This is a genomic window from Chryseobacterium sp. NG-CE01 (genome assembly GCF_055695505.1).
On sequence record NZ_CM146369.1, the window covers coordinates 3,567,874 to 4,029,246 of the forward strand.

General features: G+C 37.3%; 378 protein-coding genes, 1 tRNA gene, 11 pseudogenes and 1 riboswitch (1 of these 391 only partly in view). Of the genes and pseudogenes, 141 read left to right on the forward strand and 249 right to left on the reverse strand.

Features of this window, described 5'->3' with window-relative positions:
* The first annotated feature begins 199 nt into the window (after positions 1-199).
* From ACYT6F_RS16460 to ACYT6F_RS16500, 9 genes are all read left to right on the forward strand, one after another.
* On the forward strand, positions 200-1,108 hold the full coding sequence (locus ACYT6F_RS16460; RefSeq protein WP_472598712.1) for a universal stress protein: 909 nt from the start codon (positions 200-202) through the stop codon (positions 1,106-1,108).
* A gap of 9 nt (positions 1,109-1,117) precedes the next feature.
* The gene (locus ACYT6F_RS16465) at positions 1,118-1,561 is read left to right on the forward strand and encodes a GNAT family N-acetyltransferase (protein WP_472598713.1); all 444 of its coding nucleotides are present in this window, start codon (positions 1,118-1,120) and stop codon (positions 1,559-1,561) included.
* A gap of 1 nt (position 1,562) precedes the next feature.
* Positions 1,563-2,675 carry an alanine racemase gene (locus ACYT6F_RS16470; protein ID WP_472598714.1) on the forward strand — a complete coding sequence of 371 codons (1,113 nt, stop codon included), beginning with the start codon at positions 1,563-1,565 and terminating at the stop codon, positions 2,673-2,675.
* 72 nt (positions 2,676-2,747) lie between these two features.
* Positions 2,748-3,629, forward strand: coding sequence for a helix-turn-helix domain-containing protein (locus ACYT6F_RS16475; protein WP_472598715.1), 882 nt, complete (start codon positions 2,748-2,750; stop codon positions 3,627-3,629).
* A gap of 106 nt (positions 3,630-3,735) precedes the next feature.
* Positions 3,736-4,017, forward strand: coding sequence for a hypothetical protein (locus ACYT6F_RS16480; RefSeq protein ID WP_472598716.1), 282 nt, complete (start codon positions 3,736-3,738; stop codon positions 4,015-4,017).
* Positions 4,018-4,161: 144 nt separating this feature from the next.
* Complete coding sequence (locus ACYT6F_RS16485) at positions 4,162-5,292, forward strand: serine hydrolase domain-containing protein (protein WP_472598717.1); 1,131 nt, start codon at positions 4,162-4,164, stop codon at positions 5,290-5,292.
* Positions 5,293-5,475: 183 nt separating this feature from the next.
* Positions 5,476-7,200 carry an FAD/NAD(P)-binding protein gene (locus ACYT6F_RS16490; protein WP_472598718.1) on the forward strand — a complete coding sequence of 575 codons (1,725 nt, stop codon included), beginning with the start codon at positions 5,476-5,478 and terminating at the stop codon, positions 7,198-7,200.
* A 197-nt stretch (positions 7,201-7,397) separates the two neighbouring features.
* The gene (locus ACYT6F_RS16495) at positions 7,398-8,078 is read left to right on the forward strand and encodes a type 1 glutamine amidotransferase domain-containing protein (RefSeq protein ID WP_472598719.1); all 681 of its coding nucleotides are present in this window, start codon (positions 7,398-7,400) and stop codon (positions 8,076-8,078) included.
* Between the two features lie 172 nt (positions 8,079-8,250).
* Positions 8,251-8,688, forward strand: coding sequence for a DUF1440 domain-containing protein (locus ACYT6F_RS16500; RefSeq protein ID WP_472598720.1), 438 nt, complete (start codon positions 8,251-8,253; stop codon positions 8,686-8,688).
* Positions 8,689-8,749: 61 nt separating this feature from the next.
* Here ACYT6F_RS16500 and ACYT6F_RS16505 read toward each other — a convergent pair whose 3' ends face one another.
* Positions 8,750-9,445, reverse strand: a complete 696-nt coding sequence (locus ACYT6F_RS16505) for a DUF1826 domain-containing protein (RefSeq protein ID WP_472598721.1) — start codon at positions 9,443-9,445, stop codon at positions 8,750-8,752.
* Between the two features lie 168 nt (positions 9,446-9,613).
* On the opposite strand from ACYT6F_RS16505, the gene ACYT6F_RS16510 reads away from it, so the two are divergent.
* Positions 9,614-10,459 (forward strand): transporter, encoded by an 846-nt coding sequence (locus ACYT6F_RS16510; RefSeq protein ID WP_472598722.1) that lies wholly within the window; start codon positions 9,614-9,616, stop codon positions 10,457-10,459.
* 186 nt (positions 10,460-10,645) lie between these two features.
* Here the strand turns inward: ACYT6F_RS16510 and ACYT6F_RS16515 are convergent, their stop codons facing one another.
* The 4 genes from ACYT6F_RS16515 to ACYT6F_RS16530 all read right to left on the reverse strand — a co-directional run bounded on the left by ACYT6F_RS16515 (position 10,646) and on the right by ACYT6F_RS16530 (position 14,277).
* Positions 10,646-10,780: a hypothetical protein gene (locus ACYT6F_RS16515; RefSeq protein ID WP_472598723.1), complete on the reverse strand. Its 135-nt coding sequence runs from the start codon at positions 10,778-10,780 to the stop codon at positions 10,646-10,648.
* Complete coding sequence (locus tag ACYT6F_RS16520) at positions 10,744-11,115, reverse strand: LytR/AlgR family response regulator transcription factor (protein WP_472601131.1); 372 nt, start codon at positions 11,113-11,115, stop codon at positions 10,744-10,746. Before ACYT6F_RS16520 ends, ACYT6F_RS16515 begins: the two co-directional genes overlap by 37 nt.
* Positions 11,116-11,302: 187 nt before the next feature.
* Positions 11,303-13,288 carry an alkyl/aryl-sulfatase gene (locus tag ACYT6F_RS16525; RefSeq protein ID WP_472598724.1) on the reverse strand — a complete coding sequence of 662 codons (1,986 nt, stop codon included), beginning with the start codon at positions 13,286-13,288 and terminating at the stop codon, positions 11,303-11,305.
* A gap of 29 nt (positions 13,289-13,317) precedes the next feature.
* Complete coding sequence (locus tag ACYT6F_RS16530; protein ID WP_472598725.1) at positions 13,318-14,277, reverse strand: transporter; 960 nt, start codon at positions 14,275-14,277, stop codon at positions 13,318-13,320.
* Between the two features lie 200 nt (positions 14,278-14,477).
* On the opposite strand from ACYT6F_RS16530, the gene ACYT6F_RS16535 reads away from it, so the two are divergent.
* Positions 14,478-14,699 (forward strand): hypothetical protein, encoded by a 222-nt coding sequence (locus ACYT6F_RS16535; RefSeq protein WP_472598726.1) that lies wholly within the window; start codon positions 14,478-14,480, stop codon positions 14,697-14,699.
* A 165-nt stretch (positions 14,700-14,864) separates the two neighbouring features.
* On the opposite strand, the gene ACYT6F_RS16540 is transcribed toward ACYT6F_RS16535, so the two are convergent.
* The 15 genes from ACYT6F_RS16540 to ACYT6F_RS16610 all read right to left on the reverse strand — a co-directional run bounded on the left by ACYT6F_RS16540 (position 14,865) and on the right by ACYT6F_RS16610 (position 35,479).
* Positions 14,865-15,935 carry a glycosyltransferase family 4 protein gene (locus ACYT6F_RS16540; protein WP_472598727.1) on the reverse strand — a complete coding sequence of 357 codons (1,071 nt, stop codon included), beginning with the start codon at positions 15,933-15,935 and terminating at the stop codon, positions 14,865-14,867.
* Positions 15,932-17,167 (reverse strand): DUF1972 domain-containing protein, encoded by a 1,236-nt coding sequence (locus tag ACYT6F_RS16545; RefSeq protein WP_472598728.1) that lies wholly within the window; start codon positions 17,165-17,167, stop codon positions 15,932-15,934. The genes ACYT6F_RS16540 and ACYT6F_RS16545 overlap by 4 nt, the downstream gene beginning before the upstream one ends.
* A 131-nt stretch (positions 17,168-17,298) precedes the next feature.
* Positions 17,299-18,405, reverse strand: coding sequence for a glycosyltransferase family 4 protein (locus ACYT6F_RS16550; protein ID WP_472598729.1), 1,107 nt, complete (start codon positions 18,403-18,405; stop codon positions 17,299-17,301).
* A complete protein-coding gene (locus ACYT6F_RS16555; protein WP_472598730.1) occupies positions 18,383-19,615 on the reverse strand; it encodes a glycosyltransferase family 4 protein in 1,233 nt (410 codons plus the stop codon). The genes ACYT6F_RS16550 and ACYT6F_RS16555 overlap by 23 nt, the downstream gene beginning before the upstream one ends.
* Complete coding sequence (locus ACYT6F_RS16560; protein ID WP_472598731.1) at positions 19,563-20,303, reverse strand: acyltransferase; 741 nt, start codon at positions 20,301-20,303, stop codon at positions 19,563-19,565. The genes ACYT6F_RS16555 and ACYT6F_RS16560 overlap by 53 nt, the downstream gene beginning before the upstream one ends.
* A complete protein-coding gene (locus tag ACYT6F_RS16565; RefSeq protein WP_472598732.1) occupies positions 20,300-22,606 on the reverse strand; it encodes a hypothetical protein in 2,307 nt (768 codons plus the stop codon). The genes ACYT6F_RS16560 and ACYT6F_RS16565 overlap by 4 nt, the downstream gene beginning before the upstream one ends.
* A gap of 118 nt (positions 22,607-22,724) precedes the next feature.
* Entirely contained in the window at positions 22,725-24,032 is a 1,308-nt protein-coding gene (locus ACYT6F_RS16570; protein WP_472598733.1) for an O-antigen ligase family protein, read from the reverse strand.
* 1 nt (position 24,033) lies between these two features.
* Positions 24,034-25,149: a glycosyltransferase family 4 protein gene (locus ACYT6F_RS16575; RefSeq protein WP_472598734.1), complete on the reverse strand. Its 1,116-nt coding sequence runs from the start codon at positions 25,147-25,149 to the stop codon at positions 24,034-24,036.
* Positions 25,140-26,366: a lipopolysaccharide biosynthesis protein gene (locus ACYT6F_RS16580; RefSeq protein WP_472598735.1), complete on the reverse strand. Its 1,227-nt coding sequence runs from the start codon at positions 26,364-26,366 to the stop codon at positions 25,140-25,142. The genes ACYT6F_RS16575 and ACYT6F_RS16580 overlap by 10 nt, the downstream gene beginning before the upstream one ends.
* On the reverse strand, positions 26,363-28,510 hold the full coding sequence (locus tag ACYT6F_RS16585) for a GumC family protein (protein ID WP_472598736.1): 2,148 nt from the start codon (positions 28,508-28,510) through the stop codon (positions 26,363-26,365). The genes ACYT6F_RS16580 and ACYT6F_RS16585 overlap by 4 nt, the downstream gene beginning before the upstream one ends.
* An 8-nt stretch (positions 28,511-28,518) precedes the next feature.
* Entirely contained in the window at positions 28,519-29,226 is a 708-nt protein-coding gene (locus ACYT6F_RS16590; protein ID WP_472598737.1) for a polysaccharide biosynthesis/export family protein, read from the reverse strand.
* A 28-nt stretch (positions 29,227-29,254) separates the two neighbouring features.
* Positions 29,255-29,692, reverse strand: coding sequence for a response regulator (locus tag ACYT6F_RS16595; protein ID WP_472598738.1), 438 nt, complete (start codon positions 29,690-29,692; stop codon positions 29,255-29,257).
* Positions 29,693-29,814: 122 nt separating this feature from the next.
* Positions 29,815-32,982, reverse strand: coding sequence for a response regulator (locus ACYT6F_RS16600; RefSeq protein ID WP_472598739.1), 3,168 nt, complete (start codon positions 32,980-32,982; stop codon positions 29,815-29,817).
* Positions 32,972-34,126 carry an FIST signal transduction protein gene (locus ACYT6F_RS16605; protein WP_472598740.1) on the reverse strand — a complete coding sequence of 385 codons (1,155 nt, stop codon included), beginning with the start codon at positions 34,124-34,126 and terminating at the stop codon, positions 32,972-32,974. Before ACYT6F_RS16605 ends, ACYT6F_RS16600 begins: the two co-directional genes overlap by 11 nt.
* A 6-nt stretch (positions 34,127-34,132) precedes the next feature.
* Complete coding sequence (locus tag ACYT6F_RS16610) at positions 34,133-35,479, reverse strand: sigma-54-dependent transcriptional regulator (protein WP_472598741.1); 1,347 nt, start codon at positions 35,477-35,479, stop codon at positions 34,133-34,135.
* A gap of 253 nt (positions 35,480-35,732) precedes the next feature.
* Between ACYT6F_RS16610 and ACYT6F_RS16615 the strand changes: the two genes are divergently transcribed.
* The 7 genes from ACYT6F_RS16615 (at position 35,733) to ACYT6F_RS16645 (ending at position 47,245) form a co-directional block, all read left to right on the forward strand.
* Complete coding sequence (locus ACYT6F_RS16615; RefSeq protein WP_472598742.1) at positions 35,733-36,989, forward strand: glycoside hydrolase family 88/105 protein; 1,257 nt, start codon at positions 35,733-35,735, stop codon at positions 36,987-36,989.
* Between the two features lie 24 nt (positions 36,990-37,013).
* A complete protein-coding gene (locus tag ACYT6F_RS16620; RefSeq protein WP_472598743.1) occupies positions 37,014-37,919 on the forward strand; it encodes an alpha/beta hydrolase in 906 nt (301 codons plus the stop codon).
* Positions 37,920-38,012: 93 nt separating this feature from the next.
* Positions 38,013-39,416, forward strand: a complete 1,404-nt coding sequence (locus ACYT6F_RS16625; RefSeq protein WP_472598744.1) for a glycoside hydrolase family 28 protein — start codon at positions 38,013-38,015, stop codon at positions 39,414-39,416.
* A 1-nt stretch (position 39,417) separates the two neighbouring features.
* A complete protein-coding gene (locus ACYT6F_RS16630; RefSeq protein WP_472598745.1) occupies positions 39,418-43,023 on the forward strand; it encodes a DUF4450 domain-containing protein in 3,606 nt (1,201 codons plus the stop codon).
* Between the two features lie 207 nt (positions 43,024-43,230).
* Entirely contained in the window at positions 43,231-45,369 is a 2,139-nt protein-coding gene (locus ACYT6F_RS16635) for a hypothetical protein (protein WP_472598746.1), read from the forward strand.
* Positions 45,370-45,681: 312 nt separating this feature from the next.
* Positions 45,682-46,728, forward strand: coding sequence for a GntR family transcriptional regulator (locus ACYT6F_RS16640; protein ID WP_472598747.1), 1,047 nt, complete (start codon positions 45,682-45,684; stop codon positions 46,726-46,728).
* Between the two features lie 73 nt (positions 46,729-46,801).
* Positions 46,802-47,245, forward strand: a complete 444-nt coding sequence (locus tag ACYT6F_RS16645; protein ID WP_472598748.1) for a nuclear transport factor 2 family protein — start codon at positions 46,802-46,804, stop codon at positions 47,243-47,245.
* Positions 47,246-47,615: 370 nt separating this feature from the next.
* Here ACYT6F_RS16645 and ACYT6F_RS16650 read toward each other — a convergent pair whose 3' ends face one another.
* The 19 genes and pseudogenes from ACYT6F_RS16650 to ACYT6F_RS16740 all read right to left on the reverse strand — a co-directional run bounded on the left by ACYT6F_RS16650 (position 47,616) and on the right by ACYT6F_RS16740 (position 80,949).
* A complete protein-coding gene (locus tag ACYT6F_RS16650) occupies positions 47,616-48,767 on the reverse strand; it encodes an alpha-hydroxy acid oxidase (protein ID WP_472598749.1) in 1,152 nt (383 codons plus the stop codon).
* 83 nt (positions 48,768-48,850) lie between these two features.
* A complete protein-coding gene (locus tag ACYT6F_RS16655; protein WP_472598750.1) occupies positions 48,851-50,239 on the reverse strand; it encodes an FGGY-family carbohydrate kinase in 1,389 nt (462 codons plus the stop codon).
* Between the two features lie 1,068 nt (positions 50,240-51,307).
* On the reverse strand, positions 51,308-52,588 hold the full coding sequence (locus ACYT6F_RS16660) for a sugar isomerase (protein WP_472598751.1): 1,281 nt from the start codon (positions 52,586-52,588) through the stop codon (positions 51,308-51,310).
* A 332-nt stretch (positions 52,589-52,920) separates the two neighbouring features.
* Positions 52,921-55,023 carry a bifunctional aldolase/short-chain dehydrogenase gene (locus ACYT6F_RS16665; RefSeq protein ID WP_472598752.1) on the reverse strand — a complete coding sequence of 701 codons (2,103 nt, stop codon included), beginning with the start codon at positions 55,021-55,023 and terminating at the stop codon, positions 52,921-52,923.
* 258 nt (positions 55,024-55,281) lie between these two features.
* Positions 55,282-56,205: pseudogene (locus ACYT6F_RS16670) on the reverse strand (RagB/SusD family nutrient uptake outer membrane protein); the annotation flags it as partial.
* 456 nt (positions 56,206-56,661) lie between these two features.
* A pseudogene (locus ACYT6F_RS16675) lies at positions 56,662-57,342 on the reverse strand (RagB/SusD family nutrient uptake outer membrane protein); the annotation flags it as partial.
* Positions 57,343-57,359: 17 nt separating this feature from the next.
* The gene (locus ACYT6F_RS16680; protein ID WP_472598753.1) at positions 57,360-60,404 is read right to left on the reverse strand and encodes a SusC/RagA family TonB-linked outer membrane protein; all 3,045 of its coding nucleotides are present in this window, start codon (positions 60,402-60,404) and stop codon (positions 57,360-57,362) included.
* Between the two features lie 272 nt (positions 60,405-60,676).
* Positions 60,677-61,765, reverse strand: a complete 1,089-nt coding sequence (gene rhaT / locus ACYT6F_RS16685) for an L-rhamnose/proton symporter RhaT (protein ID WP_472598754.1) — start codon at positions 61,763-61,765, stop codon at positions 60,677-60,679.
* Between the two features lie 173 nt (positions 61,766-61,938).
* A complete protein-coding gene (locus tag ACYT6F_RS16690; RefSeq protein ID WP_472598755.1) occupies positions 61,939-63,105 on the reverse strand; it encodes a glycoside hydrolase family 88/105 protein in 1,167 nt (388 codons plus the stop codon).
* 20 nt (positions 63,106-63,125) lie between these two features.
* The gene (locus ACYT6F_RS16695) at positions 63,126-65,000 is read right to left on the reverse strand and encodes a rhamnogalacturonan lyase (protein WP_472598756.1); all 1,875 of its coding nucleotides are present in this window, start codon (positions 64,998-65,000) and stop codon (positions 63,126-63,128) included.
* Positions 65,001-65,278: 278 nt separating this feature from the next.
* Positions 65,279-66,082 carry a DUF4350 domain-containing protein gene (locus tag ACYT6F_RS16700; RefSeq protein WP_472598757.1) on the reverse strand — a complete coding sequence of 268 codons (804 nt, stop codon included), beginning with the start codon at positions 66,080-66,082 and terminating at the stop codon, positions 65,279-65,281.
* Between the two features lie 154 nt (positions 66,083-66,236).
* Complete coding sequence (locus tag ACYT6F_RS16705) at positions 66,237-69,011, reverse strand: glycosyl hydrolase (RefSeq protein ID WP_472598758.1); 2,775 nt, start codon at positions 69,009-69,011, stop codon at positions 66,237-66,239.
* A 131-nt stretch (positions 69,012-69,142) separates the two neighbouring features.
* Positions 69,143-70,465 (reverse strand): rhamnogalacturonan acetylesterase, encoded by a 1,323-nt coding sequence (locus ACYT6F_RS16710; RefSeq protein WP_472598759.1) that lies wholly within the window; start codon positions 70,463-70,465, stop codon positions 69,143-69,145.
* 1 nt (position 70,466) lies between these two features.
* The gene (locus ACYT6F_RS16715; RefSeq protein ID WP_472598760.1) at positions 70,467-73,322 is read right to left on the reverse strand and encodes a glycoside hydrolase family 2 protein; all 2,856 of its coding nucleotides are present in this window, start codon (positions 73,320-73,322) and stop codon (positions 70,467-70,469) included.
* A complete protein-coding gene (locus tag ACYT6F_RS16720; RefSeq protein ID WP_472598761.1) occupies positions 73,319-74,695 on the reverse strand; it encodes a rhamnogalacturonidase in 1,377 nt (458 codons plus the stop codon). Before ACYT6F_RS16720 ends, ACYT6F_RS16715 begins: the two co-directional genes overlap by 4 nt.
* A gap of 273 nt (positions 74,696-74,968) precedes the next feature.
* A complete protein-coding gene (locus ACYT6F_RS16725; RefSeq protein WP_472598762.1) occupies positions 74,969-76,417 on the reverse strand; it encodes a TolC family protein in 1,449 nt (482 codons plus the stop codon).
* Positions 76,404-79,520, reverse strand: coding sequence for an efflux RND transporter permease subunit (locus tag ACYT6F_RS16730; protein ID WP_472598763.1), 3,117 nt, complete (start codon positions 79,518-79,520; stop codon positions 76,404-76,406). The genes ACYT6F_RS16725 and ACYT6F_RS16730 overlap by 14 nt, the downstream gene beginning before the upstream one ends.
* A gap of 17 nt (positions 79,521-79,537) precedes the next feature.
* On the reverse strand, positions 79,538-80,626 hold the full coding sequence (locus tag ACYT6F_RS16735; RefSeq protein ID WP_472598764.1) for an efflux RND transporter periplasmic adaptor subunit: 1,089 nt from the start codon (positions 80,624-80,626) through the stop codon (positions 79,538-79,540).
* A 62-nt stretch (positions 80,627-80,688) separates the two neighbouring features.
* Positions 80,689-80,949: a hypothetical protein gene (locus tag ACYT6F_RS16740; RefSeq protein WP_472598765.1), complete on the reverse strand. Its 261-nt coding sequence runs from the start codon at positions 80,947-80,949 to the stop codon at positions 80,689-80,691.
* A 347-nt stretch (positions 80,950-81,296) separates the two neighbouring features.
* On the opposite strand from ACYT6F_RS16740, the gene ACYT6F_RS16745 reads away from it, so the two are divergent.
* The 5 genes from ACYT6F_RS16745 to ACYT6F_RS16765 all read left to right on the forward strand — a co-directional run bounded on the left by ACYT6F_RS16745 (position 81,297) and on the right by ACYT6F_RS16765 (position 86,697).
* A complete protein-coding gene (locus ACYT6F_RS16745; RefSeq protein WP_472598766.1) occupies positions 81,297-82,394 on the forward strand; it encodes a glycosyltransferase in 1,098 nt (365 codons plus the stop codon).
* Entirely contained in the window at positions 82,387-83,493 is a 1,107-nt protein-coding gene (gene glf / locus ACYT6F_RS16750; protein ID WP_472598767.1) for a UDP-galactopyranose mutase, read from the forward strand. The genes ACYT6F_RS16745 and glf overlap by 8 nt, the downstream gene beginning before the upstream one ends.
* Positions 83,480-84,679: a hypothetical protein gene (locus ACYT6F_RS16755; RefSeq protein WP_472598768.1), complete on the forward strand. Its 1,200-nt coding sequence runs from the start codon at positions 83,480-83,482 to the stop codon at positions 84,677-84,679. Before glf ends, ACYT6F_RS16755 begins: the two co-directional genes overlap by 14 nt.
* A gap of 145 nt (positions 84,680-84,824) precedes the next feature.
* Entirely contained in the window at positions 84,825-85,865 is a 1,041-nt protein-coding gene (locus ACYT6F_RS16760) for a glycosyltransferase family 9 protein (protein ID WP_472598769.1), read from the forward strand.
* A 25-nt stretch (positions 85,866-85,890) separates the two neighbouring features.
* Positions 85,891-86,697: a lipopolysaccharide kinase InaA family protein gene (locus ACYT6F_RS16765; RefSeq protein ID WP_472598770.1), complete on the forward strand. Its 807-nt coding sequence runs from the start codon at positions 85,891-85,893 to the stop codon at positions 86,695-86,697.
* A gap of 497 nt (positions 86,698-87,194) precedes the next feature.
* Here the strand turns inward: ACYT6F_RS16765 and ACYT6F_RS16770 are convergent, their stop codons facing one another.
* From ACYT6F_RS16770 to ACYT6F_RS16850, 17 genes and pseudogenes are all read right to left on the reverse strand, one after another.
* Entirely contained in the window at positions 87,195-87,587 is a 393-nt protein-coding gene (locus tag ACYT6F_RS16770; RefSeq protein WP_472598771.1) for a DUF5071 domain-containing protein, read from the reverse strand.
* A 25-nt stretch (positions 87,588-87,612) separates the two neighbouring features.
* Positions 87,613-87,732, reverse strand: a pseudogene (locus tag ACYT6F_RS16775) (RHS repeat-associated core domain-containing protein); the annotation flags it as partial.
* Between the two features lie 165 nt (positions 87,733-87,897).
* Positions 87,898-88,221: a hypothetical protein gene (locus tag ACYT6F_RS16780; protein ID WP_309842709.1), complete on the reverse strand. Its 324-nt coding sequence runs from the start codon at positions 88,219-88,221 to the stop codon at positions 87,898-87,900.
* Entirely contained in the window at positions 88,221-89,048 is an 828-nt protein-coding gene (locus tag ACYT6F_RS16785; protein ID WP_472598772.1) for an RHS repeat-associated core domain-containing protein, read from the reverse strand. The genes ACYT6F_RS16780 and ACYT6F_RS16785 overlap by 1 nt, the downstream gene beginning before the upstream one ends.
* A gap of 77 nt (positions 89,049-89,125) precedes the next feature.
* On the reverse strand, positions 89,126-89,608 hold the full coding sequence (locus ACYT6F_RS16790) for a hypothetical protein (RefSeq protein WP_472598773.1): 483 nt from the start codon (positions 89,606-89,608) through the stop codon (positions 89,126-89,128).
* 42 nt (positions 89,609-89,650) lie between these two features.
* Positions 89,651-90,151 carry a hypothetical protein gene (locus ACYT6F_RS16795; protein ID WP_472598774.1) on the reverse strand — a complete coding sequence of 167 codons (501 nt, stop codon included), beginning with the start codon at positions 90,149-90,151 and terminating at the stop codon, positions 89,651-89,653.
* Positions 90,152-90,311: 160 nt separating this feature from the next.
* The gene (locus ACYT6F_RS16800; RefSeq protein ID WP_472598775.1) at positions 90,312-90,701 is read right to left on the reverse strand and encodes a DUF5071 domain-containing protein; all 390 of its coding nucleotides are present in this window, start codon (positions 90,699-90,701) and stop codon (positions 90,312-90,314) included.
* 4 nt (positions 90,702-90,705) lie between these two features.
* Positions 90,706-91,539, reverse strand: a pseudogene (locus ACYT6F_RS16805) (RHS repeat-associated core domain-containing protein); the annotation flags it as partial.
* A gap of 59 nt (positions 91,540-91,598) precedes the next feature.
* Positions 91,599-92,111 (reverse strand): hypothetical protein, encoded by a 513-nt coding sequence (locus tag ACYT6F_RS16810; RefSeq protein WP_472598776.1) that lies wholly within the window; start codon positions 92,109-92,111, stop codon positions 91,599-91,601.
* Positions 92,108-93,370, reverse strand: coding sequence for an RHS repeat domain-containing protein (locus ACYT6F_RS16815; protein ID WP_472598777.1), 1,263 nt, complete (start codon positions 93,368-93,370; stop codon positions 92,108-92,110). The genes ACYT6F_RS16810 and ACYT6F_RS16815 overlap by 4 nt, the downstream gene beginning before the upstream one ends.
* A gap of 9 nt (positions 93,371-93,379) precedes the next feature.
* Positions 93,380-95,011: a hypothetical protein gene (locus ACYT6F_RS16820; RefSeq protein WP_472598778.1), complete on the reverse strand. Its 1,632-nt coding sequence runs from the start codon at positions 95,009-95,011 to the stop codon at positions 93,380-93,382.
* Between the two features lie 53 nt (positions 95,012-95,064).
* Positions 95,065-96,780, reverse strand: coding sequence for a toxin TcdB middle/N-terminal domain-containing protein (locus tag ACYT6F_RS16825; RefSeq protein WP_472601132.1), 1,716 nt, complete (start codon positions 96,778-96,780; stop codon positions 95,065-95,067).
* Positions 96,781-96,803: 23 nt separating this feature from the next.
* Positions 96,804-97,550, reverse strand: coding sequence for a hypothetical protein (locus tag ACYT6F_RS16830; RefSeq protein ID WP_472598779.1), 747 nt, complete (start codon positions 97,548-97,550; stop codon positions 96,804-96,806).
* A 374-nt stretch (positions 97,551-97,924) separates the two neighbouring features.
* On the reverse strand, positions 97,925-98,860 hold the full coding sequence (locus ACYT6F_RS16835; protein ID WP_472598780.1) for a helix-turn-helix domain-containing protein: 936 nt from the start codon (positions 98,858-98,860) through the stop codon (positions 97,925-97,927).
* Positions 98,857-99,594, reverse strand: coding sequence for an SDR family oxidoreductase (locus tag ACYT6F_RS16840; RefSeq protein WP_472598781.1), 738 nt, complete (start codon positions 99,592-99,594; stop codon positions 98,857-98,859). The genes ACYT6F_RS16835 and ACYT6F_RS16840 overlap by 4 nt, the downstream gene beginning before the upstream one ends.
* A 6-nt stretch (positions 99,595-99,600) precedes the next feature.
* Positions 99,601-100,578 (reverse strand): aldo/keto reductase, encoded by a 978-nt coding sequence (locus ACYT6F_RS16845; protein ID WP_472598782.1) that lies wholly within the window; start codon positions 100,576-100,578, stop codon positions 99,601-99,603.
* A 248-nt stretch (positions 100,579-100,826) separates the two neighbouring features.
* Positions 100,827-101,213 (reverse strand): hypothetical protein, encoded by a 387-nt coding sequence (locus ACYT6F_RS16850; protein WP_472598783.1) that lies wholly within the window; start codon positions 101,211-101,213, stop codon positions 100,827-100,829.
* A 255-nt stretch (positions 101,214-101,468) separates the two neighbouring features.
* Between ACYT6F_RS16850 and ACYT6F_RS16855 the strand changes: the two genes are divergently transcribed.
* The gene (locus ACYT6F_RS16855) at positions 101,469-101,750 is read left to right on the forward strand and encodes a helix-turn-helix domain-containing protein (protein ID WP_472598784.1); all 282 of its coding nucleotides are present in this window, start codon (positions 101,469-101,471) and stop codon (positions 101,748-101,750) included.
* 103 nt (positions 101,751-101,853) lie between these two features.
* On the opposite strand, the gene ACYT6F_RS16860 is transcribed toward ACYT6F_RS16855, so the two are convergent.
* The 12 genes from ACYT6F_RS16860 to ACYT6F_RS16915 all read right to left on the reverse strand — a co-directional run bounded on the left by ACYT6F_RS16860 (position 101,854) and on the right by ACYT6F_RS16915 (position 114,246).
* Complete coding sequence (locus tag ACYT6F_RS16860; protein ID WP_472598785.1) at positions 101,854-102,285, reverse strand: hypothetical protein; 432 nt, start codon at positions 102,283-102,285, stop codon at positions 101,854-101,856.
* A gap of 4 nt (positions 102,286-102,289) precedes the next feature.
* On the reverse strand, positions 102,290-102,754 hold the full coding sequence (locus tag ACYT6F_RS16865) for a helix-turn-helix transcriptional regulator (RefSeq protein WP_472598786.1): 465 nt from the start codon (positions 102,752-102,754) through the stop codon (positions 102,290-102,292).
* Entirely contained in the window at positions 102,744-103,283 is a 540-nt protein-coding gene (locus tag ACYT6F_RS16870) for a hypothetical protein (RefSeq protein ID WP_472598787.1), read from the reverse strand. Before ACYT6F_RS16870 ends, ACYT6F_RS16865 begins: the two co-directional genes overlap by 11 nt.
* Positions 103,284-103,375: 92 nt before the next feature.
* Entirely contained in the window at positions 103,376-104,272 is an 897-nt protein-coding gene (locus tag ACYT6F_RS16875) for an energy transducer TonB (protein WP_472598788.1), read from the reverse strand.
* Positions 104,273-104,451: 179 nt separating this feature from the next.
* A complete protein-coding gene (locus ACYT6F_RS16880) occupies positions 104,452-104,970 on the reverse strand; it encodes a DUF2911 domain-containing protein (protein WP_472598789.1) in 519 nt (172 codons plus the stop codon).
* Between the two features lie 219 nt (positions 104,971-105,189).
* A complete protein-coding gene (locus ACYT6F_RS16885; RefSeq protein WP_472598790.1) occupies positions 105,190-106,881 on the reverse strand; it encodes a sodium:solute symporter family protein in 1,692 nt (563 codons plus the stop codon).
* Between the two features lie 97 nt (positions 106,882-106,978).
* A complete protein-coding gene (locus ACYT6F_RS16890) occupies positions 106,979-109,483 on the reverse strand; it encodes a PIG-L family deacetylase (protein ID WP_472598791.1) in 2,505 nt (834 codons plus the stop codon).
* Between the two features lie 281 nt (positions 109,484-109,764).
* Positions 109,765-110,520: a hypothetical protein gene (locus ACYT6F_RS16895; RefSeq protein WP_472598792.1), complete on the reverse strand. Its 756-nt coding sequence runs from the start codon at positions 110,518-110,520 to the stop codon at positions 109,765-109,767.
* Positions 110,521-110,534: 14 nt separating this feature from the next.
* Positions 110,535-111,314: a hypothetical protein gene (locus ACYT6F_RS16900; protein ID WP_472598793.1), complete on the reverse strand. Its 780-nt coding sequence runs from the start codon at positions 111,312-111,314 to the stop codon at positions 110,535-110,537.
* A gap of 301 nt (positions 111,315-111,615) precedes the next feature.
* Positions 111,616-112,524 carry a helix-turn-helix domain-containing protein gene (locus ACYT6F_RS16905; protein WP_472598794.1) on the reverse strand — a complete coding sequence of 303 codons (909 nt, stop codon included), beginning with the start codon at positions 112,522-112,524 and terminating at the stop codon, positions 111,616-111,618.
* Positions 112,525-112,595: 71 nt separating this feature from the next.
* Positions 112,596-113,333 (reverse strand): SDR family oxidoreductase, encoded by a 738-nt coding sequence (locus tag ACYT6F_RS16910; RefSeq protein WP_472598795.1) that lies wholly within the window; start codon positions 113,331-113,333, stop codon positions 112,596-112,598.
* A gap of 10 nt (positions 113,334-113,343) precedes the next feature.
* Entirely contained in the window at positions 113,344-114,246 is a 903-nt protein-coding gene (locus ACYT6F_RS16915; RefSeq protein ID WP_472598796.1) for an NAD(P)H-binding protein, read from the reverse strand.
* Positions 114,247-114,580: 334 nt separating this feature from the next.
* On the opposite strand from ACYT6F_RS16915, the gene ACYT6F_RS16920 reads away from it, so the two are divergent.
* Together ACYT6F_RS16920 and ACYT6F_RS16925 are read left to right on the forward strand one after the other, a co-directional pair.
* The gene (locus ACYT6F_RS16920; RefSeq protein WP_472598797.1) at positions 114,581-115,801 is read left to right on the forward strand and encodes a cation:proton antiporter; all 1,221 of its coding nucleotides are present in this window, start codon (positions 114,581-114,583) and stop codon (positions 115,799-115,801) included.
* A gap of 61 nt (positions 115,802-115,862) precedes the next feature.
* Complete coding sequence (locus tag ACYT6F_RS16925; protein WP_472598798.1) at positions 115,863-116,951, forward strand: AI-2E family transporter; 1,089 nt, start codon at positions 115,863-115,865, stop codon at positions 116,949-116,951.
* A gap of 149 nt (positions 116,952-117,100) precedes the next feature.
* Here the strand turns inward: ACYT6F_RS16925 and ACYT6F_RS16930 are convergent, their stop codons facing one another.
* Positions 117,101-118,054 (reverse strand): DUF6624 domain-containing protein, encoded by a 954-nt coding sequence (locus ACYT6F_RS16930; RefSeq protein ID WP_472598799.1) that lies wholly within the window; start codon positions 118,052-118,054, stop codon positions 117,101-117,103.
* A gap of 341 nt (positions 118,055-118,395) precedes the next feature.
* Between ACYT6F_RS16930 and ACYT6F_RS16935 the strand changes: the two genes are divergently transcribed.
* The 4 genes from ACYT6F_RS16935 (at position 118,396) to ACYT6F_RS16950 (ending at position 121,294) form a co-directional block, all read left to right on the forward strand.
* On the forward strand, positions 118,396-118,941 hold the full coding sequence (locus ACYT6F_RS16935; protein WP_472598800.1) for a peptidoglycan-binding protein LysM: 546 nt from the start codon (positions 118,396-118,398) through the stop codon (positions 118,939-118,941).
* 339 nt (positions 118,942-119,280) lie between these two features.
* Positions 119,281-119,697, forward strand: coding sequence for an amidohydrolase family protein (locus ACYT6F_RS16940; protein WP_472598801.1), 417 nt, complete (start codon positions 119,281-119,283; stop codon positions 119,695-119,697).
* 5 nt (positions 119,698-119,702) lie between these two features.
* Positions 119,703-120,032: a hypothetical protein gene (locus ACYT6F_RS16945; RefSeq protein WP_472598802.1), complete on the forward strand. Its 330-nt coding sequence runs from the start codon at positions 119,703-119,705 to the stop codon at positions 120,030-120,032.
* Between the two features lie 434 nt (positions 120,033-120,466).
* Complete coding sequence (locus tag ACYT6F_RS16950; RefSeq protein ID WP_472598803.1) at positions 120,467-121,294, forward strand: MBL fold metallo-hydrolase; 828 nt, start codon at positions 120,467-120,469, stop codon at positions 121,292-121,294.
* Positions 121,295-121,584: 290 nt separating this feature from the next.
* On the opposite strand, the gene ACYT6F_RS16955 is transcribed toward ACYT6F_RS16950, so the two are convergent.
* On the reverse strand, positions 121,585-122,460 hold the full coding sequence (locus ACYT6F_RS16955; protein WP_472598804.1) for a hypothetical protein: 876 nt from the start codon (positions 122,458-122,460) through the stop codon (positions 121,585-121,587).
* An 892-nt stretch (positions 122,461-123,352) separates the two neighbouring features.
* Between ACYT6F_RS16955 and ACYT6F_RS16960 the strand changes: the two genes are divergently transcribed.
* Positions 123,353-124,312 (forward strand): S41 family peptidase, encoded by a 960-nt coding sequence (locus ACYT6F_RS16960; protein WP_472598805.1) that lies wholly within the window; start codon positions 123,353-123,355, stop codon positions 124,310-124,312.
* Between the two features lie 447 nt (positions 124,313-124,759).
* Here the strand turns inward: ACYT6F_RS16960 and ACYT6F_RS16965 are convergent.
* Both ACYT6F_RS16965 and ACYT6F_RS16970 read right to left on the reverse strand, forming a co-directional pair.
* Positions 124,760-125,522: pseudogene (locus ACYT6F_RS16965) on the reverse strand (IS982 family transposase); the annotation flags it as partial.
* A gap of 208 nt (positions 125,523-125,730) precedes the next feature.
* On the reverse strand, positions 125,731-127,923 hold the full coding sequence (locus ACYT6F_RS16970; protein ID WP_472598806.1) for a peptidase domain-containing ABC transporter: 2,193 nt from the start codon (positions 127,921-127,923) through the stop codon (positions 125,731-125,733).
* Between the two features lie 564 nt (positions 127,924-128,487).
* Between ACYT6F_RS16970 and ACYT6F_RS16975 the strand changes: the two genes are divergently transcribed.
* The 6 genes from ACYT6F_RS16975 to gwsS all read left to right on the forward strand — a co-directional run bounded on the left by ACYT6F_RS16975 (position 128,488) and on the right by gwsS (position 133,900).
* Positions 128,488-130,029, forward strand: a complete 1,542-nt coding sequence (locus ACYT6F_RS16975; RefSeq protein WP_472598807.1) for a vitamin K epoxide reductase family protein — start codon at positions 128,488-128,490, stop codon at positions 130,027-130,029.
* A gap of 409 nt (positions 130,030-130,438) precedes the next feature.
* Positions 130,439-131,365, forward strand: coding sequence for a hypothetical protein (locus ACYT6F_RS16980; RefSeq protein ID WP_472598808.1), 927 nt, complete (start codon positions 130,439-130,441; stop codon positions 131,363-131,365).
* Between the two features lie 14 nt (positions 131,366-131,379).
* Positions 131,380-131,631 (forward strand): hypothetical protein, encoded by a 252-nt coding sequence (locus tag ACYT6F_RS16985; RefSeq protein ID WP_472598809.1) that lies wholly within the window; start codon positions 131,380-131,382, stop codon positions 131,629-131,631.
* Positions 131,632-131,689: 58 nt separating this feature from the next.
* The gene (gene gwsG, locus ACYT6F_RS16990; RefSeq protein ID WP_472598810.1) at positions 131,690-132,574 is read left to right on the forward strand and encodes a grasp-with-spasm system ATP-grasp peptide maturase; all 885 of its coding nucleotides are present in this window, start codon (positions 131,690-131,692) and stop codon (positions 132,572-132,574) included.
* Between the two features lies 1 nt (position 132,575).
* Positions 132,576-132,779: a hypothetical protein gene (locus tag ACYT6F_RS16995; protein WP_472598811.1), complete on the forward strand. Its 204-nt coding sequence runs from the start codon at positions 132,576-132,578 to the stop codon at positions 132,777-132,779.
* Positions 132,776-133,900, forward strand: coding sequence for a grasp-with-spasm system SPASM domain peptide maturase (gwsS, locus tag ACYT6F_RS17000; RefSeq protein WP_472598812.1), 1,125 nt, complete (start codon positions 132,776-132,778; stop codon positions 133,898-133,900). Before ACYT6F_RS16995 ends, gwsS begins: the two co-directional genes overlap by 4 nt.
* A gap of 163 nt (positions 133,901-134,063) precedes the next feature.
* Here gwsS and ACYT6F_RS17005 read toward each other — a convergent pair whose 3' ends face one another.
* The 35 genes from ACYT6F_RS17005 to ACYT6F_RS17175 all read right to left on the reverse strand — a co-directional run bounded on the left by ACYT6F_RS17005 (position 134,064) and on the right by ACYT6F_RS17175 (position 168,963).
* Positions 134,064-135,386 carry a gluconate:H+ symporter gene (locus tag ACYT6F_RS17005; protein WP_472598813.1) on the reverse strand — a complete coding sequence of 441 codons (1,323 nt, stop codon included), beginning with the start codon at positions 135,384-135,386 and terminating at the stop codon, positions 134,064-134,066.
* Between the two features lie 15 nt (positions 135,387-135,401).
* The gene (locus ACYT6F_RS17010) at positions 135,402-136,892 is read right to left on the reverse strand and encodes a gluconokinase (RefSeq protein WP_472598814.1); all 1,491 of its coding nucleotides are present in this window, start codon (positions 136,890-136,892) and stop codon (positions 135,402-135,404) included.
* Between the two features lie 504 nt (positions 136,893-137,396).
* Entirely contained in the window at positions 137,397-137,873 is a 477-nt protein-coding gene (locus ACYT6F_RS17015; RefSeq protein WP_472598815.1) for a DinB family protein, read from the reverse strand.
* A 1,171-nt stretch (positions 137,874-139,044) separates the two neighbouring features.
* The gene (locus tag ACYT6F_RS17020) at positions 139,045-139,506 is read right to left on the reverse strand and encodes a hypothetical protein (protein WP_472598816.1); all 462 of its coding nucleotides are present in this window, start codon (positions 139,504-139,506) and stop codon (positions 139,045-139,047) included.
* Between the two features lie 15 nt (positions 139,507-139,521).
* Positions 139,522-141,069, reverse strand: coding sequence for a PAAR-like protein (locus ACYT6F_RS17025; RefSeq protein WP_472598817.1), 1,548 nt, complete (start codon positions 141,067-141,069; stop codon positions 139,522-139,524).
* Positions 141,070-141,075: 6 nt separating this feature from the next.
* Positions 141,076-141,342, reverse strand: coding sequence for a hypothetical protein (locus tag ACYT6F_RS17030; protein WP_472598818.1), 267 nt, complete (start codon positions 141,340-141,342; stop codon positions 141,076-141,078).
* Positions 141,339-142,166, reverse strand: coding sequence for a hypothetical protein (locus tag ACYT6F_RS17035; protein WP_472598819.1), 828 nt, complete (start codon positions 142,164-142,166; stop codon positions 141,339-141,341). Before ACYT6F_RS17035 ends, ACYT6F_RS17030 begins: the two co-directional genes overlap by 4 nt.
* 1 nt (position 142,167) lies before the next feature.
* Positions 142,168-144,186 (reverse strand): type VI secretion system Vgr family protein, encoded by a 2,019-nt coding sequence (locus ACYT6F_RS17040; protein ID WP_472601134.1) that lies wholly within the window; start codon positions 144,184-144,186, stop codon positions 142,168-142,170.
* A gap of 343 nt (positions 144,187-144,529) precedes the next feature.
* Positions 144,530-144,934, reverse strand: a complete 405-nt coding sequence (gene tssD / locus ACYT6F_RS17045) for a type VI secretion system tube protein TssD (protein ID WP_472598820.1) — start codon at positions 144,932-144,934, stop codon at positions 144,530-144,532.
* Positions 144,935-145,411: 477 nt separating this feature from the next.
* Positions 145,412-146,245, reverse strand: coding sequence for a hypothetical protein (locus ACYT6F_RS17050; RefSeq protein ID WP_472598821.1), 834 nt, complete (start codon positions 146,243-146,245; stop codon positions 145,412-145,414).
* Positions 146,242-146,565 (reverse strand): hypothetical protein, encoded by a 324-nt coding sequence (locus tag ACYT6F_RS17055; RefSeq protein ID WP_472598822.1) that lies wholly within the window; start codon positions 146,563-146,565, stop codon positions 146,242-146,244. The genes ACYT6F_RS17050 and ACYT6F_RS17055 overlap by 4 nt, the downstream gene beginning before the upstream one ends.
* 815 nt (positions 146,566-147,380) lie before the next feature.
* Positions 147,381-147,713 carry a hypothetical protein gene (locus ACYT6F_RS17060; RefSeq protein WP_472598823.1) on the reverse strand — a complete coding sequence of 111 codons (333 nt, stop codon included), beginning with the start codon at positions 147,711-147,713 and terminating at the stop codon, positions 147,381-147,383.
* Positions 147,714-147,734: 21 nt separating this feature from the next.
* Positions 147,735-147,995: a helix-turn-helix domain-containing protein gene (locus ACYT6F_RS17065; RefSeq protein WP_472598824.1), complete on the reverse strand. Its 261-nt coding sequence runs from the start codon at positions 147,993-147,995 to the stop codon at positions 147,735-147,737.
* A 303-nt stretch (positions 147,996-148,298) separates the two neighbouring features.
* Positions 148,299-148,982: a hypothetical protein gene (locus tag ACYT6F_RS17070; protein ID WP_472598825.1), complete on the reverse strand. Its 684-nt coding sequence runs from the start codon at positions 148,980-148,982 to the stop codon at positions 148,299-148,301.
* A gap of 66 nt (positions 148,983-149,048) precedes the next feature.
* Complete coding sequence (locus ACYT6F_RS17075; RefSeq protein ID WP_472598826.1) at positions 149,049-150,704, reverse strand: hypothetical protein; 1,656 nt, start codon at positions 150,702-150,704, stop codon at positions 149,049-149,051.
* Positions 150,705-150,760: 56 nt separating this feature from the next.
* On the reverse strand, positions 150,761-151,456 hold the full coding sequence (locus ACYT6F_RS17080; protein ID WP_472598827.1) for a hypothetical protein: 696 nt from the start codon (positions 151,454-151,456) through the stop codon (positions 150,761-150,763).
* Between the two features lie 35 nt (positions 151,457-151,491).
* Positions 151,492-152,307, reverse strand: coding sequence for a M23 family metallopeptidase (locus ACYT6F_RS17085; RefSeq protein ID WP_472598828.1), 816 nt, complete (start codon positions 152,305-152,307; stop codon positions 151,492-151,494).
* Positions 152,307-154,298, reverse strand: coding sequence for a type IV secretion system DNA-binding domain-containing protein (locus ACYT6F_RS17090; protein ID WP_472598829.1), 1,992 nt, complete (start codon positions 154,296-154,298; stop codon positions 152,307-152,309). Before ACYT6F_RS17090 ends, ACYT6F_RS17085 begins: the two co-directional genes overlap by 1 nt.
* 60 nt (positions 154,299-154,358) lie before the next feature.
* Positions 154,359-155,225 (reverse strand): conjugative transposon protein TraN, encoded by an 867-nt coding sequence (traN, locus tag ACYT6F_RS17095; protein ID WP_472601135.1) that lies wholly within the window; start codon positions 155,223-155,225, stop codon positions 154,359-154,361.
* A 4-nt stretch (positions 155,226-155,229) separates the two neighbouring features.
* A complete protein-coding gene (gene traM / locus ACYT6F_RS17100) occupies positions 155,230-156,432 on the reverse strand; it encodes a conjugative transposon protein TraM (protein ID WP_472598830.1) in 1,203 nt (400 codons plus the stop codon).
* A 33-nt stretch (positions 156,433-156,465) separates the two neighbouring features.
* Positions 156,466-156,819, reverse strand: coding sequence for a hypothetical protein (locus ACYT6F_RS17105; protein WP_472598831.1), 354 nt, complete (start codon positions 156,817-156,819; stop codon positions 156,466-156,468).
* Between the two features lies 1 nt (position 156,820).
* Positions 156,821-157,435, reverse strand: a complete 615-nt coding sequence (gene traK / locus ACYT6F_RS17110) for a conjugative transposon protein TraK (protein ID WP_472598832.1) — start codon at positions 157,433-157,435, stop codon at positions 156,821-156,823.
* 67 nt (positions 157,436-157,502) lie between these two features.
* Complete coding sequence (locus ACYT6F_RS17115) at positions 157,503-158,522, reverse strand: hypothetical protein (protein ID WP_472598833.1); 1,020 nt, start codon at positions 158,520-158,522, stop codon at positions 157,503-157,505.
* A 230-nt stretch (positions 158,523-158,752) separates the two neighbouring features.
* The gene (locus tag ACYT6F_RS17120) at positions 158,753-159,583 is read right to left on the reverse strand and encodes a hypothetical protein (RefSeq protein ID WP_472598834.1); all 831 of its coding nucleotides are present in this window, start codon (positions 159,581-159,583) and stop codon (positions 158,753-158,755) included.
* Between the two features lie 5 nt (positions 159,584-159,588).
* Entirely contained in the window at positions 159,589-160,254 is a 666-nt protein-coding gene (locus tag ACYT6F_RS17125; RefSeq protein ID WP_472598835.1) for a hypothetical protein, read from the reverse strand.
* Between the two features lie 2 nt (positions 160,255-160,256).
* On the reverse strand, positions 160,257-160,940 hold the full coding sequence (locus ACYT6F_RS17130) for a hypothetical protein (protein ID WP_472598836.1): 684 nt from the start codon (positions 160,938-160,940) through the stop codon (positions 160,257-160,259).
* A 10-nt stretch (positions 160,941-160,950) separates the two neighbouring features.
* The gene (locus ACYT6F_RS17135) at positions 160,951-161,604 is read right to left on the reverse strand and encodes a hypothetical protein (RefSeq protein WP_472598837.1); all 654 of its coding nucleotides are present in this window, start codon (positions 161,602-161,604) and stop codon (positions 160,951-160,953) included.
* On the reverse strand, positions 161,591-164,668 hold the full coding sequence (locus ACYT6F_RS17140) for a TraG family conjugative transposon ATPase (protein ID WP_472598838.1): 3,078 nt from the start codon (positions 164,666-164,668) through the stop codon (positions 161,591-161,593). The genes ACYT6F_RS17135 and ACYT6F_RS17140 overlap by 14 nt, the downstream gene beginning before the upstream one ends.
* A 3-nt stretch (positions 164,669-164,671) precedes the next feature.
* Positions 164,672-164,953 (reverse strand): DUF4133 domain-containing protein, encoded by a 282-nt coding sequence (locus ACYT6F_RS17145; protein WP_472598839.1) that lies wholly within the window; start codon positions 164,951-164,953, stop codon positions 164,672-164,674.
* Positions 164,954-164,956: 3 nt separating this feature from the next.
* Complete coding sequence (locus ACYT6F_RS17150) at positions 164,957-165,277, reverse strand: DUF4134 domain-containing protein (protein ID WP_472598840.1); 321 nt, start codon at positions 165,275-165,277, stop codon at positions 164,957-164,959.
* A gap of 112 nt (positions 165,278-165,389) precedes the next feature.
* Positions 165,390-165,974: a hypothetical protein gene (locus ACYT6F_RS17155; protein WP_472598841.1), complete on the reverse strand. Its 585-nt coding sequence runs from the start codon at positions 165,972-165,974 to the stop codon at positions 165,390-165,392.
* A 20-nt stretch (positions 165,975-165,994) separates the two neighbouring features.
* A complete protein-coding gene (locus ACYT6F_RS17160; RefSeq protein WP_472598842.1) occupies positions 165,995-166,645 on the reverse strand; it encodes a ParA family protein in 651 nt (216 codons plus the stop codon).
* 65 nt (positions 166,646-166,710) lie between these two features.
* On the reverse strand, positions 166,711-168,150 hold the full coding sequence (locus ACYT6F_RS17165) for a relaxase/mobilization nuclease domain-containing protein (protein WP_472601136.1): 1,440 nt from the start codon (positions 168,148-168,150) through the stop codon (positions 166,711-166,713).
* Positions 168,151-168,161: 11 nt separating this feature from the next.
* Positions 168,162-168,527 (reverse strand): plasmid mobilization relaxosome protein MobC, encoded by a 366-nt coding sequence (gene mobC, locus ACYT6F_RS17170; RefSeq protein ID WP_472598843.1) that lies wholly within the window; start codon positions 168,525-168,527, stop codon positions 168,162-168,164.
* On the reverse strand, positions 168,520-168,963 hold the full coding sequence (locus tag ACYT6F_RS17175; protein WP_472598844.1) for a hypothetical protein: 444 nt from the start codon (positions 168,961-168,963) through the stop codon (positions 168,520-168,522). Before ACYT6F_RS17175 ends, mobC begins: the two co-directional genes overlap by 8 nt.
* Before the next feature lie 877 nt (positions 168,964-169,840).
* On the opposite strand from ACYT6F_RS17175, the gene ACYT6F_RS17180 reads away from it, so the two are divergent.
* The 3 genes from ACYT6F_RS17180 to ACYT6F_RS17190 are packed head-to-tail and all read left to right on the forward strand — an operon-like array spanning position 169,841 to position 177,898.
* Positions 169,841-171,349, forward strand: coding sequence for a T9SS type A sorting domain-containing protein (locus ACYT6F_RS17180; protein ID WP_472598845.1), 1,509 nt, complete (start codon positions 169,841-169,843; stop codon positions 171,347-171,349).
* Position 171,350: 1 nt separating this feature from the next.
* The gene (locus tag ACYT6F_RS17185) at positions 171,351-174,248 is read left to right on the forward strand and encodes a hypothetical protein (RefSeq protein ID WP_472598846.1); all 2,898 of its coding nucleotides are present in this window, start codon (positions 171,351-171,353) and stop codon (positions 174,246-174,248) included.
* A gap of 2 nt (positions 174,249-174,250) precedes the next feature.
* On the forward strand, positions 174,251-177,898 hold the full coding sequence (locus ACYT6F_RS17190) for a DUF6443 domain-containing protein (protein ID WP_472598847.1): 3,648 nt from the start codon (positions 174,251-174,253) through the stop codon (positions 177,896-177,898).
* A gap of 704 nt (positions 177,899-178,602) precedes the next feature.
* On the opposite strand, the gene ACYT6F_RS17195 is transcribed toward ACYT6F_RS17190, so the two are convergent.
* Positions 178,603-179,370, reverse strand: coding sequence for an XRE family transcriptional regulator (locus ACYT6F_RS17195; RefSeq protein WP_472598848.1), 768 nt, complete (start codon positions 179,368-179,370; stop codon positions 178,603-178,605).
* Between the two features lie 62 nt (positions 179,371-179,432).
* Between ACYT6F_RS17195 and dinB the strand changes: the two genes are divergently transcribed.
* From dinB to ACYT6F_RS17230, 7 genes are all read left to right on the forward strand, one after another.
* Positions 179,433-180,578 (forward strand): DNA polymerase IV, encoded by a 1,146-nt coding sequence (dinB, locus tag ACYT6F_RS17200; RefSeq protein ID WP_472598849.1) that lies wholly within the window; start codon positions 179,433-179,435, stop codon positions 180,576-180,578.
* A 6-nt stretch (positions 180,579-180,584) separates the two neighbouring features.
* Entirely contained in the window at positions 180,585-183,638 is a 3,054-nt protein-coding gene (locus ACYT6F_RS17205; RefSeq protein ID WP_472598850.1) for a DNA polymerase III subunit alpha, read from the forward strand.
* Between the two features lie 366 nt (positions 183,639-184,004).
* The gene (locus ACYT6F_RS17210) at positions 184,005-185,030 is read left to right on the forward strand and encodes a serine hydrolase domain-containing protein (protein ID WP_472598851.1); all 1,026 of its coding nucleotides are present in this window, start codon (positions 184,005-184,007) and stop codon (positions 185,028-185,030) included.
* Positions 185,031-186,386: 1,356 nt separating this feature from the next.
* Positions 186,387-187,196, forward strand: a complete 810-nt coding sequence (locus tag ACYT6F_RS17215; protein ID WP_472598852.1) for a helix-turn-helix domain-containing protein — start codon at positions 186,387-186,389, stop codon at positions 187,194-187,196.
* 88 nt (positions 187,197-187,284) lie between these two features.
* A complete protein-coding gene (locus ACYT6F_RS17220) occupies positions 187,285-188,586 on the forward strand; it encodes a serine hydrolase domain-containing protein (RefSeq protein ID WP_472598853.1) in 1,302 nt (433 codons plus the stop codon).
* Positions 188,587-188,888: 302 nt separating this feature from the next.
* Entirely contained in the window at positions 188,889-189,326 is a 438-nt protein-coding gene (locus ACYT6F_RS17225) for a hypothetical protein (protein ID WP_472598854.1), read from the forward strand.
* Between the two features lie 181 nt (positions 189,327-189,507).
* Positions 189,508-190,962: a serine hydrolase gene (locus tag ACYT6F_RS17230; RefSeq protein ID WP_472598855.1), complete on the forward strand. Its 1,455-nt coding sequence runs from the start codon at positions 189,508-189,510 to the stop codon at positions 190,960-190,962.
* A 137-nt stretch (positions 190,963-191,099) separates the two neighbouring features.
* On the opposite strand, the gene ACYT6F_RS17235 is transcribed toward ACYT6F_RS17230, so the two are convergent.
* Positions 191,100-191,513: a helix-turn-helix domain-containing protein gene (locus ACYT6F_RS17235; RefSeq protein WP_472598856.1), complete on the reverse strand. Its 414-nt coding sequence runs from the start codon at positions 191,511-191,513 to the stop codon at positions 191,100-191,102.
* A 373-nt stretch (positions 191,514-191,886) separates the two neighbouring features.
* A complete protein-coding gene (locus ACYT6F_RS17240) occupies positions 191,887-192,486 on the reverse strand; it encodes a Crp/Fnr family transcriptional regulator (protein WP_472598857.1) in 600 nt (199 codons plus the stop codon).
* Positions 192,487-192,678: 192 nt separating this feature from the next.
* Between ACYT6F_RS17240 and ACYT6F_RS17245 the strand changes: the two genes are divergently transcribed.
* Complete coding sequence (locus ACYT6F_RS17245) at positions 192,679-193,353, forward strand: amidohydrolase family protein (RefSeq protein WP_472598858.1); 675 nt, start codon at positions 192,679-192,681, stop codon at positions 193,351-193,353.
* Positions 193,354-193,439: 86 nt separating this feature from the next.
* A complete protein-coding gene (locus tag ACYT6F_RS17250; RefSeq protein WP_472598859.1) occupies positions 193,440-193,898 on the forward strand; it encodes a GNAT family N-acetyltransferase in 459 nt (152 codons plus the stop codon).
* A gap of 778 nt (positions 193,899-194,676) precedes the next feature.
* Here ACYT6F_RS17250 and ACYT6F_RS17255 read toward each other — a convergent pair.
* Positions 194,677-196,128, reverse strand: a complete 1,452-nt coding sequence (locus tag ACYT6F_RS17255) for a serine hydrolase (RefSeq protein ID WP_472598860.1) — start codon at positions 196,126-196,128, stop codon at positions 194,677-194,679.
* Between the two features lie 1,017 nt (positions 196,129-197,145).
* Between ACYT6F_RS17255 and ACYT6F_RS17260 the strand changes: the two genes are divergently transcribed.
* A complete protein-coding gene (locus ACYT6F_RS17260) occupies positions 197,146-197,604 on the forward strand; it encodes a hypothetical protein (RefSeq protein WP_472598861.1) in 459 nt (152 codons plus the stop codon).
* A 987-nt stretch (positions 197,605-198,591) separates the two neighbouring features.
* Here ACYT6F_RS17260 and ACYT6F_RS17265 read toward each other — a convergent pair.
* The 13 genes and pseudogenes from ACYT6F_RS17265 to ACYT6F_RS17325 form a co-directional block, all read right to left on the reverse strand.
* The gene (locus ACYT6F_RS17265) at positions 198,592-199,200 is read right to left on the reverse strand and encodes a hypothetical protein (protein WP_472598862.1); all 609 of its coding nucleotides are present in this window, start codon (positions 199,198-199,200) and stop codon (positions 198,592-198,594) included.
* 228 nt (positions 199,201-199,428) lie between these two features.
* The gene (locus ACYT6F_RS17270; protein ID WP_472598863.1) at positions 199,429-199,914 is read right to left on the reverse strand and encodes a hypothetical protein; all 486 of its coding nucleotides are present in this window, start codon (positions 199,912-199,914) and stop codon (positions 199,429-199,431) included.
* Between the two features lie 890 nt (positions 199,915-200,804).
* Complete coding sequence (locus tag ACYT6F_RS17275; RefSeq protein ID WP_472598864.1) at positions 200,805-201,536, reverse strand: hypothetical protein; 732 nt, start codon at positions 201,534-201,536, stop codon at positions 200,805-200,807.
* A gap of 126 nt (positions 201,537-201,662) precedes the next feature.
* A complete protein-coding gene (locus ACYT6F_RS17280; protein WP_472598865.1) occupies positions 201,663-202,598 on the reverse strand; it encodes a PIN domain-containing protein in 936 nt (311 codons plus the stop codon).
* A gap of 174 nt (positions 202,599-202,772) precedes the next feature.
* A complete protein-coding gene (locus ACYT6F_RS17285) occupies positions 202,773-203,096 on the reverse strand; it encodes a hypothetical protein (protein WP_472598866.1) in 324 nt (107 codons plus the stop codon).
* Between the two features lie 83 nt (positions 203,097-203,179).
* The gene (locus tag ACYT6F_RS17290; RefSeq protein ID WP_472598867.1) at positions 203,180-203,380 is read right to left on the reverse strand and encodes a hypothetical protein; all 201 of its coding nucleotides are present in this window, start codon (positions 203,378-203,380) and stop codon (positions 203,180-203,182) included.
* A gap of 291 nt (positions 203,381-203,671) precedes the next feature.
* Positions 203,672-204,232: pseudogene (locus tag ACYT6F_RS17295) on the reverse strand (GLPGLI family protein).
* A gap of 1,107 nt (positions 204,233-205,339) precedes the next feature.
* Complete coding sequence (locus ACYT6F_RS17300; protein ID WP_472598868.1) at positions 205,340-206,224, reverse strand: toprim domain-containing protein; 885 nt, start codon at positions 206,222-206,224, stop codon at positions 205,340-205,342.
* Between the two features lie 439 nt (positions 206,225-206,663).
* Entirely contained in the window at positions 206,664-207,758 is a 1,095-nt protein-coding gene (locus tag ACYT6F_RS17305) for a hypothetical protein (RefSeq protein ID WP_472598869.1), read from the reverse strand.
* Positions 207,759-207,804: 46 nt separating this feature from the next.
* On the reverse strand, positions 207,805-208,503 hold the full coding sequence (locus ACYT6F_RS17310) for a hypothetical protein (RefSeq protein WP_472598870.1): 699 nt from the start codon (positions 208,501-208,503) through the stop codon (positions 207,805-207,807).
* 2 nt (positions 208,504-208,505) lie between these two features.
* Positions 208,506-208,763 (reverse strand): DUF3853 family protein, encoded by a 258-nt coding sequence (locus ACYT6F_RS17315; RefSeq protein ID WP_472598871.1) that lies wholly within the window; start codon positions 208,761-208,763, stop codon positions 208,506-208,508.
* A 250-nt stretch (positions 208,764-209,013) separates the two neighbouring features.
* Positions 209,014-209,859 (reverse strand): RteC domain-containing protein, encoded by an 846-nt coding sequence (locus ACYT6F_RS17320; protein WP_472598872.1) that lies wholly within the window; start codon positions 209,857-209,859, stop codon positions 209,014-209,016.
* Positions 209,860-209,908: 49 nt separating this feature from the next.
* Positions 209,909-211,618: a helix-turn-helix domain-containing protein gene (locus ACYT6F_RS17325; RefSeq protein ID WP_472598873.1), complete on the reverse strand. Its 1,710-nt coding sequence runs from the start codon at positions 211,616-211,618 to the stop codon at positions 209,909-209,911.
* Between the two features lie 313 nt (positions 211,619-211,931).
* Between ACYT6F_RS17325 and ACYT6F_RS17330 the strand changes: the two genes are divergently transcribed.
* The 4 genes from ACYT6F_RS17330 to ACYT6F_RS17345 are packed head-to-tail and all read left to right on the forward strand — an operon-like array spanning position 211,932 to position 214,171.
* Complete coding sequence (locus tag ACYT6F_RS17330) at positions 211,932-212,138, forward strand: hypothetical protein (protein ID WP_472598874.1); 207 nt, start codon at positions 211,932-211,934, stop codon at positions 212,136-212,138.
* Positions 212,139-212,143: 5 nt separating this feature from the next.
* Positions 212,144-212,338 carry a hypothetical protein gene (locus ACYT6F_RS17335; protein ID WP_472598875.1) on the forward strand — a complete coding sequence of 65 codons (195 nt, stop codon included), beginning with the start codon at positions 212,144-212,146 and terminating at the stop codon, positions 212,336-212,338.
* Between the two features lie 15 nt (positions 212,339-212,353).
* A complete protein-coding gene (locus ACYT6F_RS17340) occupies positions 212,354-213,871 on the forward strand; it encodes a MauE/DoxX family redox-associated membrane protein (RefSeq protein ID WP_472598876.1) in 1,518 nt (505 codons plus the stop codon).
* Positions 213,872-213,925: 54 nt separating this feature from the next.
* On the forward strand, positions 213,926-214,171 hold the full coding sequence (locus ACYT6F_RS17345; RefSeq protein WP_169230145.1) for a hypothetical protein: 246 nt from the start codon (positions 213,926-213,928) through the stop codon (positions 214,169-214,171).
* 710 nt (positions 214,172-214,881) lie between these two features.
* Here ACYT6F_RS17345 and ACYT6F_RS17350 read toward each other — a convergent pair.
* Genes ACYT6F_RS17350 through ACYT6F_RS17360 form a run of 3 tightly spaced genes read right to left on the reverse strand, consistent with a single transcriptional unit; the run spans position 214,882 to position 221,889 of the window.
* Complete coding sequence (locus ACYT6F_RS17350; RefSeq protein ID WP_472598877.1) at positions 214,882-217,347, reverse strand: alpha/beta hydrolase family protein; 2,466 nt, start codon at positions 217,345-217,347, stop codon at positions 214,882-214,884.
* A 59-nt stretch (positions 217,348-217,406) separates the two neighbouring features.
* On the reverse strand, positions 217,407-218,792 hold the full coding sequence (locus tag ACYT6F_RS17355; protein WP_472598878.1) for a RagB/SusD family nutrient uptake outer membrane protein: 1,386 nt from the start codon (positions 218,790-218,792) through the stop codon (positions 217,407-217,409).
* A gap of 19 nt (positions 218,793-218,811) precedes the next feature.
* Positions 218,812-221,889, reverse strand: a complete 3,078-nt coding sequence (locus ACYT6F_RS17360; protein WP_472598879.1) for a SusC/RagA family TonB-linked outer membrane protein — start codon at positions 221,887-221,889, stop codon at positions 218,812-218,814.
* 646 nt (positions 221,890-222,535) lie between these two features.
* On the opposite strand from ACYT6F_RS17360, the gene ACYT6F_RS17365 reads away from it, so the two are divergent.
* From ACYT6F_RS17365 to ACYT6F_RS17420, 12 genes are all read left to right on the forward strand, one after another.
* Positions 222,536-222,832, forward strand: a complete 297-nt coding sequence (locus tag ACYT6F_RS17365; protein ID WP_472598880.1) for a hypothetical protein — start codon at positions 222,536-222,538, stop codon at positions 222,830-222,832.
* Between the two features lie 492 nt (positions 222,833-223,324).
* A complete protein-coding gene (locus ACYT6F_RS17370) occupies positions 223,325-223,705 on the forward strand; it encodes a hypothetical protein (RefSeq protein ID WP_472598881.1) in 381 nt (126 codons plus the stop codon).
* A gap of 787 nt (positions 223,706-224,492) precedes the next feature.
* Positions 224,493-225,377, forward strand: a complete 885-nt coding sequence (locus ACYT6F_RS17375) for a DUF4007 family protein (protein ID WP_472598882.1) — start codon at positions 224,493-224,495, stop codon at positions 225,375-225,377.
* The gene (locus ACYT6F_RS17380; protein ID WP_472598884.1) at positions 225,367-228,585 is read left to right on the forward strand and encodes a hypothetical protein; all 3,219 of its coding nucleotides are present in this window, start codon (positions 225,367-225,369) and stop codon (positions 228,583-228,585) included. Before ACYT6F_RS17375 ends, ACYT6F_RS17380 begins: the two co-directional genes overlap by 11 nt.
* Positions 228,582-229,688: a phosphoadenosine phosphosulfate reductase domain-containing protein gene (locus tag ACYT6F_RS17385; protein WP_472598885.1), complete on the forward strand. Its 1,107-nt coding sequence runs from the start codon at positions 228,582-228,584 to the stop codon at positions 229,686-229,688. Before ACYT6F_RS17380 ends, ACYT6F_RS17385 begins: the two co-directional genes overlap by 4 nt.
* 10 nt (positions 229,689-229,698) lie before the next feature.
* Positions 229,699-230,379, forward strand: coding sequence for a hypothetical protein (locus ACYT6F_RS17390; RefSeq protein ID WP_472598886.1), 681 nt, complete (start codon positions 229,699-229,701; stop codon positions 230,377-230,379).
* On the forward strand, positions 230,376-230,768 hold the full coding sequence (locus ACYT6F_RS17395; protein WP_472598887.1) for a nucleoside 2-deoxyribosyltransferase domain-containing protein: 393 nt from the start codon (positions 230,376-230,378) through the stop codon (positions 230,766-230,768). Before ACYT6F_RS17390 ends, ACYT6F_RS17395 begins: the two co-directional genes overlap by 4 nt.
* Positions 230,769-230,781: 13 nt before the next feature.
* Complete coding sequence (locus ACYT6F_RS17400) at positions 230,782-231,918, forward strand: cysteine desulfurase family protein (RefSeq protein WP_472598888.1); 1,137 nt, start codon at positions 230,782-230,784, stop codon at positions 231,916-231,918.
* Positions 231,911-234,145, forward strand: a complete 2,235-nt coding sequence (locus tag ACYT6F_RS17405; RefSeq protein WP_472598889.1) for a DEAD/DEAH box helicase family protein — start codon at positions 231,911-231,913, stop codon at positions 234,143-234,145. Before ACYT6F_RS17400 ends, ACYT6F_RS17405 begins: the two co-directional genes overlap by 8 nt.
* Positions 234,138-234,371 carry a hypothetical protein gene (locus ACYT6F_RS17410; RefSeq protein ID WP_472598890.1) on the forward strand — a complete coding sequence of 78 codons (234 nt, stop codon included), beginning with the start codon at positions 234,138-234,140 and terminating at the stop codon, positions 234,369-234,371. Before ACYT6F_RS17405 ends, ACYT6F_RS17410 begins: the two co-directional genes overlap by 8 nt.
* Positions 234,368-236,506 carry an AAA family ATPase gene (locus ACYT6F_RS17415; RefSeq protein ID WP_472598891.1) on the forward strand — a complete coding sequence of 713 codons (2,139 nt, stop codon included), beginning with the start codon at positions 234,368-234,370 and terminating at the stop codon, positions 236,504-236,506. The genes ACYT6F_RS17410 and ACYT6F_RS17415 overlap by 4 nt, the downstream gene beginning before the upstream one ends.
* A 2-nt stretch (positions 236,507-236,508) precedes the next feature.
* Positions 236,509-237,075, forward strand: a complete 567-nt coding sequence (locus ACYT6F_RS17420) for a hypothetical protein (RefSeq protein WP_472598892.1) — start codon at positions 236,509-236,511, stop codon at positions 237,073-237,075.
* Between the two features lie 90 nt (positions 237,076-237,165).
* On the opposite strand, the gene ACYT6F_RS17425 is transcribed toward ACYT6F_RS17420, so the two are convergent.
* From ACYT6F_RS17425 to ACYT6F_RS17440, 4 genes are all read right to left on the reverse strand, one after another.
* Positions 237,166-238,440: an AbiH family protein gene (locus ACYT6F_RS17425; RefSeq protein WP_472598893.1), complete on the reverse strand. Its 1,275-nt coding sequence runs from the start codon at positions 238,438-238,440 to the stop codon at positions 237,166-237,168.
* Positions 238,441-238,767: 327 nt separating this feature from the next.
* Positions 238,768-239,205, reverse strand: coding sequence for a DUF1573 domain-containing protein (locus tag ACYT6F_RS17430; RefSeq protein WP_472598894.1), 438 nt, complete (start codon positions 239,203-239,205; stop codon positions 238,768-238,770).
* A gap of 24 nt (positions 239,206-239,229) precedes the next feature.
* Positions 239,230-240,024: a hypothetical protein gene (locus ACYT6F_RS17435; protein WP_472598895.1), complete on the reverse strand. Its 795-nt coding sequence runs from the start codon at positions 240,022-240,024 to the stop codon at positions 239,230-239,232.
* Complete coding sequence (locus ACYT6F_RS17440; RefSeq protein WP_472598896.1) at positions 240,018-240,251, reverse strand: hypothetical protein; 234 nt, start codon at positions 240,249-240,251, stop codon at positions 240,018-240,020. The genes ACYT6F_RS17435 and ACYT6F_RS17440 overlap by 7 nt, the downstream gene beginning before the upstream one ends.
* A gap of 705 nt (positions 240,252-240,956) precedes the next feature.
* Between ACYT6F_RS17440 and ACYT6F_RS17445 the strand changes: the two genes are divergently transcribed.
* Entirely contained in the window at positions 240,957-241,139 is a 183-nt protein-coding gene (locus ACYT6F_RS17445) for a hypothetical protein (RefSeq protein ID WP_472598897.1), read from the forward strand.
* A gap of 82 nt (positions 241,140-241,221) precedes the next feature.
* The gene (locus ACYT6F_RS17450) at positions 241,222-241,560 is read left to right on the forward strand and encodes a DUF2511 domain-containing protein (protein WP_472598898.1); all 339 of its coding nucleotides are present in this window, start codon (positions 241,222-241,224) and stop codon (positions 241,558-241,560) included.
* A gap of 632 nt (positions 241,561-242,192) precedes the next feature.
* On the opposite strand, the gene ACYT6F_RS17455 is transcribed toward ACYT6F_RS17450, so the two are convergent.
* From ACYT6F_RS17455 to ACYT6F_RS17465, 3 genes are all read right to left on the reverse strand, one after another.
* The gene (locus ACYT6F_RS17455) at positions 242,193-242,684 is read right to left on the reverse strand and encodes a hypothetical protein (RefSeq protein WP_472598899.1); all 492 of its coding nucleotides are present in this window, start codon (positions 242,682-242,684) and stop codon (positions 242,193-242,195) included.
* A gap of 702 nt (positions 242,685-243,386) precedes the next feature.
* Positions 243,387-244,667: a DUF3945 domain-containing protein gene (locus tag ACYT6F_RS17460; RefSeq protein ID WP_472598900.1), complete on the reverse strand. Its 1,281-nt coding sequence runs from the start codon at positions 244,665-244,667 to the stop codon at positions 243,387-243,389.
* 69 nt (positions 244,668-244,736) lie between these two features.
* Positions 244,737-245,180: a JAB domain-containing protein gene (locus ACYT6F_RS17465; protein WP_472598901.1), complete on the reverse strand. Its 444-nt coding sequence runs from the start codon at positions 245,178-245,180 to the stop codon at positions 244,737-244,739.
* Between the two features lie 725 nt (positions 245,181-245,905).
* Here ACYT6F_RS17465 and ACYT6F_RS17470 point away from each other — a divergent pair.
* The 5 genes from ACYT6F_RS17470 (at position 245,906) to ACYT6F_RS17490 (ending at position 249,862) form a co-directional block, all read left to right on the forward strand.
* Positions 245,906-246,475 carry a DUF6624 domain-containing protein gene (locus tag ACYT6F_RS17470; RefSeq protein ID WP_472598902.1) on the forward strand — a complete coding sequence of 190 codons (570 nt, stop codon included), beginning with the start codon at positions 245,906-245,908 and terminating at the stop codon, positions 246,473-246,475.
* A 391-nt stretch (positions 246,476-246,866) separates the two neighbouring features.
* A complete protein-coding gene (locus tag ACYT6F_RS17475; protein ID WP_472598903.1) occupies positions 246,867-247,730 on the forward strand; it encodes an NAD(P)-dependent oxidoreductase in 864 nt (287 codons plus the stop codon).
* A 54-nt stretch (positions 247,731-247,784) separates the two neighbouring features.
* Positions 247,785-248,645 (forward strand): helix-turn-helix domain-containing protein, encoded by an 861-nt coding sequence (locus ACYT6F_RS17480; RefSeq protein WP_472598904.1) that lies wholly within the window; start codon positions 247,785-247,787, stop codon positions 248,643-248,645.
* 110 nt (positions 248,646-248,755) lie between these two features.
* The gene (locus ACYT6F_RS17485) at positions 248,756-249,298 is read left to right on the forward strand and encodes a YbhB/YbcL family Raf kinase inhibitor-like protein (RefSeq protein ID WP_472598905.1); all 543 of its coding nucleotides are present in this window, start codon (positions 248,756-248,758) and stop codon (positions 249,296-249,298) included.
* Between the two features lie 51 nt (positions 249,299-249,349).
* On the forward strand, positions 249,350-249,862 hold the full coding sequence (locus tag ACYT6F_RS17490) for a DinB family protein (protein ID WP_472598906.1): 513 nt from the start codon (positions 249,350-249,352) through the stop codon (positions 249,860-249,862).
* A 103-nt stretch (positions 249,863-249,965) separates the two neighbouring features.
* Here the strand turns inward: ACYT6F_RS17490 and ACYT6F_RS17495 are convergent, their stop codons facing one another.
* Both ACYT6F_RS17495 and ACYT6F_RS17500 read right to left on the reverse strand, forming a co-directional pair.
* On the reverse strand, positions 249,966-250,556 hold the full coding sequence (locus tag ACYT6F_RS17495) for a nuclear transport factor 2 family protein (protein ID WP_472598907.1): 591 nt from the start codon (positions 250,554-250,556) through the stop codon (positions 249,966-249,968).
* 72 nt (positions 250,557-250,628) lie between these two features.
* Positions 250,629-251,678, reverse strand: a complete 1,050-nt coding sequence (locus tag ACYT6F_RS17500; protein ID WP_472598908.1) for an NADP-dependent oxidoreductase — start codon at positions 251,676-251,678, stop codon at positions 250,629-250,631.
* Between the two features lie 130 nt (positions 251,679-251,808).
* On the opposite strand from ACYT6F_RS17500, the gene ACYT6F_RS17505 reads away from it, so the two are divergent.
* Complete coding sequence (locus tag ACYT6F_RS17505; RefSeq protein WP_472598909.1) at positions 251,809-252,165, forward strand: winged helix-turn-helix transcriptional regulator; 357 nt, start codon at positions 251,809-251,811, stop codon at positions 252,163-252,165.
* Positions 252,166-252,269: 104 nt separating this feature from the next.
* Here ACYT6F_RS17505 and ACYT6F_RS17510 read toward each other — a convergent pair.
* Both ACYT6F_RS17510 and ACYT6F_RS17515 read right to left on the reverse strand, forming a co-directional pair.
* Positions 252,270-252,968 (reverse strand): annotated as a pseudogene (locus ACYT6F_RS17510) (IS256 family transposase); the annotation flags it as partial.
* 292 nt (positions 252,969-253,260) lie between these two features.
* On the reverse strand, positions 253,261-253,815 hold the full coding sequence (locus tag ACYT6F_RS17515; RefSeq protein ID WP_472598910.1) for a hypothetical protein: 555 nt from the start codon (positions 253,813-253,815) through the stop codon (positions 253,261-253,263).
* A gap of 1,332 nt (positions 253,816-255,147) precedes the next feature.
* On the opposite strand from ACYT6F_RS17515, the gene ACYT6F_RS17520 reads away from it, so the two are divergent.
* Positions 255,148-255,504 (forward strand): response regulator, encoded by a 357-nt coding sequence (locus ACYT6F_RS17520; protein WP_472598911.1) that lies wholly within the window; start codon positions 255,148-255,150, stop codon positions 255,502-255,504.
* 183 nt (positions 255,505-255,687) lie between these two features.
* Here the strand turns inward: ACYT6F_RS17520 and ACYT6F_RS17525 are convergent, their stop codons facing one another.
* Positions 255,688-256,098 (reverse strand): hypothetical protein, encoded by a 411-nt coding sequence (locus ACYT6F_RS17525; RefSeq protein WP_472598912.1) that lies wholly within the window; start codon positions 256,096-256,098, stop codon positions 255,688-255,690.
* Between the two features lie 161 nt (positions 256,099-256,259).
* Between ACYT6F_RS17525 and ACYT6F_RS17530 the strand changes: the two genes are divergently transcribed.
* The 5 genes from ACYT6F_RS17530 (at position 256,260) to ACYT6F_RS17550 (ending at position 260,954) form a co-directional block, all read left to right on the forward strand.
* Complete coding sequence (locus ACYT6F_RS17530) at positions 256,260-256,697, forward strand: GNAT family N-acetyltransferase (RefSeq protein WP_472598913.1); 438 nt, start codon at positions 256,260-256,262, stop codon at positions 256,695-256,697.
* A 283-nt stretch (positions 256,698-256,980) separates the two neighbouring features.
* Positions 256,981-257,526: a peptidoglycan-binding protein LysM gene (locus ACYT6F_RS17535; protein WP_472598914.1), complete on the forward strand. Its 546-nt coding sequence runs from the start codon at positions 256,981-256,983 to the stop codon at positions 257,524-257,526.
* Positions 257,527-257,663: 137 nt separating this feature from the next.
* Positions 257,664-257,828 (forward strand): hypothetical protein, encoded by a 165-nt coding sequence (locus ACYT6F_RS17540; RefSeq protein WP_472598915.1) that lies wholly within the window; start codon positions 257,664-257,666, stop codon positions 257,826-257,828.
* Between the two features lie 1,286 nt (positions 257,829-259,114).
* Entirely contained in the window at positions 259,115-260,203 is a 1,089-nt protein-coding gene (locus tag ACYT6F_RS17545; RefSeq protein WP_472598916.1) for a sensor histidine kinase, read from the forward strand.
* The gene (locus ACYT6F_RS17550) at positions 260,193-260,954 is read left to right on the forward strand and encodes a LytR/AlgR family response regulator transcription factor (protein WP_472598917.1); all 762 of its coding nucleotides are present in this window, start codon (positions 260,193-260,195) and stop codon (positions 260,952-260,954) included. Before ACYT6F_RS17545 ends, ACYT6F_RS17550 begins: the two co-directional genes overlap by 11 nt.
* Before the next feature lie 232 nt (positions 260,955-261,186).
* Here ACYT6F_RS17550 and ACYT6F_RS17555 read toward each other — a convergent pair whose 3' ends face one another.
* Positions 261,187-261,780, reverse strand: a complete 594-nt coding sequence (locus ACYT6F_RS17555; protein ID WP_472598918.1) for a porin family protein — start codon at positions 261,778-261,780, stop codon at positions 261,187-261,189.
* Positions 261,781-262,075: 295 nt separating this feature from the next.
* Between ACYT6F_RS17555 and ACYT6F_RS17560 the strand changes: the two genes are divergently transcribed.
* From ACYT6F_RS17560 to ACYT6F_RS17570, 3 genes are read left to right on the forward strand one after another with little or no spacing between them, the layout of a single operon-like run.
* Positions 262,076-263,200, forward strand: a complete 1,125-nt coding sequence (locus ACYT6F_RS17560) for an efflux RND transporter periplasmic adaptor subunit (protein WP_472598919.1) — start codon at positions 262,076-262,078, stop codon at positions 263,198-263,200.
* A gap of 18 nt (positions 263,201-263,218) precedes the next feature.
* Positions 263,219-266,377, forward strand: a complete 3,159-nt coding sequence (locus ACYT6F_RS17565) for an efflux RND transporter permease subunit (RefSeq protein ID WP_472598920.1) — start codon at positions 263,219-263,221, stop codon at positions 266,375-266,377.
* The gene (locus tag ACYT6F_RS17570) at positions 266,364-267,779 is read left to right on the forward strand and encodes a TolC family protein (RefSeq protein WP_472598921.1); all 1,416 of its coding nucleotides are present in this window, start codon (positions 266,364-266,366) and stop codon (positions 267,777-267,779) included. The genes ACYT6F_RS17565 and ACYT6F_RS17570 overlap by 14 nt, the downstream gene beginning before the upstream one ends.
* Positions 267,780-267,922: 143 nt before the next feature.
* Here the strand turns inward: ACYT6F_RS17570 and ACYT6F_RS17575 are convergent, their stop codons facing one another.
* The 6 genes from ACYT6F_RS17575 to ACYT6F_RS17600 form a co-directional block, all read right to left on the reverse strand.
* Entirely contained in the window at positions 267,923-269,080 is a 1,158-nt protein-coding gene (locus ACYT6F_RS17575) for a hypothetical protein (protein WP_472598922.1), read from the reverse strand.
* A gap of 65 nt (positions 269,081-269,145) precedes the next feature.
* The gene (locus ACYT6F_RS17580) at positions 269,146-270,366 is read right to left on the reverse strand and encodes an MFS transporter (RefSeq protein ID WP_472598923.1); all 1,221 of its coding nucleotides are present in this window, start codon (positions 270,364-270,366) and stop codon (positions 269,146-269,148) included.
* Positions 270,367-270,822: 456 nt separating this feature from the next.
* Entirely contained in the window at positions 270,823-271,104 is a 282-nt protein-coding gene (locus tag ACYT6F_RS17585; RefSeq protein ID WP_472598924.1) for a hypothetical protein, read from the reverse strand.
* Positions 271,105-271,903: 799 nt separating this feature from the next.
* Positions 271,904-272,983: an ATP-grasp domain-containing protein gene (locus ACYT6F_RS17590; protein ID WP_472598925.1), complete on the reverse strand. Its 1,080-nt coding sequence runs from the start codon at positions 272,981-272,983 to the stop codon at positions 271,904-271,906.
* Between the two features lie 568 nt (positions 272,984-273,551).
* Positions 273,552-273,758, reverse strand: coding sequence for a hypothetical protein (locus ACYT6F_RS17595; RefSeq protein WP_472598926.1), 207 nt, complete (start codon positions 273,756-273,758; stop codon positions 273,552-273,554).
* A 68-nt stretch (positions 273,759-273,826) separates the two neighbouring features.
* Entirely contained in the window at positions 273,827-274,312 is a 486-nt protein-coding gene (locus ACYT6F_RS17600) for a JAB domain-containing protein (RefSeq protein ID WP_472598927.1), read from the reverse strand.
* A gap of 781 nt (positions 274,313-275,093) precedes the next feature.
* Between ACYT6F_RS17600 and ACYT6F_RS17605 the strand changes: the two genes are divergently transcribed.
* Complete coding sequence (locus tag ACYT6F_RS17605; protein ID WP_472598928.1) at positions 275,094-277,877, forward strand: hypothetical protein; 2,784 nt, start codon at positions 275,094-275,096, stop codon at positions 277,875-277,877.
* Positions 277,878-278,027: 150 nt separating this feature from the next.
* A protein-coding gene (locus ACYT6F_RS17610) for an IS3 family transposase (protein WP_472601137.1) occupies positions 278,028-279,202 on the forward strand; the annotation gives its coding sequence in 2 pieces (ribosomal slippage) (positions 278,028-278,295 and positions 278,295-279,202; 1,176 coding nt in all).
* 93 nt (positions 279,203-279,295) lie between these two features.
* Here ACYT6F_RS17610 and ACYT6F_RS17615 read toward each other — a convergent pair.
* The 10 genes and pseudogenes from ACYT6F_RS17615 to ACYT6F_RS17660 form a co-directional block, all read right to left on the reverse strand.
* Entirely contained in the window at positions 279,296-279,847 is a 552-nt protein-coding gene (locus ACYT6F_RS17615; protein ID WP_472598929.1) for a hypothetical protein, read from the reverse strand.
* Between the two features lie 128 nt (positions 279,848-279,975).
* Positions 279,976-280,587, reverse strand: a complete 612-nt coding sequence (locus ACYT6F_RS17620; protein ID WP_472598930.1) for a hypothetical protein — start codon at positions 280,585-280,587, stop codon at positions 279,976-279,978.
* A 92-nt stretch (positions 280,588-280,679) separates the two neighbouring features.
* Positions 280,680-280,931: pseudogene (locus tag ACYT6F_RS17625) on the reverse strand (hypothetical protein); the annotation flags it as partial.
* A gap of 32 nt (positions 280,932-280,963) precedes the next feature.
* Complete coding sequence (locus tag ACYT6F_RS17630; RefSeq protein WP_472601138.1) at positions 280,964-281,239, reverse strand: Hint domain-containing protein; 276 nt, start codon at positions 281,237-281,239, stop codon at positions 280,964-280,966.
* Between the two features lie 183 nt (positions 281,240-281,422).
* Positions 281,423-281,899, reverse strand: a complete 477-nt coding sequence (locus ACYT6F_RS17635; RefSeq protein WP_472598931.1) for a hypothetical protein — start codon at positions 281,897-281,899, stop codon at positions 281,423-281,425.
* Positions 281,893-282,258 carry a hypothetical protein gene (locus tag ACYT6F_RS17640; RefSeq protein WP_472601139.1) on the reverse strand — a complete coding sequence of 122 codons (366 nt, stop codon included), beginning with the start codon at positions 282,256-282,258 and terminating at the stop codon, positions 281,893-281,895. Before ACYT6F_RS17640 ends, ACYT6F_RS17635 begins: the two co-directional genes overlap by 7 nt.
* Before the next feature lie 24 nt (positions 282,259-282,282).
* Positions 282,283-282,693: a hypothetical protein gene (locus ACYT6F_RS17645; RefSeq protein ID WP_472598932.1), complete on the reverse strand. Its 411-nt coding sequence runs from the start codon at positions 282,691-282,693 to the stop codon at positions 282,283-282,285.
* Positions 282,690-284,132, reverse strand: a complete 1,443-nt coding sequence (locus ACYT6F_RS17650) for a polymorphic toxin-type HINT domain-containing protein (protein ID WP_472598933.1) — start codon at positions 284,130-284,132, stop codon at positions 282,690-282,692. The genes ACYT6F_RS17645 and ACYT6F_RS17650 overlap by 4 nt, the downstream gene beginning before the upstream one ends.
* Positions 284,133-284,429: 297 nt before the next feature.
* Complete coding sequence (locus ACYT6F_RS17655; protein WP_472598934.1) at positions 284,430-284,966, reverse strand: hypothetical protein; 537 nt, start codon at positions 284,964-284,966, stop codon at positions 284,430-284,432.
* A gap of 5 nt (positions 284,967-284,971) precedes the next feature.
* On the reverse strand, positions 284,972-285,451 hold the full coding sequence (locus ACYT6F_RS17660; RefSeq protein WP_472598935.1) for a hypothetical protein: 480 nt from the start codon (positions 285,449-285,451) through the stop codon (positions 284,972-284,974).
* 31 nt (positions 285,452-285,482) lie between these two features.
* Here ACYT6F_RS17660 and ACYT6F_RS17665 point away from each other — a divergent pair, with 31 nt between their 5' ends.
* From ACYT6F_RS17665 to ACYT6F_RS17675, 3 genes are all read left to right on the forward strand, one after another.
* Complete coding sequence (locus tag ACYT6F_RS17665) at positions 285,483-286,358, forward strand: hypothetical protein (protein ID WP_472598936.1); 876 nt, start codon at positions 285,483-285,485, stop codon at positions 286,356-286,358.
* Positions 286,359-286,696: 338 nt separating this feature from the next.
* Complete coding sequence (locus tag ACYT6F_RS17670) at positions 286,697-286,951, forward strand: helix-turn-helix domain-containing protein (RefSeq protein ID WP_472598937.1); 255 nt, start codon at positions 286,697-286,699, stop codon at positions 286,949-286,951.
* A gap of 228 nt (positions 286,952-287,179) precedes the next feature.
* Positions 287,180-287,545, forward strand: coding sequence for a helix-turn-helix domain-containing protein (locus ACYT6F_RS17675; protein ID WP_472598938.1), 366 nt, complete (start codon positions 287,180-287,182; stop codon positions 287,543-287,545).
* 77 nt (positions 287,546-287,622) lie between these two features.
* Here the strand turns inward: ACYT6F_RS17675 and ACYT6F_RS17680 are convergent, their stop codons facing one another.
* The 9 genes from ACYT6F_RS17680 to ACYT6F_RS17720 form a co-directional block, all read right to left on the reverse strand.
* Positions 287,623-288,390 carry a hypothetical protein gene (locus ACYT6F_RS17680; RefSeq protein ID WP_472598939.1) on the reverse strand — a complete coding sequence of 256 codons (768 nt, stop codon included), beginning with the start codon at positions 288,388-288,390 and terminating at the stop codon, positions 287,623-287,625.
* Between the two features lie 7 nt (positions 288,391-288,397).
* Positions 288,398-292,021 carry a DUF6443 domain-containing protein gene (locus tag ACYT6F_RS17685; protein WP_472598940.1) on the reverse strand — a complete coding sequence of 1,208 codons (3,624 nt, stop codon included), beginning with the start codon at positions 292,019-292,021 and terminating at the stop codon, positions 288,398-288,400.
* Positions 292,022-292,043: 22 nt separating this feature from the next.
* A complete protein-coding gene (locus tag ACYT6F_RS17690; protein ID WP_472598941.1) occupies positions 292,044-294,956 on the reverse strand; it encodes a hypothetical protein in 2,913 nt (970 codons plus the stop codon).
* Entirely contained in the window at positions 294,956-296,146 is a 1,191-nt protein-coding gene (locus ACYT6F_RS17695) for a T9SS type A sorting domain-containing protein (protein WP_472598942.1), read from the reverse strand. Before ACYT6F_RS17695 ends, ACYT6F_RS17690 begins: the two co-directional genes overlap by 1 nt.
* Positions 296,143-296,697, reverse strand: coding sequence for a hypothetical protein (locus ACYT6F_RS17700; protein WP_472598943.1), 555 nt, complete (start codon positions 296,695-296,697; stop codon positions 296,143-296,145). The genes ACYT6F_RS17695 and ACYT6F_RS17700 overlap by 4 nt, the downstream gene beginning before the upstream one ends.
* Positions 296,698-297,368: 671 nt before the next feature.
* Positions 297,369-298,037 (reverse strand): hypothetical protein, encoded by a 669-nt coding sequence (locus ACYT6F_RS17705; protein ID WP_472598944.1) that lies wholly within the window; start codon positions 298,035-298,037, stop codon positions 297,369-297,371.
* A gap of 716 nt (positions 298,038-298,753) precedes the next feature.
* Positions 298,754-302,344 carry a DUF6443 domain-containing protein gene (locus ACYT6F_RS17710; protein WP_472598945.1) on the reverse strand — a complete coding sequence of 1,197 codons (3,591 nt, stop codon included), beginning with the start codon at positions 302,342-302,344 and terminating at the stop codon, positions 298,754-298,756.
* Positions 302,345-302,346: 2 nt separating this feature from the next.
* A complete protein-coding gene (locus tag ACYT6F_RS17715; protein WP_472598946.1) occupies positions 302,347-305,133 on the reverse strand; it encodes a hypothetical protein in 2,787 nt (928 codons plus the stop codon).
* Complete coding sequence (locus ACYT6F_RS17720; RefSeq protein ID WP_472598947.1) at positions 305,134-306,741, reverse strand: T9SS type A sorting domain-containing protein; 1,608 nt, start codon at positions 306,739-306,741, stop codon at positions 305,134-305,136.
* Positions 306,742-307,801: 1,060 nt separating this feature from the next.
* Here ACYT6F_RS17720 and ACYT6F_RS17725 point away from each other — a divergent pair.
* Positions 307,802-308,098 (forward strand): hypothetical protein, encoded by a 297-nt coding sequence (locus tag ACYT6F_RS17725; RefSeq protein ID WP_472598948.1) that lies wholly within the window; start codon positions 307,802-307,804, stop codon positions 308,096-308,098.
* 378 nt (positions 308,099-308,476) lie between these two features.
* Here ACYT6F_RS17725 and ACYT6F_RS17730 read toward each other — a convergent pair whose 3' ends face one another.
* From ACYT6F_RS17730 to ACYT6F_RS17745, 4 genes are read right to left on the reverse strand one after another with little or no spacing between them, the layout of a single operon-like run.
* Positions 308,477-309,607, reverse strand: coding sequence for a cytochrome-c peroxidase (locus ACYT6F_RS17730; protein WP_472598949.1), 1,131 nt, complete (start codon positions 309,605-309,607; stop codon positions 308,477-308,479).
* A 3-nt stretch (positions 309,608-309,610) separates the two neighbouring features.
* Positions 309,611-311,164, reverse strand: coding sequence for a DUF6850 family outer membrane beta-barrel protein (locus tag ACYT6F_RS17735; RefSeq protein ID WP_472598950.1), 1,554 nt, complete (start codon positions 311,162-311,164; stop codon positions 309,611-309,613).
* A gap of 6 nt (positions 311,165-311,170) precedes the next feature.
* Positions 311,171-312,538 (reverse strand): DUF4876 domain-containing protein, encoded by a 1,368-nt coding sequence (locus tag ACYT6F_RS17740; protein WP_472598951.1) that lies wholly within the window; start codon positions 312,536-312,538, stop codon positions 311,171-311,173.
* Positions 312,539-312,559: 21 nt separating this feature from the next.
* Positions 312,560-315,286: a TonB-dependent receptor gene (locus ACYT6F_RS17745; protein ID WP_472598952.1), complete on the reverse strand. Its 2,727-nt coding sequence runs from the start codon at positions 315,284-315,286 to the stop codon at positions 312,560-312,562.
* Between the two features lie 528 nt (positions 315,287-315,814).
* Here ACYT6F_RS17745 and ACYT6F_RS17750 point away from each other — a divergent pair.
* Entirely contained in the window at positions 315,815-316,831 is a 1,017-nt protein-coding gene (locus ACYT6F_RS17750) for a T9SS type A sorting domain-containing protein (RefSeq protein ID WP_472598953.1), read from the forward strand.
* A 200-nt stretch (positions 316,832-317,031) separates the two neighbouring features.
* Here the strand turns inward: ACYT6F_RS17750 and ACYT6F_RS17755 are convergent, their stop codons facing one another.
* The 4 genes from ACYT6F_RS17755 to holA all read right to left on the reverse strand — a co-directional run bounded on the left by ACYT6F_RS17755 (position 317,032) and on the right by holA (position 321,002).
* Positions 317,032-318,249 carry a site-specific integrase gene (locus ACYT6F_RS17755; RefSeq protein ID WP_472598954.1) on the reverse strand — a complete coding sequence of 406 codons (1,218 nt, stop codon included), beginning with the start codon at positions 318,247-318,249 and terminating at the stop codon, positions 317,032-317,034.
* A 251-nt stretch (positions 318,250-318,500) separates the two neighbouring features.
* Positions 318,501-318,588 (reverse strand) — tRNA-Ser (locus ACYT6F_RS17760).
* Positions 318,589-318,820: 232 nt separating this feature from the next.
* Complete coding sequence (gene trxB, locus ACYT6F_RS17765; RefSeq protein WP_472598955.1) at positions 318,821-319,762, reverse strand: thioredoxin-disulfide reductase; 942 nt, start codon at positions 319,760-319,762, stop codon at positions 318,821-318,823.
* Between the two features lie 202 nt (positions 319,763-319,964).
* Complete coding sequence (gene holA, locus ACYT6F_RS17770; RefSeq protein WP_472598956.1) at positions 319,965-321,002, reverse strand: DNA polymerase III subunit delta; 1,038 nt, start codon at positions 321,000-321,002, stop codon at positions 319,965-319,967.
* A gap of 7 nt (positions 321,003-321,009) precedes the next feature.
* On the opposite strand from holA, the gene ACYT6F_RS17775 reads away from it, so the two are divergent.
* A complete protein-coding gene (locus ACYT6F_RS17775; protein WP_472598957.1) occupies positions 321,010-321,441 on the forward strand; it encodes a type I restriction enzyme HsdR N-terminal domain-containing protein in 432 nt (143 codons plus the stop codon).
* Between the two features lie 320 nt (positions 321,442-321,761).
* Positions 321,762-322,505, forward strand: coding sequence for a dienelactone hydrolase family protein (locus ACYT6F_RS17780; protein ID WP_472598958.1), 744 nt, complete (start codon positions 321,762-321,764; stop codon positions 322,503-322,505).
* Positions 322,506-322,573: 68 nt separating this feature from the next.
* On the opposite strand, the gene ACYT6F_RS17785 is transcribed toward ACYT6F_RS17780, so the two are convergent.
* From ACYT6F_RS17785 to ACYT6F_RS17820, 8 genes and pseudogenes are all read right to left on the reverse strand, one after another.
* Positions 322,574-322,954, reverse strand: a complete 381-nt coding sequence (locus tag ACYT6F_RS17785; protein ID WP_472598959.1) for a PEGA domain-containing protein — start codon at positions 322,952-322,954, stop codon at positions 322,574-322,576.
* 152 nt (positions 322,955-323,106) lie between these two features.
* Positions 323,107-323,478 (reverse strand): cupin domain-containing protein, encoded by a 372-nt coding sequence (locus ACYT6F_RS17790; protein ID WP_472598960.1) that lies wholly within the window; start codon positions 323,476-323,478, stop codon positions 323,107-323,109.
* Positions 323,465-323,999 (reverse strand): annotated as a pseudogene (locus tag ACYT6F_RS17795) (GNAT family N-acetyltransferase). The gene ACYT6F_RS17790 and the pseudogene ACYT6F_RS17795 overlap by 14 nt, the downstream one beginning before the upstream one ends.
* Before the next feature lie 27 nt (positions 324,000-324,026).
* On the reverse strand, positions 324,027-324,632 hold the full coding sequence (locus ACYT6F_RS17800) for a DUF2911 domain-containing protein (RefSeq protein WP_472598961.1): 606 nt from the start codon (positions 324,630-324,632) through the stop codon (positions 324,027-324,029).
* 154 nt (positions 324,633-324,786) lie between these two features.
* On the reverse strand, positions 324,787-327,966 hold the full coding sequence (gene carB, locus ACYT6F_RS17805) for a carbamoyl-phosphate synthase large subunit (protein ID WP_472598962.1): 3,180 nt from the start codon (positions 327,964-327,966) through the stop codon (positions 324,787-324,789).
* A 179-nt stretch (positions 327,967-328,145) separates the two neighbouring features.
* A complete protein-coding gene (gene tnpA / locus ACYT6F_RS17810; RefSeq protein WP_472598963.1) occupies positions 328,146-328,592 on the reverse strand; it encodes an IS200/IS605 family transposase in 447 nt (148 codons plus the stop codon).
* 3 nt (positions 328,593-328,595) lie between these two features.
* The gene (locus ACYT6F_RS17815) at positions 328,596-329,672 is read right to left on the reverse strand and encodes a carbamoyl phosphate synthase small subunit (protein WP_472598964.1); all 1,077 of its coding nucleotides are present in this window, start codon (positions 329,670-329,672) and stop codon (positions 328,596-328,598) included.
* Between the two features lie 227 nt (positions 329,673-329,899).
* Complete coding sequence (locus ACYT6F_RS17820) at positions 329,900-330,790, reverse strand: aspartate carbamoyltransferase catalytic subunit (RefSeq protein ID WP_472598965.1); 891 nt, start codon at positions 330,788-330,790, stop codon at positions 329,900-329,902.
* A gap of 245 nt (positions 330,791-331,035) precedes the next feature.
* Here ACYT6F_RS17820 and ACYT6F_RS17825 point away from each other — a divergent pair, with 245 nt between their 5' ends.
* Complete coding sequence (locus ACYT6F_RS17825; RefSeq protein ID WP_029293904.1) at positions 331,036-331,497, forward strand: Lrp/AsnC family transcriptional regulator; 462 nt, start codon at positions 331,036-331,038, stop codon at positions 331,495-331,497.
* A gap of 137 nt (positions 331,498-331,634) precedes the next feature.
* Here the strand turns inward: ACYT6F_RS17825 and argH are convergent, their stop codons facing one another.
* From argH to ACYT6F_RS17865, 8 genes are all read right to left on the reverse strand, one after another.
* Positions 331,635-332,939 (reverse strand): argininosuccinate lyase, encoded by a 1,305-nt coding sequence (argH, locus tag ACYT6F_RS17830; RefSeq protein WP_472598966.1) that lies wholly within the window; start codon positions 332,937-332,939, stop codon positions 331,635-331,637.
* Positions 332,940-333,233: 294 nt separating this feature from the next.
* Positions 333,234-334,316 carry a M20 family metallo-hydrolase gene (locus tag ACYT6F_RS17835; RefSeq protein WP_472598967.1) on the reverse strand — a complete coding sequence of 361 codons (1,083 nt, stop codon included), beginning with the start codon at positions 334,314-334,316 and terminating at the stop codon, positions 333,234-333,236.
* Positions 334,291-335,085, reverse strand: coding sequence for an acetylglutamate kinase (gene argB / locus ACYT6F_RS17840; protein ID WP_472598968.1), 795 nt, complete (start codon positions 335,083-335,085; stop codon positions 334,291-334,293). Before argB ends, ACYT6F_RS17835 begins: the two co-directional genes overlap by 26 nt.
* 68 nt (positions 335,086-335,153) lie before the next feature.
* Positions 335,154-336,134, reverse strand: coding sequence for a Rossmann-fold NAD(P)-binding domain-containing protein (locus ACYT6F_RS17845; protein WP_472598969.1), 981 nt, complete (start codon positions 336,132-336,134; stop codon positions 335,154-335,156).
* 211 nt (positions 336,135-336,345) lie between these two features.
* Positions 336,346-337,485, reverse strand: a complete 1,140-nt coding sequence (locus ACYT6F_RS17850) for an aspartate aminotransferase family protein (RefSeq protein ID WP_472598970.1) — start codon at positions 337,483-337,485, stop codon at positions 336,346-336,348.
* Positions 337,486-337,809: 324 nt separating this feature from the next.
* Positions 337,810-338,790, reverse strand: coding sequence for an N-acetyl-gamma-glutamyl-phosphate reductase (gene argC, locus ACYT6F_RS17855; RefSeq protein WP_472598971.1), 981 nt, complete (start codon positions 338,788-338,790; stop codon positions 337,810-337,812).
* Between the two features lie 74 nt (positions 338,791-338,864).
* Positions 338,865-340,055: an argininosuccinate synthase gene (locus tag ACYT6F_RS17860; RefSeq protein WP_472598972.1), complete on the reverse strand. Its 1,191-nt coding sequence runs from the start codon at positions 340,053-340,055 to the stop codon at positions 338,865-338,867.
* Positions 340,027-340,623, reverse strand: a complete 597-nt coding sequence (locus ACYT6F_RS17865) for a GNAT family N-acetyltransferase (protein WP_472598973.1) — start codon at positions 340,621-340,623, stop codon at positions 340,027-340,029. Before ACYT6F_RS17865 ends, ACYT6F_RS17860 begins: the two co-directional genes overlap by 29 nt.
* A gap of 160 nt (positions 340,624-340,783) precedes the next feature.
* Here ACYT6F_RS17865 and ACYT6F_RS17870 point away from each other — a divergent pair, with 160 nt between their 5' ends.
* The 11 genes from ACYT6F_RS17870 (at position 340,784) to ACYT6F_RS17920 (ending at position 354,919) form a co-directional block, all read left to right on the forward strand.
* Positions 340,784-341,200, forward strand: coding sequence for an IS1/IS1595 family N-terminal zinc-binding domain-containing protein (locus ACYT6F_RS17870; protein WP_169230008.1), 417 nt, complete (start codon positions 340,784-340,786; stop codon positions 341,198-341,200).
* Between the two features lie 179 nt (positions 341,201-341,379).
* Positions 341,380-342,759, forward strand: coding sequence for a porin (locus ACYT6F_RS17875; protein ID WP_472598974.1), 1,380 nt, complete (start codon positions 341,380-341,382; stop codon positions 342,757-342,759).
* Between the two features lie 152 nt (positions 342,760-342,911).
* Complete coding sequence (locus ACYT6F_RS17880; RefSeq protein WP_472598975.1) at positions 342,912-344,492, forward strand: MFS transporter; 1,581 nt, start codon at positions 342,912-342,914, stop codon at positions 344,490-344,492.
* Between the two features lie 44 nt (positions 344,493-344,536).
* A complete protein-coding gene (locus ACYT6F_RS17885; RefSeq protein WP_169230005.1) occupies positions 344,537-344,764 on the forward strand; it encodes a DUF6814 family protein in 228 nt (75 codons plus the stop codon).
* 78 nt (positions 344,765-344,842) lie between these two features.
* Positions 344,843-345,037: a hypothetical protein gene (locus ACYT6F_RS17890; protein ID WP_169230004.1), complete on the forward strand. Its 195-nt coding sequence runs from the start codon at positions 344,843-344,845 to the stop codon at positions 345,035-345,037.
* Positions 345,030-347,726, forward strand: a complete 2,697-nt coding sequence (locus tag ACYT6F_RS17895) for an ATP-binding protein (RefSeq protein ID WP_472601140.1) — start codon at positions 345,030-345,032, stop codon at positions 347,724-347,726. The genes ACYT6F_RS17890 and ACYT6F_RS17895 overlap by 8 nt, the downstream gene beginning before the upstream one ends.
* 28 nt (positions 347,727-347,754) lie before the next feature.
* A complete protein-coding gene (locus ACYT6F_RS17900) occupies positions 347,755-348,114 on the forward strand; it encodes a response regulator transcription factor (protein ID WP_472598976.1) in 360 nt (119 codons plus the stop codon).
* 90 nt (positions 348,115-348,204) lie between these two features.
* Positions 348,205-350,109, forward strand: coding sequence for an AMP-binding protein (locus ACYT6F_RS17905; RefSeq protein WP_472598977.1), 1,905 nt, complete (start codon positions 348,205-348,207; stop codon positions 350,107-350,109).
* Between the two features lie 29 nt (positions 350,110-350,138).
* Positions 350,139-352,046: an acetate--CoA ligase gene (gene acs, locus ACYT6F_RS17910; RefSeq protein ID WP_472598978.1), complete on the forward strand. Its 1,908-nt coding sequence runs from the start codon at positions 350,139-350,141 to the stop codon at positions 352,044-352,046.
* A gap of 185 nt (positions 352,047-352,231) precedes the next feature.
* Positions 352,232-352,594 (forward strand): hypothetical protein, encoded by a 363-nt coding sequence (locus ACYT6F_RS17915; protein ID WP_472598979.1) that lies wholly within the window; start codon positions 352,232-352,234, stop codon positions 352,592-352,594.
* Between the two features lie 114 nt (positions 352,595-352,708).
* Complete coding sequence (locus tag ACYT6F_RS17920) at positions 352,709-354,919, forward strand: RelA/SpoT family protein (protein ID WP_472598980.1); 2,211 nt, start codon at positions 352,709-352,711, stop codon at positions 354,917-354,919.
* Positions 354,920-355,122: 203 nt separating this feature from the next.
* Here the strand turns inward: ACYT6F_RS17920 and ACYT6F_RS17925 are convergent, their stop codons facing one another.
* Positions 355,123-356,082 carry a YihY/virulence factor BrkB family protein gene (locus tag ACYT6F_RS17925; protein WP_472598981.1) on the reverse strand — a complete coding sequence of 320 codons (960 nt, stop codon included), beginning with the start codon at positions 356,080-356,082 and terminating at the stop codon, positions 355,123-355,125.
* Between the two features lies 1 nt (position 356,083).
* Positions 356,084-357,100, reverse strand: a complete 1,017-nt coding sequence (locus tag ACYT6F_RS17930) for a DUF4421 family protein (RefSeq protein WP_472598982.1) — start codon at positions 357,098-357,100, stop codon at positions 356,084-356,086.
* A gap of 112 nt (positions 357,101-357,212) precedes the next feature.
* Here ACYT6F_RS17930 and ACYT6F_RS17935 point away from each other — a divergent pair, with 112 nt between their 5' ends.
* A complete protein-coding gene (locus ACYT6F_RS17935; protein WP_472598983.1) occupies positions 357,213-357,686 on the forward strand; it encodes a 23S rRNA (pseudouridine(1915)-N(3))-methyltransferase RlmH in 474 nt (157 codons plus the stop codon).
* A 60-nt stretch (positions 357,687-357,746) separates the two neighbouring features.
* On the opposite strand, the gene ACYT6F_RS17940 is transcribed toward ACYT6F_RS17935, so the two are convergent.
* From ACYT6F_RS17940 to secD, 6 genes are all read right to left on the reverse strand, one after another.
* Positions 357,747-358,556, reverse strand: coding sequence for a tetratricopeptide repeat protein (locus tag ACYT6F_RS17940; RefSeq protein ID WP_472598984.1), 810 nt, complete (start codon positions 358,554-358,556; stop codon positions 357,747-357,749).
* Complete coding sequence (locus tag ACYT6F_RS17945) at positions 358,553-359,119, reverse strand: phosphatase PAP2 family protein (RefSeq protein ID WP_472598985.1); 567 nt, start codon at positions 359,117-359,119, stop codon at positions 358,553-358,555. Before ACYT6F_RS17945 ends, ACYT6F_RS17940 begins: the two co-directional genes overlap by 4 nt.
* Before the next feature lie 3 nt (positions 359,120-359,122).
* Positions 359,123-359,458 carry a Sec-independent protein translocase subunit TatA/TatB gene (locus ACYT6F_RS17950; RefSeq protein ID WP_472598986.1) on the reverse strand — a complete coding sequence of 112 codons (336 nt, stop codon included), beginning with the start codon at positions 359,456-359,458 and terminating at the stop codon, positions 359,123-359,125.
* Between the two features lie 180 nt (positions 359,459-359,638).
* Positions 359,639-360,874, reverse strand: a complete 1,236-nt coding sequence (locus ACYT6F_RS17955; protein ID WP_472598987.1) for a TCR/Tet family MFS transporter — start codon at positions 360,872-360,874, stop codon at positions 359,639-359,641.
* 209 nt (positions 360,875-361,083) lie between these two features.
* Positions 361,084-362,073 (reverse strand): IS110 family RNA-guided transposase, encoded by a 990-nt coding sequence (locus ACYT6F_RS17960; RefSeq protein ID WP_472597994.1) that lies wholly within the window; start codon positions 362,071-362,073, stop codon positions 361,084-361,086.
* Positions 362,074-362,540: 467 nt separating this feature from the next.
* Positions 362,541-365,450: a protein translocase subunit SecD gene (gene secD / locus ACYT6F_RS17965; protein ID WP_472598988.1), complete on the reverse strand. Its 2,910-nt coding sequence runs from the start codon at positions 365,448-365,450 to the stop codon at positions 362,541-362,543.
* A 215-nt stretch (positions 365,451-365,665) separates the two neighbouring features.
* Here secD and ACYT6F_RS17970 point away from each other — a divergent pair, with 215 nt between their 5' ends.
* The gene (locus ACYT6F_RS17970) at positions 365,666-367,027 is read left to right on the forward strand and encodes a PQQ-dependent sugar dehydrogenase (RefSeq protein ID WP_472598989.1); all 1,362 of its coding nucleotides are present in this window, start codon (positions 365,666-365,668) and stop codon (positions 367,025-367,027) included.
* Positions 367,028-367,050: 23 nt separating this feature from the next.
* Here ACYT6F_RS17970 and ACYT6F_RS17975 read toward each other — a convergent pair whose 3' ends face one another.
* The 4 genes from ACYT6F_RS17975 to ACYT6F_RS17990 form a co-directional block, all read right to left on the reverse strand.
* Positions 367,051-368,265: a hypothetical protein gene (locus ACYT6F_RS17975; RefSeq protein WP_472598990.1), complete on the reverse strand. Its 1,215-nt coding sequence runs from the start codon at positions 368,263-368,265 to the stop codon at positions 367,051-367,053.
* Positions 368,266-368,269: 4 nt separating this feature from the next.
* Entirely contained in the window at positions 368,270-369,628 is a 1,359-nt protein-coding gene (hemN, locus tag ACYT6F_RS17980; protein ID WP_472598991.1) for an oxygen-independent coproporphyrinogen III oxidase, read from the reverse strand.
* A 124-nt stretch (positions 369,629-369,752) separates the two neighbouring features.
* Positions 369,753-370,775 (reverse strand): glycosyl hydrolase, encoded by a 1,023-nt coding sequence (locus ACYT6F_RS17985; protein ID WP_472598992.1) that lies wholly within the window; start codon positions 370,773-370,775, stop codon positions 369,753-369,755.
* 57 nt (positions 370,776-370,832) lie between these two features.
* Complete coding sequence (locus ACYT6F_RS17990; RefSeq protein ID WP_472598993.1) at positions 370,833-372,353, reverse strand: APC family permease; 1,521 nt, start codon at positions 372,351-372,353, stop codon at positions 370,833-370,835.
* 165 nt (positions 372,354-372,518) lie between these two features.
* Here ACYT6F_RS17990 and pnuC point away from each other — a divergent pair, with 165 nt between their 5' ends.
* From pnuC to ACYT6F_RS18015, 5 genes are all read left to right on the forward strand, one after another.
* A complete protein-coding gene (pnuC, locus tag ACYT6F_RS17995; protein ID WP_472598994.1) occupies positions 372,519-373,193 on the forward strand; it encodes a nicotinamide riboside transporter PnuC in 675 nt (224 codons plus the stop codon).
* Positions 373,190-373,774 carry a hypothetical protein gene (locus ACYT6F_RS18000; protein WP_472598995.1) on the forward strand — a complete coding sequence of 195 codons (585 nt, stop codon included), beginning with the start codon at positions 373,190-373,192 and terminating at the stop codon, positions 373,772-373,774. The genes pnuC and ACYT6F_RS18000 overlap by 4 nt, the downstream gene beginning before the upstream one ends.
* Before the next feature lie 96 nt (positions 373,775-373,870).
* Positions 373,871-374,638, forward strand: coding sequence for a diaminopimelate epimerase (gene dapF / locus ACYT6F_RS18005; RefSeq protein WP_472598996.1), 768 nt, complete (start codon positions 373,871-373,873; stop codon positions 374,636-374,638).
* A gap of 20 nt (positions 374,639-374,658) precedes the next feature.
* Complete coding sequence (gene mltG / locus ACYT6F_RS18010; RefSeq protein ID WP_472598997.1) at positions 374,659-375,684, forward strand: endolytic transglycosylase MltG; 1,026 nt, start codon at positions 374,659-374,661, stop codon at positions 375,682-375,684.
* Between the two features lie 167 nt (positions 375,685-375,851).
* Positions 375,852-378,446 carry a TonB-dependent receptor domain-containing protein gene (locus ACYT6F_RS18015; RefSeq protein ID WP_472598998.1) on the forward strand — a complete coding sequence of 865 codons (2,595 nt, stop codon included), beginning with the start codon at positions 375,852-375,854 and terminating at the stop codon, positions 378,444-378,446.
* A 47-nt stretch (positions 378,447-378,493) separates the two neighbouring features.
* Here ACYT6F_RS18015 and ACYT6F_RS18020 read toward each other — a convergent pair whose 3' ends face one another.
* The 3 genes from ACYT6F_RS18020 to ACYT6F_RS18030 all read right to left on the reverse strand — a co-directional run bounded on the left by ACYT6F_RS18020 (position 378,494) and on the right by ACYT6F_RS18030 (position 381,617).
* Positions 378,494-378,946, reverse strand: coding sequence for an adenylyltransferase/cytidyltransferase family protein (locus tag ACYT6F_RS18020; RefSeq protein WP_472598999.1), 453 nt, complete (start codon positions 378,944-378,946; stop codon positions 378,494-378,496).
* A 25-nt stretch (positions 378,947-378,971) separates the two neighbouring features.
* Complete coding sequence (galE, locus tag ACYT6F_RS18025; protein ID WP_472599001.1) at positions 378,972-379,994, reverse strand: UDP-glucose 4-epimerase GalE; 1,023 nt, start codon at positions 379,992-379,994, stop codon at positions 378,972-378,974.
* Positions 379,995-380,492: 498 nt separating this feature from the next.
* Positions 380,493-381,617, reverse strand: coding sequence for a DegT/DnrJ/EryC1/StrS family aminotransferase (locus tag ACYT6F_RS18030; protein ID WP_472599002.1), 1,125 nt, complete (start codon positions 381,615-381,617; stop codon positions 380,493-380,495).
* Positions 381,618-381,703: 86 nt separating this feature from the next.
* On the opposite strand from ACYT6F_RS18030, the gene ACYT6F_RS18035 reads away from it, so the two are divergent.
* On the forward strand, positions 381,704-383,314 hold the full coding sequence (locus ACYT6F_RS18035; protein WP_472599003.1) for a S8/S53 family peptidase: 1,611 nt from the start codon (positions 381,704-381,706) through the stop codon (positions 383,312-383,314).
* A 42-nt stretch (positions 383,315-383,356) separates the two neighbouring features.
* Here ACYT6F_RS18035 and ACYT6F_RS18040 read toward each other — a convergent pair whose 3' ends face one another.
* Together ACYT6F_RS18040 and ACYT6F_RS18045 are read right to left on the reverse strand one after the other, a co-directional pair.
* A complete protein-coding gene (locus ACYT6F_RS18040) occupies positions 383,357-384,100 on the reverse strand; it encodes a hypothetical protein (protein ID WP_472599004.1) in 744 nt (247 codons plus the stop codon).
* A 3-nt stretch (positions 384,101-384,103) separates the two neighbouring features.
* Positions 384,104-386,638 carry a phosphoenolpyruvate carboxylase gene (locus ACYT6F_RS18045; protein WP_472599005.1) on the reverse strand — a complete coding sequence of 845 codons (2,535 nt, stop codon included), beginning with the start codon at positions 386,636-386,638 and terminating at the stop codon, positions 384,104-384,106.
* Positions 386,639-386,856: 218 nt separating this feature from the next.
* Between ACYT6F_RS18045 and ACYT6F_RS18050 the strand changes: the two genes are divergently transcribed.
* The 8 genes from ACYT6F_RS18050 (at position 386,857) to ACYT6F_RS18085 (ending at position 392,765) form a co-directional block, all read left to right on the forward strand.
* Positions 386,857-387,204, forward strand: coding sequence for a toll/interleukin-1 receptor domain-containing protein (locus ACYT6F_RS18050; RefSeq protein WP_472599006.1), 348 nt, complete (start codon positions 386,857-386,859; stop codon positions 387,202-387,204).
* A gap of 113 nt (positions 387,205-387,317) precedes the next feature.
* The gene (locus ACYT6F_RS18055; protein ID WP_472599007.1) at positions 387,318-387,746 is read left to right on the forward strand and encodes a hypothetical protein; all 429 of its coding nucleotides are present in this window, start codon (positions 387,318-387,320) and stop codon (positions 387,744-387,746) included.
* A gap of 27 nt (positions 387,747-387,773) precedes the next feature.
* A complete protein-coding gene (locus ACYT6F_RS18060) occupies positions 387,774-388,175 on the forward strand; it encodes a hypothetical protein (RefSeq protein ID WP_472599008.1) in 402 nt (133 codons plus the stop codon).
* A 216-nt stretch (positions 388,176-388,391) separates the two neighbouring features.
* Positions 388,392-388,970, forward strand: a complete 579-nt coding sequence (locus ACYT6F_RS18065) for a hypothetical protein (RefSeq protein ID WP_472599009.1) — start codon at positions 388,392-388,394, stop codon at positions 388,968-388,970.
* A gap of 788 nt (positions 388,971-389,758) precedes the next feature.
* Positions 389,759-390,922, forward strand: a complete 1,164-nt coding sequence (locus ACYT6F_RS18070) for an iron-containing alcohol dehydrogenase (protein WP_472599010.1) — start codon at positions 389,759-389,761, stop codon at positions 390,920-390,922.
* Positions 390,923-391,110: 188 nt separating this feature from the next.
* Positions 391,111-391,572: a lipocalin-like domain-containing protein gene (locus ACYT6F_RS18075; RefSeq protein ID WP_472599011.1), complete on the forward strand. Its 462-nt coding sequence runs from the start codon at positions 391,111-391,113 to the stop codon at positions 391,570-391,572.
* Positions 391,573-391,634: 62 nt separating this feature from the next.
* Positions 391,635-392,288: a GDSL-type esterase/lipase family protein gene (locus tag ACYT6F_RS18080; RefSeq protein ID WP_472599012.1), complete on the forward strand. Its 654-nt coding sequence runs from the start codon at positions 391,635-391,637 to the stop codon at positions 392,286-392,288.
* Complete coding sequence (locus tag ACYT6F_RS18085; RefSeq protein WP_472599013.1) at positions 392,289-392,765, forward strand: hypothetical protein; 477 nt, start codon at positions 392,289-392,291, stop codon at positions 392,763-392,765.
* A 40-nt stretch (positions 392,766-392,805) separates the two neighbouring features.
* Here the strand turns inward: ACYT6F_RS18085 and ACYT6F_RS18090 are convergent, their stop codons facing one another.
* Together ACYT6F_RS18090 and ACYT6F_RS18095 are read right to left on the reverse strand one after the other, a co-directional pair.
* Positions 392,806-394,158, reverse strand: coding sequence for a DEAD/DEAH box helicase (locus ACYT6F_RS18090; RefSeq protein WP_472599014.1), 1,353 nt, complete (start codon positions 394,156-394,158; stop codon positions 392,806-392,808).
* A 69-nt stretch (positions 394,159-394,227) separates the two neighbouring features.
* Complete coding sequence (locus ACYT6F_RS18095; RefSeq protein ID WP_472599015.1) at positions 394,228-394,842, reverse strand: NADPH-dependent F420 reductase; 615 nt, start codon at positions 394,840-394,842, stop codon at positions 394,228-394,230.
* 123 nt (positions 394,843-394,965) lie between these two features.
* On the opposite strand from ACYT6F_RS18095, the gene ACYT6F_RS18100 reads away from it, so the two are divergent.
* Positions 394,966-395,313 (forward strand): winged helix-turn-helix transcriptional regulator, encoded by a 348-nt coding sequence (locus ACYT6F_RS18100; protein ID WP_472599016.1) that lies wholly within the window; start codon positions 394,966-394,968, stop codon positions 395,311-395,313.
* A 10-nt stretch (positions 395,314-395,323) separates the two neighbouring features.
* Here ACYT6F_RS18100 and ACYT6F_RS18105 read toward each other — a convergent pair whose 3' ends face one another.
* The 20 genes and pseudogenes from ACYT6F_RS18105 to ACYT6F_RS18200 all read right to left on the reverse strand — a co-directional run bounded on the left by ACYT6F_RS18105 (position 395,324) and on the right by ACYT6F_RS18200 (position 422,135).
* Positions 395,324-396,973 (reverse strand): ABC1 kinase family protein, encoded by a 1,650-nt coding sequence (locus tag ACYT6F_RS18105; protein WP_472599017.1) that lies wholly within the window; start codon positions 396,971-396,973, stop codon positions 395,324-395,326.
* A gap of 93 nt (positions 396,974-397,066) precedes the next feature.
* Positions 397,067-397,399, reverse strand: a complete 333-nt coding sequence (locus tag ACYT6F_RS18110) for a helix-turn-helix domain-containing protein (protein ID WP_472599018.1) — start codon at positions 397,397-397,399, stop codon at positions 397,067-397,069.
* A gap of 1 nt (position 397,400) precedes the next feature.
* Positions 397,401-397,838: a transposase gene (locus tag ACYT6F_RS18115; RefSeq protein WP_472599019.1), complete on the reverse strand. Its 438-nt coding sequence runs from the start codon at positions 397,836-397,838 to the stop codon at positions 397,401-397,403.
* Between the two features lie 727 nt (positions 397,839-398,565).
* The gene (locus ACYT6F_RS18120; RefSeq protein WP_472599020.1) at positions 398,566-400,065 is read right to left on the reverse strand and encodes a nitrilase-related carbon-nitrogen hydrolase; all 1,500 of its coding nucleotides are present in this window, start codon (positions 400,063-400,065) and stop codon (positions 398,566-398,568) included.
* Between the two features lie 450 nt (positions 400,066-400,515).
* Positions 400,516-402,045, reverse strand: coding sequence for a glutamine-hydrolyzing GMP synthase (gene guaA / locus ACYT6F_RS18125; protein WP_472599021.1), 1,530 nt, complete (start codon positions 402,043-402,045; stop codon positions 400,516-400,518).
* A 255-nt stretch (positions 402,046-402,300) separates the two neighbouring features.
* A complete protein-coding gene (purD, locus tag ACYT6F_RS18130; protein ID WP_472599022.1) occupies positions 402,301-403,539 on the reverse strand; it encodes a phosphoribosylamine--glycine ligase in 1,239 nt (412 codons plus the stop codon).
* Positions 403,540-403,785: 246 nt separating this feature from the next.
* Positions 403,786-405,303: a bifunctional phosphoribosylaminoimidazolecarboxamide formyltransferase/IMP cyclohydrolase gene (gene purH, locus ACYT6F_RS18135; protein ID WP_472599023.1), complete on the reverse strand. Its 1,518-nt coding sequence runs from the start codon at positions 405,301-405,303 to the stop codon at positions 403,786-403,788.
* A gap of 478 nt (positions 405,304-405,781) precedes the next feature.
* Positions 405,782-406,348, reverse strand: coding sequence for a phosphoribosylglycinamide formyltransferase (purN, locus tag ACYT6F_RS18140; protein WP_472599024.1), 567 nt, complete (start codon positions 406,346-406,348; stop codon positions 405,782-405,784).
* Positions 406,349-406,543: 195 nt separating this feature from the next.
* Positions 406,544-407,536 (reverse strand): phosphoribosylformylglycinamidine cyclo-ligase, encoded by a 993-nt coding sequence (purM, locus tag ACYT6F_RS18145; protein ID WP_472599025.1) that lies wholly within the window; start codon positions 407,534-407,536, stop codon positions 406,544-406,546.
* 264 nt (positions 407,537-407,800) lie between these two features.
* Complete coding sequence (locus ACYT6F_RS18150) at positions 407,801-408,352, reverse strand: NADPH-dependent FMN reductase (RefSeq protein WP_472599026.1); 552 nt, start codon at positions 408,350-408,352, stop codon at positions 407,801-407,803.
* A gap of 136 nt (positions 408,353-408,488) precedes the next feature.
* Positions 408,489-409,216 (reverse strand): annotated as a pseudogene (locus ACYT6F_RS18155) (pirin family protein).
* Between the two features lie 206 nt (positions 409,217-409,422).
* Positions 409,423-410,841 carry an MFS transporter gene (locus ACYT6F_RS18160; protein ID WP_472599027.1) on the reverse strand — a complete coding sequence of 473 codons (1,419 nt, stop codon included), beginning with the start codon at positions 410,839-410,841 and terminating at the stop codon, positions 409,423-409,425.
* Entirely contained in the window at positions 410,841-411,353 is a 513-nt protein-coding gene (locus ACYT6F_RS18165; protein ID WP_472599028.1) for a nuclear transport factor 2 family protein, read from the reverse strand. The genes ACYT6F_RS18160 and ACYT6F_RS18165 overlap by 1 nt, the downstream gene beginning before the upstream one ends.
* Before the next feature lie 181 nt (positions 411,354-411,534).
* Positions 411,535-413,388, reverse strand: coding sequence for a glycoside hydrolase family 13 protein (locus ACYT6F_RS18170; RefSeq protein WP_472599029.1), 1,854 nt, complete (start codon positions 413,386-413,388; stop codon positions 411,535-411,537).
* A 36-nt stretch (positions 413,389-413,424) separates the two neighbouring features.
* Positions 413,425-413,745 carry a hypothetical protein gene (locus ACYT6F_RS18175; RefSeq protein WP_472599030.1) on the reverse strand — a complete coding sequence of 107 codons (321 nt, stop codon included), beginning with the start codon at positions 413,743-413,745 and terminating at the stop codon, positions 413,425-413,427.
* A 35-nt stretch (positions 413,746-413,780) separates the two neighbouring features.
* Positions 413,781-414,260 (reverse strand): DoxX family protein, encoded by a 480-nt coding sequence (locus ACYT6F_RS18180; RefSeq protein ID WP_472599031.1) that lies wholly within the window; start codon positions 414,258-414,260, stop codon positions 413,781-413,783.
* Between the two features lie 57 nt (positions 414,261-414,317).
* Positions 414,318-416,474: a glycoside hydrolase family 97 protein gene (locus ACYT6F_RS18185; protein ID WP_472599032.1), complete on the reverse strand. Its 2,157-nt coding sequence runs from the start codon at positions 416,472-416,474 to the stop codon at positions 414,318-414,320.
* A gap of 78 nt (positions 416,475-416,552) precedes the next feature.
* Positions 416,553-417,674, reverse strand: a complete 1,122-nt coding sequence (locus ACYT6F_RS18190; RefSeq protein WP_472599033.1) for a SusE domain-containing protein — start codon at positions 417,672-417,674, stop codon at positions 416,553-416,555.
* Positions 417,675-417,691: 17 nt separating this feature from the next.
* Positions 417,692-419,245 (reverse strand): RagB/SusD family nutrient uptake outer membrane protein, encoded by a 1,554-nt coding sequence (locus ACYT6F_RS18195; RefSeq protein ID WP_472599034.1) that lies wholly within the window; start codon positions 419,243-419,245, stop codon positions 417,692-417,694.
* A 10-nt stretch (positions 419,246-419,255) separates the two neighbouring features.
* A complete protein-coding gene (locus ACYT6F_RS18200) occupies positions 419,256-422,135 on the reverse strand; it encodes a SusC/RagA family TonB-linked outer membrane protein (RefSeq protein WP_472599035.1) in 2,880 nt (959 codons plus the stop codon).
* A gap of 328 nt (positions 422,136-422,463) precedes the next feature.
* Between ACYT6F_RS18200 and metG the strand changes: the two genes are divergently transcribed.
* Both metG and ACYT6F_RS18210 read left to right on the forward strand, forming a co-directional pair.
* Entirely contained in the window at positions 422,464-424,500 is a 2,037-nt protein-coding gene (metG, locus tag ACYT6F_RS18205) for a methionine--tRNA ligase (RefSeq protein ID WP_472599036.1), read from the forward strand.
* 51 nt (positions 424,501-424,551) lie between these two features.
* Positions 424,552-425,223: a hypothetical protein gene (locus ACYT6F_RS18210; RefSeq protein WP_472599037.1), complete on the forward strand. Its 672-nt coding sequence runs from the start codon at positions 424,552-424,554 to the stop codon at positions 425,221-425,223.
* Positions 425,224-425,271: 48 nt separating this feature from the next.
* Here the strand turns inward: ACYT6F_RS18210 and ACYT6F_RS18215 are convergent, their stop codons facing one another.
* The 5 genes from ACYT6F_RS18215 to ACYT6F_RS18235 all read right to left on the reverse strand — a co-directional run bounded on the left by ACYT6F_RS18215 (position 425,272) and on the right by ACYT6F_RS18235 (position 431,519).
* The gene (locus ACYT6F_RS18215) at positions 425,272-425,973 is read right to left on the reverse strand and encodes a class I SAM-dependent methyltransferase (protein WP_472599038.1); all 702 of its coding nucleotides are present in this window, start codon (positions 425,971-425,973) and stop codon (positions 425,272-425,274) included.
* Between the two features lie 414 nt (positions 425,974-426,387).
* The gene (locus ACYT6F_RS18220; protein WP_472599039.1) at positions 426,388-427,980 is read right to left on the reverse strand and encodes an MFS transporter; all 1,593 of its coding nucleotides are present in this window, start codon (positions 427,978-427,980) and stop codon (positions 426,388-426,390) included.
* A 156-nt stretch (positions 427,981-428,136) separates the two neighbouring features.
* A complete protein-coding gene (locus ACYT6F_RS18225; protein WP_472599040.1) occupies positions 428,137-429,252 on the reverse strand; it encodes an HlyD family secretion protein in 1,116 nt (371 codons plus the stop codon).
* 21 nt (positions 429,253-429,273) lie between these two features.
* Complete coding sequence (locus ACYT6F_RS18230; RefSeq protein WP_472599041.1) at positions 429,274-430,584, reverse strand: TolC family protein; 1,311 nt, start codon at positions 430,582-430,584, stop codon at positions 429,274-429,276.
* 89 nt (positions 430,585-430,673) lie between these two features.
* On the reverse strand, positions 430,674-431,519 hold the full coding sequence (locus tag ACYT6F_RS18235) for a helix-turn-helix domain-containing protein (RefSeq protein ID WP_472599042.1): 846 nt from the start codon (positions 431,517-431,519) through the stop codon (positions 430,674-430,676).
* Between the two features lie 68 nt (positions 431,520-431,587).
* Between ACYT6F_RS18235 and ACYT6F_RS18240 the strand changes: the two genes are divergently transcribed.
* Positions 431,588-432,061 carry an Mpo1 family 2-hydroxy fatty acid dioxygenase gene (locus ACYT6F_RS18240; RefSeq protein WP_472599043.1) on the forward strand — a complete coding sequence of 158 codons (474 nt, stop codon included), beginning with the start codon at positions 431,588-431,590 and terminating at the stop codon, positions 432,059-432,061.
* 93 nt (positions 432,062-432,154) lie between these two features.
* Here the strand turns inward: ACYT6F_RS18240 and ACYT6F_RS18245 are convergent, their stop codons facing one another.
* Positions 432,155-433,222 carry a DUF2891 domain-containing protein gene (locus tag ACYT6F_RS18245; RefSeq protein WP_472599044.1) on the reverse strand — a complete coding sequence of 356 codons (1,068 nt, stop codon included), beginning with the start codon at positions 433,220-433,222 and terminating at the stop codon, positions 432,155-432,157.
* A 338-nt stretch (positions 433,223-433,560) separates the two neighbouring features.
* Between ACYT6F_RS18245 and ACYT6F_RS18250 the strand changes: the two are divergent.
* Positions 433,561-434,189, forward strand: a pseudogene (locus ACYT6F_RS18250) (DUF4349 domain-containing protein).
* A gap of 38 nt (positions 434,190-434,227) precedes the next feature.
* Positions 434,228-434,605 carry a GxxExxY protein gene (locus ACYT6F_RS18255; protein WP_312176848.1) on the forward strand — a complete coding sequence of 126 codons (378 nt, stop codon included), beginning with the start codon at positions 434,228-434,230 and terminating at the stop codon, positions 434,603-434,605.
* 105 nt (positions 434,606-434,710) lie between these two features.
* On the opposite strand, the gene ACYT6F_RS18260 is transcribed toward ACYT6F_RS18255, so the two are convergent.
* From ACYT6F_RS18260 to dnaA, 4 genes are all read right to left on the reverse strand, one after another.
* On the reverse strand, positions 434,711-435,409 hold the full coding sequence (locus ACYT6F_RS18260; RefSeq protein WP_472599045.1) for an SAM-dependent methyltransferase: 699 nt from the start codon (positions 435,407-435,409) through the stop codon (positions 434,711-434,713).
* Positions 435,410-435,414: 5 nt separating this feature from the next.
* Positions 435,415-435,915 carry a nuclear transport factor 2 family protein gene (locus ACYT6F_RS18265; protein ID WP_169229934.1) on the reverse strand — a complete coding sequence of 167 codons (501 nt, stop codon included), beginning with the start codon at positions 435,913-435,915 and terminating at the stop codon, positions 435,415-435,417.
* Between the two features lies 1 nt (position 435,916).
* Positions 435,917-436,363 carry a low molecular weight protein-tyrosine-phosphatase gene (locus ACYT6F_RS18270; RefSeq protein WP_472599046.1) on the reverse strand — a complete coding sequence of 149 codons (447 nt, stop codon included), beginning with the start codon at positions 436,361-436,363 and terminating at the stop codon, positions 435,917-435,919.
* Positions 436,364-436,475: 112 nt separating this feature from the next.
* Positions 436,476-437,930 (reverse strand): chromosomal replication initiator protein DnaA, encoded by a 1,455-nt coding sequence (gene dnaA / locus ACYT6F_RS18275; protein WP_169229932.1) that lies wholly within the window; start codon positions 437,928-437,930, stop codon positions 436,476-436,478.
* Between the two features lie 137 nt (positions 437,931-438,067).
* Here dnaA and ACYT6F_RS18280 point away from each other — a divergent pair, with 137 nt between their 5' ends.
* From ACYT6F_RS18280 to ACYT6F_RS18295, 4 genes are all read left to right on the forward strand, one after another.
* A complete protein-coding gene (locus ACYT6F_RS18280; protein WP_472599047.1) occupies positions 438,068-438,478 on the forward strand; it encodes an acyl-CoA thioesterase in 411 nt (136 codons plus the stop codon).
* 23 nt (positions 438,479-438,501) lie between these two features.
* Positions 438,502-439,350 (forward strand): prephenate dehydratase, encoded by an 849-nt coding sequence (pheA, locus tag ACYT6F_RS18285; protein WP_472599048.1) that lies wholly within the window; start codon positions 438,502-438,504, stop codon positions 439,348-439,350.
* Between the two features lie 115 nt (positions 439,351-439,465).
* On the forward strand, positions 439,466-441,676 hold the full coding sequence (locus ACYT6F_RS18290; RefSeq protein WP_472599049.1) for a DUF2339 domain-containing protein: 2,211 nt from the start codon (positions 439,466-439,468) through the stop codon (positions 441,674-441,676).
* Between the two features lie 114 nt (positions 441,677-441,790).
* Positions 441,791-442,228, forward strand: coding sequence for a hypothetical protein (locus ACYT6F_RS18295; protein ID WP_472599050.1), 438 nt, complete (start codon positions 441,791-441,793; stop codon positions 442,226-442,228).
* 72 nt (positions 442,229-442,300) lie between these two features.
* Here ACYT6F_RS18295 and ACYT6F_RS18300 read toward each other — a convergent pair whose 3' ends face one another.
* A complete protein-coding gene (locus tag ACYT6F_RS18300; protein WP_472599051.1) occupies positions 442,301-443,578 on the reverse strand; it encodes a replication-associated recombination protein A in 1,278 nt (425 codons plus the stop codon).
* 353 nt (positions 443,579-443,931) lie between these two features.
* Here ACYT6F_RS18300 and yidD point away from each other — a divergent pair, with 353 nt between their 5' ends.
* Positions 443,932-444,183 (forward strand): membrane protein insertion efficiency factor YidD, encoded by a 252-nt coding sequence (gene yidD / locus ACYT6F_RS18305; RefSeq protein WP_472599052.1) that lies wholly within the window; start codon positions 443,932-443,934, stop codon positions 444,181-444,183.
* Between the two features lie 506 nt (positions 444,184-444,689).
* Complete coding sequence (lgt, locus tag ACYT6F_RS18310) at positions 444,690-445,478, forward strand: prolipoprotein diacylglyceryl transferase (RefSeq protein ID WP_472601141.1); 789 nt, start codon at positions 444,690-444,692, stop codon at positions 445,476-445,478.
* Between the two features lie 195 nt (positions 445,479-445,673).
* Here the strand turns inward: lgt and ACYT6F_RS18315 are convergent, their stop codons facing one another.
* The gene (locus tag ACYT6F_RS18315) at positions 445,674-447,188 is read right to left on the reverse strand and encodes an NAD(P)H-hydrate dehydratase (RefSeq protein ID WP_472599053.1); all 1,515 of its coding nucleotides are present in this window, start codon (positions 447,186-447,188) and stop codon (positions 445,674-445,676) included.
* A 202-nt stretch (positions 447,189-447,390) separates the two neighbouring features.
* Here ACYT6F_RS18315 and mscL point away from each other — a divergent pair, with 202 nt between their 5' ends.
* Positions 447,391-447,777 (forward strand): large conductance mechanosensitive channel protein MscL, encoded by a 387-nt coding sequence (gene mscL / locus ACYT6F_RS18320; protein WP_169229916.1) that lies wholly within the window; start codon positions 447,391-447,393, stop codon positions 447,775-447,777.
* Between the two features lie 44 nt (positions 447,778-447,821).
* On the opposite strand, the gene ACYT6F_RS18325 is transcribed toward mscL, so the two are convergent.
* Positions 447,822-448,781, reverse strand: a complete 960-nt coding sequence (locus tag ACYT6F_RS18325) for a D-2-hydroxyacid dehydrogenase (protein ID WP_169229915.1) — start codon at positions 448,779-448,781, stop codon at positions 447,822-447,824.
* Between the two features lie 75 nt (positions 448,782-448,856).
* Positions 448,857-449,267 (reverse strand): LNS2 domain-containing protein, encoded by a 411-nt coding sequence (locus tag ACYT6F_RS18330; RefSeq protein ID WP_472601142.1) that lies wholly within the window; start codon positions 449,265-449,267, stop codon positions 448,857-448,859.
* Between the two features lie 257 nt (positions 449,268-449,524).
* Here ACYT6F_RS18330 and idi point away from each other — a divergent pair, with 257 nt between their 5' ends.
* From idi to ACYT6F_RS18355, 5 genes are all read left to right on the forward strand, one after another.
* Positions 449,525-450,040, forward strand: coding sequence for an isopentenyl-diphosphate Delta-isomerase (gene idi / locus ACYT6F_RS18335; protein ID WP_472599054.1), 516 nt, complete (start codon positions 449,525-449,527; stop codon positions 450,038-450,040).
* On the forward strand, positions 450,037-450,513 hold the full coding sequence (locus tag ACYT6F_RS18340; RefSeq protein ID WP_472599055.1) for a hypothetical protein: 477 nt from the start codon (positions 450,037-450,039) through the stop codon (positions 450,511-450,513). The genes idi and ACYT6F_RS18340 overlap by 4 nt, the downstream gene beginning before the upstream one ends.
* A gap of 15 nt (positions 450,514-450,528) precedes the next feature.
* Positions 450,529-451,605, forward strand: a complete 1,077-nt coding sequence (gcvT, locus tag ACYT6F_RS18345) for a glycine cleavage system aminomethyltransferase GcvT (RefSeq protein ID WP_472599056.1) — start codon at positions 450,529-450,531, stop codon at positions 451,603-451,605.
* Between the two features lie 214 nt (positions 451,606-451,819).
* Complete coding sequence (locus ACYT6F_RS18350; RefSeq protein ID WP_472599057.1) at positions 451,820-452,245, forward strand: hypothetical protein; 426 nt, start codon at positions 451,820-451,822, stop codon at positions 452,243-452,245.
* A 20-nt stretch (positions 452,246-452,265) separates the two neighbouring features.
* Positions 452,266-452,784 (forward strand): hypothetical protein, encoded by a 519-nt coding sequence (locus ACYT6F_RS18355; protein ID WP_472599058.1) that lies wholly within the window; start codon positions 452,266-452,268, stop codon positions 452,782-452,784.
* A 320-nt stretch (positions 452,785-453,104) separates the two neighbouring features.
* Here the strand turns inward: ACYT6F_RS18355 and ACYT6F_RS18360 are convergent, their stop codons facing one another.
* Positions 453,105-453,461 carry an arsenate reductase family protein gene (locus ACYT6F_RS18360; protein ID WP_472599059.1) on the reverse strand — a complete coding sequence of 119 codons (357 nt, stop codon included), beginning with the start codon at positions 453,459-453,461 and terminating at the stop codon, positions 453,105-453,107.
* A gap of 110 nt (positions 453,462-453,571) precedes the next feature.
* Here ACYT6F_RS18360 and ACYT6F_RS18365 point away from each other — a divergent pair, with 110 nt between their 5' ends.
* The 3 genes from ACYT6F_RS18365 to ACYT6F_RS18375 all read left to right on the forward strand — a co-directional run bounded on the left by ACYT6F_RS18365 (position 453,572) and on the right by ACYT6F_RS18375 (position 456,321).
* Positions 453,572-454,039 (forward strand): acyl-CoA thioesterase, encoded by a 468-nt coding sequence (locus tag ACYT6F_RS18365; protein ID WP_169229910.1) that lies wholly within the window; start codon positions 453,572-453,574, stop codon positions 454,037-454,039.
* Positions 454,039-454,908, forward strand: coding sequence for a sugar phosphate isomerase/epimerase family protein (locus tag ACYT6F_RS18370; RefSeq protein ID WP_472599060.1), 870 nt, complete (start codon positions 454,039-454,041; stop codon positions 454,906-454,908). The genes ACYT6F_RS18365 and ACYT6F_RS18370 overlap by 1 nt, the downstream gene beginning before the upstream one ends.
* Before the next feature lie 13 nt (positions 454,909-454,921).
* A riboswitch (Fluoride riboswitch) is annotated at positions 454,922-454,989 on the forward strand.
* 30 nt (positions 454,990-455,019) lie between these two features.
* Positions 455,020-456,321 carry a voltage-gated chloride channel family protein gene (locus ACYT6F_RS18375; protein ID WP_472599061.1) on the forward strand — a complete coding sequence of 434 codons (1,302 nt, stop codon included), beginning with the start codon at positions 455,020-455,022 and terminating at the stop codon, positions 456,319-456,321.
* A 765-nt stretch (positions 456,322-457,086) separates the two neighbouring features.
* Here the strand turns inward: ACYT6F_RS18375 and ACYT6F_RS18380 are convergent.
* The 6 genes from ACYT6F_RS18380 to porT form a co-directional block, all read right to left on the reverse strand.
* A complete protein-coding gene (locus ACYT6F_RS18380) occupies positions 457,087-457,275 on the reverse strand; it encodes a hypothetical protein (protein WP_082444893.1) in 189 nt (62 codons plus the stop codon).
* A gap of 157 nt (positions 457,276-457,432) precedes the next feature.
* Complete coding sequence (locus tag ACYT6F_RS18385; protein WP_472599062.1) at positions 457,433-458,674, reverse strand: MFS transporter; 1,242 nt, start codon at positions 458,672-458,674, stop codon at positions 457,433-457,435.
* A gap of 80 nt (positions 458,675-458,754) precedes the next feature.
* A complete protein-coding gene (rny, locus tag ACYT6F_RS18390) occupies positions 458,755-460,320 on the reverse strand; it encodes a ribonuclease Y (RefSeq protein WP_472599063.1) in 1,566 nt (521 codons plus the stop codon).
* A 223-nt stretch (positions 460,321-460,543) separates the two neighbouring features.
* A complete protein-coding gene (locus tag ACYT6F_RS18395; protein ID WP_076446083.1) occupies positions 460,544-460,831 on the reverse strand; it encodes a cell division protein ZapA in 288 nt (95 codons plus the stop codon).
* A complete protein-coding gene (locus tag ACYT6F_RS18400) occupies positions 460,831-461,133 on the reverse strand; it encodes a hypothetical protein (RefSeq protein WP_169229904.1) in 303 nt (100 codons plus the stop codon). The genes ACYT6F_RS18395 and ACYT6F_RS18400 overlap by 1 nt, the downstream gene beginning before the upstream one ends.
* Before the next feature lie 139 nt (positions 461,134-461,272).
* Positions 461,273-461,373 carry the end of a type IX secretion/gliding motility protein PorT/SprT gene (porT, locus tag ACYT6F_RS18405; RefSeq protein ID WP_169229903.1) on the reverse strand. Its footprint extends 682 nt past the window's final position, so only the last 101 of its 783 coding nucleotides appear in the window; the start codon falls outside the window, past its right edge; the stop codon is at positions 461,273-461,275.

Here is a 461,373-nt window from a genome sequence, read left to right on the forward strand (position 1 = left end):
CACTTTTTATATATCTTATTTTTGTGATAATATTTTTTTAGTTTTTTTTCAGATACAGGTCATTATAAAATATTGTATGTTTGGTTAATTGACCGGATGCAATTTGAGTACCAAAAGTAAAATATACCATAATATCAATAAATTATGACATCATTTTTAATGCCTTGGCCGTAATTTTGTACTCTTAATCACAATTGATATGGAAAAACACACCAAAATAAAAACAATTCTTGTAGCTATCGATTTTACCGTAAAGACCGATAGCGCCACTATGCTGGCCGTACATATGGCACGGCGTCATAAAGCTCGCATCATCCTGTTTCATAACGTGATGAAATTTTTTATAATCGACCGGACCGGCAGGCAGATGGTAGGAGAAGATACCATAAGCAAACAATATACTGATGCGGAAAACAGCCTCGAACTTATAAAAAGTTCCCTGCAACAGTCCTATAATGATATTGAGTTTTTAAAACGGATTGGTACAGATACAATCACAAACAGCATCAATAAAATTATTGAGGAAGATTCAGTTGACATTGTTATAACCGGAACGTCCGGAAAACAGGGACTTCGTGAACTGATTCTGGGATCATCATCCTATCAGATACTCACCGGAGTGAATTGTTCTGTACTTTTAATGCCGGAAGGTTCTCAGAAGTACAAATTTGAGAAAATCCTGGTGCCTGTCCGAGTTCTGGAAAAGCTTAATGAAAAGCTGGAAATATCAAAACTCATCGCAGAAAAAAACAAAGGACTCATAAGTCTTTTCGGAATCTCAGGAGATGAAAATCCGACAGCCATCCGAAGAGCTTTCATAAAAATGAGAGAATCTCTGAAGGGAAGCGACACTGAACATTATACCTCATTCGTTGTTAGCAATAAAAAAGCTGTGGAAATTTCCAAAGCTTCCAAAGATGCTGAGTTCGATCTTATTATTCTGACATATCAGGATGAAGAAAGCTGGAAATCATTCTTTTCAGAGAATTTTTTTAAACAAATTATTAATAATACATCTGTCCCGCTGCTGTTTTTTAAAGACGGCGATACTCCGGGCCAGGACCCGGAACCGGCAGGATATGATATTACACTACCCTTTCCTGGATAATAACAACCGATGATAGCAATAGAAATATACAACCCTAAACAAACTACTGAAACTACAGAAATTAAATTTACAGAATTCCTTTTCGAGCATCTCGGCCAGTACGGTGATCATGAAACAGACATCAGAAAAGCCATAGATTATGCTTTAGGAAAAGAAAATAAACCCGGCGGAACAATTGTAACCGCAACAGACCAACAAACAGGAACACTAAAGGGAGTCTGCGTTGTCAATAAAACAGGCATGAGCGGCTATATTCCTGAAAACATTCTCGTTTATATCGCGACAGATAAAGAATCCAGAGGTCAGGGAATCGGAAAAAGAATAATGCAGAAGATTATTGAAACCACAGAAGGAGATATCGCACTTCACTGTGAAAACGAAAATCCCGCCAGGCACCTTTACGAAAAGCTTGGATTCAAAAACAAATATCTAGAAATGCGATTAAAAAAATAATATGTCTTATATCACTTTAAATACACAGAAGCTTGCAAAAAATTATGATTTTCTGAATCATCTTTTCAGCAGCCACGAAATAGAATGGGCAGTCGTTGCCAAACTTCTCTGCGGAAACGAAATATTCCTAAAGAGCCTGCTTTCCGTAACGGATAATGATATCTGTGATTCGCGTCTCAGTAATCTGAAAAAAATCAAAGAGTTGTCACCAGAAACCAAAACCGTTTACATTAAACCTCCTGCAAAACGTCTTGCAGAAAGCATTGTGAAATATGCAGATGTAAGCTTTAATTCTGAACTTGAAACCATAAAAGCATTGTCTGAAGAAGCTTTTAAACAGAAAAAGATTCACAGAATTGTTATTATGATTGAAATGGGTGAGCTTCGGGAAGGTATCATGGCCGATTCTCTTCCTGGCTTTTATGCTGAAGTTTTAAAGCTTCCGAATATTGAAGTTTCCGGAATCGGAACCAACCTGAAGTGCCTGAACGGTATTCTTCCGGACCGCGGAAAATTAAGCCAGCTCGTAGCTTACAGACGAAATGCTGAACAGCGCTTTAAGAAAGAGATCCCATATATCAGTGCCGGATCATCCGTCACAATTCCTCTTCTCAGCAAGGGAAATGTTCCGGAGGGAATCAACCATTTCCGCGTAGGAGAAAGTCTTTTCTTCGGAACCGACGTTTTTAACGATACCCATCTGAAAGGAATGTACCAGGATGTTTTTACCCTGACTGCAGAAGTAATAGAAATAATAGAAAAGCCGATGGTTCCTACCGGGAAAGTTGGCAAAAACCTTACAGGCGAAAGTCCGGAATACGATGAGAAAGACCGGGATAAAACTTCGGTTAGAGCTATTGTAGACCTCGGTGTTCTGGATATTGATATCAAACAGGTATATCCGCTTCAGGAAGGAATTGAAGTTCTGGGAGCAAGCTCAGACATGATGATTTTGAACATTACGGATGATACAAAAAATCTGAAAGTAGGTGATGAGCTTAATTTCGGAGTGCGTTACCTCGCTGTTTTGCGGGCGATGAATTCAGACTATGTCGATAAGAAAGTCATCAATACAGGAAAACTGGAAAAAACACCTGTAAAGGCAGCAATATAATTTTGAACAAATGTTCCATGCCAGACGCTTTATGCGGTATTAGATTTATGGATAAAAGGAAAAACTTATATTTTGAAACAGGATATCAAAACGCTGAAACTTCATCATCTGGAGAAAGTACACCACCTGAAAAATGAAGTACTGATCATTCCTATTGCTCAATTGTTCGACAAAATTGATGCGAATAAGCACTGGAGAAACCGTTTTTACTCTATTTTCATTTTTAAAGACGCAGGAGGCTCAGTAATTATTGATGATCAGGTTTATGAAATCAAGAAAGATTGCCTGGTTTTCATAAATTACAATCAGGCTTATTCCTTCAGTTTTTTATCCGGGGCAAAAGGCTATGCTGTTATGTTTACAAAATCTTTCTACAATTATGTTTATACCGGAAACAAACTCATAAGGAGTGATACCGCAATGGCCGAGATGCCACAGATCATTGATCTTAATGCTTCATCTGTAGCAGAATTCTGGCAGAATTTTTACATCATCAGAAAAGAATACGGCAGAAATCGCCTGTTTACAAAAGAAATGATCTGCATGCAGCTTAAAATATTTATTTTAAGATGTATTAGAGCTTCAAAAATTAGACAAGGACGTAATTCTCCTGCAGATCATAAAAGGCAAGTCGTAGAAAAGTTCTCGGAACTTGTCGACCAGCATTATAAAGAATTTAAAACAACGGCTCCTTATGCTGAAAAACTGCATCTTACTCCCAATTATTTAAATACGCTTATCAAACAGCATCTTGCTCTGAGTGCGGGACAGTTTATAAAAAACCGGGTCATACTGGAAGCTGAAAGGCTTCTGCTGCATACCAACCTTTCCGTGACGGAGATTTCATATGAGCTTGGATTTACCGATAATTCACATTTCGGAAAATATTTCAAATCTGTTACAGCTAAGTCCCCTAAAACCTTTAGAACACAGAATAACATTAAAAAATCCTGACATTTTAGTAAACAATTATAAATGATCATGTTTAAGCACATTCTCTTAAAGTACCACAATTCATTCATTATCTTCAATGTTTTAGTACATTAGCAAAAAATATCAGGTGCCTTATACCATAAAAGCTACCAAAGAGGGATTAATCTACATTAAAGCCTCAAGCGTCATCAAAATCAGCAAACCCAATTCTATTGATGGTGCAAAAACTTCAGGCAGTCCTTTAATTATTAATGCTAACCAGGTAACTTTTCTGAGTTTTGATACGGAAAGTAAGGTCACCTACTTTATGGTGAATGGCTTCCAGATTTCTATGAAAATTATTTTTCAGGAGGCCGAAGAAGCGCTTCAGCTTGCCAGATTAAATATTGAAAAAATTATAAAGGACTGATAAAAACTGTTTACACTTTTGATATTTAGCCTAAATAATTCAGCTTTATTACTTTAAATCTTCATTCATTACCATTCAGTTCAGAATTTCATTATTGGCGGCACAGCCTTTGAATAAAAAAACAGCAGATTCTTCAATATTATTATGAAAAAAATCCTGTCTGTATTCATAGCCGCAATTTCAGCATGCATCGCCCTGATCTTTATTTCAGGTTATCACTTTATATTTAAGGCGTTTGCATTGAATATCAGAAAAGGACCGATGACCCCGTCGAGTGATGATGCGGAAATATTTTCTTCAAGAAGTATTCCCAATCAAAATCCGGAACCCTGGGAAAAATCCCCTGACTACAATTCAGCTGAGCTTACGGAGCCTATTCTTAAAGAACTTAAAAAAACAAGAGCCTCATCTCTCGTCATCATTCGCGAAAAAAAACTTCTTTATGAAGAATACTGGAAGGATCATGACGCTTCCTCTTTAATGAATTCTTTTTCAATGGCAAAAGGTGTTCTTTCATTATTAGTAGGATGTGCGATTGACGACGGTTACCTGCAGTCGGAACATCAATTGCTATCTTCCCTATTTCCGTCTTATAAAAAAAGCAGATACGGCAGACATATTACCCTCAACCATCTTATGACCATGCAGGCCGGACTTGACTGGAAGGAAGAATACCACCACCCGTTTTCAGAGAATTCGAAACAGTATTTTGTAGAAGATCTGGCAAAACAGGCTTTTGAAACGAAGTGTAAAGAAATGCCGGGACAAAACTATGAGTACCAGAGTGCCGCAGCCCAGCTTCTAGGCCTTGCCTTACGGAAAGCAACCCAAAAAGATCTTGCGACCTACCTTTCTGAAAAAATATGGAAACCTCTCGGTATGGAATCTCCGGCAAAATGGAGCATCGATAAAAAAGGGGTGGAAAAGGCCTTCTGCTGTATCCATGCAACATCGAGAGATTTTGCTAAAATTGGGCAGCTGGTTATGCAGAATGGCAACTGGAATGGGCAACAGCTCATCAGTGAAGCGTACTGTAAAAGAATGCTGACCCCTACAAAAATAAATGATGCTTTCTGCTTTACCATTTGGGCAGATGATGAAACATCATTGAAATACAGATTTTTTTACGGGTTTTTAGGACAGTTTATCATTATGATTCCCGACAAGCAAATGGTTATTGTGAAAACCGGATTCTATAACAGACTGGATGTGGATGAAAAGAAAAGGCCACTCCAGGTAAAACTTTTTGCAGAAGAATTTTCAAGAATTATGTAATGCATTAACATTGTTATTATCTAAATATACTGTACTCTCATCATATTTCTGACATACCTAGGTATGTACTGGCATACGCTTTGAATACCCAATTATGACTGCAAATAAAAAAACAGGTTCAATAGTGTTTACTGTTGAACAGTTTTTATATAAGCGAAATTACTGCAAAACAGAAGTATAGATATGGAAAAAATCGACAGTATCGGTATTGTCGGAGGCGGTCCGGCTGCATTATTTACAGTTAAGCATCTCATCTCCGAAAATATATATCCCCGGACATTATATATCTTTGAAAAAAGTACAAGAATTGGCACAGGAATGCCCTACAGCCGTGAAGGCGCTGCTAAAGAGCATGTTGCTAATGTTTCTGCCAATGAGCTTCCCGAGCTGCCGGAAACTTTTTCATCCTTTATTCACAGAAAACCTTATCCACATCATCCGGATTTCTCCGATTATCGGGATATCAATGAATATAAGGTAATCCCAAGACTTATATTGGGGGATTATCTTGAAGAACAGTTCAGAATACTTTTGAATACTGCCAGAAAATCAGGAGTTGTGGTAAAAGTTTTCACGGAAACAAAAGTTACGGATATTCGCAAGAAGAACGGCTTTTTTGAAATAGTTACAGAAAGCGGGCAGTATGAATGCTCAACAGCAATACTATGCACCGGACATCATTGGCCCAAAACCCATGAAGGACATACAAAAGGCTGGTATGATTCACCTTATCCTCCATCGAAGTTCTCTGCGTCTACCAATTTCCCGGTTGCCATACGCGGGACTTCTCTTACCGCTGTTGATGCCATCAAAACACTGGCACGGCTTAACGGGACATTTAGCGAGAAGAATGATGAAATAGTCTATCAATTAAATGAAAACAGCAGTAATTTTTCGCTCACCTTATTTTCAAAAAGAGGTTATCTGCCTGCATTACGTTTTCATTCTGAAGGAAGCGCTTTTTCTGAAGGCTGGATAATGTCGCAGGAAGAAATCTACGAATACAAAGAGAAAAATGGTGGTTTTATAGATCTTAATTATGTTTTCGAACGCAACTTCAAACAGCCTCTCCGCAAGAAAAATGAAAAATTTTACAATGAAATTAAAGATCTCACCATTGAGCAGTTTGTAGAAAAAATGCTTAGTATACGGGAAGAACTGGACAGTTTCGGACTTTTTAAAGCCGAATATGAGGAAGCGCAGAAATCAATTGAGAGACATCAGACCATCGCATGGAAAGAGACGCTTTCGGCATTCAGCTATGCGATTAATTATCCGGCGAAGCATTTTTCTGCAGAAGATATGATCAGGATGAGAACAACTTTACTTCCGCTTATTTCGGTAATTATTGCTTCACTTCCGCAATCTTCGTACAGGGAAATTATTGCTTTATACAATAATGGACTCATAAGCCTTATAAGTGTGGATGATGAAAGCCATGTAGAACCTCATCCGGAAGAAGGAGCGGTCTATCATTATACCGATCATCATACAGGAGATAAAAAATCTGATCATTACCAAATGTATATTGATGCCATCGGGCAGCAGCCGGTACAGTTTAATGACATTCCTTTCAGGACGTTAAGAGAAGAAGGACTCATCAGCTCCGGATATCTTAAGTTTAAAGATACAAATGCGGGTAAAATTCAGTTTGACGAAGATAACAGAAAAATTCTCAAAGCAGATTCTGGGAACTATTATCTGCGTGTTGACGGATTAAATATCAATGATTATTTTCAGGCACTGGATTATTACGGAAAGGCTACGGAAAATCTTTTTATTATGGCTGTTCCATATATTGCAGGCCTCAATCCCGATTATTCCGGTCTCGATTTCTGTGATACCGCAGGAAAGAGAGTGGCTGCTTCATTAAAAACCGATACTATTGCCGATAAAATAGTTTCTTAAATAATTTCAAAAGTTTTTTAGCTTACAGAAGTTAATAAAAAATAAAATATTCCCTTTTATGTATCTATTCATTGCATACCACATTTTTTATCAATTTATCCTTCATTGGCAATAAAGTTGTACGGTAATATGTCTGAACAGTATACTTTAACTGAAACATTTCTTTTAAGAAAAACAATTACACAAAAAATAATACAATGAAAGTACTATTCGTAGTTACCTCCCATGACGAACTGGGAAATACAGGTAAAAAAACAGGATTCTGGGTAGAAGAATTTGCAGCTCCGTATTACTTGCTGAAAGATGCGGGATTTGAAATAACCGTAGCAACACCAAAAGGCGGGCAGGCCCCTATTGATCCTAAAAGTGAAGATCCGGATACGCAGACACCCGCTACAAAGCGCTATTATCAGGATGACGAAGTACAAAATATCATCGCCAATACGGAGAAACTGAGTGAGCAGAAAGCTGCTGATTTTGACGCTGTTTTTTATCCGGGAGGCCACGGCCCGCTTTGGGATCTTGCTTATGACAAAGATTCCCAGCAATTGATTCTTGATTTTTACAACAATCAAAAACCTGTAGCAGCAGTTTGTCATGCCCCGGGTGTTTTCAAAAATATAATGCTCGAAAACGGCGAGCCGTTTGTTAAGGGTAAAAATGTCACGGGTTTTTCAAATACCGAGGAGGCAGCTGTACAATTAACGGACGTTGTGCCTTTTCTTGTTGAAGATGAGCTTAAAAAATCCGGCGGACAATATACTAAAACCGATGACTGGGGCGTACATGTTGTACAGGACGGCCTGCTGATTACGGGACAAAATCCAGCTTCGTCAGAAGGTGCAGCAGAAAAATTAATGTCTGTTCTGAAGAAATAAATTTTTTGACTTTTTTAATAATATAAAATTCGGGCGGCCGTAAAACGGCCGCCCGAATTTCTATCCACAGGAAAACGATTTAAAATTATACCGATGAATACCATAAACTTTTATAACAGGAATTGCCGTCGGATTAGTGGCGTCATTCATAAAAACTCTTGCAGAACCGCCTTTGCAAAAAATCGCAGAAAAACAATTTCCGCCTAATGATGATGATCTCAAACTTCGTGGAGCAGACGTAACTCATCAGCCGGAAAATATGCCTCCGGCAGTTTTAGCAAAGAAGGTGTATGCCAAGATCACCCACAAAGAGCTTTCTCATACTGAAACATTACAGTCGATGAAAATAATCCATTATACTTTGGGTACTTTGATTGGTGTAAGTTATGTGACATTAGCAAATAAAAGCAACTTCTTTAAGGCTGGCGAAGGTATCGCAGCAGGAGCAGCAGTGTGGGCATTAACCCACGGCTCTACGCTTCCGGCCCTGAAACTGCAGGGAAAAGTTCCTGAAATGCCGAAGTCCTGGTGGGTTTGGGAATTCGGTTCTCATATTATTTTCGGAATAGCGATGGAGCAAACCAGAAAAGTAGTAAATAAACTTTTTTAGCCTATCACACGTAGTTACGAGCAACCGAAATCAGATTAAATTTAATAAGTATTTTCGCTTCCTAACAAATCAGCAGAAGCCTATACTCTCCTTCTCTCTCTTGCGGAGCCCTATGAATGCATGGTAAAACTTTCTGTCCCGGATGCTCTACCGCAAGTCTCCACAGGTTACCTTTGCCTAAATTAACAGGTATTGCATTCGCATTTGCGGTGTAATGGAGATCGAAATAGTTGTCTCTGAGGAAGGATTCAAATTCTGTATCGGGACCGTCATGTAATTTTTTAAGTTTTTCACGAATTTCAGGAATGAGAATTTTCCGGGTACACTGGTCATTAGATACAAGTTCGCTCGCTGCTCCGTAATAAGTGCATAAAAAAGTAGAGGTTTCTATAGGGGAACGATCTGCATGGAACGAATAAACATCGGTAGAAATAAAGTCGAATTCTTCGTCACGTTCATAGTTTTTTAATAAATTAAGGGAAGGCGCTGCCCCGAATTCTGAAAGCATCTGCATATCGAGGATAATCATTTCCCGTGCTGCATTTCCTTGTTCAGACAGATCAAGAGCTAAAAGATCCGCAATGGAAACTTCTGTGATATTATCTTTTAACGTAAGTTTAGATACAATCTCCTGAAAATCTCCGTCTAATATTCTGTTCCAGCAAATCGCATTCAAGCTCCCGTGAAATGCTGTTTTTACAAGCTCCGGAAATGAGGAGACCACACTGATATGATCATTTTCAGAAAAATTGTTCATGAATAAACGTATATTTCAACCATATGCAAAAATAGGAACTTTACATACATTTTAACAAGCTATACTTTCGGTAATTTAATTTTAAATAATAAACGGCTACCATTTCATACCACATCTCAGGTTAATGAAAGTAATTAGTATGCAATTTGCAATAGTCTTTAAAAAACGATGACTTACAATCACAGCTTCCGGGTATTGGTTTTATCTGCATTCTTATTTTCTTTTGCCTGCGCTGCACAACAGGAGAATGAAAAAAAATACTCATTATTTAATCCTGTTCCGAAAGCGCTTATGCGGGAAATGAATACCGACCGTCCGGATGTCACCGAATCACCTTATACGGTAGATGCAGGTCACATTCAATATGAGACAGATGCAGTAAGGTTTAAAAGAGAAGAGTCTGAATTAAATAAAACACAAACCATACTGATCAATCAGGCTAATGTAAAGATAGGAATTACAGGTTCTACGGCCATACAAATAGGTTTTCAAAGTTACGGGATACAGAAAGAAACTGAAAAAAGTTCCGGAAATATCTCGAAGACCCAAGGTTTCGGAGACATCACATTCCGTATAAAACAGAACATCACCGGCAACGATAAAGGTAATTTTGTAATGGCGGTCCTTCCCTATGCTAAAATTCCTTCATCGCAGTATGATGATGAAAGCCGGTTTGAGTATGGTCTTATCGTCCCTATGCTTTATAAATTTGCCGGAGAGTGGAATTTAGGATTCCAGCTAGAAGTAGACCGGCTGAAGGATCAGGATCTGCCGCAAATGCATACTGAACTTCTTCAAACCCTTACCATCAGCCATCCATTAACCAAAAATATTGACGGAATTGCAGAAACGTATTATACTTATGACTTTAAAGCACATCAGTTTGCCAACTATATTAATGCTGCCGTTCAAATGGAAGTAGCAAAAAATTTTAAAATCGATGCCGGACTTAATTACGGTCTGCAGCACCATGCAGAAAGACATTATTTTATAGGCTTCTCGTACCGGCATTAGATTGCTGATGTAAAAGATAAGCCTCAATTACTTGGATTGAGGCTTAATTCGTAATTTTAATTGAAAACTAATTTTTTAGTAATGCTATCCAGTTTCTATCTTTTTCGGAAAGATCTGTTTTGCACTAAAAACTTAGAGCTGCTGGGTTCTGCATATTCCGCTAATGCATATCATTCCGCTGGGGCATTAGGGAATTCCAACATCTTTAAGGTTATTTGCAATCATCATTTTGGTTTTATCGTTCATATAAAAAACGGTATAGTTGGCATCTGCTTCACAACGGATTATATCTGCGATATCAATGGTTTTAAATCCCTGCATCGTAGGAAGATTAATTTTGCTTTTTGCGACAGCATTAGCAGCACGAGATCTGTTTTCTTTATGACTTCCAACGTTTTTGTTACCGCAGCAACAAAATCTAGTACGTTAGCAGGCTTAAGAATGTAATCTGTTGCCCCGTAGCGTATGGCCTGAATCGCAAAGTGATCATACGCGGTGATGAAAATAATCTGTGATGAAAAATTACGAAGTTTTGACAGCAGATCAAAAGCATCATCATCCGTTAACTGAACATCCAGAAAAACAATATCCGGTGTTTCCCTCGTAAATTTCAATAAGGCGTCTTTTACACATTCTGACAGAAATGTGACTTGAATTTCCGGGAATTCATTTTTTTAATAAAAGAGAGATGTATTCTCTTCCAGTATGTTCATCATCAATAATGCACGCATGAATTTTTCTCATTTTGACAAAACATCGGTGATAATATAAACATTGAAGGCCTTAATCCACTAACGATAAGTATTTTAATTTTATTTTGAAATAATTTGATTTTTAAATCCGCTAAGGTTCAACAATATTAAACCACGCATCAAAATTATCGATATGCTCAATAAATTGGATAAAAGCGTCTGCATTTCCTTCAACTTTTATTTTTCCGTTTTTAATATAGTCAGCGGCTTTGGCGTTATTCCCTGCAGTGAGTAGTGCCAGATCATTCCTGCTTACGGCAACCGTTGCAGTCACATCGTTAGTAAGGAAGCTGCCGATTCTTGGGGTCACCATTCCGTTTCTTACGATAAGTGCCACTTTTTCATTTTTATCGGTGAGCGCAATATTAAAATTATATTGGTCTGTATAATATTCTGTTCCTTTGTAGCGCATGGCCAGATAATCAAAGAATAATTCGGAAGACATTCCGTTGATCAAATCTTTGCTGGCTGTTCCGCCGCGTGCTGTCATTTTTTTACCATATCTAAGTTCTGATGCTCCGGTGAGGTAGAAATTGCGCCATGGCCCGGATTCCGCCATATAGCCTAACTGTTCATACGCATCGGCCAGCAGGTCTTTGGCTTTCTGATTTTTGCTTCCTGATAAAACAACATGTTTTAAAACCTCGGCAACCCATCGGTATTCTCCTTTGTCATATGATTTTTTTGCCTGCTGGAGTACGTTTTCTTCTCCTCCCATAAATTCTACATATTTAACCCCTGCTTCAGCCGGAGGCAGTGGATTTAAATTGGAAGGATTGCCGTCAAACCACCCGAAATACAATTGATACTGCGCTTTTACATCATGATTTACAGAACCGTAATAACCGCGGTTATAAAACTGCTTATCGAGCGCTTCGGGAAGCTTCAGCATTTCAGCAATTTCGGTAGGATTATACCCCTGATTGGCAAGCCTCAAGGTCTGATCATGAATAAACCTGTACATATCCCGCTGGTTTTCCCAAAAGGTAACGATATTGCTGTTTCCCCACACCGGCCAGTGGTGAGAACCGAAAGAAACTTCTACTCTGTCTCCGAATTTCTGAATACTTTTATCAATATAGCTGCTCCATTTTAAGCCGTTTCTCACCTGGGCACCTCGTAAGGTATATAAGTTGTGAAGGGTATGTGAAATGTTTTCGGCCTGACAAAAAGCTTTAAATTCCGGGAAATAAAACATCATCTCCGCCGGGGCCTCCGATTCCGGAGTGTAAATAAAATCTATGGTAACGCCGTCAATTACTCTAGTTTCACCGTCTTGTTTTGAAATAATATCCGTAGGTTCCAGAATTCCCGTGCTTCCTTTGGCAGTGGTGGTTCCTAATCCCGATCCCAGACTGCCCGCAGCATTTTTAGGCAAAAGATTTCCGTACATATAGGCCGCTCTCCTGCTCATTGCATTTCCGCCCATTACATTTTCACTGATGGAATGTTCAAAAAAACCGTCGGGAGCATACACTTTAATCGCTCCGCTTTTAATATCTTTTTCGTTAATGAATGCCCTCATTCCCCCGAAATGATCGATATGACTGTGTGTGAGCAGAACCGCTTTTACAGGGAAATCCCCTATATTTTTTTTCACAAGTTCCATTCCTGCCAGGGCTGTTTCTTCCACGGTGAGCGGATCGATAACAATCCATCCCGTTTTTCCTTTTATGAGAGTCATATTGGCAAGATCAAATCCCCTGATCTGATAAATATTTTCGGCTACTTTAAAAAGACCGTTGATGGCATTCAGCCTGCTTTGCCGCCATAAACTCGGATTGGCTGTTGACGGTGCTTCCGCATTCAGAAAGTCAAATATTTTAGTACTGTAGGAAGTATTTCCGTTGGCATCTTTAATTTCTCCTGTGGGAAGAGTGGCCATTAATCCTTTTTGGGCATTTTCGAAATCCGTATTGTCATTGAAGGGTAAATAATCTTTTAAAGCATTATTATTTTTCTGAGTGTAGCTGCTTGCAGGTTTACTATCTGCTGATGATTTGTTCTGAGCTTTATATAACGAGATATTGCCAATCAGTACCGATGTACCGAGCAAAAGAGTGGATACTTTTTTCATAATTTAAAAATATTTTGTTGAGGTGTTTTTTACTTTTTGTCCTGAAGTTCCTTAAGGGTTTTATCCATTCCTCCTCCAAATACATAAGAGTATTTAAGGGCATAAATAGAACCGTTTGGCGAATTTTCGTCTCCGGCTGCATTGGTGATAAAGCTTACGCCGATTTTATGATGAACACTCGGAGAGTAATTCATGGAACCCCCTAAACCCAGAACAGTCTGGGAATCATTTTGTGCAATGCCGTTCTTTTTGGTTTCGCCTCCCTTTCTTCCCGCCGCATCAAAGGAAACCCAGATTTTATCATTGATATTGTAAACACTGTGAAATGTAAGGCTGTAAAAAGGTTTCTGCGACACAGACGATGCGGGCTGTTCCAACACCGTAGACGGAAGTTTATTATTGGTGGTAAAAAACTTGGCCGCTGCGTATACTTCCAGATCAAATTTACTGACAGGAATGCTGACCGCCAATTCAGGTTTAAATTGCCACCGGTTTCCGGAGGGATTCAGCAGCTTTTCACTTGAAAAACTTCCTGTAGGAGCAGTTGTTGCAAGAGACCAGGCGAATACGGTTTCTTTAGGGGTCTGCAGATATTCTCCGAATGCCATCGGTTTTCCGCCGATAATATTGGAGCCGATTACAAAGATCATATCTCCCAATCCCGAGCTGTTAGCTTTGGTTCCGAAAAAATTGGCATTGATGTCTACATAAGGCAATACAACCTGTATACCAGCAGTTTTGTTAAAAAGATTAAAGAAAGTGGCGTACCGCAGATACATGATGGTAGCGTCAATGTCCACATCTTTATTCGGTAAGGTGATATCTCCGTCAATAGTGGAATTGGTAGACTGCCTTCCGTAAGAAAACTGGAGCATATTCATCCCTAACGGATAATTCTGATAAATTTTTGCCTCGGTAGCCTGCTGAGCAAATACCTGGCCGGTAAAAAACAAAGCAAAAACTGAAAACGTTAAAGTTTTAACTTTCATAATATTTTATTTGTGTGGTATCTATAAAGGTAATGAAAATTTTAAAATTTATAAAATTATTTAAAATAAATCATTATTAATATTAATTTACTATCGATTCAATAAAGCAAGTATTTCCTGTGAGAAATGTAAATAAGGGATGTTACATACTAATTGCATACAATTTGCTCCATCTGTTAAACAACCAAACACACTATATTATGCAATTTATTGATTTTAAAAAAGAACATTTTAAAGAGGATGAAGAAACAAACGATTTCGTGATCGAAATCTCTAAGGACGAAATCGGATTCGGAGAAATCAGGGTACAGGAAAGAAAGGATGATGAAATATATGAAGATGCAGATTATGAAATAACAGATAATCCCGTAAAGGTTACTATAAGAATGAAGAAACCTGCCGATATAAGGGTTAATTTTTAAAATGAACAAATGCTCCGGAGAAACTCTGGAGCATTTTTCAAAACTAATAAAACATGAAAAACTACTATCTTAACTAATAAAATTTACTATAAAACCCGAGGATCTGCGTTACAAAGCACTTACAAGTATATGTAGCACAGATGGGGACCCTCGGGAAGTTTTCCATCACTTAGTGTTTTCAAGCTCTTTAACCTTAGTTTTCCATACTGTAAAAAAATTAAGGATCTTAATGCATTTAAATATACCTGCAAAAACCATAAATGAAATAAGAAAGGTGTATACAGAATAGCTTTCCAGAAAGCGATACTGAACCACAAGTATGATCATATTCATGATGATGAAAAGCAGCGTAATTTTTTTATGTGATATTCCCAGCTGCAAAAGATAATGATGAATATGAGATTTATCTGCCTTAAAAGGTGATTTACCCCGCAAAACCCGGTCTGCATATACTCTCAGAGAATCGATCATCGGAATTGTAAACACGAATAACAGAAAAAACAGTCCATAGGGGAAACCTGAAGCAGGATGATCGAATTTCGTAATATAAATCCCAATTGACACCAGAAAATACCCTAAGAATAAAGATCCCGAATTTCCCAGGAAAACCTTTTTCTTTTTTGAAAAATTATATCTGAGGAATGCAGCAATACCTCCTATAAATAACATCACAAGCTTCATTAAACCGTAATTGTTTTGGATAACAGTAATCGCTAAAAGCATTATGAAGCCAATTCCGGCAACGCTTCCTGCAAGCCCGTCTACCCCATCAATAAGATTGAAAGCATTCACCGCAGCTGCAATTACCAAAACCGTAATTATGTATTGAGCATATACATTCAGTTCATAGATTCCTAAAAAGCCATACAAAGAACTGATCCTGACTCCTGAAGAGGCAATAATGATACTTACACAAATCTGGATTCCCAGCTTGTATATGGCTTTAATATCTGTTTTATCATCAAGAGTTCCTACAAGAAGCATTACATAAGATGTTATAATAATCGGTAAAATTTCATTTACATCCTTCACACTGCTCAGCCCTGCAAGTGATGCCACGATGACTCCTATCGCCAGGCCCCCGATAAGCGGAATGGCGTTCTGATGTACCTTTCGTGCATTGGGTACATCAACCAGCCTGCATTTCTGGGCAATAATTGTCATCAGCGGAATGATGCAGATCGATAAGGTGAAGGCAAGCACCCCATAAACTGTAAGTTCTGTGAAGGTTTTCATAATGTTGTATTTTTAAATCCGCTTTTAGTATTGTTAAACAGCTGTATATTCTGGAGATGATTCACATTATATTTTTCAAGCAGCTTTCTGTTGAGCCTTGAAATTTCGGGATATACCCTCTTCTTCCTGGTAACAGAGAAACTTTCTTCAATCACACGGCTGTATTTTTCAGCGACGGTTTTCCAGATATATTTATCTTTTGCTATCTTTTTCATTTTTACCGCGCAGTTGCGCAGTTCTTTTTTTGTAACTGTTTTGAGCAGGTTTTTCAGCTCTTCCTCATTGGAAAAATAAAAAGCCTGGTCGCCGGTGGTAGTTCTGTTATATGAAACTCCGTAGCTGATGACAGGCAGTCCCAAAAACATTGCTTCTACGAGGGAAGGATTGGTACCTCCCGCCGAATGCCCGTGAATATAGAGGGAAGCATTACCCCGGATAATATCCAAAGTATTCTGGTCATAAATAGGATCAAGAATACAGATATTTTCAAAACCGGAAAATTTTTTCTTCAGCTCTTTTCCATAGGAGCTGTTTTCCCAGTTTCCTATTACAGCAAGGTAATGTTCAGGGCTTTCACTAAAAACTTTTAAAATTGTATGAACGTTATTTTCAGGCTCTATACGGCACACTTTTACCGCATAATGCTTTGATAAAAAAGGATAGTTTTTCAGATCCTCCGCATCAGGAGCAGCATTTAGTCTGGTATGATCCGCACCGTATTCAATCACCCTGCTGATCGTCTCATACCGTAAAGAAGTATAATCCTGAATCGACTCATTATCCGAGATATCAATGTGGGAATATTTTACGGCAAGATTTTCTGCCCACCACAGGTATAATTTTGCAGCCAGAGGCCATTTGTCTCTTTTCCATTCAATACCGTCGATGGAGATTATTATTTTTTTATTGGTAAATAATCTTACAAAAGGTAAGAGCCATGCGCCTGCAACACCAAGGATAAGCAAAACATCACTGCAGCGTAATGCATGAAGAATAGACCAGCTGTCATAAAAGATACTTTGAATTCCGTTTGCTTCCAACGGGATATATTTAAGCTTACTTCCTTTCCATGTTTCTTTTCTTTCTTCTCTGCTGTATTTTTTTGAGGAGCAGTACACCGTAAAATCATATACATCAGAGAGTTCTTCTACAAGGTGAGCCGTAAGGGTTTCGAATCCGCCATATCTGGCAGGAAGGCCAACAGTTCCGATAATGGCTACTTTAGTTTTCATACTATTTTATATTTTTATAAGGGCAGTACTAACAGTATTCCAAATTAAATTTAATACTTAAATCATTGATTTACAATTAATTAAATTTAATAAATCAAATACCTTAATTCCAATTTCCGGAAAAAAATTCATTAATTGGAAATCATCTGTACAGAGGTTTCTTCAAAATAAGATTCTGAAAACAACAGGCTTTTCTGATACGCCGATTCACTGAAGGACCGGTATATTTCTTCGTTGCACATCAGATAATGAATTTTCCCGGAAAGCTCATATACATCGGCAGAATTAATAAGGAAACCGTTTTTATTTTCATTCACCAATTCTGTTATCCCTCCGACCGGGGGAACGATCGCCGGAAGCCGGTACCGCATCCCTTCCAGAATCGTCAGCCCGAAAGTTTCTACCCATTGCTCCGGACGGGAAAGGTTGACAATAATGCTTGCCTCACGGTAAAAAGAATGCGTATCTGTCTGGGTAGGGTATATTTTGAGATGGCTCGGTATCATTCTATCTTTAAAGTAAGCATCAATTTCTTTCTGTGAAGCATTCAGCACGAGCTTAAAAATATACGTACTGTTTATCTCTGCCAGCTTTACGAATTCATCGACTCCTTTATAAGATTTAAGAGAACAGATCATCAAAATAATGGGATCTGTTTTCCCCCGAATTGTATGGATATATGATTTATCTGCCTTTTCAGCAAATTCGCGTTCCAAGACATTGTAAAGGAGCACCTGATTTTTTACAAGCGGTTCCTTTTTCATGAGATAATCTGAAACAAAGACTCCTTTTGAAGCCGTTAATCTTGCAATTCCAAACAGAAAACTTTTAAAAACTTGTGGTTTTACGGAAGTTTCATGAATGTGGTAAATTATTTTGCAGCCCCGCAGCTTACCGGCAAGAGCAGCCCCAAAAGGAAGCACGGTATTAATGTAGATAGTATCTCCCCTTCTCAAAAAGAACAGAAGCCTGATCGTAAGAAAAAGCTGACTGATAAAAAAGTTACAGATCTTTATCAGCGGGTTCTGAGAAAACCGGTACCAAATAAGATGACGGGTTACAGCAGGCAAATCTGATAAAAAGCCTCGGCTCCCGCCGGAAGTAAATAAGTGAGCTTCTATGTTTTTTCCTGTCCAGGTTTTTAAAAGCTGCATTAATACCTTCGGACTTCCGCTATAATCATTTAGTAAATGGATGGCAACAACTCTGTTCATGTCACATACGGTTATAAATTTCATTAAGATGTTCTCCCCTTTTATTCCAGGAAAACCTTTCAACATAATGTTTTCTGGCTCCCAGACTTAATTTTTTCCTGAGGGGTTTATCCAGAAACAGCCTTACCAGAGCAAGGCTCAATTCTTCTATTGTTTTTTTATAATTCTGCTGCGGAACGACAACGCCGCAGCTGTTATTTATAAATTCTCCGGGGCCTTCGTTTTGAAGGCAAATTACCGGCAGTCCGAAACACAGAGCTTCCGGAACTACCATTCCGGCACCTTCGTGGGAAGGAAAAAGAAATACCGAAGCTCTTTCATAAAGTTTCATCAGCTCCCTGCGGTCGATCCAGTCTATGATTTCTATGAAATCATTCATACCGCTTTGTCGGATAAGGTTTTCGTAGAGTGCTTTCTGATCACCTGCACCTACCAGAATAAGCCTGCATTGCGCTTTATCCTTATCCTGAAGCTGATCGATAAATGCTATAAATGACCGTATCGTCAAATCAAAACCTTTTAAAGGCACAAATCTTCCAACGCTTATTGCTGTAAAGCCGGATTTCAGACCAATCTCCTGATTCTGCTTAAAATCTTCGGCTGCCACAGATGGATACAAGGAGTAAGAATTTTCTGTAAGATTCAGCTTTTGGGGAACGCTTGTATTCATGCACCAGATATGTCCGGAGTGTTTGATGGTGTTTTTTAATGAAGATGAAAATTTCCAGAAAAAATTTTTCACTATCCACGTAAGCCGGTCTTTTAAAAAATATGTTTTTGAATACATATTTAAATATTCCCTCGGAATCAGCGGATGATGTCCCACAGGTCCCCAGACCATCGGTTTCTGGAGTTTCCAGAGAAAGCTTGGGGTCCAGTCGTTATGAAAATTCACATTGTGGGTAATATCGAATTCCAGTTTCTGTTTTTTGATAAAAGAAACAATACCTTTCTGCCATAAATAATAGTACAGTAGCGCTCCTCTGCTGCCTTTTTTCCAGAATCTCATCCAATAAGGAAGATCAAAATAGAGAAAAGTGATATTCCTGTAAATGCCATCGGGATGTTCTGCAATATATTTTTCAATAGCAGTCCTGTTATTTTCCCTCGTAATGGCAATCACTTTCCGGAATCTGGCAATCTGGCAGACAAAATTCCAGCCCATCGCATCTTCTGATCCCTTATACGGATTTACGGCATAGCAGCTCGCCAGTATAGTCTGATTCGTTTTCATAATTTCTTGTTTTTATGAGTTTTGCAGGAACTCCTGCGATGATACTGTTGTTCGGAAATGATTTTGTAATGACACTTCCTGCCGCAAGAATGCATCCGTCGCCGATTTCCACACCGTCCAGAATGGTAACCTTGCTTCCAATCCAGCAGTTTTTTCCTATTTTAATTCCTTTGCGCGTTACTCCCTGATGCCGAATAGAAATATCAATATTTTCATAATTGTGATTTTCCGGATGACAGCTTAAGTATTGTCCGGCAATGCATTCATCGCCGATTTCCAATCCTCCGGCGCCACCGAGATAAGCAAACTCACCTATTCCTACATTATTTCCTATTTTGATCTGCTCACCGGTATTGCTGATGGAAGTGGATACAATAATCCGGCTGAAAGCACCAATCGAAACATTATTACCAAATTCCACCCCTCCTTTTCCCAGTGCCGAAATGTAAACGTCATTTCCCAATCTCAGAAATCTTCCCCACTTTATTTTGGAAAGGTTAAAAAACCCAACTCTTTTTCCCAAAAGCATTCCCTTGGAATTTCTGAAGAAAAGAACAACTCGTAACCCGCGAAGCATGCTCCATAGCTGGACCCAGATTATCCGGATTACCACACCCGAATTCAGTTCAGCATCAATCGTGAAAGCAGGATTCCTCATTCTTATAATGTTCTCGATAAATGTTCTCATCTGGCTGTAATTATGCTGTTCATAATGATTTCTAAGGTGGAAGTAAGATCGTTATTCTCTATAGCAATATATTTTACATTGTCATTTTGCTTACCCAGTTTTGAAAACAAGTTATTATACTCTGCAGTGAGAAAACAGACCGATTTGTAGGAAAGTTCCTTTTTTCTGCTAAGTATTTTTTCGGGCGCCGCGTAAAGAAAGAAGTTGAATTCAGGTTTCATTAAGAAAAAATATCCGCTCTCGGTAACCACTTTGGGAATACTGATATTGCTTCTTCTGGCATCTGCAATGAAATCAAAGTAATACCGGTCATATAAAACGATTTTACCACGCATTACATATTTCAGATAGATGATAAACTGCCCTATAATATAATCGGTGTAATAATAGCAGAACCTCAGAAAGGAAGACATTTTGTTTTTATTGTTTCCCTGTCTTGGCAATGAGCTTACTACATCAAGATGTGCCTTTTCCTTACCTTTTGTCCATACACTCAGAATCGGCAGCAAAGAAGGTCTGTGTCTTAAAATTTTCACCGGTCTGCGGTACCGTTTTTCAATAAGATCTGAAATTTCAGAAATAACTGTTGATTTTCCGGCACCGTCAACACCGCTGAAGGTCATTACAAATCCTCTTTCGGAGAAAGTGTCTCTGATATATGTAAATGTGTTTTTTAAAAAAGATATTCTTTGTTTCGCCTGCATTTTCAATTCTTTAATATGTTCTGCAATTTTTATATGTTTGTGTTCCGCAATATTTCTTTCAACAAAATCTTTGTATCGCTCCGGTACTTCACTGCCGTTGAGAGTATAGAAGTAATGCAGGTATTTTGCGGTATCGGCATCACAGACGGTCTTTATCCCGAATGTATTGGTTACCGAACGTCTGATCATTTTCCCGGCTTTCATAAATACTAAGCCTTTCCACTGAATTTTCCGGATCAGGTCAAGATTAAGAATCTGTTTATCATTCGTAATAATTCTTACTCTGTACATGAATGATTTTTTTGAAATAACCACCCGGTCCGCGAGGCTGTTTTTCTTAAGAAACCGAATTAAATTTTCAGCATCCTGAGAGGACATCACCATATCAATATCAGAGTTAAGACTCAGCTTTTCCGGCTCCTGACCGTGATACTTCAAAACAGCATACGGAACGGGGTGGATAGAATCAAAAATATCCATAATAAGCAGTTCCCTTTCCGTGTACACTTCCTTTGCAAAAAGGTTCACGGCTTCCGTCCAGGTTTCAAGCAGCCAGTGGATCTGCAGATGCCATTCTTTCTGAACAGCATAAATCCCGAGGTATGTTAAGATGTTGGTGATGAGGTAAAATTTCAGATAATAATGTAATTTCTCCTCACTAAACTGAAAAGTCAGTCTGTTCTTTTGTTTTATTTCTTTCAGAATAGCACTCCAAGGTTTCCGTTCAATCAGAATTCCGTTCTGAATAATAAAATGAAAGAAATCAAATCCTTTTGGTTTTTCGCAGGAAGCCAGCTCCCAATCGTAAACAGAGAGTCTGTTACTTTGGACGTAGCAGTTCCAGGGAGTAAAATCCCCGTGAGAAAAAGAAAGAGTGATCGATTCTTTTTCATCGATTTTTTCCAAAAGCGTATTCAGTTTACGAATCAGGTTCGGCGGTATTCTTTCGTCTTGTAATGTATTTAGATTTTTCTTCAGCATCTGAAAATATTCCCAGTCTGATATGGTGCAACGGCGCTGATACCTCTGTGTAATTCCCTGTACTGCTTTCGCATGAATCCTTCCGAATGTGTTCTGGCGGTGTCCGTTTTTAGAAATATCACGGGTTTGTAAGATATTTCCGTTAAGAAATATGGTTTTCGGGACAGAAAAAGAGTGGCTGCCGGAAGCAAATCGTATATTCGCGATCTCATTTATAAGCAGATCTTTCGCTGTTTCTGTGCAGGCAATTTTATAAAAGCTTCCTCCGGTATACAATAGTGCCTTGTTATTGGGGCCAGCTGTTCCGGTAAAGATTGCCCATTCACCTTTAATGTTGAAAACAGGCTTTCCTTCAATCTTATAATATAATGTCTCTTTTTTAAAAATGAATTTCTGCAAACCCAGCTCGAATATCAGTTTTACCGCTAAAGCATATAATTTCGCCTTTGATGTAGATGCATTATAAAATTTTAAAAATAATGGCTTTTTTGATTTTGAATTCCAAAACCAACGTAAGGAACCGTCTGCATTTCTGATGTAGGAAAAAGATATTTTTAAACTTTCAGGTTCTTGTGTCGTGTACAATTTATATCCTGTATTTTTAAATAAAGCTTTCATAAAACTCTTACTTTTATTTAAAGGATAATAAATACGCTGCCAAAAATATAAAACACTGACTTACATTGTTTTAAATAAAAACAAAAGCATACCTTCTTTCCAGATTCTGGAATAAAGTCTAATTTTTAAACTGCACTTGCGGCCTCAGATCTGGTCTTTTCTTCTCCAAAATTATTCGCTGAAGACGTGTGAGATGATTATTATTGCGGAATGCAATTGAAAAAATAATGATCTGATAGAATAATATTCCATAGTTGCTTTCTCCGAAAACCCCGAATTCGGTAAAGGAATTAATGATAATGGGAATCAGGATGCCAATCAGCATAAGCTTAAGTTCTTTTTGCGCCGACAGTATTGATTTAACGGTGAAAAAAACCTGAAAAAGAACAATTGTGAAGCCTATAAAACCCAGATTCATCAACACCTGCATAAATGTATTGTGGGTCATTTTCCCGGGGTAAGTATGTGCACTCTGAAAAAATTCTTTGTAATCAATTCTCATAAAACCGAATCCCAGCAGCGGTTCTCGTGGTAAACCCTCTGTAATAAGAGCTTTCCAGAAAGGCAGCCTTCCGGTAAGGCTCATTACCTCTTCCAGTCTGGACTGGTCTCCGCCTTTCAGGATAACAGTATAAACTGCAAAAGGCGCTACTGCAAGAACAACGGCAATAATGCCCAGCTTCAGGGTCTTTCTTTTGGTCTGGTTTACATGAAAAAATATAATAAGGAGCACCCCGATAAGCGAAGACCTTGATCCTGTCATATACAGTGCATATAAAATAATCAGTATTTTGATGATGGTCCATATTTTATTTTTAAATCGGTAAAGGTCGAAAATAAGGCATGCAGAGCCTACTCCGGCGAGCATTCCCAGCTCGTTGGGGTTCATTAAAGTACCTCCGAGGCGGGCTTCTTCTCCTCCGTCCGTAAGCCGGAAAAAAACATCAGGAGTCACCCACATCCCAATCACAAAAACCAGCTGCAATACAAAAACCGTATTTCCTAAAAGATGATACAAGCGGATGGAATGTCCCTCAAAATACACATCAAGTATTGCCAGACTCTTGACAAAGAAATAAGCAAAAACGAAGCTCTGGAAGGTCATAAACCATTGCAAAGCACTGAACCCGGGGTTGGTGCTCCAGGAAAAAGAGATGAAACCCAGAATTAAATAGGCAATGTACAAAACAGGGGAAAAAATATTTTTATAACTTAAAGAATTGATGCTTCCGTAGTTAATGATATTCCAATAAACCATAATGGACGAGAACATTACACCCATTCGGCCGACTACTTTAATGGCCCTGGTAATGGAAACGTTCTCGCTCCACGTAAAAAAACACGCCACCATAAGCAGCAGAATAATAAAAAGCTGATTATTAAGCTTTTTAAGAAAGCGATAATGTTCCGGAGCGGTTGCTGTCATTTTATATACAGTAAAGGTTCTTGTTCATTTCATAAATAATATTGTCCCAGTCAAAAGCTTCGTCTACCATTTTTACGGCATGGAAACTCATCAGTTTGTAATCTTCCCGGTTTCTGAAGATGTTATACATTCTTATAAATGCCTGGGTGAGAAGTTCTGAATCGGGAAATGCAATGCTGATCCCCGAATTGTATTTTTCTATAAGATGTCCTACGTTGGTATTTCTGGTCACAATGCAAGGTTTTCCGAAAGCGGCGGCTTCTATGACAGATACCGGAAGTCCCTCATTTCTTGAAGGATGCAGAAAAATATCCATTTTGCGGATCAGATCATTTTTTTCATCACCAAACTTACTTCCCATCAGCTCTACTTTATGTCCTATCTGGTACTTCCTGACGTGATGATGAAGTTGATTCCGGCCTGCACCATCGCCGATAATCCATAGTACGGATTCCGGGTATTGTCCGGAAAAAGCTGCAAAACTTTCAATAAGGAGATCCAGCCCTTTTGTATAGATATCCAGTCTTCCTACAAATCCGAAAACAGCAGGTCCTTCCGTAGAAATTTTATTGGGATCCGGCTTTATTTTTTCAAATCCGTAATTGATCAAAACCGCTTTGTCAGTGCGTTGAAGTGTTTGAAGTCCTTCGACTTCGCTTTCTCCGATGCAGTGAATTTTTTCAGCGTTGATGATTACTTTGTTTTCAAACCACTTAAAATACATTTTTTTCAGAAGCCTGCTCTTATTCATTGCAACAGCGTTGTATGCACCATGAGGCGTGATCACATATCTGCGCTTGTGTTTTTTCAAAAACCTGCTTAATGAGGAAAATACGGGTATCCATCCGCCGTGAAGATGGAAAACGGTATCCTGATCACTTTGAAGGATTTCTTTTTTTAAACCCTCAGGAATAGAAAATGGATTTTTCCTTCTTTTAAAAATTTTTGTTGTAAAAATTCTATCAGGATAATTGATTTCTGTGCTTTCCGAGATTCCCCAGACTTCAGTTTTCAGAGCCTTTGCAGCTTGTTTTGAAGCAATATTATACACGACTTTGTTGACCCCGTTCATTTTTTCGGGATTCGCTTTTCCTAGTATAAGATGTACTATGCCCATAGCGATATCTTTTTTTTATTGAGAAGGATTTTCCAGTAAGCAGTCATCAGAATCTGATTCATGGCAAGTCCGCCAACAGCTCCGTACAACCCTCCGAATTGTAATAAAAAATGAAAACTGAGCAGAGAAAAAACGAAGGAAATACAATATCCTGTAAAAAATGCTTTGTTCTGCTCAAGGACCCTGATTGAAATGCGGGTCGGATAGCTGTAAATAATCAGAAGATACAACATGGCAACGAGTTTCACAACAAATCCGTACTGACGGTATTTTTCACCGCCAAGTAGTGTGATAAGCGGCTGTGAAAAAAGGAAAAACAATGAAATGACAACCCCTAAAACCAACATCCACTGTACCATATTTTTAAATAGTTTCTTTCTTATGGATTTATCATCCTGATAATACAGCCTGGCCGTTTTGGGAATATAATAGTTTTCTACCGTCTGCAAAATGATATTAATGACTCCGAAGAATGACTGAACCAGCCGCATCGCCCCCAAAGCACTGACCCCAAGATACATACCTGCGGCCAGTGTAAAGAAATTTGATGAAAACCACTGTAGAAGCGATGCACTTACGAGCCATTTCCCTGCAGTCCAGTGATACTGCCAGAGGACAGAATTTTTAAGACTGAAATTAGCATTTCTGATTACATACCATAACCCCGGCACAGAGGCCAGAAAGTTTACCAATCCTATAACGATTAAGCTTTCGCCGAATGTAAGGTTCCCATCCATTATAAGTACAGGGAAGACAAGTATGAAAACACTGTCAATGAGCAGCACGAGTTTAATCCTGTCCATTATCAGTAAAACTTTTCTCAGGAAATCCTGTAAGATATAAGCTGCTGCAAAAATGATAATGGAAAAAATATGATGTTGAAGAACTTTAAAAAAGGAAACGGGTAAAAATTTAGCCGAAAATATAAGCAATGCAAAAATCAATATCAAAATCATTGCCGCCTGAAGTACAAAACCCAGAGATTTTTTACCGAATTCTTTTGCTGCCAGAATCTGAAACGGCTGTACAATAATCGCGTTACAAACAGCTACCAAAAGATAGGTCAGCAGAAGAACCGACGAAAAAAAACCAAAGTCGGAAATGCTTAGCTTCCTGGCCAGAAGAAACGCCAGAAGAAAATTGGATCCGCTGAAAATAAACTGGTCGGTAAACACAAGAAACGAGTGTTTTTGTATTATTTTAAAGATGTTTTTCATGATCTGAATTTTTTCAGCATTCTTATAATTGTTGTCATAAGGCTCGGATTATACCTTTCTTTATTAAGAACGAACCACAGATTATTTAGCTTGTATTCATCTTTTAAGAGTTCCACATTCATGATATTATGTGCCGCAGTTTTACGGCTGTCCAGCAGAAAAATATTCTGATCTGCAAGCTTCAGAAAAAGCAAAGGAAGTTTACCCTGTTTTACAGCCTGGTTGTTGATGATGCAGAGCTCTTTATCTTCCATGCTCCGGCGGAGCAAATCTTCCATTTCATGAGCCGTATGCTGAAGGTATTCTCCTGCAGAAAAGTTAATATAGTGCTCCCCGATTTTGCCTTCTAATGTTCCGGCCACATCGGCTACAAAGATCTTCCTTGACTGAGCTTTTAAGGCGCTGATTATATGTTCTGCGTGGAACTTATGCTGTGAAGCATCATCATAGGAAGTAAGACAGATGATATTTTTTTCCTGAAGAATGCCTTTGAGATCCATCTCCAGAATATTCTCAAGGAAATGATGCATTACCTGCTCTTTATTTTTGATAAAAGGAGTCGAAAACGCAATAGGAATGGAGCTGCTTTTTTCAATGGTGTAGATATCATTTACTTTAGCTTTGGCAAAGTGAACGCCGTAAATTAATACAATTGAACCAATCATCCCGACAATTGCGGCAACAATAATGATAATAGAACGCATAGGAGATACCGGATGATCCGGAAGTTCTCCCCTGGTGATAATTTTATGGAAAGAAATCTTCGCAGATTTAGCAATTTCCGCATCTATCCTTTTCTCATTGAGGAAATTATAGTTTTTTTCATACAGATTAAATTCCCTGTTCATGATGTTGAGCAATTTTTCCTTTTCCGGAAGACCTACGAAAGCCTGTTCGGCAGTATTAATATCCCGGTCAAGGTCATTATATTTAATCTGGAGGTTATTTTCGGTATTTTTAATGCTTTCAATCTGGTAATCGGTAAGATCTTTTATTTTGGCGTCAACGGTCTTTACTTTTTCATGCTCGGGAGTATACGTGAGCAGAAGTTCCTTTTTCTCGGCCTGGAGCTGTTTTATATTTTTGACCATTTCCGTAGAAAGAAGATCGTTGAATGCCTCAAAGTTCGTTGCCAGATCAGGAAAGTTATCTTTTCCGTTTTCGATATAACTGTTAAGATTTTTTATCGCATCAAGGTTCATTTTAATATTGCTTTTCTGAATTTTCAGCTGTGCAATTTTTCTGAGATCTGTTTCCGTTTCCTGCGGAATATTGATGATGTTCTTTTGATCTCTGTAATTCTCGATGCGGTTTTCGGCATCCGAAAGTTTGTGGTTGGCCTGTCCGATTTCCTCTTTCAGAAAGTCTACCGTGGTATTGGCTGCGCGGTATTTGTTTTCGATATAGTCTTCAATATAGGTTTCAGCCAGTGTATTCACAAAGCGTGATGCTTTTTCCGGGACGTTGCTTTTAAAATTGATCCTGATAACGGGAACATCTTTATCAACCGCAACAATATCCAGATCTTTATTGATTTTATCTAAAAGTTTTTCTCTGCTGAGAAACTCAAACTCATAATGGTCGATAATTTTCGCATCAGGTTTTGCTGCCAGATAACTTTCATTTTTAGACAGTACTATTTTTCCGCCTTTAATGGTTATAGGGATATTAAAGGTTCCTTTTATTTCTTTTGAAGAACCTGGTTGTAGTAAAGTATAATGATTTTGGGATGTAATAACCAGCTGAAATCTTTTATCATAGTTTTTGTTATCGTTAAAAGTTGCTTCTGCCTTAATAGGAGAATCATTGAATAGTTCTACGGAACGCACTTTCCCCTTTCGGTATATTTCTGTAGAAAAGGGAAGTTTTTCAATTGTTTTCTCAATTAAGGAAGTAGACTTCAGTACCTCAATTTCAGTGCTTATTTTATTAGCTGATGCAAAGACATCAAAATCTTTAAAAAGATTGGCACTGGGAACTCCTTCCTGAGTGTCTGCAAGTTTCAGTTTCGCAGTACTTTCGTACATCGGGGTGACATAGTTGAGATATTTTTTTGCACACAGTACGGAGATTACCATTACAGCAATCACAATGGGAAGCCCTCTTAACAGAGGTCTTAAAAATCTTACATTCTCGTTGTTCATGGTATTGGTTATAAGAGACCGATTAATATCGCAGCAGCAGATGTTACTGTAGCAAAAGGTATAATGGTAGAAATTCGCTTGTCGAAATCCTTGCTTTTCTTGGAAGGAACAATCACGTAATCCCCGGGATGCAGTATGATATTCTGGTTGGGAACATCTTTCATTTTGGTAAGATCGATATTTGTTACCCTTACATTTTCGCCTTCCTGCCTTAATATCTTCACTGACTGCAGATTGGCGTACATTTCAAATCCGCCTGCTTTTGAGACGAGCTCCAGCAAAGTATTCTGGTCTTTATCAACCTGAATTACGGCCGGATTGCGGACTTCTCCCATAACGGCAATCTCTTTGTTGAGCACTTTTACATCAACTATAGGATTTACCAGCCATTTTTTAAGCTTGTTTTTTATTTCTTCCTTAAGTTCCGGAATAGATTTTCCGATGACCAGAGTCGTCCCGAGCCTGGGAATTTCAATATTTCCGTTGGTATCTACCAGCAGCCATTTTCCGTACACTTCATTAGAATTATAAATTCCGTAAACCGATCCTACACTGAGATCGTCCTGACCCCAAACGGATAAAGTAATTTTATCGTCTTTCCGGATTCTGTACTGGTAAGAAGGATCAAAGCTGAAATCCTGCATATTCTGTGAAGCTTTATCTTCTTCCAGCACATTGTAGGTTTTACAGGAAAGGGCCGACAAAAGAACAAGCATATATAATATTATCCTTTTCAACATGGCCTTAAAATAAAAATGAGAAGAATTTCCTGATCGTTTTAAATTTATTCTGAGCCATTTCCTTTCTGATACTAATGATCTTTTCTATAGCCTCAATCATTTTTTCGCAGACATCGTTTCCTTTCATAAGATAATCGAAAGTGCCGTATTTAAGCGTATCTACTGCAGTATCAATGCTTTGTTGAGCAGAAACCATGATCACATAAATATTAGGATCATACCGCTTGATTTTCTTTAGAACTTCAAAACCGTTGAGGTCTTCCATATTGTGATCCAGGAAGATAATATCAGGCTTGTGGTGAAGCGCATTAAGGCATTCTGTTCCGCTGCTAAAGATGGTTATATCGCTGTAATGATTGTTTTTTAAATGCCGCTCATACATGCTTGAGCAAAATTGATCATCATCTACGATAAAGAGTTTCAAATTGTGGGTGTTTTCCATTTTTTTATTAATTTACGAAAACAGTCTCCACAATTATACCTTTAGTTTAAATAACTGAAATACAATAATTTAATAATTTAATTATTTCCAAAATATGGAATACGATCCTGATTCTGGATAGTTTATAATTGATCTTCCTTCATCTGGCTGATGGCCGTCATCAGTATATTTTTTATTTTTTCAAATAAAGAGAACAGCCTTGTAATATCCATACTCTGCTCCTTAGCCGAAATTTCCAGCTCTTTGAGGTCACCTGATATAGAGGTGATGCCCACCGCTTCCACACTGGGCCTGATTTTATGAACGAGCCTTGCAATTTCTGCAAAGTTTTTTTCGTTAAATGCAAGTTCGATGAGAGGAATCATTTCCTGGGTCTGCGTGATAAATAATGTAATTATTTTCCGGATAAACGCTTCATCGCCCTGTCCCAGTTTTCTGATGCCGGTCAGGTCATAAGGAGTTTGCTTTACCGGTACTGCATCAGAAGGATTTCTTTGCTGCTTTATATGCTTATCAATGATCTTTATCAGGCTTTCTTCGGCAAAAGGTTTGGTTATATAATCATCCATTCCGATACTGATGCATTTATCTATTTCACTTTTAAAAGCATTGGCAGTGAGGGCGATGATCGGAGTTTTAATACCCATTTCCTCCCGTAATATTTTGGTAGCTTCAATGCCATCCATCTGAGGCATCTGAATATCCATTAATACAATATCAAACTGTTCTTTTTTGAGAAGTTCTACGGCGATTTTCCCATTATCTGCCTTCGTCACGATACAGTTATAGTGTTTCAGCGAATTTTCGGCAACCAGCTGATTAAGTTCATTATCTTCGACCAGTAATACCCGGATGCCATCGAGCACAATATGCTGATTTTCTGCTAAAACTTCCTGGTGCGCTTCCTGATACCCTTTATTGAGAACCAGCTGAATGGTAATGCACGTTCCGATATTTTTTTCACTTTTTACGTCAATTTCACCTTTCATAAGATGAATAAGTTCCCTGGTGATCGACATTCCCAAGCCGGTACCTCCATATTTCCTGGAAATGGAACTGTCTTCCTGATTAAATTTTTTAAATATACTTCGGACGTATTCCTCGCTCATACCGATCCCTGTATCTGTAATGCTGATCGAGAATGTCTGCTGGTGGGGAAGATCCTGTAAAACCTTACAGTCTACCGCAACTTTTCCATTGTTGGTAAATTTGAGAGAATTACCAAGAATATTATACAATATCTGCTCTATTTTTGAAGGATCTCCTTTAAAAGTGGGAAAAAGCTTATCAGAAAAAGACGTGGTAAGCATCAGTCCTTTTTCCTGTGCTTTGGGCTTGAGTATGGTAATTACGTTTTCAACACTTTCTTTTAATGAAAAGTTTTTATTTTCCAGCAACATTTCACCGGATTCGATCTTCGAAATATCCAGAATATTGTTGATAATCGATAATAAATGTTGTGAGGCATTGTAGCTGTAATCTAAAAATTCCTGTTGCGAGCCGCTTACTCCTACTCTTTTCAGCTCGCGCAGAAATCCTATAATGGCATTCAGCGGAGTTCTGATTTCATGACTCATATTAGCCAGGAAAACTTCTTTGGCTTTGGAGGCTTCCAGAGCTTTGGCTCTCTGCAGTTTCAGCTCTTCTTCCAGCTTTTTCTGATCTGTAATGTCCAGGTGGATGCCTATTGATCCGAGAAGGTTTCCCTGATCATCATAATTCGGAGCACCGCTTATTGCCCACCATCTTATTTCTCCGCGCTTGTTTTTTACCGGAAGCTGATAGACGCTTGAAACTCCTTTTTTTCTCAATTCGATCTGCTCCCGAAGAAACTGCATATTGTTTTCGCCATACAAAAACAGCTGGGCCGGGTTTTTACCGATCAACTCATTAGGTTCAAAGCCTGACACTTCACAAAAGCTCTGATTGGCGTATCGGATCATTTGATTATTATCAACTTCCAGAAGCCCCAGATTCATATTGGCAATGATGTTACGGTATTTTTCCTCCTGCCTTTTGAGATGGTCTTCCGCTCTCTTTCTTTCAGAAATATCATTGTATTTCCAGAGATGTCCCTGATATTGGTCATTGATAAAAATAGGAATATAATCTCTCTCCAGAAATGTTCCGTCCTGCATTTCCAGAAGTTCATTGGTTACAATTTTCTTTTCTGTAAGGATTGTGTTGATTCTCTGTACAAAATGGTCCTGATCTTTAAACAGTTCTTTGGATTCTTCTGCGGAATTCGTGCAGTCCATCCCGATCATCATATCGGCAGAGACGGGTATATTAAACATTCTGCAAAAAAGATCATTGGTAAAAACAATCTGCCGTTTTTCATCTTCCATTAAGATTCCGGACTGTAAATTGGCCAATAATTTTTTAAGCATTTCCACAGTTCGTGACAGGTTTCTTTCAAGAACAAGGCGTTCCCTTACGTTTACAAGAACCTGAGTGAATATGGTGAGGAGATTCTTTTCAGTATCCGAGAGATTGTGATAATCTTTTACAAAATCAAAACCTACAAAGCCCAGGCATTCATTCTGCATCATGGCCGGAATTACAAACAGACTCTTAATATCCTGTGCCTGTAAAATTTCTTTAATGTCGCTCTCGGGCAGTTTCTGAACATTAGGATAATAAATATCTCCTCCTTTTTTATTGATTTCAACCCAGTCTCCCATCATTTCAAGAGGAATATCCTGGAGATTTTCTATCTGCGGACTGATGCCTTCACTGCAGTATTCATAGATATTTGAACAGGTTTTTTTTGTAAAATCATATCTGAAAATATACGCCCGGTCTGCATTTACAAATTCGGACATTTCCCTGAGGGATTTATTAACGCTTTGGGACACCTCTTCTATGGGGATATTGATGTACTCGGAAGAAATATCCATAAGAAGATTCTGAAACCCGAGCTGGTTGTTAAGCTGTTCCTGTAAAAATATTCTCTTTTTCAGCTGTTCGGATATATAGGATGAAAGCTCGGTGAGATCTTCAGAATCCTGGTTTTCAACGGAAGGATCAAGAATTTTTATAACCTCGTAAAGATTAGAGATCGATTTTTGCTTAAGAATATTTTCATTCTTAAGGTTTTCATTGATTTCGTTATATTCTTGTTCGTTTTGCTTAAAAACATGATTCATGAGGTCTTTATCTCTCTCAAAAGACTTGTAGGATTCGTTTACTGCATGAATAAAGTTTTTGAATTGCGGGTTGTTTTTGCAGTCTTCGGTCAGATATTTATCAATCTGTCTTTTTAAAAGCTTGTGAAATTTAATTTCCATTTTGTGTAGTTTCGTTGATGGTCGTAATAGTGATGGTCTGGTTATGCAAAACACAATGATCAAAAGGCTGCAGGGGTGATATTTCGCCGTATGAATAAAATCCTGTGATTACAGTATCCGGCCCCATAACATCCCTTACCACATCTACCTCTTCTGCGATACGGTCGCCCAAAACCAGTTTTCTTCCCACACAGCTGATAATAATTGCCATTGCAGGGTTTTCGTGACACATATTAACACACTGGGCTGCAGCATCGTGGGCCGCGTCAACCAGCCGGTCTATATTGGCCTTCATGAATCTTACTTTGCTGCCTTCCGGAATGTCTCCTGCAAATACCATTGTCTCATCATTTTCATTAACTGATAAAATAGTTCTCACTACAGGATAAGGATGATTTTCTGAAGTAATTGACAGTGGAAAAAGAAGTGCTGAACCCGGTAATTCTTCAACATATTTTCCCAGGTATTTTTTATACAGCTCAAGTGCATTTCTTCCATCAATTTCGTAAAGCACATTTTGACGGGACTTTGTAACTGTTTTTTCGAGTCCGAAGCTTTCCCAGCCTCCATAGGAAGAATGAGACAGCACCAGATTATTACCGTAAAATCCTATGGCTACGATCTTATTAGGTTCAGCTACAGCATTAAGGCCTACCACCGTTTTTTCAAAATGATCGCCGTCACCCGCAAGACCTCCGGTGATCAAAACCTTTGCCGGCCGTCCCGAATTAAGCCCTTCAGCAAGCTGGCTTCCGTTGACCCGGCTTCCGTCCGACAACACGAATATCCATCTGAGATCCTCTTTTGGAAGTCGGCTGATCAGCATTTTACCGGCTTCATAACTGTCCGGAAAATCTGTAATATCAATCTGAGAGGTTTTTAGAAACGCTTCGTCAAAGCTGATGGCCGTAACGGCTACGGCGTCATCATACACCTCATTGCTGAAGATTTCTCCGGAAGATGATGCCAAAACAATCTCCGCTTTTGGGAATTTTTCTTTTAATACACTGAAAAAAGTTTCATCTTCAAGTATCGCTCTTGCGCCATATGCCAAAACCAGTCCGGCATTTTGGTAATCAAGTTTCTCATCATTTCTTTCAAGCTTCCATTCTTTGTTTTTATAAAGTAATTTTGCAGCTTTCATAAGAGGTTATGTGTTTTTATTTTCTATTTGCTGGAGTAAATTATAGATCGTAGATTTCCCTATATCCAGCATTTTTGCTGTTTTAATCACATCATTGTTATTCTTTTTCAGGAAGTGTATGATAATATCGGTTGTATATTCTTTAAGCGTTTTCTGACCGTTAAGAAAATTTTCCGATTTTTTTTCGAGATTATAAAAAGTAATATCTTCTGCCATAATCTCTGCCTGATCAGACATCACACATGCCAGATCAATGACTGATTTGAGCTCCCGCACATTTCCGGGAAAGCCATAAGAAAGAAGCTTTTTTTTAGCTTCGTTGGATAAGACTAACGGTTTGCTTTTATTTTCTTTGGCAAACAGTTCTATAAAATGTCTTGCCAGAATCAAAGTATCCTGTTCCCTATCACGAAGTGGCGGAAGTTCTATGGGAAGACCAATAATCCTGTAGTACAAGTCTTCCCGGAAAGTTCCCACTTTTACTTCCTGAGCAAGATCTTTATGGGTTGCAGTAATTACCCGCACATCAAGCTTTATTTTCTGGCTACCTCCCACTCTGGTAATTTCTCTTTCCTGGAGGGCCCGAAGCAGCTTACTCTGAATATTGAGATCAAGTTCTGCAATTTCATCCAGGAAGATCGTTCCGCCATTAGCCTGTTCAAATTTCCCTATTGCTCTTTCCGCAGCTCCTGTAAACGAGCCTTTTTCATGACCGAAGAATTCACTTTCTACAAGCTCTTTCGGGATGGCAGCCATGTTAACCGCTATAAAAGGTTTGTTTTTTCTGGCAGAATTATAATGAATCGCTTTAGCCACAACCTCTTTTCCTGTACCTGTTTCGCCGGTTATCGAAACATTGATATTTGATTGTAAAGCCTTATTGATTTTCGAAAATGTCTTTTTTATGGATTCGCTTTGGCCAATGATTGTTTTTTCAAAAGCATATTTGGTTCCGAGTTCATCCTTCAGGTCTTCCACTTCCTGTTTCAAAGAAATGGTTTCTTTAAGCCGGATAATCGAGTTCCAGAGCAGCTCTTTTGTATGTTCGTTTTTTACGATGTAATCTTTTGCACCAAGCTTTAAGAAATTCACGGCTACCTCGATGTTTTCCTGGCCGCTGATGACGATAATGGGAAGATCCGGATATAAATTCTTGATTTGGGTAAATAACTCATCGCCCTGCAAATCGGGCAGTCCGAAATCAATACAGATGATATCCGGAGCCTGGTAAAGTGCAGAAAGACACTCTTTTCCGGTATTGCAGATATGAACGTCATAATCAGGATTCAGCTGCAGATAATATTTGAGCATTTCCGCGAAGAAAGGATCATCATCAACTAGAAAAATTTTCATTATTGTGGCTGGTTTGTTTAGTTTTATTTTATTACTAATTTAAAAACTTTTCGTTAGATTAAGAATTATTTTCTATTTAAATAAAAAAATTAAAAATAATAAATAATTATTGATGGTATTTTATGAAATAAATTTTAATATAAACCCGATTTTATAAATCTGATATAAATTAAAATTATTAATAATCCCGACAGTGCAGGATAATTTTTAACTCCGGTTATTTTAGATTGCAGTTATTTAAAATGTAATAATAATGAGTTTATTCAATTCTAAAATAAAAATTCTGGTTTTCACAGCTTTACACGCAGGAATACTTTTAGCTTCGGCACAATCAACAATTCAGAAAAAAACTGAAACGGCAAAAACCCAATCAGGTAAAATTATCCCTACCCATCTGAACTGGTCAGAAAGAATGCTGCTTTCGGAAATGCACCGCTTCCCGGAATCATGGATGCTCGATTTCAGCAAAAGCCCGAAGTGGACCTATCCTTCAGCCATTGTACTGGACGGTGCCGAACAGCTCTATGCAAAAACCGGCAAGAAAGAATATTACGACTACATCAGCAGCTTCGGAGATAAGCTGGTTTCAGAAGACGGGACAATACTTACTTACGAACTGGAAAAATACAATATTGATCTTCTGAACAGCGGAAACGTATTGCTTTATCTTTATGAAAAAGAAAAAAAAGAAAAGTACCTGAAAGCGCTCCGCACCTTAAGACTACAAATTGACGGGCAGCCAAGAACCAAAGAAGGTTCTTTCTGGCACAAAAAAATATATCCGTACCAGGTCTGGCTGGATGGTCTTTACATGGGAATGCCTTTCTACACGCATTACACAAAAGATTTCTCAAAAGAGACAGATGCCGCAAAAGCTTATGATGATATTGTTTTCCAGTTCGATTCGGTGCAGAAAAATCTTTTAGACAAGAAAACAGGATTGCTGTATCACGGCTGGGATGAAAGCAGACAGGAAGCCTGGGCCAATAAAGAAACAGGATTATCTTCCAATTTCTGGGGCAGAGGAATGGGCTGGTACGGAATGGCAATGGTTGACGTTCTGGATTATTTACCGCAAAACCATCCCGGAAGAGCCCGGTTGATTTCTTACATCAAATCATTTGCTGACGCTATTATCAAAGTTCAGGATAAAGAAAACGGATTGTGGTACCAGGTTCTCGATAAAGCAGGTGAAAAAGGAAATTACACCGAAGCTTCGGCATCTGCGATGTTTGTGTACATGATGGTCAAATCTGTGAACAAAGGCTATCTTCCTCAATCGTATAAAGTATATGCTAAAAAAGGATACGATGGAATTATTAAAAATTTAATTACCGTAGACGAAAATGGCGTGGTAAATCTCAACAAGTGCTGTGCGGTTGCCGGTTTAGGAGGAAAGCCCTACAGAGACGGCTCGTATGAGTATTATGTCAATGAAAAAATCCGTTCTAACGATGCTAAAGCAACGGGACCTTTCATTCTGGCAAGTATAGAATTTGAAAGAAAATAAATGTATTTAGCTATCTCAATGACAATGAAAAAATTAGGATTCATATTAAGCCTTTTATTGATAAATTTAATTTTTGCACAGGAAAAAATCACCTTATGGCCAAAAGGCCAGATGCCGAACTCAAAAGGTTTATCATTAAAAACCGAAGAAAAGGACGGAAGAATCATTCAGATCAAAGAACCCGAACTATTTGCCTTTTTACCTCCAAAAGAAGAACGAAAACCAATGGCGGTCATTGTTATTCCCGGCGGTGGTTATTACAAACTTACGTATGATCTTGGCGGTTACCAGATCGCCAAGTGGTTTAATACCTTAGGAATTTCAGCATTTGTTCTGAATTATCGATTGCCGATTTCCCCGGATGTAAAGCAGCGGGAAATTGCTCCGTTGCAGGATATTCAGGCTGCTGTAAAATATCTCAGAAAAAACGCCGGACAATATGGTATTTCTCCCGACCAGATTGGCGTAATCGGAACTTCAGCCGGCGGACATCTCGCAGCATCAGTCAGTAATATCACAACTGATTACACAGAACTGAAAGCCGACTGGACATCCATTTCAACAATTCCCAATTTTGCGATTCTGGTTTCCCCGGTTATTGATTTGGGCGAATTTGCACACCTCGGAAGCCGCAATAGTTTATTAGGTGAAAATGCATCCCAGGAAAAAATCACCGAATATTCCATGCAAAACAGGGTAACGGACAAAACACCGCCAACACTATTGATTCATGCACAAAATGATAAAACCGTTCCTGTAATGAACAGTATTCTCTATTATCAGGCAATGACGAAAAATAAAGTAAAAGGCGCACTGTTTATATTTCCCGAAGGCGAACATAAAATAGGAATTACCAATACATCTGGACTCACAGATAATTGGAAAAAGCTCTGTTCCGACTGGCTCAAGACTCTTTTCGCTACGCAATAACTTTTGTAACCGACAGTGCAGGATAATCAATTCTTATATTTATTTTAGATTGCAATACATAGAAACCATTCTAAAATTTTCACCTTGATTCTTATGAAAAAATATATTCCACTTCTGCTTTTTTTAGTCTTTTCAGTTACTGTTTCCGCACAGTACAGACCATGGAGTTCTTCAAAACAACCTTTAAAAGAGATTAAAGATTTAAAAAAACAGATTAAAAAACCAACATTCCGAAATGCCGATTACCTGATTACCGATTTCGGCGCTGTAGGAGACGGAAAAACAAAAAATACGGAAGCTTTCAAAAAAGCCATTGAAAAGTGTAATGCTGAAGGAGGCGGAAGAGTTGTTGTTCCCAACGGAGTCTTCTTAACGGGAGCAATTTATCTTAAATCTAACGTCAATCTTCATTTAACAGACGGTTCTACGATTTTGTTCAGCCGTGATAGCAACGACTACCCCATCGTTTTCACGCGTTGGGAAGGAATGGAATGCATGAATTATTCATCCTTAATTTACGCTTACGAAGAAGAAAATATCGCCGTTACCGGAAAAGGAACTTTGGATGGAAATGCAGACAATGACAACTGGTGGTTCTGGTGCGGTGCAACAAAATATGGTTACAATGAGTCCCGCCCGGGAAGACAAAATCCTGCCCGCGCAAAGCTCCACGAATATATGGCGCAGAGAAAACCTGCCAGAGAAAGAATTTTCGGGGACGGTTATTATTTAAGACCTAATTTCGTTCAGCCTTATAAATCTAAAAACTTTTACATGGCAGATGTGCTGGTTAAAAACTCACCAATGTGGAATCTGAATCCTGTTCTATGTGAAAATGTACTCATTGAAAGAGTAAAAGTCATCAGTCACGGACCCAACAATGATGGTTTCGATCCTGAAGCCTGCAAAAATGTCTGGATTAAAGATTCCTATTTCGATACCGGAGACGACTGTATCGCCATCAAATCCGGAAGAGATGAAGACGGAAGAGATATCGGAAGACCTGCCGAAAACCACATTATTGAAAACTGTGAAATGAAAGACGGTCATGGCGGAGTCGTTATCGGAAGCGAAATTGCCGGCGGTGCAAAAAACATTTATGCCATCGGAAATGTGATGGACAGTAAAAATCTTGATCGTGCGCTGAGGATCAAAACCAGTTCAAGCCGTGGCGGAATTATCGAAAACGTATTTTTCTACAACACAAAAGTTGGCGCTTATAAAGAAGCTGCGGTACGTTTCAATATGCATTATGAAAAGCCCGGAAATCATATTCCGACCATCAGAAATATCTGGGTTGAAAATTTAACTGTCGATAAAGGTGGGAAATATGCCGTATTTTCTGATGCATACGAATCCTCTCCGGTTACTGATTTTACCATGATTAATGCTAAAATGGTCGGTGTACAGGTTCCGTACAAAGTGGATTATATGAAAAACGTGATCTTAAAAAATGTAACCGTAAACGGAAAGCCTTTAACCGAGTTAAAACCATAAAATGCGCAGAAAGACCATCGTCGCCGGACTGATTCTTTTATCATTATCAAACGCTTTCGCCCAATCAAAACATTGGCAGAACAGCAATCGTGAGCTGCATTACAAAGAAGACAACGGTGATTTTTTACTGGTTAACGGAAAATACCGTTTTAATCGTGCTTTGTACGGAGACAATCGTGCATCAAGAGTTGAAGCGGGAGATTTGCCGGAATTTGCACTGTACCTTCCCGGAATGGGCGGAAATCTTCAATTCGTTATTCAAAAAGGAAATTCAATCAAAAAATTAATTCAGGCTGAGAATATCGAAACCCGTTATCGGCCTGGTTCAATGCTGTACGAAATTAAAGATCCGATTCTTGGAAACGGAAGCATAAAACTGACTGTCTTGGCGCAGGCTAAAGAAGAAGGTTTAGTGGTGAAGATGGAAACTGTAAATGTTGATTCATCCACAAAAATCTATGCGGTTTACGGCGGAGCAAGCGGCACGACGTTCAGCAGAAACGGTGATATTGGTGCAGATCCGGAATCCGGATTTTACCTGTTACCGGAATATTGCCTGAACAATCAATTTCAGATTAATAAAAATCAGTTTCAGCTATCATATTTAAATAAGAAAAGAGAAGCCCAGACTATCAGCGGAAGTTTTTCAAATGTAAATTCCTTACAGCAAACGGACGCGACAACATTAGAAAAACTGGCCGAGTTTACTCAAAATAAAATAGATAAATCTCCGATTGTTTACGCCTCTTATTCTTCGCAAAAGCAGCCGGTTTTCATTCAGATTGTCAAAGGAAAATCTGACAAGAATTTTTCCGATGAAGAGTTGAAGAACATCTTTAATGAAGCGGAACAATCCCGTTTAACATTAACGAATCGAATTCAGTTAAAAACTCCGGATGCAGATTTGAATAATTTCGGAGCGAATTTAGCTGTTGCTGCTGACGGAATATGGGAAAGTCCGACCTTCCTTCACGGTGCCGTTGCATGGAGAATGCGGTTGAATGCGTGGCGTGGTGCCTATGCAGCCGATGCGTTGAGTTGGCACGACAGAGCGAAAGAACATTTTGAAAGTTACGCCAATTCTCAGGTTTTGAAGCCCGATTTTGCCCCTGTTGTAATGGATACCGCTCGTCATTTAGCAAGGCATGAAGAAAAAATGGGTACTTCGGTTTTTTCAAGCGGATATATTTCCAGAAATCCGAATGACAACACAAAACCGCATCATTATGATATGAATCTGGTGTTTTTTGACCAGCTTTTTTCGCATTTTAATTACACGGGAGACAAAGACTTCCTGAAAAAAATGTGGCCGATGATGGTTCGCCATATGGATTGGGAAAAGCGGAATTTCAAGCGTGGTGATTTGTATGATGCCTACGCTGCGATTTGGGCAAGCGATGCACTGCAATATTCGGGTGGAAAAGTCACTCACACTTCGGCATATAATTATAGGGCCAACCGTGAAATGGCCAAACTTGCAAAATTGATCGGTGAAAACCCGCAGCCTTACGAACAGGAAGCAGATGCAATTTTAAAGGCAATGAAAAATGAACTTTGGATTAAAAACAAAGGCTATTTTGCTGAATATAAGGATGCTTTGGGCAATCAAATTGTTCACGACAAACCGGGAGTGTGGTCGATTTATCACGTTTCTGATGCATTTATTCTGAATGAATTTGAAGATTATCAGAACTTACAATACATTAATAATTACACTCCGAAGATTCCGGTGACGGTAAAAGGGGAAAAAAATAAAAATTATTACACACTTTCAACAACCAACTGGCAGCCGTATGACTGGTCGATCAACAATGTAGCTTTGGCGGAAAATTTACAGACCGCTTTAGCATATTGGCAGGCAGGAAGAAATGATGAAGCCTATCAGCTTTGGAAGGGAAATTTGTCAGAAAGTATGTATTACGGAATCAGTCCGGGCAATTTTGAGCAGCTTTCCCATTATGATGCGTTTCGCGGAGAACTGTACCGTGATTTTGCCGACCCGATTGGCGTTGCTTCAAGAACATTGACAGAAGGACTTTTCGGGGTTTATCCGAATTTGTTGGAAAATAAAATCAGCATCAAACCGGGCTTTCCGAAAGACTGGAATTCTGCTGAGCTCAAACTTCCGGATTGGAAATATAAGTTTAGAAGAAATTCAAAAAAAACAGAGTATCTGTTTAAATCAAATTATCAGAATTCTGTTTCGCTGGAAATGCAGATTTCTGTGAATAGGTCCAACATCAGATGGGTGAAAGTAAATGGTAAAAATGTTGATTGGAAAATTAAACCGAACTCTATTTCACAGCCAATTATTCAGTTTAAAACGCCGAAAGGAAAAGATTTTAAAATAGAAATTAAGTATTCCGGAGAAGAATTGAAAAACGAGCAAACGGATTATATCAGCTATATTTCTGAAAACCTTCAGTTGAATTTCGATTCAAAAAAGAAAATTAAGCAAATCTACGACCCGCAAGAACTCATTAAAAATTCCCCTCCTTCGGAGGGGTGGATTCGATCGAAGCGAGAAGACGGGGTGGTCAGCTCAACATTCAGTCTCATTCAGGAAGAAAGAAAAGGAACTTTTTTCGTTCAGGTGGAGCAAAATGGAATAACATGGTGGCAGCCCGTGAATGTAGATATCCGTTTTCCTCTGGAAACAAAATGGATCAATCAGAATCTTCAGATTCAATCCAAATCAGACGATCCAATTAATGGAAAACTTAGTGTTAATGGTTTAACTCAAACTTTCAGCATTCTAAAAAATCAAAATAAAACCGTTGAAATTCCTGCGAAATATTTAAGCAAAGGAACCAATTCAATCGAGCTTGAATATAATGGAATTAAGCAAAATATTGAAATCACCGATTGGGAAATTGAAAGTCGCGGTGAATTCAACAACATTTCATTGGCATCAGAATACAATGAAAAAGTTACGGAGATTTTCAATCAGAAATATCTTTCTCCAAGATTAAAGGTTCCTACTTTACAGCTTCCGTGGCAGGGAATCGGAAACTGGTGCTACCCGTTGATTACGGCTCAGATCGATGACAGCGGTCTAATGAATAACCGAAAAAACAGCAAAGTTAATTTCTTAGGAATTCCTTTTTTGATTGATAAAACCGACAAAAACATTGCATTTGCAAGTCAGTGGGACAATTATCCTGATTCAATAGAAATTCCTTTGAATGGAAAAGGAAAGAAAATCTATTTCCTGATGGCCGGCTCTACCAATCCGATGCAGTCGCAGATTGTGAATGGAACAATTACCGTTCAATATACCGATGGCTCAACTGCAGAATTAGAATTGAAAAATCCGACCAATTGGTGGCCGATTGAGCAGGATCTGTTTGATGACAATTTTGCGTTTGAAATTCCGGATGATAAAATTCCGTACCGGGTAAAACTGAAAACGGGAGAATTGTACAAAGGCGGAACATTGAGTAAATACTCGAGCATCAAAGGATTTACGGACCGCCAGGTTGATGGTGGGGCTGCTACGATTCTGGATTTGCCTATTAACCCGGATAAAGAATTAAAATCAATAAAATTAACAGCTGTGAGCAATGATGTGGTGATTGGAATGATGAGCGCTACTGTTTTGAAATAAATATGAAATATTTAACCACAAAAGATTCAAAAGAAATGCTTGAAAATAAGAAATTCAAAAGTTTGCAAAATATATTGTTATGAGTTTTCGTTTTGCCAACTTTTAAATATCTAAATAAGAAGAGAAAATCTTTTGTCTCTTTTGCGTTAAAAAATAATTAAAATTGAAATCGAAGATTCACGAATTCAATAATTAAAATAAAATAATATGAGTAAAAAAATTGTAATATATCTGAGTCTTTTCTGCATTGGATTTTCTTCAATGAATGCTCAGAAAATCGACCGTAAGAAAGTTGTTCAGCGACATAATGTGGTTAACGTCACAGCCGATACACTGTCGACTTTAACGGTTGGAAACGGAAAATTTGCCTATACGGTTGATGTTACCGGAATGCAGTCGTTCCCGGAATATTATAAAAACGGAGTTTCTTTGGGAACGCAGTCGGAATGGGGCTGGAACAGTTTTCCGAATACAGAAAACTATAAATTTGAAGAAACCTTAAAACCGTACGACTTCAATAATGACGGAAGAAATGCTTTATATAGCGTTCAAATCAAAGAGCCGGAGCGCAATAAAAAAGCGGTGGAATATTTCCGTGTCAATCAGCACCGCTTGCAATTGGGAAATATCGGTCTTGAACTGATTAAAAAAGACGGCAAAAAAGCACAGATTTCAGATTTACAGAATATCAATCAGAAAATTGATTTCTGGACAGGAATTATTACCAGTGAATTTTCCCTGGAAGGAATTCCTGTAAAAGTATGGACGGCTGCTTTTCAAAATTCAGATAAAATCGGGGTTAAAATTGAATCGGATCTCATTAAGCAAAAGAGGCTGAAAATTTTTGCACGTTATCCTTATCCGAGCGGACAGTTTCTGGATGAAGCGGCTTTTTACGGAAATGAAAATCAGCATTCTACAAAACTGATGTCATCAGATTCAAATCAGGGATTGATTGAGCATAAACTGCAGACTGCCGATTATTTTACACAATTGTATTTCACCGACGGAAAATTAAGTGAGGCAGGAAAACATTATTTCTTATATGAACCTTCTCCAGGCAACAAAAGCGCCGAATTGACTGTAGAATTTTCACCTAAAAATCAGAAAAGTACTAAGACGTTATTTGCCGATGCTGAAAAAGAAAGTACTACGAGCTGGAAAAACTTCTGGGAAAGCGGTGCAGCCGTTGATTTTGAAGGAAGTACGGACAAAAGAGCCAATGAACTGGAACGCAGGATCGTTCTTTCTGAATATTTAACAAAAGTTCAGTGTGGAGGAAGCAATCCTCCCCAGGAAACGGGACTTACATTCAACAGCTGGTACGGAAAGCCACACACGGAAATGCACTGGTGGCACGGTGTTCACTACGCTTTATGGGGCAGACCGGAAATCCTGGAAAAACAAATGGATTACTATTTCAGGTCATTTGAAAAAGCTAAAAAATTAGCCGAAAGACAAGGTTATAAAGGCGTTCGCTGGATCAAGATGTCGGATAATGAAGGCAATGAAAGTCCGTCTTCTGTTGCAGCATTTCTGATTTGGGAACAGCCGCATTTAATTTATATGACCGAACTTTTATACCGCAACAATAAAGACCGAAAAGTTCTCGAAAAATACAAAGACCTGGTTTTTGCAACTGCAGAATTTATGGCTGATTTTGCAACGTATGACAAAGAAAAGAGCCGTTATAATCTGGGAAAAGGGGTGATTCCGGCGCAGGAAGTTTTTCCGGCAAAAGATACTTTCAACCCGACTTATGAAGTGGCATATTGGGATTGGGCATTGAAAGTTGCTCAGCAGTGGAAAGAAAGACTGGGCGAACCGAGAGATAAAAAATGGGACGACGTTATTACGAAATTAGCTCCGCTTCCTGTTCAGGACGGTGTTTATTTATCAACCGAATCGGCAAAAGATTCTTTCACTTTTCCGAAATGGATGACGGATCATCCATCTGTTTTAGGCGCACTCGGAATGGTTCCGGAGTCTCCGAAACTGGATAAAAAAATCATGAAAAATACGCTGGACATTGTTTGGGAAAGATGGAACTGGAGCCATACATGGGGCTGGGATTTCCCGATGACAGCGATGACGGCTGCAAGGCTCGGACTTCCGAAGAAAGCACTGGATGCTTTATTTATGGATATTCAGACCAATACTTATTTAAAAAACGGCCATAATTTCCAGGACGGGCGTTTAAGGATTTACCTTCCCGGAAACGGCGGAACTTTAACAGCCGTTGCCATGATGCTGGAAGGCTGGGACAGTTCGACAGGACAATTTCCCGGTTTCCCGAAAGATGGCACATGGAAAATAAAAGCAGAAGGTTTTAAAAAGATGCCTTAAAAAGTTTCACATTCATATAGTTGAAGTCTGTCCAGATAGTAGGCAGGCTTTTTTGTTCAGGGTTTGTGGTTTAAAGTTTACAATAAAATCGGAGTTATCATCGTTTTACATTACAGAATCGGTAATTTGAATAATTTAAACTCATATAAATAAAAAAATGTAAACTATTTGAAATTATCGACTTACAGTTCAATATTTAATTAAACATGACGATTATCAGTTATTTTAAATTTTTGTAACTTGTCTTCTTTAACAGATTATTTTTTTTTAATCATTTTTTGTTAAGATAAATCATTTCTCATATCCTACACTATGGCTGAAACTTTTGAAATACAGATCAACGAAAACTCCAGAGTTCCCAAATACAAACAGATCGTAGATTCTATTCTTAACGGAATTGATGCAGGAGAAATTAAAATCGGTGAAAAAATCCCGTCTATCAACGAACTGAGCGAATCGTGTTTTCTCTCAAGGGATACCGTTGAAAAAGCCTATAAAGAGCTTAGAAAAAGGCAGATTATCGAATCGGTTAAAGGCAAAGGCTATTATATTTCACGTATTAATAAGAACGACTCGATCAACATTTTCTTTCTGATCAATAAACCAAGTACTTACAAAATGATGATTTATGATTATTTTGTGAATGCAATCGGTTCCAAAGGCAATGTAGAGATGTACATTTATCATTGTGACGAAACACTTTTCATTAATGCTTTAAAAAAGAATCTGGGAGGATTTGATTATTATGTGATCATGCCTCATTTTCGGGACGGGCAATCAAAGCATACGAGCTCTACAAGTGAAGTGATTGAAATCATCGAAAAGATACCCAAGAATAAATTGCTGATGCTGGATAATACAAAGCCTAATATTTCAGGAGAATATGGCTCTATTTTTCAGGATTTTGAGCATGATATTTACAATGCGCTGAAAGAAGGACTAGATAAAATCAAGAACTATGGAAAAATAATTCTCGTTTATCCTGACAAAGATATTCATCCCTACCCTTTCCGGATCGTAAGAGGATTTGAGAATTTCTGCCGGGATTTTAAACTGGATTATGAGATTCTTGATGAAATTTATCCTGACATGGAACTGCAGGACCGGGATATTTTCATTACCATCCGGGAACGTGATCTTGTGAATCTGGTGAAACAGATCCGTCAGAAAAACCTGAAACTGGGTGAAGACATCGGAATTATTTCCTACAATGAAACTCCTTTAAAGGAATTGCTGGGAATCACCGTAATTACAACAGATTTCAAGGCAATGGGAGAATCTGCAGCGTATATGATCTTAAAAAATAAAAAGGAATCGGTGAATAATGTGTTTAAATTTATCCAGAGAGATTCTCTTTAAATTGTTATTTGATTTAAATTGTGCAATCGATTACATAACCTTTAATATTTAATTTTAAAATATTTATTTCATTATGATTAAAAAAATTATTCTTGCCGTGAGCTTCATCATGGCAGTCAGCATCTCCGCACAAAAAACAAATGATAAAGATGCGGTGGAGGCTGCCGCCGAAAAGCTTCGATTGGCTATGATTAGCGGAGAAAAGTCGTCACTCGAGTCACTAATATTACCGGAACTGACTTATGGACATTCTGGTGGTCACATCGATGATTCCAAAGAGTTTGTCGAAAAACTGGCGAGTAAAAAATCTGATTTTTTAACCATTGATATTACCAATCAGACCGTGCAGATTGTTGGCAATACAGCGATTGTCCGCCATCATTTTTATGCAACGACAGCAGATGCAGGAAAAGCTCCGGGGGATGTTACTTTGGATATTTTACTGGTCTGGGCTAAAGTGAAAAACGACTGGAAATTGCTGGCAAGACAGGCGGTGAAAGCGGAGAAGAAGAAATAGTTCTTTTATTATAATTTAAAATTCGCAGGGAGTTCTTTGCGAATTCTTTGTTTTGAAAATTTTTGTTATTTATTGACGCAGAGATTTATTTTTTATTCTGAATATGTAAAGGAGCAAAGAATGAAATCAATAATTGATTTTTATGAAGCGGTCGTTCGAGCTTTACGAAGCAAATTTATTTGTCTTTACTTATCAAAATCAACAGTTTGAATAATTAAATTTTCGTTTAAAATTTGTTTTAAGTTTCGGCTAAAGCCGATTGAGATACACTAATAAAAAACGGGCTAAAGCCCGTTTCTATTGATATTTATTGTGTGTTATTTATATATAAAATTAAATTGACGCCCTCTCTTCTATCTTCCAGTCAAACTTATTTCACCCTAAAATCCTGCAGCTGCTCCGGTTTTTCGCAGCAAAGCTGTTCCATTACCTGCCTGAACTGCATCTTGAGCATTTCAATAATATGATCACCGCCTTTATCCCCTAAAGCTCCCACAGCATACATAAACGTTCTTCCCATAAAGGTAAATTCTGCACCGCAGCTCAATGCACGGGCTACATCCGGACCGGTTCTCACGCCGCTGTCCATCATGATTTTAATCTGATCTTTATATTTTTCACTGATCTCTTTTACCACGGCAATGGTAGATTCTCCGGCATCCAGCTGTCTTCCGCCATGATTGGAAATAATCATTCCGTCAAAACCTAAACGTACCGCTTCTTCGGCATCTTCATCGGAAGCGACTCCCTTGATGACCAGTTTTCCTTTCCACTGATCGCGGATCGCCTTGATTCTGTCTGAATTTAATCTTCCTGAAAAGGTGGAATTCATGAATTGTCCCAACTGTTTTACATTCATGTTTTTATCCATGTATTTTTCCATGGTTTTAAAGCCTGGAACGCCATGTTTCAGCATTTCCAGACACCACTGAGGTTTTGCCAGCGCCTGGGAAACATTTCTGAAATTTAGCTGCGGCGGCATTGCCAGTCCGTTTCTTATTTCTTTTGCTCTGTACCCGAACGTCGGAACGTCTGCCAAAACTACCAGAACATCATATCCCGAATCATCACAACGGTTGAGAATATCGTCGCGCAGCCATTCTTCTCTTGGGTGATAAAGCTGATACCATGCTTTTCCTTCCGTTAATTCTGCAATTCTTTCAATGCTGCTGGTAGTAACCGTGCTTAAAATAAACGGAATATTATGTTTAAAAGCTGCTTTTGCCAGAATCTCCGGGGCATTCGGCCACATTAATCCCTGCAAACCTACCGGAGAAATCCCAAAAGGTGCGGAATAATTCACCCCGAATAATTCGGTTTCCATATTGGCTTCTGCAAAATTGTTATTCAGATACCGAGGGCGAAGCAGCACTTCTCTTAATTCGCTGGTATTTCTGTCGCGGTTTATATTTTCATTACAGCCGCCGTCCAGGTATTCAAAAGCAAAACGGGGCATTCTTTTCTTTGCTCTCTCAATTAAAAGCTCAAGCGATGCATATCTCGTGTCAAATGGAAATGTCATAACGGGTTGTTGATTTTTGGTTAATGGTTGTTGGTTTTGAGATTTGCCATCAGCTGACAATAATCAACCAACAACTAAATATTTTATAAATTAAAAATTAAAGGCTGAAGCACTTTCATCTGATAATGCTGCTGTAAGAAAGTTTCGTCTATCTTTTTATTGGAAATCACCATGGAAGCTCCTAATGCAGAACCCAGCGGAGAATGGCTGGACATTACATTATAATGCTGAAAATGATGTGACATCAGTTTCATAAATACATCATTATCGGTAAATCCGCCATCGATATAAATATGCTGAATTTCAGAATTTCCGATGGCATTTGTAATCGTATGAATCTGTAGATCCATCAGTTCGATCATCAGCTGATGATAAGCTTCTTCAAAAGTTGCGAAAGAATTTAAATCGGTCTCGCTGATCATTTTTCTTTTTAAAATAATACCTTCAAAACGGAAATAAACTGCTTTATGCTTCATTAAGCGAAGGTACAAATCCTGGTCAAACTGTACTTCCCTGTGGAAACCGTACTCTTTTCCATAATGCGCACACAATTTTTCGACCTGGATTTTATATTCATTTCCCATGAAAAAACGCGATGCTTTCACACGTTTTCCATCGATTCTCATGTAATTCAGGCAATTGTTTTCGATGTCTTCATCGGTTAAACTCTCATCATTGAAAGGATTGAGAGAAATACTCCAGGTTCCTGTTGAAAGCAGTAAAAACGGTTCTTTTTTGCTTAAAATATACGGTAAGAGTGCCGAAGAACTGTCGTGAATCCCGACCCCGATTTTAATTTTCTTATTTCTGTATGAGGTATTAATGCTTGCCGAAGTCGGCACAATCGGTGGCAACAAGGCATCGATCTCTTCTTCATAGACCCAGTCGTGGTAATCTGCTTTATCGTAATCCCACAGATTGGTGTGGCAACCAATGGAAGTAAATTCCGACACACAGATTCCGGTAAATAAATAAGATAAATACTGGGGTAAATGAAGGCTGTACCGTATTTTTCTGAATATTTCAGGATGTTTATATTTCAACCAGAACAGCTGTAATCCGGAATTCAGCATTCCTGCCTGCGGAGAAGCGGTTTCACGGGCGATTTTAAGTTTACTGCCGTGTTTTTTATAAAATAAATCCAGTATTTCCTCATCCATTGGCTTGGTATAGTTGTACAACGGAGTGAGAACATTTCCTTTCTGGTCCAGATGTACAAAACTTGCCCCGTATGTAGAGAAATTAATGGCTTTTACTTCCAAATTTTCATCGTCCAAAATGGCATTGAAATTATCTTTGATCCAGTTTTGTAAAGCCGCCAGATCTTCCGTTGGATAGCCATCTTCATCAGTCGTAAGGGGAAGTTCCGTATACTCCCGAACGATTTCTTTATAATTTTTATCAAACAGAAAGAATTTTTTATTGGTCTTTCCAATATCAAATACGATGGTTACCTTCTTTTTTTTAGACATTTTCAAGGATGATTATTTATTATCATTGCGAGAGCGTAGCGACGAAGCATATTTTTTATTAAACACTTCTTTTTATTTTTTAACGCAAAGACTCGCAAAGATCTTTTTTAAATACTATACGTTTCTAAGTTCACAAAGGCGTTCTACTTAGCAAAGGGCACAAAGAGAATATACTTTATATTCTGTAAACTCATAATGTTATCTTTAATTATAAAGCCTTTTTAAGCAAAGATTATTTTGTCATTGCGAGGAGCGTAGCGACGAAGCAATCTTTTAATTAAACGCTATCTTTTCATTTAAACGCAAAGCTCGTAAAGAGTTTTTTAATACTATACGTTTCTAAGTTCACAAAGGCGTTCTACTTAGCAAAGGGCACAAAGAGAATATGCCGTATATTCTGTAAACTCATAATGTTATCTTTAATTATAAAACCTTTTTAAGCAAAGATTATTTTGTCATTGCGAGAGCGTAGCGACGAAGCATATTTTAAATAAAAAGTTCTTTTTATTTTTTTAACGCAAAGACTCGCAAAGATCTTTTTTTAAATACTATATGTTTTTAAGTTCGCAAAGGCGTTCTACTTAGCAAAGAGCACAAAGATAATATACTGTATATTCTGTAAACTCATAATGTTATCTTTAATTATAAAGCCTTTTTAAGCAAAGATTATTTTGTCATTGCGAGGAGCGTAGCGACGAAGCATATTTTTTATTAAACACTTCTTTTTATTTTTTAACGCAAAGTTCGCAAAGAGTTTTTTAATACTATAGTTTTTTAAGTTTGCAAAGGCGTTCTACTTAGCAAAGAGCATAAAGAATTTAGCATATATACTTCTATAAAATTCAATAATGTATTTTGTTAAATATTCAATTACATTAATAATTAACACCATTAAGGAGTGTTCAGATATTAAGATCATTAAGAAAAAATCCACTAATTCTCAAGCAATACTGCTTAAACCCCAATAATCCAAACACTTTCAACCTTAATGATAAAAATATAAGGATACATATAATTGAAAACTTTCGATTGCACTTGAAAGTTCAAATTATCATTTTAAAAACAGGTTTATAATCCTGTTGCTTTTACATTCAGGCCTCTTTCGGAAATTAAATTTTCTCTGACTTTCAGATTTCTGTAAGCCGAAATAGGATCAATCGCTGCACCTGTTTGTAATCTTGCAGCTTTTAATAAAGGACGAACATCTGTTCTGTACGCATTCTGTAAAGTTTCCTGGGCACGGACAACGTCATTATTCAGCTGCGCATCTTTCAATGCTTTCTGATCTACTAAAAGTGCCTGAGCATATGCGATTAAAATCGCTTCCAACGACTGAATAAGGTCTTCCAACGGATCTTTAATATTGTGGCTTGCATCAATCATCCAAGCCGGATATGGATTCTGCGGATTATTTTCTATTCCGTATACCAATTCATTGAAAATCAAGAACAATGCGTAAGGTTTTATTGAACCCACTGTTAAATCATCATCTCCGTATTTGCTGTCATTAAAATGGAAGCCACCTAATTTTCCTTTATACATTAATGTCGCCACAATCTGCTCAATGTTTGAATTAGGTAAATGATGACCTAAATCCACTAAAGTATAGGCTCTTTCTCCACAAGCATTGGCTAGCATGAAAGACGTTCCCCAATCCTGAATGGTTGTTGAATAGAAATTCGGTTCGTAGGGTTTATATTCGATGAACATTTTCCAGTCTGCCGGCATTCCTGCATAAATTTCCTTTAAACTTTGCTCTGTTTTTGACAAAGCGGTCTGGAAATTTAATTGTCCCGGAAAGCTTGCCCCGTCTGCCAGCCAAACGGTTAAGCTTCTTGAACCTAGTTCTTCTCCGATTCTGATTACTTCTTTATTATGCTCAACAGCATACGCTCTTGCGTCTTCATTTGCAGCATTTAAAGACCCGAATTTGTAGGATTGCTTTGCTCCCGGTTGATCCTGAAACGTATTGGAATTCATCGCATCAAAAATCAATCCGTGAGATATTGCTTTTTCTTTAATCGCTTTTATATCACCAGGAATATCCCAGGGAATATGAAGCGAAATTGCGCCTGCAGAATGGGTTAAAGAATGAATCAATCCAACATCATCTAATTTCTGCTCTAATGTTGCCGGCTCTCCACCGTAAGAAAATCTTCCGAAGCGCGTTCCTCCGGCGCCCAAGGCCCAGCTTGGAATGGCTACCTGAAAATCGGCTATTTTGTTGACGATTTCAGAAACATTTGCTCCTGATTTCGTGAGTTTATCTGATAAATAGGCGAAGTCTGAATTGAAATTTTCAACTTCATTTTTATTGTTTTGTTCTATACTGTCTTTGTTTATAATCATGGTATGATCTATTTTTCACAGGATTTGTCTTTTATGCGCAGGTTATACCCTGTGCTATTGTAGGTCGCCGCTTCGTGGCTCTGGTTCAAGAAAATTTTAAATCCATTAAATATTTAACATCATATCAAACTTACGATTTAAAGTAAATTCTTTCAGGATTGATACAAAATTATCTTGGGAATGCATTGGCCATTCCGCCGTCTACATTGATGATGTTTCTTTTCATAGGGTTTCACCCTATTCTGCTTTATGTCGCCACTTCGTGGCTTTGAGAAAAAACAATTGATTAAACTGACACAAATATATTTTAATCAATTGCTTACTCTATATTTTTATCTAGGGAACGCATTCGCCATTCCGCCATCTACATTGATGATGTTTCCTGTACTTTTATCTAAAATGGCAACGCACGCAAAAACTCCGTTGGCAATGTCTTCAGGAAGAATTATTTCATTTAAAAGATTTCTTTTGGCATAAAATGCCGGAAGTTCTTCCACCGTAATTCCGTTTGCTTTTGCGCGCCCTTCAGCCCATTCTCCTTCCCAGATCTTGCTTCCTACGATTACGCCATCCGGATTCACGACATTTACCCTGATCTTATCCGCAGCCAATTCGGCAGCTAATAATCTCGTCATATGCTGCTGTGCTGCTTTTGCAGTTCCGTAGGCAACGTTGTTGGGACCTGCAACCAGTCCGTTTTTGCTTGCAATGTTGACAATATCTCCGCCCAGATTCTGTTTTTTCATGATTTCAGTTCCGATTTTCGACAATAAGAACTGCCCTTTCACCAAAACATTTTCAAGAAGATCCCAATCTTTTAGAGTAGTTTCTTCCAGCGACTTTGAGATGGCCAGTCCGGCAGAATGAACGATGATATCTACTCCACCGAATGCCAAAACGGTTTCTTTGAATGCATCGGCAATCGCTTCATCACTCGTTACATCACACTGAACGGCAATTGCCTGGTCTTTGCTGTATTTTGAAATAGCCGATTGTACGGCTTCTGTATTCAAATCCGTATACACGACAACTGCACCTTCAGCAATCATTTTATCGGCAATAGCCTGCCCTATTCCGCCTCCTGCTCCGGTAACGATGGCAACTTTTCTTGACAAAGGCTTCTCCTTCGGCATTCTCTGAAGTTTAGCCTCTTCCAGCAGCCAGTATTCGATATCGAAAGCTTCCTGTCTTGGTAATGAGGTGTATTCTGAAATGGCTTCTGCACCGCGCATTACATTGATGGCGTTCACATAAAATTCACTGGCCACACGCGTAGTCTGCTTGTCTTTTGAGAAACTGAACATACCCACTCCCGGATAAATGATGATGACCGGATTCGGATCTCGCATTGCAGGGCTGTTCGGATGTCTACAGGTTTCGTAATATTCTTTATATTCCTGTCGGTATTGTTCGAAAAGCGGATTTAATTTTTCTAAAATTGCTTTAGAATCGCTTAAATCTTCATTTTTATCTAAAGTGAGTACCAACGGCTGAATTTTCGTTCTCAGAAAGTGATCCGGGCATGAAGTTCCCAGCGGAGCCAGCCTTTCAAGATCGTTACTGTTGATAAATTCCAAAACAGTATCGCTGTCTGTGAAATGACCAATCATTCTGTTTTCCGAAGAAGCCAACCCTCTTAATAACGGCATGATCTGCGCCGCTTTATTCTTACGTTCGTCCGCAGGCAGAGATTCTATTTTTTGTCCGCCAAAAACCTGACCTTTTTCTTCAATTTTTTTAGCGATATATTCGGAAGCCATCTCAATCACTTCCAGACTGTTGATATAGCATTCGTAAGAAGTATCTCCCCATGTGAATAATCCGTGGCTGCCTAAAACAATTCCTCTGATTCCGGGATTTTCATTTAAACATTTTTCCAGCTGCAAACCCAGGTCGAAGCCCGGCCTTTGCCACGGCACCCAGCCCATTGTATCACCCCAGATTTCTTTGGTGATAGCTTCACTGTCTTTGGCGGCAGCAACTGCGATCAGGGCATCCGGGTGAAGGTGGTCTATATGTCTGAATGGAAGTAACCCGTGAAGAGGAGTGTCAATGGAAGGTGCCTTACTCTCAAGATCATAGATACAGTGATCAAACAATCCTACCATTCTGTCTTCATCCTCCAGACCTTCGTAAACATTCTTAAGGTTTCTCAATCTTTCGGTATATAAACCGGCAATTCCTTTTCTTGTTAAAGTCCCGATATCACCTCCGGAACCTTTCACCCACATTACCTCAACTTCTTCATTGGTTAAAGGATCTTTTTCGATGGTTTTGCAGCTTGTGTTTCCACCTCCGTAGTTGGTAATTCTTAAGTCTGCTCCTAAAATATTTGAACGGTATAAAAATAAGGCCACCTGGTCATCTCCAAAAGATGCTGCTTTTTCATCATCCCACAAATAGTTTACGTATCTGAATGTTTTTAGTTTTTCCATTGTTTTACTTATATTCTAAAATTCTAACCCAAAATTAGATTCTTCCATTCTTTACAGCATCCCGTACTATACTGCTAGATGCTTTATTTAAAGATAAATTAACATTCTGTTTTTTAATTCACCTTTTATGGATTATTTTATCTGGTCAGGGTTATTTACTGGTTAATATTTTGTGATTATCGTTAAAAAAGCAAACATCAAGAAATGTAAGCATAAAGCTCTCATTTCTTAATGTTTACGTTATATTATTTTATATAATTAATATCCAGGTAACTGCGAGAGATTAGGATTATCAACCAAAGGATGTCCTGCGGAAGCTGCTGCAAAAGGCAGGAGTTCTGTCTTGTTAGGTACAAATCCGTAGAACAGACCATCTCCTCCGCCTTCAATCCAGTTCGGATACGTTCCTCCGTTTTCAGCAGAACCGGTAGGCTTGGTATAAATGATACTTCCGACCTGCAATCCATTAAACCCTTCAATAAATCCTACTGCTTTTCTTGCATTACCGTTAAATGTACTGGTGTATGCCTGGAACATGTTCACAGGATACCATTTGTCGTCGGCCGTTGAAGTTTGTCCGTTGGCTGCTGCAATATTCTTTAAAACCGTCTGATAAGCTGCATAGTTTGCAGAATTGGTAGGAACCGCCTGAACTGCCGCAATCTGCGCAGGATCTGTTAATTCTATGTAAGTAATCGCCAAAAACGGATCTCCGTAAACCTGTGCGTCTTTGTGGAATTTATAAAGCCTGTACACCGGTGTCGACGCAAACTGATCTGTTCTGTCAGAAAGATTTTTCATGGCCTGTTTTGTAGCATTGATTTCACTGGCGATACGGTTCATTCTGATCAAATCCGTACGAAGCATAAATTCATCGGAAAACTCCCACTTACGCTCCTGAACAAGAGCATCCTGAAACGCCTGCTGACCACTTGGTATTGGCAATGAACCTATTCCGGCACGGTTTCTCACCTGTTGCAGAGCAGCTGTAGCGGCAGCTGTAGGTCCTCCGTTCAGATAATTCTGTGTTTCAGCATACATCAGTAAAACATCGGCATACCGGATAATCGGGATATTCAGGTTACGTGCATCGGCAGCCTGTGGCTCTACACACCAGCTTATTCTGAATTTACCAGGCATAATACAGGAATAAGTAGTTCCCACATCTACCCAGGTATCTGATGCATTCCCAGTTCTCAGGAAATAAATGCTGTAAGAAGTACAGGCAACATCCCTGCGTTTATCTGCCTGATTAAAAGACAGATAATAACTCGGCAATATAAATTGTAAAGCTTTTCTGGAGCCGTAGACCCCTGCTCTTGACCCGGGATGTGCATAAACCCCGAATGCGGAATTGGTATTGGGACCATATTCAGCGATGTGCCAAAGCATTTCCTGGTTTACGGCTGCAAAATTTCTTCTGTCAAAATTGAACCACAACGCTTCAAAACCGCTTTTCCCTCCCTGAGCCTGCACCAGGCTGTTGGTACCTGCATTAATTACAGAAGCGGCTGCTGCATCTGCAATCTGGTACAACTGCTGAACTCTGCTATTATCAGGGCGACGGGACATCGTACCGGCAGATCCTGCATTCAGATCCCAACGAAGAGAATATCCCGCCGCATACAATGCTATTCTTGCTAACAGTGCATTGGCTGACTGCTTATTGAGCCTCTCCGGAGTGCCGTTTGAAGCTGGCAGATTATTTACAGATTCCTGAATATCAGCAATGATACGATCGTAAATTCCGTCTCTTGGAGAACGTTTCGGGTATAATGTGTTCGGGTCGTTAGGATCTGCTTCTTCCAAAGGAATCCATATTGCAGGTACATCTCCGTAAACCCGAATCAAATTGTGATAACAAAATGCACGGATTGCTTTTGCTTCTGCCAGCAAAGCATCGCGCTTCGGACTTGCGGGCATTGTAGGCAATCTGCTGATGGCAATATTGGCTCTTTCAATAACTGCATACATCGCAGCATAAATTCCCGTAACGGTATTTGGGGTATAGGCATCATACTGATAGTTACAAATATTGTATTTGGAATTGTTGGTAGATCCGTCTTCCGCAGAGTGGGTTACCGTATCTCCGGCACCGAGATGATAAAACATTTCAGTAGGAACAAGGCCTCTGTAAAGTCCCTGAACGAAAGCATCTGCAGTTTCTATATTTTCAAATACCGATTCTGTATTGGATGAATTATACGCAGGCTGATCCAGAAAATCATCACTGCAGGAATTGATGCTGAGACCGGCTACTAAAATTGCCGGAACAATGATCAGCGTTTTTATAAGGTTTTTATTATATCTGTTTTTCATGATGTTAACATTTGTATTTAGAAGGTTAAATTAATACCCAGAACATAGCTTCTTGAGCGTGGGAATGAAGAACTGTCGTAGCCCGGTGTAACAGTAACACCGCTGGCTGCAGAGACTTCCGGATCGTATCCTGAATATCCTGTGATGGTTGCTAAATTATTAACGGTAAAATAGATTCGTGCATTGGTGAGTTTAACGTGACTTAAAAATTCTCTCGGAAAAGAGTAACCGAGCGTCACCATAGAAATTCTTAAATAAGAACCATCTTCCACATAATACGATGATGGGTACGTGATGTATCCCGAATTGGTAGTGCTTAAGCTCCAAAGACGGGATTCTTCATCAGGATTCAGTTCTTTTAACCGGACAAGACTTGTTGCAGCCTGGCCCGTATTAGGATCAATCACACGGTAATAATTATCTCCGAATTCCGAAGGCGTATTCTGGAACAGAGCATAAGGACTCAGACTGTGCTTGGTAGCATTATAGATGTCACCTCCAACACTAAATTTTAAGAATACTGCAAGATCAAAGCCTTTGTATGAAAAATTATTGCTGATTCCGCCGATGAAATCCGGGGTTCCGTTTCCTATTTTTACGAGCTTTCTTGTAAACTGATCTCCTGCTTCATTATCTGCAGCAAATTTTATGTCGCCGGGCTTCGGAGTTCCTGATGCAGGTTTTACAACTCCGGGCTTTAAGGTTAATGAACCGTTGGATTCCTGGACAAAATCATCAGTCGTGTAAATTCCCTGATAAACATATCCGTACATATCTCCTAATTCTTCCCCAACGGTAGCATAATAGGTTACCATACCTGACCTGTTACCCCCGACACTGAAATTTCTGAAGGTTCTTCCTTCATCAAGCGATAAAACTTTTGATTTATTGAAACCTATATTGGCATCTGTAGACCATCTGAAATTACCTGATTTTACGTTGATAGAATTTAAGGTGAATTCCATACCAGTGTTCTTCATGGAACCTATATTAAGAAATCTGGTTTTATATCCGGTAGACGCAGGAAGTAAAGTCTCCAGCAACATACCGGTTACATTATTATTATACCACTCGGATGTTAATTTAATCCTGTTATTAAATAAAGCTAAATCAACTCCAATGTTGGTTGACCTCATCTCTTCCCACTGCACCATACGATTTCCCTGAACACTGCTTGTTACCAAGGCTAAATTCCCGACGGTATTATTCATAGGGTAATCGGTTGCTACAACATTAGTCCTGAAAACATTGTCAGGAATACTGTTATTACCAACAATCCCGTATTCAAATCTGAATTTAAGGTCATTAACGTAGTTTTCGATTTTTGAATTTTTCCAGAAACCTTCTTCTGAAACTCTCCATGCAGCAGCTACAGAAGGAAATACACCAATTTTATTATCCGGTCCGAATTTCGAAGATCCGTCGCGACGCACCGTACCGGTTAGAAGGTAACGGTTATCATAATTATAATTTACCCTTGCAAAATAAGAAATCAAGCTGAATGACGTTCTATCCGCACTTTTATCTGCAACGGTCGCATTTGTAATATCATCAAGTCCATAATTTAAAATAGATGGAAACCTTACCAGCCTCATGCTGTTGCTTTCGTTTTCCTCATAGATGATTTCGTTACCGATTAAACCGGTGATTCTGTGCTTTTCACCTAATGTTTTGTTATAGGTCAGCGTATTGGTAATCTGATATCGGTATGCCTCAGAATTGGCGATACTGCCGTTGATCCCTGTATTTATAGGATCAGTGAGGTAAGCACGGGAATTTTTATCTGAAAATGCAGTTGCTTTCGTATTGGTCCAGTTATACGACCCGGCAGTTCTGAATGTAAAATCTTTCAGGAAATCAAATTCCAGACCTACATTGGCGAGAAATGTTCTTACCCTTCTGTTCTGCGTAGATGCAGCCGTTTCAATAAACGGATTTTCTGTATCGAATCCTGAATCAAGGGCTGAAAAATCAGGAAAAGTCTGCATATTGAATAACTGATCCTGGCTAAATAATGTTCCTCCCGTAATAGGCTGCAGCAATATTTTTTTCATCCCTGAATAAGCTCCCCCACCATTTGTAGAATTGGAGGTAAACATGGAACTGAAATCCAATCGTATCCCCTTATACAATTCCGAATTGATATTAGCACGCAGTGAATTTCTGGTTTCATTGAAATTCTGCAATAATCCGTCCTGTTTATTATAGTTATAACTGATAAATGCCTGTGTTTTGTCACTGCCTGCCGAAACGCTCACGTTATGGTTTTGAGTCACACCGGTGCCTCCTAACATTCTTTCCTGCCAGTCTAAAGCTGGCGCAGATCCGTAACGATTGGCTATCCTGTTGAACACTCCGGTGTAAAAACCCGGTGAATCTACCCCAAGGCTATTATCAAAAACGTTACTCCATTGGGTTGTTTTTCCCTGAAGCTGTGCCATTTCATACTGATATTTTACATACTGTTCAGAACTGGAAAGCATATCCAGTTTCTTGGAAAGCATATCAAATGACATGAATGAATTGTAGTTGATGGTAACTCTGCCCTTTTTCCCGGTTTTGGTTTTAATAACGATAATACCGTTGGATCCTCGGGCACCATAGATGGCGATAGCAGAAGCACCTTTCAGTACATCAATACTTTCAATATCATTGGGATTAATAATATTCAGCGCATTATCCAGCTGGAATCCGTCTACAATATAAAGAGGCTCCGTTCCCTGAGTAATGGAAGCCCCACCACGAACGGTAACGTTTGCTCCCGCTCCGGGTGCGCCTCCGGCTGTTACAATATTCAGTCCGGCAGCCCTGCCCTGTAATGCCTGTAAAGCATTCATCGCCGGTGTTGCCGCAAGATCTTTTGCAGAAACTGAAGATACGGACCCTGTTAAATCTGATTTTTTAACTTTACCGTAACCGATAATGACTACTTCTTCAATATCTTTAGTCTTGTCTTTCACAGTGTCACGTACTGCCTTTTGTCCGAACATAAAGCCAGATGCAAGCAAAAACAGCGGTGCAATAAGGGGCTTAAAATTCTTCTGTTTGATTTTAATAGACATATATTAATTTTTACATTACCAAAATACACTGTTACAAAAATTCCGGCATCCTGCAATATCCTGCATCATAATTCTCATAATTTTCATTAAATAAATATCAAATTTTCATTAAACAACAGTTAACCATAAGAATTTAGTCCCATTAAATAGAATTAAATTAACTTTCATTAAATAAAACACCATCTATTTAATGCAAAAAAGGCACATGAAACAGTGCCTTATGAGTTAAAAACTAACTCTGAAACTATATAAATGATGAATAAGTGTAATAATTATCTTAATGAATTTCCGTAACCTACGATTAAAATGGATATGAACATTACAATCATCCCGACTACGATGGTAGAAATTGTTTTCCTGGATACGCCTTTCCATTCTTTAATAACTACTCCCCAAAGATTCGCTATTAAAATGATAAATGCCATGTGCAGAATCCATGAGCTCGGGCCGTTCCCCATTTTACTTTCACCCATTCCGTAGAAGAAAAACTGAAAAAACCACATCGTCCCTGCCAATGCACAGAAAAAGATATTTTTTGCGACGGGAACATTTTTTTTGGTATAATCGGTATAGGATTTATTTTTAAAGGACAAATAAAGACAGCCCATCAGATTGGAAGCCATACCTCCCCAGAGCACCACAATATACGTTACATTGTTCTGGTACAGAAACTCTCCCTGACCGGGGTTTGCAGCCTTCCATGCTTCATTGGCAACCATCGCCATAGGCTTTCCTGCTTCAAGACCGAAATTGAAACATGCGCTCAGAATTCCGGAAATAATGGCAACCGTAAGTCCTAACCCGAATTTATATTCTGTTTTTACAGATGTGCCGTGAGGATCCTTCGATTCATTCTGAAGCTCTCTGTCTTTCATGACACCTGCCTTTCCGCTAATGATAATCCCAACAATACAAACAAGAAGCCCCAATAAAACAAACTGACCCCAACTGCTGGAAAACATTAAACCAATATTATCTTTGCCCTCCTGCGGAGAAAATTCATAAAAAATGGATGGAACAAGCGAACCGATCACCATCGTAAGTCCCAGCATGATACTGCTTCCCAGAGCAACGCCCAGATACCGAACGCCTAGACCGTACATAAAGCCACCGATTCCCCAAAGGGCCCCGAATAAAAAAGTCAGTCCCAAAATTGATGAACTTTCATTCTGAATAATTTCCCAGAAATCAGGAATGGTAAGAAAGGCAGCAAGCGGCGGAACGATAATCCAGGAAAAAACACCTCCTATCAGCCAAAATGTTTCCCACTCCCAGCCTTTTACTTTTTTGTAGGGTAAATAAAAACTTCCCGAAGAAAAGCCTCCTAAAAAATGAAAAATAACTCCTAATAATGCATTCATAATTTTATCATATCGATTGAGTTTGAAAATTAACAAGATGTAATCGATAGCGCATCTTGTAGTGTCATGTACAATACATGTGATTGAGGAAAATTTAAAAAAAGCAAATTTAAAATTTCTCAATTAAAAACCTGTGAGTAAAAAGTGCTTAACTCCACTTTCATGAATCCAATTCAATTGTTATTTAATTGATAAACCTCACTCGCTGCTAATAACAGACAGCCCAGTCCATAATCCTCAAAATCAGGCTCTTTGCTTACAGAAAGCGGTTGTCCGTCTTTAGGTTCTTTTCCCGTTCCCTGAACCCATCCTAAAAATCCGTTCGGCTGAACAGAATCTTTTACAATGGCATTCCAGGCTTTTGTTAAAACAGGTAAATACGTTTTTTCATCAATCAGGTTATTATTGATTCCGTAGGCCATTCCGTATACGAAAAGTGCGGTTCCCGTCATTTCTTTACCTCCGAAATTCGTGGGATCATGAAGGCTTACATTCCAGAAACCGTCTTCTCTCTGAATCGGAACCAAAGCTGATAATAAGTCTTTGTAATCCTGCAGATATTCCTGGTAATGAGGGTCAGATTCCGGTGTATCTTCCAAAGTTCTCACAAGCGCGGCTACTACCCAGCCGTTTCCTCTGCTCCAATAACAATCTTCGCCGTTCGGTTCTTTATAAGGAGGAACAAAACTTTTGTCTCTCCACCAGAGTTTATCTTTTGCATTGTACAATCCACTTCCGCCATGCTTGTATTTGGTAAACGCATACATTTCATAATTCTTGTCAAAATATTTTTTCTCCCCGGTAATTCTTCCAAGCTTGCTATAGATTGGCATTCCCATCTGGAGCGCATCAATCCACCACCAGTCATCCGACTTCCCGGAAGCAATCATGCTGTCCATCGACATCTTTACATATTTAATTCTTTCAGGATTTTTTCTGCCGTCTATCTCGTAAAGATCAAGATAAGTTTGTCCGCATGCCTGATTATCGGCATTTCGGGTAAAGGTTCCCCGCATCATATCCCAATTATGCTTTTGAGACCAATCTAGAGCGTAATTGTAGTATTCTTTTTTAGGATCTACTTTGTAAAGCGCCATCAGACCTTCATAATAAACCGCTCTTGTCCACAGATTACTCGGCCATACTTTTTTTCCGACGACTTCTTTTCCCGGGTCAGGCCATTTGTTCATAAAATACTGATTGGCGCGTTCTGCAACTTCCAGAACCTCTTTTTTATCCGGAATAGTCGCATTTGTGGCTGTACTTTGCTTTTGAACCGAACAGGAAGTCATTCCCGTAATAATCATTGCAAAAAGGCCTGTTGTTAATAGTCTTTTCATTTTATATTTAAATTAAATTATTAAGGTTTAACGGTATAAATATTTGGTTTTGGAACTTCTTTTACCGATTCATCCAGATAATAATCGGTATGCGGCGGCTGATTGTAGCCGACATTCTGCCAGACAATGCTTAATCTGTACTGCGGATTGTGCATTAGAGTATACAATCTGTGCTTCGTGGGAATGGTTGTACTGAAAATTCTCAATTCCTTATTATCGGCTGTTCTGTATATCACTTCTTCGCGCCAGTCTCCGAATAAATCGGCCACCAGGGCAGGATTCTTCTTCGTCCCGTTATTCGATTCACACTTTAAATTTTTAGTATCAAAAATCAGGTCTGACTTTTCATTTTTCCAGTCCCATTTGGAAATAACGGTTCCGTCCAGGATTTCGCTTAAAAAATCCCCATCCCAATAGATTCCCATATTAACGGAAGGGTTTTTGTCGCTGATTTTTTTGCCTTTGGCGGTGTAAACTCCTTTCAGCCCAGCTCCGGCAGCCCAACATTCAGATCCCTCATAACGAGGGTCGATATTCAATGACAACCCTCTTCCCGGCCCTTGAAATTTACCGGCTTTACTGTAGACTGTCGAAGGTAATTTCCAAAGAACTTTTCCCGTTTTCCCATCTCTGAAATGTGCTCCCGCATCATCAAATCTCTCCTGAATATCAAAAATTTCCAGTCCCGGATTGGATGGATCAAGATCGCCGACGTGCAGCGCATCACCATGTCCATAACCCGTACTGTTAAGTACTTTTCCATCATCGTCTACAGTCATCGCTCCGAAAACGATTTCATCCTTTCCGTCATTATCAACATCGGCAACGGTAAGGTTGTGATTTCCCTGTCCGCGGTATTGTTTGTTTTCATCCGAACTTTCCGTATCAAAAAGCCAGCGAAGGCTTAGTTTCTTATCTTTAAAATCCCATGCTGCAATTGCTGTTCTGGTGTAATATCCTCGTGACATAATCACACTCGGCGTTTTTCCATCAAGGTAAGCGACAGCTCCTAAAAACCGGTCGATGCGGTTGCCTTTGGCATCGCCCCAGGTTTCAGTCATTTCTTCACTGGTTGGGTTTAAACTCCCCGAAAATCTCGGGACCTGATAATTGACCGTATGAATTTCAGCTCCGGTCTGGCCGTCAAAAACTGTCAGGAACTCGGGCCCGGAAAGGATCATTCCGTTTTCGTTGACGTAATTTTTAGTCGGATCACCAATGAATTTGCCTTTTCCGTCTTTGCTTCCGTCAGCAGTTTTCATTACAATTTCTGCCTTTCCGTCCTGGTCCAGATCATACACCAAAAACTGTGTGTAATGGGCACCTTCCCTGATATTTTTGCCTAAATTAATTTCCCATAAAAACTGGCCATTCAGTTTATAAGCCTGAATAATAGGCGGGTCTGTCTCTCCTTTTTGGCTGTTGTCCTTTGATCTTCCGGTCTGGTGCAGAATAATTTCATATTCTCCGTCACCATCCAGATCGGCAACAGAAGCATCATTCGGCGTGTAACCTTCTGGTGTTTTTAACGGAATTGATAAATACGGTTTTTGGTTGGCTGTATATTTTGCAAAATCCTGGTCAACGTCCGGATTTTTCGTATTTGATTTTATAAAATACGTGTAATTCTTTCCTTTATCGGCTGTTTTATCTAAAAAATTGGTTTCGCTGAACAACGGCTTTTCGTTCAGTTTTGTGGTCTGATTATTTTCGGTACGATATACATCGAAATGGGTATTGTGAGCTTCCGTTCCCAGCAGGCGCCAACTTACAAAAATGCCGGAATCTGCAGGAATAGCGACAATTCCTCTTTTCAGGTATTCCATTTGTCTCTGGGCAGAAATGGTCTGTGAAAGAAAAATGGCAGATGTAATGAAGATATATTTGATTTTCATAAATCTTTTTTAGTAAGTTTTGGCTAAAGCCGAATTGGAAATCTCATTTTTATTAAACGGGCTAAAGCCCGTTCCCATTAATTTTGCATTGAATATTATGTTTTTGCGAAACCTTATAGGTTTTTGAAACCTATAAGGTTTGTCAATTTGAATCGCTTGCAGCCCGACTTGAACGGAGCTCTTTTTGTCGCAGCAAAGCGGAGATAAAAAAGCGGGAGTGGAAGGCGGAAGAGCTGCCCTAAAAACCAAAATTAATTCAATCGATTGCACAAATTATATTATTTATTGGAAACGTTCTTCAGCAACCACTTTACCCACTCTTCAGTTCCCTGATAATTGGTGAAGTCTTCCGGAAGTTTTTTACCGTCGATATATTCGTTATAACACCAAGGATCACCTAAAGCGAAAACAGTTCCTTTGCCGGCTTTTGCAACAGCCCCAATGTTTTTCCCTTCCGCTGTTAATATAGCTTTTGCCGGTGCTTTCACATCTATTGAACTGACTTCCTTCATATATAATTTCTGTTCAGAGAAAATCTCATTTCCGGCAGGAACCATTACTTTTCCCTGCTCAAATTCTCTTTTCTGAACACGGTTGTAGCTGTCGTCATTAAAATGAATACCGAATTCGCCAGCTAATTTGTTGAAATGTTCAAATTCGGAATTGCCGTTGTCGTTGCTCATTAAAACCAAAACTCCTCCGTTCTTAACCCATTCCACCACGTTTTTAATGGTTTTTGAGTCTATGAGATTGGCTTTTCCTCCGTACGCTTCTTTGTCGATATCCGGATCTACGATGATATAGATATTAGCGTTTTTCAAATCTTTTTTTGAAGGAGCCGTTGTCAAAGTAGTGATTTCCGCGCCTTGTTTTCGGAAAAGTTCGCCCAACATAGAAAAACCGCCATTGGTGGTATCATTCCATGTGTAATGCCATGATTCTAAAGCTTTGGTTTCTTTATTTTCTCTTTTCTCATTGTTGAAAAAGTTGTCCAGAACGACTCTCGGTTTGTTTTGAGCATTGGCAAATCCGAATGCGAGTAGACTTCCTAATGCTAATGTTTTTACGATATTTTTATTCATAAGTCTTTATTTAATATTTAAATTCAATTTATTCTGCTGTAATTTTTAACGCAAAGTCCGCAAAGTTTTTTTTAACTACTAACTGTTTTTAAGTTCGCAAGGGCGTAACTCAACTAAGAACACAAAGATTGTTAATTGCAGACTGTCATTAAAATTATTTTGAGAAATATACAGGAATTAATTGAATTTCGCCATCCAGACCTGAAGATTGCACCTTCCAATCTGACGCATCAAACGGTTTGTAATCAATATTGACGAAATTGATTTCGTGGTAATTTCGCCATTGGATTTTATGTTGATCCATATAGCGGATTCGGTTCGCCATCAAATTTGAAACCTCAATCTGAATGGTATTTTTACCTTTTTTCAAATATTTCCCAACGTTAATTTCAAACGGAAGGCTCCATACAATTCCGGCGTGCTGACCATTGACAATCACATTTGCGCTTTCATATAGTTTATCAAATTTCAGCACAAAATCGTCAGCTTTATTTTTCTTTAATCTGAATTTTGTCGTATAGACTCCGGTTCCTGAAAAGCTCTGTGTGGAAGCATCTTCTGTAAAATTTGTCCAAGGCTGAAGTTTGTCCAGCGTTCTGGATTTCGGAAGCTCGGGACCACCTTCTTTGAATGTCAAATTCCAGTGCTGGTTTAAAACGACCGGCTCGTCTGTTTTTTCAATATATTTCCATTTTGGAAGTGATGAATCCTCATTTTTAGAAATTTTTATAATTAAAGATTCTCCTGATTTCAGTTGAATTCTTACTGAATTATTTTGTGTTTCTGCAATTCCAAATTCACCATTTTCAGGGTTCATTACAACAACCTGTCTTCCTGTAAAATTCAATGGAATATTTTGATTGATTTCTTTTGAGGTATGATTGACGATGTAATAATATTTTCCGTCATCAAACTGTCTTCTGACGAATTTCAGTCCTGTATCCGTCAATTTTTCTCTTTCAATTTTTAATAATTCCAACCCTTTTTCAATATCTGAACTTAATACAATTTTTCCTTTTCCGAAGTTTGCAGATTTTACATTTCCGTTTTGCTGGAAAGGAATTTGGCTCCATAAAGACTGTAATTCGTTTCTTCTTTTTTCCACTTCAACATTCCCCGGAACATCTTTCGGTTGGCTTTGAAAAATCACGGATGCTCCATTCCGAGCTAAATTCAAGATGTTTTTTAAAGTAGATTCAGGTAAATAAGTCAACTGAGGAACAATCAAAACTTTGTAAGAACCTCCACTTTTTGAAAGCTGAATTTTCTGGTTTTCAAGCTGTGCCCCACCAATCATTTTATCCGAAATCATATCCAGAGAATATCCGGATTTCCCTAATTTTTCAAGATTTTCATAAAACGCTGTCGGGTGCAACCACTTTTCAATATTATGAATTTTGAAAGCCATATCTTTTCCTTTCGGGTTTGACCACTGATCGTACACCGGCCAGTACATCAGGATTTCATTGTCAGATTTTCCGCTTTGCAGAACAGATTGTGTTCTTTCGATGTAAGAATTTAAACCTTTTATGCTTGGCCACAAAGAATTTTCCGGGACAAAATTCGTCGAGGCATAAAACAGCCATCCCGGAAACTGCACGTCAGCAGGCGTATACGTTGTTCCGTGGTAAAAAATATGGTTGATCCCCGAAAGGAAAATCTGTTCCGCTTCCGGTTTTACCTGCGACCAGGACGTTTTGAAATGTTCCGTCAGCCAGGTAAAAGATTCATTTGAAATGAGAGGTTTTCCTGTGATATTCGCTGCTGAAGAGGCAAATTTCAACATATTGATATCGGGAACTTCCTTTGTATTGATGTCTTCCAGATTTCTTTTCAAACCCTGAATATCAAATTTTGTGCTTCCGAAAGTTTCAGATTCGGGAATATCGACTGCAGCATATAAATCCAGCAAATTTCCCGGTGAGCCATGTGCCTGATTGGTATTTTTTGAATTTTTAGAATGTGCCCAATTGGTGAAATTTTCGGTGAAATTATGCAGAATCAGCTCACTCATCGTTTCGCGGTAATCGGATTTTATTCTTCCAGCAATTTCACTTTCATTATCACTTACCAAATATTTGATGTAAGGACTTAAATCATACCCTCTTCTTTTTTTGAATTCCTCCTTAAAATCGGCAGTCCAATCGGCATTATACACCTCGTAACTGTCATTGAAAAATGAACGGACTCCGTAATTAGAGTTTCCAAATGCTTTATCGAATGTTTCCAGATAATCTTTGGTCGCGGTTGGCGAAAAATGGTCTAACGTGTATCCATCGCCACCGGGAGCGGCACGCTTTACTTTTTGCAGCGTTTTAGCTGTAAAAACTGCGTAAACTGACCATTTACCTAAAGTTGGATTCCAGTTCAAAGTGCCATCTGCACTGATTTTATCCGTTAAAACTATTGCTTCGTTTTTTTCATTGTAAGCCGTGACAATATCGAGTTTTATGGTTTTTAAATTCTTCTGTTTTTCGTCTTTCAGAACAATTTTTTCTGGAAATTTTTCATTGGGCTGAATTTCATAAATATGAACAATCATTTTTGTGGCAGCATCTTCTTCACCCACTTGTGGCCCGCCGATCGGCCAGCCTGTTCCGACCGCCATATCAACGCCCATATTCAGGTTTTTAGCTTTAGTGGTGGTAAACCGGAGCATTTTCATCCATTCCGGAGAAAGATAATTGATGTATTGATTTTCAAATCCTTTTGCCCCATAAATCGGAACGATTTCTACGCCGCCGAAACCTGCTTCGGAAAGGGTTTCCAATTGTTTATTTAAGCCTTTTTCGTCAACCGCACTTCCCATCCACCACCAGCGCGTCCACGGCTGAGCGGTGTTGGTCGCTTTTGGCCACGGATTCTGTGCGGAGAGATTTCCGAAGGCAAAACAGAGAATGCTTATTTTTATAATTTTACGAATATTCACTTTTTACTTGTTTAATTTAACCACAAAAGTCACAAAAGTTTTTAAACACATTAGTTGTTTAAGTTTGTGATTCCAATGCTTAGAAGAAACATTAGTTTAAAAATCAAAGATTTTTATTAGTGTTTTTCCAATCAATTTCCATCAGGTTTTAAAGATTCCATAAAAACAGATTCCGGCCAGTGGAATTTTTCGACATCATCAGGTTTATTTGGGTTAAAATTTTTATAATTATCTGAAATGTATTTCTTCAAAGGCAATTTTTGGTCAACGATTGATTTTATGACACATTTTGCCAGTTCGTACGCTCCGTAAGTATTGAAATGCGTGTCGTCAGCTAAAGCTTTCGGCTGATTCGGGTAAGAATTCGCCGGATAGTAGACAAAAGCTTTCTTCGCCGCTTCCGGTCCCATCGCTTCAAACAAAGTTTTGCTTAACGCATTCAAATCAATTAAATCTACTTTTTCTTCTTTTGCAATTTCCCTCATCGCATCAGGAAAATCATCCAGCGTGTTGATTATTTTATTGTTTTCATCAAACACTCTGCGATTCATTGAAGTCACTAAAACCGGAACGGCTCCCAATTGTCTGGCTTTTTGAATCCATTCTTTTAATCTTTTTCGATAACCTGATTTTTCGCTGTTTCCTGCTTTTTGGTCGTTGTGTCCGAACTGGATGAACAAGTAATCGCCGGGCTTTATCTGAGTCCAGATTTTATCGATTCGATGACGGTCTTCAAATGCCTTTAAGGTTTCTCCGCTTTCCGCATAATTGGCAATTACCACTTCATTCGGAATAAAAAAGTACGGCAGCATCTGTCCCCACGACGCCCACGGTTCGTACTGCGCATCAACAACTGTTGAATCACCAGTTAAATAAATCGTTTTCGCTGTTTTATCGGGCTGAATAATGACCGAACAAACTTTCGGAGCTTTATCATTAAATTCAATCGTCAGCAAATTGTCCCAATGCAGGTATTTTCTTTCTCTCGGTTTTAGTTTTACAATTCCTATATTTTGTCCCTTTTGGTTTCTGATGATGCTGTCTTTTACGTGAACCGTCATTGTTTTTTCCACAATTTCGCCTTTTTTTGTTTTGACGTCATTCATCATCAGGCGACGGTTTTCAAGCCGAACTGTTGTTTCAGAGATTCCTTTTGTATCACCTAAATTCAGTAGAATATCATAATTTCCTTCAGGAATAACTACCGAAAAATAGAAAGGTTTGTCGCTCGTGATAAAGTCTCCTGTCAGAGCATTACCACCGTTATCAACCGATTTTAAACCGGCAATATCCATAAATCCGTAGCCTGTTTTTTTATTAAATTTTGAAGTTGAAGTAACAGGAATAAATCCGCTTTCGATCCTCTTCCCGCCAAAATCAAATTTGAAAGCTGTCTGTTGGGCAAACATCAACGAACAGATAAAAAATATTAAAAAAAGAATTGGGCTTTTCATTTTAATCTGTTAAAATATTTTCTTTCGGCATGGTAAACTGTTTATTTTCATCCCCTAAATCCGGCAGTCCAAAATAGAAATACAATGTTCTTTTAAATGTTCCGTTCAGATGATTCGTTTCGCTTTCCGGGCCTAAAGATTCTGTTTTATCGTTAATATTAAACGCCAGAACCGTTCCCAACGGCGGAATTGCATCTAAAAAAGAAATATTCCCTGTTGGCAATTTCGGATAACCTTCAGCCCCGTAAATTCCGTAAAAATCAAAAAGTCTTACGAACATTTTTTCTTCTTTGGTTCCAACCGTAATTTTTCCTTCCGCTGTATCCAATTGCAGCCATGAAATATCATCAAAATAGCCTTTGAATTCAGGATAAATCCACGGTGATTGTCCGGTTCTGGTTGAGTTTTTTAAATTCTGCCAAACATTGTAAGTCTGTCCCTGCAACCGGTTTTTCCAAACATGATATGGTCCTTTTCCGAGCCATTTTGCACTGATAATATAATTTTCAGGTTCATCGAAACTAACACCTGCAAACTGATAATCTCCCGACAATGAATATTCATAATTCAATTCCAGAATTCCGTTCGGATTGAGTTTCCAGATAATTTTATTTCCGTTTTTGTACTTTACTTCAATCAGTTGATTTTGACCTTCCGCAAAGGATTTTACCGATGATAATTCCATAGTTCCGTTCACGAAAACAGGCCCGTTTTTAAAAGACATTTTTTTACCTTTTTTGTCAATAATGACTGATTTTAATAAGCCATCTTTTTTTCCGATGGAAAATTCTTTTTCGTCTGATTTTAAAGTAAATAAAGAATCATTCTCAACGATAGAAACAGGATTTGTTTTAATTAATAATTTTGAAAACTGTTTTGAAATCTCATCATTTGATTTTATTTTCCAGGTCCAGGTGTAAATTTCTTTCCCGAAGGCATCGGTTGCCGTTAATAACAACCCTTCACTTTCTTTCCAGTCTGAAGGTAAGTTCAGATTGATATTTCCTTTTCCAGCTGGCTGAATATCCGGCGATTGCGTTTTCCCTGTTTTAACAATATCAAATCCGGATTCAGAAGAAAATGGTGTTTTGAAGTTGACTAATTTCCATTCAAACTGACAGTCTTTTAAGTTCGTAAAATGATAACGGTTTTCAACCGGGATAATTCCGTTAAAATTATTAGGTACGGTTTTCAAATCAATTTTTACAGGACTGTAAATTTCACGGATGGCGTAAAAACTTCCTTCTTTCTCCCGATGCGGACCTAAAACTCCGTCGGGAGCGTTGATGGCGTTCACATCAATCTGGTTATTAAAATCCGTTCGTACTAAGCCTTCATCCGCAAATGCCCAAAGAAATCCGCCTGCTCCTTTTTTGGAATTCCAGTGCAATTCCCAATAATCAGCCAGAGAAGTTCCGCCGCCACCATCATCCTGAGCGTGAAGAAATTCAGTCGGCATATAAATATTTTCGCCTTCGAGAATTTTTTTCGTGCTGTAATAATCTTCGTAATGATTGCAGTCGATACCGTTGAAAGCATTTCCCGGCTTGTGATGTGCGTGAATGACAGGACGGTTGGATAAGTCATATTTTGCAAATTCTGTATCCAAATCAAAATTATGACCACCCTCATTTCCGTTGCTCCAGAAGATTATTGATGGATGGTTTGAATCTCTCGTAACCATTTCTTTCACGAGCTTTTTCCCAACTTCGGTGCTGTATTTTTTTTGCCAGCCCGCCAATTCATCCAAAACGTACAAACCGAGCGAATCGCAAATTTTCAGGAACGATTTATTTGGCGGATAATGAGAACAACGGACGGCATTCATATTCATTTCTTTAATGAGCAGAACGTCCATTAAATCGATGTTTTCCGTAACAGCTCCGCCCGTTTCCGGCCACCACACATGACGGTTGATGCCTTTCATTTTAACTTTGGTTCCATTGATGAAAATTCCGTCGCCTTTGCGGATTTCAATGGTTCTGAAACCAAATTTTTCTTCCGTTTTGAAGATATTCTTTTTGTTTTTATTTAAGCTAAATCTTACTTTGTATAAATTGGGAGTTTCGGCTGTCCAAAGTTTTGGGTTTTTAATTGAAAACTGAATCTGTTTCAGAGTATCTCCTTTTTGAATTCGAGCCGAAGATTCGCCAACAAAGTTATTTTTAGCATCAAATAATTCAACTTTTATATTGTTTGCAGAATTAATTCCTTTTAAATTAATATTTGAACGAAAAGTTCCGTCTGCTTTGGCATCAATAACTGTTGATGAAATATGTTCTTTTGGAGTCGCTTCCAGGTAAACCGGTCGAAAAATTCCGCCTAAAATCCAGTAATCTGCCAGTCGTTCTGCGTTGTTGACCGATTTATCAGCCGACATTTTGGAGACTTTTACTTCCAGAATATTTTCTTTTCCTAACTGAATTTTATCAGAAATATCATATTTAAATTCATAAAAAGCACCCTGATGAACAGGTCCTGCAATCTGTCCGTTGATTTTTACTTCGGTATCAGTCATTGAACCTTCAAAAACAATCTTGATCTCTTTCCCTTTCCATGAATTGGAAATAGTGAATTTGTGCCTATATAAACCTGTTTCGTCATGAAATTTAAAATTCCTGCCGTAAGTTACATAATCCCGACCGTAATTGTAAGATCCAAAACCTTGCTGTTCCCAATGTGACGGCACCTGAATTTTGTTCCAGATTCCGGACTTTCTTCCTGAATTTACCCAAAAGTCCCATTCTTTGGTGTGTTCCGCATCTTTTCCGCTCAGGAATCGGACTTCCTTAGATTGGGAATACAGGAATTGTGAACAGGCACATAAAAGAAAGAATATTTTGGAGAAAACTGTCATTTTGCAGAAATATCGGAATCGTCTTTTTTATCGTAAGTCTGGCTGAGAGAAGCAATTTTAGTCACGTTGACATTGTTTTGCTTTAAATTTTTAATATTAACCAAATTCTGCTCTTCAGGCTTCAGCGCTTTAATTTTGAGGTTTTCAAAAGTGAAATCCTTCAGTTCAAACAAGTCTGATTTTTCAACAGAAAATGCCGTTTCGCAGGTGATGTCAATATTTTTTAATGTAATATTATTGGCTAATCCTTTTCTCGGTTTTTCTTCGCCTTTCAGATCAAAAAACTGGTTCCAGCCTTTCACATAAAGGAATGTTTTTACGTTTCCTCTGATGTTTTCAACGGTCACATATTCATAATGTTGTGGCGTGTCGGGACGCATTTTCAAATGCAGTAATCTTGAAGGATCTTTCACCACAGAGTTACGCAGAAGCACGTTGTAATTATGAATCGATTCGCTTCCGCATGTCAGAACTGAATGACAGAAACCGAATGTGTTATCTTCAATCAGAATGTTTCTGTTTTCGCCGTTATTCGGATCCAGATCAGCTTTCGGACCTTTTCCTCCTTTTAAAGCAATCGCATCGTCATTGACTGACATATAGCAGTTTTTAATTAAAAAATTGGTACAGGCATCAATATCAACCGCATCTGAACTGGGTGCTTTTACCGGTTCTTTTGGTGCTAAAATGGTAAGGTTTAATAATTTAACAAAATGAGATTTATAATAGTGCGTACTCCAGAAAGGTGAATTTTTCACGGTAATTCCTTCAATCTGAATATTTTTTGAATTGGAAACATAAATAATTCTCGGTCTCATTTCATCCATATTGGTGCATTTGGGATTCCATTCGCGTCTTTTCCAGAATGATTTCCAGAATCTCAGCCCGTTTCCGTCAAGAGTCCCTTTTCCTGAAATCGTGAAACCGTCCAACCCGTCTGCATTAATAAGAGCCGGAAAATATTTTACGGTCTGCCCTTCCATTCTTGTTGTAACCACAGGAAAATCGTTGATATCATCGCTGCCTTTCAGTTTTGCCCCATTTTCCAGGTATAAATGTGTTCCCTGTTTAAAAAAAACAGAACTGATCAAAAAAGTTCCTTTGGGAACGATGATGACACCGCCTCCATTATTGGCTGCATTATCAATAACAGCCTGAAATTGTTTTGTCTGAAGGATGGTACTGTCATTTTTTAACCCGTTATCGGTAATAATGTATTTCTTCCCCAGTTTGTTGATGTCGGTAGGTTTATTTTCTTTAAACCATTTTGGGATGGCAGTTCCGTCAGGAAATTTGTCCTGACTTTTTAATCCCGAACAGAAGAAGAAAAGTGAAAAAGAAAATAGAAGCTTTGATATGTTTTGAAATGTCATAACCGATTTTGTATTGCTAATAAACGAAAATAAAAATATAGTTTTTGTGCATCCGGAGCATCCTGTCCTTACCTGTCAGTTATTTTTCAATTTATTAAGGTTCAATTTAAAAATTATTACTGTACCATAAGCTGTACTTGGTTCTGATTAATTTGATAATGTACCCTGATCGTTATTATTGTTCAGCATCATGACTGAAACAATACCAAAAGAGGCAGAACCATCCGTCCTACCTCATCTTTTTTACCTGAAGGAAGCTTTGAGTAGCTGCAGTTATTGAATTCGGCCACCTAATGCTTTAAACAACAGCACGTTATTTCTCGTATTCTCATGCTGAAATGTAAGCAGATCCAGTTCTGCCTGAAGTTTGCTTTTCTGTGCATTGATCAGCTCGAAATAATTTGCGTAGCCGGTAATATACAAGTCATTGGAAACTTCAATTCCTTTATCCAGAAACTTTACTTCTTCCTCTTTCAAATCCAGAACACGATGGAATATTTTAGTCTGTTTCAAAATAGACTGAAGTTCATTAAAAGCTGTTGTAACCGTCTTCTGGTAATTCAGAAAAGCAATTTCCTGCTCGCTGTTGGCAATATTAAATTCATATTTCAGCTGGCCTTTATTGAAAACAGGAACCATTAATCCACCCAAGAGCTGGCCGGCCAGGGAAGCAGGCCTGAAGAATGTTTCTGCTGAGAACGAATTCAATCCGAAGGTTGCTCCCAGATCAATTCTTGGATAAAATGCCGCCCGTGCTGCTTTAGCATCTGCGTGGGAAGCCTGCAGCAAATAATAATCTGAAATCACATCCGGCCGCGAATGAATGACCGCATCCACATTGATATTTTTATTGAGTATCTCATAATTGGTAGCCAAAAGACTTTCACTACGCAGAATTTCACCTCCGTAAATTCCTGTCAATGTCGAAATTGCCTGCTTTACGGTTACAATTTCAACTTTGATATGTTCAATTTCTGCCAGCCAATTATTGTTCTGTGCTTTAAACTGCTGAACGGCAAGCTCCGTCACCTTTCCCACTTCACGCTGCGCTTTAATGATTTCAAAAGCTCTTTTCTGAAGATTGTAATTGTCCTGATATATTTTAAGACGTTTGTCTAAAGCAATCAAATTATAATAAAGATTGGCAATATCGGTAAATAAATCGATCTGCAGCAGCTGTAAGCCTTCTTCTGAAGCCAGAAACTTATTGAGTGCCGATAGCTTTTTGTTTTTCAGTTTTCCCCACGCATCAATTTCCCAGCTGCTTCTGGCACCCATCCAGTAATTTGGGGTAAAAGCCGTGTTGATTTTCTGGTCTTCGGTAATATTTGAAGAAAGGTTGGTGTCATAATTTCCGACACCTTCCATGGTGTATTTTCCGAAACGGTCGCCGGATACCATTGCACCCACTTCAAGGGAAGGGAGCAATTCTGTTCCTGAACGTTTCAGAAGACTGTTGGCCATTTCCACACGCTGCCGGGCAATTTTAAAATCAGGATTTGCCACTTTTACCTGTTCAAACAGCTTCAGAAGATATTCGTCTGTGAAATAGGTATTTAAGCCGATTCCTGTAAAATCCCCGTTATTCCGGATACTATCCGGAAATTTAAGCTCAGGGGTTTCTTTTATCTCTTTTACGGCAGCTACTTTCGGAACGGCGCAGGATGTTAATGCCAATACTGCCACGCTCCAGAATACAAGTTTTAATTTATATCGTTTCATTTTTCTTTCTGTTTTCGAGGGTTGCGAAAAAAATGTATAATCCCGGAATGATAATCAGCCCGAAAATAGTTCCTATTAACATTCCTCCTGCAGCAGCAGTACCAATGGAACGGTTTCCTACCGCACCTGCACCTGAGGCCACACACAGCGGAATCAATCCTGCAATGAATGCAAATGAGGTCATAAGAATAGGCCGAAGACGCTGTTTTGCTCCTTCAATCGCTGCCGGAATGATATCGTTTCCTTCTTTATGGCTTGCCACGGCAAATTCAACAATCAGGATGGCATTTTTAGCCAATAAACCGATCAGCATTACCAAAGCAACCTGGGCATAAATATTATTATCCAATCCGCAAAGCAGCAAGGCAATATATGAGCCGAAAATCCCGGTTGGTAAACTTAGCAGAACAGGCATTGGCAAAAGGAAGCTTTCGTACTGGGCAGCTAATAAAAGATACACGAAAACGAGACAGACGATAAAAATATAAACCGTCTGATTGCCCGACAGGATTTCTTCCCTCGTCATTCCCGACCATTCGATTTCAAATCCTTTGGGAAGGCTTTGCCCGGCGACTTTTTCAACGGCTGCAATGGCATCCCCGGAGCTGTAACCTTCAGAAGGTTCACCATTTATCATTGCAGACATATACATATTATAGCGCGTTAAAACTTCCGGCCCGTACACTTTTTCGATAGTAATAAAAGTTGAGAACGGAACCATTTCGCCCTTATCATTTTTTAAATATAAATTCAGGATGCTTTCAGGAGTTTCGCGGTATTCCGGGCTTGCCTGAACCATCACTTTATACATCTGCCTGAAGCGGATAAAATTGGTTGCATAGTAAGAACCCAGCATCGTCTGCAGGGTGGACATGGCGTTATCAACGGAGATTCCTTTTTTCGCGGCCATATCATAATCGATATTGATCATGTACTGAGGGAAAGTTGCATCGAAACTGGTAAAACTGTTTTTAAGTTCAGGCGTTTCATTAAGTTTTTTAACGAAATCTTTGGTGACTTTATCCATATTTTCAATACTTCCGCCTGTTCTGTCCAGAAGACGAAGTTCAAAGCCGCTCGTATTTCCGAATCCCGGAACTGTTGGCGGGGTAAAAGCCTCGATTTCAGCATCCGAAACGCCCTTTGTCTTCTCCGTTAATTCTTTAATAAAATCGTCTACCGATTTGTTTCTTTCTTTCCAGTCTTTCAGGTTAATCATGGCCATTCCGTAAGATGATCCGGCAATTTCAGTTACCACACTGTAACCTGCCAATGTTGTTACGTTTTCTACCCCATCGATTTTTTTTGCTATCGCTGTTATTTCATCTAAAACTTTTTCGGTTCGTTCCACGGTTGCACCCTGCGGTGTTGTAACACTTACATAGGCCATTCCCTGATCTTCCATGGGGATGAATCCTGAAGCTAAAAATTTTGTTGTACCCCAGGTTAGTACAATAAACAATACCAGTAACCCAAAAGTTACGACGGTTCGAGTCGCAAATTTTGATAATACCTTTACATAACCGTTGGTTACCTTTTCAAGGAAAACATTGAACCTGCCGAAGAAGCGATCGATAATTCCTTTCTTTTTGTGCTGATTATGAGGTTTTAAAATTAAAGCACATAAGGCAGGAGTAAGCGTCAACGCATTAATTCCCGAAATCACGATACTTATTGCGAGTGTCAGGGAAAACTGGCGGTAAAATACCCCTACCGGACCATCCAGGAAGGCCACAGGAATAAACACCGCAGACATTACCAAAGTAATAGCAACAACCGCTCCTGCAATTTCTTTTGTTGCAATAATGGTAGCTTCCAGCGGCATATATCCTTCTTCCATTTTAACATGAACGGCTTCGACGACGACAATTGCGTTATCGACAACAATACCGATGGCCAGAACCAGAGCAAAAAGTGTCAATAAATTCACTGAAAAATCAAGCATATCCATGAAGGCAAAGGTGCCTACCAATGCCACCGGAACCGCCAGAACAGGAATCAATGTAGATCGCCAATCCTGAAGAAAAAGAAATACCACAATCGCTACAAGAATGAATGCTTCGACAAGAGTCTTCAAAACTGCGCTGATTGAAGCATCCAGGAATCTTGAGACATCATACGCCATATTATACTCCATTCCCGGCGGGAAAGAACCTACTTTTAGTTCTGCCATTTTATCCTTCACACTTTGAATTACTTCTGAGGCATTCGATCCGGGTCTCTGTTTCAGCATGATTGATGCGGAAGGTCTACCGTCGGTTTTGGAAACCATTCCATAGGTCATTGCGCCGAATTCTACTTTGGCAATATCTTTCAGCTTTAAAATCGTTCCTTCGTCATCCGCCCTTACAGGAATTTCTTCATACTGTTTCGGTTCAAAAAATTTACCTTTATATTTTACAACATACTGGAGTTCACCGGCTTTTTTACCTGAAGATTCTCCCACTTTTCCGGGGGCTGCCGAAATATTCTGTTTCTGGAGGGAATTTACCACTTCATCCGCAGAAATATTGTAAACCGCCATTTTCTGAGGATCGAGCCAGATACGCATCGAATATTCTTTCTGCCCCATAATTTCTGCGCGGCCTACCCCATCGAGACGTTTCAGTTCCTGCAGAACATTAATGTCTGTAAAGTTGTAAATAAACTGCTCATCCTGACTTGGGTCCGTACTTGTGATGTTGAGATACATCAGCATACTGTTCACTTCTTTCTCTGTGGTCACTCCGGCTCTTATTACTTCCTCCGGCAATTCGTCGAGAATCGTTGTTACCCTGTTCTGAACATTTACAGCTGCTAAATCGGGGTCGGTTCCCACTTCAAAGAACACCTGGATCAAAGTTAATCCGTCGTTGGAAGTTACTGTAGACATATAGGTCATTCCCGGTACGCCATTAATGGCACGCTCCAGCGGCAATGCTACGGCATCTGCTGAAACCTCGGCGTTGGCTCCTGTATATTTTGCGGTTACCGTTACAGAAGGCGGAACAATATCTGGAAACTGGGTAACCGGCATCTTGGTTAAAGCCATAATTCCTACCAGAACAAAAACAATGGAGATCACCAGCGAAAGAACCTTTCGCTTTATAAACATTTCTACCATAATCGATTATTTAAGAATTAAAGTCTGTTTTTGATTTTGATTTCATCTCCATCTTTCAGAGACTGTGTTCCTTCATAAATAATCAGATCTCCTTTTCTGAGGCCACTTTCTACAAGGTAAGAGTCCTTCAGGGCAGTACCGAGCTGAATATTGGTCATTTTCACCTTATTATTCTTATCTACCCGGAAAATATAGGTTTTGTCCTGAATAGAAAATGTTGCTTTCTGAGGGATCATTAATGCGTTATTCTGAACTTCGGAAATTGTGAGTTTTCCGGATGTACCGTGTTTGATGAGCCGGTCAGGATTCGGAAATAATACTTTGTAGCGGATGGAGCCTGTTGCTCTGTCAATTTCACTTTCGGCAGATTTTAAAGTACCATTAAACTGGTATGCCATTCCATTCGGAAGAGTCAGTTCGATTTTCTGGTGTTTTCCTAATTTATCTTTAGCCAAAAGCTCGAAATACTGGTTTTCCGGAATTGAAAAATAAGCGTAAACCTCATCCAGCTGGGATAAAGTAGTAAGCAAAGTACCGTTGGTTACCAGACTTCCGTCTTTATGAGGTATCACATCAAGCACACCGTCAAAGGGAGCTGTAATGGTAGAAAAATGTATTTTCTGAAGCACGGCTTTTCTTTCGGCATCTGCAAATGCATACTTGGCTTTGGCTGACGACAGTTTAGCTTTCACAAGTTCCAGTTCATTATTGGCCACAAATTTCTTGGCGTGGAGGCTTTCGATCTGCTTTAATTCAACCTCGGCAATCCGAACGTCTGCCTGCATCTGCTTCAGAGCGGCGTTGGCCTTGAGAAGATCCATCTGTAATTCGGCATCGCTGATTTTAAATAACGGCTGGCCTTTTCTTACGTACTGACCTTCATTCACATAAATCTTCTGAATAATCCCGGAAAGTCTTGAACGGACTTCAACATTTCTTTTTGCCTGGATATCGGTTACAAACTGGCTGCTGACCAGTGTATCTTTTTGTTTTACAATATAAACGGGAACTTCTTTTCTGTCCTTATTTTTATGTTGGGTGTTTTTACCGCACGAAACGGCGCATAGCAGTGCAAAAGTGCACCATATGGAACTTTTTATATTCATTACAGGAATGTATTACTAAAATTTAACGAAAAAAATCAATTGGATTTGGCGTAGTTAAAATTTTAGAATAACTGTAAAAGATGGAGATAGGATCTGAAGAAGCAGTAAATTGCTTTAGATGAGACGGTACTTACAATTTTAAATACTTTGCAGTAATTATCAGGCGTTTCACGGTAAACTTCTTCCTTATCGGCTAAACTGAAAAATTTGGAGAAATTTTTACCGTTAACCTGAACTGCCTTTACATTTTTGTAAGATTCTGAAACGGTACTGTAACCTTCAGATGTTGAATGTTTTGAAACCAATACATCCGCAATAGACATTTTTGTCCATTTCGAATTAAAGAGTGTAAAAAATGTTAGAATATATACGAATCCTAATGACCTAAATAATAACATTACACAGGACTTTTAAACGGTTTTTCTTTAAATGCAGGTTTCCTACAAAGATAACAGGTTTACTTTTAATTTTTTTTTAAATAACGTTAAAGTTTTATTAAAACAGGTACTGCTTTGCTCAGGTTTAATGGTAGCTTTCTTTAAAAATACGTTGTGATCAATACATCTTTCTTCCGTATAAAATTAGAAAAGAAACTACTTTATTTATGACCCGGGTCATGAATCTGTCATTTTTTAAACTGTAGTTTTATGATTACTTAATATCACACCTAATGCAAAATATTCTATGCTTCAGCCACCTCCGGTGGAATTTCGTATTTCAGCGACCGCAACATCTGCTTACCCGTTTCGCAAAACACTATAATGTTTTTTATTTTGAAGAGCCCAAGATTGGTCCCGATTCTTATGAATTGACCCAGCAAAATGGAGTTTCTGTTGTTGTTATTTATTTAGAAGATCATCAAGCTGATTTTAAAAAACGTATGGCCAAACAGATCAATAACTTCCTCAGAGATCATAATATCCGGGAATATCTGTGCTGGTATTATACGCCTATGGCTTTGGAATATACTTCGCACCTGACTCCTAAAATCACGATCTATGATTCTATGGATGAACTTTCGGCATTCCGTTTTGCGCCGCCTCAGCTACTGGAATATGAGGAAGAGCTTTTCCGTAAAGCTGACATTGTTTTTACCGGTGGTGTTACGCTTTATGAAGCCAAAAAAGACCGCCATCATAACATTCACGCTTTTCCGAGCAGCATCGATAAAAATCATTTCCAGCAGGCACGCTATAATGTAACGGACCACCCGGATCAACAGCATATTCCGCATCCACGATTCGGTTTTTTCGGGGTAATTGATGAAAGGTTTGATACGGCTTTACTGAGGGAAGTTTCTCAAAAAAAGCCCGACTGGCATTTCGTTATCATAGGACCGGTGGTAAAAATTGATCCTGCAGAACTTCCACGGGCAGAAAATATCCATTATTTAGGTCCGAAAAAATATGAAGAGCTTCCTGATTATATCAGCCATTGGGATATCGCGCTTGTTTTATTTGCTATTAATGAATCCACAGAATTCATCAGCCCTACAAAAACTCCCGAATATCTTTCGGCAGGTCTTCCTGTAATATCCAGCCCAATTAAAGATATTGTAAGAACTTACGGTGAAGAGAACCTGGTGTACATTGCCAAAAATGCAGAGGCCTTTATTGCTTCCGGCGAAGAGGAACTCCAAAAGGATTCCCAAACAGAATGGTTATCAAAAGTAGATTCGTTTCTTGCCGATGATTCATGGGACAACACTTTCGATAAAATGAGGTTATTAATTAATAAAGTTAAAGAAAAAAACGGGATCCATGTATGATTTTCTGATTATTGGCTGCGGGTTTGCCGGATCTGTGCTTGCCGAACGCCTTGCGGACCAGGGGAAAAAAATCCTTATTGTAGATAAAAGAGATCATATAGGCGGCAACGCGTATGATTATTATAATGAGGAAGGAATTATGATCCATAAATACGGGCCTCACATTTTCCATACCAATTCTGAAGAAGTTTTTAAATACCTCTCCCGGTTTACCGAGTGGCGGCCTTATGAACACCGCGTTTTAGGAAGTGTAGACGGACAGCTTGTTCCTATTCCTATCAATCTTACAACCATTAATAAACTTTATGGAAGCAATCTTTCTTCCTCTGAAGTAAAAGAGTTTCTGGCATCCAAGGCTGAAGCCAGAAAACCGGTTCTGACCTCGGAAGATGTCGTGATCAATGCGGTGGGAAAAGAGTTGTACGAAAAGTTCTTCAGGGGGTATACCAAAAAACAGTGGGACCTTGACCCTTCGGATCTTGACGCATCGGTTACGGCAAGAGTTCCTACCAGAACCAACAGTGACGACCGTTATTTTACGGATACCTTCCAGGCCATGCCTAAAAACGGTTATACCGAAATGTTCAAAAGAATGCTGTCACATCCTAACATTCATATTATGCTGAATACGAATTATAAAGATATCGTTGATATGATTCCGCATAAGAAGCTGATCTTTACAGGACCTATTGACAGCTATTTCGATTTCTGCTTTGGCAAACTGCCCTACCGTTCCATTGATTTCCGGTTTGAAACGCTTGATCAGCATCAGTATCAGACAAGCGGTACGATCAATTATCCTACCTCGAATCTATACACCAGGATTACAGAATTTAAACATCTTACCGGTCAGCAGCACCTGAAAACAGCCATTGTTTATGAATATCCTACCAGTGAAGGAGATCCCTATTATCCTATTCCGAGGAAGGAAAATCAGGAGGTGTATAACCAGTATAAAAAACTGGCGGATGAAACGCCGGATGTATATTTTACCGGACGCCTGGGAACTTATAAATATTACAATATGGATCAGGTGGTAGCTCAGTCATTAGCGCTGTTTCGTAAAATTTTAAAAGAAAACGAGGATGATAATCAATAACTCAGTGTCGGAAAATCCTTTCCGTTCGTTTATGATGGGAGGTTTTGAATGTGCAGACCATCAAAATGCATTCGGGGAAAGAATTGATCTTATTTCATTAACAGGACATGACCGGTTTATTAATGATGATTATGCCAGACTCCGCGAAATATCCATTACCACCGTGCGGGAAGGAATCCGGTGGAGCCATGTAGAAAAGAAGCCTTTTGTATATGACTGGAGCCAGGTGGAAGAAATTATCATTCATGCCCATAAACATGATATTCAGGTGGTCTGGGATATCTGTCATTTTGGTTTTCCCGATGATCTTACGCCTTTACATCCTATGTTCGCACGCCGTTTTGCCCATCTGTGCAGCGCTTTCGTAAAAAAATACCGGAGTCTCGTTCCGTACGGAGAACTTATTATTACCCCAATCAATGAAGTCAGTTTTTTGTCATGGCTTGGCGGTGAGGTAAAAGGAACCAGCCCATACTGTATCAATCAGGGATGGGAAGTGAAGTATATGCTGATGAAAGCTTATATAGAAGGCATCGAAATGATGAAGGAAATAGACCCATCGGTCAGAATTATGGTTACAGAACCGCTTATTCATATTTCAGCGTCGGATCAGACGGATACAGATTTATGTTCGGAAGCATGGAAAAGACATCAGGAACAGTTTCAGGTACTGGATATATTAAGTGGGAAAATATGTCCTGAACTCCGGGGAAAAGAAGAATACTTGGATCTGATTGGTGTTAATTTTTATTTTAACAATCAATGGACGATTCCCGATCAACAGTGTATTGACTGGGATTGTGATCCGCCGAACCCGCTCTGGAGAAGCCTGAGTTCTCTTGTAAAAGAGGTGTACCTGCGATATGAAAGACCTGTTGTAATTTCAGAAACCAGCATTCCGGAACATAAAAGATATTTCTGGCTTAAAATGATCGGTGAAGAATGTATAAACATCATCAAAAGCGGTATTCCTTTATACGGCTGCTGTATTTATCCCATCATCGACCGGCCCGACTGGGATTTCCCTGAAACATGGCATCACAGCGGGTTATGGGATATCCCAAACCCGGATAATCTTTATCGTGAAATTCATCTTGAAAGTCTTTTGGCACTTAATCAATTCAGATTTAACCTCTGTAATGTCTTTGAATCGGAAGAGGTAGAGGTTACAGCAGAAGATTATTAGCCAGAGAAGTATTATTATTTATGGTCCTAAAATTGCAATGCCTATTTTAACCATAGGTAATTACTATCGTGATCCAGGTTGAGACCGGAAAATCAAATGGTATTTATCAGTAACTTGTGGATTATTTTTTAATACTACTTTTTTCATGAAAATACCAAAAGGAATTAACCTCTTCAGGAGGTCAATAATGAGAGGACTGACTAAAAATATAGGAAAGTCCACTGTAAAAAAATCTGAAAAAAATGATGTTAAAATAAAAAAAATTCTCATTTCCAGGCCGAATCACCGTCTGGGCAATCTACTTCTCCTCAGCCCGCTGGTACAGGAAGTGATCAATACATTTCCGGAAAGTAAAATCGACCTCTTCGTTAAAGGCCAGATCACGCCTATCATTTATAAAAATTACACTCATATTGATAAGATCATCCAGCTTCCCAAAAAGCCGTTCAGCAATATTTTTAAATATCTGAAAGGATGGATCTCGCTGCGCACAAGAAAATATGATCTGGTCATCAATGCCAATTTCGGGTCATCTTCAGGGCGAATATCAACGCTGGCGGCCAATTCCAGGTATAAGATGTTTGGTGAATTTGATGAAAAATATATAGAGCAGATTCAGGATTATCAGCATTCTGCAAAACAGAGCATCTATAATTTAAGACAATTTTTGTCGGAACTGGGAGTTCCGGAAAACAACAAATCCATCCCCAACCTGGATATTAAACTGGATGTCAAAGAAACAGAATCCGGGAAAAAGAAACTTTTTTCCATCACACAAAATAACAAACCTACGATTTGCCTGTTTACCAATGCTACCGGAGATAAATGCTACTCCGAACAATGGTGGTCCGATTTCTACAGGACATTAAAAGAAACATTTCCTGATCATAATATCGTAGAGCTTTTGCCGGTTGAAAATATTTCCAAACTAAATTTTGCAATCCCTCACTTCTACAGCAAGGATATCAGGGAAATGGGCGGCTTTATAGCAAATACTGCAGTATTCATTGCGGCGGATAACGGAGTCATGCATCTTGCAAGTGCAAGCGGAACGCCAACAGTCGGTTTATTTATGGTAACCGATAAAAATCTCTATAAGCCTTATAATCCTAAAAGCTTTTCCGTAAATACGCAGCAGACCTCGAACGAAGACATCATGAATTTACTGCGTACAACCATAGGATAGAAATATATAATTTAAAAAATATGATATGAAATTGATTTTTGCTGAAGGTTTATCACTACATAAAGATGACATCCTATCGACTTTGAAAAAATTTAAAAACGAAGGAACATTGATTGGTAATGGTTCCCGAAATGTAATTAAGTTTTTCAGGTTTGACGGGATTTTTCTCAATTTTAAATCTTTCAAACAACATAATATAATAAACCGGCACGTCTATAAATTCTACCGGAAATCTAAAGCGCAGCGTTCATTTGAATATGCACATATGCTTATTGAAAAGAATTATCATACTCCCCGACCCGTTGCCTATATAGAAAACCACGATTTCATCGGACTTACATCCAGCTACTACATCAGCGAACAGATGGAAGATGTACGTACCCTGGACAGTGTTTTCGGTGACCACTCTTTTGCCGACCGTGAAAAGGTTATAAAAGAATATACATTGCTGATGTTTCGCCTGCATAATGACGGAATTCAGTTTCTCGATAATTCTCCAAATAATTTCCTGATCCGGAAAGAGGACGATAAATATTCAATTTACCTGGTAGATCTTAACAGAATGAACTTCTACAGTTCAATTGACCTGAATAAGAGACTTAATAATTTTGCCAGAATTACTAATGATCCTGAGATTATTAAAATCATCGCCGAAGAATATGCCAATTTATACGGTACCTCAAAGGAAATCTGTTTAAAAAAGATCATGGATGCCACTCAAAGACAGGTGACGAGAAGAAAAATAAAAAAAGTTCTCAAATTGTATAAATATCTTATCCCTAATCTGGTTATCTGCTATTTAAATGATCCTGCTTTATTTAATATTAGATGAGATTATTATTACTATAAGAAATATATTTTCAGCGAATTCTACAGCAGAAATCGGTTTTCGCCTTAGGTGAGCTTAGCTTGCAGATGATTTTGCTTACACGGCTTGAGGATTGTTTGATCTCAGAATAGTACTTTCTGATTATACTGTTAATTATTAATATAATTCAATATTTGTCCATGATATTCCATCAAATTTAATTCTATTCCCACAGGTAGCACTGTTAATACAATTACCTTCATTTAAAATTATATTCCATTAGTTAGAGAATATTGATAGGATTTGGTTAGTTAGAACATCCTGTTCAATTTCAAATTCCCAAATTAAAGTATTCTTAATTTTATAATTCTCTATATGCTCATTTTTTAAATCTTTGAACAAATTAATTGTACTGACTTGACTTAGTATTTTCTCTTTTTTATTTTTCTCAATTATTAACCTAATTCCAATCATAAATTTTATTTCAGTAAGACCAAAGCACTCTTCAACATTAATATTATTTAAATAAATATTTCAAGTATTTCCTGTGCTATTTTGTCAACTTCCTCTTCTTTTTCATCAACAGAAGGATTCATTATTATCTCTCTAATTCTTGGGATAAGCCAGTGATCATTTTTTGTAATTGAAGGTTTAATTAACCTTAATAATATCCAATACTTCCAGACATTATCATTACTATTCAATATTTCTGAAATTTCTTTTTTATATGTTATTAACGGAAATTTCAGCAAATATTCACAAATAAGATCAGCTGGAGGCCAATTATAGTCTTGTAACCATTCCATCAATGCTGGAATATCATCTTTAATTGTATATATATCATCAATTTTATATAACTCATTTGCAAAATCTAAATCTGATTTATTTAAAGGAAGATATATTCTATTTTTCATGCATTTTTATTTTCTTCTCAAATACTTAATCTTCGATATAGTACCTCGCTCCATAATAATAAAGACCGGTTTCGCTGTCTAATTCTTTTGCATTAAACTTGTATGGGTTGACGTAAGCGGTTGGTTCCTGCTGTTCAACCATTGTTTCCCCGAAAGGTAAATTTAAGAAAAATTGCTCCTATACATTCAATAGAATTTACTTGCAATATCTTAAATAAATATAATAATACCTGATATTTGCAGTGGTGTGCTTTATCTTAACACTAACGTGCCGTTCGCAGGCAAGAGGGAAGGATATAAGTTTAAACAATTAAATCCATAAGTCATCAAAATATTTTGCAAACATTTCTAATCCTTTTTTTATTTTCTCTTTAACAATATCCCTTTCTAAATGTTCAAAACTATCAGGAGAATTATAATATTGAAATGGAAAAAGCATTTCTTCGAGTTTTTCACTCCAAAATTCAAACATTAAATCAACACTAAGTTTTTTATCTTTAAAATAATCTTCATTTTTAAAATTTGGTAAAGTTGGAGTATCTTTTTTATCAACTTTTTCTTTAAATGCTTTTAATTTTGGATAGATATACTCAGCTAAAACATATTTTAAGTCATATAGTTCTTCTTCTCTCATTATCTAATTTCTTTAAATGATCCTTTTTTATAATGTTGATTAGTAATATAAGCACTACCATCACTTCCTGTCACAATTCTTGTTTTATCTCTGGTAGCTCCATTTTTTCTCTGCTCTTGAGTTGGTGGTTTATTAAGATCATAGGTAGTATAATTAATATCTCCAGTTTTACCTTTTTTAGGTAGTATCTGTGAGCCATCTCTGCCATCATTAAGATATGGATGTCCATCTGCCTTACCCGCATCAATTTCTCCTAATTTCTTATTAATATTTCTTTGTTTAGCATTACTAAACTGACCAACAGCATTCAAAACCCTGTTTGCTAAACCTTTAACAATATCAAACTCTTCTTTAGCTGCTTCAATAGTTACTGCAGTAAAAGCAAGAATACTTAAAGCATGCAGTTTACTTCCTTGATCAAAACCTTCGCGAACCTTTTTTTCAGCACCGTCAATAATAGGGAATGGGGTATAATAATCTCCTTTTTTAAATACTGGAATTGGAATCCCTGGTCTATAACCTTTAGTAGCTTGTGCTTTCGTTTGTTTACCGTTTGGATCTACATAAATGATAGGATTCTGATACGTATAGATATAAGGATTTAGGTTGCCCCAATAGAAAACTCCGCCATTATGCTGCCCATCTCCATAAAACTGCGTTTCCATTACAGGATTGTAAACTGCAAGCGGATCAACACCATACCAGATGCTTAGTCTTGGATTATAGTACCTTGCGCCATAATAATAAAGACCGGTTTCGCTGTCTAATTCTTTTGCATTAAACTTGTATGGGTTGACGTAAGCGGTTGGTTCCTGCTGTTCCACCATGGTTTCCCCGAAAGGCAGATACAAAATTATTTAAGTTCTACTATACATTCTCAAATAGGGGACAGAGCAAAAGTATTTTAATCTTGTAATTTCTGTTTAAGATAAGAAATGGACCAATTAATATTATCTAAAAATTCAGCTTTACTAATTTTAAAATCCCAATTTTCTATACTATAAATTTTACAAAGTTGATTAAAATCTCCAAAATCTGTTGGATAATAACTATAACCTTGAATTTCAGTAGTTATACCATAATCAATAGTTATTATACTTCCTAAATTATTAATAATTAAAAAACCAACATATTCATCATAGAATTCTAGTGGAAAAAGCAATTTATTATTGTCATTTAAAGTATTAACCTTTTCAATTAATATTTCTAATAATTTAATTAGAACTAAAATTATTTTTTCATATGTTTCATTATTAGGTAAAACATTATTATCTAACGCATAGTAATATGGATCAAGCATTTTGTCAATTTGTTTATCATGAATGCTCATGTACGCATAAACCTTTTCATCTTCAACTAATTCGTAAATATCAAATTTTATTTTCATTTTTCTTATTTTATTGGATAAGCAGTAACAACCTCGGATGTTTTATCTTACAACAATTCTGACTTTATTTAATTTTTCGCCCTTACCTAATTTTCCTCCTTGCGTACCAACTTGGCCAGCCATTGTTACATCGTATACTCTATTACCATTAGACTGAAGAACTCCTTTCATATTGGTTGCCTTTGCATAATTCCAAGCATTATCAACTGTTTCAACTATATCACCGTCTGACATACCTTTATTCCAAACACCATGGAAACTTTTACTTAAATCGTCTGATTTATGTGCTAAAACGTGTCCTAATCGATTACCTTCTTTACTTCCTAACTTATAAATTAAACCTGAAGCACTATGCAACGCATTATCTGATAATTTTAAGGCTCTAACACCAAATTTTGCTCCTGTTGAACTCCATCCTACAAATGGCACCATTGCACCCGCTGATAATCCTGCGTTGATATAATCTCCTTCAAATGCATACCAGGTCGCATTAATGCCATCTATGGGTTCTCCAACGACAGGAATTAGTCCACCAACGTCCATTACAGTGTGACCAAATCTGGAACTAGTTAAATAATTTGCAACATCGCGTGCTCCATCATCAATTGCCCTGCCTAAAGCTGAAAATTTTCCACTTATGATCGAAGAATAATTTTGTTTACCATTTGGGTCTATATATACTATCGGATTCTGATACGTTATTTTAAGAAAGTAATTCTACAATTTCATTGGCGATTTCATCAACTTCATTTTCTTTTTCTCCAGTAGAAGGGTTTATCATTATTTCTATAATTCTTGGGATAAGCCATTGATCTTTTTTTGTAATTGAAGGTTTTATTAATCTTAATAGTATCCAATATTTCCAGACATTATCATTACTATTCAATATTTCTAAAATTTCTTTTTTATATGTTATTAACGGAAATTTCAGCAAAAATTCACAAATAAGATCTGCTGGAGGCCAGTTGTAATCTTGTAACCATTCCATTAATACTGGGATATCTTCTTTAATTTTATTTATATCATTAATTTTATATAACTCATTTGCAAAATCTAAATCTGATTTGTTTATAGGTAAATATTTTTTATTCATAAATTTATTTTTGTGGTTTTACTTTTTGCTCTCCAACACGAGCGTTTTTAACCATTTCTGTTAAAATGTGTGGAGTCCCACCATTAACAACTGAAGGTCTAGTAGCTGCCCATTCTTCTAATTTTTCTTGGCTTGGTGGTCTTATTCCAACATGCGCTCCATTATAGTTTACTTCAAATCCCATAGCTATCAGAGCTGTCACACTAAGTTTTTGTACTTTTCCTTCTTTTCCTCTTGTCGCTAACTCAGGGGTGACAAAAGTTGACAACCCACTGTTAATATCAGTTCCATCATCTGTTCCTGGTCGTGGCGTAAATGTGGTATTGTTGAATCCTCCTGAACGATATACATATAAATTATTATCTGGTTTATCTTCGGTCTTAGGTGAATTTATAGGTAACTTCGGCTGTGGTGCATTTAAAGTTCCCGGCAATAGTAATAAACCTCCAGTTAAAATCCTGGTTCCTAATGTTGCTAAAAAACCCCAACCTCTTGGTGACGTTTGAGGAGCAGAAGGGGTAGCACTTGGAGGAGCAGTTGGAATATTATTTGGCACGCCTATAGGTCTAGGTTGTATCATTGGAACCCCTCTTGCATCACGTCTCTCCTGTGAACCTCTAGTCTGCTTTCCATTTGGATCTATATAAACTACAGGATTTTGATAAGTATAGATGTACGGATTATTATTTCCCCAAAAATAAGATCCTCCATTATGCTGCCCATCCCCATAAAACTGGGTTTCCATCACAGGATTGTACACCGCCAACGGATCTACACCATACCAAATACTTAATCTTGGATTATAGTATCTTGCGCCATAATAATAAAGACCGGTTTCGCTGTCTAATTCTTAGCGATAGTTTTTTTCTCCAAATAGGCAGAACAATTATAAGTAAGTTATATTTCAATTATCGGAGATAAATTTCGATTAAATTTTTTGAAAATTTTTGATAGATTTCCATTTTTCGTTTCAATCCAACCAAAGTCAGTATTTTGTAATCCTTCTTTATTAGTATCTAATACAACTCCACTCCTAAAGATGATTTTACTATGTTGATATATAATTATTTCATTTTCAACAGTAGCAATATCAGCGCCAGTATTTTTAAAATTAAGCATTTTTAATCTATTAATCAAGTTCTTATTGGAACTTGTAAAAACGCTACCGACGGGAATCTCATTAGATATATTTTCTCTATCTCTAATGATAAGTATCACTTCAATTCCGTCACTTTCATCTAAATTTAAATGACTGAACGGCTTAATCATTCCATTCTCCTCAGTTAAATAAAATCCTCTTTTTGACGATTGAAAATCTCCATTTTCTTTATCAATAATTATGGGATTGTATATGAGATATAAGTATATTAAAACAATAATTGCAGTAGCATTAAAAAATATTTTTCTCATTTTTTTGTACCTTTTACTTTTACAACGTCTCCTTTATTTTCTTTTACTAATTGCTCGTCTGTTCTTATACCTCCATCGTACTGAACTCTTACACTGCTTCCATTAACTGTTGATTTTTCATCTACTTTCTTTTGAAATTTGTCAACAACACTATCATCAAATATCCAAGATTTATCAACATCTGTACGACAACCTCCAACACAATTAATCCAAGTTCCACTAGAAAAAGCTTCTTCTCTAAACTTATCAGGATCAATAGCTTCTTCTTTATTAGGATAACCAGGATTTAAAGTACCTGGAATAGCATGTCCTAAATAATAAAAACTTGTTATTCGGTCTTTATCTCTAGTTTTATTTTCTCCAGATCCTTTTGTGTTTACATAATCTTCAATTTGATCTACAGAATTTACTACTTTAAAATTAATTCCTAGTTTTTGAGCTTTCTCCTTGTATGATTTTAACATTTTTGCGCTATGACCATTTTTAGCAGAACCATCATTATATACAATCCAAGTTACCTTTTCAGAAGAATTATGCCTTCTACCTAAGGCTCTTCGTGCCCTATCAAGTCCATTGGCTAAAAAGTGTTCTTTGTTTTTGTGGTTTCCTGGCTGTCCTGAAATTACAATGCCTTCTTTGCCATCGGGATCAATATAATTTATTGGATTATTGAAGGTATAAGCGTATGGTGACCAACTCGGGTACTTCTCCGCTAGTGGGTCAACGCCATACCAGATACTTAATCTTGGATTATAGTATCTCGCGCCATAATAATAAAGACCGGTTTCGCTGTCTAATTCTTTTGCGTTAAACTTGTACGGGTTCACATAAGCGGTGGGTTCCTGCTGTTCCACCATGGTTTCCCCGAAAGGTAAATTTAAGAAAAATTGCGTAGGTTCTGCATATTCATTGGTAACATAGGTTGCCGTGCCGAGGTGGTCGCCATGCAGGTAATACAATCCGCCCATCGGAGCCGGGGCTTTGCCAAATTCTTTCTCGATGTCGGAAGTTGTATAGCCGGCTTTAGACAGGTAGTTTTTAAAATCAGTTTCGGCGGCAGCCTGCGCATCGTCACCTTCTTTGCCGGATTGGGAAGCTGCCGGTTTGCTGTAGAACATTCCCCCTGAATCTGACAGCCTGCTTGCAATACGCTGGTCTCCCGCAAAATAGTGTTTCGTGAGCATTCCGTCTGAACTGTAGACCGCATAAGGATTAGGATATACTTTAAAACCGTCAAATACCAATCCGTTATCAATCATTTCCCCGTTCTAGTACAATTCTGATCCGTTCTGCAAGTTGGCTTTTATAGTACGCTCGCTTTTATCGTCATATACATAATACTGGAATGAGCCAGTTTCCTTCGTGTATACCGCTCTCAGTCTGTCCTGCTCATCCCAGTAAAAGTTGGTTGCACCGGTCTGAATTGTTTGATGACTTGTTACATTACCGTTGCCATCATATTCAAACGTTTCTTCTGTTCCTGCGCTTTCTGTAACCCTTTCTACCATATGAGTTCCATTTATGTATGAATAGGTGTTGTCAAAGCTATTGTTAGGATTTACCATACCTTCCTGCTCGTGATACTGTCTTTTCCTTTCGATACCGCTGCTCATATTATACGTTAGGTCAGTCTGGTACAATGAGGTTATACTTCCTGCAATAGTTGCCGGCGGCAGGTCTTCTTTACGGTTTGGTACAGCATTTCCCGAAGAACTCGTAAGCCTGTTAAGGGTGTCATATTGATATTCAAAAGCATAATTCCCTCCAAATCCTGCGTTAGTGGTAGGACTGGTATTAGCTATTCCTGTTATGTTACCCGCGTAATCATAGCTGTAGGTACCATTTAAAAGTGGGTTGCTGTTAGCATCATGCAGGAGATGATTTTGCAGCCTTCTCATATCCGGCTCATAAGTAAAGGTGGAAGACGTATCGTTTCCAAAAACGATCTTTGTACGCTGTTCGTAGTGGTCATACTGTATGGATTTTACGTATTCATACCCTTCCTTGTTGGCAATATTTTTAAGATTACCTCCCAAATCATACTGATAACTAACTTCTTCATTATCCGGATAGATGATGGTTCGGATCCTGTTCCAGTTATCATACTGGTATGATGTGTTGAAGTGCAGGCCAGGCATATAAAAACCATAAATAAAGCGGTCTTCATTAATTAGCTCTCCCATTTTGCCATATTCATAATAGCTGGTTCCTGTGCCGTCCTGTTTTTCTACAACTCTTCCGGTATTGTTTCCTGAAGCACCATAGATATAAGAAACATTCGCAGGGTTTGGACCTGACGGAATATCAGGTAAAACGATATTCATTAACCTATTGTAAGAATACACGTAATGTATCGGAACGCCGCCATTGCTGTTAAGGTTATTGTTGCGTATATGAGTAAGCTGGCCTGCTTTACTGTAAGTATAGGTAGTCTGGCCGCGATCCGGGTGGTTCTGGCTTAGCCTTCTTCCGCCCATGTCATAAGTAAAGCTGGTTTGCAACCCTTCAGGATCCGTAACTGTCATAATCTCCCCTATTTCATTATAGTTAAAATGAGTATTCAAAGACTGCCATGGCAAATAGTTTCTGGTTTCTACCGTCTTGCCTTCCGCATTCGCAAAAACTTCTGTCTTGATCTCTGCAGAAGCATTCTGCATCTGGGTTGTTTCCGTCCTGAACCTGTTACTTTCAATGAAGAATTTATTATTAGCAGAATTTCCTGCCTCATCTATGGAAGATACCGTTCTGTCTTTATAATCATATACAGCTGAAGTGTTATATTGGCCAATATTAGAAGTCAATTTATTATTGATGACTGCATTTTTGTCTTCGAATACAGGGTGATACTGCATAACCGCTCTTCCGAGATTGTCATTGATTATCCTTCCGGAAACTGACATCTTTTCTTCATTATCAATTTCAATATCTTTTTTAACCTGTATTACATTTCCCGTTACATCCGCAAATGAAATTGTTTCGATATCATTGTTGTTATATGAATCCTGATGCCTGTTTTCGCAGTAAATAAATACAGGATATTGCCATTACTAAGGGTTACCGGAGTATGGGAATATTCATACGATATGGTGTTGGTTGACGGCCAGTCGTTAGGACTTATAATGCTAAGCGGTCTTCCGTACCCGTCATAATTATATTTCATTTTGTTGCCCGTAACATCTGTATATTCCAGGACGGTATCCATCAACGGGTTATAAGCAGCATAAGAAGATAAATTAAAAACAGGGTCTTTAACCTGTGTCACATATTTACCCATAGGATCATAGAAATATTCCAGCTCAGATCTCTCGTTGAACTCATTTGGCGGATATTTAATTGTTTTGATATTTCCGAAAGGATCATAAGTAATATCAGTCTCAGCAATATCTCCGGAAGTAAGCCATACTTTAAACTTAGAAATATCTCCGGTATTAAGATTTGAGATCTCTGTCGAGCGTTTACGAAGCGGGTTTGCAGCACCTGTTCCCGGATAAACCGTGATCATGCTCGGAATATTCTGAATATTATTATTAAGATTCGTGTGATAAGCAATTACACTGTTGTAACTTGTTGACGGACTGGTATACTGGTATTTCGTAAGCTGCCCTCTGTTATTATAAAAAAGTTCAGTTTTTGTAGAAATAGAGTTTCCGTTTTCATACATAGTTTTTATGGTGCCGGACATTAAGACACGGCCCATTTTTTTACCCTCGGTTCCGCCAACGTCGTAGGATTCAAACTGAGCGGCAGGAACTTCTATCAATTGACTGATTCCCGGATTAAACTGATAAAGTTTATAGGTATTGGTTGTAGAAGACAAAAGATTGGATGTTCCGGTTCCTCCATAACTTTCCACGGATTTGAGAAGTCCACGGATGAAATAATTCTGATTATAGAAATTCTGAACAGTTGTACGGTAGACAGTACTATTATCAGACATTTCGTACATTTTAACCTTAGCAAATCCATATTTTTCCCGCTCTCTTCTGTCATATCTGGAACTTTCATACTCAAAGCGGGTGATCATATCTTTACCTATTGTACTTAAAGTATAAGTTCCCGAGAAGGCATCAGGATTTGGTATGATCACCTCTGACATCACAAGCTTTGCCTGCGGATCGTTATAAGACGGTTTAGAGAATCCATAATTTATAATAAATGCTGCACCGATGTTTTTTGGAGTATCAGCACTATATGATTCTGCGTACGATACTTTTTTAAGCTTATTGGTTTTACCAAGCTGGGAATAAAATATTTTTAACCCGCTATTGGTATTAACAACGAGGTCGGGCAAGCCATCTCCATTAACATCTCTCAATCCTTTATTGATTTCTGATACTGATAATCCTACATTCGCTGAAAGATCCGCTCCAAAAGGCTTTAAATATACAAGAGGAATACCAAAAATCACGATAAAAGGGATATTGATATAATACCCACCGTTCAGATTGGCATATCCGCTATGTGTTTTTGTTTCTTCCGAAAGGCTTGCATTAAGACTAACGGGACTTGCAAAACGATTGCCCAGATTATACTTTACATTGGTTTGTCCTGTATTTTCATTCACCTGAACGATATCTACGAGTCCGTCACCATTTACGTCCAAAAATGATCTTTTTGAGGTAGCTGTAGAAGATCCTCCACCGACACCTCCGGAAACAGCTATTCCCATTTCAACTCCCTGAACTGCACTAACTATAGAACTGATACCTGCGCCAATTCCAAAGGAAGCAGAATACACAGGCTTTGATACAGGCTCTTCGAAACCTGCATAAGATCCTGTTGATCCGGGAATACTTCCGTTAACCAAGCCGTTTCCAAAGTTGAGCTTAAAATTATTTCCTTCAATTTTATCAGGAAGACCGTCTCCGTTAATATCCATCCAATACTCTGTAGTTTTATTATAAGAATTTGGATAGTTTGTGATGTACCCGCATTTAAAGAATATGGAGGAGATGTATCTCCTGTAGCATTAGAATCTGTATTATTGGTTTGTCTTCCGACAGACTTGCTTCCTCCTGGGGAATTGAATGCAATTATTCTCGAGTTCATAAAGTCATCCATTCTGGTAATTACCTTATAACCACCTTCTATCCCACTTTGAGCACTCTTCAAACCACCTAGTATGCTGGTCTGCTGCGACTGACCGCGGTACAGCATATCGGGATAATTATCCCCATTGACATCAAAGAAGTCCTGGATCTGGATATTTCCAATATTTCTCAGTTGAGATGTAGAATTGCTGAAATTGAGCCCTAAGCCGATTCCAGCATTTTTTGTTTTTGATTTACTTCTCTGTTTTTTAGATATTGCAAACATTCTGGTATTCGGGTTATTCGCAACTTCAATATCATCCGAATCCGGATCATCATCTATAAAAGGCGAAGTAGGGGTTTCGTCATCCTTAAAACTTCCTATTTTTGAATATTGTTCATAAAACATCTGGTTGACCCATTTGTGTTGGGATCTGCTTTTCCCATAAAGGAAAATATACTCGGGCGTTTGACGATCTCTATATTTTTACTGTCTTTGCTGTAAACAGTATTGCCTAGAGAAATATTCCGGTCCAGATTTTTCCAGATCAATTCATTATATTTTGATGAGTGAACAAGACTAATTGTATGATTTACATTTTTTCTATATTCAACAGATTTGTTGATAAGTCTGCCTTCAATGCCACAATGAAAGTTTAAAAGATTATCATCCTTACATAATGATAAATAAATTGCGATAGCGTAATAATGGAGATATTTAGTAATTTACAGCATAAAAAAAAGGAGTCAAGCCATTAATAGCTCCACTCCTTAAAAAAATTACTAGTTGAATGAGTTCCTGAATTCCAAAGGTGATACGTTGGTTTTCGTCTTGAAAAGTTTACTCAGTGACTGCGGATGTTCAAAGCCGAGCTCATAAGCAATTTCAGAGACTGACAGATCCGTTGCTGATAATTTTTCTTTGGCCTTTTCTATGATCGCATTCTGAATATACTGTTGCGTACTGAATCCCGTCAGGAAACGCAGCATGTCGCTTAAATACCGCTGCGAAAGCTGTAACTCCGAGCTTATATATTTAACGGTCGGCAAACCATTTTTCAGACTGTTTCCTTCTTCAAAATAGCCGTTCAGAAGCTGATCCAGAGAACTTATAATATCGTGATTGACTGCTTTTCTGGTAATAAACTGACGATTGTAGAAACGATTGCTGTAATTGAGCAGTAATTCTAATTGTGATACCAGAACGTCCTGGCTGAAGAGGTCGATATTATTGTTGAGTTCATCGGCTATTGAGGCAAACAGGCCGGCTATAATTTTCTTTTCTTTGGCCGACAGAAAGAGCGCTTCCGAAACATCATAAGAGAAAAAACCATATTGGTGAATGGTTTTACCTAATGTGTAATTACGGATAAAGTCCGGATGAAAATACAGGGCGATCCCTTCATAGCTTTCTATGTCTGCCGGCGGAAAAACGATCTGTTTCGGTTTTAAAAATGCCAGTCCGCCTTCTTCAAAATCATAAAATCCCTGACCATACTTTATCTGTCCCTTAAATTTTGTTTTAAAGGAAATTTTATAAAAATCAAGACTTACTTTCTGTTCTTTAGGAAATGTTTCGATGGGTACATTCAGGTAGTCTACCAGTGCAATCATCGGATGAAGCGGTGCAGGCAGCTCCAGTAGCCGCATCAGTTGCGAGATACTGTTGATATGGTGGATGTCAGATTGTGGATGCATTTCTTTTACGAATGTACTCAATTTTGTTTTGATGGACGAATCACAATGTCACCAACTTCAACGTCGTCCGGCTGACTGACTGCATACATCACCGCGTTGGCAATGGCTGCGGGATTCAAAGCCATCTGATCCATATCTTTCTGAATGACAGCCCTCATCTCTTCGTTTTTGATATGGCCCGCAAACTCTGTTTTCACAAATCCCGGTGAAATTCCCGTAATCCGTATTTTTCCGTCCGATTCTTGGCGAAATGCTTCCGAGATGGTACGGATGGCATTTTTTGTTCCGGCGTATACACCCATTATGGGACTGATCTTAAGCCCGGCCGTTGAGATGATGTTAACGATATGCCCCGTCTTCTGCTGCCTGAAAACAGAAATTGCGGCTGCCATCCCGTACAGAACGCCCTTTAGATTGATATCGATCATTTCTTCCCAGCCATCGGTATCCAGGTCGTCAATACGGCTTAACTGACTGATACCTGCGTTGTTCACGATCACATCTAATTTTCCGTATTGCGTAACCGCTTTATTGACCAGCTGAACCAAATCGGCTTTATTCTTTACATCGATGGTCATAAAGACAGCTTCTCCGCCGTTATTTTTTATATCTTCTGCCAGCTCCTGCAGCCGTTCTGTCCGTCTTGCTCCTAAAACAACTTTAGCGCCTTTTTCTGCTAATTCTATAGCGATGGCTTTGCCCATTCCGCTGCTTGCACCGGTAATCGCCACTACTTTTCCTTCAATATTTTTCATAATGCTTTATTTGTCGATCTGCTTTTGTAAAAACTCAGGGTAACGGTCGCCGGCCAGTGTAATTCCACTGACGGTGGTGTCTATTCTTTCCAATTCATCGGCCGTCAATATGATATCCGTGCTGGCGATGTTCTCTTCTAAACGATGTAATTTTGTCGTTCCCGGGATGGGTGCTATCCACGGTTTTTGCGCTAAAAGCCAGGCTAAAGCCAGTTGTCCGGCCGTAATTCCTTTCGCTTCGGCAATCTCAGAAAGAGCCTTCACCAAAACCTGGTTCGCTTTTATATTTTCTTCGGTGAAACGCGGCAGGATATTCCGGCGGTCGGCTTTCTCTAATTTGGTGTTAATTATACCTGTAAGAAAACCTTTCCCCAGCGGACTGAAGGGAACAAAGCCGATCTCTAACTCTTCCAGCAGCGGAATGATTTCCTGTTCCGGTTCGCGCCAGAATAATGAATATTCACTTTGCAATGCTGAAATAGGCTGAACGACATGTGCTCTTCTTATCGTTTTTGCACCGGCTTCCGATAATCCGAAATATTTTACCTTGCCTTCCTGTATCAGGTCTCTTACAGTTCCGGCAACCTCTTCTATGGGAACTTCCGGGTCTACTCTGTGCTGGTACAAAAGATCGATGTAATCTGTTTTCAGTCTTTTAAGAGATGCTTCGGTGACTGCTCTTATCGTTGCGGGTCTGCTGTCCAGCCCTTCCGCTGGCCTTGCATTCTTACAGCCAAATTTTGTGGCTATGACCACGTCTTTTCTGAAAGGTTGCAAAGCTTCGCCAACAAGCTCTTCATTGGTGTACGGCCCGTACGCTTCCGCTGTATCGAAAAATGTGACACCTTTGTCAACAGCACTCTGCAACAGGGAGATGGCTTCTTTTTTCTCCAGCCCTTTCCCGTCCAGAAAATTTAACCCCATACAGCCAAATCCTAATTCGGAAACCTCCAATCCGCCGGTTCCCAGTTTTCTTTTCTGCATAATACTTTTTTTAATTTTACAATGTTTTATTTTCAGGTACAAAATTCCTGATTGGCGTGCTATAAAAAGTAGCCAGGCTGGTATATTTTGTATTCAGATAAGATCGGACGGACCGGGAGTGCCACTTTATGTCTATATTCAGAATCGGATTACCCTTTGAAATAAAAATTGTCAACCGTAAAACGCAACGAGAAAAATGATTTTGATATTGTCAGTCATGAGATCAGACTTCTGATACCGGTTGAATTTCAGTCGGGTCTTTTCAGGATCAGCCAGGCGGCATCCAACATTTTGATCAGGTGCAGATACGGACCCACCATTTTATGTTCCGGTACGTTATTGAAAGTTCCAAGCGAGAAATACACCGCTTCCGCAAGGAACTCCTCGAATTTCTCAAGATCGTATTCTTTAAAAGCTTTGCGGAATATTACTGCCGGATCGCGGTATTCTTTCTCCGTCAGGGAACCCTGTGACAGCGGACTGCTTTGTTCCGGAAGTGTACGAACCAGCCATTTCCCTTGCTTATTTTTCAGGCACCACCCTGCCCTGAGAAACGACCGCAGCGACTGGTGAAAGTGGAAAACAACAGAAGGATCTTCCGGAATCCGGGTTTTCTTTTGGGCGGCGTATTGCATGATGAGATGGACCCGTTCTTTGGCGGTGATCAGGTCATGGAACTGGAAAAATACTTCCATCAGCGGGAGTGCGGAATGTTTGTTGCGGCCGGACCAGAAACGGGATTCGAAGGGTATGCTTTTTTTCATGGAAGGTTTTGTGTTTTTTGTTCTTTGGGTTCTTTGATGTAACCTGTTGCAAATATAATAAAAAATTAAAAAAGGATACTTATAAGTATCCTAAATTTTAACTTCAAACATAGAATTTTACAGTTAATGAATGAAATTGATCTTACTAACTGTAAAAAAGCACTTGGGTACAGAATTTCTGAATTAAGAAAAAAAATTATAAATCCCGAGACCAATAAACCTATTTCACAAGAAGAACTGGGTTTAAGGACTGGTCATGCCAAAAAGACAATTGGTGAATTAGAGCGAGGTAACACTAATCCTCGCTATGATACTTTGCTTATTATATGCAAAGAACTTAATGTTACCATTCAAGAACTTTTTGATTTTGATATGAAGAAATATATCAAACTTGCTAATAAATCCTAAATTTCAGTATTTATTAGAATATTGCTACATTCAAAATAAGATTATAAAAGATCTTCAGAAAAAATTGGATTTAGAATAAAAAATAGCACCATAATAGAATTATTTAATTATTTTCTATTTCAAAAACAAGTTCTTCTGTTATTACATCTTTAAAATTAATTAATGGAATAATATATTTTTTGAATTCACTATCTTCAAGTTTGACGTATAGAATTCCTCGAATCGTACTAATAGTATTTTCAGCAATAAATTTCAAAAATTCAATTGGTAATGTCAATTTTGATTCATCTATTAGAGCGAAATAATCCTCTTCTTTAATTTCAAACCCAGTTGTTACTTTTAATTTTACCAAAGTACTATCCTTTTCTACTAGTAAAATATTAAATATACAGTTTATAACCTTTTTACTCTCAATTAAATCAAATTCAAGCTCAGTTTTGTAACCTATAGATTTGCGATCTTTAATTTTTTCCTCCAGTATCGCAAACTCATTAATTTTTAGAGACCGCAATTTGACATTAATTAAATTTTGCATAATATTAATTTTCTTTTACTTCTTCTAATTCATAATATTCTGAAGGTTCGTTTAAAGGTATTACTTGAGATGTATATGATTTTTTTAATGACTTTTCATTTCTGCGAATAGTAAAGTCATAGAATACAATCTTTCCTTCAGTTTTAATTTTCTTACTTTTGTTTTCCGAAATATTAACAAAATTAGCAAAGATAGGCATTGAAAGTTTCCTTTCTATTTTATCCAAAATATCAAATCCAAACTTCTCATTGCCTTTAAGTAACTTTGCAACATATTGTGGAGATACTTCTAAATTTTCAGCTAAGTTTTTTTGAGTCCAACCAAGTTCATCTAACCTAAGTAGTATATGCAATGCTATCTTTTTGGATCTACGCAACCACTCTCTATTAGAAGCACGTTCTCTTGCCTGAGAAATTGCATCTGTTTCGAATGTTGTTAATTTCTTTAAGTATTTTTCTTTATTGCTCATAGTCGTGAGTTTGTAAATATTCAAAAAAACTTTCTTCATCTACAATTTGATTTTGAAGTAGAAAATCTTGTACACTTTCTAATTTCACTATCTGCTGCCGCGTAAGGTCATGTTTTTCCATTCTATCAGTGAGCTTTATAGCGCTTCCTGTTATTATCATGGTATCATCAAGCATAATGCCGTAAAATCGTAAAACATTTTGCCTTGCTTTTTTATGTGGTAAGAGTTCTCGATAATTTTTTGTTTTGGTTAAAATTTCAAAATGCTCCTTAATAGTTCCTGACTTTGCCGCTGCAATCAATGCATCATCAAAGATTTCTACATTTTCAGTTATAGTCTCTATAAAACCTAATAGATCTTGTTTAGGGAAATATTTATTATCTCTAATAAACTTTAAATTTTGGTTGTAAAAATTTTTAAGATAAATAATATCATTCCATTGATCTATTCCTAAATTATATTCATCTAAATCTCTGCCGTTAAATTTAAAAGCATATAAATATGGTGCAAATATACATTTTATATCCATACAAAATCAACCTATAGGTTTATTTAATACTGCTGTTGTTGTTTCATAATCTAATCTCTGTTCCCTTAGTATTTGGTAGATATGGAAAGTAGCTAATCTATTTTTATCTGATATGTATTTTTGTATCGGACGTTTACACCATCTATTTTAGCAGGAATCCATAAAGTTTTAATCTGCGACACAGCTTTTACAGCGTCTTCGTTTAATTTACTATTAGATCCAGAAACTTGAATATTACTAACAGTACCATTTTTCTCAACAATAAAAGAAATATTAAAGAGACCAGATTCGTTTGTTTCTATACTGGAATTGATTTTACTTCTAAAAGCAACCAAGCCTCCAGGAAATTCAGGAATAAAATCAACAAATTCAAAAATACTTTCATCATTAGGAGCTATCCTTCTACTAATTCTTTCTTGTTCTTCTTCTTTTTTATCCTCATTATACATTGCTGTAACAAATCTTTCATAAGCATCCTGACCAATATACATATTCTCATTATACTTTATTGTACGAAATGTATTATCCATGTATTGTATTTTGATCGTGCTAATTTTCATCGTCTCTACAATATTAGTAAGCCACACATAATCAAATGACCACTCTGAAACTTCGTATTTTTTTACAGGACCTATAGCTTTAAGAGTTTGATATACAGTCTTACCCTTTGAAACTAGATCACCAACAGGATTTACTCCCGCAACAGTAAACCATATGTATTTTATAGTATTTTTAAGAGGGTTGAATATTTTAAATACCGCACCTGTAGAAGAATAATCATCAGTGGGATAATATCTGATTATTCCTAAACCATATTTTTCGCTATTCAAAAATGGCTGCATAGCATATGAAAGTTCTGACCTCGACTCATTAGTCTTATAATTTATTAATGAATCTGAATTAGATATATTGGCTGCTGTATTATTCTGTTCAACTTGACTAAAAAAGAATAAAGGAGACATCAATAATAGTAAGATGAATAATTTCATATTATTAATTTTTGGCAATTTACAAATTTCTACAATTCAATATTATGGAAAACCGTAAATATAAAATAGGATGACAATAATGATAATTTCAAGCGTGCTAATTATCTTTAAAAATCATCAACTTTATAACCACAAAAAAATCCCGGCCAAACCGGGATTTCAAATTTCATATTCAACCTTTACTTGATCTCTACAGGAACAGAGATTTTATCCCAATCCATAGTGAATCCGTTTTTGTTGATTTTGTATACCAACGCTTCCTGGGTGGTTGGTAACGCTTTTGTTTTTACATCAACACGCAAGGCATCTTTTGCCTGATCGTATTTATAAGCGCCCCATTGTTTTGGCTCTTTGTTGAAGATGGCCGTCCAGGTTCCGCTTTGTTTAGGAATCAGGAAAAAGCTGTATTTTCCGGCCGGAAGTTTTTTACCCTGAACGGTAATGTCTTTATCCGTTTCAAAAGTGGTAGCTTCGTTGGCACCCGCACGCCAAACTTTATCGTAAGGTTCCAGTCCGCCCCAGATGGTACGTCCTTTCACAGAAGGACTGCTGTAGTTGATGGTAATGTTGGCATCTTTAATTTTTCCTGTAGCAGTCATTGGAGGACTTGCAGGCTTTTTAGTCTCCTGTGCAAAGGCATTTACGGAAATCGTCATCGCAGCAACAAGTACGGTAGCAGATTTAAAAATTGTTTTCATAACACTTTATTTGTTTGTTTGTTGTCAAAGTATATTTTCAGAATGATATTTTTTACCTGTTCTTAGGCTGATGTTACCTTTATGCTAATAATACGCTCGCAGAACGGGCAGATTTAGCAGATTTTTTTTGCGTAGATATCTGCGTCATCACCATACTTTGCGTGAGCCTTTGGTTTTCTGCCAAAATGTAAACAGGCTTTTTATATTATTCTTTTTCGTTTACGAATGTACTGCTTTCGGCTTATAAAACAATAACCCGATGGAAGAAAATAAAATGACCGCCGCAGCGCCGATAACATTGAGCCACAGAAAAGAAACGATATCGAACTGATACACGGCAATAACCGCAATTTCAGACAGAATTGCAGAAATAAAAACATTCTTTCCGTCGATTTTCTTATAGTAAAAGGCGACCAGGAAAATCCCCAATATCGGACCGTAGAAAAGAGAACCTAATACATTCACCGCCTCAATAAGGGAGCCCATCTGCGTGGCAAACATGGCTACACTGATTGAGAAAATTCCCCAGGCTAACGTGTGCAGTCGGCTATATTTAAGTTCGGTTTTCTCATCAGGAATTTCTTTTTTGAATATCAGATGAACATCTTTTAATGAGCAGGCAGCAAGCGAATTCAGCGCCGCCGAAATGGAGCCCCAGCTGGCCAGGAAAATAACGGCAAACAGCAAACCGATCATCCCGACCGGTAAGGTATTTTTCACAAAATACAGGAAAATATAATTAGTATCTGTTTTCTCCGCATTATAGTTGGACTTGTTGATCGCTTCCTCTACCCTTCCGTGAAGCGCTTTTACCTGGGTCTGTGTATTTTTAAAATCCTGAATGGTTTGGGTAAGCTGTGGAGAACCAGTTTCTTTTAACTTTAAAATTTCTTTCGATTCCGCATTAAATTTTATCTGCAAATCCTGATGCTCTTTTTCAAAAACGGCAGCCTGCTCAGGTTTTGTTTCCTTTAAATATTGATAAGAACGTTCGTTAAAATAAATCGGAGCCGGTTTCAGGGAAAAGAAAGCAAAAAGCAAAGCACCGATGAGAAGAATGGCAAACTGCATCGGAATTTTAACCAATCCGTTCAGCAGCAGGCCCATTTTGGCATTGGTATTGTCCTTAGCCGTAATATACCTCCCGACCTGGCTCTGGTCGGTGCCGAAGTAAGAAAGTGCCAGGAAAAAACCGCCAATTAATCCGCTCCAGATATTGTATTTATCTTTCCAGTCGAATTCTGTGGTAATGACATTAAGCTTCCCGGATTTCCCGGCAAGATAGAGGGCGTCTTTAAAACCGATTCCGTTCGGCATATTCTCAATAAGCAGATAACCGGCGAAAGCCATGGTTCCCAGAATAATGAGAAACTGCAGTTTCTGCGTGTGTGCAATGGCTTTTGCTCCGCCAATATAGGTGTAGATCAATAAAATTCCGCCCGTTAAAACATTGGTTAAATAAATATTCCAGTTCAACACACTTGATAAGATGATACTCGGCGCATAAATGCTGATCCCAGTTGATAATCCCCTGGAAAAAAGAAACAGCAGCGAAGTGAGCACTCTTGTTTTTTTATCAAAACGGTTTTCTAAATATTCGTAAGCGGTGTACACATTCAAACGTTGAAAAATCGGGATGAAGGTAATACAGATCACAATCATCGCCAAAGGCAGACCAAAATAATACTGAACGAAACGCATTCCGTCGGTATACGCCTGACCCGGCGCCGAAAGAAATGTAATGGCACTTGCCTGCGTAGCCATAATCCCTAAAAGCACAATGTACCAGGGCATTTTATTGTCTGCTTTCAGGTAGGATTCATTGCTTTTCTGGCCACGGCCGATGAATACGCCATACACAACCACCACAACAAGGGTGAAAATAAGAACAGTCCAATCTATAGTACTCATGCACAGAATTTAGTAAACCAATAATACAATGCGATCTGCAATACTAAAGCAAATGCTAATAACAGATACCAGATCTTCCAATTAATTTTCCTGTTCATCAGTTTTTCTGTGCAGATAAAAAGTTTAAAAATAACCGTGCAGCACCTGCATTTCCCGCAGGAAGCTGTCTGAAAAATGCCAGCGGCGTATAGATAAAATTACCTTTCCCGTATTTGGCATACAGCGTTGATCCCAGCAGAGGTTCCTCACCGGTATCATGCATTTCAAAAAGCGGTTCATAAGCGGCGTCCCATTGATCAGGGAAATAAGCGCCACGCTCCTGTACCCAATCTTTGAAGTCATCTGCCGTAATTTTGTTGGGATAATTCAGCAGCTTATGATCCGGTTTTAAAAACGTAACCGCAGCATTCTCTTCGGTAACCCTTTTATTGGCAACGGTGAAACTGTAAATACCCAGCTGATCAACCGTAGTATCCTGATTGGTGTTGTACTGCATCACCAGATTACCTCCTGCTTTTACATAAGACCATAAAAAAGGCATCCAGCGTCCGAGCTTTTTCTCGGTGTTGTTGGCACGAACACCCAGTACGATGGCATCATACTGCGATAGTTTGTTCTGATTACCTTTCACGCCGGATTCATCCAGGCTGCCATAAAAATCTTCGTCTTTCAGGATATCCACCTGAATACCTGCAATACGCAGAAATTCAGGAATAAAATCTCCCGCACCTTCGATGTAGCCTACTTTTTTAATATTCGTCTGAATATTCCCTTTCATGACGGTGACCGATGCCGGTGCAAAATATTGTAAAGTAGGCAAATGCGGGTACTGAATTAAGATCTGTTTTTTGTTGTATGGTACTCCGTCTGCAATATAATTGGCTTCCAGCTGCAGGCGAGATGAATTAATTGCCGCAAGCTTCGTTTTGGGAATAACATAATCCACGGTAAAATCTTTTCCATTCATGGAATTTAAATCAGCGCCGCCTAAGCGTTCTCCGTTATACATCAGGCTGACAATACCCTTACCGAACTGTTTATTTGAATTAACCTTAAAATTCAGGCTTACCTGTAAATCTTCATTTTCTCTGGCCAAATAAAGCGGCTGTGTAAATTTCAGTTCCAATGCAGGAACAATGCGCAAAGCTTCTACTACATCACCACGCACGGGATCTAATTTCTTGAAAGATAAAGGTAATTTAACCTGAAACTTTTCCGAACCGATTTTTAAATCAAGCAAAACATTCAGCGGTGATTCTGCTTCGGGCAAACCGATTAAAGTATCATTCGGAACAGAGAACGTTGCTGCATTTGTGGGAGCTTTCGCGAGCCAGTAAGGTTCTGTAAGTGCTGCATCTGCAGGAATCTGCATTTCATGCTGAATGGTAATTAAAGAATCTTTTGACAGTTTTCTGTTGAAGCTTTCTGACTTGCCTAACCATTTTACATTTTCTAAAACAACAGGATTTACAGCTCTTGAAATTAAATTTAACCTGAAATTATAATGATCTCCGGCAACTGCTTCTGCCTGATTGGTAACGACCTCACCCATAAAACCGGCACAGCTTAAAATAATATGGTCAAGAGATTTAATTTTATCCTTTTTCAGGTCCGAATCCTTTAATGCCATTACCTTTTTTCTCAATGCAAGCAAAGCAGGCAAACTGTCTTCCGGATGATTAAAGCTGAATGTAGAAATAATATTATCTAAGGATTGGTCAATATTGGGACTTCCTTCTTTAGTCCATGTTTTACTGATTCCGTCAAAAAGATTTGTTTTTGCAGGCTCACCGGCAACGTGGGAAAAATATTCGGTTTTGATTCCGGCTACAGACTGTGTTCCCGCACCCTGGCTTTTATGTAAGCTTCTGCTTAATCCGGCCAATTCGCCATAGCCCATTCCCAATTGCGCATCATATTGCCCGACCGTGACTTTCAGTTGATTTTCAGCGGTGGTGTTGACTGCGCCAAACCGAAACGTATTCCACAATACGCGTTTCGGCTGCCATACATTTACATATTTGAGCTGATCCGGGAAAGCCGTTTTATCGCCCGCCAGTCTAAAAGCTTTTTCTGCCACCACGGCCGAAGCCGCATGCTGTCCGTGGCCCGCCGGAGCAGTGGGAGGAAAACGACAAATGATCACATCCGGACGGAATTTTCGGATTACCCAAACTACATCCGCTGTAATGTTATCAGCACTCCATTGTTTAAAGGTATCCGTCGTATTTTTTGAAAACCCGAAATCAATGGCCCGGGTAAAAAACTGTTGGGCACCGTCTAATTTTCTTGCTTCTAAAAGTTCATGCGTCCTGATTAAACCCAGTGCAGCACCCTGTTCTGTACCCAATAAATTTTGTCCGCCATCACCTCTGGTTAAAGACAGATACGCCGTTTCTACATTCTGGTCGTTGATCAGCCACGAGAGCAAGCCCGTGTTTTCATCATCAGGGTGAGCCGCAAGATATAAAACTTTAGGAAGGTGTTTCAGGGTTTTAATGTCACGGTAAATTTCAGATGATTTTGAGGGCCGAACCTGCTGAGCCGAACAAAAAGCCGCGTAAAAGCCAAGAATAAATACAATGATTACTTTTTTGAACATTTGAATTTGCTTTGCGAAGCAAATATAAGTAAATCGTTTTTCTTTAAAGGTAAAAGAAAGAGTATGCATTTTTGGTGATGTTTAGTAAACATTACGTGTAAACAATTACAAAGCATAATTAGCATAATATCTTGACCGACAGCATTTACATTGTCAGCAAAATATTGATTTACCAAAATTTTTTGAACACTACATTTATTAAAATAAAAACAGGTAACCAAAATTGGCTACCTGCTATTTAAACCTATTTGATCTATGCGGATGCTTATATATTGTAATAGCTAATTGACATTTAATAGTAATCCTTTCAAATATATATCTTCAGAAATTAATTTAATTTTATCCTTGACTACCCTTTTATTTGTATTATCTAAGTACATTGATGTTTTAGCAGCATCTGTATGAATTTTTATTATAAAGTCATACAGATTTCCTTTTTTTACGGGGAATCCTATGCCTTTGAAATTTCCCTCATTTTTATATATTTTAGGATCAAAATTAAGGGTTATAGTTTTTGTTTCATTTGCTTTTAAAATCATAAAATTATCATTGATATACTTTGCTTTTTCAGCGAATTGTAAGGATTTTTTCGGGAAATAAGTCTTGCTGTATTTTTTTAAGTTTAAAACCTCATCCTCACTTATTTTTTTTTGTCTGTTATACTCTTGTAAAAGCGCTTTCTCTGTCAGGTCGATATCATTAAGATAAAAATCAAGCTTTAAAGAATCGGTAGTATTATGAGAAAATAAAATTATTCTTGGAGAAAAAATATTTTCATACAGCCCGCTTTCTTTAGGTGTATTTTCTTCGATTATATATTTATCAAACTGCTCATAAACCCCCAGACTATTTGTATCCAGCACAAAGCCTACATCGGTATTTGTTACATTTGTTATTCCGATTACAATTTTTAATGGATTAAATTCATCTTTAACGGAATAGTTGAACACCGTATCTTTTATACTTAATTTAAGGTATTGGGCTTTAAAGCTACCAATCACCAATAAGAATAAAAAAGCAAAAATTCTGTACATCATTTTCTTTTCAAATTTTATGGGACAGCAACAACAGGCTTAGGATAAAATCCTCCGGCTTTTATAAAAATAGAATTCATCATGCGCAGATTATATCCTTTGCTTTCTATATGCTTCTGAATAATCGTAGCATTACTCTCAACATTGTTTCCTCCTCTATAGCCTCCACTTATAATTTCCGTTGCCCTATGAGCCTGATATTCATTAAAGTTAAGTCCATCAGTTGTCGATAAAATACCCCATGAACTTTTGCCGTCTATTTTTTCATTTCTCATACTTTCGTACAAACCGGTTTTATACCAGAAGTAATGATGGCGCAGCTCATGGTATGCGGTCAGAACATAGTCTAATAACGATTTGTTATTAAAGGTATTTAGGTTTATTGTTTTAGTATTTTTATTGTAATATCCGTAACGTCCGTCATTTTGATCATAGGGAACAATATCCTTAATACCACCATTGACATTTAACTCCTGCAATTCCGGAGATTTTTTTACAATATCTTTAGTAGCTTCAATTGTTCCTTTATCCGAGGATTTGTATTTGGCACGTTCAATAATATTCTCCATTTCCGATTTACTTACAATACTGTGAAGATAATGATTTAAACCGGCAACAATGGCACCAATAGCTGCTCCCTGCCAAAAATTTCCTCCGGCTAGCTTCGAAGATACACCTCCTACAACACCACCAGTAACCATGGATGTCCCCATTGACTTGGTAATTGAAGGATTAATGCTGGTAATTCCGCTCATTACGCCGCTTGTTACAAATCCTGTACCTTTACAATTCAGCACTCAAAAACCTTATAAGAATATGAAAATCATTTAATCAGATAACAGTTTGTTGTAATTTATATAATAAACCAATGACCAAGCAACACCTTACATTCGAAAATTACCAAAAACAACAAGAATACGTTCGGATTTTAATTCTAATGTGACAACCTGATGATAGAAATTAGTGTAAACCCGTTCAAAGGATTTTCATCGTTGAATTTACAGTAATCATTATACAGAATGTTGATGGATCTCAACCGTCAGATTTTTGGAAATGCAGACCAAATTACATTGCTGTTTTAAGGTTAATTATTAATGGCTAATTGAATGACTGTCTGAACTCCAGAGGAGTCTGATTGGTCTTACTCTTGAATAATCTTGTGAAGGACTGCGGATATTCAAATCCCATATGATAGGCAATTTCAGAAACCGACAGATCCGTGATCGAGAGTATTTCCTTCGCTTTTTCAACGAACCTGTTGTGAATGTGCTGCTGGGTATTGAGACCTGTTAATGATCGCAAAAGATCGCTCAGGTAGCTCGCTGATACATTTAACTGATCGGCAATGTTCTGTACCGTCGGAATTCCGTTCTGAAGTTCTTCCTCTGAATTAAAATAAAGATCCAGAACTTTTTCAAATTTTTCGATGAGATGATCATTAACGCCTTTATAGGTGATAAATTGCCTTTTGTAATACCTGCTGCTGTAGTTGAGAACAAGTTCAAGCTGAGAGATTACCACATCCTGGCTGAAATCATCCATCCTGCTCTTCAGCTCCTCTTCAATAATGCTGAAGACTGAAAATAACGTATTTTTTTCGCTTTCTGATACTTTCAGCGCTTCGTCCGCAGAATAGGAAAAGAAACCATATTGCCTGATCTTCTTTGCTAACGGATAGGAAAGCAGAAAATCGGGATGAAGCAGGATGAGGAAACCTTTGCTTTTGTTATTCTTAGGTTTTTCAAAAAGCTGGCCCGGAGCCGTAAAAACCAGGCCGCCTTCACCAAAGTCATAGTGATGCTGACCATATCTGGCACTTCCGATGGTATCTTTATAAGCGATCTTATAAAAATCCAATACCATGTGGTCAGCCAGTTCTTCAGGTAATGTCATATCCTCCAGACGGATAAAACTGACCAGCGGATGCTCTGGTTTTGGTAATCCGAACATCTTATGGAATTCAGATAACGATTGGAACTTATGCAGATGATTTTGGTTGCTTTTCATTTTCAGATTATTAAAACCAACACCTGAATGATTTGATCTCAGGTGTCGGTCATGTAAAAATAGTGAATTAATTACCAAGGTGTTTCGCCGGATTCAGGATTATATTCTTCACTGATGAATTTTCCGGTAGGTCCGTCCTGAGCGATCATTGCATATTTTGCAATTCTTTTTCCGCCTTCTTCCACGGTTCCGGTACCTCTGTGATTATTGAAATCCGTAGCAACGAATCCCGGGCATACTGCATTGACTTTAAAAGGTGTATCGCGAAGCTCGTATGCAAGATTAATGGTATACATATTCATCGCGGCTTTTGAAGCAGTATAGACGGCAGCTTTATGGCTGTAATAGATCCAGCTGGGGTCGGAATGCAATGTAAGCGAACAGCCACTGGAAGAGACGTTGACGATTCTTGGCTGTTCCGATTTTTTAAGTAAATCCATAAATGCCTGGGTCATTCTGATCACACCGTACAGATTGGTATCCAATACATTCTGAAAAGATTCGACTGGTGCTTCCAGGGCGGCCTGTGGCATTCCGCCGTTTATTCCTGCGTTATTGATGAGTACATCCAGGACATCGGTTTTATTTCCGATCTCGGATCTGGCTTTTTCTACGGAAGCGGCATCGGTTACATCCAGCTGAATTGCCTCTATATTTTCAAAACCTGCTTTTTTAAGTTGTTCTACGGCAGATTCTCCATTTTCCAGATTTCTGCTTCCGATAAAAACGAAATATCCGTTTTCTAAAAGCTGCTTAGCCGTTTCAAATCCTATTCCTTTGTTGGCTCCTGTTATTAATGCTGTTTTCATTTAATTTAATTTAAATTTTATATTTCTCTGCGAATTCTTTCGCAAAATCTTCTAATTTTACTTTTCCCAATATTGGTTTGCTGGCATAAAAATCTTCATACAAACTACCGTCTCCCTGTGCCTTTTGCATGGCAACCATTCCTTTGGCAATCCATTCATTGATGCCGGCTGAAAGCATCTGATTTAATAATTCTTCACCTGAAATGACTTTCCACTCCAAATCCTGATTACCGATTGCTTTACCTAAAGCATTGGCAATTTCATCCGGAGAAACCTCATCGCTTGCGATATAATGTACTGTCTTTCCGCCGAAGTTTTTTTGAAATTCTTCTGCAATGGTCGCTGCAATATCATAAGGTGAGACCCAAGGTTCTTTGTTTGCGCCTCCGTAACTTTGAATAATTTTACCCTGAGACTGTATCGTGGGGAGCCAGCGGTACATATTGCTGAAAAATCCGACGGGGCGCATGAATTTGATCGAAACATCTTCAGGAAGAGTCTGTAAAATCTGCTCAACATGGTAATGAACCAGAAGACTTCCGTTACCCTGATCAGAGTGTGCACCAATACTGCTTAAATGGATGATCTTTTTGATGCCCGACTGCTGAACAGCTGTGACATAATTTTGAGCGATTTTTTTAAACTCAGCTAAAAAATCAATCTCTTTATCAAAAAGACTTCCTATGCCTTCCCAGGCTTCCATTAAATAGACAGCATCTGCACCTTTAAGTGCTTCTGTCAAAAATTCTGCATCCTGAATGCTTCCTATCGCCGCAACAGCGTTCAGACTTTCTATTTCAGTTATTCTTTCTTTTTTGCTGCTGATTACCGTGACCTGATGTCCGGCAGCTACCAGTAAATTAGTAAGTGGTTTTCCGATGTTCCCGAGAGAACCTGTTAAAACTATTTTCATTGTCTTTATTTATTAGTACAAAGTTGCACTAACCATTATTCATAGAATTAACAAAATCCCGGCGATACTTAACCAAAATGCTAAACCCCGAACCAATATAGATCAATTACGAGAATCTTATTCAGAATTTAAACTTAACTCGGCACAATCAGACTTTGAAATTAAAAAGTTACATGATTCAGAATTAAGTAATTTATATAAATTCTTTGCTGGTGAACCTGCAGCTCTTTATGGCGGGATATTTGCGGGATTGGGAGTGTGAATACTAAAAATATTCCGAATCAGGAGTCCAGTTGTAACAAACGGCAGCCGGAATCAGCTTAACCAGAAATCTATGGATGATTATATACTTATTTTAACATTAGTCGGCGCAGCCACTTTCCTCATGGCCTGGATGCCGGGATTATCAAAAAGAACAGGAGTGTCTTATTCGGTATTTTATATTGCGGCAGGAGCTCTGCTCTACCTGACTATTCCGGAACATCTTCCCGACCCTCTTCCGAAGAATAATGAAAGCCTGACACTTCACCTCACCGAACTCATCGTGATCATCTCACTAATGGGATCGGGGATAAAGATCGACCGTTCATTTTCATTTAAAGCATGGTCGCTGCCGTTAAAGCTAATTGGTATTACGATGCTGTTCTGTATTGCAGCTGCTGCATGTATGGGATACTATTTTCTATCGTTAGGTATTGCTTCTGCAGCACTTCTGGGCGCAGCACTGGCTCCTACCGACCCTGTTCTTGCTGCGGATGTGCAGGTAGGACCTCCTAACGACAAAGCGAAATCGGAAGTAAAATTCACATTAACCTCAGAGGCAGGTCTTAACGATGGCGTTGCTTTCCCATTTACATGGCTTGCAGTCTGCCTGGGTTTAATGGTTTCAGGAGATCAGACGAACATCCTGGAATGGTTTGCTTTTGATCTGATCTACAGATTAGGCGCTGGTATATTAATCGGGTGGATCTTTGGTAAAGCCATCGGATTTCTACTTTTCCGGATCTCCGAAAAAAGCGGTCTCTTATCTACCCGGGATGGTTTTCTGGCGATCGCTGCAACCCTATTGGTGTATGGAGTCACGGAATTTGCACATGGCTATGGCTTTTTAGCGGTCTTTATCTGCAGTATCACCCTCAGGCATTACGAGAAGGATCATCATTATCATAAGGAGCTGCACTCATTTACCGATCAAACCGAAAGGTTGCTGCTGAGCTTGCTGATGATTCTGTTCGGTGGGACACTTGTTATGGGAATCTTGAAACCGATCGATACACGAATGGTTATTTTTGTGTTATTGTTCCTTTTAGTAATACGGCCAGCTGCAGCGTGGCTGGCACTGATTAACTCTAAAATAAAAAACAAGGAAAAATGGGCGATAGGCTTTTTCGGAATCAAAGGATTAGGTTCAGTATTCTATCTCTCTTTTGGTTTCCATGAGTTTAATTTTGAGCATCAGGACCAGCTGTGGGCGATTGTTGCCTTAACAATTCTTTTATCTATCGTTATGCATGGATTTTCGGCGACCACCGTCATGAAAAAAATAAGTAGGTAAGAGTGTGAAACAGATCATCCTGAATAATAAAAAATTGATAAAACATAATTAAATAAGACCTATGCAATCAAATGAAAATTTATATAAATCCCTTTCAAAAGTTGTCTTGCTGGCTGCAGGAATGGTCATCTTGATTTGGTTTCTGTATCAGATTTTAAGCGTGGTGCTTTTGCTGTTATTTGCCATCGTACTGGCGCTCATCTTAAATAATCCGGTAACCTGGCTTGAGAAAAAGAAAATTAAACGGGCGTGGGGATCTTTAATTGTATTCGGAACCCTGATACTAACGCTGGCTGTATTGGGCTGGCTCATTGGTCCGAAAATCAGTGAACAAACGTCCAGACTTTTTAAAGATCTACCCAGTTACGGAAAAAATTTATTCCAGACTGTGAGTTCCTGGTTCAGTGATTATCCTGAAATACAAAAAAAGATAAAAATTGACGGAGACAGTATTTCCCAATCTATTCCTTCTATCACTAAAGCACTGGTTAAAATTGGAAATTTTTCACTTTCGGTATTAGGAGGACTTGTAATACTGATTGTCTTTATAAGTATTGTGATTTATGCTGTTGCTGATCCTCGTCCTCTGGTTGAGTTGTATCTATCTGTCTTTCCGCCTGCACAAAGGGAAAAAGCCGTTGCTGCTCTTTCAAAAACATCAGTGATGTTAGGCGGTTGGATTAAAGCCAATTTAATAGGGGGAAGTATTGAAGCTGTTTTGGTAACTACATTTTTAAGTATTATGGATGTGCCGGGAGCATTTGTTTGGGGAGCGCTTGCCTTGTTTGCGGAGTTAATTCCCAAGATCGGCTTTTATATCATGTCTATTCCTCCTATATTAGTGGCTTTGTCTGTAGATCCCGTTACAGCCCTCTGGGTAACGATTTTCTTTCTTGCCTTAAACGAGATCATGGGTGATCTGGTCATGCCAAAGTTACGTTCGTCTACGATGAACATTCATCCAGTATCCACACTTTTCTTGTTGCTTGCGCTGGGTTCTGCTTTCGGCTTCGCAGGAGCTCTGCTGGCTACTCCTTTTGCCGCAATTATTAAATCTTATTATGAAGAGTTTTATTTGAGCAGATTTCCTAAAGATAAAAAAATGGATGATCACATTGAATCGGTAATCCAACAGAAAGTACAACCCTGAGAAAAATGAAGGAGTTTAAGATAGGTTTGTGATATTTAGTTTTTATTCCATAATATTTACAGCCTGCCGAAGTGGTTGATTAATGAATTCTTAACGGTTAAACATTGCTCTTACCAAACAAAACCAACTTTAATTTTTGCAGACGCTTTCTATTTATTTAATTTCTCCAATTCGGATAATTCACTTTTATACTTTTCAACATCCCAGATTAAATTCCAATTTTTAACGTAATCAGAGATTGAACCTAAGCCCACCTCTTTTCTTCTTTTATCTACGTTGTCAGGATCAAGTAAAGGTAAAACATACTGAGTATTATTGTTCGGATTGGTTCCTATCTGACTTCCGTATATTTGTTTTCTACCTTCCCGAATTTCTATTCTGTCAATTAACAAAGCTAAAGAACCTGCATTTGCATTTCCTTTTTTTACAGCTTCTCTCATCATTGGCAAATATTTTTTTTGCGTTTCCAGGTCTGAATGCTGGATTACAAGAAATAATGCGCTATTGGCTTGTGCACCTACTTTGTCTTTACCAACCCAACCTTTTTCATCTAATATTCTTTTTACTTTTAATAAGTTAATGGAGTCTTTCTGAATTGTTATTTTCCAAAGATCATTCATTTCTTTAGAATCCGGACCGAATTTTTTTTGAATTTCATTCATTTGAATTCTATACTTTTGATCTTCGTCAAGAATTGACAATAACTCAGCCTGCAATGGTTTGTCATAATTTGCTTCTATTAACTCTAATTTTTTTTCCAACTTTTCAATTGTTTTTTCCCATTCCTTTTTTGAGTGTAAATTTTGTAAGTCACTATCAGAATTCAAATGCTTTAGATTTGTCCAACCATTTTCTATTGATAAGTTCAACCATTTAAATGCTTTTTTTGTATTTCCGGCTAAAGAAGATGCGCATGCGCCATTATATAGGTGATTTGGATTTTTGCTTTCAATTTTGAAAGCCTTATTATATAAATCAGTAGACATTTTATAATCTTTTGTTTCATATAATTTATCAGCTTCGCTTATTAATTTTGAATATTCCTGGGCATGAACGCCGATGAATAAAAATAAAAATAATAAAATATAAATATTGTTTCTCATTTTTTCTGTATTAATTTTTAGATGTTTATGTCTGTCTTCAAAAATCTCTGCTGACTTTCAAAGTTGCGCATTGCTCCAATCTGACTGATATAATTTTCGCAAAGCTATTGGTCATACTAATATAAAATTTATTTTGATGATTTAAAAGCAATTTATATATGCCCTCAACACTTTCTCAGTGTTGAGGGCTTTCTTATTTAAGTGAATGAACTAAAATATCTGTGGCGATTTCACTACATCAACTTCCATGTTCCACTACATTGAACTTTTTTCGTCGATGTACATTTGTAATGTTCAAAAGAGAACAATTAAACAAGAATAAAAAATAAAAATATATCATTATGAAAAAGCAGATCGCAATTGCAGCATTAACTATCGGAGCATTCGTATTAGGAACCAACACTGTTCACGCTCAGAATACTACCGCAACTACAGCCGTAAACATTACCCTGAATGATGTTATTTCCATCGATAACGGAAGTACTGCAGGTGGCGGTGCAGTTGCCCTCAACTATGTTACTGCAGCAGACTATAACTCGGAAAAAACCGTAGCTCAGGCCAACGCTCTGAAAGTTACTTCAACCAAAAGCTTTGATGTAAAAGTAAAAGCAGGAGGCGCGAATTTTATCAATGGAACCAACTTAATCCCAGTAAATGTTTTGACAATTAAAGCGGCTGCGGCTGCCGGAACCATGGGCGGTACGAAAAATGCTGTTGTTTTATCCGCAGCCGATCAGACTTTAGTGGCAAATGCTCCGCTTGGAAGTGCATTAACACTGAATTTAGATTACACCATTCCTGCAGCAAAATCATCTTCTTCTGATATTTTAGGGAAACCAGCCGGAACGTATACGCAAACAGTAACGTATACTGCGACTGCTTTATAATAAAAAAAAGGGAATTTTATATCAGCCCCCAACACTTTCAAGGTGTTGGGGGCTTTCTTTTCATCCTTTTTGTTATTTCTGCTAATGGTTGATAGCTTGCCAAAGGCATTTTTTTCTTCTTTAGCCACAAAATACATTGCTCAGTTAATAATATTACCCGTTGTGCATTTTAATAATGTTGATTTTAATATTATTTCTATAAAAATCATATTATTAATGTATAAGTCGGCATTATTTTGTGCGCAAATCCCCGAGGCGGTGTACGAAGTTTTAAGAAAGTTTTAATAAAAAATATTTTTGTTAAGGGTAAAAAAACAGTTTTTTTGTTAAAATATTATTATGAAATTTTTTGATTCACATTTTCATATTATCAACCCTGATTTCCCATTGGTTGAAAATAATGGTTACCTGCCTCCCACTTTTAAAGTGGAAGATTATAAGAAATTTATCAAAGAAAATGAATTTATAGGCGGAGCCGTTGTTTCAGGATCATTTCAGGCATTCGATCAGGAATATCTTATTAGTGCTTTGCAGGAGCTTGGTCCTGATTATTACGGAGTAGCAAATATACCGTACAATATCACTGATGATGAATTAAACCGTCTAAATGAAGCAAACATTGTTGCGGTACGATTTAATGTAAAAAGAGGGGGTTCTGAAAAATTAGAGCATATTGAAAATCTATCCAACTATTTGTATGATAAATTCAATTGGCATACTGAGTTGTATATTGACAGCAAGGATTTGAAAGATTAAAGTCTGTGCTGGCAAACATTCCAAAATTTTCAATTGACCATTTAGGTCTTTCAAAAGAAGGATTAAAAGATTTGTATTATTGGATCGATAAAGGTGTTAAAGTTAAGGCGACAGGATTCGGAAGAGTAGATTTTGATCCTCTGTCCATCATGAGGCAGATATACAGACTGAACCCTAAGGCGTTGATGTTTGGAACAGATCTGCCATCTACACGAGCAAAAATTCCGTTCAGTCAAAAAGATATACAGCTGATAAGTGACCACTTTTCTTTTGAAGAACAGGAAAACATATTTTTTTCAAACGCTTTGGATTGGTATAAAAGAAATTTAAAATAATAAATATGTTCATGCGGTGGAGACCAATCCCATTTTATCCGGGAGGTAAAAAAGTTTAAAGGTGTAACGCCAACCATCCTAAGTAAAAATGAAAATAACCGGTTTATCCAATTTAGTCTAATGGGGATTAAATTTGTCTTGATAAAAACGAAAATAAAATAAATTTAAATCACATCAATCTGGTCGTACAAGATGTAGTTAAAGCCATACACCTATTGCAAAAAATTTAGGCTTAAAATCATCGTCAACCAAAATAGCAAAATGGCCGTACTCGAGAACAGTAATAATTTTGCTTCAGGTATGGTTTTTGTTTTTAAAATATATATACTCATTCAGTTACTTACTTAGTGTGTATAATCTTCTTTTTGTAGAGCACCCTGAATGCATACTATTCTATTAAGAGATAAATGATATAAACCATAAAAAATATTAATATGAAGCAGAGTGACGACAACAGAATGATTCCGATGACTTCTTTTTCCAGCGGAAACGGTAAAGCGGTAACAGATGATGTATATTATTATACCAATCAGATCGTGAATGTGGTAATGCTGGGGAAGCCTGATGAAGATTGGTTTTTAATAGACTGTGGAATGCCGAAATGCGGGGAAGAAATTATCGCCGCTGCTGAAGACCGGTACGGCAAAGACAGGCCTCCATTAGCAATATTCCTGAGCCACGGTCATTTTGACCATGTCGGTGGCATTGTAACGATTTTGGAAAAATGGGATGTACCGGTGTATGCCCATCCTTTGGATATTCCTTTCATTACCGGAAAACAGGAATATCCTGAACCTGACGCTTCTGTTGAAGGCGGATTGCTGGCTAAGCTGTCTTTCATTTATCCGCATGAACCCATAGATATTTCCGAACGTGTATCTGATTATCCGGAGCATGGTAAATTACCGGGTCTCAGCGAATGGCGCTGGATCCATGCGCCCGGCCATTCTCCCGGCCAGGTGGTTTTCTTCCGTGAGAAAGACCGTATCCTGATCTCAGCTGATGCTTTTATAACGGTACAACAGGATTCATTCTACAAAGTTCTGGTTCAGAAACGTGAAGTACAGGGTCCTCCGCGATACTTAACAACAGATTGGGCGGCTGCAAAGGATACCGTAGCCAAGCTAAGGGATTTAGCCCCATCCATTGTGATTTCAGGACATGGACAATATATGGAAGGTGAAGAATTGAAAGCCGGCCTAAATAAGCTTGCTGATGATTTCGACACACTGGCCGTACCTTCACACGGACGGTTCATATAGTATGAAAAGATCTACAATTGATCATCCAAAATCGATATTTTTTAAAGAAGCGAGCAAGAGCAGACGATCCCAGTGAAAAGCCTCGGTCGAAAACAGAAGTAGGAAGTTGGGAAAAAGTTGAGCAGGCTACGGAATGTATGATTACGGGGCAAGATAAATTTTAAGATATTGTTTTTAAAATTTTTTCAATTGTATTATTTTGCATTTTCATAATAATTACATTCGATTTTTTAATTTCTGATTGCTCCTTGAGGAGAAGCTCCAAATACAAACTTTTGATCCGTTTAGATTTATAGTTTTATACATTCTATTGTAATGTTCCTCACTTTATCTGCTCTATTTCCTTCACTATCACTACTGTTCCCAAAATGCCTATAATTTATGCCGGGCTCCAGGTAGTCAATTATTAATAATTCGTTTGTGTCGGTATCATAAACACTACACTCAATAGTATAATGTTCTTTTGTCATGTCTGCATTGTAACTGAAGTATAAATAATCCCATTGGTCATAATGAGCGGTTACGCTGTTATCTTTCCTGTAGATATCGCGCCAATTAGTACTTTGGGATTTATATTCAATAGGAATATCTGTTTTATTAATGAACTTAATATTGGTATGTACTACGTTTAATCCCTTTCCAAAATTTTGTTTTGAAATGTAAAAATGAAAGCTCCTGCCATCTACTTTGCCAAATTCAAGACCACTGAAAGTAGTTGGTAATTTGTGTCCAATTAGTGTATCTATGCTGTCATATAGACTTGTTTCATAATACAAATAATAGTACTCATTGGCTTGTAATTGTTCGCTTTCAAATTCTTTTATAGAAACAGTATAAGGTCCATTACCAACAAAGTACTGTTTTCTTACATCGCCATTATCATGTATGTCACATCTGATTTCTATCTCTTGATTTTCAAGATTTTCTTGTGCTACATTCAATTTAATTAATGAATTGCTCATATTATCAAAATAGTATTCAACAAATCCATTGTTGATAGTTGCTATACGATTTGCTATTGATACTATTTCTCGGTCGGTGAGAATAAGAGCATTAGTGTCGTTTTGATGTTTGAAGGAATCTATTAGATCTACAAATTGATTTTGCGTAGGAATGTCTCCTGTTTCAAAAAATGTTTTTAATGTATTTTTGTCTCTGATAGCCATTTTTATGTTTTTGTATTTGTTTATAAATTTGTTTTAGTCTCATGGATTTTTTTTGAAACTGCCATACTATTCTTGTTTTTCAGAGTTCAAAATTCATAATTTTTTTATTCTTACAAAAGTTTTTAGAGCTCTTTAGTCTGTAGTTGCAGTAGCTTTTATTTCATTAAAAATCAATTGATTTACGGTTTGATTTCAAGGCCAAAATTCATTATTTTTTTATTCTTGTGAAAGTTTTCAGCCTTCTCTATTCGGTAGTTGCAGTAAGACAGAAACGAACCAGCTTTCAACTTCAGGGTTCTTACCGGAATATGAACAAGCTAATTGCCTAAATCCAGCCGATTCTGAAAAATGAAGGAGTAGCCCAAATTGTTCTGAACCATTATCAGAACGAATCTCAAACTTTAACAACCGGAGCCGAAGCCATTATGCTGAAGCTAAAAGAACTGATAGACGATTTCTGAAGATGAAAAGCTGCGTTAGAAAGACATCAGTAAGACATTCGTTAAAAATAACTATTAAAGGATTTGGTGAAAATGACCGGATGACTCAGGTAATTGTTTTGCTCGTGCAATTTAGCGAAGGTTTTGACGGAATAAAAGATGTCCTAAAGAACTGCTACCAATTTTATTCAATAATTGACTGTACTGCATGTGCAATCAATTAAGTGTAACAACATTCAATTTACCAGCCTATATCATTGCAGCTAAAAAAAAATTACTATATTGTGTATTGTATATTGCATCTATTAAGTAAAAAATTTGTTATAGTAATTATCTTTGATTGCCGCAATATTAAATTTGGTTTCAATTTATTCTGATATTTAAAATTTATGAAAAAGATTTTCCCTATTCTTTTTATTGTTCTCTCATGTACCTTTTTATCCGCACAAAAAATGAGTAGCCAAGACAGCATAAAGACTTTTTATAAACAGCTTCTTTATAATCTTGAAAAAGGATATTTATACAAAGATAGGGTGGACTGGAAAACAGTAAAATCCCAAACGGAAACAAGTTTAGCAAAATATAGTAGCTTTGAATCTTCTCTTGCAGAAGTACAACCATTGTTAGATAAAATAGGTGGCAATCACTGTAGTGTTTATTTTAAAGAAAAACATTTTTCCGGAACTACAAAGACAATTCTCGATCTCATGAGCGAAGAATGGAAAACCAAATACGCTTCTAAACCATCGTTTGAGGTAAAGGTTATCAATGGCGATATCGGCTATATTCTTATGCCGAAAATTCTTTTTTCCGATCTCTCTTCAAAAAATATTCATAAAGTTTCACAGCGTCTTTATGATGAAATTACAAAGGTGAAAACGGTAAAAACCCTCAAAGGCTGGATTATTGATCTTCGTACGAATACCGGAGGAAACGTCTACCCCATGATTCTTGCGCTCTATGATTTTTTAGGAAATAATACCATTTGGGGAACTGCTGGAATAAATGGAAATAAAATTTCAACAGTGAGGCTGGACAATGGCGTTTACTACGACAATGATAAGAAAGTTTCGCACATAAATTATGCTCCGCCAATGCTAGATCAGGTAAAAGTAGCATTGCTTCTAGGTCCGGCAACAGCAAGTTCGGGAGAAGTAGTCGCGCTCGCCTTTAAAAACCGCGCAAATACAATTATGATTGGAGAAGAAACATATGGAGCTACTACAGGAAATATACAAGCAGTTTTACCTTTTAAGAGTTTCATGGCACTTACCACTTCCATAGATACTGACAGAAATGGAAAAGTGTACACGACAATCATTCCTGATGTTACCGTTGCTAAACAGGATAATTTTCAAGATTTAATGCTCGATAAAAAAATTGAAAAAGCTATTGAATATTTGAAACTATAATTTTTATCCAATATTTTGCAAATTTGGTTAATGCTCAGAACAGAGGAAAAAGATCGTAACAAATGTTTTAGCTTCGGAATCATCCAATAGCCTATTACTAAATACTAATTTGCAGAAGATTTTCTTCAATAATGGAGGAGTCAAATGTTGAATTTTTGACTCCTCTAATTAATTAATCAACCTTACGGTCTCAGAATATCACTCTTCACCGCTTTCTAAATAGCTCTATTCTTTATTGTCATTTAACAATTACTTTTTATTTGACATTTCTTTTATTTCTTGATCAGTATGATTATCTAGAATTTTAGCGTACCTATAGAATGTTGCCCTGGTCAATCCGAATGGTTTGTAGATTTCTTCAGGACGTTTTGTGAGATAACCAATATATTTAAATAAATAATTAAAGTGAGTTCGATATAATTATTGAAATAAATACAGTTGTTTTGTATCTACCTGACAAATATTTTTCAGCTGATCGAAGATTGTTTCTACAATAGCTCTTTTGCGCAGCATATAAGCATCAAACATTGGAGTTAAAGATTTTGTTTTCATATTCTTTTAAGCTTTGTAACCAGATGTATCCCCTGAGAAAGAGATTTTAAAAAAGATCTTTTGAGATATACCCTTTATCCCAAACACTTTACCATAAAGCTTTCTGATGAAATTTTATATTGCAGTGGATTTCTGTCATCTACATTTCCGGCAGTAATCATACAATCAACGATTCCGCCTTTGTCGTTGGTTAGAACATGAAGTTTAAACCCGTAAAACCAACCCAGAGAATATTGTCCTCTCATGGTAATTCCTTTAAATGTTTTATGCTGATGAATCCTCCTGTCGTGGCACACTCTCGAAGGTGTACTATCTACAAAACTGATCCCGGTGCAATTTGATAAATTGCCACTTTTCAGGAAAATACTTATAGACATAAAACTTCGCTTTTTCAGCTCTACCATTCTGTTATAACTTACTGTTTTTGGGAAATACTCTTTCATGAATTTTTGCACATACCCAAAATAAAAGGATTTGGACTCTCTATATCCGGAAAGATTGAAAAGGATCTGGATGGTCATCACTTCCGAACCAGACATCGTAAATTTCCTGTTCCTTTTATTGGCGGCAATCATAGATTTTTCCCAAACCGGAATAATTCTTTACAAAAATCATCAACTCTGCAGAAAATTTCAGTAATTTTATTGGCACAAAACATAGACGAAAATTTAGTTTAATTATTTGTAATTCAAGACTTTAATTTACTGAATCTTTCGCTCTTTTTGCAAATATTATAGCAATATTCTTACGTCGAACTCACGTTAAAATTATTGTTTTTCTAATTTAATTCTAGGGTTATAATTTGTCCAGTTTTTAGGGAGACTTACACTTTCTGAATGCAGTCCTATATTGTCTAAGATGTTTTTTTAGTTTCCAAGTTCTAGCTGATTTTTAACTAGTCTGTAATATTCACCTTTTAAAGAGACCAATTCTTCATGATTTCCTTCTTCCACAACTTTACCTTTATCTAGGACGATAATTTTATCGGCATGTTTTACGGTTGATAGCCTGTGGGCAATCACGATTGCGGTTTTGCCTTCAAAAAACTGTTCCAGATTTTCCATGATTACTTTTTCGTTATTAGCATCCAAAGCACTTGTTGCCTCATCAAAGAAAATATACTCTGGAGATTTGTAAACTGCTCTAGCAATGAACAATCTTTGTTTTTGTCCGCCACTTACTCCGATTCCTTCGTTTCCGATTTTGGTATTGTAACTTAACGGTAATCCTTCAATGAATTCTTTGATATTGGCTATTTCGACTGCTTTTCTCAGTTTTGTTTTATCAACGTAATCTTCACCTACAGCAATATTATTGGCAATGGTATCATTGAATATATAGCCTTCCTGCATTACAACACCGCACTGATATCTCCAAAATCTTGGCGAAATATTTTTCATTTGTGTATTTCCGATTCTTATTTCCCCTTCATTCGGTTCATAAAATTTCATTAATAATTTTAAAAGTGTTGTTTTTCCGCTACCGCTAGCTCCGACAATGGCAGTGATCTTTTGATAGGGAATATTTATACTTAAATTTTCGAAAACAGGAACATCTGAACCTATATACCTGAACGACATATTGCTGATTTCAATATCTTTTTCAGGAATTTCGTTAGCATATTTCTCATTGTTGTTTTCCTCATCTTCTTTGTCATGAATTTCACCTAATCTTTCTAAAGATATTTTAGCGTCCTGAGTTTGTTTCATAAAATCAATAAGCTGTAATAACGGACTGTTTAACTGTCCGATGATGTACTGAACTGAAAGCATCATTCCTAAAGTAAGGTTTCCTTCCAAAACCAATTTCGCAGAAAGAAAACTCACCAAAATATCCTTCATCTGATTGATAAAGTTTCCGCCAACAGATTGCCATTGTTCTAAAGACAAAGATTTTATTCTGAGCTTAAACAGTTTAACCTGTAGAAATTCCCAATCCCAACGTTTTTGTTTTTCGGCATTGTACATTTTGATTTCCTGCATTCCGTTGATAAGCTCAATGACCTTGCTCTGTTCTTGTGAAATCTGTGAAAATCTTTTATAATCAAGCTCTTTTCGTTTTTCGAGGAAAAAAGTGATCCATCCGATATATAAAATCGCTCCGACTAGATAAACAACAAATAATCTATAGTCATAAAACAGTAAAACGATACTGAAAATAATCAGATTGACGAGTGAAAACAATGTGTTTAAAGAAGAATTCGTCAGAAGCTGCTCAATTCTGTGATGGTCATGGATTCTCTGCATGATGTCTCCTGTCATTCGCGTGTCAAAGAAACTGATGGGAAGATTCATTAATTTAATAAAGAAATCTGAGATAATCGAGATATTAATTCTCGTGGAAAGATGAAGCAAAATCCAACTTCGGATAACATCAATCCCCATACTTCCAAGAAATAGCATAATTTGCCCTAATAATACCAAATAGATAAAATTCAGATCCTTATTCTGAATCCCCACATCAACAATGCTTTGTGTAAGAAAAGGAAGAATGAGCGACAATAAACTTCCAGCAATTAATCCTATTACAAGCTGGACAATCAGCGATTTATATTTCAGTAAATATTTTGAAAGAAAAGAAAAACTCACTTTACTTTGATTATCATCAAATTCGCTTTGAAAAAAGACTGGCGTCGTTTCTAGAATTAAAGCAATTCCTTCCTTTGTGTTTTCATTGGCGTTTTCGCCGATCCATCGTTTGATAAATTCTTCTCTTGTATAGGTGATTAAACCATAACTGGGATCTGAAACGTAGACTACATTTTTTTTATCTATTTTGTAAACAACGACGAAATGATTTTTGTTCCAGTGAACAATACAAGGAAAAGAAACCTCTTCAGCTAGCGTATTAAAGTTAATTTGCACTCCCAATGAACGGAAGCCCAAATCTTCAGCAGCATCGCTCAAACCGAGCAAACTACTTCCCTCCCTTGTCGTCTCTGAAAGGTTACGGATCTGCTGTAACGAAATGCTTTTTCCGTAATATTTGCTGATAATTCTAAGACATGTAGGGCCGCAATCTTTGGAACCAGGTTGGAGGTACGAAGGAAATCTTTTCAATTAACTATATTTTAATTTTTCTTAACCAGCTCTTGCATACCATAATACCAAATTACTTTATCGTTGTGTGGTTTTGTAATCATTCAATTGAATATATTGTACAAAATCATAACCATATTTTAAACGCTTTGAAGTTTCTTTATGTTAATAGCTTTTTCAGTATAAGCTCTGCAATGTGTACAAATATAACTAAACTCACAATCTTTGCAACTTTCTATTTTTATGTTTTGTAAAATTCCAATTTTGAAATCTTTATAATTTTAGATGTTTACAGTTATAATTCATATAGCAGGGCTTTAAGACCTTGAAAAGCAATGCCCAACGTCCATGAGTATAACGAGTTACTGCCTGAGTCATAATAATACCTACCAAAAGGAATTTTTCTTTAAAAAATAAAAAAAATCTCATTATTTGCCAAATTTCAACAAAATTTTAAAAGCGACTACATAGACTTACTAACAAAAAACTTTAATTTTGAAATGCCTAAAATAGGTATGATAGCAGAAGTGGTGTTGATGATTATTACACTCTTTTAGCTAATTAATTTAAATGAACTGCTGAATTATGAAAATAGGTAGCTTGCTAAAAAAACTTTCTTTAGATAAACAAGAATTTCATTATCAGTTTGAATCTCATCCTGATTACCCTTCAAATCTCGCATTTAGTGACACCCTTAATCTTTTAGGTATTAAAAACGAAGCTTACATACTGGAAAAGGAATTCTGGGATGAATTACCTGACGAATATATAGGTATTGTTGATGACACTTTTTCACTAGTTAAAAAAGAGGAAAAAGACTATAAAATATACTCTGGAAAAATGACGAGTTTAACAAAGAATCAATTATATGAAAAGTCCACAAATCTCATAATACTATTTGAAAATATTGAAAATAAAGATGCAAAAGTAGCGTCCACGTTTAATATAATACTTTACATTCTCTATACTATTGTAATTCTATATTCAATAATTAAGTTTACATGGTACGAAACTTTGTTTAACATACTTTCTTTAGTTGGAATTTTTATTTCCAAGGAACTTTTTAAACAGAAGTTTGGAACAGAATCATCAATTGTCGCAAATATTTGTGGTGACAATAATTCAGCATCTTTTCAAACTTCATGTAATAAAATTTTTGATTCCGACAAAACTAATATATTAGGTTTAAAGATTTCGGATATTAGTTTAGTATATTTTTTAACGACTATGTTTATCGGTCTATTATTTCCTTTTTTTACTTCTGTTATAAAAATTACAGCTTTGTTATCTGTTACTGCAATTGCGTACTCATTTTTTGTCCAGATTTTTGTAGAAAAATTACTTTGCAAGGTCTGTATGATAATAAATACAATTTTAATTTTACAAATATCAATCAGCACATTATGCTTTACCTGGACTACATTTGATATAACATTTTCAATGATTTTTATCATATTATTTGCATCAATATTCCTTTCTATAACATACCTTAAGAGCATACTTACACAAAGAGAAGAATATAAAAAATCAAGTTCTAAGAATATGAGATTCATAAGAAATTACAACATTTTTAAACATGAACTTCTAAAGTCAAATCAGCTAAAATTTAAAAGTACTAAAACATTCTTTTTAGGAAAAAAAACTGCGAAAATTCATATTTCGTTAATTTCTAATCCATATTGTAGTTTTTGTAAGAATGCACATAAGTTAGTTATGGATTTAATTGCGAGATACCCTAATGATGTTTCTGCTCAAATACGATTTAATTATGTAGATGAGAGTCAAGATAGCGAGTATAGTGAGTTACTTTCACACTTTAAATGGAATTATGATAATAAATCTGAACATCAATTTATAGAAATAGTAGATAGGTGGTTTGACATCAAGAATATAATTGGAATCAATAAAATTTCTGATTCACGATCAGCGATTGACTTAAGTGAAATAACTGAAATTGGAATCGAAAATATGATGGCGGGACTAGACCTTACACCCACAATACTTATCAATGGGTATGTGTTTCCTAAAATTTATGATAGAGAAGACATATATTACTTTATTGATAAGTTGGTTGATGATGCAGATTTTAATTTCATGTTTAGTAGTATAGGCCGAATAGTAAACTGATGTATCTTCATCCTAAGATTGGAAAATACCACATTAGTAAAGATCATAAAGTCCCGTTACTTTTTTTAAAACATCAAAAAAACCTATCTCTGGTGTAAAACATTGGCAGAAAAAATGGACTTTAAGCCAATGTCTACCCTACCAGGCAGCGATTACACATTTTCTGATAAAGTTCACATTTAGCAATTGAAAAGTAAAAGATATGATTTTATTAAATTTTTAGCGCCTGTATTAAACTTCAACATTAGACAACTTGCAGAAATTTTTGAGTTTAAACAAGGACTGGTGAAAACAATTACCTTTCTGATGATAGAGTCATAAACAAAAATCTAAATTTTATTATTAATCATTTGCTTGAACCAGGACTTATTATTAAATTAGCAGCGCCAAGTATTAATATTAACAAAATATGAACTTCTCAACACTTTTCATTGTCTTTGCCGCAATAATTATTACGGGTTGTGGAAGTAGTCCAAATACTGAGCTGTCGAAATCGGAGAATTATTCTGATAGAATCAATCTTCAAAACAATAAAAATTACATACCCTACTACTCCGAAATTTATAGAGCAGATAGTTTGTATATCACAAAAAACTACGATAAATCCTACAAAATTTTAGATAGCCTACTTAACAAATACTATCCTGTAAATGGCTGGACTGTGAATGTACCAAGAGAATATTTGATTTCTAAGAGTAAAGTTTCAAAAGTTAGTAGAAAAGATGTTGAAAATTATCTTTATGAAAAGGCGTACGATGTTGATGCTATATTCCAAGACAGAAGCATAGCTAAGATTTTAGAAGAGTTTAAGATCACCAGAGATGAAGTTGAAAAAATTGTCGCAAGAAATGTCAGCAAAATCAACATTAATTTGAGAAATGAATTGGGTGATATGACACGGAAAGATCAGGAGGTTAGACTCACAAACAACAATGATAGTATAAAAAAAGTTGATTCATTACACAGTCAACGACTGAAGGAAATTATTGAAACAGTCGGTTTTCCTAATGAAAAAATTGTTGGCGGGTATCGTCTGCAAGGAAAATCCTCAGAGATATTCTTATCCTTAATTTTTAATCATATAGCTTATAATGGAGATTATCATTATTTTAAAAAGCATTTGCCTAAGTTAATTAAAAATGGAACATGTGATCCCTTTAATTATGCAATGATGGAAGATCGGAGAAATGAGATCAACAACAAACCTATAGAGTACTTTGTAATTATTGCGGTCCCAAAATCAGCAGATAAGAAAAAAATCAATGCTAACAGAAAAGCAATTGGCTTACCATCATTAGAATATGAGGAATTTAAGAAAAAAGTTATGTCAAATTAATAAATAACAACTTTATGAAAAACTTAAAAACAATTAAACAGTTCGAGCAGGAGCAAAAAATGAAAAAAGAACAGATGGAAAATGTCTTTGGAGCCGATGGCCCATTACCACCTAGTACTGATATAGGAGATGTAGGTGGTGAATGGACAAATGAGAGGACTACTGGCAAAACAGGCCCTTATCCTCCTACTGGTCAATGCGACAGCGTTACAAGAAGAGACGGTGATATTATTGGAGGAACAGGTACCGGTCCTGGTCTCTGTTAATAACATAACAAATTAATTTTAGCTGTTCAAACATAATTTGAACAGCTTTTTTCTACACATGATTTTAATTTTTTCAGAAATAAGTGATAGTACCACTTTAAGGGTATGCGAGTTCTTAGAAAGCTACAGTATATCACATCTTGTAATATTTAGGAGTGACAATCTTCAGTTTAATGATGATTCAATAATCGTTGGACAGGATCAATATCATTTAAGTAAAATCAAGTCCGTCTGGTTTAGGAGAGGTAAATTTTATTTAAAAACGGACTTTTACGAAGAAAATGACCTTAACTTATATTTGAGAGAGAATGATTTAATTCTGGAAGAGTATGTAAATTTTAGATTGGATAATTTAAATAAAATCGGAAGTTCTCAAGGAATTCACGTAAATAAATTAATAGTTCTTGAAAAAGCTAAATTATATAATTTACTAGTTCCGAAATTTTATCTTTTGGAAAATTTCTGTATGCATGATAAAAAATATATCAGTAAAGGTGTGAACGGAAATACATATTTTGACTTCGACCAACACAGATTTATTCTACCTGTACAACAAATAGAAGGAGAACACCAGTCCGGACTATCTTTCTACCAAGAATATATAGATAAAAAATATGAATTAAGGATTTTTTATTTGCATGGCAAGATTTGGACGATGGCTATTTTTTCGCAAAATGATGAACAAACAAAAACCGATTTTAGAAATTATAACAGTAAAAAACCTAATAGAACTGTGCCATATTCACTTCCAAAAAATATTGAAGAAAGCATAGATAAGTTGATGCGTGATTTATTATTAAATACAGGTTCTATAGATATGATTGTTACCCCAGAAAATAAATATGTCTTTCTAGAAGTAAATCCAGTAGGGCAATTTGGTATGGTATCACTACCATGCAATTATAATTTAGAAAAGCATGTTGTTGACTATTTAGTATATTAATATGGAAAAAAAAATTCTTAATATAAAAGATTCAATTGAAAAAAACAAGAGTAGACTTCCTGTAGGGTTTCAATATTTAAAAATTGTAAAACTCAATGAAGAAGAAGAAAAAACAATTCGAGTAAATAAAACTTTAATTAATAAAAGCACTCGATTCTATATTCAAGTATCTCCTCCACATAAGCCACTAATAAGAATTTTATGAAGTATTTTAAGCTGTTTGCTAATTGTCTTATTACAAAAGGATTTAATCAATCTCTTATCTGTGATTTACAGCGGCAGACGTATATAATCATTCCTAATGACTTTGTTGAAATCATTGACAAATTAAATAACTGTACTTCAATTGAGGATGTATACATATATTATGGAACTGACAATAGAAAAACAATCTCTGAGTATATTGATTATCTTATCGTTAATGAATTCGGATTCTTTTGTGATACAATAGACGAGTTTAACAATTTTCCTAATTTGAAAACAGATTTTATTGAACCAAAAAAGATAACCAATGCGATAATAGAATATTCTAGTATTGTCGATAACAAATTGCATTCAGTAGCGAAACAACTAAATGATTTACAATGTAAAAATTTGATCTTGTTTATATACGAAAAAATTGATAGTCAAAAACTTAAGTCAATTATAGATTATTTTATTGAAACAAGAATTAGCTCAATTGAAATTATTTCTGAATACCATGAAGCAGTAAATGATAATTTTTTTAAAGAGTTAAATTCTACCATATCATCACTTACAAAAGTCATTTTTTATAATTCGCCGTTTGAAAAATTCATTGCTTGGGACAAAGAAATTCTTTTTGACAGAATTTTAACGCAGAAGAACATTAATTCATTTAAGCATTGCGGGATAGTCCATACAAAATATTTTAATACAAATTTCCCAAAGGTACTAGAAGCAATCAACCACAACTCTTGTCTCCACAAAAAAATCAGTATTGACGTTAAAGGAAATATAAAAAACTGTCCAGCGATGCCAGAAAGTTTCGGCAGTATAACGGAAGTGTCATTACAAAATGCGCTAAAGAATGATAACTTCAAAAAGTATTGGACCATAACAAAAGATGACATTCAAACTTGTAAAGACTGTGAGTTTCGCTATGTCTGTACAGATTGCAGGGCATTCACTGAAAGAACTCACATATCTTCCGATCATATAGATACATCCAAACCTTTAAAATGCGGTTATAATCCATATACGTCTGAATGGGAAGAATGGAACATAAGCCCACTTAAGAAAAAAGAAATTGAATATTATGGGCTGGTAACAATAATTGATTCGTCATCTGTTAAAACATCTATTTAATATAATTACTTTATTGGAGGTCGATGGTTGGAATCATGAATACGATATCTAATATTTAACTAAACAAGAAATAATTATCTGTTCAACTTAGAGTAATAATCTACGTCGTTGCAGTAGAGCTTATCCTATACAAAACATCTCGGTGAATAGAATCCATTTAATATTAAATTCCTAACCATTGTAATATTAGCACGCCAGCTAATCCAGTAATGGACACTAGGGTTTCCATAATCGTCCAGGAGCGAAACGTATCCTTTATACTAACTCCAAAATAAGATTTAAACATCCAAAAACCCGGATCATTAACGTGTGAAAACATCAGGCTGCCAGCGCCGGTTGCCAAGACCATCAATTCCGGAGTAACCTCGCCGGCCTGTACGATAGGTAACATAATACCAGCCGCCGTAAGCCCCGCGACACTAGCTGAACCGATAACCAGACGGATAATCCCAGCGATGGACCATGCTAGTACTAGCGGCGAAAGGCTGAGATCGTTTGTCAGATTCGCTATATAGTTGGCTACGCCGCTATCCACCAGTATCTGTTTGAAAACGCCGGAAGCTGCAATAATAAACAGGATCATGGTTATGCCACGGAAGGCTTCTTCCACACTTTCCGACTGTTGTTTTAAGCTTTTACCTTGACGAATGCCCATCGTGTACATAGCCAATAGGGAGGCAATCATTAACGCAATAACAGGATCGCCTACGAACTTTAGGGCTTTCAGCCAAAGTGACGTTTCCGGCAATATCAAATAAGAAAAAGATCCCAACGCAATCAGCAATACTGGAAACAGGCCTGTGAACAGACTAATTCCAAACCCCGGAAGTTTTCCTTTATCAGCCGGACGCTTTTTAGGAAAAAGTTCCGGGGGCGGGTTAGTTGCGATGCCTTTAAGAGTCCGTCCAAATAAAGGTCCGCCAATAAGAATTGCAGGAATCGCCACTATAACGCCATAGGCCATCGTCAAGCCTATGTCAGCTTTAAAGGTAAGCGCTATGGCCATAGCTCCGGGATGGGGAGGCAGATAACCATGCGTTACCGATAGCGCCGCCAATAGTGGAATGGCTACGTACAGCATAGGCAATTTGTTAGACGCACAAACCATAAAAACAAATGGCACCAATACGATAAATCCAACATTGTAAAATAACGGTATGCCAACCAAAAAGCCGGTAAGCACCATGGCCCACGGTAAATTCTTTTTGCCGAATACCGCTGTCAATACCGTTGTAATACGTTCTGCAGCACCGCCTTCTGCCATCAATTTCCCAAGAACTGATCCAAAGGCCAGCAAAAGTCCCAATTGTCCCATAGTAGTACTTGCTCCAGTTTCAACAGATTTAAGAATTTCCCCAACGCTCATTCGCATGGCAAAGCCAACAGCGATAGAAGTTATAAGCAGTGAAAATACAGTGTTTAGTCTGATTACAGTTACTAAAATGAGTAGCATAACTACTCCAAATACGATAATTATTAAAGGCATAGCGGTTGATTTAATTTAAAACTCATCTTCTAGCTTATGGTAAAGTCGCTGAAATTGTTCAAAATTTCTTACATAGACCGCATGATTTTCCCCATTCGGCATATATAAGTGTTCAGCATTATCTGCCTCTGTGACTCTCTCCTTAAACCCAATTCCTAATGATTCCATACTTATGAGTGCTGCTCCCCATGCAGAGCTTTCTACAGTGTTTTTAATGAAAACAGGCTTGTTGAAAATATCCGCTAACATTTGAACCAGATTCTGCGAACGTGCTAAACCGCCACTTGCATATATCTGGTGAATGGGGCCAGTGTTTTCCTCCAACGCAATTCCCACGCTATAGATGGCGAAAAGCATGCCCTCCATCATTGCACGAGCAAAGTGGGCTTTGGTGTGTTGCAACTGTATTCCAAAATAAACGCCTTTTGCATTGGAATTCCAGTGCGGAGCACGTTCACCGGTTAAATAGGGCAAAAAAATCAAGCCTTCTGATCCCGGACCGATGGAATCGATCATTTCGTTTAATAAAGCGTCAGCATCCTTATGCTGTATGTTTTCGGTCGATTCATCTAAGAAGGTATCTCGAAACCAATTCCGCAAAATCCCCCCATTATTAACAGCTCCCCCAACGATATATTCATTCGGTCTGAGGAGATAGCTAAATAACCGTTGCTTTTCCTCTGGGTTTGGCAGAGGACAGGTTACCCGTATCGCTCCGCTGGTGCCAATCGTTACAGAAGCCACTCCCGGTTTCACAGCCCCTACTCCTAAATTGGCCAGACAACCATCACTGCCGCCAATAACAAATAAGGTACCTTCGGGGATGTGCATAGAGGCGGCGATATCTGGATCCACCAATCTTGTAACATGATCAACAGGTACGGGCGTCGATAGTTGTTCGGCAGAGATTCCTGCTAAATGCAACGCCAAGTCCGACCATGCTAATCGGTGTATGTCAAATAGTCCCGTAGCGGATGCAATGGAATGGTCAACCAGATAGCTGCCAAAGAGTCGGTAAAAAAGAAATTCCTTAATGCCAATAAATTTATGGGACCGAACTAACAGTTCTTCATCGTTGGATCTTATCCATATTAATTTACAGAGCAAAGACATGGGATGAATGGGCGTGCCGGTCTGTTGATATAGCAGTCGTCCTTTTTCATCTGCCTTCAGTCCCTTAGCTATATCTTCACTTCTACGATCAGCCCAAATGATACAATTTGTGAGTGGATTGCCCGATTTGTCAACAGCTATTAATCCGTGCATGGCGCTACTAACAGAAATACACATCGGTTGCAGCGTCTTATTAAGGTCCTGTAATTCGATCATCACACGCGAAACGGAATCAATACACGCTCTATAAATAACTTCAGGATCCTGCTCGTAATATCCTTCTAAAGGATTGAGTATAGGATAAGATATACTGTGTGTTGCCAAAACGTTACCTTCCAGGTCAAATGCAACGGCTTTTGTAGATGAAGTGCCAATATCCAATCCTATTATCATATAATCTTTTTGTGAGGTGATTGTTAAATATACAAAAGTTCTGCAATACGTTGACAGTCATTATAAGACAAAAACGTAAATGTAAATATATTCATTATGTAACTTCTAAAACTGCTATATTTATTAGACCGGTATAATACTCAAAACATTCAGCAATTTGATCATATTTTTCGGAATTTTGCATTATCAGCTCATAATCTCTGCATAGCCCTCTATCATCATCAAGCGAGGAAATGTACGGTCCTTAATCCATACAGGTCTGCAAGAACAAATTCGGAGCACCGGACGGGAAATCAAATAAAAAACTGATTAAAGTTAAAGTAATAATTAAGCGCTTCATCGCAGTCCATAACGAGCAGTACAATATGAATGATGGACTGTTTTATGAGTTATATATGTAAGAGTTTGTTTTGCACTGCCGGAAAATTTGCTTCTCCTGTGCTGTTGGATAACTGTTTTTTTCGAATGCGGACAATTAAAAGCCAAAGAGTGGCCGTCAGTCAATTACTTTTTTAAATACTTTACAGAAATACCCAGCTGGCCCATATGGTACAAGTCGTGATGGATAAGCCCCTGCAAAAAATACCGGAAGTCTTTCCCATAATCGGCTGAAATGGTATCGAGATAGGTATCATCTTTACTTTTCAGAATGTCAATAATCTCCTGCTTGCTTTGGTACAGATCTTTTTTAAGTGCTTCCCATCCGGCGGGACGCAATTCATCATTGGTTTTCCAATTGGAAGGATCATCCAGCTCCAACCGAACCACCGCACCCTTTAACCGGCCCATAACAATCCTGCGCCATACAATAAGGTGTGAGATTAATTCAGCAGGACTGTGCAGATCATGCAGCGACCGGGTAAACGCATCCGTTTCATTGATCTGTTCAAATTTCTTTGCAAAAGTTTCATCAAGCCATACGTCACCATCATGCAAATCATTAAGTTGCTTTATAATATCTTCGATTTGAGTTGTTGCCATAATTTCTTGTTATCAGTTTAAAAATTACGAAAAATTCTTGATATGCAGCTGAAATCTATCAACTCGTCTTAAAGCAAAAATGTCGCCATTATCACTGGAAATACTTTTCGTCGTTAGCTTTACCAATTGCAACAGAATAAATCTTTAATATTGAGCCTCTTCAATTTCGGAACCGTTCTAGATTGACGTACCCGAACCCCAGTAAAATCGATGAGTTTGACCACGTTTTGGGATTCCACCTGTTTTGTATCTTCCTTTATGCCTGTAAAGATACATACTCTCCTACCTCGATTACCGAAAATTTATTGAACAGCTGTGGGAGCAACCATATCTTTGTAAAGGCTGAGATCATTTTATATGATTCATTTTTATCATTTTTTTGAGATGTGACAGTTTTAAAAAAGATATAAAATGGCTAATTACTGAATGTTTTTAGTGTGCTTTATTAATTACCTTACAGCTAACAGTTACTTATTTCCACGATTTTGAATATCATCAATATCGTATCAATAGATACAAAATCAAAGGCCTCCCGTAGGAAGCCTTTGAAAACACAAAATATTAATATGAAAAAAACTCTTCAGTCAGGACTACATTTTCTTGCATCCTGAATTATATCTTACAGCTGCATATCTTTTAAGCCAGTAATTGGTTAACAAATAAAATCATTCCTTTGATACTATATTCCAAGCAGATACGTTTTATATATTTTATCTATTTAATAAATTCTGACCTCACATCGTATTATTTATTTTTTATACTTATTCAGTTGTCCTCTTTTGAACAATACAAATCTACGGCATGTATAAAAGTTTCTATGTAGTGGAACATGGAAGTTCATGTAATGGAATAACTACATGCATCAGTTAATATAAAAGCCCGCGATATTTCTATGCACTATCGGGCGATACGATCATAGGCCAGTAAGGAACTAATCGCCTATATTGGAGTACTGGGGAGAATATCAGCAGGAAGGTGGAGCTCAGTGAACCGGACCATCGTAGTCAGGGAAATGACGCAGTATCCAGTTCTCTGAACCAGCGACCAGAGGATCGTCGGACAAGGATCTTTGGAATCCTTTGACTGTAATTATTGATTTTGGAGAATGAAGAGTTGTTGATATGTCTGCAATAAGTTCTCAATAAAAAAACCGCCCCTCAGGCGGCCGGTTTTATTCTTCACTAGGATATTTACTCCAATCAATTTCAGTTGGTTCAACTTGGCTTTTAATGGCATCAATAAATAAATTTTCTTTTTTTCTTAAGATGAATGCCTTCACAACATGAAATGGTGAGAATAGCACACCTTCCTTTGAATGAGCTGTAACCACAGGAAAGCCATAATAAAGAGAATTATTTTCCTTGTCCAAATTACAAATCCATTTTCCCTCAAAGTTTTCTACAACCACTTCCCCCAAATATGCGGAACAGTCATTATATTCATCACTGTCAACAGAAATATTATTTTTTAATATAAATTTTTCTAAATCGTCAACACTCTGTACGGACAGATCAAGATTTAACTGCTGCTTTGCAGCTTTATCTTGTAAATCTTCAATATAATCATCAATATTAAAAAGAAAGTTATCAAATTTCTCTTCTAATTCTTTTACTGTTAAATTTTCTATGCTCATAATAATTATTATTGGTTAAGGAATTTTAGGACCTATATGATAATCTATTCCGTTTGCTTTTAACGCATCAAGAAATGGCTGTGAGGCACCTTTTTCCAAAATATATTCAACTTGATATCCTTGTTTTACCATGGCTGCATCCTTTGCAATATCAATTTTCGCCTGTTTATTCAAAGACATTTTTCCAGTTTTTAATTGTCCTGCATACATTTCATCAGGTTTGCTAATATCAATTTGTCTATTTGTATGAGGTGTTTTTACGGTTTCACTTTTTCCACCTAATTGATCACGGTATGCTTGCTCTCTCGCCAAACCATGCTGTGCATTTTTCATATTGGCATCATATTGCTTGCTCCATCTATCATAATCCCATTTACCTCCTCTTTTTTGGTATGCTTCCCATCGAGCAGCTTTATGTTCTGGTGTGCCCGCTTTTAATTTTGGTTTAGATGGTTTCTTTACAACCTGCTCTGCAATATCATCCACATATCCATCAGTAACTTTCGCAAGATCTGCACCTTCTTTTTTTGCCAATTGTTCTAACACTTCAGCAGTGCTGCGTTTTGCACCCGCTTCCAAAGCTTCTTTACCTGCCTTTTCCGCACTTTCTTCCAATGCTTCCCTCACAGCACGTTCTCCGGCCTCTTCAAGTACTTCTTTTCCGGCAACTTTGGTTCCTGTCAATGCCAAAGAACCTCCCGCAGTATATGCCGCTGCGACAGCATCAGGGACAAATTCACCAACGGTAGTTCCAATTTTTTGTGGGTTTTGCGCCACCCAGCTTCCTGCATCCTTTACACTCTGTACCGTTGCGTTGCCGGCATCTGCCCAATTCTGTCCGTCACTTGCCCAGTCCCAGGCTCCATCTGCGGCATTGCTCCAGTTTTCTCCTTTGCTTGCCCAATCATAGGCATTTCCGGCGCCTTCCCATGCTGCAGTAGCACCGTCTTTTATCATTCCGCCTAAGGCTTCGGCAGTTCCTACAGGATCTTGCCCTACCTGATAAAGAGTTTCACCTAAGCCGACAACACCATTTACAGCTCCTTCTACCAAACCCGTCCCCAGATCATCTATCCAGTCTGTTACTCCGGTTACCGGTTTCATCCAGTCGGGTAAGAAGCTGTCTCGGGCTTCCCTTGATTCTTTACTTTTCTGTTCCAGCCAGTCAAAGCCTTCTTTAATATATTCTGAAGGCATTTTTCCCTCTCCTAAACCGAAAGACACTGCTGCAGCCCTGTCGAAAAAGATATTTATTTTACCTCCAAATATACAATCACAATAGGAATCCTCCAAAAGCATTCTGCTTCCATTTATTTTCACTCCGTCTTTTGGCTTCTGCCATCCTGTAACCGTTGGCAGACAGGTAATTCCTGTCTGCCATTTCATAGGGCTGGAACAGAATCCCATCGGCTTTAGATTGAAAAATGGTAAAAAATCCAATTCTGAAGCCATAGGAACACTATAGATGGTAGTGTTCTTATTATTGCTCACTCTGAGGGTGGAAGGACTTGTACCTTTGTTACAAGCCGTAAAAGCCCCTTCTGGTACGTACTTTTTTGCCATGGTTTGTTATGTGGAGGTGGCTATTTTAACTACTTTACTTCTACGGAACTTATTTTCGGCATTGTTCAGATTTTCTTTCGTTTCTAAAACAATCCTGTCCGGAAATTTTAAAATCTCTGAAACTGCGCAATGAAAAAACGTTCCCATGCATTCCTGCTCACCAATGATATATTTTTCTCCTGAAAACGCGGTAAGTTCCAGTGCTTTGACATCAGAAAACAATAAAAAATATCGGTCATTTTGAAATACAATGTCTTCTAATATATAACTCATGCGGTAATCATTTTGAGTATATTTTTTTCTTCGTAATACATAGAACCGGGTATCTGCACCAGACTCATACACATACTCTGTGAGCTCCACGGCCAATCATCCAAAAGATATCTTTCAAGATATTTTAATTCTACCATTGTAGGAACACGGGGTCGGTTTTTGAGAATCCTCAGCATGGCTGTTACTTTATTCTGCTCAAAATTTTCTTCGTCAATTACTCCAGTCACATTAATTTCATACTTTCCCTCATCAGTTTCCGTAAGCACTTCGTCAGTTATAATCGGGATGTTTTTGGCTGCAATAAAATTGGGTATTTTACGATGCCCCTTAACCACTTCATTTTTCTTAAATTCTTTATTCTGAATTCCGGGAAATAACAATATATAAGGCATTGAATGTCGAAGTGTCTCAGATAATCTCTCGTCATCCTGTAATAATTTTTCAACCCCAGATATTAAAAGATTTTTGTAATTCTCGTCTTTATGTTTAAGGAAAATTTTTGGTTTTAAATCCTTCCATTTCATCTGAAGATCTTCCAGATTATGAATTTTCCCGAGCTGACCATTTTCATCAAGAGAAAAAACGACTTTCTCACGAAGCTCATGTAAATCGCCAACCCATTTAAACATACCCTCTGCATTGCTCTGTTTAAAGGAAGTTATTTCTACCGAAAATCTGTAGGTATCATTTTCGCTTTTAAATGCAGATGCTTTGAGATGAATCTCCACGAAATTCTCATTTCTCAATCCCTGAAACTGGCTTCGCTCCTCACGCAGAAGAATGAAATTTCTGGAACTTACAATTTGGTCATCACTATTCCACATTTTATCCCTTATTAATTTCAACGTCAGCCCCCTTAATATTTGTAGGTCCTGAGGAGGAAGAATTTATTTTAGCGGCATTCATGTTAATGTCTGCATCGATTTTAATTCCAGGACTTGCTGAAGCTTTCCCTAATTCAGTACTCGTTTTTCCAATCACTTTTACATTAAGACCTTCAATGGTTATATCACCGCCGGTCGTAAGTGTTATGGAACTGCTGCCGGTTTTAATTGTGATGTTTGTATCGCATTCTAAAGTAATATTTCCCGCACTATCCATCTTTAACATAGAATTTGCGCCACCACCTTCTTTTCCTCCTACATTTATAGAACTAACATTTCCTACATTTACGGTATTATTATTTCCAACAGTAACAGTCTTGTTGTTGTTTGCGTTGGTCGATGCATTTCCTGCTCCATCAAATTTCATGTTTGCTCCGCCCTGATCTGTCAAGAATACAGAACCTTCACCGTCATTCAGTTCCAGCTTATTTCCACTCCTGCTGCTTAAACTTTTGATGTTATTGCCAGCACCGCCTCCTGCACCTATTCCGCCATGAAACATCCCACCCATCACAAATGGCCGATCAGGATTCTGATGAACAAAATTCACAATCACCTGGTCACCGACCTCAGGAATTGCCATAAAACCACGATTTTTATTTACCTTGTCGCTGCTTCCCGCATCAGGAGTCATCACACGGATAAATTCTGAAGTATCCTGTCCGTTCTGCCAGTCAAACTGTACCTGAACCCTTCCCTGGTTTAGCGGATCTGTATTGGAGATCACTTTAGCAAACTGTGCTTCTGCTTTTGGAATTTCAAACTCAGGACGTGGAATATATCCTGAATCTGCAGCAATAGCTTCAAAACTTCCTGTGTAATACCCTCGTGCATCTACCTCGTGAATGACATCTGTTATCAATAATTTTGTAAAATACGATGTCTGGTTGGTGTCTGATTTTCTCATCTCGATATCGGCTGCGCACCCAGGATAAAGAAAAGGGACCGTTGTATTGCCCGTAGTGACAAAGACACCGGAAGCTTTGCTTCCTGCTGCCCCTTTTTGTGATGCTTCGACATCCATTGATGATGCAGCTTTAATGGGTGCAATTCTTAATGAGGGAGTAGTAAATGTCTTTTCAGATATTTCGTATGCCCGTCTTGCTATATCGGATACATGGCTTATTTTTGAATCTCCGGCAGTCAGCTTTTCATTTTTACTGCTGTTATAACCATAAAAGGATGGTTTAACATGTTGTGCCTGCATTGTTATCTGTATGTCGCTTACACTGCTTCCGTAGACAAGTCTTACAGGTTCCTCCTGTGGCGGGAGTTTACCGAAATGAAGAACTTCACCATCATAGAAAAACTGTTCACCATATGCTTCAGCTATTCTCGCTAAATAGTTGTAATGGGTTTCTTCGTATTGAGAGCTGTAGGAAATGTTCCCATAATTAGAATCAACACGGTAATCAAATTTACTTGCCCCAAGACCCTCTTTAATGACCTGATCTGCAATACTGTTCAAACTAATTTCCTGTCTTCCGCCAAAACTCTGAATATGTGGTGCGGCATCTAAAAGAATTGTTGGGCTGTAGCCTGTCAAAACAATATTACCCAAACTACCCTTTTCCTGACTAAAACCTACGGAAGTAATAACACCAACAAATATTCTCTCAGGCCCTTCCAAAACATCTTTATACTTAAAAACAGCAGTAAGCCGTTTCCCCAGGAAATTTTGAGCCTCTTCAAGATTGTGATTTTCGGAATTGCCTAACGTATCATGTGCTAAGGTGATGCTGAATTTGTGATGTTTTATGGCACTTTGAACGAGCTTAAAATGCTTGAAGTATTTTATTTCTTTCCCTTCGATAATGACATCGAGCTTCACAACCCGATTAATCCCTGAAATCTGACTTGTTGGGATTGCCGGCGCATTATGGATTTTCGAAGTTGGCTGGTTAGCCCACAGTTTATCCGATATCGTTGTAGGATTGTTTGAGTGAGTAAATTGACTCATGAACATTCCTGAAGCTGCTTGAACTGATCCTGCAAGATGTAAGACCCCAAGGCTATTTTGATGTACCCCAACCATTTTTTCTTCTGCTATAGTGATTGCCTGTCCTTTTACTGCTTTTAAAGGATCTGTATCATTGTGTTCCGATGGAACTTTAGATTTTGAAGATTTATTAATCTGAAGCATTTCATATTTCTCTATTCGTGAATTTGTTTTTTTATCTGACAAGAGAACGAATTAGATGTAAATTATACATATCTGCATCATCATTTCTCTAAACGGCAAAATAGCCTGCCTGATTAAGCATGCTATTTTGTTGTAATTGTAAATCTTTGGTAATGGAAAATTAAGCGCTTGGCCACATACCTTCGTAAGCGCCTCCTCCATAGTTGATTTTTTCTGCACTGACTACAAAGCTGATCAGCATTGAGTTTTCATCGACAGCATCAAATTCAACTTCGTGCTGGATGACATAACCATTTTCCCAGTTCAAGGTAATCAATGTTCCTTCTTCGTGAGATTTGTTAAATGTCACTTCACCTGAAGTTGGCTTGTATTTCCCATTTAGTAATGACTCAAGGATATCCGATTTCTCTGTTGCCTCAACCGTTAATTTGATAATTGCATTGGAAGGATCTGAAGCTACACGTCCTGAAACATCTGTAGATCTTGAAACGCTGTAATTAAGCTTTAATAATTTTTGTCCTTCTCCACCGTTGAATTTTAAGATTCCTCTTGAATTTGCGGCCATGATAAGTAAATTTTAATACGTTAATAATGTGTGAGTTGATTTGTATTTCAAAGATAATACGCTTTTAAATACGAAATTATTTTTTTCACTTTTTTTTGAAATTTGTAGTAATTCTACGATTTGTAAAAAATCTCCGTATGATCCTTGGAAAAAAAACAGAAAGATTGGATGTATTGATCAATAATGTCGGCATTACCGGAGTTATGTCGCAAGATGCCCTCACAGCGTCAGTTTCAGCGTTTGAAAAGTTCTGAATACAACTATACGGAACATTAAGATTGTTCAGTATTTTACGGACCTATCGGAAAAATCTAAGAATCAAAGAATGCCATGTGAGACAACAGATAATATTGTAGTAATAAAAAATAATCCCGGCTAACGTCGGGATTATTTTTAAGAATTTCCATCCATATAGTTTCGCTTTCCTACTTTCCTAATCACCTCTCCAGCCTTACAAATATTTATTAAAAAGTTTCTTTAAAGAATGCTTTTTATTTCATTAAAAACTACTTTTTTATAATGTTTTCTTAGCTTTCTTTCTAACTTTTTATTGCTCTTCAAATTTTGGGAAACATTCATCCCATTAAAGTATATTTTGGTCTTATTATTTTGCAGAGGAAATATAGTCATATTAATATTTCTCAAAGTATCTTTATCAATAATCAATTGATTTTTAATATATTTTCTGGCCCCACTGGTCGAATCAATTACACCTTTATAATAAATCGGTTTAACGGAATCAAACTCAATTCCATTTTCCTTTAATTTATTTATTACATTACCCTTATTGTAACTAACAACTATACTACATTTATAACATTTTAGATTTCCATTATTCATCGTATAATAAAAGCTTGGAGGCGGAGACTCAGCAATAAAAATAAACAAAGAAGGGATGAAAACGAAATATGGGTTTAGCTTGGTAATAAATATATGTTGAAATTTATTAATATTTTTTATTATATAATATGGAAATGGTAATAATAATACTACAAATAAATCCGAATAATCGATAATTCTCGTACTTTCAATAAAGGAATATTCATTATAGAAATCAATTAAATCTTGCGAATATTCACTTTTCCAAAATACAAAAATTATTAATGCAGCATAGACACTATTTTGTTTCAATTTTGGAAAAATAAATGCTAGAAAAAATGGAAATATTATTATACCGCAAATATCAGATAATTTTCCTGTAATGAAATTTGGATAAATAAACTTTAAAACCTGATCATTTACAAGTAATAATAATACTCCTAAAACGAAAACATAATTCGATAGTAAATACTTTTTATTATTTATGTTCATACATAGCTGCTTTGCTCAAAGTTACACATTATTTCATTCGGCCGGATTGTACCTTCTATGTGCAATTCGGAATCAGCATTGACCCGTCTGATCCCTGCATAGCTAACCTGCAGGCATCCCGAGGGATCCTTTGAAGCAGTACATGATACTTTCAAAGGCTCTTTGGTGTCTTGAAAATTCAGATCAAACGGTTTCACAATTGTGTCACCTGAAACTTTCCAGTCGGGGTGGCTGACTGAAAAATCTTTCTCGTTGATTACTTTGGAATTAGAACTTTTACCGCAGGATGCAGCAATGACAGGCAATAGGATAATGCCCACGATAATAATGTCAATATCGGGGTCCTATATTTCCAATTAATGAGTTCCTGTGCATGCTTTAAAGATGTTTTATAGCGCTCCAATGTTCACGGGGCAAAATACTGACCGACTAATGCTTCTACTTTATCATTATGCTCTTGAAAAGATAGGAATGAGCATTCTTTTCTCAATGTCAGTTCCAAGCCGTTTAGATTAACTCTCTGCTGTTACAATTGTTCATTGTATGATAACTTTAATTGTTTAATAATTTACTTTTTGTTACCACTTTTTGCAAGATGTACAATCGTTGGACTGCCTATTGGTCGGGTTTTTATTGATTTTTCGTGACCCATTTTTGTGATTTTGGAATGGGACACGAAATAGGACATATAAATCGTGACCTATTTTGTTTTTTTTGATACTGCGCTAAAACAAAAAAAGCTGTAAACATTGATGTTTACAGCGTTTTAGCTTATTTTGGTTTCTAACCTGGCGGAGAGTGAGGGATTTTGTACCCATTCCTCATGGCTTTATTGATAAGCGTTTGCTGTAGCATCTTTGTAAGTGGCCCTAAATAGGACATTGGCAAAAAGCGGCAAAATCCAATGTAATAATTTTACGTAGTAAAAATAGAGATTTTTGTTCGGATTGGCAAACATTTTTTTGAAAATTTAGTCAGTTACAAAGATCTCAAAGTATGAAATTACGAGACTGCGTTTCATAATTTAGCTGCAAGCCCTGACAAAATTATATAATTAAGAAAATCAGTATTTATGATTTTGAAATATATGTTGAGTATTAATGCTCAACATATATTTCAAAAAGTTTGGTACAATCTATTTTTTTGTTCTTTGTTGCTTCATATGAGGTTTTAATTCCCCCGCAAAATCCAGCATAACAACTTGACTTCCCTGAAACGGATTATACGACGGCTGGTAATCAATATAGCCCGAAGAATGCAGATTCTTCAGGCATTTATGATAGGTGGCTTTTGAGCGGATTTTACTGATACGCATCACTTCATCGCGGGAAATTCTGACCGGATTTCGGAAACGGCTGAAGTTCCAGAATTGGAATAAGGCTAAATAGAGGCTGATGTGTGATGGATTAAGCGTAGTATCCCGAGCCACCTTTTCATAAAAAACTGTAAGGTGTTTGATATAATTCATTGGTTTCAGTATTGAGAAATATCATTGCTTTTTCTTAAGTATTTCTTCGATGTCTTTGAAATTGTAATATATTGTCCCGCCGACTCGGGTACAAGATAATTTCCCGCTGTTGCGAAGGTTTTGCAATGTTCCGGAGGAAATTTTCAAAAGTGCTTTGACCTCTGAGGAGCGGAGCCATAATTTCTGTTGGGAAATCTTGATTTGAAAAAGGTTTTGTAGGTCTTCCAGCAGCTCGGTTTTAAACTCCTGAAGATCCTCTTTTGTTATGAGATTTATAATCATGATTGATTCTTTTTGAATATTACTAAAGCAAAATTGCGATATTGAAATCTCTAAAACAATAGTACTAAACTTTAAAAATGTACTTAAGATTAAAAACAATTAGTTTTAAAAGTATCGCTAATAAAAAAGATTGAAATGGTATAAAAAGTGGGCGTAGACAATACTACACGATCACTATCTCCTGTTCGTTAAGGAACTCTTTAAGCCCTGGGTAATATCATCATTTCTCTTAGTTACAGGGACAATTTGATTTATTTTGATTTATTTCGATTTTGTGATAGATCATGAGTAAATTCTAAATTCTCATTCACTTTTACTTCGCTCTACAAAATGATTAAATTCAAATAATTCTTTGGCGGCCTCGTCCCAGTTTTTTCTTGGGATCAATTGGAGGGTGACGAAAATGTCGGTCTTCTTGTTGTAAGAATCGATACGTTCCAGCCTGCCGCGATAATCCTGTTCAGCATGTCTATACAATGCATAGGGTAAGATCGTGTCAGTGGGATAGATATAAAACCGGGTGTAGTTCCAAGGTGAGTTGATCTCGAAACGTTTGTATTGTTTTCCAAACAAAATGGTATCAGATAACTTTCTTCTGTTCCTGTAATTGGCGATATGTTCTTTTGAAAAGACCGCACCTTCTTTCTTCTCCGATACCGATAGCGGTCTTTGTTTAAAGACAACTTTCGAAAAGATAGTTGCTTTATTTTCGGAAAGAAGCGGATAGTACAAGGAATCTTTTATCAGAAACAGTTGCTTGTTGATTTCGGGAAAGGTTCGGTCGGGAACTATCTCTATTAAATGATCTTCAGAATAGCTCATTTTAGAAATATGAAAACTCTGCATCTGGTCCAGACCCCTGGAGGCATCAAAATAAACGTTGGAGATCAGGTCAATTCCTCCTTTTTTGGATTTGATTTCCTTATGGCAGGAACTTACGATCAACATCGTCGTAAGCAATATAAAAGGTATCAATTTTATTTTCATCGTGTTGGATTTTAAAAAAGCGGTAGATCAGGAGTCCTGCCGCTTTCGGACATTGGTCAGATTTCTTTATCGTTTGATGCTTTGCTCTTTCACGTTATTTTTTTCGTGCCTGTTGTCCTGTTCCAAACCTTCCAGAGGTTTGTTGGCATTCAGCCGGGTCATATCGTTGTCATAAAGTTTTAGATTCCTGTACTGAGGATCAAGAACCGCTTTTCCTTCTACGAGGGAATCATCCTGCTTAAATTTTACTTTGACGATATTTCCTTTCTCCAGTGATTTTATAGTATTTTCTTTCCATTCCGGCTTGTCAAAAACCAGCTCCGCTTTTTCTACGATCTTGGCGGTATCCACGCCATAATTTTCGTAGAAGTTTTGAAAGTAATAGTTTCCCTTTTCGGTTTTTGGGTGACTGAAATCAAACTGCACAAAGGCGGTCCCTTCTTCCTTCGTCTTAGGATTCAGAAATTCATTTTTCACGCTGCGTCCTTCCAGAAGATTAATAGCTTCCTTAGCGGTAAAATTATTCTCTTTGCTTACCGGAAAATTGTGAGTACGCTCCTCGTTGTTCTCCATTGTTAGTTTGGCGTGGTAGGAGTTGAGAAAAATGCCACCTCTGTCTGTTTTGTTGAATTTCAGGGTAAAATCCACCTTATTGCCGGGCAGAACTTTGTCGGAACCGGTTTTAATTTCGAACTGCTGTTTTTTAGCAGCGATTCCTTTTTCTAAATCTTTATGAAGCTGTTCGCCTTCGCCGAAACCAAGGTACTTCATCTGGTCTTTCAGGTACTGGACCTGGTCGAAATCATTTTGTGTTTCCATAATGTTGTGGTTTTGATTGTTATATTTCACTTCGTCGATTGATAATGGCCTGTAAGCCGACATCTCTTCTTCGTCCAGGAACATTTTGATAATTTCACCTCCCGGCAATATAGAGTAGGCTTCTGCAAACTGCTGTTTTTGAAGTAAGCCATAAGCCAATTCGTATTTATCATTCTTAGATAGCTGGTGTCCATCAATGAAATCCGGTAGTTGTCTTAACTGTTGTTCAGTTAGCGAGTAATCGCCGCTGGTTGTTCCGAATTCTTTCTCTTCCGAGTAGCTTTCCCTTTGGTGTGGGCTGATGTTTAAGTCGTCCAGTATAAATTTTTGCTCTTTTGTAATAGTTCTGTGATTCAGCAAATCATTAATTTCCTGTTCATAGAGCTTTGGAGAAAGATGGCCGAGCTGGGCTTTTTCTTTTAGGTCGTTTTCTGCAAAGCTTTTAAATTCATTCAGGCTTTTTGGGTTTTCAGATCGGTCTTTCATGTCCGTCCACTCGTTTTTACCGTACGGTAATTTGTATTCCTGGGTCTGCAGATCATAGCTGTAGTAACTCCTGCCATTTGGACTTTTCAGGGAACCACTGCCATCATCATAGTCGTTCCAGCTCCAGCCTTTTGGAAGATCTGATGCGGGTGTTAGGTGTTCTCCCAGTTGAGTACTGAGATTTTGACGGTTAATGAGTCCGTTTTGGGATGGTTTCATTTCCGTATGGATGGGGCGTAGATCAAAAGGCTGACCATCTAGCTGGTAGTCAAAAGTGTATCCGACCGCTTCACATTCTTCCTGGAACGTTTTACAATCCTTGTAATCAAGTCCAAAGCAGGCTTCCTTTTTCTGCCATTTATCCAGAACTGTCTTTAATTCTTCCGGAACTTTGTTGTATTCTTCAAATAAATCCATTTTTACATTTGTTAGGTAAGGTTTACATATTTTTTAGGAATGGTAAAGGCCAAGGATTATCTCCTGAATCTTCGTTTTTCTTCCTGCTGCTGTTCCTCATTCTCCCGTACCCGATTAGCGTCTTCATACCGATCCCTGTCGTTGACATTTATCTGAACATCGGAATTAATAGAGTTTCGCATTCTTTTATCTTCTATAGAGATTCTTGTCACGGAATCGAGTTTCCTGGAAAAAATATTGATGTCATTCGCAATTGCCTTGGCAATCTCCGGGTATTGGTCGATTTTGTCAGAGAGGTAATTTTTCAGCTTCTGCAGTTCGGACTTATATCGGCCCAGTTCCTGCAGATCCTTCTGATCTGCGATTATAGCGGTGAGTTCGGTGGCATTTTTAATACAATCGAATTCCACTGTTTTGTTGTTTTCCTTATCGAAAATGAACGCTTTCTTTTCGATGTTCCAATCAGCCGGAGATTTTGACAGGTCTTTAATATCCGTATATTGGACCTTTTCTTTGCTTTGTTTCAGAATCTCCGACAGGCTTTTGTCCCTTTCAAGAAAGATGACCTTTAGCTGCATATTATTGTCGGTGAGCTGAAAAGTAGCACGGTTCCTGTCATTGTCTGCGACGATCGTGTAACCCTGTAGAAACTTTCGGACATCTTCAGTACTTAATTTTTCGGAAAATGTCAGGTCTTCTTTGATGATGCCGTAAGTTTTCAGGTCTTCGGTCGGTAAATTGTGATTTTCCATATAATGATGTTTTTTATGTTAGGGTATAAGAGTATTTAGTTGTGATAATCTGCAGCAAGCCGATCATTCGCTTGGATAAGCTCATTGAGAAAACGGATAGGATTAATGTATTTATCGTTTTCTCGGACGGCGAAGTGCAGGTGCGCTCCTGTTGAATTTCCGGAATTTCCGCTTTTTGCGATTACGAATCCCGCTTTAACGAACTCACCGGCTTTATAATAGATTTCTGAGAGATGCAGGTAGGCTGTTTCAAAGCGGTTATAATGTTTTACTTTGATAAAGTAGCCTCCACCCATCGGATCCCAGCCGGTTTCGGTGACGATTCCATCCATCACAGCATATACATTTTCATAGTAAGCTTTCAGGTCGATGCCATTGTGCATTCTGAATGTTCCGGAAATTGGATGCACTCTTGTGCCGTAGGGTGATGTAACGGAAATTGATCTGTCCAGCGGCATCGTAATCTTTGGATATTCATCTTCTGCCGATCTCTTTCTGAAATCATGCGGTGCCTTGTTAATAAATTGACCTTGAAGTTCCAAGATTAATGAATCCTTCAATTTTTGCATATCCCATTTTTTGCTGTTGGATATGGAATTTTCTTTAATCATAGTTTTCAGGGAATCCAATTCTTTTTTCAGGTCAACTTTACGTGTTCCATTCAATAGATTCTTCCAGAATTTCTTGCCCGTTTGCTTTTTCAGATTCTTAGTCTCTTCTTTCTTGTTCGCTACCTGAGGATGTTCTGTTTTATGTGGAGATGCAGGCGTAATCGTATTGAATTGACCATATACAAAGCAATGGAAGGAAAAGAGCAATCCGACAACAACATATGTTTTAAATGTTTTCATTAGACTGATTTTATTAATTCATTGACAATGAGTTCCACTTCCTTGTTGATCTTCCGGAAATTGGTCATCAGAATTTCCTCTTTCCGGTCTCTTCCCGTTTTGTCCGTGAATGAATAGTAGACCGGCATCGGAACGTAGTTCTGTTCTTCGTCTCGAATGGCTTTCATATCCAGACTGATCTTTCCGTGAATGGCCGATGTCTTGTATTCAGCCGTATCGTTTTCTTCGCCTTGAGCAATCATCCCGACCATTTCCCCTGTTTTCAGGGCTGCAATCTTTCCGGCGGGAATCATATGATCCATCTTTTCATTAATGCTGGTTGTGGTGCCTTGCTGCGAGATGGATTGGGAGTAGGATTTCTGCTTGATCTTCCCGAATAGTTTTTCCAGCCAATCCAGCGTATTTTTATCCCTCGCCGAACCGGCAAGGATATTTCCGACAATGGCAGAAATGGTATCCGCCACTTCCTTTTTGTAGAACTGCCTTAGCTGCGGGATTTCCTGAAGACCGAGCAAGACAGCCACCCTGTTGCTTCGAGCGGTTGCCACCACATTATCGATCTTATGAATATAAATGGTTGGAAATTCGTCTGCGACAATGCCTCCCGGCACGTTATGCTTGGAATTGATCAGTCGCAAGGTTCGGTTTAACACCGATGAATACAAAGCAGAATTAATATCCTGTTTTCCTGGGTCTGAAGCTAAGATCAGGATGGACGGGTTCTCCCGGTCGGTAATCTTCAGTTCCACTTCATCGCCTGAAAACACCCAGAAGCTTTCTTTGGTTGCCAGTCGGGACAGGAATATTTTCAGTGTTCCGATCTGTCCTTCCAATTGGTCGAAAGCTTTATTGTCATAAGCTGTTTTGAATGGAGACAGTAGAGAACCGATCTCTTCATTGGTGAACAGTGTATCAAAAATTTCCTGGTAGCTTCGGTTCATAAAGGCAAGAATATGGGGAAGATCCGAATATTTCCCATTTTCCAGTCTGGCAAAAAAGTAAATACAGGATGAAAGGAAGTTGATGGCAGATTGGGTAAAGAATGCATCCGAGCCGCCGCCCGAACTGCTTCCGCCTTTTTGTAATGAGGACACCATCGATTCTGCCATTTCCTGCGCTTCAGCCAAAGTCTGAATATACTTTTTATGAAAAGGATTGACCCGTTTTGATTTTTCGACCTCGTTCAGATTGATGATGTGAAACTGGTAATTGTATCCCGAATCTTTGCTTTTCTTGATTAAATAATGATAATAAGCGATCTGCGCAAGGTCCGGAAACTTGAAGTCATAGATGCACAGGCAGAAACCTTTGGCGATCATCTGCCGGATAGCAGGGTTGATCACTCCGAAGGACTTTCCGCTTCCAGGTGTTCCGATCACTGTTGTTCCACGGAACGGATTGATGTTGATCCAGCCTTTATTGATTTTACCATTATACCGGAACAGGTAAGGGATATTAATACTTGTATCGGTATTAACCAGCTCTTTGTTCTGGTCAAATGATTCTTCTTCCACATTCCATCGGTCTTTCCCCATTTTCTGCTGCATCATCTTGGAAATGCTGTCGGCACCCATCTGAAGGATAACTGCTCCCAGAAAGGAGAGAACTGCGTAGAAGACCTGATAAAGATTCATTCCCGGGAATATTTTGGGAAGTTCGGTGTTTCCTGCTTTTTCCTGCCAGATCAATGCGCTGAACATCATTGCCAGTCCCAAAACCATTGGAATGATGATTCCGGTAGCAATATTGAGATCTTTCTTTTTCTTAGCTTTGGTTCCTACTGCCACCAATCCTATTAAAACCAATGTGGCAAACTTGGCATTGATCGGAGGATAGATAAAACTCATTTTTGAGAAGTTCTTCAGAAGATTGGAAACAACAGGGACGTCGGCATTCAGGTAAAACAGAGAAGCACAATCTAATGCTACCACAGCATAGACTGCCTTTTGCAGGAATCCGTAGATTTTGATCTGATGTTGTTGTTCTTGCATTTTCTTTAATTAAAAAATTAAGTGATTAGGAGATCTAAAAATTGGGACAGGCCCTGCCTGTTAGAAGGTGTCGGCTTTAAGAATATCCGAGTAGTTTACTTTCATTTCGATGGTCCTTCCGGATAGCTGTTCCTCGATAAGACGGATCATCATCACCTTGGAATTGGGATAGGTGAACTTTTTGAACACGTAAATATTCCTGAAGTTCTTCCTGAAATGCTTTTGCGCGTTCACCTGAAACACCGGTGTCATTTCAATGCTCTGATTATTGGTGGTCTTGTGGATCTTTTTATCTTCAATAGAAAACTTAAGGGCCTCCAGATCATAACTTAGGTTGGAAATGTTTTTAAAGGTCATATCCAGGAAAATATAATCTCCCATAACATATACATTATTGAGCTGCATACCGAGATTTAGGCTGTTTTCAGTTCGTACCGGCTTTTTATCGGCCTTCTTCTGAATAATATCTAGGGCAAACTTCCTGAGTTCACGGTTCGAGAAACTCATTTTATCGAACTCGATAGGCTGCATGGCTTCGGGCTGGATGTGGATATTGGTAACCGTATTTAGATTATCCGCATTTCTATACACCGCTTTATACTGCGCGATGAACGATTGACCGACAACGGTGATAATGCCCACCGTATCGCCGCTGAAAAAATGAAAGGATTGTTTTTTCTTATCCTTTTCAGAGATGGGATTATCGGTAATTTTTATTCTCGCAATATTTGGTGCCGGCAGATCACCGGTCAGTTGAGCGGTGGACAAATCAACATACTGAATCGGTTCCGGTGAGATCATATGAAGGTTAATCCCTTCGGTAATTTCAAGTTCCGGCAGATTAGAAATAATCTGCTCAGGGATAGCGGTTTGTGCTCTTAACGATTGCGCGGTGAACAGCAGCAGGCTGTATAATAAGGTTTTCATCATTTTATTGATTTTGTTTGTTCTGTGATTCTTTGAGTTGTTTTTCGTCGATCAGGAATACATAGGAGTTGTACTTCAGCTTGGCTTTATTGGTTTTGATGAGATTGGCGATGGATTTTGATGTGGAAGTAAACAACTTGGAACCGATGCTGGTAAAGAAGCCCTGTCCGCCCATATCCAGCTGCGTTCCCTGAACCGAATTGCTTCCCATTTCGCGGATCATATCCCGGAACACGCTTTGCGGAACATATAAACCCTTCATCCCGTCCACATCGTAAATAGATAGGTTAACGGGAAAGATCTCTCCCTGGGTAAATACCGATACGATCTTAAGGTCAACCCTTTGCATGGAAAATCCGGAAATCTGCCCATAGAGAATAGAACCCTTGCTGATCTTTCGGTTGCTGACAAAAATGTCCTCCAGTAAACGGAACCTGATCCGGCTGCCGAGAAAGCCTTTGTTGTTTTCGTCTATCACTGCCTTGATAAAGCTGTTCTCATGTTCTTTATAGAATGCATTGAACACATCCTTGATTCCTGACTTGCTGACATTGAAGGTGGAGTTAAGAAACTCGTCCATCTTTTCCTTATTGGCTTTCAGCTGCTGTTCAGCTGCCAATTTGCTTTGGTATTCCGGGTCTCTCGCTTTTTCCAGGGAATCCATCACGAGCATCTGCTGCTTCAGGTATTTGACCGGATCAGGATGAACGCTTTGTGTCGCCTTAGGGCTTTCAGCTAAGATATTAGGTTCCGCTCTTCCGTATGATTTGTCATTCAGCATGCGGATCATTTCCGCTGACCTTTTATAATCTTTATCCTCACTACGCTGTTTAAAATCATAATAGGATGAAAGCTTTTCTTTGGGCTGGTATCGATTTTGCCTTGAGGATACCGTTTTAAGAGAATCAATTTTTCTTTTTTGTGCTAACGACAGCTGGTCATCATAGTTCAGCAGGCTGTCCTGTTCTTGATCCAGTCCTTCCAGCATCGTACGATTATCATCTTTCCTGAAGAATGCATCGTAGGCATCATTTTTATTCATAATCGAATCCTTCGTTTCACCGAATGAAAGGGATAGCTCCTTGGGCTTGTCTTTTGGCTTATCCTCTTTCGAGAACTCCGCACCTACGTACCCAAAAAGAAGCAGGAACGGCAGAGCCAAAAGCGGCAGCACATATTTTTTCTGTCTGAAATTAATCTTCTTCATTGCGTTTTGATTTTTTTATAACTGCTAAGGGTGTTACCGGTTATTTTTTAATTGCTGGTATCGGTTAAACAGAAACTCGATCCTCAGGCTGTCTTCTTTTTGTAAAGCATTCCGGTCTCTTTTTTCTTTCAGTAATTTCAGCTCGCCGACGATCTTTTCCATTGCCTTATCCTGACCGGAAGCCTTATTCTGACCGATTTCATTTTTGGAATAAAGAACCGGCGGCTTTATACTAAAAGTTGTTTCAGAAGGGAAGAAGATTCCCTGTATCAGCGAGCCTATAAATGAGACCGAAAGAATGATCATTGAATACATAAAGAACCTTTTCGGATTTTTAGCCACACGTTCCAGCCACTTTTTGCCGGTTTGTTTTAGAAAAGCATTCATATTAATAGGAGTTTTTAGTTTGATTGGAGAGCTCCTCATTATCGATGATGCGCCAATTCCTGAGCATAACCCCGTGAGGATTGTTAGGGCTCCGGATTATATTTTCAAAGAAACCCTCGGTGATGAGCTTTCGGGTAATGACTGAGGATTTCCTGGTGATCATCTGCTTTCCGAAGAACTGAAATTTCTTCTGCTCCATATTGAGCGCAATCGAATCGGCCTGGATGCTGACCATTGAGCTGGAAGCGATAATCTGGTTGTAAAATCCTTTTTCCCGAAGGTTGGTATATTCCTTCTTCCCGCTGTCATCAATCAAATACAATGATTTCTGAATATTCTCCTTGATATAGGCATCGTCTGGAGCCAGCGTAAAAAACAAACGGTGAAACAATTCGATCTGAGCCTTGTATTCAACCGGCCGGTTCAAGAGCACATCCGTCTGCTTGGCCAACACCGGAACCCCATTATCGAGAACATAAATGGATCTTCGGGAATCCTGGATCATCCGATAAGAAAAGAAAAACCCTGCAATGACCAGGAATGCAGCAAAGCCAATAGCTGATAATGAAACGATCTTATTGATCCTGATTCGCTGTTCTATATTTTTAATTAGCATCTTATTTTAGTTGTTGGTTGATTGTTATTGGTTAATGGCAAGCCATCATTTCAATTAGTGATGAGACCTATTTTCCGTTTTTCATAGCGTCTTGGACTCTTCCGGATGCAGTACCAGCTGCAGCTGATTTGGCAGCTGTTGCTGCTGCTGCCGCACCGCCTGTTTTTACGGTCAATACCGCTGTTTTAGCACTGCTGGCAACTTTTCCTGCGGCATTTTTCATTTTCGTCATCGCCCCGGCTCCGCCTGCTGAGACAATGCTGTCCGCAATGGTTGGGGTCATCAGCACTCCGATACCTGTCACTATATAGGCGACACAGGTGAAGAGCTGGTTATAGATCATTCCTGAATTAGTCACATAGACCATCAGCGCATCCAAGTTGGTCACGGTGCCGTTCGTTAGTAAAGTGTCGTACCGCTCGATCTCCATCGTATAGCCTGAGGCGATGAGCTGTTGGCCGATGTTGATGATGGTGTAGGCCACAAAAGTGTAAAGGTTAACATTGATGAATTTGGATACCCAGCTGTACAGCGAATTTTCAAATCCCGGTACCAGTGCCATTCCCACTGCAATCGGACCCAGAATAATTAGAATGTAAGCCCAGATCTTGTGGATAAAGAAAATCAGATAAACGCAGATTCTCAGGATAGACAGACATACAAATTCTATTACTTCGGCAATCAGTTTCTGCATCTGAAATTCCATTCTGATCTGCCATTCTTTGATGGGCTGCAAAAGCTTATCAATCCCGTCACTGATGTCAAACCACGAGTCATCCGCATCTTTAGAGGTATTGTTTATGACCTCCTGCTTGGCATCCTCCTCGGCGCTGAGCTTGATGACCGCATCAAGCAATTGCTGTTGTTTTTTGAACCGCTGGACCCTTAGGTCATTAACCTCGGATTCGATGTCGCTGAAAATAGCAATGCCCGGTTCGGCGATGGCTTCAAACGGTGCCTGGATCAGATTGACAAATCCCGTCCAATACACCAGGGTAAACCCGATAAGAATAGGTTTAAGCATCGGGACAATTTCCCATTCACGGTCTCCGGAGGCCATCTGCCAGCCCATATAGCCGAGATACATCAATGCGCCTAATCCACCGATTGCCCTTCCGACCAGTGCGGAACCTTGGGCGCTGTCCTGAATGCTGGTGTCCAGCTTGGTAAATACCTCCATAAACCACTTTTCAAACGCACCATCACCTTTGAGGAATTGAAGAAGGTTGCTGTAATCGCCATCGGTCTGGGCAAAGCCTATGACCGGTAAAAAGATCGTCAGGAGGCAAAATATTAATGTTCGTTTTCTATTCATCTCTAATATCTGTGTTTATATTGCTGCATCACGTTTTGAACAATTTCCCGGTCTGAAGCGGGCGTCCATTGTGTGGGCAAAGCGGTTGATAAATGGCTGTTCAGGATGTTTTTGTAATCCAGAAGAAGCGTTGTCCGGTTATTGTACTTTCCCAGTTCCTGAACAAATTTCCGCCACCGGATGAGTGTCTCGTGATACATCACAAAACGTTTTCCCCTCGGCATATCCATAGACCTTGACATTGAATATTTTTCCTTGATCAGGTCCAGCTCTTCCTGCCATCGTTTTAATGTTCCGGTGGCGTTAAGAGCTTCATAAGTGGGTTCATCTTTTAACCGCCATTCGATAAAATTCTGTGGAGTATCCGGAAATTCCGTTATCGGTTTGAGCATTCGTTTGTAATACAAGAGCCATAACGGATCAGCATCCACTGTAGCCGAAGTCCAGTGGGCAAGGTCCTGGACGCTTCTTTTGTAAATCGTGTCGGAAGCGGCTTTAATTTTCTTTGCCTCTTCTTCCTGGAATTTGAGCTGGGCAAATCGCAGATTTTGTTCTCCGGTAGGTTTCAGCGGTCGGATATCGTCCCCATCCTTATAATCCCGGTTGATTTTGGGAGCCCATATTCCCCAAACCGTTGCGTAAGCAAAATTGGTCTGGATACCCAGAAAATATTTTGGATAAGGCCGCCAGTCGCCCCAGCTCTCGAAGGTCATCCGTTTGTGCTGGGCCACAATCGAAGGATCGTTCAGCCTTTTCACGCTTACTTGTGCTGATACGGCAAACGCAAGAAATAGAAAGACCAAAAATTTTCCTTTTTTAAATAATGTTTCCATAATTATTAATTGAAGATGTATTTGTATTTTGTGATGATATCTCCGACAATCGCTCTGTCGATGTTTATATAGTTCCGAAGTACCGGAACCTGATACAGGTATGGTATTTTCTTAGAGTTCTCCAGTCGTAAAATGATGTAGAGAACATTCCCGTGGATGTTCCTTACCCGTGTAAACACTTTTTCGATCAGCATTTCCCGGTCGCTGGCATCCATCAGGAAATCCTTATCCTCATTCAGAATCTCCTGCGTCACTTCCTGCTGCAGCTTTAGGATCTGCTTCCCGATCTCGACATAATATTTTGAGACTAGGGCGGCGTATTCAGGGTGTTGTGCAGAGAGATCCATCATTTTGTTGGAATTCGTGACGATCCTTCCCAAATATTGGTATAGATAGACCAGTTTTTTACTCTGGGTCAGTGCCGAGTTGACATTCTTCAGCTGCTGGCAGATGTATTCCTGGATGGCGATCACCTGCATTGTTTTATTGTTGATATCGTCGTATAATTCTTTCTGTTTCTCATAAGAATTCAGGAAAGCCTGTTCGCTCGCCAGACGTACCCCGTGATTCACGGTGATCTGGGTCAGCAGCTTATCATTGATGACAATTTGCTGGCTGTTAACGGTAAGGACAGAAAAGAGAAATGTTCCTGTAACTATTATTTTCTTCATTGTTAAAAGGATTTGATGTTATTTATAATACTTTCCACTACCTGTTTGTCTCGGTTGACATAATACTGGAAGGCTCTTTTGTTCCGTAAAACCTTGACTTTGATGTCCATTATTTTTAAGAGCATATAGGTGGAATTTCTGCTGAGTGTTTTGACTTCACCCACCGCATAATCCAGTAAGATCTTCCGTTCGGATTGTTCCATCTGGTTGATGGCTCCGTAGGACAGAATAATTCCTGTGAGTAACCGCAAGGTCATTTGCAGGTCATCTACAAACTGTATCTGTGAAGGCAATACTGCAATTATGGAATAAGGCGCCGTATTGATCTCATTGATAATGGCGGTCTGGTTTTCCGTTATTTTATTGATTTCCCTGTTAATCGCTACTCCTGCCGGAAGAGCCTGGATGGCAAATGATACGATTCTTAGTCGGTCCTGTATTTTGGTCACTTTATCTTTGAAGTTCTTCCATTGGGTTTGGTTGGCAGCTTCCACCGAAGCATTGAGTGTTTGCTTTTGCCGCATCTCTTTCTGCCGGTCGTGTTCTTTCATCGTGGCGTTGATCTCAATATCCATCATTGGGAAAGAAACATTCTCCTGTTCCCAGGCAGGCGTGGAGCTACCGCCGGAAGAGGTAATAACGACATATCCGATAAGGATCAGCAGCGTTGAAAAAATCTTCTTCATCACAAGCGTTTTAAAAATTTCTTTTGTAGCGGTTCATAATGTCATCCACAATGGCCTTATCGGTATTGATGTAGCTGGCAAAGGGGTTAATGGAATTCCAGAATCCCAGACGGTTTGCTTTTTCCAGTCTCAGCTTGATGGCGAGCAACCACAGTTTGAGGCTTTTTACATTTCCTGAAATGTTGTGCAGGATCTTGTAGCGGTCACCTGCCGTCGCCAGGTTCAGCTCTCCCGATGCCAGAATATCAGTTACATCGGTAACTATCTTCAGGCTTTGCTCGTAGGTTTTCTGTGAAGCCTTTACGCCGAAAATGGCATACTGCGGATGCTGTGAGGCTAACTGGACGACCTGCGAGGAATAGGTATAGCATTTGTTCAGCTCAGAATAAATTTCCTGTACCTGGATCCCGTTTTGTAAGGTTCCGGAAACTTCTTTTAAGCCTTTTAATATCTTATTCTGTATTTCGTTGGCAGCAACCATCTGGGTTCCAACCCACGTCTGGGCATCCTTTAGTTTGGACGTTTCTTCAATGACCTCGTTCTGTTTGGTTTTCAGATTTTCCGAATAGAGGATCATTGCAGCCGTTACGGTAGGGTCGATGTAGGTATTCTGAGCGGATAGGCATCCACAGAATCCTAAAAATAGCAGGCTAAGCTTTTTCATACTGATATTCGTTTTTATGGATTAATTCAGAGAAATTGATATTTCGTTCTTCCAGTTCCCGAGTGATGATCTTGAAGAAATTTTTCCCGGGATGGTTTTTCTTCATCATTTGATAGTAGGAAACAACCTTTTGGTCTAAAGGATTCTGGTATAAATTGACCAGGGACACCAGGTTTTCAAGACTGTCACCAAAAGCTTTTAAGTCCGTTACGATCTTCAGCAGGGCTTCATCGTAGTTGCCATATTTCCGTACATAATATTCAACTGCTGATTTCTCAGGCTTTTCAGTGGTGTAGGTCAGGTACTGTTCAAGCGAAACCTCGTTGCCATAGACCTCACCTTTGGAACCTCGCTTCAGGTAAAATTCTTTGAAACGGCTTCGTCCGGATTTGTTGTTAAGATTGTTGATTGTGAAGATCTTGTTTTGCTCCACTTTATTCAGGGAAAGCAGCGCCGCAATGCGGTCAAAGTTGTCCTTGAATTTTGTCTGATCCAGCAGGATGAACGTATCGGAGTTGTTGATAATAGAGTCCTTGATCACTGCATTTCCAATAATATCGTCCAATTCTTGGGTGACCACAACCGCTTCGCCCCAGAATTTTCTTACGGTCTTGTACAGATACAGAATATACCCGCCCATCAGATTGCTTGCAATCGCTTTCCATGCTTCTTCGATAATCAGGGCTTTACGGCGATCTTTTCTAAGCCTCATCTTCTGAATAAAGGTGTCCATAATGATCAGCGTAACAATTGGAAACAACTTCGGATTATCCTTCACATTATCGATCTCAAAGACAATGAATGATTCGTTGAAAAGTGTATTGTCAGCAGACTCGTTTAAAGTTGTTCCGTACCTGCCGCCTTTGTAAAAGTCCCTTAATACGAACAAAAATGTCCGAAGGTTGAATTCTTTTTCCGTAATGCTGTGCTTCTTGTTATTGAGATAAAGCGGTAGGAATTTTTCGCAGTAATCATAGAATCCGTTGAACGAAAGATCTTTGGCTTTAAGCTTTTCTTCGAGTCCCTTGATCTTTATAATAATAGCCTTTCGGAAACTTTGATCCTCTTCCGATATGGATTCCGGACATTCTACGATATCTTTTGATTTTACAAGGATCAGCTGTGTTTCATAGTAGATCTTTCTTCTGTACTCATCACTCAGCGTTTGATATGCTTCATAAACTTTATAAAACCTCTCGCTGTCATAATGCGGGTTATTCAGGTTTTTATCCGGATGGTAAGATTTCAGAAGTTTCCTTCCTGTCTCTTTAATCTGATCTAAAGAAGCATCAAACGGAAGTCCCAAAATATCATAATAGTTACTTTCAGAACTGCCTCGGGTCGCTGACCGGTCAGTGTGGATATCCTCTTCGTGAATGTTGTATTTGCTCAGATAAAGAATAAGCTCTTCTGACGTTTTATGCTCATACCATTGTGTTCCTGAATTGAAATATTGGTGATAATAGGACATCAGTACATTATCTAGGATGGATTTCTGAGCAGAGGACACCGTTGCATCCGGACCCTGCCAGATCAGGAAGATCAGGTTGGTTAAAAATTCTATTTTCTCAATATTGAACTCTTTTTTATCCATCAGAAAAGGATTCATTGTAATGGGTTTTTCTTCAGTGTACTGGATATATCTTCCGCCTTTGTACTGGCAGGTACCTGAATAGGAATCGCCGGTATCGACAATGACCACGTCATAATTGTAGGTCAGATATTGCTCGATGATATTGTTCATCAGGAATGACTTACCGGAGCCGCTGGGTCCCAGCACGAACTTGTTCCGGTTATTGATCCTTCCGGTTTGCATCGGCTGGTCTGAAGGATCCACTTTTAATGGTACGCCTTGCCTGTCGGTAAAACGGAGGTAAAAGTTGGATTCTTCATTCACGGGGTGACTCTCTTTAAAAAAAAAACACAAGGCCGCTTCGCTTGTTGTCATAAAAAGATCATATTCCCTGAGTTCAGTGGCATTGCCCGGAAGGGCTGCCCGAAATAGTTCCAATTGGTTATAGGCATTTTTGGAAACGATGATCCCTTTGGTAAAAAGCTTATTTTCAATCTGTGACTGTATCCCTTCCATTGCTTCCAGTGTATTCGCTGAAAACAGCAGGGAAAAATGAGCATTGACGACCAACTGCCCATCAATAGCGATGTTATGCAGAAGCGTTTGAATTTCTTCTGCAATGATGGCATTGGAGGGCGAATTGTTGGCCGCGCCTTCGTGCTTCTTCTTTTTCTTGTTGAGTTCCCGTTGCTGTTGTGCCTGCAATGGAATGGTAACGACCTGGTTGTAAACAATGGTCTCGTAATCTTCAAGCTCATTAATGAAGGTAAAATTATCAACGGCTGTTTCGGAAGCCGCTCCGTTTCCACCGAGTACGGAATAAGGCTCTATTTCAGAGGGCAGGTCGATGTTTTCTATATCAACGTAAGCGATATTCCTTACAAACCGGTTGCCGATCTGCAGATATGAGTTGGTGCTTTTAATGTTGTCGAATACCGGAACATCGGAAAACTGCATCGACAAAATCCCTGAAATATAATATTCAAAATCTTTCTCAAATAAAAATTTAGGTTCGCAGCCACTCTCCTTCAGAAGCATAAAGACCTTCTGGCATTTGTCGCGCAACTCTTTGTAGCTCTTGTCCGAAAAATGATAGTGTTTCATTTTCTTTTTCAGCTTGTCATCAACGATATCGGTAAAGAGCAAAACGGTTTCGATGGTTTTGAATAACCTCCCGTCAAAGTGTTCTGAATACTTTTGCTGTAGGAATTGGACGGATGGTTCAACGGTATATTTTTTTTTCGTGAAGATGTCCAGTTTCTGAACAATCCTTCCCTCTCCGATAATCGACACGATCTGGTTAAGAACCGTGTGGAAATTAAGGTAATTGTCAGGATCCGCAGAATACTGTTCCACGATGTTTTTAATCCTGATCCCGATGATGGGATTGCCGTACTGCCCAAACAGCACATCAAAATCACGGTTGAAATCTTTTCCGTAATCGTAACCAATAAAGGGAATATCAAAAGTGTGCTTCTTTGTTGTTGCCATTTTTTAGTAATTTTTATGATGCATTCTTTTTGGAAAAATGAAGATCTGGTCGGAGTTTTTGGTCTTGTCATAAAGTCCATATTTGTCCTGTCTTCTGAATATCAAGTAAACGCCTCCGGCTGTAGCTGCCACTCCCAAAAGTGAACCCAGCAGTCCGAATTTGGATAAGATGAGCGCGGCAATGACACCTGCGCCGATAACGCCCACTGCATAAATGATATACTTTCCTTTCAGCCCGAAAAATACAAGAGGCTTCTTCAGCCCCTTGTAGAGATAGAATCCCATTGCTTAAGCAAAAAAGGAGGTTACAAATTCAGGAACAACGATCAGGAAGATCATAGCACCGCCATAACCAAGAATTTCCTTGTTGACATCCTGGTCGCCATTGGTCCATTTGTTATAGACGCGCAGCCCACCAATAAAACCGACCAATCCACCAACGGCCTTCAAGATCAGCTTGATCGGATCCCAATAATCTTTGATATCGTTGGCAGCATTAGAGATGGCTGTTGCTCCGCCTTGCGCTAACACTGGTGCCACGGCAAAAAGTAGTAATGCTGCTGTGCATAATTTTTTTGTCGTCAGGTAAGGTTTACTATTGTGCTTCATAATAGGTGAAATTTTATATTTGAATTATGTTTTTAATCAGAAAAAGGATAAGAGGGTGTGCTATCCGGCTCAATGAAACGGATCAGGAAAAGGGTTTAAAGGTTGTTGAATCCTATAGCATAGAGTGATAGATCTTATAGCCGTCACGGTCAGCAAGAACCTGAACCTTGGTTTCGGCGAGGCTGAGGAATTGGTGGAATTGCTGTTTCAGTTTCAAAGAAGGACTTTCGTTTTTCCGTTTCGAATCAAGGTTTTTAACAATATCAGATATTGGATCTGAAAACGCTCCTATTTCAGTGTTCTGAATATTCGCCTTCGCGGCCCGATCGTCTTCCGGGATTTTTTTCGGTTCCAATGATTGTTCAGCAATCTGTGGATGGGTTTCAAAAGCATCCATGTCCTGTTCGGATTCAAATTTCCTACGCCAGTCTTCCAGATCGTGGGGTTCATCCGGTTCTTCCTGCAATGAAGAAATCGGTCCCCTCGAGCTAAATGAACTCGGGGTGCTAAGATGTTCCACATCATCAATGGTAACTTCTCTTATTGTAGGGTTATTTCCGGTAAACGCTGTCAGGGCGTATTCTTCATTCTCTTCTTCTTTGAGTGAAGACTCTTCTTTCAGGAAAAGATCGTAAGCAATATTGCCTGCATAATAGAGCAGATAAACAGCCAGGATCGTAAGAAATATTTTAATCATTGTAAGTATTTTTAGAATCTTTATATATTAATTTCAAGCGTATGGTTGATATGTTCAATCAGTTCTGCAAATGCATTTTTGACCGCATATTTCTGTTCATAGGATAGCTTTCGCGTATCGATGGTCTGAAGACAATTTCTTTTGAATACCGGACTTTTTAGAATCACCCCATACTTGCTGATCTCCACATCCACCCCCTCCTGATTCTGGTATTTATAACCTTTGTCATATTTGGAACGGATGAATATTCTTTCTGCCTGGCTTTCCAATAGTCCCAGAAAGTTGATAAAGACCAGGGTTGATTTTGCAGAAACATTAGAGTATTCAAAAGGGATTACGATAAAATCACTGTAAATCAAAAGGTCACTATAACGCGCATCAAGGGTTCCGGCAAGATCAAAAAGATTGATGTCCTCACTTTCTTTCATTTCAATCAAGTGTTCAAAATCAGAAAAAGGCTGCTCATTTTCCTCATCGATGATCTCTACATCATACAGTTTTGGCAGTTCCGACTGTTCATCTTCTTTCCATTTATGATAGAATGACTTCTGAAAATCAAAATCGAATATATTGACCTTTCTTTCAGATATTCCGGAAATATAATTGGCAAAAGCAATGGCCAATGTGGTTTTGCCTGTTCCTCCTTTTTGTGTCCCGAATGTGATAATCATGGGTCTTGTTTTTACGTTTTACTTTATTATGACTGTATTATGGGCTGTAAGTCGATATTCTTCATTTAGAGCTTCTTTCTCCTGCGTTTTTTCAATTCATCCTCAGCCGGATCTTTTGAGGTTCCTGAACTTTTCGTCCAGTCGAAAATCATTTCGTTGACCGCTAACTTCAGCTCGTTTCCGGAATTGTTTTCATTCTCTTTTTCGTTGATCAATTGAGGGTTCATAAACTGTTGGTATTGTTTTTCTCCTATCAATGATTGCAGCTCACCAATAAAGTGAAGCCGGGTATGGATGGCGTAATATTTATCATCCGCTTTTATGATAATCACATCCTCTTTACTTTGGTTTTTGAGATATTCTTTTACATCACTCCTAACCGTATTGAATGTTGTCCTGCTTTTCAGTTTTTTATTCTCAAAGAGCATAAAATCCTTCAGCGCCTCTTCCGGATATCGTGTTTTTAAAAATTCCAGCAATACCGCTTTGGTTTCCGGATTGGGAATATTATAATCCTCCAATTGTTCAAAGAGCCTTTTATCCATTATGGCAGAAGTAAATTCAAATATGGCATTCATTTTCATAATCTCACTGCCCTTATGAACTGTTCCTATTTTATGGTCGATCAGTGTGTAACCGAAAGGCATTTTGTCGTCCTTATGATGAAATACGATGTCAATGCCGAAAGAGTCTCTGAGCTTTTGCTGAAGCTCGCTTTCAAATTCGATCTCCGGTTTCCTCTGAACTTTCTGCTTGTCTTCGGGAAGCATGGCTTCCTGTTTCCTGTAATCATCTACTCTGACTACTTTGCTGGAATACAACTGTTTGTATTTTGAAAAAATGGCTCTGATCTGCCTTACCCGCGTCTCGCTCACTTTATTGCAAAAGACCATGTGATCTGCTGATATTCTTTGCTGGACAACACCGTTTTTTAAAATGGTAATGGTTTTTTCATCATTTGTGTTTTCAGTAAGCTGATAACCATTTCTGTTAAGCAATGTTTGCAGCTGCTGAAAAGAGCCAATTTTGTAATTTAAAAGTTTATTTAATTTTTCCTCTTCATGGATGCCGTACCGTTTTTCCAAGACTTCGGCTAATGCTTTTTGCGCCTTTAGCTTTTCGTAGCTGTCATCAATCTTTTTACCGGTCTGTTTGTTTACCCTTGTTGAAACAAGATGGATGTGATTGTTTTCCGTATCATTGTGAAAAACTGCAATGTAAGGCTGTTGTCCGTAACCGAATTTTTCCATAAAATCTTCACTGATCCCGGCCAGCTCTTCTTTATTATGCTCCTGAAACCTGGTAGATATGACCGCATGGAATTGTGGTTTTTGTACCTTGTTGCTTTTTGATATCGCTTTCAGGTAATCCCTGACCTGTTGCTTATCACTATCCTGATTGATGAATGACGGAAAGTTCTTCATCAGCATCAGTTCCCCTTTTCCCTTATCGATCTTCCTGTCATTGTAATCAACACCCGGAAAATTAATTCCCGCTGGTTTCATCACTTTAACGATCATTTTGAAAGCAATGCGTAGATATTTTCAAAAATCGCATTCTGCCTGGCTTTCAGTATTGCTATTTCGCTGAGCTGCTCAGAAAACAGTTTCAATTGACTTTCCGAAATATACTTTTGACCGTTTACCATCTTAGCAACCTGATTGATATTGTTCTCGATCTTTGAAAAGATATTATCCTGCTTTTCAATAAATACCAGAACCTTTCTTCTTTCATCATCCATAATTCTGTTCTCCACGGAATCAACGATCAGACCGGTCAGAGAGATATTTCTTTCCCTGCACATTCTTTTCCAGTTCTCCTTTCTCTCCTTTTTGATCCTGAAAAAGATCACTTCAGAACTTTTACTCTCTTCTTTATTCAAGGCTGTCCTTAGATAGGTTGTTATGGTGAACTCCGGCTCGGAATTCCGTTGACACTTTCAGAACATAGGTTCCAACCGCTGACGGTGTGGGAATAACCTCTGTAGCGAAACCAAGTGACCGGTACTGTTTTGCAGGTTGCCATAGGCTTCCGTCAAAATAATATAATCCTGGTTCTGCCACATTTATCAGTTGCCCTGACAATATGTAAACAGGAAGCGTCACGAATGGTAATGTCTTCTTTTTCGGAACGGAGTAAATCTTTTCCGGTAATTGATCACTGGTTATACAAGGTGGAATTATCCCGTCATAATGATTGGGAACGATTGGTTTCCTAACGATATCCAGCGTGACTTCAGGAGTTGCCGTATTGATGCCGGCCTGTCCAGAGACCGATATTGTCAAAAGACTGAAGAAAAAATAAAGAAGTGTTTTCATCTTTTTTGATTAATATTTCTGTTGCAAAGTTGGAACATCAAATCGGTGAAAACAATAGTGATAATGGGACTTGGGCTATAAAGGAATCATCTGGATTTCTTTGTAATCTTTGGAGGTTAAAAAAGAATAATGTGGAATATCATACCTGATTTAAAAAAAAGACGAGTTCCGAAGTCTTTTCCCCTTTTTGCAAAAAAGGTAAGAGAGTCTTTGCGTACTGAACTTGAAAAGTTTGTATATACAAAGACACATCTTGCCAATTATACCGTTGATTTTTTTCAGAGATATGAAATGACAATGTATTAGGTTCAATACTAATAAAGTGTACTTAATGCTTTGAAATAAAAAAAGCAAAACACAATATCTAAGATGCTGCCCAATTTTTAAGCCACTTTGACAATACCCTGCTCAAAATATTGCAGAGTGGCGAAGAAAAGTTGCTTGTTTTTAAGACCAATCCGCACATTCTTGTAACATTTTTAAGCAGGCTTTAAGATAATTACACGATTATTAATCAAGTTATGTAATAAACGACACGTTCTGTCGTATGTAGTTTTTAGTTTTGTGGAGTAAGTTAAATATAATGTTATGATATAATTCACATAAAATTTATATAATATATCTTTTAATAGAGAAATAAAAATAATATTTTTGCAGCGATTTAAAATTAATAATCAATAACTCGAAATAAACAGTAAGAATGAATAAAATTTACTCAGGGGCATTTTTCTTATGCTCTGTTCTGGGTGTTTCTGCTTAGGAAGTAGTCTGGCAGAAAGACATCAAATCCTCCACCCAGGATTTTCTTTCGCAGGTTACCACTACCATTGACCAGCAATATCTGATAACCGGCAGTTCTATTAGGGCTGGAAGCGGGATGATGGAAACTGGAAGTAAAAGCAATATGCCAGCAGCCAACAGCCAGCAGCCCAACAACGGTTACGATTTCCATTTAATTAAGCTCAACCAGCAGGGAGAAGAAGTCTGGGAAAAATATTTCTCCGGGCAAAACCATGATTTTTTATCCGCTACGGTAAATACGCAGGAAGGAGGTTTTCTTCTTGCCGGAACGTCATTCAGCGGAAAAGGTTTGGATAAAAAAGAAGATTCTAAAGGGGGATCTGATTTTTGGTTAATAAGAATCAATGAGTTCGGGGATGAACTGTGGCAGAAGACCATTGGGGGAGCTTCGGATGAAGAAGCAAGAGCGGTGATCCAGACGACCGATATGGGATTCTTTGTGGCGGGGAATAGAACGACAGGTTCCCTTCGAGAGCCTCAGGGAACGGGAACAATTGGTTACGGATCCAAAGATGTCCTGATTGTTAGACTGGATAAAAACGGAAAAGAATTATCGCAACTCATTGTAGGCGGAAAAGGTTTAGATGAAGTAGAAAAGATGATTCCAACAAAAGATGGCGGTGCATTGCTCGGAGTGTATTCGAGAAGCGGAGCGGTGGCAGAAAACGGGATGCACCCTTCGACAGGCTCAGGGTCCGCCACTTCGAAAGCTATTAGCCAAATGCCAAAAGCCAGCGGCAATTTCGGTGAAGGTGATTACTGGATCATCAAGCTTTCCAAAGACGGCAATGTGGAATGGGAAAAGAATTACGGAGGGAAAGGAGATGATCATTTAAGAACATTGGCTTTAACTTCCACAGGCTTTTTAGTTGGCGGAGAATCAAGATCGGAAAGATCGGGAAATAAAACCGTGGGCATCGAAGAAGGAACTGACTTATGGCTGATTTCTTTAAACGAAAGAGGGGAAGAAATCTGGCAGAAATCCTACAACTTTAAGAATCGGGATGTGCTGATGGGAATGAGCGTACTGCATGCTTCAGATGATAAATCATCAAAAGGAATTCTTTTGGGCGGATATACTCAGGCTGAAGGAAAAATTGAAAGTGACGATGAAACGTTCTGGATGCTGTATCTGAATGAAAAAGGAGAAGAACAGTGGAGAAAGCATGTAAAGGGCGAATCCAGAAAAAGAGAAGAAAGGCTTTCTGATATTAAACTCAACAGAGACGGATCCATAATTCTGGCGGGAACCAGCGCAGAAGAGCTTGGAAAAGAAAACTGGAAGATCGTAAAGCTGGGTGATAAGCTGATTGACCAGCTGATTGAAAAGCAGGATATTAAGATTTATCCGAATCCTGTGAGTGAGTATGCGTATGTGGAGATTGGAGCCGCTTCGACAAGCTCAGGGCTGGCTTTTGAAGCAGAGATCATCGTCTACGATATGGGCGGCAGGCAGCTTCAGAGCTTAAAAACCAAAAATAAAGTAACCAAGATTAATACGCAGAACCTTATTCAGGGAGCGTATCTGGTGACCGTGAAAACTAATGACAACAAAACAGCGAGTGCTAAATTGATTAAGAAATAAAATGATGAAAAAAATACAGAAAATTATTTTTCTACTTATGTCGATTGGACTTTTTGCACAAAGCCAGCAAATAAACTTTGGAGATCTTCCAAGACCAATTCCATCCACCTCATACAATGTCACATATCAGGAAATGCCGATGTCTACCGCTACAGGGGTTCCCAATATATCAATCCCTTTAGGAGGAATTTCCTCACAAGGTGATAAGATGCGGGAGGATTTAACATTGTATTATAATCCGTATAATGTTAATGATGATGATTTTGTAAGTGATGTTGGTTTTGGATGGTCACTGTTTTCAGGAGGATCTATTTCCAGGCAAATAGTTGGTGGTTTAGATGAGTTATTTGATAATGCTTCTGCTTCAAATTATAATCTAAATAATTTTGATGATCTTTATTACTATAATTTACCAAATGGCGTTTCCGGGAAGTTTAAAATTTACCGTGATATTTCAAATAATACTTTTTCGATAGTCAATTATGATAGAAACAGTGTTAAAATGGAATTTACCAGAACAAGTAATACTGCAACCCTGATTGTTAATTCATTTACTCTGACAGATGATAAGGGATATAAATACATTTTTAATGATTTTAGTCAATCTCGTTATACGTCTGGGAATAAACTTTATAGATCTGCATTTTATCTTAACAGTATTAAAGATGCTACCGGACAAGAAATTCTTAGTTATGAATATCGCAAGAACTATCACTATTTAGATACTACTAATTTATTATACCAGAATTGCAAATTAAAAACAATCAATAGCATTGGTTCAGGAAAAATAGATATTGAATATAATTATGATCACACATTAATTTACACAATGCATGATCCTTATAGTATATCGAAAATAAAAGGACAAAATTACTATGGTAAAAATTTATTCGAATATACTTTTGAGTATTCTTTCAAATATTACTCCTCTTTCAACAACCAGAAAAGAGTATTAGATAAAATATCAAAAATAAACTATGAAAATCCAACTTCTCCTGAAGTTACAACGCTTGAGTATTACAATGACTCTTTAGATGATAATGTTAGTCTTCCCAATTTTACCGGTATATCTTGCATGGATTTTACGGAGACACAAAAATATCCAGCAAGTAGTGTTATAGGCATTCTTAAAAAAATACATCTTCCAACAGGAGGAATCATCGAATATGGATTCGAACCCAATGAATATTTTTTTGATAAAAATAGTCCCACCTATTTACAAAGTTTGCAAGAAAACTATATAGATCCTACAATACAAAGTATTGAACATATTGGCGATTTTAACTATTCGAATACCTACATGGCAGGTCTGGCTCGATGGACTTTACAAGGAGATCCTACTAAACAAAAGAAAATTTATTTTGTTTTCCATGCATTTAGAAATCCAGACAATCTATTCTTACCAGAAAATCCGGGTTATTTGAATAGTGTATTTAATCTGGATGGTATCAATTCAAGTGGTTTCGCGACATGCGGGACAGCGCAGGCCGACGAATATAGTTATACTGTAACATTGACTTCATTAGTGAGTCCAGGAAGGCATAACTTTCAATTTCCCGGAATGTGGGAATCTGGCTCAGTATCAGTTTATGAACTGAAAAATACACCTCCGCCTTACAAAAATGTCGATTATACTTACGGAGTAAGAATTAAGAATGAAAAACATTTTAATTCGCCCGCAAGTACTACTCCTGATAAAATAATTTCTTATTCATACAATTCATTTGATGATAACAACAGTTCTAGCGGATATAAATTTGCGAACGAAAATGCATATTCCTCATCCGAATTTGTATTGTATAAAAACGTTAAAATAAGTGAAGGGGAAAACATGGGGTATATCAATAACTATTTCAAATTACCGAGTGATTATCCTGATACTTATACTACCATAGACGGTGTACAGCATACTGTAAAAAATTTTTATAATCTTACACAGAGTGGCCTAATTTCTAAAAAATCACTATTTAATAATAGTAATAATAAGGTTAAAGAATTTATTTACGATTACGAATTACAAAATTCCAGTGGTATCACAGCAATACCGACAGGTTACGGTTATATGAGAACCGGAGCAATAAAAAAATTAAAAATAGAAGAGGTTGACTTTTTAAACAATCAGCCAACAATATCTAAAATAACAGAGTCGAATTTTGAAAATCGTTTTAGATTCAACAGTATTTCCAGTACAAAACAAACTCTTCCAGATGGTACAGTTTTAGAAAAAAATTTCATTTACCCTAATCCTCTCATTATAGTTGGACAAGTCAATGAATTTCAACATCTCGTTGACAAAAATATTATTGGAATACCGGTGCAAATTGTTGAAAAGAAAAACGGAACTGTTATATCAAATGCTATTACAAAATTTGCAAATAACAGCCTTTTCCCTACATCAGTAGTTACAACAAATCCTAATGATGGAAGCCTGAAAACATCGATTAGATATGATAAATATGATGACAAAGGAAACTTATTGCAATTCACAACCAATATCGATGAAAACACTGGCATTGGTGTTCCTACCACATTGATATATGGATATAATCAGACTCTTCCCATTGCCAAAATTGAAGGAGCTACTGCTAGTGATCTGCAGTTTGTTCTAGTGCCACAGGGATCACTAGGAATTGTAACGCGATCTAATCAGGACGTGGATGAAGTTTCTGAAAACCTTTTACTGCGGGAGCTCGATGAGTACCGTAGTAATCCTCAGCTTAAAGATTTCATGATAACTACTTTTACTTATGATCCTCTAGTTGGAGTTACAACTGTTACTCCTCCAAATGGTGTAAGAGAAATTTATAAATACGACAGTAATGGAAAATTGAAAATGAAAGTAGATGTTAATGGGAATATTTTGGGAGAATATAAACATAATTTAAAACCACAACCTTAGAAATGATGAGAAAAATATTATTATTTATAAGCTTTTTTACAACAGTTATAATTACTGCACAAAATTTAAGCAGTAATGAAAATTATACATATTCGAGAACATACCTGGAACCTGTTACTGTTTCCCAGCCTAATGCGAAGCAAATTCAAAGTGTCAATTATTTCGATGGTTTAGGAAGAAGCAAACAGAGTGTTGCTATAAAAGGATCTCCAAATGGAAAAGATCTTATCATTCACTCAGAATATGATAGTGATGGAAGACAGACTAAAAATTATCTTCCTCTTCCTTTAGATACTCAAAACGGGGCGTATCGATCAAATATTTCTTCAAATGAAATTAATTCCTATTATGGAGTTCCCAATGCGTATAGCGAAATTTTATTAGAAAAATCTCCCTTGCGAAGAATCGAAAAATCAGCTTCCCCTGGAACAGATTGGCAGATTACCGGAAACCATACGAAAAAGACAGAGTATAAATCTAATGTGGAAAACACGGTAAAGAGATTCAGGGCTACTACAACCTGGAATCCTGCTACACAATTAAATGACATCTCTGTTGATTTAGCGCCAAATGATGGTTATACAACAAACGGATTTTATAATGCAAACACCTTATTTAGCTATATTTCAATAGATGAAGATGGAAACCAAATTGAAACCTACACAAATTCTTTAAAACAAAAAATTTTAGTTAGGCAGATTAATAAAAAAACAAATGGAATTACAGAAAATTTAGATACCTATTATGTATATGACACGTATGGCAATCTATCATTTATAATTCCTCCAAAAGCTGCTGTTACTTCTTTAGTTCCTGCGATTTTGGATAATTTATGCTACCAGTATAAGTACGACAAATATAATAGATTGGTAGAGAAAAAGCTTCCTGGGGCCGGATGGATTTATATTGTATATGATAAACAAGACAGACCTATATTAGTACAAGATGCTAATCTTAGAACTACAAATAATAACTTTCAGAATAAAGGTTGGATATTTACTAAATATGATAAATTTGGTAGAACAGTATATAGCGGTTTTTTCTCAAATACATCTACACGAATACAAATGCAGACAGATGTTAATAACATGTCTGTAAATATTTTAAATAACGAAAGTTATAGTACAACTTCTTTTTCACAAAATGGAATAGATGTATATTATTCAAAGGCAGCATTCCCTACCGGTAGCATGACCATCTTGAATGTTAATTATTTTGACACATATCCTGTGAACGCCCCTGTGCAACCGCCTCAAATTAAAAACCAAACAACTTTACCATCATCTCCCACAAATTATACTTCAAATGGTATTTCATCAGTAAGGAGTACAAAAAGCCTTCCTACTGCAAGCTACGTGAAAAATGTAGAAAATGATAGTTGGTCATCTACGTTTATATGGTATGATAATTTAGGACGAGTAATAGGTTCCAATAATAAAAATCATTTAGGCGGATTCACTAACATAGAATCTCTTTTAGATTTTTCAGGTAAAACTATAGAGACAAATACTAATCATTCAAAAAATACCTCGAATATAGAATTTAATGTAAAAGATAGATATGTTTACAATGATCATGGCTTCATTGCTCAACATTATCAGAAAATTAATTCTAATCCAGAGGAACTGTTAACTGATTATAGCTATAATGATTTAGGGCAAATTATCAATAAAAAGGTTGGTAACAATTTGCAGAATATAAACTATCAATATAATATCAGAGGCTGGTTGACAGGTATAAATTCAGATAAAATAACGAATTTAGGGAATACTCTTTTTGCATATAAGATAAAATATAATTCTGTAGAAGGTGTAGAATCACCAAATAACTATGATTCCAACCTAAAGGTAAAGCCAAAATATAATGGAGGAATTAGTGAAACAGATTGGAAAACAGCGGCGGGCTCAAATGAACCTTTAAGAAGGTATGGTTATGTTTACGATGGCGCTGACCGTCTCAGAGCGGGGCTCTTTCAAATCGACACAAACCTTTATTCTAAGGAATATAGTGAGATAATTGATTATGATCTTAATGGTAATATCTCTTCATTATATCGTACAGGATCTGTGGTAAACTCTATTGCTGAAGTGATGGATGATCTAACATACAGCTACGACGGAAATAAATTATCATACCTTGAAGAGTCAGGAAGCGGAAATGCTCTAAGTGGATATCCATTGGGGATTGGACAAGGTCAAACCATAAATTATGATGCCAATGGTAATATGGTTAGTCATTTAGATAAAGGAATTACAAGTATATCGTATAATTTTTTAAATTTACCAGTATCAATTAAAAACACATCCAATTCTGAAGTCAAATTCATTTATACTTCAGCGGGAGTAAAAGCGAGAAAGATTGATAACAATGAAATTACCGATTACTTAGGAAACTTTCAATATACAGTTTCCAATGGTGTACAAACTTCTTTTGTTCTAATTAATGAGGAGGGTTATTTTGATTTTGTTAATAATAGATATGTTTATCAGTATAAGGACCATTTAGGGAATATACGGATTTCTTATACAAGAAATCAGAATGGTGTAGCAAGTATTCTCGAAGAAAATAATTATTATACTTTTGGTCTAAAACATTCGGGTTATAACACCGGTGATATCACTAACAATAAGTACAAGCATCTTTATAACGGTAAAGAATTACTAAGTAATGGAAATCTTGATTATGGCTGGAGACAATATATGCCAGATTTAGGTCGTTGGGGAAGCATGGATCAATTTTCAGAAGCTTATCATTCCACAAGTCCATACGCCTATGTACTAAATAATCCATCGAATATGTTTGATCCAGATGGAAGATTAACTCAGGCTCAAATCTTTTACATATGGAATAATTCGGGACAAGGATACACTTCATGGACATTTAACCCCGATGGAAGTCCTAGGGTGAAATCATATAGTTATATGGATAGTTCATTAGTACAAAGTATAATTAGCTCTATCTATGCGGCGGCAAGTAATTCTGGCGGTGGCGGCGGCGGTGGTGGCGGCGGCTTCGGTGGCGGCTTTGGCGGTGGCTTCGGCGGCGGCGGTGGCTTTAGCACTGGTACCTCAAGCTTTGGAAGCTATACAGCTATTCGTTTTTGGTCCGGTGACATAACTCAAAATTCTTACAGAATTGGTGATGAAATATATACTGATGCTGATTTTGGTGTTATGAACGAAATTAGAATTTACGCTCAGAACTTTTTAAATAATACTCAATCTACTATTAGTAATGGTCTGAATTGGATTCAGAACAATCCTACAACATTTACAGGAATAGCTGGAACTATTGAGGGTTCCTCACAGTTAGCAAGTTGGGGGTTAAACAAATGCAACGCTCCTTCAAGTATTTCAAAAAGTCGTATTTTCGCAGAAACAATCAGCACTAGACTTCCTGCATCCGCAAAAGTATTAGGAGTGACCTCAAAAGGTCTTAATATTTTAGGAAAAGCTGTCGGAACTGTTGGATTACTAAATACTGCTTATCAGTGGCAACAAGGAAAAATATCTGATGCAAGAGCAATTGCAGACGGCATTGCCGGAGTTGTTGGTTTTATGGGGCCTTGGGGAGCAGGAATATCATTAGCATACTTTGGAGGAATGGCAGTTGCTGAAACTTATTTTAATGACGGAAAACCATTATTTTAAAATGATCAAATTTATAAGATTACTTTTTTTTCACATTTTTATTTACTTCAAAAAAAAAGAGGGGAAGACAATTGCGAAATTTTCTACGTTCGCTGTATTTACAGTAATATTTTCTCTATTAATTATAAATGTTTACAATTTTTTTTACCAACAATATGATATTCATTACACGAGTCTTTCAGGAGAATCATACATATTAGCTTGTTTAGTTATTGGTATTTTTCTAGCATATTATCTCAATAAAGAAAGTTTTGAAGATTTTGATGAGTATTACCATTACAGTAGAAAATTTTATATCTATTTTTTTATTTTACTTACATCAACGCTTTTTTTAGTTATTTATACTGGAAAAATAAGCAGAAAAAGGTTACAATCAGTTGATGTGAAAACAATTGTTAACAAAATTTGATCATTTTGACCTAACTAGAAAGACAATCCAATAATTTTAAACTACCGCTTAATCAGCGGTAGTTTTTTATGAAATTATTTGCACCTACAAATAATAAATAATTTTGTTCGAAAGAAGATAAATGGAAAATTTGAAGTATTTTATTTGATTGCTTTAGCTTAACGCCTAATTGTGAATAATTTGATGTCGTATTTTACGAATTTGATTAAAAAAATTATAGATAAGATGACAAGTCAATACCTATACTTTGATAATTGCAGATGTTCTAAAGCATTATCAAAAACGGAAATATTTTCTATATCATTCTTTCTTTGATATGCCTGATATCAGACTTGATCTCTGCAATGAAATTTTGCATATTTCGTTCTGAAAACTCACCAGGTTCGTATTCTTTTGTACTGATACTGCAGGCAAATTCCCAGATCTCTCTGATTTCAGCCAGTGGAATTTTGTAAGGCTCATAAAAGCTATTGTCAGCCTTGACCCAAATTCCATCTGCTTCATGAAACTGGAATCGTTTGTAGCTGATCCCATCATTGATGGTGATGAAAACGTAGGTCCTGTCTGTTCTCAAATCAGAAAGGTGTTCGACATATTTTCCTACGATGTAGGTTCCGTTCTTATACGGAGGCATTGAATCTCCGTCAGCTGGGAATGCCCTGAACTTACCTCCTTTTAAAAAAGGTAATGATATTGTATCCAGACCTTCGATATACTCAGGATCACTGTAACCGTTAAGGTATCCCATCGAAGCTTTTTGCGGGATGATCTCAATCTGATCCTTACCTTCATTATCTACCTTAATAGGCAGAACGATCCTGTTGTCCGGAAGCTGCACGATTTCATCAAGGGAATATTTGCTGACATTGATGCTCAGTAATAAATCAATGCTTACATGGTAATATTTTGATATCTTAAGCAGGATCTCAAGGGGTGGTTCTGTAGCACCATCCTCATATTTCGCATACCTTCCGCGGGTGATTGCAAGATGGTCTGCGACCTTCTGCTGTGAGAGGTTCAGCTTACCTCTCAGATACCGCATGTTTTCTGATAAAATTGACATTGCTATAATTTATAGCAACAAATATATGAAATTTTGATACAAAACGTAATAATTTTGTTGGCATGAATCGTGCAATTGCCCATATGGATCTGGACACATTCTTCGTCTCTTGTGAGAGGCTGAAGAACTCCGACCTCGTTGGAAAGCCGCTTATAATTGGCGGTGGAGACCGGGGTGTTGTTGCCTCATGCTCTTATGAGACCCGGTATTTTGGGGTACGAAGTGCCATGCCGATTAAGATGGCACTTCGGCTTTGTCCTGAAGCAAAAGTCATTAAAGGCGATATGGAAATGTATTCCAATATGTCACATCTGGTGACCGAAATTATCCAGGAAAAAGTTCCCGTACTGGAAAAGGCAAGCATCGATGAGTTTTACCTTGATCTGTCAGGAATGGATAAATTTTTCGGTTGCTACCAATGGACAAGCGAAATTGCGGATGCAGTGAAAAAAAATACAGGGCTTCCGATCAGTTTTGCATTATCGACCAACAAAACCGTTTCAAAGATCGGAACCGGGGAGTCTAAGCCTACTGGTAAACTTGAAATCCCTGAGCAGAAAATCAGACCTTTTCTAAATCCCCTTTCCATAAAGAAAATTCCGATGGTTGGCAATGTCACTTTTCAGCTCCTCTCCAGATTGGGTGTAAGAACTATTGAGACCTTATCAGAAACACCGATTGAAGTTTTACATCAGCTGATTGGAAAAAACGGGAAGGAACTCTGGAAAAAAGCCAACGGCATCGATGAGTCACCTGTTCTTCCCTATTCGGAAAAGAAATCCATTTCAAAGGAAAATACATTTTCACAGGATACCATTGATATCATTGGAATTAAGAGCATTTTATCAGGAATGGTTGAGCAGTTATGCTTCCAGCTCAGACAAGAAAAATGGCTCACCTCTACTGTCGCAGTGAAAATCCGTTATGCTAACTTCGACACGGAAACCAGGCAATACAGGATTCCTTACACGTCGTCCGATCACACGTTGCTCAGGTATGTATTAGAATTATTTGACAAAGTGTATTCCAGGAGGATGCGAATACGTCTCATCGGTGTCAAGTTTACCGGACTGGTGCACGGCTGTCACCAGATGAATCTTTTTGAAGATACGGAAGAGCTGATCAGTCTTTATCAGACGATGGACAAAATTAAAATGAGGTTCGGCTCAGACAGCGTTGGAAGAGCTTCCGGACTTTTAAAACTGTAATTTCCAATGTTTATCAATTGTCATTCATTTCACAGTCTGCGATATGGCACCATCTCCGTGAAAGAATTAGTTCAACATTGCGTTGAACTCGGAATTGGCGTGGCTGCTTTAACTGATATTAATTGTATTTCAGGAGTTTATGATTTTCATCGCTTATGTGAGAAGAACAATATCAAACCTATAGTCGGTGTTGATATCAGAAACGACAATAAGCAGCATTACATCTGCCTGGCTAAAAATCAATCAGGCATCGGACAGATCAACAGGCTTTTGACCAACTACAATTGCGAAGGAATCGATCTGCCCCTTCATCATCCAGACCTGTCAAATGTGTTTGTCATCTATCCTATCACTAATTTTCCGGAGAAACTTAATAAAAACGAATACATCGGGATACGCCCTGAAGAGATCAATTTACTGATAGGTTCCAATGTGAAAAAGTATATACCCAGAATGGTCATTTTACAACCTGTTACTTTTAAGACCAAGAGAGAATATACGCTGCATAAGATCCTGCGTGCCATCGACCGGAATACACTGGTCACAAAACTTGAAGAAAGCGATATATGCGGACAAAACGAAAAACTGATTCCAACCGATGAATTATTAAGAAAATACCGGTATTATCCACAAATTATTGAAAACACTGAACAACTGCTGGAACAATGTCATTTCAATTTCGATTATCAGACCCCGAAAAACAAAAAGAACTTTACCGAAAGTAAAAAAAATGATATGGAGCTGCTCAAAAAACTGGCTTATAGAGGATTGGGGGAAAGATACGGAGAGAATGATGCACAAGCAAAACAAAGGCTGGATAAAGAATTAGCGGTCATAGACCAGCTGAACTTCTGTGCTTACTTTCTTATCACCTGGGATATCATTCAATACAGCAACAAAATGGGCTTTATGCATGTTGGCCGTGGAAGCGGTGCCAATAGTATTGTGGCCTACTGCCTAGGGATAACGGATATCTGCCCGTTAGAACTTGACCTCTATTTCGAGCGTTTCCTGAATCTGAACCGTAAAACACCGCCGGACTTCGACATTGACTGGAGCTGGCAGAACCGTGATGCCATCTTACAATACATTTTTAATAAATACGGAAAAGACCATGTGGCATTTTGCGGAACCAATGTTGAATTCAAATACAAATCTATTTTCCGTGAGGTGGGTAAAGCATTCGGTTTGCCAAAAGAGGAGTTAGATGAACTGGCCACCAAACCCGTAGAACAGCATGATATCAATTCCGTATCCAGACTGATTTACAAATATGGAAAATTATTGGAAAAATTTCCCAACCAGAGAAGCATGCATAGCTGCGGAATTCTGATTTCTGAAGAGCCCATTACCAATTATTCTGTCTTGGAAATGCCCCCGAAAGGATTTCCGATCGTCCAGTTCGACATGCATGTGGCAGAAGAAATAGGTCTTGAAAAGTTTGATATTCTGTCTCAACGTGGCCTGGGAACCATCAAAGATACCGTAAACTTAATAGAGGAAAAGCGAGGCATCAAGGTCAATATCCGGGATGTCAGTTTATCAAAGGACGAAGAGAAATGCAATGAATTTTTGAGCCGTGGGAAAACAATCGGTTGCTTTTATATCGAAAGTCCGGCCATGCGCGGACTGCTTAGAAGATTGAAATGCAACAATTACAAAGTATTGGTAGCTGCCTCCTCGATTATCCGTCCGGGTGTGGCACAAAGCGGAATGATGAAGCAATATATCTTCCGGCATAATAACCCCGATCAATTTGAATATTTCCATCCTGTATTTGAAAAAGAACTGGGCGAAACGTATGGGATTATGGTTTATCAGGAAGACGTTATAAAGATAGCTCTTCACTTCGGAGGACTGTCCCCTGCAGACGGCGACGTCTTACGCCGGGCAATGAGCGGCAAAGGACGTTCCCTCTCTGCCCTGCAGAAAGTCAAAGATCATTTCTTCGAATCCTGTAAAGCACTAGGCCATCCGGAGCAGCTTTCCAAAGAGGTCTATCGCCAGATAGAATCCTTTGCAGGCTATTCATTCTGCAAGGCCCATTCTGCATCGTATGCTGTGGAAAGCTACCAAAGCCTCTATCTGAAGGTGTATTACCCTATCGAGTTTATGGTTTCAGCGATCAATAACGGCGGTGGTTTCTACAGAACAGAGGTATATGTCCACGAAGCCAGGATGTCCGGTGCAACCATATTAAATCCCTGTGTCAATCTAAGTGAATACCAAACTACGGTTTACGGAACTGATGTTTATTTAGGATTGATGCATATCGAAAAGTTCGAGAGCAAAATTGCTACACTTATCCCTGAAGAAAGGAACAATAATGGAGATTACACTTCTCTGGAAAACTTTGTTAAAAGAATTCCTATTGGTACTGAAACCTTACAAACCTTGATATTCATTGGCGCATTCCGGTTTACCGGCAAGCAAAAGCACGAATTGTTAATTGAAGCCAGGTTTCTTTTAGCGGGGGACAGACCGAGTTTTAAGCATTTGACCTTACTGGAAGAACCTCAAAAAGAATATACGCTTCCAAAAGTACAAAGACATCCTTTGGAGGATGCCTTTGACGAAATCGAGATTTTGGGATTTCCGGTCTCAGCAAGTCCATTCGACTTACTGCAAACCCAATACAGAGGAAGCATCATGGCTAAGGATCTGGCAAACTACCATAAAAGACAGGTCAAAATGCTGGCCTACCTGATTTCCCGAAAACACGTCCCCACTAAAAGAGGGACCATGTTTTTCGGAACTTGGATCGATGCAGAAGGAGAATATTTTGATACGGCGCACTTTCCTGATAACCTTTCACAGTATCCTTTTCAGGGTGGCGGATGTTATTTACTATTAGGAACCGTGGAAGTTGATTTTCACTTTCCCACCATTACCATTTTGAAAATGGCTAAAATGCCGTTCATTCCGGACCCTCGATACAGCTTGGACAAAGAAAAGCAATTTGAGGCATACAATAATATAAGAGAGGATGTGAGTATGACCTTCAGGAAGCCTTATCCCCAGGAACATGAGATAGGGCTGCCTAGAAGAAAGATGAGTTGAACAATTGAAATCTGTCTTAGAAATATGCTGGCTTTTTAAAAAAGAAAGTCTTTGGATTTTCCTAATTCCGGTAATGTGCATAAACTGCTGTTTATCGAAAATAACGTGCAGGGCTAATAGAAGCAAAAATCTTAATTATATACAAAAGTTAGATTGTACAACAAGTGTTGGAGTATGTAACTTCGCCTTACTATTGCGGGTCCGTTTTTGTCATGTTTTATATCTGAATCTATTTATTTACATTCATTTCCAGTCCCATTTTCGAAATTACATTTTCAATTAAATTGTGAAATTAAATAGTCTTTCCTAATTCACTTTCCACGCTTTTTTACTGTGAATCAGATATTATATTTAAATTAGCACCATATGAAGACTTTATTTTTTTTACTGATATCCCAGCTTGCTTTTGCACAAATTAAAACACTTTTCGGCAAAAAAATAACGAATAGAGAATTTGAAGCACGAATAACAAATGCGATGGATTCTCTAAATGTCAGAGGGATGAGCATTGCATTGATTAATAATGGTAAGGTTATTTATAACAAGGGATTTGGATTAGCTGATGCAAAAGAAAATATTCCTGTAAAAAAAACAACATATTTTGAAGCAGCATCCCTTTCAAAACCTGTCTTTTGCTTATTCGTACTAAAATTATCAAAAGAGGGAAAAATTGATTTGGATAAACCTCTTTATGAATATTTACCTAATGAAGATATTGCAGATGAAAGATATAAAAAAATTACCGCAAGAATGGTCCTCAGCCATAGCACAGGATTACCCAATTGGAGTGAAAACAAAAAAATAATATTGGAGGCTGATCCCGGCACCCGGTTTTCATATTCCGGGGAAGCATTTGTTTATCTTGCTAAAGTAATTGCAAAATTGAATAATGTCACATTAAAAGACTTAGACCCCCTTTTTCAAAAGGAAGTGGCGAAAGAATTTAAGCTAAAAAATTTCAGTTTTGTTATCACTCCGGCAATTTCAAAGAGACTGGCAACAGCTTATCAAGAAAATAATCCTGTCAAGGACGACAGAGATAGGTCCATCTTTGATCCTGCCGGAGGACTATACGCCAATACAGAAACCTATTCCAAATTTTTAGTTCAATTGATGAATAATAGTTCGGAATACAAACCTATGTTTAAGCCTGTTATTAGACTGGAGAATGACAATGTAGTCCGAAAATATTTTGGTATTGATTCCTGGGCTTTAGGCTTAGGGATGGAAAACATTGACGGTACAATCAATTACTGGCATGGTGGCAATAATTTAGGTTATACTAACTCCTTTACCATAAACCTAAATCGAAAGTTTGGTTATGTATTTTTTACTAATGCTGATCAGTGCCATGGAATGAAGAAAATTATTGAAAATCTACTATGGAAATAAGAATAGTAGGAAGTTATTATTCACATCTAAGCTCCATTCATAATTAAATCGTTTTTGGGATTTACTTTATTAGTCATTAACTTTTTGTAGCTTGGCGATCAGATATAAATGATTTCAGCTTACTAATAGATTTTTGCGGATCAAAAAAAATGATAATCATATGTAAATTCTTCCATAAACTTTTTGGAATATTGGGCTTTGAATTTTTCTACTACTTCACCGAATTCACCACGCAGTTTCTATTCTACTACGCTTTTTGAAGCTTCAATAACTTTCCACAGTCCATCGTAGAATCGAATGTTTTCTTCTTTATCATCTCCATCATACCATTTTATTAGACTTGCTCCAACAAATATCAAACTTAGTTTCCAAATCAGGAACTTTATATAATACTGCACCTACAGGAATTTAACCGGTACGGTAAATTAACAATAATCTAAGTTTGCAATAATGAAACTCACAATAATTTCAGCTTTTGCTTTTTTTTTTACTTCATGTGAAAAGCAAAAAAATGATACAGATTTAAATGATAATTTGTATAATGTTTTAATAGAAAAATGGAAAAGATCGAATATTGAAAGATTCTATAATGGGCGATATGAAGAGATAAACTAGTTAAAGCAAGACCACGATTAATTTTTAATTTACAATCTCTAGAATTGAAATCAGAAACTCGATCTGAAATCTTTTATGGATTATGTAAAAGAAAATTTGACAACTGTATTAGCAACAATATAAATTTTATACCATTTAGAAAAAGAATTTATTTTTCAACTGAAATAAAAAAATGGAGAATAAAAATCCTAAACATTCGGAATTTTAATTTTCAACTGAAAAAATCTACAATTTATCATTCAAAATCGATATTTTTTCAAAGAAGCGAGCAAGAGCAGATGATCCCAGTGAAAAGCCTCGGTCGAAAAAAGAAGTAGGAAGTTGGGAAAAAGTTGAGCAGGCTACGGTATGTATGATTACGGAGCGAGATTCTATATGCCTGATAAAAACACGCCACCGGATAATACAGTGATCCAATGCTATGAATATTCAATGTATTCTGTGTCAGGCTAGTTATATTAATGATACTCGACGTTGGGAGCCTGGTTCTGGCACTGCAACATGGGGACGATCTATTGCAATTATTAAATTTTTAGTAAATTTAAATTCCTGAAAAAATTTTTCATCATTTGTGTTTTTAAGACCTCTCATTTCTTTAGGGAGGCTTTTCTTAGTCAAAAATCAGCGGCTTTCGATTATATTTTTTTAATTTTCAAATCATTTATAAACAATTGTAGTAACTTTACGACAGACTAAATAGATTCATTGATTAGTTTTTAGAAATATTTCAAGAGATTTTGAATGAGTATTATACGTTTTTACAAACCCAAATCTGAATTACTGAGCAAGTATATTGAAGGCTTCTACTTTATATCAGAAAATGACACATTAGAAAGAAATCAGTATTGGACATTTCCAAGCAACTTTTCTCTAGCAACAGTGTGTTTAGATGCGGAATTAATTGCTGAAGAAAAAAAAATCACTGTAATAAAATCATCCGTTAAAAAGATAGACTCCTTTCTTTTTTATAATATTCCAAAACCTATTGAGGTTACCTATCATAATGCAATAAATGAAGTGACTATATACTTCAAACCTCTTTCTCTTCACCACTTTTTTCCTGATGTATGTATTTCTGCGAGTAAAGACCACATAAAAAATTTTGATCCTCATACTGATTATTTGTTAGCAATTCAGAAGATACTGAAGCTGCAAGAAAGAGAGAAACAAGCAGAACATCTCGAGGAATATCTTATTTCTATCTTTAAATTTAAAGAACAAACGATGGTAAATGATATTCTCAGAAAGGTAGAGAGTGGATTGAAGGTGAAAGAAATTGCAAAAGAATTAAATATTTCCAGGCAATATATTAATAGAATCTTTTTTAAACACATCGGGAAATCTCCCACTGATTATAAAAAAATACGCCGTTTTAGACAAACAATAATTTCTAAAGATGTTAGCGATAAATTCATTTCATTGTCATATGAGAATTGGTTTTTTGATCAGCCCCATTTCAACAGAGAATTCAAAGCACTCACAGGTTTCATTCCTACGGTATTTTTCAAAAATGTAGACAGATCAAAAGAAATGCTTTGGCTTTTCGTGTAATGGTTTACATCTGTACAATGTTCAAGATTATAAAAATCCTACTTTTGAAGTCATGATTTTTAACAACAGAATACAAATAAAACTTCGTATGAGATTAATCCCGGTGATGATACTGACCCCTATCATTGTTTTTGGACAAGATAGTATATCGACTAATCTTACAAGATACATGCAGGCACAGTCTACTGTAAATAATTTTAGTGGAACCGTATTTGTTTCGAAAAAAGGATCGATTTTACTTAAAAAATCATATGGCTTAGCTGACTACGAATGGAATGTAAAAAATACGACAGATACTAAATATAGTTTAGCATCAGTAAGTAAACAGTTTACGGCAGTCGCAATCTTACAACTTGTAGACAAAGGTAAAATTTCATTGGATGATAGATTAAGTAAGTTTTTTCCGGGATTTCCGAAAGGAGGCAGCATCAGTATCCATATGTTGCTTTGCCATATGTCCGGCCTACAAATGGATTTTGATGAATTATATTTAAGTAAAACATCAATTGCCCGGGATGCTGCCTTAAAGCATATTAAACAAAAAAAACTTCTGTTTCCACCTGGGACCGATACATCGTACAGTAACATCGGTTACTATTTACTTGCACAAATTGTTGAAAAAATATCACATCTAAGTTTTGCGGAGTATTTAAAAAGAAACATATTTGATAGAGCAAATATGAATAATACAGGCATTATTACAAATAATGAACTTATAAGTAAAAGAGCTAAAAATTATATTGTTACAGGAGAAAAATACGAAAATAATCCTTATATCAATTGGCAATACAATATTGGGCATGATGGCATATATTCTACGGTTGAAGATTTAGCTTTGTGGGACAAAGAACTGTACAGAACGACAATTCTCTCTTCGGAAATGAAGAAGTTAATGTTCACTTCTTATAATGCACAAAATTTTGGTTATGGTTTTCTGATCAATCCATTTTATAACCATGGGCATCAATTAATTGCACATGATGGTGGTTTTTTTGGAGCCATGACATCATTTAATCGATTTATAGACGACCAAATTTTTGTAACAGTTTTATCCAATAATCAATCGCCCTCTTATATTATTTCTTATGGACTTTCGGCAATCGCTTTAGGAAAGAAAGTTGAAATACCCTATAAACATATCAAGGTAGCAATAGATACTAAAATTTATGATGAATATATAGGTCAATACGGTCAAGTTCATATATTGAAAATTGATGATAAATTATATTACAATAATAAACAAACTGAACTACTGCCTGAATCAAAAATAAAATTTTTCAGAGCAGACAACAATGACAGAACCATTGAATTTATCAAGGATAAATCAGGCATTTGTAACTCAATAATTCTAACCAAGGGAGGCGTGAAAGAAGTTATAAAAAGGAATTAATGTGTAATTATTAATCTTTAAGAAAGTAACTAACAATGCGAAAACAATGTCTTAGCCTAAGTTTTTACCAGTAAGTAATTTACTAATTAAATCTTATGCCTGAATTAGCTTAAACTACAGAAAAATCACAGGCTTAATATATTAATCACTTTATAATCAATTTTATGAGAACATTCATATCGGTCCTTGTTATGATTATGTGCTCCTTAGACTCTAGTGCACAATCGGCTTCTGCCCAACAAAAAGATAACTATACTGTACAGTACTTAATAATTTTTAATCAGAAAAATGAAGTACTCTTAATGAAAAATAACCTGGGATGGCATACTCCCGCAATTCGGGCCAATCAACCCCAATCCATAAAAGAATCACTTGATAGTTTAGCAAAAAGTATTCACATAAAAATTAAAGATATTCGCTTATCTGGATTATATGCACATAAGTTTGAAGGTCTTGACGATCATCCTGAAATCTCATATCGCAGTCACTATACAGCACAACTATCTGATGAAAAAGATTATCCCAAAGGAACTGCATCTACTAATGGAGATGTCGAATATCATTGGATTAGAAAAGATAAAGTAGAATCGTTATTACATTTCGATTTTTTAAGGGCACAAACCAAACCTATTTTGGATAATCCTTCTAAGGTTTGGGGAGGTACGTTTCTTATCGTGTGGAAAGATAATGAACTTCAAGGCTCAAAAATTGTCGAACCTATCTATGTTTTATCTAATTAAATTCATTGTGAAAAATGTTTAGAAACAAAATCAATAAGATAAAAATGTCTAAAAACCAACCAATGTAAGTTGTCTATATGTCTAAAACAAAGGAATGATGAATCTTTTTCATATAATTTGTTCCTCATACGAATTACTTAAAGACAATATTATTAGATGAAGTTTTACTTAATACTTATCCATGAAAAAAGTCACTATCGTTTTCGCAAATATTCTACTTTGTTCTTTTTCTATTTTAGTCATTGCTCAACAACCTGATCAACGCATTGACAAAATTATTAATCGTGAAATGGATGAAAGACAAATACCAGGTTTGCAAATAGCTGTAGTGCAAAAAGATAAAATAATTTATTCCAAAAGTTTTGGCATTGCCAATCTGCAAGACAGTATTGCTGTTGATAATCAATCAATTTTTGCAATAAATTCAATTACTAAAGTTTTTACAGCAGTAGCCATCATGCAACTGGTTGAAAAAGGCTATTTTCAACTCTCAGATCCTGTCAATAAACATTTGGATATACTACCTACCCATTGGCAGGCCGCTACGGTTAACCAATTATTGACCCATACTTCCGGATATCCTGATTTGTTAAAACAATTGGATCCCCTGACCGGCGGCGTTGGATCTTTAAAAACTGAAGAGGCCGTTTGGGAAAAAGTAAAAAATCTACCTATGGATTTCACTCCTGGAGAAAAATTTAGTTACAACCAAACCAATGGATATTTACTTGGAAAATTAATTGACAAATACTCAGGTTATCCGTTTTCAAATTATTTGTCAGCAGCACAATTTGGCATAGCGGGAATGAAAAACACAGTTTTTGGCGACTCCAGAGATGTCATCCCTCACTTTGCACCTACTTATTTTTGGAAAAAACAATTAGATGGCCAAGAGCTGAAGAAGCGTACTCTCATTAATAATTATTATGAATTTCCATCTTTTAGAAGAGCAGCTGCCGGACTAAACAGTACAGCTGAAGATTTGGCAAATTGGATTATTGCTCTAAACAGCAACAAATTATTAAACGACAGGTCGTTAGAGATAATGTGGTCTCGATCGAAATTTAATAATGGAAAATCTACCGATTGGGCATTGGGCTGGGGAATGAATAAATTTAGAAAGAAGCACAGGGCACTTGGAATGTCCGGTGGAGGTCGTGCTGCATTTTTGCTTTACCCAGAGGACAGTTTGGCTGTCGTAGTTTTAACAAATCTTGCAGGAAGCTATCCTGAAGACTTTTTAGAAGAAATTGCGGGAGTTTATGATCAAGAAATTCCGAAAACAGACCCTATAACAAATCTGAGATTAAACTTAAGAGCAATTGGTTACGATAAAGCTATCGAATTTGCTGATAATGAAAAAAAGAGAAATGTGTATTTTACGCCAAAGGAATTCGAATTGAATGAATGGGCTTACCGCTTAATGGCAAAGAATCAGAACAATGAGGCCTTGGAGATTTTCAAACTCAATACTCACCTCTTCCCTACAAGTGGAAACGCTTTTGATAGCTACGGCGAGATTTTGCTTAAATTGGGTAATAAATCTCTTGCTCTTAAGATGTATAAAAAATCCATTGAACTCAATCCAAACAACGAACATGGTAAAAAAGTATTATCAGATTTATTGAGTAAATGAATTTTAAAGTTTAGTATCTATTGTGATCCATAATTCAATCAAACCACAGTTTATGATCACCTGATTTTTTTGTTGAGAATTTCAGATTTTTTTAATATAACCGTAATTACGCAGCACCTTGTAGCAGAAATTACAAATTATCGTATCATGGAAGGGCTTTTACCTATATGTGTTTTTAATAAATTGGTATAATTTCCTTCATTGGTAAATCCTAATTCATTGGCAATTTGGGAAATGGTATAGGAAGAATGCTGTAAAAGCTTTTTAGATTCGTCTAATATTTTTTCGATAATAATCTGTTTGGCGGTCTTACCTAATATATATTCGGTCATTTCTGTTAATTTTCTTGTAGTGATATTCATCTCGGTGGCATAATGGGAGACTTTTTTAAATTTTTTATAATCGTGTTGTAGCAAAATTTTAAATCTATTAACATAATATAAATAGTCGAACTGAATATCCTTTTTTACTTCTTCGTTCGGCACATGAGAGGCCGCGTCCAGAATAAAACAGGTGAAGATTTTGCGAGATTTTGTTTGATTCTTGCTCACAATAATCTGTATGCTCATCCATACACGCAAGTTACTCAGGAGTATGAAGAGATGTGGGAACTTCAAAAATTACTCAATAAAAAATTAGTGCTAAAGGAAAATGAGAAGGTACAAATGTGCGTGAGAATAGGTAAATCTAAACCGTCATACCATTCCTACCGCCGTGAAATAGCGTCGTTTATAATGTAGTACTTTAGTGAGAAATAATACCACTATACTCCATGCTTTTATGAGTATGAAAGATCAGAAAAATTACAGAGTTGTAAATCGGGACAGTATCGTTTTTGAGACGTCGGAGTTCATGCAGATTTGGCTAATAATATAAGAAACATACAATTCCATGAATAGGATAAATATCATAATGCGGTAGAGCTTACGGCCTCAAAAATTGTTTCCGTATCCTGCTCAGTGATTCAGGTCTAATTCCTAAGTATGAAGCAATCAGAACCTGAGGAAATTTTTGTAGAAAAGCAGGATAATTTTTTATAAGATTGTTGTATCGTTCTAGAGCGGTGAGACTTGTCAAACTTGTTAATCTTTTCTGCATCGATATACTGTGATTGATATCCAGTTTTCTCATTAAGTGGCTGAAAGCCGGCAGATTCTGTATTTTTATATAATCGTCTGCAGAAATAATCAGCACTTCCGTATCCTGATAGGCTCGAATGTCATAATTTGAGGGTTTTTGCCCTGAAAGACTTTCTCTGTCGGTAACCCACCAGTTTTCCACAAAAAGATTTACAACATTAGTCTTCCCGGATTGATCAGTATAATACTGATACATAGCACCTCTAATTATAAAAGCACCTTTGGTTGAAATTTCATTTTGTTTTAGAAAGAATTGTTTTTTTTTGATCTTTTTATAAATAAAAACCTCAGTGATGAGATTTTTTTCTTCAGCACTCAGTTTTATTGAGTTATAGCTATTGATGTAATCAAAAAAAATTTCAAAAACATCAGCATTTCTTTCCATTTAGAGTACATTTTTAAATAATGATCTAATATCTGAAAATTAATTGTTATAGTAACCATTTTTTTTAAGCTCCTGTTGTAAAACGAAGCTTTCCAAATCCTGTCATTTGTCTTAATGTAATTTTAAGAAAGTTTTAATTATAAAAACTTTTACTGAACAGCTAAAAACCGTTTTTTTGTCGAAAATACTATTATGAAGTTTTTTGATTCACATTTTCATATCATCAACACCGATTTTCCACTGTTTGAAAACAACGGTTACTTACCCCCTACGTTCAAGGTGGAAGATTATAAGGCGTTTACCCAAGAAAATGAAGTGATTGGCGGAGCCGTCGTCTCTGGATCATTTCAGGCTTTTGACCAGGAATACCTGATCAATGCCTTAGAGGAGCTTGGTCCGAATTTTTACGGAGTTGCCAATATCCAGCACGACATTTCGGATGATGACCTCAAGCGCCTGAATAAGGCAGGAATCGCAGCGGTAAGGTTTAATGTTAAAAGAGACGGTTCCGAAAAACTGCAGTATATTGAAAAATTGTCAAACGATCTGTATAATCGATTTAACTGGCACACGGAATTGTATATCGACAGCAAAGATCTCCACGATTTGAAGCCAATACTTTCTAATATTCCAAAGTTTTCAATCGATCATTTAGGTCTTTCTGAGGAAGGTCTAAAAGATCTCTACTATTGGATCGGTAAAGGTGTAAAAGTGAAAGCTACCGGATTTGGAAGAGTAGATTTTGATCCTGTCTCAGTCATGAGACAGATATACAGCATCAATCCTCAGGCATTGATGTTCGGGACAGATTTGCCATCTACACGGGCTAAAATTCCATTCACCCAGAAAGATCGATATGATCGCTGATCATTTCTCGGCGGAAGAGCAGAAAAATATATTTTATTTAAATGCTATGGACTGGTACAAAAAAGATTCTAAAAATAAGTAGAAATATGTCTATCGAGTTTAAAATTGCTGAAGAGCATCATCTTCCAGGTATTGTCGCATTATTATCTGATGATATTTTAGGAAGATATCGTGAAAATTTCCAAAGTCCAATTCCTATGAAATATGTAGTTGCTTTTAAAAATATTGTAGAAGACAGGAATCAGGAATTGATAGTACTGACAGATGAAAAAGATAAAATCATTGGTACTCTTCAACTTAGTTATCTTCAGTATTTGACCTATCAGGGAGGCATCAGAGCACAAATTGAAGCGGTAAGAATTAGTAAAGAATTTCGGGGTAAAGGGTATGGTTCATTACTAATTAATTGGGCTATTGACCGTTCAAAAGCAAGAGGGGCACATATGTTACAGCTTACCACAGATAAGAAAAGACCAGAAGCTAAGGAATTTTACGAAAAATTAGGTTTTACATCGTCACATGAGGGAATGAAGATGTCTCTATGAGTCCTTTCATGCTCTACAGATTTCTTATGTTCTTACAAATAATAAAATATTTTAGTGTTCCTGCTTTATGAAATGTTGGTCCTAGCACATCATTTATGCAATAGATAACTAGAATTAATATTTTTTTAAGAGCGTTTTCTCGATAATTATTACTCAGGAGGTTTAATTTTATATGGTCAAATCGTATGAAATGTAAAGTAAGGTTTGTTCTTCGATCTAGATTTATTATATAATTCACATGCGATAGTTAGTAAATCAGCTTTCCGGTTCGAAAATGTTATTATGCAAGGAGTAGATTGGATCAAAAAAGGACGTGGTACAATAGGTATTAATGATAGCAGATGTGGTCTGGTCTATCATGCGACTCCATTTTTACATTGGAAAATTTAGATTACAATCTTAAAAGGCTTTATTTTTCTTACTAAAACCGGTAAAGCTTCCTAGTACAACCATCGCCCTGGATCTATCGGGCTTCAATCTCTCAGAACAGATTAGCTGAGTGCACTTTCAGATTGCTTTTTGCCTGCATGATCGTTTTTTGAGATTATAGCTAAGTATATTTTATTATAAATTTTACTAAAGTAAATTTCCTGTTTATTAAATATTTTCCCATTTTCATCATCGGTATATCATTCCAAGCTAATTCATTAATTATTCTTCCTGTGACAAAATTCCTTTATCAGTTAGAAGAAATAAATTAATCTTCATAGGGCTATGTTCAACCAAGTATTTAAAAAAATCAATGAGTGGACTAGGTTTAAAGCAATCGAAGTGTTTTTTAATCAACTATAAAAGTTAAATTATTATCGTTGGGATTTCCATTTGTGTTTAATGCGTTGTACGGTGTCGTAAACCATCCGTTTTTGTTCATCACAAACCGGAATTCATACGTTTTTCCCTTTTCGAATTGAGATGTAGGCAAAATCAATTCAAACGTATTCTTGTCCTTTGAAACCATTTGATAAGATTGATCCGCAGGATCCCAATCATTGAATGTTCCAGCAACAGACATCTTCATTATTGCTTCGGCATTTAAGTTTTTAGGAATTATGTAAGTAAAAATCACTTTGTCCTTCTCAATCCGATAACCATAAATTTCTTTTTTTATATCAGGCTTATTAATGATATCGGAAATAACGAGTTCTTCTCTGGATAAATACGGATTTGCCAACTTCCTGTCAACCAATCCAGCAATATGATTGATTATCAAATACTGAGGTGGAAAAAAATTATATCTGTAGCCATTGCACATCAAAACAATAGACAAATCATTCTCCGGAAAAATACTGTAGGCACTCACGTTTCCCCCTGAAAAACCATAAGAAGTAACGTTTCCAGTCTTTGTAATTTCCCAGCCGTATGCAAAAACATCTTGTTTATTAGTAAAATCAAACGGTTTCCACATCAATTCTTTTGTCTGGCTTTTCAGGAACTGATTCTTATCAAGATGAATGCTCCATTGTAAAAAATCAGAAAGCGAAATTGCTAATCCATTGGCTGAATGCAACCTCAGGCCTCCAACGTTTTTTAACTTTTGGTATTGTTTAAGAGAATCATTGTAAACATATTTTTGAATCCGATTCGGGATTTCTTCAAGGGAATTGGAAGAGAATAGCACTTTGTTCTTAGCATCAGAAAATTCATTTTTCAGGACATAATCTTCAAATGTTTGTCCACTTATCTTTTCGATAATCATTGCCAAAAGCATATAATTGGTTTGGTTATAACTGTACTGATGTCCCGTTTCGAATTCCATTTTTTCTTTTGACAATCGTTCGAAGACCTGAGTATTAGAAACATCAGCCGAAATATCCTCATAACGGGCAAAATCCGGGATGCCTGACGAGTGTGACAAAAGATTTCTAATTCTTATATCTTCCCATGCTTTAGGAAGAGTGTCAATATACCTGGAAATTTTATCATCTAACGAAAGTTGTCCTCTTTCAATCAGTTGGAAAACAGCAACGTTAGTAATTAACTTAGTCGTAGAATAAACTCTGAAAAGAGAATTTGAATCTACTTTTTTATTAGATTCCAAGTTTTCTCTGCCGTAATATCTTTGAAAAATTATTTTATCATTTTTTACAACGCCAACAGCCAAACCTGGAATCTCAAAAGTTTTCATTACTTCGGTGAGATAGTTGTCGATAGATTTTGTTTGTTCTGCTTTTTGGCAAAATCCTAAAAATGAAATATTTATAAAAAATAAGATTAGGGATGTTTTTTTCATTAATTATCGGTTTACAATATGGACGATTATGACTTTAGATTATTATGTCGTTTTTTGAGGATACTATTTGTAGGCAGCAGGTGTCATTATTTTAAAATAACTTGACCTTCATAAATTGCTGTTGCGAAATTTAAATAATAATATTCCCCTCATTATTAATATATATATATTTTTTTTGCTCTACTTTTCCATCTGATATCATATTGATAGACGTATAGCCTGGATTCGTATGATCTACTGATTTATGTTTTACAAAAAAAGTCATGTTTTGAACAGCACCTATTTCTTTATATTTCAAATAACCTAAATTTTGTAAACTGTCAAGGTAGGTTATTTTTCTAAATGGTCCAAAATAATTTTTTTAACGGAAAACTTCTGGAATTTTGTGCAAATGTGCTTACAACAAATACTACTGTAAACGTAAAAGATATTTCGATTCACTATTGATCGCATTGTATTTTGAATTTTAGTTATATCATTATTATAACCAATATACTTAAATAATTAATTAGCAGATTACCCCTGTAAAATACACCAAACATTCAGCAATTACAATTTAATCGTTTTTTGAGATTTTCAGACTTATTTTAATCACGATCAATATGGAATGCAACCGTTAATGAGCAGCCGTTTAGGCAAGTAAAGGTATTGGAGGTACGCAAAGTGTTTAAACGCAAACTGGGTTTTGATCATACAGAGGTAACAATTTTATTGAACGGGCAACCAATTAAAATGGAAGCAAGGCCATATACTTATTTTTATCTGAAAGATATAAAGCAACTTGATGTAAAAATAGGCCATTCAGAAATGGGTGAATTTGTGACCAATAACAAATATTAGAAGTGCCGGCGCTAATAGTTTTTTTAAGTCGAGAGAACTATTAAACGGCGTCAAAACAACAGTTAACAGAACAGAGCCAATAATAGGTGGAGAAAAATACTATTATTACGAAACACTTCAAGGTAAATTTATCAGCGCGGGGAAAATGCCTTAATAAATTAAAATAAAAAAAATTACATGTCACAATATATAGATTCATACTATCTTATAGATAACAGAAAATTAGAAATTATTAAAAATTTTTTTTCAAAGTATTTACCATTAGGAGTAAAAGAATTAGCGGTTGATTATCCGTTTCCTGAGTATTCAGATAATCCTGAGAAAATTTATTATTTATATGATGAATTGGCTAAACATTTGGAAAAAAACATCAATTATGCGTATACAATTTATTTTGAAAACAAAGATAAATTATCTGATATTAAACAAGTTATACTACAATACACGGATGACGGAAAATTAATTTTTGGCATATCAACTGTCGGTAACGATCCGGTAATGGACAAAAATAATTTTCTTTTTAAGGAGATTAAAAACTATTTAAACTGTAAGAATGCTTATTCTACAGTTGAAGAAACTCCTGTAGCAAATTCAGTGGAATTTATAGACGTTTCTAATGAAAGATATAAAATTTAATAATTCTAAGTCCATTGTTTTTTTATTAAGAGAACCACTTTTAAATTAATAATGAATAAACAGACTGTTCAAAAAACAGTCTGTTTTTTTTGAACAGTCTGCTATTATTTTCGTAAACGTTTAAATTGTTACTCAATTTTATTTGCAATAATTAACTTCTATATTTTATATAGATTTAAAACAAATCTTATTTATAATTCGTTAAAATGTGAAAGCTTAAATATCTTATTTGTCAAATTAATATTGTCTTGATTATTAAACAATTTTTTCAAATTCTCATATACTAGCAAGTTATTGGTATCTCTAATAGATCTTAATTTATCAGAATAAACTTTTCCAAATTTGTCAAATGGAAGTTTAGATTTTATAAAAGACTTTACTGTAGAATAAACGCCAAAATCCACCAAAACTCATTTCTATCAAAGAATATCATAGGTGTGAATTTGTCTTCTGTCGCCATAAACCCAACATTTTCTTCAACATCTTGAAATAATTCCCTTAAAGTTCCTCCACTTCCTTTTTGCGTAAATCATACCACATCGGGCTCGTCTAACTAGAGCTGATTCTCTAATACTATTTTGAAAATATGAAGCATATACTGTAGCAAAAGGCATTACAGGTTCCTCTCCATATTCCCATGTTGATATAGCTAAACTTTCTCCTTTTGCCTTCGTTTTATATTCATTCGTCATTTCTAACGCTACAGTAAACCAATAGAATAAGGCTTTTTTAAAATTATCCTCTATCATATTAGAATCGGGAATGTCATTTCCATAATCATCCTTACATATATCAGGGTTACTAATTTTGGGAACAGAAGCAATATTAAATTTGTAATCAGTTTTTACTTTTGTAATTTTTCCTAGAAATCTTTTTTATCTGTTCCCATTCTGTAGAATCATATTTAGAAAAACAGGCTCCAAAATGTGCGGCCTCCATAATTCCAGGACCACCTCCTGTCTTATTACCGTTTGTCGTTTTGTCAGATTATTTATATCCATTTTGTGAGATATCCAAGAACAAACTGTCCTCTATTTCAGGTTGTGCTATAAACTTTGCTTTGCCAAAATTTAGCTTTGAAAACCTTCTTAAGTATTCTGTTTCAGAATAATTCCCTTTTAGTCCTTTATCATAGGGATAATAACTTTGTTTAAATTTCGAAGAATAATTTAGAGGATAAAATCGCTTGACCGTTAACTTATATTTTACATTTAATTTTTTGTTTTCTTTTAAATAAAATATTGAATTGCCTTCACCAGGCTTTTTATAAGCAATCAAACCAGAATCACCAATTTCGCTCATATATCTTTCATAGATGCTATCTAATTTTTTCTGATAAAATTTTGAAGATTGGTTATCCTCCATTGTTGCACAAACAATAATTGGATAATCACCCGTCATACTAACTTTTAAATTTTGATCTTTAAATTGGAGCGTATTAGGTACGGGAAAAATAACATCTTGAGAAGTATTATTTTCAAATATAAGAGATAGTTCGTTATTATGGGCAATATATGTAAGGTTTAATGAGTTTTTTTCTTTTTTTTTACAAGCTATAAAAAGAAAAAGTAATGTTAAGACTATAATATTTTTCATCTTCGGGCATTAGTTATGCAGTAAATCTAGGTATTGTAAATATAATTAAAAAAATCCTTTTTATTTTTTAAACTAAATAATCATTATAACTAATATATTTAAATAACTAAAAAAAATACTACTGTAAAACCCAAATGTCATTAATTTATAATCTAATCGTTTTGCGAGATTATTTTCCGTTATATCCAAAGGTAACTACAAGTATTCACGATTTCAGCCGTAGTTTTATTATTTGTGTAAGCCTTCAAAATATCTTTTGCTACAAGATTCAAATCTCCAGTAATTCGCAGTATTAATTCTTGTTTCGCAAAATCTCGTCCATGATTTATCGTCGCCGATATACTCTTTGTTTTCAAATCCTATATAATTTTCGTAAAAATCAAATCCAACTTCTGAATAATGAATAATTAAAAAATTTGAAATTTTTAGTTTCTCAATTATTTCAAGAATATACAAGCTTTCAAAGGTGTTGGTTTTATTATTTATATCTTCAAAATATCCATTTTCTAAATCCTCTTTATAAAATTCTTTAAAAAAAAAGTCGAAAATTTTATCAAAAGAATTTTCATTCTTACATAAATCTTCAATCATTTGAGCCTCCCAGCCATCATCGTCAGTCGGAATGATCAAGAAATTATCCTCGTAAAAATGAGGAATATCAAGAGAAGTATTTATATTGTCTTTAGTTATTATTAAAGTGATTCTATGCGCCATTATTTTATAAAATTGCTGCTAGTACTCAATTGATGTATAGACATACTATAAGTTCTGGTTATAATAAATTGTGATCGTTTTTGTGAGATTTCTTATATTGATCTTATTATATCAGGAGTTAATGAAAATAGAGCATCGAACCGCAAATCTTCTATTCATACAAAAAAAGTGATGAATTTTTCGTTTCGTTTCACTACTTTAAAATCCTGTTAGCCATAGTATCTTCATAGCTTAATCAGTTTCTTTTCTGAATCAGACAAGTTTATTAATCGTATTGAGACATGAGTCGAAGTAAAAGACGATTTACCAAATTCAATATAAATGTCTTTATTTGAGGAATCATTATTCAATCGATTTGGAATTGTAACTTCATCAGCTTTATTAAAAATTGCTCTATAAAAATCTAGTTCATTTGTCAATATAAGAATACTACGATATATCTTCTTTGAAAATATTGTATAGAATCCAATTATAATAAACGCATCTTCCATAAAATATAGATCAGCTTTTTGATAATGAAAACCTAAATTCTTTCTACCGCTTGTAAAAGTCGAACATTTTACATTAAATTTTTCTAAACATATTTTATTTTTAATATTGATCAATTTATGTAATTCTTTCCGAACAATCTTATGGGAATATGATCTGTCTAGATAAATTAAAATAAAAAAAATAGCGAAAACAAAAATTCCGATATAGTTCATTGAGTTATCTTAATGTGGATTAGGGTTAATTTTTTACTTTTACTTCTGGCAATTTATATAAATTTTCGCAAAGGTATTTTACCCTAATGATATATCCTTATAAACATAAATATCGTATTTTGAGATTTTATTTATCAATCATTAACTTTTGTAGCTTGGCGATCAGGTAGAAATTATTTCAGCTTACTAATAGATTTTTTCCGGATCAAAAATAAACTGATAATCGTATGTAAATTCTTCAATAAACTGTTTGGAATATTGTGTTTTAAATTTTTCTACTACTTCACCGAATTGACCGAGTTCAGTTTCAATTCTACTATCCCATTTTGAAGCTTCAATAACCTTCCACTGTCCTCCGTAAACACGAATATTTTCTTCTTTATCATCTCCATCATACCATTTTATTAGACTTCCTCCAATATTACAACAAACAATTTTTTTGTCGATCATCATCAACCAACTAAATTCCGGAGCAATTAAAACAGTATAACTTGAGCCATAAATTTCAACCAAACCCCATTGTCCTGTTGATAATTTACCCATAAAATAGTCTCCATTCCAGGAATGGGTATCAATATGTTCTGAAAAATAGTCAGATGAGTGACTGTCATACTCCCATGAATAATCACCGATGAAAATTTTGTAAAATTCATCACCAATTAATGGTGAGATATAATCATAAATTGGCGGGATTATTTCATGTACCGATATATGAATAATCCCCCACTTTTTTTTGCCATCTATATTGTTGAAATAGCGAACATGATTATTTTTTGAATCAATAATTTTTGTAATATCAAGTTTTTTTAGATAATTATTTTTTGCGCTAAATACTTCCCCATTTTTTAACCGAAAAATTGCACATTCTAATTCTTTTGAAAAAAATAGGTTATCGTAAATATCAATTGGGTTATCCATAGTGATTGTTTTATCCAGCATCAGGTTAAAGGTTTACAAGTCCAAATAATTAGTGATCGTTTTGTGAGATTTAGGATTGTTTATTATAGACATTTCGGTATTTTGATAGCACGTTGTATTGCAGTACTATTTTGGCAAACTATTCAAAATACCTAATTTCATTAATCTAGATTGATATTCATCAGTGCGAATCAAATTATGACGTTTCATATATTCAAGGCGTTGTAGTTCATCAAATCTAATATCAGGCGTTTTTTCCAAAATTTTGGGATATTCTGTTTCAATTAATTCTGCTTCTACTTTTGAAATTGTTCTTAATTCTTTTTCAGTAGGTAAATCCTTTATAAGTTCTGGCGAATTCTTGCTCAGATATATTATGGCATCACTTAAAGTTTGAAAATTGAAAACTTTTAGTTTGTGTGCATTTACTTTTAAATCATTAAAAAGAATTGGATTTAAATAAGATTTATTTTCATATGTTATCAAATAATCATAGTCATTCGATACAATATATAATTCTTCGTAACCTCCGATTATAGTTAAAAGTTGTTCCCAAATTATCTCATCACCCAAAGGATCATTTGTTTTACCGGGAGGATTTCCTCTTTCTTTTCTAATTTTTGCACTTAGAAACTCAGCATTTGAATAATCTTTTGGTGAACTAAAAATTTTTTCAATAGTTTTAGAAACTTCATCTTCTGATCTAGCAATATTTTGTAATTTTTTTTCAAAAATTTCTATCAGTTTTTTATTACTGTCTTTAACAAGCTTAATAATCTCCTTCCTATCTATATTCCAGCTTGTAATTAAAGATTCTGAAGTATTCTCCAAATGTTCTGGTAAAGTAATATTATTAAATAAGGTGGCTTGTTTAATATAGGTTTCGAACGAATTTTTAAATATTTCAACCTTATTTCTATCTATTTCGTATTTGATTTGATAAGGAGTAAAAATACAACCTTTTAAGGATAATAAAGTTTTCAACATTTTCTTGTATTCTCGATTATTACTATCATAGAATCTTAGAAAAATATTAGTGTCAACAAAAATTAGTTTATTCATTTTATTTGGAGTATCGTTTGTTGAGATTTAATTTAATCTAAAACGGGCTTTGCGTTCGAGCGGGAAATAGAAGCATAATAGCTGATTTATTACTGATGCTCAATTGAAAAACTTCTGTTGAGTTTTGCACTTCAGCAAGCCTGACACAAAACCCTGTTATGCGATGCTTTTTTTCTATGTTGGCGCGATAATTTTCCATTTTCCATCAATTTTTTTTATAAATAAAGACATATTATAACCCATAAAACTATATCCGTTAGAACTTACGTGGTAATCAATTACAGTTACTCCAAAATTATAATCTTCGTCAAAACAAAATCTTGAAAAACTTAAATAGTTATAATTCTCTCCATCCTTTAGTTTCTGCTTTGAATAATCAAAATAATGATAAGGTTTTATAAATTTTATTTTTTTCTTATTAAATGTCCGATATTTTAGAGATCTAAATTTTTCAGAATTTATAAGATTAAAATATGCCACAGAATCTTTTTTTGACATATTGTTGTTTTTAAACATCCATTCATTGTCTTCCTTAATTTGCCTAATCGGTCTTAATTCATCTGAGATATAAACTTTTAGATTCAGTTATTAATATCTGGTTTTTGTATCTCAATTTCATCACTAAAATTTGGTGGATTTAAGATTTTTTGCAAGTCATTTTTATCAAGATAATTATTACTTATATCTTGAATTGCTTTTAATTCTTCTTCTTCGTATTTATTACAATTAAATAAACTAATTGAAATAAAAATGACTAAAATTATTTTTAATACGGTATTCATAAAATGTCGCATAAATTCACAATTTAAGCATTGCGTCAATCCAAACTCTCCGATATTCGCAAAGCCATTTATGCTACTAATATAAAGTTAATTTTGATCGTTTTTTGAGATTTAGTTTAACTTTAAACAAAGTTTAAGGGGATCAAAGTACATATGGACCTATAGAACGCCTATATTTTGCACAATTAATAAAACATTAGCGATCATTCAAACTTAAATATAACTTAATTTACTATAGAAAAGCCATTAAAACTACCCCAAACATTCAGCAATAATTTTTATGATGCTATACTAATCTAATTGATTGTTTTTTGCTCGGTTATTTGCCCTAATCCTTTCTTCGGCATCTTTTGAAAACTTTTGATTTGTCAAAGCTGAAAAAGAGCCGACAGGATCATTCTTTACTTCCTGTCTTTTAGCATTAAATTTTTGATAAGACGTTTCAATAACATTACTCATAGGAACGATTGGTTTTTTCACCCTTTTTATTGCTTTAAGGATGAAACTAAAATATTGTTTATCATCTTCTAAACCTATAACGAGTCCCGGTAAACCTTTGAAGGTATATGGTCCTTCTTGAAATGGTATTTCTGTCGTATACTATGCAATGATATTTTTGTTTCCATATTTTGTGATTGCTTTCTGACATGTGTAACCACTTATTGTTTTAGATTCATTAAGGAGCTTCCAATTTGCTTTATTAATCGGCTCGAAAGCGAAGGTATTTCTTCTGATTTTATCATACACGAGTATTCTTCCGTTCGTATAATAAACTTCCTGAATGAATTTCGGACGTCTTACCCCACTGAGGTCTGGAGCTGATGGTGTCGAGCTATTTGCTCCTTTCAACATGGCTGATTCTATTATTTTATGTGAAAGAGAATCACTACTTTCTCTTAAATCGCTTCGGAAAATACGAATTTTTGCCAACACGTAAACTTAGAATATCCTCCTTTGCGGAGGATACATTAAGTGTATCACCTAAAAATTTTACATAATATTTTACTTCGATCACTGAACTGTCAATATCTTTTTTTTGTGAGAATACAATAAAGGGAAACAGAAGTGCAATACATATGAAACTTTTGATTGACATAATTGTAAAATTAATTTTCAGCATTAAGAATTCATTTGTACTTTCTATGTAATTTATCCCGCATTTTATCCTTGTTGAATCTATCCATACCAATATCATTTTTTGTCCTTAAAGGAAAGAATAGTTTTGTAAAGTAAAACCTTTTGCATACATATCAAGTATCCTGATTATGCGGTTTAATTCTTCCATAACTTTACAAATATATAAATCACATATTTAAATTTCGTACGGATTACCGTAATATGGATTGATACATTCAGTCAATACTAACTCTATAATTGTTGAGAAGGTGATTTGTTGATATTAAAAATCCCCAGGATGTCCTGAGGATAAACTAATAATCATTAAACTCAATTAAAGTTGAGAATAGATGCAAATTTAAAATATTTAATCTATACTCATAAATCTTACTGTCTTTGTTTTGGAAAAGGCTATATCACCAGTCTCTCCGTTATTCTGTCATACCGTCATCAGTCAAACTGTATCCCATTTTTGGGACAATCTAAAGTACTTATTTCTGCAATCTGCTCCCTTTCATCTGTCTTTATCAAAGAATCGCCATCGTTATGATTCAATGAATTACGCGTAATACCGTTCACTTACCAGAACCATGACATTATCCCTTTTAGCATTGCTTTGGCGGCACATTGCCAAACTTAAGAGCAAGCACTGCTGTTAATACATTTTTCGTAGACTATATTTAAATAGAAAATAATGTAGGCAGGACCCTAGTTCGTATTATTAAGGGCAAATAAAAAAACCGTGAAGCTATGTTTACTGTCAAGAGGCACGTATACCCTAATACAAATAAACACGCCCACGCCGTAGCATGAGCATCGCGTATCTCTTGTGTTCATTTGAAATTACCGCATAGCTGAGGAAGTACGAACCAAGCAGGTCTGATCTGCTATATCTTTGGCAAACCATTCATTCATATCTTTAAAATCATGGTATAGTATCGAATAATCCTCTACATCTTCGTATGCTTTTTTAATTTTTGATGAGCAAAACTTTCCATTGTCATCATTGTCCAGAAAGAGTAAGATTTTCTGGTATTCTTTTAATACCTTTTCCGCTTTAAAAAGCATTGCAGTAGAATTTAAAACTAAACAGTCGCAGGTCAAATTAAGCAGACTTTCAACATTGCGAAAGCTGAGATAGTCAAAGAAGCCCTCAAAAACAGAGATGTCCTTGTTCATCTTATTTGAATTGACGATCCACGTTACATCCTTAGTCCCTAAACAGACTTTCGAATATCTGTTTCGAATTTCAAAACCACCGGAGTTATTTTTAAAACCGATTCCGAAGTATTTCCTGCCATGCAATTCATAGTGCACCTCCCGGACCAGGTTCTTACGCTCAGAAACTTTTCTTGATTCCAGGTATTCAATCAATGCAGGATGCCTGATCTGGTCGATTTTTAAAATTCTGTACAAAGTTTCCGATTGTGTTTCCTCAACGCGGCTTTCTGCATTAACCGTAAAATTATACGATGACAGGTATTTCAATGCTTCCGAAACAGAACACTTTTTTATGTGCTGTACAATAGAGATCACATCGTAACTCTTCCCTGTTCCAAAATCAAAAGCCGTGTTCCTGACAAAATCCACACAAAGACTGGGAACCTTTTCTTCCCTGTCCAGCGCAAAGTAAAAAGCGGTTCTTCGGTTTTCTTTGACAGGAAACAGGCTGAAAAATTCAAGCACACAACGGATGCTGACATTTTTTTTAATTTTTTCGCAATTCATTTTTTCTTTTTTTAAAGCAAATTTCTTTTGCCTGTTTCTTTTAATAAAAAATAACTTTTTCAATCTTTTCAATCTATTTTAGCCATTTGATACAGTACCATGCAGTAGGCTGCTTTAACGATTTTATGAATGAGTTCAATTCCGAGTCATAGATCAGTATCATTCCGAAATCGGCATCAGTGTAATTCCGAAAAACAACCGTATTTGAAATGAGTGCGAATCCGTTTTAAATTATCAGCCACTCTTCAAACAAGCATCTTATCCACAATTCCGACATCCTTTTACCCTCAAAGCCAATTTTTGGACGCATTAAAATGGGTGCAAATCCGACATAAAGTCTGGAAATCTGATGCTTTTAACAAGTTGTTAACTTCAGAGAGCGCAACTCAGAAATAGCAATGAGCGCTATTCCGAAGCACAGATGAGTGCCATTCCGAAATCAGAGAATAACCGGATATCCATTCGGCAGCAGCTTTCCGATTTTGCTTTCCCGGTAGAGTTTAATGATGTTCTCCTGCATCGCCATCAGAAAAGCTCTGCCTTGAACTACCGTAGAGCTTGTTCCATTCAACCTATACGTTCTGATAAATTCCCTGAACGCCCTCTCAATGAGTTCGCGTGTCTGTAGTATGTTTTTATACTGGTAGGAAAACTGCAGCATTTCATCCTCCCGTAGACCATATCTTTTTCTGAAGTACCGTAATCTTCTGGTAATATCGATCTGCGTTGTTTGTACGTTCATCTTTTCTTCCGGGAGCGCTTCCGTGCGATACGGTATGATGGAGATCATATCCCCTTTATACTTGAAATGGAACGACAAGCTATTATACCGGTCGAGATTCGATCTTACGGGTTTCAAAAATTTGAAGCAAAGGTCATTGGCCGTCTTATAATTGAGCCCAAATTTTCTGTTCAGTGTGGAAAGCTTCAGGATTGTTCCGGTCTGTGGTATTTTTGCCAACCATATCGCGAAGATGATATGCTTATTGTTCCTGATATTATAGACCAGGTTATACAGAACGTAGTTATACTCAGGAATAACCAATAGTTTTTTAAGCCAGTAACTGCTGATGAGGAAACGGGTACAACCACGGTCTTCATAGCTTGGTGAAGAAATAAGTCCTCCAAAAGTTCTGATCTCCTTTCCTTTTGAATTCAACAATATATACCATCCCATCCTGAACCTGGCCAGAAATTCATAGGCCTCGATTACCTGCCTGATGGAACCGCTGGGTGAGATTTTATTGTTTTTGATTTTCATAACGGCAAAAACATTATTATCGGTCTCAAATTCTTCGTCAAACAACGACAGTTGCTGAGGACGGTCTTCCGGCCTGAACTGCTCGCTGCTGAGGGTAGCAATGATATTAAATATGACCCGCAAAGCATTGATGGGTATATCAGCAGCTTCCTGACCGTCGAATATAAAATCATCGACAAAACCATGACCCAGCCTTATTCTTTCCGGCTCCTTCCCTATCCTTGCCATATACTCCTTTCTGACAAGCCTTCGGTCTTTTTGAGGAAATATCATATACTTCTGTTTTTTAATCATTTTTGACAATACTTACCGTTCAGGGTTATTCTTTCGGATGCCTCACCTCAGGAATTTTGTCAATCGATACCTGGGAATCCTGACCTCCGGATTTCAAAAACGGTAACACATTTTTGAGCGATGTACGCCAATTGGTTATTATCCTTCCCGATTCGCTTTTCCAGTCATTCACCAGCCAGCCTGAATACTTAGCGGTGATACGGTCATCGAGTTCCGAGCGGTAGGCATCCAGGGTCCTGGCATACTGTAGAAATTCCTGTAGATCCGGAATCATCCTTTTTTCCCTGAATGGCGCGCAGGATTCAGACGCCGCATTCTGGCCACTAATGGTCTCATCAGTCTCAGAATTATGTTGCTCTTTATTCCGAAAAAGGATGTGGTCCGCGTTAATCAAAACAATGGGATCTTCGACATCATTCTTTATCTCACCATGATTGGTTTCCTCGATAGGATAATTAACAATCAGCCTGTACATTCCGGCAACGCCCTGCATGCTCCGGTAATCGATCAGTCCGAATGTTCTGAGCTTTTCCCTGGTCGTCCTAACAGTTGCCCTGCTCATTCCAAGGCTCTTTCCCAGATTGACATCGGAGATCACAAGCTGGTACGCATTTCTTTCTTTGGCGAGCTGCAGCAAGTACAGATACAATGAAATGGCAGCCGTGCCAGGTTTCGTTTTTTCGCTGAATAACCAAAACCTGTCGATGAGCTCAACGTAGTACATCTTTATTTCTTTCCGAAGAGCTGCAGGGCCTTCTCCTTGTCGATAATGATAATATTGCCGTTTTGGATGATCGCCTGATCAAGGATTCCCGAAGATTTCACTTCGGATGCTTTTGAGACCGAGCATCCCAGGATCTTGGCAAGGCCTTTCAGCCCGTATTCATATTTCTTCTCTAGGCTCAGGCTTTTGGACACCTCTAAAAATTCCGCGACAGTAAGCTGCCAAATCGGGGTTTTAGGGTCAATGATTTTCTTTTCCATACTTTTGAAATTAAATGTCCGGTTATAAAAAATTAACAGCACAAAGTTTGAAAAACAAAGAATACAGTTTTCGGTAGTTCTTCGGTACTACCGAAAGATTTATTCAGAAAAAGCATGAATACACATTGATCAGGGACCATAACTCCGGAATCCAATGATTTAATACCTATTTCAATTAAAAACATAAAAAATGGATCCTGAAAACAGCATTCAGGACAAAAAAATCGACATATGAAGAAAAAAACATTACTTACTCATCAAGGTCATTGAGATACTGATTAAAATTCTGCTGCAGCAATGAAAGAAATTTACTCCGGTCCGTTTTCCGCAACCGAAGCTCCGCAAGGGTCTTGTGAAAATTGCCTAAATTGACGTTCATCGAACTTTCTGCCCATCGGAAAATTTCAGCAAGGTCGGACTGCCCGCCATTGAAGCACTTGGTGAGATGAAGCGCATACAGCAGCTCGGTCAATGCCACTTTGGGAGCTGTCCATTCGACCTGTTTGGCGCTTTCCAAAGCGCTTCCACGGTTATCGCCGGAATGTATTTTGCCGCTGAGAAATTGCTCCAGCATATCATTGGCAAGAATCTGCGAGACCAAATGGTCATGGGATGTTGAAAATTCCTCGTCATAACTGTACAGTTCAGGACTGAGCTTCAGCTTGAAATCAAATTTGAATCGCACAAAGTACTTTTTGTCAAGATAGGTTGATTTCCGGCGGTAGTAGTTGATAAATTCCTTATTCTCCCTATAAAAGTGCAGCAGGCTCTCGCGCTCGTTTTCATAGTAGGCCTTGAGAACTTCCGGATCCGCATAGGGTTTGGAAGCTTCTATTGACAATACCTTGGAATAATAGATATAGATTGCAATAAATTTCGGCTTGGTGGTCTTAAAGAACCTGATCTCTTCACTCCAGTTGTTGAATTCATACCGGCGAAGCAACTCCTTCAGTTGCCTTATCGCTGAATCCGTTTCCATCAATATTTCTTCTGCCTGGCTTATAATGCCGTTATCACTCCTGTTGATCTGATCCAAAGCGTTGTTGAGCTCCAGCCACAGCTGGTCAATCTTTTTTCTAAAATACTGTCCGTTCATACGTTTGCCTTTAATGTTCACGTAAAAATCGGGTTAAAAAAAGATAAAATCAACTGTGCCGAAGCTCCTGCTGTCTTTTTCTGATAAAATCGATGGGCCGCATTCCGTTGATTTCAAGGAAATGAGAGGAAAATTTCTGCCGGTTGGTCATTCCGCACTCCACTGCTAAAGCATCAATACTGTAGTTCAGGTATTTGCTGTCCTCCAAAAGAAGCTTTGTGATGTACCGGATCCGTAATTGTTTAAGATAAGTGGGAAACGTAGTGCCCATATGGACGTTGAGAACATAGGAAAGATGTGTCCGGTTGCTTCCCATCATTTTAGCAACTGCCGATATGGTAAGGTTTTGCGTGAGAAACAGCTTCTGATCCTCGAATGCTTTCAGTTTGCTCCGGATGTCTTCGATAATTTCAGGGCCGTAGAGACTTTTTCCGTCTGTACGGACCGGGACCTCATGCACGGGCTGCAGGCTTTCCGACTCCTTCAGTTTGCGGAGCAACTCCTGATACTTCAGCGTGAGCAATTTTTCCCTCTTCCGCGACCTCACGATCATATAAGACCACAAGAGCATTCCTGCGCCGACTGAGATATAGATCAACGCCAGATCCTGATGATGCTTTTGCTGAAGCTTCTTCTTCTCCTCGACTAAGGTCTCCGTATCATATTCACGGTACAGCTTCGCAGAAAGCATTGCAAAATCAGCATTGATAATCGAATCTGCCCTCAGGAGCTGTCCCGTATAATACAGCTGCCGGTCCTTATCTTGACGGCTTTTCGCGTCGTTGATCAGGTATTCGTAATTGGACCTGATCTCAGGCGTTATAAACCGAAATTTGTTAACCAATGAATCTACTTTTCTAAAATAATGAAGTGCATTGATTCGATCTCCCGTCCGGAGGTATGATTTTCCCATATAAAAATAAACAGTCGTTAAAGAAGCGTGGTCATCCACACGGCTGAGAATATCCCTCGCCGACGTTAATTGTTCCAGTGCTTCCAGGGGCTTGCCCTGACGAAGCAGCTGAATACCCTTTCCTTTTCTGAACAATCCCAACTCAGGCAGGAATTCACTCCTTTTTTGCAGCCTCTCCAATCCTATATTGATCAGCGAATCCTCTTTGCGGTAAATATGCAAATGTTTATAGCAGGTACTAAGCCGGTAGATACTGTTAAAATAACCTCTCTCGTTATTGATCTTCAGCGTTGGGTTCTCATCATCGTTTGCCTTTCTTGCAAAATAGCCACCGGCATCAACAAAGTGGTCCGCCGCTTCCCTGTAATATCCCAGATAACTTTTGACCATGCCCAGATGATAGATGATCTTGTTTTTAAGGTAAAGATCCTGTGAATTTTTCGAATATTTAAACGCGATCAGGTATTGATTGAGGGCAGGTTTGTACTGTCTGCGGTTATAGTAATACACGATTCCTTTCCCCAGGTAAGACCTGGCAATCTGATCACGGTCACCGGATCGTAGCGAAGCAATGATGGCGCTGTCGGCGTACAATAATTTTCTCTCGGGTTTTTCGCTATAGTACAGGGCCTCTTCATAACCTCTGATCATTTTTTTCAGATTACGTTCGCTCCTTGCTTTTTTTAAGTACAGATTGACAAAGACTATTGCCCTTTCGTCATTTTCCTGATAGGCATTAAACAATGCTGCAATTTCCTTATACGACCGTTCCGGGATTTGATGACCATCAATAAAACACCAAACCAGATTCAAGATCAATAATAAAATCCTTTTATGATAGTGCATAACGATGAGATATATTCAAATTTACTCAAAAATTGATCATTAAAAACCCTTTTCAAAGTTCGTCAATAATGCATTTTATTAACTGTTGACTATCAGAAACATAAACGTAAGAACATTGGGAACGATGGACCAATCATTCCGTAAAAACGGCCATATCGTTACCGTATTTCCTTTTTTTACCGCCTGCACACTGGTAATTTCGATGTCAGAATTCTACACGAACCCGGCCGGGATAACTTTTTTAACACCGTAAAAATTACAAACCATTATGAAAAAGTATATCTCAGTTTTAATGCTGGCACCGGTAGTACTTATGCTATCGTGCGACAGAGAAACCGATAACAATGAAATGCCTCAGGAAAACAGGCACAACGTCGAATTCAGGAGAAATCAACACCAGGCCGAACCGGCATCTGCTCGGGAAGAGCAGGCTGGTTCTGAGTCTAAAGAAACCGGCGACGATGATGAACCGCAAGATGACAAACAACATTGGAAGGCTCCTCACGATTCGATATCGTAAGCTGAATGCACGATGAAAAAGTTGGCTGGTATGGAAGAAAAGAAAACGACGCTCATTACGGGAAAAAAGTGTACCATCAGCGGGGAATGGGAAACAGAAGGACGCCTCAGCACAACAGTCTATGTCTCAAAGGGAGCGCTGATGCCCGATTACTGCGGAAAGAATGTCAAGTGGATATTGGTCAGAAAAGGATAAAATAAAGTAACATAAGAACAATGAAAACCTTCAAATCAAAATTCGTAGAATACGCCAGTTATTTTTTCATACTGCTGTTCTGTTATGCCAGTATCAGCAAGATGATGGATTTCGAAAATTTTCAGTTTCAGATCGGTCAGTCCCCTCTTCTGAGCTCTTATGCAACAATCATCAGCTACGGAATTCTTGCGGCAGAATTTGTAGTTAGCATGATATTAATATTTGAAACCACCCGGAGAGCCGGACTGTACATATCTTTTACATTAATGGTCCTTTTCTCTTTGTATATCTACATCATTCTGAACTACAGTGATTTCGTACCCTGCTCCTGTGGAGGAATATTGGAAAAGATGAGCTGGAGAACCCACCTTGTATTCAACCTTCTGACGGTTGCCCTTTCAGCAGCTGCGCTCTTCATTCAAGCCAGCATCATGAAAAGGAGTGTCTTGAGCCCGTTACTTCTCATGACCGGATTAACACTGCTGGGTACAGGCAGCATGCTTTATCTCTATCACCGATCTGAATACTTTGTGCAGAAAGAAAATAATTTTGTCCGAAAGTTTGTACCGCATGCCGTTGATGAAGAAGACCGATTCGACCTAAAGGTAAATTCATATTATTTTGCCGGATCCGATAATGACATACTATACCTTGGCAACCATACGACCCCCTTTGTGCTGAGTTCAATCGATGTTAATTTCAGGGGGCTGAAGACATTGCAAATTATTCCGGACCAGGCAGATTTCAGCTTTAACAGTTCGAAATTCCTGGTCAGGAATCAGAAATATTATTTATGGGACGGTACGATACCTGTTCTCTATCAAGGGGATATCGGAAAGCCCAATATGACAACGATTAGTTACAAAGATTCGCATTTTAGTCAGCTTCAGGCATTGGATAATGGTTTTTTCGTCGTGCTGACCTATTCCACCCGGGAGAAGATACAGGCACTGGCCTTATTATCATCCGGACCGACACAGGAGAGAGTCAAGATCTATCCAGGACTTCTTGAAAAGACTAATGACGGGATTTTTGATACCGATGGTAAATTAACGGTCGATCCTTATAATAATAATGTTATATACACGTACAGCTACATGAATAAATTCATCGTTCTCGACCATTATTTACAGCGAAAAAAGGTATTTCATACGATTGACGATCTAAGCCATCAGGATATCGATGTTATACAACTGAAGAACGGTCAGAAGAAAATGAAAAAGAATCCGATTACGGTCAATAAATTCACATTCGCATACCGTGGATTATTGTTTATCGAGTCCAACCGGTCCGGTAAATTCGAGAATAATATCAATCATAAGCAGTCCATAATTATTGATATTTATTCGACGAATTCCCAACAATATCTGGGAAGTTTCTTGCTACCGAATCCGCAATCATCGAAGAAAACACAATTTTATATTAAGGACAACCGTCTTTATGTGATGATCGAAAATGAACTGATCAGATATCGTTTTGCGCAAAACATCGTTACGCAGTTCAAATCAGGGGAAGCCGAAAACCTGAACACAGAGTAGGCACCAATATCAAATTTCATTAACATGAAAAATTTAAGAAAAATCGCACTGCCCTTGGCAATCTTTGCATTCGGCATCGGAAGTGCGTACGCCGGAACAGCGTCAGAGAAGGAAGATAGTGCTATAACACAAGGCTATCGTTTTGACCCTCTTGCCCCAGTGGGAGAACAGTGTATGATTACAGAACATGAGTGCAGCACCATCGTATCAGGGGATGTATGTACGTATGTAGACAGCTCGTCCAATGAACAAAACCTGTTTCAACAGGGATGTGTAAACGTGCTGTATAAAATTCCTTAAACCCTGATTAACCCTGAGGCAGTCTATAAAGTCTTCATGCTGAGTACAGTCTATGACCGACCTGGTAACAGATTCTAAGAGCAGATAATACTTTGAGACTGCCTCAATTTTTAATTAACGTCCAAGCTAACCATAGGGAAATGCTGCTAAACAGGACGTTGCCGGTGATCGCTCCCGTTATAAAAAAATGAGCATTTTCACTAAAAACCGCGAAAAAATATACATTATTCATAAAGAAATTGATTTTTATGAAAATTATGCTTACGTTTACAAGCGCACTTTATACCTGTTGCGGCCACGCTATCTTTACATTGTGCGCGATCTTACACTAAAAAAATAGCGTTATGCGTAAAAAAAATCAAGTGTTTATTGTAATCTTTCTTTTAGGATTAACTGCTATAGCGAACGGTTCATTGATAAAGATTGACGGCAACGCTAATGCAGAGCTCATGATATTAACTGGATTAGTTATGGAAATGGTGTCTCTCACCGCTTTCCTTTTCAGCAACGTCAACAAGATCAGGACCTTATTAAAACAATTACGGGAATGATCGCAAAACAATAATGCCTGGAATATCCAGGCATTATTGTTTTGTTTCCGTAAACTTTTCACAAAGCTTTCCAAAACACCAATGCTGCGATAGCCTTAAACATTTCTTTCCGGTACAGATCACGCGGCAAGGTACAGCATGCGGTTGCAGTATGCTTTATCATTGTAACGGTATATGCAGAAATTCCTTATCGATCCATTCCACATTCTTTTTACCGCACAGGAAATAATCAAACCATTCCAACATCCTGATGGTAAGGTCTTTCCGTTGCTCTTTTCCTATCAACGAATGCTGCTCATCCTTGTAGAACAGCGCGATAACCGGCTTCCTGTATTTACGCAATGCATTGTAGAAGGATCGGGTCTGCTCCGGACTCACATTTTTATCGTTAGTACCCGTCCACAAAAGCATCGGACTATTGACCTGATCTGCATAATACAAAGGATTATTGCTGTAGTATTTTTCTTTATTTTCAATAAACATTCCCAACTTGAACTGCCCGTCCTCATAGCGGTAATAATCCGCAGAGAAGAAATTGTAATTAAACGAGAAAGATGTATTAATGATGTCCGCAATCGAAGCACCGGATATATAGGCCGCAAACCTGTCGGAATGGGTAGCAATAAAATTCACCTCATATCCGCCATACGACTGTCCAACCAGTCCGACTCTTTTCATATCCGCCTGTCTGATGTTTGCCAGCCCGTCAAGCGCAGCATTTACGTTCTGGAGTGCAACGATACCCGGACCTTCCGAACCTGTATTATTGATATCGGGAAGCATCACCATATACCCCGACTCCAGGAAAAGTCTTTCATTGAAACCCCTGGAATTCTTAAAGGTCGCCCGTAAGTACCTGTTGGCATTTTTGTTCTGCATTTCATAAATGGAGACAACCACGGGATACGTCTTATCCTTGGAAAAACCAGGTGGGAAATAGACCGCAGCAGAAAGATCTTCACCGGCTGCGCCTTTGTACGTAAGCCGCTTCATCGTTATCTGGCCAGCGGATGTCTTTGGCACAGCGGTATATATTGTCCTGCTAATATGATCCTTCCCTGTCATACGAATTTCAGGAGGCCGATTAAAATTCTCAGCCATCCAGCAATAGCTTGTCAATGTTTTGTCAAAGATAAATTCTGAAATCCGATCCTCCGTTTCTTCAGCAATAACACTGACGACCCCGTGATGCCAGCTCACGATTGACGAGCGGTTCTGTTGCTCATCACTCATCTTGATAACCATCTTACGACTGAAGTCGACGGATTGACTGATAATTTTGTACTCCATCAATGACTTATCCCTCGAGGCGTTCAAAATTTCAAGATGGTCAGCGGTAAACGAGGCAATGAATTTCTTCTTCAATGTTACAAGATGCTGCCGCCACATTTGATTACCGGCCACCCAAAGTACTTCATCAGCTGAAATAAAGTAGGGAACCGCATCTTTTTGCACAGACAACCCCTTCTGCCTGGTCCCGTGAACAGTATCGTAGGCTATCCATTGGTTACCTTCAAGGTATAGCATGAACTTACCCTGCGAATCTGTGATAAAAGCCCCTGAAGTATGGGCAAAAGATCTGTTCTGTCCGGTCACAGGATCATACAGAGCATAATGCTCAACAGCTTCAACAGCAGCGTTGTCATTCTTGTCAACATGCTCAGGATCAACAACAACGCGTAAAAATAAACCTGATTGCCCGACAGCTCCGACAGACCGGTAATCTTTATGGTCCGTCTCAATCAGCCTATCTTTTTCTGGATACCAGAGAACCCTTTTAGTGATCTTATCCTCTCTGAAATGGGTCTCAAGATCATAATCCTTTCCATACCATATATCAACGATTGAATTCTCCTTTACCCTATTTTTTTCAACCGTAAGAAGAACCGCATCACTTACGGCTGAAGGCCCCTGCTGAATGGCGTCAAATTGTGTATCGTTGTCAACCGATAAGGCGACGGGTAACCGACCAGGACTTACCCACCACAGTTTAATGCCCTGATCACCTTTTTCCCGGACCAGCCATCCCCCGGTTTTTACACCGGAGGGACCGGCAGAATAGATCTCTGATGCCGTGGTATATATGGTGGATGCCTTTTCACCATCATAATTCAGGACTTCATTACCGCTGGCACTGCGTCTGATGATCAATAGTCCACCTCCACTGTCAATCACCCTGCTTACCTGAGAAACAGAAAAAACTTTTTTCCATTGTTTATTATAGCAATCCAGCCTGCCTGTCAGGATATCGGCATGGTGGATATACACTACATCCAATGGTCTTGAATAGTTCACGTTTTTAACTTCTGAGAAGCTGATCTCTTTATTTTTTGCCAGGTCCACGAGCTTTGCCGTATGACCAACCCTGTACATGATCTCGTTTTTCCTGATAAACTGCCATTGACCTGCTCCGGCTTCAGTCCGTTGTAATGCAGCATTACGGACCGAAGCTATTTTCAGTTCCGGCGGCCTGCTTTCGTACGTCGACTGCCAGGCCATCCACCTTCCGTTATCCGACATGCTCAGAAGCCGGACCTCTTCCTCACGCTCAACCAGCTCCTCCAAGCCGGATATTTTACGTTGGGCTTTCACTATAGCAATCGTCATCAGGTAGACAAGGATCATGATGAGTATTTTCCTAACAAGCTCCATAGTCCGTTTTTGATCCGTTAGCACCTGACCGCTTAATATCCTTCATTCTGAGGATTCAATTTGGGATTAATAAGCAGTTCTTTATTGGGAATCGGCCATCGGGCATGAAACGGTTTCCAATTCGGTTTCACACCCGTCAGCTGATCAAGCATGCCCCATCTTTTAAGATCGAAAAAGCGGATGCCCTGTTCCGAGAACAGCTCTTTCCTTTTCTCGATTCGCAATTCATTCATAGCAGCCGGAGCCGAAAGACCTGTCGAAAGAGCGGCCAGACCAGCACGCAGCCTTGTTTTATTGATCAGGTTTACCGCTTCCGCTACCTTACCCTGTTTGATCAGCACTTCTGCAAGCAGCAGCTGAACTTCCTCAAGACGAATGATGACAGAATACTCATTAGGATTGTTTCCGGCCAGGTTCCTGTATTTCGAAACTTTATAATGGGTCTGCGACTGAAAGGTCACGGCAGTAATGTACTGCTGTTTCCTGAGATCATCAGCAGAGTACTGACCGACCAGATCCGTGTTCACCATAAAAGATAACGGAGCCGCGGTAAAATTGTAAAGAACAGCCTCTTTGGTCGCTTCGTTGGCATTGCCGGGCTTCAACTGCCACAGAATATGACCGCCTCCTTTTTGAAATACTTTCGCCAGATCATTCTGAAAGGAATACAGCGGAGATTGAATAACAGACTGCAAAAGAACCGCTGCTTCGGTATTTTTATTCAGCAACATCTTAATCTTGGCCAGAATAAGTATGGCAGCGTACCTGTTCGGATAGATCCGTTCCGCATTCCGGTAGCTTTCCTGGAGCAGATTGGCAGCTTCTGACATATCTGTTTCAATCCTGGTCATGAATTCATTTTCAGGCATCCTGGCGAGCTGGCTGTTGATGGTATAGTCCGTGGTATCCGTATAGGGAATTTCACCATAAATCTGTTGCAGGTAAAAGTAAAGCATAGACCGTACAAAGAGCGCCTCACCGGTAATCCTGTCCCTGACCTTCTGTGATAATGATGTTGAGTTCCCCACGCCTTCGATAATACTATTGCAGGCATAGATCTGCTGATACGCGTTGGTCCAGACATTCGTGACCACAGTATTGTTCGGAATCTGGGCGTTGTAATAAATATCCGACACCCCGTTGATCCCGGGCGTATACACCGTGCTGATATCATCCGTGTACAGACCTCCCAAGAGGCCGAACCCTTCCACACCGCCTGACAGCAGTGAGTTGCTCCAAAGGCTGGAATACAGGCCGGCCAGGGCCGCCTCAGCCGTCTGCTCGTCCTCGAAGACAAGCTCCGTCGGCAGCTGGTTGTTCGGAAAATCCGTTTCGATCCATTTCTCACAGGAAACCGCCGTGAGCAAAAACGCTAAAGAGACAGCATATATGATTTGTTTGATTGTTGTTGTTTTCATTTTTTTCGATTGATGTGAATTAAAAAGTCAGCTGAAATCCTAAAGAATAGGTTTTTAACGGCGGAAGAAACCCGGTCAGCACAAATTCCGGGTCCAGGCCGAAATAATTTGTAAGCGTCAGCAGGTTCTGTCCCTGCACATAGATCATCGCTTCCCTAATCCCGAACTTCTGAACCGGGATACTGTAGTTGAGCTGCACATTCTTCAGGCGTATAAACGAGGCGTCACCAACGGCCGCCGTTGAATTCTGAAATAACGAATGCAGCGTATTTTTCTGAGCAACCGTTCCCGTACTGTACTGCATATAGGTTCCGGTCGGATTGGAAGGTGACCAGGCATCCAACACTTCCAGCGGCTGGTTGTTCATATTTCCCGGGATAAGCATCTGGCGGTTGTAGTTCCAGTTTCGCTGCTTCACGAACTGGAAAAGAAAGGATGCCGACCAGTTCCTGAACCGGAGCGTATTGGACCAGCCCCCGTAATATTCCACCCCGATCTTTTCGATCACCTGGTTATCGTCCGGTGAGGTCAGCCTGCCGTCTCCGTTAAAATCTCTGAACCGGTACAGACCCGTAGCGGGATCCACCCCTTCAAACTGGTAGACCTTGACCAGTGTCATCGGATAACCGATCACATACTGGTTGCTGTACGTTGAGCCCGCAAGGTTCGGAAACGCCACCAGCTTGTTCCTGGGAACAGACACATTGACTGCGGTCTCGTACTTCAGCGGGGAGCTTTTCAGCACCTGTACGGAAGCATCAAATTCCCATCCCGTATTCTGAACCTTCGCCGGAAGATTGGACTGTATCGATGGGAACCCCGCCGTAGCAGGCAACGGAATTCCGACCAGCTGGTTGGATGAACTGTTGTTATAATACGCCGCCGTCACATTGATCTTGCTTCTTAAAAACGACAGTTCGATCGCAGCTTCCTTCTTCACCGTCTTTTCCCAGCTGAAGTTCGGATTGTACAACCGGGACGGCGATAATCCGGTAATTCCGTTGTATACCGATGTAGTGATGCTGTATGTGTTCAGATACTGGTAATCCCCGATCTTATCATTGCCGGTCGTTCCTATGCTTCCCCGTATCTTGGCAAAGCTTAACCAATTCAGGCCTTTCATAAATGACTCTTCAGACAAGATCCACGCAGCACCAATGGCCTCGAAATTCCCGAAACGGTTATCAGGTCCAAAGCGGCTTGACCCGTCTCTCCTTCCCGTTAGATTTAAGATGTACCTTTTCTTATACTGGTAATTCAACCGTGCAAAGGCAGCCGTATAAAAATACTGGCTGTTGACCTGATCCGAGATGATCTTGGTTTTCGCAGCGCCTATATTCCGGATCAGCGCATTGCTTTCAAAACCGATTCCCTGTATCGCACCCTGCCGGGTCTCAGACTGCTGAAGCGTGGTTCCGATCAAGAGATCAAACTGATGATCATTCCACGAATACGCTGCCGTAACCTGGGGTTCTAAAAGGTAAGAAAAGCTGGTCTGGTTATTTTTCGATGAAATGGAATTGGCACTCGTCAGTCCGCCCGATGTATTATACATCGTGTGCGGTTTCAGGCTGAGTTCCTCGAAATTCTGATACGTAATCCCACCATTGAACTTCAGGGAGAGAAAGGGAAACAGCCGGTAGGAGATATTCGTCCCACTGTTGATAAAGTTCGTTGAGTTCAGGTATTCACTGTTGAATAATGCTACCGGATTGGAAAAGGTATTGTTTTCCCAGTTGATATTCCCTGACGCATCATAGAGCGCCGGAGCATTAGGACTCAGCGTCAGGCTTCTTTTGGTCAGGTCATCGTTCTGAACATTATTCTTCTGGAAAGAGAATGAATTGCTCATGTTGACCTCCAGACGCTTATCCGGCGTCCTGAATGTAAAATTCCCGGTGATGTTATTGGTCTGGTAGCGGAAGTCAGCAGGAAATACCGTCGTCTGCTCCTGATGCCCGTAGCTGATGAGGTATGAAGTATTGTCTGATCCTCCGCTCAGGGACAGTTGCACCACCGAAGCATCTGCCGTCCTTCCGATCAGTTCCTTCTGCCAGTCCGTATACCGGTTCTGATCCCAGGTATTGAGATCATAGGCCGTTGCAGGAATTGTTGCAATTCCGTCATTCTGGAATGCCTGCTTTCTCATCTGTAGGTATTGCGACGTATCCATCATCTTCAGACGATTGGCCACTGTACTTAGGGAATAGGAGGAATTCAGCTTCAGGTCTGTCCTGCCCTTCCTTCCTTTTTTCGTGGTCACGATGATAACTCCGTTCGCTCCACGGCTTCCATAAATCGCCGTAGCATCCGCGTCCTTCAACACCTCGAAGCTTTCGATGTCATTCGGATTGATCGCGTTCAAAGGACTGATGGATGAATTCGGAAGGATCATTACTGCATACAATGAAGGCGTCTCAGTACCCAGAGGTACCCCATCAATAATATACAGCGGCTCATTCCCTTCCCTACGGATGCTGTTCTTCCCACGGATTTGAATATCAAAGCCACCACCAGGCGTTCCCGAGTTCTGCGTAATGGATACTCCCGACATTCTTCCCTGCACCGAAGACAATACATTGGTGACCGGTTGGTTTTCGATCTCTTTTGCGGAAACCCGCACAATACTTCCGGTCCTCTCCTTATCACGTACTTTATAATATCCCGCGTTAAGAAACACCTCCTCTATACTTTTCTCCTTATCATTGTCATTACCCTTACAGAGGTCATTCCCGTTACCTTCAGCACTCTTATTGTTCCTATTCGTAATCCCTATATCCCTCTCCTCCTTATCATCCAATGAAACATTGACCGTTTCCCTACTACCTACTATTACTTTATGGTCAGGATAATCCGGATGCCTGAAGATCAGGACAGGATTCTTTCCCGAAATCTGGACATTATATATACCGGAGCTGTCGCTGATTGCAACTGCACTACTGCCCTCCTGAAATATCGAAACACCGGCAACCGGCCTGTTCTGTTCCGTGACAGTGCCTGTGACCACACGCATCTGCCCTATTGCCACGCCTGAAACGAGCAAGGTTAAGCCAAGAGCCATTTGGATATGACCCAGGCTGCAAAAGTTTTTTTTCATACTTTTGAAATAGATTTAATTCGTTAAATTCAAGTCCTTTCCCTAGAAGCTTACGTCAATAAATCCTCTAGGACTGGACTTTTTTGTTTTCCCTGGTTAACACACTTTCTGTCTTTTACCACATTATTACCATAGCTATTTAATTCAAAAGATAATGCCTGGGAGGAAATCCCATAATTACATGCTGGTACCTGCTGCCCCAGCACATCATAAAAAGTAAATATGAATGAAATCTATGTCCCGTGAAAGCTTTAAAAGCCGCAATAGGTTGTACACCCTATTGTACCGTACAGTCTGATACTATATCTTAAAAAAGCGGCTTAGAGGTGCTGTAGAGAAAGCGAACTGCATAGAAATAAAACGGCGTGGAACTCTACAATATCCTAACTGAGGTACTGGTATACCTTACATACAGATAAGAGAGCCCACGCCTAGGTCGTGAGCTTCCTGCCTATCCTCTCGTATGTTAAAAATTACCAGTTTTCAGTTAGAGATTCTAAGCAATAGCTTCTAATATTTGTTGAAGTATCGCAAAGTTACATTTCAGTAACTTATTTTACAAATATAATAAAAATTCTTAAATCGTTCGCTATAGCGAACAGTATTTTTCTTTTTAATTTTTTCTTTTGATAAAGATTATTATAAAATGCAGAATAAAGAAGTTTTGAATACAAAAAATGCACTTGTTAATAAGCATTTATGTAATTTTATTGAAAGTAAATTTCTACGTGAATATCGTGACCAAAACGGTAATATTATAACACAAAATAAATATGCAAAAATGTGTGGAATAACTTCTTCAACAATCTCAAAATTAAAATTAGAAGAAGGGTATAATATTCCAATGTCAACAATTTACAATATACTACGACACGAGCGCTATTCATTAGAAAAATTCTTCAAAGAATTTGAAAGTGTAAAAGGTATAAACATTCCAGATTAATTCTGACAAGAGTTAGGATTTTATTTTTTATGAAAAAACAATAAAATTTAAGAATCAATTCTCAGTACTAATAACTTGGTAAACTAAAAAATTTAAGCATGATTAAATCTATTTCTGATCTACTAGAAAGACTTAAAAAAAATGGGATTGAAATTATAAAAGATTTCGGATACATTAAACATTCCAGGACTTATTGTAGATATGTACGAAGGTCTAGCCTATGATTTATTGAAAAATCACTGTTTAATGGTTTCAATCTACGTGTAGGATCTGGAAAAATTAAAAACAATAGTGGGAATATCAATTCACAAATTGACTGAATGCTAGTTGTTGATGAGGGAGAAACTTTACCCTACACAGATAAAAAAGTCTATCACTATAGTCAGGTGATTGCGATTTTAGAAGTGAAAAAAAATCTTAATAGAAAAAAAATATTAGATTCTTTTTTTAAAATGCATAGTGTTACCAAGGTTTGCAGAGACCTAGACCGTGATGGAGGCATATATGATGGAAATGCTAAGAAATGCATGGGTTCTGCTAACCAATATTGAACTACCAGAACGCAATAATATTAATGACCTTCCTGAACGTTTACAATTTGCATATCATATTCTATTTATGAATGCTTTTCTACCTATTAGGATTACTTTTGGATATAAATCCGAATATGCACTTAGGAAATCATTCTGGAAAATGTTAGAAGGAAAAGCATGTAAAGGCGAAAATAAAGGGTTTGGAATTGGCAGTTTTCCTTCAATAATAATTTGTGAAAATAATTCTTTAATAAAATGCAATGGACCGCCAAATAGTATACCTTTTCATAATGAGGAATTTTACTGGAGTATTTATGTTTCTACAAATAAAATCCTTTAATGAATTATTGGATATTATTTGGACTAGACTTTCTTTCAAATATAAAATCTCCTCCACTATACTGTTTGACGATGGATTATTGTCTGAGCCATTTCAAAGATTTATAGATTGCAAATTTGAAAAAAGTGATCTGATGCAGGGATGGACCTACGACTACTTCGAACTTGATGAATCACAATTGCAAACTGAACCTCAAATTTATGAATGGAAACCTATTGAACTAGACAAAATCGAATTTATTATTATAAACACATTGATTAAGTCCCGGAAAAATTCAAATGTCCAACATTGATTTTTCAAAACTTCGTCAGCTCTGAAAAATTTGATCTTAATAAAACTATTAAAAGATTACATAAAGAAAGATTGATCTTTTATAATGAATCTGAAACCACACTATTAACAAAAGAATGTTAAATTAGTTGTATCGACGGTAAATTTTACGCGGGGGAAGATCTAATGGATTAATGACAAAATGGATTTAGAAAATATTCCTGTAATTAAAGATTTCAAAGAATGAATATACTATATAACTTCAAAAGATGCGGACGGTAATATTTTTATAAGTAAAAAAATCATAATTCGTCGAAAAGAATACCGTGAAAATACTGAACCACGCCATTATTTTTGTTGTTAATTTTGTCTTTTAATAATTATTACATCAAAAAATTATTTTAATAAAGACTATTAACATTTAAACTATATCATAGATTACGATTTTCCGTAATTTTATTAATACTAATTTTATTTATCTTTACACATATGAAATCATTTCCCACAGAAACTAATAATGATAATTACTAATATAGATATAACAAAATACACATTTTCAGGACACGATTCTTTTCAATGTCGCCAGCTATGGCTAAAAAAGGGGTATGATTTTGTTCAAGAAGGACAATCATTTAACAGTGAGGATGCAGTCGTAAAACTTGGTGTCGGAAAAAATATGGTGTCTGCAATCCGTTATTGGATGAAGGCATTTAACATTATTGATAATAAAGACATACCAACAGAATTTGGAATAAAAATATTTGACACCACCAGTGGTTATGACCCCTTTTTAGAAGATGAGGCGAGTTTATGGTTATTACATTATCAGCTTGTAAAAACAGAACTTGCTTCCATATACACTATCATTTTTAATGAATTTAGAAAGGAAAAACTTTTTTTCACAAAAGAGACCTTTTTAAACTATCTAAAACGGCTTCAAGAAGTAAGTCCTGAATTAAGTTTTAATGAAAATACAGTTGCAAAAGATTTTACGGTATTTTTGAACATGTACAAAAATGATAATGAAAATATTGACATAGAAGATAGTTTTTCAGGGATCCTTTCAGAGATAGGATTACTAAAACAAATAGGAAAAGGTAAAGAAGAACAGTTCCAAATTGAAAATAACGAAAGAGATAGTTTGTCTGATGCTGTGGTGCTTTTCTCAATTTTGGATAATCCTACTTTCGGAAACTCAATTAGTTTAAATTCTTTAGAATTTGATACTAATAGTCCAGGTTCAATCTTTGCGTTAAACCGTTCAGGATTAGTAAATAAAATTTCTGACATTGTTCGTGATAATAAAAACATTACTTTCACTGACCATGCAGGAATCAAAGAACTTCAATTTAAAAATAAACCTGATGCGTATTCAGTTTTAGATAAATATTATGGCAAATAATTTCACTACATCAGTAAATATAATTAGGGATACGGAAAGAAATTTCAATTATATCCCAACGCCCAATGCAGGGCAAGTCGTGAGCCAAATTGTAAACGATTTTAAAAAAGGTATTCGTTCTTTTACTATCGTAGGAACCTATGGAACAGGAAAATCATCATTTCTATTAGCATTTGAACAAAGTATTAAAAGTGAAAAGCGGTATTTTGAACCCAATTTCATAAAAAATCCCAAATCTGATTTTATAAAGATTATTGGAAATTACACTTCTATTATAGAAGAGTTTGCAGATATATTTGGAGTAAATACCAATAAGAACAAGCACGAAAATATTTTATCTGAAATATTTAACCGTTATCATTCATTAGGAAGTAATGGTATATTGTTTTTGTTGTTAGATGAATTTGGTAAATTTCTAGAATATGCGAGCAAGCATAATCCTGAGAACGAATTATATTTTATTCAACAATTAGCAGAATTTTGTAACAATCCAAAATATAATATTGTATTAATCACAACAGTTCATCAAAGTTTTGAGTCATATGCTTATTCATTGAGCAATACTCATAAACAAGAATGGACCAAAGTCAAAGGTCGTTTTCGTGAAATTACATTTAATGAGCCAGTAGAACAACTTTTGTATTTAGCTTCTGAACATATCACTGAAAATTTTGAAAATAAAGAATCTAAATCAGCAATAGAAAAATGCTTGAACTTATCGGTTAAAACAAAAGCATTTAATTTCAATAATGATTTCTTAGAAGAGATAACCTCAAAATTATATCCGCTTGATATAATCGCTGCAAATACATTAACTCTTGCATTGCAACGCTATGGTCAGAACGAAAGATCTTTATTTACTTTCCTTGAATCAACAGACCATACAGGATTAGCAAAATTTAATAAACGGGAAAACCCTTTTTATAATTTGAGTTGTGTGTATGATTATTTGAATTTCAATTTTTATTCATTTCTTACATCCAGATATAATCCCGATTTTTCGGCTTGGAGTTCTATCCGTTCCGCAATAGAAAATATAGAGAGAACATTTGATGTGTCTATAAACAATTATGTTAAAGTCGTTAAAATTATAGGATTATTGAATATTTTTTCAGCCAATGGAGCAATCTTGGATGAAGATTTTTTAAATAACTACCTTGAGATCGCTTGTGGTGTTTCAGACGGTAAAACTATTATTAAAAATCTTGATTCCAAGAACATTATTCGTTTTCGTTCTCATAACAAACGATACATTCTTTTTGAGGGAACAGATTTAGATATTCAAACAGCATTAATTGAAGCGGGAAATAAAATTTCAGAAGTAAGTGATGTTACTACACTACTTAATAAATATTTTAGCTTTTCACCAGTGTTTGCTAAACTTTATTCTTATGAAACAGGTACTCCAAGATTTTTTCAATTTAAAATTTCGGAGTATCCCATAAATGAAGAAATTCCACAGGGAGAAGTAGATGGTTATATTAACCTTGTTTTTAATAGTAAATTAGCTTCAAAAAATATTAGGGAGACCTCGCATCTACAAGAAGAAGCTGTAATCTATTGTTTCTTTGAAAACTCAACTGAAATAAAAGATTTACTTTTTGAAATTGAGAAAATTCAAAAGGTAATTGATGAGAATAAAGAAGATAAAGTTGCCAAAAGAGAATTAGAAAATATTTCCGATTCTCAAAAAAGATTGTTAAATCATTATATTACAGATAGTATTTATACAGGAAGTAAAGACGTAAAATGGTTTTTTAAAGGAGAAGAAAAGACAATTTCTAATAAAAAAGACTTCATCAAATTACTCTCACAGGTTTGTAGTATCATCTATAATGCTACACCCGCTTTTAAGAATGAATTAGTGAATAGACATAAAATATCATCTTCTATTCACACTGCTAAACGAAGTTATTTTAAAGCATTAGCAAATAATTGGGATAAAGAAAATTTAGGTTTTGAGGATGCTAAATTTCCACCTGAAAAGACAATATATTTATCGTTATTAAAGGAAAATGGAATTTCTCCTATTAGAGAAAACTCTATTGATGTTATTTCTATTGATGAAAATTCTTCTTTTTACAAACTGTGGAAAGCTTCTGAATTTTTTTTAGAAAGTGCCAAAGATGAACCGAAAAAGATTTCAAACTTCGTTGAAATATTAAGTAAACGACCATTCAAACTAAAGCAGGGATTGATTGATTTTTGGATTCCCACATTTCTGTTTTTGAAACGTGATGATTTTGCTATTTTCAATGAAGATAGTTATATTCCATATTTGTCAGAAGAAAACCTTGAATTGATAGCTAAATATCCACAAGATTATACAATTAAGGCATTTGATATTGAAGGAGTAAAATTGGACATCTTTAATAGTTACAGAACTTTTTTAAATCAGTCTGTTGAAGAAAAATTTGATAATACTTCATTTATAGAAACTATAAAACCTTTTATTGTTTTTTATAAACAATTACCAGAATATTCTAAACAAACAAAAAGATTATCTTCATCAGCATTAAAAATTCGTAAAGCAATAGCTACAAGCAAAGACCCCGAAGAAACATTCTTTGAAGCTTTTCCGAGTGCTTTGGGCTTATCGCTGAGTACATTACAAAAGGACAAGTCTAAATTGCAAAGCTACGCTATAAATTTGCAAAATGCAGTTCGAGAGTTACGGACATCATATGATGAGTTGATAAAAAGATTTGAAGAGTTTATTTGTGACGAATTTGTAGGAAGAACAGTTGATTTTGATGAATACAAAGAATATTTACAGAGGCGTTTCAAAAAACTTAAGAAACATTTGTTATTAGCTAATCAGAAGACTTTTGTTCAACGTATTGATTCAGCTTTAGACGATAAAAAGGCGTGGCTAAATTCCATTGCACAATCAGTTACAGGTAGAACGCTTGAATTATTTACTGATGAAGACGAGATTTTGCTATACGAAAAATTCAAAGCGGTTATTTTAGAATTGGATAGCTTGACAAATATCTCAAAAGCAGATATTGATGAGGTTAATGAAGAAGTGATTGGGGTTAAAATTGATTCATTCTTTAGCAAAATAGACCCTAAAGTTGTAAGAGTACCCAAAAGTAAGAGCCAAGAAATTGAAGATTTGAAAAATGTATTAAAAATTCAACTTGGAAAAGATAAGACTTCTAATATTGCAGCAGTATTGAATTTATTAAAAGAACTAATGCAATGAGTAAAACAAGACACGTTTTAGGAATTTCGGGAGGCAAAGATAGTGCAGCTTTGGCTATTTATGTAAAGACTAAATATCCAGAGTTGGAATTGGATTTTTATTCAAGTGATACAGGAAAAGAGCTTGATGAGACTTACCAGCTAATCCAAAATCTTGAAGTTTATCTTGGTATAAAAATAAATATTCTGAAAGCTGCGGAAAACAGTTCAGAAGACCCCTTCGACCATTTTTTGAAAATGTATGGAGGTTTTTTGCCCTCCTCAAATTCTCGTTGGTGCACCAAAAAATTAAAGCTCGACCCATTTGAAAAATATGTGGGAACTGATCCTGTTGTTTCTTATGTAGGTATTAGAGGAGATGAAGAAAGAGAAGGATATATATCTACTAAGAAAAATATACAGTCTATTTTTCCATTTCGAAAGAATATTTGGAGTGAAGATGTCATATCTAAATTGTTGTCTAATCCAAATATCGAAATGATTGAGGGGTACGCTAAAAATATTGATTTTGGAAGATTTCAAGAAAAAGCATTACAAATTGTTTCAAGAAAAATAGATACTTCTTTTACACAGGCACAAAAATTAAATGCTTTATTAGAAACTGATGTTAAAGGCTTCAATCATTTGGTTTTTGAATTTTTAAAAACAACAGACTATCCATTGGCAAATGAACAATCCTTTCCACTACTTGACAATGAAGATGTTTTAGTGCGAGATGATATTTTCAGAATTTTAAAAGAAAGCGGTGTTGGTGTTCCTGCTTACTATAATAAAATAGATTTTGAAATAAATGGTAAAACTGGTCAGTATGCAAGAAGTCGTTCAGGTTGTTATTTCTGTTTCTTTCAGCAAAAAATAGAATGGGTCTGGTTATATGAGCAACATCCCGATATGTATAAGAAAGCAATGGAATATGAAAAAGATGGTTATACGTGGATCCAGGGAGAAAGTTTAGAAGATCTAATTCAGCCTATAAGAATGGAAAAAATTAAAACTGAATACATTAAAAGAATGGAACGAAAAACTTCTAAAAGTCAATCTCCTTACTTAGTAGATATATTAAGTGATGAAGAAGAAACAGGCTGCGCTTCGTGTTTTATATAAATGTATAATAATGGAAAATATAAAAAGTTTTTTTGATTCATTTAAAGAATTTGTTTGGGATATTATTGGATATTTACTGCCCGGAAGTTATCTATTAATAGTATTATCAATAATTATAAAAAAAGATTATTTTGTTTATCCTACAATAGGAACAAAGTCAGATGATTTCTATCCATTTATTTTTATAGTTGTATCATATATATTGGGCTACGCTATCTATGGATTGGGAGTTATGAAAGAAAATATTTTAGGAGAGTATTCTTACATAAAGAAAATTGAAGAAAAAGTAAAAAACCGAAGAACATTTTTACTTTCGAAGGAACTATTATCAAAATATCTTAATGACAAAGATGTCTCCTATGACTTAAACAACACAAAATTAAGAGAAATAAGAAGCATTGTTATGGGCTTTATGCCAGAACAGGATCAGAAAATTTATACTTTTACATTTAGAGCCGATCTTTCTAATCAAATTGGAAATACTTCAATAATATTAGGTGTTTCAGCTTTACTTTTTTCTATCTTAAAGCCCTTTTCTTTAGATTTATTTAATACGGGGAAAGCATATTATATAATTTATTTTTGTTTAATTTTTAATTATATTTTATTAAGACAAACACGAAATAAATTTTATGAAATATCATTGGGATTGCCATTTTCAATCTATACAGCAAAAGCCACTTCATTATGACATATAGACCCAAAGTTTTTCTATCTGGTGGATTTAAAAGTAATTGGCAATCAAAAGTCATTGAAGAACTTAATGAACAATTTACTTTTTTCAATCCGAGAGAACATAATCTTGAGCATTCAGATTTCTATACAACGTGGGATATTCATTTTGTAAAGGAGTGTGATATTTTCTTTGCTTATATGGAAACTACAAATCCCTCTGGATACGGATTAGCATTCGAGCTAGGTGTTGCCTATTCTTTAAATAAAACAATTATTTTAATCGATGAAAAATCAAAGGATGAAAAGACTTTTGCAAAATATTTTAAAATCCTCCATAAACCATCAGGAGTAATATTAGATAATTTAACTGATGGTATTAAGTATTTAAAAAAATTCTCGTTTTAAAATCTTAATTCATATGCAATTTATATATCTTGATTATAATGCTACCACTCCAATAGACCCGGAAGTACTAAATACAATGCTTCCATTTCTAAAAGAAAATTTTGCCAATCCAAGTAGCACACACTATTTTGGAACAATTATAAATGATGCAGTAAAATCTGCAAGAATACAAGTTGCAGATTTAATCAATGCAGATGATAAAGAAATTATTTTTACAAGTGGTTCAACCGAAGCAATCAACATTGCTTTAAAAGGAATTGCAGAAAATCATTCAGATAAAGGAAAGCATATAATAACTGTTTCAACAGAACATAAAGCAGTTCTCGATACTTGCAAACACCTTGAAGGTCAAGGTTACGAAATAACTTACTTATCGGTTCAACCAAATGGGTTGATTGATTTGAACGAATTGAAAAATTCGTTTCGTTCAGATACAACGTTGGTTTGTATAATGTTTGTAAACAACGAAACAGGTGTTATTCAACCAATACAAGAAATTGCTTCACTTACACACGAATTTGGGGCAGTGTTTATGACTGATGCAACACAAGCTGTTGGAAAAATTGAAATCAGTGTAGATGATTTCGGTATTGATATTTTATGTTTAAGCGGACATAAAATGTATGCACCTAAAGGAATTGGGGCTTTGTATGTGAAAAAAGGAATTAAACTTTCTGCGTGCACACACGGAGGCGGACACGAAAATGGTTTGCGAAGTGGAACATTAAATGTTCCAAGTATTATAGCACTTGGAAAGGCTTGTGAAATTGCCGAACAAGAAATGAAACAAGATGCTGATAAAGTTGCTAAATTACGGAATGAATTAGAAAAAGAATTACTTAAAATTCCTAATACGTTTGTAAATGGAAGTAGTGAGAATAGAGTTTATAACGTCAGCAATATTTGTTTTAAGGGTCAAGATGCCAATGTGATGATTGGCAGAATGAAAAACATCGCTGTTTCAAATGGCTCGGCTTGTACGTCTGCAATTGTTGAACCTTCACACGTTTTGACTTCAATGGGATTAAGTGCTGATGATGCTTTTGCTTCACTTAGATTTTCATTAGGAAAATTCAACACAGAAGAAGAAATAAAGATAGTTGCTAAAACGATTTCTGAATTAACTAAAACGATGGTAGGAAATGCTTAAAGATTGTGACTGGTCAATAGATAGAGATTATAAGACTGGAACTGAAAATGAGCCTCTGCAATTTTATTTAGATGGTTTAGCTAACAGTTCTGAATTTCATTTGTTGTTAGGCTATTTTAGTTCAGCAGCTATTAATTTGCTGTCTGTTGGTTTTGCTACATTCATAAGCAAAGGCGGGAAAATGCGGATGGTTATCAATCATTTGCTGTCTGAAAAAGACAAAGAAGCTTTTAAAAAAGGACAAAACTCTGATAATCTGAATAATGTATTTGATTTATCAGATGTCGTTTCTCTTGAAAAAGTACTTGATGAATACGATACCCATTTCTTTGAATGTTTGGCATATCTGATTGCTGAAAAACGAATTGAAATCAAAGTAATAAAACCTAAAAAAAATAGAGGAATTGCCCATTATAAATCAGGAGTTTTTAGTGATGGAGAAAATTCTGTAGGATATAAAGCTTCTTGTAATTTTACATTATTCGGTTTGTCTGAAAATTTGGAAGAATTAGAAGCGTTTTTAGATTGGGAAGATGAGAGGTCAAATAAACTAGTCAAAAAACAACTAAAGGCAATTGATAGTTATTTTTCTGAACAAGACGAAGATGTTGAATATTTGTCAGCAAATGAAATAGAAGTTGCAATTAGAGATAAGTTTGATAATAAAAGTATTGATGAGTTAATTGTTCAAGAAGAACAGCTATTTGAAAAGAAAAGAGGTCTTATTAAAAATAACAAGCTAAAACAAACTATTGTTAAGCTTTACGATGCTATTGACAAAAATTCGAGAAAACCAAAGTTTCCGTATGCAGAAGGTCCAAGAGAATATCAAAATATAGCTTTTAATAATTGGAAAAATAACAATCAACAAGGATTGTTTGCAATGGCAACAGGTACAGGAAAAACCATTACATCTTTAAATTGCTTGCTTGAGGTTTATAAAAAAACAGGCTATTATAAAGCATTAATTCTTGTACCGACAATTACATTGGTTAATCAATGGGAAAACGAATGTAAAAAATTCAGTTTTACGAATATTGTAAAGGTTTGTTCAAAAAGTCGTTGGAAAAACGATTTTGCGTCTATCTTGACGCGAGAACGACTTTCTCCGACAGAGCAAGTTTCATATATTGTAATTTCAACGTATTCTTCTTTTGCAAGAGAAAATATTTTTACTGAGCTGAATCAGTTGCCAGCCAAAACCTTGTTTATTGCCGACGAATGCCATAATATGGGGTCAGGCTCTTTACTTAAACTTTTGTCAAAAGTTAACTGTAAACGAAGAATTGGTCTATCTGCGACACCCGAACGGCAATTTGACGAAGAAGGAAACAAAAAGTTGCTCTCGTTTTTTAACAGTGAAAATGAATACACTTATGAGTATTCAATGGAAGAAGCCATAAATAAGGGTGTATTATGTCGTTACTATTATTACCCTCATATAGTTACTCTTACAAAATCCGAAATGAGAGATTATATGGAGTTATCACTAAAAATATCAAAATTCTATAAAAGTGAATCTGACAGTTTTAGTAAAAATTCCATTTTAACAGCACTATTATTAGCGAGGAAACGAATTATACATAAAGCATCTAATAAAATATCTGTCTTTAACGATATTCTAAAAGAACAATACAAAAAGAAAGGCAACTTAAAATATACATTGGTTTATGTTCCTGAAGGTAACGACCCGAACGAATATTTTGAAACAGATTATTTTTCAGATAACGATGAAATAGAAAATGATAATGATGCTATACATTTAATTGATGTTTTTACTGAAACAGTAAAGAATATTGATAAACGAACAACAATTAAGCAGTTTATTTCAGGAACTAATGCTAAAGAATATGTTTTAGAACAATTTGCTAATGGAGAAATTGACGTACTTACTTCAATGAAATGTTTGGATGAAGGAGTTGATGTACCACGTTCTGAATTAGCTATTTTTTGTGCAAGCACTGGAAATCCCAGACAATTTGTACAACGTCGTGGTCGCATACTTAGGAAACATCCTGATAAGCAGTTTGCATATATACACGATTTAGTTGTGATTCCTGAAATAAATCCCAACAGTGAAAGCTACAAAATGGAAAGAAGTATGTTAAAAAAGGAGTTGGAAAGAGTCAATAATTTTGCTTTGCTTTCAGAAAATAGTTCTCATACAATCAATATACTTTTAGATACTATGAATTATTATAATCTAAATCTTTACTATAATGAATAATAAAGATAAAATGTTGCAATTAGTTCTTTCTGACGAAAAACTAAGTTCTTTTTATGAATTTGATGCGAAGGATTTTCCTACCGTAGAAGATGCCTTAAATTCTGAAAACCCAATTGTTGTAGCTGTCGCAAAAATTATTGAGGGAGTTGCTGGAAGTTCTGATAAAGGTGTTTTTAAGGAAACTTATAATGAAGTAATTAACTATCTAAATCAGAATATATTATGATTATCAAAGAAATCACAATAGAAAACTTTAGAAGTTATTACGGCGTAAATACCATTAAATTTGATGATGGATTAATGATTTTCATTGGAGATAATGGCGATGGAAAAACTACTTTTTTTGAGGCGTTGGAATGGTTGTTTGATACTTCAAGACAAAATCTTGATTATCGCCTAATCTCAGAAAAGAAAATATTAGAGTTACCTGAATTTGAAAGTGAAATTCTACGTGTTTCTATGATTTTTGATCACGACGGTGAAAAAATTGTGGAAAAATCATTTTCGTTTTCAAAAGATGCTAATAATGAAATAAAAACAAATGATTTTCAATTCAAAGGCTTTGAAAATGAAGGAGCTGAAAGAATTCCAATTCAGGGAGGAAAATTATTAGACCGCTGCTTTGAAGCAGCTATACGTAAGTATTGTCTTTTCAAAGGAGAAGAAAATCTTAATGTTTTCAATAATCCTGAAGCTTTAAATTATCTGATTGAAACCTTCTCAAACATAAGACAATTCGAACCTTACTATAGTGGAGAGGAAGATAGTTCTGGTTTTACTGATTATGCTGAATACCAATCTCGAAAAGCATTTGAAAAAGCGATGAAATCAGACAAACAGAACTCTGAGCAAGAAAGAGAATTAAGTTCAAAATTAGATTCCCTAAGAAGAGATTTAAGTGACGTTCGACAGAGATTGAGAAGTAATAGAGAAAACGCAACTAATTACTCAACAAAACTCAATGAAATTGAAAATAGTAAAGAAGCGAGTGAATTATTACGGGATATAAATGAACGTTTAAAATCATTGAGAGATAAAAAGAATCAAACAGAAAAGCATATCAACGAAGAATATTCTATAAAACTTCTTGATAATATGTGGATTCTCAGTGGATTTTCTTCAGTCTTTGATGCGTTTCAACAAAAAGTTTCTCTGTTCAGTAAAGAGAAAAGAAAACTTGAACGTGAAGAATATAAACTAAAAGGTAAACAAGAATTAGCTAAAGAAATAGCCGAAGGTATTATTCCTTTATCTCCTAATATTCCCGATAAAATCTCTATGCAAGAGATGATTAAAGATGAATTTTGCAAGGTTTGTGGTCGAGAAGCAAAGGAGGGAACAGACCCATATAAATTTATGGTTAATAAGCTTAGTGACCTAATAAAAAGTCAGCAACCGGAAGAAAAGGTAGAAGAAAAACAACTTTTCCCAAATAATTTTTTACGAGAATTAGAACAGAAAAGTAATAATTTAGAATACAATCAAGCAGAAATAAACGGATTAATAAACACAATAAGAGATACTATTGAGTTTAATGAAGCAAGAAAGGCCGAAGCAAATAAAATTCAGGAAAGTATTGATATAGAAGAGGAAAATAAAAAGAAATTATTAGCTCAAAATGATGGGTTAACAGAAGAACAACTACAAAACGCTTATGAAAATATCAAAAACTGGTGGGATTATAGAAGTCAAGCAGAAAAACAAATTGTTCTTCTTGAAAAAGAAGAAAGTGAAATACTGAAAGAATTAGAAAAACAGCAAGAAGCTTACAATAATTTGGCTAAAACTTCTGTGGCGGCTACATATAGTAAAATTCATAGTGCATTGGACAAAATTAAAAATGCTTTCAAAAATGCAAAAGAGAAAAATGCTCAAGATTTCTTAACACTACTAGAAGATAAGGCTAATCAATATCTTGAAAAACTTAATATTGATAGTTTTTACGGAATATTAAGAATAATTAAAGCGCCTGATGGAACTGCAAGAATAGCTTTACAAGACAAAAATGAGGTCTTTATTTCTAGTCCTAATCAAGCTCTAAAAACGACAATGTACATGTCGGTTCTATTTGCTGTATCAGATTTAACTGCATTAAAAAGAGAGAATGATTATCCATTAATTTTTGACGCTCCTACAAGTTCTTTTTCTCCACAAAAAGAAAGTGACTTTTTTAAGGTTATTTCAAACATTAATAAACAATGTATAATATTTACAAAAAGTTTCTTAACAGAAAATGGAATTTTAGATAATAATAAAATTGATGCCCAAAGTTGTACAATTTATAGAATGGAAAAACAACGTCCGTTCAATAATTTAGATTTGTCGACTATTCAAACTAAATTAACTCTAATAAAAGATTAATTATGGCAAAAGAGAATTTATACGATGTGTGGGCAAGAAGAAATCCACAATTTGAAACTCATTTTGAGGATATACTTTTACGACAATTTACTGAGTATGGCGGAGGTTCGGTAGAATCAATGTCAAGCAAAGGAAAAATATTTGGTTCTGGTTATGAGCTCTACATATATGCTTTTTTTATTGGTTTATATGCTGATGGGCGAAAAGAGTTAGCTGGCGACACAAAAGTATTAGGACAACCTATTCAGTATTGGGGAAACTTAGATTCTAAGAAATTTAGAAAAGCCTATCCAAAATTAAGGGATTATATCTTTACTGCATTAATAGCAAAAACTAACGACTTGGATTTAATTGCTCTTGAAAAGGGAGAAGTGACAGAAAGAAAAGCTGTTGATTATCTAATTGATACTATGGAGCAATATGCAAATTATGGTTTTTATACAGTAGAAGAAAAATTAAAAGATAACCCTAATTATTTTTATAAAAATACTGGTTTCTTAGATATGATGTTAGATTTAGTAAATGCAGATAAGAGCGGAAGCGATCACGAAATATTGGAAGAACTATAAACAAATAAGATAATAATATATTAGTTAATACCAAATTAATTAAACAACATTGCAACTATAAAAATGGAGAATATTACGTTCTCCATTTTGCTATCTAAATAATGCGTCTGTATATTCCTTATTTACCACTCTATCTCTCATTGAAGCTTTATCTGTGAAATTTCTGGAAATATTTCTTATCATTTCACTGTAATTATCAGTTTCATCATCTTTCGTACGATAATATGGTTTTATAGAACTACAATTTTTATGTTCAAATAAAGTATTTAATAAAGTTCTATCTGAAATACCACAAGAATGACCAAAAATAAATACTTGATAATTATTAGAGTTTATAAATTCCAACAATCTTTTATAAGAATCGCTTTCAAGATATTTCATTGATTTTATATTCTGCAAATATTCATTATCATTAAGGTTTTCAATTTCCAAATAATCTTTATCTATTTCATCTCCAAAACCGAAGATTATTTTATTGTCTGATTTATTATTTAGTATTCCATGAATATGAATTATATCAGTAGAAATATCATTACCAAATTCACTATCCGTTGGAGGGTTATGATAATGTGTTTCAGTTGATGTATAATTAAAACTAACAAACAATACATCTTGTGGTCTATGTCGAAAATAATTGGGTGATGTCCCCGATATTAATAATTCTTTTATTTTTCTTTTTTTGTCCTTTAAGCCTCCTAATGCATTGTATAATCTTGTTTCTCTATCGGACAAATTAAGATCTTGAATGTGAACATTACCCTTTTCTAAATCTTTAATATTTGAATAAATGTTTTGAAAAATTTGTTCTGTTAGATGATTAATAGATGATTCGGAAAAATCTCGTAAATTAAAATCAGAATATATGACTTCATATATTGATTTTTTAAAACTCATTTGCTCAACTGTAATAGGAAAACTTTTTGAAAATTCTTGTTGAACTTTTGTTAGATATTTTTCTAATAGGGATTCGACATTAGAAAATTCTTTATTTAGTTTTGCTATCGTGTATCTTGAAGGTTTTTTATAACAGTTTTTTAATAAAAAGTAATAATCATTTTCAATATCTACCCAATTTTGTGAAGATTTATTTCTATTGAGAATTTCAAAAAATTCATTTGTAAAGTTTAGATTAGTATTAATGTTATTTAAATTGTCTTTTAATGCTTCATAATTATTATTGCCATCCCAACTTACTGGAAGAGGTTGTACATGAAATTCATTATTTTCAAAACCATTTTCCCAATCAGGTTTTGCTCTAATTTTTTCAATTGCATTCTCCCAATAATCATCTATAAAATTCCCATAGCTCGTCTTCATTCCATGAGCTAAGTCAAAACCATTCCCAATTAATATTATACGATTCATAAGTATTAGTTTTTAATAAGCAGTAAATATAATGTTTTATAAAGATCAACCATCAATGGTATTATCTTTATCAATAACCTAACCTATTATCCTATTCTTGCGATAAAGAAAAACAATATGATATTCACCGTCAAATTAAAGAGGATGTCAGTATGACTTTTAGGAAAACATGCCCTCAGGAACATGAAATTGGACTGCCTAGACCTAAACTTTAATGATAAAATATCAATCTTTCCATTCTCTATACTCCGTTAAAATTAACATTGCATTATTCACAGCTGCAAAAAAAGACAGGATGGTCCTGCCTTAAATAGTAACTGAGATTTTTTACTTTTTTCTGTAACCTTCAACATATATTTTTTTTATGTAAGGGTAAAAACTTCCATAAATCGTAATACCTTGATAAAAGTTACCTATCTTTTCAAACTTCATGTTAACGCTAAAAGTTTGCGAAGTATTTGGTAACATAACACTATCGTACCTTGAGACCTCATTACATGAACATGGCGGTTTAATTGTAAGTGAAGTTAAATTTCGGTTGCCTTTATTCCTTATTGTAATACTGATAGTTTTATTGTCTCCATGTATAGTATCTAAATCGATAAACTCTGGAATTTCTATTTTTGTTAATTGATTGTCAGGTATTTTTGATATTTTTTTATAAATTTCATCACTGTTTTTTAGATTAAATCTGCTTTTATTATTGATTTTTTCTTCCTTACAAGATACCAGGCATAGAAAAAATATACAGATGTATGTTTTCATAAATAAGTTTCATGTTATAGTTTATTATTGCAATATTTTCAATTTATATAAGTATCCGTTAAAGGTTGCCATTTTCCATTCTTTGGACTGCGGATAATAAAAATATGAATAGGTATCCTTGTTAAGTTTTAAAATGGCTGTTCTTCTTTTATCAACAGACTTATAAAAAAAGGTTATAAAAAAACCATTTTCCGGATATTTAATAATCTTAGGTAAAATGATATCCCATTTCTTCCGCACAGTTTCAGAAATATCTTTTTGAAATGACAAAATAGGATTATCATTATCAGGAAAACCATTTACATTGGGTAATATCTGAATTTCAATACGGCCATTTATTTCATTAGGAAATGACGAAGGCTCTGGAAAAAAAGTAATTGATTTAACAAAAGTCTTCTTTTTTACATCTACCTGAATAAACGTTGCAACTAAATTGTTCGGAAATATTGCTGCTGAATAACGTTTTAATTCATTACCATTTATTGTTCTTTCTTTTTTATTATTCAAATTGTCACCTGAAATATGAACTTCTTCAATTTCTTTTACTTTATCAAAAAAGTATAGTGTGTCATGACTTATTGAGAAATCCAATAATTTTCCATTATAAACTATCTTATCGTTAGTATCAAAAGGAAAGTTTTTAAAATTAGATTTATCAATCTCAACGTTTTTTTGTTCGTGTAATACGGTGATATTTTCGAAAATCTTTTCATCAGAATTCCTAATAAAAGTCTGACTTTTAAAAAGCAAAGAGAAGAATAAAAAGGAAAAGAGCACAGCTCTTTTCCCTTGTTTTTTACTATGTTCGTTTACTAACATGAAGTGTACATTGTTTCTGTGTGTGTGCTTACACCAACCCAAAATACATGATATGTTACCTGGACTTCACATCCACATACCGGCGTACCGTCTGCCTGTATTTCTCCCGTTGGCGAGCAAGGGCCATATCCGGTTATTTCACTTCCCCAAAATTTACGGGAGGTTGAATCGTCTGATTGAGCATCGTCAAATGAACTTAGTGCAAATACGGATGCTAAGCCTAACATACCCACTAAAAAATTCTTTTTCATAGTTATTGAATTTAATATTTTCATGTCCCTACTTATTTTGTCAAATTTCAACAGAGAAATTCAAACTTTCCTTTCGGCGGTAGGTTTTCGGGCTACTTCCTACCTTTCTGTTGCGCAACATATTCTTCAAGGAGTTTTTATTAAAAAACTTCCATAAATTGACTAATTTGGAATGACTTTTTGAAATCTAAGAATAGCAATTTTTGCTGATGGATAGAGGTTCAAAATTATTAGTTTTTTTCATTTAACGATGAAATATTGAAAATTATTGTTTCGATCAAAAAATAATTTTTTTTAAAAGTTATTTTCTGCAATTCAACTTTCTTTCTCCATCAAGATAATATTAGCTTTGTAACACCATTTGAGTTATAAAAATTAAAGTTCCTTTGAAAAGATAATAATTTGTTCATCTTTTATTTGTTGCTTCGAAGTCTCCCCGATAACCTATGGTTTAACTTGTTAAAGTATTAGCTTTCACTCCATCAAAAAAATAACCTGCTCCTAATATACTTCTTGAAATGTTCCCAAAATCCTGCTTGTTAAACCGGTATTAGTTATTTTTATAGAGTTGAGTTCTGAATTTAAGAACAATGTTAAACCGGGAGTATTTTTAGAAATGATTTACAAAAAGAACTGCCTTATAAAATCATTTCCAAAAGCTATGATTACAGGGCATGTCTTATGTATGTAAAAGACAAAAAAAAGAAAATTGACAGTATTACCTGTACCGGCATGCTGACCATTAAGAAAGAACATCAAAGCAGAACCTATTCTACGGTTGACCGCGTGTGGCTAATTATGAAATCCATCTTTGAAGCACAGACCTTCCTTATGTCTGAAAGCGGATTTATTATGAAGGAATAATAACCAATAATACTATCCGGCGCTACGGATAACCGTAATTAATATGACAAAGCCAGCAGTACCTTTGAATAAAATATTATCAATGAAAATACTTTATCTGCCATTTTTATTACTGCTGTTTTCCTGCACAAACCCTGCCCCGCAAAATACGATCAGGTATACCCGACACGAATATCCCGGCAAATGGCCTTTTTCAGTCAATGAAATTGAAGTATACTGTTCTGGCTATAAAGAAATCTACTGTAGGGCCAGCGATGGAAAAACATATGCCCTTAACGGTACGGCGAAAGGCGTTTCCCATGATAATCCCAACATCAGCAAAGTAGAGGAAATATGGCTGGATGACCCTGATTTTGCAGGATTGAAAATTTCTTACGGGGCTTTTATTACAGAAGGGTTGGTGCTGTGTGAGCATAAATAGATCAAAATAAATAAGTAACCATAAAATAATTTGTGCAAACATTCATTTTAGAGATAAATCCTCGGTTTTTCGTCAAGGATTTTTGTTTTACGCTACAGATTGAGCTATGTTCTCAAGCTTGATCGCAGACCAGATGGGTAAAACGATTTTTCCCCGGTTTTTGCTTCTGTGAGAATTTCAGATTCAGACCGGATCTTTAGCTCCCAGACATCCATTTTCTCATCTTCTTCTGATACGGGCTGAAACTGCATTTCACTTCAAAGTGCTGCTTTTTTAGGGTCCCTGAAAATTCTACAATAATGCTTTGGCAAAGACCTGTACTTCTTCCGTATGATTGCTCTAAGTTTCCTTGTCCGTTTTTCCAAAGCTATTGCGGTAATGCGACAAAAGGTGTCGTGTTTATTTACTCTTAGGTGCAAGTATTGACGCTGCTTATCTTTACCTGACAACTTTCTGAGGAAGAAAAACGTTATGCGAGACACCGCGCCACATATCTTGATTTCTGAAGTACAATAAGCCTGGCAAAAGTAATGATCCCTCTGGTTCGACCGCTTATATCCGGTTGTATTTTAAATATTTTTAAAAGGGGTATAATATAATCATAACGACAGCGGAGTGCTGCCGTTAATTGTTTATTGATGGTTAACCGGATTCCCTGGGCTTCCTGACAGCTCTTGTGTACCCGAATTAATCTCAGCATAAATTTCTGAAATTCCCATTGTTACGGCAGATATACTTGTTATGAAAAGCTGCTGTTGGGCAGAAACAGTATTCAGCTGGGCAAGCTTTAATGCCTGGATGATATTATCGTACAATGTATCATCATCTTTTGGCTCGCCATGGTCATCGGTTTGGGCAAAGTCTGTTTCAGCATCCGGTTTTACATTTGCGCCCCCGGGTGAAAGACCAGCAAGAGGATTGGGCCCGTCTACTGCTGCGTTAGAAAATAATTCTTCCTCTTTTATGGGAAGACGGCGTTCTATTGTCCTGCTGATATACATTGCCTCCCTGATAATCGCTAAGCGCTCTGCTTGCAGTACCTCTCCCATTGCTTTGAGCGATTGTGTAAAAGCATTGTTGTACGATAAAATTTCTTCAGGATTAAGTGGCTTGTTCTGTTCCATGGATATTAATTTTTTTGTCCTTTAAGATAGTACTTTTATTTGTGACAAATGATCTGTTAATGATTTAATTAAGTACAGTGCTCTGTATTGTGTCACGTAGAAGGAAGCATGTTTTTACACACGCTTTTTAACTCTAAGTTTCCCTGACTATTTTTGCGAAGTTATTGCGGTAATACGACAAAACGTGTCGTGTTTATTATGATGATTTTTTTGTCCTGAAATCTTATTGAGGCTGCGGCCTGTTCCTTTGAAAGCATTCTTTATTCCTGAAACTTCCATTCTTTCCAATTACCTTAATCAAAAACACCCGGAAGGATGAGAACTTTTAATCAGACCGAAAAATAATTATTTTCACTATCCCTGCAAATGGCTGTTTTCAGTCAATGAATTGAAGGGTGCTTTTCGGATTATAAAGAAATCTCTGTCGATTCATTAATCAAATTTCCCGCAACCTTTTTTCAAAAACATGGGAAAGCCCGACCGGCAATGTTTTAGAAATAGGGTTGCTCCAAACGCCGCAAAAATGCGTTTCCGACCAAAGGGAGGAATTGCATTTTTGCCCCCCGATTTTCCTCCAGCCAATACTTTAAAATACAAACAAGCAACCTGCCCAGTCAATTGACCTGGCGGGTTGTTGTAAAAGATTCTATTCAAATTAACCTACTCGCTTACTTCGGACTTCTCCGAAACATATACGGCCTCCTATTTTTTATTAGGATTCTTAAATGAGAATACTATCCTCCCTATCGTCTTATCAAAACTCATATGCCCCTGATAGGTCTTTCCTTTTCTGCTCACCAATCCTGTGATATAGGCGGTCTCTCCTGCCTTTAACCTCTCCATCTGCCACCTGCGAAGCTTAATTCCTCTGAAATATGCAGGAACTTCCCTTTCAGAATGCGGTAGTCCGCTAAAACCGGAGCTTCTAAACTTATTCTCAAACAAAAATTCCACCCACTGCCTATCCGTATTGAACTGCACGGTTGCAGAAAAAAGCGTTCCTTTCTTCGATACCATATTTTCAACAAACAAAGATTTTCCCTCACGGAGCACCTGTTTTTGCTCCCAATCCAATCTCACCCCGCAAAGCACCTCAGGAATCCGCACCAATTCCATTCTCAAAGAAATCAGTTCATTGGTCAGCCTGTCCAAGCTTATCAGCGAAGGAGTGATCTCGCCCGTAACTGTATCAATAAGATCCACTACCCGTCCCATATTCCCGGAATTCAAAAGATTGACCCTATCCTCTTTTGTAAACTTATGCCCCTTGAACTTCTTCCTGAAATCTACTTTCTTACCAACGCGGTGCACCTTCACCATCAATTCTCCATCATCACCGATTCTCAACTGCAACCGTGCATCAATCTGGCTTACCGTTGCCCCATCATTAAAAAGTACCGGAATCAGCATCGGTGTTTTATAGCCTTTCAAGAGCGCATCCAAAGCTCCGATTTCTTCCAACTTCTCGCGATCAAGACCACTTTCAGCCATCTTTTCCCATGGAACATCTTCGATCTGATAGCGATATTGGGAACCATTACTGATCATAGGCAAAGCGTTGCCATAAACATTCTTCACCGCAGAAGAATCTCTTTCAGCAGACTTCTTATTTCTGACATGATCTACCGCCTCAATAGAAACTTCGTACGCTTTAAGATCATGCCTTTCATCATCCGATGAATCATTGATAAACTCCTGTAAACCTTTCGCTGTTTTGTGCGCCTCAAATTCCCTGACTTTAAAAAATGAATATTCGGAGGGATCTTTGAGCTGATGGTAAAAATCTGAATAGAAGTCCGTAAAAGACTGCTCCGCTGAATCGACACGAATGACTGTATCGACTTTGTTGCTGTCAGGCTTCACATCAATAAGATTTCCCGACGGATTCACCGCCTGAACAATGCCGACAGAGTTATTACGATGACGAAGTACCAATAAAGTACTGACTTCTGAAAGTGCTGTGTGATTGCAAATGGTGTTCATGTTGAATATTTTTATATTTTAATATGTTGGTTGTACTCACTTTTGGCGTATTATACTATTTTGATTGTATTACATCAACCCCTCATCCGCAAACGAAAAATACGAATCCGACGACAGGATCACATGATCCAGCAGGCAAATATTGAGAATCTTCCCCGCCTCTTTGATCTGGGAAGTCACCTTGATGTCACATGAGGAAGGCTTCAAATTTCCTGAAGGATGGTTATGGGCAACAATGAGCGCCGTCGCATTGCAAAGCAGCGCCGCCTGCATCACGATCCTCACATCCACCAGCGTCGAAGAAATCCCGCATTCAGAGATCTTCTTAATGCCCAATATTTTATTCGCCTGGTTCAGGTACAACGCAAAGAACGATTCCCGGTAATCCATCTCATCCGCATCAAAATGCGCCCTGAATACCTCTACCGCGTCCCTTGATGACGATATCGACCGTTCACAATTTCCCTTTCTTGAATAGCTCAGTTTAATTTCGTTGACAATATTGAATTTCATGTGAATTGCTCCGTGTGCGGCGGAGACCTGTTTTTCCCGCACCTGCTGTTAAAACCTGTAGATTGCAGCTTGAAGGAAATCTTGACTTTTTATGTTTACCAAAACGTATCATTTGTTGTACGGATGGTATCAGATTTAATTGTATCATCTGGTCAAATCGATATAATAACATCTGATGATGAATGCTCTATCATTATTTCAGATATACGGACTGATACCAAGGGTAATCATAAGGATCAAAATTTCAATGAACTGCATTTGCATCTTGTGAGGTTTCTGACTTTTCTATGCGGATCAACACATTCAGGCAGTCTCAATGAAAACCGGATCAATTCCCAAAAAAACAATAAGAAGTCATCTTGATGGAGGCTTGAAATCTTTTTGCGGAGGCTCCGCGAGCTCCGATCACGGATACCCAAAAAGATTTTTTTCAGCAGGGACAACGGAATAGATTTGCTATAGAAAATCACGAAGCGATCAAATAGCCAGATGACAGTTGAAATTTGCCATGTATACTGTAATCAAACAGTATATGCTGATGCATACATTTGATGTATTTTGCACAGAAATAGATAGGTCTGAAAACTGATTTGCTATTTAGAAGCTGAAGTCTCAGAATCATATGAATATCATACGCGACAATGGCAAGTCGAATGTGGCAAGATTATTTATAAAGTGTAGTAAATAATTATCTCAATATTTGTACATTAGTATAAAGTAGGCAAATGAATCTACATAACATCACTGAAAGATTGCTTCGTCTGGCAGAAAATGACCTTGCTGTAAGAGAACGGCTACTGAATAATAATCAATTAAACGGTGGCTACCATCCTGAAATGGAAGCGGTGCATAGAGCCAATGCCGCAGAACTGAAACAAATAATCAATGAGATAGGATTCCCCGGAATCTCTAAGGTAGGAAGAGAAGCTAATGAGGCAGCCTGGCTGATCGCCCAACACGATATTGCCGAGCCCGCTTTTATGAGGTCATTTTTTGAGATGATGACTGAAAACGAGTGGGATATCAATAAAAAACATTGGGCTTACCTTTATGACAGGATTCAGTATTTTCAGGGCAAACCTCAGCGATTCGGAACCCAGCTTAATGCAGATGGTAGTATATATCCGGTTATTGATAAACAGCAATTGAATACCCTACGAGTGGAATATGACCTACCCATTATTTCTTCTGATGATTTGAACCGTACTGCCAAAGTCGAAGATATCGAGCGTATCGAAAATGAAAACCCTGATTACGTGATATGGCGAGATGGCGTTGGTTGGAAATCAGATTAGTATCGGCATTGACTTACTTCCTATAAGAAACACAAACAACATAAATAAGTGCGATGCTATATGAATCATAGAACTAATAGAGGTTAGTCGCTAATGACTTCAATTTGGATATATTTATTTTATTGAAAATCCCTTTCTTCACCTCAGTCATTTATACTTTCACAATTTCGTTCTAGATATGACGGAGTTCGATTTTATGTTACTTTTGTAAAATTTCAATTAAACCCAATATTTCGAGTTGTTTGATATCAATAAATATAACCATTCCTGAACTTCCGGCAACACTTTTCGAACGTCCGGCAGTCTATTCCATCAAATAAAACATCTATCTTTACTGTTGGCTTATTTAAGCTGACAGGCAAAATAATAAAGAATAATACTTAAAGATAAAATGGCAATGAATATAGGATGGATCGGTTTAGGAACGATGGGAAAACCAATGGTCAGAAGACTATTAGAGCAAAACCATGATGTTATGGTTTATAACCGCACAATTAAGAGATCAACTGAGCTGGTAGATTTAGGCGCAACAGCAGTAAGAACCCCCGTAGAGCTCATATCTGAAAGTGACTGCATTTTCATTATGGTTTCTGATGATGAAGCAGTACAGGATATTTTTGCAGGCCCGGACGGATTACTTAAAGGAGAAATCTCAGGCAAAGTATTCGTCAATATGAGCACGGTATCGCCGGGCATCAACAGATCCCTTACGGAAATTGTAAATGAAAAGGGCGCAACACTTATCGACGCTCCGGTGTCGGGAAGTGTTATGCAGGCCGAACAGGGACAGCTGGTCATTCTGGGCGGAGGAGACCAAAAAGTGTTTGATGCGTTAACCCCTGTTTTTGATATGCTGGGAAAAATGTCAATATACATTGGACCGTCAGGATCCGGAAATGAACTAAAGCTCATCATCAACAGCCTGCTGGTCATTTTTACGCAGGGATTCGCAGAAGCGGTATTGGCAACGGAGTCCAAAGGTATCGGACTTGATAAGTTTTTGACTCTGCTTAACAACAGCGCCCTTTCCAATATCTTTTTAAAAGCCAAGGGCGATATCCTCACCAGCGGAAATTTTAATGCAGCCTTTGCACTCAAGCATCTGGCCAAAGACCTTGATCTGGCAAAACAGGAGAATATTCTCGGGGATATGGGAAACCTCGCATTACAGGAATTTCAATCAGCAGCCGTTCATTATGGTGATCAGGATGTGATTGCAGTCAAGAAGTCTTTAGATGAACACACCCCATCATGACAAATTTGTAATTCAGAAAGATCCGTTTAATTAGAAATATAAATCTCTCTTGTTATGCAAGAACTCCTATTACCACAGGGCTTAAGTTCTCAGAATAATGCCGAAAGGAAGGTGTTTGCATGTTCTTATGAATCTAAGAAACCGAGCATCAAATCCCGCATCATTTTGGACTGGCATCTGTTCAGTTTCCTGTTGGAAGGTGAAAAGGTGGTCAGCTATGCATCCGGAACGCAAGGCATTGACAATACTTCATTCTTTTTTCTGCCTTATGGTAATTGCCTGATGAGTGAGAAACTGGCTCAGGATGGGCAGTATAAAAGTGTCCTGCTGTTTGTAAGCAAAGAAGTCTTCAAAGACTTCTTTAACAGTTATCCGGCATCAAAAAATTCTAATGTAAAGAGTTATCATCAGCTTGAAGTAGAACCAAGATCAATTAAGAAAGATGATTATATCGACAACTTTATTTCCAGTCTGCAGATTGCTCTGAGCAACCAAAATTTGAATACTGACCATGTTCTGCGCCTGAAGTTTGAAGAGCTTATGATGTACCTTTTACAGGACAAGTCCCTGCTCCTCTACTTCAAATCATTGTGCGAAGAATGGGACGAAGATGCATTGATCAGAAAGATCGTTAGTATCCATATGGACAGTGGCGTGACCGTGGAAGAATTGGCGTTTCTCTGTAACATGAGCATCTCCACATTCAAAAGAAAGTTCACCAAGATCTTCAATGATGCTCCCAAACAGTGGTTTTTCAAGTCCCGAATGCAGAAGGCCGCTGAACTCCTGAAACAAAAAGGATTGAAAGCCAGTGAGATCTACGAAGATCTGGGCTATGAAAACCTTTCAAGCTTTGTACAGGCATTTAAAAAAGTATATGGCGTTACCCCTAAACAATACCAACTCTCAGAATGAGCTTCCAGCAACACTTTTTGGATCGTTAGCTCAATAAGATCACGAATTTAGGTCTGTAACTTTGTTAAGTGTTAATAACAAGACATTTAACAAATTAAAACAGATCAAAAATGAGCACAACATTCTTAACATTCATGATGGCTGTAATCGCTACAACAGCCACATTCGCCCAAACATTTACACTTAAAAGCAGAGAACTGGGTGGACAGTTTACCAACAAACACTATCTGAACGGGATGGGCTATACCGGAGAGAACAAATCTCCGGAACTTTATTGGGAAAATACTCCTGAAGGAACAAAAAGCTTCGCCGTGACCATGTATGACCTCGATGCGCCTACAGGAAGTGGTTTCTGGCACTGGGTGGTCTTCAACATTCCTGCAAATGTTACCGAGCTGAAGTCTGACGCCGGAAATATTTCCAACAAGCTCATGCCTGCACAAGCCATCCAGAGCAACACGGATAGGGGAACACCAGGATATGCCGGAGCAGCACCGAATGACGGTCCTGCCCATAGATATCTAATTACCGTCTATGCATTGAATAAAACATTGGATCTGGATAAAAATGCCACACCGGCCTATGTAGGATTCAATTTATTCTTTTCTACCATTCAGAAAGCATCCATCATCGTGTACGGACAAAAAAAATAAGTTATGCTAAATGCGCAACAACTTGCTTTTAATCCATTTAAAATTTAAAAAATGACAAAAAAATATTTTACAGCATTAGTCAATTACAATAATTGGACTGATGCAATGATTATGGAATGGTTAAATCAGATCGGTGAAGAGCAATGGACACAAACTATTTCAAGCAGCTTTAGCAGTGTCAGAGAAACAGCTGTTCACATGGTCAGTGCAAAAAAGATATGGATTGACTTTTGGAACAAAGAATCTGATCCGGTGTATTTGTCTAAGACGTTTCAAGGCACCAGGGAGGACCTGATTAAAGTTTGGGAAAGATCATCGGTCGACTTACAAATGGTTATTGAAAACTATCCGGAAGAAGAATATATGGATCCTATAACATTTATATATCCTACCGGAAAACAGGGCCAGATGATATTTTGGGAAACATTTCTGCATTTCATCAACCATGCCACCTATCATCGTGGACAATTGGTTACGCTACTAAGACAAACAGGGCTTACCAACTTTTCTAATACAGATCTTGCAACTTATTTTATCAGCAAAGGCACTAAACATTCCGATTAGCACATACCAGAATAATTAGTTGTTATCATCAGTTTGGTTAGAAATAACCATTGATCTGATATGGCCGTTTATGATATATTTGCTTTAGCAATGAAGAAATTGTCTATCCACAGATATTTTGACGTAGCGTTATATGAAATGCTCCAAACATATCACATATGTTGTTTAGACCTGATAAATTATCACTTGAGATGATTTTTGAGAATACCGATTTTCCTATTGTCGCTAATGAAATGGTTTTTTTTCCCTTGGAAAATTCTTTCCATACACAATTGCGGCAATTGCTTTTCATGTACTTAGGCATGAAATCACCGATATTACATTCCTGACAGACATAGTGATCATTGTATACAGCTCCAATAGTAGTCCTGCTCTTCTTATCTTTTACATTACGGATCAATGTGATAAGGCAATAACAGGTGCCTGTGGCCTCATCTCCTTTTACCGTAAAAATGGACTGTCCGTTAAAATGGTATATGGTATCCACGTCCTTAAGAAACTCTTCAAATGCCTTAGCCATGACTTTACGTCCTTTTAATTCCATAATGACTTTGCCATTACTTCTGGTTTCTGATATGGCCTGTTCTGTAAAAAGCTGTAGCTGATTGTTAAAATCTTTTTGATCCCCAAAAATAGAAACCTGATCTACAAGTTCTTTAAGCATTATTTTGTCTTCTGACAGTGTATTTTTCATTGAATGTGATTAAAGTTAAAAACAAGGCTTCCTTTAACCCGGAAAGCCTTTTGTTATGATTATTGAGTTTAATTATTGATCTACGGTAAGAACAATTTTCCCTTGAATATGCCCTTTGGCCGCTCTTTCATGCGATTGATGGGCTTCAGAAAGTGGAAATATGCTGTCGATAACGACTTTAATAATTCCCTGATCAAGCAAAGTGGCTAACTCTGAAAGCTGTTTTCCGTTCGAACGTACCTGGATTGCCGATACGTTAATCCCTAATTTTTCTGCTTCATCCCGATCCGTGAACCCCAAGGGGAAGATCGGAAATAATGAACCTCCTGCTTTCAATGTCTTTAAAAATCTTCCTGTTTTCGGGCCTCCGACCGCATCAATGACCAGATCTATATCTTTCACCACTTCGTCGGCGTTGGTTTTTGTATAATCAATGAATTCATCCGCGCCCAGTTCCCGTAATAATTCTTCCTGTTTTCCGGAAGCTACAGCAATGACCCTGGCGCCTTTCCATTTAGCGATCTGCAATGCAAAATGCCCTACTCCTCCGCCCGCTCCATTGATCAGCACGGTTTTACCTTCGAGGGGAATAGGGATATGCTTGTCAGGCTGTAAAGGATTCTGCTCATCATGGCCTACTTCAATCATAAACTGCCACGCGGTAAGCAGTGACATCGGTGCACCGGCTGCATGAATATGATCGATACCAGCCGGCTTCCGGGCAATTTCTGCTACGGGCACGTTAACATATTGTGCATACGCCTGGCTCGGGCCATAGCTCGGAAATCTCACCATCGAATAGACTTCATCACCCACCGAGAATCCTTCCACATCATCCGCAACCGATTCAATGACGCCCGAAATATCCGTACCCAAAATAATGGGAAAAGGGACTTTCGGTTGCCATTCCGGAGGTAACATTTTGTATCCTTCCCGAAGATACCAGTCCGGTGGATTTAGGCCTATCGCCTGTACTTTTACTCTTACCTCTCCTTTTTGCAATTCCGGAATAGGAGCATCTTCATATACCAATACTTCAGGACCTCCAAACTCATGCTGACGTACGGCTTTCATTGTTTTATTTTTTTCAAAATTGCTTTTGTTTTTATTTAACTGTTTCATCTTTAATTCTTTTAAAATGATGGTACAAAATTAATTTAATGATATCTTTGTCACAAGTATGTACTTTTTGGTAATCTATATACTAAAAAGTATGTATCATTGAAAATCAATACATTAAATTTATAAAAAGATGAAAAATAAAATGACAACTGCTGAAATCGATCAGCAATGCGGGGTAGATTACGCTTTTAAAAGAATTGGAGGTAAATATAAGGGAAGAATCTTATGGCATCTCAATTCCAAGGAAGTATTGCGTTACGGGGAACTGAGAAGAACATTGCCTGATATCACTACCAAAATGTTAACACAGACTTTAAGGGAACTGGAGGACGACCGGTTAATCACCAGAAAGGTATACCATGAGGTGCCACCTAAAGTAGAATATGCTTTAAGCGAAACCGGGATGGAGCTGATCCCCTTTATCAAACATCTGCATCAGTGGGGCAATAAGCAACTGGAGAAGGAGGTGCTATCTTGTGAGAAATAATAGGAATTCAATACTCAGTCTGATGAATACTATATCGATGCACAAATCTTCAATTTTGACACTCTCCCATAAAGTGTGTAAGTTAAAAAGTCAGGGCTTGGATTTTATAATCTGAGCCTTTCTTCAAAAATAAGCATAAATTGGTTGAGAACAATTCCGCAATTCTGAATGGGTACCGACCATTTTTTGGTAGCTTCTTTCAAAGTAAGGTAAACAGACTTCAAAACTGCATCATCCGTAGGAAAAGACATTTTGTTTTTTGGTGTATTTTCGGATTTTGCCGTTAAGATTTTCAATTAAATTGGTGGTATAAATGATTTTTGGATTTCTAAAGGAAATTCAAAAAACACAGTTAGCTCATCCCAATTATCCCTCCAGGATTTAATGGCATAGGAACATTTGGATTCCCATTTTTCCGCAAAATCATTTAGAGCTGCTTTCGCTGCCTGTTTTGTAAGGGCGGTGTAAATAAGCTTCATGTCTGCAGAGAACTCTTTTCTATCTTTCAGACCACATATTTGCAGGCATTTCTGATTTGATGGACCACACAAATTTGGGTTTGAGATTCAGGAAAACAGAACGAATGATCTGGGTAAATCGGTTTAAATTATCGGTAGCAGTGATCAGGATATCCTCTACACCACGAGCTTTAAGATCCGCTAAGCCCCCATTCAGAAGCTCGAACTTTCATTCTTGCCGAGCCACATTCCCAGTACTTCTTTTTTACCTTCACGATTCAGACCTACTGCCAAATAGATGGTCTTATTAATAACCTTGGAGTTTTTTTTAACCTTGAATACGATTTTGTATGTGTTTATTCCACGATCTCCCATTATCAAAAATAATGCTGTGTCTTAGAAAACCACAATGCAAATTAGCATTATCTTATAATGTAATAAAATTATTTTCTAGTACAATGTTACATGCTTTCTTTCTCAAATCATTTTTCTTAATGGAGAGGACTATTGCTAATAGGTTCTAAATATTCTCTTCTTCTATGATTATTTGGCATCCTATTAACGATCCTGATTAGCAAGATGCTATTTACACATCTGTTCACGAAAGATAAGTCGGTAAACTCATAATCACCATTCATCAATTCACTAAAAATTCTATCCGTAAGAACTCTAATGCATCAAAGCTGGCTGCATTATATAGTAAGGGTATTCCATTATTAACAGAATATGAAAACAGACTCTGGGGGGAAACTTGTTTATTTTGATTAACTAAAAAAAGCTTACTACAATCACATTGCTTATTTTTCTTTATTAAGTACACTTCGTCATTAAGTTTTTCATTAAACCTTACAACTAAGTATTTGCTGTCTTGTTCAACTTCAAAACAATATAACTTCTTAGTATTTTTATCAAATATCATGTGATTTGATACATATAAATGAAATGTACCTTGTGCACTTACTGCCCCGCTTTTTGTCATTTCATATTTTAAATCATCCGCATCTAAACTTATAATTACTGGCTGATAATCATTCAGACGAATTGTTGTTGAATTTTTTATAAAATCTAAGGTGTTAATCACCTTTAGACGAATACTGGTGTCAGTAAAGAAATCGCTTAGCCTATTATCTATTTGTTGTGAAGAACAAAAATTTGACAGCAGAACAATAATTCCAAATAATATCTTTTTCATAATAAAAGTTATTTTCTTTTAAGTTGAGGATTACGAGATAAAAATACTTTTGAATAATCACCTTACTATTTTATAGGATTGCAATTCCTTTTCCATATCTTCATAATGTCGCTCTTTCTCCTGTACCAGGTTTTCCATTAGTTCTTCAATTTAATATGAATTTCATCAGATGGAATATCCTAATATATCCATAATCATGATATCGCTTGTAAAACTATAATCCACTAACGACAAAACATGTCGTTTCATATATGCATCGTGAAAAAATTAAACAATGTTGCAACTCATAATGAAAGTAAGGCGTAGACTTAAAACATTGATTGTCTATATTATTAAGTAGAAAGAAAATGATTGACAAAAAGCGAATTTTGATTTGATAATTATGCAGTTATACTGATCCATACCATTTTATTGCGTTATTTTTGGTAAACGATATAAGTTTTAGCTATTGTTTTCTCTATATTGGGATTAGATACAAAATCAAAGGCATCCCGTAGGAGCCTTTGAAAAACACAAAATATTAATATGAAAAAAAACTTTTCATTCAGGAACTACATTTTTGCTTGCATCCTGAACGGGATCTTACAGCTGCAGATCTTTTAGGCCAACAATTGACTAATAAATAAATCAATTTTTGATACCATCTATTCCAGCAGATATCTTTTATATATTATTATCAATTTACTTTAATAAATTCTGATCCGAGATCGGATTATTTATTTTTATAACTTATTTAGTTGTCCTCTTTTGAACAATACAAATCTACGGCATCTATAAAAGTTTCTTTGTAGTGGAACATGGAAGTCCATGTAGTGGAATAACCGCACAAATTCCTTAACAGAAACGCCTTCAACACTTTCTAAGTGTTGAGGACATATATAAATCTCTGTTATCTCTAATACTAAGCTGTCGTCATATAAATACCGATATTTACAATGATAAAACGATCCATTAGCCTATTCCGTCAGGAGCAATATATCTTATCAGGTAATACTTTCGTAATAAAGAGACTGCCATCAACAAGATAGACTTTTTAGGGCTGTACATTACAAATGCTTCTTTTTTATTACTCAAGGAATACAAATCCGAGACATTGGGTTATTAACTGTATAATTATAGGAACAATATAAAATTGTAAAAAGTTGATTAAAGACCATTAAAAGAGCGTCCTCCGCATTAAAATCATTTTGTCATTTTTTTTAATCCTGTTGAAGGTATTTAAATAACAGATAAATCTAAACTGACATATGCTTTGATTAGTGAGACGGACCTATTTCAGGTCGCTGATTTCGATTATTTTTTTTCATACATTTACATAAAAATTAATGACCTATGGAGAAAAAAGTGGTGCTTATTCAGGATGATGAACAAATATTAGAAATTATGGATCATATCTTGACCAATGAAGGGTATGATGTGACACCCTCACTAAACACCGATCCGATTGAGGAGATTGACAATATCAATCCGGATGTTGTTATTGTGGATGAATATATCAAAGGAGATAAAAGAGGAACTGAGGTTATTGAAGAGTTGAAGACAGATCCTGCCACTGAAGATTTATCAGCCGTATTGACTTCCACCTCTCCCGAATTATCCAAAAAGGCAGAACAATGCAAAGCTGATGACTATATTGAGAAACCTTTTGACATTGATCATCTGGTAGATGTCGTTAAAAAAAACACCTAAACCGTAAAATTATTTCTTCGAGTTCCGCAATCCACCCAAAAAATCTATACAGGAACTTTACCTACCTTAGAGATGAACATCATATTAGCCTCGATAAACTGGCTTGGGTTTACTAAACCTCGTTGGTAAGCAGCTGAAAAATAACAACCAAAGCCAACCCAATTGTTGGCTTTGGTTATTTAATTATTGTAAATAAATTTCTGTTTGTAATTTATTCGTTGGGCCAGAACTTATGCAAGTTATTTTTTTTATTCTGTTTTTGTCATAAAAGTATTCTCTTTTTAAACTCTGACTGTTCTCCAGTAAAAAGGTTTCCTTTATTGGTAATCTATCTTTAATTACTAAATTATACGCTTTGATGATTTCGTCTTCAGGAATAAACAACGTAATATAAGAAGGGTAAAAACGATTTTTTTTATTAAAACATTTATAAATTACAGTCTTCTCGTTTCCGTTTACAACAGAGTCTTTTTTAAAATCATCATAATTCTTACCCACTGTTAACATAGTAGCTAAATCATTAATTTCACTGCTGACTATTTCAGGATGTTTAATCTTGATTACTTTGGTTGATAAATCTTTAGCCTGATACAAATAATTTAGTACAGATTGCGTATAATCAACATCTTTTAATTATCCGGTATTTGTTTTCACCGGAGCAGCATTTTTACTTTCAGATCTTGACCATTATACCTTTAGTGTAGATAATTACATAAAAACAATTAATAAAACCAAAATTAATAATAGTAATAACCATGAGTATAAATTGTAAAAAAGTAAGTACTAAAACCGATATAGAATTTTGTAAAGAGGCAATTCTAAAATTTAGAGAAAATCTTGATCCTGAAACAGTAGTTGACCAGGTTTATAAAATGATTACAGAGGAAGGATTTGAATTGGCTTTTATTCCAAATACTGAGAATACAAAAGCAGGTGCGTTTATCGGCTACCGTAAACTTAATATGCTTCGAATAGGTCCAATGATCTATATTGACGATCTCTTTACACTTGACGAATGCAGAAATCAGGGCTATGCCTCGACATTGCTTGACTATGTTCTCGGGCTCGCCGCTGATACGGGAATTAAAAACGTTCATCTTGACAGCGGCTACACACTGCATACAGCACACCGGTTATATCTTAATAAAGGCTTTTATCTGGCTTGTAATCATTTTGCCAAAACCGTTGAATAGCGAGAATTAAGATTTGACATCTTTGTATATCGTCGTTTGTTAAGAATACCCGTTCTTATGTGAATGAAACGGTAATTTATATTACGACTGCTTTATAATTATATCACACAATGATTTAAGGAACCCCTCAACACTTAAAAGTGTGGAGGGCTTTCCTATTTAAATAGATAAACGGAAATACGCGTGGCGATTTCACTACATAGAAAAATGTATTGCCGATGTACTTTTGTAATGTTCAACAGAGAACAATTAATTAAAAATAAAAAATAAAACAATACCATTTATGAAAAAGCAAATTGCAATCGTAGTCTTAACTATCGGAGCATTCGTATCAGGAACAAACACTGTTCTGGCTCAGAATACTACGGCAACTACAGCCGTAAACATTACCCTGAATGATGTCATCTCTATCGACGCGGGAAGTACGGCAATCGGCAATACAGTTGACTTTAACTATGCTACTGCAGCAGATTACAACTCTGATCAAACGGTTACTAAGGCCAACTCTTCAAAAGTAACATCAACAAAGAATTTTAATGTAAAAGTAAAAGCAGGAGGTGCGAATTTCATGAATGTAACCAACGTAATCCCTGTAAATGTTCTGACAATCAAAGCTGCTGCTGCGTCCGGAACCATGGGCGGAACAAAAAATACTGTTGTTTTATCTGTAGCTGAGAAAAATCTGGTGTCAAATGCACCGTTGGGAAGTGCATTAACACTGAATCTGGACTACACGATTCCAGCGGCAAAATCATCTTCTTCTGATATTTTAGGAAAACCAGCCGGAACATATACACAAACAGTAACGTATACTGCGACTGCTTTATAATAAAAAAGGGAATTTTATATAAGTCCCCAACACCTGGAAAGTGTTGGGGACTTTCTGTTTAAACTAGCGTGCTAAATATGGGTGCTAGTATGTCATAAAAGAATAATATATTTGGTGAAAAATAATCAGGAAGAACTATGAAATCAATCATTACTAGCTTATTGCTTGTGAGCAGCACTTTTATTTTCGCTCAAAATAAAGAACATAAAGAATATTACGAAAACGGAAAACTCAGGTTATCCGGATATGTAGATAAAGACGGAAAACAGACCGGAGAAGCCAAAGAGTATGATGAAAACTGAATGTTAAAAACTTTGTCCCACTTCAAGAATGGCGAAATAATTGACGGGACAACCTATTACACAAATGGTAAAATACGCCAGTTTATACAATCCAGAGAGCATCGCTTTAGAGACGAATAGGTTCTGACTATATTCTAAGCAGACAGTACATCAGTAAGTATTAAGGCAGCTGTTACACGTACAAAATAGGATTGGCTATCGCCAATCCTAAATCACAACATTAAACACAAAATTTTGCCTTTCGGCTGAAGAAACTAATCTTGCTAAGACGCTCTGAATGAACTGCTTCAAATAGTTTCCTGTTTTCTGATCAACACAAAAATTTATCGTCTGCATTTCAAAAATACGTAACCATTGGCTTTATTATTCGGGTAATACAGTGAAACAGCAAAAATAGAAGATCAGACGGCAAAATCATCAACTGAAGTTTCACGTCATTCAATCCAATTCCTAGGATCATAAGAAATGTGGAGCCAGTAACACAGGCTCAGTAAAATCTTAGTCTTAATAGATCATCAAAATATAAAACTTACTTATACATTCGCCAGCATAGATAATTGCACAATAAAAATTGACAAATTGATTATGGTTACAAGTGAACTTCATATATGTAACAACAATCTCACGAATTAAATAGCAATCCGAATAATGTCAAGTAAAACGCATAATTCTAAGTGCCTGATTTCAGCACCTCGGAATATCGGAAGCTCACATCTGCACAATAATATTTATCAGAATTTTTAATAGAGCCATTGACATCAAATTAGGAAAAAAACTTCCCAAAACTAAACGCTCAAAAAAGGACCAGAGCATACTCCGATCCTATAAACAAGATTAATTGGAATAACAAGGCCCTCTAAGGGCAATTGATACAGATTAGATTTTTATTGATATTAATTCTTGCTTTTATCCATAGACACAAAACAATTGCTGTGCAATTTTGTTATATAAATTTTGATGCAGTCTATAAGATTCAACCCCCTCCGCCGACAGTAGAAGACTTTCAGCAATAGATGCTAAAGCTCATATCCGTCTATTTGTTCACATACTATTTTAAAGACATTACAAATGTACCATCTTAGAAGAAGTTGTTTCTAAAAAATTAGGTGACAATGATTATAAAGGCCCTGAAATGTCATTTTTTGACGATGAAGTGTATGAACATCACTTTAACTACATAAACTTACGTTTCAGCAGTCTTTTTTACTGTCTGACTTAAAAATAAAAATAAGAGGAATTTGCATTGTGTATCTTTACCTCATAAATTAAAAAATTCTGTATAAAAAATGATAAAGAATAACAAGTTCTTTACTAAACTTAAGAGAAGAATCGCGGTATGGACTATTGCCTTTATGCTTTTCTACCTTCTGACATATCTTATTGATCCGTTTGCTTATAAGGAATATATTGATAAGCCCTGGTCGGTTATTTTGGAGGACTTCCTGTGGGTTTTATTAATTTCAATAGTTATATCGGAAATGAGTATGCTAATCGATAATTTCTTACATCGAAAACTATCTTGGGATGTACGCAATGTAAAAAGACTCTTAACGCAAGCTCTTTTACAGATTGTAGGAAGTATAATTATTGTCTTATTCTTTTATTCTATTTTTTATATTTATGGTCCTACCGATATTAAGTATACAGTTATACAGGAATACACTTTCCTAGCTCAGTGGATTGCCGTTAACATAATGGTTTCCTTGCTGATAAGTGCTATTAATACAGGTAGTTACTTGCTAGAAAGCTGGAAAAAGACAGCTATTGAGGCTGCTCAACACAAATTAAAAGCCTCCGAACATAAAAGAATCGCAATGGCTGCTGAACTACAGGCCTTGAAATTGCAAATTGATCCGCATTTTATTTTTAACAATTTAAGTGTCCTTTCTGAAATCATATTGGAAGATCAGCAGCTGGGTTACGAATATTCTGAAAGCTTTGCAAAAGTATATCGATATCTACTTGTGAATTCAAAGAAAGACAATATAACGCTAGATGAAGAACTTAAATTTTTAGATTCCTATATTTACCTAATCACAAAAAGGATTGGAGAAGGAGTTCGTTTTGATATTGCTGTTGATCCATCTGTCCGGAATATGCTCATACCGCCGTTAACCCTCCAGTTTCTGGTCGAAAACGCATTAAAACACAACCAGACATCCAAATTGAATCCATTGGTAATAAAAATATATACTACCAAAGATCGTTACCTTGTTGTACATAATTCACTTGTACCATTAGTGAATAAAACCAACTCTTCAGGAATTGGTATCAAAAATATCATCAGCAGGTTTGAGTTTATGGGTGAAAAAAAACCACTTATTTTAAAAACAGATACAGATTTTATAGCAAAAATACCATTATATGAAGTTTAAAAAAATATTAATCGTCGAAGACGAGAAACCAAATGCAGACCGTCTGAAACGGTTAATCTTAAAATTGAGACCTTATACTGAAATATTATCGGTAGAGGATTCCATTGCTTCCTCTGTAGAATGGCTTGAAAATAATCCAATGCCCGACCTGATTATGATGGACGTTAGACTTTCTGATGGATTAAGCTTTGAGATTTTCACCAAGGTAGACGTGAGGTGTCCCGTCATATTTACAACTGCTTATGACGAGTATGCCGTAAAGGCTTTTAAATATAATAGTGTGGATTACCTGCTAAAACCTGTTGAAGAAGAAGAATTAGAAGCAGCATTGCAGAGATATGAAGGCTTTATGGAAAGCATTCCTTTTGTAGGAACTGCTTTAGAGGGCTTATTAAACTATATGCAGCCTAAAGAATTTAGAAAAAGATTTTTAATTTCCCATAAGGACGGTTATAAGACGATACTTACGGAAGATATTCTATATTTTTATACAGATTTAGGAATTACCAAAGCCCAGCTGATAAAATCTTCGGAAGTAATTCCGCAGACCCTTGAAGAACTGGAGAAACAGCTGGATCCGAAATCATTTTTCAGAGCCAATAGACAGTATATTATTAACATTAATTCTGTGAAAAATGTTTTTAATGATTTCAATGGGAAACTGAAAATCGAACTTATCAACCATCCTGAAGCAGAATTGATCATCAGCCGGGAAAAAGCATCCGCTTTTAAGGCCTGGATGGATTTTTAAAATAATCTCTAAAGATTTTTAACATAGCCTGCATCAAATTTTGAGCAGGCTTTTTCAATTTAAAGGTCTTTAGTATGTATGTTATATGTACCGCCGTAATTTTATACTAGCCGTATTGGGCATTTTGAGATTTAAATTGTGTAATAGAAATATTTAAAAACTTAAAATCACCTGATAAAAAAAGCCCTCCAGTTTAAAACCGCAGGGCTCCGACCAACATTGAAAACAACTATTATAAGGAAATCGCATATCCAAGCGATACTGCAAAACCTCTGTTTTTGATTGCCGCTCCTTTAGCGTCAGAAATATTACTCAAACCTAAATTATATCTTGCGTCAACAATAAGCTTACCCGGTCCGGCAGGTATAGCCAGTCCTGCTCCCATCTGCAGACCAAAATCTATAGCTTTTGTTTTCCCATAGACCGCTTTTACAGCATTATTCTTCCCCATTAAAAAGCCCACTGATGGTCCTGCGTTTACATAGACAGGTCCAAAGCTGTACTTAGCTAAAACCGGAACTTCGATGTAATTGAAATTAAAATTCTGGTTGACCAATGCGTTTTTGATTTTTGTACCTTTACTTATAAAGTTCACCTCCGGCTGAATGGAAAAATTTGCTGCTCCTGTGGGAATATTCACACCCAGGCCTGCCTGAAAGCCCACTTTTGACTTTTCACCATTTACTCCCTCGATAGACTGTTTATAAACAGCGATCCCTGCCTTTGGAATTAATTGGATGTTCTCACTGTTTTTTTCTTTGGTCTGCTGAGCATTTAGGCTAAAGAATCCTAATACCATGGCTGTTGCTACTAAAACTTTTTTCATTACGATTAATTTAAATGTTATTATTTATTGATTGTTTTTCTACTGCGAAATTAGGATAGAAGCGAAGCACCTTTTTTAATTTTTAAGGTGAAGCAGAGAAAATGGCAGGTCAAGTGTTGTTTTGAAATTGTCAAGCGAAAAAGCTTGGAAAACGGCACTAAAACCATATATAAAGGCGTTTAACGCTTCATTTTGAATATCCAACGTTTCAAGTGCGATTATTAACGTTTCACATAATTTACTTCAAAACATCACCGTTTTATCCTCTTACTTTGCAGTTAAATAAAAAAGTATTATGTATTTCAGAACCGGATTATTCGCTGCATCACTGAGCATAGCAATGGTAATGTATTCCTGCAATTCAAATGACAAGCAGCAAGAGGCAACTGCCGTCTATCAGATGTCAGCAGTGCCAACAGACTTTATACAGTTAAGAATAAGCGACGCCGAAATCAGCACTGGTTACCCGGGATCCATTGAAGGTCAGGACAACGTCGAGCTGAAAGCTCAGGCAACAGGTTATCTGGAAGCTGTTCTGGTTAAAGAAGGGCAATATGTAAATAAGGGTCAGACCTTATTTAAAATTAACTCATCGGTCTATAATGAACAGGTAAATACAAGCAGAGCAGGGCTAAAATCTGCTTTGGCCAATCAAGCTGCTGCCAGACTGGAAGTCGAAAAGCTAAAACCTTTGGTGGAGGGAAAAGTTGTTTCAGATATGCAGTTAAAAACAGCTCAGGCTAATTACGAAGCAGCTTCCGCCCAGGTAGCCCAAGCTAAATCGGCACTCGGATCCTCCAGTATTAATGCTGGCTTTACCTTTATCAAAGCTCCGGTAAGCGGATATATCGGAAGAATTCCCAACCGAATCGGCACTTTGGTTTCTCCTTCTGATGCTTCACCACTGACGACATTGTCTAACATTAATACCGTAAATGTATATTTCTCAATGAATGAAGCGGACTATATAAGTCTGGCGAAATCATCAGCGCAGTCATCTAACAATGATGTGAATCTCCTTTTGGCAGATGGAAGTACTTACGATCTTAAAGGCCAGTTGGAAACTGCCAGCGGTAATTTTGATAAAAATACAGGAAGTATACAGATGAAAGCTGTATTTCAGAACCCTAATAGGCTGTTAAGATCAGGTGGTACAGCAAGGGTTATTATCCGTAAAAATGCAAGCTCAATCATTAGAGTACCCAAAAATGCAGTTAAAGATATTCAGGATAAATTCTTTGTGTATAAATTGGTCGGAAAAGGCAAAGTACAAATGATACCTATAGAAATAGAAGGCGGTACAGCCAATGATTACTTTGTGAAATCCGGTGTGCAAGCAGGGGACAAAGTGGCTATCAATAGTATAGATATGTTAACCGACGGAGGACAGGTTGTTGCAAAAGTAGTACCTCAAAAATAATCTTAAAATAGTAAAGAAATGTTGCAAAAAATAATAGATCGTCCGGTTTTGGCAACGGTGATTTCTCTTATCATCGTCATATTGGGTGTCATTGGTCTCAGCCAGTTGGCCGTTACCCGTTTTCCGGATATTTCCCCACCTACCATTATGGTTTCCGGGTCCTATCCCGGAGGTAACAGCGAGACGGTAATCCGATCGGTGGTAACACCGCTTGAAGAGCAGATCAATGGCGTGGAAGATATGGAATATATTAAATCCAATGCCAGCAATGATGGGACATTTTCGATTTCCGTGATCTTTAAACAGGGTGTGAATCCAGATCAGGCTGCCGTTAATGTTCAGAACAGGGTTCAGCAGGCAACCCCTATTCTACCGCAGGAAGTAATCCGTATGGGTCTTACTACCTCCAAGCAGCAAAACAGTATGGTTATGCTTTTCAATCTTTACACGGATGATAACAGCAAGTATGATGAAAAATTCCTGCAGAATTATGCTAATATTAACCTAATCCCTTCCATTAAAAGAGTTAAAGGTGTTGGGCAGGCGCAGGTGTATGGCGCTAAAGATTACTCGATGAGAATCTGGCTTAACCCTCAGAAAATGTCTTCATACGGAATAGATCCTAACGACGTTTCAAACGCCATTGCCGACCACAGCTTGGAATCGGCTCCAGGAAAACTTGGAGAAGAATCAGATGCTGGGCTGGAGTATATCATCAAATACAAAGGAAAGAAAAATACACCTGACGAATACGAAAGAATTATCGTTAAGAACGATGGGGCAAACATTATCAGGCTCAAAGATATTGCCCGTGTGGAATTTGGGTCCATAACTTACAGCGGTAATAACTTATCCAACGGTAAAAATGCAGTGACCATCGGGATTATGCAGACCACCGGATCCAATGCCAATGACATTGAAATCGGAGTAAACAAGTCGATTGAAGAACTCTCCAAATCTTTCCCACCCGGAATCAAATACACAAAAGTAATCAGTACCAAAGAGAAGCTGGATGAGGCGACCGGCCAGGTTAAATCAACTTTGATAGAGGCATTTATTCTTGTATTTATTGTTGTTTTCATCTTTTTGCAGGATTTCCGGTCAACCATTATTCCTGCAATCGCAGTGCCCGTAGCCATCATCGGAACATTCTTTTTCCTTCTCGTTCTCGGATTCACGATTAATGTACTGACCCTATTTGCTTTGGTACTTGCCATTGGTATTGTGGTGGATGATGCGATCGTGGTGGTCGAAGCTGTTCACAGCAATATGGAAGGCACTAACCTTACCGGTAAAGAAGCTACTCATAAAGCAATGGGTGAAATAACGGGAGCGGTTATTTCCATTACGCTGGTGATGTCGGCAGTATTTATCCCGATAGGATTTATGTCCGGATCAGCCGGCTTGTTCTATAAGCAGTTTGCGTATACATTAGCCATTGCAATTTTGATTTCAGCGGTTAATGCACTGACTTTGACACCTGCTTTGTGCGCCGTCTTTTTAAAGAATAATCATGCGGATGATGCACACGGTAAAAAACAGGGATTCGGAAAAAGATTTGCCACAGCGTTCAATGCAGGATTTAACAATATGACCGGAAGATATGTAAAAGGGGTAATATTCCTTATTTCGAAAAAATGGCTTTCCGGCGGACTGATCGTATTAATTATTGGCGCTTCGGCGTGGATGATGACCAGCACACCGAAAAGTTTCGTACCTATGGAGGATGACAGCCTGTTTATGTACAGCTTAACAATGCCCCCGGGTACAGGTCTTACGGAAACAACAAAAACATCAGAAAAAATTAACGCCATCCTGAAGAAGCTTCCAGCTGTAAAAGAGAACACCTCCATCACAGGTTTTAATATGTTGAGCAACAGTTCAGGATCAACGTATGCGATGGGGTTTGTCAAGCTTAAAGATAAAAAATCACGTGGAGATGTGCAGGATATCGACGAAATAATGAATATGGTCAATCAGGAACTATCCGTTATTAAAGAAGGGACAGTATTGACTTTTAGAATGCCTCCGGTGGAAGGCTATGGCATGACAAATGATGCAGAAATTGTTCTTCAGGACCGTATGGCAAGAGATCCGAAATTTCTGAAAGCAAAAGCAGATGAAGTAATCGGGCAATTGATGCAGGTTCCAGGCGTGGCTTATGCCTATACAATGTTCAGAGCAGATTATCCGCAGCTGGAACTGGAAGTTGATGAAGACAAAGCCGACCAGTTAAGTGTAAAAGTATCCAATGTCTTAGGAACAATTCAAACTTACTTTTCCGGGGATCAGTCGCAGAATTTTTCAAGATTCGGTAAGTTTTACAGAGTTAATATCAAAGCCGACGGAGTATTCAGAATGGATGAAAATGCCTTTAATGATATTTTCGTTAAAAATATGAACGGGCAAATGGTTCCTGTCAGCACATTGGTTACGCTTAAAAAAGTGTATGGTCCGGAGTCTGTAAACCGATATAACCTATTCAGCTCGCTGAATATCAACATAACACCGCAGCCTGGCGTAAGTAATGGTGAGCTGATAGAAAAAGTTGAAAGCGCATTAAACAATCTTCCATCCGATTACAGCTATGAGTGGACAGGGCTTAGTTTAGAAGAAAAATCATCAGGAAACCAGACCGTAGCTGTTTTTGGATTGTGTCTGCTTTTCGTTTACCTTCTTCTTTCGGCTCAGTATGAAAGTTACGTGCTTCCGCTAGCCGTAATGCTTTCAATTCCTACCGGTATTTTAGGTGCTTTCTTAGGTATTACAGCAATTGGCTACGATAACAATATCTATGTTCAGGTAGGATTGGTCATGTTGATCGGACTTCTGGCGAAAAATGCCATCCTGATTGTAGAATTTGCGCTTCAGAAAAGGAAAAGCGGCCTGTCAATTCTTGAATCCGCGGTTGAGGGCGCCAAATCGAGATTAAGACCCATCATTATGACCTCCCTTGCATTTATCGTGGGAATGATCCCATTAATGCTTTCGGCTGGCGGAATGGCTGCAGGTAACAGATCAATCAGTACCAGTGCAGCGATGGGAATGCTGACAGGTGTAGTACTGGGTGTCTTTGTGGTCCCTGTATTATATATGCTCTTCCAGTTTCTGGATGAAAAGATATCATCCAAAAAATATTCTACTAATGAAAATGTACAAATCAATGAAAACAATTAATTTGAAACAATATTTTTTTACAGTCGCAACGGCATCACTATTGATGTCCTGCGCTGTAGGAGCACCATATAAAAGAGGAGATATTGATCTTCCCCAGACGTACAAGGATGCTCCTGCCGTTACCGGTGATTCTATTGTGCTTCCGTGGAAAACTTTCTTTAAAGATCCAAGACTTGTAACACTCATCGAAACAGCATTAGAGAAAAATAACGACGTGCAGGTGGCTCTGAAGAATATTGAACAGCTCGACCTCGCCTACAGGCAAGCTAAAAACGCCCTATTGCCCACAGTGGATCTGACAGCCGGAGTTACCAGAAGCTGGGCATCTGATAATAGTTTAAACGGATCGCTGAATCAGCAATTTACCGGTAATAAATATATCGATGACTTCAGCGCGACGGTACAGGTCTCCTGGGAAGCTGATATCTGGGGCAAAACAAAGATGCTTAAAAATTCCGCTGCTGCCGACTATTTTGCTCAGAAAGAGAATATACAAGCAATAAAAAGCAGAATTATCGTTCAGGTTGCACAGGCGTATTATAATCTTTTAACACTGGATCAACAGCTAAAAATAGCAAAGGAAAACATTGAATTGAGCGATAGTATGCTTAAGATGATGAACCTTCAGTTTAATTCTGGTTTGATCAATTCCCTTGCCGTTCAGCAATCTGAGGCTCAAAAGAAAACAGCAGAATTGCTTGTTCCCTTAGCTCTGCAGAATATTTCAGTACAGGAAAATGCTTTAAGCATCCTTTGTGGCAGCTACCCTACTGCAATTGAAAGATCCGGAACCTTGGAACAAATATCGGAAAACAACGCTTTATTAAACGGAGTGCCTGCACAATTATTAAGCAGAAGACCAGATGTAAAGGCCGCTGAGTTTGCTGTTATAAGCCTGAATTCAAAAACAGGTCTGGCTAAAGCCGCTATGTACCCTACCTTTAGCCTGACACCGCAGATCGGGGCGAACTCATTCAAATTTAATACCTGGTTCGACCTGCCGGGCTCGTTAACCAAGACACTGGCTGCCAATCTTGCGTTGCCAATACTTCAGAAACGCCAGCTGAAAACAGCCTACGAAACGGCAAAAATAGAACAGGAAAAAGCAGCGATCAACTTCCGACAAACAGTAATGACTGCAGTATCTGAAGTATCTGATGCTATGGCGAGATCTAAAGGAAGCACCGAAAGACTTACCTTGCTTGATCAAAGAACTAAGATATTAGATAAGACCATCAGCGACGCTACGAAGCTTTATAAAAGCGGGATGGCCAATTACCTAGAAGTAATTACCGCACAAAACAATAAACTGCAGAATGATCTGGAACAGATTAATGTCCGCCTTGAGAAAGCGAATGCCGAAATAGATCTTTACCGTGCATTGGGTGGAGGCACAAATTGATTTCAAAAAGAGCTGACTTAGATATTCTGAGTCAGCATTTTTTTGGACAGATTATTGTCTCAAATCTTTTGCAAAATGATGTTCATTTCAAATGATATAAGATCATCCTTACAAAACATTATTTTGCTAATCAGTTTGAATAGTTAAACAATGGGATGCCTTTCAAATATTTTATTTTCATCAAAATGGTATCTGTATGTCGTCAATCGCCTTGTTATGGTTGAATTAAGACTTTCTGCAATCTTAATCATTTTAGGGTTGAAATCACCGATCCATTGTAATTCAATCGTTTCAAAATCAGTGAATTTTAAAAGATGTTCGGTTCCTTCGCAGATCATATAGCCTTCTATCCCCTTTTTCTGCCATTCCGGTACTACTCCAAATACCATCCCAACCATCGTACGATTTGTACGAAACTTTTTTAACCATAAAAATTTTAATTTCTCTACCAAACCAAATTTACCGTTACAATACTTTAACCATTGATTGATATCAGGTATGTTCATCCATACTGCTATCGGTTTATCATTCTCGTACACAAACCAGGAAATATGTTCGTTGATGATAGGCTTCATCGCTTCAAACATTTTGATTGTATCCGTTTCTGTTAAATGCTTTCCTTCACCGTGGGAAATCCAGGCTTTATTATAAACCGTTGTAAAATCTTTGGCATATTTTTTTAGATTATTCTTTTTCAGTGCCACTGCCTTAATGGCCGGATTGAGCTTATGCTTCTTATGCATTATCGTAAAGACTCTTGAAACTTCGCTGTCTGTTCTGCGGGAATAGCAAAGCTGGTCAAAATAACTTTTAAAACCATAATTTTCAAATAATGTCTGATAATGGGGAAAATTGTAGTTCATAGAATAGAGCGGCTCCGTGAATCCCTCTACAAGCAATCCCCAAAACTTATCTCTTTCACCAAAATTGATAGGACCATCCATTGCTTCCATTCCTCTTTCCTGAAGCCAGCTTTTACAATAATCGAATATAAAATTCGCAATTTCCTGATCGTTGATACAATCAAAAAAACCGAAACCTCCTGTTGGCTGCTCCTGCTCGTACGACCTGTTGATGAAAACTGCAACTTTACCAACAGTTTCATCATTTAGTTTGAACAACAGTCTCTGACAATCACCGTCTTCAAAAAAATTATTCTTAGCACTGTCAAAAATACATTCAATATCTCGGTCTATAGGACGGATATAGTTCTTGTCTTCAGCATACAGTCTGCCGGTAAAATTTAAAAACTCTTCCTTTTGTCTTTTGTCCTCCACAATTACGATATTAACGTTCTTCATATACTTAGCTGTTTAATCATTAATAAAATTTAAAGACTTCTTAAATATTTATTTAAAGTTTTTTCTTATTCCAATTTTCTTATCTGTTGAGAAGTTAAAGCAATTAAACAAATGACACCTCCTGCAATTCCCATTACAATAAATATGGTAGTTACACTCGTTAATTCACCAATTAAAAAAGCAATACCTAGTCCAACTGGAGTTGCAAGCCCTTGAATTGCAGTTAAAAGAGACAACGCTCTACCTTGCATATGGTTCGGAATAATACTCTGTAGCAACGCCGTAAGAGGCGCGTTACCTAAAATGAATGACAAACCGCTCACTGCCCAGAAGGTTACAGCAAGCCCAAATAAATTAGGACTGACTATCGCTGTTGCTGCTATCGAAAAACAGGATACAGCAAAGCCAAATATAATCCACAGAATCTTGCGCTTGGGAGTGAAAAATGTTACAATAAGCCCACCTAAAACCATTGATACGCCTGAACAACCTTCAATAAGGGCGACCTCCGGTGCGTTGCCATTGAAGTAAGTTTTTACCAGCAATGGAACGAACGTGAAGCAAGGCATAATCACCAGAATCATTGCACCTAGCATAACGTATAGGTTCCGTAAACCTTTGTTGTTCCAGACCAGCTTGACGCCTTCTTTAATTTCCCATCCAATATTTTTAATGTTTTTATTTTCACTGATATGCTGGGGTATTGTGAATATAAGAAGTGGCAGAATACCGGCCAAAGCAGTAAACACATCAATACTTAATGCCCATTCGATAGGCAGCAAGCTGATAGCTACTGCACCCAGAGGCGCACTGACTACCGTAGTTACGCCTCCTAAAGTCTGGTTGAGACCGACGGCATTGCTGAGAAAAGATGAAGGTACCAACATCGGAATGCTGGCATCGGAAGCAGGATCCTGGATCGTAGCCAAAATCCCCCTCACAGCGACAAGGACATAGATATGCCAAATACTGATGAGCTGAGTATAAAAAAGGTAGATTAATATAATGATGCAGAACATACTCAAGATATCAGAAAAAATCATCAGCATTCTCCTGTTGTACCTATCTGCAATAGCTCCTGCAATAGGGCCTAGTAATGCCTGTGGCAAAAAAGCCAATACACCTGCTATGGCTAAAGATGAAACCTCGCCCGTTGTATCAGTAATCCACCACAAAAAAATAAATTGTGTTACCGCTGATCCTACTTGGGAAAAAGTCTGACCGATAAAAATTGAGACATACCTGATTTTCCAGTCTTTACTTACTAAAGAATTAATTTCTTTCATATGAATCGCTTAATCAATCATTAATTGATAATGACTGTTTTATTTAAAATTAGCAATATTCCGAACGTAAGGTGCAAAATCTCAGGTGAAGCAGCAGAAATGCACGATGAAATGTCTATACATTTAATTGAAGTGAATTATTTATTATATCCAAACATATTTCAGGTCACTGGCAACTTCATATGCTTGGAGAATAATGTCTGCTTCGCTGTTTAATATTACCTATGAGTTGAAAAATGGGATTCTATTTTACTTTAAATGACAAGGGTAAAAAAATACGCCAGCCTTTCACAGCATTTTTGTTTGGTAGAGGTGCAGGAATAAATACTCTTAAATGCTTTTCAATTTTACCATACTCTTGGGTATTGAAAAAGCAGGTTACAAGATAATTAGCCCTTTAAATTTTAGAAAGATTGATATAATAAATCTTAAAACAATCATAACTATAATTGATAGTTATTTCATTTTGCTTTTCTCAATAATTTTACAGTAGGATAAAAATTTTCTAAATGACTTACTTTTTGAATCATAATATCCTGACCAGCCATTTATTATATTCAAATGAAATACATAATCGTTGATAAAGACCATGGGCGGAATAAATACTAATTTAATAAAAAGCTTATAATTACTTCTTATTTTAGGAATATTGTCTTGTTGTTCTGTTTCATTGTTTATTTGCTCTGTACGGGAAGATATGCTATGTTCGGAAATTGCTTTTCTTTTATAAATTTTCATATTCACTTATTATATATTATTATAAATGGTCTTAAAAGGTGGCATCTTTTCAACTGTAAAAATATTTCTTAAGCTTAAAGAGATGTCCCAAACGTTTCGTCTTCTTAAATGCTCTTCACAGCAGAGTCCAGAAGCAGCTTTTTTTTTGGGACATCCTTTGACAGCTTATATATGATCCATGGCCGATGCTGAGAGAAGTTAATGTTAGGTTATATTGTAAAGCGTCGCATGGATCTAAGCTATATAGAAATGATAATCCGTCAACGAAGATAATATTTGTCAGATCCTATCTTTCGAAGAAATCCGGTAAAGCGTAGAAATATGCCTGTGAAGCATCATTTTAGGAGTTTAAAACGTCTTCTTGCATATCATGCATTTTTAAAACTTATAAGATAATTGAAACTATTTGATGCTTAAAGCATAATTTGCGATGGCATTGTTTAGGAAGAATCATCCGGTAACCGGATCTTTGCCATTTTAGGGTTAAGTGACTATTTGTATACCTGTTAAGCGGAGAACGATTCCGTTTGATAGTGATGGCGGCGGTCTCAGAAGTAACCGAAGCGAAGTCAAGGTCAGATGGTATTGCTACAAGCTAAGTGTACTTGAAAAAGTACAATATATTGGAAAAGACTTTAAATCATTTAACAAACCTATAGTAAGTATAACATCGTAATTCCTCAAGTTATATAACCATAATTTTCCTTTTGGTATTTAATAGTACAATGTTCTACTTCATAAACAGTCCTGGACTTCAGGTATAGCTTACCTTTTAAAATTCATATTAAAATAGTAAAATTTACAGATTTCTAAATCTTTCGATCTCAGAAATATTCCAGCTTTGGTGTAAAATATTGAGCAGTAATTTGTCATAAGACCACCCAATCTTTCTGGCAGCCAAAGCTGTAAGGCTATCCTGATCTTCTCTTCCTGGTCTTGATGCCCCAGTCATATTGGGTTTCATATTCAAATCAAACAAAAAATATTTTCCGGTAGTATCGGCACGACAATCAATTCTTATGGGTGCCTTTGCAGTTACAATTTCGGCAGCTTTTTCACAATACCTCATCAGCTCAATTACCGGCTGCTTTGCCAATTCTGAATCGTTTAAAACTTCACTGTTGTTGATAACAGCTACAGTACCATTATAGGGAGCAATTCCATCTTTGTGATTGAATCGTCTGACGGGCGGCAAACTCCAATAGTAATCTTTACGGGTATTTTTTCCAACAACCTCATAATCGCCAGGAGGCATCACCGTAATCGTTAATTCCTTTCCTGGGAGAAAACTTTCGATATACAATGAACTGCCATACTGGTTTGAACTAAAAAAAACTTTAAAGTACTTTTCCAGATCTTCACCATTTTTAATCACAGCAACTCCTTGACTGCCTCTACCACGAATTGGCTTGACAATAACAGGGAAATCAAAGTTCTTACTATTTTTAGTACTATCTTTATGAATCACAATATTATCAGGGACAGGAAGTCCAAAGCTTTTTAAAAGTTGATTGGTCTTGATTTTATCATCAAAAACATCAACAGCAGCTGGTATTTGTCCCACTATATTTAGATTGGTACTGGTAAAATTTTCTATTGGATGTCCGCTATACAAAACTGTATTTAACCAGATTATATTTGCTCCTTTTGTTATCGCTTCATTTATTCCCTCTGTAGTATCCGGAAAAGACCAATCTAAATCTTCGACCATAATAGGAAAATCGACAGGTGCAACGATTTCAATGCCTTGTTTTCTTAAAGAATATGCAATGTCTGCAGAACTATCCGCATAACCTCCTGTCTTCATTGGTTTAATGATACCATCTTTTTCAGGTGGCTGGTTGGCTTGATGTAGTACTGCTATTTTATATTCTTTCATAATAACTATCTAAAAATGGTGACAATATACTTTTACATACCCGATATTATTTTGATCTGGAAAAACATCAGTTTTACTATAAAAATAAATAACTTAAATCGATTGTAGATATTTAGTTTATGATATTGTATGTTTAAGTATATAATTACCAAAAATTAGGCAACAATATACTTGAATGTACCAAGTTTAATCTTTTTATAAAATTTACTAAATAGATACAATTTAAATATTTTCTTAAAATCTTTACGAAAACAGAGAAACCTATCGGAGCCGAATGAAGTCAAACAATTCCAACTTCGTTTGTTTCAAATTTAAATCATCTAGTAAAGAAATCATAACTTTAAAAAATTAAATTCTAAAACTTGGAATTGCTTAAATCTTTTTTAATTTGACTCAAACGAATTAAATCATCCACAAAAGAGTTTGAATAGACATTCGTCAAGGTCACTTGACAGGATTATTTATTTCTACAATTCTTTCCAAATCTTCCACCAAATGTTTCGATATTTCTTCGGTTATCGGTATCAAAATAATAGCATTTTTAGCACCGTCCGTTATCTTTACAGAATTAAATAATTTTATAAAAATCGTTAATACAAAAGAGAGTAATATTTAGGTGAGCGAAAATTTTAGTTGTATCACTTATAATGTTGCTATTTAAAGAATATTTCACCGCCTTTACATTTCCACATTCTTTCCACTCTTGCGAAGAAACTTCAATACCATTTAAAGTACTGACTTCTGAAAGTGCTGTGTGATTGCTAATGATGTCCATGTTGAATATTTTTGATTTTAATATGTTGGTTGTACTCACTTTTGGCTTATGATACTATTTTGATTGTATTACATCAACCCCTCATCCGCAAACGAGAAATAAGAATCGGAGGTCAATATCACATGATCCAACAGGGAAATATTGAGAATCTTGCCCGCCTCTTTGGTCTGGGAAGTCATCTTGATGTCACATGAGGAAGGTTTCAAATTTCCTGAAGGATGGTTATGGGCAACAATGAGCGCTGTCGCATTGCATAACAGGGCCGCCTGCATCACGATCCTTACATCCACCAGTGTCGAAGAAATCCCGCATTCAGAGATCTTCTTAATGCCCAGCACCATATTCGCATGGTTCAGATACAGCGCAAAGAATAATTCCCTGTAATCCATCTCATCCGCATCAAAATGCGCCCTGAATACCTCTACCGCGTCCCTTGATGACGATATCGACCGCTCACAATTTCCCTTTCTTGAATAGCTTAATTTGATTTCGTTGACAATATTGAATTTCATCTGAATTGCTCCGTGTGCGGCGGAGACCTGTTTTTCCCGCACCTGCTGTTAAAAAACCCTGTATGTTGCAGCTTGAAGGAAATCTTGACTTTCTTATTTTTACCGAAGGATATCACCTGATTTAAAGATCGTATCATACATTTTAAGATGGTATGATATCATCTACAGATGGATAAGACATCTGATATAATCGTTCTTTTATCATGTAAGATATACGGACTGATACCCAAGGTAATCATAAGGATCAAAATTTCAATGAACTGCATTTGCATCTTGTGAGGTTTCTGACTTTTCTATGCGGATCACCACATTCAGGCAGTCTCAATGAAAACCGGATCAATTCCGAAAAACAATAAAAGGTGATATTGATCCGGGCTTGAAATCTTTTTGCGGAGGCTCCGCGAGCTCCGATCACGGATACCCCAAAAGATTTTTTTCAGCAGGAACAACGGAATAGATTTGCTATAGAAAATGAGATACCTCCGCGGATATAATGAGCATTTAATTAATCCATGTGTCGATTCACATAGTAAAAGAATGATTCTATAGCGTTGTGAAATGATCGAAATACAGACATATTTTCTTAATTCAAACGTAACGCGAAGTTCCGAAACAGCCTTAGTTGAATTGTCCAAAAAGCTTTGTTTCAAATATTCTTCTGATACATAACTTTTATAGTTTACATAATGCTGTCTCACATTTGTATAAACATTTTGAATAACTTTTCCTAATTACTAAATATGTGGAACTTCAGATAAATTTAATATTACTATCGGAAATATTTTTTAACTTTATTATAACTAAACTACTAATAACGAATACCATGAAACTTAAATTAATCTTTTTGGCCATTTTTCATATTTCTTTAAATCTATTTCCTCAGGTAGCTGAGCCAATAAAACAACAAAAGGAACTTGTTGCGGATCTTCCGATTTATAATTTTTTTTATTTGAGCAAATATCTGGATAATATCAATCTGAAAGCGGAGCAGAGAAATGCTGTTTACGGACAGTTTTTTAACCTGCTGGGAGCGCAGAAATTAGAAGAGCTGTCTTTATCCCCGGATAGCAGGCTATTGAAATTAAAAGAAATTCTAAATCAGGCTATAGCAAATTCGCCGGCCAGGTACACGTTTACCAGCTATCTCAAAGCGAATGATATCGCTGGGTTTCAGGCAAAGTACCAGCTAAAACCAGAAGATTCGATACGTCTGAAAGAGATAGAAGGTATCATCAACGAAATCACTGCTCTAGATAAGAAGAAATTAAAAAATATCCAGTTCAGTAATGATAGTCAAAAAGAGATTCTCAAGAAAATCAGCATCATAACCGCTGATACGGCATCTACCATAACAAAACAGGAAGTAGAGACGCTTCAGAAAAATCTATCGAAAAATACTAAAGACGCCGAAGATGCCAATTCTAAAATTGAAAAAGAAAAAAGAGAAAAAACCAATCTTCTTATCGACAAGATTGATAAATTTTCATCTGACTATCTTGCAAAGCATCTTGAAGTTGCCTTTGCATCGGCGACTATAAAAGAGGCACAAAATTTCTATAGCGGGACAGAAGTTGCTAAAACCTTGCAGTACACCAATAACTATGTGCAGTCCGTCCAAAGTCAGGGCAGCTCGGGATTTCAGTTGCCATCACAGGCACAAATCATTGATGCAATGGCTCTTTTTTTAGCAAACAGGTCAAAACAGGAAGCTGCTATATGGTTTATGGATCAGGTGCGGGCAAGATTGCAAAACCCTTTGATAAAAGCAGCATTTCCGGAGACCATCAAACTGATCAGCTCTCTTGAAGATTACAAGATTCCAAATTTTGGGACAGAATGGCGTTATGCGATCTCCACGGATTTCATCAAAATGCCTGAAAACATTGCTGACAGCGAATGGATCAAACTGACTATCGGTAAAAATACAAATCTTAATACCTTAAAAAGTTCCATTAAACTGGGCTATAAAATAAATCAGCTGATGGCGGGAGATTTCAATTACAGAGATATCATTGAGTCCTTGTACCTGGATGAACTGAAAACTAAAAAAGACTCTGCCTATAATTTTGACAATAATATTAAAAACAGTGTAACGCTGCTATATGCCATCAACAAAGAGCTTTACAGTATCGATTATTCACAAGACAAACCTGCTTTCAGACTGCTCAATTATGAAGACCTGAATTCTTTAGATCAGGAGCAATGGAAGATTCTTACGTCACTGATTTATCTTAAGTATTTTTACTCTCGTGAAGCGGCGGATAAAACCAATGATTTTTTTAATAACAATCAAGACAGTCCTTCTGTAAAGATTGCTATCAGTCAACTGCTCGTTAATCTGTCGCAGTTTGAAAAAATCAGAAATGATCTGGCTGCTGCGAGCGACACTGAAAAACTGGACTTTTCCAAGCAGAATTTTTACAGCACCTGGAAGATTATCGAACAGACTCTTGACAATCTCGGTGAGATCTGTTTCGGCGATATTGCAAAATGTAAAGCTAATAAAAGCAATATTGATACAATTAATGGCAATCTAAAAACGACACTGAAAATATACGAAAGTCTCCAGAGCCATAACTTCAACGGTGTTATACAAAACACCCTTAAGCTCATCGGTCAGTTTCAGCGGACAGATAATACTGTGCCTGGGATAGGTTCTCTGAACATCCAGCACATTAACAATGATTATTTCATTAAAAAGGATAATAAAAAGCTCAAAATAACAAAGGTTAAAGAACAGATTACGATATCAATAGATAGCAGTAAGCAAAAAATTGTAATCGATAACTATACTGAGTTTAAAAGACTATGGGATATCACTGGTTTTAACAAGTATGATGCGAAGGAGCTGATGAAAATTTCCAAAATCAACAAGAATAACTACAACAAAATTCTTCGGAAGTTTGATTTTAAAACGGCTGATTTCATCACAATTCTTGACTCGGTAAACAATAACAAATTATACCATCATACACAAACAAATTCAACCGCGACGGCAGATATTTCGGCTTACATTAATAAGCTTGATGCAAGGTACAGAGATCAGCTGATTAAATTAACCTCATTTTTGGGCGATGTGATGACGGCAACTACCTCTGAGCAGATGGCAGATGTCATCAGTTCCCATGCACTACCCCCAACCTCCTACAAACTCAAAAGAAAGGTCAATTTTTCGATAGATTTCAATGCTTATGTCGGTGCTTACGGCGCATATAATTTTCCAAGTTCAGCATCAACATTTGATAAAGGATTGACTGGAGGAATAACTGCACCAATAGGTCTTACTTTTACTTGGAAAATAGGAAACAATAATTGGGGAATCAGCGCCAACTTCGTTGACTTAGGCAATATTGTCAATCATTACCTGACAAGTTCAGAAAGGTATTACAAAGATGTGCATTTTTCAGAAGTGTTCGCTCCCAATGCAAATATCTTATACTCTATTCCAAAAACGCCTTTAGTGGCTTTTCTGGGAGCCTCATTTATAGCTTTAAAAAGTACAACAGTTGATGGTATAGCGAAAAATGGTAGTGCCTTTGATCTTACATTAATTCAAGCCGGTATTAAGATTGACATTCCCTTAATTAACTTACACAAAAGTCAATAAAGTAAATGATAATTTAAAATTAATTAGATAAGATTTCCTGAATAACCTGGATTTATTTTTCAATCAAGTCTACTTTTCAATACCATTTTAAATTTGATGTACTAATTTAGTGTCCAGTTAAAGTTAAGCATAAAACCTTAATTTTAACTTATAAAACGAGAGAGAAAAATCTACGCTCCTGCTTTTAAAACCAAGGCTGTTCAGCTAAGCAAAGAACGAACTAATGTTTCAGAACTCGCAAGGGAACTGGGAATCGCAGTCACGCTACTTTACAAATGGCGTAAAGAGTATGAAGAATTTAGGGAAGGAAGTTTTCCGGGAAATGGAAATTTAAAACTAACACCCGAACAGGAAAAGATTCATGAGCTGGAAAAAAAGCTGAAAGATGCGGAACTGGAACGCGATATATTAAAAAAAGCAATCGGCATCATCTCCAAGAGCGGTCGATGAAATATAAATCCATAAAAAATAATGAATCTGTATTCCCGATTGAAAAGATGTGTCAGATTTTACAGCTAAGTTCCAGCGGTTATTACAAATGGAAAAACAGGCCGAGTGGCAAAAGATTGCTTTTGACAGAAAAAATAAAACAGCAGATCATTTCAATTTATTTCTCATCAAAACAACGTTATGGAAGTCCAAGGATTACTTTTGAATTGAATTCTTTAGGTTATAAAATCTCCAGAATAACTGTTGCAAAATATATGAAAGAGCTGGGTCTGAGAAGTAAACTGAGCAAGAAATTTAAAGTAACTACGAATTCTAAACACAATTACCTGATAGCAGAAAATGTGTTGGACAGGCATTTTATTGCCGAGAAACCTGCGCAAGTCTGGGTTTCTGATATTACCTATATTCAAACCAAAGGAGGATTTTTGTATTTGACAACAGTGATTGATTTATATGATCGGAAAATTATTGGATGGAGTTTGATTAAAGGGATGAGTACGGAAGAAACAAGCCTTGCAGCTTGGAAAATGGCTTTCAAAAACAGGAAAATAGGGAAAAGTCTAATTTTTCATAGCGACCGAGGTGTTCAATATGCAAGCAGAAAATTTGCAAATACTTTGAAATTTTATGGTGTTACAAGAAGTATGAGCCACAGAGGAAATTGCTGGGATAATGCCGTGGCTGAAAGCTTTTTTAAATCCTTGAAAACGGAACTCATTTATGGAAACAAGCTCATTTCAAAAGAAAAAATGGAGTTGGAAATTTTTGAATACATTGAAATCTGGTACAACAAAAAAAGAAGGCATAGTGCGTTGAATTACCAAACTATTGAAGAGTTTAACAATCACAACAAAATTTATCAAAATGTAGCTTAACTTATACTGGATTTTCTATTTGCATATCCACAATGTTTTTGTATAACAATTTGTGAGAAAATATTAGTCCAAATAAAATACTTCTTCTCCTTGTTATTTATAAAATCCAGAAATTATATTCTTCTCTGTCTTTAAAAGTTGAAGCCTATCTACTATATTATTTTTGGTAATGTTTTTAAAAAGTAAAAATCTGTTTAAAACAAAAGCAATTTCGTCAGGATAATAATCAAAATATATATCCTGAGATCTCTTTATTGTAGTTTTAATTAAATAATCCATTGTTGCATAGGTCCAAAAATATGTATTCTGACTAACCTTGGAAAATGCTTCAATCATTATGATATCCAAATCTTCTTTATCAATTTTAAAATTTGTATAGAATTGAAAATTTTCATTTTCCACCAACATAAATTTATTCTTTAGCTTAAAGCAAAACGTTCCGTTTTCATTAATTTCCAGTGGACTATATAAGATTAGATTTTCATCTTCATACTTATAATAATTACCTTTTTCTTCATATGTTAATAAATCACATATAAATTTGCCATTATATTTATAGCCTTGTATTATAGAATCTCCTTCTAAAAAATTTAAGAATTCATAAGGTTGAAAACCAAAAAGTTCTTTGTTCTTTTTTATTTCCATATATATTTTATTATTTGCTTAAATATGGCTTCTGACACATACAACTGCATCTTTTCAACAGTATCTTTTATTATTGCTCACGGATTATAAAGCTGTGAGATTGGAGTAATATCACCGACTCTTTTTATTTATGATTCTATTAATGGAATATCTTTATAATTATCAACTTTAAGATTTAAAATATTATCAATAACTTTATCAACGTCTGTCTCTGGACAATCTTTTCCTTCATCCCATACAGGGTTTTCAGGATAAAAAGAAAGTTTACAACTATAGCCTTTATCAAAAGTTACAATAAAATTAAATTTCACTTTATTTTCTTTTATGTATAAATCACTTATATCACAACGTATACTAAAATCATCTCTGGAATAGTTTAGATAATCTCCTCCCAATCCAAAAGAAATATTATTATGATTTATTTTTACCTCTTTAATCTTATAAATGAAGTAATGATATGTCTCATAACGAATATCGTTAACAACTTTAGAAAGATATTTCATATAATTTAAAGCATCTGAAATTTCACTAAATACTTGTAACGAATTTTTTTTATTAATAAGTCGCAATCTATTAAATATTCCCATCTCTTCACTATCGTAAAACACTGAAATGGAATTTTTATTTCCATAAACAATTACATTATAATAAATGAATTTTATACTGTTAGAACTTTGAGAAAAATTTAAATATTCAAAGTCTGGAATACTAAAAATTGCATTTTTTATTTTCTCTATCATTATAACTTTATTTTATTAATAATAAGCTTTCCATTTTGAAATATTTGGAACCCGCCATCTGGATAAAAAAACGTTGCATTACCAGCTCCCTTTTACTGTATTCTTAAAACTCCATTAGCTTCATTAAATACATTTGACATATCATCAGCTACAAGTTTAATAATTCTATTATCAGTTCTTGTTTTATATAAAAATTTAAATACACTTTCTAAATGCTTTATAGTTGCCTCTTGTGAAGTAAGAGACTTTGACTCGATATTTCCTGCATATTCTAGAAATTGCGCGATTCTTTGTTCCCAGCATGTATTATGTACCAAAATCTCTTTCTCAGAAACATAATAATTATGATTACCTTCAACTTCAAAGTTATAGACTTTTACCTTTTATCCAAGAAACTAATAGATTCTACAGGAGAAGTTGCTCCGTTTAAAGTGGTTAAAAGTATTCCTCTGGTAAGGTCTTTAGCTTCTGTCCAGCTTCCGTTTACATAGAACGGATGTTCTGGTGTACAGGTAATTTTCGTACCGTTTACAGATATTTTTATTAGTGAAGAAAATGTATTGCGGGATAGTGCTACTACTTTTTTCAATTCTCTTTGGCCTTTTTCCTCATTGTAACTCCAGACCAGATCGCCCTCTTGAATGTCTTCTATCTTTTTTCTCCCTCTGTAACATAAGGATTCTTAAAACTATCCTCTCCGGGGTTGTGTACCATCCTACGCCTTCTGCTTCCTCTGGAATGATGTAGTTGTAGATATACTTTTAAAAATAAGTTTCTCAAAATTAACAGCAAGTCATAAAAATAGACTGTATTCTCAACAGTCTATTTTATTATATTATTCTCCAAAGCCGTCTAAATCTATCTTTCCAATATTATCTTCTAATAGTGGAAATTCATTGAAAGTGTTAGAATAGCCTTCATCTAAATTTCCTAATAAATTACTTCCATGAATGAATATATTTTTTTTAACTATTACCTTATCAAAAAACTGACAGTCAAAAAAATTAAAAAAATTACTAAAAAGGTTTTCTTCAATAATAATTGGTTTTTTATTATGACCGCCCATCTGATAATCAATATAATTATTAAAAATACTATTTTTGATTATAAGCCCTTCTTCAAACCAACAAGAATGGATCTTAAAAAAGTCGACAATACAATTTTCTATTACTAGTTCTGTCTTTAACTCGAAGGCACCTTCTAAATCTAAGCTTGTGATACAACAGTTTTTAATAATTACTTTTTTAAATTTTGCTATTTCATCATATCTTATTTCTGATATAATCAAACTTTCTATTTGTTTTTTTACCATACTAAACTACCATATTCTATTATTGTACCTTGAGTAATTCTATTTGATATACTTGGATACATATTTACCGAAATAATTTTACCATCTCTAACAAATGCCTTAAAGGATTTTTCTATACCATTGATAGTTCCTGTAAGAGTATTATCTCCAGCTTTCAGCAATGCTTGGTTTTGCCTAATAACATCAAATGCTTTTGTGGCAATTTGTTCGTCGGCAAGACCTGAATCAGCATGCCTCCCTTTAGCAAGTGCATGTTCGATAAATTTTTCTACGGTTCCTTCACCAAACTTTAAAACGCCACAATCATTATGCACCAAAATCCCTTTCTCAGAAACATAATAATTATGGTTGTCTTCTATTTAAATATTAAAGAATAGACTTTACTACTCTTTAAATTTATTTCTAATAACAAATTGTAAAATATTAAATACAGCATACCAAGTCGAATTTTCAAGGATTAATTTAAAATTAGTATTATCATTTTTTATTATTTGTAGACTATTACATTCATAACTACTTTTGCCTTCTATAAAAATTTCCGGAATGTCAATTTTTTTAATGTCATCAAGTAAAACTTTTGTGAAATTGGTAATTAATCTAAAATCAGTAAGGACCCAAAAATTATCTGCAGAATAAAAATATCCTAAAATAGGAATTTCGTTTTCTAAGTATGAAATATTGCGATTTAATTTTTGTTGCACATTTGCTTCTAAATTTTCAAATAGGTCTGTTTTAAAAAAAACTTGCTTTATTCTATTAAATTTAGATTTAACAATGTTTATATTTTTTATCATTTTAAAAACTTTACTAATTCTATACTATTCTTACCAAGTTTCTTATATGTATATCCTAATATTTCGGCTGGTCTCGAATTCATTAATCTAGTTTCTACAATATCAATACCTTTTATTACGACCTTGTCTGCTCCAGCTGCTTTTGCTTGACCTTCGAATGCATTTACAAGCTCAAAAAGGCTCTTTCCTTCATAATTAGCGAGTCCTTGAACAGTCCTATTATAAACACCATTTTCTATCGTAGTGATACCTCTTACGTAAAATCCTTTTATAAACTCAGTAGTATATTCACAGTTATTATGTACTAAAATCCCTTTCTCGGAAACATAATAATTATGGTTACCTTCAACTTCAAAGTTATAGACTTTTACCTTTTTATCCAAGAAATTAATGGATTCTACAGGAGAAGTTGCTCCGTTTACAGTGGTTAAAAGCATTCCTCTGGTAAGGTCTTTAGCTTCTGTCCAGCTTCCGTTTACATAGAACGGATGTTTTGGTGTACAGGTAATTTCCGCGCCATTTACAGAGATTTTCACTAATGAAGAAGAAGTATTACGGGACAAGGCCACTACTTTTTTCAATTCTTTTTGGTCTTTTTCCTCATTGTAACTCCAGACCAAGTCGCCTTCTTTAATGTCTTCAATCTTTTTATTGCCATTTTCTGTAGCTACTAAAGTTCCTTCTGTAAAACAGATTTTTAAAAGACCATTAGTTAATCTTCCTACAGGTCTACAAATATATCTACTCACATTTGTTGCTCTCCAACCTACTGCAAATAATTCACCACCTGCTATAGAGATCGGTATTTCTAAGAACAAGAATCTTTCAACTGCAGCAGTCTCCATAGAGGCTTTAGAGTTCATGATATACTGTCCCATGTTGGCGCTGTTCACATCATAATTCCACCCTTGTAAAGCTCCTGTAATTTTGCTCGTTAGAAGGTAACTGTTATAGCCATAGTTGGTGTTATTATTCCAGTTATCTTTATTACCCTTTCCTTTCATGATTATTTCAGGAATGTCCGCATTGATATAGCCTCCCAAACCTACGCTTCGCATAAGCATATCGGTGTAGCTTGAGCCCCAGTTTATGTTATTTCCGTCATAATCCATAGAGCTTCCTCCAGTACTAATAAAACCTGTTCCTGTATTATACCAGGTTGTACCATGTGAAGAACTTGATAACTGGTTCATAAATGACATAGAAAGCATGCCGGTAGGATCATTATACATTAATGGATTGTTATTGGCATAATGATAAGGAGATAGGTCTGGAGTTACTTCCGCCATAGGATCAATCACGCCCCATCTTGCGATATCAGACATATACATCCTTGCACCGTAATCGTTCCAGCCGGTTTCCTCCTGCAGCTCTTTGCCGTTGTACTGGTATAAGTACGAAGGATTTCCTGCCAGCGAATTGTAGCCGGTGTGTTTCATCCCGAAAGGGTAATAGTTGTTTTGCCCTCTTAACTTTATTTTTTATGGAATCGGCGAATCGCCTTCGTCGATTTCTTCAAGAACTTCTGCGCTGCCACTGGTATTTTTAAAGTAGCTTACCCGTACTGAACTACGTTCCTAGCCTGCGTTAAAGCTTCCTTTTTACTTGTCTATCCAGATGGTCGGTATAGCTGTAAATATATCAGTTTTTAAATTTTTTAAAGAGGCTGTCTCAAAAGTGAGGCAGCCTCTTTTTTATGGCTCACGGATTATAAATTCGCGAGATCGGGACTATCTTTATAATTCTTCTATTACATCTTCTATATAAATACCTGTCTTATTTTCACTTAAATATTTTTCTAAAAATATTTTCCCTTCATTTTCAGAACCTAATATCGCAATGTATCTCATACAAGCTATAGCAAGGAATGAACTCATGTCATTAGTTTCCAATAATAATATTGCATAAGTTACTTCAAAAAAGACAATCAAGTTTTCTTTATTTTCAAAAAACAAAGGGTCACAATAAAATATATCAATAAATGAATATATTGCAAACTCTTCTCTTTTTTTAATAAAATCAGATATATTAAAAAAATAAAAATGAATTAAAGAGGTTCGTACAAAAGCTGATATCTTATCATCTTTATAGCCAAATACCTGATAAATTTTAATATAGTCTAAAACCAATAATGATATACTTGTATTTATTGTATTAAAATAATTTTCATATTCAATTTTGAAATTTTCTATATTGGAGTTATAATATTCTCGGTATTGCTCAGCAAAAGCAACAAACTTATCATCTGTTTTTTCTAATATTTCTTTTAGCATATTTTTTATTTATATCTTATAGGTACAGGTGGACCAACTAATCTAGCATTAAAAATATTAACATTGGAGCCATAGAATCCATAATTGGTACCTCCAAGTTCAATTTTTCTAATAGGTAGACCTAATTTTTCAGAGTAAGCACCAGTTACACCTGGACCATGCGGTAATGAAATAGAGTTAAGAAGATTTGTAGTGCCTAACTGTGTACTATACTGAACTATTAAATCATATTTATCTCTTTTACTAAAACCATCTAAGGCTCTTTCTGCATATTCTAACCGATCTGTTACAAAAGGTCCCTCTCCTCGATAATTACCATTTTGATCTCTCTTTTGTTGTAAAAAGCCACCAGTACTTAGATATTCTTTACTAGACATTGCTCTATAAAAAAATTCAACTCCACCTGGTTCATTCGCAGGCACATCAATTGCTCCCGTAAGAGGAATATCATAACCATGAGCATGAGAGCTGTCTCCGTTTAACATTAGGGGTATTCCCCATTGCCCTAACTTCGCAATGGTTCCTGCTAATGCAATAGCTTCTTCCCATTTTAAGGCCGTTTCAAATGATCCTTCCGTAACTCCTACTTCTACAGATGGTATTCTTGTTATTACTGCACCTGGCAAAACTGTTGAATCCAGTGATTTTTTTTTTTTTTTTTTTTTTTTTTTTTTTTTTTTTTTTTTTTTTTTTTTTTTTTTTTTTTTTTTTGAGAGAGAAAAAAAAAAAAAAAAAAAAAAAAAAAAAAAAAAAAAAAAAAAAAAAAAAAAAAAAAAAAAAAAAAAAAAAAAAAAAAAAAAAAAAAAAAAAAAAAAAAAAAAAAAAAAAAAAAAAAAAAAAAAAAAAAAAAAAAAAAAAAAAAAAAAAAAAAAAAAAAAAAAAAAAAAAAAAAAAAAAAAAAAAAAAAAAAAAAAAAAAAAAAAAAAAAAAAAAAAAAAAAAAAAAAAAAAAAAAAAAAAAAAAAAAAAAAAAAAAAAAAAAAAAAAAAAAAAAAAAAAAAAAAAAAAAAAAAAAAAAAAAAAAAAAAAAAAAAAAAAAAAAAAAAAAAAAAAAAAAAAAAAAAAAAAAAAAAAAAAAAAAAAAAAAAAAAAAAAAAAAAAAAAAAAAAAAAAAAAAAAAAAAAAAAAAAAAAAAAAAAAAAAAAAAAAAAAAAAAAAAAAAAAAAAAAAAAAAAAAAAAAAAAAAAAAAAAAAAAAAAAAAAAAAAAAAAAAAAAAAAAAAAAAAATGTGTGTGTGTGTGTGTGTGTGTGTGTGTGTGTGTGTGTGTGTGTGTGTGTGTGTGTGTGTGTGTGTGATTTTTTTTTTTTTTTTTTTTTTTTTTTTTTTTTTTTTGGGCATAGTTTTTGCCTTCTTCCTTTTCTTTTTATGGGTCTTGCACATCACTCTGATTGATAGATTTACATATTTCCAGACTTCTTGGCCACTGCACTGTGAAGTGATTCCTCCTCTCTCTCATCATGATATTTCATATGTACAATGTCTGGGTTTTTTTAAATTCTTGACTCCACGAAAAATGTGACTTGTAAGTGGCACATCCATTCCATAATCCATTTAATTTAGAACTGCTCCATTATAATAAGCAATAGGCGAAACTTTGTACTTCTCTATAAATTGCTCCACAAAATATTTTTCTTGACTTGGATTTACACCTATTCCTAATATTCTCTAAAACAAAACATATTTTGCTTAAATGTTCTTATTTAGTAAATTCGCCTTATAATTCTTTCATTATGAAGATAGGCGACAACTTAAAAAAACTCCGTGAGAGTAAAGGTTTAACACAGCAGGAGATGGCTGATCTGATGCATACGCACAGAACGGGATATTCTAAAATGGAAAACAACCAACAGGATATCCCTGTTGATAAATTGGTTTTTGTCGCTAAACATTTCGGGATTGCCGTAGATGATATTATTTTCTTCAATGAAAAAAACAATATTCCAATGAGGTTTCTATGGAAGATACCGCAGTTCTGGAACAGTTAAAACTTATCAATGAACTTGATGCCGAAGAAAAAAACATTCTTCTAAAACTAATCGAAACTTTCGTTTCTAAAAAACGATTTAAAGATTATCTACAGAAAAATATTGCAGCTTTATAAAACACAAAAAACCTTGCAATTTGCGAGGTTTTTTATGGTCTGCCACACGATACAATCGTGCGGGAGTGAGTTACTATTTGTAAATAATTTCTATTTTCAATACTTTTGTTTTATGAATTTAGCAGATAACATTAAAGATATAAGAGAGCAGAAAAACCTGAAACAGATAGAGGTAGCCACTTATATTGGCGTGGATAAATCTGCCTATTCCAAGATTGAGAAGGCAACCAGAAGTTTAGCCGTAGAAGAACTACAGAAAATGGCGCAGCTTTTTGATATGTCGATTGACCAGATTATTAATTATGACGGTTCTATTCCTAAAGAAGTAGTGCTCGAAGACAAAACCGAACTTGAACATATTCGTCTTATACAACAACTCGAAGAAGAAGACAAGCAAACCATTTTCAGGCTCGTGGAAAAAATGCTTACCAATAAAAAATTTAAAGATTTTTTTGCCAAAAACGCAGCTGCTTTATAAAACACAAAAACCTCGCAACTTGCGAGGTTTTTTTATATCTGCTCAAAGTCACAGACTTTGCGCAGCGGGGAAAATCCCTAATAAGGTAACGACATACCATTACAAATAATTGGAGTTCGTACATACTCTTTAGAGAGCTTATCAGTGATAGCCTTTTCATAAATTGGATTTACTCCAACCCCTAAATAAAGAGTATTATTATTAATAACGATCATTCCTTTAGGATATTGAGAGTTATTCTTATTTATAAAATAAAATTCATAATTCCTGTTTGGTTCAGATAAAATAAATGAAAGCATTTGAGAAAAATCTTCAGTTTCAAACTCTATTTTTCCAAAATATTGAGGATATGTAAAAAATCCATCTTTAGGTTTAAATCCGATTAACCAGTTTTTCATAAAATCAAATATTATTTCTTTTTCAATTTTATTGATTTGTATGTAAAGATCAGTTAATTTGGATTCATTAATATCAGAGAAATTTTTGACAACGCATAATGTACGATTATCCAATTTAGACAGAATAATTTCCATTATTTTAATATAATAGTCAATAGAAGTATAAGATAATCCAGCCGTAAACACAACCAGATTATTATTTGTCTTTAATAAATAATAAGTAAAAACTAGAAAATTTTCTATTGCTGAACAAGAGTTCAAGCGATCATCTTTAAAGCCTATTATATCTTCAATTTCTAGTTTTAATTTTTTTTTATCTTTTAATCTGTCGTAACTATTACCATAAATTTTAACGGCATTTTCAATAGGAAAATTCACGGCAGTAAAATCTTTATTATCAATTAAACTCTGATAATCGCTGTCTATATCTATTACTGTTAAGCTCATATCTTATTTATTTAGTAAGAAAATTTTTAACTGGTATATTGTAATTTCTTAAATCAACTGGTTGCTTTGAAACCCCTTGAAGAATTTTTTGTATGTATTTTATATCTCCAGTTTCTATTGCATATCTAATTGCTGCGTTCATGCGATGATTACCTTCTGTTAAAATTGTTTTTCCTTCAAGAGTACGAAAGCCACCTCCTGGATTAATAGATTTTCCAGCTTTCATCTGTTGATAATATCCTTCAATTATTGCTTCAGAATTTTTGGACAGCCCTTTTTGTCCACTATATATTCCTGCTCTCTCAGCAAAATTCGCTATCTTATTTCTCATTGATGCATTAGCACTTGTAAATGCTCCCACATGCCCCGTTCCCATTCCAGAACCTACAATACCATATTGTGCTCCAGACCTAATGGCACCACCTACAGAACTTTGCATATAATCTGACATTTGACCTCTCATGTCATCCATTCTTGCCTGTCCGGCTGCATCAAGAGTAAAAGTATTTCGGGTGTTATTATCAAACCATCCGGATAAAGGTTCTCTAATATTATCCTGTACCCAATTGGATGTTCTATCTCTAAATCTGCTTAAAGCATTGCCCGGCGGATCACCCTCTGTAAACTGAGAAAAATTAATATTACCAAAATAAAGAAAGGCTATTGCTTGATCATAAGTAACTGATGTTCCAGTGCTACTTCCTCCACCATTACCACCTATGCTCCCCGAAGACAGAGACCTTGTAAAATCAAAATAATTGGCTACCGCTGAGGATGACATTACGCTGCCGTTATCATCCAGGTATTGGCCTTCATTACCATTGTTATGCGCGGTCCAGTCATAGGTCATCATCCCGTCCGGATCAATGAACCTGACCGGGTTGTTCATAGCATAGGTATACGGTGACCATCTTCTGTAGCTTTCCGCCATAGGATCAATCACGCCCCATCTTGCGATATCAGACATATACATCCTTGCGCCGTAATCGTTCCAGCCGGTTTCCTCCTGCAGCTCTTTGCCGTTGTACTGGTATAAGTACGAAGGGTTTCCTGCCAGTGCATTGTAGCCGGTGTGTTTCATCCCGAAAGGGTAATAGTTGTTTTCTTCAAGAACTTCTGCGCTGCCACTGGTATTTTTAAAGTAGCTTACCCGTACATTTCCCAGATGGTCGGTATAGCTGTAAATATAACGATTATTTTTAAAATCGTAATACCCTTCCGAAGTGGGAACAAAATCTAAAGTAACCGCACCCAGGTAATTGACCGTATACTGAAAGCCGTCCAAATAGTCGGTAGTAGTGGTACGCTCCGATGCAAACTTGATAAAGTAATTGGTGTATTTCTTTCTGAGCTTGGTTCCATCTGCACTATAGGTGTAGTTGGTCCTTACATTCCTTATCTCACTCTGGCCTGTGGCGGTGTTTCTGACGGTGTAGGTAACATTGAATTTTATCTCTCCGGGAAGGTTCAGGTGGTTGTATCTGATATTGACGATGCCCTTGTCTTCATGGCTGGTCATGTTCCCGTTGTTGTCATAAGCTATAGAAGCTCCTGAGGTATCGGGATATCCTCCGTAGTGGGCAGAGTCGTCTGTTACCGTCTGCAGCCTGTTTCCGAGGTAGGTATAGCTAAGGTCGTCGATCTGCTCTTTCATTCCGGAACCTCCTTTTCCGGTTCTCTGCAGGGAAGAGATATTGCCTGCTCCATCATAACTTACCGTTTCGTTATAAAAATCATTCTGCGGAACAGACGTGCCGGGCTCGGAGTAGATTCCTTTTTTCAACCGGTTTAAGGCATCATACTGGTAATTATACCTTCTCAGGACATTATCGGAAGCTGTTTTCCAGTCTATTTCGGTTATATTTCCATTATACAGCCCGGTAGCGCTATTGGTGTTCTGGGGATTGAAGTATTTCAGCTCGTATCCGAAGAGCTGCGTTCCCAGGTTAGCCGGATTGTTCACTTTGGTAACGGTGCCATGGATATCGTAGGTATAATCGATGCTTTGCAGGTTGTTTCCCACTTTTTTGTTGGTCGGCCGGGAAAGGTCGTTATACGTATATTCTGCCAATAATTCCTGCGGCAGGCTGCCCACTTTATGCCACTGTTTTTTCAGTCGGTTCTGGCTGTCGTATTCAAAATTCTGCAGGATGGTTTTTTCGGGATCGCCTGCCAGTCTTTTGTGCAGGGTTCTGGTCTGCAGCATTACCCCTGCAAAATCCAGTTCGGTCTCTGTTTTGGTGTAGCCTCCCAAATGGTTGATCGTGTGCGAGCCGATACTTCTTCCCATGGTATCGTACCAGATATGCGTCTTCGTCCATGCATCTTCGTCCATATTTTTAACGGAGGAGGAAGTGGGCATTCCTTTGGTGCTTCTATAGCTTACGATTCCTGCGGAGCTGAACTGGGCCGGGGTGCTTCCCAGTGTGGCTTTGCCAAAAATGGCGATGGGTTTTGATGGTGCTTCCGGAGCATATTCGTCGTAATAATTAATGGTAAGAATGGTAAGACGATCCGTAGGAAATGCGGTGTTGGTATAGTGCATATTTTCCCCGTTTACTGCCAGTGAAGCCGTTGTTCTGGTTTCATTGTTCAGTACAGGGGCTGTATTAAGAGCATTCTGCAGGGCAATCCGGTCTGAAGTGCTGGCGAATAGCCCGGTGTATGCCGTTCTTCCCAGCCGGTCGTATTTGATAAAAGACCACTCCTTAAGGTGCTGATTGGCATCCTGGGAAAGCACGAGCCTGTTTTGCCTGTCATATACAAGGTATTCCCAGAAGTCCTTGCCGGGAAGTCTTTTCTCCACCAGCCTGTTTTTATGGTCATATTTATACTGGTAACAAAGCTGGTCCAGGATTTCCTGGGTAACCACATTGTTGTTTTGTGTGATCTCTGCATTGGCTTTCGGGGGAATAACCAGCACAAGCTGGTTATAAAGGTTGTACACATAATACGTATCGATCGGGACAGAGCCGTCCATCTTTCTTGCTAAAAGGAGCTGTCCCTGAGAATTTTTGAACTGGATGCTGAGGTTTCCGTCTTCATCCCGGGTTACATTTTTCATGAGCTGGTTGTCGCCAAACCAGCCTACGGCAGGGATTGAAAATGACAGGGTGGCGTTGGCCCAGGAAGAGGTAATGGTGTATTTTTTTACCTGATCGGAAGAAATATTGGTTTCGTAGCTTGATCGGATGGTGTGGCCGGATGCTTTCTTCCAGGCATCTCCCGGAGCGGCAACTTCTACCACCCGATCCAGTGGGGAGTTTTCAAAAATCTTTTCGGAATACGCATTGGAAACTCCGTAATAGGTATTGATATCCGTTTCCGACAGAGTCTGGATTCCCGAGTTGGCAGTGGTCATGGGTAATGGCAGGTAATCTTTGGCCTGCCTGCCCAGCTCGTCATAATAGGAAGGAACGACGAGATCTTTGCCTGAAGGGGTATATTTCACGGAAACCGTTTGCTTCAGCCTTCCCAACCCGTCGAAATACTGTACCGATTCGGCTTTTTTGGAGCCGTCCTCCGAAAGATAGATCCGGGAGTAAATATAATTTTCCGAAGCCGTAGGAGCCTGGGCGCGGAAGATTCCCAACCCCAGTACGATGGCGGATAATATGATTAGTCTTTTCATGTCGTAAGATGGTTATGCAGGGTTATTGTTTATAGTTATACTGATATTCCTTCAGGGTTTTTCCGTTAACATCTTTTACTTTTTCAAGCCTGTTGAAGCTGTCGTAGCTATAGATTTCTCTTATTCCGTTGGGAGGCAGTACATTGGTAACGCCTGCGAGAGGATCATAAGTATAAGCGGTAACGGTAAAGCCTGCCAGTGCGGAGTGATTCTTAAAGTTTTCGAGCTGCGCCAGCAGGGACTCTTCTTTTGCCTGTGCTGTGGAAGGCGTGGCATTGGCGTCTTCGTTGGATGCATTAACAATGCTGTCGATTAAGCTCTGGGGAATGTCGGACAATTTTGCCCCGTCTATCTTAGCGATCGGAACGGTATTGTTATATCCCCAAATGATGGTAGCGGGAGTTCCCGTTCCTGTGGGAGAATCCGGCATTGTGGAATATTGAATGACATGTCCTTTTGCGTCGTATACATCGTATTTTACCAGGGGATAACTGTTGGCCAGATTATCAGGAGTATAGGCCAGCACAGAAGTGGGGTACAGGTTTGAAGGATTATCAAATCGAACTTCACTTTTCGATACGGGAGTTCCGTTCTTACTGACTTCCGTTTCCAACGGGATGCCAACGATATGAGCATTAATAAGTGCGGTGTGGTTCTTGTCTGCGGCATAGCGGTAGGTTACTTCCTGGATCATACCGTCAGAGGCTGTCGTTTTTTCTTTGACCAGGTTATAGCTTCCGGATTCTCTCAGGCTTTCGGAACTGGTGGTTACCGATCTTCCGTTGGGGTCATATGCTTTCGAGACAGAACGCTGTTCCTTTATCCAGGCTGTTTTGGTGTAATAAGTAGGGCCTGAACTTAAGGGAACCAACACGTATTTGGGATCCGCAGTTTCTTCAATCGTATATTCATAGCTTTCATCAGCCAGCCGGTGATGGGTATTATCATAGATTTCTTTCTTTTCCAGTAATCCGCTTTTGGTAATATTGATGTTAGGCCAAAAATTATAAGCTTCTCCAATGCTGTATTGAGGATAAGCAGCCGGCGATTTGTAATAGTATTTGGTATATCCGCCGTTGTCTCCGTTTAATATCTTTACATTTTTATAAACAATTGTTTCCGGTCCCTGGCCCATGTACGTCCCTTCGGAAAACAGGATGCCACTGGAGCTGTTGCTGTTGTCAAACATATCGTATACAAACTTCTGAGACTTTACCGGGCTCTGGGAATAAAAATTGTCATAATACTTAATGCTTTCTATTCTAAGGCCTTCCGTAGGAATGGCATTTTTATAAGGGTCATCTTTAATCGCTATTTCAAAAATTTCAAAATACCCCCTTCCCCCTGTTCCGGTAATGGTAATGGTATTTGCTCCTCCTGTAATGATAAATTTTCGGACAGACATATTAGTCGAAGGTTCAGAACAAATGTCTGTAATGTTTGTCCAGTAGCCTGGTTCGGGAATGGTATAGTCTACTTCCAGTGGTGTCCCGGGATCCAGCCTGGGGTCCGGTGCAAACTTTTCAAATACATTAAAAACGACATAGATTGCTTTAGGGGTTGCAGCACTTCCGCTTACCGTATAATTAAACACCTTAGATTGCCTGGTATCAAAGTTCTGCGAGTAAAGCGGCTTAAGATACTGAAACTGCGGATCTACAAAGCCTCTATACCCAAGATCGCTGATGTATTGTGAAATATTGTCTACCGCATATTCATTCGCTTCAAAATTATATTCTACGGCACCGCCTGTAGGCAGTTTTACCCTCTTTAATGAGCCCACAGGGAAATATTTGGGGTTTTCAATCTCATTCATCAGGGCATGCTGATGCATGGAACAGAGGGAATAGTCCTTAAACTGCCCTAATACCGGACTGTATTCCTTAGACGAACCATTTTCATTGTACGTAAACTCTGTGGTTTCACTTTTAGCCAGATCTTTACTGTATTTCTTGATTTTAGTCAGCATCCTTTTGGAAATGGTTTCATAGAAATTGGCGGGATTGGTAAACGGAAAGTAAACATAGGTAAATTCTACTTTGGAATTAAGATTTCCTGCTTTATCCTTCACTTCAATACGGCTTATTTCAAACGGGTCGTTCAAAGATCTTCTGTAGGTGGGACTAAAATTGTATACAATATCTATCGAACCATTATCTGCTGTAACAATTTGGTTCAGTTTCTGGGTCTGAACAGGAATTCCTGACAGCATAGTTGCAGAGGTATAGGTATCCTGCTGATAATTGTAAGATACAAGTTCCTGCATCTTATAATTGTAGATTTTGGTAAGATAAAATGCACTTCTGTACGCTTTCCCCCAAGTGGTGCCGACCTCTTTAAATTCTGCTACGGAAAACTTATCGAAAACATATACATAGCCTTTGTCGTCTGTAATTTTAAAACTCTTAAAAATAAGGGTGGCATTATTATTTTCTCTTACATATTCAATTTTTAGGTTGGATGGTGTGAGTTTTACAATCTGAAAGGTATTGTTGTCCGTATCCCTTAATACCTTAAACTTCCCGGAATATCCCCCCATATTATAGTAGTAATAATCATCAAAAGGATTTTTATAATAATGGGAATCACTTATCTCATCATACTTTTCATCAATATCGCCGGTAAGCTGCCGGGATATTACCCCGTTACCCAGTAAAGACCAGCCTGATCCTACATCTGATGCTTTTTCGCTGCTCAGCAGGTTTTGGGGATGATAGCTAATGAACATTCCTACTGAAAAATCTTTTGTATTGGTAGGAAGTGAGACAACCGGAAAGGAGATGTCAGGAACTCCGGTGGCATAGGATACCGCAGCATTGGTATAAGAAGATAAGGATGATACTGATGCTTCAGGTTTTGAAAATCCGGTATCTATACTCTGGCTCATCAATACCTGGGCCGCGAATAAAGATAATAGTAAAAATATTGTTCTCATTATTTCTTAATCAGTTTAGCACTCGCTGTTTTGTTATCATTGGTTTTCACGGTTACCAGATACGCTCCCTGAACCAGGTTCTGCGTATTGATCTTGGTAACTCTATTTTTTGTTTTCAGGCTCTGAAGCTGCCTTCCGCCCATATCGTACACAACAATCTCCGCTTCAAAAACCTGCCCTGAGCCTGTTGAAGGTGTGGTCCCTGAGCTTGTCGAAAGGAAGCCGATTTCTACATATGCATAATCTGTTACCGGATTCGGGTAGATCTTAATATCCTGCTTTTCGATCAGCTGGTCAATCTGTCTGTCGCCCAACTTTACAATCTTCCAGTTTTCTTTTCCAAGCTCTTCTGCACTGGTTCCGGCTAGAATTATGGAACCATCCCTGTTCAGCTTAATATCCGAAAGCCTTTCTTCTCTTTTTCTGGATTCGCCCTTTACATGTTTTCTCCACTGTTCTTCTCCTTTTTCATTGAGATACAGCATCCAGAACGTTTCATCGTCAGCTTCTATCCTTCCTTCCGCCTGGGTATAACCTCCCAGTAAAATTCCTTTTGATGATTTATCATCTGAAGCATGCAGTACGCTCATTCCCATCAGCACATCCCGATTCTTAAAGTTGTAGGATTTCTGCCAGATTTCTTCCCCTCTTTCGTTTAAAGAAATCAGCCATAAGTCAGTTCCTTCTTCGATGCCCACGGTTTTATTTCCCGATCTTTCCGATCTTGATTCTCCGCCAACTAAAAAGCCTGTGGAAGTTAAAGCCAATGTTCTTAAATGATCATCTCCTTTCCCTCCGTAATTCTTTTCCCATTCCACATTGCCGTCTTTGGAAAGCTTGATGATCCAGTAATCACCTTCACCGAAATTGTCGCTGGCTTTTGGCATTTGGCTAATAGCTTTCGAAGTGGCGGATCCCGAGCCTGCCGAAGGGTGCATCCCGTTTTCTGCCACCGCTCCGCTTCTCGAATACACTCCGAGCAATGCTCCGCCGTCTTTCGTGGGAATCATCTTTTCTACTTCATCTAAACCTTTTCCGCCTACAATGAGTTGCGATAATTCTTTTCCGTTTTTGTCCAATCGTACAATCAGCACATCTTTGGATCCATAACCAATTGTTCCCTTCGAGAGCCTCAGGGAACGCTGATCTGCTGTTCCGGAATCATTCAAGGGAAGGGAACCGCTCATCATATTACCGGCCACAAGAATCCCATATCGGTAGTTTGAATCACTGCTCTTGCTTCTTCATCTGCTGTACTGCCTATGGTTTTCTGCCACAGTTCATACCCGAACTCATTGATTCTGATTAACCAAAAATCGCTTCCTCCTTTGGAATCATCTTTTTTATCCAACCCTTTACCGCTGAATGACGTTCCGGCAAGAAGAAAACCTCCTTCCTGCGTATTCACTGTAGCGGATAAAAAATCGTGGTTCTGTCCGGAGAAATATTTTTCCCAGACTTCTTCTCCCTGTTGATTGAGTTTGATCAGATGGAAATCGTAACCGTTATTCGGCTGCTGGCTGTTGGCTACTGGCATATTGCTTTTGCCTCCGGCTTTCGAAATTTCACTTTCAGCCCTAATAGAACTGCCGGTTATCAGATATTGCTGGTCAATGGTTGTGGTAACCTGGGAAAGAAAATCCTGGGTGGAGGATTTGATGTCTTTCTGCCAGACTACTTCCTGGGCGGAAATGCTCAGAACGGAGCACAGGAATAAGGCTCCTGAGTAGATTTTATTCATTCTCAATGTTTATTTCGAGTTGTTGATTATTAATTTTTAAATCGCTGCAAAAATATTCTTTTTATTTCTCCCGTAAAAGATATATAATGTCAATTGTATGTGAATATTATCATAGTAATTAATTTATCACTATAATCTTTAAAATTATTGAACAAAGATATTGTGGACATGCGACAAAAGGTGTCGTGTTATTTAATGATGACACACTTTATTTCCAGACCAGAAATATTCTCCAAAATCCGGTGTGAAATTTAGAAGATATGTAACGGACAAAGAAAATGAAATGAGTTTAATCTGATGAAAAAAATGCTGAAAAAAGCTCCTGTGAACAATATTACAGCTAGTATCAGCAGATTATTTTTATTCCTGTCTCAATTGATTTTAAGAAAAATTAATCTTCCATAAAGCCATTTTAATAAAAATAAATTAATGAAAAAAAATTACGGAATTCTTAAGAGATAATCAGATATCTTCAACACTTCTTTTCCGCTGCCATTATTAAAGTAGCTTAATAAGAATTTCCTATATGGTTAAAATATATTGGTTTTAAATTTTTTAAACCCACCGCAATTGCAGTGGGTTTATTTTTATCTGCTCACAGTCGGGAGACTTTGCGCAGCGGGGTTATTTATTATTGCTCACGGATTAAAAATTCGTACGAGCGGGTAATGTTATTTTAATGTATCCAATACATAAATGTCATTCCCTCCAATATCACCATTTTCTAATTGAAACATTTCCCAAAAATTTCCTCGAATGAATATGTCATTACTATTCAAATCTTGTGGTATAGGAAATTCACAATTGAAAACATTTGCATTTTTAATACACTTACATTGTAAATGAACTCGTTCAATTCCTTTAGAATAAATGTGATAATTTAACTTTCCTTCACAATTTAGTTTTTTTAATTGACTTGGCATATAAAATTTATAGCTTACATAATTTGTATTTTTCTTTACAGAATAAAATTTACTCCCTAAGGTATCAATACTTTTATTCTCAAATAAAATATATTGATTTACAAATTCTTTATCATCTATTAGTTTGTACTGCAATTTTGCAAGCAATTCCTTGGTTTTATTGTCGGAAGCGTTCCACCAATTAATTCCAATATTTTTGTCAGTTATATAACCATTTATAGCATAATTTTTAAATATGCCCATTATTTTATATAAAGAATCATTTACTTTATTCTTTTCAATATTTTTCAAAGTTTTCAAATCAGTTGAGATTGAAAAATATTCTGTTGAATTTAAATCATTATAATTTTTAGTTACTTCTTTTTTTTTGCAAGAGAAAATAAATAAAGAACTAAATAATAAAAAAAACTTATTCATAATTATTTTGAAGATTTTAACGAATCTGCTGTTTTGTAAAGCCTTTCTCTGGCTTTATCAGAAGTTTCCCCTTTTCAAGGGCCCATATGGTACAAGTCGTAATGGAAATATAGGTAGTGCTTATCTGATATCATCACTACAAATTTAACCTTTTATGATTACATCAATTTGCATCCAAGCTTATCATATCAAACATAAACCCCACATAAAGTGAGGTTAATGTTGCTAATTACGAGATACTTTTAGGTTATCTTATTACCTACAATAATATACACAGTAAATATTATAATATATCTGTAGAAGTCTATTGTTCATTATCAATACGGATCATATCTGAGTGCAGCTATCCATAAAAGAATACATATTAAAACAAATATCCATACTATATTCCTAGAGTTTTTAACCGTTTTCTTCTTCTCATAAAACATATTAATATTGTCTGTTAAGTCGTTATTGCCTATTATATTGGATAAAAAATAAATTTCAGCATATGTAATAATTATTATAAGAATATAGAAAAACCTACTAATACCAATTATTTTATGGTACAGCAGTGTGATCGGAAAATAAAACAAAAAACCTATTACTAAACAAAATGTTGTTATAGCATAAAAGTTTTTATCCTTATGTTTCTTATAAAAACTATGTTCTTGTAAATAAATTTCATAATATGCATAAAAGAATGCATTCTTTATACAATTTTTCATTAACATATATTAAGGGTGTAAATAATCATACTCATGACTGCCATTGATAGCTGCATTCAATGTCCAGATATTCCAGTAATCCACATTGCTTAAGTCGATCGATAATGCTATACTCGATCCGAAGTACGGAATTCGACCTGCATAAAAGCTTGCCACTGCCTTTGTGATATATCCCGGATGGTGCGATTCAATAAATTGCGCTCCATATATTCCAACACCTAATATACCCACACCCTTGACAAGCCTAGAGTCATTTATTCTGTTTATTGTCCGTACATTGTTTAAAAATTTAACCCCTGAGATATATCTATTCCCATTTAAATATCCGTTAGTTCTATATAAATTATATGTTGTAAATATATTTGTTGAACTAATCATTTTGCCTCTTGATATAAGGCTCTGTGAAATATTCCCTGCAACACCATACGTGCTACCAATAGCAAATGACATTTTTGCCTGTACATCTCCCCCACCATCTAACGCATTAAAATAGGTATTATATCCGCTACTATTGCCACCTACTCCGCCGAATAATCCGATCGTATTGTAAAGAGCCATTGTTTGATTGAAGTGGTCTTGTAACCTTTCCCCCCAATTTGCCGAATAGTTCATCACTACTTCAGGTATTTTTATTTCGGGTATTGGTGCATAAAGCGGTATTCCGGCAATGGTCCCAACTACTTGAAAACCTGGTGAGCCGCCACTACCGCCAGTTCCCCCGCCGAAAGTTGATGAACCGTATCCGGAATAATTAGTAGCAGTACCATTGTAACTCATTGATCCTCCCCAATTATTTGTAAACCCACTTCCAGTATTAGTCCAAGTGGTACCATCAGGAGAACCAAGAATCTCATTCATAAATGCCTGAGAAAGCATACCGGTTGGATCAACAAACATCATCGGATTATTATTTGCGAAATTGTATGGCGATAAACCAGGTAACAGTTCTGTCAACGGGTCCATTACACCCCATCTTCCAAGTTCTGCCATATACATCCTAGCTCCAAAGTCATTCCAACCTGTTTCCCACTGTATCTCTTTTCCGCTATACTCATAATTATAGGAACTATTCGGATTATAGTCTGCTTTAAGACCATAGGGATAAAAATTATTTTCATTTAAAATTTCTGCATTGCCACTAGAGTTCCTGAAATAACTTACCCGAATATTCCCCAACTGATCTTTGTAATTATAAATATAGCTATTATTTTCGTAATCAAAATATCCTTCAGCCGTAGATACAAATTTTAATACAGGATCTGCAAGACCGCCGGAATATAAAGTTTCATACTGAAAACCATCTAGGTAATCGGTCGTCAAAGTACTCTCCATATTTGCTTTACCCGCACCGTATGTATATGACTTTCTGAGTTTAATTCCACTTGCATTGTATAAATAAGAAGTGTTTACATAATAGCTTCCACTAAGTACAGGCGGGCGTGGAACATATGTAGCATTAAATTTGACAGAATTTGGAAGATTAAGGAAATTATAGCTGATTTCTTTTATCCCTTTATCCATTTGACTGGTCATGTTACCATTAGTATCATATGAAATAACCTGACCGGCCGGTACAGGATAACCCGCATAATTATCAGAGCTATCTGTTATACTAGCGAGCCTGTTTCCTGTATAATTATAGACGAGATCATCGATTTGTTGAGCAGTACCTGAAAAGCCCTGTCCGTTTCTCTGTAAAGTAAGTATGTTACCGCCTAGATCATAGGTCACAGATTCGTCATAAAAATGATCTTTCGGTATTGCTACTCCGACTTCAGTATAAGTACCCGCGTTTAATCGGTTCAGGTCATCATACGAGTAGACATACTTTTTGAGTATATTATCTTTACTGCTCTTCCACAAGGTTTCCTCGACGTTTCCACTCTTTTTTCCTGAGGCGTTGCTTACAGGTTTGTAGTAACTAAGCGCTATACTGAACAGTTTACCAGCGTTTTGTAACGGATCATTTATCGCAAGTAGCGCACCTCTTATATCATACCTGTAATCAATACTTTGCAGATTATTACCTACTTTTTTATTAGAAACCTGCGATAGTTCTGTAAATGTGTTTTCGGCCAGCAGAACCTGTGGTTGACTATCTATCTGATGGTAATGCTTTTTTAGTCGGTTGCGATTATCATATTCGTAGGTCTGGGTAATCCTTTTTTCCGTATCGGATACAAGTCTTTTATGATGGACAACCGTTTGCAAAGGCAGACCTGTAAAATCCAAATTCATTTCTGTTTTGGTATAGCCTCCCATATAATTTTCTGAAAAAACACCTATATTCCGTGATTTCCTATCATACCACAGATAGTTCTTTGTCCACTGATCATCTCCAATATTTTTTACAAAACTAGCTGTTGGTAGATTTTTAGTATTGAGACTTTGGGTCATATCATCGCCTATTGTATCTGCTCCCAGTATCTGCATTGGCCTTGCCGGGCTACCCTGAGGATAACTATCGTAATAATTGACTGATAATATACTGCTAAATGTTGTGGGAAAAGCAATGTTCGTATAATAAGTCGTTAAAGCTGATACATTAAAACCTGTATTATTAGTTGTTTCAGAAAGCGAATTTGCATTACTTGCCTGATTCTGCTCATATTCTCTGCCAGCACTCCCATAGTTTTGCGAACTTACGAACATGCCCGTATAAACAATCCTCCCGAAATTATCAAATTTTGTAAACAGCCACTTTTTAGTTTTACCTATGTTCGCATCTTGGGACATAATTACCCGATCTAATCTATCATATACCGCATATTCCCAGCCTTTTCCGGGTAGCTTTTTTTCAACCTGCCTGTTTCGGGTGTCATATCGGTACTGATAACAAAAACTATCCAGCGTATTTTGATTTAATGGCTGAGAGTCAGCTATCGGAGGAATGATATAAACCAATTGATTGTACTTATTATAAACATAATAAGTATCGGCATTTTGAACAGCGATTGTTCGAACGAGGAGTGTTTGTCCTTTTCCATTTTTAAACTCAATTGATGTTTTTCCATCTTCGTCGGTTAATGAGGTTTTGGTAAGTATTCCGGGGCTGTAGTTACCGTTTAATGTCAATTCCTCACTGGTAGCACCATTTTTCCACGAGGTCGTTACGGAATATTTTTTAACATCAGAAGCCGAATTCACATCATAAATAAAATTCGTACTGTAGGCTGCATAGTCAGCTCCCGGTTTCTTTTGAGAGAGGATTCTATTCTTGGGAGAATTTTCAGGTTGGACCGATGAAAAATAGAAGGCATCTGTGCCGTAAGTCTGAGAAGCATTACTTTTTGGATCACCGTAAATCGTACCATCGGTAGTACCTGCCTGGGGTATAGGCAAATAGGACTTCACATTTCTTCCAAATCCATCATACTCTACAGGTATTACTATATCTCTGCCTAGCGGAGAAGCCTTAATATTGATGATCTGCTTTAGTCTTCCTAATTCATCTGAATATTCTACAACTTCGGATTTTCTGCTGCAGTCTTCGCTGAGACAGTTCTTAGTATAAAAATAGTTTTCCGTGGTTGTAAGTGTTTGTGCATCATAAAATGCCGCTACAAACAGGATTGTTACCAGCTTTAATATTTTCCTCATGATTAATAGTGTTTGTAGTTGTACTGATTTTCTTTAACCGTTTTACCATTACTGTCTTTGACAGTGATAAGTCGACCAGCCGCATCATATAAATAACTTATTTTTAAACCATTAGCAGATATAGAATTGGTAATTCCTATTAAAGGATCGTAGGTGCTTGTGGATATATAATACTGCTTTAAAGCGGGATCCAGTCTTACATTTTCCAGAGCAGACAAGAGCATTCCTTCCTTTCCTGGCAAATCTGCATCAGCATCAGACGCCGCAATAGCAGCGGTAATGACAGGCAAACTTGAAATAGTGCCGTATGTGGCACCAGCAATCTGGGCAATCGGAAGTGTTTTGTGATAACCCCAGATGGTGACAGTGCTGACACCTGCTCTATCTGTTGACTGAACGACGTTCCCTTTCTCATCATAAAGGTCAAACTTCATTGTAGTTTCAGGAGCCTGTGCCAGATCAGTGGTAACAATGGAGGTTGGGTAGTAATGAGTTGTGCTTCCATATAATGTCTTAACGCTAGAGACAATAGTACCATTATCTTTGATTACCGTTTCCAGTGGCAGTGAAATCATGTTGGCATTCATTAACCTTGCATCCGACACATCCTCAGCATACTTTATTATCGCTTCCTTTATATTTCCGTCTTGTGCGATAAGCCTTGAATGAATCTTCTGAAAATTAACGGGACTGAAGACTGCTTCATTTTCCGTAATATAATCGGAATTACCAAGCTTTGAAATATTCCTTTCTTTCATATGGGAAATATAGGCAGGTGTGAACTGATGATAACCGTTAATCTGAGGTTTTGCATTAGGAACCTCCGCAAATGTGTAGATATATTCATTGGTATCCAGCAGCTGATTCTGTGAATTATAGATTCTTTTTTCAGTTAGAATACCTTGAGATGTCAGATTAAAATAAGGCATGATGTAGTTTCCAACTGTAGGATCAGCATACTCATATGGAATCTTATAATAGTAATCTGTATGTCCATTGGTTTGATTTCCGGCGATCTCAGTTTCTCTTACATTCTTGTATATTACGTAAGGATATACAGGATCATCAATTAAATTTCCCGATGACGAATTGGGGCTGCTAAAGGAATTATATTCGTATTTTATCTGTTTCACTATATCAGCGTCTTCGTAGTAGGTAATGGATTTTACTCTTGCTCCATACACTACGGGATGAAAATTTTTGTACGGCTTTGGTACTGATTTTAATTCCACAATTGCAAAATTCCCGGTTCCACCCCAAAAATTAATCTTGATCTTATAGGTTCCCGGCTTGAGCTTGTAATACTTACCATAAGAAGTGCTGGTACAGGCATTTTGTGAGGCATCAGTGGCAATAACGGTATTGCTTGCGTTAAGGACTGAAAAATTAAAAGCGACGGGCTGTCCATGTTGTGTTACCCCGTAGTCAATTCCTTCATCTAAACCACGTCCAACCATTACGGTATAGGAAACACCCGGCGTTCCATGCACAGTAAATGAGTATTCTCGGGTATTATTGGTGTCAAATGGTATGTTACCCGTAGTATCATAATATTGATTATATGGATCAGTATATTCATTGGCATTTTCAAAATCCATCGCTGAATAATCCATATATTCCTCATTGGCTTCATAAGCATATTCTACCCTGCCTCTTGTCGGAAAATATATTTCTTTAAGAACTCTGTATACATATTTTTGCGGATTAATAAACGGGATCGGACGCGGACAAAGTTCATTCCCAAACTGAGAATATCCGTTATCATCAATATACCCGTATTGGGTATCTGACCCGTCTCCATAGCCGAACGAGGTACTTTCTATCTGGCTGCTATTTGAATCCATTTTTTTTAATACTGTCAAACCATTAAAAACATCGATTGTCAGATCATATTTCGATATGGATTTATCGGCTGTGGTTAATAATTCAACAGTCCTAATGGTGTAGTACTCTTTATTTTGATTCCCGTTATCGGCATTTTCATTATAATCATATGTGAATTTCAGCTTTCCTTCCGATGTGGAAATTGTATTAAGCTTATTGACTTTATATTTTATTGCTGTTGAACCGTATGGATTTAATGTTGTTTTCGTTTTAAGATCATACATATAAGTAATCAATGTACGTCCGTTAACATCGGTAACGGTAGTAGGGACGTAGGATGTCCTTTGATTCTTTAAATCCTGCAAAGGATGATTTTGAAAAGCCGTAATATTGTAAGCGTTAAAATTATAGATCAATCCCTTGTCGTCCGTAATTTTAAAGGAGTTGATGATAAGCTTGGTAGAAGTCTGATCCCGTACAAATTCGATCTTCAATTTACTGGCGTTGAGGTCATACAATTTTAATTCTCCGGTAGTTGCATCCTTATAGATTTGAAACATCCCGTTAAAGCCCGGAATGCTATAATAAAAACGGTCCGAATTCTGTTGGGTTAAATTGCTGATTTCGGTAAACTCATTATTTTTTGCACCGCTCTCTTTGGAGATAATCGCACCTTTGAACATTGTCCAGCCCAACCCTACTTCTGTTGGAGCCATTACACTTCGCGAATTATAAAGATGGTATGATAAAGAAAGTGCAACTGTTGCCTTTTTATCATCTGATTCTAACGTATATAACGGAATATCTACGGAAGGTACTCCCAAGGCAGGTGAAGCCTTATATTTAATATAGCTTTGAATAGAAGACGATGTAGGTTCAGGATTAGTCAAGTCCTGACCTTTTACTTTAACAGTAGCGGCCAGCGTAACGATAGCCGCCAAGTGAACGAAAAAATTCTTCATCATTTATTTTTTAATTATTTTAGCACTAGCGGTATTTTGTATATCTGTTTTAACTACAATAAGATACGCGCCCTGAATAAGATTTTGCGTCATAATCTTTGTAACCTTATTTTTTGTCTGTAGACTTTGAAGCTGTCTGCCTCCCATATCGTAAACAACAATTTCTGCATTTTTAAAATCAAAACCGATCTCAACATAACAGTAATCTGATACCGGATTTGGATAAATTTTTAGGTCCTGTTTTTCGATCAGCATATCAACCTGCCGGTCTCCCAGTTTAACGATTTTCCAGTTTTCTTCTCCGAGATGGTGTGCGCTGGTCCCCGCTAAAACAATTGATCCGTCCCGATTTAATCTCAAATCCGATAAACGCTCCTCCTTCTTTTTTGATTCTCCCATTACATGTTTTCGCCATTGCTCATTGCCGTTTTGGTCAAGATACAGCATCCAGAAAGTTTCATCATCATTATCCATCTTGGCTTCTGCCTGAGTATACCCCCCTAATAAAATTCCTTTGGCACTTTTTCCGTCCTCTGTACTAATCACGTTCATTCCCATCAGCACATCTCTATTTTTAAAGTTGTACGATTTCTGCCATTGCTCTTCACCTTTTGAGTTAATAGCAATTAACCAAATATCTGTTCCTTCCTTAGTTCCGACCGTTTTATTTCCAGATCGTTCTGATCTCGAGCCTCCCCCGATTAGATATCCGGAAGAAGTAACGGCAGCTGTTTTTACATGATCATCTCCTTTACCGCCATAATTCTTCTCCCATTCTATTTTGCCTTCTTTATTCAGTTTTACAATCCAGTAATCACCTTCTCCATTGTTTTCTGTAGATTTTGAGGTGTACGTAACAGTTACCGGATTTTTTTTGTCGTCACTATTAATAATAGTCCTGTTTCCGGTTGTGGCGCCACTTTTTGAATAAATCACCAGCAATGCCCCTCCATCTATTGTTGGGATCATTTTTTCCATTTCGTCCAAACCCTTTCCTCCTAATAACAGCTCTGAAATTATTTTACCATTTTTGTCAAGTTTTGTAACAGTAATATCCTTCGACCCAAATCCTCCGGGACCATTTAGTATATTTCCTGCAACCATGAATCCTAAATCTGTAGTCTGAATTACAGCCCTAGCTTCTTCATCCTTAGCCGTTCCTATCGTTTTCTGCCACAGTTCATCACCAAATTCGTTGATTCTGATCAGCCAGATATCCGAACCGCCTTTGGAATCATCTTTTTTATCCAACCCTCTACCGCTGAATGACGTCCCGGCAAGAAGAAAACCTCCTTCCTGAGTATTCACCGTAGCCGATAAAAAATCATGGTTTTCCCCTGAAAAATATCTTTCCCAAATCTGATCACCTTGCTGATTGAGTTTGATCAAATGAAAATCGTAACCATTGTTGCTCTTACCTTCTGAAGTAATTTTTGGGGATCGAATTGAGCTTCCTGTTATTAAATACTGTTGATCAATGGTTGTAGTAAGCTGGGAAAGAAAATCCTGTGTTGAGGATTTAATGTCTTTCTGCCAGACTACCTCCTGGTCCTGGGCTCTGATCCCAAGAATAGAGCATAAGAATAATGCTCCTGAGTAGATTTTATTCATGTCAAATATTTATTTGAGTTGTTGATTATTAATTTTTTAATTGTTGCAAAAGTATTCTTTTTATTTCTCTCACAAAAGAGATATAATATAAAGTTTTTGTGAATTTAATCAGTTCAAATGATACTTTTTTGCAAAATTATAAGGCAATAACGACAAAACATGTCGTTTTATATACGTGAATAATATATAGTAAAACACCATCAGTAGTAAATAGAAATTCAAATCATAATACAGCTATAAAGTCGTTATACTTTTTCTTAGCTATATATTCTTATGCGAAATTAATTTAAACAAGTCCACTTACTGCTGCTGTCATATGGCAGATCGTTTCGATAGGATATAATTTTATTCTCAAACATAATGTAATTAATCAGTATAATGAAAAATATAATAAAATCTGTTTACTTATATCACTTATGTCTCGGCATTTGTATATAGTCAACAATTAAAAGAAGAGAAAATTTAAAATTTTAAAAAAATACAAATCCGTGAAACAACAAACTTTTGAGGATGTCCTAAAAGATCTACCAGAATAAAACACTAAGGATTATGCCGAATAGTTCGCAAATAATTATTGTTGGCTTCGGCGTCTGCGGACGTTTTCTTAGAACTATATAGGCAGAGTTTTACGCCACAGCTTCCAGAAAGAAAATTTACAGAAGCAGAGAGAAACTGCAATTAGACGTAAACAGCTGGCTGTCCTATTATAGCGACAAAAGGACACATATTGGAAAACATTGTGACGATAAAAATCCAATGCAAACGTTTTTAGATAGTAAAACAATGGCAAAAACAAAGGCCTCCCGTAGGAAGCCCTTGAAACACCAAATCACAAAATATTAATATGATAAAATTTACTTTTCAGTCAGGAAATAATTTTGCAAACATCCTGAATCCGGACCCGGCGGCTGCAGATCTCTTGGGCCAATGATTGCCACCCATGACAGCAGACTGAAACCGTGAAGCGCTTACGATAGGAACACAGGCAAACTTACCGACATTTTTGCATCACTTGAGATTATTTTTTTTATATATTAGTATACCTAAAAACATATAAGTGATGCATAATTTTATAATCTGGATTGAGCTAAAAAATACAAGCCCCCAGACATACAATAAACTCCACGCCCTCCTCCGCAACAATGCAATTCATAAAGTTATTCATGATGCCACCACTGAAATTGACTATTGCCTGCCGAAAGGCCTTTATCAGTATACGGGATTGATCAACAGTAAAGACATCATGCATGATATTGTTGAAATTATGGTGAAAAAATATGTATCTGCCTACGAAATCATAGTGATCAAATCAGATGGTATTTGTGCCCGCGGTTTGAAAAAGGCAAAGAAAAAATGATATTGTTTCTCCTTCCCAGGTTCAACGTCCCGCCTGTAGTTGACAAACCAATGCCTCCGTAGATATTATGCACCTTCATGATCTGATCGTCGTGGGAGTATTGCTGATGCTTACAAAGCAGTATATAAGCCGGCGAAAGATGAGTGCTTGAAAATCCCGACAACAGTCGGAACTTTTTGTACAATAGTTGCAATCCGGGTATACACCTTCTTACCTGCATTACGTTCATAAGCATGATCTGGTGAACATTCTTGTTGGAACATGCATCGAATCGTACGCATGATTATTTTCTGGTTTGGAGAACTGCTTTTTATCAAAGTATTGATAGATGGATTCGCGCTAAGAGGCCTGGAAATCATCCTAAAGTACCGGTCTCCGTTATTCCGGTAATTCAGGCGCGCGCATTTTGTATTGATAACTATGCAGACTGCGTAAGAAATTTTCCAGATTCGTCAGTTCCTGATCAGTAAGATTAAGCTTTTCCAGCATCTTCGATTTATATGGGGCCAAGGGGCTGTTACGGTTTCGTTTTTCATTCGGCATTCCCGCATTATACATGTTCAGGACACCACGGATGTTCGGAAACAGGCCGTTGTGCATATAGGGTGCAGTCTGTGATATTTCCCTCAACGTAGGCGTCTTGAATTTCCCTACGTCTTCGGCTTTTTTCGAAATATTGTATAATCCTAAATCTTCATATTCCCTACCGAAGTAGGTGAGCCCCACATTATGAAATTTCTGATCTGAAAAATAGGGCGTGTTATGACAGTTGATGCAATTGGCTTTGGTTCTGAACAAGTGAAGCCCGTTAATTTCAGAATCGGTAAGCGCATCTTTCTGGCCACCGACGAACTTGTCAAACCGTGACGGAGGGCTGACAATCGTCCTTTCGAAAGTGGCGATGGCCTGCACAATTTTATCTTCCGTAACTTTATCGTCACCGTAAGCGTTATAAAAGTGTTTTCTGTATCCTTTGATTCTGGCTATCGTTCTAACCGCAAGCCGCGAATGGAAATTCATTTCCACAGGATTCTCAATAGGTGCTTTTGCCTGCGCTTCAAGGTTTGCCGATCTGCCGTCCCAAAAATATTCTTTGGCATAGGCAATATTCAGTATCGTCGGCGCATTCCTTGTACCCAATTGTCTGTCATGGCCGTAGGCAACCCGCCTTCCGTCTGCCCACGAGAGCTCGGGATCATGGCAGTTGGCACAGGAAATCTGACCGGACTTTGAGAGCCTTGGGTCAAAAAAGAGCTTTTTCCCAAGCGCTTCCTTCGCTTCAGAATAGGGATTGTCTTTAGGAAACGTAGGCTTGGCCAGCGGACCTATATCGTTAAAATCCTTTTTAGCCTCCTCAAAAAGGTGAGGTTTTGGCCACAGGCTCTGATCTCCGCTACCGTACAGATCCCGTAGCTCCTGAGCGGTATACCCTTTCTGAACTGTATTAAAATCCGAAAATGAAAATACTAAAAACAAAACCGCTGAAATGGAAAAAAAATACTTCATCATATTTTAATAAAATAGTGCAATGCCTGCGTTGAAATAGAGATTGGGGTTTCCGTTATAACCGGTGTTGCGTTCCAGTTCCTTACCCAACGGAAATAATGTTGCAAAATTCGTAAATATTTTAAGGTCAGTTCGGCCAGTGATTTTTTGATAAAACCTTACACCGAATTGCGGCCCTAATTTTGATGTTGCGTCAAATTGATGATCATTGGCAATGACCCCGTCATAAAGTAAAGTATTGGATGAAGCCGGTTCATATTCCAAACTTTCATGGAGCGGAAAATAAGACCTTGCACCGATCTCAACATTTATTTTCTGAGCATCCCGGTAAAAAATATCCTTATTTAATTTTACTTCAACGTCAACGCTTTTCAGATATTTATACGTAGTACCCAGCAGGTCAATCGCTGAAAAGTCACTGTAAGCACCTGCTAACGATACGCCAAATTTTATCTTTTTGCCCTCTTTTAACAGAAAACTATTAACCGTCGATACCCGGTCCAGCGTCATTCTGTAGTTCTGCCCGAATTCGGAATTATTGTAGTTATCTCCTGTTATGCTTTGGAAATCGATATTTGACATGAAATCACTTTCACTTCCCCGGTACCAGTAGTTGGCACCGGTTTTATAATTGACCAGGCGGTATTTCATCTTCTCGAGGCTTTCGATAAAGTACGTATTGTTACTCTGGTCTTTTTCAAACAGATCCTGCATTTTTTTACTGTATGTAAAATTGATATTGAAGAAATTTTTCCGGTTTTCAAATGAGTACCCGCCTCCAAAGTTCCGGTCAACTGTCCTGTAACTGAAGTCAGAGTACGAAGGAAAATAAACCAGTCTGCCGTAACCGTTTGAAAAACGCACATAATATTCAGGGTTGGCGGGAGCGTTAATGGCCTCATTGACGGCAATCAAATCATAAGTCTCGGATTTCCGGCCCAAGCCTCCGAAAACCGAGAAATGATGGTTTTTATACCGGTACCCGCCAAAGACTTTCCCAGCATAATCCGCAGTCGCAATATCCGGTCTTGGATCTGATTTCCTGTAAGCACTCTGGTTGCGGTAATCTGCCGTCGCCCCGATTTCCAAGCCTTGCCAGATACGGTATGATAAACCGCCTACGATCCGGTAGTTTTGCGTTTCCCAGTCAGCTGTTTTCGGTACAAACAGATAATTAGGACTCAAAACAAACTGCTCTTCTGTTCGTTCATTCGTTAAATTATATCCGAGTTCTTTCTCGGTGATGAAGCCATAATTAAAACTCCCCAAAACTCTTAGTTTATCAGAGATATTAAAGATTCCCTGTGTAGTAAAACCCAACTCAGTGGTTTCCTGAGCAGTCTGGCCTCTTTTCATGGGCAGGTTTTTCACAGAGGCATGGAGTCTGGTTTCCGTAAAATCGGAAAATTTCTGATTCGAAAATTGAATCGGGTTTTCCCAGATTGCGTTCAACTGCTGGGCATATACCTGATTGACGGGAATAAAAATACTGTCGTTCAACTGTGCGGAAACACAGCTGAAGGACAGAAAAAAAACGATATGTAAACTTTTAAGTATCATGGCCTGCTAATGTTGAAATCCTGTTGGATTTGCTTGCTGTTTTACGAAATCATTGGCTGAATTATTGGAATCTTCAAGGATTTTTCTCTTGGTTCCGTTAGCCATTGTCACTTCGGATTTGGTTTTTCTGATAACCGCCTCAGAACTGAATGACGCATCACAGGCAACCGAAGAAGCATCAACGGAAGCATTCAGCATTTTCGGTCTCTGCGTATTGGGATTATAATGCTGAAGATCTACCCCGTCAATAATCACCGCATTGGGGATCTGCTTGTAGTATCTTGTGGTAGTTGTAATGGTACCAACCGACGGGTCGGCGTATTCAGGATAAGAAGAAAAATCGGCTGTTTTGAAGATCACAAAACTGTCCCTACCCAAATTATCGATGATAAAATCGTTGTTCGGACTCCAGCTGCCGGTTCTTCCCCAATAAGCGATTTGCACGTCCTTAACAGCAGGGTTCTGGATGTCATACTTATATACCGGTTCACCAATTGACAGGTTGAAATCTCCCAGGTACACTTCAAAATCAGCAGCACTTAAGTCCACCGTAAGGGAAGGATTCTGGATATTTACCGGAGCGCCGGTATTATCAACAAGGGGCGCTTTATGATTCACCCCATTTTGGGCGATCACGATGCTTTGTCCGGGAAAGATCGGGTGCTGAGTCCCGTTACCCGGTATTTTGAAAATATAATCCGCATACACGTAGTCGGTATTTGCTGAATTGCCGATGGTCATTCCTACCGATTTACTCCAGTCAAACTGCCCGTTGGCCTGTGAATAGCTGTTGTTTGCCGTATTGGTATTCGCTTTCCCGTAAAGCTGTGCAATGTATAAACCGTCCGCATAGATCGTTGTATTGGAATTATTGTAGATCTCTATAAACTGATCCCTGAAACTGGCGCCCTGGGTAGCATGGGATCCTGCGTAATAAATTTGCTTAATTAACAAATCCCCTACTCTTGCCCCTTTTAACTCTATAAATGTAGTCTGGACATTGGCGTTCACAATAGCATTTTCCTGAACTCCGTTGAATGTAATTTCGGAGGCAGAAGATGGATACCCAAATGTAGAACTGAATTCATCCGCGAGCATTTTCTTTGAGACGGTGATTTTATAGGATCCGGGAATTACGCCTGAAAAGTTGGCAAACCCGTTCGCATCGGTGTTTACCGTATAGGTATCCCCGGAATTGTTATTAACCATGACTACCGTTGCATTTTTGGAATGCAATGTATTATAGCTTGAATCGTATTTCACTTCCACTCTAAAGCTGATAGGCTGAAGGTTGTTGCTTCCGTTCCCGAAGTCGTGATCCCGGCATGAAAGCAATAGCATCATCATTGTTAAAAAACTCAGTAATTGTTTCATAATATTTATTTATAAGGTAATTTAGAACTGGTATTCGATTTTCGCTCCGAAAGAAAGCTTTAACAAATCGGTCTTCAGGGTTTCGGTGTATTTTCCGTTGATCGTTTTTCCCTGAACCTGCTTTAAATCCAAAAAGTTATTGGCATAGAAGGAAAACTTAAATCCGTTCTGGAAATCCTTGGAAATTTTGAGATTGAAATTGTGAAAGACTTTTCCCAATTTTTCGCTTTCATCATCGACCCCTGTTTCTTTGATGCTTGAAAACTGACCGGGATCATCAACCTGGGCTTGCGTCAGCCCCACTTTCTCCAAATCCTTATTGATGTAAGCGTATAGTGTTTTAGGATTGAAAATTACTTTGTCATCAATAAAAAAATGCTGCGTGCGTAACGCGATCACCAAACCTGCCTTCGGTAAATGATAATTCAACGCTGCTCCCACATTGAATTGCCTGTATTTTGATTCAAAAGGTTTATAGATGCCAAACACTGCACCATCCTTATAGTTTTTCGGCATAAAATATTTATCTGTATTGGAATTATTCCGGGTGTCCACATACGCACCGTTCAAGTCCAAAGTGATATTTTTTACCGGAAGCTTATATAGACTCATCATCAATTCTAGTCCTTTGTCTTTGGACCTGAGATTATTTACGATCTTATTCTGGAGATGGTACACATTGGTGTACCCGATGATCTCATAGGTTGGGACATTGGTGCCGTTATAATTGAACTGAAGTTCTGCCTGTTGTCGTTTTGATGCAAAATTTTCATTCGTAAAACCATCGTACAGCTTGTTGTAATAAGCGGTAACGCCTACAGTACCAGAAGGAAATTTATAATCAATGCCTACTTCGGACCTCATACTTTTTGAAGGCTTTAAGTCCAGATTATCCGCGAAATCCACGAACGTCTGAACCACTCCTATATTATAATATCCCGGGAGACGGACATCGGCCAGGATCTCATCATAATAACGGGCACCGGTGTATATCATATTAATAGAAGGTGCTTTCGAGGCAATACCAAATCCACCCCTTATTTTAAAGTCTTTATAAATCAGGTAGCTGTTGATTCGTGGCTGTAAAACAGAAGCGCCATACTGGTTATCATAGCGAAGACCTGCATTCAGATTAAAAACAGCACTCCCGATCTTCTTAAACAGATTATTTTCTGCGTAGAGTGAAAATTGATATTCCGCTTTCACATTTTGTGCAAAATTATACGGTCTGAAAGCCTGCCCGCCTCCGGCAAAGACAGCAATTAAAGTCTCGGGGCTTCCTAACCTTCCGGCCCCTTTATTATCACTGCTTCGCATTGAAGCGCCGATGATAACATTGTGTACCCAGTGGGATTTTGTCTTTATATTTTTCTTTAGCTCAGCGGATAAAAACATCGAAACCGGTTTCCCTTCAACCTCCTGAACCTGCCTGTAATTTACCGGCGTATATGCACCAGTGTATACCCCTTCGGTTATGCTGGTTCCGACGACGTCCCCTCCGCTGCTCACAATTTTTGAGTCATAGGAATTCTGGTACGCCTGTGTATAATTGGCATTAACCGCCATATTATCGAAGAACCCGTTCTTAATTCTCCAGTTGAACCGGTTGGAGATCCTGAAATCCCTCTTTTTATTTCGGGTAACGGTCTGTCTGATGTCTTCTTCTTCGAAATTGGCATTATCGAAATTACTGCCATAGTCCACCGATATTGAATTACTTATATTTTTATTCCTGTTATAGACGGTCCACATCAGGCTGGTGGAAACCCTTTGGAACCTGTTAAATTTCGTCCGGGGATCAGAATTAGAATTTAAATAATTGAGATTTACATTTAAAAATCCGAGCCTGCTGACCTGAACTCCTTTATTGATGTTATATTCCTGAGTTCCCTCTCTTAAAGCAATATAAGCTCTATACGGTGTTTGACCGCTTTTCTGCTGAATTGTCACTAATCCCGAAGTAAGATCTCCGTATTTAGCAGAAGGAATTCCCTGTATTACTTCCACGCTTTCAATATTTTCAACAGGTATTTCGCGAAGGTCTACGCCAAAATTGACATTTGAAAAATAGCCCCCCTGTGCTCCGAAACCGATGGTATTGGGCATGAATACACTGCCTTCATTACTCATACTTTTGGATATCGGCGCGTAATTTCCGGTGTAGCCCTGCATGTTTTCATTGTTGGAGATAGGAATGCCGTCCACAACGATTGCGGTTCCGAATGATTTATTTCCAAATCCTTCATTGCCATTCCCTGAGAAATTACCCGGCGTTACCGACCGAAAAACTATTGGCTTAAACTCATTAAGGTTCAGATTATGTTGTTTTTGCCCCGGAATTTGTTCCAGCACCTCATTCAATGAAAATGCCTGGATGTTTTTTAACGCTTCTTCTTTAATTTCAATTTCGGAATAATTTTTTTTCTTTGCAGAAAGCATTACTTCCTTAATCCGGATCGATGCAATCTGCATTTCGACAGTAATCCGGTCAGCAGGAACAGTAATGTATGATTTCTTCTCTTCCAGCAGACCCGCTCTTGAAAAAATAAGCGTCTCATTCGCATTGTAATTAATCTGAAACATTCCTGTATTATCGGTAACTGTCCAGATGCCCGTATTCTCAATACCCACTTTTACACCCAGAAGGGGTTTCTTATCATCAGCGTCAACAACAATCCCGATCAATGTCTGTCCATTGAGAGATAGCAGAACAAACTGAAAAGCAAGAAGTAAAATTCTTTTCTTCAACGTTAACAATTTTTGCCAAAATTATTTATATTTTTTCTAAATAAAAATAAAATAGAAGGTATTTTTCCGAAAGATTTCGGATGTGGCTTAGAAACCAAAGTATACCTCTGTCGAAGCGATCAGACTTTCCGTATTGTTTATCAGATCTTAACGTTGTTATGAATGCTCGGAAACCGTTCTGGTAACTAACAGTACAGATGTTTTACCATAGAGTAAAAATCGCCAGCCACTGCTGAGGATAACACTAATAATTATGAAACTCAAATTACAAAGGGGAATCGGTTGTAAACCTAAAGTAACTCGTCTACATGTACAATTTACTAGAGGTATTTTGATACTATTTTATCTTTGCACTAACGGTCTGTTTAGTATTGCTGAAAGATACACCGGTCGTCTAATGTTGTAATATTTACATCTAAAACTATTTTTTTTTAAGGATACCGTTACATTTATGTAAAATAATCACCAAAGTCATAATGTTGGTAGTGTTTTTTTTTATACATTTGGATATATACAAAAATATCCACCATGAAAAAAACTTTACTTATCGCTACCATGGCATTGGCCAACTTTACATTCGCACAGACCTATAATAACGGCGGCTTGAGCACCGGTGCCACTTCTAACAGCGGTGTTGCTGCTCCTGCAGGATATACCTGGTCTGAAGTACAAAATAATACGGGTAATACGACGGAGTCCAATAGCACTGCAGGATACGCGGGAACATATAGCTCTTCAACGACAATTTTTTTCCTTGCAGATGACTTTACGATCCCCGCCGGTCAGACATGGAATATTACCTCCATAGATGTGTTTGCTTACCAGACAGGGTATAATGGCACTACATCACCTTTTAATACAATGCGAGTGAATATATTTAGCTCAAATCCTTCCGTAGCGGGGGCAGTAAGCGTCTTTGGCGACGATACGACAAACAGATACGCGTCCGGAGCGCAAATAAATGCATACCGGATTTTTAACAGTGCTGTGCCAGTTGCTTCAGCGCCGGGAACTACGCGCAGGATATGGAAAGTAACAGGAAACACCCCTGTGACTCTTACTGCGGGTACGTACTGGATTAAATATCAATTGCAGAATGTAACCGTTGCCAGTGCAGGATTTTTTCCGCCTGTCACCATCTCAGGTACCCGCGGTCTGCCGGGTTGGAACGCAAAACAGTACAATGCTGTTGACAACTCATGGCTTTCATTGATCGATGATGGGAATCCTACTTCAGCACCGGACTATCCTATGGATATGCCATTCATTGTTACCTACACTACAGGCAGCTTAGGAACGAAAGAGGTAATGCAGTATGATAACAGAATGCAGGTATACCCTAATCCCGTACATGACGTATTTAAGATTAATAATCCTGAAAAACTTACAATTACACAGGTAGAGATGATTGACATGTCAGGGAGAATTATCAAGACATTAAAGGGTGCTGACGAATACAACATTTCAGATGTATCCAAAGGGAATTACTTATTGAAAATTAAAACTAACGGATTGACCAAAGTTACCAACCTTATAAAGCAGTAATGAATATGACTTTACCGAACCTCGACTTAGAACAAAAGTTAGACAATTCATTTTTTACATAATTTTGCTTACCTAAAGAACATCAAATTGATGTTGTTATTAATTACATTTAATTCGGGGATGTGCATATCCCCGAACTAAAATGTATTTGAATTGGTCAACACTTAATCTGACAGTTACAAATCAACTATTCTTATTTATCAATTGGTTTTAAGACTATTTCTTAATATCGCCATATCATCACTCACTTTCTTATCCAGAATCTTCGCATAGTGCTGAGTAGTTTTAATATTCGTATGACCCAGCATTTTACTCACACTTTCAATGGGAACACCATTGGATAGAGTAACAGTAGTCGCAAACGTATGCCTTGCAATATGGAACGTCAAATCTTTGTTGATACTGCAAACACTCGCAATTTCCTTCAAATACGAATTCATTTTCTGATTGCTGAGAACAGGGAATAAAACATCTGAATTCACACACTGCGGATGATTTTCATATTTTAAAATCAGCTCCTGAGCCAAAGGCAGTAGCGGAACCCTGGTTGAGGTGTCGGTCTTTTGACGATGGGTGAAGATCCATTGGTCGCCATCAACACCGATATTGATGTTAGATTTTGACAGTTGCTTGACATCCACATAAGCCAAGCCGGTATAGCAGCTGAAAAGAAAGATATCCCGCACTTGTGTTAACCGATCAGAAGTAAAGTCCTTTTCATAAATCATCCGGATTTCTTCTTTGGTAAGATAAGGACGTTCCACAGCTTTAATCTTTGCTTTGTAGCCTAGAAAAGGATCTTTGGTTAGCCAACCGTGCGCCATACACAAACGGATGATCTTTTTGAAATTCTTTAGATACTTCACAGCGGTATTATTTCCGCATTTTCTCACACTGCGCAGCCAAAAATCATAATCACTAATAAAACCGTGATCGATTTGTGTGATATCAATATCGGAAACTTTGTATTTCCAGTTAATGAATTCTTGCGTATGCTTTAAAGAAGTTTTGTAACGTTCCAATGTTCCGGGAGCAAAATCCTGACCGACCAAGGCTTCCACTTTGTCATTATGCTCCTGGAATATCGGAATAAGCATTCTTTGCTCAATATCAGTTCCAAGCAGTTTAGATTTTAAACTCTCTGCCGTTACAAAGTTTTCTTCTTTCAGCATCAGGTAGTGGAAATCGTAAACTTTCTGTTCCAAAGTTTTAAGATAGAGATTCAGCGTTTTAGCTTCTTGCGAATTACCTAATGCCTTGTGTGCTTTAACATCCCATTTCTTCGGATCGATATACCTTTTAGCAGCAATATCTGCTGCCTTGCCGTCTATCGTGATTCGTAAGTAGATGGGAGCGGTCCCGTTTGTTCTGATTTTATTCTTTTTGATAAAGAATAGCAGGTTGAATGTTTTGTTCATTGTGTGATAACTTTAATGGTTTAATAATTTACTTTTTGTTACCACTTTTTGCAAGATGTACAATCGTTGGTCTGCCTATTGGTCGGGCTTTCCTTGATTTTTAGTGACCCATTTTTGTGATTTTTTGAATGGGACACGAAATAGGACATTTAAATCGTGACCTATTTTGATTATTTTTGATACTGCGCTAAAACAAAAAACGCTGTAAACATTGATGTTTACAGCGTTTTAGCTTATTTTGGTTTCTAACCTGGCGGAGAGTGAGGGATTCGAACCCCCGGACCTGTTACAGTCAACAGTTTTCAAGACTGCCGCAATCGACCACTCTGCCAACTCTCCCTAAACTCCGATTGTATCGTCGTTTTCAGTGGTGCAAATATAGAATGTTTTTGTGTACTGCCAAAATATTTTCTTTATAAATTTTAACAGAACGTAATAATCTACTAGAAATCAGATAAATTATTTTTAACATATCCTCGCGCAACACTTATTTTATATCATAAGCTTTTCAATGCTATGAATAAAAAACGCACTTGAAGAAGTGCGTTTAGGTTTATTTAAATAAAATATATTAATGTAATTCTGCCAAATATTTTTCGGCATCCATGGCAGCCATACATCCGCTTCCTGCTGCTGTAATAGCCTGTCTGTAGATGTGATCCTGAACATCACCTGCTGCAAAAACTCCCGGAAGATTGGTTCTTGCTGATCCTTTTTCGGTTGCGATATATCCATTTTCATCAAGATCAACCTGTCCTACGAAAATATCTGTATTCGGTTTGTGACCGATTGCGATGAAAATCCCGTCAACATCAATTTTGGAAGTTTCCTGAGTCTGGTTATTAATTACCACTGCTCTTTCCACAAGATTATTTTCACCTTCAATGGCGATCAGCTCATGATGGAATTTTACTTCTATATTAGGCGTATTGTGTACTCTGTGAATCATGGCTTTGGATGCTCTGAAAACATCTTTTCTTACCAGCATGGTCACTTTTCGGCACAGCTTGGCAAGATAAGTAGCTTCTTCCGCTGCTGTATCTCCAGCACCCACCACTACTACATCTTTTCCTTTATAGAAAAATCCATCGCAGGTTGCACATGCAGAAACACCTCCTCCTGCGTACTTTTTTTCATCTTCAAGACCCAGATATTTTGCTGTTGCTCCGGTTGAAATAATTACTGTCCGGGCAAAAATCTCTTTATTGCCTGCATATAGTTTGTGAATTCCGCCAACTTCTTTAGAAAATTCAACTTTTGTGATCATTTCATAATGCACTTTTGTGTCGAATCTTTCTGCCTGCTTTTGCAAATCCATCATCATTTCAGGACCTGTAATTCCCGCCGGATATCCCGGAAAGTTATCAACCTCCGTAGTTGTGGTTAATTGTCCGCCCGGCTCCAGCCCTGTATACAGCTCAGGTTTCAAATCTGCTCTTGCCGCATAAATTGCTGCTGTAAAGCCTGAAGGTCCGGATCCAACGATCACACAATCTAAAATGTTTTGCTCCATAATTTGCTTTTCAAAAGATTTTAAAATTTACGTCCGCTAAGTTCGTAATTTTTAATATGTATTTAAAGTTATTTTAATGATACTTGTCAATATCTAATATGTTGAATTTCGATATAGTTATTAGATGTTGGTTGTCAGTTGATGGTTGTCAGTTGATGGTAAAATTGGGTCAATCAACGAACAACAACTAACAATCAACCAATCACAATTTCATTTTAATTTTATCTACGTTAATAATTTTGTAAACCAGCTCTTTAATAAGCTCTGCCTCACTCATATTGACGGCTCCCAAACCTTTTCCTTTCATATCGAATTCTCTTAAAATAGAGATGACCCGCGTCGCATGTTTTAAGGGATATAATCTTGCTGATTCGGCATAATCTTTTATAAAATAAGGATTTACACCCATCTGTGCTGCAATCACCTGTGGCGGCTGTCCGGCCATTGTATTGTAAATAATTACGTTGGAAAAGTAATTGTACAAGCTTGCCAGCATCATTACGAAAGGATTATTCTTAGGATTCTTCCCCATGAAATGGGCTATTTTAAAAGCTGCATTGGCATTTTTTGTACCTAAAGCTTTCTGAAGTTCAAAGACGTTATATTCTTTGCTGATCCCGATATGATCTTCTACTATTTTTCCGTCCAGAAGATCGCCAGGCTTAAGGATAATCTTTAATTTGTTCAGTTCATTGGCGATCCTGGAGAGGTCGTTTCCAAGATATTCCGCAAGGAGATGAGAGATATTGGGAGCGGTTTTAATACTTAATCTGGTACATTCGTCGGAGATCCATTTCGGAAGATTGTTTTCTTTTACAGATTCACTAAGGATTAATGCTTTTGCCTTTTCTAATGCTTTTGTTGCTTTTTTACGGCTGTCCAGCTTTTTATGTTTATGCGCAAAAACCAGCACGGTAGAAGGAACAGGATTGGTTACGTAAGCTTCGAGGATTCTGTTTTCTTCTTCATTGAATTTTAAATCCTGTGCTTCTTTCACAATAATCACCTGCTTATCACCCATCATCGGAAACTGTCTCGCCAGGGAAAGAATTTCCTGGTAAGAGGTATCTTTTCCGTAGACAACGGTCTGGTTGAATGCTTTTTCATCTTCCTCCAGAAAGTCATGCTCAAGCGCTTTTACTGCAAGATCTATAAAGTAAGGCTCTTCTCCATGGAAAAAATAAATCGGTAAAACTTCTTTATTTTTAATATTTTTGAGGATTAAATCTAATTCTTTCATCTTATAAATGGAACTTCCAAAACTGAATTTTCAGGAAACTTTTGATTTTAAATTCAAGAAAGACAAAGATAAGTTTTTTATTTATGATCTGGTTCGTAAAACTTACCTTTTGCTCACTCCTGAAGAATGGGTACGACAACACTGGATCCATTATTATCTTACGGTAAAGTCTTACTCTGTTTCTGCTTTAATTACGGAAAAAAAGATCGTCTTAAATGGTTTAACGAAAAGAATTGATCTTTTAATCACTGAAAAAACAGAGCCTGTTATTTTAATTGAATGCAAAGCGCCGCAAATTAAATTAACCGAAAAAACATTTGAACAAACTGCGAGATATAACTCGATTATTGGAGCAAAAGAAATTGTTTTAACAAATGGGTTACAGCATATTCATGCGTTTTATGAGAATGGCGAGTATCAGTTTTATAGGCCGAATTGAGGGTAAAAGGTTAAGGCTAAGATTGAGCTTGGTGTTCTTATCATGTGAGTTATTTTTAGTAATTTAGATAAGATGTCTTTGATGGTATAGGAATGGAACGGAAGTATGATGTCGGTTTCCTAGCCCGGGTTGAGCGGCATGTCTGAGCTCTTTTCTGTATTCGGCGGCGGCTTTGCCGCCGCCGAATACAGAAAAAGCGAGTAGCGAAAACCGGTAAAAGCTCCTAAAAATTATAAACACAATCCGCCAGAGCCAAAAACTTCAAAAATGTAATCACTTTCCAGTATTGCCAAATTATAAATAAAATTAAATTACAAAATATGATACGCACACTATTATTGTCGGCATTCCTGATGGGTTCGGGAACTTTTTTCAGTCAGAATTTAAAACCAATTTCTTATCAGGACGGTTCGCAAAAACTAAACGGTTTAGTCACCTCAAATGCCGGAAAAAAACTTCCCGGAGTTTTAATCTTACCGGCATGGAAAGGTATTGATGATGAAGCAAAAAATGCCGCTGCAGATTTGGAAAAACAAGGGTATATTGCTTTTGTGGCAGATATTTACGGTGAGGGAAATATTCCGGAAGATAATGATGCTGCGGCAAAAACCGCAGGATATTATAAGAAAAACTATGAAGCTTACCAGAAAAGGATTTCGCTGGCGCTGGAAGAACTAAAGAAAAATGGAGCTGTTCCTGAAAAAATTGCCGTAATAGGCTATTGCTTCGGCGGAACGGGGGCTTTAGAATCGGCAAGAGGAAGTTTTCCTGTGGCAGGTGTAGTTTCGATCCATGGAAGTATCGAGAAAGACCAGACAAGAAAAAACGGACCGATTTCCACAAAAATACTGGTTGAAAATCCTGCTGATGACAAAAGTGTAACGCCGGAAGATTACAATAACCTCATCAAAGAAATGAATGAAGGAAATGCCGATTGGCAAATCATTACCTATGCTCATTCAAAGCACACTTTCACAGATCCAAAATCTCCGGATTACAATCCTGTAATGGCTAAAAGAGCATGGAACCATACGCTGATGTTCCTGAAAGAAATATTGAAATAGTGTAAATGTAAAATATAACAGTGTAACAATAACTAAATAAGTAATTGTTACACTGTTAAGTTTTAAAATTAATTTTTCTGCTCGAGTTCTACTTTATATTCTTTTGGAGAATATTTGGTAAGAGAACCTGTAGCCGCATCAATTCCGACACCGATAGCGCCACCTAAAAGAATATTGACCAACGATACCGGGTTAAAGGTTTTGGTGAGTTTTACTTCCTTATTATTGAATCCTTCTTTTTCAAAGGTTACCATTTGTTTGCTTAAGGATCTCGGAATCTCAGCAGTACAAGGAGTCGTGCATTTTTCAATTCCTTTATGAAATACTTTGGCACCTTCCGGAGTCGAATTAAAAGTGATCTTATCTTTCGTTCCTGTAAGAATACTTGCGCATGAAGTTACAGAAAGGGCGATTCCCGCTAAAAGGGCTACTGACAGTTTGTTTTTCATAGTTAGTTTTATCTCTCGTAAAATTTGCGCGAACTTACGAATAATCTTCCGTCAGTCAAAAGAAAACTATATGTCGAGGTCAGTTTGGGATCATTATAAATTATATTTTGATTGTTACACTGTTACGTTATTAAATTCATACATTATACAATTTAATCTACTCCTTCATCTTCCCGGTGTACTGATTCCATAGAAAATGCAGGGAGACAAATTGAAATATATTCACACTCCTGTTCAAAAGGATTGCTGTAGCGGATTCTGGCGCCTTTTTCGATCATAATGCTCTGACCTTTTTCCAGAACTACTGTTTCACCGTCGATCTCGAATTGTTTTTTTCCTGAAACAATCAGCGTGAATTCATCAAAATCAGGAGTCTGGTGCGGCTCGCTCCATCCCGGTGGCGCAATCATATGCGCAATTGAAAGGTCTGAATTTCCTGTGGAATTTCCCCAGTGTTCTTCTATGAGTTTTCCATCGGTAGTCGGAACTACGAATGGCGTCTGCTGGATTTTAAATTTTTTCATATTTTTCTTTTTTAATTTGGTATAAAATATTAATTCTTGAAGGTTCTCCGAAATAAGCAATTTCCTGTTCACCCTTATTTTCTGCGCCCAATCTTTCCATAGCTGTTCTGGAACGGATATTATCTTTTCCCACATGAAAATATACCGTATCGACAAACTGAAAGATATAGTTGAGCATTAATTTTTTGATTTGAGGGTTAATTCCTTTCCCCCAGGACGCTGTTCCGTAAAAAGGTATATCCAATGAAAATACTGTTATCTTCTTTGTTATAATCGTAAAAACGGGTGCTTCCCAACATTTCCCCGGAGGATTTTTCAATAATTTTAAAAGCTCCGCCGCTTTTCATAGCTCCTTCAAAGAAAGTACTGAAGACTTCTCTCTGATACCGGTCTTTGTTCGGATGCTGACTCCAGACTTCCGGGTCGGAAGCGATGTGATATAAAGACTCAAAATCCCCTTGCTGTAAGGGGATTAACTGATATTGTTCATTTTCTAATATAGGTTGAATAGAAAACTTCATTACTTATCTTATTGATGCTAACTGCAATTAACTTTTTGTTTTCGCAGCGTCGGCCTCGATTTTCTTAATTTCTCTAAGTTTATCGGCAATTTTATTTACGGCATCCGGTTTGGAAGGTTTTACCGGAACTTCTGCCTGCAGATCGTCCCATTTTAACACAAGATTAGCTGCATTTTCATCGGTAGGATTCAGCGTTATTTCAAACCACTCCTGCTTATCGGCAAGTTTGTTTACCGGAACAGTAACGTCTACCACATCCTGTTTAGGATCATAGGTATAAGCACCCCACTGCTGGAAATCTTTGTTTAAGATTACTTTCCATTCTTTTTCTGTAGGAACGATGAATAAGCCGTAAGTTCCTGCCTGCACAATTTTGCCTCCGAAGTTTACCGACTGTCCGAAAGTAATTTTTGTAGAGGAGTTGGCTCCCGCTCTCCAAACCTGTCCGTAAGGAACTAATTCTCCGAAAATTTTACGCCCTTTCACGCCGGGTCTTCCGTAATCGATCGTAATTTTAGACATTGAGAACTGCTGCTCTACTTTCTGGCGCGGGCTTGCCGCCGGCACCGAATAATCCTGAGCAAAACTGAAAACCGAAGCTGATATACAAATGGCAAATAATAATTTTTTCACTTTTAAAATTTTGTTTAAAAATACAAAATCGGGATCAGAAAAGTATTTGTTCGGGATGCTAAAATTTTGTTAAAGATTGCATTATATCCATAAAAAAACCTCACAGGTTTTTAAAACCCGTGAGGTCGATTATATAATCATTAATAATTTTACATTACATCGTTTCCATTTTGAAGCTCATGCTTTCGATTACTTTTAAGATGGCTTCTACCGTATCCATGGATGTTAAACAAGGCACCCCGTTTTCCACGCTCATTCTTCTGATCTGGAAACCGTCTCTTTCCGACTGTTTTCCTTTCGTCATGGTATTTACCACATACTGAACTTTTCCTTTCTGGATAAGGTCAATCAGGTTTACACTTTCTTCTCCGATTTTATATCCAATTTTGCATGGAATTCCTTTTTCTTCGAAGAATTTTGCCGTTCCTTCTGTTGCCCAGATTCTGAAGCCAACTTCATGGAATCTCGCCGCAAGATCAGCTGCTTCCTGCTTATGCTTATCTGCTACCGTGAATAGGATTGAACCGTGCATCGGAACTTTTCTTCCTGCTGCCACCAATCCTTTATAAAGCGCCTTTTCAAGGGTGGTATCTTTACCCATAACCTCTCCTGTAGACTTCATTTCAGGGCCTAAAGAGATATCAACTTTCGTTAATTTTGAGAAAGAGAACACCGGAACTTTTACGAAAACACCTTCTTTGTTCGGAACCAGTCCGCTTTCGTAGCCTAAATCTTTTAATTTCTGACCCAAAATTGCTTTTGTAGCAAGGTTTGCCATCGGAACTTCTGTGATTTTAGATAAGAAAGGAACCGTTCTGGATGATCTTGGATTGACCTCGATTACATAAACATTTCCTTCGAAAAGAACGTACTGGATGTTCATTAATCCGATGACATTGAGTCCTTTTGCTAATCTTTTCGTATAGTCAACCAACGTGTCGATTTCGCTTTGTGAAATATTCTGTGGAGGATACACTGCAATCGAGTCTCCGGAGTGAACTCCCGCTCTTTCGATGTGCTCCATAATTCCCGGAATAATAACTGTTTCACCATCGCAGATCGCATCGATTTCGACCTCTTTTCCAACCATATATTTGTCGACCAAGACAGGATGTTCAGGGCTTGCTTCTACTGCATTTTCCATGTAATGCGCCAATTCTGTTTCCGTGTAAACAATTTCCATTGCTCTTCCTCCCAAAACGTAGCTCGGACGAACCAAAACCGGATAACCGATCTCGTTGGCAATTTTTATTGCTTCTTCTTTTGAAACGGAAGTTTTGCCTAAAGGCTGAGGAATTTGCATTTCCTGAAGAGCTTTTTCAAACTTATCCCTATTTTCCGCTCTGTCTAAGTCTTCCAGAGAAGTTCCTAAGATCTGTACTCCGTGAGATGCTAATTTATCTGCTAAGTTGATGGCCGTTTGACCTCCAAACTGCACCACAACACCTTTTGGTTTTTCCAGTTCGATGATGTTCATGACATCTTCTTCCGTTAAAGGCTCGAAGTATAGTTTATCTGAAATGGAGAAGTCTGTGGAAACTGTTTCAGGATTATTGTTGATGATGATCGCTTCGTAGCCCATTTCTTTGATTGCCCAAACCGAGTGAACTGTTGCATAATCAAACTCAACACCCTGCCCGATTCTGATGGGTCCTGAACCAAGAACGATGATCTTTTCTTTGTCTGAAACAACACTTTCATTTTCTTCTTCGTATGTTCCGTAGAAATATGGGGTTTCAGATTCGAATTCCGCAGCGCATGTGTCTACCATTTTGTATACCGGCATCACTCCGTTTTCTTTTCTGAAATTGAAAACTTCACGTTCCGCCACGTCCCAAAGAACTGAAATGTTTACATCTGCAAAGCCCAGCTTTTTAGCTTCCAATAAAATTTCTTTGTTGAATTTATTTTCTGCGATTGTTTTTTCGAAGTCAATCAATTTTTTGATTTTCCAGATGAAAAATTTATCGATTTTGCTCCATTCTACAATCTGTTCCCAGTCGTACCCTCTTCTCAGAGCATCTCCGATGATGAATAATCTCTCATCGTCACAAACCCTGATTCTTCTTTCAATTTCTTCTGCGGTAAGTGCTGCAGCCTGTTTTGTTTTTAAACCGATATGTCTGATTCCTGTTTCAAGGGAACGGATGGCTTTCTGTAAAGATTCTTCAAAATTTCTTCCGATGGCCATTACCTCACCTGTTGCTTTCATCTGTGTTGAAAGTCTTCTGTCTGCCGTTTCAAATTTATCGAAAGGGAATCTCGGGAACTTTGTTACCACATAATCCAACGCCGGCTCGAAACAAGCGTATGTTTTTCCTGTAACCGGATTCATGATTTCATCAAGTGTTAAACCTACCGCGATTTTTGCCGCGATTTTTGCAATCGGATAACCGGTTGCTTTTGAGGCTAAAGCTGATGAACGGGAAACTCTAGGGTTTACTTCGATGATATAATAATTGAATGAATGCGGATCTAATGCCAACTGCACGTTACATCCTCCTTCAATTCCTAATGCTCTGATGATTTTTAACGAAGCGTTTCTCAGCAACTGATACTCTCTGTCTGAAAGCGTCTGAGAAGGTGCCACGACAATGGAATCTCCCGTATGAACACCCACCGGATCGATGTTTTCCATGTTACAAACCACAATCGCATTGTCATTGGCATCACGCATCACTTCGTATTCTATTTCCTTGAAACCAGCGATTGATCTTTCGATCAGACACTGTGTTACAGGGCTGTGTTTTAATCCTAATTCGGCAATTTCTTTCAACTCTGCCTCGTTGGAAGCGATACCTCCTCCTGTTCCACCCATGGTGAAGGCAGGACGAACAATTACAGGGTATCCGATCTGATCAGCAAATTTCAAGGCTCCTTCTACCGTGTTTACGATATCAGATTCCGGAACCGGTTCATTCAGTTCTCTCATCAGCTCACGGAACAGATCTCTGTCTTCCGCTCTGTTGATGGCTGAAAGTTTAGTTCCCAACACCTCAACTTTACATTCTTCCAAAATTCCTGACTTTTCCAATTCTACCGCCATATTCAGTCCGGTTTGCCCGCCAAGCGTCGGTAAAAGCGCATCTGGACGTTCTTTTCTGATGATATGACTTACAAACTGAAGCGAAATCGGTTCAATATAAACCTTATCTGCGATTTCAACATCGGTCATAATGGTTGCAGGGTTCGAGTTGATCAAAATAACCTTGTAGCCTTCTTCTTTTAAAGATAAGCAAGCCTGCGTTCCTGCGTAATCGAATTCCGCCGCCTGACCGATGATGATGGGACCTGAACCGATTACTAAAATTGTTTTTATGTCGTTTCTTTTCATTTTTCTTCTTTTTTTATTATTCCACGGATTTCATCCGTGGCTATTGTTATTGAACCACTTCATGGTTCTCTTGTTTTGGGCAGCCACGAAGTGGCTGAATTTTAATAGCCGTAGGTGAAACCTATGGGCTGAGAGTTTTAATCTCATTCAAACAACCTATGAAATAGGTTGAATATAATTTACCAAAGATATTTTTCATCAAATTCAATCCCATTAGACTTTAGCAAATTTTTATACTCGTCCTCAAAAGATTCATTCTTATGATGATCTTTCTGATTTTTAATATAATTGATGATCATATTTTTCTCTCTTTCAGAATAAGTGAATGCGCCGTAGCCACGTTGCCATTCTTCAAAATCGGGAAATAATCCACTCTGCTTAATCCATAAATTGGTTGAAACTTTTATATCTTTCACCAAACTGCTTAAAGAAACTGATGGATGCAGATCTATAAATAAATGAATATGATCTGGCATTCCATTGATTCTATAAAGTTTACAATTTTTGTTCTTAACAATTCCCCCAATGTATTTATACAATTCATCTTCATGCTCAATATTTAACACTGATTTTCTGTGCTTTGTACTAAATACAATCTGATAATATATCTGGCGAAATGTTGACATTGCTTATTTATTCTTAAAATCTTCCATCAACTGGATGAATTCATCAAACAAATAGTTCGCATCTTCCGGACCCGGGCTTGCTTCCGGGTGATACTGAACGGAGAAACAAGGATGAATTTTGTGTTTCAGACCTTCGTTTGTTCTGTCGTTCAGAGCGATGTGTGTTTCTATTAAATCTGTGTTTTTCAAACTTTCCTGATCTACGGCGTAACCGTGATTTTGAGAAGTAATCGCGACTTTGTTTTTTTCTAAATCCAAAACCGGATGGTTTCCTCCTCGGTGTCCGAATTTTAACTTGAAGGTTTTTGCTCCACAAGCTAAACCGATTAACTGGTGTCCTAAACATATTCCGAAAATCGGAACTTTTCCTAAAATCCCGCGGATCATTTCCAATGCCTGCTGATTATCTTCAGGATCACCGGGGCCGTTGGACAGCATTACACCGTCAGGATTCATCAGCAAAATTTCTTCTGCCGTTACATCCTGGGAAACTACTGTAATATCGCAGTTGCGTTGAGATAATTCCCTGATAATTCCCAGCTTGGAACCAAAATCTACCAACACTACTTTCAAACCTCTTCCCGGATTTGCGTACGGTGTTTTTGTAGAAACCTGCTCCACCTGGTTTGTTGGAAAGCTTGTTGATTTTAATTCTGAAACCACCGTGCTTTCATCAGCATCAACGTTTACGATTTTTCCTTTCACAACTCCGTGGTTACGAAGGATTCTCGTCAGTCTTCTTGTGTCGATTCCTGAGATTCCTGAAAGGTTTTTCTTTTTAAATAATTCATCTAAAGTAATCTGTGTACGAAAGTTTGAAGGCAAATCACAAAGTTCTTTTACAATAAGACCTTTGATAGCGGGTTCAATACTTTCGTAGTCATCTCTATTAATTCCATAGTTTCCGATAAGCGGATAGGTCATACACACAATCTGACCGCAATAAGACGGGTCAGAGATCAGTTCCTGATACCCTGTCATTCCGGTATTGAAAACTACTTCACCTGCAGTTTCCAATTCTGCTCCGAAACCTTCTCCATGAAACACTTCACCGGACTCCAGTATTAATTTTTTCTTCATTTTAAACTTTTATCTCTTATTATTTTATTTCTATTCTATTTAAACCACCCGTCAAAATTCATTTTGAATTTCGCCACTCCTCCAGAGGAGGGGAATTTTTGATATTATTGACAGATCGCTCCTACGGAGCTCTTCTATCTTTATTTTTCCATGGGTTTTACCCATGTCTATTGACAGGTCGCCCTTTCAGGGCTTGCCAACATTTACTTTTACTTTTTTCTTGGTTCTTATTTAAAAGTATATCCTTGATTTTCCAGCGTTTCTTTTAAAATGGCCATTCTGGCGAAGACACCGTTCTGCATTTGCCTGAAAATCCTGGAGCGTTCACATTCTACGAGGTCTGTGTCAATTTCCACACCTCTGTTGATTGGCGCCGGGTGCATGATGATGGCCTCTTTTTTCATGGCTTTTTCTCTTTCTTTTGTCAATCCGTACTTTCTGTGATATTCTGAAGCGGAGAAACTCATTTTCGAGTCGTGTCTTTCGTGCTGGATTCTCAATAACATTAGTACGTCTACATCGTGAATCATTTCATCAACGCTTAAATAGGTTCCATTGATCAGCGCTCCTTCGTCAAACCACTGCTCCGGACCAGAAAAGTATACTTTAGCGCCAAGCCTTCTCAATGCTTCCGCATTGGAATTGGCTACCCTACTGTGCTTAACGTCACCTACGATTCCTACTTTTAAGCCTTCAAATTTTCCGAATTCCTGGTAGATGGTCATTAAATCGAGCATACATTGGGAAGGATGGTTACCTGTTCCGTCGCCCCCGTTGATTACCGGAATTTTTATATTTTTTAATTGATCGAAATATCTGTCTTTTTTATCTCTGATAACAACCAGATTGATGCCCAAGCTCTCAATTGTCTTTACCGTATCATACAGGCTTTCTCCTTTGTTTACAGATGAGTTGGAAGCATCGAAAGGAACTACCTGCAAGCCTAATTTTCTTTCTGCAATATCAAAGCTTGTCTTGGTTCTGGTACTGTCTTCAAAGAAAAGATTCGAGCAGAAAACTTCCCCTTCTATTTTAGCTGTTTTTCCATTGGCAAAAGCTAAAGCTTCTGTTACTATCCTGTTGATTCTCTCGGTGCTTAGTTCTGTAATCGTAAACATAATATTTCAATTTTTTCACAAAAAAAAAGCGAAGAAACATCTTCGCTTAAAATAAATAAATATTGTAAAGGGCGCTGTCGCCCGGTAATTCTAATGATATAAATACTGTGTTATTCATTAGGCGCAAAGATACAACAATTTTGTAAATCAACAAAAGAAAATTTTAAAATATTAAAATACCACGATTTCTAAAATATTTTTCATTTATAAATACTATTTTTGTTACCATACAACGTTTATAAGATATGGACTTAAAAGATAAAATGATTCTCAGCATTATCCAGGAAGACTCTACTTATTCTGTAAAAGAAATTTCGGAAAAAATAGGGCTTACTTTTACACCAACCTATGAACGCATCAAGCAGCTGGAGAAAAACGGTATCATTGAGAAATATGTAGGACTCCTGAACCGTGAAAAATTAGGACTGAACATTGTGGTGTACTGTAATGTTCGTCTTAAGGAACAGTCTAAAAAGGTTCTTGAAACTTTCGAAAAAAACATCATGCAGCACGATGAAGTTCAGGAAATCACAAGTCTTTCGGGTGAATATGATTATATGCTGAAAATTATTGCTAAGGACATTAATTCTTATAACGATTTTACGGTAAATGTTATTTCCAACATTCCCAATATTGGTCAATACCACAGTTCTATCGTGCTTCATGAAGTGAAGAAGTCTACGAAGTTTAAGATTGATTTGGATTAAAAATTTATTTAAACCAGATACTTTAATTCATATTCAAGGATGCTTCGGTTTCGCTCAGCATACAACTCTACAAATGAATCGCTAAATCAATAGTATAGATGTGTAATGCTGAGAAATCTAAGTTTCATTTAAAATAATTAACCTAATAATTTATTCTTCAGTTTATTAAACTGATACTCTATTTTATCGAGACAAAGGTTTCCAATGCTTCCCTGATGCGTATGATTTAAATTTCCAATTTCAAAATCGAACTCATTATTTTCAATTTCCTGCCCTACTTTTATATAGGCATCCCGAAATGAACTTCCGCTTTTTACTTCTTCATTAATTTTTTCCACGCTGAAAAGATATTTGTACTTTTCATTTTCCAGAATTCCGTCTTTCACCTGAATATTCGGTAAGGTGTAACTTAAAATTTCAAGACATTCCTTTAATGAATCAATGGCCGGGAAAAGAATTTCCTTGGTAAGCTGCATATCTCTGTGATAGCCCGAAGGAAGATTATTCGTAAGCAAAATAAATTCATTCGGCAAAGCCTGAATTCTGTTGCAACGCGCACGAACCAGCTCAAAGATATCCGGGTTTTTTTTGTGCGGCATGATGCTGCTTCCTGTAGTAAATTCTTTGGGAAAGCTTATAAAATCAAAGTTCTGGCTCAAATACAGACAAACATCGTAAGAAAATTTGCCAAGCGTTCCCGCCATAGTCGCCATTGCCATCGACAGCATTTTTTCTGATTTTCCACGCGTCATTTGTGCATACACAGAATTATAATTCATGGATTGAAAGCCCAAATTATACGTTGTGCTTTCACGGTCAATGGGAAAAGATGAGCCGTATCCTGCCGCAGAACCTAACGGATTTTTATTGATGATATTTTTAACTGAAAACAGCATTTCCATATCATCCAGCAAGGCTTCCGCATAAGCTCCGAACCACAATCCGAATGATGATGGCATCGCAATCTGCAAATGCGTATAACCCGGAAGTAAAATATTTTTATGCTGTTCAGCCAACTTGATTAATATCTGAAAAAATTCATCTGTCAACAACGTAATTTCACGGATTTCATCTAATAAATACAATTTAATATCCAGTAAAACCTGATCGTTTCTTGACCGTGCTGTATGGATTTTCTTTCCGGTATCGCCTAATTTTTCAATTAAAATTGATTCGATCTGGGAATGGATATCCTCTGCAGTTTTATCAATTTCAAAGGTTCCGTTTTCGATATCTTCCAGAATTTCTGCTAAGACAAATAATATTTTCTCAGATTCTTCATCGGAAATAATTCCCACTTCTGCCAACATTTTACAGTGTGCGACGGAACCTCTGACGTCGTATTTTGCCAAACGCTCGTCAAAGTCAAGGTCTTTCCCGACTGTGAATGTATTGACTAATATATTGGTGGCATTATCGTCTTTTTGCCATATTTTTTTCATAACTTTTTCTTTAAAACATTAATTTTCTTTTGTCTTAAAACAAAAGAAACAAAAATTCAAAACTGGAAATCTCTGATTCGACGGAGTCAAACTCCGGCTAAAAATTAGTTCTGTTCTCTAAAAATTCTAAGCTTGCGCGAATTCAATATCTGGTTTTTGATTTAATATTTGTTTCGCGCTTCGAACAGTAGAATTTTCTTAACGTTCACAGAATTAATTTTCTTAACGCCTCCGATTCCTAAGTCGTTACTTACAAGCCTTCCATCATCCAGCTTCCTACTTCCTATTTCCGGCCTATAAAACTTTCTCTAAAATTTGAATATAAATCTCAATTCCCTCCGCAATTTCTTCAATGAAAATAAATTCATCTGCGGTGTGAGAACGCCTGCTGTCTCCAGGTCCCAACTTTACAGAGGTGCAGGGAATAATCGCCTGATCAGATGAAGTCGGTGAACCGTAGGTTGTCCTTCCGATCTCAAGACCTGCCTGTACAAAAGGATGATCCATCTCAATTTTTGAAGAATTCAACCTGAACGATCTTGCCGTTAAGGTTGATTTCATCTGCGACTGAATAATTTCAAATACTTCTTTATTCGAATATTCATCGGTAACTCTTACATCTAAAGTGAAAGTACACGATTCCGGAACCACGTTATGCTGAACGCCTGCGTGAATTCCCGACAATGTCACTTTAACTTCACCCAGATAATCTGAAACTTTTGGAAATTTAAAATTCAAAATGTTCCGGAGGTCATCCATACATTTTACAATCGAGTTATCATCATTCGGATGAGCGGCGTGAGAAGGAGTTCCTTTCATTTCTCCATCAATGACCAACAGCCCTTTTTCCGCGATTGCCAGATTCATCTGCGTCGGTTCTCCTACAATGGCAAGCTCCACATTCGGAAGCTGCGGAAATAAGGCTTCGATCCCGTCGTACCCGGAAATTTCCTCCTCGGCCGTCAAAGCAATAACAAGATTATATTTTAAGTTTTCCCGATCAAAAAAATGCAAAAAAACCTGCACCATCGAAACCAGTGAAGCTCCAGCATCATTGCTCCCCAAACCGTATAATTTTCCGTCTTTTTTAATGGGCAAAAACGGATCTAAAGTATAAGCTTTATTAGGTTTTACAGTGTCATGATGCGTATTCAGTAAAATCGAAGGTTTGAAAACATCAAAATTCTTATTCACCGCCCAGATGTTATTTTTAAAACGTTTTGTCGGAACTTGGTATCTTTTAAAAAAATTTTCAATTTCCACGGACGTATTAAATTCATCTTTGCTGAACGAAGGAATTTCAATCAGCTTTTTCAGCAATTCTACTGCGTTATTCAGCAATTCTTCCTTATTATAAAGAGATTTCAGTTCCTGCATGATGGTTTTCTATATGGTTTATTAGTTCGGTTTCTTTGATTAAGAAGACTTTATTCACATTATTTTTTACTGCTCCAAGTGCATTTTCAAGTTTGGGAAGAATTCCTTTGTGTAATTTGCCTTCAACTTTTAAAGCTGAAAATTCTTTCTCGGAAATATTTTTAATAACAGATTTGGGATTATTTACATCTTCCAAAACACCTTCTTTATCAAAGCAGTATAATAATTCTACGTCATATTTTATTGATAAAGCCTGCGCAATAACCGAAGCGATGGTATCTGCATTGGTGTTGAAAAGATGTCCTTTTTTATCGTGGGTAATTGCTGAGAACACCGGCACCAGCTCCCATTTGAGCATTTTGGAAATCAGCTTTTTATTAACACTCTTTTCTGTAATATCTCCCACAAATCCGAAGTCTATTTCGGTATGTTGTCTTTTTTTAGCTTTAATTAAATTCGCATCAGCACCGGAAAAACCTATGGCTTTGCATTTCTTTTGCTGAAGTTTTGCGACAATATTTTTATTGATTCCGCCTGCGTAGACCATTGCTACAATATCCAACGTATCTTTATCTGTGATTCTCCGGCCATTGACCATCTTCTGCTCAACGCCCAGCTTATCGGCTAAAGTCGTTGCCAGTTTGCCACCTCCATGAACCAGAATTTTCTTTTCCTGAATCTCGGAAAACTGCTCAAGGAACTGATCCAACAATTCTTCGTTATCAATTAATGCTCCTCCGATTTTAATGATGTATAATTTTTCTTTCATTTTATACATTTTTTTGATTGGACTATATCCAATCCTTTTATAAATCGTCCTTTCAGGACTCTATTAATTTATTTAGAATTCAATTCATCCAAAATTTCAGAGAAAACAGCCTGTGCAGAGAAAATCCGGTTTTTTGCCTGCTGGTAAATGATGGAGTTTTCACCATCCATCACCTCATCGCTCAATTCTACATTACGGCGGACAGGAAGGCAATGCATTACTTTAGCATGATTGGTATTTGTCAGCTTTTCATTTGTCAGCATCCAGTTATTTTCCACTTCAGGCATTGCAGCATAATCATCAAAAGATGACCAGTTTTTAACATAAATAAAATCGGCACCTTCTAAAGCTTCCTCCTGATTGTGAATCACTTTAATGTCTTTTGTAAAGTTTTTATCTAAATCATAACCTTCCGGATTGGCAATCACAAAATCAACATCCATTTCCTGCATCCATTCTGCGAAAGAATTTCCTACCGCGTGAGCAATCGGCTTGATGTGAGGCGCCCAGGTTAAAACCACTTTTGGTTTAGCCTGTGGTGAGCTTGACGAACTATCGAAATGCCAGTTTTCGGTAATCGTAATGCAATCTGCCAGACTCTGTAGAGGATGGCGTGTCGCTGATTCCAAGGAAACAACCGGAACTTTTGCATGTTGCTCAAACTGACTTAAAATACTTTCATTCACGTCATCTTCCTTATTTTTCATTCCGGCAAAACAACGAACTGCAATGATATCACAATACTGATTCAAGACTTCAATGGCGTCTTTGATATGTTCTACCGTATCACCGTTCATTACAGCGCCGTCTGCGAATTCCAGGTTCCATGCTTCCTGTGCTGCATTTAAGGTTAAAACATTTAATCCTAAATTCTGGGCTGCAATCTGGCTGCTCAAACGGGTTCTCAGGCTTGAATTTAAAAAGACAAGTCCGATGGTTTTCCCTTTTCCTTTTTCGGTTTCCGAAAGTGGGTTTTCTTTAATTTGTAAAGCTTTATTTATAATTTGCTGTAAGTCTTTAACGTCGCTTACAGAGGTGAATTTTTTCATTTTGAATTTGATTTGTTTTACCACAAAAGTTTCTTACACATAAGTTACATCAGATTTAAGTTTAAAACTTGAAAATATTTAGAACACATAAGTTGAAAATCAAAGATTTTTCGTAAGCTCTAATGCTCTTTAAAAGCTCTATAGATTCTTAAAACCGTAAACTTTTGTGACTTTTGACTTCGTCGAATCTTCGATTTGTGGTTAATTAATTTTAAAGATTTTCTAAAACAGTTTTTAAAGCATTAATAAAAATATCAGTTTCTTCTTTTTTAATGTTTAGCGCCGGAAGAATCCTTAATACCGCTTTATCATTAGAATTTCCTGTGAAAATATGATGATCATACAGGAGCCTGTTCCTCACTTCCGAGCAGTCCCTGTCCAGCTCTATTCCAATCATCAGACCTTTCCTCCGGATGCTTTTAATATGTGGAAAATTTTTAATTTCATTTTCAATATACTCACCCATTTCCTGAGCATTTCCGATGAGATTTTCATCTTTCATAACATCCAAAACCGCAATTGCAGCCACACAAGCCAAATGATTTCCTCCAAAAGTGGTTCCCAGCAAACCGTTACTCGCCTTAAATTTCGGATGAATCAAAACACCACCGATTGGAAAGCCATTTCCCATTCCTTTTGCCGTTGTAATGATATCGGCTTCAATTCCGAATTCCTGATGCGCAAAAAAGAATCCACTTCTTCCATATCCCGACTGAACCTCATCCAAAATCAAAACGACATCATGTTTTTCGCACAATTCTTTGATTTTAGTTAAAAATTCAAGTGTTGGAATCATAATTCCGCCAACGCCCTGGATTCCTTCAATAATAACAGATGAAATTTCGTTTCCTTGTTTTTCAAAAACCTCTTTAAGCTGTTGAATATTATTCCATTCAGACTTAATAAATCTTTCATCATAATTTACCGGAGCAACAATTTTTGGGTTGTCTGTCACCGAAACCGCTGCTGAAGTTCTGCCATGAAAAGAACCCGAAAAGTACAGCACTTTACTTCTTCCGTTATAGAAAGAAGCCAGTTTTAAAGCATTTTCATTCGCTTCAGCACCTGAATTACATAGAAACAGATTATAATCCTCCAGTCCTGAAAGCTTTCCTAATTTTTCAGCCAGTTCAGTCTGCAATGTATTCTGAACCGAATTTGAATAGAAAGAAATTTTATCTAACTGCTCTTTTAACCGATTTTGATAGTGCGGATGGTTGTGTCCGACAGAAATAACGGCATGACCTCCGTAAAAATCAAGATATTTTTCTCCTTTATCATCCCAGAGAAATGATCCCTGAGCTTTTACCGGATTAATGCTGAATAACGGATATACGTTGAATAAATTCATCTTAGTTGATTGTTTTGGTTGATAGTTGTCGGTTTTTCTGACAACTTATCTTTATTACTTTTCTTTTGTCTTGAAACAAAAGAAACAAAAGTTCTAGACTTGGAAACTTCCGCTAAAAAATATTTTTATTCTCTAAAAATTCTAAAACTTGCGCGAAATCAATGTTTGTTCTTCGGTTCGACATTTGTGTCACGCTTCGAACAGTAGAATTTTCTTAACGTTCACAAAACTATTTTTCTTAACGCTCCATTTTCCTAAGTCGGTTTTGATTCGAGCCTTTAAAATTCACAATTGACTATTTGACAATTTGCATTTATAATTCTTTTAAAATGCAATAGGTTTTAAGTTTAATCCTGAATTTTCTTCCCACCCCATGGTAATATTCATGTTTTGCACGGCCTGTCCGGAAGCTCCTTTCAACAAATTGTCAATCGCTGAGTGAATGACCGCAACATTCCCACATTTTTCAATCTGAATCACACAGCGATTGGTGTTGACAACTTGTTTTAAATCAATTGCATTTTCGCTTACCCTTACAAAAGGCTCATCTGCATAAAAATCGTGATACAATTGATTGATATCTGAAAGTTCTACATCTGTTTTCACCGTGGAACTCGTAAAAATTCCTCTTGCAAAATCTCCTCTCCACGGAACAAAATTCAGACTGATTTCATTATTATTAAAAGAAACTAACTGCTGTAAAATCTCACCTGCATGTTGGTGTGTCAAGGTTTTGTAGGCCGAAATATTATCGTTCCTCCATGTAAAATGGGTTGTTGGCTGTAAAGACTGGCCTGCACCTGTTGAACCCGTAATACCCGTAGTATATACTTCATGTAACAAACCTTTCTGAGCTAACGGAAGTAAAGCCAGTTGAATCGCCGTGGCAAAACACCCCGGATTGGCAATACTTTTTGCTTCTGAAAGTCTTTTTTTATTGATTTCAGGCAAACCATAGATAAAATTCCTGTTTCCGAAATGGCCATCCAAACGAAAATCATTTCCTAAGTCGATTACCAGTGTCTCATCTTTTATAGGATTTTGATTCAGCCAATTTTCACTTTCTTTATGAGGAAGACATAAAAACAAAATGTCTACGTCTTCGGGCTGATCTGTAAGAACCATGTCACAAACCGCCGCTAAATCCGGGTACAGATCTGAAATTTTTGTTCCCGAATTTGAACGGCTATATAAAAAACTCAATGATACATTGGGATGAAAAGCCAGCAGCCTAACCAGCTCGCTTCCTGTATAACCGTTGGCTCCGATGATTCCTGCTGTTTTTATTTCTTTTTGATTAATCATTTTTTTATTTTAATATTAATAGGATTACATCCTATCCTGATTTAAGTCGTCCTTTCAGGACTCCCAGAATTAATTTATATATGATTAATCTGATGATATATATTCAGAGAATTGCTTACAATTTTCGTATATCCTTTTACATCATCGCCGGTCCACGCTCTGTTTGCTTCGCCATAGCTGCCGAATTTATCAGACATCAGATCATGTTCGGATTCAATTCCGTTCAGGATAAACCTGTAAGGATGAAGTGTTATAAAAACTTTCCCGCTGACCGTTTTTTGAGAATCCACGAGGAAAGATTCGATATTTCTCATCACCGGATCTAAGAAAAGTGCTTCGTGAAGCCAGTTTCCGTACCAGTCGGATAATTGGGATTTCATCATCTGCTGGTATTTCGAAAGCGTATGCTTTTCCAGTAAATGATGTGCTTTGATAATGACAGATGCTGCCGCTGCTTCAAATCCTACCCTTCCTTTAATTCCTACAATGGTATCTCCAACATGAATATCTCTTCCGATTCCGTATGCCGAAGCTAATTCTTCAATCTTTTGAATGGCATAAACCGGATTTTTAAAATTTTCTCCGTTCACTGCGGTTACTTCACCCTTTTTAAACTCAATTTCAAGTTCAGAAGGCTGATTTTCTTTCACTTGTGAAGGAAAAGCTTCTTCGGGCAAATAATTTCTTGAAGTAAGGGTTTCTTTTCCGCCCACGGAAGTTCCCCAAAGTCCTTTATTAACAGAATACTGCGCTTTCTGAAATTCCATTTCGAAGCCGTGGTTTTTCAGGAATTCAATTTCTTCTTCACGTGACAAGGCCATATCCCGGATTGGCGTGATGATTTCAACATCAGGACACATCACCTGGAAAATCAGATCAAAACGAACCTGATCGTTCCCTGCTCCTGTGCTTCCATGAGCAATGGCATCTGCCCCGACTTCTATTGCAAATTTTGCGATTTCCCGTGCCTGAACCGTACGTTCTGCACTTACAGACAACGGATAAGTATTGTTCTTCAGGACATTTCCAAAAATAAGATACTTCACACATGAATTGTAGTAATCTTCCTGCGCATTTATACACCTGTACTGTTTCACTCCGAGGTCTAATGCCCTTTTCTCCAATTCATTCTCTTCCGCACTGGAAAAACCTCCGGTGTTTACAGTGACTGCATAGACATCATACCCAAGAGTTTCACTCAGATATTTGGCACAATAAGAGGTATCCAGACCTCCGCTAAACGCTAAAACTACTTTCTTGCTCATTATTGTATCGGTTTTCAGGCTGAATATTTTTAGCACTGTTTTTTATATTTTCGGGAACGAAAAGCATAGCTGTGCAAAGGCAGTTTTTCCGTTCTTTTTTCATTAAAATATCGTAATTCACACAGCTCCTGCAGCCGTTCCAGAACTCTTCGTCCTGAGTGAGTTCAGAATAAATAACCGGTTTATATCCCAGGTCACTGTTGATTTTCATGACAGCCAAACCTGTCGTTAATCCGAAAATTTTAGCAGTCGGGTATTTATTTCGGGATAATGCGAATACTTTTTCTTTAATTAAAGTAGCTACGCCCAAATGCCTGAAATCGGGTGAAACAATGAGTCCCGAATTGGCAACGAACTGTCCGTGAGACCATGTTTCTATATAGCAGAATCCGACCCATTTTCCTTTATCAGTCGCGATTACAGCGTTACCTTCAGTAATTTTTTTACTGAGATATTCTATGGAACGTTTGGCAATACCGGTTCCTCTGCGCTGTGCAGAATCATACATCTCCTGCTGTATTTCACTCACATACATTATATGTACGGATGAGGAAATTTCTATTTTCATTTATTTATCTAAAATTTTCGGCAAATTTAAAATATAATTTCGGTAATAAACAAATTAAATAGATATTTTTATTGATTAAAATTAATATACAGGTAATTTTATCTTTATACTGAATTAATAAATTGCTAAATTATTATATATTTGCTAAAAAAATATAGTTATGGAAAATAACTGTCCGAAATGCAAAGGCAGCAAAGTGGTAAAAAGCGGTATCGTTAATAATAAGCAGCGTTTTCTATGCAAAGACTGCCAGTATTATTTTACTGTAAAAAAGCTGGGAAAACAAATTGACGATTACTATGTAACCAAAGCATTACAGCTTTATCTTGAAGGGTTAAGCTACCGTGAAATAGAGCGAATTATCGGTGTATCCCATGTCACCATCAGTTCATGGATCAGGAAATACAATATTACAAGGCCGCCACATTCAGAATTCCATCCGGTATATAAAATCCTTAAACAGAACGAATTGCTCGAGTATATGTCTAAAGAAGAAAATATTAAAAACTCAGGTCTTATCATTACCCAATTTGCAGATAAGTATATGCTCATCAAATGGGAACGGTTTAAAAAATAATACATTATCGAACTGTTAATGAATTATTTGCAATACATATTAGATCAAATTTTTCTTTATTTCGGTTCAAACCAAAGTTTTATATATATTATTACCATTAATATATATTAAATTTTTATAAATAAATTATTAATTACAATTTGGCTTTCACAAAAAACAACGCCAAAAATTAATAATTTATGAAGAGAATACTTATTATCATTGGATTTGTATTAATCAGCAACACTTTATATTCTCAGGGTTCACCTGATTATGGAGGCGGATTAAAGATAAACCTCAATCAGCAGGGTGATAAATACATCAGATTTATTTTATGGGACCAGTTCTGGGTAAGAAATACCGAAATGAACCCCGGAAGCATGGTTGGCGGTGAAGCCACTGACAATTCATGGAGTTTGGGAAACAGAAGATTACGTACTTTAGCTTACGCCCAAATTTCCAAAAGATATATGATTCTGGCTCACTTTGGAATCAATAACCAGACTTTTATCAACGGTGGAGCCCCCGGAACTTCCGGAACAGGAGGATACGGAAACGGCAAAAAGCCGCAACTTTTTTTCCATGATGCATGGAATGAATATGCAGTTATTTTACCAGGTGAAGCAGGAAAATTCAGTTTGTCTTTAGGTGCCGGTCTCCATTATTATATGGGACTTTCCCGGATGACCATGGGCTCGACCTTAAATTTTCTTACAGTAGACTCTCCTATTTTCACATGGCCGCTGATTGACAATTCGGATCAGTTTGCCAGACAGCTTGGCATGTTTGCCAAAGGGAAATACGGAAAACTGGAGTACCGTTTCAGTCTGAACAAACCTTTTGCAACAGATCTCGTTCCGGCAAATGTTGCAGATCCTGCAAAAGCCGTTGCAGTAGATAACAACGGAAATCCTAATTTTTCAAAAGCAGGATATGTAGAATATCAGTTTCTTGACGAAGAATCTAACGTATTGCCTTTCAAGGTAGGATCATATTTGGGAACAAAGAAGGTCTTTAATCTTGGTGCCGGTTTTTATCATCAGAAAGACGGAACCCGGACTTCCGTAAATTCAAATATTGAAAAGCACGACATAACACTTCTTGCTGTTGATGCTTTTGCAGACATTCCTCTGGGAAATGCCAAAAACAAGATGGCCGTTTCAGCTTATGCAGGGTACTACAATTATCAGTTCGGTCCGAATTACATCAGAAATATCGGCATTATGAATATTGCCTCTTCTGATCCGAATTTCGTTGGAAACAGAGCCATTGCAGGACCCGGAAATCTTCAGCCCACCATCGGAACAGGTAATATTATCTACGCACAGGCCGGATTGCTGTTGCCGAGTCAGGCAGAGAAACCGAAAATCAGGATACAGCCTTTCGCAGCGTATACTCACAAAAGTTTTGAGGCTTTCGACAAATCTTCATCCCAATTCGATGTCGGCGCTAACTGGTTCATCGACGGCCATCATGCAAAGATTACCACCCAATATTCCAGCAGACCTGTTTATACAAGCCCTGCAGAAAGTCCTTCTTCCAAAGGAGAATTTATCATACAATTTCAAATTTATTTATAGATCCTGTTAAATTTCAAACATTAAGCGATTAAGATAATTAAGAAAACCTTAATGAATTTTTTTAAGCAAAACTTTTAAAATTAAATTTTAATAATCAAGATAAATTATTAAAAACTCAATATCAATTTAAACAAACCTTAAAAATTAAGCATATGAGCGAAAACAATCACATAAGCTATGAGAATATGACCGAACAGCAAAAAAACCGTACGATCTGGAGCGTCATTACAGCATCATCACTCGGAACGCTTATAGAATGGTATGATTTCTATATTTTCGGAAGTCTTGCCGTAGTTCTGGCAACCAAGTTTTTCCCTGCAGATAATCCTACCGCCGCATTTTTGTCGACTTTGGCAACTTTTGCCGCGGGATTTGTTGTAAGACCTTTCGGAGCCTTATTTTTCGGCAGACTGGGAGATATTATCGGAAGAAAATATACATTTTTGGTAACGCTACTCATCATGGGGTTTTCAACATTCCTCATCGGTTGCATCCCAAGCTATGAAACCATTGGATTTTTGGCGCCGGTTTTAGTTTTAATTTTAAGATTACTGCAAGGATTGGCCCTTGGAGGAGAATACGGAGGTGCGGCAACTTATGTTGCAGAATATGCACAGCCGGGAAGAAGAGGCTACTGGACTTCCTGGATCCAGACAACGGCAACAGCAGGGCTTTTTATTTCGTTAATCGTTATTTTGGTAACAAAAACCACACTCTCAGCTGAAGAGTTTGACGGCTGGGGCTGGAGGGTACCGTTCTGGATCTCCATTTTAATGGTAGGTGTTTCATATATCATCCGAAGAAACATGAAAGAATCCCCATTATTTGCAAAAGCCAAAAGCGAGGGAAAAACTTCAAAAAATCCTTTAAAAGAAAGCTTTGGAAATAAGTTTAATTTCAAATTTGTTTTACTGGCATTATTCGGAGCAGCTATGGGACAGGGTGTGATCTGGTATACAGGGCAATTTTATGCCATGAGCTTCCTTCAAAAAGTAATGAATGTGGAATCTGCACAGGTAGATTCATTAATGGCTACCGCTCTGTTTTTAGGCACACCCTTCTTTGTATTCTTCGGATGGCTTTCCGACAAAATCGGAAGAAAGGCGGTGATGATGACAGGAATGCTGATCGCTATTTTAGCATACAGGCCTATTTATGACAGCATGTTCAAAAGTGTAAACCTTGAAAATAAAACTGTTGCCGCAAACGGAATTTCAGAAAAAAGAACAGCAAAAATACACAATGAAATCACCACAGACAGCCTCGTCACCTTCCACAAAGAAACTCTTTTCACCGATGGTACGCTGGTAAAAAAAGACAGCATCATTCACTGGTCGGCAAACGGCCCGGTAATGAAAGACGGAAAAGCTGAAGAGCCGAAAGTAACACAAACCATAAAATTAGCAGATAACACAAAATGGTATCTTGTTCTGATGGTATTTATTCAGGTGATTTTTGTGACGATGGTTTACGGTCCTATTGCAGCTTTCCTGGTAGAAATGTTCCCGGTAAGAATACGTTATACCTCAATGTCTCTGCCGTATCATATCGGAAACGGTGTTTTTGGAGGCTTGCTTCCTGCCGTAGCGACCTATCTGGTAACTACCGGAAAAGAAGCAGGACACGCTACCTGGTATCTGGAAGGGCTCTGGTATCCTATCGGTGTAGCAGGAGTCTGCTTGCTTATCGGCTTATTTTATCTTAAAAGCAAGAATAATAATATTCATGATTAAACACTGAATCGCGCAATTTTTTTATTAATTTTAAAACAACTAAAATGAACGGACTTAAAAAAATATTAGGCATACTCTGGATCGCAATAGCCCTCGTAGTGGGATATTTCGGAATCACCGTAATGGGAATCCCGAAAATCACTTCAGGCAAACAGGAAGATCTGGTGTTCGGGATTATTATTCTCTTTGTACTGATGCCGATTATTTCCGGCGGAATGGCCATTTTCGGATACTATTCGTTAACAGGAGAATATTCAGACGACAAAGAATAATTATAAATTAAAATGATAATTGATCAGTCACAGATGTATTTCTGTTAAATGATCAATTATCATTCATCAATCATCATTATGAAAAAGAGACACGAACAAAAACTAATCATTTTGAGCATCGGGCTTATGATTGCTTTCAGTATTCCTGTTTCGCTGCTGTTCAACAGTGACAGGGAGGTTCTTGGCTATCCGATGATTCTCGTTTATATTTTTGTGTTGTGGATGATTTCCATCATTATTTCTTTTGTAATCATAAAAAAATATGATGAGTAGTTTCGCTTTATTCACCGTAGTTTTATTTTATCTGGCGCTTTTGTTCCTGGTAGCTTATCTGGCTGAAAAAAAGAAAAGCAAGCTCTGGATCAACAATCCCTATATCTATGCACTTTCCCTGGCTGTTTATTGTACAGCGTGGACGTACTACGGAAGCATAGGTGTTGCCGCAAACAGCGGGCTCAACTACCTTCCGATCTACATCGGCCCCATCATCATCATTCCTGCATGGATCTACATCAATACACGCATTGTAAGAATTTCAAGAGTAAATAAAATTAGCAGTCTTGCCGACTTCATTTCCCTACGGTATGGAAACAGCAGAAGTTTCAGTGCAATGATTACCATTGTATGTCTTCTGGCAGTTGTTCCTTATATCGGATTGCAAATCAAGGCGATTTCCGAGACCTTTCACCTGGTAACAGAGACCGCCATTTCGAAAAATATCCTTACCGATAATGCTACTTTCGTAGTGGTTCTTATTGCCGTATTTGCATCCTATTACGGTACGAGATATGTTGATGCATCCGAAAAACGGTTAGGAATAATCTCCGCAATTGCGCTTGAAAGCTTCCTGAAACTTTTCTTCATTATTATTTTAGGACTTTTCGTTATTTACTTTGTATTTGATGGGTTTTCTGACATTTATCAAAAGGCCAGTCAGTTTAAAGATTTTAAAGAGAAAAATACCTTTAACGGAATTGAAGGCGCATTAAACTGGATGATTCTCTGCATGATTTCAGGAACAGCCATCTGTATACTTCCAAGACAGTTTCACACGGCGATTGTAGAAAACAGGAAGGAAAAACACATTAAAACAGCCATTTGGTTTTTCCCTTTGTATCTTTTAATTTTTACATTTTTTATCTTTCCGATTGCATGGGGCGGAAGATTAATTTTTAACGGACAGAATGTCAATCCTGAGTTCTACTCCATCCTGATTCCTCAGCATTTTAACAATACACTGATTACGGTCTTGGTTTTTCTTGGAGGATTAAGTTCTTCTATATCAATGATTATCATTTCCGCAATTACCTTATCCATCATGCTTTCCAACAACCTTATCATTCCATACGGATTACTGGGCAAGTTCAAATCGGAAAACGAAAGTCAAAATACACGGAATATTACCAACATCAGAAAATTCAGCATTTTTGCGTTGATTATTATGGCGTTTGCCTTTTATAAATACTTCATTCTAAAAACTTCACTCGATTCGGTGGGTCTGATTTCATTTGTAATCATTGCCCAATTGGCACCGGCATTTTTCGGAGCCATTTTCTGGAGAAGAGGAAGTTATAAAGGCGCCGTTACGGGATTGCTCGCCGGATTGGCAATCTGCTATTTCGGGCTGATTATCCCGCAGTATTATTTCTCTTACAACCAGGAATTTAAAGGTGTTTTGAGAGATATGTACAACATTTTCGCATTTTTCAATATTCCTTATTTAGACAGGATTCCACAGATTTTCTTCTGGTCTCTGTTGGTCAATACAGGTCTTTTTGCAATTATTTCGGTAAGCATTAAAGGCAATTACCGCGAGAGAAACTTTGCAGAACTGTATGTAGATATCGACAAATACATACTGAATCACGAAAATGCATTCATCTGGCGCGGCAAAGCTTATATTTCGGATATTAAAAATATTTTGGAACGATTTTTAGGTAAAAATAAGACGGAGCAGGCACTGAGAATTTTCAATTTAAAATACAGTATTGACTCCCAAACGGAAACAGCAGATTCCCGGTTCATCAAATTCTCAGAAAATTTATTAGCCGGAAGAATAGGAACTGCTTCTGCAAAAATTTTGATTGAAGGTGTCACAAAAGAAGACAAGATCTCTTTAAAAGAAGTATTAAATATCTTAGAGGAATCTAAAGAAAATATCTCCCTGAATAAAAAGCTGACCGAACAGTCCGAAGAATTGCAGAAATTATCCGATGACCTGAGAAACGCCAACGAAAGCCTTCTTATCAAAGACCGCCAGAAAGACGATTTCCTGGATTCTGTCGCCCATGAGCTGAGGACACCGATTACAGCCATCCGGTCGGCAGGGGAAATTTTAGCCGATGATGATGATATTCCATCCGAAATTAAAAAGGAATTTTTAAACAATATCATTACAGAGTCTGACCGGCTGAGCGAAATTATTAATGATATTCTCTATCTCGATAAACTGGAGCACGGAGCGATCTCTATGCACATTCGGGAAAATAATATTATGGAAACCTATAAAAAAGCACTGAACCCGCTTCTGCATCTTATTCAGAACAAAAAGATCCACCTAAGCGAAGTGAATCTTTTAAATCAGTTTTTATTTGAATACGATGAAGCAAGGATGATACAGCTGTTTCAGAACATCCTGGGAAATGCTTTAAAATTTACAGACGAACAGGGAACCATACAAACCAAATTATCCGAAAAAGAAAATCAGTTAATTATTAAAATTTTCAACACCGGAAAACATATTCCAGAGGAAGATCTTGAAATGATATTTGACAAATTCTACCAGTCCAAGAACCAAAATATTTTAAAACCCACAGGAAGCGGTCTGGGCCTTGCAATTTGCAGGAAAATTGCAGAAGCTCAGGGCGGAACCATAAAAGCCGAAAACAGCGGGCTGGGAGTGACCTTTACGGTTACTTTACCTAATGGAAATACGGCCGGTGATAAAGAACCCAAACAATGAAGTTGAACCATAAAGAAGAAATTAGACAATGAAAAAAATAATCATTGCAGATGATGAACATAAGATCTTAATGTCCTTAGAATACAGTTTCAGAAAAAACGGCTACGACGTGTATATCGCCAGAGACGGAACCGAAGTACTGGAGTTTTTAAAAACCATGGTTCCGGAGGTAATCCTTCTGGATATTATGATGCCCAATCTTGACGGCTACAGCACGTTAGAAATCATTAAACAGGACGAAAGATTAAAAGACACAAAAGTCATTTTCCTGAGCGCAAAAAATAATCCTAAAGACATTGAAAAAGGCTTGGAAATGGGAGCCGATGCATATATAGTCAAACCTTATTCAATCAAAAAGCTGATGCAGCAGATTGAAGATCTATTTTAAAGACCGTACATACCAAACTGGTATTAAAAAAGTTAAAAACTATTAGACTCTTCATCAATTGCCTCACAATAACCTAAAACACAATACCATATGAACACAGACGATTTATTTGAACAAAGTATAGAAAATAAAGAGAATTTCTGGAAAAAACAGGCTCAGGAAATCAGTTGGTTTGAATTTCCTGAAATCATTGCATCAAATGATGAGAAGCATTACAACCAATGGTTCCCCGACGGAAAGCTCAATATGTGCTACCTGTGTATCGATAAACACATTGAAGATGGCTTTGGAGAGCAGATCGCTATTGTGTACGATTCTCCGGTTACCGGCCAGAAGAAAACCTATACCTTCAGCCAGGCAAAAGAAGAGATTTCAAAGCTTGCCGGAGGGTTGCTTTCTTTAGGCCTGCAAAAAGGAGATACGGCAGTCATTTATATGCCGATGATTCCGCAAACGCTTTTTGCCATGCTGGCCTGTGCACGGATCGGCGTTATTCATAATGTTGTTTTCGGAGGATTTGCACCGCATGAACTTGTAGTGAGAATTGACGACTGCAAACCCAAAGCTTTAATCACCGCAACAGCAGGAGTGGAAATCGCCAAAAGAATCCCCTATCTGCCTTTGGTGGAAAAAGCCATTGAACTGGCACAGGATAAAGTAGAAAACATTATCGTGTTCAACAGGAAACTAGTAGACAATCAACATGAAATGTTTGACGGACTGATTGATTATGAAGAACTGGTTGAAAAATCAGAAGCCGCGGACTGTATTTCTGTTGAATCTACACACCCGCTCTATCTGCTCTACACTTCCGGAACAACGGGAAAGCCAAAAGGTATTGTAAGAGATACAGGCGGCTATGCAACCGCACTGAAATTTTCCATGAATTATATTTATGGTGTAGAACAGGGTGACACCTATTGGGCAGCCTCCGATTTCGGATGGGCCGTAGGACATAGCTTTTCGGTGTACGGACCTCTCATCAACAGGAATACAACCGTTATTTTTGAAGGCAAACCAATTATGACACCCGATGCCGGAACTTTCTGGAGAATTATCTCAGAATATAAAGTTTCGGTAATGTTCACGGCACCAACAGCGATAAGAGCGATTAAAAAAGAAGACCCCAACGGAGAACTGGTAAAGAAATATGATTTACGCCATTTCAAAAAGCAGTTTCTGGCCGGCGAAAGATGCGATGTCGCAACATTAGACTGGTTTGCAAAACATATCGGAGTTCCCGCCATTGACCATTGGTGGCAGACGGAATCCGGCTGGCCGATGCTGGGATTAATGACTTCCGACGAAAATTACATTATAAAAAGAGCTTCCGCCGGAAAACCCATTCCGGGTTATGATATTAAAATTTTTGACGAAAACGGATATGAGCTGGATGCGCATCACGAAGGCTATCTCGTCATTAAACTTCCTCTTCCGCCGGGAGCCCTGCTTGGAATCTGGAATGACAACGAGCGTTTCCAAAGCAGCTATCTGTCACAATATAACGGCTATTATTTTTCCGGAGACGGTGCCATTAAAGATGAAGACGGCTATATCTTCATTACAGGAAGAGTAGATGATGTAATTAACGTTGCCGGACACCGGCTTTCAACCTCAGAGATGGAAGAAATCGTCTCCTCCCATCCCGATGTTGCAGAGTGTGCCGTGGTGGGAATTGATGATGAACTTAAAGGACAGGTTCCTTTTGCTGCCATTGTTTTAAAAAACGGTTCTGCAATTTCCGAAGAAAATATTGAGAAAGAAATAATAAGGAATGTCCGCGAAAAAATTGGTGCCGTTGCCTGCCTTAAAAATGTAATGACTGTAAAACGGCTGCCAAAGACCCGTTCGGGAAAGATCCTGAGAAAACTAATCAGAACACTTCTGGACCATAAAGATTTCCAGGTTCCTTCAACAATTGATGATGAAATGATTATTGAAGAAATTCAACAAAAGATAGTGGAATACAGAACTGAAAAATTAAATTATAATTAATAAACAGAATTAAATTAAAAGAAAGGGATATGAGAAATTACCTGATAGAAGATTTACCGCAATATTTTGAGGACTATAAAAAGTCAATTAAAAATCCTAAGAAATTCTGGGATAAAATAGCCGATGAAAACTTCGTGTGGTATCAGCGCTGGAGCAAAGTCGTAAAATACGATATGAATGAAGCCAAGATTACATGGTTCAAAAATGCCAAATTAAATATCACTAAAAACTGCCTGGACAGACATCTTTCGGTAAGAGGCGATAAAACAGCCATTATCTGGGAACCCAATGATCCTAAAGAAGAAGCGCAACATATCTCTTACAGCGAATTATACACCAGAGTCAACAAAACAGCGAATGTACTCAGGGAATTGGGAATTGAAAAAGGAGACAGAGTATGCATCTACCTTCCTATGATTCCCGAACTGGCTATCACAATGCTTGCCTGCGCAAAATTGGGAGCTGTACATTCTGTAATTTTTGCAGGATTTTCAGCATCTGCTGTTTCTTCAAGAGTTAATGACTGCGGCGCAAAAATGGTTATTACATCCGACGGCAGCTACAGAGGAAATAAAGTTCTTGATCTTAAGAGCATCGTTGATGAGGCTTTGGAAAAAACACCCAGTGTAGAAAAAGTGTTGGTGGTAAAAAGAACCAGCAACGAAGTAAAAATGAAAGAGCACCGGGATTTCTGGATGGAAGATCTTTACGAAAATGCTTCTCCGGATTTTGTCTCCGTCATTATGGATGCCGAAGATCCGCTTTTTATTCTATATACTTCCGGATCTACAGGAAAACCCAAAGGAATGCTTCATACCTGCGCCGGATACATGGTCTATACAGCATACACCTTTAAAAATGTATTTAATTATAAAGAAAATGACATCTACTGGTGTACTGCAGACATCGGCTGGATTACCGGGCATTCATATATTCTGTACGGACCGCTTCTTAACGGCGCTACAACCGTTATTTTCGAAGGAGTGCCTACGTACCCGGAACCGGACAGATTCTGGGAAGTTATTGACAAACATAACATTACGCAATTTTACACCGCTCCTACTGCCATCCGCTCATTAGCCAAAGAAAGTGTGGAATGGGTAGATAAGCATGATCTGAGCACATTAAAAGTAATAGGCTCCGTTGGAGAACCCATTAATGAAGAGGCGTGGCACTGGTTTAATGATCACGTCGGAAAGAAAAAATGCCCGATTGTCGATACATGGTGGCAGACGGAAACCGGCGGAATTATGATCTCTCCTCTCCCATTTGTAACCCCTACCAAACCTACTTACGCTACATTGCCGCTTCCGGGAATACAACCGGTACTAATGGATGATAAACGTAATGAAATTATGGGCAATCAGGTTACCGGAAACCTTTGCATCCGTTTCCCGTGGCCGGGTATCGCAAGGACCATCTGGGGAGACCATCAACGGTATAAAGAAACCTATTTCACCGCTTTTCCCGGCAAGTATTTTACCGGTGACGGGGCGCTTCGTGACGAGGTCGGCTATTACAGGATTACCGGGCGTGTAGATGATGTCATCATCGTTTCCGGGCATAATCTTGGAACCGCTCCAATCGAAGACAGTATCAACCAGCATCCGGCAGTAGCGGAATCTGCTATCGTAGGATATCCCCATGATATCAAGGGCAACGCACTGTACGGTTATGTTGTTTTAAAAGAGACCGGCGAAAGCAGACAAAGGGAGAATCTTAAAAAAGAGATTAATCAGCTTATTTCCGAACAGATTGGTCCTATTGCTAAGCTTGATAAAATTCAGTTTGTTTCAGGATTACCTAAAACACGTTCAGGAAAAATCATGCGAAGGATATTAAGAAAGATTGCAGAAGGCGATTTCAGTAATTTCGGAGATATTACCACGCTTCTAAATCCTGAAATTGTGGAAGAAATTAAAAATGAACGAGTTTAAAACAAATTTAAAGAGAGCTGAAATATTTGCTCTCTTTCTTTTTATTACTAACTGCTATTAAATAGACAATTCATATAAAAACTTAATTCATTATAGACAAAACAATATAATTGCTATTTTTTTAAAAATATTATATAATATTACAAATAATATTGTATCTTTAGTTAAAATTAAAAACCATTGCTATGTCAAATATTTTAGCTGGGTTATTTGAACCTCACAGTGATTATAAGAAATTAGAATCCGATCTTGAAAGCTCGGGTTTTGAGAATTCAGAATATATTGTCTATTTGAATGAAGATAAGCATCATTCTCCATATATTGTAAGTGTGGCAGTGAAAGAACATCAGATTGATGACGCCCGAAATGTTTTCAGCCAAAATACAGTGCTGAAAACGTACCTATTTGAAAATATGAGCCTTGAACAGGCAAATTACACTACTCTTAAACACTATATCAGCGCCAGAAACAAAGCGGAAATCCATAGCAGTCCCGATGTTAGAATCAAAGGTTCTACAATGGGCATGGACTCCGAAGTGAAATTTTAAAATACAAATGATAAAAATAAATTCCCTGAATCCGTAGATCCGTCTATGGATTCTTTTGTATTTGAAAAGTGCAAAAAATTTCGTATTTTCGTGTAAATATAGGCCATAGCACGAATGAGTTACGATTTAGAACAAGAAAATAAAGAAATCCTCGCCCGATATAAGGATCTGATTTCAAACACATACCGAACGCTGGACGAGGAAAACAATAAACTTATCCGGAAGGCATTTGATATTGCTCTGGATGCCCATAAAGACCAGCGAAGAAAAACCGGTGAACCTTACATTTACCACCCAATTGCCGTAGCTAAAATTGTAGCCACGGAAATTGGTCTTGGGGCCACCTCCATTGCCTGTGCCCTGCTGCATGATGTCATTGAAGACTCCGACTATACGTATGAAGATCTGAAAAAAATCTTTGGCGAAAAAATAGCCAATATTGTTAACGGACTTACCAAGATCTCTATCATGAACCACCAGAACATCTCGGTTCAGTCGGAGAACTACAGAAAACTTCTTCTTACGCTTTCTGAAGATTTCAGGGTAATCCTGATCAAAATTGCAGACCGTCTTCACAATATGCGTACGCTGGAAAGCATGGCACCGGACAAGCAGAAAAAAATTGCTTCCGAAACGGTGTATATTTACGCACCGATGGCGCACCGTTTAGGATTGTACAACATCAAATCCGAACTTGAAGATTTATCCTTAAAATATAATAATCCGGACGTTTATACAGAAATTACAGAGAAGCTTGAGCTGGCCAAAGAAAGCCGCGAACGCTATATCGAGGAATTTAAAAAAGAAGTTTCTGAAAAACTGCATGAAGAAGGTCTCAATTTTAAGATAAAAGGCCGTGCGAAAGCCATTTCTTCCATTTACAGGAAAATGCTGAAGCAGGGAGTCTCTTTTGAGGAGGTGTATGATAACTACGCCATCAGGATCATCTATAAATCCGATGCTAAGAATGAAAAATTTCTGGCCTGGAAGATTTATTCTATTGTAACGGATGTTTATCACAGTAATCCTTCCAGAATGCGTGACTGGATTACACAGCCACGTTCTACAGGATACGAAAGTCTCCACCTTACCGTTTTAGGACCGGATAAAAAATGGATTGAGGTGCAGATCCGTTCTGAAAGAATGGATGAAATTGCGGAAAAAGGCGTTGCAGCACATTATAAATACAAAGAAGGCTACAAACAAAGTACTGAGGACAGAAATTTTGAAAACTGGGTAACGGAAATACGCGAGGTACTGGAACAGCAACAGAATCTTTCTACGTCTGAACTCCTGGATAACATTAAGCTTAATTTATATTCAAAAGAAGTTTTTGTTTTCACTCCGAAAGGGGAAATTAAAATTTTGCCGACGAATGCCACCGCTCTTGATTTTGCCTTCTCCGTACACTCTGATTTGGGAATGAAGTGTTTAGGTGCAAAAATCAACGGAAAGCTTGTTCCGATTTCATATGTTTTACAGAACGGTGATCAGGTGGACATCCTATCTTCACAAAATCAGAAGCCAAAATCCGACTGGCTGGAATTTGTAGTCACCTCAAAGGCCAAATCAAAGATCAAGAGTTACTTAAACTCGCAGAAAAATCAGCTGGTAGAAGAAGGAAAAGAAATCCTTCAGCGAAAGCTTCGCCATGCCAAGATCAATTTCAATGATGATGAGGTCAATAAACTCCAGAAGTTTTTCAATCTTAAAACATCTCAGGAACTCTTCCTGAAGTTTCAAAGCAACGAACTGGATGCAAGCAGCCTTAGAAAATATATTGAAAGTAAAAATGTATTTAATAATCTGCTTTCAAGGTTTAGGAAATCACCATCCAAAAACACTGCTTTTGTAGAACCTAAAGAGCAGAACCTGGATATGATTGTCTTCGGTAAAGACGAAGAAAAACTTAATTACACTTATGCAAAATGCTGCACAGTGATTCCTGGAGATAAAATTTTCGGTTTTATTACCATCTCGGATGGTATCAAAGTACACAGCGATAACTGTCCGAATGCCATAAATCTCCGGGCACAATATGATTACAGAGTGATTCCTGCCAAATGGGTGAATGCGGAAAGCTTTAAAAACAGGGTAAAAATAGAAATTGAAGGGCTTGACAGGATGGGAATGATTAATGACATCACCACCGTCATCAGCGGTGCAATGGGAATGGATATGAAAAGTATGTCTATTGAATCTAATGACGGCGTTTTCACCGGAACCATTAATCTTGAAGTAAAAAACAAGAGTCAGCTGGAGCAGACCTTTAAAAAACTCAATGACATCGACGGCGTTTCAAAGGTGAGAAGATTACAATCTTAATGTGAATCTTACAGAATACTTTAGAAAAATTTCAGCAGCAATCAGGTTTCAGGAGTGATCCTGATTTTCTGTTGTAAAATCGTTAATTATTACAAATGCATCAGCTGCTGAAGGATTCAGTCATTTCTTGAGCAGGAACAAGTACTGACTTTTTCATTTAAAGATTCATTAAAAGAAGACGAAAACTGACCGTAATGATGAGATTATTCTTTGTTATCACCGGATTCTTTTTTATTCCGGGAGCGTTTCAATTCATCAGATAATAATTTTTCGATCCTGACTTTCCTGATAGCCATATTCAGTTCGTTTCCGAAGAGAAGGAGATAAACATTCACATTTACCCAAACCATCAAAAGAATCATACTTCCTATAGATCCGTAAAGAACGTTGTACCGGGCGATATTTTTCACATATAATGCAAAGAAATAAGTGGTTACCACAAACAGTACCGTCGTCAAAATAGCTCCCGGAATAGCCTGTCTGAACCGGGTGATTTTCACAGTTCCCAGCCAATAAAAAAGCGTCAGCAGGATGAAATAAAACAGAGGAAATGATACGAAACCAATGATTTCCGAAAGATTATTTACCAGCCAGGAAACATCATACACAGGCGTAAACTGTTTTAAAACAATCTCAGAATAATATACCCCGAAAAGGGCAAGAAATACAATCAGCACAAATCCTATAGTGATAAAAAACGAGAGAATAAATTCTTTTACATCGCTCATTTTCTCATGAGTACTTTCATTAAAGCCGTTGATAAGGGAAAATGTTCCGTTGGTGGCAAAAACCAAGGCCAGAACGATGGTCAGATTACTGATTCCTTTCATATTCGGTACAATGCTTTCTTCAATATAATTTCGCACATCACCTTCCATATTGGAGGGAAAGACATTATGCATCAAAACATCAAAAATATAGAACTGCAGCTTTTCATAATGCGGCATATATGGAATTACTGAAAGAATAAAGAGAATAAAAGGAAACAAACTGATCGTAAAACTCCAGGAGATAGCAGCCGCTTTACGGCCTATTTTATCTTTGAAAATACCTCTGATATAGATCTGAAACATCTGCCATAGAGATATTCCCAAAAGAGGAATATGTATATCATCAAAAAATTCTTGAATTTTAAGTATAAATTTCGGAAGTTTCAGACCCATGTTATTTAAAAATATTATCTATCTTATCAAAGTTTCTGTTTACAAATGTAGGAGAATTAAACCGAAAACCAATTCCCGCCCGGAAGAGCCATTGTGTTGCAGAGTAAAAATTTTCATTGGAACTGTTGATCCAGTTCAGCTGGGCGCCGGCTCCGAAAAACCACTTCCCGTTGTCATAACCGATTCTCCCGTTAGAATAACCTCCTACGTTAAATTCATGAAAATCTTCATTTATAAGCTTCGCGTAATATATTTCCGGATAAATTTCCAATATGGCATACCAGTTTTTAATCTTTTTCTGAATACCACCTCCAGATCTTAATGCAATCCTGAAGTCTTTTGAAGGGTTATCATCAATTTCGCCAAAAGTATTGCCTTTATAAATAATTCTTTCCATACCGCTTAAAATATTATACTGATAAAACAGTCCTGAGCTTACGATAAAGACATCTTTCAGCGGCTCATAGGTTATATTATTGAAGCTTCTGTAATCTGATTTATTTCCGATCCAGAGATAAGTTGTTTCTCCTTTAAAAGAGCGGTATTTCGCATCGGGAAACTGCAGATAGCCTTCTTCATTATAATCATTCCCATACAGCAGTTGCAAAAATTCTTTCGTATCCTGAAAGTAAAGACCTTTCACCTGACTGAAATAAAGGTATTGCCTGATTTTCGGAGCCACGAAAAAATTAAATCCAAAATTGAAATATTTTGACTTTCCTTTTTCGGGATCATCATTATTGATATGGGTGAGTTTCGGAGCAAAAGAAAAACTGACATCAAGCCAGCGGTATCTCAGGAAAAATTCTGTGTAAAAAGCGTCATTGGGCCGTAAATGAAAAACTTTCCCCTCATACAACAAACCAAATGAATTATGTAAATAACTCAGTCCTCCCACAACAGAAATTTTCTTTTTATCTTCTTCCAGGTACCGCGCTGTTTTATCGTCACTAATTTCCTGGGCAAAAGAAACTAATGGAAAAAGGAAAAGTAGAAAAGACAGTATTGTTATTTTCATTGGACCGGTGTGGTACAAAAATAATGATTTTTTCAGACTTCACTTCCACAACAGAAACACGATTATGAATTCTCTCTATTTATAAATATCTTTGGCACATATTTAAAAGAAAATGCAAATAAACCTGCTCTGTATCGGCAAAACAGATGATAAGGAAATAACATCTCTTATCAGTTATTATATAAAAAGACTACCCAAACACTGGAACTTTGAGATCACCGAAATTCCGGATGTAAAAAATGCTAGAAATCTTTCTCCTGATCTTTTAAAGAAGGAAGAAGCTAAGCTTTTTTCCAATTATATTGACAGAACGGACCTTGTGATGATTCTCGATGAAAAAGGCAAACAATTTACCAGCAGGGAATTTTCACAGAAAATAGATACCTGGATGAATTCTTCGGTGAAAAAAGTTCATCTACTTATTGGTGGTGCATACGGATTTTCAGAGGAAATATACAGTCGGGCAAACGAAAAAATATCGTTGTCAAAGATGACTTTTACCCATCAGATGATCCGGTTATTTATTGTAGAACAGCTGTATCGTGCAGATCAGATTCTTCAGGGGAAACCGTATCATAATGACTGATTTGTAATATGTTTGCTATTTCGGGGGCTCCGCCGCCCCGAAATAGCAAACAGCAAGAAATTATTTTTTAATCTCACATTTAGAATAATATTCTATCAGTAAGGGCTTTTCATAGCCTAAGGTTACCGCTTTATCAAGACTTGCACAGGCTTCCTTCGGCTTTGCTGTTTCAAATAAAATCAATGCTTTATTTACATAGGCCTGGGCAAATTTCGGATCGATTGAAATTGCTTTATTTACATCGGCCAGCGCTTCTTTATTTTTTTTCAGTTTGAAGTATACATCGCCTCTACCACTGTAGAGAAGTGATTCTGGTTTTTCAGAAATCAGCTGATTATAATCTTTAAGGGCCCCTTCAAGATCGCCGCTGTTCTTTTTAAGATTGGCCAATCCGGTCCTTGCATAGATGTTATCGGGTGCAAAACTCAGAATCTGATTCAAATCTTTTGCAGCCAGATCCTTTTTGCCCAAATTCTCATAAACCTTCGAACGGGTAAGATACATATCTGCATTTTCGGGTTCAAGCTTAAGTCCCTGATTAAGATAATCCAGAGCAGCCTGCTTATTTCCTTTTTGGCCGTGGATAGAGCCTAAATTGGCATATACCGCGGCAGACATAGGATCGGCCTTCAGTGCAGATTCATACGATTTAAAGGCTGCATTTGTTTTACCGAGCCTTCTTTGTGAAGTTCCCAGGTAATTGTAATATTCTGACTTGAATTTCTGGATTTTTTCGGTCTGAACCAGTTTGGAATATTCTTCTTCCGCACATTTGTAATCTGCTTTACGGAAACAATCTTCAGCAATTTTTTTATCCTGTGCGTGCAGTGATAATGTTGCTAAAGCTAAAAAAAATAGAGTGTTTTTCATGAGGTTATATTTTGTTTATTGATCACTTTTCTGGCGAGCGCAGCAAATATCACTCCCAATAAAGTTCCAACAAACGCCCCCACCAAAATATCTATCGGGAAATGCACTCCTAAATAAATGCGACTGTATGATATGATGACAGCCCACACAAATATAGCATAAGGAAACCATTTAAGCTTGTTTTTTAATAAAATACTTAAAAAGGTTGCCAAAAAGAAGGTATTAGATGCATGTGCAGAATAAAACCCGAACTGCCCGCCACATTTTACAATCCTCATATGATCCTGTAAAACCGGATCATGGCAGGGTCTCAGTCTTTCAATCCCGTGTTTAAAGACACCGGCAAGCTGATCCGATATGGTAACGCCTATTGCAATAAATATCAGAATAAAAACTAATGACCTTAGTTTGTAACTTTTAAACAGAAAATAGCAGAAGATAATATAAAGCGGAACCCAGATCCATGTGCTGGAAATCAGTATCCAGAACTGGTCAAAAGAGGAATTCCCTAAATTATTGAGAAATAAAAAGAGCTTTTTATCTTCCTGAACAATCTCCTCCATATACTATCTGCTTACAGGGCCTTCATAGGTTTCATCTTCTGAAGGTTTGGGTTTTATAGGCTCATTTGAAGACTGGGAATCTGTGAGGATATCATTTTGGACATCTTTCATCGGATTAAAATCTTTTGCAGCATCTTTTACTTTTTCGATCTCACGCTTAATCTCAGAAACAGGATTGTCTGTTTCTTTCATGATCTCTGTTTTGATATCTTCCACGGCACCGCGCATCTTTCTTACCCCGGCACCCAGATCACGGGCGATTTGAGGAAGTTTATCCGGTCCGAATAATACTACGATTGCCACGGCAATCAATGCCATTTCTCCAATGCTTAGTTCCATAATACAAAATTACAAAAGATAAGTGAATCTCAATACTTATTACTGAGTTTTAATAAAATATTAAGTTTGAAATTATTTACTGAACTGTAATAAAGCATTTATAAACATCTGCATCTCAATTAGTCAACAATATCAAATTATTAAAGGAAATAAAAAATGAAGATTATGTAAGGTTTGTTTTTAATCGAGTTTTTCTTTTTTTATTTCTTTTTTCTGAAAATTAAAATAGGTAATGATAACACTTACTGCCATTAAAATAAAAGCCAGAAAAAAAGGTGCTCCCGAAAACTTAAACGGTGCTTCATCATGCGTAAAAAAATAAAACAGATTCGTCATCATCGGCGGGCCAATGATTGCTGTTGCACTCATCAGACTGGTAAGAGCTCCCTGCAGTTCTCCCTGTTCGTTGGAAGGAACATTTTTTGTAATAACCGACTGGAGCGCAGGCCCACAGATCCCACCCAAACAATAAGGAATCAAAAAAACGAACATCATCCATCCCTGAGTGGCAAATGCAAACAATAACATTCCAATAGCATACAGTGTTAATCCGTAATAGATGCTTTTTTGCTCTCCCAATTTCGGAGTTGTCCATCGTATCAACCCACCCTGGACTAATCCTACGAGCAGCCCGACTACTCCTAAAGAAATCCCCACCATTCTTTCATTCCAGCTAAACTTGTACATCGTGAAGAAACTCCAGTTGCTTTGAACGGCATGCCCGGCAATGTAGATTAAAATTAAAGAAACTATTAAACCAGATATTTCAGGGTGTTTACCCAAAAACTTAAAAGATCCGATAGGGTTGGCTCTTTTCCAGTTGAATTCTCTTCTTTTATCTTTATCAAGACTTTCGGGAAGGATAAAATAACCGTAAAGAAAATTTAACAGACATAATACAGCCGCCGCATAAAAAGGAACTCTAGCTCCGTAATGCCCCAAAAGTCCTCCCAACACCGGTCCGATGATAAATCCGAGTCCGAAGGCAGCACCGATAAGTCCGAAATTCTTTGCCCGGTCTTCGTCTGTAGAAATATCTGCGATGTACGCACTTGCGGTAGTTACACTTGCCCCTGTAAGTCCGGCAATTATTCGCCCGATAAACAGCCATGTAATGGTGGGGGCCAGAGCGAGCAGAATATAGTCTATAGCAAATCCGAAAAGAGAGATGAGAATAATCGGTCTCCTGCCAAATTTATCACCCAGATTTCCTACCACAGGAGAAAAAACAAATTGCGTAAACGCATAGGCAAATCCCAGCCAGCCGCCATATTTTGCAGCCTCACTTATATCGCTGTGAATCAGCTGCTCAATAAGCTTAGGAACTACCGGAATGATAATTCCCCATCCCGTAATATCAATTAGGAGCGTAATAAATATGAAGCTCATTGCAGCTTTCTTTCTCGAGTTTTCCATAATGGTGCAAAAATAATCAAATCGGTAAAAATAATGATTCTAAATTGCGGGTAATGAGCAGATAATGATGCACAGTGAATTGTGACCGGCAAATGGTATGGTAAATTTCGATATACTCTTGTTTTATACAGTATCAGCCATTGCTGTGATTAAAATTGATAGGCGGCCACAGTTCTAGCCCTGATGTTCTATGTTCATATGCAAATTATTTAAGTTAAAATTTTCAAGTTCTTTTGATAATCTGCTTGATAAGCCATTTTGTTTTTCACCACACCAAAACAGATTCTTAGAAGCTTGTTGCAAACAGCAATTAAGGCTAATTTCTTGGGCTTCCCTTTTCCTAGTAAACGAAGGTAAAGCTCTTTACAAGGTACATTATGCTTTATTGCTGTCCAAGAACAAACATAAAGAAGGCTGCGGATATGGGGTTTAGAAGTTCTGCATTTACCCGGTGAATAAGATTTCCTGCCGGACTGGTAAATCCGGGGTGCCAAGCCAAAGTATTTAACCAATGATTTGGCAGAATCAAAATTCTTAAAACCGGAAGTGGCAGCCATTAACTGAAGCGTTGTTTTCTCACCGATTCCCGAGACACTTTGTATTAAATCTTTTACTTCCTTAAATTCATCATCCTGAAGTTTAGGAAGACGTAGTTCAACCTCCCTGATCTCTTTTTCCAATTGTTTAAGCCTTTTTTCATAATGCTTCTCTGTATTGGGATTCAGGTGAGGATGAAAGCGAAGAGCTTTAAGTTTAACACTATACCTGCGTTTCTCTTCTTCCAAATCGTTCAGCAATTTGAGTTCCTGATCAAGATGTTCAATCTCAATATTTTTGGGTTGATAACATTCAGGGCTAAACATCTCCCCGTAATGCCTTATGAGCCGAGCATCTTCAGAATCCGTTTTAGTGATAATATTCTTCATCCTGGCAAAGTGCTTTACCGACATGCAATTAATCAGGCTCGTCTCAAAGCCTTTACCCAAAGAAAGATGAAGCACTCTGCTGCTGTAATTACCCGTAGCTTCGATAACACAGCAATAATCATCTGTTGAAAATTTGTTTAAAAAAGATAAAATCGAACGCTGGCTGTTTTCAATGTTTTGCACCTGGTCCTGATTATTGTTGTCATTGAAGCTCACAGTTAAAAACTTCGCTCCTACATCCACACCAATCACTTTTTTTGATAATTTTGTCATCGTCAATCTTTTTATAAAGAGGTTTTCTTCTGATCCACCATGGTAAAAGTTTACCGAAAACAACGTTCTATCCGGATTTGGAAGAAAACAGCAGCAGGGGAATAAAATCAGGGGCGATATCGGAGTATCAATTGAGCGTCTACCTTTATCCTGCTGCTTTTCTCTTTGTTATTATTTTTAACTAAAATAGTAATCTATATTTCTTAATACAAACTTACCATTGAGCGTCCTGTCTGAGCTCTTTTTAGTTTTCTGCGGCGCGGCTTCGCCGCGCCGCAGAAAACTAAAAAAGCGAGTAGCGAAAGCAGGAAAAAGCTCCTAATTGAGTTGAAGAGTTTGAGGGTTTGAGATTGTAGAGTGTGAGTTTATGAATTAACATAAATACAAACAGTAAGCAACCAGCAATCGACCGCAAACAAAAAAGCCTTTCACATGGGAAAGGCTTTCTTATTTATTGTAGTTTACTTTTATTTTGAAGCAAGTACTTCTTTGTTGGTCGTTGACTTACCGTGAACTTCGTCTTCCTTCCCTGTTTTCAGGAAGTCATAGGCAATAGCCGATGCTACGAAGATGGATGAATACGTACCGAAACCGATACCAATCAACATCGCAAACATGAATCCTCTTAAGTTATCTCCACCGAAAATGAAGATGGCTAAAATTACAAGGATCGTTGTAAATGAAGTGTTGAAGGTTCTACCCAATGTACTGGAAATAGAATCATCAAATAATCCTGCTAAGGTTAATGATTTCTTTTCTCTCAAGTATTCCCTGATCCTGTCAAAGATAATTACCGTATCATTGATGGAGTATCCTAATACCGTAAGGATCGCAGCGATGAAATCCTGGTTGATCTCCATATTGAAAGGCATGTATTTATGAAGCAATGAATATGCTCCTAAAATGATAACCGCATCGTGGAACAATGCCGCAACCGCTCCAAGAGAGAACTGCCATCTTCTGAATCGTACCAGAATATAGATAAAGATAATTCCTAAAGCTCCTAATACTGCATAAATACCGTGCGTTTGAATATCATCAGCAACAGAAGGACCTACTTTTTCAGAAGAAATAATTCCTGCATGCTCTTTATCTGCAGATTTAAAATCTTTTAACGTTGTTCCCGCAGGCAATTCTGATTTCAACCCTTCGTACAACTTCTGCTCAATAACCTGGTCTGCTTTTAAAGATTCGTCTTCGATAAGATAATCGGTAGAAATCTTCAATTGGTTGTTGCTTCCGAAAGTTTTGGCTTCCACAGAAGAGTTTTTACCATCTTCCGTTTTGAACATTGCCGTTAATTTCTTTTCGATATCTTCCGCTTTCACATCTCTGTCGAATCTTACTACATAGTTTCTACCACCTGTAAAGTCGATACCGTATTTGAAACCATGAGTAGCGATTGAAATGATACAAACTACCGTTAAAACAGCTGAGAAAATATAGGCATATTTTCTTTTTCCGATGAAGTCGATCCATGTATTTCTGAATAGATTCTTGGTAGCCGGCGTCCATACAGAAAGTCCTTTGCCTTTGCTCAATCTTGAGAAGATCATCACTCTAGAAAGCAATACGGACGTGAATAAAGTCATTGCCACCCCGATCATCAAGGTCAAAGCAAAACCTTTGATAGGTCCTGTTCCGAAGAAGAACAATACAACCGCCGTTAAGAAAGTAGTTGTGTGACCGTCAATAATCGCATTCAATGCATGTTTGAAACCGTCTTTATATGCTTCAAGGATACTTTTCCCTGCAAATAATTCTTCTTTTGTTCTTTCATAAATGATGACGTTCGTGTCGACCGCAACAGCCATCGTGAGAACGATACCCGCGATACCAGGAAGCGTAAGCGTAAAGTCGCCGGAATCCATAATACCGAAAATATAGAAAAGGTTGATGATCATTGCAATAACTGCATAAACACCTGCTCCGCCGTAATAGAAAATGATATATACGATGATAATTGCAAATGCGATCATGAATGACATTAAACCGGCATCAATAGACTCCTGACCTAAAGAAGGACCTACAACCGTAGCCTGAACCACTTTTGCACCTGCAGGCAATTTACCTGCTCCTAATACGTCCACAAGTTCTTTTGCTTCTTCCTGAGAGAAGTTACCGGAAATCTGTGTTCTACCGTTCGGAATTGCATTTACAACGTTCGGCGCTGTGTACACTCTGTTGTCAAGCGTTACGGCAACTGGTTTCCCAACGTTTTTCTCGGTTAAAGTTTTCCACTCTTTTGCTCCTTTGGAATCCATCTGCATATCTACCACTACTCTGCTCAGCTCGTCATAACCGATATTGGCAGTTTCCACGGCACCGTCTACAGGAGCTTTCTGGTTGATATTCCCTCTGATAGCATATAATACCAAGCTTTCAGCATCTGTAGCCTCCGGCTTGTACCCCCACATGAATTGGGTATATTTTATGTTGGCAGGGCGTAAAGACTGTGCTACTTTGCTGTTTAGGATTTTGTTTACAGCAGCAGTATCAGATAATTTTACGTTGGCTACACCATTGGTTCTTAATTTGTCAATGTGTAAAAGGTTTATGAAGTTTACATTCTTAGCAACTCCCATAGAATCACCTTTTGCAGCAACCATTGTAGTAATGGTCTGGAAATAGGGCGCAATTTCAGGAACCTGCTGTACTTCCCAGAACTGAAGTTTTGCAGAAGTCTGAAGCATCTTTTTCACTTTATCGATATCCTTCATCCCCGGCATCTCCACAGAAATTCTGGCTGTACCAGGAACTCTCTGAACATTGGGCTGGATGGCTCCCAGCTTATCGATTCTGGTTCTGATAACCTCAAAAGCCGTTCCTACGGATGCATCGATCTTTCTTCTAACAATAGCTTTTACCTGCTCATCAGGCGTGTTGTACTTTACTTCAGTAAGCGTAGTATTTCCGAAAAGTTCCGGATCTGCCAGCTTGAAGTTGGTACCTTTAGCTCTGTTAATCGCATCGAACTGCTCAAAGAAATTGTCGATGTACGGTTTGGTAGAATTCTTCTGAACTTCATCCGTTTTGTTCAAAGCCTCGATAAGAACAGGGTTCGTGGAATAATTGGTTAAATCATTCACAAGGTCTCTCTGGTTAATTTCCAAAAGGACGTTGATCCCTCCTTTCAAGTCAAGACCAAGTTTCATTTCCTTGTCTTTGGCTTTGGTGTAATAAAGTTTTGTGAATCCAAGATTCAGTGTATCCTTAGAAAGTCTTGCGATTTCTTTCTGATACTTCTCTGGATTATCTCCTGCAATAGCAGTCGCCTGCTTTTCAATTTTGCTGGCGTACCATGTTGGTAATAGCTCGTTTAAGCAAATCAACCCTAGTACAATAGCAACAATTGTAATAAGTCCTTTTCCTTGCATTTTGTTATAACTACGTTAAATTAAGTCGGCAAATATAATCATTTTCTTGAATTTTATGAATTTTTAACAACAGAAATCATTTATTTTCAGATATATCGGTATTCTTATTTTTATTTAAGATTTAATAATTTTTTCATGCTATTTTAACGAATATTATAAAGTTTTTATGGTACGAAATTTTCATTCTGATTTAATACACTAAATATCAAAATATTATGAAAAATCTACTTTTTTGTGCCGGTATCTTTTCTTTCAGCATTTTTAATGCACAAAGCATTAACCTGGAAGAGTTTGCAACCGGTTTTACGGCTCCGGTAGAAATCACCCACGCCAATGACAGCAGAATGTTTGTTGTACAGCAAAACGGCATCATTAAAATTGTACAGCCGGATGGCACGGTAAACTCCTCCAACTTCCTGAACATCAGCTCAAAAATTACTTATGGAGGTGAAAGAGGGCTTTTGGGACTCGCATTTCATCCGCAATACTCTACGAACGGGTATTTTTTTGTGTATTACAATGACACCAGCGGGAACATTACCGTTGCACGATACACCAGAAGTTCCAATCCTGATGTTGCTGATGCGACGACAGAAAAAATCATTTTAAACCAGCCGAAACCATTCGACAATCATAACGGCGGAAGCATCCATTTTGCGCCTGACGGCTATTTATGGATTGTTACAGGAGATGGAGGAAGTGGCGGCGATCCCAACAACAATGGGCAGAATAAAAATTCTCTGCTGGGAAAGATGTTACGGTTAGACATCAATTCTACCGGGCCTTACAATATTCCTCCCGATAATCCTTTTGTGGGAACCGACGGTGCTGATGAAGTCTGGGCTTACGGACTGAGAAATGCATGGAAATTCAATTTTGATACCGTTTCCGGCAACGTAATGATCGCAGATGTGGGACAGGGTAATATTGAAGAGATCAACAGAATGCCCCTTACACAAGCCGGAATCAATTATGGATGGAGATGTTACGAAGGAAACAATGCGTACAATACTTCAGGATGTGCGGCACAATCTACCATGACTTTCCCTGTTGCAGCCTATAATCATTCAGGTGGAAGGTGCTCGATTACGGGAGGATATGTTTACAGAGGTACACAATATCCTGCACTGCAGGGAAAATATATTTTTGCCGATTACTGCTCTACCCAGATCGGAATTCTGAATAACGATGATTCCATTACCTGGTCGGCAGCATTTTCCGGAAATAATTTTTCAACCTTCGGAATTAACAATCAGAACGAACTTTTTGCAGCAGCAGTGAATAATGGCAAGATATTCAGAATCACCACGTCTACGTTAGGCACAAACGAAAACGAGCTTTCAACACAGATAAAAATTTATCCGAATCCGGCTTCGAAAACAGTTTTCATTGAAGGAATTAAAGATAAAAACACAACGGCTGACATCACTAATGCTGAAGGAAGAAAAGTTGTGGAAAAGGCAAAAATCGAAAGCGATAACAGCTTAAATATTTCAGGAATACCGGCCGGAGTTTATTTCATTCATCTGAATTCCGGTAATCAGAAATCATACAGTAAAAAATTAATTATTAAATAGTTCAGACTGTTCTGTAAAGAGCTTCAGTCAGTTTTGACTGGAGCTTTTTTTAAAAAATACAACACGAGAATCACAGGCAGGATAAGAAGTAATTTTACAGCAATAGAAAATCTTTCTTTCTCACCATCAAACAATTGAGTTGGAATTAAAGAAACAAAAAGGAAAGCAGTTATAAAAAATACAGTTTCCCAAATTGATAATTGTTTCTGTTGTTCATTCTTATTGTCCCAGTTGTTTTTTAAGCTCAAAATCCAGAATCCCAGAAACAGAATCATATATGGAAATGTCCAGATTCTATAGGTGTCATATGCTATTGAATGCAGGATCAACGGCAGACCTGTAATTAAAATCAGTATAACAAATAAGGGAACATTCTTTTTTAATTTAAATTCTTTAAAAATCATCCATAAACAAAAAAGAATAGGAATTCCATAAAATATTGTTGCTTTCGAAATAAAAACTCTCTGTATAAAATGCCCGTGCTCTTCTTTGAAATAATACGTAAAACTTTTGGTATAAGCTGAACAGACAGAACCTGCTACACCCTCTGAAATTGAGGAGTTTTTTAAATAGGAAAAGATCTGAGCATAGTAATCTCCTCCGCTGATTTCCTGATAAAAAGAAATAAAAAGTGCGGTAAGAAAAGGTAAGCTTAAAAATAAAATGAGCCTTTTTAAAATATTGCCGGAAAAAATATTTTTAATTGAAAAATTCCCTTCCCGAATTTGATTTACAATGATTGCAAAACAGCACACAGGGAGCATTAAAAAAACCGAAATTTCATGAATAAAAATACTGAAAACCGCGACCAGCGACGCCAGAAACATTTTATTCCGTGTTATGAGATCAACTGCTAAAATGGTCAGCAGAAAAATAACGTGATCCAGATACCCTATCAAATGGGCAGAAAAAACCGCGTATTGTGAAAGCAGGAAAATGACAAAAAACAATATCCTGTAAAAACTTTTTGCATTTCTCAGAGTTTCCTGAAAAGCAATTTTCACAAGTAAAAAATACAGTGCAGCCAATATTACGATTGAAAGAACAGTAATAGACAGTGTATTTTTTTCAGATAAAAATCCGAATATTTCCCCAGCCAGCCCTCTTTTGATAAACCCGAACCTGTAATCTAATAACCAATGAGACTGTGCCCATTGGTTCGGTATTCTTATCGTTTTAGAAACACTGAAAATCAGTGCGTATAAATAAAGAAATATCAGAAGAAATTTCCTGTACATAAAATCAGATCGTCATGGAGAAAATCCTGGTTTCCGGTTTATTTCTCATCATTCTGAGATCAAAAACCATGGCTACATTTCTCGTAAAAGCACGTCCTTTTTCTGTAATCTGGATATGGTGACCATTTATTTCCACCAATTCATCATTCTCCATTTCCTTCAGCATTCCAAAAGCATTTTCAAGCTCGGGAAAGGAATTATTGATATCAAAAGTTGTTTCAAGCTGGCACATCAGGTTCAGAATATGCCTTCTTACCGTAAGATCTTCATTATTGAGGATATGGCCTTTCACGACAGGAATATGTCCTTCTTCCACGATTTTCTGATATTCTTCCACCGTTTTTACATTTTGGGCAAAAGCATACCACGAGTCTGAAATGGCCGACATTCCCAGACCAACCATCAATTGGGTTTTGCTGGAAGTATACCCCATGAAATTTCGGTGTAACTTTTTTTGGATAAGTGATTGATAGAGATCATCATGCTCAAGCGAAAAATGATCCATCCCAACTTCGATATAGCCTAATTCTTCCAGTAATTTTTTACCGTCTTCATACAAACGGCGTTTTTCCTCACCGCTCGGAAGATCGTTTTCATCAAAACCTCTCTGTCCTACTCCTTTTACCCACGGAACGTGTGCGTAGGAATAAAAAGCAAGACGGTCCGGTTTAAGTTCCATCGTTTTTCGGATGGTATATTCCATCGCTTCCCAGGATTGATGCGGAAGTCCGAAAACAAGATCGTGGCTTATTCCTCTGTAGCCGATTTCCCTTGCCCATTCCGTTACTCTCTGTACATTTTCAAAAGGCTGGATCCTGTTGATCGCTTTCTGAACTTTAAGGTCGTAATCCTGCACGCCGAAGCTTACTCTTCTGAATCCGAGAGCATACAGGGTCTGAAGATGCTCTCTCGTGGTATTATTGGGATGCCCTTCAAATGAGAACTCCTGATCTTCCGCAATTTCAACGGTTTCAAAAATTCCCTCCAGTAAAGTTTTAAGGTTTTGCGGTGAAAAGAAAGTCGGCGTTCCGCCTCCCAGGTGAAGTTCTTTCAGCTTAGGCTTTTCACTAAAAAGGTTAAGATACAGCTGCCATTCTTTCAGTACACTTTCCAGGTAAGGAATTTCAACACTATGCTGTTTGGTAATACGTTTGTGGCAGGCACAAAAAGTACACAATGCCTCACAGAAAGGCAAATGAATATAGATAGAAATCCCTTCTTCTGCATTCGATTCGTTAAAGGTTCTGATGACACTCTGCTTCCACAATTCCGGAGAAAAACCGCTTTCGTCCCAATAAGGAACGGTAGGATATGATGTATATCTGGGACCGGGAATATTATATTTATCTATTAAAGAATTCATTTTCGATTTAAAATTAATGAACTTTCAACAAGTTTCATACTGCAAAATTACGCATAACTGATGAATTTTTAACCATGAAATATATTAGGCCTTTTTCAGAAATTTGTAACCAATCTAAATTCTTTCAGAATATAAGTTTCATTAATGAAATTCTGTCTTTTCCTGCAAAAACAACGGTATTATCATCAATCCATTGGCAGACGAAAAATCCCTTTTCATCAGAAATCTTTCTCCATGTTTTTCCGAAATCTGATGAATAGCTGATATGCTGATCTCCAACAGAAATAATTTCTTTTCCTGCGGAACCTGGTTTAATTTTTACACAAGTCATATAACCTGCATTTTCCCCGGAAGCCTGAATCTGCCAGCTTTCACCACCACTATTGGTTGTGGCGATATTATTGATGTTGGCTTCCTGCTTGGTATAATCTCCTCCTGCTACAATCCCGAATCGGGATACAGGATCAATATCCAAAGAATATATTCCGGTTGAAGAACTGCCATTAACAAAGTTCACTTCTTTTCCGTACAATTTTTCACCCATTTTATAGGAATAAAACTGTCGCGATCTTTTGCCGCCTGTCACAAACCAGAATTCTTCATTATGAATAAAAACGTTTGAATTGCTTGCAGCAAAGGCAGCTTCCCCTTCTCCTATTTCAAATGATGTTTCACAAGGCAAATTTTCCCAGCTTTTACCGCTGTTTCTTGTTATTACGATATTCATGCATTTTCCGTAAGGATCGCCCAGTGCAATGCCATTTTCTCCTGAAAAAGCAAGCGCATCATAAAAAGCATTTTTGGCGGTATCGGTATGAACGATCTGATATTTCAAACTTTTTTTATCAATTTTAAAAAAATAAGCAGGACTCTCAATATTAATTGCGTAAAAATGTTTTTTATCCTGAGCCAGCGTCCGAAACTGCAGTTTTTGTTCAGATAATCTGATCTGTTTCTGATTTTCAGAATTTTTTAAATCAACATATCCGAATTTGGAATCGGTACCACTGTACCAAATCTTATTGTCATAGATCTGCAAAGCACGGATGCTTATTTTATCATTTAAAATAGTTTTAAAACTTTCTATCTTTTGAGAGAATGAAAATACTCCGAAGAATAAAAATAAGAATGGTATTGTTTTTTTCATAGATAACAAAAATAAAAAATCCACAGAATTCTGTGGATTTATTTGATTATATTGTTTTTACAGATCCAGATCCGTTTTTTGTAGAGGTTCCTGTTCAGCTTTGAACGTTTCGCCATAACCTACTTTGTGAAGTTTACTGTGTCTGAGACTGTAGGTGAAATAAATAATTACCCCTAAAGCAAGCCATGCCATTGAAAGGTATTTAGCCTCGTGGCTAAGGTTCCAGATCAGATAAATATTGATACAGATTCCCAGAGTAGCAATTACAGGAAGTGCAGGAACTTTAAATGTTCTTGGCATGTTAGGCTCTTTCTTTCTTAAGATCCACACTGCAACACAAACCATTGTAAACGCGAATAAAGTACCGAAACTTGTCATATCTGCCAATTTACTGATCGGTGTAAATGCTGCTACCGTTGCAATGATGATTCCCAAAAGCATTAAACTTTTTGCAGGTGTTTTTCTTACCGGATGCACATCGCTGAACATTTTAGGAATAAGGCCATCTTTAGACATTCCTAAGAAAATTCTTGACTGTCCCATAATCATCACCATTAATACGGAGATCAGACCTACGGTTGCTGCAATGGTAATGATATACCCTGCCCAGCCTTGTCCTGCGATTTCAAATGCATAAGCAACGGGAGCTTTAATAGCGTCCGGATATTTCCCCTGCGGATTAAAGTCCGAGTAATGCATCATCCCCGTTAAAACAAGAGATACGAGAATATAAAGTCCTGTACAAACCAAAAGTGACACAATAATTGCAAAAGGCACATCTTTTTTAGGATTGATTGCTTCTCCCGCCTGTGTGGAAACAGCATCAAAACCTACATAAGCAAAGAAGATTGCAGCGGCTCCCGAAATAATCCCCTGAATACCGTAAGCTTCTTTCAGGTTTTCCCCTTCTTTCACCATTGTAGCAGCAGGAATGAAAGGATCCCAGTTATCTGTGTTAATAAAGAATACCCCCGCAATAATTACGAAAAGAACTGCAGAAACCTTCATAATTACGATAAGGTTATTTGCTTTAGCCGCTTCTTTGGTTCCTTTGATAAGGATAGAAATTACAAAAAGTACAATAAGGAAAGCCGGCAGATTCATCGAAAAACCTTCTCCCGTGTAACTTGCAGGATCTGAGGTAAGGTAATCAGGAAGATGCAGCCCGAACATTTTTAATAACTTATTAAAATATCCCGACCAGGAAACTGCTACCGTCATAGATCCCATCGCGTATTCGAGGATGAGCCCCCAACCGATGACCCAGGCAAAGATTTCGCCCACAGTTCCGTACGCATACGCATACGCTGAACCCTCAACAGGGAGAATAGATGCAAATTCCGAGTAACATAATGCTGCAAATACACAAGCAATTCCTGCAATAATAAAGGAAAGAGCCAATGCAGGTCCTGCATGATAATAGGCTCCGGTACCTGTAAGTACGAAAATTCCTCCTCCAATGATAGCACCGATCCCGATAGCCGTAAGACTCCATTTACCGAGTACTCTTTTGAGCTGACTGCTTTTCATATCGTTTTCGAAAGCACTCATCGGTTTCTTGGTCCAAATTTTAGACATATTTTATTATTTATTAAAGATTTACGAAAATATAAAAATTTTAGAAACCTTAACGTTTATTAGTAGATTTTCGTCATTTATTTTACCAAAAGGCTGATAAAAAACTGATTTTCATATTATTTAAATCATTTTAAAGTGTGCCTTTTTTTGTTTATTTTTGATCTCATGAATCTATATGAGCTTTTCGTAAAGCCCTACGAAACCTACACAAACCTGCAGATTTTCCTTGAAGCCTTCGCTACTGTATTCGGAATTCTAAGTGTTTATTTTTCCATTAAAAAGAATATCTGGGTGTATCCTACCGGTATTATTTCGACACTGATTTATGTATATATTCTTTTCAATTTCGGGCTGTTGGGAGACTGTATGATTAATGTTTATTATACCATAATGAGTATTTACGGGTGGATTCTGTGGGCAAAAACCTCGGAAGACCATGTTCATGTGGAGGTTTCATGGGCTACAAAAAAAGAATGGCTGTACGGGATTTTACTTTTTGCCTTAAGTTTAATCTTAGTAACTGTAGTGTATTATTATAAACCGTACATCGACAACAGTTTTTCAATGGAAAACGTCAGTCTGGGCTTATACCATCTGGATTGGGGCAACTGGCTTGATGTTGTAACTACTTCCGTATTTCTGGTCGGAATGTGGTTTATGGCAAAAAGACGTATTGAAAACTGGATCTTCTGGATCATTGGGGATTTTATCTGCATTCCGATGATGATTTATAAAGGTCTCGGTATCACTTCGGTTCAATATTTGGTATTTACTATAATGGCAATCCAGGGCTATATTACCTGGAAGGAAAGTTTAAGAAAAAAGTCAGAAAAGTCATGAAAAATTTATTAAAAATAGCATTCAGCGTTGTAACGATAGCAAGTTTGGCATCGTGTACAGCATATACAGATCCTTACGCAAGTACATACGGAGATCCGTACTATGATAACGGATATTATTACGCTCCTCAGGGATATTACGGCGGAGACGGATATTGGGGAAACGACGGGTATTATTACCGGAACAATATGAACTATTATTATGATAACGGCATGCCGTATTACTATCAGAACTATAATAATTCAAGACGAAAAGTTTATATTGAAAGAAGGTCTGATGGGGCAACAACCTCTGCAAGACCTAATAACGGATTCAGAGGAGGTGTAAATGACGGTACTTCCAATAATAACGGAAGCTTCAGAAACAGTAACAAACAGAATAACAGCCAAAGACCAAACAACGGCTTCAGGAACCAGCAGCAGAATACGCAAAAGCCTCAAAGCAACAGCGGAGGCTTCAGAAATAACTCTTCGGGCAATTCTAACAACGGTGGTTTCAGGAACAGTTCAGGATCTACAAACCAGCAAGCTCCTTCACAGCCGAATACCAATCGGAATACCAATGGAGGCGGATTTAGATAAAACGATTATAAATAAGAAGACGGGCAGCTAACACTGTCCGTTTTTTATTTTAATTGTAGTAATTTTGCCAGCTTAATTTAGATAAATATCAGCTCCATGGAATTTTACAAATATCAGGGTACAGGAAATGATTTCATAATGATTGACAACCGTTCGGGAGAATGGGATGATCTTTCAGTTGCCAGTATTCAGAAACTTTGTCACCGCCGCTTCGGAATCGGTGCAGATGGACTGATTAAAATAAATAAGGCAGAGGGATTTGATTTTGAAGTGGATTATTATAATTCAGACGGTTCAAAAAGCTTTTGCGGAAACGGTGCCCGCTGCTCAGTGGCCTTTGCTTTTTTCCTTGATATTTTTGAAGGTAAATGCAACTTTACAGCTATTGACGGAGCGCATGAAGCGGAAATTCATAACGGAATTGTAAAACTGAAAATGAATGATGTGGAAACCATTTCGCAGGATGGCAGCGATACTGTGATGGACACCGGCTCGCCACATTACGTCAAATATGTTGAAGATCTCGTTAATTATAATGTTTTTGCAGAAGGAAGCGGAATCAGAAATTCCGAAAATTACAGAGAAAAAGGAATCAACGTGAACTTTGTGGAAAAAATTAATGACGGAGAGATATTTGTAAGAACCTATGAACGAGGTGTTGAGGACGAAACTTACAGTTGCGGTACCGGAGTTACGGCTTCGGCTTTAACTTTTCTTCAAAATAACAATCTAATTTCCGTGAATGTACAGACTTTAGGAGGAAATCTTAAAGTGTATGCTGAAAAAAATGGAAATTCTTTCACAAACATATGGCTGGAAGGTCCTGCAAAACAAGTTTTTAAGGGAAAAACAGACCTTTTATAAAAAATATAATCAAACGGTACATGAAAAAAGCTATACTCATCATTATCCTGCTTGTTGTTGTGATAGGTGGATTTTTTGGTTTTAGGTTTTATACTAAATATTACGGGAATAATATTAAAAAGGACGGATATGTTTTAATTCCCCACAATGCCGGTTTTAAACAGATTTTAGATTCTGCCGCAAAATATGTGGATAATAAAGAAGCCTTTGAAGCAGTAGCTCAAGAAAAAGATCTGGAAAAATATTTCAAACCGGGGCGCTATCATTTTCAGAAAGGATTGGGAAATGCTCATCTTGTGAATATGATCAAAGCGGGAAATCAAAGTGAGAACAGCTTTAGAATCGGTGATTTCGGAGACGTTTATCAGATGCTTGGTAAAGTAACCAAAAAAACGGAACTGGATTCTTTACAATTTGTAAAAGGACTGAACACCATTGCGGCTGAAAAAGGGTACAACAGCGCAGAAGATCTTAAAAAATATTTCTTTATCGATACGTATAACTTTTTCTGGACGGTAACACCGGAAGAATTTTTCAGGAAGTTTAACGATCAGTATAACGAGTTCTGGAATTCTGAAAGAAAAGCAAAAGAGCAGCAGTCAGGTCTTACAAGAGAACAGATTTATGCATTAGCTTCTATTGTTTATAAAGAATCCGGCGGTAAAAAGGATGAAATGAAAACGATTGCAGGGCTTTATCTTAACCGTTACAGAAAAGGAATGAAATTACAGTCGGACCCAACGGTAATTTATGCCATTAATAAACAGACTAATTTCCAACAACCCATTAAAAGGGTTTTCTATAAACATTTATCTACGCCATCTCCCTATAATACCTACGCCAATAAAGGTATTCCTCCCGGGCCTATTTGTGTAGTAGATAAAAATTCTGTAGACGCAGTTTTAAATGCTGAAAAAAACGATTATATTTTTATGTGTGCCGATCCTGCCAGATTAGGATACCACAAATTTACCGCCAGTGCAGAGCTGCATGCCGTTAATGCAAAGGCATACCAGGACTGGCTGAATTCAAATAATATAAAATAATAATCATAATTAACTTTTTTTAACAATTTAATAATTAACATTTCGCGTTTTAAAGCGACATATATATTTACAAATAATAAATTAGGCTTAATATTTGAAGTTAGCATCAATTGATAATTTCATAATATTAAGAGAAATCTTTCACGATTTTACACAAAAAATACCTTATGAATCAGACGGAAATCATTAACATTTTTACAAAAAAAACCTTAGGGCTTACTTTTGTACTTTCGGCAGCAGCTTTGGCTTTTGCACAGGAGAAGGTAGGTATTTCGGGATCAGTCGTCAGCAAGAACAGCCAGCCCGTTCCTTATGCTTCTGTTACATTCAGTAATAAAGCAAACAAACAGTTCAGCGATGCAGCTCTTACGGATGAAAAAGGACAATATAAGCTTGACCTTACCCCCGGCGAGTACGATATAACTGTTGAGGCAATCGATTACAAAAAGAGTGTCGTTACAAAACAGATTGCAGCGGCAGGAAATATCGGTGCGCTTTCTATCGACCCGGAAGCCAGTGCAACCAACATTAAAACAGGAGAAATTCAGGGAGTTGTCATTACAGCACCTTCTGCGAAACCGTATAAAGTTGAGCTGGATAAAAGGACCTATGATCCTTCTCAGGATATTGTAAGCAAAGGAGGAAATCTCCAGGATGTTCTGTCCAATGTACCTTCGGTTTCTGTAGATACCGACGGAACAGTTTCAATGAGAGGTAGTTCCAATGTAAGGTTTTTGATTAACGGTAAACCATCTGCCCTACTGGGAATTGATGATGGAGCCAATGCTTTACAGAGTATTCCGGCTGATCAGATTGAGAGAATTGAAGTCATTACCAACCCTTCTTCTAAATTTGAAGCGAGTGGAACCTCTGGTATTTTAAATATTATTTTGAAGAAAAATAAAAAAGTTGGTTTTAACGGCAATGTTACAGGAACCTTAGGCTATCTACCAAGAACTGCACTCAATACCAATCTAAGTTGGAGGAAAAATAACTGGACATGGTTTTTGAACGGAGGTGGAGGCTATTCCGAAAATAAAAGTAAAAATGACACCGAAACTACTTATCAGAACATTGTCTTCCCAGCCGTAAATCCTACTGATCCTTTATTTGTTCAGCCAAGAGATATTGCGACCTATCAACTTCAAAACTCCACCAATAACAGTTATAATGACAATTATAATGTAAGTGCGGGTTTTGTATATGATATTTCAGAAAAGACATCACTTAACCTCTCGGGAGTGGTAAGAACATTCGACGGAAATAATACGGAGCTTCTTAATACGTATGACAGCTTCTACCGTTATTCACAAGCTCAGAACAATTGGAATTCCATCAATTCTTTTTCACAGAGAAATTCCAAGGGATACAATAATAATCTTGCGTTTCAGGGAGATATAGGACTGGATCATAAGTTTGACGATAAAGGCCAGAACATATCTTTATCACTGAGCTTACAGAGAAACAGAAGTAATAATAATTCTAATATTTTGGAGACGATGGATTCTGTTCCGATCCTTGAAGATATTACACGCCGAAATTCTGTAAGTAAAACGTTAGTCGGTAAAGCAGATTATGAACTTCCTATAGGCGAACAGTCTAAGATTGAAGCGGGATATAGAATTGATGTAAACAATAATGATTATGATAATTTTGTAAGCAGCACAGCAAATAATCCTTTTATTCCAAGCTATAATAATACTACAGATTATAGAGAGATTTTCAACGCTGTTTATCTTCAGTTTAAAAGCAAAATTGGTAACCTCGGATATCAAGTCGGATTGAGAGATGAGCTTTCAAATGTTAGAATCAGTTACGATAATCTGGAACCCTCTTTTGTTCCTATCGTTGATAAAAAGAAAAATTACAATAATTTATTCCCGAGTGTGTTTTTAAGTTATGAATTATCAAAGGATAATCAGATTTTAGTAAACTATTCGCGTAGAATAGATAGACCAAGATCTTTCTTCATGGTGCCTTTCCCAAGTTACAGCAACAGCCAGAATATTTTCGAAGGAAATATTGATCTTAATCCGTCCTATGTAGATTCTTATGAGTTAGGTTACAGCGTTTCGAGAAAAAAATTTACTGTTAATCCTACTCTTTACTACAGACATACTACAGACGACACAAAACTTCTTGTATACAGACCTGATGAAAGCACAAGTGTCTTCTATACAAAGCCTATTAATTTGGGAACAGATGAAAGATATGGTTTAGATCTTAATTTCACTTACGATCCTTTTTCCTGGCTGAAGCTAATGGGAAGTCTTGATATGTTCGGATATAAAACCTCCGGTATCGCCTATTATAATGCAAAAGATGTTGTTGGTAACGAAAAGGTAGGTTCAATGGATTTTACAGGAGATGGATTTTCGACGAGAGCCAGACTTAATACAACATTTAAAATCGATAAGACATTAAGTGTTCAGTTACAGGGTTTTTACAGAGGGGCACAGAAAACAGCGAATCAAGATACTCAGGATATGTATGCCTTAAATCTTGGTGCATCAAAAACAATTTTGAAAGGTGACGCTACCATTACATTCAATATTCAGGATATTTTTAATACTAGAAGTAGAGAAATTTACAGTTATAGTACAGATTTCATCCGTCGGAACTACATGCAGTGGCAACCAAGACAGTTTGCTCTTTCGTTTACCTACAGATTCAAACAGGGAGAGAAAGTGGAACAGCCGAAACGTAAAAAAGACATCAACTCCAATGCTGCCGGAGATGATCAGCAGGGCGGACCAATGTAAGCTTTATAAACACATAAAAAAATCCCGAAAAATTTTTCGGGATTTTTTTATTTTGCAGCTTCCGCTTTAGAATTTTTTTCCATTTCAGCTTCATAGATTCTTTTTCTCAAATCACTGGAAGAAAAACGGTGGTCTCTTTTGTTGTAAAAGATCTCAATACCTTTTTCCTCACAGTATCTTTTACCGGTAAAATCCTTATCCATATAGTCGTCCCCGATAATCCTTACATCGATTACAAACGATTTTAAAATATCTTCAAGATCCTGCTCCGTGTAATAAGGTATAATTTCATCCACAGCATTTACCGCTCTTAGCTGAATATATCGCTCCACAATAGTCTGTGTAGGCTTATTTTTATTTGGGCGATCATGAGAAGGGTCAATTTGCAGACCCACGATAAGGTAGTCACAGACTGTTTTTGCCTCTTCAAGCATTTTAATATGCCCGGCATGAAGTAAGTCGAAAGACGAAAATGTAATGCCTATTCTTTGTGTTTTCATAATAAATTTCTTTTTTTAATTAAATTTAAATATTTCTTGCATTAAGATACTTCTGCCATTCCCATACCGTTTTTAATGATTCTTCCAAAGAAGTTTCAGATTTCCATCCCAGTTCTCTTTCCGCTTTATCTACATTCGCATATGCAATTGTAATATCGCCTTCCCTACGCTCACAAATCTGATATGGCACCTCAACATTATTTGCCGCTTCAAAGGCTTTAATAACTTCCAAAACCGACGACCCTTTGCCGGTTCCGAGATTGTAAGTATCAATAACAGCGCCATCCGATGTATTTTGCATTAATTTTTGCAATGCTGCAACATGGGCTTTAGCCAGATCCACTACATAAATATAATCCCGGATCGCTGTTCCGTCAGGCGTTGGATAGTCATTCCCCCAAACACTCAGCTTCTCACGAATTCCGGCCGCTGTCTGCATTACATAAGGTACGAGATTATTTGGGATTCCCATTGGCAGTTCACCAATTTTTGAAGAAGGGTGCGCTCCGATCGGATTAAAATATCTCAGGAGACAAATTTTTCTCTGGTACGCTTTCGCAAAATCAGCTAAAATTTCTTCGCCCATCTGTTTTGTTTTTCCGTAAACGCTTTCAGGCATTTTAAGCGGTGTATTCTCGTCTATCGGCATTGTATCTGCCTGCCCGTAAACAGTACACGAAGAGCTGAAAATAAAGTTGGAAAGCCCTCTTTCTTTAAATTCCTGCAAAATATTGATCAGAGAGAACAAATTGTTTTCATAATAATCAACCGGTTTCATCTGGCTTTCTCCCACGGCTTTTGAGGCAGCAAAATTTATGCATCCCTCAATGGAATGCGCTTCGAAGACCTGGGTTAAAAGCTCTCTTCTTTTTAAATCAAAAGGATAAAAAACCGGTTTTCTTCCGGTAATGTCCTCAATATTTTTTAATATAAATTTTTCCGAATTGGATAAATCATCCACAATAACAACTTCAAAATTGTTATTCAAAAGTTCTACAACGGTGTGTGAACCAATATATCCGAGACCTCCTGTTACGAGTATTGCCATATTGTATTTTTTTTGGGACTTTGTCAAAGTTGAAATCTTTGACAAAGTGTGTTTTTTTAATCATTACGTGTTCCTATTTTATCTACTTCAGATGTATCAAAAGTAAACTTTCTCTTATTATTTAAATAAATAAGTGAAGAAAAAATTATAGTAAATAATATAATTATAGCGATAAGCAAATATCTTGATTCATTTTTTTCATGCTTTAGGTAATGAATATTAAAATCATAAAAATTTAACATTACAGCTAAAAAATATTTATACTAAGATACATTACAGCCTTTATTGGCTTTACAAAAAGTAAAATTAAAGCGACCATATAAACAGTTATATAACCGATATATAGTAATATTTCAACACTTTGATTTTTATATCTTAAATTATACTTTTCAGGAAAAAACAGAGCATACAAGCTTAATGAAGAAATTGTAAAAAGAATTAAACAAATAACAACATTAGCAATATATAATTTCTTACTATTGAAGATATTCCTTTTCATTATTTCATAAACTCAAGCACCGCATCTGCAATATATTTCAGCTGCTCTTCATCCAGTTCCGTATGCATCGGAAGAGAAATAACCTCATCCAGCAGCTTATCAGTGTTTACAAAATCGGCATCATTGCTTTCCTGAAAATAAGCCTTTTGCTTTCTTAGGGCAACAGGATAATAAATCATGGCCGGAATTTCCTTTTCCGTTAAAAATTTCTGAAGATCATTACGTTTACCGTTTAAAATTCTCAACGTATACTGATGGAAAACATGCGTAGAATTCTCTGCTCTTTTCGGAGTTAAGATATGTTCATGTCCCGCAAAAGCCTCATCGTAATAATCGGCCGCTTTGTTTCTGGCTTCATTATAATTGTCAAGGTGCGGAAGTTTCTTTCTCAAAATGGCAGCCTGAACACTGTCTAATCTTGAATTTACACCAACTTCATCGTGATAGTATCTTTCATACATGCCGTGGTTAACGATTCCTCTTAAACGATGCGCCAATTCATCATTGTTGGTAAAAATGGCACCTCCGTCACCGTAGCATCCAAGATTTTTTGAAGGAAAAAAAGAAGTAGTTCCTACCGTAGACATCGTTCCTGCTTTTTTTATACTTCCGTCTGAGAATGTAAATTCTGCACCGATCGCCTGGGCATTATCTTCAATAACATATAAATTATGCTGTTCTGCAATTTTCAGAATTTCTTCCATATTGGCACACTGCCCGAAAAGATGAACCGGGATAATGGCCTTTGTTTTTGGGGTGATCGCTTTTTTGATCGCTTCTGTAGAAATGGTAAAGGTATCATAATCAACATCTACGAGTACCGATTTGAGTTTAAGCAGATGAATAACCTCAACCGTTGCTGCGAAAGTAAAATCTGCCGTAATGATCTCATCACCTTCTTTAAGATCAAGAGACATCAAAGCAATCTGGAGGGCATCCGTACCGTTTGCACAAGGGATCACATGTTTTACGTCTAAATAAGACTCCAATTCATTCTGGAAAGACTTTACCTCGGGGCCGTTGATGAAAGCCGCCGAATCCATTACATTTAAAACCGCATTATCTACTTCATTTTTTATCTTGTAATACTGACTTTGTAAGTCAACCATTTGAATCTTTTTCATAAATAAATATTTCTGTAAAAATAAGGAATTTAAAATCCTTTCAAAAATTTTATTGATTTTGTTTTATCTTTATATAAAATATCTACATGAAAAAAATTCTACTCTTTTGTCTTCTAGCAGGTTATTCGGTGAGTTTTGCACAAACTTCGCTTGTTTTCGTGTATTTTAAAGACAAGCCTAACAAGGCCGCATTCTATGCAAATCCGCTGTCTGAACTTTCCCAGAAGGCCCTTGACCGGCGCGCTGCCCTTGGCATACCGTTGAATGATCAGGATGCACCTGTTGAACCATCCTACGTCACCAATATTCAGAATTTGGGCTTCACGGTAACGGATTATTCAAAATGGCTGAATGGTGTTGCCGTAAATGCTACTCCGGCCCAGATTTCACTTTTACAGGCCCAGACTTATGTAAATTCTGTAGAAAGCTTTGCCCGAAATACATCAGGTGTGCCTAAGATGCAGAACATCAACAAATGGGAAGATCCAAATACCAGTGCAGGAAAGAATCTTACAGTTTTCGATTATGGTTCCGGCGCACAGCAGATTGATCAGATTAACCTCCGTCCGCTCCATCTTGCAGGCTACACAGGAACAGGAGTCACCATTGCTGTGATTGATACCGGCTTTCCCAATGTAAATACAGGCTCGGCGTTCTCACGGCTGTGGAATAACGGACATATCAAAGGTGGTTACGATTTTGTAACAAAGACCACAGACATTTATAATCCTTCCCTCAATATACACGGAACGGTAGTTCTCGGTGCCATCGGCGGCTTTGTTCAGGATACTTTCGTAGGCTCTGCTCCCGATGCAGACTTTTATCTGTACCGAAGCGAAAATGCCAATATTGAAATTCCCGAAGAAGAAATTTATTGGATCGAAGCTGCTGAAGAGGCAGACCGGAAAGGTGTTGATATGATCACAACCTCGTTGGGCTATTACATTTTTGATGATCCGAAATACAACTATTCTTATGCTGACATGAACGGAACCACTTCTTTTATAGCACGCGGAGCGGAAATTGCCGTCAACAAAGGAATTTTTGTATTATTTGCCGCCGGAAATTCGGGCGCTCAGCCATGGCATTATATTCTTACACCGGCAGATAACGCTAAAGTCTTTACCATCGGTTCTGTGGATGCGGCAGGAGTTTCTTCCGATTTTTCTTCTTACGGGCCGAATTCTGTAGGAGTCATTAAGCCTGATGCCAGTGCGAGAGGAACAGGAGCAATTACGGTGAGTAATAACAATTCCACGCTTCCGGTGAGCGGGACCTCTATCGCAACTCCTATTGCCGCAGGAGGTGTCGCCTGTCTTATCCAGGCATTTTCTACAATGAACAGAGATCTCATGAGAGATAAGTTAAGACAGACCGCTTCTCTTTATCCTAATCATACCGATCAGATGGGCTTTGGAATTCTTAACTTCGGAAGCCTGTACAACAATGTTTTAAACACTTCTGAATTGGTAAAGAAAAACAATATTGTCATTTTCCCGAATCCGGTAAAAAATATTCTCAATATCGCTTCCGAAAAAGAAATTCTTTCAGTTGAAGTATATGATAATCTGGGACGATTAATCACGACAGTTAATAATCAAAAATCCGTAAAAGTTGAAGATTTCAGCAAAGGTGTTTACTATCTGAAAATCAAAACAAAAGATGCGATTTATTACGAAAAGTTCATAAAAGAATAAACAAAAACCTCTCGAAATGAGAGGTTTTCTTATTGGTTTACATCAGAAGGTAAGTTCATCAAAATCTTTAATCTCAGATAAAAAAACAGGTTTTTGAATATCAATTTTAGACCATGTCTCTTTGAAAACCTCTTCACGGTCTTCCTCGTCTTTATTGATATTATCTTTGAACTGTTTTTTACCCGTTAAGAAATTAATGCTTGTTTCGTTTTGCACAATCGGCCCTCCGGAGCTTGCATCATAACCAATCAACTGGAAATCATTGCTTCTGAACTTAAAAGTATAGGTCCAATATCCATATCTCCCGTGCCTATAATTAACATAGAGATTATTTTTGTCTATGGAGACCTCCATTTCCGGAGCATAATACACGCCGCCATCTTCATTTTCAGATGAAAAGCAGTTGTTGTTTTCTAAAATCTTTTTGTAGCTGTTATCTTCTGTTCTAAATAAAATAATAATTCCCCTACGGTTTCGATCCAGTTTTCCAAGATACTCATCGGTGATTATTTTATCTTTCTCTGTTCCTTTTATGATCAGTACATGATCTTTGCGTCCGTCGCTGTTCAGATCACCTTCCACCTCATTAAAAAGCACAAATCCTTTTGGTATAAAATCAGAAGGCTTTTTCTTTTCAGCAGTTTTTATATGATCCTCCAAAGCTTTTTCTACTGATAATGCTTCATTTTTAGCAGCTGGCGGCAACTGGCTTTCTTTGGATTTATTACAGCTCTCCGACAAAAATAAGACAGTAAGAATTGATACTGAAAAGAATATATTCTTCATAATTTACGCTGAATTTCTGCTCGCATTGATATTTCCAAACAAAGAGCGGGTCACAAGCTTTTCGTATGCCTCTTTATTGCCTTCCCCTTTCTGAATTTTGATCAGCGCATATTGCTGAATGCTCAACAGCGGAAGAACAATTCTTTCGCGAATCTTTACGGATTTTCTGGAAAGCGGATCTTCCTGTTGGAGCATGGTGAAGCCGGTAAGCTCAAGCATGATATTTTTAGAAAGGTTATATTCGTCGAACAAAACATTCCAGAAAGCACCGAACTTCGGATTATTTTTAATGTAATAGGTCAGCGGAAAATAGGTCTTATTCATACTCATCATCGAGTTTAAAACCAATGTTTTAAAGAAATCGGAACCTTTATACAGCGCAATGACTTCATCAAACCTTCCCTGCTCTTTCATCTGCTGCATGGCAAATCCGAACCCGAAAAAACCGGGAACGTTCTGCTTGAGTTGCGACCATGATCCAACGAAAGGAATGGCTCTTAAATCTTCAAATTTAAGTTCATTTCCTGCACCTCTTTTCGACGGACGGCTACCGATATTGGTTTTCCCGTAATATTCCAATGTACTCATTTCCTGAAGATAAGGAACAAACATAGGATGTGCTTTCAGATCCGAATATTTTTTATAGCTGATTTCTGCCAGTTCGGCAATCAGCGATCTTTCTTTTTGCGTAAGGTCTTTTTTGGAATTTTTAAACACATCATTTTCCACGCCGGCGGTTAACAGCTGCTCAAAATTATATTTTGCCTGCTCCTTATTCCCGAAAATACTCGTAATCGTCTGTCCCTGAATGGTTAATTCAATTTTATTATTGGCAATGGTTTTTCCTTGGGAAGCATAGAAATCGTGGGTTTTTCCGCCGCCTCTTGCAGGTGGGCCGCCTCTTCCGTCAAAGAAGACCACTCTAATTCCGTTCTGCTCGGAAAGTTTCGTTAAAACTTCCTTGGCCTTGTAAATTTCCCAATTGGCTTTCAGATAGCCCCCGTCTTTCGTACCATCAGAAAAACCAAGCATGATCGTCTGCTGATTTCCTCTTCTTTGCAGATGCTTTTGATATATAGGATTAGTATACAGCTCGGCCATCACGTTTTCTGCATTGGCAAGCCCTTCCATCGTTTCAAAAAGCGGAACAATATCCATGTTGATTTCTTCATCACGGTAACCGCAAATTTTGAAAAAAGCATATACATTCATGACGTCTTTAACGGCGTCAGAGTTTGAAATGATGTAACGGTTCATTCCTCTCGATCCGTTGAGTTCCTGGATATCGGAAATCTGGGCAACCGTAAGCAGGGTATCTTTAACAATATCTTCAAAATCTTCAGGATTTACTTTTTCCGAAACCTGAATTAATGTATTGAATTTTTCTTCCTGACTCGCCTCGCTGTTTCCATGTATTTTAGCAAAAACTTCGTCAATCACTTTCTGATGAATCCTGCTGTCCTGGCGAACGTCCAATGTTGCAAAATGAGTCCCGAAAATTCTCACCCGATCCCTGAAATCGGTCAGCAGGTCAATAAATAACGAATTATGCTGTTCTTTAACGATTTTTTCCGCTTCATCAATCCTTGCAATGATATCTTCCGCTGTTATTTTTTCATTTCTAAATATAGCTGAATACAATTCATTGCTTAGTTTGGTTAACACTTCCGAAACGCCTCTGAAGCTTAATCTTCTTCGTACCGACTTTAAATTATTATAATATGCTTTCAGAATGGCTGAATGAAGTTCTTCGGCCACTCTTTTGGTCACCTCTGCTGTTACAAACGGATTTCCGTCACGGTCACCGCCGGGCCAGAAGCCAAGCTGGATAAGATCTTCATGAAGGTGGAAATGTTCACTCCCGAAGATTTCTTTTATTTTCGTGAAAAGCTCTCCAATCGTATCATAATATACATATCTCAGATAAAAAATGATGCTCATGGCTTCATCAATCGGAGTAGGCTTTTCTTTGTTGACGAAAGGTGTTTTCCCCAACTGCTGCAGAAGCATATCGATATTGGTAATGGAATCTGTTGTGATCGCATTTCTGAGGTCGTGAAGGATTCTCTGCACCGAGTTCGGGTAAAACTGGGTGGGATGCGCGGTAAAAACAATTTTTATGGCAAAATCTTTCAGCTTTTCACGGACCAATTCAAGCTTATGATCCTGAAGTGAATGCTCGTAAAGGTTGGTTACCGTTCCTTTGTCGCTTTCGGAATGAAGGTTTGGAAAGGCAGCATCTTCGATACTGTCGAACAAAACAACCTGCCTTTCAATATATTGTATGATTTTAAAAAGCAGCTCGAGTTTCTGCTCTTCGGTCTGCAAATCGGTATGGCTTTTAAAGAATTCTTCAACGATTTCTTCGGGTGTTTTCCCGGCTTCGTAGCCGGTTTTGCTTTCTTCGCAAAGAAACGGAAGCAGCATCCCGATGTTCGTCATTTTATCATAAGGCAGGCTCATAAACAATGAATTGTAGATCTGGAACTTATTTTCCACGATCTGCCTGAATTTTTCTGCGCGTTGGTCGTGTATCATATAACAAATGTAGGAGATTTTAAAGAAAAATTAGTTTAAATCATTTTAATAATTTCTTTTATAAAATAATAAATTATCGTATTTTCGAATTAATCATTAACTAATAAATCAAATGAACAAAGAATATGATTTTTTTATAAGTCATGCGTCAGAAGATAAAGAAAAATTTGTTAGACCTCTATCTGAAGAACTATTGAAATTAGGATTTAAAGTTTGGTATGATGACAAAGTTTGGAGATTCACTATTTGAGGAAATTTCTAATGGAATCAGAAAATCAAATTATGGTCTAGTAATTATTAGTGAAAATTTCTTGAAGAAAGAGTGGACTAAGAAAGAATTAAATGGATTAATTTCAAAAGAAATTTTCACAAAGGAAAAAACTATTTTACCCGTTTGGCTAAATATTTCTCACGATTCTATATATGAATTTTCACCATTATTAGCAGACAAAGTGTCTATTAAAGTCATAAATTACGAAATAGACATCGTTATTAAGAAAATCTTAGAATTAAATAATACTAATATTGTCGAATATGATGAAGTAAAAAAAAAGTTCAATTTTTAACAAATTGTAATGAATTTGAACGTAAAAAATACATAATTGATACCGAAACTAGAATTAAAAATTTAGTTCATTTTGAAGAAGCATTCTTCGATTGGTATTGTTTCGATGAAGATTTGGAAGATGAATCTTTAGTAGAAAAGAAAAAAAGGGAGTTATTACATCAATATAATTTACCAATTAATATTGGTTACAATCCAGAGTTCAAACCATGTAGTGATATGAATCTAATGATTCGATTAACAAAAAAATGGATTTCAAAAAAAGCTTCAATTAAAGAAATTTATGAAATGATTTTTTTAATTGATTGGTATCATGAACTTGATTTACCATATATTTTATGGGGATTTCCAAGTGATTCTCTAAGTGATTTTGAAACATATGATTTTTGCTTTTGGGGCCCATATCTTATAAATGAAAAGAAGAAGGTATCTCATGAAAAAATTAAGAATGAGAGTGTAAAAGTATGGAGCGAATACTTTAAAAATGGTCTTAATCCTATCTTATTAAAAGCACTAAATATAGATCTTCATAGTTACCATTAGAGCTATTTTACATTAATTATAAATCCAATGAAAAAACTCATCCTATTCCTCCTCCTTCTCCTTTTCACCGCCTGCGGTGAAGACTGCTATAATCCGCCACAGCCCATTGTTTTTGAATTTGTGAATGCTGCCGGTGAAAACCTTATTGCCAACGGGACATTGACGACCTATACCATACAGGATGAAAATAATGTAGGCATCCAGCTTACCAAAACTTCAGAGAACAGGGTATTGCTGAAAAATGTAGGAGCCTACAACGGTACAAAGAATTATAAGTTTTATTCTAATGTAAAGCTTTTTGATTTCTCAATAGAATCAGCGGAATTCAACAGCGGCTGCGAAGGCTATCAGATCAAGAAACTGACTTTTACCGGCGTGGGATTTGATGTGAAAGATGAAAACGGATATTACAAAATTATATTCCAGTAAATTTCCTTTTGGTTGTTTAAACTTTCTACTAACCGCAAAAGATTTAGATACTTTTAATTAAAGTAGAATAAAGAACACAACAGTTTTTAAAATCTTTGATTTTTATTCTTTTGAAAACTGTGTTTCTCCAGTAACAACTTTAAATAGCCTTTTGTCTCTTTGTGGTTAAATTTAAAACAGTTTAAACAGCTTTTTTGCTAAATTAAAAAAAACAGAATGAAAATATTATTTCCGGTTGTATTGCTGTGTTCAGGTTTGGTTTTCAGCCAGAAAACCATTCCGGCAGGTTACCAAAAAATCCCTGAAATCCTTGACAACCCGGAACTCCTCTACCCTTTTATCGTTCCTGACAAAAAATATGATTACTGGTCGGTTCTCAAAAACAATCCCGATCCTGATAAAGCGGTCATCTATGAAAGTCAGACCCCGGACTTCATGACGCTGAATGATCCCGCTCCCGTAAAAGGTTTTTTTCAGAAATGTTTGGGAGAAAACTGCTTTTCTTATGTGTTGGCGTGTGATAAAGGCCGCACGCAGTATTTTTCGGATGAACAGCAGCTGAGAAATTTTATTGGCTCTGTAGATAATTTGCCGGAAGCCATTTTAATAGCCAATACTTACGGATATATTGCGGATACAGACAACCGATTGAGCAGCTCTTACAAGATAGACGAAAAGCATGTTTCACTTTACCTCACAAAGTTAACAGTCAATTCAACGGCAAGAGAATCTTTTTTAATAAAAATCAACAGAAAAACCGGAAAACTGGAGGTAAAAAGCAATGGAACTTATTAATATGAATACATCATTCTTATTTCTATTACTATTCACAGCTTATTTTATACACAGAATTACTTTTTACGATTAAAATAGGTCCGTATTCTACTATACAGCGTATTGTTTAACTGATCACCTTTTCAACGAAGCTATAAAGCATTGAAAAATAACAAATTGTACTTGATTGCCTCTTCGGACTGGTTGATCGGCTCTTCGGAGTGGTTGATTGTATCGTCGGAATGGTTGATTGCCCATTCTAAACACTTGATTGCTTCATCTAAATGATTGATTTTCTATTCTAAACACTTGATTGATTTATCTAACTGATTGATCCTCTATTCGAAGTGCTTAACGATCTCATCGGAGTAGTTGATGGTCTCATCGGAATGCCTGAATTTCAATTTACATACAAAATACTTTAATCCGTCAGTTCAGGCAGGTTTTTCGCAATACAATGAAGAAAAGCATATCGATAATTTTTTATAATTAAGACATCTGTTCTCGATACAAAACTCGTTCAGAATTTCTACTTGAACTGACGAGATCAAAAGTATAAATCCCTTTTTAATAATGTCTTTGGATGACCGTCAGTTCGAGTGATTTTCCGTAATAAAATGGAGGAAATTGTATCGAGAACTTTATTAGAAAATATCCGTTTTCAATACAATTTTTTCTCGAACTTACAAAACGTTATTTATAATAAATCGATAGTTTTAATAAAATTAAATCATTAAAATTTTAAAATTTCATTAACTCTGTTTTCATCAAGCATTGCGTACATTTGAATCAAAATAAATTCAAGGACTATGCTTAATTTCGAGTTTAAAAATCCAACCAAAATACTTTTCGGAAAAGGGGAAATTGCAAAAATCTCCAAAGAAATTCCTTCTGACGCAAGAATCTTAATGATTTATGGTGGCGGAAGCATTAAAAATAATGGCGTTTACGATCAGGTAAAAGAAGCTTTGAAAGATCATGCTATTTATGAATTCGGTGGCGTTCCTGCCAATCCTGAATATGAAGTTCTGATCAATGCGTTACAATTCATTAAAGAAAAAGACATCGATTTTCTTCTGGCCGTTGGCGGAGGTTCGGTGATCGACGGAACAAAATTTCTATCTGCCGCCGCCAATTACGACGGTGAGCCGTGGGAAATTCTTACCAAATCCGTACGTACTTTTGAAGGTGAAGGATTGCCTTTCGGAACGGTTCTGACATTACCTGCAACAGGATCTGAAATGAATTCCGGCTATGTAATTTCAAGAAGAGAAACCAATGAAAAATTGTCTTCCGGAGGTCCCGGTCTTTTCCCGCAGTTCTCGGTATTGGATCCGGAAGTGGTGAAATCGATACCTTCAAGACAAATTGTAAATGGCCTAACAGATGCCTATACTCACGTTTTGGAACAGTATATGACCGCTCCTTCGTCAGCAGATTTGCAGGAAAGGATTGCAGAAAGCATTCTTATCAGCTTACAGGAAACTGCCCCGAAAGTTCTGGCTGATGATTTCGACTACGAAGCAGCCGGAAATTTTATGTGGTGCTGTACGATGGCTTTAAACGGACTTATTCAGAAAGGTGTGATTACCGACTGGGCTGTTCATGCGATGGGACATGAACTGACGGCGTATTTCGGGATTGATCATGCGAGAACCTTAGCGATTATTGCTCCTTCTCATTACCGCTATAATTTTGAATCTAAAAAAGGAAAACTTGCCCAATATGCGGAAAGAGTGTGGGGAATAAAGGACGGAACTGTTGAAGAAAAGGCAGAAGCGGGAATCAGAAAGCTGGAAGACTTTTTCCACAGCCTGCACATCCAGACTAAACTTTCAGAATATACAGAAGATTTCCAGGGAACTGCAGAAAGAGTTGAAAAAGCATTTACAGAAAGAAACTGGACCGGTTTAGGTGAATACAGAAAGCTTACGCCTCAGGATGCCAGGAAGATTGTAGAAATGAGCTATTAAAGAAACAGGAACCTGAAGATGGATGATGGAAGTTTCCTAAATCAGGAAATTGATAATCAACCTACGAGAACCATCTTCAAACTTCCGTCAGAATTATTTTGTTTACAAACATTCGTTTAAAAAACCTTGATTTCATTAGAAATATTTCAAATTTATTTATATTTTAGCATATTCTTAAATTTGTAAAAATGAAAAAACAATTACTTTTATTTGCCTTTTCAGCATTCGTGCTTAGTTCATGTGAAGATGATGATATCCAAGCGTATGAAATGGATATGATGAAAGGTGAATGGAAAATCAGTAAAACAGAAGTAATTTCAGGAAAAGACGATAAAACAGTTCTTGGCACTACCGTTCCGACAGGATGCGAAACCAAAAATACGATGGAATACAGAACGGATTTTTATACCGCTTTTTCAGCGTATACCACCGCTGGAACTGATTGTCAGCTCGCTTACAAATCGGAAGGAACGTATGATTATGATACAGAGACCAAGAATCTCACCATAAAATATACGAACGACAGCCCAAGACCATATCAGGTAGTTGTTCTTACAAGTTCGGAAATGAGGCTTAAACAGATGTTCGGGAACATTGACCAGAATGGAGATCAGGTGATCGATTACACCTATATTTCTTTAAAAAGATAAAATGAAACTCCCGAGATTCCGGGAGTTTTTTTATGAAACGGAATTTTTAAAATGATTATACAATGAAGAAGATGTTATCAGCATTTCTATTGCTGACTTTTGCCCTTTTCTTTTCACAGGAAAAAAAACCGATGTTCTGGCAGGACATAGAGAATTTCAAAAAACAGGATCAGGAAACACCGCCACCAAAAGATGCCATCCTCCTGGTAGGAAGCTCATCGTTTACAAAATGGACCGATGTTGCGGATTATTTTCCCGACAAAACCATCATCAACAGAGGTTTCGGAGGCTCAAGATTAACGGATCTTAATTATTTTGCCGGCGATCTTTTAAATTATCATCCAAAACAGATTATTATTTATTGCGGAGAGAACGATTTTGCGGATGATGACAAACTGAAAGCTGATGTTGTGGTAGAACGCTTCAAAACGTTTTATCAGAAAATAAGAGCTAAATTCCCGAAAATTGAAGTAGATTATATCTCTATCAAATATTCTCCGAGCCGCGAAAAGCTTTGGCCGCAAATGAAAGAAGCCAATAAAAAAATTGCCGCTTTTATGAAAAAACAGCCAAACTCGGAGTTCATCGATATTACAAAGGTAATGCAGGATGCTGAAGGCAATGTAAGAAAAGATCTTTTTGTAGAAGATATGCTTCATATGACGCCGGAGGGTTACAAACTCTGGACTTCCGTAATGAATCCTTACATGAAATAAATGAGAGAATCGGTTAGAAATTTACCGCTTTATCAAAAAGCCGAGGAAATCTACGAAACGTTAAAGATCATTACTGATCTTTTCCCCGAAGATAATGACTATCTGCAACATCTAAAGATGAATCTGCTTGAAGACAGCATGATTATTCAGGCTAAAATATCTGGTGCCGAAGCTGTAAAACTTTATGACATCAAGATGGAGAATGCCGCAATTATCCGTAAAGCAGCAAGAGATATTATGGTAAGCGGAAATAATCTTGAAATGTTTGGGTTTACAGATTCAAAATATTACAAGCTGATCAGAAATCTTATAGAAGAATTCCGCATTTTGTTTGTGGACTGGGTAGCCGGATTTGATCTTAAACATTTTATTGTAGATGATTGGGGATTATTTAATCCTCCGGGAATATCTCACGACTACATTCAGAGTGATGACGAACTCGATTTTCTTGATGAAGATGAAGACAATGATTTTTAATTGATAACAACAAAAAACTCCCGAAAATTCGGGAGTTTTGTTATTTCTTTTTCTTGGATTTTGAAATTGCTTTTTGCTGGGCTCTGTTGGCACCGAATTTTTTCGGGGCTTTTCTCTTGGAAGGGCCTCCCCAGTTTTCCTTCTTATTTTTGTCCTTCTTTTCATGGAATGCTCCTCCTCCTTCATTCAACTTTACCTGAGCAGGATTTTTCATGGATATCACTTCTTCTTCAGAAGCAATTTTCTTAGGATTAATTTTCACCTCTTCAGGGAAGCCGATAAATTTCAGCTCCTTGTCCATCAGTAATTCGATGTCCAGAATCAGCGGTTCCTCCTTTTTGGTAACAAATGTCACTGCTTTTCCGTCTTTATCTGCTCTACCCGTTCTACCGATTCTGTGGATGTACTGCTCCGGAATATCGGGAGTTTCAAAATTGATAACATGGGTAATATCCGAAATATCAAGACCTCTCGCCATAACGTCTGTGGTAATAAGACCTCTTATCTCTTCATTCTCAAAACTCTTCATGGCTTTCAGCCTGTAGTTCTGAGATTTATTGGAATGGATCACATCAAACTGATCAGGGAAAAGCTCATTAATTTTGGTAAAAAGAAGATCTGCGTTTTTCTTGTTATTGTTAAAAATCAATACTTTTGACATATCTTCGTCACGCTTCAATAAATATTCGAGAAGGTTGATCTTCGTATTGAAATTTTCGACTTTATAAGCGGTCTGCTCTATTTTTTCAAGCGGAGTACCTGATTTTGCAAGGGAAATCTCTACCGGACTGGCAAAATACTGGTCTAGCATCTCATCCACGGCATCAGTCATGGTAGCTGAAAAAAGAATGTTCTGTCTCTTCTCTTTCATCATCTCGAAAATATGCGTCAGCTGCGGTCTGAAACCGAGATTCAGCATTTCATCAAACTCATCAATAATCAGCTTCTGAACTTCTTTTAAGGAGATGGCATTATCAATCGCCAGATCCATCACTCTCCCCGGAGTTCCTACGAGAATATCGCAGCCTGCGTCGAACAAAAGTTTCTGCGTATTGATATTTTTACCTCCATAAATTCCGATCACTCTTGCTGTGATATTTTCTGTCAGCTTTTCAATAATTTCCGTTACCTGTACTACGAGCTCCCTTGTGGGTACAAGAATAAGAACCGTAGGATTTCCGTTTTTATTATATTTCCAGGTTTTAAGGACGGGTAAAAGATAGGCCAGTGTTTTTCCTGTACCGGTCTGTGCAATTCCCATCACATCACGCCCTGAGAGTATAGGCTTCAGACTTTTTTCCTGAATAGGTGTAGGCTCGAATAATTCCAGATCTGCTAAAACATCAAGAATTTTAACCGGAAGGTCAAAATCTGCAAAAGTGAGTTTTTCCATTTTGCAAAGATAGGCAATTAATTTTTGGAAATAAATGCTGCTTCCAGGCTTTTAAATATTGATTTCCGGCTATCTGTGAATAATTTTAAATGCGAGATCACGCCCCATTCCCTGCATAATGGCAAGATTGATCCAGGAAAGGGCCAACTTCTCCAGCAATTCTACTTTATCAGATTTCCCAAAATCTATACATGATCCGAACCCACAATCCAAAGCCAGCTGTTTAGCAGCCTCTTTTGCTTTTTCGCTGTCACCTGCCATAAACATATCAATTGCTTCGTCTTGGTATAAAGGATTCAGCATATTTTCAAAACCCGTTGTATTAAAGCATTTTACGACTTCGGCATTTGTTTTATCTGCCAATGCATGGTAAACGGTTTCATACGGTTCCGGAGTTTTCATAATAGCATTGGTGGCATCAATGATTATTTTTCCTGACGCATCGCCTAACTTCTGCAAAATTTCAAAAATGGCTTCCGGAGGAGTAGCAATTAGAATTACTTCACATTGTTTAACTGCATTTTCTATCACTGCGAAGCGGTCTTCTCCAATTTTTGCTGCCAAAGCAATATTCTTTTCACTGAGAGGAAACTGCGCTCCTATCAAAACGTTGTGTCCGGCTTTAATCCATTGCTGAGCCAGTGCTCCGCCTACATTTCCCGAACCGATAATTGCAATATTCATAATTTATTGTTGATTTAGATTATACCGATGATATTATTTCAGATTGACAGGACAAATATAGTTTCCTATTTGGATAAAAATCTATATTGTCTATCTTTGTGAGAAACACACAAAAATGTAAGTATGCCTAATTTTATTTCGGATAATCATCTTTTTCATAATCCTGTTGAGTTTGCATTAAGCAAAATCGGAGGAACCTACAAAATGCCTATTCTCTGGCGTGTAAAAGACAAACCATGGCGTTATACTGAGCTGGCCGTCAGTATTCCGCACATTTCGCACCGTATGCTTTCCAAATGTCTGAAGGAATTGACAGAGGACGGGTTTATCACAAAAGAGATTTTCCCGGAGGTACCGCCGAGAACAGAGTATTCTATCACTGAAAGAGGTAAAAAAGCTTCCGAAATTGTTGCCATCCTAAGAAATTACGGAATGGAACTCATGCAGGATTACGGAATTAAATCACATTAAGAAAAACTTGTTATTTCCTGGTAATTCTCAGCAGAATAATAATCGTCAATATTACCGAAAATACAAATCCGAGAACGGCCACCAGAGACATTTCCCCGATTTTAGGACCAGATTCAGAAACAAAGACAATTGCTGTAGCAATGATGTTTGCACCGAGTATCATTGTAAGAATGAGATTAACAACACTTGATTTTATTAACTGGTTGGTTTTCTCAATATTTTTAATTTCGCTGGTAACGGTGAATTTATTTTCATCGAGCTTCTGCAGCACGGAACGTAATTCTTTCGGGATTTCATCTACATTATCTGTAAAGGTCATCATTTTATCCATTCCGGTTTTGAAAATATTCTGCGGGCTGATCTTTTTAGCGAATATTTTTTTCGTGTAAGGATGCAGGCTTTTCACCACATCGAGGTCAGGATTAATGGTGCGCCCTACCCCTTCAATCAATCCTATCCCTTTGAAGAGCAGATAGAAATAGTCCGGCATATAGAGTCGGTTATCCTTTAATACATCTTTCATCTTGTTCATGACCGCATGAGGATCTATTTCTTTGAGAGAGGTACTGTGAACAAAATCAAGAATATCTTCTACATCCCCTTCAAACCTTCTTTCATCCGGGATCTGGTAGCTTACTGCCATTTTTTTGAGGTAACGAACGATTTTATGCGGATTTTTTGCAACAAAACTCACAATGAGATCTTCCAGGATTTCTTTATCATTCGGAGGGATTTTACCTACCGCACCAAAATCTATGAAAACAACTTTCCCGTCTTTTTTCACCAGAATATTCCCTGCGTGGGGGTCTGCATGAAAAAAGCCGTAGTCGAGAATCTGCGAAACAAAAAGCCGTAATCCTGCTTCAGATACATGAACGGGATTTATAGAATTGGCCAGAAGGGCTGCCTTGTCTGTTACTTTGATTCCATCTACAAACTCCATACAAAGGATATTGTTGTTGGAAAATTCTTCATAAACCTGAGGAACGTAAGTTTCTTTGCTGTTTTTAAAATTTCTCCTGAACTGAAGAATATTTTCTTTTTCATTGATTAAGGAAACCTCCTCCAGCAGCGATTTTTCAAAAGTGGAAATGGCCTGCTTCAGATTAAGCTTTTCGCCGATTTCAGAATAGGATGAAATAAGTTTTTCGAGATCCTTGATCAACAGAAGGTCATCTTCAATGATTTTCTGCACATCCGGTTTCTTTATTTTGAGGATAACCTGTGTCCCGTCTGTAAGTACAGCTTTGTACACCTGTGCAATAGAAGCTGTTGCCAGAGGTTCCTGCTGAATTTCAGAAAAGTGTTCCGACACCGTAATATGACATTCATTTTCAAGAATTTCTTCAACATTCATCTGTATTTTATCTACTTTATCCTGCAGTTTCTGCAGCTCCTGAATAAGCTCAGGAGGAAGAAGGTCTTCCCTGTTGCTGAATGTCTGGCCCAGCTTCACAAAAGTAGGTCCCAGCTCCTCCAAAGCCAGCCGTATTCTTTCGTAAACAGTTCCTTTTGAAATAATTTCTTCGGGGTCTGAAGAAATCTCAGCCTGTTTATTTCCGACATTCATCCTTGCCAGAAGATCTTTGAACCCGTATTTACTTAATACGGAAATCAGTTTTGCAGATCTTTTCAGTTTTCGCTGTTGCTTATCGAACATAATTTATAAAAGTAATAAAAAACAAGCCGTAAACGTTCAAAAATTATTCCTAACGGCAAAACAGCTTTACCAAAGACCGAAGTAAATAATTATTTATACGACAAAAAGTTTTTTCCACCTTGAAACAGTGTTGCGGCTCAGTTTGTAATGCAAAGCCAACTTGGTATTGTTGAGCCCGTGCTCTTTTTGAAATTCAAGAATCTTAATAATAGTAGACTTGCTGTACGACCGGTGCTGCTGATTGGATTTGATAATATCCTGTGAAACAGGCGTAAATATGATATTATTAATAGCAATAACATCCAGCTCCGTAAGGGTCTTTTTGCTTAAAATTTTATTACATTGTTCTTTCTTTTCAGGAAATTTCTTTTGCAGGATATCTGTATATATTTTTTTAAAGTCTGGTTGAGATATATTTTTTTTCATGTTATCCGTTATTAATATTACCGTATTTTTTGGTCCATCTGTGCAGCGTAGATTTCGGGATTCTGTACTCATTCACAATCTGCGGCATTGTTTTTTCCTGAGTTTCTATAAGTTCAACGATAAAGTCGATAACTTCCCTTGTATAGATACTTTTGCGGAAGTTGGGAAGCAGTGATTTTTTTTCTGTCTGTTTATCTACTTTGGAAGGCGGTGCATACAGAATAAGATGTTGAGAATATATCCTGAAAAAATCGTATTCCAAGAGTTTGCTCCATCTCATGAGAGTGTCGCTGTCTAAACTTTTGGACTGATACATTTCTTCTACTTTGTCTTTTGTCGTTTTCAGGAACTTACAGATTCTTTCGATATCGGTTCCTGTATCTGCCACACGGGTCTGTATGATACTTCCTATGTGTATTTCTTTGTAGTCAAATTTCATCCTTTTAGTATTATATGTGAAAATAAAAATGGTGTTTAATCGTTTTGGCTGAATAAAAATTCTCTATCCCTGATAGAAAAGGTGAGATAATAACACTATGTAAAATACCAGAAACTAAAACTTTGCAATCTTTGTGCAATGTATTATTCATTACCAGATAATTTATTGTGTTTACATTTATTAATAGGGAGCTATACTATTATGATCCTTCAGCAAAATAAAATCAATTTCAGCAGCTTGTATTTTTAAGAATTGAGGGAATTGTAAGACGGTATAAAATCTTTGACCGTTGTATAAAGATTTATTAAGGCCCGGTTTTTTCATGAATATTCTCTGGTTCTGGTTGTCAGGTTAAAGTTTTTGGTGTAATATTAGTTTTATTTAATCTAAACTATTTCTACAAATTTAGCTAAAACAAAACATAAATACAATATATTTAAAGCATTTACATTTAAATATTAATATTTAAGTAATATATTAATTTATACAATTTTATCGTATTATTATTTACAAACATTTTACACTTTATTTACCGAACGTTTATCCCTTTACTTTATTATCTATTCAGGTAATATTGGATGATTATTATTATGTTCGTCATACATTTATTAAAAAGTTTAACGGCAATATGATGTACGAGCAGAATTTATTTTAAATAACCGGCAAAAAAAAAACACCTCTTCTTTAGAGGTGCAGTATTATTCAATTTGCAAAATAACGACGCCTATTATTTGAGATAGGTTTCATAAAGATCTTTCCTCCGGTCCTTCATAACCTGTACGGAGCCATGGTGATGGAGATCTTTAAGGAGATTTAAATCTACATCTACAATCAGGGTCATTTCTGTATTGGGTGTAGCTTCTCCTTTAACCGCGTTTGAAGGAAAGGCAAAATCCGATGGGGTAAAAACGGCTGCCTGCCCAAACTGAATATCCATATTGTTAACGCCAGGAAGATTTCCTACACAGCCTGCAATAGCAACATAGCATTCATTTTCAATAGCTCTTGCTGCTGCACAATGCCGAACTCTCATATACGCGTTCTGCGTATCTGTAAGATACGGTACAAAAAGAATTTTCATCCCCTGATCTGCCAAAATTCTCGGCAGTTCAGGAAATTCAACATCATAGCAAATTACGAGTCCTATTTTTCCGCAGTCGGTATCAAAAACCCTGATTTCGCTTCCGCCTTTCATTCCGTAGTATTTTTTCTCGTTGGGCGTGATGTGAATTTTCCTGTATTCATCTACTCTTCCGTCCCTGTGAAGCAGATAACTTACATTGTACAGATCATTATTTTCAAACACCGGCATACTACCGGAAATGATATTGACATTATAACTGATCGCCAAATCCGATATTTTCATCTTGATTTCGTCGGTTAATTTTGCCAGTTCGATCATGCTGTCTCTTTCGGAAAGTTTATTGAAAGGAGCCAGCAAAGGTGTATTGAACAATTCCGGAAAGAGGACGAAATCTGCTTTGTAATCTCCCATTACGTCTACAAAAAACTCAACCTGTTCGTAAAAAGCATCAATATCCTTAAAATGTCTCATCTGCCACTGAACCAGCCCCAAACGAATGATGCTATCCTGCATCGTATTAGGCTTTTTGCTGTAGTAAATATTGTTCCACTGCAGCAAAACGGCATTTTCTTTTGAGGATTCATCTTCAGGAAGGTATTTTTTCAGGACCCGGATCGGCAGAAAATTATTGGAAAGCTGAAAGGATAATACCGGATCATAAATTTCCTTATCCCGAACCCTCCTGATGTATTCTCTTGGTGAAAGCTCGCTGTGTTTATGGTAATTGGGGATCCTGCCTCCTAAAATAATCGACCGTAAATTGAGCAGCTCACAAAGTTCTTTCCGGGCATCGTACAATCTTCTTCCGAGCCGGAGTTCCCGAAACTCGGGATCAACAAAAACTTCGATTCCATAGAGCACATTTCCTGTGGAAGTATGGGTATTAAAGGTGTAATTTCCTGTAATATCGCTGTAGGTATGGTCGTCACCAAATTCATCATAGTTTACAATTATAGAAAGTGCTACGGCAGCGAGTTTTCCGTCAACGGTAATGCAGATCTGTCCCCGAGGAAATATTCTGGTTAATTTTTCGATGCTTTTTTTGGACCAGACATATTCGGACATTTGGGGATAAGCCCTCCTCATGGTCTCGACAAGCCCCGGATAATCTTCGACCGTTAATGGTCTTGTTTCAATTTGCATTTGATATAATTTTATTTAAATTTAGGGAAAAACTGAGACTTATTTATAATACATGAGTTTTTTAACCGCAAAAGACATAAAAGATTTTGTTTTGATTTAAGTTGAGCGTTGAATACGAAAGCTAACAACAGGTTAATTACATAATACCTTGTTAGTTCACCACACCCTTTGTCTCCCTGAACCGTCTATACATAGCTTTTCAGAATCACGTTGCCGAGAGCCTTCCAGGATAACAAACTGAGCGGTAATTTTATGTTGATTGTAAAAATAGAAAGGACGACTACGATCTTAGCCCTGATTGCAACGGCATCCTTTTTCTGAATTGGCTTGAAAAAAGCATTGGAGAAAAAGATATAGTGGAAAGCAGGAAATAGCTTCAAATAAAATTAAACAAATTAATAAATAAAAATCCCGCCCAAAGGCAGGATTATATCTAAAATTCGGGTCAAATTATTCCCACTCAATTGTTGCGGGCGGTTTGCTTGAAATATCGTACGCTACCCTGTTGATTCCTCTTACTTCATTGATGATCCTACTTGAAACCGTATCCAAAAATTCGTACGGAAGCCTGCTCCAGGTTGCGGTCATGAAATCGATGGTGTTGGCAGAACGAACCACTGCTGTGTATTCATAGGTTCTTTCATCACCCATTACCCCAACAGATTTTACCGGTAACAGTACCACGAAAGCCTGAGAAACTTTTTCATACAAATCGTTTTTATACAATTCCTCAATGAAAATATCATCTGCTTCCTGAAGAATTCTCACTTTTTCGGTGTCAACCGCTCCTAATATTCTGATTCCTAAACCTGGACCAGGAAATGGATGTCTATGAACCAAATGATGTGGAATTCCCAGTTCTTCACCTACTTTTCTTACTTCATCCTTGAATAATTCTCTCAAAGGCTCCAGCAATTCAAATTCCATTTCTTCAGGAAGGCCGCCCACATTATGGTGAGACTTGATTACGGCTGAAGGGCCGTTTACCGACTGGCTTTCAATAACATCGGGGTAAATCGTTCCCTGCGCTAAGAATTTAGCCCCTTCAATTTTATGGGATTCTTCGTCAAAAACATGGATAAACTCATTCCCGATAATCTTTCTTTTTGCTTCAGGGTCATCAATTCCGGCCAATTTAGATAAAAATCTTTCGGAAGCATCCACTAATTTGATGTTCATATGGAAATGCTCTCCGTAATTGTCCATTACTTTCTTGCCTTCATCTTTTCTCAACAATCCTGTATCTACAAAGATACACGTCAGCTGATCACCGATTGCACGGTGAATCAATACCGCTGCTACAGAAGAATCTACTCCTCCGGAAAGTCCGAGAATTACCTTTTGATCTCCCACTCTTTCACGGATTTCCTCAACTGTTTTTTCGATATAGTTGGTCAGTTTCCAGTTTTTCTCTGCATTACAGATTCCGAATACGAAATTCTCCAACATTTTTCCGCCTTCTTCGGTATGGGAAACTTCCGGGTGAAACTGCACGCAATAGATTTTCTTATCTTCATTCGCCATGGAAGCAATTACGCCTGATTCAGCATTTAATTCAAAACCTGGAGGTAATTGTCCTACTTCATCAAAGTGGCTCATCCAAACGATAGAATTATTGGTTACACCTTTCAGTAAAGAACTTTCTTTTATAATTTCCAGATGTGCTTTTCCGTACTCTCCTTTTACGCCTTTATGAACCTTCCCACCTAAAAGGTGCGCCGTTAGCTGCATTCCGTAGCAAATCCCTAAAACAGGAACTCCCTGCTCATACAGTTCTTTTTGAACAAGATGGGCATTTTCAGCATTTACAGAACTTGGTCCACCGGAAAGGATGATTCCTTTCGGCTGTTTTTCTAATATGGTTTCTAAGGGTGTATTGAATGGTAAAATTTCAGAATACACTCCCATTTCACGGATTCTTCTTCCGATAAGCTGGTTGTACTGTGATCCGAAATCTAAAATGATAATACCGTTGTTCATTTTTTATAATTGATAAATGATGATTGATAAATGATTAATATGATTGATTAAATATTCAATTACATTATTTTCGGTTATCCGGGTTATACCGGAGCTATTGTGTTTAGCCCTTTCAGGGCTCAACCTGAACCTTTTAAATTGTATTAATCAGGTTTTATCATACTTTAACTCAGGATGACCTAATTCAATTTTATTGATAAAACCTTTACAAAAAAAGACCTGGATTGCTCCAAATCTTTTTTCGTGATTTATTTTTTAAAACTTTCCGATGTCTTCTCTGTAGAAGCCGTAATCGAAATGTACATGGCTTGCGTCTTCGTATACTTTTTTGCGGGCATCTTCGTAAGTTGCTCCTGTACCTACGATATTGAGTACTCTTCCACCGTTTGAAACCACTTTGTCACCTTTTCTTACGGCACCTGCATATAAAAGTTTGCTGTATTTCAGCTTTTCTTCGCCTACAATTTCGAAACCTGTTTCGATGTTTCTCGGATATCCTCCCGAACACATAACAAGACAAACGGCTTTTTCGTCTTTAAATTTAAGCTCAATGTCTTTTCCTTCCATACAATCCTGGATTACATCAAGAAGATTGTTTTCCATCAAAGCCATCAACACCTGAGTTTCAGGATCTCCAAATCTCATGTTGTATTCTAAAAGGTAGGTTCCGTTTTTGGTAACCATCAATCCAAAGAAAATAATTCCTTTGAAACCGAAACCTTCTGCTTTAAGACCTTTTAAAGTAGGTTCAAGGATATTTTTTTCAAAGTCAGCATAATGTTCCTGGGTAAATTCAGGGCTTGGAGCCACCGTTCCCATACCGCCGGTATTCGGTCCTGTATCTCCGTTTCCTGCTTTTTTGTAATCTTTCGCCGCAATACAAGGGAATAATTTTTCGCCGTTTGAGAATGCGATGATTGAAGCTTCAAAACCTTCCAGATATTCTTCGATAACTAAACGGATCCCTGCATCTCCATACACTCTTCTGATCATGAAGTCATGAATGGTTGCTTCTGCTTCTTCCTGTGTATCGCAGATTACAACACCTTTTCCTCCTGCAAGACCACTTGCTTTGATCACTAACGGATACTGCTGGGTCTGAACATATTCTTTAGCTTCGTTATATGAATCAAATACTACGGCTTTTGCTGTTTTGATATCATAGGTCTGCATAAATTTTTTCGAGAAAGCCTTGCTTCCTTCAAGACTTGCCACTTTCTGGTTAGGACCAAAAACTTTAAGATCGTGCTTTTTGAATTCGTCCTTCAGTCCTGCCACAAGAGGAGCTTCAGGGCCAACGATCGTTAAATCGATCTTTTCTTTGATGGCAAAATCTCTAAGTTCTTTAATCTCTGATAAATGAACATTTTTTCCTATCACATCAGTGGTAGCGTTTCCGTTGGCAAAAAACATCTTGGAAATTCTTGAATCGTTCTGAAGTTTTGCTGCCAAAGCAGATTCTCTTCCACCTTCACCTATGATTAATATTCTCATACTTTATTTAATTATCTAGTCTAATTTTACAAATATATAATTTTGAATGCTATAAATACAATCTCAAAATATAATTTCCGGATGTATGCATTTAATCTCAATAAAAATTTTAACGCAAAGTCCGCTAAGATATCTTTAATAACTGACTGCTTTTTAAGTTCGCAAAGGCGTTAACACTTAGCAAAGACCGGAAAGCAATCTATCCTAAATTACAGATTTTCATCTATAATTTTAATTTAATTTTAATTAATGTAAAAAGTGTCTGATTCCGGTAAACATCATTGGGATGTTATGTTCATTAGCAGCATCAATACTGTCCTGATCTTTTACACTTCCTCCCGGCTGAATGATTGCCGTAATACCCTCCTGAGCGCAGAAATCTACGACATCACGGAACGGGAAAAACGCATCGGAAGCCAATACCAAGTCGCCGGAGAATTTCTCTTTTGCTCTTTCGATTGCCTGTTGGGTTGCCCAGATTCTGTTTACCTGTCCGCCACCGATTCCAAAGGCCTGAATTCCGTTGGATACTACAATTGCGTTTGATTTTACATATTTTACTACTCTCTGGGAGAATAATAATGCTTTTTTCTGCTCTTCGGTAGGCTGGGTTTCAGTAACGACTTTGATGTCTTCAGAGAAGATGCTGTCGTTATCCTGAACAAGGATACCTCCGTCAATCTTCACCCAGGTCTGTTTGTCAGAAACAGGGTTTACGATTTTTATAATTCTCAGATTTTTTTTCTTTCTTAAAATTTCTAAAGCTTCCTCATCAAATTCGGGAGCCATAACGATTTCAAGGAACGTTTTGTTTAATTCTTCAGCTGTTGCCGCATCGATTTTATAGTTCATTGCAACAATTCCGCCAAAAATGGAGACAGGATCACATTCAAAAGTTTTCTGATATGTTTCCAGCGCCGAAGTTCCGATCGCCACTCCGCAAGGTGTGGAATGCTTCACGGCACAACAGGCCATTTCTTCTTTAAATTCGGTAACCACTTTCCAGCAAAGATCCATATCACGAAGGTTATTGAAAGATAATTCTTTACCTCCTAATTGTTGGAAATCTTTCATTGCTCCGTTCTCAAAAGTAGAAACGTAGTATGCTGCCGTCTGATGCGGGTTTTCACCATATCTAAGGTCAGAAACTTTTTTATAAGAGGCATTCAGATAGGTAGGATATTCTTCATCTAAAAGCATTCTTGAAATTGCTGCATCATAAGCCGAAGTAAGGTTGAATACTTTTCCTGCAAGCTTTTTACGGGTTTCGATATAGGTATCGCCGTTTTGCTCCATTTCAATTTTTACCACCGCATAATCTTCAACATCTGTAATTACCGTAACGGAATCAAAATTTTTAGCGGCAGAACGAAGCATTGAAGGGCCTCCGATATCGATAAATTCTACCTTTTCGTGAAGAGAAATGTCTTTGTTAACATTTTCGAAGAAAGGATAAAGATTTACAATGACCATGTCAATAAGTCCTATCCCATGTTCCTGAACGGTATTCATGTGCTCTTCGTTGGAACGAACCGCGAGCAATCCGCCGTGAACCTTCGGGTGCAATGTTTTTACTCTTCCGTCCAGCATCTCTGGAAAATCGGTAACTTCATCAATCTGAATCGGATTTAAACCAGCATCTTTCAAATGTTTGAATGTCCCTCCTGTAGAAATCAATTCATAATTTTGGGCTTCCAAAAACTGCGCGAATTCGGTCAATCCGCTTTTGTCAGAAACACTGATTAAAACTCTTTTTTTGCTCATTTTACTTTCGATTTTTTGCTTTTTTGACAGATTTCATCCTGCCCATGATGTAAAACGTTCTTTTTAACAGGATTCTCATTTTACAATTTAAAAGGACTTTCGTCCTATCCTGATATAGATCGTCCCTTCGGGACTCTCTATAAGAACTTTATTTTCAATTTACTTTTTACAGCTATTTCAAACTGTAGACCGGGTCTTTCACCTCCGATCTTATTTATTTTTACTTAGATTTTTCTTGTTTTTTCGAAATAATAAAATCTAATGTGTTTTGTTTATTTTTTTAACGCAAAGGACGCTAAGTTTTTTTTATTTCTTGCTGAATATTTTTCATTCGCAAAGACGTTTCACTCAGCAAAGGGTTGATGTTATTTAATAATTTTATCTTTTTTACCACCCGTCAAAAATTCTTTGAATTTTTGCCACCCCTCCAGAAGAGGGGAATTTTTTGTATCCCTAATAATTAATGTCTAATTACAGTTTAATTATTATTTAATACTTTATTTATCGCTATCGGGAAAATTTCATACTCAATCTGATGAACTTTTTCCGCAACGGTTTCGGGAGTATCGTCTTCCGTAATTTCAAACGACTTCTGCAGAATCGCTTCTCCTTCATCAATTCCTGAGGTTACAAAATGTACGGTGGCTCCGCTTTCTTTTTCTTTAGCTTCAATCACAGCATGATGAACATGGTGTCCCCACATTCCCTTACCGCCGAATTTCGGAAGCAGCGCCGGATGAATATTGATTATTTTCCCGTTCCATTTTTCGCAGAACTCAGGTTTCAGAATGGATAAAAATCCGGCTAAAACGATTAAGTCTGTATTTTCAGGAATTACTTCAGCCAATTCGCTGCTGAAATTTTTCCCTCTCGGAATCAAGGTATTCTCTATGTTATGTTTTTTTGCTCTTTCCAGTCCGTAACATTCTCTGTCGGCAACAACCAGAGATACTTTTGCATTCCGGATTTCTCCGTTATCAACAGTATCAATAATTCTCTGAAGATTGGTTCCTGAACCTGAAATGAGTATAACTAAGTTTTTCATTTTATTTTGAGAGGCTGTTATTAAGTAGCCCCGATTGCAGCGGCATCCTTTTTCTGAAATGGCTTTTTAAAAAAGCGGCGGCGAAAAAGATATAGCGGAAAGCGGGATTAAGCTCCTAAAATTAATTTAATGTAGCAATCTATCATTCTAACAATATTTCAAATTGGTAAACTGTTGCATTGCTATATTGTTACATTAAAATGACAGATTTATTTTTTCGCTTCCTTCCGTAATTTCTCCGATTTCGTAAGCATCATCCAAAAGGTGCAGTACTTTTTCTGCGTGTTCCGCATCCACTACAACGATCATTCCTACTCCCATATTGAAGGTTCCGAACATTTCTTCACGGGCTACGCCACCTCTTTTTTCCAATTCCAGCATAATACTTGGGATCTGGATTTTTGAAGCATCAATGGAAGCACATAGTCCTTCACCGATAATTCTCGGGATGTTTTCGTATAAACCACCACCTGTAATGTGGGCGATACCTGCTGCCTGAACTTCTTCAAGGATTTTATGAATATCTTTATAATATAATCTTGTAGGAACCAAAAGCGTTTCGTACAAAGGTTTTCCTTCGAATTCTTCGTTGAAATCAGGGAATACTTTTCTTACGAGAGAGAATCCGTTTGAATGGAATCCCGAGCTTGGCAATGCGATGATTTTATCGCCGGCTTTGATTTTTGAGCCGTCAATAATCTGATCTTTTTCTACAATTCCTACGCAGAATCCTGCAACGTCATAGTCTCCCGGCTGATACATTCCCGGCATTTCGGCAGTTTCTCCGCCAATTAACGCACAGTTGTTATCTTTACAGGCTTCTACCATTCCTAAAACAATTTCTGCAGCAATTTCGGAATCAAGTTTTCCGCAAGCCAGATAATCGAGGAAGAATAAAGGTTTTGCGCCATGACACAGAATATCGTTAGCACACATTGCAAAACAGTCTACTCCTATCGAGTCGTATTTTTTTGAGTCTAAAGCTACTTTAAGTTTTGTTCCTACACCGTCGGTTCCTGAAACGAGAACAGGATTTTTGTAACCTCCGATTTCATAGAAAGCCCCAAAGCTTCCCAAATGATTCAATACATTGGAATTGTGAGTTTCGCCCACAGCTTTTTTGATTTTGTCAACGGTTTTGTACCCTTCTTCTTTGTCTACTCCTGCGGATTTGTAAGTGTTGCTCATATTATTAATGTAACAGTGTATCAGTTTAACAATTTAACAATTTAATCGTTAATGGCTAAATTGGCACAATTTATTTCTATGTTTTAGTTCTAATTCCGAAAATAAAAAAGCCGACAATCTTAGTAGATTATCGGCCGATGTTTTATCTGATTATTTCAGAGCCCACAACATTCCCTTTCTTGGAGAAACATTCTTTAAAAGTGGTCTGAATATTCATCTTTTTTTCTTTTTGCAAAGATATTAATTTTAAATTAATATTCAAATCTATTTTTCAAGGATAATTTCTACTGCCGAAAGTTTTGCAGTTTTTTCCTTCAATTCGTTGTCTTTCTCTTCATTAGAAATTTTCTGAGCCGATTTGTCAAAATTATCATTGAAGAAAGGCAGGGTAAAAGTGTCTACAATATTTCCTCCGTGAAGCGGGAAACGCTTGGTTGCTGCTTCTAAAACACCCAATCCGCCTCTGGCTCCGGGAGCTGTCGCCATCAACAGCATCGGTTTTTCGTTCCACACGGCTCTGTCTTTGATTCTGGAGGTCCAGTCGAATACATTTTTAAATGCAGAAGAATAAGTTCCGTTATGTTCAGATAAAGAAACAACAAGTACATCTGCCGCATCGATTTTAGCTGCAAAATTCTTTGCTTCCTGAGGAACTCCGCTTTCCACTTCGCGCTGGTGCTTGTAGACCGGCATTTCAAATTCATTCATGTCTACCACTTCCACTTCTGCATTCTGAATAAGTGAAGCTGCATAGGTTACTAAAAGCTTATTGATCGATGTATCGGAATTGCTTCCGGCTATTGCTAAAATTTTCATTGTTTTTGTATCTAATTTAAAGTATTTTTTATTATTTTGACCGACTAAATTTTGATTAACCACCCCTCAAAAATTCATTCTGAATTTTCGCCACCCCTCCAAGGGCGGGGAATTTTTGTTGTGCAAAAATAGGGGTTTATTTAAGATATGCAGGTAATTCCATCGGAACTTCCATTAAAAGGATTTCTGTGTTTTCTACAGCCTCAATGTTGAAACTTTGGGTATCCCAGATTCCTAAGCCGTCTTTTTCATTTAATATTCTGTCGCCAATTTTTGCACTTCCTTTTAATACAAAGGCATAGACTCCGTTTTCTTTTTTATGAAGCATATAATTTTTACCGTTTCCTTTGGTAAAATTTGCGAGGTTAAACCAGGCATCCTGATGAATCCAGACTCCGTCATCGTTCTTATCGGGAGAAAGGATCTGCTGGAAGCCGTTTATTTTTCACCTTCTTTAATGCTTTTCTGATCGTATCTCGGTTCAACACCGGTTTCCCTCGGGAACACCCAGATCTGCAGAAATTTTACTGCTTGATCTTTATTTTTATTGTACTCGCTGTGCATTACTCCGGTTCCCGCACTCATCACCTGAATCTCTCCTTTTTTAATGACTGCTGTTGTGCCCATTGAATCTTTGTGTTCAAGATCGCCTTCCAGCGGAATTGAAATGATTTCCATATCCCGGTGAGGATGCGTTCCGAAACCCATTCCCTGGGTAACGGTATCGTCATTTAAGACTCTGAGCGCTCCAAAATGCGTTCTTTCATTATTTTGATAATTGGCAAAACTGAAAGTATGGTAAGAATTCAGCCAACCGTGATTGGCGTGGCCTCTTGTATCTGCTTTATGATATACTGTTTTCATATTGTGATTATTTATGGTACAAATGTACGTTCAATAAACTGCTAAATTGTTGATGTAAGATAAGAATAGATTTTAGTCAATTTTATTGGTTTTTGTATTCATTCCAATGATTTGAGGAAAGGAATCGAGCGTATTTTCGGCTAAAGCCCAAAGATTATGGTATAAAAAAAGCGGGCTAAAGCCCGCTCCTATTGATTATTTATTGTTTAAAAATGTACCTGCTTGATTTCTTCTTCAATTTCCTTTGGAGTATCATGTTCAGATTTAATGAAAACCATTGTTAGTACGGCTCCCAACAACATACAGATTCCACCGACTACGATATAATCAATTGCCATTTTACCGAAAATACGGCTTACAATCGGTCCTCCAAAAATTCCGTTAATGATTTGAGGAATTACAATAAAAAAGTTGAATATTCCCATATACACCCCCATTTTATTTTGTGGAATCGAATCAATCAGCATTGCATAAGGCATCGCCAAAATACTTGCCCAGGCGAATCCCAGTCCGACCATTGAAATCCACAGATAATGAATGTCTTTAATAAAATACATGGCGATCAGGCCCAATCCTCCGCAAGCCAAAGCTAATGCATGTGTTTGTTTTTTACCGATGAATTTTGCAATCGGTGTTAAAGCAAAAGCAAAGAAAATGGCGTAGAAATTATAACTTCCGAACAAGCTTCCCGTTAAGTCTCCCGCTTTGTTAAATTCCGCAGAATGGGTATCATCTGGCGAAAGCCCGAAATGATGGGTTGCCAATGCACTTGTTGTAAAAACCCACATGGTAAATAAGGAAAACCAGGAAAAGAACTGTACAATTCCTAATTTTTTCATCTGGGAAGGTACATTTTTAAAGTCTTTAAAAATATCTGAAAGTTTGGATTTTTCTTCTGCGATTGGTTTTCCGCCTTGAAAGGATGCAAATTCCTCCGGCGAATATTCTTTGGTCGTAATAATGGTATATAAAATTGACACGATGAGAACGGCTGCGCCAATGTAGAAAGAATAAATCACATTATCTGCTACGAATCCTTTTGGAGCCTCATTGGAAACGCCCAATTTCGTAAGCCATCCCGGCAGATCTGACCCGATAACCGCTCCGATGCCGATTAGAATTGTTTGAACCGAAAAGCCGATGGTTGCCTGATGCTTCGGCAGCATATCTCCTACTAAAGCACGGAAAGGTTCCATAGCCACATTAATGGACGCATCCATCATTGCAAGAAAAATCACGGCCATCAACAGCACATTTGCAGCCATCACCTGCGTTGCAGAAGCGGCATTTGGAAGCATTACCAGTCCGATTGCACATAAAACAGCTCCCAGTAAAAAGTATGGCTTTCTTCTTCCCAGCGGGCTCCAGGTATTATCTCCCATATGACCAATTATGGGCTGAACGATAAGCCCGGTAACCGGCGCTACCAGCCAGAACCATGATAATTCATGAACATCTGCTCCAAAGTTGGCCAAAATCCGGCTTGCATTCCCGTTTTGTAAGCCGAAAGCCATCTGGATTCCTAAGAATCCCATGCTCATATTGATGATCTGAAGCATTGATAAATTGGGCTTTTTCACTTTACCAAATTTACCGGAATCTACTTTTCCTGTCATTTCTGCCATTACTGCTTTAGTTTTTGAATTAATATATCTTCTATCGGAGCTTTTATTTCAACCACTTTATCTACAACATCATTTGGAACTGTTACGGAAAGTACGTACTGTTTCACTTTCCACTGCCCGTTTATTTTTTCTAAAACACCGGAACCGCGACAGATTTTCATCTGGGTATCGAGCAGTTCGTCAAACCATGCCATTTTTCCATCATTGCTGAAATAGATATTTCTTTTCAGTGAAGTAAAGTTCCAGGTTTTGTTTTTTTCAAAAAAGGGTTTAGCCCAATTCATGAAGGCTTTTTTGTCCCAAATTTCAGTAGCATCAGTCCCTATAAATGTAGATTCTTCAGCAAAATAATTAAAATAAGTATTGAAATCAGCTTTTGCTGCAGCGACATTGAATCCATCGAGCATCATTCCGATTTCTTTTTTTTCATTTTCAAATTTTATTTGAGCTGAAATGGTCGTAAAGCTCAATATACATAAGATGAATGTAAAGAATATTGTTGTTTTTTTCATATTTAATTATAAACCTTAAAATTTTATTTTTTAATGCAAAGAGCGCAAAATTTTCTTTTAACTACTAACTGCTTTTAAGTTCGCAAAGGTGCTTCAACAAGCTCAGCATAAACTATTCACTTAAGTAAGATCACAAAGATTAATTGTGATATTTGTGAAAATATTTTGTGCTATTCGTGTTTTATTTCAATTCAACAACCATCGATGTTTTTGCGGGTATGGCTAAGTTGTTTTGCAATAAAAAGTCTTTGTCGGAGATGATGTCTTTTCCTTTTGAAAATCCTTTTAATGATTCAGCAAAATGCTTCAAATCCAATGTCTGCTCTGTTTCATTATTATTTAAAATAACCATCACACTTTCTTTTTCATTATATCTAAAATACACAAAAACATCATTCTGAGGGAAGAAATTTTTGGTTTTTCCGGTATGGATGACTTCTTTTCCTTTTCTCCAGTTCAAAAGCTTTTGGGTAAACTGATAAAATTCTTTTTGTCTGGGTGTCTGCGTTGAAGGATTAAAGGCATTTTGTTTATCAGACTTCCAGCCGCCGGGAAAATCTCTTCTAATATCCGCGTCACCACCTTTATTTTTGTCACCCCGCATTCCCACTTCCGAGCCGTAATAAATCTGGGGAATTCCGCGAACGGTTGAAATCAGGGTTAATCCTAATTGATATGCTTTCGGATCATCGTTAAATATTTCGTTCCATCTTTCGGTATCATGATTTTCAAAGAACACCATCACATTATTGATGTCAGGATATAGAAAATCGCTGGATAAAGTATTATAAATCCTGTTCATTCCGCTGTCCCAGCCTTCTTTTTCTTTAAGGGCTCTCGGAAGGTCTCCGTACAGCATAAAATCCATAACAGAAGGGAGATATGAATTGTAGTTTGCCGCTTCACCTGTTTTTGAATTTTTTTGCCATGCCGAAATATGCCCCGCTGTATTCAGCCATGTTTCTCCCACAATATTAAAATTAGGATATTCATCGGTAATGGCTTTTGCCCATTTTGCCATCGCCTCCTTATCATTGTAAGGATAGGTATCAACACGAAAACCTCCCAGTTCGGCGTATTCTATCCACCAGATTGCATTTTGTGTGAGATACTTTAAGACCAGTGGATTTTTCTGGTTGATGTCAGGCATTGTGGTATCGAACCATCCGTCAAGGGCAATTTTTTTATCAATATCGGAAGCATTGGTATCAAACTGGGTAGTGGTTTTGTAATTGGACCGTTTAAATCCGTTTTCCCCATCTTCGAACCAGTGAATCCAATCCTTTGTCGGCAAATCTTTGATCATCCAATGCGAAACTCCCCAATGATTGGTAACGTAATCCATCACCAGTTTCATATTCCTTTTATTTAATTTTTGGGAAAGTTCTCGATATTCTTCATTGGTGCCGTACCTTGCATCGATCTTATATAAATCGGTTTGTGCATAGCCATGGTAAGAGTAGGCTTTTTCGTTGTCTTCATTCACGGGAGTGAGCCATAGTGCTGTTGCTCCCAGATTTTGAATATAGTCGAGGTTATTGATGATTCCGCGCAAATCTCCGCCATGGCGTCCGCCAGGAAGACTTCGGTTGGCTTTTTCCGTAAGCTGCGGACTCGAATCATTTTTCTCATCCCCGTTGGCAAAACGGTCGGGCATAATGAGATACATTACATCTTTCGAGGTAAAAGATTCCCTTGCTGCGGAATTAGACTGTCTCTGTTTCAACTCATAGGTGTACGTACTGATGTTCTTTTTTCCTTTCTTAATACTGATATTGAATTTCGGAACATTGATTTCATTGGTATTTACCGTTACAAAAACATAGTTCGGATTTTCAACCTTTTGAATATCCTTAATCTGAACTCCGTCTGAAAGCTCAATCTGGTCATTGGCAATGTTTTTTCCATAAACCAAAATCTGAAGTTCAGGATTCTTCATCCCTTTCCACCAAAAGGCAGGCTCTACTTTCTGAATTTGTGAAAAAAATAAAGATGAAGCAAAAAGTGAAGCTGTATATATAAATTTCTTATACATAATTATTTATTAAAAATTACACGAGTGATTTAAATATTATTTTACCGGCCTATTAAAAACCGCATTGTAGTATGTGATTCCCGAATTTTTAAATTTCACCCTCCGATTCGGCATATTTTGAAGTTCATATTCTCCGTTCAATGTAAATTTTACTTCCGTGAATTTATAACCCGTTAAATAGGTTACTTTCGCCTGATACATATTATCTTCATTTATTTTTTCGAGTTCGGTATCCTGCTCCCAGCTCAAAGGTTTATCGCTTCCTCTTATCCCAATGGATTTAACTTCTGTCTGGGCGGGAACTTTGAGTGTGTAAATTACAGTCTGCTTATATGCCTTCTGAACGCAGCTACTCATTATAAAACAAGAGATTATAAGAAGCATTATTTTATTCATCTGTTCATTTTTTTAGCAATTAGATAATCCAATCCCAATCTTCCTGAGCCTAAAATGGTATAAAATAAGCTCAACCACATAATTCCCATTGCCGGCAACATATTCCAGATACCCTGACTTGCCTGCTGAAAAAATGCAGCTACGAACATGGTAATGAAAATGAGAACAGCGAAAGGTCTGGTAAACAGTCCCAATAACAAAAAAATTCCTCCCACACCTTCACTGAATGCTCCCATCCATGCGAAGAATTCGGGAAACCTTGCAAAAATACCTCCGTATTCAGAAACATCATTTGGAAACCAGAATGCTACCTCAAAAAGTTTCAAATTGTTATCTTCAGGAGACCATGGCAAGCCAAATTTTGCCGCTCCAAAGTCGCTCGTCAGTAAATATCCACACACTATTCTGGGAATAGTAAACAGAAAATCCTGCCACCAAAACGGCATTTGAATGGGATTAAAAATTCTTTTTATCATAGGAATTTGTGTTAAAAAAACCCTACAGAAAATCTGTAAGGTTTTAATTATTTAAAATTATTTTACAGGCTTTATAGAGATTGCGAAACCTCCGCTTCTTACCATTTTAAAATTAATTTTGGATTTGCTGGTAATCTGTTTTTTGTAGATGTTATAACTCTGTGGATTGTTAATGTAATCCGCATCTTTTCCATCTTCGTAGATCGTAGCTTCGTACTTTTTTCCTTTATCTAAAAATGAAAAATCTACCGTGTAATCACGTTTGTTTTCGTCGGTAATTCCTCCTACAAACCAGTTTTCCGTGCCTTTTGCTTTTCTGGCCGTAATGATATAATCTCCCGGTTCTGCCGATAAAATCTTCGTATCATCCCAGTCTGCAGCCACATCTTTGATAAACTGGAAAGCATCCATATGTTTCTGATAGTTCTCCGGTAAATCCGCAGCCATCTGAAGCGGCATATACATCACAACATATAAAGCGAGCTGTTTTACCAGTGTGGTTTTTACAAAACGTTTATCACCGGGAAAATAATAATCCAGTTTAGTCTGAAAAATTCCCGGAGTATAATCCATTGGTCCTCCCATCCATCTCGTGAATGGTAAAATTGTCTGGTGATCAGGATTGTTTCCTGCAAAGGCTTCAAATTCAGTTCCTCTTGCTGCTTCTGCAGAAATCCAGTTCGGATAGGTTCTGCTTTCTCCTCCCGGTCTCACTGATTCATGGGAGTTTACCATAATCTTGTACTCATTGGCTTTCTCGGCAATCCTGTAGAAATGGTTGATCGTCCACTGGGAATAATGATGTTCACCTCTTGGGATAATATCCCCAACATAACCGGTTTTCACTGCATCATAACCATAATCATTCATTAATTTAAAAGCTTTGTCTGCCCATCTTTCATAATTCGTGGCCGAACCTGAAGTTTCATGGTGCATGATCAGTTTAATTCCTTTTGAATGCGCGTACTCATTCAGCATTTTGATATCAAAATCAGGATAAGGAGTGATGAAATCGAAAACAAATTCTTTTGAATGTCCAAACCAGTCTTCCCAACCGGCATTCCAGCCTTCAATTAAAAGTCCGCCGAAACCGTTTGCCGCGGCAAAATCGATGTATTCTTTTACCTTTGTATTATTCGCAGCATGTTTTCCATTGGGTGTTAATTTGGAAAAATCCGTCACTCCAATATGAATGTTTTCAGCTGTTGAGTATGCCCACTGTGACTTTCCGATGATCATTTCCCACCAGACACCCATATATTTTGTAGGATGAATGTATGAGGTATCGGTATATTTTGTAGGTTCATTAAGGTTAAACATCATTTTAGATGCTAAAACTTCTTCTGCTTTAGGAGAAACGATGATTGTTCTCCACGGGGAAACAGAAGACGTCTGGATATATCCTTTGGCACCCTGTCTGTCGGGAGTTAAATGTGTTTTAAATTTAAAATTCACAGGATCTACTTCGAGATGAGATGCAGGATAATTTAAAACCGCTGCTTCTCCAACGTTTACGTACAGAGGATCTTTACCTTCTTTTTTCAGCATTAAAGGAGACTGAACGGCATTCGGCACCATTTGCTGCGACGCATTACTGTCGAATGAATTAGGCCATCTTGCCGGAATTTCAGAGATTTTTGTTGTCTGCGGCTGGTATTCCTGAGAATCGTAATCGGCTGCAATCCACCATGCTTTCATATCGGTCGGAAAATCAATCTCTGAATCTTCTTCACGAATTACAAAATAATTAAGATTTTTCTGTTGTGGAAATTCATACCGAAATCCTAATCCATCATTGAACAGTCTGAATTTAACGATAATATTCCTGTCTGTTGCGTCCTGATGAAGTGTTACTGCCAATTCATTATAATGGTTGATGTAACTTTTCTTTTCTCCTAAAACAGGTTGCCACGTTTCGTTTTTGGAATCTCTTTTTTCTTCTGTTTTTGTGAATCCGTTGTTTAAATCAAATTTGGCATCTTCGGGTTTTGCAATCTCCGAAGCGAATTTGATGGCGGTATCTTTAAATAATCTCAGTCCCAATTTAGAATCTTCCACCACTACATTGCCGTTATATTTTAAATTATAATACGGAATTCCCTGCTTCAGCTGGAAGTTCATCTCAAACTTTCCGTCGGGAGATTTTAAAGACTGGGCATTAATACCAACAAACATTGTCGAGAACAATAATGCTCCCACTGTAATTTTCTTCATAATGATTATTTATAAACTTTTAAAAATAAAGAAAGTGCTGCTTTTCAGCAACACTTTGCTATGTTATTTTTTCATCATTTACAGTTTAGTAACTGTTAACTTATAGTATGCTGAATTATGTAAATCCAGTTCTATCTTGTAATTTCCAGCCTGAGAAACTTTATAGCTTGGATCTCCATTTACAGTTCCTTCAGTATTAAGGAATGTTTGTACTGATGTACCTGAAACCAAAGTTTGGTCGCCATTTGCAGGCTGAATCTTCATTGCCCAGTCATCATTGGCTCTAAACTTAAAAATACCTGTGCTTGATAATGCTATGGAATTTATTACAAAAGTTTTGGTTGCAGGATTATAGGTAAAATCTGTATCAGATCCCCATCCTGCAGGTGTTGCATCTCCGATTACACCGAAATTGGCGATTACCGAAGAATATGTATTTGCAGTCCAGTCTACTTTCACATAATAAGTTCCTGCTGCCGCCGCTTTAATGTCGCTACCGTCAGCTTTCAGTTTTCCTGTTAATGTGCCATCATCTCCTTTATTTCCCGGCCAGTCTTGGTTTATTGTAAACTTGTATTTTCCGTCATCTGTACCGGTTACTGTGTTGATCCAAATAAAACCTCTGTATTTGTCATTTTTCTCTGGAGAAAATAAATTGGGAGAATTTGAAGGGGTCCAATTTGCATAACCTGCAGCTCCTGCATAACTACCAGGAACATTAATTTTAGGAAATATTAAATCAGGATTTGGCATATATCCGGTCATAGTAACTTTTATCACATTAGAGTAGTATGCAGTTACAGAATTTACATTAGATTTTAATCTTATTTCAAATGCTCTTGCAATATTTGGAGCAACATTTAAGGAAGCTAATATATTATTTAGTTCAAGATGTGTAAGCGAAAATGTGCTTTGATCCATAGAAACCGGAATTATTACACTAGGCGTAAAATTGCTGCCATCAATAGAAATTTCAACTGAATTCGAAAAAACAATATTGGGTGTAAATGTAGGATTTACATAGGTGAATGTAACAGCGGCCTGATCCGCTATTGTTTCATCCAATACAACACTTGTCTTATTAGCTGAAATTCTGCCTTGTGAAGTATTATTAAGCTGTATTTCTTCATCTTCTTTTGCACAAGAAATGATAAAAGATGCTATAACCCCAACAATAAATATTTTAAATATATTTTTCATCTTAAAATTATTTAGTATTAATATCCTGTATTTTGAGTAAGATTAGGATTCGCTTGAAGTGCTGAAGCTGGTATTGGAAATACCTTATAGTTATCAGAAATAGATGTTCCTGAAGCTACACCTCCTTTCCACGGCCATAAATATGATGATCCGGTAAACCTTCCAAATCTTATTAAATCCTGTCTTCTAACTCCTTCCAGACCTAATTCTCTTCCTCTCTCATCCAATATATTTTGTAATGTAAGTGACGGAAGTGCAGATGCATTAGATCGTGTTCTTATTTGATTAACATACGTAAGGCCTTGAGCAACATTTACCGTTGTTGCCCCTCTTAAAGCACATTCAGCATAAATTAAATATGTATCAGCTAATCTGAACAGAGGAAAATCTGTAGACGAAAATGAAGTTGTAGCACCAGATCCGTCGGAATTTTTATTAGAAAACTTAATTGATGGGTAGCCGTCAGTCCATTCCTTATAGTCGGCCATTTCATAATTATGTCCTGTCAGCCAAAATTGTTTTGCACGAACATCTGTACTTGTAGCTAACGAAGAAGCATTAGAAGCAAATAATCCATACCATGCTTTTGTAGCTCTATGGCCTCCCCAGCCTTCAGTTGCGCCATAGTTTGATAAAGTCATTGTGGTAGAGTTTAAACTTCCATTTACAATGTAAGTTGTATTACCAAAACTTTGTGATGAAACAGCATCTGCAATTAATGGAAAAATAATTTCTTTAGAAGTATTATTATCGGCTCTAAAGTTTTTCAAGAAATTTGTTTCAAGTTGATATAATCCTGAATTTATTACCTTTGTAGCGTAAGTTCCTGCATCATTATATCTAGCAGTTCCTGTATACACCTCAGCATTCAAATAAAGTTTTGCAAGTAACATCTGAACTACAGCCTGATTTGCTCTACCGTAGCTGTTTGATGCGCCTATTTTGGATTCGATATCTTTAAGTTCACTTTCTACATAATTGAAAAGTTCAGTTCTTGAAGCTTGCGGAAGAGGTGTTGCGGATCCATATGTCTGATCATTTACCAATGGTCCTTTCCCAAAAAAATCGATAAGATAATAATAAGACAAAGCTCTTAAAAATCTCAATTCACTTATATACTGCTCTTCATTTTGTACCTCTACTTTATCTTTTAAAATTAATATTAAGTTTGTGGTCTGAGGTATTGTATAATATATTCTGTCATAAACATATTTAAAAAACTTATTATTGGAATTCCAACCGGTTGTAGTAGTCAACTGATCCAAGCCATTATCTCCCCAACGGTTTTTCATTCCATCCGCAGTAAAGTCATTGAGATTCACAAGTCCCCTAATGAATGGAGATTCTCCGGCATTTGCTCCCGCAATATCTGAGTCTCCCGGACCAGAAACGCTAGATAAAGCAAAAGTACTATACATTCTTGACAGTAAACCCTCTACCGCATTAGGATCTTTCACCAAAAGCTCTTCTAAAGTAAGCTCGAATTTTGGTTCCGTTTCAAGATCATTTGTACATGAGGCAAAAAACAAACCTGCAATTGCCAATAAACTATAAATTTTTCTTATTTTCATTGTTGTTAAATTAGAAGTTAAAGTTGAATCCAACCGTATAAATTCTAGGCCTTGGATAAAAATTATTATCCACTCCCCCAAAGTTCTCAGGATCCTGCCCCTTATATCTTGTTATAATAAAAGCATTATTTACAGAAGCATAAACTCGTAAATCCAGCTTATTGCCGAAAAGTTTTTCAATATTGTAACCTAAGGTAACATTGTCTAACCTAAGAAATGAGGCATCGTGTAAAAAATAATCCGAGAAAAACATATTGTCGGTCGGCTGAACAAGATTTGAGGAATATCTTCCGTTTGAAAAATCCAAAGCATTATTAAGATGTTCTGAATTTGAAGGTTTTATCTGATTTATGAAACCTTGTGCAACATGTCTTCCGTCGTAAACTTTACCTCCAATTTGTCCTCTTAGATTAGCTGTAAAATCCCACTTTTTATAATTTATGGTCGTACCAAATCCATAAGTAAAATTAGGAACTATTTGTGCATCATACCTATCATCATTGTTTATTACACCATCACCATTTCTATCTACAAAAGAGTCTGCAATAGGATTTCCGTTATTATCATAAACCTGCTGGAACACCCAAGCAGAATAAGGCTGAAGTCCTACTACATGATAAGCAACCTTAACTCCGGTACCAACTGGTAAATCTCCCCCCGCTGAAATTCTATCATAATATTTCAATTCAAGAATCTCTCCTTTGTTATATGAAAAGTTTCCAAAGATATTCCAATCCAGATTTTCATTTTTTACAGGATTAATATTTAAATTCATTTCAACCCCTCTGTTTCTTAGCGAACCTACATTATCGGAGAACTCGTTGGTAAGTCCCTGTCCTGGAGGGACAGGCGCTTTCAGTAATAAATCTGTTGATTTTCTATCGTATAGATCAATAGATCCTGAAATAAGTCTGCTCGAGAATAAACTAAAATCTAATCCTACATTCCAGCTTGTCGTGGTTTCCCATTTCAAATTTTGATTAAATGCAAGGGCTGAGTAAATGTTAAACCCGGGAAGATATTGTGCATTTTCTGATCCTAGTGCAAATAATGGTCTTGAAGGATAAAATCCTCCTGAAATCTGTGTGATATCCTGCTGACCTGTTTGCCCCCATCCAACTCTTAATTTGAGTTCTTTAACAACAGAAGAGTTTCTAAGAAATTCTTCCTCCTGCATTTTCCAGGCGAATGCTGCAGATGGAAAATACCCCCATTGATTATCAAAACCGTTAAACAGAGATGAAGCATCAGCCCTGAAAGAAGCTGTGAACAAGTACTTATTTCTGATATCAATATTTGTTCTTGCAAAGAAGGACTGAAGATTCAGATGATTATAATATCCAAATGTAGGGTTTGCTCTATTAGGCTGTGGAATACGAATACCAGTTCCTGTAGGATCTGCATAAAACTGTTCTTTGTTTCCATCATATCTGAAATCCTGGTAGGTATATCCTCCCTGAATTAAAAAGTTAGTAAAGAAATCATTAATTTTTCTATTATAAACTAAATATGCATCTAAGTTTCTGTTATTTGTAAACTGATTTTCGGCATATGCTAATCCAGGATTATAAATGATGTCATTTAGAGAATTATAGACAAGATTAATAACCGAATTTCTTGCGTTCGGATCATAAGTTTCCCTGATTTTTGTTCTGGATGATTCAATTCCAAGATTCACCACGGCTCTTAGATCGGGAAGAAAATGGAACTTATAATCCAATTCAATATTTCCTAAAAATCTCATCGTGTTTTCAGGACGATATCTTTGTTCGAGTAAACCCAATGGATTAGAATCATAGGTTAAGTTGGTTTTACCGGTCCCGTCAACATAATAATTTTGGTAGTATCCTCCGAAATAATTTGGGCCGTTTTGTCCCCAGACGTCTCTGCTGTATACAGGCAAAGTAGGATTTCTTGATAGTGCTGAACCTATAGCTCCTCCCGCATCTACAGTATTTTTATCTACCTTAAAACCTTTAGCATTAATATCAACTTTGAGGTGCTTATCAAAAAATGTCGGTGTCAAACGTAGATTGGCAGAATAACGTTCTAGCTCATCATTCTTAACAACACCTTCAGTTCTGTTATACCCTAAAGATAATCTAACAGGGAGTGTTTTAAATAAGTTTCCTGATGCACTAAAATTATTATCCGTTGATACGGAAGTTCTATAAACCACATCTTGCCAATTTGTATCATAAATCTTACCCATAACGGTAGGATTACTAGGACTTCCTCCTACACCTAGTTTCCATACATCATTTGGAAAATGGCTTTTAACAAAATCTACAAACTGATCGGAATCCATTACATCAATGTACTTTGTAACCTCACCGATTGATACATTAGAATTAAAACTCATCTTCAATTTCCCTCCGCCAGATTTAGTCTTAATCAAAATTACCCCATTAGAAGCTCTCGCTCCATAAATAGCTGTTGCAGAAGCATCCTTTAGAATAGAAAAAGACTCTATATCATTAGGATTAACAAGAGCTAATGGATTTTGAATACCTGCCGGATTGGTAGAATCTAAAGGAATACCATCAATAACGATAAGTGGATTATTAGATGCACTTAAAGAAGATCCACCTCTGATTCTGATGTTTGGATTAGAATCCGGCGAACCTCCGCTATTAGTAATTCTCACACCAGGTGCTTTCCCCTGTATCAGCTGGTCGGCGGAAACAATAGCCCCCTTATTAAAATCTTTCTCTGAAATGGCTGTTACCGAACCGGTAAGATCAGATTTCTTTTTTGCTCCAAACCCAACTAGTACTACTTCTTCGATTTTTTTTTCTTTAGTTGCAGAATCATTGGTTTGCGCATGAATCATTGCACTTGCCAATAAAAATGCAGGTGCAATTTTTAATACCGTTGTAAAATTTCTCACAATATTATTTTTTATATAGTTACTTTTTTCATCATACTGGCGTGAGCCTTCTGCAATTTAAAAAAAAATCAGAATTATCATAATTTTTTTAAAAATTATAATAAAATTATGTAAATTAAACGATGATTTAAATCTAATTTATTAATTACCAACACATTAATACAAAATATGCATCGCATAACACACTACTAAATTTAACAAAAAGTTAAACATTAGTTTAACTAAATGTAATACCCGATCGTATTAATAGACTATAAAATCGCGTAAATTAATACCATATACTATTCCGGAGATATTCATTATCTTTGCAGATTAAAACTTACTATAAATGTCGAACAGAAAGATGATTACGGCAGCCTTGCCTTATGCAAACGGGCCGGTTCATATAGGACATTTGGCAGGTGTATATATTCCTGCGGATGTTTATGCAAGATTTCAGAGAAGATTGGGTAAAGATGTAGCGTTTATCTGTGGCTCAGATGAACATGGAATCCCTATTACGATAAGAGCTAAGAAAGAAGGAGTTACCCCTCAGGATATTGTTGACAAATACCACGAAATCATTAAAAAATCTTTTGCAGATTTAGGAATTTCATTTGACGAATATTCAAGGACCACCTCCAAAAATCATTACGAAACAAGTCAGGAGTTCTTTAAGGTTCTTTACGAAAAAGGAAAGTTCACGGAAGAAATGTCTGAACAATATTTTGATGAACAAGCCGGGGAATTCCTTGCAGATCGTTATATTGTAGGAACATGCCCGAATTGTGGAAATGAAAACGCTTACGGTGACCAGTGTGAACGATGCGGCACTACCCTGTCTCCTTCAGAATTGATTAATCCGAAATCAATGCTGAGTGGAAATGTTCCGATCCTGAAAGAAACAAAAAACTGGTATCTCCCGTTAAATGAATACGAAAGCTTCCTGAACGAATGGATCATCGAAGGCCATAAAGACGATTGGAAAACCAACGTGTACGGACAGGTAAAATCATGGCTGAATGACGGTCTGAAACCTCGTGCCATGACCAGAGACCTCAACTGGGGCGTTCCTGTTCCTCTTCCGGACGCTGAAGGAAAAGTATTGTATGTATGGTTCGATGCACCGATCGGATATATTTCTTTCACCAAAGAATGGGCAGAGAAAAACGGTAAAAACTGGAAAGATTACTGGCAAAGCGAAGAATCCGATCTTGTTCATTTTATCGGAAAAGATAATATTGTGTTCCACTGTATCATTTTTCCAAGCATGATGAAGGCTCACGGTGATTTTATCATGCCGAAAAACGTACCTGCCTTTGAATTTTTGAATCTTGAAAACGACAAAATTTCAACCTCACGAAACTGGGCTGTTTGGGCGCACGAATATGTTGAAGATTTCCCGGGACAGCAGGATGTATTAAGATACGCTCTCCTTTCATCGGCTCCGGAAACAAAGGATAATAATTTTACGTGGAAGGATTTTCAGACAAAAAATAATTCTGAGCTGGTAGGAATTTTCGGGAACTTTATCAATAGAGTTGCCGTTCTGATTCATAAATATTACAATGGAGTTGTTCCTCAAGGAGATGTAAATGCTCCTGAATTGGCAGAAATCAACAAATCTGCTAAAGAGATTGCGGGTTTCCTTGAAAATTATGAATTCAGAAACTCACTTTCAGCTTTGATGAATTTAGCACGTTTTGGCAACCAGTACCTCCAGGCTGAAGAGCCTTGGAAAACAATTAAGGACAATCCCGAAAAAGCAGCTCAGTCATTATTCGTAGGTGCTCAGATCGCAGTTGCATTGGCACAGCTTTGTGAACCTTTTATGCCTTTCAGCTCTGAGAAACTTTTGAATATGTTCAATGTTCAAAAATCAGACTGGAATAATATTGAAACAAAATCTGTTTTAATTGAAACCGGCCATACTATTAACGAAGCATCCCTCCTATTCTCGAAAATTGAAGATGATGTGATTGAAGCCCAAATTCAAAAACTGGAACAGACCAAACAGAATAATAAAAAAACAAATCCTAACGCCAACCCTATGAAAGAAGAAATCACTTTTGATGATTTTACAAAAATCGACCTGAGAACAGCCACTATTCTGGAAGCTGAAAAGGTAGAAAAAGCAGATAAATTATTAAAGCTGACTGTTGATACAGGTGTTGACGTAAGAACCGTTGTCTCTGGGATTGCAGAAAGCTTTACACCGGAAGAAGTAATCGGGAAGCAGGTAATGATTTTATTAAATCTTGCACCGAGAAAAATCAGAGGTATTGAATCGCAGGGAATGTTGTTATTAACAACAAAACCAGACGGAAAATTATCGTTTGTAACTCCGGATGACAGCAGTGTAGAAAACGGAATTGAGATTGGATAAATAATACCAAACCTTCAGGGTTTTAAAAACCTTGAAGGTTTTTTATTTAATATGGTCAGTAAAAATGTTTTGAGAAAGCTCTCAGATACAGAATTAGAGAGATACCTCATCAGCGGAAACCGCTTTACACCGGAAGCTGTTGAAACCGCTTTTGAAATCCTTCAGGAAAGAGGACGCTTTTTTAATGAATCTGAAAGAATATCGGTACAGGAAATAATTATTTCTAAAAAACAACAAGAAGAAAGCCGTATAAATGAAGAAAAAGAAATCTGGAAAGATTATATCACAGAAGATCCTGCTGCCATAAAGCTTTATTCCCGTAATACGATTATGATCGTCGCCGTTATTTTCGGCACTGTTCCCGGATCTGTTTTATTATTTTTAAACCTTCTGACTGTAAAAAAATATCCGGCTGCCGTGGTAAGCTTACTTTTCGGCTTTGGATTCTTCTTTCTGCAAAGTTATGTTTTATCAGAAGGGCCTTATGCCAGGAACTTCGATACGAAATACAATCTGGACGTAGGAATCCTGGCGTTGGGAGCAGGGCTATTATTGGTTATTTCTGTAATAACTATGCCTGAAAAATTACCTTATCAGCCTCGGTCATCGGTACTTCCTATCATTTTATCAGCACTTACAGCTGTCATTGTGTATGTCTTTTTTAAAGAATCTCTATCCGGATATCCTCTTATGGCTATATTTAGATTATTCAGAGATTTCTAAATAAATTGAAACTGCACAGACAAAAGCAAACCTTTAAAGTTTTTTATTTTATTTCGTCAGCCTCGCCAGATAAGAATCTTCATCCTTAAACAGTTTTTCAATCTTAAAACCGTTATTTTCGGCAGCATTTTTCAAGGTATTAAAATCAAGGTACAGCCATTTTATCGGATCTTCAGATTCTCCTTTGTAATGAACGATATAATCCAGTTCACCGTAATATCCTTCCGCCGGAATATAAACGCCGCCGTCTTCATCACGATCGAACATATACAAAATATCGGTACTGTCGATCAGGATCTGTCCGTTTTCGTTCAGAAGTGAGTGCAGCTTCTTCAGGTAGATATCAATGACATGGAGGCTCTGGAAAATTCCGGTGCCATTCATGAGTAAAAGTATCGTATCAAAAGTTTCACCGGAAAAATGCAGCATGTTTTCAGCTACAGCTTTTTTTATTCCCCTCAGCCGGCACACTTCTATGGATTTGGGAGAAATATCCAGGGCTGTTACGTCAAGGTTTCTTTCATTCTGAAGATATAATGAATGTGATCCTGCCCCGGCTCCTATGTCAAGGACTTTTCTCCGCGACAGTTCCAATGCTTTCTGTTCGATTTCATTCATGTCCTCAAAATCCCGGAAGAGGTATTCAACCGGAAGCTCATCCAGCTCGGAGATCGAAGTTTCAGTCTGCAGATCCTGAGGATTTTCCTGATGGTAATAATCCCAGATCGCCTTTCCCATAAGGTCTTTCATAGCATTAATTCTGATTGTAAAGATATAGGTTTTTGATCTATTTTTTAGGATACTATCAATAATATCTTGCGCTCGCTGTTGCGAGATTTCACCGCAAAACTCACAAGAAATGTATCTATTCCTCACCCGAGACTACCGGAGCCGCCTGCTTATTGAGCAAGCACACAGTTTAGTTATTGATAGTATACTATGATTTAAAGCCCTTTTTATATTCGCGAAGATACAGTTAACCCTACCAGCCTCGAAGCACTCATCCTGCCAGCTCCGAAGCACACAACCTGCCAGCCCCGAAGCAGACACCCTGCCAGCATCGACGCAGACACCCTGCTTCGTACTGTTCAAAACTACAAATGCAAAGCTCCATTCTATAAATAAAATGAAGCTTTGACTGAGTAAATGAAAAACAAGGTATCGTTACAGCGCAGGCCCTGCTGCGTCTTTTATTTCTTCTAACAGTTTTTTTCTTTCACGGAGCCTTCTTCTGGCGATTACCGATTTTCCCGTCAGCATTCTGATAAAACGAAGGTATTCGAAACGTTCTTTTCCGAAATGATGGGTAAAAATATAGATCAGGATAAAGATCCCGGCAAGAATGATATATCCGAATATTTTCTTTGAAGCCACAAGAATAGCGTTCAGCTGAATGAGCTTCATGTTGCCCGCAACATTCTGCGGTGTTACCGTCATCCCATCCATATAGACCGCCAGATCGCCAATTGCTGTTACCTGAAAACGGTATTGGAACCAGGAATACAGCGCCGAAAAAACACCAACTGCCAGAAATGTTCTCCAGACTAATACTAAACCAATAGCAGCCAGCATATCATCTATTTCCAGTTTGTCCAGCGTATAAAACCAAACAGAGATGAACAAAGCGCCCATTCCGAATCCTTTAAGGAACATCGGAAGATACCAGTAATGGTAACTGAACTCCAGCACCATTGAAAAATACATGATAATGGTATACCCCAACATCGCGGCAAAACCGGAAAAGATGTACATTTTCAGCGGGATTTCTTTTTTAAACCAGAAAATAGCCGCAATACCTGCAAGAATCAGCCCCGGAATCATTAAGAGATTCAGCTTTGCATTCGTCAGCTGGTCATACCCCAATACTCCCACAGCAAAAGTATTCTGAATGGACGTCGTTCCTAAGAACATCCCCAGGCACAAAAGCATAAACAACCCATGCCGAACATTATTTTTAGTGAAAATTTTAAACGATAAATAAGGTCTTTTCAAAGTCAGCTGCCGTATCACAAGCAAAGTGAAACTTACAAAAGCTGCAATTCCGGCATTGATGATGTTGGCTGAATTGAGCCAGTCCTGCTGTTTTCCGAATGAAAAAACATACGCCAGAAACATAAAGGCTGCCATGAAAAGCAATACGCTGAGCCAGTCTATATAATGCAGCGGAACCTTTAAGGCAAAATACTTATTATGCATAAAAATCCAGTGGATAAGAGCCAGAACAAAACATGCGACCGAAGCCATTACATAAAAATGCTGCCAGTTGTACCGGATGGAAATATCTGCCGCATAATAAGCTGCAACCTGATTCAGCACCAGGACGAAGGTGTAAAATGCACCGTAGAACATCCCCCGGTTACCGATCATAGCCATAAGCGGGAGAAAGAGCTCAATGGTGACCATCATTTTTAAAAACCCGATCACCAGTGAGCTGAAAACAAATATCATAGGATCATAGGTTGTGGAATTCAGGTAGCTTAACAATCCCAAAAGCACCAGCAAAACCGTCATTTTATCCCGGACTTTGAATCTCATTTTCATCCTGAGAACAATTGGCATACAGGCTCCCATCCCGATGGTCGTAGCATAATTGGCCCACATGAAATATTCTGTCATCGCCCCGGTTCCGTTTACGAGATAGCTGATGTTTCCGGTATATACTCCACCCAACGGCATTACTACGGCAAGCAGCAATACGATAAGAAGAAGTTGTATAGGTTTGGGAACCCAGTCGTTATATAGTCCTTTATTGTACATTTTTTGATTTTAAAATTAAAAGAGCCAAGTAAAAGTCAGAAGAGCCAAGTATCATGCAGGTAGCAAATTCATCAACATTTGTTAGATTTTTTTACATTTCATATCTTAATCCACTCAAACCTGATAATTTCACTCTTATTTGGCTCTTTTCAAATTTTACTTTTTACTTACTAAACTCACATTCACATTCATTCCTGCGCTCAGTTTATTGAGATCTTCTTTTTTATTGGATGATGTAAATTCTATTCTTACTGGTATTCTCTGCTGAACTTTAATAAAGTTTCCGGTAGAATTATCTGTCGGAACACTGGAATATCTTGATCCTGTTGCTGCGGAAATCGCCGTTACCACCCCTTGAAACTGTTTTCCGCCCAATGCATCTACGGTCATCATCATTTTTTCACCGATTTTCACGTCAGGCATCTGGCTTTCCAGGAAATTGGCCGTTACCCATTTCTGTCCGTTAAGCACAATTGTTGCCACCTGCTGTCCCGGCTGTATCAGCTGGCCTTCCGAAATGGTTCTTCGTCCCATCACGCCGTCATAAGGAGCGGTGATTACCGTATACGAAAGGCTGATCTTTGCCATATCAAGAGCCGCTTTTGTTCTTTTAATCTCAGCATCATTAATTCCCAGCTTGCTCTTTACCTCTGTTGTGGAAAGGCTTGCCGAATGTTTCTGGCTTACTAACGTTTCATAAGCTGCTTTCTGTGCATCATACTCAGTCTTTACCTGGTCGTACTGCTGTCTGGTGACCGCTTCGGAAGCCAGAAGGTTTTTATAACGGTTGAGGTTTTGCTCCGCATTCCACAGTCTTGCTTTCGCGCCTGCAATATTCGATTCTACAACGCTGATATTATTAGATACTGTATTAACAGAAGAGCTTGTAGCCGTTTTTTGGGCCAGAGCATTCTGATAAGCTGCTTCTGCCTGTCCCAGCTGGGTAAGAATCTCACGGTCATCCAAAATAACCAGTGTATCTCCTTTTTTTACAGGCTGATGTTCTGTAAATCTGATTTCTTTAATATATGCTGAAACCCTGGTGTTGATAGGATTGATAAACTCTTCCACCTGCGCTGCTTCTGTATACGTTTTATCGCCCACATGAAAATACTCCCGTACCAGCCAGAACAATCCGAAACCAATCACCAGAAAGACGATGATATTGGAGATAACTGCTCTTACTTTGTTCTTTTTATTTTCCTTCTTCTTTGCTGCAGCACTGGTTTGCATTGAAGATGTGTTTTTAATATTTTGTTCCTTGTTTTCCATTGTTTTATTTACCTTAAAAAATTATAATGTTCCCGTTGATTTCAGAAGATTGTAATATTGGTACAGCATATTGATCTCTGCATTGGCATAATCTAACTCCGACTGTAATTTCTGATTCTGCGCATCAATCATTTCCGCCTGAACGGCGAGCTGATTCAGATATTTGGCTTCCGTAATTTTGTAGTTTTCTTCTGCTAACTTTTTAGCATCATTAAGAATTTCTGCCTGCTGAATCGATTCCTGATATTTGATGTAAGCGGCATTTACCGCCATGTCAATATTCTGCTGTGTCAGAATTACTGCGTCATTCGCCTGATTTTTCTGAAGTTCGCCCAATTTTACGCGTTCTTTGGTTTTATATAAATTATCAATATTATAACTTAACGAAATACCGGTCTGCCAACCTCCGGAATACATATCAAGCACAGGATTTCTTGTCGTAATCGGTCTCTGCAAACTATATCCGCCAAAGCCTGAAATAGTTGGCATCTTATCGGTTTTAATGATTTCGATATTCTTATCGGCAACATTTACATTCGTCTGTGCAGATTTCAATACAGGATTGTTGCTGTGAGCGAGATTCAGATAATGCGCTATTCCGATTCCGGATTCTTTATTTTCGAGACTTTCAACAGGAACAATCTGGGTGTCTTCAGGAAGACCAAGAGCCACATTCAGATTATAGTTTAAAATTTTCCTGTTGTTGGCTAACGTCACAATTCCCTGATCCAGGTTTTTGATCGCCAGCTCACCTCGGATCACTTCATTACGGGTAACCATTCCCTGCTGATAGAATTTCTGAATATTTTTAAGTCGCTCCTGCGCCAGCTTTTTGTTGTTCTGAAAAACGTTTTCCTGGTTTACAATTTTATACACATCAAGATAATTGGAGATCACCAGAAGCTTTACATCCTGCTTGTTTTTCTCCAGATCAAGTTCGGAAAGCTGCTCGCGAAGTCCCGCCATTTCAATAGATTTATTCACCAGCCCGCCTTTAAAGATCAGCTGCGTTGCCTGTACAGCGTACGAGCTTCCATAGTGAGGCATCGGAACAGTTGTAGAATTGGAAAAATCCTTGTCAATCGCTACGGCGTCACCAAGATAGAACTGGCTTGTAGAAGCAGTGATATTGGGAAGTTTCTGGAGTTTTACAACATTTGTATTCTGCTTTGCAATATCAATATTCTGTGCCGAAACTTTTAGCTGCTGATGATTCTGAAGGGCAAGTTGTGCCACTTCATTCGCTGTCATCTGTTTTATTTCCTGGGAAAAAAACAGCGCAGGAAATACGGCTATCATGAATGACAGCGCTGTTTTTATATTCTGTACCATTTTACCTTGTTTTACGAATGCAAAGTTATGGCAGGCAAAGAGTCAAACAAATGTTTGAATTTTGGAAAAAGATGTTCAAATGTAGGATTTCAGTTTTCGAACTGATTTCTATACCGGGTTGGACTTTCGTCCAGATGTTTTTTAAAAAAGTGAGAAAAAGAATACTGATCACTAAAACCAAGAAGTGCAGAAATTTCGGAAACAGGCTTATTAGATGAGTTCAATAACACCTTTGCTTCATTGATAACAATTAAAGCAATGATCTCACTGGCGGATTTCCCGGTAACATTCTTAACAACCGATGAAAGATGTCTGGTTGTAATCGACTGCCGTGCGGCATAAAACTCTACACTTCGCTCAGCATTGTGATGTTTAGCCACATCATTCAGAAAAACAAAAACAATTTCTTCCTGCCTCGACATCTGGTTCATGGCACTGCTGTCTTCTTTGGAAATGATCCCGGCCATCTGGTAGCAGAATACGGAAAAAAGATGCTCCACGATTTCTTTTTTATACGTCATCTCTGTTTCGGAATCCAAAATATACTTTAAAAAATTTACGCTTTTCCATACGACTTCCATTTCATCGGCATGAAAGGGAACGCCAATATTCATCTGCTGTCTGAAATACCGATAGGTAATTAACCTGTTGAATTTTAATGATAATGCCGAGATAAATTCTCTTTTATAAGATACCATTCTGGATTGAAAATCATCGCTCACAGAGATCATTTCGTAGACCGTCTGCGGATCGGTAACCATAAACATATTGGCGGAAAGTTCCAGATCCCGGAAATGCTGCTTCAGCTTTATCGTTCCTGTTTTGATAAATATAAATGCAGGATTTTCCGGACGGAACGGTTTGTCGACAGCAATTCTCTCGAAGATATTATGTTGGGTAAAGATTTCAACCCCGAATTTTTCTAAGACAGACATAGAACAAATGTAAGCAATCTGCTGAGTGATTACAAAAATTTATTATTTTAGTGTTCCAAATTACAGCTATGAGAAAAATTGATTTGCTTTTTGCAGAATATGCCGAAAGTCACAGGAATTCTACCAACAAACTGATCCACTGGATTTGTGTCCCGCTGATCTTCTGGAGCATTTTAGGGTTTATTTCCCTTATTCCGTCAAAGTCAATCGGCTTTATCTACATTGGAGAGATCAGTTATGTAAGTTTTGCAGCAATTGCTTTAGTTACCATTTTTTATATGCGGCTTTCATTGATCATCAGTATCATCATGTTTATTCTGATGATTATCATGGAAAGCTTTGCGTATGGAATCAATATCCGTTTTAAAGAAAATTCATGGATCGTCTACCTTTCGGTCTTTGTAATCACCTGGATTTTCCAGTTTGTGGGCCATAAAATTGAAGGTAAAAAACCCTCTTTTCTTAAAGATTTACAGTTTCTGTTAGTTGGTCCGATCTGGCTATTGAGCTTTATCCTGAAAAAAACAGGAATCAGGTATTAGAATTTCAGGTATGGAAGATGGGAGCCAGATAATGGAAGTAGGTTTCATAATCTATACATTCCCTCTTCTTCCAGCATCATGCTTCAAGGCTGATTAATCTTCAAGAGCATACACCGCAAAGCTTGCCAGCCAGTGGTCACCTCCATAATTCCCCTGAAAAAGCAACGGAAGTCCGTTACTTAAAAATAATGTTGCCGTTCTTTGAAATTCTTTTTTCAGCGGATGACGGTCCGGAAGTGATTTTGCAATTCCCTTCATACACCATGCTTTTGAAAAAGACAACCCGACAAGATGTACCGTCTGATAATCTGACAAATCACTGACAACAGGGATTTTTTCTATATTTTCGATACTGCGTTTCTCATAAAACTTATCAAACCATTGTACAAACTCTTTCTGTGGTAAAACCCTTCGCATTAAATCTGCTATTTCGAGGCTCGGAGAAAAGAAATCCGATCCGTCCGGTTCAAGATAGGCAGGTGTTTTTTCGTCTTTTAAATAAAAATATTTTGCCTTTTCGACCAACTGATTTTCAAACTCCTTATCACCGGCTGATCTTGCCCAATCCAGCGCAAAAGCCATGGCAAAAGCACTGTTGGGATGAACACCGGTTCTGTTCGGATAAGTCTGTTTCGGAAGATACGTTTTCCAGGCTGTCAGAATTTTATCTGTTAAAGGTTTAAGATTCTGATGCCAGATTTTTGCTTTGGGATGATTCCATGTTATGAGCTCTTCGTCAAGCTTCAATAACCAGGCCCAGCCGTAGGTTCTTTCAAAAGTACCGGTAAGCTGATATTTTGTAAAATAATCGGCTTCCGCCTGCAGATTTTCTTTGCTGAATGATTGATCCAGCGTATTTTCAATTTCTTTTGCTATGGAAAGGTTTAGTTTTGTCTTTAATAAGCGAACCAGCATCCAGTGTCCGTGTACCGAGCTGTGCCAGTCGAAACAGCCATAAAAGCTTGGATGCAATGCCTTCGGGCTTAAAGGAACTTCATTTTCATTGTTGATGATATGCGCCGTTTTGTTCGGATATTCCTGAGTGATGCAGTGAAGCGGCTTTTCAGATAGTTTTATGGCCACCTCATCGGTAAGTTTCGGAACTTCCTGGGCAAATACTAAAAACGGTGAAAATACAATAGCTAAAAGACTTTTTTTCATTCTTTAAAAATATAAAATAATTGGTTAAAGAAGAGAAAAACCAGCATTGGAGTCTGATATAATTTTCAGTACACTTTTTGCTGTGCTCAATAAAACTTTTATTCATGAAAAAATTACTGATCCCTTTATTCTGTTTAATTCTTATCCATTGTAAAAAAAATGAAGCGCAGTCGCTTAATGCCAGTCTTATTGATGTCATTCAGGAAGATAAAGTAGCTGCAGTGAGTGCACCAACTTCTTTATCTGAAAAAATGATGCCTCCCAATCAGGAAGTTGATCCTGCAAACCCGTCTCCGCAGATTAACACAATTACCAAGAAGATTATCAAAAACGGTGAAATGAGAATTCAGGTTGGTGATATCAAAAAGGCGCAGGAGCAGATTAATTTTATTCTTAAAAACAATAAAGCTTATATTCAGAAAGAAGAATTTCAGAATACGGATACTGATGAAAATTTGGACCTTACTATTCGGGTTCCTCATCAGAATTTTGATGGGTTGATCCATTCTTTTTCTAGTGGACTCGGTGCTGTATTGTCTAAAAATATTTCATCCAATGATGTAACGGAAGAATATACCGATGTTTCCATTAAACTCGGAAACAAAAAATTTATCTTGAAAAATACCGTGAAATGCTTAAGACCGCTAAAACAACGAAAGATATGCTGGAGATCCAGGAAAATATCCGAGCTCTGGAAGATGAAATTGACGTTGCGGAAGGCAGGCTCCGTTTTATTGATGACCGCGTGAATTACAGTACTCTGAATGTAAATTTATACAAAGAAAAAATCAGAAGTTCCGCTACTTCAAAAATAGGTTTCGGAAGCCGGTTTGGTGATTCTGTAACGGAAGGCTGGAACAGTTTTGTAGCTTTTTTATTAGGAGTAGTTTCTCTTTGGCCTTTCTTTTTACTAATTCCTGTTATTGTATTTCTCTGGAGAAAATGGAGAAACAGAAAGAAAAAATAAAGGATAAAGATATTTTTTTTATTTTGCATTAAAAACAAATGGATGAAAATGAAATTTCCTTCTTAGTAAGAAAATGCATTTTTAATGTATACAACAGTCTTGGACCAGGCCTTTTGGAAAGTGTATATCAAAAAATTCTTATCTATGAATTGGAGGAAAACGGATTGGATGTGAAGCCAGAAGTCGCAATTCCAGTTATTTATGACAACAAAAAGTTTGATTTAAATTTTAGAATCGATATTCTGGTGGAAAACAAAATTATTTTAGAATTAAAATCTGTAAAAAGTATTGAAGAAATTCATTACAAGCAATTGCAGACTTATTTGAAACTTTCAGATAAAAGACTCGGATTATTGATTAATTTTAATACGACGAATATTTTAGATGGAATTAAGAGAGTGGTTAATAAATTATAATTTCTCTCCCGCAGATTTTACAGATTAAGCAGATCAAATTTGCACTAAAAAAAATCTGCCCGATCTGCAAAATCTGCGGGAGATCAAGAAAAATAATTCATGCTTTTATTTCCCCAGTACAAATACCGCCGGAATTTTATGCAGTTCCGGTTTCTGTTTCTGCCACTCTTTTATGGTCTTGGTTTTGATAAACTCGTGTTCCGGATCGTTGATATTGGCAGCAATACACAGTTTTGTATTCGGAGATAAAAACTTCGTTAAATCTTCAAAAAGCGGGTTGTTGCGGTAAGGCGTTTCCATAAAAATCTGTGAATAACCGGTCTTCTGAACCGTGTTCTCGAGATGCAGAATCTGTTTTTTCTTTTCACTTTTATCAATAGGGAGATAACCATTGAAGGTAAACTCCTGGCCGTTAAAACCACTCGAAATCAAAGCCAGAATAATTGACGAAGGCCCGGAAATAGGAATAACTCTGATATTTTTTTCATGACACCATTTCACCATGAGATTACCCGGATCTGCGATACAAGGAAGTCCTGCCTCTGAAAGCAGTCCAAAATCCTGACCTTTCAACATCAGTTCCTGTGCTTCTTTGATATCCACATTTTCCGTGTATTTATCCAGCAGGAAAAGTTTAAGATCAGCCTGTTTTTTTTCGGGAGCAAAGAATTTCACCACTTTTCTTGCGGTTTTTTCATTTTCCACAAAAAAGTAGTCAGTTTGCATGATGTAATCTTTTATCACTGGTGAAAAATGCGTGATAGAAGTATTTTCGGAAAGGTAAGCCGGAAGTAAGAAAAGCATTTATATTATTTTTTAAGTCTCTCTTGTAAAGAAGGTTGTACGTAATATTCTGTCATATCCATTGAAAAAGAAACGGATGTTATTTTCCATAGACCGTTGATCTTCATCAGTGTCCATATTTCTTTTCCCCAATTTAGCATCTTGCCATCGTACCAAAAGCTGTAGTCAAAATTAGCAGAAGCAATTGATCCGTCTTCTATAATTTTAACATTATCAAACCGCTCTTCAGATTTATTGTTTTTAAAACTTTTGATAAATGCTTTATAATTATCTGTAAAAAAACTTTTTTCATTGGGATCTTTTTCTAAAACTTTTCTGTAAGTCCGATCAGTATATACACCTGTCCAGAGAACAGGTTCCTGAAAAAGAGAAATAAATTTAGCTTCATCCCTCGTTTTAATGCAATTCATAAAATCAGTCATTACTTGTCTGACAGCCTTTTCATCTTTAGTCTGTCCGAAAATAAAATTACAGCTCAGCAAAAGTAAGATTAATATCTTTCTCATATTAAATTATTTGTTTTAAAATAGCTTCACAGCCACGATCCAGTAATTGGAAAACTTCTTCGAACTCTTTCATATCTCCCCAATAAGGATCCGGAACTTCAGCATTCTGATGATCGCCGAGCACTTCCAGAAATAAAGAAACTTTTTTCCGTTGATCTTCATTCCGTGCTGTGGAAACAACATCTGCCAATACATCCACATCCATACAATAGATTTTATCAAAATTTTCAAAATCCGCTCGTGTAATGGGTCTGGATCTCTGTTGAGAAATGTCAATCCCGTGGCGTGATGCCGTTTGTATTGCTCTCTGATCCGGATGTTTACCTTCATGCATTGAGATGGTTCCTGCCGAATCAATAAAGAAATTTTCGGGAGTTTTGGATTTCATAATTCCTTCAGCTAAAGGGCTTCTGCAAATATTTCCCAGACAAACCATTAATATTTTCATATTCTTAAGACAATTAAATGATAAAAGCTTTAAATTCTTTAATCCACAAAACTAAATAAAAAATGAAGAATAAAATTATTCTCCATTTTTAGTATTTACATTAAATTATTTCTTACTGCTTGATTCTTTCTGATAATTCCTTCACGTATTTCTTCACCTCTTTATCGATTTTGGAAACATCCTTAATCGTTTCGCAGGCATACATTACTGTGGAGTGGTCTTTTCCGCCCATTTCTTCACCGATTTTAGTAAAGGTTGCGTTCGTAAGCTCTTTCGCAAAATACATGGCCAGCTGTCTTGGCAGTGCAATTTCTCTTTTTCTTGTCTTGGATAAAAGCTGCTCTCTTTTGATCCCGAAGTAATCGCAAACCACTTCCTGGATATACGGAATATTGATAATTTTCTTCTGATTGGCAGCAATTTTATTGATGGTATCCTTTAATAATTCAAGACTTAAATCTGATTTATAAATGGTAGAATACGCAATCACAGAATTGATAACCCCGATCAGTTCTCTTACATTCGTTTTGGCTTCAGACGCTAAAAAATCCAGCATATCATCTGTAAGGACGATACCGTCTCTGCTTAATTTATCAACGATAATCTGTTTACGGGTGCTGTAATCCGGAGATTTTATTTCTGCGGAAAGTCCCCATTTAAAACGGGAAACAATTCTGTCCTGAATATCCATAATATCGGCCGGAGCTTTATCAGAAGTAAGAATAATCTGTTTTCCGTTCTGATGAAGATAGTCGAAAATATGGAAGAAGCTATCCTGCGTTGCAGATTTACCGGAAAGGAACTGGATATCATCAATAATCAAAACATCCACCATCTGGTAAAAGTTGGCAAATTCTGTCTGCTTATGTGCTTTGGCAGCCGAAATAAACTGCTGGATGAATTTTTCGGAAGAAAGATACAAAACGACTTTATCCGGAAACTGGCTTTTCACTTCCAGCCCTACAGCCTGGCCGAGATGGGTTTTTCCTACTCCATAACCACCATATAAAAATAAGGGGTTGAAAGCTGTTGCACCCGGTCTTTTTGCAATCGATCTCGCTACGGTTGCCGCAAATTTATTGCTTTCTCCTTCTACATAATTGTCAAAAGAGAAATCAGATTTTAAGTTGGAATCAATATTTACTTTTTTGATTCCCGGTACTACAAAAGGATTGACGATATTCGATGAAAAACCCTGAGGCATTGTTTCCTGAACTTTTGGTGTAGGAACGGTCTTTCCTTTCATATTCATGGTAACGGGTTTTTCTAAACCGGAAGGTTTGTTTTCCATTACCGAGTACCATAATTTCACACCTTTTCCTATATTTTTCTTCAGGGCAGCAGAAAGCAAGGACAGGTAATTATCCTCAATATATTCTTTGTAAAAATCACTCGGTACCATCAGTGTAAGATTGTTGTCAACCAAAGAGATTGGTTGTACTTTATCAAACAGCAAATCGAAAGATTTTTCAAGTTTTTTAAGATCAGAATTATCTTCAGCAGCGTTTAGATTATCGCGCATGAACTGAAGGCACTTCTGCCATGTCAACATTAAATTTTCATCCATAATTTATGCCCCGATTAGTTCTTAGTTAGTATTGTTTTTGGAAGGAAGACAAAGGTCCAAATTTTTTATTTCAAAAAAAAATATTGTGCTTATTGATTATTTAAAAATATATTTGTATGTATAATTAAGCAGGAATAATGATACACACAAAACACTCATTACGAGTACGTTACGGAGAGACAGACCCTATGAAATACGTTTACTACGGCAATTACGCAGAGTATCTGGAAATTGGCCGCGTAGAACTTTTCCGGAGCATAGGAATGTCTTATAATGAGATTGAGAATCAAGGAATTTGGCTGCCCGTCTCGGAGTATAAAATTAAGTATCTGCGGCCGGCTTTTTATGATGAAAAACTTGAAATCCACACGTATGTAAAAAAAATTCCGGGTGTCAGAATTGAATTCGAGTATGAGATTTTCAATGAAGAAAATATTAAAATCACGGAAGCTTCTACCACACTTTTTTTTCTGGATGCCAAAACCAATAAAGTGGTGAAATGCCCGGATTACCTGATGGAACTGATCAAAAAGAACTGGAATGAATAAATTTCAACCATAATCATAAAATAATGAAGATTGCATTTTTGGGCCCGGAGGCCAGTTTTACACAGCTTGCAGCGATTCAGCTTTTCCCCGGTGAAGAGCTGATTCCTCAACCGAATATTCTCGACTGTTTTGAAGCAGTAGAAAAAGGCGCAGCCGAAAGAGCCGTTGTTCCCCTCGAAAACTCTATTGAAGGTACGGTTTCCATGACCCTCGATTATTTATACAAAACATCAGGAATAAAAATACTGGCCGAAGCCATTATGCCGATTGCCCATCACCTCATGATCCATCCCGGTTCCGATTCGGGATCTGTTGAAAAGATCTATTCGCATCCACAGGCGTTGGCCCAGAGTTTCCATTTTCTTGATGCACAATTCAAAGAAATCCCGAAGCAGGATTTTTCTTCTACTGCGGCCGCAGCAAAATATGTCTCGGAAAATCCGCACAGAAATTTAGCGGCTGTTGCCAATCAGTTTGCTGCCAATCTGTATGGGCTTAAAATTATCCATCACAACATCCATGATTTTGAGCAGAATCATACAAGATTTATTATCATTTCCAAGAATTCCGAAAGTTATGAGAATGGAAGCCTGAAAGTTCTTGGTGAAAAGTCAGGGCTTCTGGTAACACTGCCGGAAGATCATGCAGGAGGCCTCCATCAGGTATTATCGGTCTTTGCCTGGCGTAAAATGAACCTCAGCAAAATAGAGTCAAGAACACTAAAAACAGGATTGGGCAATTATTTCTTTTTCATCAATGTAGTGGGAAAATGGGAATCTGCTCTTCATCATAACGCACTGGAAGAATTAAAGGCGCTGGATGCAGAAACCTGTTTTCTGGGAAATTACAAAGAGTTTTGTCTGGAGAGTTAAAGATTTTAGGTAAACAATTCATTATTGCAATTGTATGTTCATCAGATAGCCGCAGCTATTAATCGCTACTTATAAAACATTTGATTATATTTGATAGTATCAAATCCGGAAAATAATGTATATCCTGATCGCCATTTTATGTATAATCATTATTATTCTTTTCAGCACTCTGAATAAAAGAATCAGGAACCTGGAAAATGAGATTTTCGAAATCAAAAAGAATCAAACTGACATTAAGGATAATGAAGTAAAAGATCTTCCTGTAAACCAATTGTCACCATCGGCAGACAAGAATAGCGAAAAAGACGAAAATCCTTTTGAAACTCAAGAGCTGCAGGCTGAAGATAAGATTTACATCAGGCCTGTATTTAATTTTTTAAAGCAAAATATACTGGCTATAGCCGGAATTTTTACGCTGGTTCTGGGCATCGGGTATTTTGTGAAATATGCTATTGACAACAACTGGATCGGTGAGGCTGCAAGGGCGGGAATAGGATTTGCAGCAGGAGCAGTGATCATCGGTATCGGGCATTTTCTCAGGAAAAATTATAGTGTTTTCGCTTCCATCATTACCGGTGGCGGGATCGCTGTACTGTATTTTACAACTACCATTGCATTCAGGGAATATTATCTGTTTTCCCAAAACACTGCATTTTTAATTACCTGTGTGATAACGGTGCTATCCATATTTCTATCGTATTATTATAAAAGTGAAATCCTCATTGTTTTTTCCCTTCTCGGAGGATTTCTTGCGCCGTTGATGATCAGTACCGGAGAAAGCAATTATCTGTTTCTTTTTATATATATTACCTTCATCAATATCGGGATGCTTGCGGTTGCATTTCTCAGAGGGTGGAAAAGCATCGGATGGATTGCCTTTATCTTCACAAGCATTTACCTTGGTTACTGGACAATAGTAAATACCGAATTCATTACGATCTGTTTTTATGCGGTGAGCTATATCATTTTCTATGCATTTGCGTTGCAGAATTATTTCACGAAAAAGAATCTTTTCCCGTGGGATATTTTAATGCTTGTTCTGATCAATTTCACAGGCGTTATCGGCACTGTTTATATTTTTAAACAACTACAATACGATCCCATCATTATTTTCCCTGCAGGATTTGCTTTACTCAATAGTTTTATGCTGTACAGAGAGCATACGGAAAAAAGATTCGGCACTGTCTATTCTGTATTTTCAGGTATTGCAGTCAGTCTTATTACTGTTGCATTTGCCCTCCAGTTCAGAGCAAATTTAATTACCTGTGTATGGGCTATTGAAGCCACGCTTCTGCTGTTTATCTGGAAAAAGACCGGCCTTCGTATCTTTAGAAATTTCTTTTACATTCTCTTTCCTCTCGTAATTATTGCCCAAATGATGACCTGGGCGAAATACATGGATGCTAAAAATCTCAATATCATTTTTAACCCCCTGTTTTTTACCAGCTCCGTAACAGCAATTACAGCATTCATTAACCTGTTTTTACTAAAGAAGTTCCCGGAAAGACGAGAAAACAACAGCCGCTTTTTTGAAAATATATTTACTGCCGTAAGCTATGCAATCTTTTATATTGCCATCTTACTGGAAATCATTTACCATATTTCAGGAAAATCTCTGATTGTTATTTTCAGCATCGGGATGCTTTTCAGTTTGTATTATATTTTTACGATCCTGCTTTTCAGAAAAAAACTTGATATAAACCATACTCTTGAAGTGGGACTGCTTTATATCTTTTTCTCTCTGATTATCATAAATACCATCATTGCCGGCACAGGAATTATAACGCATATTATCATGAAAGATATTGATCTGAACTATTACTTTGTGTACGGATTATATCTGATTCCTATGATTTATACCGCAGTGAAAATCCTTCCTGATTCATATTTTTTCAGGATAAAACTTTCTTACTGGCTCCTGGTAACGGCTGTTGTAACGGCAGTAAGTATGGAAGCATATCATAGCTACCTGCTGATCTGCTCAGAAAACAGGACTGATATGGAACAACTGGAGGAATATTTCACTCTGCTTTATCTTCCCATCATTTGGGCTGTGCTGGCAAGCATTTTTATTTTTAAAGGGTTAAAAACTGATGCCCGCGAGTATGGCAAAGCAGGATTTGCTTTACTGGGAATTACCATTGTAAAATTATACCTGTATGATGTCTGGAAAATGGATAATGTTTCAAGAATCATCGCATTTATCATTCTTGGGATCATTTTACTGCTCAGTTCTTTTTTGTTCCAGCGCCTTAAAAATATAGTAACCACTATGGTCGAGAAAAAGGATGAGCGAATTGAAAAAAATGAAACCGACATGCAATAACCTGAAATAAGGCTATTTTTCATTAATTGTTTAAAATATTGTAAAATTTTCTTTACGCATTGTAAAAAATACCTATATTTATCAAGTTTTTAACATACTTATTCCAAAAACATTATGAAAAAGTTGCTCTACTCCTTTTTAATATTATCTTCTGCTACATTATTTGCCCAGAAGAATGCCTCTACAAAATTTGCAGTGGCTGATGATATTGTCGGAACAGTAGATATGTTTACTGCCAATCATAAAGATGCAATCCAGAGTACGCAGATGTACAAGTCTGCGGCACAGCTTCCACAGAATCTTAAAAAGTACAGCTATATTGCCGAAAACGGTTTGGTAGAATATAAATTAAAAAACGGTCAGGGCGCCATTGACAGAATTGCTCTTTCCGAAATTAATACTCAGTACGGACTTCCTAAAGATACGCCTGTAATCATCGATGGCTATGAATTTAAGAACACCGATATAAAAGTATACGGAGACATCCTGAACAATATGAAAGTTATTGATAACAATGGAGCGAAAGCCGTATCAGTTACCACTAAAGATTAATCAATTTAAATTATAATAATAAAAAAGGATACTCGCTGAAGTATCCTTTTTATTTTCCAATTGAGACAAACTTTAATATTTATTGTTCCATTTCTTTTTCAGTTCCTCATAGATTTTCTTTTCCGTTGCGTTGTTTCCCGGCTGGTAGAGTGTCACATTGCGTATTTCTTCCGGAAGAAAATCCTGGTCTACAAAATTACCTTCATAAGAATGGGCGTATTTATATTCCTTCCCATAATCCAGGTCTTTCATCAGCTTAGTCGGAGCATTCCTCAGATGCAGGGGAACGGGAAGGTTCCCGGTTTTCTTGACCAGTGCTAATGCTTCATTAATAGCCATATAGGTAGAATTGCTCTTCGGGGAAACAGCCAGATAAACTGCCGTTTCACTTAAAATAATTCTTGCTTCCGGATTTCCGATCACATTCACCGCCTGGAAACAGGTGTTGGCCATTATCAGGGCATTCGGATTGGCCAGTCCGATATCCTCGGCTGCCAGAATCAGCATTCTTCGGGCTATAAATTTAATATCTTCACCGCCTGCAATCATTCTTGCAAGCCAATACACCGCGCCGTTAGGATCGCTTCCGCGCATGGATTTGATAAATGCCGAAATGATATCATAATGCTGTTCGCCATTCTTGTCGTACAGTGCCATTGTTTCCTGAAGCACTTCCAGCACATCTTCATTCTTAATTTCCTGCTTTCCTGAATTTTTATATTGATTTAAAACCAGCTCCACAGAATTGATCAGCTTTCTAGCATCACCTCCGGAATATTGTATAAACGCTTCTTTTTCTGTAATCTTAAAATCAGACTTTTCATCATTATTAAACCTTTCAAGAGCGATATCGATTAATTCTTCAAGCTTTTCATAGCTTAAAGCTTTCAGAATATACACCTGGCTTCTTGAAAGCAATGCAGAAACGACTTCAAAACTCGGGTTTTCCGTCGTTGCTCCTATCAGAACGATCCAGCCCTTCTCCACTGCATGAAGCAAAGAATCCTGCTGGGATTTGTTGAAACGGTGAATTTCGTCAATGAACAATATCGGAGATTTTCCCGAAAAAAGATTCTGCTTTTTGGCATCTTCGATTACATCGCGAACATCTTTAACCCCTGAAGAAACCGCAGAAAGCTTATAAAACTTCCTTCCCGACTGTTCAGAGACAATTTCAGCCAGTGTCGTTTTTCCGGTTCCCGGCGGTCCCCAGAAAATCAGAGAATTTAAGGTGTTGTTCTGCAGCATTTTCCGGATGGTTCCCTTTTCCCCCGTCAGGTGTTCCTGCCCGAGAACATCTTCCAGCGTCTTCGGCCTTAATTTTTCAGCTAATGGAATATTTTGATTCAAGGTATTTTAATTATTTTAAATTGATGTAAGGTGAGTTGTCTATGCAAAGTTAGACAAAGAATTTTTATTACTCTGTCCCTTACTTAAATAGTGGTATTACTTTTAGCAACGTAGTACTAATTGTATTCCTGCGGATATATTTTAAGCCAAAGTATAATTCATCAATTTAAAGTAACAATAGGATTTTTCTGCAGGGAACCAAAATTAAATAAAGATACTGCAAGGCCTTTTATCTTCTGGAATCCACAAATCGACCAACCCTAAAATATCTCCGACAAACAAGCTCGTATCCCGCTGAAACTTCCGGTATATTTCCGTTAACTTCCAATTTTTTACGCTATTTTTGCAATGTTTTGAAACGTACAGCCAACAAAATCATCACCTTTCCTCTGGTAATTCTAATTAAGTTTTACCAATGGTTTATATCGCCGTTGCTTCCCAAAAACTGTAGGTACGAGCCTACCTGCTCTCATTATATGGTAAAAGCGCTGCAGGTGCATGGTCCGCTGAAAGGATTCTGGCTGGGGGTAAAAAGAATTTCAAGATGCCACCCGTGGGGAGGAAGCGGTTATGATCCTGTACCACCCAAGAAGAGTAAAATTTAGAATAAACAACTACTAAAAAAATAAAAATGAGTAATATTTTTTTCAGAATGTATCTCGTCATTTTTGCGTTGATTACCCAATGTCTTTTTGCGCAGAATTATCCGGACGGAACGTCAGCCGGAACTCTAAAAATCAATAATGCGAGTGTCCCTGTAAAGATCTACAGTACTACGGAGCTTGGAGACCTCAACGTGTTCCCCGACAGAAAAGTAGAAGGAAACGTACTGATTATTCTGAACGAATCTAATTTCGAACCTGCGTATTTCAACATCAGCGCTCTTACACTGGATAAACTTAAAACAGCTCGTTACCAGTTTTTGGATAAAAATTTCAGGCTTATAGAAACACAAGTTACGAAAGAGAATATCGGAGCTTTCAAGTACGCGGTAAAATCAAACAAACCAATTGCTTCTTCCGATCAGATAAGTCTGGAAACGCCTTTTAAAATATGGGATCCGACGAAGGGAATTGTTTTAGGGCCTATTACCCTGCACTTTTACAGCTTAATGTTCATTTTTGCTTTCGGTTTCGGATATATTTTAATGAACAAAATATTTAAGATCGACAATGTTAATCAGAAATATCTTGAACCGCTTTTCACCTGGACTTTAATAGGAACCATCCTTGGGGCACGTCTGGGACACGTCATCTTTTACCAACCGGAATTGTTTAAAGAAGATTTTTGGAGCGTGTTTTTACCGGTCAGCACCAAAAACGGATTTAAATTTACAGGATTTTCGGGATTGGCAAGTCATGGTGCAACCATTGCATTAATTTTCACCACCCTTTATTATTCATTTAAAATTATTAAGAAAAATCCTTTCTGGGTATACGACAGACTGGGAATAGTAGTATCGCTGGGTGGAGCCTTCGTAAGACTGGGGAATTTCTTTAATTCTGAAATCATAGGGAAACCGGCTGACCCAAATTCTCCTTTTGCTTTGCTTTTCCCACAACAAAGCAGTGAATACGGAGTGACGGTTCCACGTTATCCTTCGCAGCTTTTTGAAGCATTCGGCTATATTTGTCTGTTCGTTCTGTTGTGGATTTTATACAGAAAAACCAATAAAAAATATCAGCAGGGATGGTTATTCGGGTTATTTTTCATTATTCTTTGGGCGATCCGGTTCTTTGTAGAATTCCTGAAAGAACCACAGGGTGATGAATTTATTCAATTCGGAGGACTGAATACGGGACAGGTATTATCCATTCCATTTATGATCGCCGGGGTTGTAATCATGATTGTATCTAAAAAATTCAGGATTACTCAGGCAGAAAACGAAAAACCTGAATAGTTTTAATAATCAAACCAACATATAGAAGAAAAGCAAGTCCTCAGAGACTTGCTTTTTTATTTAACGTTATCTTGTATTTTTTCTATCGCATACGATTCTAATGTCAACTACTACCCTGAAATTACTTCAATATCATCAATCTAATATCCATTCATCTATTATCTATCATCTATTCGTCTATATCCTCAAGTCTTCTCATAAAAACTTTTGAACTTTGCCATTTAATTCAGAAAAAACATTTCCAAACTCACTAATTACATCAGAAGGAAGCATCGCCTCTTTAGAATGCTTCTCCGCAGCAAACTCAGCTGCTTTTCCATGGAACCATACTCCTAAAATTGCTGCTTCCTGTTCGGAATACTGCTGTGCAAGCAAGGAAGTGATCACTCCTGTAAGGATATCTCCACTGCCTCCTTTTGCAAGCCCTGAGTTGCCGGTAATATTATAAAACACCTCACCTTCCGGAGTGATGATCTGGGTATGATGGTCTTTTAAAACAATATAGATCTGATGTTCACGGCTCTTATTTTTAGCAAGTTCTGTTCTTTCGAAAGAATTTTCTGTTTTCCCGAAAAGTCTTTCAAATTCCTTGGGATGAGGGGTGATAATAGATTTTTCAGGGATCAGCTGTATACTTTCAGAATTCTGAGAGATGATATTTAAAGCATCTGCATCAAGAATCAATGGTTTTGAGCAGTTTTTTAATAATTTTAAAAGACCTTTTGCCGTATTGTCATGAGTTCCCAATCCGGGCCCTATTCCGCATACCGCTGTTTCGTCAGCTTCAAACCGTTCAATATAATCTTCTCCGCCTTCGATGAACATCGCTTCAGGATCGGAGGTCTGTAAAATTTCATATCCGCATTTCGGAGCAACGGTAAAAGTAAGGCCTGCACCTGTCTTAAGAGCAGATCTCGTAGAAAGAACCGCAGCTCCCATTTTGCCATAACTTCCTCCGATAATAACAGCTTTTCCGTAAGTGCCTTTATGCGAAAATTCACTTCTTACTTTAAAGATCTTTTTAATGACCTCATCATCGATTACAAAATCTCTGGTTTCTGTTTCTTCGATATAGTCCTGACTTAAATTAATATCTAAAATCTCAATCTTTCCGGCAAATTTTCCGGTTTCGGCGTGAAGAAAAGACTTTTTCCAAAACTGGAAGCTCAGCGTATAGTCAGCCATGAATACTACGGCATCAGAATCTGAAATAGCATCTGCCATGAGTCCCGAAGGGAGATCAACCGAAATTTTTATATTTTTTTTCCGGTTTAAAAATTCTACCAGGTCTTTCATATCACCATCCAGCTTCCGGGACAGTCCCGTTCCGAAAAGCGCATCAATAATCACCGTACGGCTATCAAAACGGTAGCCCGATGCTTCTTTAAATTCTCTTATGGTAATTCCTGAAATTTCTTTAACATGTTTAAAATTCTCCTGAGCATCGGAAGAAAATTTAGCTTTTGTATTCGTGAATACATCTACGTCAAAACCTTTTTGGTACAGCATTCTGGCAATAGCAAAGCCATCTCCTCCATTATTTCCGTTTCCGCAGAAAACAGCAAAATTCCTATGATTATTGCAGTTTTCGGAGATCCATTCTACACATGCTTCTGCTGCTCTTTCCATGAGATGTACAGAAGAAACGGGTTCATTCTTTATCGTATACTGATCACAATTGCGGATTTGCTCTGCTGTAAAAATTTTCATTGAAGTACATTTAGTGGTATGCTAACAGCAATTTACAAAAAGTAATCTTAAATGCTTGAAGTAAGTAAAAATTTATGTTAATATGATACTTTAAAAAGTATATATCTCAATTAATTATTAATTAAACCCTCTATTGTATTAAAATAATTACATTTTTTTGTAATTTAAACCCTGATTTAGACAACAATTAAAAAATATAAATATGGGATTTGTCAAAGAATTTAAAGAATTTGCGTTCAAAGGGAACGTTCTTGATCTTGCAGTCGGTGTCATCATTGGTGCTGCATTCAGTGCCATTGTAAAATCATTTGTAGATGATATCATCACTCCGCTTCTTCTGAATCCGGCTTTGGAAAAGGCTAATGTAAAGAATATTGCAGAACTTTCCTGGCAAGGGGTGAAATACGGTAATTTTTTATCTTCAGTCATCAGTTTCCTTATTGTTGCTTTCGTGTTGTTCCTTCTTATTAAAGGCGTGAACAGCCTTAACAAAAAGCCGGAAACCGCACCTCCGCCACCGGTACTTACCGAAGACCAGAAACTGCTTACAGAAATCAGAGATTTGCTGAAAAGTAAAAATAATATATAAAGAAAAAGCACTTCATGATGAAGTGCTTTGTTTATTTCTGAATATTACTGAATCTGTAAAATACTGGATATCTGCTCTGCCAGCGAAAGTCCGATCCTGTCCTGAGCTTCCAGTGTTGAAGCACCAGTGTGCGGTGTCATGGAAATTTTAGGATGGTTCAGGATCTCTCTGGAAGGTGTAGGCTCGTTGATAAAAACATCAAGTCCTGCAAACTTCACTTTTCCTGAATCTAAAGCTTCAACCAGGGCAGTCTCATCGATTACGCCGCCTCTTGAGCAGTTCACGATGGCTACGCCGTCCTTCATCATTTCAAATTCATTTTTACCGATCATGTATCCGTCTTTCTGGGCCGGTACGTGAAGGGTTATAAAATCGGAATGTTTCAACACATCCTGAAGCGGTTCCGTTTCAATATCAACATTGATGAACTGTTTATTGTAAAAAGTTACTTTAATGCTTGCCTTTCCTACATTGCTGTCTGCCGCTACCACTCTCATTCCGAGGCCTAAAGCAATTTTAGCTACTTCCTGCCCGATTCTTCCCATTCCTACGATACCAATTGTTTTACCTTTCAGTTCAATACCAGCTGCATATGCTTTTTTAAGAGAGGCAAATTCACTATCACCTACCAAAGGCATCTTTCTGTTGGAATCCTGCAAAAATCTTGCTCCGGAAAACAGATGGGCAAAAACCAGCTCTGCTACAGATTCTGAAGAAGCTGAAGGGGTATTGATTACATGAATTCCTTTTTCTCTGGCATAATCCACATCAATATTATCCATTCCTACTCCACCTCTCCCGATGATTTCAAGAGAAGGACAGTTGTCAATAATATCTTTTCTTACCTGTGTGGCACTTCGCACCAGCAATGTGCGGATCTTATGCTCATTAATGTAATCCATCAAAAATTCCTGGGGAACTTTCGTGGTGATTACTTCAAAACCTTTCTCAGTCAATGCATCAATCCCGGATTGATCCAAGCCGTCGTTTGCTAAAACTTTCATAAACTTTTGAGATTATATTAAAGATTAACGAATCATTTATATCAGAATTAATCGTTTAATCTTTGGATTAAATTTTTATTCTTCCTCCTCTTTAAAAACTTCAATAGTCACCTGCTTTTCTACAAGATCAGTAAATCTGCCTTTATATCTTGTTGCTCTTACCAGATGATTATCGATCCAGTGATAGTTTCCGCCTCGGGGTTTCCCGCATAGTACACTATGGTATTTGAAACCGTGTTTATCCAGCCAGTCGATGGTAATCTGTTTCAGGTTTTCCGTTCTCGACGTAAAAAAACAGATCTGGTGGCCTTCATCATACCATTTGTTGATGGTTTCCAGCGCATCGGGAAAAGGTTCGCAGGTAACCATTCTTTCGGGTTCTTCGTTCGGGACGTCTTCCGTAATGGTTCCGTCGATATCAATAAGATAGTTTTTTACACCGTCTTTCAGGATAGGGCTAATGTGATCTTTGTACTCTAATTCCATCATAAAAAATTGAATGGCAAAGTTACGTTTTTTACATTAATAAGCCCCGCGAAACTTATCAAATGTAAATTTTTTAAACCAAAATGTAATATTTAAAGAATAATTTTAATTAAAATAAATAATTTTTATAATTAAAGTTAAAAATATTCTTTTCTTGCGATAACGGATTATTGTACCACTAGCGTAAAGCAATCTCAAAACTATGATGTTTTACCAAAAATTTTCAGAATACATTTATTACACTTACATTTGTAGAAATGGAAGAATTCGTAGTTTTAGTAAACCCCGAAGATCAGGTTCTCGGTTTAATGGAAAAGCAGCAGGCGCACATCAACAGCCTTCTGCACCGTGCTTTCTCTGTATTTTTGTTCAACAGCAAAGGCGAAATGCTTTTGCAGAAAAGAGCTTCCGGAAAATATCATTCCCCATTAAAATGGACCAACGCGGTATGTTCTCATCCCAGAATTGAAGAAACCTATCTCGAAGGAGCCAAACGCCGCCTGAAAGAAGAACTGGGAATAGAAGCCGATCTTTCAGAAAAATTCAGTTTTATTTACAGAGCTGATGTTGGAAACGGACTCTGGGAACATGAGCTTGACCACGTTTTTACAGGCATTTTCGAAGATGAATTTCATCTTAATAAAGATGAAGTGGAGGAAGTACGATATATCTCAATAGAAAATCTTGATCAAGAGATGTCTGAAAATCCTGATCATTTTACGGAATGGTTCAAGATTATCCTTGATGAATATAAACACCATTTTAATTCATGAAAAAGATTTTTCTCGTCTTCGTTCTGTTCGCGGTGTCTTTATTAAAGGCACAGGCAATCCCTACGGAAGTTTATGATCAGGAAAACTACTCCATCGTTTATCCGCAGGGTTGGAAAGTTACCAATGACAGTGAGATTATCAATATCTTTCCGCCAAGCCAGATAGGAGCCATAACCATTTCGGAATATCACGACCTGAATCTCCCGAAATCCGAGACCAAAAAATTTATCCTTGCTCTTTACAAATCTTCCGACGACGAAAAGAAGGTGACTTCGAAAAGCGGTAAAAAAGGATATACAGAGTATTTTTACGAATACCTTGATGAAAAGGAAAAGTTGATCTGGCTTACCAAAGTTTATCAAAAGGATAAAAATCTGTACCTCATTTCCGTAAACTGCGGACAGAAGTACTGGAATGGCAATTTTATGAAGCTTTTCAATGAAGCTTTTGACAGTTTTAAAATAAAGAAATAGAAATAAAAATTAACTATGAAGAAAACAGCATTGTACGACAAGCACGTATCTTTGGGCGCTAAAATCGTACCTTTCGCAGGTTTTGAGATGCCTGTACAATATTCCGGAGTTACTGAAGAACATTTTGCCGTAAGAGAAAAAGCAGGGCTGTTCGATGTTTCTCACATGGGACAGTTTTTCATTGAAGGAGCGGGTTCCAAGGAACTTTTACAGTACGTTACTACCAATAATGTAGATGCCCTTGAGAACGGAAAAGCACAGTATTCTTGTCTTCCCAACGAAAACGGCGGCATTGTGGATGATCTTATCGTGTACAAAATGGAAGACGACAAATATTTTGTGGTTGTAAATGCTTCAAACATTGATAAAGACTGGGATCACATCTCCAAATACAACACTTTCGGAGCGAACATGACGAATGCTTCTGATGATATGTCATTACTGGCAGTTCAGGGCCCGAAAGCTACCGGTATTCTTCAGAAATTAACGGAAACCAATCTTTCAGAAATTCCTTACTATCATTTTACCGTAGGTTCGGTAGCAGGAGTAAATGATGTCATTATCTCCAACACAGGCTACACCGGAAGCGGCGGTTTTGAAATTTATTTCAAAAATGAAGATGCCGTAACGCTTTGGGATGCGATCATCGAAGCAGGTGCAGAAGAAAGTATCATTCCTTGCGGATTGGCCGCCAGAGATACTTTGAGACTGGAAAAAGGATTCTGCCTTTATGGAAACGATATCGACGATACTACGTCTCCAATCGAAGCTGGACTGGGCTGGATCACCAAATTTGATAAAGATTTCCTCTCCAAAGAAACATTCGCCAAGCAAAAAGAAGAAGGCATTACCCGCAAATTAGTTGGTTTTGAATTAACCGACAAAGGGGTCCCAAGACACGACTACCCTGTTGTAGACGCAGAAGGCAACGTGATCGGGAAAGTAACTTCAGGAACACAGTCTCCCATGAAGAAAGTAGGGCTAGGTCTTGCTTACGTAGATAAGCCTCACTTTAAAATCGGTTCTGAGATCTTCATCCAGGTAAGAAATAAAAATATTCCTGCCCAGGTAGTGAAGGCTCCTTTCGTATAAAGTTGAAAATCTTTGACAAAGTTTAAAAATACCGTAAAACCTGCTTTTTGCAGGTTTTATTTTTTCAGGAGCTTAATCCGGCTATCCACTATATCTTTTGTTTTGCTTCGGCGGGAGCTTCGCTCCCGCCGAAGCAAAACAAAAGGATGCCGTTTCTATCCGGGCTAGCACACTTTTATCCGGTACTTCAATTTTATTCATTTTATTTGCATGTATGACAACTTTAAAAACCCTTACTATTTTAACTTTAATTTTCAATGGACTGATTTTAATTGGTATGGGGCATGGATTCGGACCTGTAATATTTATTGAAATATTGACATTTGCATTTGATTTTTCAAAAGACCTAAAAATAAATATGCTGGGAAGCTATGAAGAGCGGATTATTCCCTTTTCCTTTTTCTCAATAATCGTTCATCTACTTTTGATAATCTCATTTTTTGTAAAGTCCGGAATAAAAAAAAGGCTTTTAAACTATGCATTAATTCTGGCTTTCTTAAATATAACTTTCTTTACCTACGATTTTTCAGATAACAGTGTTTCATTATTTACATTAATTAGTTCAACTCCTTTTATAATAATAGGATTAATCTTATTCCTGAAACTTAACATTAAAAATCCGAATAAGAAAAAATTCTGATGTACTAAACATAGGAAACCATGAAAAAAAGCATACTGTTTTCAATAATTGCCGTAATTATTCTCATTGCCGTCTTTATCTATTATCCGGTATGGGACCAAGAATGGCTGTCTTATGCAATTATTTTTATATGTTTTGCCATGCTTTGTTTTTCAGGAGCTAAAATCATGACAGCTAATGAACCTGCTGATTATGCTTCCACAGAAAAGCAAATGGATAAGCTTTATACCGAAGACGGTATCTTCAGTTATACTGCTGAGGGATTTTATTTTACCACGGAATCGGAATCTAAAAAATATATTAAATATTCAGACATTTTAGAAGTTAATGCATTCAAAATTCCTTTTTTGCATGAACAAACTCATTCCGGTATTGAATTAATTACATCCGATGAAAAATATGAATTTATAGATCAGTATTGTAAAGGAATTGAGAAGTTTACAGAACAGCTTTCCGACAACCTCCCGTTTCATCACAACCATGAATCAAAAATGACGAATAATCATGGGCTGAGAAAAAGGAATTTATTCCAAAAATAATGTAAATTTTCTTGTAGTATTTAGCGATCACAATGATGACCCTGCAACTGCAGTTTGTTTCCCGCAACATGTTTGAGACTTCCGTCAGTTGCATTTTGTTTCCCACAACCTTGTTTGAGACTTCCGTCACTTGCAGTTTGTTTCCCGCAACCTTGTTTGAGACTTCCGTCAGTTGCATTTTGTTTCCCGCAACCCTGTTTGCGTCTTCCGTCAGAATATTCTGGTTAAGTTATCTTAAAGATCAAACCTCACAGGTTTTGAAAACCTGTGAGGTTTAGTTTGAGTCTACGTCAAAAACATTTATAGAACGTTGAGAATATCTACGGCTTCACTCCAAAAAACTCCTGCAACGCTTCTACATTTTTCTTATCATTTCCCACGAAAATTTTATCATTGGTAATAAAAACCGGGCGCTTCAAAAACGTATAATGATCAAGTAACAATTCTTTAAAATCCTTTTCTGTTAAAGACTTTACATCCAGGCCTCTCAATTTGATCTGTGTAGACTTTTTACTGAATAATGTTTCATAAGATTTGGTTTTCTCATACATGTCGGCCAATTCTTCTTCCGTAACCGTTTCTTTTCTGATCTCGCGCAGTTCCCAGTCTGACAAATCGAATTGCGCTAAAATCTTTCTGCAGGTATCACACGTATTCAGGTGAAAAACTTTTTTCATTTAAATTATATTCTAATCGTTAACAGAAAATATTCATTTTCCTTCTTCAAAAATAAGATTTAATCTAAAATTTTAAAAATTATAAATACCTTTATTCAAATTTTAAAAGAATGGAGAACAAACCTGTTACTTTTCAGTTTATTTCTGAGCCTTCAGACGTCAATTACGGAGGAAATGTGCATGGAGGAAGCGTGATGAAATGGATTGACCAGGCCGGCTATGCATGTGCCACCACCTGGAGCGGGAATTATTCGGTTACCGTATACGTGGGCGGCATCCGTTTCTATGAGCCTATAAAAATCGGGGAAATTGTAAAAGTGGAAGCGCAGGTGATCTACACCGGTTCTTCAAGCATGCATATCGCCATCAATGTGTTCTCCAGAAACCTGAAGCAGCCGAAATTCGACAAGAAAACACACTGCATCATTGTATTTGTGGCGGTTGATGAGAACGGCAAAAAACTTCCGGTCCCGAAATGGATTCCCGAAACCGAAGAAGACAGGCAGAAAGAACAGTATGCCATAAGGCTGATGCAGCTGCGGACACAGATTGAAGATGAAATGAAACCCTTCCTGTAATGCATAGAAAAGATTTTATAAAACTTTCATCGTTGGGATTCTTGGGTTTATATTCCTGTGGAATTTCTCCATTTAAAAAAAGAAATACATTGGCGATTCAGTTATACACCGTACGGGATGCAATGTCGGCAAACCCTGAAAAAACACTCGAAAGACTGGCTGCCATGGGCTTTACCGGACTGGAAATCTATGCGTACAACAGTACTTTTTTCGGAAAAACCCCTCAGGAATTTCAGCGTATTCTTAAAAATACAGGATTGAGAGTCATCAGCTCACATCATATAACAGGAAATTTTAATAAAGGACACGGAACTTTACTCTATAACTGGGAAAAATCTGTGGAAGACCTGCATTTTATCGGCTCAGAATATATGGTCTGCTCTTACCTTTTTCCGGCAGAACGAACTTTGGAAAACTATAAGAAACTTCCTGAACTGCTTGAAAATTCAGGAAAAGTTACAAAAGAAGCCGGAATTCAGTTTGCATACCATAATCACGATTTTGAATTCGAGAAGTTTGATGATACCCGAAATGTTTATGATTTTATTTTAGAAAATTCATCATCAGATCTGGTTAAGATGGAACTTGATCTTTACTGGATTTCAAAGGCAGGAATCGATCCGCTGATGTATTTCCAGAAATATCCCGGAAGATTTCCTCTGTGGCACGTAAAAGATATGAAAGCGGGAACAAAAGATTTCACCGAAATCGGGAACGGTACCATCGATTTTGAGCGAATTTTTAAAGCCGGAAAGCAGGCAGGTCTTCGATACTGGTTCCTGGAGCAGGATTCCAGTGATAAAGATATTTTTGAGAGTATCTGCATCAGCAGCGAATTTATAGCTAAAAACAATTTCTTTTTAAAATAATTTTTATCTTTGTTCAACAAAAGGAAATGGTGTTCTTCCTTACCCAACCGCTTTTCAAAAGCTGATGACGCCTGATTAAAAGATTATTAACAGTAATTGATCAGGAAAATTATGTCTCAACATCGAAATTTAACACGAACAACACGACTTCAAACAAGGTTTTTCTTCAGAAAATATCCGGCTTTTCCTTATATTCTGAAGTGGCTTTTCATCAGTCTTATTATTGGAATTTTCGTGGGAAGTGCTTCGGCCGGTTTTTTAACATCGCTGCAATGGGCAACAGATTTCAGGGAGAATCATCTTTGGCTGGTTGCATTTTTGCCTTTGGGCGGGTTTTTAGTGGGACTGCTGTATTATTATTTCGGGAAAGATGTGGAAGCCGGGAACAATTTGCTGCTCGAAAATATTCAGGAACCTAAAGAAATTATTCCTTTTAAAATGGCTCCTTTTGTCTATTTGGGAACTATTGTCACCCATTTTTTCGGCGGTTCTGCGGGTCGTGAAGGAACTGCGCTTCAAATGGCGGGCGCGATTTCAGATCAACTGACAAACATCCTGAGACTTGATAAAAACGACAGAAAAATCCTGCTGATTTCTGCCATTGCGGCAGGTTTCGGTTCTGTTTTCGGAACTCCTTTAGCCGGAGCTGTTTTCGGGCTTGAAGTTTTCCTGATCGGAAGAATTCGTTATAATGCTATTTTCCCGGCCTTTGTTTCCGCAGTATTTGCTGATGTTGTAACCAATCTCTGGAAAGCAAAACATACGCATTATCATATTGATCTTATCCCGAAACTTGAATTTCTGCCGATTGTATACAGCGTCTTAGCAGGAATCATCTTTGGGGTCTGTGCAGCAGCCTTCAGCAGAATGCTTCATTTTATGGGTTCGGGTTTTAAATCTAAAATAAAATATCCTCCGCTACGACCTCTTGTCGGCGGAATTATTGTTGCTGTTGCTGTTTTTGCGATGGGAACTTCAAGATATATCGGTCTGGGAATTCCGACTATTATAGAGTCTTTCGAAAGACAGCTTCCTTTATATGATTTTGCCTTTAAGATGATTTTTACAGTCGTTACCCTTTCGGCAGGGTTTAAAGGAGGTGAGGTCACTCCCCTTTTCTTTATCGGAGCAACGCTGGGAAGTGCGTTGTCATTATTTATTCCTCTTCCTTTTGGTTTGCTGGCCGGAATGGGATTTGTGGCCGTTTTTGCAGGTGCAACCAACACTCCGCTCGCCTGTATGCTGATGGGAATTGAACTCTTCGGTGCCGAATGCGGAGTTTATGTTGCCATCGCGTGTATTGTATCTTATTTATTTTCAGGAAATAACAGTATTTATACAGAACAAAAAATTGGGGAAGCAAAAAACAGCAGATTTGAACATTTACAGGATAAAAATTTCTCAGATCTGTAAATTATGTGAGTTCAACGTAAAACAGTACAGAAATATCAATAGAAATGGGCTTTAGCCCATTTTATAATTTAAAAAAAACAATTGGCTTTAGCCAAAACTTATACTCAATTTCGGTTAAAGTTAATTTTGATTTGGAATCTTTACATCGAACTGAAGCCTAACGTGCAATTAGTAAATACAGTGGACGATTATCAATTATTTTTCAATCTTCTTGCATCGAACTCACGTTAATTTATGAAGCTATCTGTTGTTGATTATCGGTAAATAATAGTTACCATTTTAATCTTGAGCGATCAACTAAAAATTATCAGTAAAGAATGTTTGATTACAGATTAAAAGTTTTTCATGCCGTAGCATCAAGATCGAGCTTTACCCAAGCTTCGCAAGAGCTTATAACTTCCAACCTGCCGTCACAAAGCATATGAAAGAAATATTCGGACTGAACTCTGATTTTTGCTGCGTTGCTCTGGGTTTCCGTGAGTATCGGAAGCCTGTTGTATATACTTATATGAAATAGTCCTATGATGTCTGTAACCCAGCCCCGATTGCAGCTTTGTTTGAGCTCATTTTATATGCTTAGGCTGCGGCGGCTTCGCCGCCGCAGCCTAAGCATATAAAATAGCGAGTGCGGAAAGCGGGAAAAGCTGCCAAAAAATTTTGATCAGTACTGTAAGGACCCAATAGGAATTACAAAAGCCTTCCGGTATCCCGAAAGGCTTCTGCGTATTAAATGTGGAAATGTTTATTTCTAATGAAATAATTTTTTTATATAACATCTTTGCAAGTATATACCTGCGGGCATGCTATGTACTGGATGCAGTATTTCGGTCCTGTAACAGATCCTGCACAGTCGCATCCGCAAAGTGAAAGATCAGGAGTTCCGCTAATACCTCCGGTAATGTTTTTAAGGTCGGCTTTTTTTAATTTTGTTGCGTTTTTCAAAAAATTCTGCATTGTGATTGGTTTTTAAGGTTTATTATATTTCAAAGTTAAACAAATATTAATTATTCACAGCATAATTTAATATTAAATTTTATAATTTATTTATTTTGTTCTACTTATTGTTTTTATAACGGTAAGGGGTATTAAAATATTTCTTAAACAGTTATAATTATTCTGTAAATTCAAGATCCTTATTGTGGGTTTCGGATATGGTAAGGGAGGAATAAAATGCAAGCCCGAACACGATAAGCCCCACTAATCCGGCACTTACAATTACCGTGAAATCATTTTTAAAGAAATCGAAAGCCAGAATCATCACAGGAACAAGTCCGCGAACCATGTTCGGAACAGTGGTAGTAGCGGTATTCCTGATATTCGTTCCGAACTGCTCTGCCGCCAGTGTGACGAACATGGCCCAATATCCTGTTCCCAGGCCAAGCCATACGCAGAAAAAATAATACTTTGTTTCAGTATCCGTATTTCCGAACAGCATAAAGGCAACACCGATAATGGTAAAAATAAGCATATAAAAAATAGCCATTTTCCGGGATTTTAAAAAATGTGAAATAAACCCGCTCGCAAGATCTCCAACGGAAATCCCTATGTATGCCCACATAATAGCTTTACCGGGACTCAGATCTTTGATCCCCAATTCCGGCGCAAACTGATTCGCAAGTACCGCCAAAATCCCAATACAATACCACGTCGGTAATCCGATTGCAATGCATTTTAAATATCTTACAAAACGATCTTTATTGGTGAAGAAGGACAGAAAATTTCCTTTGGAAACGGATTTGTGTTCGATATTTTTATAAATCCCGGATTCGGATACGCTTATTCTCAGGAATAATAATAAAATGCCCAGTATTCCTCCGATGATGTAAGAAATATTCCAGCCACCGGCCAGCTCCACCGTGAGTTGAGCTACAACAGCTCCCATTAATCCAAAACCGGCAACAACAGAGGTGCCGATTGCCCTTAAATTCTTCGGCAGGCTTTCAGAAACCAGGGTTATTCCTGCTCCAAGCTCTCCGGCCAGTCCTATTCCTGCAACGAATCGTAAAGCGGCATATTGATACACCAAATGTTCTTTTGGAAAATGCGGTAAAAAACCACAGGCAATATTGGCCAACGAATACACCAGAATAGACCCGAATAAAACAGACAATCTTCCTTTCTTATCTCCGAAGATTCCCCAAAATATGCCTCCGATCAGTAATCCCACCATTTGCGCATTCAGGATAAAAGTTCCGTCCGTATCCGGATTTAAACCCAAAGCTTTTAAACTGGGAATACGGACAATGCCGAACAAAAGCAGATCATAGATATCCACAAAATACCCTAAAGCGGAAATGATGACAGGAATTGAAAAAATATACTTCAGTTTCGAAGACGTGGAAAGTTCTTGCATTTCGGCGTTTTTAATTTTGCTAAAAATAAAAAACCTTCCAATTTCTTGAAAGGTTTTTATGAAATATCTTTTTACGATTATTATCTCGCAATATTTACCGCTCTTGTTTCTCTGATTACAGTTACTTTTACCTGCCCAGGATAAGTAAGCTCGTTCTGGATCTTTTCGGAAATATCATAAGACAGCTGGGAAGCGACTTCGTCATTTACTTTACCGCTTTCTACCATTACTCTTAATTCTCTACCCGCCTGGATCGCATATGCTGATGAAACACCATCGAAGCTTAATGCTGCAGATTCAAGATCTTTCAATCTTTGGATATACGATTCGAGCACCTGTCTTCTTGCTCCCGGTCTTGCTCCTGAAATGGCATCAGCAACCTGAATGATCGGAGATAATAGTGAAGTCATTTCCACCTCGTCGTGGTGGGCACCAATGGCATTTACCACTTCTGCATTTTCACCATATTTTTCAGCCCACTGCATTCCTAATAAAGCGTGAGGAAGTTCAGATTCCTGCTCAGGAACTTTACCAATATCGTGTAAAAGACCTGCTCTTTTGGCTAATTTTACATTTAATCCTAATTCAGCGGCCATCGTTGCAGCAATGTTTGCTACTTCTCGGGAGTGCTGTAATAAGTTTTGTCCGTAAGATGAACGGTATTTCATTCTACCTACGATCTTGATTAATTCAGGGTGCAGTCCGTGGATTCCCAAATCGATGATCGTTCTTTTTCCGACTTCAATAATTTCTTCTTCGATCTGCTTTCTGGTTTTCTCAACAACTTCTTCGATTCTTGCAGGGTGTATTCTACCATCTGTTACCAGTCTGTGGAGTGATAATCTTGCAATCTCTCTTCTTACCGGATCGAAACATGAAAGAAGGATCGCTTCAGGTGTATCGTCTACAATTATTTCCACTCCTGTAACCGCTTCCAAAGCACGGATATTTCTTCCTTCTCTACCGATGATTCTACCTTTTACTTCATCTGATTCAATATTGAATACCGATACGGAATTTTCAATGGCCTGCTCAGTTCCGATTCTCTGGATTGTCTGAATAACAATTTTTCTGGCTTCGCTTTTTGCATTAAGCTGGGCTTCTTCCATGATGCTCTGCACGTGTGCCTGAGCTCTTGTTTTGGCTTCTGCTTTCATGGTCTCCACCAATTCGGCTCTCGCTTCTTCTGCCGTATAGTTGGAAATTTTTTCAAGAATTTCAACTTTTTTGGCAGTTGCAATATCCAGTTCCTGCTGTTTTCTGTCTAAAATCTCATTTTTCTTGGCATAATCAGCGATTTGTCTGTCAAGATCTTTTTCAAGCTTTCCTGCTTTGCTTAGCTCATCGTTCAGCTTATGTTCCTTATCCTTAATTCTCTTTTCAACCTCCTGCATTTTCTTTTCTCTTACCTGAATATCAGCGTCATGCTGTGATTTCAGCTCCAGGAATTTTTCTTTTGCCTGAAGGTTTTTTTCCTTTTTTATGGACTCGGCCTGTACGTTGGCTTTTTCTATAAGGTTTTCGGCATTTTTCTTTGCATCATCTATAATAAATTTTGCCTTAGTATTGAGTGAACTTTTGGAGAAAAATATTCCTGCCGCCGCTCCGATTACTAAACAAACAATGCCGACTATAACTTCTATCATAATGTATATTGAGTTTTAATTGTATTTACATAAAAAAAGCCCACAATAATCCAGAGATTGAGAGTAAACTCCTAATCAACACGATTTGAACTGATTTCCACTGTCTGTAATCCGGACGAACCGGCGCGCCATTCAATGGACATTTGTTCGGTAATTGTTTAGCGTTGAGTTTACCTTTAATGTGTTAGAATTATTGTAGGCAGTACTTATCGGGAAAAAAAATCTATTTCCCTGTTTCATTCAACGACTGATTGATTTTTGCTAATCTTTCGTTGGTAGAATGTATTGTTTTTTCGTAGTTCATAGACACCACTTCTGCATTGGTTCCCAATTTCAGGGCACACATTGCCAAAGCATCCTGTTTGTCTCTCACATCGAAATTCTGTTCAAAATCTTTAATCATATTTTCAATCTGCTTCCCGACTTTACGCAGTGTTTCTTCTTCTGCTGCCGGCACGTTCAGCGGATACACTCTTCCTGCAATATTAATGGTTATTCTTCTTACTTCCATTATAATCCACTGTTTTGAAGCTGTGCAATACAGAAATCTATTTCTTTTACCAACCTGTTGATGTGGTTTTTCATCAATCGGTTATGTTCAGGATTTCCTGATATTGCTGAATAAAGTTTTATATTTTTTTGTTCTTCTGCTAATACCTGATTTTTCTTTCTCTCTTCATCATACCTCTTTTTCAGGTCTTCATGCTCAATATTTAATTCCGAGAACTTTTCAGTAAGATTTTTGTAATTCTTTTGTAATAGCAAAATCTTTTTCTCTAATTCTGAAAAATTGTTTTCTAAATCTTGAAGCATTTCAGGTTTTGTATATTCTAACTAGTAGCAAAAATAACAAAATATTAAGACTAACAAAAATAAAAGTCTCTATATTTTGATTTCAAACGGAAAAGGAGACATAAATGTGTCTCCTTTTTATGTTTTCAGTTGTTTTTTCTTATTCAAATTTCAGCACGAAGAATACAGCTCTTGTCTGTAGGGTAGACATTGCTGAAGTCCAGTACGGAGGTGTAGTCGCATTATCTGCCACAATCTCGT

Coding starts and splice junctions, on each gene's coding strand:
- ACYT6F_RS16960 (WP_472598805.1), top strand. CDS start 123,353: ATGAGTAGCCAAGACAGCATAAAGACTTTTTATAAACAGCTTCTTTAT.
- ACYT6F_RS18400 (WP_169229904.1), bottom strand. CDS start 461,133: ATGCTTCAAGATTTAGAAAACAATTTTTCAGAATTAGAGAAAAAGATT.
- ACYT6F_RS18165 (WP_472599028.1), bottom strand. CDS start 411,353: ATGAAAAAAACAACAATATTCTTTACATTCATCTTATGTATATTGAGC.
- ACYT6F_RS18350 (WP_472599057.1), top strand. CDS start 451,820: ATGACAACTTTAAAAACCCTTACTATTTTAACTTTAATTTTCAATGGA.
- ACYT6F_RS17370 (WP_472598881.1), top strand. CDS start 223,325: ATGGAGGCATATATGATGGAAATGCTAAGAAATGCATGGGTTCTGCTA.
- mscL (WP_169229916.1), top strand. CDS start 447,391: ATGGGATTTGTCAAAGAATTTAAAGAATTTGCGTTCAAAGGGAACGTT.
- ACYT6F_RS17650 (WP_472598933.1), bottom strand. CDS start 284,132: ATGAAACACACCGGCTACAATTCGCTGGCAGGAAATCCTTCGTACTTA.
- ACYT6F_RS18195 (WP_472599034.1), bottom strand. CDS start 419,245: ATGAAAATAAGAAAAATTTATAGTTTATTGGCAATTGCAGGTTTGTTT.
- ACYT6F_RS17315 (WP_472598871.1), bottom strand. CDS start 208,763: ATGGAAAAGAAAATCATTGACCCTAAAACCCCGATTTGGCAGCTTACT.
- ACYT6F_RS16930 (WP_472598799.1), bottom strand. CDS start 118,054: ATGAGAAACAATATTTATATTTTATTATTTTTATTTTTATTCATCGGC.
- ACYT6F_RS18175 (WP_472599030.1), bottom strand. CDS start 413,745: ATGAGTAGCTGCGTTCAGAAGGCATATAAGCAGACTGTAATTTACACA.
- ACYT6F_RS16645 (WP_472598748.1), top strand. CDS start 46,802: ATGATTAAAAAAATTATTCTTGCCGTGAGCTTCATCATGGCAGTCAGC.
- ACYT6F_RS17950 (WP_472598986.1), bottom strand. CDS start 359,458: ATGGAACTAAGCATTGGAGAAATGGCATTGATTGCCGTGGCAATCGTA.
- ACYT6F_RS16575 (WP_472598734.1), bottom strand. CDS start 25,149: ATGGGCATAGTACATCTTATACTAGGAAAAGCGAATCCCGAAAAAATG.
- ACYT6F_RS16700 (WP_472598757.1), bottom strand. CDS start 66,082: ATGAATAAAAATATCGTAAAAACATTAGCATTAGGAAGTCTACTCGCA.
- ACYT6F_RS18075 (WP_472599011.1), top strand. CDS start 391,111: ATGAAAAAACAATTACTTTTATTTGCCTTTTCAGCATTCGTGCTTAGT.
- ACYT6F_RS16995 (WP_472598811.1), top strand. CDS start 132,576: ATGGAAAAAAAAATTCTTAATATAAAAGATTCAATTGAAAAAAACAAG.
- ACYT6F_RS17120 (WP_472598834.1), bottom strand. CDS start 159,583: ATGGAAACATTATTTAAAAAAGGAAAATTTTTGGTCTTTCTATTTCTT.
- ACYT6F_RS16550 (WP_472598729.1), bottom strand. CDS start 18,405: ATGAAATTTATAACCGTATGTGACATGAACAGAGTTGTTGCCATCCAT.
- ACYT6F_RS17265 (WP_472598862.1), bottom strand. CDS start 199,200: ATGAAAAATATTATAGTCTTAACATTACTTTTTCTTTTTATAGCTTGT.
- secD (WP_472598988.1), bottom strand. CDS start 365,450: ATGCAAGGAAAAGGACTTATTACAATTGTTGCTATTGTACTAGGGTTG.
- ACYT6F_RS18220 (WP_472599039.1), bottom strand. CDS start 427,980: ATGTACAATAAAGGACTATATAACGACTGGGTTCCCAAACCTATACAA.
- ACYT6F_RS17785 (WP_472598959.1), bottom strand. CDS start 322,954: ATGAAAAACAAACTGTCAGTAGCCCTTTTAGCGGGAATCGCCCTTTCT.
- ACYT6F_RS17340 (WP_472598876.1), top strand. CDS start 212,354: ATGAAAACCTTCAAATCAAAATTCGTAGAATACGCCAGTTATTTTTTC.
- ACYT6F_RS17790 (WP_472598960.1), bottom strand. CDS start 323,478: ATGAAAAAATTTAAAATCCAGCAGACGCCATTCGTAGTTCCGACTACC.
- ACYT6F_RS17895 (WP_472601140.1), top strand. CDS start 345,030: ATGAGTAGTTTCGCTTTATTCACCGTAGTTTTATTTTATCTGGCGCTT.
- ACYT6F_RS18355 (WP_472599058.1), top strand. CDS start 452,266: ATGAAAAAAAGCATACTGTTTTCAATAATTGCCGTAATTATTCTCATT.
- argC (WP_472598971.1), bottom strand. CDS start 338,790: ATGATTAATCAAAAAGAAATAAAAACAGCAGGAATCATCGGAGCCAAC.
- ACYT6F_RS17905 (WP_472598977.1), top strand. CDS start 348,205: ATGAACACAGACGATTTATTTGAACAAAGTATAGAAAATAAAGAGAAT.
- ACYT6F_RS17505 (WP_472598909.1), top strand. CDS start 251,809: ATGAAAAATAAAATGACAACTGCTGAAATCGATCAGCAATGCGGGGTA.
- ACYT6F_RS16935 (WP_472598800.1), top strand. CDS start 118,396: ATGAAAAAGCAGATCGCAATTGCAGCATTAACTATCGGAGCATTCGTA.
- ACYT6F_RS18315 (WP_472599053.1), bottom strand. CDS start 447,188: ATGAAAATTTTTACAGCAGAGCAAATCCGCAATTGTGATCAGTATACG.
- ACYT6F_RS17595 (WP_472598926.1), bottom strand. CDS start 273,758: ATGGACATCATTAGCAATCACACAGCACTTTCAGAAGTCAGTACTTTA.
- ACYT6F_RS17090 (WP_472598829.1), bottom strand. CDS start 154,298: ATGCAAGAACAACAACATCAGATCAAAATCTACGGATTCCTGCAAAAG.
- ACYT6F_RS18225 (WP_472599040.1), bottom strand. CDS start 429,252: ATGGAAAACAAGGAACAAAATATTAAAAACACATCTTCAATGCAAACC.
- ACYT6F_RS17330 (WP_472598874.1), top strand. CDS start 211,932: ATGCTATCGTGCGACAGAGAAACCGATAACAATGAAATGCCTCAGGAA.
- ACYT6F_RS16565 (WP_472598732.1), bottom strand. CDS start 22,606: ATGAAAGCTTTATTTAAAAATACAGGATATAAATTGTACACGACACAA.
- ACYT6F_RS17075 (WP_472598826.1), bottom strand. CDS start 150,704: ATGGATTTATTTGAAGAATACAACAAAGTTCCGGAAGAATTAAAGACA.
- ACYT6F_RS17155 (WP_472598841.1), bottom strand. CDS start 165,974: ATGATTAAAATATTTCTTACGATCCTGGCTGTTTATCTGCTCTATTAT.
- ACYT6F_RS17275 (WP_472598864.1), bottom strand. CDS start 201,536: ATGGATAACCCAATTGATATTTACGATAACCTATTTTTTTCAAAAGAA.
- ACYT6F_RS16985 (WP_472598809.1), top strand. CDS start 131,380: ATGAAAAACTTAAAAACAATTAAACAGTTCGAGCAGGAGCAAAAAATG.
- ACYT6F_RS16525 (WP_472598724.1), bottom strand. CDS start 13,288: ATGAAAAAAGTATCCACTCTTTTGCTCGGTACATCGGTACTGATTGGC.
- ACYT6F_RS17865 (WP_472598973.1), bottom strand. CDS start 340,623: ATGAAAATAGAAATTTCCTCATCCGTACATATAATGTATGTGAGTGAA.
- ACYT6F_RS17960 (WP_472597994.1), bottom strand. CDS start 362,073: ATGACAAAATTATCAAAAAAAGTGATTGGTGTGGATGTAGGAGCGAAG.
- ACYT6F_RS17515 (WP_472598910.1), bottom strand. CDS start 253,815: ATGAAAAAGATATTATTTGGAATTATTGTTCTGCTGTCAAATTTTTGT.
- ACYT6F_RS17300 (WP_472598868.1), bottom strand. CDS start 206,224: ATGAATTGCGAAAAAATTAAAAAAAATGTCAGCATCCGTTGTGTGCTT.
- ACYT6F_RS17205 (WP_472598850.1), top strand. CDS start 180,585: ATGTTTATCAATTGTCATTCATTTCACAGTCTGCGATATGGCACCATC.
- ACYT6F_RS18295 (WP_472599050.1), top strand. CDS start 441,791: ATGAAAAAGTTGCTCTACTCCTTTTTAATATTATCTTCTGCTACATTA.
- ACYT6F_RS18280 (WP_472599047.1), top strand. CDS start 438,068: ATGATACACACAAAACACTCATTACGAGTACGTTACGGAGAGACAGAC.
- gwsS (WP_472598812.1), top strand. CDS start 132,776: ATGAAGTATTTTAAGCTGTTTGCTAATTGTCTTATTACAAAAGGATTT.
- ACYT6F_RS16845 (WP_472598782.1), bottom strand. CDS start 100,578: ATGCAGAAAAGAAAACTGGGAACCGGCGGATTGGAGGTTTCCGAATTA.
- ACYT6F_RS17915 (WP_472598979.1), top strand. CDS start 352,232: ATGTCAAATATTTTAGCTGGGTTATTTGAACCTCACAGTGATTATAAG.
- ACYT6F_RS17940 (WP_472598984.1), bottom strand. CDS start 358,556: ATGAAAAACACTCTATTTTTTTTAGCTTTAGCAACATTATCACTGCAC.
- ACYT6F_RS17125 (WP_472598835.1), bottom strand. CDS start 160,254: ATGAAGAAAATAATAGTTACAGGAACATTTCTCTTTTCTGTCCTTACC.
- ACYT6F_RS18170 (WP_472599029.1), bottom strand. CDS start 413,388: ATGTATAAGAAATTTATATATACAGCTTCACTTTTTGCTTCATCTTTA.
- ACYT6F_RS17420 (WP_472598892.1), top strand. CDS start 236,509: ATGGCAAAAGAGAATTTATACGATGTGTGGGCAAGAAGAAATCCACAA.
- ACYT6F_RS17410 (WP_472598890.1), top strand. CDS start 234,138: ATGAATAATAAAGATAAAATGTTGCAATTAGTTCTTTCTGACGAAAAA.
- ACYT6F_RS17380 (WP_472598884.1), top strand. CDS start 225,367: ATGGCAAATAATTTCACTACATCAGTAAATATAATTAGGGATACGGAA.
- hemN (WP_472598991.1), bottom strand. CDS start 369,628: ATGAATTCTTTAATAGATAAATATAATATTCCCGGTCCCAGATATACA.
- ACYT6F_RS18270 (WP_472599046.1), bottom strand. CDS start 436,363: ATGAAAATATTAATGGTTTGTCTGGGAAATATTTGCAGAAGCCCTTTA.
- ACYT6F_RS17400 (WP_472598888.1), top strand. CDS start 230,782: ATGCAATTTATATATCTTGATTATAATGCTACCACTCCAATAGACCCG.
- ACYT6F_RS16485 (WP_472598717.1), top strand. CDS start 4,162: ATGAAAAAAATCCTGTCTGTATTCATAGCCGCAATTTCAGCATGCATC.
- ACYT6F_RS17690 (WP_472598941.1), bottom strand. CDS start 294,956: ATGAGAACAATATTTTTACTATTATCTTTATTCGCGGCCCAGGTATTG.
- ACYT6F_RS18150 (WP_472599026.1), bottom strand. CDS start 408,352: ATGAAAATTTTAGCAATAGCCGGAAGCAATTCCGATACATCGATCAAT.
- ACYT6F_RS17185 (WP_472598846.1), top strand. CDS start 171,351: ATGATGAAAAAAATACAGAAAATTATTTTTCTACTTATGTCGATTGGA.
- ACYT6F_RS17730 (WP_472598949.1), bottom strand. CDS start 309,607: ATGATGAAGTATTTTTTTTCCATTTCAGCGGTTTTGTTTTTAGTATTT.
- ACYT6F_RS17460 (WP_472598900.1), bottom strand. CDS start 244,667: ATGAACACCATTTGCAATCACACAGCACTTTCAGAAGTCAGTACTTTA.
- metG (WP_472599036.1), top strand. CDS start 422,464: ATGTCGAACAGAAAGATGATTACGGCAGCCTTGCCTTATGCAAACGGG.
- ACYT6F_RS16755 (WP_472598768.1), top strand. CDS start 83,480: ATGATAATCAATAACTCAGTGTCGGAAAATCCTTTCCGTTCGTTTATG.
- ACYT6F_RS18085 (WP_472599013.1), top strand. CDS start 392,289: ATGAGAGAATCGGTTAGAAATTTACCGCTTTATCAAAAAGCCGAGGAA.
- argB (WP_472598968.1), bottom strand. CDS start 335,085: ATGAAAGAAAAATTATACATCATTAAAATCGGAGGAGCATTAATTGAT.
- ACYT6F_RS18265 (WP_169229934.1), bottom strand. CDS start 435,915: ATGAGAAAGATATTAATCTTACTTTTGCTGAGCTGTAATTTTATTTTC.
- ACYT6F_RS17710 (WP_472598945.1), bottom strand. CDS start 302,344: ATGAGGAAAATATTAAAGCTGGTAACAATCCTGTTTGTAGCGGCATTT.
- ACYT6F_RS17065 (WP_472598824.1), bottom strand. CDS start 147,995: ATGATTATAAATCTCATAACAAAAGAGGATCTTCAGGAGTTTAAAACC.
- ACYT6F_RS16690 (WP_472598755.1), bottom strand. CDS start 63,105: ATGAAAAGACTATTAACAACAGGCCTTTTTGCAATGATTATTACGGGA.
- ACYT6F_RS17425 (WP_472598893.1), bottom strand. CDS start 238,440: ATGAATCGTATAATATTAATTGGGAATGGTTTTGACTTAGCTCATGGA.
- ACYT6F_RS17135 (WP_472598837.1), bottom strand. CDS start 161,604: ATGAAAAAGCTTAGCCTGCTATTTTTAGGATTCTGTGGATGCCTATCC.
- ACYT6F_RS17060 (WP_472598823.1), bottom strand. CDS start 147,713: ATGAATTATATCAAACACCTTACAGTTTTTTATGAAAAGGTGGCTCGG.
- ACYT6F_RS18020 (WP_472598999.1), bottom strand. CDS start 378,946: ATGAAAACACAAAGAATAGGCATTACATTTTCGTCTTTCGACTTACTT.
- galE (WP_472599001.1), bottom strand. CDS start 379,994: ATGGCAATACTCGTAACAGGAGGTCTCGGATATATTGGTTCACACACC.
- ACYT6F_RS16730 (WP_472598763.1), bottom strand. CDS start 79,520: ATGGTAGAAATGTTTATAAAGCGAAAGGTTCTTTCGCTGGTGATCTCC.
- ACYT6F_RS16695 (WP_472598756.1), bottom strand. CDS start 65,000: ATGAAAATCAAATATATCTTCATTACATCTGCCATTTTTCTTTCACAG.
- traK (WP_472598832.1), bottom strand. CDS start 157,435: ATGCTAATTAAAAATATAGAACAGCGAATCAGGATCAATAAGATCGTT.
- purH (WP_472599023.1), bottom strand. CDS start 405,303: ATGAGCAAAAAAAGAGTTTTAATCAGTGTTTCTGACAAAAGCGGATTG.
- ACYT6F_RS16925 (WP_472598798.1), top strand. CDS start 115,863: ATGCAATCAAATGAAAATTTATATAAATCCCTTTCAAAAGTTGTCTTG.
- ACYT6F_RS17320 (WP_472598872.1), bottom strand. CDS start 209,859: ATGAACGGACAGTATTTTAGAAAAAAGATTGACCAGCTGTGGCTGGAG.
- ACYT6F_RS16585 (WP_472598736.1), bottom strand. CDS start 28,510: ATGAACAACGAGAATGTAAGATTTTTAAGACCTCTGTTAAGAGGGCTT.
- ACYT6F_RS18065 (WP_472599009.1), top strand. CDS start 388,392: ATGAAAATATTATTTCCGGTTGTATTGCTGTGTTCAGGTTTGGTTTTC.
- ACYT6F_RS16770 (WP_472598771.1), bottom strand. CDS start 87,587: ATGAAAAATAGAATATATCTTCCTTTAAATAAATCAGATTTAGATTTT.
- ACYT6F_RS16530 (WP_472598725.1), bottom strand. CDS start 14,277: ATGAAAGTTAAAACTTTAACGTTTTCAGTTTTTGCTTTGTTTTTTACC.
- ACYT6F_RS16710 (WP_472598759.1), bottom strand. CDS start 70,465: ATGAAAAGCCCAATTCTTTTTTTAATATTTTTTATCTGTTCGTTGATG.
- ACYT6F_RS17280 (WP_472598865.1), bottom strand. CDS start 202,598: ATGAATAAACTAATTTTTGTTGACACTAATATTTTTCTAAGATTCTAT.
- ACYT6F_RS17465 (WP_472598901.1), bottom strand. CDS start 245,180: ATGAAATTCAATATTGTCAACGAAATTAAACTGAGCTATTCAAGAAAG.
- ACYT6F_RS16620 (WP_472598743.1), top strand. CDS start 37,014: ATGAAAAAATTAGGATTCATATTAAGCCTTTTATTGATAAATTTAATT.
- ACYT6F_RS17250 (WP_472598859.1), top strand. CDS start 193,440: ATGTCTATCGAGTTTAAAATTGCTGAAGAGCATCATCTTCCAGGTATT.
- ACYT6F_RS18045 (WP_472599005.1), bottom strand. CDS start 386,638: ATGATACACGACCAACGCGCAGAAAAATTCAGGCAGATCGTGGAAAAT.
- ACYT6F_RS17130 (WP_472598836.1), bottom strand. CDS start 160,940: ATGAAGAAGATTTTTTCAACGCTGCTGATCCTTATCGGATATGTCGTT.
- ACYT6F_RS17360 (WP_472598879.1), bottom strand. CDS start 221,889: ATGAAAAAAAACTTTTGCAGCCTGGGTCATATCCAAATGGCTCTTGGC.
- ACYT6F_RS16975 (WP_472598807.1), top strand. CDS start 128,488: ATGAAAATAGGTAGCTTGCTAAAAAAACTTTCTTTAGATAAACAAGAA.
- ACYT6F_RS18330 (WP_472601142.1), bottom strand. CDS start 449,267: ATGGAATTAGAGTACAAAGATCACATTAGCCCTATCCTGAAAGACGGT.
- ACYT6F_RS17695 (WP_472598942.1), bottom strand. CDS start 296,146: ATGATGAGCGGTTCCCTTCCCTTGAATGATTCCGGAACAGCAGATCAG.
- ACYT6F_RS17405 (WP_472598889.1), top strand. CDS start 231,911: ATGCTTAAAGATTGTGACTGGTCAATAGATAGAGATTATAAGACTGGA.
- ACYT6F_RS17375 (WP_472598882.1), top strand. CDS start 224,493: ATGATAATTACTAATATAGATATAACAAAATACACATTTTCAGGACAC.
- ACYT6F_RS17085 (WP_472598828.1), bottom strand. CDS start 152,307: ATGAAAACATTTAAAACATATGTTGTTGTCGGATTGCTCTTTTCCTTC.
- ACYT6F_RS17490 (WP_472598906.1), top strand. CDS start 249,350: ATGACAAAAAAATATTTTACAGCATTAGTCAATTACAATAATTGGACT.
- gwsG (WP_472598810.1), top strand. CDS start 131,690: ATGATTTTAATTTTTTCAGAAATAAGTGATAGTACCACTTTAAGGGTA.
- carB (WP_472598962.1), bottom strand. CDS start 327,966: ATGAAAAGAAACGACATAAAAACAATTTTAGTAATCGGTTCAGGTCCC.
- ACYT6F_RS17260 (WP_472598861.1), top strand. CDS start 197,146: ATGTCACAATATATAGATTCATACTATCTTATAGATAACAGAAAATTA.
- ACYT6F_RS17635 (WP_472598931.1), bottom strand. CDS start 281,899: ATGGTAAAAAAACAAATAGAAAGTTTGATTATATCAGAAATAAGATAT.
- ACYT6F_RS17195 (WP_472598848.1), bottom strand. CDS start 179,370: ATGTCAATTTTATCAGAAAACATGCGGTATCTGAGAGGTAAGCTGAAC.
- ACYT6F_RS17945 (WP_472598985.1), bottom strand. CDS start 359,119: ATGGAGGAGATTGTTCAGGAAGATAAAAAGCTCTTTTTATTTCTCAAT.
- ACYT6F_RS17165 (WP_472601136.1), bottom strand. CDS start 168,150: ATGAAACCAGCGGGAATTAATTTTCCGGGTGTTGATTACAATGACAGG.
- ACYT6F_RS17160 (WP_472598842.1), bottom strand. CDS start 166,645: ATGATTATCACATTCGGGACACAAAAAGGAGGAACAGGCAAAACCACA.
- acs (WP_472598978.1), top strand. CDS start 350,139: ATGAGAAATTACCTGATAGAAGATTTACCGCAATATTTTGAGGACTAT.
- ACYT6F_RS16625 (WP_472598744.1), top strand. CDS start 38,013: ATGAAAAAATATATTCCACTTCTGCTTTTTTTAGTCTTTTCAGTTACT.
- ACYT6F_RS16745 (WP_472598766.1), top strand. CDS start 81,297: ATGCAAAATATTCTATGCTTCAGCCACCTCCGGTGGAATTTCGTATTT.
- ACYT6F_RS16490 (WP_472598718.1), top strand. CDS start 5,476: ATGGAAAAAATCGACAGTATCGGTATTGTCGGAGGCGGTCCGGCTGCA.
- ACYT6F_RS17885 (WP_169230005.1), top strand. CDS start 344,537: ATGAACGGACTTAAAAAAATATTAGGCATACTCTGGATCGCAATAGCC.
- ACYT6F_RS16815 (WP_472598777.1), bottom strand. CDS start 93,370: ATGATTGATAACGGATTGGTATTTGACGGTTTTAAAGTATATCCTAAT.
- ACYT6F_RS18370 (WP_472599060.1), top strand. CDS start 454,039: ATGCATAGAAAAGATTTTATAAAACTTTCATCGTTGGGATTCTTGGGT.
- rny (WP_472599063.1), bottom strand. CDS start 460,320: ATGATAGAAGTTATAGTCGGCATTGTTTGTTTAGTAATCGGAGCGGCG.
- ACYT6F_RS18380 (WP_082444893.1), bottom strand. CDS start 457,275: ATGCAGAATTTTTTGAAAAACGCAACAAAATTAAAAAAAGCCGACCTT.
- ACYT6F_RS16865 (WP_472598786.1), bottom strand. CDS start 102,754: ATGAGCAATAAAGAAAAATACTTAAAGAAATTAACAACATTCGAAACA.
- ACYT6F_RS17675 (WP_472598938.1), top strand. CDS start 287,180: ATGAATTTAGCAGATAACATTAAAGATATAAGAGAGCAGAAAAACCTG.
- ACYT6F_RS17050 (WP_472598821.1), bottom strand. CDS start 146,245: ATGAACATAAATAATAAAAAGTATTTACTATCGAATTATGTTTTCGTT.
- ACYT6F_RS16680 (WP_472598753.1), bottom strand. CDS start 60,404: ATGTCTATTAAAATCAAACAGAAGAATTTTAAGCCCCTTATTGCACCG.
- ACYT6F_RS17070 (WP_472598825.1), bottom strand. CDS start 148,982: ATGAAAATAAAATTGATACCTTTTATATTGCTTACGACGATGTTGATC.
- ACYT6F_RS17520 (WP_472598911.1), top strand. CDS start 255,148: ATGGAGAAAAAAGTGGTGCTTATTCAGGATGATGAACAAATATTAGAA.
- ACYT6F_RS17030 (WP_472598818.1), bottom strand. CDS start 141,342: ATGAGTTATATATTAGAAGACATTGTATTTCAAAATGACCGATATTTT.
- ACYT6F_RS18080 (WP_472599012.1), top strand. CDS start 391,635: ATGAAGAAGATGTTATCAGCATTTCTATTGCTGACTTTTGCCCTTTTC.
- ACYT6F_RS17735 (WP_472598950.1), bottom strand. CDS start 311,164: ATGATACTTAAAAGTTTACATATCGTTTTTTTTCTGTCCTTCAGCTGT.
- ACYT6F_RS17845 (WP_472598969.1), bottom strand. CDS start 336,134: ATGAAAAAATTCACCTCTGTAAGCGACGTTAAAGACTTACAGCAAATT.
- ACYT6F_RS17290 (WP_472598867.1), bottom strand. CDS start 203,380: ATGAATACCGTATTAAAAATAATTTTAGTCATTTTTATTTCAATTAGT.
- ACYT6F_RS16980 (WP_472598808.1), top strand. CDS start 130,439: ATGAACTTCTCAACACTTTTCATTGTCTTTGCCGCAATAATTATTACG.
- ACYT6F_RS18245 (WP_472599044.1), bottom strand. CDS start 433,222: ATGAAAAAAAGTCTTTTAGCTATTGTATTTTCACCGTTTTTAGTATTT.
- ACYT6F_RS17590 (WP_472598925.1), bottom strand. CDS start 272,983: ATGAAAGAATATAAAATAGCAGTACTACATCAAGCCAACCAGCCACCT.
- ACYT6F_RS17820 (WP_472598965.1), bottom strand. CDS start 330,790: ATGTTTACGATTACAGAACTAAGCACCGAGAGAATCAACAGGATAGTA.
- ACYT6F_RS16885 (WP_472598790.1), bottom strand. CDS start 106,881: ATGAGTACTATAGATTGGACTGTTCTTATTTTCACCCTTGTTGTGGTG.
- ACYT6F_RS17020 (WP_472598816.1), bottom strand. CDS start 139,506: ATGAGCATAGAAAATTTAACAGTAAAAGAATTAGAAGAGAAATTTGAT.
- ACYT6F_RS17815 (WP_472598964.1), bottom strand. CDS start 329,672: ATGAAGAAAAAATTAATACTGGAGTCCGGTGAAGTGTTTCATGGAGAA.
- ACYT6F_RS17255 (WP_472598860.1), bottom strand. CDS start 196,128: ATGAAAAAAACATCCCTAATCTTATTTTTTATAAATATTTCATTTTTA.
- ACYT6F_RS17310 (WP_472598870.1), bottom strand. CDS start 208,503: ATGTACTACGTTGAGCTCATCGACAGGTTTTGGTTATTCAGCGAAAAA.
- tssD (WP_472598820.1), bottom strand. CDS start 144,934: ATGGCCGCAAATTCAAGAGGAATCTTAAAATTCAACGGTGGAGAAGGA.
- ACYT6F_RS16725 (WP_472598762.1), bottom strand. CDS start 76,417: ATGAAACGATATAAATTAAAACTTGTATTCTGGAGCGTGGCAGTATTG.
- ACYT6F_RS17005 (WP_472598813.1), bottom strand. CDS start 135,386: ATGCCTTTAATAATTATCGTATTTGGAGTAGTTATGCTACTCATTTTA.
- pnuC (WP_472598994.1), top strand. CDS start 372,519: ATGAATCTATATGAGCTTTTCGTAAAGCCCTACGAAACCTACACAAAC.
- ACYT6F_RS16660 (WP_472598751.1), bottom strand. CDS start 52,588: ATGATTATAAACAAAGACAGTATAGAACAAAACAATAAAAATGAAGTT.
- ACYT6F_RS17900 (WP_472598976.1), top strand. CDS start 347,755: ATGAAAAAAATAATCATTGCAGATGATGAACATAAGATCTTAATGTCC.
- ACYT6F_RS16905 (WP_472598794.1), bottom strand. CDS start 112,524: ATGAAAAGCAACCAAAATCATCTGCATAAGTTCCAATCGTTATCTGAA.
- ACYT6F_RS16595 (WP_472598738.1), bottom strand. CDS start 29,692: ATGGAAAACACCCACAATTTGAAACTCTTTATCGTAGATGATGATCAA.
- idi (WP_472599054.1), top strand. CDS start 449,525: ATGGAAGAATTCGTAGTTTTAGTAAACCCCGAAGATCAGGTTCTCGGT.
- ACYT6F_RS16880 (WP_472598789.1), bottom strand. CDS start 104,970: ATGAAAACAATTTTTAAATCTGCTACCGTACTTGTTGCTGCGATGACG.
- ACYT6F_RS17105 (WP_472598831.1), bottom strand. CDS start 156,819: ATGAATGCTTTTCTAAAACAAACCGGCAAAAAGTGGCTGGAACGTGTG.
- ACYT6F_RS17985 (WP_472598992.1), bottom strand. CDS start 370,775: ATGAAAAAAACAATACCATTCTTATTTTTATTCTTCGGAGTATTTTCA.
- ACYT6F_RS16510 (WP_472598722.1), top strand. CDS start 9,614: ATGACTTACAATCACAGCTTCCGGGTATTGGTTTTATCTGCATTCTTA.
- ACYT6F_RS16505 (WP_472598721.1), bottom strand. CDS start 9,445: ATGAACAATTTTTCTGAAAATGATCATATCAGTGTGGTCTCCTCATTT.
- ACYT6F_RS18120 (WP_472599020.1), bottom strand. CDS start 400,065: ATGCAAATTGAAACAAGACCATTAACGGTCGAAGATTATCCGGGGCTT.
- ACYT6F_RS18235 (WP_472599042.1), bottom strand. CDS start 431,519: ATGTCTGTCTTAGAAAAATTCGGGGTTGAAATCTTTACCCAACATAAT.
- ACYT6F_RS17245 (WP_472598858.1), top strand. CDS start 192,679: ATGAAGTTTTTTGATTCACATTTTCATATCATCAACACCGATTTTCCA.
- ACYT6F_RS17240 (WP_472598857.1), bottom strand. CDS start 192,486: ATGGAAAGAAATGCTGATGTTTTTGAAATTTTTTTTGATTACATCAAT.
- ACYT6F_RS16640 (WP_472598747.1), top strand. CDS start 45,682: ATGGCTGAAACTTTTGAAATACAGATCAACGAAAACTCCAGAGTTCCC.
- ACYT6F_RS16740 (WP_472598765.1), bottom strand. CDS start 80,949: ATGTCTATTGCGGATGTATTGGTTTCAAAACATTCAACATCTGAAGGT.
- ACYT6F_RS16460 (WP_472598712.1), top strand. CDS start 200: ATGGAAAAACACACCAAAATAAAAACAATTCTTGTAGCTATCGATTTT.
- ACYT6F_RS17565 (WP_472598920.1), top strand. CDS start 263,219: ATGTTGCAAAAAATAATAGATCGTCCGGTTTTGGCAACGGTGATTTCT.
- ACYT6F_RS16760 (WP_472598769.1), top strand. CDS start 84,825: ATGAAAATACCAAAAGGAATTAACCTCTTCAGGAGGTCAATAATGAGA.
- ACYT6F_RS17470 (WP_472598902.1), top strand. CDS start 245,906: ATGAATCTACATAACATCACTGAAAGATTGCTTCGTCTGGCAGAAAAT.
- ACYT6F_RS16545 (WP_472598728.1), bottom strand. CDS start 17,167: ATGAAAACTAAAGTAGCCATTATCGGAACTGTTGGCCTTCCTGCCAGA.
- ACYT6F_RS18215 (WP_472599038.1), bottom strand. CDS start 425,973: ATGAAAGACCTTATGGGAAAGGCGATCTGGGATTATTACCATCAGGAA.
- ACYT6F_RS18105 (WP_472599017.1), bottom strand. CDS start 396,973: ATGTTCGATAAGCAACAGCGAAAACTGAAAAGATCTGCAAAACTGATT.
- ACYT6F_RS17230 (WP_472598855.1), top strand. CDS start 189,508: ATGAAAAAAGTCACTATCGTTTTCGCAAATATTCTACTTTGTTCTTTT.
- dapF (WP_472598996.1), top strand. CDS start 373,871: ATGGAATTTTACAAATATCAGGGTACAGGAAATGATTTCATAATGATT.
- ACYT6F_RS17545 (WP_472598916.1), top strand. CDS start 259,115: ATGATAAAGAATAACAAGTTCTTTACTAAACTTAAGAGAAGAATCGCG.
- ACYT6F_RS17955 (WP_472598987.1), bottom strand. CDS start 360,874: ATGGAAAACTCGAGAAAGAAAGCTGCAATGAGCTTCATATTTATTACG.
- ACYT6F_RS16605 (WP_472598740.1), bottom strand. CDS start 34,126: ATGAAAGCTGCAAAATTACTTTATAAAAACAAAGAATGGAAGCTTGAA.
- trxB (WP_472598955.1), bottom strand. CDS start 319,762: ATGGAGCAAAACATTTTAGATTGTGTGATCGTTGGATCCGGACCTTCA.
- ACYT6F_RS16860 (WP_472598785.1), bottom strand. CDS start 102,285: ATGCAAAATTTAATTAATGTCAAATTGCGGTCTCTAAAAATTAATGAG.
- ACYT6F_RS16785 (WP_472598772.1), bottom strand. CDS start 89,048: ATGGTGGAACAGCAGGAACCAACCGCTTACGTCAACCCATACAAGTTT.
- ACYT6F_RS17970 (WP_472598989.1), top strand. CDS start 365,666: ATGAAAAATCTACTTTTTTGTGCCGGTATCTTTTCTTTCAGCATTTTT.
- ACYT6F_RS16890 (WP_472598791.1), bottom strand. CDS start 109,483: ATGTTCAAAAAAGTAATCATTGTATTTATTCTTGGCTTTTACGCGGCT.
- ACYT6F_RS17705 (WP_472598944.1), bottom strand. CDS start 298,037: ATGAATAAGTTTTTTTTATTATTTAGTTCTTTATTTATTTTCTCTTGC.
- ACYT6F_RS17660 (WP_472598935.1), bottom strand. CDS start 285,451: ATGTTAAACGGAGACAGCTCTCATGCTCATGGTTATGATATTCCTCTT.
- purM (WP_472599025.1), bottom strand. CDS start 407,536: ATGAGCAACACTTACAAATCCGCAGGAGTAGACAAAGAAGAAGGGTAC.
- ACYT6F_RS16920 (WP_472598797.1), top strand. CDS start 114,581: ATGGATGATTATATACTTATTTTAACATTAGTCGGCGCAGCCACTTTC.
- ACYT6F_RS16855 (WP_472598784.1), top strand. CDS start 101,469: ATGAATGAAATTGATCTTACTAACTGTAAAAAAGCACTTGGGTACAGA.
- ACYT6F_RS16765 (WP_472598770.1), top strand. CDS start 85,891: ATGAAATTGATTTTTGCTGAAGGTTTATCACTACATAAAGATGACATC.
- ACYT6F_RS16780 (WP_309842709.1), bottom strand. CDS start 88,221: ATGAGAGAAGAAGAACTATATGACTTAAAATATGTTTTAGCTGAGTAT.
- ACYT6F_RS16810 (WP_472598776.1), bottom strand. CDS start 92,111: ATGAGAAAAATATTTTTTAATGCTACTGCAATTATTGTTTTAATATAC.
- ACYT6F_RS16790 (WP_472598773.1), bottom strand. CDS start 89,608: ATGAAAATAAAATTTGATATTTACGAATTAGTTGAAGATGAAAAGGTT.
- ACYT6F_RS17180 (WP_472598845.1), top strand. CDS start 169,841: ATGATGGAAACTGGAAGTAAAAGCAATATGCCAGCAGCCAACAGCCAG.
- ACYT6F_RS16655 (WP_472598750.1), bottom strand. CDS start 50,239: ATGTCTAAAAAAAAGAAGGTAACCATCGTATTTGATATTGGAAAGACC.
- ACYT6F_RS18365 (WP_169229910.1), top strand. CDS start 453,572: ATGGAGAACAAACCTGTTACTTTTCAGTTTATTTCTGAGCCTTCAGAC.
- ACYT6F_RS16635 (WP_472598746.1), top strand. CDS start 43,231: ATGAGTAAAAAAATTGTAATATATCTGAGTCTTTTCTGCATTGGATTT.
- ACYT6F_RS18090 (WP_472599014.1), bottom strand. CDS start 394,158: ATGGAAAAACTCACTTTTGCAGATTTTGACCTTCCGGTTAAAATTCTT.
- ACYT6F_RS18375 (WP_472599061.1), top strand. CDS start 455,020: ATGTCTCAACATCGAAATTTAACACGAACAACACGACTTCAAACAAGG.
- ACYT6F_RS18000 (WP_472598995.1), top strand. CDS start 373,190: ATGAAAAATTTATTAAAAATAGCATTCAGCGTTGTAACGATAGCAAGT.
- ACYT6F_RS17685 (WP_472598940.1), bottom strand. CDS start 292,021: ATGAAAAGACTAATCATATTATCCGCCATCGTACTGGGGTTGGGAATC.
- ACYT6F_RS17755 (WP_472598954.1), bottom strand. CDS start 318,249: ATGAACAAAACATTCAACCTGCTATTCTTTATCAAAAAGAATAAAATC.
- ACYT6F_RS17620 (WP_472598930.1), bottom strand. CDS start 280,587: ATGATAGAGAAAATAAAAAATGCAATTTTTAGTATTCCAGACTTTGAA.
- ACYT6F_RS17325 (WP_472598873.1), bottom strand. CDS start 211,618: ATGCACTATCATAAAAGGATTTTATTATTGATCTTGAATCTGGTTTGG.
- ACYT6F_RS17365 (WP_472598880.1), top strand. CDS start 222,536: ATGCAGAATAAAGAAGTTTTGAATACAAAAAATGCACTTGTTAATAAG.
- ACYT6F_RS17825 (WP_029293904.1), top strand. CDS start 331,036: ATGGACTTAAAAGATAAAATGATTCTCAGCATTATCCAGGAAGACTCT.
- ACYT6F_RS17455 (WP_472598899.1), bottom strand. CDS start 242,684: ATGGAACAGAACAAGCCACTTAATCCTGAAGAAATTTTATCGTACAAC.
- ACYT6F_RS16940 (WP_472598801.1), top strand. CDS start 119,281: ATGAAATTTTTTGATTCACATTTTCATATTATCAACCCTGATTTCCCA.
- ACYT6F_RS16495 (WP_472598719.1), top strand. CDS start 7,398: ATGAAAGTACTATTCGTAGTTACCTCCCATGACGAACTGGGAAATACA.
- purN (WP_472599024.1), bottom strand. CDS start 406,348: ATGAAAAACTTAGTTATACTCATTTCAGGTTCAGGAACCAATCTTCAG.
- ACYT6F_RS16515 (WP_472598723.1), bottom strand. CDS start 10,780: ATGCAGGGATTTAAAACCATTGATATCGCAGATATAATCCGTTGTGAA.
- ACYT6F_RS17615 (WP_472598929.1), bottom strand. CDS start 279,847: ATGGAAATAAAAAAGAACAAAGAACTTTTTGGTTTTCAACCTTATGAA.
- ACYT6F_RS17025 (WP_472598817.1), bottom strand. CDS start 141,069: ATGGCAAAAAAGTACGTACCAGAAGGGGCTTTTACGGCTTGTAACAAA.
- ACYT6F_RS16720 (WP_472598761.1), bottom strand. CDS start 74,695: ATGACATTTCAAAACATATCAAAGCTTCTATTTTCTTTTTCACTTTTC.
- argH (WP_472598966.1), bottom strand. CDS start 332,939: ATGAAAAAAATATGGCAAAAAGACGATAATGCCACCAATATATTAGTC.
- ACYT6F_RS17150 (WP_472598840.1), bottom strand. CDS start 165,277: ATGAAGCACAATAGTAAACCTTACCTGACGACAAAAAAATTATGCACA.
- ACYT6F_RS16820 (WP_472598778.1), bottom strand. CDS start 95,011: ATGTCAGTTTCCGGAAGGATAATCAATGACAATCTCGGAAGAGCGGTT.
- ACYT6F_RS17680 (WP_472598939.1), bottom strand. CDS start 288,390: ATGAGCTTAACAGTAATAGATATAGACAGCGATTATCAGAGTTTAATT.
- ACYT6F_RS17700 (WP_472598943.1), bottom strand. CDS start 296,697: ATGAATAAAATCTACTCAGGAGCCTTATTCCTGTGCTCCGTTCTGAGC.
- purD (WP_472599022.1), bottom strand. CDS start 403,539: ATGAGAATATTAATCATAGGTGAAGGTGGAAGAGAATCTGCTTTGGCA.
- ACYT6F_RS16615 (WP_472598742.1), top strand. CDS start 35,733: ATGAGTTTATTCAATTCTAAAATAAAAATTCTGGTTTTCACAGCTTTA.
- glf (WP_472598767.1), top strand. CDS start 82,387: ATGTATGATTTTCTGATTATTGGCTGCGGGTTTGCCGGATCTGTGCTT.
- ACYT6F_RS17495 (WP_472598907.1), bottom strand. CDS start 250,556: ATGAAAAATACACTGTCAGAAGACAAAATAATGCTTAAAGAACTTGTA.
- ACYT6F_RS16590 (WP_472598737.1), bottom strand. CDS start 29,226: ATGCTTGTTCTTTTGTCGGCCCTTTCCTGTAAAACCTACAATGTGCTG.
- ACYT6F_RS18095 (WP_472599015.1), bottom strand. CDS start 394,842: ATGAATATTGCAATTATCGGTTCGGGAAATGTAGGCGGAGCACTGGCT.
- ACYT6F_RS18060 (WP_472599008.1), top strand. CDS start 387,774: ATGAAAAAACTCATCCTATTCCTCCTCCTTCTCCTTTTCACCGCCTGC.
- ACYT6F_RS16895 (WP_472598792.1), bottom strand. CDS start 110,520: ATGATGTACAGAATTTTTGCTTTTTTATTCTTATTGGTGATTGGTAGC.
- ACYT6F_RS16955 (WP_472598804.1), bottom strand. CDS start 122,460: ATGGCTATCAGAGACAAAAATACATTAAAAACATTTTTTGAAACAGGA.
- ACYT6F_RS16875 (WP_472598788.1), bottom strand. CDS start 104,272: ATGAAATTATTCATCTTACTATTATTGATGTCTCCTTTATTCTTTTTT.
- ACYT6F_RS17780 (WP_472598958.1), top strand. CDS start 321,762: ATGATACGCACACTATTATTGTCGGCATTCCTGATGGGTTCGGGAACT.
- ACYT6F_RS18100 (WP_472599016.1), top strand. CDS start 394,966: ATGCCTAATTTTATTTCGGATAATCATCTTTTTCATAATCCTGTTGAG.
- ACYT6F_RS17740 (WP_472598951.1), bottom strand. CDS start 312,538: ATGAAACAATTACTGAGTTTTTTAACAATGATGATGCTATTGCTTTCA.
- ACYT6F_RS16650 (WP_472598749.1), bottom strand. CDS start 48,767: ATGACATTTCCATTTGACACGAGATATGCATCGCTTGAGCTTTTAATT.
- ACYT6F_RS17355 (WP_472598878.1), bottom strand. CDS start 218,792: ATGAAAACAACAACAATCAAACAAATCATATATGCTGTCTCTTTAGCG.
- ACYT6F_RS17540 (WP_472598915.1), top strand. CDS start 257,664: ATGAAATCAATCATTACTAGCTTATTGCTTGTGAGCAGCACTTTTATT.
- ACYT6F_RS16470 (WP_472598714.1), top strand. CDS start 1,563: ATGTCTTATATCACTTTAAATACACAGAAGCTTGCAAAAAATTATGAT.
- ACYT6F_RS16630 (WP_472598745.1), top strand. CDS start 39,418: ATGCGCAGAAAGACCATCGTCGCCGGACTGATTCTTTTATCATTATCA.
- ACYT6F_RS17015 (WP_472598815.1), bottom strand. CDS start 137,873: ATGGCAACAACTCAAATCGAAGATATTATAAAGCAACTTAATGATTTG.
- ACYT6F_RS16735 (WP_472598764.1), bottom strand. CDS start 80,626: ATGAATATAAAAAGTTCCATATGGTGCACTTTTGCACTGCTATGCGCC.
- mltG (WP_472598997.1), top strand. CDS start 374,659: ATGAAAAAAGCTATACTCATCATTATCCTGCTTGTTGTTGTGATAGGT.
- ACYT6F_RS18260 (WP_472599045.1), bottom strand. CDS start 435,409: ATGCTTTTCTTACTTCCGGCTTACCTTTCCGAAAATACTTCTATCACG.
- lgt (WP_472601141.1), top strand. CDS start 444,690: ATGTTCATTTTTGCTTTCGGTTTCGGATATATTTTAATGAACAAAATA.
- ACYT6F_RS17835 (WP_472598967.1), bottom strand. CDS start 334,316: ATGCAGGAACTGAAATCTCTTTATAATAAGGAAGAATTGCTGAATAAC.
- ACYT6F_RS18180 (WP_472599031.1), bottom strand. CDS start 414,260: ATGATAAAAAGAATTTTTAATCCCATTCAAATGCCGTTTTGGTGGCAG.
- ACYT6F_RS17930 (WP_472598982.1), bottom strand. CDS start 357,100: ATGAAAATAACAATACTGTCTTTTCTACTTTTCCTTTTTCCATTAGTT.
- ACYT6F_RS17880 (WP_472598975.1), top strand. CDS start 342,912: ATGAGCGAAAACAATCACATAAGCTATGAGAATATGACCGAACAGCAA.
- ACYT6F_RS17480 (WP_472598904.1), top strand. CDS start 247,785: ATGCAAGAACTCCTATTACCACAGGGCTTAAGTTCTCAGAATAATGCC.
- ACYT6F_RS17035 (WP_472598819.1), bottom strand. CDS start 142,166: ATGTGGAATAGTGATGACCAAATTGTAAGTTCCAGAAATTTCATTCTT.
- ACYT6F_RS17350 (WP_472598877.1), bottom strand. CDS start 217,347: ATGATCCTTGTCTACCTGATGACGATTGCTATAGTGAAAGCCCAACGT.
- ACYT6F_RS16915 (WP_472598796.1), bottom strand. CDS start 114,246: ATGAAAATAGTTTTAACAGGTTCTCTCGGGAACATCGGAAAACCACTT.
- ACYT6F_RS17575 (WP_472598922.1), bottom strand. CDS start 269,080: ATGAAGAACGTTAATATCGTAATTGTGGAGGACAAAAGACAAAAGGAA.
- ACYT6F_RS16535 (WP_472598726.1), top strand. CDS start 14,478: ATGCAATTTATTGATTTTAAAAAAGAACATTTTAAAGAGGATGAAGAA.
- ACYT6F_RS17925 (WP_472598981.1), bottom strand. CDS start 356,082: ATGGGTCTGAAACTTCCGAAATTTATACTTAAAATTCAAGAATTTTTT.
- ACYT6F_RS18035 (WP_472599003.1), top strand. CDS start 381,704: ATGAAAAAAATTCTACTCTTTTGTCTTCTAGCAGGTTATTCGGTGAGT.
- ACYT6F_RS17305 (WP_472598869.1), bottom strand. CDS start 207,758: ATGATATTTCCTCAAAAAGACCGAAGGCTTGTCAGAAAGGAGTATATG.
- ACYT6F_RS18360 (WP_472599059.1), bottom strand. CDS start 453,461: ATGAAAAAAGTTTTTCACCTGAATACGTGTGATACCTGCAGAAAGATT.
- ACYT6F_RS18290 (WP_472599049.1), top strand. CDS start 439,466: ATGTATATCCTGATCGCCATTTTATGTATAATCATTATTATTCTTTTC.
- ACYT6F_RS18190 (WP_472599033.1), bottom strand. CDS start 417,674: ATGAAAAATATATTTAAAATATTTATTGTTGGGGTTATAGCATCTTTT.
- ACYT6F_RS18040 (WP_472599004.1), bottom strand. CDS start 384,100: ATGAAGAATATATTCTTTTCAGTATCAATTCTTACTGTCTTATTTTTG.
- ACYT6F_RS16580 (WP_472598735.1), bottom strand. CDS start 26,366: ATGAAAAACATCTTTAAAATAATACAAAAACACTCGTTTCTTGTGTTT.
- ACYT6F_RS17140 (WP_472598838.1), bottom strand. CDS start 164,668: ATGGCAACAACAAAGAAGCACACTTTTGATATTCCCTTTATTGGTTAC.
- ACYT6F_RS16830 (WP_472598779.1), bottom strand. CDS start 97,550: ATGTTTTATGAACAATATTCAAAAATAGGAAGTTTTAAGGATGACGAA.
- ACYT6F_RS16600 (WP_472598739.1), bottom strand. CDS start 32,982: ATGGAAATTAAATTTCACAAGCTTTTAAAAAGACAGATTGATAAATAT.
- ACYT6F_RS17270 (WP_472598863.1), bottom strand. CDS start 199,914: ATGGCGCATAGAATCACTTTAATAATAACTAAAGACAATATAAATACT.
- ACYT6F_RS16850 (WP_472598783.1), bottom strand. CDS start 101,213: ATGCAATACGCCGCCCAAAAGAAAACCCGGATTCCGGAAGATCCTTCT.
- ACYT6F_RS17990 (WP_472598993.1), bottom strand. CDS start 372,353: ATGTCTAAAATTTGGACCAAGAAACCGATGAGTGCTTTCGAAAACGAT.
- ACYT6F_RS17655 (WP_472598934.1), bottom strand. CDS start 284,966: ATGCTAAAAGAAATATTAGAAAAAACAGATGATAAGTTTGTTGCTTTT.
- ACYT6F_RS18110 (WP_472599018.1), bottom strand. CDS start 397,399: ATGAAAAAAAATATATCTCAACCAGACTTTAAAAAAATATATACAGAT.
- traM (WP_472598830.1), bottom strand. CDS start 156,432: ATGAAGAAGATTAATTTCAGACAGAAAAAATATGTGCTGCCGCTTTTG.
- ACYT6F_RS18185 (WP_472599032.1), bottom strand. CDS start 416,474: ATGAAGAAAATTACAGTGGGAGCATTATTGTTCTCGACAATGTTTGTT.
- ACYT6F_RS17555 (WP_472598918.1), bottom strand. CDS start 261,780: ATGAAAAAAGTTTTAGTAGCAACAGCCATGGTATTAGGATTCTTTAGC.
- ACYT6F_RS18015 (WP_472598998.1), top strand. CDS start 375,852: ATGAATCAGACGGAAATCATTAACATTTTTACAAAAAAAACCTTAGGG.
- ACYT6F_RS17285 (WP_472598866.1), bottom strand. CDS start 203,096: ATGTCAAAAAAAGATTCTGTGGCATATTTTAATCTTATAAATTCTGAA.
- ACYT6F_RS16795 (WP_472598774.1), bottom strand. CDS start 90,151: ATGGACGTTGGTGGACTAATTCCTGTCGTTGGAGAACCCATAGATGGC.
- rhaT (WP_472598754.1), bottom strand. CDS start 61,765: ATGAATGCATTATTAGGAGTTATTTTTCATTTTTTAGGAGGCTTTTCT.
- ACYT6F_RS17570 (WP_472598921.1), top strand. CDS start 266,364: ATGAAAACAATTAATTTGAAACAATATTTTTTTACAGTCGCAACGGCA.
- ACYT6F_RS16610 (WP_472598741.1), bottom strand. CDS start 35,479: ATGAAAATTTTTCTAGTTGATGATGATCCTTTCTTCGCGGAAATGCTC.
- ACYT6F_RS17665 (WP_472598936.1), top strand. CDS start 285,483: ATGGTTCCTGCTAATGCAATAGCTTCTTCCCATTTTAAGGCCGTTTCA.
- ACYT6F_RS17580 (WP_472598923.1), bottom strand. CDS start 270,366: ATGAAAGAAATTAATTCTTTAGTAAGTAAAGACTGGAAAATCAGGTAT.
- ACYT6F_RS18030 (WP_472599002.1), bottom strand. CDS start 381,617: ATGAAAAAGATTCAAATGGTTGACTTACAAAGTCAGTATTACAAGATA.
- ACYT6F_RS17890 (WP_169230004.1), top strand. CDS start 344,843: ATGAAAAAGAGACACGAACAAAAACTAATCATTTTGAGCATCGGGCTT.
- ACYT6F_RS17415 (WP_472598891.1), top strand. CDS start 234,368: ATGATTATCAAAGAAATCACAATAGAAAACTTTAGAAGTTATTACGGC.
- ACYT6F_RS18340 (WP_472599055.1), top strand. CDS start 450,037: ATGAAAAAGATTTTTCTCGTCTTCGTTCTGTTCGCGGTGTCTTTATTA.
- gcvT (WP_472599056.1), top strand. CDS start 450,529: ATGAAGAAAACAGCATTGTACGACAAGCACGTATCTTTGGGCGCTAAA.
- ACYT6F_RS18050 (WP_472599006.1), top strand. CDS start 386,857: ATGATGACAAAGTTTGGAGATTCACTATTTGAGGAAATTTCTAATGGA.
- ACYT6F_RS17500 (WP_472598908.1), bottom strand. CDS start 251,678: ATGAAACAGTTAAATAAAAACAAAAGCAATTTTGAAAAAAATAAAACA.
- ACYT6F_RS17560 (WP_472598919.1), top strand. CDS start 262,076: ATGTATTTCAGAACCGGATTATTCGCTGCATCACTGAGCATAGCAATG.
- ACYT6F_RS17445 (WP_472598897.1), top strand. CDS start 240,957: ATGTATGTAAAAGACAAAAAAAAGAAAATTGACAGTATTACCTGTACC.
- ACYT6F_RS17605 (WP_472598928.1), top strand. CDS start 275,094: ATGAAACTTAAATTAATCTTTTTGGCCATTTTTCATATTTCTTTAAAT.
- ACYT6F_RS17220 (WP_472598853.1), top strand. CDS start 187,285: ATGAGATTAATCCCGGTGATGATACTGACCCCTATCATTGTTTTTGGA.
- ACYT6F_RS17550 (WP_472598917.1), top strand. CDS start 260,193: ATGAAGTTTAAAAAAATATTAATCGTCGAAGACGAGAAACCAAATGCA.
- ACYT6F_RS17435 (WP_472598895.1), bottom strand. CDS start 240,024: ATGTTAGTAAACGAACATAGTAAAAAACAAGGGAAAAGAGCTGTGCTC.
- ACYT6F_RS16825 (WP_472601132.1), bottom strand. CDS start 96,780: ATGGGAATAGCTGTTTCCGGAGGTGTCGGTGGAGGATCTTCTACAGCT.
- ACYT6F_RS17750 (WP_472598953.1), top strand. CDS start 315,815: ATGAAAAAAACTTTACTTATCGCTACCATGGCATTGGCCAACTTTACA.
- ACYT6F_RS17475 (WP_472598903.1), top strand. CDS start 246,867: ATGGCAATGAATATAGGATGGATCGGTTTAGGAACGATGGGAAAACCA.
- ACYT6F_RS17645 (WP_472598932.1), bottom strand. CDS start 282,693: ATGATAAAAAATATAAACATTGTTAAATCTAAATTTAATAGAATAAAG.
- ACYT6F_RS17875 (WP_472598974.1), top strand. CDS start 341,380: ATGAAGAGAATACTTATTATCATTGGATTTGTATTAATCAGCAACACT.
- ACYT6F_RS17715 (WP_472598946.1), bottom strand. CDS start 305,133: ATGATGAAGAATTTTTTCGTTCACTTGGCGGCTATCGTTACGCTGGCC.
- ACYT6F_RS18325 (WP_169229915.1), bottom strand. CDS start 448,781: ATGAAAGTTTTAGCAAACGACGGCTTGGATCAATCCGGGATTGATGCA.
- ACYT6F_RS17725 (WP_472598948.1), top strand. CDS start 307,802: ATGCATAATTTTATAATCTGGATTGAGCTAAAAAATACAAGCCCCCAG.
- ACYT6F_RS18160 (WP_472599027.1), bottom strand. CDS start 410,841: ATGGCAGAAATGACAGGAAAAGTAGATTCCGGTAAATTTGGTAAAGTG.
- ACYT6F_RS17040 (WP_472601134.1), bottom strand. CDS start 144,186: ATGAGTCAATTTACTCACTCAAACAATCCTACAACGATATCGGATAAA.
- ACYT6F_RS17935 (WP_472598983.1), top strand. CDS start 357,213: ATGCAAATAAACCTGCTCTGTATCGGCAAAACAGATGATAAGGAAATA.
- ACYT6F_RS17225 (WP_472598854.1), top strand. CDS start 188,889: ATGAAAAATAACCTGGGATGGCATACTCCCGCAATTCGGGCCAATCAA.
- ACYT6F_RS16555 (WP_472598730.1), bottom strand. CDS start 19,615: ATGAAAACGAATCAGACTATACTGGCGAGCTGCTATGCCGTAAATCCG.
- ACYT6F_RS18255 (WP_312176848.1), top strand. CDS start 434,228: ATGGATGAAAATGAAATTTCCTTCTTAGTAAGAAAATGCATTTTTAAT.
- ACYT6F_RS16800 (WP_472598775.1), bottom strand. CDS start 90,701: ATGAATAAAAAATATTTACCTATAAACAAATCAGATTTAGATTTTGCA.
- ACYT6F_RS17450 (WP_472598898.1), top strand. CDS start 241,222: ATGAAAATACTTTATCTGCCATTTTTATTACTGCTGTTTTCCTGCACA.
- ACYT6F_RS16560 (WP_472598731.1), bottom strand. CDS start 20,303: ATGAGAACATTTATCGAGAACATTATAAGAATGAGGAATCCTGCTTTC.
- ACYT6F_RS17115 (WP_472598833.1), bottom strand. CDS start 158,522: ATGTATCTCGGCTATATGGGCTGGCAGATGGCCTCCGGAGACCGTGAA.
- ACYT6F_RS16715 (WP_472598760.1), bottom strand. CDS start 73,322: ATGACAGTTTTCTCCAAAATATTCTTTCTTTTATGTGCCTGTTCACAA.
- ACYT6F_RS17775 (WP_472598957.1), top strand. CDS start 321,010: ATGGAACTTCCAAAACTGAATTTTCAGGAAACTTTTGATTTTAAATTC.
- ACYT6F_RS16870 (WP_472598787.1), bottom strand. CDS start 103,283: ATGGATATAAAATGTATATTTGCACCATATTTATATGCTTTTAAATTT.
- ACYT6F_RS17870 (WP_169230008.1), top strand. CDS start 340,784: ATGGAAAATAACTGTCCGAAATGCAAAGGCAGCAAAGTGGTAAAAAGC.
- ACYT6F_RS18115 (WP_472599019.1), bottom strand. CDS start 397,838: ATGAAATTTGACTACAAAGAAATACACATAGGAAGTATCATACAGACC.
- traN (WP_472601135.1), bottom strand. CDS start 155,225: ATGAAAACCTTATTATACAGCCTGCTGCTGTTCACCGCGCAATCGTTA.
- ACYT6F_RS18230 (WP_472599041.1), bottom strand. CDS start 430,584: ATGGTACAGAATATAAAAACAGCGCTGTCATTCATGATAGCCGTATTT.
- dinB (WP_472598849.1), top strand. CDS start 179,433: ATGAATCGTGCAATTGCCCATATGGATCTGGACACATTCTTCGTCTCT.
- ACYT6F_RS17395 (WP_472598887.1), top strand. CDS start 230,376: ATGACATATAGACCCAAAGTTTTTCTATCTGGTGGATTTAAAAGTAAT.
- ACYT6F_RS17145 (WP_472598839.1), bottom strand. CDS start 164,953: ATGGGATTCTATCTCTACAAGGGGCTGAAGAAGCCTCTTGTATTTTTC.
- ACYT6F_RS17335 (WP_472598875.1), top strand. CDS start 212,144: ATGCACGATGAAAAAGTTGGCTGGTATGGAAGAAAAGAAAACGACGCT.
- ACYT6F_RS16840 (WP_472598781.1), bottom strand. CDS start 99,594: ATGAAAAATATTGAAGGAAAAGTAGTGGCGATTACCGGTGCAAGCAGC.
- ACYT6F_RS16465 (WP_472598713.1), top strand. CDS start 1,118: ATGATAGCAATAGAAATATACAACCCTAAACAAACTACTGAAACTACA.
- ACYT6F_RS17670 (WP_472598937.1), top strand. CDS start 286,697: ATGAAGATAGGCGACAACTTAAAAAAACTCCGTGAGAGTAAAGGTTTA.
- ACYT6F_RS17860 (WP_472598972.1), bottom strand. CDS start 340,055: ATGAGCAAGAAAGTAGTTTTAGCGTTTAGCGGAGGTCTGGATACCTCT.
- ACYT6F_RS17430 (WP_472598894.1), bottom strand. CDS start 239,205: ATGAAAACATACATCTGTATATTTTTTCTATGCCTGGTATCTTGTAAG.
- ACYT6F_RS17080 (WP_472598827.1), bottom strand. CDS start 151,456: ATGGAAAATCACAATTTACCGACCGAAGACCTGAAAACTTACGGCATC.
- ACYT6F_RS16950 (WP_472598803.1), top strand. CDS start 120,467: ATGAAGCAGAGTGACGACAACAGAATGATTCCGATGACTTCTTTTTCC.
- ACYT6F_RS16570 (WP_472598733.1), bottom strand. CDS start 24,032: ATGACAGCAACCGCTCCGGAACATTATCGCTTTCTTAAAAAGCTTAAT.
- ACYT6F_RS17210 (WP_472598851.1), top strand. CDS start 184,005: ATGAAGACTTTATTTTTTTTACTGATATCCCAGCTTGCTTTTGCACAA.
- ACYT6F_RS18240 (WP_472599043.1), top strand. CDS start 431,588: ATGAGAAAAATTGATTTGCTTTTTGCAGAATATGCCGAAAGTCACAGG.
- ACYT6F_RS18210 (WP_472599037.1), top strand. CDS start 424,552: ATGGTCAGTAAAAATGTTTTGAGAAAGCTCTCAGATACAGAATTAGAG.
- pheA (WP_472599048.1), top strand. CDS start 438,502: ATGAAGATTGCATTTTTGGGCCCGGAGGCCAGTTTTACACAGCTTGCA.
- ACYT6F_RS17530 (WP_472598913.1), top strand. CDS start 256,260: ATGAGTATAAATTGTAAAAAAGTAAGTACTAAAACCGATATAGAATTT.
- ACYT6F_RS16665 (WP_472598752.1), bottom strand. CDS start 55,023: ATGGAAAAACTAAAAACATTCAGATACGTAAACTATTTGTGGGATGAT.
- ACYT6F_RS18070 (WP_472599010.1), top strand. CDS start 389,759: ATGCTTAATTTCGAGTTTAAAAATCCAACCAAAATACTTTTCGGAAAA.
- ACYT6F_RS17920 (WP_472598980.1), top strand. CDS start 352,709: ATGAGTTACGATTTAGAACAAGAAAATAAAGAAATCCTCGCCCGATAT.
- guaA (WP_472599021.1), bottom strand. CDS start 402,045: ATGAACAACGGTATTATCATTTTAGATTTCGGATCACAGTACAACCAG.
- holA (WP_472598956.1), bottom strand. CDS start 321,002: ATGAAAGAATTAGATTTAATCCTCAAAAATATTAAAAATAAAGAAGTT.
- ACYT6F_RS18395 (WP_076446083.1), bottom strand. CDS start 460,831: ATGGAAGTAAGAAGAATAACCATTAATATTGCAGGAAGAGTGTATCCG.
- ACYT6F_RS17535 (WP_472598914.1), top strand. CDS start 256,981: ATGAAAAAGCAAATTGCAATCGTAGTCTTAACTATCGGAGCATTCGTA.
- ACYT6F_RS17440 (WP_472598896.1), bottom strand. CDS start 240,251: ATGTTAGGCTTAGCATCCGTATTTGCACTAAGTTCATTTGACGATGCT.
- ACYT6F_RS16910 (WP_472598795.1), bottom strand. CDS start 113,333: ATGAAAACAGCATTAATAACAGGAGCCAACAAAGGAATAGGATTTGAA.
- ACYT6F_RS17585 (WP_472598924.1), bottom strand. CDS start 271,104: ATGAAAATTTATAAAAGAAAAGCAATTTCCGAACATAGCATATCTTCC.
- dnaA (WP_169229932.1), bottom strand. CDS start 437,930: ATGGATGAAAATTTAATGTTGACATGGCAGAAGTGCCTTCAGTTCATG.
- ACYT6F_RS17175 (WP_472598844.1), bottom strand. CDS start 168,963: ATGAAAACACTTCTTTATTTTTTCTTCAGTCTTTTGACAATATCGGTC.
- ACYT6F_RS17190 (WP_472598847.1), top strand. CDS start 174,251: ATGATGAGAAAAATATTATTATTTATAAGCTTTTTTACAACAGTTATA.
- ACYT6F_RS17720 (WP_472598947.1), bottom strand. CDS start 306,741: ATGAATAAAATCTACTCAGGAGCATTATTCTTATGCTCTATTCTTGGG.
- ACYT6F_RS17850 (WP_472598970.1), bottom strand. CDS start 337,485: ATGAATTTATTCAACGTATATCCGTTATTCAGCATTAATCCGGTAAAA.
- ACYT6F_RS17485 (WP_472598905.1), top strand. CDS start 248,756: ATGAGCACAACATTCTTAACATTCATGATGGCTGTAATCGCTACAACA.
- ACYT6F_RS17390 (WP_472598886.1), top strand. CDS start 229,699: ATGGAAAATATAAAAAGTTTTTTTGATTCATTTAAAGAATTTGTTTGG.
- ACYT6F_RS17215 (WP_472598852.1), top strand. CDS start 186,387: ATGAGTATTATACGTTTTTACAAACCCAAATCTGAATTACTGAGCAAG.
- tnpA (WP_472598963.1), bottom strand. CDS start 328,592: ATGTCAACATTTCGCCAGATATATTATCAGATTGTATTTAGTACAAAG.
- ACYT6F_RS17975 (WP_472598990.1), bottom strand. CDS start 368,265: ATGTACAGGAAATTTCTTCTGATATTTCTTTATTTATACGCACTGATT.
- ACYT6F_RS17385 (WP_472598885.1), top strand. CDS start 228,582: ATGAGTAAAACAAGACACGTTTTAGGAATTTCGGGAGGCAAAGATAGT.
- ACYT6F_RS17010 (WP_472598814.1), bottom strand. CDS start 136,892: ATGATAATAGGATTGGATATTGGCACTTCATCTACAAAAGCCGTTGCA.
- ACYT6F_RS18385 (WP_472599062.1), bottom strand. CDS start 458,674: ATGCAAGAACTTTCCACGTCTTCGAAACTGAAGTATATTTTTTCAATT.
- ACYT6F_RS16540 (WP_472598727.1), bottom strand. CDS start 15,935: ATGAAAACCTTCACAGAACTTACAGTTTATGGGGTGCTTGCCTTCACC.